The following is a 450449-nucleotide window of genomic DNA, read 5'->3' as shown; positions in this document are numbered from 1 at the left end:
GAGGGGGCGGCGCTGTGGCAGCGGCGTATCGAGCATGACAATGAGTGCCACCTCTTCGCCTGCTGCGCGAAGTTGCTGCGCCATTTCATAGGCGGTGATACCACCACCAGAGAAGCCACCCAAGAGATAGGGGCCGTGCGGCTGTATCTGCCGGAGTTCGGCAATCATGTCGGCTGCGGCCTCGGTCAGATCGTCATGCGGGGCCGCTCCGCCATAAAGGCCGCGTGCCTGAAGGCCGTAGAAGGGCCGATCCTCGCCCAAGAGATGGGCCAGATGCCGCAGGTTCAGCACATTGCCGAACATGCCCGCGACAAGGAAGAAGGGGGTTTTCGGCCCGCCTTCGCCCCGGTGCATCGGCACCAGATGGGTAAAGCGGCGCTGTGGGTGCTGTGGTGCGGGCGCGTCTTGCCCGGCCTCTTGCGGGCCGATCTGCGCCTCGATGAGGGCGGCACAGGCGCGGATTGTGGGGGCCTCGAACAGGATCGAGATGGGAAGATCGACGCGATAGGCCTTGCGGATCATGCCAAAGAGGCGGACGGCAATCAGGGAATGCCCGCCAAGATCAAAGAAGGAATCCTCGGCACCGACCTGTTCCAGCCCCAGAAGGTCAGACCAGAAGGCTGCCAGTCGGGTCTCAATCTCGCCCTCGGGGGCGGTGAAATCACTGTCGAGATCGGGGCGTTCAAAGCGTTGGCCAGCGGTGTCGGGGCCTTCTGCGCCCGCCTCGGCCTGCGCGATAAGCGCGGGCAGGTCGAGCGAAGAGATGAGGATTTGCGGCGCGGATTGCGCCAAGGCACGGCGAAAGGCCTCGGCCCCGTCGGCAGGGCGGATCCCCTCGCGCAGATTATGGCGCAGGCGCTCTTCGGCGGGGCTTGTCGGTGCGCTCTCGGTCTGGCCTTCGAACCGGACGTCGCTGGCGCGCGGGGCGGTGAGGGTTAGCCCGCCCGCCTGTTTGCGGATGGCAAAATCAGTGATCTCGATCAGCACCTGGCCCGTGGCATCGCAAAGCGTGATGTCAAAGCGCGCGGTTTCGTCGCGTGCGCTGTTTTGGGCGGCGTTGCGGACATGAGACCAGACCTCGGCCCCCAAGGGGGCGTGGACGCTGAGCGCGCCATAGGACATGGGCACCCAGAGGTCTGCCCCGTCATAGCCCGCAATCAGCCCCATGGCCCAGCCTGTCGCGATATCCATCAGCGCGGGGTGCAGGAGATAACCCGTCGCCAGATCGCGTTGGGCGCTCTCGGGCAGGCGCAGATGTGCCAGCCCCTCGCCGTGTCCCAGCCCCATGGCGCGCAGCACCCGCCAGCGTGGGCCGAACTCAAGATGCACCTCTTGCGGGGCTGAGAGGGCTGTATCGCCCGCTTCTTGCCAGGTTTCCATACGGCCACGTATGGAGGCGATGTCCAACGTTGTGGGCGGTTTCAAGGGAAGCAGGCTCAGCCCCGCCTCGGCCAGTGTGACCCAGCCTTGCCGCCCGGCCTGTGCATGATCGCCCTCGATCCGTGCGGCATAGCCGGTGTCGTTACGGGTGAGGGTGAGGCGCATGTCGCGGCTGCCACCCTCGGGCATGTCGAAGGCGCGCAGGAACCACAGATCGTGGATTTCAAACGGGCCATCCTCGCCTTGCGCCCTCAGCGCCTCGGCGAGCAATTCCAGATAGCCGGTGCCGGGCAAGAGCGCCTGACCGGATTTGGTGCGGTGCTGATCGAACAGCCAAAGCCCGGCGTCATAGCGGGCGTGCAGCACCCGGTTTCCTGTTGCATCATGGCTGGCCTCATGCACCAAGGGGGCCGCAACCGGCAGGCGCGGGGCGGCGATGGTCTCGCCACGTTGTTGGGCCACCGCTTCGGCGGCCATGCCCACTTCGGACCAGATACCCCAGTTGAGGGCAATCACGCGGGTTTTGTCGCCGGCGCGGCTCCGGGCATAGGCGTTGAGATAGGCGTTGGCCGCGACGTAATCCACCTGCCCCGCCGGGGCAGTCGCGGTGGAGGAGGAGGAAAACAGCACCAGCCAGTCGAGTGTGCCGTCTGGAAACACCTCGTCCAACACCTGCGTGCCGTGGATTTTCGGCGTGAACACATCCTCGATTGTGTCGGGGCTTTTGCTGAGGAGGGGAGCGTCCTTGATCACGCCAGCGGCATGGATCACGCCATGCAGCGTGCCAAAACGCGCCTCGATTTCGGCGCGGGCGGTTTGCATATCCTCGATATTGCTGACATCGCCTGCCACGACCATGACCTGACCGCCCAAGCCTTCTAGCCGCTCGACCGCAGCGATGCGGCGGGCCAGCGGATCGCCTGCGCCGCGCGTGGCCAGTGTGCGCGGCCAGTCGGCGCGGGGCGGTAGCGGGCTGCGGGCCATGAGCGCGATTTTGGCGGCGGACTGTGTGATGAGATCCTCGGCCAAGGTGAGGCCGATGCCGCCAAAGCCGCCGGTAATGAGCACCGTTTGGCCCTGTGCCAAAGGGGTTTGAGGGGGCAGGAGGGGGGCCGCGCGCCAGCCCGCCTCATAGCGGCGCGCGCCGCGCAGCGCCGCCACATGGCTGCGCGGCGGCTGCATCAGATCCTCGATCACCTGCGTCACTAGCGCCGCGTCGGTCCCGCGCGCAGGCAGCGCCAGATCAAGGCTTGCCGCTGTCACCCCCGGCAATTCGCGCGGGATCACCCGGAGCGGCCCCATCAGCGTGGCCTTGGCCGGATCGCGCAATCCCTCGTCGCGGACCTGCGCCGCGCCATTGCTGATCGCCGTGATATGCAACGGGGTCGAGAGCCCCTCATCCGCCATGGCCTGTGCCAGAAAGAGCAGGCTGTAGAAGCCCTGTTCCTGCACGCGGTGGAAAAAGCTTGATCCGGGGCGGTGGCGGGCGTCTTGGGTGACAAGCCAGAAATGTGCGATGCGATTGGGCGCGCGCCCCTCGGCCATCAGCGCGCGGATCAGCGCGTCATAGCCTTCGCGCCCGCGTTCCGGCGAAAGGGCGTAGCGGCCCGGTGCGAGTGCGGCAAAGGCATCGCCCGTCGTAACATACGTTACCGTATGTTTTGCGGCCTCCAACCGTTTGCCGACGGCGGCGGCAAGCCCGGTGTCATCCTCGAAGATCAGCCATGTCTCGGGCGGGAATGCGGCCAGATCGGCATCGCTGGCAATTTCGACCTCGGCCAGATGCGGGCGCCAATGGGGCAGATAGCCCCAATCGGTCAGGTTGTCGCGGCGCGTGGGCCAGGTGTCTTGCTCGGGTTTGCGCGCCTTGCCGGGGGCGATGAAATAGGGTTTGTGCTGAAAGGCGTAAGAGGGCAGCGGCACACGGGTGCGCCGCGCCTCGCCCCAGATCTGATCCCAGTCTATATCGACGCCCACCGCCCACATCCGCGCCAGCATCGCCATGAAATAAGCATCGTCGGCAATGTTGTCGTCGGGGTGACGCAGGCTGCCGATGACCTGATTGGCGCTGATCGCGCCATGCGCTTGGGCGAGGGAGCTCAGCGCCTTGCCCGGCCCTACCTCGAGAAACACGTGTTTGCCGCCCTCGGCCAGACGCCCCAGACCATCCGCGAAATGCACCGTGTTGCGCAGGTGGGCGACCCAATAGGCGGGGTCTGTCGCCTCGGCCGCGGTGAGGTAATCGCCGGTGCGGTTGGACAGGATCGGGATTTGGGGTGCGTGCAGGGGGATGGAGTGCAGGTAGTCGCCAAAGCGGCCCAGGATCGGTTCCAGCATGCGCGAATGCGCGGCGATGTCGATGGGAATGCGGGTGGTTTCGATCCCGTCCCCAGCCAGACGTGCGGCCAGATCATCCAGCGCCGACTGTGGGCCAGAGGCCACGCTGAGGCCCGGCGCATTGACGGCGGCAATGTCGAGTGCCTCGCCCAGATAGGGGCGCAGCGCCTCGGCCCCGAGCGGCACGCTGAGCAATCCGCCCTTGGGGATAGTGTCAAACAACTGCCCGCGCAGATGCACCAGCCCGATGCAATCCTCAAAGCTGAGCACGCCCGCGAGACAGGCGGCGGTATTCTCGCCCATGGAATGCCCGATGAGGGCGGCGGGGGTTACGCCCCAGCTTTGCCAAAGCTGCGCTAGCGCGTATTCGGTGATCATGATCAGCGGCAATTGCACCGAGGGCTGTTTCAGCCGTTCGGCGGCGGAGGCCATATCGGCGGGCGCAGGCAGCCAGAGCGCGCGGATGTCGTAATCGAGTTTGGGTTGCAGCACCGCGAGGCCACGATCCATCCATTCGGCAAAGACCGGCTCGGTCTCGTAGAGGTCGCGCGCCATGCCGGCATATTGCGCGCCGCCGCCGGGAAACATGAACACGACATCGGGGGCGTTGAGCGCCTCATGGGTGAAGACGCGGCGCGGATCGCCCTTTTCCAGCAGGGTTGCGGCCTCGTCATGGCTGCTTGCCACGACCACGCGGCGGCGTTCAAAGGCGCGGCGGCCTTGCTTGAGGGTCCAGGCGATATCGGCCAGGTCCTGCTCGGGATGGGCGCGCAGATGGGCGGCAAGGCGGGCAGAGTTTTCCTCCAGCGCTGCTTTGGAGCGGGCAGAGATCACCAGCGGCTGAAACGGCCAATCGCTGGCCTCGGGGGTTGCGCGCGCGGGCGGTTCTTCCAGAACCACATGGGCGTTGGTGCCGCCCACGCCCAGTGAATTCACGCCCGCACGGCGGGGGTGGTCGCGGCGTGGCCAAGCGCTGAGGCGGTCATTGACCGCAAAGGGGCTGCCGTCAAAGGTAATCGCGGGGTTGGGGGCCTCATAGCCCAAGGAGGGGGGCATTTGCCCGTGATAGACCGCGAGCGTCGCCTTGATCAGGCTGGCCACACCTGCCGCCGTATCCAAATGGCCGATGTTGGTTTTGACGCTGCCGATGCGGCAGAAATCGACCGCTTGGGTGGTTTCGCGGAACGCTTGGGTAAGGGCGGCGACCTCGATCGGATCGCCCAGATAGGTGCCGGTGCCGTGGCATTCGACGTAATCGACGGTATCCGCTGTGATGCCTGCCACGGCCTGCGCCTCGGCCACGGCGGCGGCCTGACCGTCGACCGACGGGGCGAGATAGCCCGCCTTGGCTGCGCCGTCATTATTGACGGCAGAGCCCTTGATCACGCCCCAGATGTGATCGCCATCGGCTATGGCGTCGCTGAGCCGCCGCAGCACCACGACGCCTGCACCAGAGCCGAACACCGTGCCCTGCGCGCGGTGGTCAAAGGCGTGGCATTCGCCGTCGGGCGACAGGATCTCGCCCTCTTTGTAAAGATAGCCGCGCCCCTGTGGCATCTCGATGGTGACACCGCCCGCGAGCGCCATGTCACATTCGCCATTGAGCAGCGATTGCGCTGCCACATGCACCGCAACAAGCGAGGTGGAGCAGGCGGTTTGCAGCCCAAGCGATGGCCCCTTGAGATCAAGAATATGGCTGAGCCGGGTGGTCAGGAAATCCTTGTCATTGCCGGTGTGACGCAACAGGAACATGCCGACATCGTCGACCAGATCGCGGTTGGAACAGAGGTTGAAATAGAAGTAGCTGCCCATGCCGCAGCCCGCGAAAACGCCGATGGCGCCGGGGAAATGCTCGGGCGGGTGACCGGCATCCTCGAGCGCCTCCCATGCCACCTCCAGAAACCGTCTGTGCTGAGGGTCAAGGATCGCGGCCTCTTTGGGGCCAAAGCCGAAGAACTCGGCATCGAACATCTCGAATCCGTCAAGGGGGGCGGCGAAGGGCACGTAATCGGGGCGGCGGAGGGTCTGCGCGCCCTCACCTGCGGCCAGCAACTCGGCCTCGGTCATGCGGCGGATCGCGCGATGCCCGGCGCAGAGGTTTTGCCAATACTCCGCCACGTTCCGCGCCCCCGGCAGGTGCGCGGCCATGCCGACAATGGCAATCTCGGTGCCGTCGGGCGACGGTTGGGTCATGTCATCCGCCATCAAATCCACTGCTCAAATCATATCGGGTGCAGCATCGCCAGACAATGCGACTGTTTTGCGGCAGGCCCTTGGCGATAATGGTGTTTTCGCCCCTACCAGCCCGATAGCTGCGCCAGATCTGTGAGGGCTGCGCCATTGAGCCAAAGCGCCAGTGCCGCCAGCCCCAGCCCTAGCGCTGTCATGGCGGCGTCATGGACCGGATCCCAGGCCCGCATGTGCCGCGCGAGCCAGATCACCACCGGATAAGCCAGCACCATCGCCGCGCCATAGCCCAAGAGCGCGCCCATGAGGCCGCCCCATTCGAGACCCAGCAAGAGCGCCAGAATCATCGCCGCCGCCTTGGCCAGCGTCAGGATGAAAAAGCGCCGCGAATCCCCCGCTGCAAGCGAGGCCTGATCATAGGTCATCACGATGATCTGCGGCAGTTGCATGAGCGCCATCAGCACCACCACCGCGCCCGCCATGGCATAGCGGTCGTCATACATGATCCCGATCAGCCAGACGCCGAGGAGGGCAAACCCGGCCGACAGCGCCATAAGCCCGCCTGTCACTGCAAAGCGCATGCGCCGCAGTTTGGCGAAATTGGCGGCGCTCTCGTGGGGGGGGAGTTCGCGGTAGATCGGAATAAGCAGCCGCCATGTCAGCATATGGCCCAAGAGCATGGGAAAGGAGGCGAGGAAAAAGCCGATGTTATAGACGCCGAACACATCGAAGCTGAGGTATTTGCCCAAGATCAGCTTGTCCGCCTGATTGAACAGAAATCCGCAAATGGTGCTGAGGAAAATCCATTTGCCAAAGCGGATGAGTTCCGAGGCGGCCAGCCGTTCCCAGCCCATGCGGTTGCCAGCCCCCGGCAGGAAGAGCCAGAAAAGCACCAGCGCCACGCCCGCGCTGAGCACGCCCGACACCACCAGCGCCCAGACCGAGTGCCACCACCACGCCAGCGCCACCGCCGCCACGATGCCGGTGATCTGAACGGCGAATTCGATGGCGGTGACCCGGCCCCAACGCAGATGCCGTTTGGCGGTATCAAGCGCGGTAGGGTTGAACCCGGTGATGAGCAGTGACAGCCCGGCCACTGGCAAAAGCTGCATCAGGAGCGGTTCATCATAGATCACCGCCACCGGCCACGCCAAGGCACAGGCCACCAGCCAGAGGCCCACGCCGCGCAGCACCTGAATGGTCCATGCCGTGTTGAGAAAGGCGGGATCGTCGCCGCGTTTGCTCTGCATGATGGCGGGGCTTACGCCCACGTCAGAGAACTGCATAAGGCCTTGGATGATGACCGAGACAATGGCCATCAGGCCGAAGGCCTCTGGGAAGAGAAGGCGGGCAAGGATCAGGTTCGACGCCAGTCGCAGCACCTGCGCGCCGCCAAATCCCGCGACGGTCAGCGCAGAGGAGCGTAGAGCGCGTGCCAAAAGCCCGTCACCCGTGAATATCGCCTTGACCTGCTGCATTTGCCCCCTCTGCCTTTTGGGTGTTTCTTGTCCGAGATTTGCGGCCATTTGACGACCTTTGATTGAAATCTCGGGGATTTATCGCCCGCGCGCCCAATCCGTGCCACCCCGCCGTGCGCGAACGGCCAAGGCCACGGCGACGTAAGCGAGAAAGCCCAGAGGCGCGCGCAGCGCGGCGCGCAGCACCCATCCCGGCCCACTTGGCCGGGTGTCGTCATGGGCGAGGAGCGCCGGGTAGCGCTGTGCAATCTCGGCCACGCCCGCATCCTGTCTGCGCCGCACGCGCACCAGTGCGCCGAACCCCTCGACAAGGGGCCAATCATAGCGCGCGGGCACCGCATGGCGTTCGCGGGGGATGAATTGCAGGCGGGCAAAGGTGTCGTCCGAGATGATCCCCGGCCAATCGCCCCACCTTGCGCGGCCTGCGCGGTTCATCGCGAAAAGGCCGCAACCCGGAACGCCGGAGTGAAAAAAGGGCACTTGACGATAGAAATTGGCATAGAGGCGGCTGAAGCGGTTTGTGGGGGCGGGGATGACCACCTGACCGCTTGCATAGCGTGGTTCGGGGCGGTCGAGGGCCTTGGCGATCTGGCGCAGGAGCGGGGGCGAGACCATCACATCGGCATCAAGATAGGCCAGCACCGCGCCCCGCGCCACGGCCTCGCCCGCGCTGAGCGCGCCGGGTTTGCCGCCCTGCGGCAGGTCGAGCAGGGTGAGGGACCAGTCGCGCGCCGCTGCGCGGCAGGCCTCGGCCTCGGCCAAGGTGGTATCGCGGCAGCCATTGGCGACCACGATCACCTCGGCCCCGCCCGGCACCGGGTCTGAGGCAAAGAGGGCGCGCAGGCAGGCGCCGATCATGCCCGCCTCGTTATGGGCGGGGACGATGACGCTGAGTTGGGGTGCGGTTTTGTCCGTCAACAAAGGGTTTCCAAATCCATCGCCCGCGAGCCTGTGCTGAGCCTGCGCGGCATGCTAGAGCTTATCCGACAAAGCGGCGGCAAGCGGAACCGAAAATGCCTGAACCGATCAATCTTGGCTATCTTGTGCCTCAGTTTCCGGGGCAGACGCATATTTTCTTTTGGCGCGAGATTGCGGATCTGGAGCGGTTGGGGTGTGTGCCGCATCTATTTAGCACGCGGCCGCCGCCGCCCGGACTTGTCTCGCATGACTGGTCAGACGCTGCGATTGCGCGCACCACCTATCTGGGGCGGCCCACGCCCGGTCACGCGCTTGCGGGTCTCTTGCGCGCGCCGTGGTCTGCGATCCTGCGCGAAGGGCAGGGGGGCGAATTCCTTAAGGATGTGCTGATCTGCCTGCCTGCGGCGCGGGCGTTGAGTGCGGCGTGTCGCGCGCGGGGGATTGGCCATGTGCATGCCCATTCCTGCGGGCGTGCCGCGCTCATCTGTGCGCTGGCGCGGCTGATGGGGGGGCCAAGCTATAGCCTGACGCTGCATGGGGCGCTGTCGGATTATGGCCCCGGTCAGGGGTTCAAGTGGCGGCATGCCGGCTTTGCCACGATCATCACCCACACGCTGATGGCGGAAATGCGTGAGGTCATCGGCCCTGACCTGCCTGTCGACGTGATGGTGCAGCCAATGGGGGTGGATACCGAAGATTTCAAGCGTGACACGCCCTATGAACCGCCACGCCCCGGTGCGCCTTTGCGGATTTTTTCCTGTGGGCGATTGCACCGGGTCAAAGGGCATCAGGATTTGCTGAGCGCCGTGCGGCTGTTGCTGGATCGCGGGATCGATGTGCAGTTGGATATTGCGGGCGAGGATGACGCGGGCGGCACGGGCTATCGCGCCGAATTGCAGGCGCATCTGGAGGCGTTGAATTTAGGTGCGCATGCCCGCCTGCTTGGGGCGATCAGCGGGCCAGAGGTGCGGCGGCACCTTTTGGCGGCGGATGTGTTTGCGCTGGCCAGTTGGCACGAACCACTGGGCGTGGCCTATATGGAGGCGATGGCCTGCGGCGTGCCGACGATTGGCACGGATGCTGGCGGAGTGCGCGAATTGATCGATTCGGGCGAGAGTGGCCTATTGGTGCCACCCAAAGCGCCGGAGGTGCTGGCCGATGCGATTGCGGCGCTGGCCGCTGATCCGGACCTCTGCGCGCGCCTGTCAGAGGCCGGGCGCGCGCGGGTTTTGCACGATTTTCGTTCGTCCCAAGGGGCCGAAACGCTGATCGCGGGCGCGCGCCGGGCCTTGGCGGCTCAGGGGCGGTTTTGACCGCTGTTTGACTCCATCGCGTCAATCCGCGCCTTGAGCGCTTCGTTTTCTTCGCGCGCCTTCTGAGCCATGGCGCGCACAGCGTCGAATTCTTCGCGGGTGACGAAATCGCGGTCGGCAAGCCAGCGGTCAATCAGCGATTTCATCGCGGTTTCGGCCTCTGCCCGCGCGCCTTGGGCCACGCCCATGGCATTGGTCATCAACTGGCTGAGATCGTCGAGCACTTTGTTACGGGTCTGCATCGGTTTCTCCGGCGTTACATTTGCTGTCTTATATGTGTTGCCGGGACCAGATCACAAGGTTGACTTGGCCCAGAGCCAGAGGCACAGAGACGCATATGCAGGCCATGATCCCCTTTCCCGACATTTCGCCCGAGATCTTTTCGATCTCGCTTTTTGGTATGGAGTTTGCGCTGCGCTGGTATGCGCTGGCCTATATCGCGGGAATCGTGATCGGCTGGCGGCTGGTGGTGGCGAGCGTGCGCCGTCCGGGGCTGTGGCCGGGGGGTGTGGCGCCGATGCGGCCCGAGCAGGTCGAGGACCTGCTGACATGGGTCATTCTGGGGGTCATCCTGGGCGGGCGGCTGGGCTATGTGCTGTTTTACCAACCGGGCTACTACCTTGCCAATCCCGGCGAGATTTTGGCGGTTTGGCAAGGCGGCATGGCGTTTCACGGTGGCCTTATGGGCGTGGTGCTTGCGGTGTTGCTGTTTTCGCGCAAGCAGGGGATTGCGTGGCTATCGGTGGCTGATGCGCTCTGCATGGTGACGCCGGTGGGATTGCTGCTGGGGCGGATCGCGAATTTCATCAATGGCGAATTGTGGGGGCGGGCGACGGACCTGCCGTGGGGTGTGGTTTTTCCCTCGGCGGCGGCGCAGGATTGTGCCGGGGTTGTCGGGCTTTGCGCGCGCCATCCCTCACAGCTTTATGAGGCGCTGCTTGAGGGGCTGATCCTTGGGGCCGTGCTGTTGTGGCTGGGCTGGCGGCGCGGCGCGCTGCGGGTTCCCGGCACGCTGACGGGGCTGTTTTTCGCAGGCTATGGTATGGCGCGGTTCATGGTGGAATTTGTGCGCCAACCGGATGCGCAGTTTGTGGGTGAAGGCAACCCGCTGGGCTGGGCGCTTCAGCTGGGCGAATTTGGCCTGACCATGGGGCAGATTCTGTCGTTGCCGATGATTGCCTTTGGAATTGGCATGGTGCTCTGGGCGCGGCGCGCGCAGGCGGCATGAGCGGGCTGCGGGCGCATTTTCTGGCGCGGATCGCCGAGGCTGGGCCGATGAGCCTTGCGGATTATATGGCAGTGTGCCTGATGCACCCCGAGTTTGGCTATTACGCGACACGCGATCCGTTTGGGGCGAGGGGCGATTTTATCACCGCGCCTGAAATCAGCCAGATGTTTGGCGAGTTGCTGGGGCTGTGCCTTGCGCAGGTGTGGCTGGATCAGGGACGGCCGGCGCGGTTTTTGCTGGCCGAGTTGGGGCCGGGGCGCGGGACGCTGATGGCGGATGTGCTGCGCGCGACGCAGCGCGTGCCGGGGTTTCGCGAGGCTGCCGAGGTGCATCTGGTCGAGGGATCGGCAGTCTTGCGCGCGGCGCAGCGCCGGGCGATTGCGGGCGATGTGATCTGGCATGAGCGGGTTGAGAGCCTGCCGGAGGGGCCGCTTTACCTGCTGGCAAATGAGTTTTTCGATGCGCTGCCGATCCGGCAGTTTCAGCGGTCTGGCGAGGGCTGGCGCGAGCGGGTCGTGGGACAGAGCGCGGGCCAGTTGCTGCTGGGTCTGGGCGGGCCGGTGGCACCGCCTGCGCTGGCCGAGCGGTTGGTGGACACGCGCGAGGGCGATATTGTCGAGACTTGCGGGCCTGCGGCGGCGGTCATGGCAGAGATTGGCGCGCGGATTGAGGGGCAGGGCGGTGCCGCGCTGATTGTGGATTACGGCGATTGGCGATCACTGGGCGATACGTTTCAGGCGCTCAAGGCGCATCAGCCGGTTGATCCCTTGGCCGAGCCGGGGGCGGCGGACCTGACCGCGCATGTGGATTTTGAGGCGCTGGCGCTGGCGGCGGCACCTGCGCTGCACACGCGATTGACGCCGCAGGGGGTGTTTCTGGAGCGGTTGGGGATCGCGGCGCGGGCCGAAGCCTTGGCGCGCAATCTGAGCGGCCCGGCGTTGGAAACGCATCTGGCGGCATATCAGCGCTTGACCGGGGCAGAGGAAATGGGGACGCTCCTTAAGGTGATGGGCCTCTATCCCGAGGGGGCCGCACCACCACCCGGATTGGAGCCATGACGCTAGAAATTCTCACTGCTGACAGCCTGGCCCCGCTGCGCCACGGGTTTTTTACCCGAAGGGGCGGTGCGTCTTCGGGCGTGTTTGCTGGCCTCAATTGTGGCCCGGGTTCGTCGGATCAATCCGAGATCGTGCAGATCAACCGGGCGCGGGTGGCCGAGGCGATGGGGGTGGCCCCGGATCACCTGATCACGGTGCATCAGGTGCATTCGGCGGATGTGGTGACCGTCACGGGACCCATGGGGACGCGCCCGCGCGCCGATGCGATGGTGACGGATGTGCCGGGCGTGGCGCTGGCGGTGCTGACGGCGGATTGCCAGCCGGTGCTGTTTGCCGATGTGGCCAATGGGGTGATCGGCGCGGCGCATGCCGGATGGCGCGGCGCGCTGGATGGTGTGCTGGAGGCGACGGTTGTTGGCATGGAGGGTCTGGGCGCGGACCGCCGCCGCATCAGGGCCGTTATTGGCCCGTCAATTTCGCAAGCGGCCTATGAGGTGGGACCCGAGTTTATCGAGGCGTTTTTGGCAGAGGATTCGGACAATGCCCGGTTTTTTGCCAATGGCGAGGGCGGGCGGTATCAGTTTGATCTGCCGGGCTTTGGGCTGCACCGGCTGCGGCAGTCTGGCATCGGGCAGGCGGAATGGACGCGGCATTGCACCTATGCCGACCCCGAGCGATTCTATTCCTATCGCCGCACCACTCATGCCGGTGAGGCCGATTATGGCCGGCTGATCTCGGTGATCCGTCTCTGATTGGGGCGCAATTTGGGCCGAAATTGTGGGGCTATTCGGGCGGCATCGGGGATGCCCCAAGACGTCTTTAGAAAACTTTATTTAAATTCAATGGATTGAGATTTGGCTTGGATGGCTTGCATGCCCTGATCTTGTCTGAATTTTCACGATTTCCGTCAAACCTTGGCCCCAAACCGGCGGCATAGTTGCTGGTAACGAAACAATGAGCCCCGCAAATTGGGGCCAGAGGCAAGAGGTAAGAGCCATGAAAGCACGTTGGTTGAAATCGGTTGTGAAGCACAGCAAAGAGGCCGCCATTGCGCTGCCGTATCAGCGCGGTCAGCGCAAGGTTGCGGTGCGGATCGTGGAACTGCCCAAGGCGGTCAAGACGGCCTGAGCGATCAGCCGCTGCTCTCGGCCCTGTTCGACACCTCGATCAGATTGCCATCGGGATCGCGCAGATAGAGTGAGCGGATCGGGCCAGTGGCCCCGGAGCGGGGCAAGGGGCCAAGCTCAACCGTTACGCCAAGCGCTGCGAAATGCTGCTGCCAGTCCTCTAGCGGGATTTCACTGAGAAAGCACAGATCGGCGCTGCCGGGTTGGACACGCGACGCCTTTGGATCGAATTCCGCGCGCCATTGATGCAGGTTGATCTTCTGCGCGCCGAATTTGAGCGCCCAGCGTGTGCTGCCATCGGCGGGGTGAAACACCTCAGGCGTCATCCCCAGCACATCCCGGTAAAAGGCGCAGGTGGCCGCAATATCCGCCACGGTCAGCACAAGATGGTCAAGAGCGGCGAGTGTCGGCTGGGTCATAGGGACGCCTCTGGTTTGAAGTCATCGGGAATCGTGTCGATGCCGTCGAGCATGAGATCAGCCATGACCGCGCCCACTTTGGGGGCCATGCCAAAGCCGATTTTAAAGCCACCATTGGCCAGAAATTCGCCCGGTCGGAAGGGATGCGCGCCCAGCATTGGTGCGCGTGACCGCGAGCGCGGGCGCACCCCGGCCCAACGCGCGATCACGGGCGCACCCGCCAAGGCAGGCACCGCTGCCACGGCGCGGGCGATGACATCGTCAAGCTGGGCATCGGTGCTGGTGGGATCGTCATAATTGCGCTCTGAGGTGGAGCCGACGGCGGTGGTGCCATCCTCATGCGGCACGATATGCACCTGATTGGCGAAAATTTGCGGCTGGTTGCGGGCATCAAAGGCCAAAAGCGCGCCTTGCCCCTTAACCCCGTTGCCAACCGAGCGGGTATGCGCGGCGCTGAGCGCTTCGAGACCCGCGATGCCGGTGGCCCAGAGAATGCGACCCGTCATGGGGCCTTCGGTCACAACCTCGGCACCGCGCGCGTGCAGGGCGGCGACAAGGGCGGCGCAGGCCTGACGGGGATGCAGGCGCGCGGTGAGCGTGTCATGGATGATCTGGCCGGTGTCTGTTTCTGGGCACCACGGGCCGCTGGCGGGGATGATGCGCCATTCGGCCTGCCCCTGCCAGAGGGTTGCGGCGTTCTGGCTGCGCTCTTGCGCCAAGGCAAGGGCTGCGGCATCGGCGATGGGTTGCAGGCGGCCAAGACAGGCATAACCGGGGGAGAGGTTCGAGACCTCGGCCACCTCGGCCCAGAACCCCCCGGCCATGAGCAGACTGTCGAGTTGAAACGCCTTTTTGCTATTCCAAAGCTCGGGCACATGCGGGGCCATGGCACCGACAATACCGCCCGACGCGCCCGCGCCGGGGCCATGCGGGTCGATGACGCGCACACGTGCGCCGCGCCGCGCGCAAGACCACGCCACCGACAGGCCAAAGATGCCCGCGCCCATTACCGTGATGTCAACCATTGCCAATCCTTTGCCGTCGCGCGATGGTCGCGCGCGTTTTCGCCATGCTTTAGAGGATCGTACCATGCAGGACCAGACCGCAGACCTGATCTGGCGTAAGGGCGAGGTGCCGGTATCGGTGCGGTTCGATGATCCCTATTTCAGTCTCGACAATGGGTTGGCGGAAACACGGCATGTGTTTCTGGGGGGCAATGACCTGCCAGCGCGGTTTCGCGACGGGTTTCACATTGCGGAATTGGGGTTTGGCACCGGGCTGAACCTTTTGACCAGTTTGGTGGCGTGGCGGGCGGCGGGCGTAACCGGGCGTTTGCACTTTACCAGTTTCGAGGCCTATCCGATGGCCCCGCAAGACATGCGCCGCGCGCAAGCCCGCTTTGCGGAACTGGCGGGGGTCGCGGCGGAACTGGCCCCGCATTGGCAGGGGCAGGCACAGCGGATCAGCCTGCCGGACCTGGAGTTTACCCTGATTGCAGGCGATGCGCGCGAGACGCTAAAGGCTTGGCCGGGCAGGGCGGATGCCTGGTTTCTGGATGGGTTTTCCCCCGCCAAGAACCCCGAACTGTGGCAGCCAGAGTTGATGGCCGAGGTGGCGCGGCATACAGCGCCAAAGGGCACGGCGGCCACCTATACGGCGGCGGGCTTTGTGCGCAGGGGGCTTGAGGCGGCTGGGTTTTGTGTTACGCGGGATCAGGGATATGGCCGCAAGCGGCATATGACCACGGCCCGGAAAGACCACCCATGAAAGACCGCTCGTGACAGTTCAAAACACCCGCTTGGGCATCTGGTTGATGGTGCTGACCACGGTCATCTTTGCCGCGCAGGACGGCATTTCCCGCCACTTGGCCGAGAATTACAACGTGCTGATGGTGGTGATGATCCGGTTCTGGTTCTTTGCGGCCTTTGTGATGGTGATCGCCGCGCGCAAGGCGGGGGGCCTTCGGGCCGCGGCCACCACATCGCAACCCTTGATGCAGGGGTTTCGCGCCGTGCTGCTGGTGGCGGAAATCTGCGTGATGGTCTATGGCTTTACCCTTCTGGGGCTGATCGAGGTGCATGCGGTCTTTGCCTGCTATCCGCTGTTGATTGCCGCGCTTTCGGGTCCGGTTCTGGGCGAACGGGTGGGCTGGCGGCGGTGGTTGGCGATTGCGGTCGGGTTCATCGGCGTGCTGATCATTCTGGAGCCGGGGCTGGGCGTGATCGACCCCAAGGCGATTGTGCCCTTTATCGCCGCTTTGATGTTTGCGCTCTACGGGCTTTTGACGCGCTATGTGGCGCGCAAGGATACGGCGGCCACGAGTTTTTTCTGGACCGGGACAGTCGGGTCGGTTGCCATGACGCTGGCCGGGATCTGGTTCTGGGAGCCGATGACGTCGGATGCCTGGGCGTGGATGATCACGCTCTGCATCACCGGAGCGGCGGGGCACTACACGCTGATCAAATGCTACGAAGTGGCAGAGGCAAGCGCGGTGCAACCCTTTGCCTATCTGCAACTTTTCTTTGTGACGGGCATCGGGATTTTCATCTTTGGTGAAACGATTGCGCTGAACGTGGCCTTGGGCGGCGCGCTGGTGGTTGGCGCGGGTCTGTTTACGTTGTGGCGTCAGCGCAAGGTGGGGTGAGACGGGGCGCTGGGGTTACTGCCCATTTGCTGCAATTTTCATCGGCTTTGCCCCCTGAGTGTTTCAGGGGGTTCTTTTTCGCGCGGCGATAAATTTTACCAATTGATAAAATTTCGAATCGTGGAATACTGAACCTCAGCCATCCATGACCGGAGACAGCCATGAGAGACCGCCAACTCGCCCCCGGTATCGTCGCAGGCCGGCTTGATCCCGCCGCCTTGCAGGGCAACTTCACCGATCTGCATCCCCCCCTTGATGATCACGAGGCGCTGGTGGCGGCGGATCGCTGTTATTTCTGCCATGACGCGCCCTGTATCACCGCTTGCCCCACCTCGATCGACATCCCGCTTTTTATCCGGCAGATCGCCACCGGCACGCCCGAGGCAGCGGCCAAAACGATCCTGAGCCAGAATATCCTGGGCGGCATGTGCGCCCGCGTTTGCCCCACAGAGACCCTCTGTGAAGAGGCCTGCGTGCGGGAGGCGGCCGAGGGGCAGCCGGTGCTGATCGGGCGATTGCAGCGCTATGCGACGGATACCGTGATGGACCAAGGCGTGCATCCCTTTACCCCTGCTGCGCCCACGGGACGGCGGGTGGCGGTGGTGGGGGCGGGGCCTGCGGGGCTGGCCTGCGCGCACCGGCTGGCGATGAAAGGCCATGATGTCACACTCTACGATGGGCGCGCCAAGCCCGGTGGTCTTAATGAATTTGGCATCGCCGCTTACAAAAGCACCGACAGTTTCGCCGCGCGCGAGGTTGACTGGCTGATGCAGATTGGTGGGATCACGCTGGCCACCGGGCAGCGTCTGGGGCGCGAGATGACGCTGGCGGAATTGCAGGAAGATCACGACGCGGTGTTCCTTGGGATTGGTCTGGGCGGGGTCAATGCGCTGGGGCTGAGCGGCGAGGACCGCGAGGGAATGCGCGATGCGGTGGATTTCATTGCCGCTTTGCGGCAGGCCGAGGATCTCAGCGATTTGCCGGTGGGCCGCGATGTGGTGGTGATCGGGGGCGGCATGACGGCGGTGGATGCCGCTGTGCAGGCCAAACTTTTGGGCGCGCTCAATGTAACGCTGGTTTATCGGCGGGGGCGCGACCGGATGAACGCCAGCCGCTATGAACAGGATCTTGCGGCCTCCAAAGGTGTGCGGATCGTGACCAATGCCACGCCCATCGCGGTGCATGGCAATGGCGCGGTGCGCGAGGTTGAGTTTGAGTATTCCGACGACGATCTCAGGCCCACGGGCGAACGGTTCCGGCTTGCTGCTGATCAAGTGTTCAAGGCGATTGGTCAGACGCTTGAGGGGGCCGATTTGCCCGCGCTCGACGGGCGCAAGATCGCCGTTTCAGGCCCCGGGCGTACCTCCCTGCCCGGGGTCTGGGCGGGGGGCGATTGCGCGGCGGGGGGCGATGACCTGACCGTGACGGCAGTGGCCCAAGGGCGCGACGCTGCCGAAGACATCCACGCAACCTTGATGCCGGAGGGCTGAGCCATGGCGGATCTGTCCGATGGAGAACGTGCTGCACTTGCGAGAATCTCCAGTCTTGAATCGCCCGAGAAACTCAGAAACTTCATTGAAAATGCGCGACGCACGAAATCGCCGGTTGTCGAGCGGGCTGCATTTGCTCGCTTGTGCCTTGTTCAGCCCGAAGCAACACCAGGAACTGTGGAGCATGACGTCTGGCAGTCGATTCACGCTCTCGAAGAAATGCTTCGCGAAGAACGTGGTAAGACCGTGATGCTATCACGAACGCGTCACAAGATCGCTCGTGATGGGGAAGCAAAGACAGCAGCTGACCTTACCTTGAAGAAGGATGCATCAGCTGGCTTCACGGATCTGGTTCAACGCGGTCACCCGGAACTTACTTTTGAGGCGGTCGCCCTACGTCACCCAAAGACTTTTGATGACGAAGTTCTCGACTGTGCGCGTCGGCGCTTGGCATTGGCCGGCATTGATCCCGACAACTTCAAACCTTTAGCGGAAGGAAGCTGAGCCATGGCGGATCTGACAACCAACTTTATCGGTATCACATCGCCCAACCCGTTCTGGCTGGCCTCTGCGCCGCCGACGGACAAGGAATACAACGTCCGCCGCGCGTTCGAGGCGGGTTGGGGCGGTGTTGTCTGGAAGACATTGGGCGAGGCGGGGCCGCCCGTGGTGAACGTCAACGGGCCACGCTATGGGGCGATTTACGGCGCGGATCGGCGGCTTCTGGGGCTCAACAATATCGAGTTGATCACGGATCGCCCGCTGGAAGTGAATCTCGAAGAGATGCGCCGGGTCAAGCGCGACTGGCCCGACCGCGCTCTGATTGCGAGCCTGATGGTGCCGGTCAATGAGGACGCCTGGCGCGAGATATTGCACCGGGTCGAGGATACCGGCTGTGATGGGGTCGAGCTGAACTTCGGCTGTCCGCATGGCATGAGCGAGCGCGGCATGGGCAGCGCGGTGGGGCAGGTGCCCGAATATGTGGGGCAGGTGGCGCATTGGTGCAAGAAACACTCGAACCTGCCGGTGATCGTGAAGCTTACCCCCAATATCACCGATATCCGCAAGCCCGCGCAGGCCGCCAAGGACGGCGGCGCGGATGCCGTGAGCCTGATCAACACGATCAATTCGATCACGAGCGTCGATCTTGATCTCTTTGCGCCTGAGCCCACGATTGACGGGCGGGGCGCGCATGGCGGCTATTGCGGGCCTGCGGTGAAGCCCATCGCGCTGAATATGGTGGCCGAGATTGCGCGCGATCCCGCCACGGCGGGTCTGCCGATCAGCGGTATTGGCGGCGTCACCACTTGGCGCGATGCGGCAGAATTCATGGCGCTGGGGGCGGGCAATGTGCAGGTCTGCACGGCGGCCATGACCTATGGGTTCAAGATCGTGCAGGAAATGATCTCGGGCCTGTCGCAATATATGGATGACAAGGGCTTTACCTCTGTTGACCAATTGGTTGGGCGCGCCGTGCCCAATGTGGTCAACTGGAAGGATCTGAACCTCAATTACGTGACCAAGGCCAGGATCAATCAGGATGACTGCATCAAATGTGGGCGCTGCTATGCCGCCTGCGAGGATACAAGCCATCAGGCCATTGCGATGTCCGAGGATCGGGTCTTTACCGTCAAGGATGACGAGTGCGTCGCCTGCAACCTCTGCGTCAATGTCTGCCCGATTGAGGGATGCATCACGATGGAACGGATGGCGGCGGGCATGGTCGATCCGCGCACCGGCGAGGTGGTGCAGGACGAGTATGCAAACTGGACAACCCATCCCAATAATCCGGGGCGCTGCGCGGCGGAGTAAAGGATCAAAGTAATCCACCGGTAAGCGGTGCCGCGCTATCGCGTGCCGCGTGCCGGGCGGCACGGCGATAAAGGTAGCGTGGCCAAGCCGCCGCAAGCGAGGTGTGCCCTGAGCCCTGCATGATCCGTGATACACCGGACGGATAGACTGCACCAGTGCGCAGATGCGTGTGCCAATGGCTTTGAATGAGAAACTCGACCGGGCGGTCGAAGATTTCGGTCAGGTGCAGAAGGTGGGCGGCGGCATCCTGTCCAACCATCTGCACGGGGCTGCGTGGGGCGTTGACCACCGGCAGGCAAAGCACGCAACCGCCGTTGGTGTCGATCACGCGCGCAGGCCCGCGCACAGCTTGGGGCTGGAAGGCGATATACCCAAGATCGTCGATATGGTCGCGCGCCAGATCGCGCGCTCTTGCAAAGATTTGGGGGTCAAGGGCGGCATCCTCGTCGAAGATCAGCCCATAATCGAGACCCTGTCGGACAATCTCGGCCCAGATTTGCCGATGGCTGAGAAAGCGGGCAATCTCGGGGGTGGTCAGCGTGAACGGATAGAGCGGGGCAAAGAGCCCCGCCCCGACCGTGGCCGAAAGCACCGTAGAGGACAGCACAGAGGCCTCGACCTCGGGCCAGAGGTCGCCCTCTAGCCCGCAGGTGTTGAGCGTATCGCGCGCCCGGTTGCGTCGCGTGGCGTCGCGCGCGCCGTGCAGGGCAAAGGCGCGCCCCGCCATAGGGTCAGGCGCCGGGGGTCCAGCCCGAGACGGATTTGACCTCGAGGAAATCCTCGATGCCCCATTTGCCGCCTTCGCGCCCATGGCCCGATTGTTTCATCCCGCCAAAGGGCGAGCCTGCACCGCGCGACTGGCCGTTCATTTCCACCATGCCCGAGCGCAGGGCGCGCGCCAGCCGGTTGGCCCGTGCCGGATCACCGGTCTGCACATAGTTGGTGAGGCCATAGGGCGTGTCATTGGCGATACGGATGCCGTCCTCTTCAGTATCAAAAGGGATGATCGACAGGACCGGGCCAAAGATTTCCTCGCGCGCGATGGTCATCTCGTTGGTGACATCGGCAAAGACCGTGGGTTTCACGTAAAAGCCCCGGTTGAGACCGTCGGGCCGCCCGGTGCCGCCCGCAACCAGCCGCGCGCCTTCGTCGATACCCTGCTGGATGAGGTCTTGGATCTTGTTGAACTGCACCTCGTTGACCACGGGGCCGATGTGGCGACCGGCCTCGTTGGCGGGGCCCACGGGGATGGCATTCGCAGTTTCAGCGGCAATCTCGACCGCTTGGTCGTAAATCTCGCGCTGCACCAGCATCCGGGTGGGCGCGTTGCAGGATTGGCCGGTGTTGTTCATGCAGCGGATCACGCCGCGCTTGACCGCCTTGTCATCGGCATCGGCAAAGATCAGGTTGGCGCCTTTGCCGCCCAGCTCAAGGCTTACGCGCTTGAGCGTGTCGGCGGCGGATTTGGAGATGATGCGCCCGGCGCGCGACGAGCCGGTAAAGCTGATCATGTCCACATCGGGATGCGCGGTCAGTTGGCTGCCCACGCCCACACCATCGCCGTTGACGAGGTTGAAGACGCCTTTGGGCAGGCCTGCGGCATCAACGATTTCGGCAAAGATCACGGCGTTGAGCGGCGACTCCTCAGAGGGTTTCAGGATCATGGTGCAACCCGCGACCAGACCCGCGATCACCTTGAGGGTGACCTGATTCATCGGCCAGTTCCACGGCGTGATCATGCCGACAACGCCCACCGCCTCGTGGATGATCCGGTCATTGGGGGCGTGATCGCCAAGCGGTTCGTCAAAGGCAAAGTCGCGCGCGGCCGCGATGAAATTGGCGATATGCCAGCTTCCGGCACCGACCTGTTGTTCGCGGGCCATGTCGATGGGCGCGCCCATCTCGAGGCTGATGGCCTGCGCCATATCCTCGGCGCGGGCCTTGTAGGCCTCTAGAATTTTCTCTGCAAAAGCAATGCGTTCTGCCGCTGGCGTAGCCATCCACGCCGGGAAGGCCGCTTTGGCTGCGGCGACGGCGGCGTCGGTATCGGCCTGACCGCCCAAAGAGATCACCGCGCAGGGCTCTTCGGTCGAGGGATTGATGACCTTGTGATCTTTTGCCGCGAGGGGGTTGACCCACGCGCCATTGATGTAGAACTGACGTTTCTCGATCATGGTATTGACCTCCAGTGATTTGGCGGCACTCTGTCAGGGGTAATGCCGGGCTGCAAGGTTTGAAATAGGGCGCTTTGGGGCAATTTGATCAAATTTCTGCACCCCAAGGCGGAAATCAGGAAAGGATAGGCTATGGGCCTTCGAATCAATGATGTGATCCCCAATCTGACGGTGGAAACCGATCTGGGTACGATTTCACTGCATGAGTGGATTGGCGACAGCTGGGCGATTCTGTTTTCTCACCCCAAGGATTTTACCCCCGTTTGCACCACCGAGTTTGGCGCTGTGGCGCGCTTGGCAGAGGAATGGGAGAAGCGCGGATGCAAGGTGATCGGCGTCTCGGTCGATGGGGTTGAGGACCATCGCAAGTGGAAGGGCGATATTGAAAAGGTTGCTGGCAGTGCGGCGGGATTCCCGATTATCGCCGATGCGGGGCTTGTGGTGTCCAAGGCCTTCGACATGCTGCCCGCCGAGGCCTATTTGCCCGACGGGCGCACGCCCAACGACAGCGCCACAGTGCGCTCGGTCTTTATCATCGGGCCGGACAAGCAGTTGAAACTGAGCATGACCTATCCGATGACCGTGGGGCGCAATTTCGCAGAAGTTCTGCGCGCGCTCGATGCGCTCCAGACCACGTCGCGCAATGGCGTGGCGACGCCGGCGGATTGGACAGTGGGGCAGGACGTGATCATCCCGGCCAGCCTGAGCGATGCCGATGCCGAAGCCAAGTTTGGCAGCTTTGAGAAGGTGTTGCCGTATCTGCGCAAGACCAGCTTGAAGGGGTAGGTTGGGCTTAAATCGAGACCAGACCCAAACTCCCCGCGCGGAACAAGGCGCGGCACGCGCCGCCGCGCGGATCGCTGGGCCGTCCCGCGGCCTAGCGATTTTGAGAGGGGGCGCTATGCTGTGGGGGCACACGGACTTGGCGAGATAAAGTGGCGACCATGGCCGTTGCTTCGCTAGACCCCGGCCCAGCGCCCCGCGCGGTTCGTCGCTTCGGATATCGCCCTCACCCCAGTGGCGCAAACACCGCCATCTGGCTTGCTCCGCCCAAGGCGGGGTGGGCCTCTCCTATGGCGTGGCAGGTGACCGTGTAGCCGTGGCGTGCCGCCACGCCTTCGGCCCAGCCTGAGAACCGCGCGCGATCCCATTCGAAATGATGCCCCGGATGGCGAAAGCGGTGGCTGGGCACGCCCAGCACCGGGTTGAATTCGGCGTTGGGCGTGGTCACGATCACATGGCCGGGGCGCATATCGGCAAAGAGCGCGCGTTCCAGCCGATTGAGATCACCAAGCGGCAGATGTTCGATGGTTTCCACGAGGCAAGCGCAGTCATAGCCGCGCAAATTGGGGTGGGCCACGGTCATGGATGCCTGCGCCAGTTGCACCTTGGCGCGTGTCTCGGGGGGCAGGTCCGCCAGACGCGCCTGTGCTGCGCGCAGCGAGGGTAGATCAATGTCGATGCCGGTCAGGCGGGTCAGGCCGGGCAAGAGCGCCAGACGCAGCAAAAGATCGCCCGCGCCGCAGCCCAGATCAAGGAGCGTGCGCGCGCCGGTCTTGGTCACGGCGGTCTCTACTGCCTGAAGGCGGGCATCATGCAAAGCGGTGGTCACAACGGGCCTCTGTGGGTTGGCACGGGTCATGGGCCGCTGTGCCATGCGCGCGGCGCAAAGGCCAGAGCCGTGCCGCCCGCCAAGCCCCATGGACAGGCCGAACCTATTTGCCTAAGCCTTGCTGTCAGACAGAGCGAGGATGCCATGGCGCGGCGCAAACCCTTTGACATCGGCGGTGTAACAGTCGCAGCGGGCACGCGGGCGCGGGTGGATATCCCTGTAAGCACGCTGTCCAATCACACGCCGGTCAATCTCTCGGTCGAGGTGATCCATGGGCGGCGGGCGGGGCCGGTGCTGTTTGTCTCGGCGGCGATCCACGGCGATGAGGTGATCGGAGTCGAAATCATGCGCCGCCTGCTCAAGGCGGCACCGCTGGCCTCGATGGCAGGAACGCTGATGGCGGTGCCGATTGTCAACACCTTCGGCTTTCTCAATCACAAGCGCTATCTGCCCGACCGGCGCGATCTGAACCGGGTGTTTCCGGGGGTGAGCGAAGGCTCGATGGCGTCGCAACTGGCGTATATTTTCATGGATCAGGTGGTGCGGCGTGCGGATGTGGGCATTGACCTGCATTCGGCGGCCATTCACCGCACCAACCTGCCGCAAATCCGGCTGACGCCGGGCAACACGCGACTGGAAGAGCTGGGCCGTGCCTTTGGCGCGCCAGTGATGATGGAGTCGAAGCTGCGCGACGGCTCTTTGCGGATGGCTGCGGAACAGGCGGGGGTGGACGTGCTGCTCTACGAGGGGGGCGAGGGGCTCCGGTTTGACGAATTCGCGGCGCGGGCGGGGGTCAGTGGCATCCTGCGGGTGATGCAGCATCTGGGCATGATCGGTGCCAAGGGCGTGCCGCGTGCGCGCGGTGTACCGATCCGGGCGGCGCGCTCGCGTTGGTATCGTGCGCCGCGCGGCGGGCTGTTTCGCGGCTATCTGGCGGTGGGCGATGCGGTGCAGCCGGGCACGGTGCTGGGCGCGGTGGCCAATGCCTTTGGCGATGTCGAAACCGAGGTGGTGGCGGATGTGACCGGCATCATCATCGGGCGTACCAACCTGCCGGTGGTGTATGAGGGTGATGCGCTGTGCCATGTGGCGGAGACGCCGCGCGCCGAGGCGGCGGCGGGGGGCATCAGCGCCCATCTCGAGGCGGCGGCGCTCTTTGACGAGGATGAGATCATCTGAGCGGCACCGCCGCGTTGCTGGGCGGCGGTGGAATTGAGTATTTGCACCAAGAAGAAGCGGAAAGGCGTTTTGGGCCGCTCAGCCTTGGGGCCAGTCGTTGATGATCTGCATCGCCTCATCCGCCGTTTCAACGAATTGGAAGAGATCGAGATCCTCGGCGCTGATTGTGCCCGCCTCGGACAGCGCCTCCCAGTTGATGATGGATTGCCAGAAGGTGGCCCCAAAGAGCAGGAACGGCACGCGCTTCATCCGGTCGGTCTGAATAAGGGTCAGCGCCTCGAACATCTCGTCGAGCGTGCCAAAGCCGCCGGGAAAGACGCAGATGGCACGGGCGCGCATCAGGAAATGCATCTTGCGGATGGCGAAGTAGTGAAAGTTGAAGCACAGGCCGGGGGTGACATATTCGTTCGGAGCCTGCTCATGTGGCAAGACGATATTGAGGCCGATCGAGGCCCCGCCCGCATCCGCAGCACCACGATTGCCCGCCTCCATCACGCCCGGACCGCCGCCCGTGGCAATCACATAGTCGCGCCCATCGCTGGCCATGGATTTTTCGGTCATCAGCCGCGCGAATTTGCGCGCCTCGTCGTAATAGCGCGAGAGATCGGCGAGCGTTTTGGTGCGCGCCGTGTCCTTTTGCGACGGTTCGGGAATGCGCGCGCCGCCAAAGAGCACGACGGTGCTCTGGATGCCGCGCTCGTTCAAGATCATCTCGGGCTTCAAGAGTTCGAGTTGCAGGCGCACGGGGCGCAATTCGTCGCGGCACATGAAATCGGGATCGGCAAAGGCCAGACGATAGGCGGGCGCGCGGGTCTGGGGCGTGTCCGGCACCTGTTCAGCGGTGGAGCGGTCGGAGCCGGCATCGCGGAATTGGCTGAGGCGGTCGTCTTTCATCGCGGGCGATCCTTGCTTGGGTCTTTGACTTCAGGAGTATAGGGTTTGACCCATCAAGAAAAGGCAAAGAGGTGCAAGCGATGGCGTGGCAGGGACGTATTGGAGAGGCGGGCCAGCGCATTGTTGCGCATGTGCGGCGCACGCCGGTGATGCAGGCGGAGATTGGTGGATATTCTGTGGCGCTCAAGCTGGAGCAGATGCAGCATACCGGCAGTTTCAAGGCGCGCGGCGCGTTCAACACGCTCTTGCAGGCGACCGTGCCGGAGGCGGGGATTGTTGCGGCCTCTGGCGGCAATCACGGGGCGGCGGTGGCCTATGCGGCGGCGCGGTTGGGCCACCGCGCGCGGATCTACGTGCCCGAGATCGCTGGACCGGCCAAGATTGCGCTCATCCGCGCCCAAGGGGCCGATTTGCAGGTGGTGCCGGGGGCCTATGCCGAAGCGGCGGCGCGCGCCGCTGAATGGCAGGCGGCGACAGGGGCAATGCAGGTGCATCCCTATGACGCCGAGGCGACCGTGGCCGGACAAGGCACGGTGATGGCGGAATGGGAGGATCAGGGACTGGACGCGGACACGGTGCTGATTGCCGTGGGCGGTGGCGGGCTGATTGCCGGGGCTTTGGGCTGGCTTGAGGGGCGTCGCCGGGTGGTGGCGGTCGAGCCAGAGACCTCTTGCGCGCTGCATGCCGCGCTGGCGGCGGGCGCGCCCGTTGATGTCGAGGTGTCGGGGGTGGCGGCCAATGCGCTGGGGGCGCGGCGGATTGGAGGCCTGTGCTATGGTCTGGCCGAGGCGCAGGGCGTGGCCAGTGTGCTGGTGAGTGACGCGGCAATTCTTGAGGCGCAGGCGCTTTCGTGGCGGGAGTTGCGGCAGTTGGTGGAACCGGCGGGGGCCACGGCGCTGGCGGCGCTTTTGTCGGGCGCTTATCGGCCTGCGGCGGGGGAGCGGGTGGCGGTTCTGATCTGCGGTGGCAATATCGCGCCTGACCCGCTGGCATAACCGGGAACGATCATGGCGCGCGACCCGGACAGGAGCGCCATGGCGGGCCGGTCTGCAAGCGCCACGGCGGCCAGCGTCATAAGGACACTGGCCGCCGCAATCACGATTTCAAGCGTGCCGCGCAAGGGCGTTTAGCCTTTGCCGACGATGTTATGTTCAGGTCCGAAGGGGAAGCCGGTGATATTCTCGGCCCCGTCTTCTCCGATGACCAGAATGTCATGCTCGCGGTAGCCACCGGCGCCGGGCTGGCCTTCGGGGATCATCACCATGGGTTCCATCGACACGACCATGCCGGGTTTCAGCACGGTGTCGATATCCTCGCGCAGTTCCACGCCCGCCTCACGGCCATAATAGTGGCTGAGCACGCCAAAGCTGTGGCCATATCCGAAAGAGCGGTATTTCAGCAGGTCCCATTCGCGATACATCTCGTTCAGCTCAATCGCGATATCCATGCAGCGCGCGCCGGGTTTCATCAACTCCAGCCCGCGACGATGCACGGCGACGTTTTTCTCCCAGATGTCGAGGCTGGCGTCATCGACATGATCGCAAAAAAGCGTGCGTTCGAGCGCGGTGTAATAGCCAAAGATCATCGGGAAGGTGTTGAGGCTGAGGATATCGCCCGATTGCACCACGCGGTTGGTCACGGGGTTATGCGCGCCATCGGTGTTGATGCCCGACTGGAACCATGTCCAGGTGTCCATCAGTTCGACAAAGGGGAAGGATTTGGCAATCTCGCGGATCATCGCATTTGTGCCCGCAATCGCCACTTCGTGTTCGGGCACGCCTGCCTTGACAGCGCCCGCCACGGCATAGCCCCCCACGTCACAGATGCGCGCGCCTTCGGTGATGAGCTTGATTTCCTCGGCGGATTTGATGGTGCGCATCCACATCGAGGGTTGGCTCACGTCCACCAATTCGACGCCGGGCAGGGCATCCTGCAAAAGCTGGCGATAATCGAGCGAAACATGGTCAAACTCGATGCCGACGCGGCGGGCACCCTTGGTCAGGCCCTGCACCGCGCGGTAGAAATTGTCGCGCCGCCAGTCGGTATAGGTGACATTGCTGCCGAATGTTCGCCGCCAGGGCTGGCCGCCGTCGATGCCTGCGGAAATGGTCGTGGCGTTCTTTTGGTCAATGACCATGCCATATTTGCGACCGAAATAGCAGTAGAGCCAGCCTGAGTAATAGTTAATGCAGTGATAGGACGTGAAGAGCGCCGCATCGACGTTGTTATCGGCCATCCAGACGCGCAATTCGTTCTGGCGGCGGGCCATTTCATTGTCGGAAAAGGGCGAAAACTCCTTTTCGCCGTTGTGCCATTCCGTGACGTGCAACATGTCGTCAAGCATTTGGGTCTCTCCTCACTGGCTTGGATGTTTATCCGCTACCAGCAAAGAGGCTCTGCAAGAAATTAATAGGTTTGATCTGAGAATAAGAAAATGAAATGTAGGCTAGCTGCGCGCATGCGTTGGTTTGCGGAATGCGCTGACCCCTTCGGTGATCTGTTCGATCAGTTTCAGCGCCGCGTCAGAGGCTTTGATATGTTTGTAAAAGAGGCCGACATGCAGATTGGCGAGCGGTGGAAACCCCTCTTTGGGTGACAGCACGCGCATGCCGGGCAGGAGCGTTTTCTTGGTCAGCGCCGTCACGCCCATCCCATCCAGCACCGCGTTTTGCACGGCTGTAATGCCGGGGCTCTCAAAGCAGATGCGCCATTCGCGCCCCTCGGTGTTCAGCGCGTCGATCATCCGTTTGCGATAGAAGCAGCCCTTGGGGTGGGCAATGATTTGCACCGGCTTGTCGAGCGAGAATTGATAGTCGCGCCCACAGACCCAGAATGGGCGCTCGGACCAGTAGAGCGAGACATAGGGCGCAGGCATCGTATCGGTGATGGCAATGGCAAGGTCCAATTCATCGACATGCAGCTGGCTGAGGATATTGCGGCTCCAGTCGCAGCGGATGTCGAATGTCACCTCGGGATTGGCGCGGGCGAAATCGGCGATGATGCGCTGAAAATATCCAATCGCGTAATCGGTGGGCAAACCCACCCGCAGCGTGCCCATGAATTGAGCCTCGTGCAGGTTGGCAACCGCACGATCATTCAGGCGCAACATCTCGCGGGCATAGCCGATAAGGGCGTGCCCCTGCGGTGTCAGCTCTAGAACCTTGCCCTTGTGATGCAAGAGTTTGGCGCCCACCAAATCTTCCAACCGTTTGATTTGCAGGGAAATCGCGGGCTGCGTGCGGCCCAGAACCTGACCGGTTTCGGTGTAGTTGCCAAGGTCCACCACCGTCACAAACGTGCGGATCAGGTCGGTTTGCAGATTGACGAAATGGCGCATGATTAAGAATCCTTATTCATGCATTGTTACTATGAATTTTGCGCATGAGGCAAGCTGTTCTAGGGTCCCTCAATCCGAGAGAAAAGGGGATGACATGGCCCAAGATACGGTTTTTGCAGCAGAATTAGCCTGGCCCGAGTATCAGCGCCGGGTCGCGCGTGGCGGGGTGCCGATTCTCATCCCGCTTGGGTCGATGGAGCAGCATGGCCATCACATGCCGATGCATGTCGATGTGCTGTTGCCCACCGAATTTGCGCGCCGCGCGGCGGTTGAGGTGGGCGGGCTGGTCGCGCCGCCGTTTACATATGGGTATAAATCGCAGCAGAAATCCGGCGGTGGCAATTTCTTTCCGGGCACCACCAGCCTTGATGGCGCGAGCCTTGTGAATGCGCTCAAGGATGTGATCCGCGAGTTTGCGCGCCACGGCAACCGTCAGATCTGCATCGTGAATGGTCATTTCGAGAATTCGTGGTTCATTGCCGAGGGGATCGACCTTGCGCTGCGCGAATTGGGCTGGTCGGGCATCCATGACACCAAGGTCGTGGTGCTGTCCTACTGGGATTTTGTCGATCAGGCGGCGATTGCCAAGCTATACCCCGAGGGGTTTCTGGGGTGGGATATCGAGCATGGCGGGGTGCTGGAAACCTCGCTCATGCTGCGGCTCTATCCAGACCTTGTATCGCTGGAGCGCGCGGTGGATCACGCGCCGGCGAGTTTTCCGCCCTACGATGTCTATCCGCCGCATCCCGAGTGGACGCCCGCAAGCGGCACGCTGTCCTCGCCCAAGAATGCCACGGCGGAAAAGGGCGACATCCTGATTGATGTCTGCACGCGCGGCATCGTCGCGGCGCTGCGCACCGAGTTTGCAACGCGCGACCGCGTGGCGGCTGAGTGACTTGATTGAAAATTAAAAACAAATGCATGCCAACAAGGAGACCACAATGACCCTGAGAACCCCCACCCGCCGCCACCTTTTGAAGATGACCGCAGGCGCGGCGCTGGCCACGCCGTTCCTGTCGATCCGGGCGTCGGCGCAGACCGTCAACCTGTCGATGCTGGCCTGGTATGGCCATGCAGAGCCCGACATCGTTGGCGCGTTCGAAGAAGAGAACAACGTCAAGTTCACGCCGAAATACTATACCGGCGGCGACAATATGCTGGGCCTGATCGCGCAATCCCCGGCGGGCACCTATGACGTGATCCTGTCGGATGCCGAATATGTGCAGCAGTTGAACGCGGCGGGCTATATCGAGGCGCTCGATGCCGCCGATTACGCCTTTGACGATTTTTACCCCGAGTTCCAGAACTTCCCCGGTCATTGGGTGGATAACACGCTCTATTCCGTGATCACGCGCTTTGGCTTTCTGGGGGTGGCGCATAACACCGATGTGCTGAGCGAAAAGGACGCGGCCAGCTATGCGGTGTTCTCGGACGCCCGCGTGACCGGCAAGCTGGGGCATTTCGACTGGCATTTGCCCAACCTCGGGCAACTGAGCCTCTCGGCGGGCAATGGGTCTGCCTATGATATCGACGACGCAGGCTGGGACAAGGTGCAAGAGGCCACAATGGCGCTGCGCGGGCAGGTCGGCGGGTTCTTTGACTATGGCGGCACTTTCTCGTCGCTCAATGATGGGCAGATGGTGGCCTTTGCCGGGATTGGTGACTGGATTACCGGCGTGTTGGAAAAGAACGGTGCCAAGGTCCGCACCACCATTCCCGAAGAGGGCGGGTTGCAGTGGACCGAGTCGTTTTCGATTGGCAAGGGCACGCAGAATTACGACATGGCGCGCAAGTGGATTCAGTGGATCACCTCGGCCGAGGGGCAAGCAAAATCCGCCGATATGGCCGCCTATCCCGCGCTCATCCCCAACAAGAAAGGCTGGGAGGTGCTGAATGCCACCAACCCCGCCGAGGCCAAGCGGCAGAATATGGTGCTGGGCCAGCATAACGCGATGGACATGATCCGCGAAGGGCGTATCCAGTATCGCCAATTGCCTGTGCAACAAAGCCTTGAGGACTGGAACGACTTCTGGTCCGACTACAAGGGCGCCTGACGGGGGCTTGGCCGGGGTCTCTTCTCCCCAGACCCCGGCCCCTCTGTTCTTGCCTCTGAGAAAGCCGCATTCCATGACCCGACCCAGCCTATTCTCTCTCACCCTGTCGCTGCCCCTTTTGATCTGGCAGTTGGCGTTCTTTGCGGTGCCGCTGCTTTTCCTGATCGCCATCAGCTTTTGGACGGTGCGCAATTTCCAGATGATGCCGGATCTGAATTTCGGCAATTGGGAACGTATCCTGACGCGCGGCACCTTTTGGGATGCCTATGCGCGCACCGCTCTTCTGGCCACGGCAAGCGCGGTTCTGACCAGCGCCATCGCCTTTCCGGCGGCCTATGCGATTTCATTCAAGCTGTCGGAGCGGGTCAAGCAATGGGTGATTTTTGTGCTGATCATCCCGTTTTTCACCAGCTATCTGGTGCGTATCTATGCGCTACAGGTGTTCCTGTCGGATGGGGGCATCATCAATGCCGCGCTGGGGATGCTGGGGGTTGGGCCCTTTGGCATGCTCAACACCACGTTCGGGACGCTGGTGGGCATGGTGACGCTCTGTCTGCCGCTGGTGATCCTGTTGCAGGTTTTCAGCCTCAATTTCGTCAATCGCGATTTTGTCGAGGCGGCGCATAATCTGCGCTGCGGGAGGCTACGCACGGTGTTCTCGGTGATCGTGCCATCGGCGCGGGTTGGCCTTGTGATTGCGGCACTCTTTGCCTTTATCCTGTCGTTTGGCGATTTCGTGAGCCCGCTTTATCTGGGCGGGGGCAATCCGCCGACGCTGTCGATCCTGATCACCGATATCACCAAATCCGGGCAGCAATGGCCGCGCGCCGCCGTGGTCGCGTTGATGATGATCGGCACGCTGCTGACCGTGGCCTTTGCCGCCATCACCTATGCCTATAAGGAGCGCGGCAAATGACCGGCAATGACAATCGCCTGATCAATGGCGCCTTGAAGCTGCATATCGCGGTTTGTGTCCTCTTTATCTTTGCGCCGATCCTTGGCAGCTTCGTCTTTTCGCTCAATTCCGACCGGTTCCCGTCGCTGCCCTTGGGGCATTTCTCGACCGAGTGGTATCGGCTGATCTGGGAAGATCCGTTTGTCTGGGCCGGGTTCCTGAACACGGTGGTCGTGGGGTTGATCGTGGCGGTGATTGCCACGCTGCTGGGATTTGGCGGGGCCTATACAGATTTTCGCTACAACTTCTTTGGTAAGAACGTCTATCTCGCGCTCGCGCTTTTGCCACCGACCATTCCGGTGGTGATCATGGGGCTGGCGATGCTGGCGTTCCTGTCGCGCGTCAATCTGTCGGGCAGTGCGATTTCGATCATCATCGCGCATGGGGTGATGTGCAGCCCCTTTGCCATGGCGATCATCCGCCTGCGTCTGTCGCAGATGGACCCGGATCTAGAGGCGGCATCGTGGAACCTTGGGGGCAATGAATGGGCGACGCTGCGCCATGTCATCATTCCTTTTACCAAGCCCGCGATCTTTGCCGCGCTGTTCATCACCATGGCGGTGTCGTTTGATGAATTCGCGGTGGCGTGGTTCGTCTCGGGCCTCAATGAAACGCTGCCGGTGAAAATTCTGGGCTTTCTTCAGGGGCAGGTCAGCCCGCGGATCAATGCCATCGGCTCGCTCGCCTTTCTCAGTTCGATCACACTTATCATTCTGGCGCAGATGCTGTTGCGCAATTCGACAAAGGACAAGCCATGAACATGCAAACCCCTGTGAAATCCGACGCCATTGTCAGGCTGGAAGGTGTGGTCAAGAGGTTTGGCGAGTTCACCGCCGTGGAACGCGCGGATTTCGAGATCGGGCGCGGCGAGTTTCTGGCGATCATGGGCTCGTCAGGCTGTGGCAAGACCACGACGCTGCGGATGCTGGCGGGGCTCGAGGACCCGAGCGAGGGCAATATCTATCTCGACGGAGCGCGGGTAAACGGCAAGGCAACATGGGACCGCGACACGCCGATGGTCTGGCAGAGCCTTGCGCTGTTTCCGTTTCTGACCGTTCAGGAAAACGTCGAATTCAGCCTCAAGATGCGCGGTGTGAGCAAGGCGGAGCGTGCGCAAAGGGCGCGTAAATGGCTGGACAAGATGCAGATCCTCGAATTCGCGGATCGCAATATCTCGCAATTGTCGGGCGGGCAGCGGCAGCGGGTTGCCTTGGCGCGCGCGCTGGTGACAGAGCCGAAAATCCTGCTGCTGGACGAGCCGCTTTCGGCACTCGATGCGCATCTCAAGGTGCGGATGCAGGCGGTTCTGTCCAATCTGCAAAAAGATCTGGGCATCACCTTTGTCTATGTCACCCATTCCATGTCCGAGGCGTTTTCCATGGCCGACCGCGTGGTGATCATGAGCCGGGGCAAGATCGAACAGATCGGCACGCCGCAGGAAATCTATCATGCGCCGCGCAATCGGTTCGTGGCGGAATTCCTGGGCTCGGCGAATATCTTTACCGGCAAGCTGGTCGAGAAAACGGGCGATCTGTGGCAGGTCGAAACGGCGCATGGTCGCTTTGCGGTCAAAGCGCCCCAAACCCCTGCGAAATCCGTGGGCGATACGCTGTCTTTTGTCGTCAGCGCCGAAAAGATGCAGATCAGCGCGGCAGATGCGGGCGTGCCGGGTATTCGCGCGCGGGTGGTCGGCGAAGAGTTTGTCGGTGCCTCGGCGATTGTCTTTCTTGAGACGGATGCAGGAGAGGAGTTGAAGGTGCAGAAAAGTCATGGTGAACTGGCATCCATTGATCTGCATTCAGGAAGCCCCCTGACCCTGCATTGGGAGCCCGAAGCCTGTCATGTCCTACCCGGAGAATGACGCCCATATCACACGCAAGGCGATTGTGCCGCAGGGGGCGGCATTCTTTGCCATAGAGACCACCAAACCTGCCCGGCATTTTGCCTTTCACCTGCTGCCGGATTTCACGCTGCTGGCGTTCAGTGCGGCGCTTGATCCGCTGCGCATTGCCAATCAACTGGCGCAACGCCCGCTCTATCGCTGGACCGTCACCTCTCAGGATGGGGGGCCGGTGGTCAGCTCTTGCGCCATGTCGGTGAATGTCGATCAGTCGTTGGGGGCGTTTGCGCGTGAAACCGATCTTGTGGTTTGTGGCGGCACCGTGCGCACCGGTACGGGCAGCAAGGACCTGCTGGCGCTGCTGCGTCAGCATGCGCGCTTTGGTGGGCGCGTGGGGGGCATTTGCACCGGGGCCATTTCGCTGGCGCAGGCGGGGCTGCTCGAGGGGCGGCGTGCAACGCTGCATTGGGAAAACCAGCCTGCGTTTCGCGAGAAATTCCCCGAGGTCGAGGTGACGGGCAATACCTTTGAGGTGGATGGCGGGATTTTCACCTGCGGTGGCGGGGTGGGTGCCACCGATATGATGCTTGAGATGATCGAGGCCGATTATGGCCGGCCCTTTGCCGATGTGGTGGCCGATATGTGCCTCTATAGCCAACGCCGGGCCGAGCGCAGCCCGCAGCGCGCCTCGATCAGCAATGCGCTGGATAGCCGCAATCCGCTGTTGGTGCGGGCGATCAAGGTGATGCAGACCAATATCGAAACGCCGATCAGCATGGACGAGTTGGCCGATGCGGCGGGCTGTTCGCGCCGCCAGATGGAGCGGCTTTTCGTGAAATATCTGCGCAAGACGCCCTATCGCTTTTTCCGCGATCTGCGGCTGGATCATGGCCGCAGCCTGTTGCGCGAGACGGACCTGAGCGTGACCGAGATTGCCATGGCCTCGGGCTTTGCCTCGCCCATGGTGTTCATCAAGACATTCCGCAGCCGCTTTGGCCATTCGCCGGGGCAGTATCGGCGCGCGGGCTGAGTGCGACAGCGCTTGTCGCCGGGCGGTTGATGTTGTCAATTGAGGCGACTGACAGCAAAGGGCCGGTGATATGGATATGAATTTGGGAATGCGCCCCGAGATGCGCGCGCTTTTGGCGCGGGTGTCGGCCATGGTGCGCGACGAGATCATGCCGCTTGAGGCCGAGTATCACGCTGAGATCGGCAAAGGGGATCGCTGGGGCTATACCCCCCGGCAGGCCGAGATTCTGGAAGGGCTCAAGGCGCGCGCCAAGGCGGCGGGGTTGTGGAACTTCTGGCTGACCGACAGCGCGCGGGGCTTTGGCCTGACCACGGTCGAATATGCCTATTTCGCCGAGGAGATGGGCAAGACCCCGATGGGGGCCGAGGTGTTCAACTGCAACGCGCCCGACACCGGCAATATGGAGGTGTTCGAGCGTTATGGCACCGAGGCGATGAAGGCCGCATGGCTGGCCCCGCTCTTGGAGGGGGAGATTCGCAGCGCGTATCTCATGACAGAGCCGGATGTCGCGAGTTCTGACGCCACCAATATCGCCATGTCCTGTGTGCGCGACGGGGATCATTATGTGCTGAACGGCCAGAAATGGTGGGCCACGGGGGCCGGTGATCCGCGCTGCAAGGTCTATATCGTGATGGTCAAAACCGGCGGCGATGACCTGCCCAAGCATCAGCGCCATTCGATGATTGTCGTCCCTGCCGATACGCCCGGTATCGAGAAACTGCGCCCGATGCAGGTTTACGGCCATGACGACGCGCCCCATGGGCATATGCATTTCAACTTTGCGGATGTGCGCGTGCCTGCGGAAAACCTGCTCTTGGGTGAAGGGCGCGGGTTCGAGATTGCGCAAGGGCGGCTTGGACCGGGGCGTATTCACCACTGCATGCGCGCGATCGGGCAGGCCGAGGCGGCGCTCGAGATGATGTGCAAACGCAGCCTTGCGCGCGAGGCCTTTGGCAAGCCGCTGGCGCAATTGGGCGCGAATTACGACATCATCGCAGAATCTAGGATGGAGATCGAACAGGCGCGTTTGCTCTGCCTCAAGGCCGCGTGGATGATGGATCAGGGCGACGCGCGCGCCGCCGCCCCTTGGATCAGCCAGATCAAGGTGGTGGCCCCGCGCGTGGCACTCAAGGTGATCGACGAGGCGGTGCAGATGTTCGGCGCGCAGGGCATCTCGCAGGATGTGCCGCTTGCGGCGATGTGGACCCATGTGCGCACCCTGCGTCTGGCCGACGGCCCCGACGCGGTGCATCGCAGGCAGGTGGCGCGGGCAGAGTTGCGCAAGCACACGCAGGAAAAGGTCTGATTGGGTGGCGGTCGCGCGGTTTTAGGGTTTGGGCGCGCAGAACAATTCGTAGACGACTTCGAGCACCTTGCGAGGTCGGTCATCGGCAAGGCTGTAATAAATGGTCTTGCCGTCACGCCGAGCGGTCACTAGCCCCTCAAGGCGCAAGCGTGATAACTGCTGCGACACCGCAGCCTGGCGCGCCGAGAGCAAGGTTTCCAACTCGGTCACAGACCGCTCACCAGACACCAGATGACAGAGAATCATCAACCGCCCCTCATGGCTTATGGCCTTGAGGAAATTGGCGGCGGTGGTCGCATTTTCGACCATGCGATCCATTTCGGCGGCGTCGAGCGTGTCATCGAGAATGGGAAGCGGCATTTTTCTAGGATCCTGATGCTGATTTGGGTGTATCTAGGTCGTTTTTGCCGGATGTGCAAAACTTGGCCGCATTTGCGCGCGAAAAAGTGAGCAGATGTGGCGCGCAAAGCGCCATCGCTCAGGGGCTCTGCTACAAAATCGAGCGATGCCCTTGCAGCCCCTTGGGCGCAACACTAAGACTCCTTTAGGAACTGACCGGCTATGGTCGGAGTGATTGACAAAGCCTGACGGCAACGGTCGGGCGCAGGACAGGCGGGCTGTAATGAAAGACCCTATGGACATCTACATGAACACCCTCGTGCCGATGGTGGTCGAACAGACCAGCCGGGGCGAGCGGGCGTATGATATTTTCTCGCGCCTGCTTAAAGAGCGGATCATTTTTCTGAGCGGCCCGGTGCATGACGGCATGTCAAGCCTGATCGTGGCACAGCTCTTGCATCTCGAGGCTGAAAATCCCTCCAAGGAAATCAGCATGTACATCAACAGCCCCGGCGGGGTCGTGACCTCGGGACTGTCGATTTATGATACGATGCAATACATCAAGCCCAAGGTCAGCACGCTGGTCGTGGGTCAGGCGGCCAGCATGGGCAGTCTGTTGTTGACCGCCGGCGAGCCGGGGATGCGTTTCTCGCTGCCCAATAGCCGCGTCATGGTGCACCAGCCCTCGGGCGGGTATCAGGGGCAGGCGACCGATATCATGATCCATGCGCGCGAGACGCAAAAGCTCAAGGATCGGTTGAACGAGATTTATGTCAAGCACACCGGCCAGACCCTGAAAAAGGTCGAAGAGGCGCTGGAGCGCGACAATTTCATGTCCCCCGAAGAGGCCAAGGCCTGGGGCTTGATCGACGAGATCGTGGCCAATCGCGACAAGGGCGACGAAGCCGCGAAGTAAACGTGATCCGGCCCAACGGCGGGCCGGATATTTTCGGATTGTGGTGCCATACGGCCTGACTTAAGCTGAAGGGTAGCACAGATCACAGACGAGGCCCCGCGCGGGGCGCATGCACGGCAGACGGCGCAGGGCCCGAAAGGTACGGAATGGCGAATAACTCAGGCGGCGACAGCAAGAACACGCTCTATTGCAGCTTTTGCGGCAAAAGCCAGCATGAGGTGCGCAAACTGATCGCAGGGCCGACCGTGTTCATCTGTGATGAATGTGTCGAACTCTGCATGGATATCATCCGCGAAGAGACCAAGACCGCCGGTATCAAGTCGAGTGAGGGGATTCCCGCACCGCGCGATATCTGCAAGGTGCTGGATGATTACGTGATCGGTCAGGCGCGCGCCAAAAAGGTTCTGTCTGTGGCGGTGCATAACCACTACAAACGGCTGAACAATTCCGGCAAGAGCGATATCGAACTCAGCAAATCCAACATCCTGCTGATCGGCCCCACGGGCTGCGGCAAGACCTTGCTGGCGCAGACCTTGGCGCGAATCCTCGACGTGCCCTTTACCATGGCCGATGCCACGACCTTGACCGAGGCTGGTTATGTCGGCGAGGATGTCGAGAATATCATTCTCAAGCTGCTCCAGTCATCCGAGTATAATGTCGAGCGCGCGCAGCGTGGCATCGTCTATATCGACGAGGTTGATAAGATCACGCGCAAGTCCGAGAATCCCTCGATCACGCGCGACGTGTCGGGCGAAGGCGTGCAACAGGCGCTCTTGAAGCTGATGGAGGGCACAGTGGCCGCCGTGCCCCCACAGGGCGGGCGCAAGCATCCGCAGCAGGAATTCCTGCAAGTGGACACGACAAACATCCTCTTTATCTGCGGCGGCGCCTTTGCCGGTCTGGACAAGATCATCGCGCAACGGGGCAAGGGCAGCGCCATGGGCTTTGGGGCTGATGTGCGTGATAATGACGCGCGCGGCGTCGGCGAAATCTTTACCGATCTCGAGCCGGAGGACCTGCTCAAGTTTGGCCTTATCCCTGAATTCGTGGGCCGTTTGCCGGTGATCGCAACGCTGGAAGACCTCGACGAAGAGGCGCTTGTGACGATCTTGACCCAGCCCAAGAACGCACTGGTCAAGCAGTATCAGCGCCTGTTTGAGCTGGAAGGCGCACAGCTGAGCTTTACCGAGGACGCGCTCAAAGCTGTGGCAAAGCGTGCCATTGCCCGCAAGACAGGCGCACGCGGCCTGCGCTCGATTCTCGAAGATATCCTGCTGGACACGATGTTTGAATTGCCGAGCATGTCCCATGTCGAAGAAGTTGTGGTCAACGAAGAGGCGGTCAATTCCGATGCCGCGCCGCTGGTCATCTACGCCGAAAGCAAGGGCAAGAAGGAAGGTGCCAGCGCGGGCTGATCCCGCCTGCCGTGCCAACCCAAAATCGAATCAAAAAGCCCGCAACAGCCGTGTTGCGGGCTTTTTGTTGGGGCCCCTGTCCTGTCATGCGGTGTTGCGGGCACTGGACCTTCGCCATCAAATCCGCCATATCGGGATTGAATGATGTCGGAGGGTCGAATGGGCATTCTCAACACCTTGCTGCGCGCCGTTACTTGGTGGAACGGGCAGACACTCAATACGCAGCTCTACACTTGGCGCAATGGCGTCAGGGTGGGTGAGGATGCGCAGGGCAATGTGTTTTATCGCACCCGCGACGACAAGCGCCGCTGGGTAATCTTCAATGGCGAGGCCGAGGCAAGCCGCGTTGATCCCGATTGGCACGGTTGGCTGCATCATACCTATAAAGAGCCGCCGACCGACAAACCACTTGCCCATAAGCCTTGGGAAAAGCCGCATAGCGAGAATCTGACCGGCACGCCGCTGGCCTATGCACCCGCAGGGTCCATCCGCCGCGCAGCGCCCGCAGAGCGGCGCGATTACGAGGCATGGTCACCGGAATAGGGACAGGAAAATGTCTGAGAGTAAAGCCGAGGTTCTGGTTGGCGGCGTGGTTCTGGCTGTCGCAGTCGGATTTTTGATCTATGCGGGCAAGACCACCGGCATGACCACGGGCAGCGCGCGTGAATATCAACTGAGCGCCAGTTTTCGCAGCGCTGATGGCGTCAGCGTGGGCACCGATGTGCGTCTGGCCGGGGTCAAGGTTGGCCGGGTCACGCAGATCGCGCTTGACCCGGAAACCTACCGCGCCAAGACGACCTTTACCGTGCAAGAAGGCATCAACGTGCCCGATGACAGCGCCGTTGCGATTTCCTCTGAGGGGCTGTTGGGGGGCAATTACGTTGAAATCATGCCGGGCGGCTCGCCCTTTGCTGTCGAACCGGGCTCTGAGATCGAATTCACCCAAGGGTCGGTCAGCCTTGTATCGCTGCTGATGAAATTCGTCTCGGGCGGCGAGGGAGAGACGGCGCAATGAGAGCGCTCTGGCTTGCTCTTATGCTCTGTCTAGGCGCGGGCGTGGGAACGGCGCAGGAAGTGGCGGCAGTTGCACAAGGCGCGTTGTTGCGTGGCCTCGACAAGATCAACGGCAGCGCACAGGATCTGGAACTGGCCAACGGACAATCGGGCGTGTTTGGCTCGCTCGACGTGGTCTTGGGCGAGTGCCGGTATCCCCAAGACGACCCGGCCGCAGACGCCTATGCCTATCTGACAATTTCCGAACAGGCGGGTGGCGCGGTGATCTTTTCCGGCTGGATGCTGGCCTCTTCTCCGGCGCTGAATGCGTTGGAACATCCGCGCTATGACATCTGGGTCCTGCGCTGCAAGATCTGACGCGGATCAGGATCGAACGCAGGGCGGGTGATATCCGCCTCCTCCTCCATCGCATCCTCCAAAAGCGCGCGATATTGCGTGCGCGGAATTTCCAACGCGCCTAGCCGCCCCAGATGCGGCGTGATGAACTGTGTATCGAACAGGCGAAATCCACAGAGGGCAAGATGGTCGGTCAAATGTGCGAGGGCGAGTTTCGACGCGTCGGTGCGCCGTGAAAACATGCTCTCGCCAAAAAAGGCCGCGCCAAGGGCCACGCCATAGACCCCGCCAACCAAGTGCCCCTCTTGCCAGATTTCCAGCGAATGACCATAGCCCTGACGATGCAGTGCCATATAGGCGCGGTGGATTGGCGGGCTGATCCACGTATCGGCGCGGTCGGCGCAACCGCGCAGCACCGCCTCGAAATCACGGTCAAGCGTGGCCTCATAGCGGCCTTGCCGCATCCGGCGCGCCAGCGACCGTGAAATGTGGAACCCATCAAGCGGCAGAATCCCCCGGCGGTGCGGATCAACCCAGAACACCTCGGGATCGTCGCGGCGTTCCGACATGGGAAACACACCAGAGGCATAGGCCTGAAGCAAGAGAGCGGGTGTCAGGGGTGTTGTCATGGGCCTGCGTACTGAACCAAATCGCGCTTAAGGGTTTGCTATCTTTTGTCATGTTACAAGACCAAAGGCGATACAGGCTGATGGGTGTGTGATGACGATCATGGGGTATGGGTTCAAACGGCAGGCGGGCGATGACAAAACCGGCGGCTTGAACCGGGCGCAGGCGCGGCATGCGCTGTTGGTGGATAGCTATCGCCACGCGATTGCCGATTCGACGGTGATGCTGATCGGGGCTGGCGATGGGGCATGGTGCTATGCGCTGGCGGCGGCGGGGGCCTTGCAGGTGGTGGGGATCGAAACGGATGCCACAATGGTCGAGCGGTTTGGCCGGCTGCCCGATGTCGGATTGCGCGAGCGGATTGATCTGCGCTCTGCCGATCCGGTCGAGGAAATCCGATCCGAGGTGCGGGCCGGGCGGCAATATGATGTGATTGTGCTTTTTGATCTCTTGGAAAAGGTGGCCGACCTGCATGATCTTTTTGAATTGATCCGGGATCTGCACCCGCGCCTCGTGGTGGTGGATGGCCGATTTGTCGATACCGAAGATCCGGTTCTGTGGATTGACCGCACGCGCGAGGCGGTGGCAGGGCGCGCGCGCCCGGCGCTTGTGCCGGGGCGGGGGGCGGTTGCCATGGTGGCCTATGATACCGGCTTTGATCTTGATTGGATCGACTGGTCCGTGCTCGACCCAGAGGTGCGGATCGGGCTGGAAGATTACTATGTCACAGGGCTGGGAATGCGCGCGAGTTTCACCCTGACCCCGGAAATCACAGCCTGACGGCGCGTGGTGGTTCCTCGTCCACACTCAGACCGGGATCATCGTGCCGGTGAGCAGGGCAATATGGGTCTCAACCCCATCCTGCACCGCATAGACATCCGCCTGCACGATCACAAGGCGACGCCCGGGCTTGATCACCCTGCCACGGGCAATCAGGCGCTCTCCTTGCGCTGGGGCGAGCAGGTTGATTTTCATCTCGGTGGTCAGCACCTCGGCCCCGTCGGCCATCAGGCTGAGCGCGGCATAGCCCGCCGCACTGTCACCAATGGCAAAGGTCAGACCGGCATGGCCAAAGCCGTGTTGTTGCCGGCTGCCGGGCAGAATGGGGGCCTCGATCACCGTGGCCCCGTCAGAAAGGGCCACAAGACGCGCGCCCAAGGTGGTCATCATCGCCTGCGCGGCAAAGCTGCGGCGAATTTTCTGTTCAATGTCAGGGGACATTTTCCGAGGCTTTCCCATTGTTTATGATGTCACGTTACGTTGACAGTAAATTGAACCACTCTGGCGACGTTAGGTTGGACTAGAGCAATCATGCTGATAAATGCATATGAAATGGGAACGGACAAGGGTGGCACGTTGAACTGGTCTGATCTGCGCCTGCATTTTGTGGATACGTTTTCACTGCTGTTCTCGTCCGTGACATTCTATGTTTGGACGGCCACATTGGGCTTTGCGGTTCTGGCCGGCCCGTTCGGAAGCTATGATACAATGAGCTGGCCGATCCGCACCGCCTATTGGGCTGCGGTCATCACGGCGGCCATCCTGGTTGGCTTTGCTGCCCGGGCGACCATGCGGGCGCTCTTGGGGGGGCGGCATCCGGCGCTTTTCGATCTTGGCGCAAGTTTTCTTGTCGGCATCGCCCTTGGTCCGTTGATCTGGTTTCTGCGCGGCTGGATGGACCCGATTTTGGCGCATGAGGATCTGAACCCGATCAAGATTACCCTCAACAGCTTTCTGATTGCCTGCGGGGTTTTTGTTGTGCGGCGGCAAATCGGTGCCGAGGCGCCGACCAGCTATTGGTCGCGCTCTGCGACCAAGCCGGAGACGCCCGCGCAAACCCGGTTGCATCGGCGGCTGTCCTGCCCGCCTTTTGCCGAAATACACCGTCTGTCCGCCAATAACCATTATGTCGAGGTGGCAACCAGCGACGGCATCGAAACGCTGCGCTTGCGCCTTGTCGATGCGATCGAAGAGATGGAGCCGGTTGCGGGCATTTGCACCCATCGGTCGCACTGGGTTGCTTTTGCTGCCATCAGCGGCACCGAGCGCGAGAGCGGCGGCAAGATATTCCTGCTGCTCAAGAATGGCGACCGCGTGCCAGTCAGCCGAAAATACCGCCCCAACCTCGAGGCGGCGGGGGTGATCGACAGTCTCGATGCGGTGTTTCAGGCGCGATAAGTGCCGCGGGGCATGGGCACCGCATGGGCCATGGCCCCGGTCAGCACCGCCACCGCATCCCGCCGCATCAGCCCGGTAAGCACCGGATCGTCAGACCAGAGACCGCCGGTATAGGTGCCAAACGCGGGCAGAATGATCCGGTCGCTGTCGATCAAAAAGGCGGGGCGGCTCAGGCTGCGGCCCTTGAGGGCCAGCCGCACCTTGGGGTGATAATGCCCCGAGATTTCACCGCTGTGCCCCGCGCGGGCGATATGGCGAAACAACAGCGGCGGCACCGGCAGTTCGGCCATATGTGCCCCGCCAAGGTCAATCGGACCCGGATCGTGATTGCCCTCGATCCAGACCCATCGGCGCCCCGCCTGCAATTTGGCGATCCACAGCTTTTCCGCCTCGGGCAGATGCATGGCGGCGGCACTGTCATCGAAACTGTCACCCAGGCAGATCACGGTCGCCGCCCCGGTGCGGCGCAGATCGCTTTCGAGCCGGGTCAGCGTGTCGCGGGTTTCATAGGGGGGCAGGGGCGGTTCGCCAAGGCGCGCACGCCGCAGTGCCTTGCCCAAATGCAGGTCCGAGACACACAGCAAATTGCGCGCCTCCCAATACAGCGCACCCGAGGGCAAGGCCGTCAACGCCGTTCCAGCGAGGGTGAATCCGTAACCGTTCATGCGGCATTGGTGCCGCTTTGCCGATGAAATGGCAAGACCGTGCTCAGGGTGCAAGACCCGCCGCCGCCAAGAGCCGCGCGCTTTCTTCGGCCAAAAGCCGCTCTTGCGCGGCCCCCTCGACCGGCATCCGGCCCGCTTCAAGGAAGAGTGGCGCCGCAAGCGGGCTGACCCGTGCCAGCCGCCGCAGCGTGATGCGTCCTGCAACGCGCGCCAGCATCTCTTCGATGCGGCCAAAGTCCACCAGCCCGCGCATCGCCTCTTGTCGGGTAATATCGAGCAAAAGATGGTTTGGGTCGTATTTCACCAGCGTGTCATAGAGAATATCCGACGAGAGCGTCGCCTGCCGCCCGTTCTTGCGCGCGCCGGGGGTGTTGCGCTGAATAAGCCCGGCAATCGTGGCCGAGGCCCGAAAAGTGCGCTTCATCACCGCATTGGACATGAGCCAGCTTTCCAGCCCTTCGCGCAGCGCATCGGGGGCAAAGAGGGGGGCCGCATCCGTCACCGGCTCCAGCCCCCAGATCAGCGTGGCGTAATCGGTGGCAACGAAACCCAGCGGCGCAAGGCCCGTCTCCTCCATCCGTTTTGTCACCAAAAGGCCCAGTGTCTGCATCGCGTTGCGCCCGGCAAAGCCGTAGATGCACAGATGTTCGCGCGCCTCATGGGCAAAGCTTTCGATCAGCAGGCTGTCAGGTTCCGGCATTTGCGACACCTGCCGTTGCAGGTGCAGCCAATCGCGCACTGGGGTGGGCAAATCCGGCCAGTCGGGGGCCCCGAGCATGTGCAGGATACGTTCTGACAACTGCGTCGAGGTGGCGAATTTGGTGCCCATATAGGTGGCAATCTTGGGCTTGCGGCCGGGATCACGGCTGACCTCAACCACCATTTCGCGCAGCGATTCAAAGCGCACGATCTGCCCGCCGATCAGGAATGTATCGCCGGGGGTGAGAGTGGCGGCAAAGCCCTCTTCGATTTCCCCCAAGGGTTTGCCGCCGCGCGTCCGCCGCATCCGCACCTTGAGCGTGTCTGTGTCCTGAATGGTGCCGATATTCATACGAATAAGCCGGGCAGAGCGCGGATCACGCAACTGCCAGAGGCTATCGGTGCGCTGTTGCAGGCGCTGCCATTGGTCATAGGCCCGGAGCGCATAGCCCCCCGTGGCGCAGAATTCGAGACAGGCGTCGAACTCGGCACGCGTCAGCTGCGCATAGGCCCCGGCCCCGATCACTTCGGCAAAGAGCACATCCGCCTCGAACGGCCCCGCACAGGCGCGGATCAGGATATGCTGGCACAGCACATCGCGTGGTCCCGGCCCGCGCGCCTCACCATCCAGATCGCGGGCGCGCACGGCCTCAAGGGCTGCGCGGCATTCCACCACCTCGAACCGGTTGGCAGGCACCAGACGCGCCTTGGACGGGGCATTGTAGCGGTGATTGGCCCGCCCGATCCGCTGCACAAGGCGTTTGACATTCTTGGGCGCGCCCACCTGAATGACAAGATCGACATCGCCCCAATCCAGCCCCAGATCGAGACTGCCGGTGCAAACCACGGCACGCAGATCGCCGCGCACCATCGCCGCCTCGACCCGCTCGCGCTGCACCCGGTCAAGGCTGCCGTGATGGATGCCGATGGGCAGGGCGTCGTCATTGGCAAGCCAGAGGTTGTGAAAGAAAATCTCGGCCTGTGCGCGGGTGTTGTGGAAAATCAGCGTCGTCTTGTGCTGTCGCACCGCATCCAGCACGGCGGGAATGGCATAGGCGGCACCGCCCCCGGCCCAAGGGGGCGGCTCCGTGGTCTCCAACATGGCGATATCTGGCTCCGGCCCCGGATCGGCCATGAGGATCGCGCAATCTGACCTGCCCTGTGCCATGTAGCGCGCGAGGGCAGGCGGGTCCTCGACCGTGGCCGACAGGCCCACGCGCCGCATGTCGGGGCAGAGCGCCTGAAGCCGGGTCAGCGCCAGCATGAGCTGATCGCCGCGCTTGCTCTCGGCCAAGGCATGCACCTCGTCGATCACAACGCGCTTCAGGCCTGCAAAAATGCGCGGCGCATCCTCGTAAGAGGTCAGCAGCGCAAGGCTCTCGGGCGTGGTCAACAGGATATGGGGCGGGTCGGCGCGTTGGCGGCGCTTGGTATGGGCAGAGGTGTCGCCGGTGCGATCCTCGATCCGGATGGGCAGGCCCATTTCCGTCACAGGCGTGGTCAGGTTGCGCCGAATATCCGCCGCGAGCGCCTTGAGCGGCGAGATATAAAGCGTGTGCAGCCCGGCGTGATCGCCCGTTGCCAAATCCGCCAAGGATGGCAGAAACCCCGCCAGCGTCTTGCCCCCGCCTGTGGGCGCGATAAGCAGCGTCGCAGGATCATCCGCCCGCGCCAGCATCTCCGCCTGATGCGGGTGAAGCTGCCAGTTGCGGGCAGAAAACCACGTGGCAAGAGGGGCGGGAAGGGCACACATGACGCCCTATCTAGCGGTGGGCTGCGGCAAAGCAAAGCGGCCTGCTAGAGCGCCGCCTGCGCCGCCAGCCTTGCCGTGATCAGCCCCATGACCCGCGCAATTCCCGCCTCGGGGCAATGCCCGGTCAGCCCTGCCGCGGCCTCGGCCAGACAGGTATCCTCGGCGGCCCGTGCAACGCTGGCCAGAAACTGTGCCGCATAGCTTAGGATGTCGGGCGTGCGATCATGGCTCAGCAGGTTTTGAACATGGTCAAGATCGTCGCGGTACGCCAGCGGATCGGGGTGGATCACCTCGGCCTGCACCGCATAGGGGCCAAGGGGCCGCCGGTCGGCGGGCACATGGCGCAGCACCTCTTGCTGAAAGATGCCAAGGCTCGCCACCGGTTTGAGCAACAGCCCATCGGCCCCGGCCATGCGCGCCCGCGCCTCGGCCCCGGCATCGCCGCTGGTCGCGAGGATCACCCCCACACGGGGCAATGCGCGGGCAAGCTCGGCGATCAGATCCTCGCCGCGCCCATCGGGCAGGCCCAGATCAACGATCACCACCGACGGGCGGTAGACCTGCAAATGCCGCCGCGCCGAGGTCAGGCAATCGGCGCGCCGGATGCGTGCACCGCTGCGCAGACACATCAGGCGCAGCGCCTCTGAGGCAAAGCGACTATCCTCGACCGCCAGAACGGTCATGCCCAAAAGCGGGCGTTGGGAATTGGGGGTGCGCGGGCGCGCAAGGCTGTCAAGATCGGTCATCGGGCGCATCCTTCTGTCACGACATCCCCACAGCATGGCCCGATTGTGGTGAACGCAAGGTTAATGCGCGGGTTGCGTCCCCCTGTCGCTTGTCAGTTCCTGCGTTCATCCCCATAACAGGGGAAATTCATGCGAAAGGATTGCCCCATGATCGGACGCCTCAATCATGTTGCCATCGCCGTGCCGGACCTTACCGCCGCCGCCGATCAGTATCGCCATGCGCTTGGCGCAAAAGTGGGTGCGCCGCAGGACGAGCCGGATCATGGCGTGACCGTGGTTTTCATCGAATTGCCCAATACCAAGATCGAACTGCTCTATCCTTTGGGCGAAAACAGCCCGATCCAAGGGTTTTTGGATAAGAACCCCTCGGGCGGGATTCACCATGTCTGCTATGAGGTCGAGGACATCATTGCCGCGCGTGACCATCTGAAATCCACCGGCGCGCGGGTGCTGGGCAGCGGAGAGCCCAAGATTGGCGCGCATGGCAAGCCGGTATTGTTCCTGCACCCCAAGGATTTCAACGGCTGCCTCGTGGAACTGGAGCAGGTCTAATGGGCGTTACCTCGGCCATCGTGCTCTTTGCCGTGATCTGGTTCATGACGTTTTTCGTCGTGCTGCCGATCCGCATTCAGACCCAAGGGGATCTGGGTCAGATCGTCCCTGGCACCCATGCGGGATCACCCGAACATCACCACCTCAAGAAAAAGGCGTGGATCACCACCGGCATCGCCATCGTGCTCTGGATCATTATCGGCGGCACGATTATTTCGGGAATGATCACGGTGCGCGATCTGGATATGTTCAACCGGATGGCCCCACCCGCCGCGCCTGAGTAGCGTGGAAGATATGGGTAAAGGTGGCCGCGCCCAAGATCGGAATGAGCAGGTTCACCAGCGGGATTGAAAGCGGCATCGCCATCAACACACCAGCCGCCCAAATGGTCAGACGATGTTTCTTGCGCAATGTCTTGGCCCCCGCGCGCCCAACCCGGCGCATGGCGACAAGTTGGAAATATTCCATCCCCAGAAGATAGCCGTTCAAGCCCCAAAAGATGAAAAGCGCAAAGGGCGTGAAAAGCGCGTAGAGAAACAGCGCCACAACATTCGCACCGATGATGACGCCCAAAAAGTTGATCGTGTCGCGCAGCGCCTCACCAAAGGGCACGATGCTGGCCGGGGGCAGATGCGGATAATGCCGGTCCTCCACCGCCTGCGCCACAGTATCGAGAAACATCGAGGTGATGGCAGAGGCGACCGGCACCATCAGGAATACCGACAGAACGATCATCAGCAGGAACGACGCGCCGCTCAAAAGATCGCCCAGCCATGTCACCTCGCCGAGCAGTGGCAGGGTGGTGCTGTCGCCCACAGCCACCTGAATGAGCCAGAGCACACCAGCATAGGCCGCGATCAGCAGGGCCAGCGTCAGACCCACACCCAAGAACAGCACCTTGCGAAAGCGCGGGTCGCCGATCTGACCCAAGGCCTTGAAGAAACTGGCGAAAATCATTCCGAAACCCAAGTGGTGATGGCGTCGATGTCAGGGCGCGGTCGCTCGGGCGGGGCGGCCCCTTCGGTGCCGATATGGAGAAAACCGGCGATACGCTCGTGTTCGGCCAGCCCAAGGGCGGTCTGCGCGAAACCCCGGTCATGGCTGGGCCAACCGCTCAGCCAATTGGCCCCCCAACCTGCGGCAAGGGCAGCATTCAAGAGGCTAAGACAGACGCAGGCCGCCGAATAGGTCTGTTCGATCGCCGGAATCTTGTCCGAGGGTTTCGGGCTCTCGATCACGGCAACCGCCAGATGCGCATCGGCGAATTGCGTCTCGGCCTTGGCGATATCCTCGGGGGATTTGCCCAGCCGCGCGCCTGCTTCGGCCACCAGCCCCGCCAGCCGCACGAGGGCCGCGCGTTCCAGCACGATCAGGCGCCACGGCTCCAGCTTGCCGTGGTCGGGCACGCGGGTGGCTGCGGCCAAGAGCGGGCGCAGGGCGTCGCTGTCGGGCACCGGCAGCCCCAGCGTCTTGGCTGGGCGCGAGCGGCGCGACAGCAGAAAATCAAGGGCGGCGGGATTGGGCGTGGGCATCGGTGTCTTTCTCCTGCAAGGCCCCCCACATGTCGGCAAGCGCGCGCCCGGGGTCAAGCCCCGATGCTGCAAATCCTCTTGGACAGGCTCAAGCCAGCCGCTATTGCACTGCCATGGACATCCCCGACCTCAGCGCATTGGCCCAGCCCGGCACTACCCTTACCCTGCGGGTCACGCCCAAGGCCGCGCGCAATCGCATCGTTGCAGAGGATGACGTGCTGCGGGTCTATGTCACCACCGTGCCCGAGGATGGCAAGGCCAATGCCGCCGTTCAAAAACTCTTGGCCAAGGCGCTGGGCGTGCCAAAATCCCGCCTGACCCTGCTGCGCGGTCACACCAGCCGGGACAAGGTGTTTCAGGTCGACTGACGCTTGCCCGGCATGCCCGCCACCTGCACCCGTGTTCCCCAACCAATACAGTTTTCAGCCAGAGGTGCCGGCAAGGGGCGGTCGGTAAAGACCTGATCGACATCGCGAATAGACCCAAGCCGCACCGGCGCACTGCGCTGGAATTTTGAGTGATCGGCGACCAGAAACACCTCGCGCGAGCGGTTGAGCAGGGTCTGGCCCACCACCACCTCTTGAATGTCGAAATCGAGCATGTCGCCGTCCTCGTCCAGCGCGGAACATCCCAGGATCGCGTAATCGAACTTGAAATTCTCGATGGTGCGCGCGGTCAGATTGCCGACCAAGCCATTGTCGGATCGCCTGAGCGCGCCGCCTGCCACGACAATCTCGCAATCCTTGTTGGTCAGCAGGATTTGCGCCACGTTCATATTGTTGGTGACGACCATGAGGTTGCGATGATCCATCAATTCGCGCGCCACCGCTTCGGTCGTGGTGCCGATGTCCAGAAAGACCGAGGCATTATGTGGAATAGCCGCCGCACAGGCGCGGCCAATTGCGGCCTTGGCAGGCTCATTGAGGCGGCGGCGTTCCTCGTACAGGATATTGGACACGCCAGACGGCAGGATTGCGCCGCCATGCACGCGCTCCAGCTTGCCCGCATTGGCAAGTTCGGTCAGGTCGCGGCGGATGGTTTGAACGGTGACATCAAAGCGTTCTGCGAGATCCTCGACCGTAACCTTGCCTTCGGCGCGGGCAATTTCGAGAATGTCGGGTTGGCGAAAGCTCTGGGACATGGCGGGCCTTGATCGGTTACAGGTTCGATTATGTTCGTTTTGGGGATCTCTGCAAGCAAAGCCTCCGCCGCGCTGCGGCATGGCGGACGAATCGACAGCCCGGATCGCCTGCTGGCGCGGTGTTGGGTGGCAAAATCCGTTCGTTCGCCCGTTGAAGTGAGGTGGGTTTGGAAAATTATTTAATAAAATCAATAGGTGTATTTTAAAAAGAAACAAAACGAACATTCATTCTTGACCGATGTGGTCAAAAAATGGTTCGTTTGCGCTCATCTTACGGTGGGAGGGGCGCGTGTCGCAGGGCCGCGGGAACACAGTGATCGACCTGTTCGTCATCGGCGGCGGCATCAACGGCTGTGGCATCGCCCGTGATGCGGCAGGGCGTGGATTGCGGGTCGAACTGGCCGAGATGAACGATCTCGCTTGGGCCACGTCAAGCGCGTCGACCAAGCTTTTCCATGGCGGCCTGCGCTATCTCGAATATTTCGAAATCCGGCTGGTGCGCGAGGCGCTGATCGAGCGCGAAACGCTGCTGCGTGCGATGCCGCATATCAGCTGGCCCATGCGCTTTGTTCTGCCCTACCACCGCGATATGCGGTTCGAGGGCGAAACGCCGACCTCTCGCATCCTCAATCTGGTCATGCCATGGATGAAGGGGCGGCGGCCCGCTTGGCTGATCCGTCTGGGGCTGTTTCTCTACGATCATCTTGGGGGCCGGAAAATCCTGCCCGCGACCTCTACGCTTGATCTGCGCAAGACGCCCGAGGGCGCGCCGCTCAAGGACAAGTTCACCCGCGCCTATGAATATTCCGACTGCTGGATCGAGGATAGCCGCCTTGTCGTGCTCAATGCACGCGATGCTTCGGCGCGTGGTGCCCGCATCCGCACCCGCACCCGCGTGCAATCAGCCGAGCGTGCGGGCGATCTGTGGCAGGTAACGCTCAAGGATCAGGAAACCGGTATCACCGAGGTGGTGCAGGCACGCGCGCTGGTCAATGCCGCCGGACCTTGGGTCAAGGATGTGATCTCGGGCACGCTGCGCCTTAATTCTGCCGAGGGGGTGCGGCTGGTGCGTGGCAGCCATATCGTGACGCGCCGCCTGTTTGACCATGACAAATGCTATTTCTTTCAGGGCACCGATGGGCGGATCATCTTTGCCATCCCCTATGAGGGGGATTTCACCCTGATCGGCACCACCGATGCCGAACATGGGCAGGCCGATAGCCGCCCGGAATGCACACCGGAAGAGGCTGAGTATCTCTGCCGCTTTGCATCCGAGTATTTCCAGACGCCCGTGACACGCGCTGATATCGTCTGGACCTATTCGGGCGTGCGCCCACTTTATGACGATGGCGCGAAATCCGCCACCGCCGCCACCCGCGACTATGTGCTCACGTTGGCCGAGGGGCCGGGCGCGCCGCTTTTGAACATCTTTGGCGGCAAGATCACCACCTACCGCAAATTGGCCGAGGCAGCGCTGGCCAAACTGCGGCCCTTCTTTCCAGAGGCGGGCCCGGATTGGACCGCAGGCGTCGCCCTGCCGGGGGGTAATTTCCCCGTTGACGGGTTTGACCCGCTGACAGAGAGTCTGCACCGGGCCTATCCGTTTCTGACGGCGGCAGGGGCGCGCCGCTTGGTGCGCGCCTATGGCACCGAGGCGCAGGATATTCTGGGCCAAGCGCGCGAGGCAGCCGATCTTGGCCCCGATTTCGGGGCCGGTTTGACCGGGGCCGAGGTGCGTTGGCAGATGGACCATGAATACGCCCGAACGGCGGCGGATGTGGTCTGGCGGCGCACCCGTTTGGGCCTCAAGATGACCGAGGCGCAGATTGCAGCGCTCGACGACTGGATGCAGCACGAGCGCGGCCTTGATCGGGCTGCCCCCGTGGCTGCCAAGGGATAACGGAGGGATCGACCGCATGGCGCTGACACTCAAGGGGGTATCGAAACGTGTGAACGGGCAGGTGCATATTCACCCGACCGATCTCACGCTCGAGGCTGGCACGATGAACGTGCTTCTGGGGCCGACCCTCTCGGGGAAAACCTCGCTCATGCGCTTGATGGCGGGGCTTGATGTGCCTGCAACAGGCCGCATTCTGTGGAACGGCGCGGATGTGACGGGGATGCGCGTGCAGGATCGCCGCGTGGCCATGGTCTATCAGCAATTCATCAACTACCCCTCGATGACCGTCTACGACAACATCGCTTCGCCCCTGCGCCTGATGGGCAAATCCAGCGCCGAAATCGACGCAGCGGTCAAGAACACCGCCGACCTCATGCAATTGTCCCCGATGCTGGCGCGCAAACCGCTAGAGCTATCGGGCGGCCAGCAACAGCGCTGCGCGCTGGCCCGCGCACTGGTCAAAGAGGCGGGGCTGGTGCTGCTGGATGAGCCGCTGGCAAATCTCGATTACAAGCTGCGCGAGGAATTGCGCGCGGAAATTCCCAAGATTTTCGAGGCGGCTGGCAGCATCTTTGTCTATGCCACAACAGAGCCGGAAGAGGCGCTGCTTTTGGGCGGCAATACCGCAACCCTGTGGGAGGGGCGTGTCACGCAGTTCGGCCCCACGCCGCTGGTCTACCGCCAACCGCGCGATGCCACGACCGCGCGCGTCTTTAGCGATCCGCCGATGAATTTCCTCAGCGTCACCAAGACCGGCAACCGTATCCTCTTTGGTGATGGGCAATCGGCCGAGGCGCTGGGCAGCATGGCCGCTCTGGCGGACGGCACCTATACGGCGGGTTTCCGGCCCAATCATCTGGAACTTGATCGGCATACCGCCGATGCGCTGACCTTTGACACACGCCTCAACGTGACCGAGATCACCGGGTCAGAAACCTTTGTGCATCTGGATCACCATGGCGAGCGCTGGGTGGGTCTTATCCACGGGGTGCGCGATCTGAAACTGGGGGCGGCGTTGCGGGTCTATCTTGATCCGTCGCATGTCTATGTATTCGGGGCAGATGGCGCGCTGGTCGCACCCGCGCCCTATGCCGAGGCGGCGTGAGGGGGAACCATGGCCAAGATCACGCTTGATAATCTCGCGCATAGCTACCTCGCGCGCCCCGCGTCCGAGGCGGATTTCGCGCTCAAGGAACTCAATCACGTCTGGGGCGATGGCGAGGCTTACGCGCTCTTGGGGGCGTCAGGCTGTGGCAAGTCCACGCTGCTCAACATCATTTCAGGCCTCTTGCGCCCAAGCCAAGGCCGTATCCTCTTCAACGATCAGGACGTCACCGATCAGGCCACCGCCGCGCGCAACATTGCGCAGGTGTTCCAGTTTCCGGTGGTCTATGACACCATGACCGTGCGCGACAATCTGGCCTTTCCGCTGCGCAATCGCGGGGCAGAGGCGTCTTATATCGCCGAGCGGGTTCAAACCATCGCCCGCATGATCGGGATGGAGGCAGAGCTAGGCCGCAAGGCGCGCGGCCTTACAGCAGATGCCAAGCAGAAAATCAGCCTTGGGCGCGGCATGGTGCGCGAAGACGTCAACGCGCTTCTCTTCGATGAACCGCTGACGGTGATCGACCCGCATATGAAATGGGAACTCAGAACGCAGCTCAAGGCGCTGCATCACGAGTTTGGTCATACGATGATCTACGTCACCCACGATCAGACCGAGGCGCTGACCTTTGCCGACAAGGTGGTGGTCATGCATGACGGTCGAGTCGTGCAGATGGGCACCCCACAGGAACTCTTTGAGCGGCCAGAACATACATTCGTGGGCTATTTCATCGGCTCGCCGGGCATGAACCTGCTCGACGCAGAGGTTTCCGGCAACAAGGCCGTGGTGCAGGGCGTCGAAATCCCGCTGGGGGCCGACTATGCCCGCCCCACAGGCCGGGTGCAAATCGGTGTGCGGCCGGAATTCGTGCGTCTGACGGCGGGGGCTGATGGCCTGCCAGTGACCGTGCGGCGGATCGAGGATGTGGGCCGTCACAAGATCGTCCGCTGCGAATTGGCCGGGGTTCAGATCAACGCCATTGCCGCCGAGGGCGCGCTGATTTCGCCCGAAATGACGCGCCTCACCTTTGATCCGGCGGCGATCAACGTCTATGCCGATGACTGGCGCGTCACGCCGAAATCTCAGGCGCAGGAGGCCGCGTGATGGAGAAGACCGTCAATCAAAAGGCATGGTTTCTTGTCCTGCCTGTGCTGATCCTCGTGGCGTTCTCTGCCGTGATCCCGCTGATGACCGTGGTCAACTATTCGGTGCAGGATACCTTTGGAAACAACCAGTTCTTCTGGGCGGGGCTGGAGTGGTTCGAAGAAATGCTCGCCTCAGAGCGGATGTGGGACGCGTTGCAACGGCAGGCGATCTTTTCCGCGATCATCCTCGCCATCGAGGTGCCGCTGGGCATTCTGGTGGCGCTCAATATGCCCAAGCGTGGCATCTGGGTGTCGGTCTGCCTTGTGCTCATGTCCTTGCCGCTCTTGATCCCGTGGAACGTGGTGGGCACCATTTGGCAGATCTTTGGCCGGGTCGATATCGGCCTCTTGGGGCATACGCTGGCGGCGCTGGGTGTGGACTATAATTATACTCAGGATGCGGTGGATGCTTGGGTGACGCTGATCGTGATGGATGTCTGGCACTGGACATCGCTTGTCGCCCTTCTTGCCTATGCCGGGCTGCAATCCATCCCCGACGCCTATTATCAGGCCGCCAAGATTGATCAGGCCAGCCGCTGGGCCGTGTTCCGCTATATTGAATTGCCCAAGATGACGGGGGTGCTGATGATCGCCATCCTCCTGCGCTTCATGGACAGTTTCATGATCTATACCGAGCCTTTCGTGGTCACGGGCGGCGGTCCGGGCAATGCCACGACGTTCCTCTCCATCGACCTCGTGAAAATGGCGCTCGGGCAGTTCGACCTCGGCCCAGCCGCCGCCTTTTCGATCATGTATTTCCTCGTGATCCTGCTGATTTCATGGGTGTTTTACACCGTCATGGTCAATCTCGACAAACGGGAGGGCAAGTGATGGCCGATCTGACCGCGACCCGCAGCACCACACGTGGCCTTGCCCTGCCGCGCGTCAACGTGGTGATGGTGCTTTACCTCGTGTTCCTGCTCTTGCCGATCTATTGGCTCGTGAACATGAGCTTCAAGACCAACGACGAGATCCTTGGCACCTTCTCGCTCTGGCCGCAGAGCCCGACGCTGGCGAATTATGCCACCATCCTCACCGATGCCAGCTGGTATATGGGCTATGTCAATTCGCTGATCTATGTGGTGATGAACACGGTTCTGTCGATTGCCGTGGCCCTGCCTGCCGCCTATGCGTTCTCGCGCTATAGTTTCTTGGGCGACAAACATCTCTTCTTCTGGCTTTTGACCAACCGGATGGCCCCGCCTGCGGTCTTTGCCCTGCCGTTCTTTCAGCTTTATTCAAGCGTGGGGTTGTTTGACACGCATATCGCTGTGGCGCTGGCGCATTGCCTCTTCAACGTGCCGCTGGCGGTGTGGATTCTAGAGGGGTTCATGCGCGGCGTCCCCAAAGAGATTGACGAGACCGCCTATATCGACGGGTATTCCTTTGGGCGGTTCTTCGTGAAAATCTTCATGCCACTGATTGCATCGGGCGTAGGCGTGGCCGCGTTCTTCTGCTTCATGTTCTCATGGGTGGAATTGCTCTTGTCCCGCACGCTCACCAGCGTTGATGCCAAGCCCATCGCCGCCACCATGACCCGCACGGTGTCGGCAAGCGGTCTCGATTGGGGCGTGCTCGCGGCGGCAGGGGTGCTCACCATCGTGCCAGGCGCGCTCGTGATCTATTTCGTGCGGAACTACATCGCCAAGGGCTTCGCCCTAGGCCGCGTCTGAGGGAGGACTAAACATGGACTGGATGGCTTGGACACTCCCCACCGCGATCTTCTTCGGGGTCATCGCGGCGCTGCTCATCACCTTCACGGTGCTGGCGATCAAATTCCCCGAAACCCCGCGTGTTGGCATCCTTCGGATCGAGACGACGCGCGGCGATCGTCTTTTCATCACGCTTCTTGGCTCGGCCTTTCTCAACCTGGCCTGGCTCGGAATTGTCGGCGCGAACCAGCCTTATGCGCTGATCCTCTGCCTGATCTATGCCGCGGCGGTGTTTCGCTGGGTTTAGACCGGGATCAATCACCAACAAAGTTCACCTAGGGAGGGAAACCATGAACTTTCGAATGAAAACAACCACTGCGCTGGTGTCGCTGGGCCTGATGGCCTCGCCCGCCTTCGCCGATATGGAGGCGGCAAAGGCGTTTCTCGATGCGGAAATCGGCGATCTGTCGTCGCTTACCCGCGCCGAGCAAGAGGCGGAAATGCAGTGGTTCATCGACGCAGCTCAGCCCTTTTCCGGCATGGAAATCAAGGTTGTGTCGGAAACCATCGACACGCATAGCTACGAATCCAAGGTGCTGGCCCCGGCCTTTACCGCCATCACCGGCATCAAGGTCACGCATGACCTCATCGGCGAAGGCGATGTGGTCGAAAAACTGCAGACCCAGATGCAGTCGGGCGAGAATATCTATGACGGCTATGTCAACGACAGTGACCTTATCGGCACCCATTGGCGGTATCAGCAGGTGCGCAACCTGACCGACTGGATGGCAGGCGAGGGCGCGGATGTGACCAGCCCGACGCTTGATATCGACGATTTCGTGGGCCTCTCGTTCACCACCGGACCCGATGGCAAGGTCTATCAACTGCCAACCCAGCAATTCGCCAACCTCTACTGGTTCCGCTACGACTGGTTCAACGACGACAAGAACAAGGCCGATTTCAAAGAGAAATACGGCTATGATCTGGGCGTTCCGGTCAACTGGTCGGCCTATGAGGATATCGCCGAATTCTTTACCGGCCGTGACCTCAGCCATTTGGGCGTCGAGGGCGAAGTCTTTGGCAACATGGACTATGGCAAGAAAGACCCCAGCCTTGGCTGGCGCTATACCGACGCGTGGATGTCCATGGCCGGGATGGGCGACAAGGGTGAACCCAACGGCCTGCCGGTCGATGAATGGGGCATCCGTGTGAATGAAAATTCGCAGCCTGTGGGGTCCTGTGTCGCGCGTGGCGGTGCCACCAACAGCCCTGCGGCGGTCTATGCCGTCACCAAGGCGATTGAGTGGCTTCAGAAATACTCGCCCCCCGCCGCCGCTGGCATGACCTTCTCTGAGGCGGGCCCAATCCCCGCGCAGGGCAACGTTGCGCAACAGATGTTCTGGTACACCGCCTTTACCGCAGCCTCGGTGAAACCCGACCTACCGGTGATGAACGAAGACGGCACGCCGAAATGGCGCATGGCCCCCAGCCCACATGGCGTTTATTGGGAAGAGGGCATGAAAGTGGGCTATCAGGATGCCGGTAGCTGGACCCTGATGCAATCCACCCCCGTCGACCGCGCCAAAGCGGCGTGGCTCTATGCGCAGTTCGTGACCTCGAAAACCGTGGATGTGAAAAAGGCCCACACCGGCCTCACCTTCATCCGCGAGTCGACGATCCAGCACGACAGCTTTACCGAGCGCGCCGACAAGCTGGGCGGCCTTGTGGAATTCTACCGCTCGCCCGCGCGCGTTCAGTGGTCGCCCACCGGCACCAACGTGCCCGACTATCCGAAACTGGCCCAGCTTTGGTGGCAGAATATCGGCGATGCCATGTCGGGCGCCAAAACCCCGCAAGAGGCGCTTGATGCGCTCTGCGCGGATCAAGAGCGCGTGCTTGAGCGGCTTGAGCGCGCTGGCATCCAAGGCGACATCGGCCCCAAACTCAACGAGGAAATGGACCCCGAGCATTGGTTGAGCCAGCCCGGTGCCCCCAAGGCCAAACTTGAGAACGAGGACGAAGAGCCGGTCACCATCGCCTATGACGAGTTGATCAAGTCCTGGCAGTAAGTGAAATGCATCGGGGCGCGTGCCGCGCGCCCCGGACCTTTCCGTCATCCTCGGGTCAAGCCTGAGGATGACGGGGTAGGGCGATCCTCGGGTCAAGCCCGAGGATGACCACTCAAACCTACGGACCCACTCCCATGACCCATATCCTCGCTATCGACCAAGGCACCACGTCGAGCCGCGCGATCCTGTTCGATGCGCAGATGCGCATCACGGCCACGGCACAAGAGGAATTCGCCCAGCATTTTCCGCAATCGGGCTGGGTCGAGCATGACGCGAATGATCTGTGGTCGACCACGGCGGGCACCTGCCGCGCGGTGATCGAAAAGGCCGGGCTGACCGGGGCCGACATCGCCGCCATCGGCATCACCAATCAACGCGAGACAACGGTGGTCTGGGATCGCCACACCGGGCAGGCCATTCACCGCGCGATTGTCTGGCAAGACCGGCGCACGGCAGAGTATTGCGCCGAATTGCGCGCCGCAGGCCACGAACCGATGGTGGCCGGGCGCACCGGGCTTTTGCTTGATCCTTATTTTTCCGGAACAAAACTGCGCTGGATTCTCGATCATGTCGAGGGCGCGCGCGCCCGCGCCCAAGCGGGCGATCTGCTTTTTGGCACCGTCGATAGCTATCTTATCTGGAAACTCACGGGCGGGCGCGTGCATGCCACCGACGCCACAAATGCCGCGCGCACCCTGCTTTACGATATCCGCAAAGGGCGCTGGAGCGCCACGATCTGCGATCTCTTGGGCATCCCGATGCAAATGCTGCCTCAGGTGCGCGACAGCGCCGATGACTATGGCCACACCCGCGCCGATCTCTTTGGCCGCGAAATCCCCATTCGCGGTGTGGCGGGCGATCAGCAGGCGGCCACAGTGGGGCAGGCGTGCTTCAAGCCGGGGATGCTCAAATCCACCTATGGCACCGGCTGTTTTGCGCTGCTCAATACGGGCGATACGCCGGTTGTCTCGCAAAACCGGCTGCTCACCACCATTGCCTATCAATTGGATGGCAAGCCGACCTATGCGCTCGAAGGCTCGATCTTTGTCGCGGGGGCCGTGGTGCAATGGCTGCGCGACGGGCTCAAGATGATCCGCCACGCCAGTGAAACGCAGCCCCTCGCCGAACAGGCCGACCCCAATCAAACAGTCGTTCTGGTGCCTGCCTTTACCGGGCTTGGCGCGCCCTATTGGCGGCCTGACTGTCGGGGGGCGATCTTTGGGCTTACCCGCAGCACCGGGCCTGCGGAACTGGCCCGTGCGGCGCTGGAAAGCGTGGGGTTCCAGACCCGCGATCTCTTGCGGGCGATGCGCGATGATTGGGCCGGGCACGGGGCCGATGCGGTATTGCGGGTGGATGGCGGAATGAGCGCCTCTGACTGGGCCATGCAGTTCCTGTCAGACATTATCGACGCGCCTGTGGATCGTCCGCAAGTGCTGGAAACCACCGCGCTTGGGGCGGCTTGGCTGGCGGGGATGCAGATCGGTCTATACCCCGATCAGGCCGGATTTGCCGATACTTGGGCATTGGAACAGCAGTTTCTGCCAAAGATGTCGACCGAGCTGCGCACCGCCAAGGTTGAGGGTTGGATACGCGCGGTTTCGGCCACACTCGCCTTTTAGTTGTTCTAACCTTCTGCTCAGGTTACAGTCTTTCACGAGAGATTTTACTCTCGTGACACGTCTCATATTGTGATCAAGGCCGCCAAAGACTAGGTTCTCGACAAAGGAATGTATTTCCTGTTTCCCAAGGAGTTGCCATGACCGCCCCGGTCAGCGTCATTGTCCCGGCCAGAAACGAGGCGCAAACCATTGCCCGCGTCGTGTCGGTGCTTGCGGATATGCCGGATGTGGGCGAGGTCGTGGTGGTTGACAACGGCTCGACCGACGCGACGGCAGAATTGGCGCGCGGGGCGGGTGCGACAGTCATCTCAGAGACACAAACCGGCATGGGCCACGCGGTGCGCGCAGGTGTCTCCGCCGCCCGCCATGACTGGGTGATGAAGGTCGATGCCGATCTCGACAGGTTCGACACTGATCTGTTTGCTCAGATGCCCGCTGCCCGCGGCCCCGGTGTGGGCTTGATCAAGGGGGCGTGGCACGACCCCGCCGATAACATGCCGATGACCCGCCTTTTGGTGCGGCCGGCCCTGCATCAGATGTTTCCGGGCTTGTCGCATCTGCGCGCACCCAATTCCGGGCTCTATGTCTTTGATCGGTCTCTGATCGCCTACAACGGTCTCGCGACTGATTACGCGGTCGATCTTGATATCATGCTGCGGGTGCATGCGGCGGGGTATGACGTGGCCGAGGTGGATATTGGCCGCATCGTCCACGACACCCGTGATGTCACGCATTACAATGGCATGGCTGAGCAGATCTTTGCCTTTTTCCTCAGCCGTCAGCCCCGGATGCTGACCCGCGAGATGGTTGTTCTGGCGCAGGACGGCGCGCAGGTGATCCATCACGCGCTGGGGACCATTGGCCACCGGCTTGCAGCAGGGGTGCGCGTCACGGTCTATCTTGAGGATATGAACGCTCTTGGGTCGCGCGTGCTGCACGAACTGCTTGGGGCCTATCCCACCGTCCGGGTGCTGCCGCTTGACGACAGGTCTGCATTCTCTGCCCATGCCAATGCCACCGGGCTGTGTGTGCTGGCCCCCTATCCGCGCGCAGGCGGGGGATCGGCCCTGTCTGAGGCGGTTGCTCTGTTTGAGGCGAACCATGATCACCTGCCCGGCGCTGTCTGGTTGATGCCGGTCCATGACGCCGGACGCGAGATCACTGGCTTTGCACCCGATATGCTGCCAGAGGTGGCGGATGGGCTGGCGCTCAAGCAAGCCGCGCTTGGTGCGTTGGGTGTCTCTATTCCGCCGCTTGCCGGTCTCGCCCGCGAACTTTTTCAGAGCTATGCCTCCCTGCCTGATGCCCTGCGTCCCGCCTATGGGTCGCTTGCCGGGCACCGTCAGCCTTCGGTCGGGAATTTCTGACAGCCAATCTTGCTTGCCGAAAGAATGCAAAAAACGCCCCGTGACAATCGGGGCGTTTGCCTTTGAGCCCGTCCTCAGACCCCTTTGAAGTTTACCGCGCCCTCATGTTCCAGCGCGCGCTCCTGCGCCTGTTTGCGCATCGTGTCATCCTCGCGACGGCGGCGGCGCAGGCGGCCATACTGGCCGATGCCCACCGCCAAAAGGATGATTGCGCCGCCGGGGATCAGCCCCGGTCCGGGGTCTTCGCCCAGCATCACCATCGCGATCAGAATTGCCGCCAGCGGCGAAAATGACGTGGCCAACGACACATCACCCGAGCGCGCATATTTAAGCCCGAACGCCCAGGCGAATTGCCCGCCCATGATCACGACCACCGCATAGATCCAAACCCATTGCCAGACCACCGGATCAAACACATCCTGAAAATGGTTCGGACCAAACAGGTATAGGGCCACAAAGAAATAGACCGTCGTGCCCACCGCCGTGCGGTAGATCGCGAAAATCCCCATAGGAATGTCGCGCAGACCTGTGCGGGCAATCAAAGTCGAGGCAATATAGGACAGCGTCGCCAAAAGCGCGCCAATCTCGCCCTTGCCAAGGTTGAGCGATGCGCCCTCACTGTTCATCAGGATCATCACCGCCGCCCCGCAAAGCGCCACTAGACCGGCAACAAAGGCCCAAGGCTCGAACTCCTCGCGCAAGACCAGCCAGGCCGCCAGCAAAAAAAGTGGCGGTTCGATCCGGCCCATCAACACAACATTCGTGACCGTGGTATGCTCCAGCGCGTAAAAGAACAGCCCCGGTGTCAAAGCGGAAGAAAAGAACGCCGAAAGCGTCAGGATCGCCCAGTTTTTCCGTGTCAGCGCGCGCAGGTTCTCAAAAGTCCAGTCGCGCCAGAACATGAAAATCATCGGCACCATCGACATAAGCGAGCCGACAAACAGCAGGTTGCAATAGGTGATGACATTGCGCCCCATCACGAGGTTCTGTGATCCGATATCGGCCAACAGCGAGACGAGGGAATTTGACGAAGCATAGATCAACACCGCGACCCAAGCGAGCGTGGCACCCATCATGACCTTGGAGGCATCGGGAACAATCTGTGTGCTGGCGTTAGTCATGGCGCGCTCCTGAACCGTAATACCGAAACCTGACTTTACCTTGCGCCCTAACCGTGATTGGTGCAATCCACGCCCGCGCACAGATGGTCACGTTCCTCTGATGGCCGCGAAATATTGTTTCAACGACGGCGCGCGGGTCACGCTTGCGTGGGAAACAGTGAAAATTCTCGTGATTTCTGTTGTAAATCACGGCGCGGGAGGCAAGTTTGCGCACCATCGGGCCATGTGCCCCCCTGATCCCCAAGGGACATTTCCATGACCGCCCCCTCTGATACGCCTACCTCCGGCTTTGTCACCATCTTTGACGACACCTATGATCAACCCGATTGTCGGGCCTATTTCCGCATGATGGACCGGCTGGGCTATCGCAACCAACATCATGCGGTCGCGGGGTTTCGGGCCGGACTGGCGGAAATGATGCGCCTGCGTGGTCTTGAGCAGGCAAGGATCGTTGATTTCGCCAGCAGCTATGGCATCGTTTCCGCACTCATGGCGCATGAGCTGAGCCTCGAACAGGTGTTTGCCCGCTACCGTCAGCCGGTGTTCGACAGCGCGTCTTCCGCAGAGGTGATTGATTTGGATCGCGGCTGGCTGTCGGGGCTGCGCCGCCCCGCGCCCGCATTGCATGTCACCGGCATTGACGTGATGCCCAACGCGGTTGCCTATGGGCGCGCGGTTGGCCTCTTTCAATCCGGCTTTGTCGAGGATCTGGAACGTGCAGAACCATCCGAGGGGCTTGGCCGGGAACTGGCGCGCTGTGACATGATCGTCGAATGCGGTTCTGTTGCCCAGCTTATGCCCCGCGCGCTCGACCGGATGCTGGCGGCTTGCGGCCCGGTCAAGCCTTGGGTCATGACGTCGCCCATCCGGGGCAACGAGCGGCCCGAGGCAACAGAGGTGCTGCGCGCCCACGGTCTTGTGGTTGAACGCCTGCCGATCCCGCCCTTTATCCACCGCCGATTTGAAAGCCCCGAGGAACAGGCCCGTGCAATCGCCAATGCGCAGGCCGCAGGGCATGACACCGAAGGCGTGGAAACCACCGGTCACTTCCACGCGCAGATCCTTCTGGCGCGTCCCGAGGCAGAATGCACCGACCCCGCCGACTGGTCGATGCCCCTTGGCGTGCCGCCTATGGCGGATGGCGCGGCCGCCGCCGATCTTTGAGGTGCAGGCCTCTATCGACGGGGTTGAGGGTTTTCGATATGTCTTGCGCGACCTAACGAAAATTTGGCATACCCGCATCATGACACAGCCAGAGCCACCCAGCCTTCGGATTCGTATCGTCTTTGGTGACGAGGCAATGCTGGGCCCCGGCAAGGCCGATCTGTTGGAGCGCATCCGCGATACAGGCTCCATCGCCGCCGCCGGGCGCAGCATGTCCATGAGCTATAAACGCGCTTGGATGTTGGTGGAGTCCATGAATGCAGCCTTTCGCGAACCGCTTGTAGACTCGAGCCGAGGGGGCGCCAAGGGCGGCGGTGCCCATCTGACCGACACAGGCATAGAAGTGTTGGCCCAGTATCGCAAACTTGAGGATATCATGGCCGAGGCAGGGGCCGCACGGATTGCCGCGATCCAATCCTTGCTTAGGGATATTCCCGGTGGAAAATAACGCTTGCCTCTGATCCCCCGCCTTGCGATATGTTTTTGGAACCATATCAGCGCAGGGAAACAGGGATGATCCGGCCAAAACCTCCAATCACGTTAGCCGCCTGCCTGCTTGCCCTTGCGCCCATCCTCGCAACCACCGCCCGCGCCGACACCGTCACTGTATTTGCCGCCGCCAGCCTGACCACTGCATTGGCCGAGATTGAGGCAGGGTTCGAGGCGGCCAGCGGCCATGACCTTGTGACAGCGCTCGCGGGCTCCTCATCCCTCGCCCGTCAGATCCAGCAGGGCGCGCCTGCGGATATTTTCATCTCCGCCAGTGCCGACTGGATGGACCAGATCGAAGCGGACGGGCTGATCGAGCCGGGCGCGCGCTTTGACCTCTTGGGCAACCGCCTTGTGCTGGTGTCCCATGGGGATGCCGCACCGCGCAACATCGGCCCAGACCTTGATCTGGCCGCCCTCTTGGGCGAGGGGCGGCTGGCCATGGCGCTGGTCGATTCCGTGCCTGCGGGCATCTATGGCAAAGCCGCGCTGCAAAACTTGGGCCTCTGGCAGAGCATCGCACCGCAGGTGGCCCAAGCCGACAATGTGCGCGCCGCCCTTGCCTTTGTCGCCACCGGCGAGGCCCCCTATGGCATCGTCTACGCAACAGACGCCACCGCCGAGGAGCGTGTCACCATCGTCGGCACCTTCCCCGAGGACAGCCACCCCCCTATCGTCTATCCGGTCGCCGATCTTGCCAACCGCGACACGCCCGCTGAAAACGCCTTTCTCGCCTATCTGCGCAGCCCCGAGGCGCGCGCCGTCTTTGAGCGGCAGGGGTTTACCGTCCTTGCGCGCTGACCCATGACAGACTGGCTTGGCCCCGAAGAATGGAAGGCGGTGTCCCTGTCCCTTCGCGTGTCCTTCTGGGCCACTCTGGCCAGCCTGCCTTTGGGAATTCTCACGGCCTATGCGCTGGCGCGCTGGTCCTTTCCGGGCAAGCAGATCGTCAACGGGCTGGTGCATCTGCCGCTGATCCTGCCGCCGGTTGTCACGGGCTACCTGCTCCTGCTGGTGCTGGGCACGCGCGGGCCGGTGGGCTCTTTGCTGGCGGATTGGGGCCTTGTCTTTGCCTTTCGCTGGACAGGGGCGGCGGTGGCGGCAGCGATCATGGCATTCCCCCTGATGGTGCGGGCGATCCGTCTCTCGATCGAGGCGGTGGATCCCAAACTGGAAGAGGCCAGCGCCACGCTGGGGGCTGCACCCCTATGGGTCTTTTTTACCGTAACCCTGCCCATGGCCCTTCCGGGCATCGTTGCGGGTACGATTTTGGCCTTTGCCAAGGCGATGGGTGAATTTGGGGCCACGATCACCTTTGTTTCGAATATTCCGGGGGAAACACGCACCATCCCCTCGGCGATCTACGCCTTTCTTCAGGTGCCGGGCGGTGAAGGGTCGGCCATGAAACTGGTCATCGTTTCGGTGGTGGTGGCCATGGGCGCGCTCTTGCTCTCCGAGGGGATCGGGCGTCGTGTCGCGGCACGGGTCGGGGGGCGCTGATGCTGGATGTTGCGCTGCGCCATAGCCTTGGGGCCTTCACGTTGGATGCACAGTTTCGGGCACCACCGGGTGTCACCGTGCTTTTTGGCCGCTCCGGCTCTGGCAAGACCACCATCGTCAACGCTGTGGCGGGGCTGCTCATGCCCGATCACGGCCGGATCGTATCTGGCGACCGGGTGCTGCTCGATACGGCCGCCGGGGTCCGCCTGAAACCGCACCGCCGCCGTTTGGGCTATATCTTTCAGGAAGGGCGGCTGTTCCCTCATCTCACCGTGCGCCAGAACCTCGGCTATGGCGCATGGTTCGCCCCCAAGGGGGCCGCGCGCGCCGATCTGGCGCAGGTCGTCGATCTTTTGGGCCTTGGCGCGCTGCTGGATCGGCGGCCCGGTGCCCTTTCAGGTGGAGAGAAGCAGCGCGTTGCCATTGGCCGCGCGCTTTTGTCCGCGCCGCAGCTCATCCTTGCCGATGAGCCGTTGGCCGCCCTTGATGAGGCCCGCAAAGCCGAGATCCTGCCCTATTTCGAGCGTTTGCGCGACGCGGCAGGCGTGCCCATCCTCTATGTCAGCCATTCCGCCTCTGAGGTGGCGCGTCTGGCAACAACCGTTGTTGCGCTTGAGGCCGGGCGTGTGATTGCACAGGGCCCCGCCGCCGAAGTGCTGAGCAATCCCGCCGTGTTGCCCACCGGTGCCCGCGATGCCGGAGCCGTGCTCAGCGCGCGGGTCATCGCCCATCACGACGACGGGCTGTCCGAGCTTTCGGCGGGGGGTATCCCCCTTTTTCTACCGCGCGTCGCAGCCAACCCCGGTGCCAGCCTGCGCATCCGCATCGCCGCCCATGACGTGATCCTGTCGCATACCCGGCCCGAGGGGCTTTCGGCGCTGAATATCCTGCCCGGCCTCATCCACGAAATCCGCCCCGGTTGTGGGCCCGGTGCCATCGTGGCGATTGATACCGCCGCTGGCCGGATTCTATCGCGCGTCACGCGCCGTTCGGCAACGGCAATGGGTCTTGCAGTGGGCCAAGACGTGCATGCCGTGGTCAAGGCCGTTGCGGTCGCCGCAACAGACATTGGCGCAGGCTAAAAAGCCCACATTCTACTCGGTCGCGCGATCCGGGGGAAAGATCATCGACAGCGGCCCGACACGCGGGGCCTCGTCGCCAAATGCGATTTCCCCTTCGATATGGCGCAGGTGATGATCCACCATGTCCTGCGCGCGCGCCTCATCCCGGTCTATGATGCTCTGGACAATGCGCGTATGCTCGTCATCCGAACAAAGGCTCGCGGTTTTGGAGCCATACAGCCCGATGATCAGCGAGGTGCGCATGGTCAGTTCCGCAAGGTAATGCTCCAAGACCGAATTGCGCCCGATGCGCGCCAACAGCATGTGAAACGCCCGTGAGGCGCGAATCGCCTTGGGACGGTCATTGTGCTGCCTAATCTCATCCTCGGTCGCCAAATGCGCGCGCAGTCGCTCGATATCCGCCTCGTCAGCACGGCGGACGACATTGCGGATGATCGTGGCCTCAATGGCGCGCCGGGCCTGAAATACGTCCCGCGCCTCGTCCTCAGAGGGGGTAGAGACAAACGCCCCCCGGTTGGGGATCAGGTCAACCACCTGATAGGCCGCAAGCGTCGCAAGCGCGCGGCGTACATGCGCGCGATTACAGGAAAAAAGGTCGCTCAGCGCCTGTTCGCCCAGCTTGGTCCCAGCCCGAAGCCGCTGGTCCGAGATGGCATCCAGCACATGCTCAACCAGCACGTTTTCCGGCGTTTCGGACATTCTGAGGCTCCCGGCTGCGTTTCTCGGAAAATGGCATTTTTGAGGATCAGAATCGACTATAAAAATTGTCTGTTTAAATTGTTAACAATTTATGTTACTAAAGTGTGGACTCAAGTGGAGGAGCCCATGAAAATTTTTGTCATCAACCCCAACTCGACCACGAGCATGACCGACAAGATCGCGGCCTCCGCGCGGGCGGTCACGGCACCGGGCGTTGTGATCGAGGCGCGCTCGGGCATAGGTGCCCCCGCCAGCATCGAGGGCCATTATGACGAGGCGATGGCAGTGCCGCGCCTGCTCGATCAGGTCCGCGAGGCCGAGGCGCAAAAGGCCGATGCAATCGTGGTTGCCTGTTTCGACGACCCCGGCATCGGCGCGTGCCGCGAGATTGCCACCGGCCCGGTGATCGGCATCTGTGAGGCGGCGGTCAAGGCGGCCAGCATGGTGGCCACCTCCTTCAGCGTGGTCACGACCCTCCCGCGCTCGGTCCCTATTATCGAGGAAATGGTACGCCGCTACGGGCTTGATCACCAATGCCGCCGCGTGCGCTCGGCGGCGATCCCGGTGCTGGCGCTGGAAGAACCCGGATCAAACGCTCGCCTTCTGGTGCGCGCCGAAATCCTCAGGGCGATCGAGGAGGATCGTTGCGAGGCCGTGGTTCTGGGCTGTGCCGGCATGGCGGATCTTGCCGCATGGCTGACTGAAGAAACCGGAATTCCCGTGATCGACGGTGTGACCGTCGCCACGAAATTTGCCGAAGCCTTGGTTGGGGCCGGCATCAAGACCAGCAAGATCGGCGCCTACGCGCCACCAAACCCGAAATAATGCATCTCAGGGAGGAGAGTCATGACAATTTCAGATACAAACGGGGGTGTTTTGCCGCATGACGGGCAAATGCCCGAGGTGATCGAACACAAGGGTCTGGGCGAGGAATCGCTGGCCCCCCAGAAAACGCGGATCATGGACCCGTGGTCCTATCTTTTTGCCTGGCTCGGTGGCTGTGTGTCGATTGGCACCTTTACCATCGGTTCGGGCCTCGTGGGCACGCTCAATCTGCTACAGGTGTTTTTGGCCATCGCCATCGGCTGCACCGTCATCGGCCTGGCTCTGATGATCAACGGGGCGGCGGGGCACAAATACGGCATCCCGATGATGGTGCAATTGCGCTCGGCCTTCGGCTTTTCCGGCGCGCGCATCCCGGCGCTGGTGCGCTCTGTCCCCGCCCTCGTCTGGTTCGGCTTTCAAAGCTGGATCGGTGCGGGCGCGCTCAATCTGGTAAGCGAGACGCTCTTTGGCTACTCCAACATCGTCGTCTTTTTCATAGGCTTTCAGGCGCTGCAAATCATGCTGTCGGTTCTGGGCTTTCACGGCATCAAATGGCTTGAGAATATCGGCTCAGTCTTCATCATCGGCGCGCTGATTTACATGTTCACCTCTGTCATCGGCAAATATGGCGAAGAAATCAGCACCAACCTCATCAATGTCGAGGGCACATGGGGTGCGCCATTCTGGGGGGCGACCATGCTCTTTCTGGGCATCTATGCCACGATGATGCTCAATGTCTCGGACTATAGCCGCGAATTGCGGCAGGATGTCGGGCGCGTGCGCCAAGTGGTGATCTATGCCAATTCCATTCTGCCCGCGACGCTCTTCATGGGCCTTATCGGTCTCATGGTCTCCAGCGCGACAGGCGAGGTTGATCCCATCCGCGTCTTCTCGAACGCGGTCGACAACAAGCTCTTGCTCGTCGTTACCCTGCTTTTCATCGCCTTTGCACAGGTCACGACCAATATTCTCAACAATGTCGTGCCGCCCGCCTATGCGCTGATGGATGTGTTCAAACTCAACTACAAGACCGCTGCCGTGGTCGTCGGTCTCTTGGCCTTCGCCACCTTCCCGTGGGAATTGGTCAAGAACGAATCCGCCGCGGGTCTCAATCTCTTTATCCAGACCTACAGCGCGTTCTTGGGGCCAATCTTTGCGATTTTGGTGGTGGATTACTACGTGCTGCGGCGTCAGACGCTCGATCTCGAGAAACTCTATGACGAGAGCGGCGATTATGCGGGCTATAACCCGGCAGCCCTGATCGCCATGGCGGTAGGCGTGATCGCGGCGCTGACCTTTTCGGCGGTGTCATGGTATGCCAGCTTGATCCCGGCGGGTGTCACCTATTACCTGCTGATGCGGCACCTGCCCGCCGCACAGCGGTTCCTCGACCGCTGAGGCGCAGTCTGACAAAAGGCAGGGGGCCAATCGCCCCCTGTCCTTTCGTTTCCCCCAAGACACGACCCCCGGAGGTGATGACATGATCCGCTATCCCAGAAATTTGCGTGGCTACGGCCCAAACGCCCCCGATCCGCAGTGGCCCGGTGGGGCGCGGATCGCGGTGCAATTCGTGCTCAACTACGAAGAGGGCGGTGAAAACTGCCTGCTGCATGGCGATGCCGCGTCAGAGGCGTTTCTGTCGGATATTCCGGGGGCCACGCCTTGGCCCGGTCAGCGCCATTGGAATATGGAATCGATCTATGACTACGGCGCGCGCGCGGGGTTCTGGCGGCTGCATCGCCTCTTCACCGGGATGGGCGTTCCGCTGACCATATACGGCGTCGCCTCAGCCCTTGCGCGCAGCCCCGAACAGGTCGCCGCCATGCAAGAGGCCGACTGGGAAATCGCCAGCCATGGCCTCAAATGGGTCGATCACAAAGACATGCCCGAGGCCGAGGAACGTGCCGCCATCGCCGAGGCGGTGCGCCTGCATACAGAGGTGACAGGCACCCGCCCACGCGGCTGGTATACAGGCCGATGCAGCGTCAATACCGTGCGCCTTGTCGCCGAAGAGGGCGGCTTTGATTACATCTCGGATTGCTATGACGATGACCTGCCGCATTGGATGGAATTCGGCACCCGCGATCAGCTGATGATCCCCTATACGCTGGAATGCAACGACATGCGCTTTGCCGCGTCGCCCGGATGGGTCACGGGCCGTGACTTTGAATCCTACCTGACCGATACCTTTGACACGCTCTATGCCGAAGGGCAGGCGGGTGCCCCCCGGATGATGACCGTGGGCCTGCATTGCCGCCTGATTGGCCGGCCGGGCAAAATAGCGGGCCTGCGCCGCTTTATCGACCATGTGCAGCGTCACACAGACGTTTGGTGCCCCCGCAGGATCGACATTGCCGATCACTGGGCGGCCACACATCCGCACCGCCGCTTTGAGCGCCCCAGCCAGATGGACCGCGCGCGCTTTGTGGAGGTGTTCGGCCCGCTGCTGCCCGCCCCGTGGATCGCGGACCGCGCATGGCAGATAGAGCTTGGCCCCGCCCATGATAGCGCTGTTGGTCTGCTCAACGCCTTTAGCCGGATACTCCGACAGGCCACCCCGTCCGAGCACGGCGACCTGACCTGTGCCGCGCTTGAGGCGCAGACTTTGCCCCGCTTGCAGGCGCTTTTGCCATGACCGGCGCAGGCCTCATGGCCCAACCGCTGACCGCCGCCGCCTTTGCCCCCTATGGCGATGTTCTTGAGGTGGCAGGCGCCCCCGACCGGATGATCAACGCAGGCCTCTGCGGGCGGTTTCACGATCGTGCGCGGCTTGATTTTCTCGACGGGCGCGCCGGTATCAGCCTTTTTGATGCCGAGGCCCGGCACCTGCCCTATGCGCTCGACCTGATGGAACGGCACCCTCTGGGCTCTCAGGCGTTCATCCCGCTCGACAACGTGCCAATGCTGATCTGCGTGGCCGAGGATACCCATGGCCGCCCCACCACCCCGCGCGCCTTTCTCAGCCAGCCGGGGCAGGGGGTCAATCTCCTGCGCAATGTCTGGCACGGCGTGCTAGCCCCCATCGGGCGGGCCGGGCGCTATGCGGTGATCGACCGGATCGGCCCCGGTGACAATCTCGAAGAATATCACTTTGACCAGCCTCTGACCGTGGAAGGACCACAGCCATGACCAAGCGCAGCTATTACACCCCCCAAGGCGGCCTGCCGCCGCAAACCCAGCTTTTGACCGGGCGCGCCGTCTTTACCGAGGCCTATGCCGTGATCCCGCGCGGCACCATGAGCGATATCGTCACCAGCTATCTGCCCTTCTGGGACAAGGCGCGCTTTTGGGTTCTGGCGCGGCCCCTCTCGGGCTTTGCCGAGACCTTCTCGCAATATATCGCCGAGGTGCAGCCGGGCGGTGGCTCGGATCAGCCCGAAACCGAACAGGGGGTCGAGGCCGCGCTTTTCGTGGTCGAAGGCGCGCTGCGCCTGACAGTGGACGGGCAGACGCATGAGATGACCGAGGGCGGCTTTGCCTATATCCCGCCGGGCACCCCGTGGACGCTGCGCAACACGGCCGACAGGCCGGTCAAGTTCCACTGGCTGCGCAAGGCCTATCAAGCGGTGTCCGGTCTCGACCATCCGCCGGTGATGGTCGTCAACGAAAACGACATCGCCCCAGTGCCGATGCCCGACACCGATGGCGGCTGGGCCACGACCCGTTTCATGGACCCCGCCGACCTGCGTCACGACATGCATATCACCGTCGTCACATTTCAGCCCGGCGCAGTGATCCCCTTTGCCGAAACGCATGTGATGGAACACGGGCTTTATGTGCTGGAGGGCAAGGCGGTCTATCGCCTCAATCAGGATTGGGTCGAGGTCGAGGCAGGCGATTTCATGTGGCTGCGCGCCTTCTGCCCGCAGGCCTGTTACGCGGGCGGTCCAGGGCCGTTTCGCTATCTGCTCTACAAGGATGTGAACCGGCATATGGCGTTGTGATACGGGGGCGCTGCCCCCGGACCCCCGAGGTATTTCGGGCCAGATGAAACGTCAGAGAAAATCCAAAAATGCGATCGGTCAGGGAGGACGCAATGACAAGCATAGACCACGGGCATGTGCCCACAGGCAACACGATGGACCCAGAGGGAAACACCCTCAATCCGGTTGGCGCGAATGAGAAGACATGGGGCTGGTTCGCCATCTTCAACGTCTGGGCCAATGATGTGCAGTCGCTCTTTGGCTATTCGCTCGTGGCGTCGCTTTTCATCTCGTATGGGGTCAGCGGCTGGACTGCTTTTGCCGCCCTCATCGCGGCGGGGCTCTTTACCATGTGGATGGTCAACCTCTCAGGCGCTGCGGGCGAGAAATACGGCATCCCCTATCCGGTGCTGGCCCGTGCCAGCCTTGGCACCAGCGGCGCGAAACTGCCCGCGATCCTGCGTGCGACCGTGGCGGTGTTCTGGTACGGCGTGCAGGTCTATTTTGCCTCAACGGCGGTGGCACTCCTGATCCGCTCGATCACCGGCGCGAGCGGCGGCGCGGAAATCCTTGGTCTCACCGGTATCGACTGGCTGTCGTTCTTCATCGTCTGGGCCTTTCACATCGTGATCTTCTGGCGCGGCATGAACTGGGTCGAGACCTTTCTCAACATCGCGGGCCCCTTCGTGTATCTTGTGATGATCGGCCTAGTTATCGTGCTCTGGCAACGCTCTGACGGGCAGCTTTTGTCTGCCGCAGGCACGATCTTTGCCAATCCCGACGCGAGCTTTGCCAGTGAATTCAACGGGTTTGTCGCCATCGTCGGCACCATGGTGGCCTATTTCGCAGCCGTGATGATCAACTTCAGCGACTTTTCCCGCTATGCCAAGGACCGACCCACCATGCTCTTGGGCAACCTCACCGGCCTACCTTTCAACATGATCCTCTTCTCGGCGCTGGCGCTCTTGACTACGGCAGGGGCGGCAGTGGTCTTTGGCGAGGAAATCACCAACCCGAGCGAGATTGTCGAGCGCACCGATTCTGTGCTTTTGGGCATCATCGCCGCGATCACCTTTTTTGCCGCAACCGTTGGCATCAACCTTGTTGCCAATTTCATCCCGGCTGTAAACGGCATCGCCAATCTCGCCCCCGGCAAGATCAGCTTTCGTCAGGCGGGGCTGATTACGTCGGCCTTCGCGCTTATCATCGGCGGGCTCTGGACAAGTTTCATCAGCGAATTCGGCATCGGCGGCTTTGTCAACACATTGGGCGCGACGCTGGCCCCGATCTTTGGCATTATGATCGTGGATTACTATGTTCACCGCAAAGGCCATCTCGACCTTGACGATCTCTATGACATGCAAGGCGGGCGCTATCACTATCAGGACGGCTGGAACCGCACGGCGGTGATGGCCTTTGGCCTCGCGGCGGTCTTTTCGGTGGCAACCGTCTGGGTGCCGTGGTTCGGCTTTCTCTCGGGCTATAACTGGGTAATCGGCGCAGTCTTGGGCGGCGGGATCTACACCCTGGTTGCCAAGAGCCCCGCACGGGTCTAGGCCCCACGCCCTACGCGGCGGGCCGGCACAAAACCCTGTGCCCGCCGCGTTCAAACCCCTTGCGTTGGCCCCGCCGCTTGGCTATCACGCAGCCCACGGGTGATTAGCTCAGTTGGTAGAGCGCTTCGTTTACACCGAAGATGTCGGGAGTTCGAGTCTCTCATCACCCACCATCCCCACTTTCTCAATGCTTTCATATGCTTGGCACTGCCCTCTTCGCTAGTCGCGCAGGGATTTGCTGTTCTTTGCCAATGGTGTGTCTCCGTCTGCGCCCGCATGGCAGCTTTGGGCGTGCCGCGCAAACTCGGGTCAGGCGTCAGGGTCGTTGTGCGATCCTTCCGGGTCAAGGGCCCCGCAATGTCTTCCAGATCGTTTCGTCTGCCCAATGATCAGCGCTTCAACTCCTACAAATCTCGCCTTGTGAGGCGCGGCTCCGATACTCTGGTGAAATAAACTTTGGGCTGTCTGAAACTTTTGCGTCTTGGCTGACGTGGCTTTCCCATCAGCGGCTCAGACGAGCCTTTGACAACAAGGGAGAACGACAAATGACCTTCAAGACCTTTCTGAGCACGGCCACCGCCATTGCCCTTGGCACTGCCGTTTATGCCGCCAATCCAACAGTCGGCGGCGCGCCGATGCTTGTAGAGCGCAACATCATCGAGAATGCTGTCAATTCGCCGGTCCACACGACGCTGGTTGCGGCGGTGAAAGCCGCCGATCTGGTCGAGACATTGCAGGGGCCGGGGCCGTTTACCGTGTTCGCGCCGGTGAACGATGCGTTTGCGGCCCTGCCCGCCGGCACGGTCGACACGCTGCTGATGCCAGAGAACAAGGCCATGCTGCAAAAGGTCCTGACGGCTCATGTGGTTGCCGGTGATTGGTCTGCCGCCGACATCATCGCCGCCGCGCGCGCCAGCAAAGATGGCTTTTACCACTTCAACGCCGTGTCGGGCGACGCGCTGTCGGCACAAGTCAAAGGCAACAACGTCTACATCCTTGATGAAAGCGGCAATGCGGCCCGTGTAACGGTGGCGGATGTAGACCAATCCAACGGCGTGATCCACGTGATCAACGCTGTTCTCGTGCCAAAGTAATACCCCCACACTGGCACGGGATCTGCCCCTCCGCCGCACGGATGGCGGGGGGGTTTTACGCAGCTTGATGCGGTTACACTTTCTGAAAACCCATGCGCGCGCCGATCGGTGTCGGGTGCCCGTCGGTCGCCTCAGCCTCGCGCAATCTCCAGAAACCGTGCGATCTGTTGCTCTGTCACAGACCAATCGCACACGAACCGCGCCATCAAGGGCTCGTCTGCGGCCCCGCTCTCTAGCGGCCCTTCGTAGAGCCCATAGACCGCCCCTGCCGCCTTGAGGCGCTGATGCGTGGCACGGGGCAGGCGGGCAAAGATCATGTTCACGTCGCGCCCAAACACCATCTCAGCCCCCGGCACATCGCGCAATCCGGCCTCTAACAGCGCGGCGCGGGCATTGGCCTCTTGCGCGGTGCGCAGCCACAGGTGCTCGCGCAGATACCCCAGCATCTGCGCCGACAAATACCGATGCTTTGATACCAGATGCGCCGACCGTTTGCGCCGCAACTCGAATTCCCAGGCATTCTCGGGGTTAAAGAAAATCACCGCCTCAACACCCAGACAGCCATTCTTGGTGCCGCCCATGGATACCGCGTCAATACCCACCTTCCATGTCATTTCCGCAGGGCTACAGCCCAAGGCCGCCACCGCATTGGCAAAGCGCGCCCCGTCCATATAGCAGGGCAGCCCATGATCACGCGCGACCCCGCAGAGCGCCGCAATCTCGGCGCAGGTGTAAATGCGCCCGCGCTCTGTCGCCTGTGTCAGGGCCAGCGGCCCATGCTGCGGATTATGCACATCGCCCGCGGGCCAGAGCGCAATCGCGCGGGCCAGATCCTCGGGCGTCATCTTGTCGGCCTCGCCCACAAGGCTCAGCTTGGCCCCGCCGGTGAAAAACTCGGGCGCGTTGCATTCATCGGTGTGGATATGCGCCAGCGGCGTGCAAAACACTGTCTGCCATGGCTCGGACAGCGTGGCCAATGCCAGCGCATTGGCCGCTGTGCCGGTGGCCACCAGATAAACGCTGGCTTGCGGGGCCTCGAACACATCACGCAGCCGGTCTCGCACCTCGTTCATTGGTGCGTCTGTGCCATAAGAGGGCATATGCCCGATATTGACCTCCGCCATCGCCTGCATCACGCCGGGCAATGCCGGGCCGGAATTGTCAGAGGCGAATTGCATCAGAGCGGCTCCTCGATGATGTGATCTTCCCAATCCTCTTCGGGCACCTCGAATTCGGGCAGGGTGCGGTGCCGCATCGACACGCCCGCCTCATGCACGCTGTTCGCATCCCCGGAAATCAGCGGATGCCAGTCAAACAGTGGCTTGCCCAGATACAGCAGCTTGTAAGCGCAGGTTTCCGGCAGCCAATAGGCATGGCTTTCAATTGTATGCGGCTTGAGCGTGATGCATTCGGGCACGAATTGATGCCGGATCGGATATTGCGCACAGAGACAACTGGTATCGTCAAACAGGCGACAGGCCACGCGGGTAAAGGCCACCTCGCCGCTCTCCTCATCCTCCAGCTTGTTCATGCAGCATTTGCCGCACCCATCGCACAGCGCCTCCCATTCCGCGCGCGTCATGCGGTCAAGGCGGGTTGTCTCCCAATAGCGCGGGCGCAATCCGCTGCGATTGATAGGCTCACTCATAATGCGGCCAAAACGCTGCGAGCGCGCAGGCAATCGGCATCCATCTGCGCGATGAATGCTTCCAGGCTGTCGAATGTGGCCTCGGGGCGCAGGTATTCTATCAGCCCGACCGACAGGTTGGCCCCATAAAGATCGCCGGTAAAGTCAAAGATGAAGGTCTCGACATTGGCCTCTTCGCCCTGAAACATCGGCCGCACGCCCAGTGAGGCCGCGCCGTGATACTGCCCCTTATGCGGCCCATCCAGCACATCGACCAGCACCGCATAAATCCCGAACTTGGGCGGATGCAGCCCCTTGATCGACATATTGGCCGTGGGATAGCCCAGCGTGCGCCCCCGCTGCTCGCCGCCAATCACCGGCCCGTCGATCCGGTGCCAATGGCCCAGCATGGCCGCAGCGGCGCGTGGCGCGCCTTCGCTCAGCGCGGCACGGATTGCGGTCGAGGACACTTGCCCGCTTTCGCCCTCCAACAGCGTGGCGATGGTCACGCCAAACCCCATCTCACGGCCAAACTCTTGCAGTATCGCGGCATTGCCCGCCCGTCCCTTGCCAAAACAGAAATCCGACCCCACCACCACATGCTTCAGGCCCAGCCCATCACGAATGACATTTTCCGCAAAGGCGCGCGGGCTCAGCGCCGCCAGACCCGCGTTGAACTTGATCTCATAAAGCCGCTCAACCCCCAGCTTTTCCAGCCGATGCGCCCGCGCCTCGCGGCCCATCAGGCGAAAGGGGGGCGCGTCAGGCGCAAAATACTCGCGCGGATGCGGCTCGAATGTCAGGATACCCAAAGGCGCACCGATGCGCTCTCCCGCCGCGCGCGCCAGTTCGATGACCGACCGATGGCCAATATGGACACCATCGAAATTGCCGATGGCGACGCTCGCGCCCCGGTCGGCGTCGGTGACATAGGTGTAATCACGGATGATACGCATGGCCAGAGGGGTAGCGCCGCAGCGCCGCCGGTGCAAGAGCGTTCAAGCGCTGCGCGGGCGGCGCAACGCAGTGGCAAGATAGACCAGCACGAGACCAAGCGCGCTACCCAACAGAAAGAACACCAGCGCTGCGGCCATCGGCGGCAGCGGTATCATCCCCGCCAGCAGCCCCGGCAAATCCCCCGTCACCACGACCCATCCCATTGTCGCCCCGAACCAGCCCAGCACCATCGCCACCGCTGCCCCCAGCACCCCCTGCAACCCGGCGCGCCGCCCGCGCAATCCCCGCCGAAGCGCGGTCACAGGCCGCGACAGGTCTTGCCCGATGGCCAAAAGGGCAGGCACCACCAACAGCACCAAAATCATGCCAAAGGCCAAACCGTAAACCAGCGTGATGACCGTAGGTTTCAGGAATTGCGCCTGTGTGGATCGTTCAAAAAGCAGCGGGGCCAGCCCCAGAACCGTCGTCAGCGTGGTCAGCACCACCGCGCGCAGCCGGTCGGCGGTGCCCTCGATAATCGCCGGGATCAGCCCGCGCGTCTTGGCATGCTCGTCAATCGACGTGACCAGCACGATGGAATCGTTGATGATGATGCCCGTCATGCCCAGCAATCCCACCACTGTGAACATCGACAGCGGCACGTCCCATTGCGCATGGCCCCAGATCGTGCCCACCAGACCAAAGGGAATGATCGCCATCACCACCATGGGCCGGGTCCAACTGGCAAAGACCAGCGAGAGCACCAGATACACCCCCAAAAGGGTTGCCATCAGCCCCAGCCGCGCATCGGCCATGAATTCATTTTCTTGCTCATTCAGCCCCGCCAGCCGGTATTCCACCTGATAGCGCGCCGCGACATCGGGCAGGATCTCGGCCTCCAGCGCGCGGGAAATCTCGGCGGCGCGCGCGGGGTCATCCTCGGATATATCGCCCGTCACCGTCACCAGCCGCAGGCCGTTTTCTCGCCGGACCGATGCAAAGCCGGTGCGCGCCTCAACGCTGACCACATCGACCAACGGCACATATTGCCCGCCCGGCGTGCGCAATTGCATCCGTTCCAGAAAATCGGCGGTCAACTCGCCCTCGGGCAGTTCAACCCGCACCTCTGCCGACCGTGGCCCGTCCGGGTATGTGGCGGCCTCGATCCCGCTCACCCGGTTGCGCAGGGTTTGCCCCAAATCGTCGATGGTAAAGCCAAGCGCGGACCCCTGCGGTGTCAGGTCCAAAATCAACTCGGCCTTGTCATAGGCGAGCGAGTCCTCCAGCCCCGACACCTCCGGATACCGCGCCAATGCCGCCTTCAGCGCTTCGGCGGCGGATTTGAGCTGCTCCGCCTCCGCGCCATAAAGCTGGATATCCAGCGCATCGCCCCCCGGCCCCGCCCTCGATCCGCGAAAGCTCAGCGTTTCGGTCAGCGGATGCTGCACCACCCGCTCTTGCAGATCGGCGACAAAGGCGAAACTGGAATAGGGCCGCAGATCGGCATCAATCAACTCGATGGAAATCCCCCCCTGCAAATCCGCCTCGCGCGTGTCCGACCCCGAAAGCCCGCGCCCCGCAGCGCCGCCCAATTGCGCCACCACATAGGCAAGCGGGTTTGCCCCATGCTCGGCCTCATACTCCGCGCCCAACTCTTCGGCGGCCTGCTGCAACGCGCGCATCTGTGCCAGCGTATCCTCGCGCGTGGCCCCCGGCAGCATGGCAAAATTGCCCGTGACACTGCCCTGCTCGGGCGCGTTGAAAAACCGCCATGTCACATCGCCGCGCACGAAACTCGCCACTTGCGTGGCCAACAGCAGCACCGCCGCCGCCAACACGGCATAGCGGCCCCGGATCACCCAAGCGATGAGGGGGCGAAAGGCACGGTCGCGAAACACGCGGAACCCCCGGTTCACCACCCGGCTTGGAATGTCATACCAATGCTCGCGGGCGGAATGGGCCAGCGCATGGGCCATATGGTTGGGCAGGATCAGGAAACACTCGATCAGGCTCGCCACCAGCACGGCAATCACAGTAAAGGGAATGTCATAGATCAGATCCCCGAACCGCCCGCCAATCACCGCCAGCCCGAAAAACGCAATCAGCGTGGTCAGCGTGGCGGCAAAGACCGGCAGCGCCATGCGCGCGGCGGCACGCTCCGCCGCAACCATCGGCGGCTCGCGCAGGCGACGATGCCGCGCATCGGCATGTTCGCCCACCACGATGGCATCATCCACCACGATCCCCAGCGTGATGATCAAGGCGAACAGCGAAATCATGTTGAGCGTCAGACCGGCCGCATACATGAATGCCATCGCCGCCAGCATCGCCACCGGGATCCCCGCCGCCACCCAGAATGCGGTGCGGGCATTGAGGAACAAAAACAGCAGCCCCACCACCAGCGCCAAACCCGTCAGCGCATTTTCCACCAGCATCGCAATCCGGCCGGAAATCGCCTCGGCCCGCGTGCGGATCAGGTCGATGCTCACGCCCTCGGGCAGAGTGTCGGCCATGCGGTCAGCCACCCGCTGCACCTCGGCCTGAATATCGAGCGCATCGCCCCGCGCAGAGCGGTCCACCCGCACGCTCATCGCTGGGGCCTCGCCCACATAATAGGCCAGCGCCCGCGTCGCGCCCTCAACCCGCACCCGGCCCACATCGCCCACTGTCAGCGCGCTGCCATCGGGGGCAATCCGCAGGGTGATCGCGGCAATATCGCGGGCGCTGCGTTTCTGCGTGCCGGTGCGCAGGCGCGTATTGGCCCCGGTCATATCCCCCGCCGGATCGGTGGTGATCTCGGCGGCGATAGCGGCGGCAATCTCGGCCATGGTGATGTCATGGGCAATCAACGCCTGCCCCGGCACCTCGATCACCGTTTCAGGGGCCGCGACGCCCTCGATCGTGGTGCGGGTCACGCCCGCATCGAACAGGCGCGTGACCAGCTCATCCGCCAGCCGCGCCAGTTGCTCGGTGCCGACCGGCCCGGTGATCACCACATCCGTCACCTGATCGCGCCATGCCCCGCGTCGGACCACCGGCTCATCGGCCTCTTCGGGCAGCGTGGTGATGATATCAAGCGCGGCCTGCACCTCATCCGCCGCGCGGCCCATATCCCAGCCCGGCTCGAATTCCAGCGTGACCAGCGCGCTATTCTCACGGCTGAGCGAAGTGGCCGCTTCGACCCCCTCAACCGCCAAGAGCGCCGGTTCCAGCACCTGCACGATGCCGCCGTCCACATCTTCGGCGCTTGCCCCCTCCCATGCGACCGACACGCTCACATTGTCGATCACCACATCGGGAAAGAACTGCGCCCGCATTTTCGGCAAGGCCATCAGGCCCAAGGCCACCATCAGCACCAACAACAGATTGGCCGCCGTCCGGTGCCGCGTGAACCATGAAATCAGCCCCGCCATGCCGCTCAGCCCCCGATGCGGCGTTCCAGCCGTTCCACCGTGCTCAGCGACACCTCGGGCTGTTCCAACTGCGCCAAAAGGCGGCGCTTGGCCTCTTCGGGCATGTCGGTGCTGGCCTCAACATAGGCCCTCAGCCGCGCCCGCCTGTCTGGGCTGAGGGTGACAGTGCCCGCCTCTGGCACGGCCTCGGCACTCTCCAGCTTGCGCACCTTGATCCCTGCGCCCAGAACCGGCGTGCGCTCGGCCACCACATCGCGCCCCGCCAATCCCGGCGCCGACACCAGAATGTCATTGCCCTGCCGCCGCAAAAGCGTGACCGCCACCGCCTCCAGCCGCTCTTCGGCATCAATCACCAACACCTGCCCATCCGGCCCCAGCGCCGTGGCAGGCAGGCGAATGGCGGCCGCCAACACCGGCTCCTCGACGCTGACAGTTACAAAATCGCCAGGCTTCATCGCAGGTGCCGTCTCCAGCGTGGCAAAGATCAGCCGCCCGCTTTCGCCCTCGGCCAGCGCCGCGCCCTGCCGCGTGATCCGCCCCACTGCGTTCAGATCCACCCCGCCGGTATCCAGCGTCACCGTCACCACCGCGTCAATCAACCCGCCGCTCTCATCCAAAAGCCGCGCATATTGCGCGGTCGAAACGCGAAACGCGACTTCCAGCGCTGTGCCATCCACCAATTGCGCCAGTTGCTCATTGGCCGCCACCAAACGGCCCGCGACCACGCTCACCTCGCTCAGCGTGCCGGTAAATCCGGCGGTGATCCGCGTCTCTGCCAACCGCCGCTCCGCCTCGGACAGCGCCAGTTCGGCCCGCGCCGTGGCGGTTGCCGCCTGATCTATCCGCGCCTCGGCCAAGGCCAGCGCCTGACGGCTGGCCAGCACCGCCTGACGCGCCTGCACCACGTTGAATTCGGCGCTCTCCACAGCGGTCAGCGTACCCACGCCGCGCGCCTCCAGATCACGTTGCCGCGCCAAGGCACGGTCTTGAATGTCTGCCTGCTCGCGCCGCGCGGCCAACTCGTCGCGCGCCAGTTCCAGCGCGCGCGCCGCCTCGCGCGCCTCGGCGCGGGCGTCCATCAGGTCGGTGCGCGCCCGCTCCAACGCGCTCTGGGCATCGGCGGGATCAATCCGCGCCAGAAACTGCCCGGCGCGCACCATGCCGCCTTCGACAAACTCGGGCGCCAACTCTGTGATCACCCCCGTCGCCTGCGCGCGAATTTCCAGCGTGCGGCGGCTTTCGATCTGGCCAAAGGCTGTCAGGGTTGGCGCGATCTCGGCCTCAACCGCGCGCACCGTGCGCACGGTAAAACTGCGCTCATTGCGCTCAGGCACCCGCACCTCGCGTGCCATACGCTCTTGCACGGCGCTGACAACGGTCTGTCCGGCATAGGCCAGCAGGCCCAAGGTGAGCGAGACCAGAAAGAGCCCGATCAGCCCCTGACGCAAAAACCGCATAGTGCGCAACCTCTTGAACCGGCCCTGCAGACGGGCTGACCCCTGTAATGTAACCCCGACCTACAGAATGCCAAGCCGGGCGCACAGGTCATACGCCGCCGCCCGTCACTTCCGGCGCTTATGCTCGTCAAGTCGCGGCATGATCTCCACAAAATTGCAGGGCCGATGCCGATAATCGAGCTGATATTTCAGGATTTCGTCCCAGGCATCCCGGCACGCCCCCGGGCTTCCGGGCAGCGCAAACAAATACGTGCCCCCCGCCACGCCCCCCGTGGCGCGGCTCTGCACCGCAGAGGTGCCGATCTTCTGCATCGACACAATGGTAAAGACCGTGCCAAAGGCGTCTATTTCCTTCTCATAGACATCGCGATGCGCCTCAACCGTCACATCGCGCCCCGTCAGACCCGTGCCGCCCGTGGAAATCACCACATCAACCTCAGGATCGGCAATCCATTCGCGCAATTGCTCGGCCACCTGATCCCGCTCGTCCCGCACGATCATGCGATCCGCGAGGATATGCCCCGCCTCCTCGATCCGCGCCACCAACGTATCGCCCGAGCGATCATCAGACATATCGCGGCTGTCCGATACGGTCAGAACCGCGATACGGACAGGGATGAACTCCTTGCTCTCGTCAATACGGGACATGGGATCAACTCCTTTGCATGAACGCGAGGCGCGCGGCCAACGCCGTAAAGATGGTGGCCGAGGCAAGGCCCAGCCCGCGCGTGAACCTCGGCGAGGTGGCCAATCGACGCCCCAACCCTCCGGCAAAAACCCCGACCGCGCCATTGATCACAAAGCCACCCACCGCAAGGATCAGACCAAAGATCAGAAACTGCGGCAGGATCGCGCGCGCCGGGTCGATGAATTGCGGCACAAAGGCCAGCACAAAAAGGATAACCTTGGGATTGAGCAGGTTCACCAGCATCCCCTCTCGAAAGGCGCGGGCCACGCCCAAAGCAGGCGCATCCGGGCGCATCGGCCCCATCCGCAGCGCGCCCCAAGCCAGCCACAAGAGATAGCCCACCCCCAGCCAGCGAATAATGTCGAGCAGAACCGGCAAGGCGGCAATCGCGGCGGCCAACCCCAGCCCCGCAAGGGTCACATGTACTATGCCCCCCGCCGAAATCCCGGCACTTGCCGCCAGCGCCGAACGTGGCCCCGACCGCAACCCCAGACCGAGGCAGAACATCATATCCGCCCCCGGCGTGAGGTTCAGCGCAAGACCCGCCGGGATGAACGCCAAAAGGGTCAAAGGATCGACGATCACGCGCCCGCCTCCCGCAACCGCGCCTTGAGTGCCAATAAATCCGCCCAGGCCTCGCGCTTGGCCGCAGGGTTGCGCAACAGATAGGCCGGGTGAAACATCGGCAAGGCCGGTTTGCCATAGGCTTCGGCCCACTGCCCGCGCAGCCGCGTGATCCCGCGTTGGCCCAACCCCGCCTCACAACTGATATTGCCCATCAGCACGATCACTGCCGGATTCACCAACGCCACATGCCGCGCCACAAAGGGCCGCATCATGGCGATTTCCTCTGCGTTCGGATCGCGGTTCTGCGGTGGCCGCCACGGCAGAACATTGGTGATATAGACCGCGTCTTGCGGCGCTTGCGCCCCACGGCTCAGCCCAATCGCCTGCACCATCCGGTCCAGCAATTGCCCCGCCCGACCGACAAAGGGCTTGCCCTGCTGATCCTCGTCTCGCCCCGGCGCTTCACCGATGATCATCACCCGCGCCGCAGGATTGCCATCGCCGAACACCAGATTGCGCGCCCCGCGCCTCAGGTCGCAATGCGGATAGGCCCCAAGGGCCGCGCGCAGCCCCTCCAAATCCATGGCCGCCGCCGCTGCTGCGCGCGCAACCTCTACCGGATCAACGCCCGCGCCCAGGCTTGGCGCTGTCAGCGCGGCGGGTTTGGCCTCTGTCTTGGGCACCGCCGCCGGCTTTGCGACTTTCTCGGGCAGCTCATACCGATTGATGGGCGCATCGCCAATCGCCTCGGTCGCGCCAAGCTCGATCTGCCAGATCAGACTGGCCAAGGCATCATGGGGGCTGAGCATCGATTCCATGCGCCAGACGCTACCCCGTGGCGCGCCCCGGTGAAAGAGCCATGATCGCGCAGCTTTGGCCCGTCGGGAATTTGAGTATCTGCAGAACGACGAAAGGCAATCACCTGCGCGCAATCCGCGCCTTGCCCTGCGACACCTGCGGTCTTACAAAGCAGGGCGGAACGGCTCTGGAGGGCGGCATGACATTTCCACACGCGCATCTTCTGGGGATCGAGCCGCTGTCCCCGGCGGATATCACCGCGATCCTTGATCTGGCCGAGGAATACGTGACCCTCAACCGCAGCGCCACCAAACATGGCGATGCCTTGGCGGGGCTCACGCAGATCAATATGTTCTTCGAGAATTCCACCCGCACACAGGCCAGCTTTGAGCTGGCAGGCAAGCGCCTTGGCGCGGATGTGATGAACATGGCGATGCAGGCCTCCAGCCTCAAAAAGGGCGAAACCCTGATTGATACCGCCCTCACGCTCAACGCCATGCACCCCGATCTTCTGGTGGTGCGCCATCCCCATTCCGGCGCGGTCGATCTCTTGGCGCAAAAGGTGCGCTGCGCGGTGCTCAATGCGGGCGACGGGCGGCATGAACACCCCACTCAGGCGCTCTTGGATGCGTTGACGATCCGCCGCGCCAAAGGGCGGTTGCACCGGCTGACCATCGCCATCTGCGGCGACATCGCGCATAGCCGTGTTGCGCGCTCGAATATCCTCCTGCTGGGCCGGATGGAAAACCGCGTCCGCCTCATCGGCCCGCCCACGCTCATGCCCGCTGGCATCGACGCCTTTGGCGTCGAAGTCTATGACGACATGCGCCGCGGGCTAGAGGGCGCTGATGTAGTGATGATGCTGAGGCTGCAAAAGGAACGCATGGATGGCGGCTTTATCCCGTCAGAGCGCGAATATTACCACCGCTACGGGCTCGATGCCGAGAAACTGGCCCATGCCAAGCCCGACGCCATCGTCATGCATCCCGGCCCGATGAATCGCGGCGTTGAAATCGACGGCGAGATTGCCGACGACATCAACCGCTCGGTCATTCAGGATCAGGTCGAGATGGGCGTCGCCGTGCGCATGGCCGCGATGGACCTTCTGGCGCGCAACCTGCGCGCCCGCCGGGCGGCGGCATGAGCACGGTTCTGCGCATCCCCGCCGGTGAGGCGCATGTCGTGCGCCTCTTTGCCGTGGACGAGGATCGCGCCAAACCCCATGCTGATGATGCCATCCTTGCCGCGCTGGGCGCAGGCCCGCTCAAGACGTCGGAAATCGAGCTTTTCGATCTGGCGGATCTGCAAGGCATGACGCTCACCGATTATCTGGCCGATGGGCATGGCATCGCCGCCGCTGAACTTTCCCCCATGCAGCCTCAGGTCAATGGCCTGAAGGGTCGCGTGCTGATCCTGCCCTCACGCGCCTTTGAAGGGCGCGCTCAGGAAATGCGCCCGCGCGCGCCCCTGCGCCTTGTCGCGCGCTTTTCCGAAGAGGTGGCGCCGGTGCGTTTCACCCCCCTGCCTACCGGCAGCGCCGAGGGCCTGCTCACCCCCCGCGCCAATGCCCGCCCGCAGGGTGCGGGGCGGTTGCGGCTCATGGCCTTTGCCGTGCTGGCGCTCATGGCCATCGGCGCGGCCGTCGCCATTGGCCTTGCGGTGAAACTATGAGCGAGGGGCTCATTCATTCCATGACCCCCACCACCCCGCTGGCAGAGGGTGAGCACGTGATCACAAGCTTTCACCCCGACCGTGCCGCCTATCGCCGTGACCATGCTTGGCTTGCGGCGGGGGCCATGGCGCTTGGCATGGCGATCCTCTGGGCGATTGGCAATCCGCATGTCTGGACCGGGGCCGTGGGCGGGCTTGCCGCGATTGCCGTGCGGGGGTTTTATGTCGCCTCCGACGAGTTGAAGGCACGCTGGGATCTGACCGACCGGCGGCTCCTTGGCCCCCAAACCCGCGTTGTGCGGCTCTCAGAGATCAAGACGGTCCGGGGCTTGGGCAGCGCCGTGCAGGTGATCACCGCCACGGGCGACAAGCACCTGATCAAATATCAGGCCGACCGCGCCGGCACCGAGGCGCGGATACGCGCCGCCGCAGGACTATAAGAGGACAGGATGCAGGAACCCAAAGACCCACGCATGTCCGGCAAGATCGCGATGTTGGCCCTTCTGGTGATCGCCGCCCTGACCGTGGTCATGGTCTGGGTGGCGGGATGAGCCGTGCCAAAGCCGAAAGAAAGTAACCGTATGACCCAAACCCTTTTCACAAACGCCCGCCTGATTGATCCCGAGGCAGGAACGGATGCTCCCGGCTGGCTCCTGATCGACAAGGGCGTGATTGCCGCGCGCGGCACGGATGCCCCACCGCAGGCCGAGGTCGTGATGGATTGCAGCGGCCATTGTCTTGCCCCCGGTATCGTCGATATCGGCGTCAAGGTGTGCGAACCGGGCGAGCGGCACAAGGAAAGCTATCGCTCTGCGGGCCTTGCGGCGGCGGCGGGCGGTGTGACCACGATGGTCACGCGCCCCGATACATCCCCCGCCATCGACAGCCCCGAGGTGCTGGAATTCGTGGCCCGCCGCGCCAATGAGGCCTCGCCGGTCAATGTGCTGGTCATGGCCGCACTGACCAAGGGGCGACAGGGCCGCGAGATGACCGAAATCGGCTTTCTCATGGACGCAGGCGCTGTGGCCTTTACCGATTGCGACCATGTGGTCAGCGATACCAAGGTTCTCAGCCGCGCACTGACCTATGCCCGATCGCTTGGCGCGCTCGTCATCGGCCATCCCCAAGATCCCGGCCTGAGCGCCGGTGCGGCGGCCACCTCTGGCAAATTCGCCTCGCTCCGCGGTCTGCCTGCCGTCTCGCCCATGGCCGAGCGGATGGGGCTGGACCGTGACATCGCCCTTCTGGAAATGACCGGCGCGCGGTATCACGCCGACCAGATCACCACAGCCCGCGCGCTGCCCGCCTTGGCCCGCGCCAAGAAGAACGGGCTCAATATCACCGCAGGCACGTCCATCCACCACCTCACGCTCAATGAACTCGACGTGTCGGATTACCGCACCTTCTTCAAACTCAAACCGCCGCTCCGCTCCGAGGATGATCGCCAAGCGGTGATCGAGGCGCTGCGCGAGGGGCTGATCGACATCATCTCCTCCATGCACACGCCGCAGGACGAGGAATCCAAACGCCTGCCCTTTGAAGAAGCGGCGAGCGGTGCCGTGGCGCTTGAAACCCTGCTGCCCGTCGCACTCCGGCTTTACCATGCCGAGGCGCTCGATCTGCCCGCGCTCTTTCGCGCCATGTCGCTCAACCCCGCCAAACGTCTGGGGCTGGCTTCGGGGCGGCTCAGCATCGGCGCGCCTGCCGATCTGGTGCTTTTTGATCCGATGAAACCCTTCGTGCTCGACCGCTTCGCGCTCCGGTCAAAATCCAAGAACACCCCCTTTGATGGCGCGCGCCTGCAAGGTAAGGTCTGCGCAACCTATGTCGCAGGCACCCGCGTATATGAGGCCGACACATGCCCCTGATCGAAACCACCACCACTTTGCTGATCCTCTGGGCCGTGATCGGCTATCTCTTGGGCTCCATCCCCTTTGGGATGGTGCTGGCGCGGGTCATGGGGCTTGGCAACCTGCGCGAGATCGGATCGGGCAATATCGGGGCCACGAATGTCTTGCGCACCGGCAACAAAACCGCCGCCGCGCTCACCCTTCTTCTCGATGGTGGCAAGGGGGCTGTGGCGGTGCTCTTGGCGCGGGCCATGGCCGGCGAGGATGCGGCGCAACTGGCGGCGCTCAGCGCCTTTCTTGGCCATTGCTACCCGGTCTGGATCGGGTTTCGCGGCGGCAAGGGGGTGGCAACCTTTCTGGGAATTTTCCTTGCCCTCGCATGGCCCGTGGGTCTGGCCTGCTGCGCCACATGGCTGGTGACGGCGCTGGTCACGCGGGTCTCGTCCAAGGCCGCGATCATGGCGGCGGCGCTCTCGACCGGCTGGATGGTGGTGCTGGGATACGGCACGGGCATGCTTCTGGCCTTCGTGCTGTCTCTGCTGGTCTTCTGGCGGCACCGCGACAATATCGCCCGGATCAAGGCGGGAACAGAGCCGAAGATCGGGCAAAAGGGGTAGGGGGACGGCCCAGCGATCCGCGCGGCGGCGCTTCGCGCCTTGTTCCGCGCGGGGGGGGTTAACGGACATTCGCCCCAATCACCGTCGCGCGGAACCGAGGTGCCGCAGGCACCGCCGCGCAGCGCCCGACCGCCCCCTCGGGCGGGCGCTTTTGCAACGTATCGCCTCAGCGAGAACGCGGAAGAGTTGGCAGGCATAAAGTGCCCATCACTTCTGTTGCTGCGCCCACCCGGCGGTCGGGCACCGCGCAGCTTGCGACAAGAGGCACCGCTTCTCACCCCTCGTGAACAATCTTGATATGCCGCGCGCCCCGCGCCTCGGCCAGACCCATCTGCTTTTGCCGCTCACGAAACCGCGCCTTGTCGTCGTCGCTGGTCTCGTTCACGCAGTGATGACAGGCGACGCCCTCTTCATACTCGGGCCGGTCCATATCGGCAGGCAGGATCGGCCGCCGACAGGCATGGCACAACCGATGCGGCCCTTCCTTCAGCCCGTGCCCCACCGACACGCGCCCATCAAACACGAAACACTCCCCGCGCCACGTGCTCTCCGCTTCCGGCACCTCTTCGAGATATTTCAGAATACCGCCCTTGAGGTGATAGACCTCCTCCACCCCCTGTCCCAAAAGGTAATTGGTGGATTTCTCACAGCGAATGCCGCCCGTGCAGAACATCGCGATCCGCTTGTTGTGAAAGCGGTGCTTGTTTTCCTCCCACCACGCCGGGAAATCGCGGAATGTCGCCGTCTGCGGATCAACCGCCCCCTCAAAGGTGCCAATCGCCACCTCGTAATCATTCCGCGTGTCGATCACCGCCACATCCGGACTGCGGATCAGATCATTCCATCCGGCAGGCTCAACATAATGCCCGACCCGCGCGCGCGGATCGACATCCGGCTGCCCCATGGTCACAATCTCTTTCTTCAGCCGCACCTTCATCCGGCGAAAGGGCTGCGTTGCCGTCGCGCTTTCCTTCCATTCCAGACCGTCGCAGCCGGGCAGGGCGCGGATATGCGCCAGCACAGCAGAAATCCCCGCCGCAGGCCCGGCAATCGTGCCATTGATGCCCTCGCGCGCGAGCAAGAGCGACCCGCTGATCTTTTCCGCGTCGCACAGCGCCTGCAACGGCCCCTGCACGGCGGCGGGATCGTCAAAGCGGGTGAAATGATAGAGGGCTGCAATCTTGTACATGCCGCGCGATTTACGCCCCCGCGCAGGCCCTCGCAAGAGGGCATTCCGACGCTTTTGGCCTGCAAGGGCCGCGCGTCACCCCGCCCCTTCCGAGATCAAAAGCTCTGTCGGCTGGCCGCCAATTCCATAAACCCGCACCCAGATATAGCGGCTTCGCCCTGACAGTACCCACTCGGGCAGATATTCAGAACCGGGCATGATGCGACAGCGCCCGGCAATTCGGGCGCGCATCTCGCGCGAGGCAAAGACCGGGTCCGATTGATCGCCGTCATGGCGGATGCCAAAGCGGTGAAAATTTGCCCGGTCTTGCTGAACAACCGCGCAGAAATCCCCCAATCGTTGCCCTTGCGAATTCCGCATATCCTCGACCCCGAGAGAGGTGTAATATTCCGCGATCAACTCTTGCGCGACACTAGGCGATGCGGTCAGACATGCCCCAAAAATCATGGCTAGAATGCGTTTCATGTTTTTCCCCTGCTGAAAATGACGATCCCGAATAGTTGCGTTCAGACTGGCATGTTCTGCATTGAGGGGCAACTTTGAGGGTATCGCACCGGTCGACACGCGGCAGAATAGACGGCGCGAGGTGATTGACGCCCGTTTCCATGGCCCTTACCTCTGCGCTTGAAGGAGCCATGCTATGACATCTGCCCTCATCGTGATCGACCTGCAAAATGATTTCTGCCCCGGTGGCGCGCTCGCCGTTCCAGAGGGGGATCAGATCGTGCCCGGCATCAACGCCCTCATGCCGGAATTCCCGGCAGTGATCCTCACACAGGATTGGCATCCCTCGGGCCATTCCTCCTTCGCGTCCTCGCATCCCGGAAAATCTGCCTATGAAATGACCGAGATGCCCTATGGCCCCCAAGTGCTCTGGCCCGACCATTGCGTTCAGGGCAGCCATGGGGCCGCCTTTCACCAAGATCTGAACACAGCGCGCGCCGACCTCATTCTGCGTAAAGGGTATAATCCCGCCATCGACAGCTATTCGGCGTTTTTCGAGAATGACCGCGCCACCCCGACCGGGCTGCATGGCTATCTGCAAACGCGCGGTATCACCGACCTCACCATGGTCGGCCTCGCCACCGATTTCTGCGTCAACTACTCAGCGCTCGACGCCGCCCGGCTGGGCTACCGCGTCACCGTCCGGCGCGATCTGGCGCGCGGCATCGACCTTGGCGGATCACTGGCGGAGGCAGAGGCGGGGATGACGGCGGCGGGGGTGACCCTCTTATGAGGGCCGACCTTACAAAATCACCTTACAAAACGTAAGGTTCGTCATGTCCGACCTCACCGCCGAGATCCGCGCCTGTCGCCTCTGCGCGGACCGTTTCGCAGCCACGCACACCGCGCATGCGCCCCGCCCCGTGGTCTGGTTTCAACCCACGGCGCGACTGCTTATCGCCGGACAGGCACCGGGGCTGCGGGTGCATCAATCGGGCAAGCCATTTGATGATCCTTCGGGGGACCGGCTGCGCGATTGGCTGGGGCTAAATGCCTGTGAATTCTACGATAAATCCCGCGTGGCGATCGTGCCGATGGCCTTTTGCTTTCCGGGCTACGATGCCAAGGGATCAGATCTGCCGCCGCCGCGCATCTGTGGCCGCACATGGCACGTCCGCGTCATGCAAGCCTTTGAAAACGTGAGGTTAACCGTGCTTGTCGGCGGCTATGCCCACAAGTATCACTTGGGCGTCAAGACCGGTGTAACTCAAACCGTTCAGGCATGGCGCGACTATGCACCGCGGATTTTCACCTTGCCGCATCCCTCGTGGCGCAATACCGCTTGGCTCAAGAAACATCCGTGGTTCGAGGCCGACGTTCTGCCGGAATTACGCGCACAAATTCAAAGGGTTATCCATGACTGACCTGACCCCGCTCGACATCGCTCATGCCGCGATGGAGGCGGCCCCCGAGGACGCCACCGCCCGCTTGCGGTTTTACGAGACCTTGGCGGCAAGCGAGCTGTATCTCTTGCTCAAATCCGAGGTAGATGGCGACCAACTCGACCCGGAAGTATTTGATTTATCAGATCATTCTTTCGTTCTCGTGTTTGATCGCGAAGACCGCTTGGCGCAGTTTGCAGGCCGCATCGTGCCCTACGCGGCACTCAGTGGGCGCAGTATCGCGACCATGCTGGCGGGGCAGGGGGTGGGCCTTGGTGTCAATCTCGACGTGGCACCTTCCTCCATCCTGCTTCCGCCAGAGGCGGTGGATTGGCTGGCAGAAACCCTCTCCGATGCCCCCTCAGAGATCGAGGCAAAGCCGGAAAAGCTAAGCGCGCCCAAAGGCTTGCCCGAAAACCTCTTGATTGCACTCGATGCGCGACTGGCCACGATGGCAGGGCTCGCGGACCTCGCCTATCTCGCCCGCGTGACCTATGACACCGGTGCGCAGGGGCATTTGCTGGGCTTTGTCGGGGCGGACCCGCAGGCGCAAAGCGCCTTGGCCCGCGCCGTGTCCGAGGTGCTGATCTTTTCGGGGCTTGAGGCGGCCGCACTTGATGTGGCCTTCTTTGCCGCCTCCGATCCGGTCGCGGCACGTCTGGCACACTGCGGATTGCGCTTTGATCTGCCCGAACCGCCCCGGCCAACGGTCCGCGCGGCACCCGGCTCTGACCCGGATAAACCGCCACTTCTCAGATAGTTAGCTGGGTTCAATACCCTTTGCTGCGATCCACCAGATGCAAGAACGGCTCACCTGCCTCACCGCGCCGGACATTCTCGATGATCACCCGCGCCGCCGTGATGGCCCGCGTTTCAGAGGCGATATGCGGCGTTACCGTCACACGTGGATGCGCCCAATAGGGATGCGCGGGCGGCAACGGCTCTACCCGGAACACATCCAGCGTGGCATGTCCGATATGCCCTGCGTCCAACGCAGCCAAAAGCGCATCATCGTCTATCAGTGGCCCGCGTCCAGGGTTCACGATCATCGCGCCCTCTGGCAGAAGGGCCAGCCGTTCGGCGTTTAAAAGGTTTTCGGTCTCAGCTGTCAAAGGCAGCAAAAGCACAAGGATTTCAGCGCTTTGCAACGCCTTGAGCAGCCCATCATCCCCCGAAAGACAGGCGATGTCCGACACCTCGCGCGGGCTTCTGCTCCAGCCCGTAACCGGAAACCCAAGACCGCGCAGCGCCTTGGCGCAGGCCTGCCCCAGAACGCCCAGCCCCAACACGGTAACCGGGCGATCCTCGGCCAGAGGGGGGATGGTCTTGCGCCAGACCCCGTCTTGTCCAAGAATATGCGCATCCATCCCCAGATGATGCCGCAGCACATGGCCCGTGACCCATTCCACCATCCCTTGCGTCAGCCCATGATCGACCATCCGCGCCAACGGAACCTTTAGCGTTTGATTTCCAACGATATTCTCTACCCCAGCCCAGAGGTTCAGAACCGCCTTGAGGCGCGTATAGGGGGTAAAATCCTGCACCGCGCTATTGGGCGCGTAGATCATGTAATCCACCTCTTCGGGGGGCAGATCAAGCGCGAGGTTCGCCGTGACACCTGCCTCAGAGAGGGCTGATTTCAAAGGGTTTTCATAGATGTCCCACTGCTCGGGCCGAGCAGCAAAAAGAATATTGGGTGTCATTTGTCCTACCTTGGTTTGTGAATATGCGCGCTCTGGACAAGGCCAAAACCGACCATGAGCACAAGCATCGCCGATCCGCCATAGCTGACCAGTGGCAGCGGCACCCCGACCACGGGCATAAGGCCCATGACCATCGCCATATTAACGGCGAAGAACAGAAAAAACGTCATCGCGACCCCGAGAATGAGCAGGGATGAATAGCGATCCTTGTTACTGAACGCCGCAGAGACGCAGAACACAAGGATCAGCGTATAAAGTCCCAGAATGGAAATCCCGCCGATAAAACCGAATTCCTCGGCAAGGGTGACGAAGATAAAGTCCGTATGCTTCTCTGGCAGAAAGTTGAGCCGCGATTGCGTACCCTGCATAAAGCCCCGCCCAGTCCAGCCGCCAGAGCCAAGAGCGATCTTGGATTGGGTGATGTGATAGCCCGCGCCAAGTGGATCATTGTCGGGATTGAGAAAGGTGTCGATCCGGCGATATTGATAATTTTCAAGCAGTTGCCAATCGGTGCCGCGGCTTTCGAACACTGCAAACACAAGCGCGACCACCGCGAGGATGACCGTGGCGAAATAGGCCCAATGCACCCCCGCCACAAACATAACCACCCCTCCTGCCGCCAACAGCAGGATCGAGGTGCCAAGGTCAGGCTGACGCAGCACCAGAGCCACCGGGGTCAGGATCAGCCCCACCGGGATCAACACCCAAATGGGCCGTGATACCCGCGACATCGGCAACCAATCGTAATAGGCGGCCAATAGCATCACGAGCGTGATCTTGACCAATTCCGAGGGCTGAAGTCGCATAAACCCAAGGTCGATCCAGCGCTGTGCGCCCTTGCCCTCCACCCCGACCAGCGCCACGGCAATCAACAGGGCCAGGGAAATGAGATAGGCAAGCAGCGACATGTTCCGCCAGAACCAGATTGGGACCATGGCCACGATCAGCATCACCGCCAACCCGAGGGCAAAGCGTTTCATTTGCGGCTCTGCCCAGATTGACAGGTTTCCGCCCGCAACCGAGTAGAGCATCAGAAATCCCACGCCCGCAACAGTGCAGAGCAAGAGCACCAGTGGCCAGTTGAGGTACAGGATCTTGCGTGCGCCAGACGGGGCGGTCTTGATGGAGTGCTCGAGATAGCTCATGCGCGGTCGCTGTCCTCTGGTGTCGGTCGAGAGCGGGCCGCGCGCAGTTTTTCCTGTTGTGCCTTGATCCGGGGGCGGTCGGCCTCGGGATAGGCGGCCAGCGGTGGGTCCTCGCCATAGAGCGCTTGAAGGGTGATGTCGCGGGCAATCGGTGCTGCCGCCGTTGAACCGCCGCCGCCATGTTCCACCACAACTGCCACGGCATATTTTGGGGCATCATAGGGTGCAAAGCTGACAAAAAGCGCGTGATCGCGCTGTTCGCGGGGCAGGGCATCGTTGCTGAGCACGCCTGTCGCCCGCTCACCGGTCGAGATGTTGCGCACCTGGCTTGTGCCGGTCTTGCCCGCAAGGCGAAAGGCATCCTCGATGATGCGGCTGCGATAGGCGGTGCCACGGTTGCTGTTGGTGACGGCATACATCGCGCGCCGCACCTCGCGCAGAAGGTTCTCGTTCAGGCCCATAGGCTCGCCATGGCCTGAGGGCTGCTCGACCCCGTCGATGGATTTGACCAGTCGGGGCGTCACGCTTCGGCTGGTGGCCAAACGTGCGGTCATTACCGCCAGTTGCAGCGGCGAGGCCAGCACGAATCCCTGTCCGATCGAGGCATTGGCGCTGTCCCCCACAACCCACGGCTCGCCACGATTGGCCACTTTCCATTCGCGGGTCGGTGCTAACCCTTTGGCAACACTGGTCATGGGTAGGTCGAACTGCACCCCAAGACCAAGCCTCTCGGCCATCGCGCTGATATTCTCGATACCGGTCCGCAGGGCGAGTTCGTAGTAATAGACGTCGCAACTTTCGCGCAACGAAAGGTGGAGGTCCATGTTGCCGTGCCCGCCGCGTTTCCAACAGTGAAAGCGGCGGCCACTGATTTCCAGATGGCCGGGGCAATAGACCGTATCCTGAAGCGAGACATCCCCCGCCTCAAGCGCCGCAAGCGCTGTCACCATCTTAAAGGTAGAGCCCGGAGGATAGATGCCCTGCACTGCCTTGTTGGGCAGGGGGCGATAGGGATCGTCCAGCAAGGCGCGATAATCCGCAACCGAGATACCACGCACAAAGAGGTTGGGATCGTAGCTGGGCGAAGAGGCACAGGCCAGAATATCGCCTGTCTCACAGTCGATCATCACCACGGCGGCGCTCTCGCCATCTAGGCGGGCATTGGCATAGGTTTGCAATTCGTTGTCGAGCGTCAACTGGATATCCGAGCCGGGTTGCCCCTCTTGGCGGTCCAATTCGCGCATCACGCGCCCGGCGGCGTTCACCTCAACCCGTCGCGTGCCCGCAGAGCCACGCAAGAGGTTCTCACGCTGCGCTTCAAGCCCGATCTTGCCGATCTGGAAACGAGGCAAGCGCAAAAGCTGTTCTGGCGCGTCGATCCGATCCAGATCGCGGTCGCTGACTGGCCCGACATAGCCCACCACATGGGCATGATCATCCCGCAGCGGATAGCGGCGAGACAGCCCCACCTCTGGATGAACACCGGGTAAGGCAGGGGCATTGACCGCAACCCGGCTGATATCCTCCCAGGTGACACGATCGGCCACTGTCACAGGGGTATCGCCACGCAGCTCTTTTAACTCGCGACGGGCCTTTTCCAGCTCTCCGGGGTCCAACTCGACCAAACGCGCCAGCCGGGCGATCACCTCGTCCACGTCCCGCGCCTGTTCGCGGATCATGGTGATCCTGTAGCTGGGCACATTCTCGGCGATGATCCGACCTTCGCGGTCAAAAATCCGCCCGCGCGTGGGGGGGATCAGTTGAATGTTGATGCGGTTCTCGTCAGCCAAGAGGCGGAACTGATCGGCCTGTTCCAACTGCATATACCGCATGCGCAGCGCAAGCGCGCCCATCACGCCCAGTTGTAGCCCGCCCACGACCAGCCCGCGCCGGGTGATCCGACGCTGGCTCTCGGCGGTATCGCGGGGCGGGCGCCTCATGGCCGCATCCCCGCAGGATCAAGATCACCGGGCGCACGTTTGCGCACACCAAACAGGGCATGTGACAGAAAGGCGATGGCAGGGTAGGCGATCAAGGTAGACATCAGTTGCATGAGGCTCAGACCGAGCGGTGCCTGATCCACCATCAGAATGGCCAAGATAACGCGGTTCGCCACGGTCATCACGATCATGGAACTGGCGACCGAGGCCCATTCTGCCGCAAATGTCAGATCGCGCAAAGCGGATGCACGATTGCGTAGGGTCTGCGTGCCGATCACCATCAGTGCCGCCCACAGGCCCGGTGGGCGCTGCAACATAAAATCAAGTCCAAGTGCCACCAGCCCAACCAACAGCACCGGCACATAGTCAGGCCGGCGCACCGCCCAAGCAAAGGTCAGCGCCATCACCAGATCGGGCCCGGCCCATTTCGGCGGCGTATGCGCCAACGGCAAAAGATGCAGAAACAGAAGGGCAATACAAAGCGCCAGATAAAGCGCACGCATGACCCAGGCACGAGGCAAGAGCGCATCAACCATTCTCAGCCTCCGCCGCTTCGGTCGCATCTGGGGCGGTCTCGGGATTCTCGCTGCCGGGCAGGCTTGATGGGGAAATCAGCCGTCCGGGGTCGGTCAGGCGCTCGTTCTCGTAACTGCGCAGCACGCGCAGAAATTCCAGCCGCTCGTAATCTGCGGAGATCCGCACGCGCATCCGCCCGCCGGGATCTTCGGCCAATTGACCGACCAGCAAGCCCGCCGGAAACACCCCGCCATCGCCCGAGGTCAGCACCCGATCGCCGGGGCGTACCTGATCCGGGGCTTCAACGAAATCGACCACCGGTGCGATGGAATTGTCGCCAATGATCAACGCACGCTGTCCCGAGGGCTGGATCGTGACGGGGATCCGGCTCGAGGTGTCGGTCAGCAGGATTACCCGCGCAGTGTTCCGCCCGACGCCGGAAATCCGCCCCACCAGCCCCAGACCGTCCATCGCAGCCCAGCCATCCTTGATGCCATCGCGCGCGCCCACGTTGATCAATACGGATTGCCGAAAGGGCGACCCGCTGTCGGCCATGACCACGCCCGTCACAAATGTCAGGCGCGGGTCAAGTTGCACATTGTTGAGGTCCAAGAGGCGCGCGTTTTCCTGCTCCAGCTGCAGCGCGGCCTCTTTCCACGCTTTCATCTGTTGCAACTCGCGGCGTAGATCCTGATTTTGCTGATACATGCGCTGATAGCTCTGGAAATCGCGCAAGATATTCACCGCCCCGGTGACCGGTGCCATCGCCCAGTCGAATGAGGGCACGACCCGATCCACCACCTGCGCGCGAAATCTTTCGACCCGCGGGCTGTCGATCCGCCAGACCAGGAAGATGCCGAGCAGACACAACAGGAGGACCCCCAGAAGCAGGCGCTTCAGCGGGCCACTGTAATCCTCGCCTTGTCCGCGGTCTCTCGCCACGAAATCCCCCTTTTAGGCAAAGGTGGGTGGTTCAGCTGTCGTAGTCAATCGCGTGGCGCAACTGCTTTTCAAACTCAAGCGCTTTGCCAGTGCCAAGTGCCACGCAATTGAGACTGTCATCCGCAATGGATACGGCCAGCCCGGTTTGTTCGCGCAGCGCCAGATCAAGATCGCCCAAAAGCGCGCCCCCGCCCGTCAGCATCACGCCACGGTCTACGATATCCGCCGCCAGATCGGGTGGTGTCGCCTCAAGCGCGGTCATCACCGCCTCGCAAATCTGTTGTACGGGTTCGGCGAGCGCCTCGGCGATCTGCGCTTGGCTGATCTCGATTTCCTTGGGCACGCCATTGAGCAGGTCACGCCCGCGCACATGCATCGACGTGCCGCGCCCGTCGTCGGGCATACGGGCCGTGCCGATGCTGGTCTTGATCCGCTCAGCCGTGGATTCACCCACCAGCAGGTTTTGCTGGCGACGCAGATAGTTGATGATCGCCTCGTCCATCCGGTCGCCCCCAACACGCACCGAGCGCGCATAGACGATATCGCCAAGGCTGAGCACCGCGACCTCGGTCGTGCCGCCGCCGATATCAACCACCATGTTCCCGGTGGGATCTGTGATCGGCATGCCTGCACCAATAGCGGCGGCAATGGGTTCTGCGATCAAACCCGCCCGGCGCGCGCCCGCAGAGAGCACTGATTGCCGGATCGCGCGCTTTTCCACCGGTGTCGCCCCGTGCGGCACACAGACGATGATCTTGGGCTTGGAAAAGGTTGAACGCTTGTGCACCTTGCGGATGAAATGCTTGATCATCGCTTCGGCGGTGTCAAAGTCGGCGATCACACCTTCGCGCATCGGCCTGATGGCCTCGATGCTGCCGGGGGTCCGCCCCAGCATCAGCTTGGCATCCTCGCCCACGGCCAGCACTTTGCGAACTCCGTCCTTGACGTGATAGGCCACAACCGAAGGCTCGCTCAGGATGATCCCGCGCCCCTTGACGTAAACCAGCGTGTTGGCCGTGCCCAGGTCAATCGCCATGTCTGATGAAAACAGACTGGGAATCCTATCAAATATAGACATATGCGCCTGTGCCCTGTCGCCCGAAATAATGATGAGCCCCGCGACTCGGGGGTCCGGGGCATCTGTCCTTATAGTGGGCGTGCCGCAGGGGCGAAAGGGGCAGTTTCGGACCAACCGGCGTCAAATCGCCGTTTCAGCCGTTGAGATGGTCCAATCTTGCCCGCACCGACAGGCCATGCGCCTCAAGGCTCTCAGAGATGGCCAGGGTTTCGGCGGCGGGGCCAATGGCGCGCAGGGCTTCCGGTGTCATCCGGGCCAAAGTGGTGCGCTTTAGGAAATCCATGACCGACAGGCCAGACGAGAACCGGGCCGAGCGCGCAGTGGGCAAAACGTGATTGGGGCCACCGACGTAATCGCCGATCGCCTCAGGCGTCCACGCCCCGAGAAATATCGCTCCGGCATGAGTGATTTGCGCCGACAAGGCGTCAGGATCGCTCACGCACAGCTCCAAATGCTCTGGCGCAATGCGGTTCGAGAGGGTGGCTGCGGTGGCCATGTCGGGCACCAGAACAATCGCGCCGTAGTCGCGCCAGCTTGCCCCTGCGATGGCGCGCCGTTCCAGCGTTTCGAGGTGGCGGTCAATGGCGGCGCTGACCGCTTCGGCCAACTCGGCATCGTCCGTGATCAGGATGGCTTGCGCGCTTTCGTCATGTTCAGCTTGGCTCAGCATGTCGAGCGCGATCCAGTCTGGGTTCTGCCCCCTGTCCGCAATCACAAGGATTTCCGAGGGACCAGCGATCATGTCGATGCCCACTTTGCCAAACACCCGGCGCTTGGCGGCGGCGACAAAGGCATTACCGGGTCCGGTGATCTTGTCCACCGGGGCAATGCTCTCGGTGCCATAGGCAAGCGCTGCAATCGCCTGTGCGCCGCCGATGCGGTATATTTCATCTACGCCCGCGATCTGCGCGGCCAAAAGCACCAGCGGGTTCGCCTTGCCATCTGGCGTGGGAACGACAATCGCCAGCCGTTCCACCCCAGCCACCTTGGCGGGAATGGCGTTCATCAGCACGGAGGAGGGGTAAGAGGCCAAGCCACCGGGAACATAAAGCCCCGCCGCCGAGACCGGCGTCCAACGCCAGCCCAGCATCGCGCCGCTCTCTTCGGTCCAGCTGGCATCCTCGGGCATCTGCCGCGCGTGATAGGCGCGGATGCGCTCTGCCGCAAGTTCCAGCGCGTCCCGCTCGGCCGGGGGCACTTCGCCAATAAGCTGCACGATTTCCTCGGGCGAGAAGCGCAGCGTTTCAGGTGTCAGCGCGACACGGTCGAAGCGCTCGGTCAATGCAATCACTGCTGCATCCCCCCGTTGCCGCACATCCGCGATGATGCCCGCGACGATATCGTCTACATCCGGACTGTCTTCGCGCTTGGCGCTGAGCAACTCCGCAAAGCGGGCTTCGAAATCGGGCGCGGTGGCGTCAAGCGTGATTGGCATGGCGGTTCCTTTCGCCGGGGGACATAGCGGTGCGTGGCCACTGTCTCAAGCCCCGGTCTTCTTCTTGGTCCAAATACTCAAATTCTGCGCTATGCCAAGCGTCTCAGCTCTCGTGGTGCGGCACCTTGCCTGATGGCGCGCGGTAGGGCCGCGTCACATCTTTGAGCGTGACTTCGAGCGCCTCGACCTCTAGGCGCAACGCGCCGTCACCCGCCAGCGTCAAAAGTACATGACCCGCCCCCTCCGACCCCGGCTCAAAGGTGATCGCGAGCAACGACAGGATCGTGTCTTTGTCATGCCGGTTGATGCCTTGGCTGGCCACGCGCAGCACATTGTCCACCACCAAGAGCGCCTGCACCCGCTCCGGCCCATGTCGCTTAAGCCCCTGATCTTCCCAACGAAAGCGGTTGAGCAAAAGGCCAAAGCGCCGCTGGCCCGGTCGCCACGTCATCTCGGTGATGGGAAAGACCGCGTCTTGTGCGAGCGATGAGATGACCTTTAGGTCGTCCTCTTCTATCGCGCCCAGATTAAGAGGGGCTTCGCGCCCGTCTTCGAATTTGGCGTCTTCGGTCATTTGCCACTGATCCTTTCGATCTTGGCGCCGACGTTGCCCAGCTTTTCCTCGACCCGCTCGTAGCCGCGATCAAGGTGATACACCCGGTTGACGATGGTTTCGCCTTCTGCCGCCAGCCCCGCAAGAATGAGCGACACCGAGGCGCGCAGATCGGTGGCCATCACCGGCGCGCCCTTGAGGCGATCAATGCCGGTTACGGTGGCGGTGCCGCCATGCACGTCGATTTTCGCACCCATTCGCATCAGTTCCGGTGCATGCATGAAGCGATTTTCAAAGATACGCTCTTCCAGTACCGAGGTGCCTTCGGCGGTGCACATCAGCGCCATCATCTGCGCTTGCAGGTCTGTGGGGAAGCCCGGAAACGGCTCTGTCACTACATCGACAGCGCGCACTTTGCCATTCTTGCGGCTGACCTTGAGACCCGCGTCAGTTTCGGTGACGCTGATGCCCGCCTCTTCAAGTTTGTCACAAAAAGCGCCCACAAGATCCCGCCGTCCGCCGAGGCATTCTACCTCACCTCCGCAGATCGCCGGGGCCAACATATAGGTCCCAAGCTCGATCCGGTCGACCACCACGGGATGCGTCGCACCTCCAAGCCGGTCTACCCCCTGAATGGTAATCGTGCCTGTGCCTTCGCCTTCGATTTGCGCGCCCATGCGGCGCAGGCAGTGGGCCAGATCAACGATCTCAGGCTCGCGCGCAGCATTCTTGAGCACGGTCGTACCTTTGGCCAAGGTCGCCGCCATCAGGGCGTTTTCCGTGGCCCCGACCGAGACGATGGGGAATTCGAACATTCCCCCCTTCAGGCCGCCGGGGGCCTTGGCATGTACATAGCCTTCGCGCAGGTCAAGTTCGGCACCCATCGCCTCCAATGCGCGCAAATGCAGATCAACGGGCCGCGCTCCGATGGCGCATCCGCCCGGCAGCGAGACCACAGCATGACCATCCCGCGCCAGCATTGGCCCCAGCACGAGGATCGAGGCCCGCATCTTGCGCACGATGTCATAGTCGGCGACGTGGTTGTTCAGATTATGCGACGACAGCGCCAAAACTTGACCACCCTGCATCTGCACCACCTCTGCGCCCAAGGATTGCAGCAGCGTTGTCATTGTCTTGATATCCGACAGGCGCGGCGCATTGGTCAGGGTCAACGGCTCATCGCTTAGCAATGTGGCGGGCATCAGCGTCAGACAGGCATTCTTGGCCCCCGCGATGGGAATTTGTCCTTCAAGCGGCCCATTGCCTGTGACGACGATCGAATCCATCTGCTCTACCCCTCATCCTTTGTACCGGTTGGCTTTGGCGTGGACAGGCCGTCCGCCTTGGCGCGTACCTGCGCCTTACGCCGTGCGAGATTGGCCTTCAACGCCGATTTCAGCCTGTCCTCGCGGCTTGGGCTCTGTTTCGCGCCTTTATCCGGTGTTTGTTTTTTGCTCATGGCTCTCTCTTACAGGAGGTGTGAAAAACCGTCCAGTTACCCCTTGCGCCATCAGCGATTAGCGTCTAATCAGCGCGCCACACGTGCTGCTGTAGCTCAGTGGTAGAGCGCGTCATTGGTAATGACGAGGTCGGGAGTTCAATCCTCCCCAGCAGCACCAGTGTATCCCCTTGAAATCAAATAAAACCCTTGCAAGCAAAGGCGTTTACCCGTTCTGTGGTTACAAATTTGGTTACAACGGGCAATCGTCATGGCAGGCAAAGTCAGAAATATGGTGAACCGCAGTGGGCGCTATCATGCCCGGCTGGTAGTGCCGAAAGACCTACGCGGAATCATTGGCAAGACTGAGCTGCGCACCCCTTTGGGTGGTGACTACCGTCAAGCACTCAAGTTGCTGCCCGGCGCGGTAGCGCAGCTTCAACACCAGATTGGCCTTGCCGAACAGAAGGCCGGGGCAGGGCGACCGCAGACTGGCCCGGCGCGCTATCCCCTTGCACCTGACCAGATCGCCCATAGTCTTTACATGCAGCGGCTGGCCTTTGATGATGTGCTGCGCAATGATCCGCGCTATCCTGCAATAGGCATTGATGACCGACTGGTGCAGCGCTTGCGCGCGGCTATTTCAGGTAGCGCAGACGATGCAGAGCTGGCCGATCTGGTGGGTGCGCAAATAGATCGTTTCCGCGCCGCTGGGAATCTCGACGCGAAACCCGGCAGCACTGAATGGCGCGTGATCGCCCGTGCCGTATGCAGTGCAGAGCTTGAGGCGCTGGCAAGGGTCGCAGAGCGCGATGAAGGGGATTTCACTGGCACCCCAACCGCGCCGATCATCGTGAACGCGCAACCCCCGCAAGACCAGCCTGTGCCGGTCAGTCTCAAGCGCCTATGGGCTGACTATGTGCAGATGCGCATGCAGTCGGGTTCAATGCGCGACGGTGGCAAACGGCAAGGCGCTGTCATCGAGAACCTGCGCAAATTCGTGAAGCATGACGACGCAGCGCGATTGACGAAGAAGGATATTATGGCATGGCGCGACCATCTCAGAACGTCACTTGCCGCAAAAACGATAAGCGATGTTCATTTGTCAACGGTGCGATCTTTGCTGAATTGGGCCGTCGAGAATGACCGCTTGCCCGAGAACGTTGCGGTCACGGTGAAACAAGCAAAGTCGCGCAAGACCTATGGGCGCGAGCGCGGCTATACCGATGCGGAGGCGGTCAAGATTCTGAAAGCGTCACGGTCATATGTGCGCACGGCGGACGCTTCCGGATACATCCGCGAGTCTGAGAAATCCGCGAACCTGAAAAGGTGGGTGCCGATCATTTCTGCATTTAGCGGCGCGCGCGTTTCCGAAATTACTCAATTACGGAAAGAGGATATTCGAAAAGAAGGAGATCAATGGATTATCCGGATTACGCCAGACGCTGGGACAGTGAAGGCGGGGGATTACCGCGACGTGCCGTTGCATCCGCAGATCATCGCGGAAGGGTTCCCGCATTTCGTGCAAGACGCAAAGCCCGGCCCTCTGTTTCACAGCGCAACCGACCCCAAGAAATTCAAGGGCGCAGCGGCGATTGTGTCAAGTAGGCTGGCGCAATGGTTAAGCCATTCCGGGGTTAAACCTGAGGGATTGCAGCCTAATCACGCATGGCGGCACCGCTTCAAAAGTCAGTGCATCGAGCTTGGGATCTCGCCACGCATTTATGACGCCATTCAAGGGCATGCCGGGAAAACCGCATCCGATGGCTATGGTGACGTGAGCCTGAAAGCCAAGATCGACGCAATCGGGAAGTTGCCTACTTATGCGTTATAGTCGGGTCGCAGCTTGCCTATGCTGCATGGGTCACTCGTCGGGTCGGATACGTACCGGCAAACGAACAACGCATCGTATTCTCACTGACTAGGTGTAATCGTGCGATGCTTTCACGCCGACATTGATGAAGCTATTCCTTCCGCCGCCAACATAATCAAAGGGCTGCCAGTATAAGCGCTGGTAGGACCAGCATTCCTGCACAAATGATACCAATCGAAATTCCTAGGCCTTTGAACATTTTACGGTTTCCCATCTCTGATGACTTCCTTTTGCCCGAGATAGAGCGAAGCGACGAGGACCAATGTGGCAGGCTGACACATTTCGCTTGAGCTCTCCCCAAATCGCTCTGAAGTTCGATTTTTCCAAATCACATTCGGGTCGTGTTCCATCAAGCTTGGTGGTGTCGAACATCACGGGTTTTCTCATCCTGCCGAACAGCCCCATTCATATATTTCTATAATGAATTCAGCAGCATGTGCTGCGCATCTGATTGAGAGAGACCCAGAGATGTCCAAGAAACCGCATCAAGACACCCAGTTGGCGCATTTTGTCGAGCGCCGCATTTTAGAGTTGAGAACCAAGAAAACACAGGGCGAGATCGCCGCGCAGGCGGGCTTCAACAACGCCAATATGGTCACGATGATCAAACAGGGAAAGTCCAAGGCAGCGCTCGACCGTATTCCGGGCTTGGCGCGCGCCCTGGAGTGTGACCCGGCTTATCTTATGCGGCTTGCTTTGGAGCAAGCGATCGGCCGGACCGCTGCTACTGCACTGATCGAGATCTTCGGAGAACCCGTCACTGAAAACGAGACGACTTGGATCAAGGCGATCCGCACAGCGTCCGACAACAGCGATCCGCGCATGACCAGCCGGTCGCAGGCAGCGATCAACGCAATCTTTGGGAAGTGAGCGAGATGCTGCAGATGAAAGATCTCACTGAGAACGAACGCAGCTGGCTCGAATTCCTGCGGATGATCAGTCTGGAGGGCGACCCGGCACCGACCTTGCGGCGGGTGCAGCTCCTGCGGCGTATATGTGAGGCTAGGAAGGCGTAGGAGAAATGGGCGTGTATCCCCGGCGAGGAATGGCTGTGTATCCGTCCCTCGCCGGATCCCGTTTGATGGAGTCCATGAGGTTGCCAAAGGTTTACCTGATGGAAATAGTGGGAAACCTTCAGGTCGCGAACTGAGGGGAAAGTTCGCCGCGAATTGTCTAAAGTGGTCATGGAAGGTTGTCGCTAAGTTTACCTTAAGTTGACAAAATCAATCGTAAATGACGTTTTTCTGGGCCTTGGTGGAAACGATTTCGACCAGAAATGCCAATAAAATAAAGAGAAACGTCAAAACGAAACCTCGGGAGCAGGGCGTGAAAAACGATCACATACTGGCGCACTGTCAGGCGCATCGTCATTTCGTCGAGACATGCGGATCGCAGTCATGGACCATCCCAGAGCGCCGGGCAGTGGTTCTTCACACTGATGATGCATCGAGCGTGCTTAGAGACCGTGATATGGTGCCGTGGCGAGGCGCTTTGTCAGCGTGGATGGTGGATGAGTGGGAGAGGAACCTGACGACGATTTGGTCGAAGTGAGGATGATGTATGGGAGCGTGGTAAGGTCGGCGCGCGCCATGCGCAGCGGTCAGCTGGCCGTGACGGCACTCCTGATGTAAAAGAGGAGAGAGCACGGCCCACAACTGCCCTTCCGAGTTAAGCCGTCAAGCCTCAGTGCGGCTCATCGAAAAAGCCATGCGCGGCAAGAGCACAATCTCACGGCTAGCGAATTCACACTGTGCGGACATCATGGAACTGCGGCGCGGCCTGTGGCAACATCCTGCCATGATCGAATTCCGCACCCTCGCCGATGACCATCCCGACCTTGCGCATTCTCCGCTGCTTCGGGGCGCTCTGCTGACCCTGCAATATGCACAGGAGCACGGATCAATCGGTCTGACCAAAAACAAGGCCTTCAAGCGCGTCTTTGTCCATTGGGCCGTCGCGCATTTTGACTGGCCGGGGCGCAGCGCCGAAGAGATGTTCCGCTACAACAAGGTGATCAACGAGTATGAGTTTCCCCCGCTCGAAGTTCTACATTTTCTGCTGATTTCCCTGCGCTTGGGGCGCCACTACAAGGGCGAGTTCCGGTTGACCAAACGTGGCACAGAGCTGGCGCAAGCCCCTGGCCGCCTCTTTGCCGAGCTGATCCCATATTTTATCCTCCAGATCGATCACGCGTCTTACGCGCGCTTCGATGACCGCCCTTTCGGAAAATGGGACGTCTGGATGAATGTGATCAACGTAGAAGCTGATCCTGGCACGACCGAGGCTGCCTTGTTCGAAACCTTCTACGGTGAGCCGCAAGATTGGCACACCGCTGGGTGGCGCGAGATGGCCGCGTTCTCATCTTGCGTGCTGCGACCGCTCGAATGGGCGGGATTGTTGATCGAGACCCGCGAAGACGGCACTGGCGGGAACGTCTGTCATGTGTTCAAGACCCCGCTCTGGCGCAGCGCGCTCAAGCTTGATACAGACAACATGCTCCAACCGATGTCTGTTCACTAAGACGGATTTCAACACTTCCGAGACGCGACGCTGCTTGGTTATAACCGGCCCATTGCGGACATCCAACGGCCAAACAAATCGCTGTGGCGCGGCCCTCCATTGTGGACCTTCTCTGCGCGCGCAAAAAAACATAGCAATCTTGACTGTACAAATCGCGGAACAAATTAGCTCCAAGAGCGCCAATCTGTAGATCGGTGCACAATCTCGCGGACCTCATCCTCAAACCGTACAGAATTCCTAAAATCCTCGGGCATGCGTTCGTAACCACGCTCTGCAACAAGATCGTAAAGCGCGTCGGGCATATAATGATGCGCCTCGTGCAGTGTTTGGACGCCCGATATCAAACCCAAGGCATTCTTCTGTCTGAGCGACACCATGACATGGTTATCATAGCTAGCTTTGATTGTTTTGGTGCCACCTTGGGTCATTGCCCATAGCACACAAAGTTCGTCTAGGTTCAGAGAATAGAAAGTCTTTTCGATGTTCTCTTGGTAAGCGATCTCGAGTGCCCTTCTTCGGAAGGGGGCACGGATAGTGGAAACCGTCCAAATTACTATTTCCAAGATCAAAATTGCTGAGGCCAAAAAGAAGACCAGCAGAATTTGTGTCTGGTAGGCGTCTGTAAACTCGGGTTGTTCCAGCCCCAACCGCTCGATGGGAACAAACAATAGTGCTCCACTAAACAAAAACAGCACAAGGGCCATTTTTGGTGATTTCAAAGCCTGAAAGAACTGGGTGATGAATTCCATGAAAACTCTCTTTAGGATGGTGCGAATGGAGCGGATTCCAGCCGACCATTTCCAAGAACGATAATCGTACAATGACTCTTCGCGCGGGTCATTGCGTTGTATAGCAAGCGCCGCTTATGCTCGTCACTTCCAGTTGCTGATTGTGGCCACAGGACGATCACCCTGTCGAATTCTCTGTTTTTTGCTCCGTGGATGGACATGGCCTTGACCTTCGCACTTTTCTTGAAGCCAAGGCGCGTGTTGGTTCTGACTGCATCAGAGATAAAGGAAACCAGTTGCGCCCTTTCGAATTCGCTTTGGCCAGTCACCCTGTGAAGTCTGCGGACACGCTGGTCCACTGATTTGACCAATGGCTGCGTCAAGTGCCCTTCCAACAATGCACACACCTTGTCGTATGAAGCTGAGGCTGGAAATCCTATTGCCTCAACTAGTCCGTGCTCAATGCTGCTGTCGTCGCCTTCCCACGCAATAGAAAAAGGACCAAAAGTTGCGCCGCTGGGCCATTTCCAGCACTTTGTTCCGACGGTCTCTATCGCGTTTCGGATAATGGCATTCTTCGCGTCCGGGGTGAGAAGTGCAACATCGTCAGAGCCTCGTGCCAATTGAAAGGCCAAACTCCACGCGAGCAATCCTGGATTCTTAGCCGTAGCTGGGATTTCCGAAAGCTCGATACCTTCGCCGACCCAATGGACCCTCTTGGTTTTCCCAACCGTTTCCTCGTTCAGCATTTCTAGGAGATTTTCATCGTTCCTCACCGCCAACGCTGCCGCCAGCAATCCGTTCTTGTTCGTCCTGCGGTTCTGGGTGAGCGTGTGAGTGGTTCCCGCCTGATCTAGCTGGTCGATAAAGTCTGCTGTCTCCTGACCGTCGGACAAACACTGGAAGTTGTCAGCGGCAACAACAGTCGTACAGCATTCCTTCAAACCAAGAACTATCCCCTGCCGATGGACATCAAGGTCTTGAGCCTCATCGACCAGCACCAAGGGATATGTTCGAGCCACCCAACGACGAACCTCAACATCTTTCAAGAGTTCACAGGCCAAGAAACATGGACCGTGAAATTGGCCTAGCTCTTGGGCCTGCTGCCTCATTTCGTCGGTCAGTTTGGCTCTTCTTCGTTTGGCCAACGACTGAGCAAAAGAGTCAAAGGTGAGACAGTCAAATCTTCGTCTAAATGATGCTTCGGCGTTCAGGCTAGAAGTGAGCCGCCGCCGCGCACCATTCATAAAGGTAAGTGCAAGCATACGTTGGCCCTCACCCAACGCATCGTTCTCGATCAATTGCCGGGCATGAGCCACCATGCTGAAGGTCTTGCCCGACCCGGCCGGCCCTTCAAAGAAGTCAAATGTCATTGAGTGGCTCGAACCGGAAGGTCGGCATTGCAGCACCGTCTTCCGTCTCCCGAATGAAAAGTGGAGAACTCTGGACTGATGGGTCAAGCAGAGTGTCACAAAGTGCATTAAGTAGCTGGGCTGCCCGCTTGCGGCATGCGGATTCGCCCATCAGAATCGACGACGTGATTTCTTGTGTCGGGGCGTAGGACTTCCTACCTTCCAAGAAAACAGAAAGCTCTGCCGCGCTACCGATTGCCGTACCATTAGCCTCAACTAACTTGGGTAAAACTTGTTCAAGGTTTGCTTCCGCAATCCAAGTGATTACGTGCTCAATTTTCCAATCTGTTGGCCATATGATTGCCGCGCTAGGCGATGGATCAGCCTCATTCAATTCCGCTAGGTAGCCCCTTCCGGCTTGATCTCCGTCAACAAGGATTGCGCAATTTTGATGGACACGTCTGACCACTTCATGCGTCTCAGCGATCTTTGCGTCGTCTGTGGGCACGACCCCAACAAACGTCGAGAACTTCGATTGTTCACCTTCAGGCGAGGCCCAACTTTGCCTAAGTTCCAAAGCAGTTTGGAGCGCCTCTAGCCAAGCGACATCGCTGATACCTTCTGGTATCAGAACTCGCTGATGCATCAGCGCGGCAATTAGCTTTTGTCGCCAAGCAAAAAAGAGGTGTTGCTTGTGATTGGTCGGACCTGCGGGTGCTGTCTTTGACAATGGAGCAACAGACATCTGTCCATCGTCGTTATTGACAAAGTAAGTTGCTTCGACAGGGAACATCGCCGCAACTAGCGGTGAGTGTGTAGTGACAATAGTCTGATCACAGAGAGCGTTTAGCCGGTTGACGAGCCGCTTTTGTTGAGAAGGTTGAATGTGCAGCTCAGGTTCCTCTACCGCGAGGACGAATGACTTATTCGCATCTGCTCTGGCCTTTCCGAACTGCATCAGCAACAAAAGGCTTTGCAAGGAAGTCAAACCAGTTCCCTGCCGCGCGGAAGGGAGAGTTGGACCTTCTCCGTGCGCAAAATGGGGCACGACACTTTCAAGAACTGAGTTGCTGTCAGTACCTGTAATGCGAAGCTGAAGCCTTGGTGATGACGGCATGAGCTTGCCAAGTTCATCATTGGCCTGCTCCACAATTGTTGTTAGCCCGTCTTGTTCTTCCAATCGCTGGCCTGCTTCTGGCTCCCAAAGACGTTCCCTCGCATCGCGTATTGCAGTCGCTGGGAGGCCGCCCAATGTTGCAACGAGACGACGAAAAAGCTCTGACGTAAATGAAATCCATTTGTCCCACGTTCGAGAAGCAGGGACCATGAAGAAACCAAGTTCTTGGAGCGTCTTCGAGGAAATCGGCGTGACAACGGTGTCTTCGTGGAATGGATCACCGAGCGTGGTTTCATCATCCACGAAGAACCTTACGGTTTCGGCCTCAAGCTCTTGAAGATCAAATCTAGCCGCAAACGCAATTTGAACACTAAGATCTGTGTGTTCTCCGTCTGCCGACGCGGCGAGTTCGCCTGTGGCTGGGTTAAGCCACTTCTCAACACCTCCACGCCCCATCGCAAACCAAGCGGGACTATGCTCTGGATCATTCTCTGGGAAGCCAGAGACAGTTGCGATGATTAAAATTCGAGATGTTTCGATCGGTCTGCTTTGGTAAAAGTCATGTTCGGTCAAGCGCCGAACCAATCGATCTCTTCCCAGCAGCAGGGCAAGAGCCTCAACAATCGTTGTCTTGCCGTTGTTGTTCGGCCCCACAAGAACGGAATGTTTACCAAAAGTAATGTCTGCGTTCTGCACCCCACGCAAGCCTGAAATCTTTAGACGTTGAATATACAATTAGTATTCCTGTTTCGAGCAAAATGACGAGATTTATACACGCTTAGGGTGAGACTACAGGGATTATTGCCCGCTGAAAATGCCATTTGTGTTGGTTGGGTCACCAAGAAAAAACCCGCTTTGTCAAAGCATAGCACATAAGAATGTCTGCTTTTCCGAACCAGGTGAATTTTCCTCGCATGTGCAGAGAAGGTCCCCAACGCGCCCCTCGGGATGGTGACCCTCTAGTAGTCGGTCTCGGCCCAGTCCCGCCGTTCATCGATGGGTCATATGCTGCGTTGCGGCCCGTCGACGGAGACGTTCGCTGCGCCATGCAAAATCTGGCATGGTTCGAACTTACAGTTTGCGGGACGGAGTAACACTCGCCGCAAAAGCACTTGCAGTTTAGCTTCTCAAAAGCAGTCGTTGCTTCACATATTTTGGATGATCATACTCGGGTGCGAAGTGAAATTGGACGAGATCATGGCTGAGCAAGATTGCATCTGCGGGTGTGGAGAAAAAACTAAGGGTGACAAATTTTGCCCAAGGCATGATCAAAAGCTCAGGAAAGCTATAGAGGTCCTTTGCTCAACCACAGACGCCTGCTTGGCCCCATTGGAAACATCCCGACAGCAGAGGCCTAAGAAAACTTTGATGCACAGCGCGACGTGCTCGATATGGTCGTGTGAAATGAAGCTATGGGTCTTCGGTGAAACTGGGGCGAGTCAGTTCCCACATCAATCTTGAGATATCAAACAGTAGTTTTTGGCGCGCCTCAAGTTCATCTGGCCCAAACTGGTCGCAAGGCTTAAATACGAGCTTTGTGTTGTTCATGAAACCTTCGAAGTCCTTTTTCGACTTGTAGCTATCCTCACGCAACGACTCGTTCCAATGCAAGGTTTTTGCGTAAGATTTTAGCTTTCTTACATAGGGCTCATTATTACTTGAAATATTGTCTTTCCCCTTCATCAACAGAATGCCTCCGAGTCTGTTTCGCTCTGACTCGAACCGTTCTTCATCATTCTCGAAAATCGCAAGGTTTTGCTTGTTATGAGAGAGAATGTGTTCAATGTGGAAGCCGTTGACAGTACCGGTTTTCGTTACTAGATCGCCAAAGGGATGTTTTTCACCGGTGTTTGTTCCCTGGGCGATAAAACGATCCACGCGCGCGAAGAAGTAGCGCGTAAACCGTGCAGGGATATCGGTGATAGACGTGTTCCGGAACTGCCCATACTCGAACGTGTTTGAGACTTCCGTTCCCCGGCGCTTCGCAAGGAGTTCAACCAGCTTGTTCTCGAATATCTCAGAGACTTCTTCGGCCGGCTTCTCACGAATACCAACCGAAATCTCGAAAACCGCATCTGCGAATTCATTGCTGTCATAGGATCGCTGGAGACGGAGCAGCGAGAAGAGCCGGTCGATGTTGTAGGGAATGAGTTTGAGCTTGACGTCTTCTTCCGGGTCGTTGACCGTGCAGGCCGAAAGCATCAGAAGAAACTGGCTGTCCATCTCATTCAGTCGGTTGTAATAGATCGCTTCAAAGCTGTCCTTTTCCTTATTCGAAAGATTCCAGATGCGGTTGTAAAGAGTGGAATAATATTCGAGGTCTTCGCTGATAAATGATTTCACGCGACCCGGGTTTCGCTCCAGCTTCAGTTTTTCATTCAGGTCCGGCTTGAAGATCTCACGGTGATAGTCGCTGTCAAAACGCGTTCCTGCCTTGCGATTATCGGCAAACTTGGCCTTCAGATAGTAAATGAAAAAGGCGTCGATCTCGTCTGCTTTGTGCTGGTTGATCCGGTTGACGCAGATCTCCCATTTTTCGTTATAGTCACCTGTATTAAGCTCGATCTTGTCGATCTGGCCGAGCAGTTTGCCCTTTAGAATTTCGTAGGGGCGAAGTCGCACACCGCGATCATTGATCACCTCGAAAACCATCGGCACGTCGGTCTGTTCTACGGACAGGTTGATCAATACAAGCCGTTGCAGGAAGTAGAAAACGAATGTTTCGAATTTGTGAGAGCTCGATAACTTGCGATCCAAGTATCCCTCAATCAGATTGTAATTCTCCAGCATGTTTTGGGCGGTGATACCACTATCAGTAGGAATCTTATCCATATCATCATAAAGCGCCTGCAGTGTTTCGGTGTGACGCTCGTGATTCATCCAGAAATGGGTCTGGTACCCGGCTTGGCCGGCAATCTTGCTGCTGATCCAACCCTTGAGTTTGGATTTCTCTTTCTCCGCCCGATGCAGCAAGTTGATCAAAATGAGTGTCAACGTGGTGAGGCGCTGCTGCCCATCGACGACGTAAACGCGTCCATCGATAGTGTTGGTCACATAGGTGTTCAGGTAGTACCAAGGGTACTTGGCAGCGACCGTCTCAGGTTTGGGGTCTAGGCTCTGGTTTTTGTCATAGGTAACATCGAACCCGTAGAATATATCGTCGAGCAGGCGGCGAACGGGCTCATCCGTCCACTTGTAATCACGTTGATAAAAATCGATGTAGTAGGCGGTGTTGCCAAACAGTTTGTCTATGTTCTGTTTGTCAGGAGCGATATCGACCATCAGACTTTCTCCCTCGTCTTGAACGCCCTCGGCAAGCTGACATACACTTCTATAATCTTATCGACTTCGGACATCTTGCGGTGGGCTTCAGTCAGTGCCTGTTAGTCGTCAGATAAATTTGGACAGCAGAAACGCTTTCCGTCTTGAGGCTTTGGCTCATCTTTGATTGAAAACAAGCATTTTTGGTTTGGTGGCGCAAGCGCCGTTTAAACGGGATTTTTCGTTTGATCTCCTCTTGCTGTTTAAGGATTTGCTCTGCGCGCACCGTGCACAGGCCGTGAAGTGCAGCTGATCGCGGCGAACATTGATACGGCATTTCTCGCTAATTCCTTCAACGTGGTGCGGGAGATGGCGCTGACGGCATTGGCGGTGGCACAGGCCGCGACACTACTGACGCGGGAGAGGGCAACGACTGTGTCGGAGGCGAAGAGGGTGACGATTCACAATCTTTAGCGGCGCAGGCAACGACTTCCTTGCAGGTGGTGGCCGCAACGATACCATCGACGGCGGCACTGGCAATGATACGATCAATGGTGGTGCTGGCAATGACGTGATGACCGGGGGTGCGGATGCAGATCAATTCGTGTTCTCTGCATTTTTTGATGGGGAGAGTGATGTCATCACCGATTTCGAGGACGGGATCGACCGCTTCTTCATCCGGCGCTTTGATCCCGATACCGGCGTTGAGAACATCAGCAACGGTGGCAACGGCCTCGCCGGTTTCGTGGCGGCGATGAGTATCACCGACACGGCGGTCGGCGCGCAGATGAGTGTCAGCGGCAATACGATCTTCGTCGAAGGTGTCACCGCCGCACAGCTGACGGTGGATGATTTCCAGTTCCTTTGATGAAGAAGGGCTCCACCATTCTCAACTGATGGGCATATCGAGCTGAGAAGCTCTCCGCTCGATTGCTTCACGGTGCTGCGGCACGAGAGAGATAAACTGCCTACCTCGTCTGCTGGTAACGTTGGACCGGTTGGACCATTAGGGTCACTTTGACCGAAATGGTAATTTGAAATCAATGCGTTCCAACCGGTCTAACCGAAATCCCAGACCGATTTCTACAGATAAAGTGCCGGTGATGTGCGCGGTTTCTGGCATGTGCTAGGACGGGTTCTCCAAATAAATTGCCAAGTTTGGTTCATGTTCCCACCGCCGAGGAATGGCTCAGCATCCGGGTATAGACACCAGCAGGAATGCATGGGATCCGGCGAAGTCCTAGAGATTTTCAGCGATCGCGAAGGGGATGCATTCTGGCTCCGGCACTGCCCCGTGGCCAAAGCTCCCAAAGCAAAGACCCCTCTGCACTTCACGGCACCGACAGTGATGGGAATAAATTTGACCGTGCATTGTATACTGAAGATGCTGAAATCGCTGAACAGCGTTGGCAATCTGCAATTTCTGCCCGGACAAGGGAATCTCGAAAAAGTGCGAAATGCCTTTTGAATTCTGGATTGCCGCGCGCAGTTATGCCTACCGCACAGGCCACCAGATCCCCTATATGCCGGAGATGTGGACCGGTGCGATGTTGGCGGAGTTTGTGCAGTACCGTGAAGAATGATCCGCGAGCGCCTGCTCGCCCTGACGACTCTGGAGATTGCTTAATGAACCGAGAAGACTTGAAGGCCGCCTGCTTGCGGAGGCTCAATGAGAGCGCCACGGAACATCCGGCCGGTCACCAAGGAAAGTTGGCCGAGCGCTACGTGTTGCGTGGGCAGGGCGGCGAAGTGATGGAGCTGATGTTTGAAAAAGGGCCGAAGACCCCAGCCAACCTCTGGGTCGCTGCAAGCCGTGTAGGCCAACTGCTTGCGGACAACAGTCTGGGTCACCGCCTCGCTCCCGCCTCGGTTCTCAACGCGGTCAAGGGGTTGAATGGAAAGCCCATATACGGTCGCCACTCCGCACTGAAGCCAATGCGAGAATTGGCGCATGCCGATCTGGTCTGCTTTCAAATCACGGCGCTTACGCAGTTCGACCGAGTGATCAATCACCTGACGGGCTGATCAATTATGCGTTCAAGTTTGGGCTGCCAGAGGCTCAGAGAGAGGCTGTGAGAACGCTTTGGGGCGTGATGTGGCAACTCTCGGCAAAGGCTCCGCACGTGCCCTTGGGCCGCTCTAGGCTCTCTCAAGGCATTTCGGCTCTGGGGTGATCCTTGTGGCTTGTGTCACATGGTAGTGGGCGCGCTTCCTTAGAGAGCAACACTGCGTTCCTTAGATTGGGCGAGTGCGTCGCTCTCGTTGTCTGCGTGAGATCTGGTCTCAAGCTTCTCTGCAAAACTTTTCTAAGAGCCTTCAAGAGTATTCTTCGCCTTGTGCGAAAAAACCGCTTGCTTCACTATGAAAGCGTGACGTATACACGTCACGTGACATGTTTACGTCACGAATCGAATCAAGGAGTAACGTCATGGTTCTAAGTCCGGCAGAGCGAAAGCGGCGACAGCGCGAAAAGGAACGTGAAGAGGAGGCGCGACTGCGCCGCCAGGGAGGTGATCCTGTTTCAGATCTCTATCGAATGCCATTCTCTGAATGGGCACAAAACGACGTCAATATCGATGATCTAATTCAATACACCGGCCTGGCTGGATTTGAGCTTCCACCGTTTGACGAAGAGCGTGACCCGCACGATTACGTGATCGACAGGATCCCCGCGTTCGGTGATGGTGATCTGTTCGCTGGAGCCAAAGGTGCGCTTGGGCGTGCTGAGGTTACCGTAGGTATTCTCAACGATACGGCTCTGCTTTTGGCGACCGCGATCAACAATTACAAACGGCATGAGATCAAGGCGCGCCTGGCTGAACTTGAGGCGGATGAGAATGTGGATCGGGCCGCTGCGATGAAAGAGGCCGTGCGTTTGAACAAGTTGCTTGAAAAACTTGACCGCATGGTGCGTCGCTCGGTGCCGGAGTGGCGGGTCATCGAAGACTAGTGCAACTTCGGGAATACTGGTTGGTTTAACGCCGGATAGTCAACTGACTTCGCACACATTGAACTGGGCGACAAGTTGCCCCGAGTGAGCGACTTGTTTGATAACGGATGCATAGAAGGAGATCGCGAAAACGGAAAATGACACCCGAAAGAACTGCCTGATGACACGGTGGGCCGAAACGGCAATTTCGACCCACCAATGAATGGCAAGACCGAGGGGTAGGACCCTCTTCTTGCCCAACCTGAGCCCTCGAACAAAAGGCTATACCATGAATATCACCAATCGCTCGCGGCATGCAACCGCTGAGGAAAATGCCTATGCTGCAGCTCTTGAGGCAGCATCGCGTGCAGAGACGTCCTTGCCTCAAGCGAAAGCAGCAGGCGTCAATGTTAAGGAAATCCAGTTTCTCACTGAGTTACTGGCAAGGCATGCTGGCATTGAGAGAAACCCTGAGTTTTATCTTGAAATGCTTATGAACCTGACACACCACATCCTGTATGTACTCGAAGCAGAGCATCTGAAACTCGAACTTGGGTCCTGCGAGGAATGTGGTGTTTACCCGCCCCATTTGCCGCCCTTTCCGTCGTGGCAAAGACTTTTGCGTCTGGATCGGGCTGAACAGGAGCGCCTCTTGGACAAACGCGCCAGCGAGCTCCTGCGCGAAATCGAGGGGCTGCGGCGGACCGTCGATGAGGCCAAGGACGGCTACTATATCGCGCCTCCTTACATCAACGCCTATGATATGATTGAGAATGCCCGGCGCAAATTCTCGCGTTTGCGTAACACGGCCCTCAAGCTTGGTCACTGGACCGATGGGCGTTGGGACGATGGCGAGGAAGAGACGCACCGCGTCTGATATCCGCGCCAAAACCGAAAACCATACAACGAGAACAACTAATCCGGATTTCCGGAAACGAAAGGGTGTGTCGATGACACTGATGAATAACAACGCGCGGATAAACCGCCTCAGGCGCATCGTGACGGTGATCCCGCGCGAGCACCGCGCAGCTGAAGCCGTGCTCCTGTTGAAAAAATGGCCGGCGTATCGCTTTCTTGACCCGCTTAGGGCGACAGAGATCTTCAAGGATAAATACGTCGAAGCGTACAAGAATGCCTACAAGGCAAATATCGATCGCAATGCCGGAGAACAGATCAAGATTGCGACGGGTTACAAGACGTGGACCCAGAACAGCTACCTGACACAGATGTGGACTGCGCGGCAGGCTGCGGACATGCTGTCGATGCCCTACGAGACTTATCTCGAGTTTGCCTTCAACTTCGCGCTGGCGCGCAATCGCCGTCATCTTCCTCAACCGAACCAGCTGGGCCCTAATAGGAAAACACGTGATGCCTGGTTTGGGAAGCTGGAGGACTTCTGGACCGGTGACAGGCTCAGGCTCGCCCTGACGAGAATGCAGCCCATGACGCAATATGCGTTGATCCACGATCAGGGACTGCCTGCGCAGACGCGGTTTCGGGAGGAGCTCACAGAGGCTGAGGAGGGCAGTAGCTCTGCGCTGGATGGCTTCATCGCGCGTAACGTGCTTGCCCTCGGCTACCTGTCTCTGGAGCAGTGTAGCCACTTCGGAGCGGAAGGCGTGTCGCTCGCCGCAGAGCGCGTCGAAAGGAGCCTTTGCGTCGTCCCGCACGAACACGAACGCCCGGGTCCCGGCGATCTTCTGCAGAGCTGTTTCGGCCTGCCTGGGGCCGAGGATTCGCTGGACGAGGAGGAGCCGGAGTTCAGGCCGCCCTGTCTGAGCTGTCCCGTGCGCACAGCATGCACTGAGCTGCGTGAGGACGTCGTTGCATCTGTGACGGCTGAGACCGGCAGCTCGGAGCCGATCACAGAACGCCAGAGCCGTCATCTCCGGGACCGGGTCGCCCGTTTCCGGAGTAAGCGCAAGATTGCCGTCGCAGAGCAAGAAGAGCAGCCGCGTGCAGGTTAGGATGTGTAACGCTCCCCTAGTGTCTCTCTTATTCCGCAGGATTAGACTGGAACAGATGTAATATAATAGGGGAGCGTTACAGCTTTGCTAATTTCCGGAACGGGGTCACCATCTCCGGGACGGAACTGTAACGCCCCCCTATTATAAACAAAATCTTCCAAACACCCGGAAACAAGAAAGAGTGCACTAGGGGGGCGTTACACGTTCTGCCTCTCCGATCAACCGCGGCGATCGCACAAACGTGCGCCTCCTTCGCAACTTTGTTCAACCCATTCGGCGACCGGTGCGGTCGCCGATCCAACTGCTGACTCAAAATCAAACTCACCCCATAAAAATGGAGTATTAAAGTTGACCAATATGACCCATAAGTTCTCGCCGCAGCAGGCTGCGGCTCTCGACAAGGTCGCGCACTGGTTCAAGCACGAAAGCAAGAGAAAGCAGGTGTTTCGCCTCTTCGGATACGCCGGCACTGGCAAGACGACGCTGGCACGGCACTTGACCGAAGGTGTAGATGGTGATGTCTGCTTTGCCGCCTTCACTGGCAAGGCAGCACTCATGATGCAGCGCAATGGCTGCGAAGGTGCCAGCACGATCCACCAGTTGATCTATGAGCACAAGCGTCGGTTCGACGGAACTTTCGAGTTCGAACTGAACGATGCGAGCATTGCGGCAACCGCCAAGTTGATCGTAATCGATGAATGCTCGATGGTCGACGACAAGATCGCCATGGACCTCAAATCGTTCAAGGTGCCGATCCTCGTCCTTGGCGACCCGGCTCAGTTGCCGCCTGTCAATGGGGCTGGGTACTTCACCGACAAGACCCCGGATGTGATGCTTACCGAGATTCATCGTCAGGCCGCGGATAGCCCCGTGTTGCGGCTCGCCACGGATGTCCGGGAAGGGCGGGCACTTCGGTTTGGAACTTTCGGCACAAGCCGCGTAATCCGCTCTGACGAGGTCGACATGCCGGATTTCCTCGCTGGGGACCAGATCCTCGTTGGCCGCAATTCCACGCGCCATGGTTTGAATCGTGAGATCAGGGAGGAGCTTGGCTTTAAATCGACATGGCCGGAGATTGGTGACCGGTTGGTCTGCCGGCGCAACAATTACAACCTTAGTGTTCTCAACGGTGAGTTGTTCAAGGCCGTATCGGCGGCAACTGAGCATAAATCCGACCAGGCGAAGATTGTGTTCCGTGTGGTGTCGGATGATTTTCCGGATGAGGAAGAAAAGAACATCACCATGCGCAAGGAATTCTTTACCGGAGAAGAAAAGCGCCTGACAGACGCTGAACGCAGGGCATCACCCCACTTCGAGTATGGCTATGCACTCACCGTGCATTCTGCGCAGGGCAGTCAGTGGAACCATGTTGTGATTGTCGACGAATCCGGCTGTTTCCGGGAATTTGAGACGCGTTGGCTGTATACGGCGATCACCCGCGCGCAGGAAAACGTCACGATTATCACTGGATAGGCAGTGCCAGCTACCGATCGTTACTATACACGATCCTCAGGTTCGGGAGATTCTGGCGCAGTTCGCTTGCCCAAGCTCCCGGACAGACTCTCATGCTGGTCCTGTCAGACAAGTTAGCGTCCACGGACTTGGTGTAATTTCTGAGCCGTCAACGGTGTAATTTCAGGTGGCCATAACCGTTTGTCGCGCCGGATCACATGCTTCCGGAGGCATTTGCGCAGGGCACTGGCAGCTCCTACGAATTCCTTGGTCAGTTTTTCATCAATCTGTTCCACCTGCAGGCGCTCGACTGTCCTGACGTATTGCTTCAGCACGCTTTCGAGCCGCTCCGCGTCAATCTCCGGAGCCTCGTTGCCTTGAAGTCGCTTCAATGTGTTGAGCCATTGCTTCGAATCCAGTTCGACCGGCGTCGCCGTCATCCCGAGGCGGAAGGTATCGTCGCTTTCCCAAGTGACGGGTCCGAGAATGCGCGAAAGGCTGGAATCCTCGCCACGCGCCATGTGCGCCTCGTCGATCATGACCAAGTCAAGATTGCCCAGCCCGAAACCAATGAATGGGAGCATCACCATGCGCATGAACCGCCCTCCCCCGATCGTCCCTCAGTCGTGACGAGAGTCCTTTGGTTTGTGGTCCTAGCCCGAACCTTCTACCGCCTTTGGTGAGAGTTTGCCTGCTCAGATCAGATCACTGCACTTCCCACCATGCGGCTGAAGCCTTCCGGCCTGAGCTATCGCTCCAAATGATTCGCAGAATTACTAACCAGCCAATTTCGAAAAGATTTATTTTATATAAATATATCATATGCTTATAAAGAAGTCAAAAAATGACTTTACATAAAGGTCAAAAAATGACATTTATTTCTTGCAACCAAGAACAGGAACGTGACCAATGAAAACGAAGCACATGGAAATGCGCATGACGCAGCGGAGGATCGGTGGTGACGTCATCGCGCTGGTCGAAAAGTACGGTGAATTTAACGCCCGCGGCGACCGGATAATCCTCTCAAGGAAGATGATCCGGAAATTGCTGCAAGACAGCTGATACCGATCCCGATGGCCACCTCATACAAGTTTGCAACTATCCAACCAACTGGAGGCAATCACCAATGTTCACATCGATAAGCACCGAAGAGAAAGAACTGCTCGAGCGCGTCCTCAAGAGGGGCGGAGCAACCCTCGTTATAGCGGATGGCGGCGAGGTGAAGATCACCACCTATTACAACACGTCGCCTCTGCGCGACTCTCGTGTGCGGCATGACTGATCCCTTTACTTCAGATCGCGTAAGTGCGCCTGCCGCAGACGTCCCGGAGATAATCATTCACAAGGATCAGGCCGCAAAATATCAGGCCGCAGTCGAGCTAAAGCAAAAAAACGACGTCGAGAGGAAGTACAATATCAAACTGCTCCGCCAGGATTATGACGTGATCAAAATGGCTGCGGACGCCAATGGCCGGTCGGCATCGTACTTCGTATCCTTCCTGATCTATGACCACATCGCGCGAGAACTGGCAGATATGGAGGAAGACAACAAAGATGCACTTTTGCTTATGGCCGCCACTGCGGACGTGGCAACGGACTATGACATCATGTCAACACCATGGCTTTACGACATAATGTCAGAGTACCTCGACGTGATCGTCGCTGCAATGACCGGAACGGACGGTGCGGACCTGGCGAAACTCATGAAGATGATCGAGAAGTACCAGCGAGAAAACAGCCACCTCCATGCAGTGGTCAAGCTCATGATGGAGTCCTGAAATGGTCCGAAGAAAGAAGTCGGACCTAGCCTCCGACATTCTGGCACAGCTGTCTTCTCGGGGTGCATCCGGCGATGATATGCACATAGCGCTCAGCATCAGGCCTGGAAACAAGATTTCCGCGCTGCTGGAGATTCTTGCCCAGCTGACGTCGAAAAGTCCGGCTGAGCACGCCAGCGACGGCATTCCGGAGAGCCTGTTTCTCTATCTCGTCTCATCGGACGAACGACTCGAACTTGCCGCAAGTCATATTGCAGAGATACTGCAGCGCGGAGAGGCGCTTCAGCAGGGAAGCTCCCTCGATCTTCTGGTCAGGCGGGGAGTCATCGAAATTACGGGCTAACCTCTGCCTACACCTTCTACCGCGAAATGCCCGGAAACGAAAAAGAAAGATTCATGATGCTGCGCTATCGAAAGACGAAGAACCAAGAATCCCGACGAGCCCATGTTTTGGGAATTGACGGGTTGCTCAATTCGCTTGCGAACGTGACCTTGGAAAAGGGGCGGGGACAGAATGTGATCGTGCCAGACTGGCTGTCAAACGCACTCGACGGCGGTAAAGTGGAAGCGATGACCCACCTTGCCGGCCTTCATCTCGTGGCGCATCGAAACATCGACCGAATGAAACAGGCCGAGTCTCTCCTTAGGGAAGCCAGCGAAAAAGGCTATGCTCCGGCACAGGAACAACTTGGTATCATTTGCCTTTTCGGCCTGGGGCGCAATGCCGATCCTGAAGCGGCCGAGAGCTGGTTGCGACTTGCCGCAGATCAAGGCAGAGGAGTGGCGCAGTCTCTGCTCGGTATGATGCTTGCCACCGGAGCGGGTGTAGAGCGAGATCTGCCACAGGCAATGCAGTTGCTTGCGCTGGCAGAGCAGCAGGGCGATGGCTTTGCCAGTAAATGCCTGAAGAATGGGAAAGACCTTGGAATGGTCCCGCAGTTTGCGGCGTTCTCCTTGGGCATGTTGCATGTTCTGGGAACAGTCATGTCCAATTGTAACGACGATGATGCCGACGCAGAGTTCCTGCATGGCATCACGATGTTGGCCGAGGCGGGAGATGCGGATGCATGTTTTGTGCTGGCCATGCTGAAGCAGCAGGAGGGCAACGGTGCTGAGGCACAGCACTGGTTCCTAGGTGCCGCCGCGGTTGGGCATGAACTGGCGGTTTTGATTGCGGGTCTACTGGCGTTCGTCGACCAAGGTGACATCAGGGACGCTTATCCTGTGACGGATTGGCTCGAGGTTGCGACGCAGGATGGTTCGGCGCACGCGCAAGCTCTGCTCGGGCTGATGCATACAACTGGGCGAGGGGTCGACCGCGACGTCTCAAAGGGCAACCGCTTGCTGGACCTTGCTGCAGAAGCTGTGGACACGTCCAGCGCCCTAGGAGAGTTTGTGAGAACGCTGGAGAAGCGATCCTATCTTGAAATGCTCATGCATGTGCTCGGCAAGGTGATTGCGGCCCAAATGTCCAGTGGCAGTTTTGCTGGTTCGGACGGTGGTTTCGACGCCGTTGAAGAAGCGACGCAACTTGCAAAGCAAGGCGATCATTTTGCTCAGGTCTTCGTCGGCTTATCGCTTTGGGCCGGACAGGATGTGGCGGAAGATAAGCTAGGTGCCATCAAATGGATGCAGGATGCAGCCCGCCAAGGACACATGGAGGCGCAGTACTTTCTCGGCGTCTGCTTCGACACGGGTGACGGTGTGGAACGGGATCGCAAGGAAGCGTTGGGCTGGTTCCGATTGGCCGCAGAGCAAGGGCATGAGGACTCTCAATTTGCCCTCGCGCATAATAGCCTGCTCCGTGATGGTACTGAAAAGGATCAGGCTGAAGCGCTTCACTGGCTTCGGATGTCCGCAGAACAGGGCAACGCAACCTCCCAGTTTCACCTTGGACTTGCGCTTCTGAATGACATCGACACGGACCCCGAGGACGGTTTCAGTTGGCTTTTCAAGGCGGCACACAGCGGATCCCAGAATGCAAAAGCATTCCTCGACCGCACCAAGCGCGACTGATGTCTCACGGTCCCTTTTCCTCGCAGCAGGTTTAGGGACCGGAACCCGGCAACACGTCACCCCCGACCACCCGCAACCCACTCCGCAGACAAAATCTCAGAGACTCGTCCGCCGAATGCGGGGGATGAACCACCTGTGTCTTTTCCAATTTTAAGGACGCTTAATATGACGACACAACGCATCATCTTTCCTCCGATGGCTGAGCTCACGCGCCTTCGGCAACCTCTGACCGCTGGAGAGGCAAGGGTTCTCGACCTGTTTTCACGCCATCTACCGCAAGATTGGGAGATCTACGTCCAGCCTCACCTGAACGGCCTGCGACCGGACTTCGTGGTAATGAACCCGAGGGGTGGCATCGGGGTCTTTGAGGTCAAAGATTGGAGCCTCGATGCCATGCGGTATTTCGTCAGGAACGACACCTGCGGACCCGAGCTCTGGGCCCAAAGGGATGGCAAAGAGTTCAGCCTGCAGACGGAGAACCCTGTCGTAAAGGTAAATCTCTATCGCGACGAGATCTTCAACCTCTATTGTCCAAGGCTCCAACAGAGAAACGGCTGGGCTGCCATTACTGCGGGCGTGATCTTTCCTTTTGCTTCATCGGATCAGGTGAGACGCCTCCTGGCTCCGTTCCTCCAGTCACAGCAACATGACAGGTACGCCAAGTATCAGCCGGTAAGCGGATCCGCAGAACTTGCCGCCAGTGATATCCGGAGTGTGTTCCCGGAATCTGTACGCGACAATTCCTACGTCATGTCGGAGGACCACGCGAAGGACCTGCGAGGCTGGCTGGTCGAACCAGATTTCGCTACCACTCAGAGAACGCCCCTCGTGCTGGATCGAAATCAGCGCAACCTGGCCGAGAGCCGGACGAAATCGGGATACCGTCGGATCAGGGGGCCGGCAGGATCTGGGAAGTCCCTGGTTGTCGCCGCGCGCGCTGCGAAGCTGGCGAAAGAAGGTAAGTCGGTTCTTGTCGCCACGTTCAACATCACGCTCTGGCACTACCTTCGTGACCTGATCGTGCGTGAACTCGACGCTCCCGAGCAACTTCGCAACATCCGCTTCACGAATTTCCACCATTGGTGCAAGCTGGCCTGCCACGAAGCAGGTTGGGAAAAGCCCTACGAAGCTCTCTGGAAGTCGGGCTGGGATGAGGATGTCTTGAACATTGGCCTGCCACGGCTTGCAAGCGCGGCCATCGACCAGCCCGGGGCCATGAAATATGACGCTATCCTGGTCGATGAAGGTCAGGATTACCACCCGCTCTGGTGGAACACATTGCGCAAGGCATGCAACCCAGAGGGCGAGATGCTTCTCGTCGCGGATGCTACTCAGGACATCTATGGCACGGCCGGGTCATGGACAGATGACGTGATGACAGGGGCTGGCTTTCCCGGTGGTCAGTGGGCCCAGATGAGCGTCAGCTACAGATTGCCGCCGGACGCTCTCGATCACGCAAGACGGTTTGCGAGCCAATTTCTACCGAGGAAACTTGTCGACCTACCGGAACAGGATCAAGGAGCGCTCGATCTCTTCCCTTGTCAGCTGCGCTGGATTCAATGTGATCCGGAAAATGCTCAGGACAGCTGCGTTGAAGAGTTGATTTCTATGATGCTAGAAACTGGACAGCGTGGGCTGGCCAATGCGGATATCACCCTCTTGACCGATCGGAAGATATCTGGCGATGGCATCGTCAAAAAACTCGCTCGAAAGGGCATTCAAACCGTCAATACTTTCAGTGCCACCGATGATAGACGTCAGAAGATGGCCTTTTTTATGGGGCGGGCGGAACTAAAGGCGACCACGCTACACAGTTTCAAGGGGTGGGAAGCGCGCCTTCTGGTTGTATATATAACTACGGCTTCTCATCGTGAAAATCTTGCCCTCCTCTACGCTGGACTGACCCGCCTTAAGCGCAGTCAGGAAGGTAGCTCGCTGACAGTTATCTGCTCGGCTCCAGAACTTGAGAACTATGGGGAAACTTTTCCGGACCATGTCACGCGGCGGCGCTATCAGACAAAACCAGCTTGAGACGCGAGGCGGGGGATTTGTAGCGACTGGATATGAGCAAACCTGATCCATTTCGCAATTTCAAAACGAGCCGCGAGATTACCCGCTGCTCACCCTGCGGCCCGAAGCCAATTGCAAGCGATATGACGCGCTGTGTAACGTCGGCGATCGACGTGCGTTCCGGCTTTTGAACGTACTGGATGACTTCAACCGTGAGGGACTGGGGATCGAGGTTGATTTCTCGCTTCCTACAGAAAGGGTCATCCGTGGTCTGGACAGGATCATAGAATGGCGCGGAAAGCCCGGGACGATCAGGGTCGACAACTGCCCCGAATAAATCAGCGAAATGCTGAGAAAATGGGTTGAGAAACATGCTGTTGCGATCCAGCACATCCAACCCGGCCAGCCCCAGCAGAACGCTTATGTCGAGCGCTACAACCGGACGGTTTGGCATGAGTGGTTGGATCAATACATCATCGAAAGCATAGAGGAGTCACAGGATCAGGCCACACAATAGCTCTGGACATATAAAAACGACTGCCCGCGACTGGGCATCGGCGGCATCACACCCGCCATGAAACTGAAAATGGCCACGTAAGTTCTACGGATGCACCCCGTTAAGAATGGGGAGATTACCAACAGAGTCAAAAACGTCTTGAACAATGGGCGGCAAACACAGAAGGCCCTAGCGAGGTCTGGAGATTTAAACTGGATGCGCCCTGCGCGCGGTTTGCAGCTCCGTTTGCCAAGCTGCTGGAACCCGGATCGAACGATCAGCGAACGGCGCTATGCCGCCTGCGCAAAGCCACCATTCACGGCCTGTTGCCACACGTGGGCGTAGACGCTTGCGGCAAGTGCTTTCTTTTCATCGGGCGTGAACGGGGGTGACGGTAGACTTGCGAAGACCTCGTCCAAGATGAAGACCTCGACGTCTGCCTTGGTCTGTTCCTTCTCCCAGAAGCGATCGAGTTCGGCCAAGCGCGTCTTTATCGAGGCAAGGAGGTCGCGGCTCGCCTGCTTCACCCGCTCGCGAGAAGTCTTGTCCAGGTTATCCTTGAGCAGCAGGTCGAAGAGCGCGAGTTCATCCTCGCCAAGCCCCTCCTTCGTTGCGCGCTTCTGTTCCTCGTCCAGACTGTTCACGAGCTCGACCAGTCGACGGAAGGTCTCCTCGATGGTGGTTCGGTCTTTCTCGCGATTGTAGTCGGCGATGATTGCCTCGTACTTCACCTGATAGTCCATTCTTGCGGGATTGCGCGCCAGCATCTCGGCGAGTTTCTGTTCGACGATGTCTCGAATGTCCTGAAGCGCGGTCGCTTTGCGTCTGACCTTCTTTGCGAATTCATCACGCAGCTTCTCAAGATCGATCTGACTGAGGTCGAAGGTCAGTCCCTCGGCTTGGTCGTCTCCTGGCGCCTGCGTCCGGATGGCCTCGTTGACGATCCGGTGCAACGCCTTCAACAGCTCTGTCACGTCAGCCGTGTCGCGCCGCTCGGTCAGCTTCTTGTAGATTGCTTCGATGTTGTCGTGTCGTTCGGCGTATGCCCAAGCGCTGGGTTCCATCAGCAGCGCCTTGAAGCGAATGAACACCTGCCGTGCGAGAATCTCGAAGCGCCGCTTGGACTCATCCGTCGAATAGACGGCTTCCACGGCGTCCTTCAGACCCCTGATGCGCACAAAGCCCTTCGAGCCGAGCAGAACGCTTGGGTCGAAGCCGAGGCTCCTCAGATGCGCCTCGGTCGCCTCGATAGCTTCGAGCAGGGCCTGCACCCTCTCCTCGATGGGGGCGATGATCTCTTCTCCGTCTGTGCCATCATCGCCCAGCGCGTACTGAGCCAGCGCTGCTCGCAGGCTGGCGAGCATTCCATTGTAGTCGACAATCAGGCCGAAATCCTTTCCAGGATAAACCCTGTTCGCGCGCGCGATGGCTTGCATCAGCGTGTGGGCCTTCATCGGCTTGTCGATATAGAGCGTCGACAGGCATTCCACGTCGAAGCCGGTCAGCCACATCGCACAGACGATTGCGACGCGGAACGGGTGCTTGGGGTTCTTAAATGCCGTCTCGAAATCGATCCGTTCGCCATTCCCGGTATCGAAACCCTGCTTCATCAGGGCACGGTGCGGGATGATGTCGAACCCCCATTTCTTGAAGTCCGCGACCTCGTTCTGCGCTTCGCTGATGATGATCTCGACGATGGTTTCCTCGAGCCACGTTGCCTGCGCATCCAGTACTTGCGCCTCCTCCGCGAGGACAGCGCGCATGGTTTCGTCGGCCGTGGTATCCGCCTCGGCTTGCTTGGCATCGGCTGCCGCCCTGACTTCTACAGCCTTCGCCCGCCATCGCGGTATGATCATCTGGTGCATCCGGGCGCCGGTGATCTTGTCGACACAAACGAAGAGGGATTTTCCGGATTCCCACCTCGTTGCGCAGTGGTCCACGAAATCGGCTGCGATCTTGTCGAGCCGCTCAACGGCGGTGATGACCTCGTAGTCTTTCCCGAGAAGCTTATCGAGGAGCGCCGCCTGATCCGGGTCGAGTTCCGCCTCCTCGATCTTCTCGGCGATCCGGTCGTTCAGATCCGTCTTGGCGACACCCAGCTTCTCGCCCCGGTTCTCGTAGACCAGCTTGACGGTGGCCCCGTCCTCCTCGGACCGCTTGAAGTCGTAGCGCGAGACATATTCGCCGAAGATGCGCTTGGTAATCTCGTCCTGCTTGAACAGCGGCGTGCCGGTGAAGCCGATGAAGGCGGCATTGGGCAGCGCAAGGCGCATGTTGCGGGCTAGCCGCCCTGCCTGCGTGCGGTGCGCCTCGTCCGAGATCACGATGATGTCGTCACGCTCGCTGTAGGGCTTCTTCGGGTCCACGTCCTTGTTGAACTTGTGGATCAGGCTGAAGACGTACTGGTTGTTCTCCTTCAGGATCCGTTCCAGATCATCGCCGGAGGCCGCGCGCGGGGTATCGTTCCCGGCAATGCCGCAGCCTACGAAGGTCTTGTAGATCTGGCTGTCGAGATCGTTCCGGTCGGTCATCAGCAGGAAGGTGAAATTACCCGGCACCTTGCGCCGCACCTTCTCGGCGAAGAAGGCCATGGAATAGGACTTGCCGCTGCCCTGCGTGTGCCAGAACACGCCCAACCGGCCGAGATCGGGGTGCGCCCGCTCGATTATGTCGACCGGACCTTCGGGGATGAAGGACGGCAGCGCCGTTTCCGCTGGCACAAGCGCCTGCTCGCCTTTCCTGCGCTTCGTCGGCGCTTTTCGCTCCAGCGGCAACTCGACAACGCGGTGCCGCAGGCGTTCTCCGGGCGGGATGTCCGCCTTGATCGCCTCCTGCCGTGCGACCGAGGCCACGGCACGGTTAACGCCCAGCACTTGATGGTTTCTCGCCACCACCTTGCGCGCGGCGCCCGCCTTGCTTTCGTCGAACAGGATGAAGTTTTCGACCAGATCGAGCAGCCGGTCATGCGCCAGCATGCCATTCAGCAGGCGCTCCGCATCGACGTTGCCTTCATCCGCCTCCTCCAGTCGCTTCCATTCGTTGAAATGCTCCCACGCGCTGGTGATCGAGCCATAGCGGGCGCGGTCGCCGTTCGACACGATCAGGAAGGCGTTGTGATGGAACGCATGGGCGATGACGTTTTCGTCCATGTAGTCGCGCAGGTTGCCGTCGAACCCCGCCCGGATGTTCTTGTAGATGGCCTTCAGCTCGATGAAGACCAGCGGCAGGCCGTTCACGAAGCAGACCAGATCGGCGCGGCGGTTGTAATTGGGCGTCCGGAGCCCGGTCAGCTTCAACTCGCGCACGGCGAGGAAGCGGTTGGCGCCGGGGGTGTTGTCGAAGTCGATCACTCTGGCGCGGGCGGATTTTTGGTGCCCCTGCGCATCGCGGTAGCTGACGGGCACGCCGCCGCGCAGCATGCGGTAGAAATCGCGGTTGTGCTGCACCATGGAGCGGTTGACGTCGTAGACGGTCAGCGAGCGGATCGCGTCCTCGATGGCTGGTTCCGGCAAGTCGGGGTTGAGGCGGTGGAGGGCCCCGCGCAGGTCGCGGATCAGGACCGCCTCGGTCGTGTCTTTGCGCCCCAGCGTGCCGTCTGGCCCGAGCACCTCCTGGTTGTAGGCATAGACGTTTTCCCAGCCCAGCACCGTTTCCAGATGCTCGGCGAAGGTCGCCTGAACCAGTCGATCCTCGCTATTGATGCCGGTTACCGCCATGAAACTCTTCCCTGAAAAATCACGCGTCGCGCCCCTTCAAATACCGGCCGGTGCCGTCGATGATGCCGTCGATCAGGTCGACGCAATGGGAGCAGAAATCCGGGGACATGTAAAAGAGCCAAGGCTTGCCATCCCGATCCGCGCTCGTGAACCAGGCTTCCGGCCACTTCTCTGACGCGATGCGGCTTGAAAACTTGCCGATCGTCTCAGTTGGCCATTCGAAACCGTTGTGCAGCATGTTGTTGCGATAGGCGAAAAGGGCGGACAGCGTTTTCCGATAATCGTTGGGAAGATAGGGCTTCAGCCCGCAGCTTTCCGCCAGCTGGTCGATACCCGCAACAAGATCGTCCCTTGGCCCCTCGCTGCGGAATACGATTTGAGGGTTCCAAAACTGGTCGTCGGCGCGCTGCCGTCGCTTGTCGCCTGCATCCGAGCCTTGCCGCTTCCTCAGCCCCTCGAAGATGGCGACAAACAGAGACTCGATGAAGGGCGCCAACATGCCGACCGCGGACATGCTGTGCGCGGAATCCATGAAGACCGCCCGCCAGAACCACTCCTCATGGAGGTTGCCCAGCGTCTCGTTGTAAGGATCGGCCGCGATCTGTTGCTTGAGTTCATCGAACTTGATCTGGGTTGCCGCCGCGGCTTGCTGGTTCCTGTGCAGCAGATCTTTGATCGCGGCCAGTTGTTCTCCTGGCAGCGAGTGACGCAGAAGCCATTGCGTGTGGGCGCTCGGCGGCAGCCGTTCCACCCACCGCCGAATCCCTTCGGCCGGGTCTTCGTCAGGTGGAGGATCGAAGCCACCCTGCGTCACACCGCGATCTCCCCGTTCATCAGGCGCGGCAGGAGGAGGTCGCGGGCTTGGGCGAGCTTCTGATTGTAGGACCCAAGTAGTTGGATCTGCTCGAGCATCGGCTGGACAGAGAGGTTGAACTCGCGCCTTAGTTTTTCGCTCGGAACGATAACCTTTCGGCTGTAGGCAAAATCCCGGTTCAGGCCGGGGACTCCGGAGTCAGTGTTCTGAAAGCCGATGTTTGGCAGAGTCAGATAGAGCCAGTAATCCGACTGCTCCTTCGAGATGAAGTAAGCCGTGTCGATCGGCCAGAAGTTTTCGGGGCACCAATACACACTGCCGACGTTCCCTTTGCGGCCAACCACTATCGCGGGGGCCTCAACCAAGGCCTTATCATGGGTTCCGACCTGACCACTCGACCCATAAACGGGGAAAGGCCCATCAACTCGGTTCTCAGCCTTCAAAGCCTTTCCATAGTTGAGTTGGGCCACCCTGCCAAAGTCGCGCCGCTCCCATCCTTCGGGGAGGCCGTCGGTGAGGGGGACGTGTTCGTGGCCGGGGAAGCGGAAGTGGACGAACCACTCGCGGTAGAGCAGCCGCGCCGCCTCCTCCAACAGCGCAATCCGCCGCCGGTTGTTCTCGATCAGGTCGTCATAAGCGGAGAGGATGGAGACGATAGCTTGCTGTTCGCCTCGAGGCGGGCAGGGAAACCTTATTTCTTCGATCCTGTATAGGGCGAGTTTCGGCTGCGAGGTGCCGCCCGTCTGATTGGCCATCGCAGCCTGCCCGGTCGCACCGCGCAGAAAATACATCAAGTAGCGTGCATCTACGTCATTCGAGATGTCCGTGAGCTTCGCGGCGTTCTCCGTCAGATTTGCTCCTGAAAGATCCTTGGGGACCATTCCAACTCGACCGATTGTTCCTGCAATGCTGATGTAAACTTCCGAAGAATTGATCGTGTATCGGCGGATTTGGTGATGAACGTTCTCGTCGATGTATCTGATTGCTGAACGGTCGATCCCGCTCTCCCCGAAGTCGACGACGCGCAAATAGGGATGGGGAGTTGGTGCATCTTGGACCGATGCACCCTTCGGCAGTCGCTTTCCGCCTTTGGCCCTCGCAATGTCGCCGATGCGGACTTCAGAGAATGATCTCACGCCCCCAACTCCTGGAAGTTCCGGGCGATCCGCGCCGCCAGTTCCGCGGCCTCCTCGTTCAACCCCTTCAGGTCGATGTGGATCGACCGCAGCGCCTCCTCGAAGTCGAAATCCTCATCCACCTCCTCGGGTGCCACGCCGACATAGCGGCCGGGCGTCAGGCTGTGGTCATGGGCCGCGATTTCGGCCCGGCTCACCCGCTTCACCAGCCCCTCGACATCCCTTAGCACGGCATCGGGAAACCGCTCCTGCAGCCAGTCTGCCTGTTTCACGAAATACCGCGCCGTCCGCAGCGCCTCGACCGCCGCGGCCCGTGCGCCCTCCAGCGCCTTGCGGGCGCGCGTGGCCTCGGCATTGGGCCAAAGCGCGTGGTCGCGGGCATCCAGCTCCTTGATGGCCGTGTCCACCACCCGCCCGGCCAGCTTAGCGGCGAGGTCGATCTGCTTGGTCATATCGCGGCAGCGGTCGGCCATGGGGTGCAGCCCGGTGCGGGCCCCGTGCAGCCCGGCATTGTCGCGCGCGGCACCCGCCCAGTCCGCCGCCCTCGCGGTTACCTCGGTGTCGAACCCCGCAAGATCCGCCGCCAGCGTTCTCCGCGCGCCGGTCAGTTCGCCCCAGGTTTCCGCCAGCGGATCCGGATCGCGCTTTTCGGTGACGAAGGGATGCACCAGCTCGATGAGCTTGCCGAGCGCCTTGTCATAGTCTGCCAGCGGCTCCGCCGTCGCCTGGCCCTCTGCAATGGCCTGCGCAAGGTAGCTTTCGACGAGTTTCAGGAACCGGTCAGCCTCGCCGCGATAGAGCCAGACGATAGCGGCAATGTTCTTCTGCTGCTCGGGTGCGAAATCGTAGATGGCGCGCGACACCTTACGGTAGTTGTTGCGCGCATCGAGCATCAGGACGTGATCGGCGCGCTCGGGGTCACGTTCCTTCGCCCGGTCGAAGAACCACAGCTGGCAGGGCACCGTGCGCGTGTAGAAGAAGTTGCCGCGGATATCGATCATCACGTCGACGGCGCCAGTCTCGATTAGCTTCTGGCGAACGACCGCCTCGTCCCGCCCTGCGCTGGATGCCTGGCTGGACATGACGACCCCGGCGCGGCCGTTCTCGTTCAGATAGCTGTAGAAGTAGGACATCCACAAATAGTTGGCGTTCGAGACCTTCTTGGCCTTGTTCACGCCCGGCAGGCCGAAGGGCAGCCGCTTGTCACCCTTGACCTTGTCGGCGTCGACCTCGTCCACGTTGAAGGGCGGATTGGCCATGACGAAGTCGCACTTGCCGACCAGCTCATGCGGGTCCTTGTAGTAGGTGATCGCATCATTCCCGGCCCGGATCGTGCCCTGCAGGCCGTGAACGGCGAGGTTGATCTGGGCGAGCTTCGCGGTCGTCTCGTTCTTCTCATGGCCGTAGAAGGTGACGCGCTTCATCGTGTCCTGGCCGGCGTCCTCGATGAAGTGGCTGGACTGCACGAACATGCCGCCGGAGCCGCAGGCCGGATCGAAGACGATGCCGTGGTCTGGCTCGATCACGTTGACGATGGTCTGGACGATGGAGGGCGGCGTGAAGAATTCGCCGTTGTCATGGGCGCCCTGCTTGGAGAACTCAGCGAGGAAGTATTCGTAGATGCGGCCGAAGACGTCGCCGGAAGCATTGCGCAGGGCCTCGGTGTCGAACTTGCGCATCATGCTTTCCAGCAGGTCGTCGTCGAAGCGCTCGTAGTCCTTGGGCAACTGGCCAGCGAGGGGCGGGAAATGCTTCTCGACCTCCTCCATGGCGGCGGTGAGCGCGGCACCAAGCTGACCGCCCTTGGGCATGTCGAGGATCACGTCGTATCGGGCCGCTTCGGGCAGCAACATTGCGCGACGACGGCGAAAGTCGGCGTCGACCAGCGGACGATCGGGCATCTTTCCGGCGGCCTTGTCGGCCTCGATGGCGGAGAGAGCAGCATAGTAGCGGTTCGTGGCCTGCCGCAGGAAAAGGAGCCCCATGATGGGCATGAAGTACTCGTTCGACGCGAGGCCTGAATTGGCCCGTAGGTCGTCGGCCATCTTCCAGAGGTCCGCGCCGAACTGTTCGATCCCGGTCAGGTGGTCTGCAATCATTCGCTCGTTTTCTTTCCTGCGTTTTGTTCACCCGGACTGATGCCAGGCTTGTCCAGCGCCCTCAGCCGCTCGTATTCCTCGACTGCCAGCACGACGACAACGGGGCGTCCATGCTTCGCCACCGCGACAGGCTCGGCTCGGGCGAGATCAATCAGCCGCCCGAAGCCGTACTTCGCGTCTTTCGCGGTCAGGATCTGCATCTGACTCTCCGCTGTTGCACGGCTTACTTTGGCCAAATTGGCTAAAAAGCACAAGCCATCCATCGAGCCGGGCGTGGTCACCAAGTGCTTGCGGAATTCAAAGTCGCAGCAATGCGCGCTGACTGCTCCAATCGATGGGAAACTGGACTCGCAGAGCTTTCAAAATGAGCCCGCAAGGTTGTCGCCCCTCGAGAGCGTTCATGTGGTATTCATGGGCGATTTCAGGACCAGCGCTCAGAACAACGCGGGCTGGCCTGTATCGTCAACCCGCAGAACACCGAGTAGCTGCCATGTTTGGGGACGCTTGGCCATGTTGCCGACGCAGAACAGCATGCCACGCTTCGGATACTCATCGTTGAATTTCGCACTCATCCAGTCAAGAGCGGCTTTTTCCGATTCTGCCCTGCGGCGCTGCTGATAAAACATTGCGTGCGCCTCCCAATCGCCGTTCGCGTAGTCATGCGGTCCAGCAGCATCCTCGAACTTGAAGCGGAACTCGTAGGGGCTGGGTTCGAGCGCCTTCAACTTTTTGTCGAAGAACGACTCCTGGTTTGCCGCCTCCGCGAACGTTCGCCGCTCCTGCTCAATATCTTCAAGCTTCTTCTTCTTGATATAGAATTGAGTGTTGCGCGGCCTGATCAGTGCCAGCGACATTCCGGCATCTGCAGCTTCTTTCACAGAGGTGGAAACAAGGCGGTTCAAAAATGGCGCTCGATCCTTCTCAGGCATTTGGCCATCCTTTCGGATCGAGTTCTCCCAGACATGGCAGCTCTCAGCGCGCTTGTCGCTGGTCGGGCGCCGGTACTTGAACTCAACCCAATCCCAACGGCCGAACGAGGAGTCGTCTGATAGGTGGCGAAAGCGGACCGGAAACAGGCGTTTGAACAGGCCGTCGGCGGTCACCCCGGCACAGCAGACTGTTTCCCCATGGGTGGCACTACGCTGCGGTAAGGCCTTCACCAGAATGGAAACGCGGCAGCTTTGCGGCGTTACGGACATATCGCTCCGGATCATCGGCGAACAGATTAAATACCTTGAAGCCCGTCTCTTCGATCACTTCATGCGCAACAATTGTCCTGTGGCATGTTTCCGGGTCGCGCTCGAAACAGAGCAGGCAAGTCGGCGCATCCTGAACGAAATCGATCAAATCCCGCAGCGATTCTTGCGCTTGGGTCGTTTCGATATGCGCGCCGTAAATTGAACGAAACAGGTCAAAGTCTCCGGCCCGGGCTGCCTCGCGGCCGGGCTTGGGATCGCCAAGGGCGATGAAATGCGAATACTCAATACCCTCGTTAGCAAGACGCGCGGCCAGCTTGGTTTTCGAGAAGCCGGCCTTGCGCGAGGCAGCGACCGCGCGAACATCGGCCAATCTTTCGACGCCAGCCGCTTTCAGTGTCCGGACGAACCGATCAATGTCGGTTCCCTCATAGCCAACTGTGAATACTACGCTCATGCCTGCCCCTTTTACTTGACAGTAACATGCCTTGTTTCCGACGTGAATCCCCTGATTTGCCGCAGATTTTGAGGAGTCGCGGGTGCGCCAAGCGCACGCTTCTGCTCTGTCCAGTCTTCCGGCAGAGGTTGCCGCAGGACTTCCAGCGTCAGGTGACGCGGCTGACGCCCGTCGAGGATCGACTCAACCAGTTCCGGGGACAGGTGCGACAGGCGCATCGTCCTCGTGAGGTATGGTGCGGCGATCCCCTCGCGTTCAGCCCATTCCGCTGGTGGTTACACAGTTACAAACCATTGGTTAAGATGTTGAAATATATAGAGGCACCCGGAATTCAATCCTCCCCAGCAGCACCAGTTAAATCTTGTAAATACCGCGATCATGCCACTTGCCCGCAGGGGCAGTGAATGGTTACGGCAATGAACGCCAAAACTGGCGTCCCGAAAGCGGATGTTTCCCCCGGCTCTGAAAACCATGTGAGTCCCAACATCCGCCACGTTCGGGGCTGGCACCCGGAGCATGGGTTTTTCCAAAATGCCAGCGTCCATCGGACCCGATAAAAAGATGAAATCTCCGACCGAAATGTCGGCGGCAAAAACGCCCTCAAAAACAACTGTATGTTCCGCGATCGTAATCGTCGCGCCTGTGTCCGCGTCGCTGGTGTCAAGACTGGCGAATGCGGTCAACGGATCAAGTTCGTCAGGATCGACGCCGATATGAAACTGCAACCTGCTTGATGGCGGAGTAAAGAAAGCACTGGTTTTAAATGCGATTGGATTGAAATCCGCAATCGTGTCGATTCCGCCCGCAGTGAAGGTATTGACGACAAACACATCAGAAGACTGGCCACCGGTGAGCGTGTCATTGCCCGCGCCAAAAAAACAGGATGTTATCCCCGGAACCGCCGCCAACGCTGTCGTTGCCACGTCCGGCATAGACAAGATCAGCGTCAAAACCGGCACCGATCACGTCGTTGCCGTTGCCGCCCAAGAGAATATCCCGGCCTGCGCCGCCAGACATACGATCTGCGCCTTCGCCGCCTGAGACGAAATCATTGCCCTGCCCGGTGCGGATACCGTCATCCCCATCGCCGTCAAGTCACGACAACGCATCATCCCCCAAACCGCCTGTCAGCGTCTCGGCATCATCGCTGCCGATCAAATTGACGGCTGCGACCGATTGGACAAGCAGGTGTCCATCCGCATCGTAAAGCCCCAGAAAAGGATCGACCAATGTTCCTTGCCCCGAGGGCGCGCCTTTGAGATCAAACCCGTAGGCGGTGCCTTCTTGCAGGCTAATGGCGAACCAATCGCGGTCGTCTTGGTTGTCAATGGTGCCGGTTACGCTTCCCCCGGTTCACTACGCCCGGTGGTGCTGATATCGCTCGCAAAACTATCCATCACAATGCCTCTCTGACCCTTAAATACCCTAGTTTACCCAACGCAGGCGACAAAGGTTAGGAACATCCAAGCGCTATACGCCCTGTGGTATCGCAAACGCCGCGCCGCCGCGTGACAGATCAAATTTTTTCCGCAGTATGGATTGATCTACATCATGGGCGAGTCGGTCGTCCTGTTTTTTCATTTTGACGAGGTTGAGAGGTTTGACGGTCCGGACGGAGGAGGCTGGAGGCCATGTGGTACGAATTGCGGGATCGTTCCCTGCCAAGTTCCGAAGGTCATGCTGTCTTGCCGCGCCCGCCCGGAACGGTGCGGGAATGGCGGCTGGCCGATATGTGCACGGGGTGCGGCGATTGCGTTGCGGTGTGCCCAAAGGCGATTGTCGCCCTTGATAAAGAGGTTTTGCCAGTTGTGACCGCGATTGACGCTTGCGGCCGATGTGGCCTCTGCGCCGATGTCTGCACCCGTGGTGCCATCGAATTGACAAAGGAAACGCGGCTTGGGCTGGAACGCATTCTGAAGGGCGACGGCCTAGGGCAGCGCGCTGGCTGACGTTTGACGCGTTTGTGGGCGGCACGATATGTCGCATTCAAGAGTCATCTTTCATCCCCATCTGACACTTAGCCATGAATGGAGTGAAAGATGAGACCCGAAAGGCAATTTGAGACCGACGAGACCGCAACACTGGAGGTTCACCATAGTCCGCGCGATATCCATGATCGGATCGCGCTGCGGATTGTGAAAATCATGCGGGTTTTTGCCGACGCCTTTTTCTCAAAGCGCTACGGGCATCGTGCTGTGGTGCTTGAAACTGTGGCTGCCGTGCCGGGGATGGTGGGGGGGCTCTTGCAGCATCTCAAATCATTACGGCACATCCGCGAAGATCAGGGTTGGATCCGCGAATTGCTAGATGAGGCCGAGAATGAGCGCATGCATTTGATGACCTTTGTCCAAATCGCGCAGCCGTCACGCGGCGAGCGGTGGTTGATCATGATAGCGCAGGCGATTTTCTATAACGTGTTCTTCTTCACCTACCTCCTTGCTCCGCGCACGGCGCATCGGATCGTGGGCTATCTCGAGGAAGAGGCGGTGGTCAGCTATACGCAATATCTGGCAGAGATTGATGCCGGACGGCAGGATAATGTGCCGGCACCGCAAATCGCGATCGACTACTGGAAGCTGTCCCAAGATGCGCGCTTGCGCGACGTCGTCATCGCTGTGCGTGCTGATGAGGCGCATCACCGTGACACCAACCACGGCTTTGCCAATCAGATCATGGAAGGGCGGCACCCGTAACGGAGCCTTAGCCCCAACTTACATCCCCCAGAAAAATATAGCCCGCGCCATAGATCGTTTTGATCAGGCGCGGGTTCTTGGGGTCTTCGCGCAGTTTGGTGCGCAGGCGCGAGATGCGCACATCCATGGCGCGGTCAAAGCTTTCGCCTGCCGCGCCGCCAAGCGTCTCTTGCATCGTTTGGCGGGAGATCAAGCGCTTGGGACGTTCCAGAAAGAGGCGCAGCACCTCTCCTTCGGCATGGGAAAAGGGCGTTTCCGTTCCCGTATCATCTTCAAGCATGTAGCGGTCAAAATGTGCGACCCAGCCGTTGAACCGCGCCACCTCGCCGGTTTGTGTACTGGGTATGCCCCGGCGCAGTCGGGCGCGGACGCGTGCCACTACTTCGGCGGGATCGAACGGTTTGATGATATAGTCATCCGCGCCCAGTTCCAGCCCTGTCACCCTGTCCTGCACCTGCGCGCGGCCCGAGATGATGATCACCGTTGCCCCCTGCTCCAATGCCAACCGATGCACAAGGCTCAGCCCGTCACGATCTGGCAGCGACAGATCGACAAGGCAGACATCGGGCGTGGTGCTGCGCAAGGCGGCCTCGAACTCTGTGGCGCGGCCAAAGGCCATGGTGCGAAATCCCGCCTCGGAAAGCGCCTGCGCCAGCATTGAACGGATCGCCGGTTCATCATCAAGAATGGCCACAAGCGGCGCTGTCATGGCTGCGCTCCGGTGTTGAGGGCCGCGTCAAGCTGTGCGGCGGAAAAGGGTTTGCGCAGCACCGGGGCAAGGTCTGCCGCTTGCCGGTGTAGCGGATCGTCTGGGGGCAACGAGGTCATCAGCACGAGCGCGCAATCACCGCGTCGGGGCAGTCGCGCCAGATCAATTCCGGTGCGGTTGCCCTCAAGCACGATATCCGACAGAACGGCCGAGATTTCCGGCAGATTGGCGATCAGCGCTGCGGCCTCGTCCACGCTGGCGGCCTCAATCACGCTATGGCCTGCGCCCCGCAACATATCGCGCAGGGTAGAGCGCAGATCGGGGCTGTCTTCGACCAAAAGAACAAGGCCCGGAGGACGCGCCGCCGCCGCGCGGCGCAGGGGCAAGCGCAGCGCCACGCGCCCGCCTGTGTCGGTATTGCCCATTAGGATACGCCCGCCCGCCAGCTTGGTCATGTCATAGACCATGGGCAGGCCAAGTCCCGATCCCTCGCCACCCTTCGTGGTGAAAAACGGATCAAGCGCATGTTTGAGCGCCTCGGGGCTGAACCCCGGCCCGGTGTCGTCCACGGCAAGCTCGAGCCACGTATCCTGCACCGGCTGGGCTGTAAGGGTGATTGCGCCACTTCCTGCGCAGGCATCGCGGGCGTTCAGCACCAGGTTGAGCAGCGAGTCCTGCAACATGCCGGGATCCAGCAGATAGCGATCCGCAAGGCCGACGCAGATGATCTCAAAAGCGATACCCGTGGGCAGGGCCGAGCGCGCCAGTGTCTCTAGATCGTCGAGAAAGGCGGCAAGATCGGTGGGCACGGGTTCATGCTCGCGCGGGCCGGTCATGTCGGCGATACGATTGAGCAGCCCGCCACCTCGCCGCGCCGCCGCGAGGGTGGCGTTGATCAATTCCTGCGCCTCGGGTTTCAGGCCCATGCGGCCAAGGCGCGACTGCATCCCAAGGATGATCGTCAAGAGGTTTGAGAAATCATGCGCAAGGCCCGAAGTGAGTTGTGCCGCCATTTCCCGACGCCGCGTCTGTTGCAGGGCGGCGCGTGTCTGGCTTTCTTCGGTGATGTCCATCGACAGGATGTAAACCCCGCCACTGGTGTGATCCGGGGTCAGCGCCACCCGGATACGCCGTGAACTGGGCTCATGGGTGAATTCGAACACCGAAGCCTGTCCGGCATAGGCCTTGTCCAGTTCTGGACCTATAATCGACCACGGCTGTGGCCCGAGAACCTGCGCCGCGTGCACCCCGATCAGATCGGCGCGTGATCCGGGCATGACCGAGGTCAGCCGCCGGTTGGAATAGGTATAGCAACGGTCTGGACCGACATGCGCGATATGGGCGGGCATCATCTCGGCGGTCATTCTGGTGCGGGCCTCGGCCTCGGAAATCTGGCGCTTGGCCTCTTCGAGGGCCGTGATTGTGGCCTCTAACTGTCGGTTGGTGGCAGACAGCTCTTCTGAATAACCGACCAATTGATCGGACAACTCTTCTGAACGGGCGCGCAACAACGCCTCTTGTCGTTTGGCACGGGTGATGTCGGTATAGACCGTGACCCATCCCCCCTGCGGCAGCGGCGTGCCCTCGACGCTGATGGTGCGGCCATTGGCGCGCGTGCGCTCCATGTAATGCGGCTCGAACGCGCGGGCGATATCGACGCGGGTCGTTACGAACCCTTCCACATCGCCCACGTCGCCATAATCGCCGCGCGTTGCCAGATAGCGGATCGTATCCGCGAAATCGGCGCCCGGTGTCACCAGCACATCAGGCAGGGCAAACATTTCTTGAAACCGTCGGTTGCAGACCGCAAGGCGCAAATCCCGGTCATAGATCGTCAGCGCCTGCTGAATGAGGTTCAGGCCGGCCATCGTCATGGCGTCATGATCGGCGCGGCTTGTACCCATTACAGTCTCCTCCCGCATCTTGGCTAACACCGGAAAACCGGTCCGCAAAGGCCAATCTTGGGCCTGTTACAATTCGTAAGGATTGCGAAATGTTCAGGAAAAAGTTGACGGCGAGTGTGATTCTCGCACCCTCTGGGGGAAGAAGAATCGCCCCTAGGCGGTCGGATGTTCGCGCAGGCGAGCAAAGGGAGGATATAACTTGGCACAGCCGTCACAAGCGACGGACGGGATGGATTCCGTTCCGGCGCTCTTGCAACGTAACGCCACGCGATTTGCCGATAGACCGGCCTATCGCGAAAAGGAATATGGGATCTGGCAGTGCTGGACATGGGCCGAGGCCGAGAAGGAGATCGAGGCGCTTGCGCTCGGGCTCATCAATCTTGGTGTGAATGAGGGCGATTTCGTCGCCGTCATCGGCCGCAACCGTCCGCATTTCTACTGGTCCATGGTCGCCGCGCAATCTGTCGGTGCAATCCCCGTTCCGCTCTACCAAGATGCTGCCGCCCCCGAGATGGCCTATGTGATGGAGCATTGTGGGGCACGCTTTGCCATCGTTCAGGATCAAGAACAGGTCGACAAGCTGATCGAGGTGCAGGAGGGGCTGCACCAACTGGAGCATATGATCTATGTCGATCCGCGCGGCTTGCGCAAATATGATCACCACAAGTTGCACCGCTTCATCGACATTCAGGAGCAGGGCCGCGCCGCCTATTACGAATGGATCGAAGATCTCAAGACGCGACGCGCGAAACTGACCTATGACAGCGTTTGCGTCATGCTTTACACCTCGGGCACCACGGGCAAGCCCAAGGGCGTGGTGCTGAGCAATCGCAACATCATCGAGGCGTCCAAATCGTCTTCCGAGTTTGACCATCTGACCAAGGACGAAGAGGTGCTGGCCTATCTGCCGATGGCTTGGGTGGGCGATTTCATTTTCTCCATCGGGCAGGCCTATTGGTGCGGGTTTTGTGTCAACTGTCCTGAGAGCCCAGAGACCATGCAGACCGACCTGCGTGAAATTGGGCCCACCTATTTCTTTGCGCCGCCCCGCGTGTTCGAGACGCAGTTGACCAATGTGATGATCCGGATGGAGGATGCGGGCCGCGTCAAGAAATGGCTCTTTGACCATTTCATGTCCCATGCCCGCCGCGTCGGCCCTGCGATCCTCGATGGTAAGCCGGTCAGCGGTCTGGACCGCCTCAAATACCGGCTTGGGAACCTCTTTATCTATGGCCCACTCAAGGACACGCTTGGCCTTGGCCGCGTGCGCGTGGGCTATACTGCAGGTGAGGCGATTGGGCCGGAGATTTTCGATTTCTATCGCTCGCTTGGCATCAACCTCAAACAACTCTACGGGCAAACCGAGGCTTCGGTGTTTATCACCCTGCAACCCGATGGCGAAGTGCGCTCTGACACGGTTGGCGTCCCCGCGCCCGGCGTGGAAATCCGTATCAGCGACACCGGCGAGGTGTTCTATCGTTCAGCGGGCACGTTTGAATATTACTACAAGAATCCTGAAAGCACGGCCTCAACCAAAGACCCCGAAGGTTGGGTCGCCACCGGTGATGCGGGCTTTTTCGAGGAAGGCAGTGGGCATCTTCGCATCATCGACCGCGCCAAGGATGTGGGCAAGATGGCTGATGGCCGGATGTTCGCTCCCAAATATGTGGAAAACAAGCTCAAGTTCTATCCCAATATTCTCGAGGCGGTCGTCTTTGGCAACGGGCGTAACGCCTGCACCGCCTTTATCAACATCGACCTGACAGCGGTGGGTAACTGGGCGGAGCGGAACAATATCGGCTATGCCTCGTATCAGGAACTTGCCGGGCATCCGAAGGTGCTTGAAACGATCAAGGGCCACGTCGAAGAGGTCAATCGCAGCCTCGCGGATGATCCGATGCTGTCGCATTGCCAGGTGCATCGCTTCCTCGTGCTGCACAAAGAACTGGATGCCGACGATGGCGAGATGACGCGCACTCGCAAGGTGCGGCGTGGTGTGATCTCTGAGAAATTCGATGACCTGCTGACCGCGCTCTATGACGGGTCGCCTGAAATCTACACCACCACTGAAGTGACCTATGAGGATGGCCGCAAGGGGGCGATCAGCGCGACGCTCAAGATCGTCGATGCCAAGGTGGCCTCGGTGGCGACGATGCAAAGGGTGGCGGCAGAATGAGCGGGCCGGTGCAACAAGGGGGCTGTCATGCTTGACGCAAGCGAAGGCTACACCACCGAGGACGGTCGCAAAATCGGCGGCGTGGTGATGGAGATGAAGAACATCACCCTGCGGTTCGGCGGTGTGGTTGCGATCAAGGACATCAGCTTTGACATCCGTCAGGGCGAAATCCGCGCCATCATCGGGCCGAACGGGGCTGGTAAATCCTCGATGCTGAACGTGATAAGCGGCTTTTACCACCCGCAAGAAGGCGAGGTCTGGTATCAGGGCGCGCGGCGACCGCCGATGAAGCCCTATCAGGTGGCACAGCAAGGCATTGCGCGCACATTCCAGAATATCGCGCTCTTTGAAGGCATGACCGTGCTCGACAACGTGATGACGGGCCGCATTCGAGAGATGAAAGCGGGGCTTTTTGCGCAAGCGATCTGGAAGGGCCGGGCCGAGCGGGAAGAGGTTGCCAACCGTGAAGTCGTTGAAAAGGTTATCGACTTTCTTGAAATCCAACATATCCGCAAGACCCCGGTGGGCCGTTTGCCCTATGGTCTGAAAAAGCGGGTGGAACTGGCGCGCGCGCTTGCGGCAGAACCGTCAATCCTTCTGCTAGATGAGCCAATGGCGGGCATGAACGTCGAAGAGAAAGAGGATATGAGCCGCTTCATCCTCGATGTGAACGACGAATTCGGCACCACGATTGCCCTCATTGAGCATGACATGGGCGTGGTCATGGACCTGAGCGACCGGGTGGTCGTGATGGATTATGGCAAGAAAATCGGCGACGGCACCCCCGACGAAGTGCGCAGCAATCAAGACGTGATCGACGCCTATCTGGGGGTGGCGCATGACTGATTTTTTCACGTCGGTAGAACGTCGGTATCCCGTCGGAAAACCGGTATCACCGCAGAGCAACGCCAAAAACGGAGGCTGGAGCCATGCCTGATCAGTTGATTTTCGGGATGGAGGTCGTTTTGAACGGCCTCATGGCCGGGGTGCTTTATGCGCTCGTCGCGCTTGGTTTTGTGCTCATCTACAAGGCCTCGGGCATTTTCAACTATGCCCAAGGGGTGATGGCGCTCTTTGCGGCGATGACGCTGGTGGGGATGATGGAAGGGCGTGTGCCCTTCAGCCATCTTATCAACGCGATTTTCGGCACGGAGATCCACCACTTCGGCTGGCACCTGCCGGGGCTGGCGGCGATCCTCTTGACCATGGTCGTGATGGTGGCGCTCGCTTGGATCGTGAACCAATTGATTTTCCGGCATCTGGTGAACCAAGAACCGATCATTCTCTTTATGGCGACGATTGGTCTGGCCTATTTCCTTGAAGGGTTCGGGGATATGATGTGGGGCAGCGACATCAAGAAGCTGGATGTGGGTCTTCCGCAAGGTATCAACCTGATGATCGACGAAACCACGTTCAACATTTTCGGTTACGGGTTCTTCATCGACAATCTCGATCTTGTGGCAACAGGTGTTGCGGCCCTTTTGGTGATCGCGCTGGTTATCTTCGCGCAGTATTCCAAACAGGGGCGCGCCATGCGTGCGGTGGCGGATGACCATCAGGCGGCGCTGTCGGTTGGTATCTCTCTCAATTTCATCTGGGTCATGGTCTGGTCGCTGGCGGGCTTTGTGGCGCTTGTGGCGGGGATCATGTGGGGCACCAAATCGGGCGTGCAATTCTCGCTCTCGCTGATTGCCCTCAAGGCGCTGCCAGTGTTGATGCTGGGCGGCTTTACCTCGATCCCCGGCGCGATTGTGGGCGGTTTGATCATCGGCGTCGGCGAAAAGCTGTTCGAGTTCACCGTCGGTCCGCTGGTGGGCGGGGCCACTGAAAACTGGTTCGCCTATGTGCTGGCGCTTCTGTTCCTCGTGTTCCGGCCACAGGGCCTGTTCGGCGAAAAGATCATCGAGAGGGTGTGAGATGCAAAAGCTGATTGCCATCGTCAATGTGATCGCTTGGGCCGGGTTCTGGTCGTTTGGCTATCTGGCTCTCTCGGCGCAGGTAGAGAACACCGGGCAGATGGTCATAGCGGCGCTTTTGGCCGCCATGGGCGGGGGCGTGGGCATGCTCGCCTATCTCTGGCTGGTGCGCCACACCGAGGCGACGGGCTATGCCCGGCCAGCCAATCGCGCGATCAAGCGCGAGGATGATATTCATGGGGAGGTTCTCTAGATGTTTTACCGGGAAGCAGGGGATTTCAAGACCTCCTACGAGCAGGACAACCAGACCTTTCCGATCCGGTTCGATCGGTATCGTTATTACGCAGTGCTGGTCGCGGCCTTTGCCGTGGTGCCGTTTGTCATCAACGACTACTGGGTCAACGCGGTCTTTCTGCCGTTCCTCATTTATTCCATCGCGGCCATCGGTCTCAATATCCTTGTGGGATATTGCGGGCAGGTGTCGCTTGGGACGGGCGGTTTCATGGCGGTGGGGGCCTATGCCAGCTACAAGCTGATGACCGCATTTCCAGAGGTCAGCATCTTCTTTCACATCATCCTTGCGGGGGGCATCACCTCGATTGTCTGCGTGCTCTTTGGCCTGCCCTCGCTCCGGATCAAGGGGTTTTACCTCGCGGTGGCGACCTTGGCGGCGCAGTTCTTTTTGGTGTGGCTGTTCAACCGTGTCGGCTGGTTCTACAACTACTCGGCGTCTGGCCAGATTACTGCGCCTGAGCGGACGGTATTCGGGATTGCCGTCACCGGTGCCAATAATCCGCCTTGGTCGGCCTATCTCTTTTGCCTCGTCTTTACCGTGGCGGCCGCGATCATCGCCCGCAACCTGACGCGCGGCATGGCGGGGCGCAAATGGATGGCCATTCGCGATATGGATATTGCCGCCGAGATCATCGGGGTCAACCCGCTCAAGGCGAAGCTCACGGCCTTTGCGGTTTCGGGGTTCTTCGTGGGTATCTCTGGCGCGCTTTTCTTTGCTGTCTATCTGGGCGCGGTCGAGGTGGGCGAGGCGTTCGGCATCAACAAGTCGTTTCTCGTGCTCTTCATGGTGATTATCGGCGGGCTTGGGTCTATCTTTGGCAGTTTTGCCGGGGCGGCGTTTCTCGTGCTGCTGCCTGTGTTGCTCAAGAATACGCTGGTGGGCGGTTTGGGCTGGCCCACGGACCTTGCAGCGCATCTGGAGTTCATCATCGTGGGGGCGCTGATCATCATTTTCCTGATCGCCGAGCCACATGGTCTGGCGCAGCTCTGGCGCGTCGCCAAGGAAAAACTCAGACTTTGGCCCTTTCCACATTAGGGGTGGGCCATTGGTGGGCTGAAAACCCACCCTAGGAGGTTGGGCGCAAGACATCGCGTTCAAGACGAAACATCGGAAAAACCAAGGGAGGAATAAACCGATGAGACAGAGACTGATGACGGCCCTGACCGCCGCCATGCTGGTCGCAAGCCCGGCTCTCGCCGAGCTGACGATCATCGACACCAGCTATCGCACCGGGCCATATGGCGCGAATGGCATCCCGTTCTCGGACGGCTACCAAGATTACTTTACCCTGCTGAACGAGCGTGATGGTGGCATCGGCGGCGAAAAGATCAATCTGGTGGAATGCGAGACCGGCTATAACACCGAAAAGGGTGTGGAATGCTATGAAGCCACCAAATCCGCAGGCAATGGCGCGCTGATTTATCAGCCGCTCAGCACCGGCATCACCTATCAGCTGATCCCCAAGGTGACATCTGATGGCATCCCGATGCACACCATGGGCTATGGCCGGACCTCTGCCAAGAATGGCGAAGTGTTCAAATGGGTGTTCAACTATCCCGCAAACTACTGGGATGGTGCCAGCCACGCGATCACCCATATCCTTGACCAGAACGGTGGCGACATCAGCGGCAAGAAAGTCTCGCTTGTCTACCACAACTCTGCCTATGGCAAAGAGCCCATCCGCACCCTGGAAGAGCTGAGCAAGAAGCACGGGTTTGAACTGATCCTTCTGCCGGTCGATCATCCCGGCCAAGAACAGAAATCGCAGTGGCTGCAAATCCGCCGCGACCGTCCTGACTATGTGCTGATGTGGGGCTGGGGCGTGATGAATCAGGTCGCGATCCAAGAGGCGGTGAATATCCGTTTCCCGATGGAGAATTTTATCGGCATCTGGTGGTCTGGCTCTGAGAATGACGTGAAACCTGCCGGCGATGCGGCCAATGGCTATAAGGCGCTGACCTTCCACAACCTCGGCGATGACTATCCGCTCTATGACGATCTGCGCAAGCATGTCGTTGATGCTGGCAAGGCTGCAGGTGCGGGCGATCAGGTGGGCAGCGTGCTCTATAACCGGGGCATGTATGCCGCGATGCTGGCTGCAGAGGCGATCAAGACCGCGCAAGAGATGCATGGCGTGACCGCGATCAATGCGGCACAGATGCGGGATGGCATGGAGAACCTCGAGATGACCGAGGCCAAGATGACCGCGTTGGGCCTGCCCAACTTTGGCCCCGAGTTCAAGGTCAGCTGTCAGAACCACGGCGGGAACGGCTATGGTGCCGTGTCGCAATGGGATGCCGCAGCGGGTGATTTCAAGCTGATCACCGACTACTTCCAGTCGGATCAAGAGATCATCTCGGCGCTTGTGGCCGAGGATAGCGCGGCCTTCGCTGCCGAAAGCGGGATCACACCGGGCTGCTAAGCCTGTGACCCTGTCCCGGCCGCAGTATGTGCTGCGGCCGGGGCACCTTGGATTTATTGGCAATATCAGGACGGGCGTGCCCGCCTTTCCGGGACGGAGAATTGCGATGCTGGATGCCACTCCACGCGACGAGACCCTTCTTGAGGTCAACAACATCGAGGTGATCTACAATCACGTCATACTTGTTCTCAAGGGCGTCAGCCTGACTGTGCCCAAGGGCGGGATTACCGCGCTGTTGGGGGGGAATGGCGCGGGCAAGACAACAACGCTCAAGGCGATTTCAAACCTGCTCAAATCCGAACGTGGCGAAGTGACCAAGGGCACGATCACCTATCGCGGCGAGCGCGTTCAGGATCTGATGCCCTCGGATCTGGTTAAAAAGGGCGTGGTGCAGGTGATGGAGGGGCGGCACTGTTTTGAGCATCTGACGGTCGAAGAGAACCTTTTGACCGGCGCGTACACCCGCAGTTCCAGCCGGGGTGAAATTGATGCCGATCTCAACATGGTCTATGAGTATTTTCCGCGCCTCAAGGAGCGACGCAAGAGCCAAGCAGGCTATACATCGGGCGGTGAGCAGCAGATGTGCGCCATTGGCCGCGCCCTGATGAGCCGCCCCGAGACAATCCTTTTGGATGAGCCGTCGATGGGGCTGGCGCCGCAACTGGTCGAGCAGATTTTCGGCATCGTGAAATCGCTCAACGAAGAGCAGGGCTATACGTTTTTGCTTGCCGAGCAGAACACCAATGTCGCGCTCAGGTTCGCGCATTACGGCTATATCCTCGAGTCGGGGCGTGTGGTGATGGATGGTGACGCCCGCAGTCTGCGCGAGAACCCGGACGTCAAGGAATTCTACCTCGGGATGTCCGACGAGGGGCGCAAGAGCTTTCGCGATGTGCGCAGCTATCGGCGCCGCAAGCGTTGGCTGGCGTGACCTATTCTTCGCACCAAGACACCGCCCCCAAGGATAATGGCATGACCCAGTATTTCGACCCTCTTGAAACCCGCAGTCCCGAGGCGCGCGCCGAGGCCTTAGCCCGCGCTCTGCCGGAACAGATTGCCCGCGCGCAGGCTTTGCCCGGTTATGGTGGTTCGCTTGATGGGGTCGCCGCATCGCAGATTACAGAGATCGCGGATTTGGCACGCCTGCCGGTCCTGCGCAAATCCGATCTGGGCCGTGCGCAGGGGGCAGCGGCACCGTTTGGCGGGCTGACCAGCCTGCCTGCTGCCGGGTTTGCCCATATCTTTCAATCCCCCGGCCCGATTTATGAGCCGGGCGGCGTTGGCCATGACTGGTGGCGGATGGGCCGCTTTCTGCATGCCTGTGGCGTGGGCCGCGGCGATATCGTGCAGAATTGTTTTGGCTATCACCTGACCCCTGCCGGCATGATCTTTGAAAATGGTGCACGGGCGGTGGGGGCGGCGGTGCTGCCTGCCGGGACGGGCCAGACCGAATTGCAGGCGCGCGCCGCGCATGACGTGGGCGTTACCGCCTACGCCGGCACGCCCGACTATCTCAAAGTCATTCTCGACAAGGCCGACGAGATGGGTTTGCCCCTCAGGATCACCAAGGCTGCGGTCGGTGGTGGTGCACTTTTCCCGTCGCTGCGCGCGGAATATGCGGCGCGCGGTATCGCCTGTCTGCAATGCTATGCGACCGCCGATTTGGGCAATATCGCCTATGAAAGCGCCGCGATGGAGGGGATGATTGTGGATGAGGGGGTGATCGTCGAGATTGTGACGCCCGGCACCGGCAATCCGGTTGCCCCCGGCGACGTGGGCGAAGTGGTGGTGACGACGCTTAATCCCGATTACCCGCTCATCCGTTTCGCCACCGGCGATCTCAGCGCCGTGATGGAGGGGGAAAGCCCCTGTGGGCGCACCAACCTGCGTATCAAGGGCTGGATGGGACGTGCGGATCAAACAACCAAGATCAAGGGCATGTTCGTGCGTCCCGAACAGGTGGCCGCCCTTGTGGCGCGACACGACAGTATTGCGCGCGCCCGCGTGATTGCCAGCCGCGAAGGTGAGGCGGATGTGATGACGGTGCGCATCGAGACTGCGGGCGGTGAGGCCGAGCATTTTGCGGGATCAGTGGTTGAAACCCTCAAGCTCAAGGGACGGATCGAGATTGTACCGCCCGGTAGCCTGCCCAATGACGGCAAGGTGATCGAAGATTTGCGCAGCTATGAGTGACGCCAACGAAGTGTTGAAATGATCGCGGCACAGTCAGGAAAATCTGTTTGCGTCATAAGGCGCAAGGTCGATATTCGGGCGCTTGCCGCTGAGAAGGTCGGCCACGATCCGCCCTGTCTTGGGCCCGGCTGTCAGGCCAACATGTTGATGCCCAAACGCCGCATGTACGCCCGTTCCCCCGATCTCGCCAATAAGCGGCAGGCTGTCTGGGGTGGAAGGGCGAAAGCCCATCCATTCCTCAACCCCCTCATAGGTCAGGTCTGGAAAGGCACGCGCCGCACCGCGCCGGATGAGATCCAAGGGCGCGCGCGATGGTCCTTTGGTGATCCCGCCCAATTCCACCGTGCCCGCGCAGCGCAGCCCATGCGCCATCGGGTTGACCGCGAATTTTCCGGTCGTGATCATCATCGGATTGCGTGGCATCTGAGAGGGGGCCGTGAAATGAAGGTGATAGCCGCGCTCGGCCTCTAGTGGCACCTTGAGGCCCAGTTTTCGCATCAACGGCTTAGACCAGATGCCCGCCGCCAACACCGCCGCATCGCAGGGCATCGTGCCGCGATCTGTTTCGACGGCGCTCACCCGCCCATCGGTCAGGGTGATGTCTTGTACTTCGGCCTGCACATAGTGCCCGCCCTCGTCCAGCAACACTGCTGCGAGATCGGCCATATAGGCGCCGGGATTGAGGATGTGGCCATGCCCCTTGAGTGTTGCAAGGCAGCGGATGGCGGGACCAAGAATTGGCTCTGCCTCTTGCACTGCGCCGCCTTCCAAGACCTCGGGGATATAGCCTGCTGCACGTTTCAGCGCCCAGCCATAGGCATCTGCCTCAAAAGCGACGCGGCTTTCATAGGCATAGGAGAAATCGCTGGAGGCCACCCATTTTTCTGCGCGCGTGCCCCGCGTCAGGGCGAGATGCTGGTCGAGGCTGTCTGCGACAATGCCTGTGATCCCCGCCACCATCCGCCGCGTATCGCGATCATTGGCGTTGGCCGCAAATTTCATCAACCACGGGATCAGGCGTGGAAAATAGGACCATTGCAGGAAAAGCGGCTTGTTGGGGTTGAGGGCGTATTTCAACCCTGTCGTCAGAACGCCGGGCGTGTTGACTGGTACGATGGCCCATTGCGCCAAGAGCCCGGCATTGCCAAAAGACGCCCCGGCCCCCGGCCTATCCTTGTCGAGCAGGGTCACATCATGGCCCGCGCGGCGCAGCCAGATGGCGGCACTCAGCCCGCAGATGCCCGCGCCGATGACAATGATCCTGCTCGACATGACTTGCGCCCTCTTTGGATTGCGCGCCACGTTGCGCAATGCGCGCGGCGGATGCAAGAGGCGTGATCAGCCCTTGGTGGGCTTTTCCCCGACCGGGCCACCTGCTGCTTGCCAGCCTTTGAATCCGTCGCTGATATGGCTTACGCCCTCTAGCCCCATGTCCTGCGCGGTGCGCGCTGACAGGGCCGAACGCCAGCCGGAGGCGCAGTAGAACACAAACCGCTTGCCGCTTTGGAATTGGGGTTTGGCATAGGGGCTTTCGGGGTCGATCCAGAATTCCAGCATCCCGCGCGGGCAATGAAACGCGCCCGGGATCATGCCATCGCGCTCTAACTCGCGCGGGTCGCGCAGATCGACAAAGATTACGTCATCGGTTCCGTGCCTATCCAACATCTCGGCTGCGGGCGCGTGGCTGACCACTGCGTTTGCCTCTGCCACCATGTCTTTGATGTGTTTCATTCAGTTCCCTCCCTTGGTGTTTCCGCAGTAGGCTAACGCTCGCAAAGACGGAAGGAAAGCGGCTGTGCTTGACTTTGCGTGCGCCTTGGCTCAGGGCTGCGCGCGACGAAAGGCCGTTGGAGAGCCGGACATGAGCGACACGCAAAAGAAACCCAATCGGCAGCAGGTCTACACGCTCTTGGTCGAAATCGGGCGCAAGACCGGCGATGGTTTGCCGGACAAGGCGACGGGCGCTGCGCTGATGATCTATGCCTCAGGCGTCGACGAGGCAGAGGCTGTGCGCGAAACGGTGGCGATCCTGAAACAGGCCGATTGCGCGCCTCTGGATGTGTCCGGTTACGGTACGTTGGCGGAACGCGAGGCCGAAGGCCACGACATCTCGGACGAGGAGCGGGCGTTGATGCAGCGTGCCTTGGATGAGAATTCTGTGATCGTCGCGCAGATGACCCCGTTCTTTGACTGATCATGTCTGAATTTTTGCCTGCGACCTAGCAGCGCAACAGGGGTGGAATTCCGTAAGGTAAACTCTATCTCAGATTGCGGCAGGTTGGGGCCAACACGGCCTCGTGCAATCTATCGGGGTGCGACTGGCTGCCAGTGTGTCAAGGACGCGAACGAGCGTGGGACCTGGAGTAAAATTCCATTTCACAATGATCGTTGGGAACGTATTAAAGCGTAAACTAAAAAACGCGTGGGTGAAACCATATCGCAAAGCGCGATTGGGATGGCACGACCTGTGCTAGGGTTTGTTGTGAAAAGTGACGAAGAGGCAGCAGTTCCAATGAGAGAACAGGCCATGATGGACAGCCGACTTGAGGCGGGCGCGCGCCGTCGCAAGTTGTCTTTTGCCTTTGTCTGGCTTGGGCTTTTGTTCACGTCTGTCTGGATGGTGCTTACCGGGCTGAGTGGCGAGCTTGAGGTTTTCCTTGTCGGGGCGCTCGCCTTTTCCGGCTTTGCCCTTGTGCGCGTGCTCAAAAACCAGTTGCCGCTGGTCTGGGTGAATACCTGCTGGCTGACATCGACCAATGTCGCGATCTTTCTTGGCGCCTGTGTCGTGCACGTTGATGGGCATATCGACATCATGCTTGTTCCGATGGTGGGTTTTCCCTTTGCTGTCTTCTCGATCTATCGGGACAGGTTTCACATTGCCGCTATGGTGGCCTTGCCGATCATTCTCTGGGCCACGTGGTTTTTCTGGCACGAAGACTGGAACCCGATCATTGATCAGGCAACGGCCGTGCGATTTTATGCGCCAATGTCTGCGCTGACCGCGTTTAGTATCATCGTCTATCCGGTTTTCTACTTTGCCATCGTTTCAGCGCAGCATTCGACCGAAATCAAGCGCGCCCGGCAAGACGCCGAACAATCAAGCCGGGCCAAAACCGTGTTGCTCTCGGGCATCAGCCACGAAATGCGCACACCTCTGAACGCGGTCATCGGTCTTGCCGAGCTCTTGCGGGAAGATGGCGTGACCAAAGGCGATGCGCAGCAGGCCGATTTTGCCAGTCGCATCATGCAATCTGGCGAGACGCTCTTGGCGACTGTGGAAAAGACCATGCATTTCGCCGATATCGCGGCACGTCGTTCCGCGGTGACGCTGGAGCCGGTGGCCGTTGCGGATGTGGTTGAGTTGGTCTTGGAGGCCTATCGCGACGAGGCTGCACAACGGGATGTCACGATCTTGGCTGAGCAAACCGGCACGCTTGTTCTTGCGGATGCAACCCTCTTCCAAGAGGCGTTGGCGCAGTTGGTGGAAAATGGTGTGCGGTATTGCGGTGCCGGGGGCTGCGTCAAGGTCGCGGTCGCTGGCGAACGGTCAGGGTATCACCGGATCACGGTTTCGGATAACGGGCCGGGGTTCGGTGCGGTCGATCCTGCGTTGGCCTTTGCGCCCTTTGAACGCTTGGCCCATGCGACCGGCACGACCTTTGGCGCGGGGATGGGGCTTGCTCTTGCGCGGATCAAGGCCGAAGCGATGTCTGGCAGTGTTGGGATAGATTTTGACGTGCCAAAAGGGGCGCGCGTCTGGATCGAATTGCCGGCGTTTTTTGACGAGGGAGCAACCCGGACCGCTCTTAAGCCGCGCGGTTCATTGCAAGCGTGATCGCCTCATAGGGCTTGAGCACCGGCCAGATTGGTCGAGGGTGTTCTGGCAGGCGGGCACGGTCGAATCCGGCCAGAACGCTGGCACCCAACAGGTCAGGATTGCGCCGGAGCCGCCCGATATAGAGGCTCTCTGTGCGCGTGCCTGCGACGATGATCTCTTCGTGGCCGGGCAACAGCACGTGATGATAGCTGACGATATCACCTGTCTGAGCATAGAGCGCCGAAAACCCGTTGATCAGATGCCGCGCTGGAACCAAAACGGCCTCGCATCCAAAGAGGTATTCCACTTCGGATCCCCGGATCACCAGCCTCTGTTGTGGTGAGACAACGACATCGCGGCGCAGGCCGAAATAGGGTGCGCGCAGCCGGACCGGGCGGAAACTGCCCATGGCAGGCACCCGCCGCGAGACTGTCTGAAGCACAGGGACAATCTGCCCTTCGTCGGTATCTATCAGATGCCCGCGTTTGAGTTGCCCCGCGGGCACATAGCCGCTCGGCGTGCAGACCGGCACGTTCGCAGTCAATCCCGGCATTGGGCCGATGGGTTCGATCCGGTTTGACAGGGCGACAAATATAACGTCGGGGTCCATCTGGCGTTGCCTGGGATCGGTCAGCAGCGTGCGCAGATCCGCAAGCGGCATGGGATGCGGCGGCGGCAGCGCAATGCTGTGCACGCGGTCCATTTCCGGGCGCTCAAGCGACAGCCGCCCCCACCGGGCGGGAGCATCCCAAGCATAGGTCAGGCGCAATGTATCCGTGCGGTCATCGGCCTGATAGGGCAGGGTGGCATGGCGCACATCCCCGGCCTGCGTCTCGATCAGGACAATCCCCCCGCCTGGGAGCGCCTGGATCGAAAAGCCGCCGCTCCAAGGATGGCTGCGACGAAAGGCCAGCAGGGTTTGCGGCCGCCCTTCGGTGGAAAGCCGGGTTTCGAGCATCAACGTGCCACGTGTGAGCAAGGCGGTTTCATCCGGCGGGGCAGACACGGCTTGCGGCGCGTCAAGCCCGTTCACGGCGAACCGCCCGCCCTCCTGATCGGATATCCCGATCCACCCCATCCTTTAGGCCGCCACGCCCTGAGCCACCAAGAGCCGCGCCTCATAACTCTTGAGCATGCGACGGGCGGCGGGGCTATAGCCTGCGCCGGTCTCGGGGTCGATTTCCGGGAAAAGTGCGCAAATCTCTGCGACGATCTCGGATTCAAAGCTGCGGGTGGTTTGTGGGCCGGGTAAAAAGCTCTCGGTTGGCAGGCCCTCGGAAAACACCACCTGATGGCGGTCAAAAAGGATGTGAACGTATTCGACCTCTCCTCCTTCGATCCTCTGCACGGAACGGCCATTGACCAGATCGCGCGCGGCAATCAGAACCTCACGCTCGCCAAAGAGCAACTCTGCCAGAGAGTCGCGGATCAGAACCCGGTGCAAGGGCGAGAGCAACAGCGCCCGGTGCCGTCCAAAGGTATCCGATGCGATCCGAATAGGGGCGAAATCGCCGACAGCTGCCACCCGTCGACGCCCAATCCAGCGCAAGGGTTGTGCGCCGTCATCTTGTGTCACCACCAGATCGCCGGGTTGCAGCCTGTCTACGGGCACTTCACCCTTGGGCGTGCGGATCATCGTGCCTGCGACAAAGCAGGGCACCGAATTGACGGTGACAAACCCGATATCGGTTTGGCCAGTGCTGCTTTGGACCTCGTAGGTGAAATTGAAAACTTCGGTATCGCCATCACCGATTATCTCGATAGTGCCGTCCGCATTCAGGAGGATTTGCTGACCGGAATTCAGGGTGACGATGCCGCCAGCGACAACGGCCTTGCCGTTGATATGGGTGATCGTCAACGTGCCCGCGGTGTTATTCACATCATTGCTAAGCAGGTCGAGAATGCGGGTGCCATCAGGAAAGAGCGTGGTTGTATCATTCATCGCAACAAGCGTGGTTTGCACGCTGTCCGCCGCAATCAGAACGGTCGAGTCGTAGTTGGCATCTGTCACATCCGCAATGCCGATGCGGATGGAATTCACCTCGCCGGAGTTGACTGGGATGGTCAGGGTCAAAGTAACGGTAAACCCGTCCATCTCGGTGTTGAACTGATCTTGGGTGTTGTCGATGAAAAGGTTGCCGTTAGACCCCGAGTTGAGGTTGTTGGGGTCAATATCGCCATCCCCCACGCTGAGCGGCACAAGGCTGCCATTGACCCAAACGCCAAAGAAATCCTGAAACGCCCCGACGGCGAATTCTGGGTATTCCTCGGAGGCGAAGACGAATTGCATGGTCATCACATCGCCGGTAGGGATGAAATCCACATCGAGATATGAGGCGTCAAAGGTCTGAGCGCCGGCAGCGGCATTGAAATCCGCCACGCCATTCGGCCCGCTTGATGTGGTGGTTGTGCTTGCGCTCAGGTTTGATTGAAAGAAGTTGCTATTGGTGAAGCCGCGCAAATCGCCGGTCGAGAACAGGACGCCACTATCGCTTGGCACCACGCCGGGGGATATAGCATTGCCATTGCTGTAGATGCCCGACGAATCGCGGTCTCCGGTGTAAGAGGCGTTGACCACCTGAACGCCGTCACCAAAGATTGTCTGCGCCATCTGATTCGCGGATGCGTTCAGATTGATCGGAAGTTCGACGCCTGCCACCATATCACTGCCTGCCCCTTGTAGAGGCAGCGCCGACACGCGCACGCGCAGTCTATCAGACTGCCCGATCCGGGATGCGACGGCGCATAACTTTGCCTGTGCTGCGCCGTGCTGCTCGAATGTCGCGGGCCAGTCTGTCCTTTGCGGATCTGTTGGCCCTGACGTGGTATGTTTGCCCTGCCTCGGGTTTATTATATCCTTTTGGATAGCAAACAATTCCCGCGTTGTTAAGGTTTAATCGCCTTTGGCTAGAGGTGCGCGGAATCTGTGACCCGATAGCCTTGGTTGCGGCGCGATTTGCCTTTGTGCGCGATCCACGCTAGGCCTCGGACAAAACTGCCGCACAGGACGCTTTTCATGCCTCACACCCCGCTCGATCCCGCCCAGCTGACGGCCGACCTCATTCGCTGTGCGTCGGTCACGCCCGAAGAGGGGGGCGCACTGCGCTTGCTGGAGCAGGTTTTGACAGATGCCGGATTTTCTTGTGTCCGTGTGGATCGAGGAGAGGTGCCCAATCTCTTTGCCCGGTGGGGACCGAAGGGAGCAGCGCGCAGCTTTGGCTTTAACGGGCATACGGATGTGGTGCCGGTGGGGGATCTGGCGGCATGGTCAGTGCCGCCTTTTGGCGGGGTCGAGAAAGACGGAATGATCTGGGGGCGCGGAGCCACAGATATGAAATCGGGCGTGGCTGCCTTTGCTGCGGCGGCGGTGGATTTCGTGCGAGACACGCCCCCCGACGGGGCCGTTATCTTGGCGATCACCGGAGATGAGGAGGGCGATGCCGTGGATGGCACGGTCGCCCTGCTCGATTGGATGACCGCCCATGGCGAGGCTATGACCGCTTGTCTTGTCGGAGAGCCGACCTGCCCCGAGCGGATGGGCGAGATGATCAAGATTGGGCGGCGCGGCTCGCTTTCGGCGTGGTTCACGCTGACGGGGGTGCAGGGCCATTCCGCCTATCCGCACCGCGCCCGCAATCCGCTTCCTGCAATGGCGCGTTTGATGGATCGGCTGGCCTCGCACCAGCTTGATACGGGAACGGCACATTTTGATCCCTCGACCCTCGCAGTCGTGACGATCGACACAGGCAATCCCGCAACCAATGTGATCCCCGCGCAATGCCGTGCGACGGTCAATATCCGTTTCAATGACGCCCATCACAGCACGGATCTGATCAAATGGATGCAGGCAGAGTTGGATCGCGTTTGCGGCGATTTCGAGATCACCGGCGAGATGCGCGTCAAGGTGTCTGGCGAGAGTTTCCTGACCCCGCCGGGGCCGCTCTCGGACCTGGTTGCGCGCGCGGTTGCGGCGGAAGCTGGCGTGGTGCCCACACTCTCGACCACCGGCGGCACCTCGGATGCCCGCTTTGTCAAGGATCACTGCCCGGTGGTGGAGTTCGGCCTTGTTGGCCAGACGATGCATCAGGTCGATGAGCGGGTCGAAGTGGCGCAGATCCATCAGCTCAAGGCGATTTACGGGCGTGTTTTGCGCGACTATTTCGAATAATGCGCCGCTATTTGATCGTCATGGTCAAGGAACCGCGCCCCGGACGGGTTAAAACCCGTCTGGGTCGTGACATCGGCATGGTCGCGGCGGCATGGTGGTTCCGGCATCAGGTTGCGCGCCTTTTGCGGCAGCTTGACGATCCCCGTTGGCAGGTGGTTCTTGCGGTGGCTCCTGACCATGCGGGCCTCAAAAGCGGCGTCTGGCCAGATCATTTGCCCCGCGTGGCGCAGGGGCCGGGCGATCTGGGCGACCGGATGGGGCGGCTGTTGCGCGGTATGCCACCCGGTCCCGTCTGCATCATTGGTGCGGATGTTCCGGGGATCACCCCGGCAAGTATCGCCCGTGCCTTTGCAGCGCTTGGACGCTGCGATGCCGTATTTGGCCCTGCGGTTGATGGGGGCTATTGGCTTGTCGGTCTGAAACGGGTTCAGGCTGTCCCGTCTACGCTCTTTCATGGCGTGCGTTGGTCAACCGAACATGCCTTGAGCGACACAATGAAAACACTGCCGGGCGCGCGCATCGCGCAGGTCGATATCCTGCGCGATGTAGACACGGTGAGTGATCTGGGTCCGCGCCGGTAGCCGCGTGGATCATCCTGCTCAGCGCTTGCGGTCGCGGCGGCTGCTCATCGGTTGAAACGCGACGCCCACATGCGCCTCGCAATAGGGTTTGCCGGATTGAACCGGCAGTCCGCAGAACCAGAAATCTGGCGTGGCGGGATCACCCACCGGCCATTTGCAGGTGCGTTCGGTCAATTCCATCAGCGTGAGCTTTTTGGCCTTCTTTTCGATCTCGCTGACCTTGGCCAAGGCTGCGGGGTCGATTTCGTTGGCCGAAGGCTGCGGTGGCAGCGGCTGGCCCGCAGGAATGATCGCCTTGATCCGGCTGATGGGGGCCACGGCGACCGGTTCATTCGCGGGTTCCGGCTGCTCCTCGGCCCGTGCTGCGGGCTTGGGTGCAGGCTTGGGCGCAGGCGCTTCGGCGGTCTTGGCCGCAGCGGGCTTGGCCTTGGGATCTGGGGTGCTGGGGGCAGGGGCCCCTGTGGGCCCGGTGCCATTGCGATTGGACAGGCCAAGGCGATGCACCTTGCCAATCACCGCATTGCGGGTCACGCCGCCCAACTCCTTGGCGATCTGGCTTGCGGACTGACCTTCTCCCCACATCTTCTTGAGCATTTCAACGCGTTCGTCGTTCCAGGACATCGGGGCTTCCTTCGGTCAAAAGGCGGACCGGGCCCCGGGCCCGCCGCCTTGCAAATCTGATCAAGCCCCTATTCTAGTCACTGGCGTGTGAGTTACAAGGCATCGAATCGCGGGCAGGCAGCACATCGTGGTGGAAACGCGCCCAAAAGAGCCAGACCACGCAGGCAAGGAGCGATAAATGACAGATCACGCACGACACGAGGGATCGCCCGTCACGGCGGCAATGGGATCGCGGCGGTTCGGGCGCGTCAATTGGTTGGGGCTGGCCACGCTGGCAGAGCGTGAAACACGCCGTTTCATGGCAGTCTGGACACAGACCATTATGGCACCTTTGGTGACGGCGGGTCTTTTTCTGCTGATTTTCAGCATCGCCATTGGTCCGACACGGGGCGATGTGATGGGCGTGCCTTTTACAACCTTTATCGCGCCGGGCATTCTGATGATGACGGTCATTCAGAACGCATTTGCCAATACCTCTTCGTCCATCGTCATCTCGAAGGTGCAGGGCAATATTGTGGATACTTTGATGCCGCCGCTCTCAGCGGGGGAGTTGGTGCTTGGCTATCTTGCGGGGGGCGTGGGGCGCGGCCTGCTGGTGGCTGTTGCGATCTGGCTTGGGCTGTGGGTTTTTCTTGGGATCGGGCTTGCGCATCCGATGTGGGCGCTCTGCTTTGTGCTGCTTGGCGCGGCATTTCTGAGTGGGATTGGCATTGTCGCAGGGATTTTTGCCAATAAATTCGATCAGATGGCGGCGATCACCAATTTCATCGTGACGCCGCTGGCATTTCTGTCGGGCACCTTTTACTCGGTCGAGGCACTGCCCCCTGTGCTCTACACGATCACGCATTTTAACCCGATTTTCTACCTGATCGACGGCGCGCGCTATGGGGTGATCGGTGTGTCGGACAGCGATCCGCTGCTTGGGCTGGCAGTGGGCGCTACGGCGACCCTCGTGATCTGCCTGACGGCTTGGCGAATGCTGGCCACGGGATATCGGCTCAAGGCTTGAGGGGCAATATCGGCTACCCTGCAAAGAACAAGAGGGGGAGCACGCCGAGCAACGTGGACACGAATCCGCCGTCATCCTTGCCCTCATCTTCAGCTTGCTGATCTGGTGGGTTGTTTTGGTCTTGTGGCGGGGCTTCGGGGGGCAGCATGGGCAGGACCGGATCATCATCCGGCACATCCTGTGCTGCGATCTCTCGCACCGCGTCGGTATAGGTGGGGTTGGACATCTCGATCATCAGGATTTCCCGAGGGGCCAGATCCGCGATCAGAATACCATCCGCCAAAAGCGCACTCGCGTCTTCGTGGGTGATCTGTGGTTCTGCTGATGTGAAAGTCGGATTTTCCCCCTCGGCCACGCCGAGCCGTGTGATTGACACCTCGCCGCTCTGCGTCACCAGATTGTTGAAGTCGACAACCTGCTCGCTCTGCCCATCAGAGGTTGAGGCGATGAAGGTCACGAGCCGGTCTTGGGCATAAAAGCTGTGCACATCGGCGGTGGTGCCTTGCAATTCGGTTTCTCGTCCTGCGCTGCCAACAAGCGCCAGGGGTCGTGTGCCCGGAAGAACCTCGTTCATCAGCCGAAACATCTCTCCGGCGACGCGCATTTCGGCGTCTCCCTCAACCTCGGCTAGGGCGGTGCGGCTGTTCAACTGAAGCGCCCAGGCATGCGCGGCATCAACCCCGCCCCAATGAAACGCCTCGACGATGTTGAGCATTTCATGGGCCTGTTTCAGGCCGAATTCTTCTTCACGGGTGTCCCCGACCGTACGCTTGAGGTTCCACTCTGTGGCATAGACCTTGAGGTCTGGCATTTCCTCGAGCCAGGCATCCCCGATTTGCGATAATTCAAAGTAGCGGCTACCCGGTACATCCTCACCGCGCGAGTAGATATGCGCGACGATCCCATCCACTGCCGCGCGCTCTGCGTCGGTATCGAACTGGTCCATGAGGATTGCGTTGTTCACCTTGGACCATGCGACCTCGCCGGACGAGTAGATGTATCCCTCCTCGGACAGGGACAGGCCAAACATCTGGTTCGCAGCGGCAAGCTGTTCTGAGCCTGTGCCGTCAAAGAGGCCGGACAAGTCCGATACCCCGTGGTTCGTTCCCATCTGCACGAGAATATCAGTATCCGCAAATTGCGGGCTTGCGGGATGCCGGGACATCTCATCCTCGACGATAAGCGCCATTTCAGAGGCCAGACGCCCATATTCGACAGTGTTCATCTCACCGCTGCCCCAATATTCATTGCCGATTTCAAAGGCCTGAATGACGGGTGCAGTGCCGAAGTTGCCCTCGGCGATATCCGCGATGAATTGTCGAACGGCCGCCTCGTCAACATCTGCAAAGCGATGGCCATTTTCATCGCTGATATCAGTCAGAAAGTCACGTGTCGGCAGAACAATGGTCAGCGCAATGCCCGCTTGGGTGGCATAGCTGAACATCTCGGTCACGGAGGTCTGGACCGGTTCGTCAGTGGTGCGCGGCGGGTCTGACAGACGATCCGTCTCATAAATGCAGGCGCAATTTTCTGTCAATGCGCCACCGGGATAACGCAGATGCGCCATTCCGAGTGTTGCAGCGGTGTCCGCAAAGGTGCCATTGGTGCCGACGACATCGCGTGTCGCAAGCAGGTTGCCCCCAAAATGCGCGGCAGTAAAAGACGGACCCCCGACGTCCTCGATCGACAGAATGAACGGCATCCCACGGCTCCAATGTGTCTGAAACGAACCGACACAGCATTGTTTCGCCTGAAGATACTATTTAAGAGATAAATCAATAATCACAATACAACTTTAAAGTGATTATCGTTGTATTGCAAGGTCTAAGCCGCCTCTTGGCGGGGCTGATAAGCCAAGTCTGAGGGGTTGCGATAGCGCCTTTGGCCGCAGCCATAGGCGCGATGCTGTTTAGGTTATGATCTGGATTGGCAGGGCTTAGCGACAGACCCGCTCGGCGCGTTGCGCATAGGCGCTGTAGGCGTCCCAAAATCGCTCGTCGCCGGGCCGTTTGGATTGACGGATATCTTGCGCCACTTGCGGGTCGCGGTAGAACCGGACAGCGCGGCGTTGCTGAGCACTGCTGAGTGTATCATTGGCAACGGCCTGAATGCAGCCGCATAGGGCACGTGAGCGCGCCTTGCGGTCGGATTGCATGCACGCTGAGCTGATCGGGCCGCTGGCCATCGGCGTGGCACCGCTGGTCCCACGACCACCATCACCCCCGCCACACCCTGCAAGTGCCAGAACCACACCCAACATCACCCAATGCTTCATAGCCCGCGCCTCTTGCTCGTTTCGTCCGCCCGGTTGTGGGCTTTGTTATTCGGAATGTTTGCCTGAATTGCCGAGATTCTTCAATTCGCAACAATGCTCTGGCCCACGATAGTTAACACAAGGTCTCTAAGCCGACTGAGCAGAGTGTATTTCTATAGCCTGCTTTTCCCGATCCCCAAAGTATCCCTAGGAGGCCAATGGCGGTATTGGTATCGCCTAAGATTTTTGCGATGAATGGGATGTCTATTCCGCGTGTTCTTCTCCGCCTTTCCCATGGCGGAGCAAAGGTTTAGCCGTATCGCGCCACGCCTGTCTTGCGCGCCATTCTTGGTCGTACAGAACTGCGTTTGCGCCTATCCGCACAGGCACCGGGCGGCGGGAGAAGTCGCTGGTGATCCAGAAAGCAGGGGCTGCGGCACAGATGTCAGCCACGTGCCAAGCGCGAAAGACTGCCGCATCACGGTGGACAGCCTCTAGTCTTGTGCATTGTCGGTCTGTGGCCCATCGGAACGAAGGTTCGAAGTGCGGGCATGCGCCTGGCTCATCGGACACCGGCAGATTGACGCTCCAATCTGCCGTTCATTCCACGAGGTCGCCGCTATTTCTTCTTCTTGCCTTTTTTGGACTTCTTGTCAGAGCCGGATTTGTCGCCCTTCTTCTTCTTATCTTTCTTTTTGTCTTTCTTGGGCTTCTTATCCTTTTTGCCCCCGCCTTTCTTGGACTTTGGCTTGTCCTCAGATGGTTTGGTCTCTGCGGTCTTTTTTGCATTGACCGGGGCCGCTTTGGGCAGCTCTGGGGCGGCGAGAACCATATTGGCCACGGCGATGAACCGCTCGGCGCGCGCCTCTGAGATGCCGCGCACTTGGATGAGTGTCGCCACATCGGCTTTACTCAGGTGTTCGGTGGTCGTGATGCCGATATTGGCAAGGCCAAGGGCGATAGCGGGGCCGACGCCGGGGATGTCGTTGAGATCTGACATGGATTTTGTCCTGTGAAGTCGTGAGTTGCAGTTGAATGAATGCGGGTCTGTGAGGTCTTTATATATGGGCTGTTTCAGTATTTGAGGGTCGTCATTTCCGCTTTTTATCTCGTTTGGCTTTGCGCTTTTTCTCTTGGGTCTCAGCTATGTCATTCGGGATGGTAGGTGTCGGAATTGGGGGCGACGCCTGTGTTTCATGAGATTTGACAAAGCCACGTATGAACGCGCGGATTTCGCGTGCCGCACTCGTATCCAAGGCTTCGCAAAGCGCAATGAAGTCATCACGTTCCTTGCCGTTGATACGCAGAATGAGCTGGCTGTCCTTGCGGTCTTTCTTGTTGAGTGGTCCATCTGCCATGTGGCGGCGTCCTTAAATGCCCGAAAAGTAACACAATGCCTATGCAATGTATATACATTCCTCATGTGACCCCGAGCGTTCACCAATAAAAAACGGCCCGCCATTGGCGCGCCGCTTGCTTGTCTTGAAGGATGGTAAGCCTGTCAGGTCAGGCGGTGCCGCCCTGCAACGGTAGCACCGTCAATTCCCCCTCTTGCCGCGCCTTGATAGCAAGGGCGGCGGCATGAGAGCCGGCCATGGTCGTGTAATAGGGGATCTTGTCATAGAGCGCGACCGAGCGGATTTCGCGGCTGTCCTCGACTGCCTGCGTGCCTTCGGTTGTGTTCATCACAAGCGCTATCTGACCATCCTTGAGCAGATCAACGATATTGGGGCGTCCCTCATAGACCTTGTTCACGATTTCGCACGCAATGCCTGCTTCTGACAAAAAGGCCGCTGTGCCGCGCGTGGCGATGATCTCGAACCCAAGGTCGACCAGTACTTGTGCCGCTTCGATCATCTGCGGTTGCTTGTCCATATCCTTGATCGATATGAACACGCGCCCGCTTTCAGGAAGGTCCACGCCCGCGCCCATCTGCGCCTTGAGGAAGGCGCGCGGGAAGGACACATCCCAGCCCATTACCTCGCCGGTCGAGCGCATTTCCGGACCAAGGATCGTGTCCACACCGGGGAAGCGGGCAAAGGGAAGAACCGCCTCTTTGACAGAGAACCACGGCATATTGGGATCGGCCAGCGTCATCTGATCGGCCATTGGCAATGTGCCGGGCTTGGTATCTTTGGGGTAGGGGCCGCGGAAGGGAAATGCGTCGAGCGTTTCACCCGCCATGAGGCGCGCGGCGATTGATGCAATGGCGCTGTCGGTCGCCTTGGCCACGAAAGGCACGGTACGGCTTGCGCGGGGGTTGACCTCGATCAGATAGATGTCGTCGCCCTTGACCGCGAATTGCACATTCATCAGCCCCACAACATTGAGCGCGAGCGCTAGGGCTTCGGTCTGTTTCTTGATCTCGGCAATGGTTGCATCGCTCAGTGAATAGGGGGGCAATGAGCAGGCGGAGTCGCCCGAATGCACGCCCGCTTCTTCGATATGCTGCATGATGCCCGCCACATGAACGCGGCTGCCATCGCAGAGCGCGTCTACGTCACATTCGATGGCACCAGAGAGATAGCTGTCGAGCAGCACGGGGCTATCGCCCGACACCACGACCGCCTCGTTGATGTAGCGTTCCAGATGCGCCATGTCGCGCACGATCTCCATTGCGCGGCCGCCCAAGACATAGGAGGGGCGGATGACCAATGGAAAACCGATGTCTTCGGCAATCGCAAGGGCCTGCGCCCCGGTGCTGGCGATGCCATTATGCGGCTGCTTAAGGCCAAGTTTGGTGACAAGCGTCTGAAACCGTTCGCGGTCTTCGGCCAGATCAATCGCGTCGGGGGTGGTGCCAAGAATTGGAATTCCCTCAGCTTCGAGCGCACGGGCAAGTTTGAGCGGCGTTTGCCCGCCAAACTGCACGATGACCCCATGAAGCGTGCCGTTTTCCTGCTCTTTGGTCAGGATTTCCATCACATGCTCAAACGTCAGAGGCTCGAAATAGAGGCGGTCTGACGTGTCATAGTCGGTCGAGACTGTCTCGGGGTTGCAGTTGATCATGATTGTCTCATACCCGGTCTTGGACAGGGCAAAGCAGGCATGGCAGCAGCAATAGTCGAACTCGATCCCTTGACCGATCCGGTTGGGGCCGCCCCCCAGAATGACCACCTTTTTGGCGCCGGATGGGCGCGCCTCGCATTCGACCTCGCCCATCATCGGGGCCTCGTAGGTGGAATACATATAGGGCGTCTGTGCCTCAAACTCGGCGGCGCATGTGTCGATCCGCTTGAACACGGCACGCACCCCCAAATTGACGCGGGCACGGCGCACCTGACCTTCATCGCGACCCGTCAGCTTGGCCAGACGGGCATCGGTAAAGCCCAGCATCTTTAGCTGGCGCAGACCATTTTCAGTCAGCGGCAGGCCGTCGCGCCGGATGCGCTCTTCGGCGTCAACAATCTCTCGGATACGGGCAAGGAACCACGGATCGAACGCGGTTGCGGCGTTGATTTCATCGTCGCTCAGGCCGTGGCGCATGGCCTGTGCGATGGTGCGCATACGGTCTGGGGTGGCAACCGAGAGCGCGCGGATCACGGCGGCCTTGTCAGGGGCCCCCTCGATCTCGACCTCGTCAAACCCGGTGAGGCCGGTTTCCATCGACGCCAACGCCTTTTGCAGGCTCTCGTGGATGGTGCGCCCAATCGCCATCGCTTCGCCCACCGATTTCATTGCGGTGGTGAGATGCGGCTTGGCACCGGGGAATTTTTCAAAGGCAAAGCGCGGAATCTTGGTGACGACATAGTCGATGGTCGGCTCGAAGCTGGCCGGTGTCACCTTGGTGATGTCATTGTCCAACTCATCGAGCGTATAGCCTACCGCCAGTTTGGCCGCGATTTTGGCAATTGGAAATCCTGTGGCCTTGCTTGCCAGCGCCGACGACCGCGACACGCGCGGGTTCATCTCGATCACCACCATGCGGCCATCTTCGGGGTTCACTGCCCATTGCACGTTGGAGCCGCCGGTTTCCACCCCGATCTCGCGCAGCACGGCAATGCTGCCGTTGCGCATGATCTGGTATTCCTTGTCGGTGAGGGTCAGCGCAGGGGCCACGGTGATCGAATCGCCCGTATGCACACCCATCGGGTCGATGTTTTCGATAGCACAGACGATGATTGCGTTGTCCGCCTTGTCGCGGACCACCTCCATCTCGAATTCCTTCCATCCCAGAAGGCTTTCGTCGATCAGGATCTGGCTTACGGGGGAGGCATCAAGGCCGGTCTTGCAGAAGTGGATATAATCGTCGCGATTATACGCCACGCCGCCGCCGGTGCCACCAAGGGTAAAGGCGGGGCGGATGATCGCGGGCAGGCCGACGTAATCAATCGCCGCCATACATTCATCCATGTTGTTGGCAATGGTCGCCTTGGGATTCTCGATCCCGAGCCGGTCCATCGCCTCGCGGAAAAGCTTGCGATCTTCGGCCATTTCAATGGCCTGACGGTTGGCCCCGATCAGTTCCACGCCGAATTTTTCGAGCACGCCCATATCCGCCACCGCAAGGGCGGTGTTCAACCCGGTTTGCCCACCCATCGTGGGCAAGAGCGCGTCGGGGCGTTCCTTTTCGATGATACGGGCGACCACTTCGGGGGTTATCGGCTCGATATAGGTCGCATCGGCCAATTCTGGGTCGGTCATGATCGTGGCCGGGTTCGAGTTGACGAGGATCACCCGATACCCTTCTTCGCGTAATGCCTTGCAGGCCTGAGCGCCGGAATAGTCGAATTCACAGGCCTGTCCGATGATGATTGGCCCCGCTCCGATGATCATGATGGATGAAATATCGGTTCTTTTCGGCATATCGGTCCCCGGGCAGCTGGAAGGGCAGGAGGGGCTGGCCCACCTGCGCAAATTGGTGGGGTTATAGCCATCACGGGCCGGGGTGCAAGGGGCAAACCCGTGCCATGCTCAGGAGGTTTCGGGCAACTCTGCCGCATCCTTTAGAAAGACCCGGTCGAGCGCGCCTTTCGCGCTCTCCTTGACGTCCATCAACACTTGCCCAACTTGCACCGGTGCGACAGAACACCAGACACTGATCAAGCCGCCGCCGCCCTTTTGCAGGCTTGCTGAGCCCCCTGAAAACGCCTTTATCCAGCGTTTCCCCGACTTGAAGCGCAGCCAAGGGCGCCTGTGACCGCAAAACTGGCTCAAACCGACGTATTTAAGGGTGTGCTTTGTGGATCACGCGCCTAAATACATCCCACTTGCCAAGAGGATGCGACGTGCAGATTCGTTTCGATCATGGGCCCAACACCGACGCCTGCCAGTTTGCGCAGCCCGAACGCCTGATCGTGGCGCAGACGCCCGAAGAGGTGCCCGCCGCACTTGCAGCGCTTGACGAGGCGCGGGCAGAGGGCTTTTGGCTGGCGGGCTTTGCAAGCTATGAACTTGGTCATGCGCTGGAGCCACGGTTGGCCTCGTCCATGCCCGCATCCCGTCGTTTGCCGCTCTTGCAATTTGGAACCTATGCCGCACCCATCAAAGCCGCGCCGCTCAAGGCGGGGCAGGCCTCGCTTGGCGATCTGGTGCCTGACTGGGATCAGGCCCGCTATGCGCGGGCGTTTCAGGCGGTGCATGAGTATATCTGTGCGGGCGATATCTATCAGGCAAATTTGACCTTTCCGCTGCGCATGACGGCCCAAGGCACGCCGCAGGCGCTTTATGCCGCGCTCTGTGCCATTCAGCCGGTGCGGTATGGCGCATTGATCGAGGCGGCTGGCCTGCCCGCGATCCTGTCGCGTTCGCCCGAGTTGTTCTTTCGCACCCATGCCGATGGGCGGATCGAAACCCGGCCCATGAAGGGCACGCAGCCCCGCAGCACTGACGCGGCCGAGGATGCGCGGCGGCGGTTTTTCCTGCAATCGGACGCCAAAAACCGCGCCGAGAACCTGATGATCGTGGACCTATTGCGCAATGACATCAGCCGGGTCAGCCTTCCCGGCAGCGTGCGCGTGCCCGAGCTATTCTCGGTCGAGACCTATGAGACGCTGCATCAGATGACCTCGCTCATCACCGCCAATCTCATGCCCGATATGGGACTGTCGGATATTTTGCGCGCGCTTTTTCCCTGTGGCTCGATCACTGGCGCGCCGAAACTGCGCGCGATGCAAATCTTGGCCGAGTTGGAGCACCACGCCCGCGATATCTATTGCGGCGCTATCGGTTGGGCCGCACCGGATGGACGGGCCGAATTCAATGTGGCCATTCGCACGCTGATGCTCGAGGATGGGCGCGCAACCCTCAACGTGGGGGGCGGCGTGGTCTATGACAGCACGGCCTGGGGCGAATACGAAGAGGCGCTATGGAAGGCGCGGTTCGCCCGTGCGCTTGCGCCCGTTCCTGCCTGATAGGGCCTATTCGGCAGCGTGTCGCAGGCCGTTAGCCCTGTTGCTGTATAGGTAATCGCGGGTCAGTGGCACGGCATCCTGTTTCGGTGTCAGTTGGAACTGGAACACCACCTGATTGTTAAGGCGAAAGGTAAGCTCACTGGCAATCAGGTAATAGCGCCACATCCGACAAAAGCGCTCATCATAGAGCGTGCGGACTTTGTCGAGATTTGCCTCGAACCGGTCGCGCCAATGGCGCAGCGTTTCCGCATAGTGCAGGCGCCACACCTCGACATCCGTCGTCACCAGCCCGTGCCGTTCCACGGCGGCCACCGCCTCGGACATGGCCGGGCAATAGCCCCCCGGAAAGATGTATTTCGTGATCCAGGGGCTTGTCGCACCCGGCGGCCCCGCCCGCCCGATGGTATGGATAAGAGCTATGCCGTCGGGGGCCAGCAGCCGTTGAACCGTGGCGAAATAGGCATCGTAATGGGGCACGCCCACATGCTCGAACATGCCCACGGATACGATGCGGTCAAACTGCCCCTTCACATCGCGGTAATCCATGAGGTGGAACCGCACCTTGTCCGCCAGCCCCGCCTGTTGCGCACGCTGATTGGCCACCGCATGCTGTTCCTGCGATAGGGTCACGCCCGTCACCTGTGCGCCAAAATCGCGCGCAAGCGTCAACCCCATGCCGCCCCAGCCACAGCCGATGTCGAGCACGCGCATGCCCGGACGGATCAGCAGCTTGGCGGCGATATGTGCCTTTTTGGCGGCCTGCGCCTCTTCCAGTGTCATGTCGGGGCGGGCGAAATAGGCGCAGGAATATTGCCGGTCGGCATCGAGAAAGAGATCGTACAGAGCGCCAGACAGATCGTAATGATGCGCTACATTGGCGCGCGACCGCGCCGCCGGGTTGAACTGATCCAGACTCCGCTTGAGCCAGCGCAACGTTTCCATAGGACGCCGGAACCATGGCTGCCCTTGCGCCGCGATATTGGTGATCGCGAGGCTGAGAAAGCCGTAAAGATCATCGCCCGCGATCGTCAGCGTCCCATCCATATAGCCTTCGCCCGCCGCCATATCCGGCGAGAGCACAATGCGCCGGGGCAAAGTGGGGTCATGCAGCGTCACCGCAATGCCGTCGCCCTGCTCGCCATAGTGCCGCGTGACCCCGTCGGGGTAAGTCACGCTTAGATGTCCTTGCTTGAAAAGATGGGTCAGCAACCCGTCCAGAGCCCTTGTCCACATGTCACACCCCATGTCCGCGCGCCTAACCCGGCGCAGTTCAACGGCGTACCAAACTTGTCCCTCGGCCCGAGTTCTCTGGGCCTGCCTGCTCATGTGGCGGGTATTTTCGCGCAGATTGCCTTTTGTGTAAACGGTTTTGCGGCGTGCACGGCCCCACGCCCTTGACTTTGCCGCCCCGCCAAGGTGTATCGGCCCGAACCCGAAACGACAGCCCAGACTTGGGACCGGAGAGCCAACATGCACGCATATCGCAGCCATTCCTGCGCAGACCTGACAAAAACGGACGTGGGCGCGGATGTGCGCCTTGCCGGTTGGGTGCACCGTATCCGCGATCATGGCGGGGTTCTTTTTATCGACCTGCGCGATCATTACGGCGTAACTCAGCTTATTTGTGACCCCGATAGCCCGGTTTTTGCGCAAGTGGAAAAGCTGCGCAGCGAATATTGCATCCGAATCGATGGGGCGGTCAAAGCGCGCGATGCTGGGTTGATCAACGCAAAGATCCCGACTGGCGAGATCGAGGTGTTCATCCGCGACATGGAGATTCTGGGCTCTGCCGCTGAATTGCCACTGCAGGTGTTCGGCGATCAGGAATACCCAGAGGAAACACGTCTGCGCTATCGCTATCTTGACCTGCGCCGTGAGGCGATGCAGCGCAATATGGTGCTGCGCTCGGATGTGGTGGCTGCGATGCGCCGTCGCATGTGGGACAAGGGATTCCGCGAGTTTCAGACACCGATCATTACGGCCAGCAGCCCTGAAGGCGCGCGCGACTTTCTGGTGCCGTCGCGTTTGCATCCGGGCAAGTTCTATGCGTTGCCGCAGGCACCGCAGCAGTTCAAGCAGCTGATCATGGTGTCGGGCTTCGACAAGTATTTTCAGATCGCGCCCTGTTTCCGGGATGAAGACCCGCGCGCCGACCGTTCGCCCACGGATTTCTACCAACTCGACCTTGAGATGAGCTTTGTCGAGCAGCAGGATGTCTTTGACACCATCGCGCCGGTGATCGCAGGTGTGTTCCAAGAGTTCGGCGGCGACAAGACGGTGGATGCGCCCGAGGCATGGCCGCAGATTTCCTATGCGGATTCAGCGCTCTGGTACGGCACCGACAAGCCCGACCTGCGCAACCCGATCAAGATGCAGGATGTTTCCGAGCATTTCCGGGGGTCCGGTTTTGCGATCTTCGCCAAACTGTTGGAGCAAGACGGCACAGAAATTCGCGCCATTCCCGCGCCCACGGGCGGCAGCCGCAAGTTCTGCGACCGCATGAACGCCTTTGCCCAGAAAGAGGGCCTGCCGGGGATGGGGTATATTTTATGGCGCGAGGCCGATGGCGCGATGGAGGCCGCAGGCCCCCTTGCCAAGAATATCGGCCCGGAACGCACCGAAGCGATCCGCCAGCAGCTTGGGCTTGGTGTGGGCGATGCCGCGTTCTTCCTTGGCGGCAAGCCGGCGGCGTTTGAGCGGGTGGCGGGCAAGGCGCGCACGGTGATTGGCGATGAATTGGGGCTGACGGATCAGAACCGCTTTGCCTTTGCCTGGATCGTCGATTTCCCGATGTATGAGGCCGATGAGACCACCGGCAAGGTCGATTTCTCGCATAACCCGTTTTCGATGCCGCAGGGTGGGATTGACGCGCTGAGCGGTGATCCTCTCAAAGTCTTGGGATATCAATATGATCTGGCCTGCAACGGCTATGAGCTGGTGTCGGGCGCGATCCGAAACCACAAGCTCGACATCATGATCAAGGCATTTGAGCTGGCCGGGTATGGTGAGGAAGAGGTGCGCAAGCGGTTTGGCGGGATGGTCAACGCGTTTCAATACGGCGCCCCGCCGCATGGCGGCTGTGCTGCGGGCATTGACCGGATCGTGATGTTGCTGGCGGGTACGTCGAATATCCGTGAGGTTATCATGTTCCCGATGAACCAGCGGGCCGAAGACCTGATGATGAATGCGCCCTCTGATCCGACCTCGGATCAGTTGATGGAGCTGGGATTGCGGATCATTCCACAAGACTAGGCGGGGCTTTCCCTTGGCGTGATATTCGGGCAATGTCGCGCCAAGGAACTGTGCAAGGCCCGAAAAAATGACGCAAAATAGGCCAGTTGGGCCAAAGCTGGTGAATTGGACCCCGCCGCCCGCGCCGGATGGTGCGCCGCTTGTTGGGCGCTACGCACGGTTGGACAGGCTGGATTCGGATCGCCACGCGGCAGATCTGCACCGCGCGTTTTCGGTGGATGATGCAATTTGGGACTATCTGCCCTATGGGCCGTTTTCGTCCTCGGCGCAGTTGCACCGGTGGGCGCGGGAGATGGCGGCGGGGAGTGATCCGCTGTTTTATGCCATTACCGACCTCGACAGCGGGCATTTGGGGGGCGTTGCCAGCTATTTGCGGATCACGCCGCAGGCGGGCACAATCGAGGTGGGGCATATCAATTTTGCCGCCTCTCTTCAGCGCACCCGTGCCGCAACCGAGGCGATTTTCGTTTTGATTCAATGGGCTTTTGAAGCGGGCTATCGCCGGTTCGAATGGAAATGCGATGCGCTTAACATGCCTTCGCGACGGGCGGCGCAGAGGTTTGGGCTGAGTTACGAGGGGGTTTTCCGGCAGGCGACGGTGGTCAAGGGGCGCAATCGCGACACGGCGTGGTTTGCCGCGATTGACGCCGAATGGCCTGCGTTGAAAGAGGCCTTTACGCTTTGGCTGGACCCGTCAAATTTTGACGCTCAGGGCCAACAGCGCGAGAGCCTTGGCAGCCTCACGCGGTTGGTTCGGGTGGCCTCTGATCCGGCGCAGCGCTGAATTTCCCTTATATTACAAAAGGTCAGGCGGTGTGGCCTCTCGTGCCAGTTCTGCGGCAACCTGATCCAGAGGCACGATGCGGCTGTCCTTTTCGCCCAAGCGGCGCAGGGATACGGTGCCATCCTCGACCTCGCGCGGGCCGCAGGCGAGGATCACAGGAACCTTGCCCAAAGAATGCTCGCGGACCTTGTAATTGATCTTTTCGTTGCGGGTGTCGGCCTCGGCGCGGATGTTAAGGTCTGTAAGGTTTTGGGCGACTTTTGTAACGTAGTCGTCGGCCTCAGACACGATGGATGCGACCACCACCTGACGCGGGGCCAACCAGAAGGGCAGGCGGCCTGCGTGCTCTTCGATCAGGATGCCGATGAAGCGCTCAAAGCTGCCCAGAACCGCACGGTGCAGCATCACGGGACGGTGTTTGGCCCCGTCGGTGCCGATGTAATTTGCATCCAGCCGTTCGGGCAGAACGAAATCCACCTGATGCGTGCCGCATTGCCATTTGCGCCCGATGGCATCGGTCAGGGTGAATTCGAGCTTGGGCCCGTAGAACGCGCCTTCGCCCGGGTTAACCTTGGGTTCGATGCCTGCGGCGCGGGTGGCGGATAGAAGGGCGGCTTCGGCCTTGTCCCAGACCTCGTCTGATCCGGCGCGCACATCGGGGCGGGTGGAAAAGAGAACTTCGAAATTCGGAAAGCCCAGATCGGTGTAGATACCCGACAGAAAGGTGATGAAGCGTGCGGTTTCCGATTCGATCTGATCCTCGGTGCAGAAGATATGCGCGTCATCCTGCGTGAAGCCCCGCACGCGCATGATGCCATGCAGCGCACCCGAGGGCTCATAGCGGTTGCACGAGCCGAATTCAGCCATGCGCAGGGGCAGGTCGCGGTAGGATTTGAGGCCCTGATTGAAAATCTGCACATGGCAGGGGCAATTCATCGGCTTCAATGCGTTCACGGCTTTTTCGCGGGCGTGATCCTCGTCGACTTCGACGATGAACATATTTTCCTGATATTTTTCCCAATGGCCGGATCTTTCCCACAGCTTGCGGTCGACCACTTGGGGCGTGTTCACCTCGACATAGCCGCCGCGGCGTTGCTGGCGGCGCATGTAATCCTGAAGCGTGGTGTAGACGGTCCAGCCGTTGGGGTGCCAAAACACCTGACCGGGGGCCTCTTCCTGCATGTGGAAAAGATCCATTTCGCGGCCCAATTTGCGGTGGTCGCGGCGGTCGGCCTCTTCAAGGAAGTTCAGGTAATCCTTGAGCGCGTCGCGGTTCTGGAACGCGACGCCGTAGATGCGTTGCAGCATGGGCCGCGTGCTGTCGCCACGCCAATAGGCGCCGGCCACGCTCATCAGCTTAAACGCGTCGGCGGGCACCTGCCCGGTGTTCTGCAAATGCGGACCCCGGCAGAGATCCTGCCAGTCGCCGTGCCAATACATGCGCAGCGGCTCAGAGCCGGGGATCGCCTCGATCAACTCGACCTTATAGGGCTCACCTGTGTCGCGGTAATGCTGGATCGCGCGGTCGCGCTCCCAGATTTCGGTGCGCACCGGATCACGCAGGTTGATGATCTCTTTCATCTTTTTCTCGATGAGACCGAGATCTTCGGGGGTGAAGGGGGCTGTGCGGTCGAAATCGTAATACCAGCCATTCGCGATGACCGGGCCGATCGTGACCTTCACATCTGGCCAGATTTCCTGCACCGCGCGGGCCATGATATGGGCAAGGTCGTGGCGGATGAGTTCGAGCGCGGGCGCGTCATCCTTGATCGTGTTGATGCTGATGGTTGCGTCGCGATCAATGGGCCATTGCAGGTCCCAATGTGCGCCGTCCACATGGGCGGAAATGGCGCGCTTGGCCAGTGACGGCGAGATGCTGGCGGCCACCTCTGCGGGGGTTACGCCTGCGCTGTACTCGCGCGCATTGCCATCGGGAAAGCTGAGGGAAATCTGGGCCATTTTCTTGGCTCCTCGTCGGTTTGGCGCCCACGGAACGCCCGGTTGCGGGTTTGATACGCGTCACATGCCCGTTCAGGCGGGCAAGGTCAATAGGAGGGCTTTTTCGCACGGAATTTTGCATGCAAAAGCATACGTTTCTCCTTTTGTCGCAGTGCAGAAAAAATCTATGGACATGTCGGATATGAGGCCCTAAATGCCGTATATCGGACACGCAAGATTCTTGCGTGCGCAACCAGAAGGGGGCCGGACATGCCGAAGTATAATTCGAATTTTGAGTTGTCGGTCGCAGACATGGAGCTGATCGAAAGTGCCTTGCTCAAGACCAAGGCGGATCTAACCACACAACCTGACCGTATGGCCGACGGATTGGCCTGCGCGGATGAGACCCTGCGCAAGATCCACGATCTGCTGGGGCGGCTCCACAATCAAAAAGTGTTCTACCGGCCACGTCGCGGCGCCTATATCGGCGGCTGATCCCGGGTGCCACGCCTGCGGTAATTCCGGTTTGCGCCTCTGTGTTGCAGCGTGCATGATTGTGCCGTTGCAGAAACGGAGGGCGCGATGGCGGACCCTGACTATTTGGCTGGTCCAGAGGGCCGCAATCTGGCCTATCACCGGAGCGCAGGGAGCGGGCCGGGTGTGGTGTTCCTTGGTGGGTTCAAGTCGGACATGCAGGGCACCAAGGCGCTGTGGTTGGAAGACTGGACGCGCGCAAAGGGGCGGGCCTTCCTGCGGTTTGACTATTCCGGGCATGGGCAATCCTCAGGCCGTTTCGAATACGGCGCGATTGGCGATTGGGCGGCGGATGCGCGGGCGGTCATCGAAGCCCTGACGGAGGGGCCGCAAATTCTGGTCGGGTCCTCTATGGGGGGCTGGATTTCGCTTTTGCTGGCGCGGGCGATGCCAGAGCGGATTGCAGGCTTGGTCACAATCGCCGCCGCGCCCGATTTCACAGAAGACGGAATGTGGGGCAGTTTTGATGCCGACCAACGGCATGCGCTGATCGAAGACGGGCAGATTGCGTTGCCGTCAGACTATGGCGAGCCCTATATCATCACACGGCGGCTGATCGAGGAGGGGCGCAACAATCTGGTGTTGCGCAGCCCGCTCAATTTGCCCTTTCCGGTTCGATTTCTGCAAGGCACCTGCGATAGGGATGTGGATATGTCGGTGGCAATGCGGCTGTTGGACCATGCCACGGGGCCGGATATGCGGCTGTGTCTGGTCAAGGGAGCGGATCACCGGTTTTCCGATCCAGAGTGTTTGACGCTGATTGGCGCGACCGTGGCAGAGGTGAGCGGGTGAGCCCCTTGTCGGGGGTGCCTATCTGGTGTCATGCTGGCGTCAGTGTGTTTCCAAATGTGACGGGTCAGAGACAAGGATGACGGATGAGCAGTGAACCTGTCGTGTTCTTGCCCGGAATGATGTGCGACGCACGGCTTTTCGCGCCGCAGATAACCGCGTTGAGCCCGGATATGGCTGTGACCGTTGCGCCAATCACGGGCGGGGACCGGATCGAGGAAATCGCTTCGGACCTGCTTGATGTGCTGCCGCGCCGGTTTGCGCTTGCGGGGTTGTCGATGGGCGGAATCGTGGCGATGGAGATTTTACGCCGCGCGCCGGATCGTGTGACGCGGCTGGCGCTGATGGATACCAATGCGCTGGCCGAGACGCCGCAATCGGCCACGGCCTATGAGCCGTTCATCATCAAGCTGAGAACCGGGGCGGTGGCCGCGGCGGCGCAAATGTTGCTGCGGCCAGAGTATCTGGCATCCGGGCCACGGCGGGCGGAGGTGATGGCCGAGGTGGTGCGGATGGCCGAGGCGATTGGGCCGGAGGTGATTATCCGGCAGACGCGGGCTTTGCAGCGCCGACGCGATTATCAGGCGGTGTTGCGGCGGTGTCAGGTGCCGGTGCTGGTGCTGTGCGGAGAAGAGGATGGGCTGACGCCGGTCAAGCGGCATCGGTTCATGGCCGATCTCATCCCCTATGCCAATCTGGTGGTGGTGCCGGGGGCGGGGCATTTGCCGGTGCTGGAGCAGCCCGAGACCACAACGGCGGCGCTGCGGGGTTGGCTGCGGCAGCCGTTGGTGTTGCAACGGCGGGTGGATGCGTGAGGAAAGTGGCGGCGGGTGAACCCGCCGCCTTATGTTTTAGCCGGTTGCGCGGGCGTTCTTATTCGCCGGCTTGGGATCTTTGCGCGCGTTGGCGTCGATGAAATCGAGCACCAAGGGCCGGATGTTGTTGCGCCAGGAGCGGCCCGCGAAGATGCCGTAATGCCCGGCCTCGGGTTCCAGATAGCTGGCCTTGAGGCTGTCGGGCAGGCCGGTGCACAGATCCAGCGCCGCGACGCATTGACCGGGGGCCGAGATGTCATCCTTGCCGCCTTCGACGGTCTTGACCGCGACGCGGGTGATCTTGCCCAAATCCACCTTGTGCCCGTTCACGACAAACCGGTTTTGCGCGATTTCCAAGCCTTTGAAAATACGCTCTACCGTGGAGAGGTAGAATTCGGCGGTCATGTCCATGACGGCCAGATATTCATCGTAAAAGCGGTTGTGGGCGTCGTTGTCAGAGGCTTCGCCGCCCGCGACACGCATGATCTGATCCGAAAAGGCCGTGGAGTGGCGTTCGGCATTCATTGACATGAACGAGGCAAGTTGCAGCAGGCCAGGATACACCTGACGGCCGACGCCTTTATACTTGAACCCGACCCGTTGGATCATGGTTTCCTCTAGCTGGCCCATGGTGACGCGGCGGCCAAAGTCTGTCACATCGGTCGGGGTGGCATCGGGGTTGATCGGCCCGCCGATCAAGGTCAGCGTGCTGGGCTGTGCATCTGGGTCCAGTTCCGCCAGATAGGCGGTGGCGGCCAGTGTCAGCGGCGCGGGCTGGCAGACGGCGATCACATTGACGTCTGGGCCCAGTGCCTTCATGAAATCGACAAGATAGAGGGTGTAATCCTCGATATCGAATTTGCCTTCGGACACGGGAATATCGCGCGCGTTATGCCAATCGGTGACATAGACCTCGCAATTCACGATGAGCGATTTCACCGTCGAGCGCAGAAGCGTGGCGTAATGGCCCGACATCGGCGCGACCAGCAGGATCTTGCGCGGTTGTTCCGGGCGGCCCGAGACGTTGAAGTGGATGAGATCGCCAAAAGGGCGCGAAACGACGGTTTCAATGTTCACGAGGTGATCGCGGCCATCCTCATGGGTAAAGGTGCGAATGCCCCAGTCAGGCTTGGACACCATACGCTTGAAGCTGCGTTCTGTTACTTCACCCCAAGCTGCCATCCATTGCAAAGCAGGGTTTGGCACCATACTGAAAAGCGGATAGGATGCGAGTGAGAGGGCGGAGGCACCCAGCCATTGATTGGTATTTCGGAGGGATTCCATCAGGTCGTATGTGGCCATGTAGCGCATGTTCGTCTCCTGTTCGGGCGGGTGGCCCGGTTTGCTCGTCGTATGATCCCCTCCGATCAATATGACGCTATGCTGCATAGCAGAAAATGTTAAGGGGAAATAGTCAAAATGGCAACGCAAGACGATGTCGCAGGGCAGAATCTGGAAAAACTCAACGAGAACCTTGCCAAGGTCGAGCAACTTTCTCAGCGGCTGATTCAAGCACTTGCTGCGCGTAATCCTGCCAACCCCACTTTGAACGGCCCCAATCAAGAGCTTTTTGCCAAGGCGGCAAAATCCTATTGGGCCGAGGCGGTTGAGAATCCCGGCAAGATCTATGAGCAGCAGCTGGAATATTGGGGCAAGTCGGTGCGCCATTTTCTAGAGGCGCAGCAGGTCATGCTGCGGGGCGAACCGGTGGCAGAGGAAGCAGAGCCCGATCCCTTGGCGGGAGATAAGCGGTTTTCCAACCCGCTGTGGAACACGCACCCCTATTTCCGTTACATCAAACAGCAATATGCGCTGAACGCGCAGGCCATCGAAAATGCGGTGGGCGATGTCGAGGACCTGCCGCCCAAGGACAAGCGGCGGCTGGATTATTTCGCGCATCAGATCATCGACATGATGTCGCCCACCAATTTTCTGGGCACCAATCCCGATGCCCTGGAACGGGCCGTGGCGACCGAGGGCGAAAGCCTGGTCAAGGGGCTGGAAAACCTGATCGCGGACCTAGAGGCCAACAGCGGCGAATTGGTGGTGCGGCTGGCCGATGACAAGGCGTTCAAGCTGGGCGAGAATATCGGCACCACGCAGGGCGAGGTTGTTTACCGCAACCGCATGATGGAGCTGATCCAATACAGCCCCACGACCGAGCAGGTGCATGAGATTCCGGTTGTGATCTTTCCGCCGTGGATCAACAAATTCTATATTCTCGATCTCAAGCCTGACAACAGCATGATCAAATGGGTGGTTGATCAGGGTTACACGCTGTTTGTCGTGAGTTGGGTGAATGCCGATACGAGCCATGCCGAGGTGGGCATGGAAGATTATATCGAAGAGGGCTTTCTGACTGCGATTCGCGAGGCCAAGGCGATCACGGGCCAAAAAGAGGTGAACGCGGTCGGTTACTGCATCGCGGGCACCACCCTGCATATGACTCTGGCGTTGATGGCCAAGCGCGGGGATAAGTCGGTCAAGTCCGCGACGTTCTTTACCGCGCTCACGGATTTTTCGGAGCAGGGTGAATTTACGCCATTCCTGCAGGATGATTTCATCGACGGGATCGAGGATGAGGTGACACAGCAGGGCGTGCTGCGATCCTTTATCATGGGGCGGACCATGTCTTTTCTGCGGTCGCGTGATCTGATTTATCAGCCCGCCGTGCGCAGCTATATGATGGGCGAGGCCCCGCCCGCGTTTGATCTGCTGTATTGGAATGGCGATGGGGCCAATCTGCCGGGCAAGATGACGGTGCAATATTTGCGTGGTCTGTGTCAGGGTAACCACTTTGTGACCGACGGATTCGAGATTTGCGGCGAGCGGTTGCATATCCGCGATGTCAAAGTGCCGCTGATGTCGATCACCTGCGAGACCGATCACATCGCCGCGTGGAAAGATTGCTATCGCGGGTTCCAGCAGACGGGGGCCAAGGACCGGACATTCATTGTTTCGGAGTCGGGCCATATCGCCGGAATTGTAAATCCGCCCACCAAGAAGAAGTATGGTCATTACACCAATCCGGATCTGAGCGCCGATGCCGAGGCGTGGATGGAAGGGGCGGAATATACCGCCGGATCGTGGTGGCCGCGGTGGGAATCGTGGTTGGCCAAGCGATCTGGCAAGATGATTTCGGCACGTGAACCGGGCGATTCGGAGCATCCGGCATTGGCCCCGGCCCCTGGCACCTATGTGCGTAAAAAGGCAACGCTTTGATCTTTTACGCTTTTTTATTAAGCTCCCGGTGAAAATGCTGCAGTGCAGAAAAAGCTTGAAATGCTGCAGTGCAGCATGTATATCTAAGTGCAGTTACAGAACCGGCGGACTGATCCGCCCTAGCCGAAAGGACCGAACCAATGGCAAAAGCACAAGATTTCACCGCGATGTTCAAAGATGTCATGGGCACATTCCCGGTTGACACCAAAGCTCTGGAAGACGCGTTCAAGAACCAAGCAACCCTGAGCGAGAAGCTCTCGGGTGTGGCTCTGACCGCTGCCGAGAAGTCGGCAGAGATTTCGAACAAGTGGACCAAAGACACGCTCGCCAAGCTGAGCGAAATGTCCAAAGCCAAAGCTGAGCCCGCTGATTACGCCAAGGCGATGACCGATTTCGCATCGGCCAATGCCGAAGTGGCCGCCGAGAACATGGCAGCCTTTGCCGAAGTGGCGAAGAAAGTTCAGATGGAAACCGTTGAGCTGATGCTTGCTGCTGGCAAGACCATGCAGGAAGACGCCACCAAGGTTGTCAAGAAAGCCGCTGACGACGTGACCGCAGCGACACAGAAGGCAACCGCAGCGGCCAAGTAAGGTTAGCAGACCCATACCCTGATCCCCTCCCTTGAGGGGTATGGACTGCGAAGGGCGAGCCATGCGGCTCGCCCTTTCTTTTTGTGGCGCTTGTGTCTAAGCTGTGCTGCAGCGCTGCATTCTCCGGGAGGATACCCCTTGGCCGACTCCAAAAAACCGCTGCTGATCAAACGTTACGCCAGCAGGCGGCTCTACAATACCGAGACATCCGATTACGTGACCCTTGAGGATATCTCGGAATTCATCCGGGAAGGGCGTGAGGTGCAGATCATCGACCTCAAATCCGGGGATGATCTGACGCGGCAATACCTTCTTCAGATCATTGCCGAACACGAAAGCCGGGGTGAAAGCGTGCTGCCGATCAATGTGCTGAATGATCTGGTGCGCAGCTATACCACGCAGGCGACCAGCGTTGTGCCCGAGTTTCTTGCCGCCAGTTTCGAGATGCTGCGCGACGGGCAATCCAAGATCCTTGAGAATATGACCAAGGCGAATCCTCTGGCTTCTATGCCGGGCATGGAGGCGATGCGCGCGCAGCAAGAGGCCTTTATGAAAGCGATGACAGGTGGGTTCAAGGGCATGGGCACAAGTGCGCCCCAGTCCGAAACGCCCGCAGGTGAGAGCAAGGAGGGGCTGGATGACATCAAGAAACAGCTCGCCGAATTGCAGGACAAACTGTCGAAGCTGGGCAAATAAGCCGACATGGTTGAGAGCCCGGGGCGGATAACCCTGTGGGGGATCGAAGTGTTCATGGCGGCGGCTGATGAGCGCTCTATTTCCGCTGCGGCGCGGCGGTTGGGGGCAAGCCCTTCGGCGGTGAGCCAGCAGTTGACCAATCTCGAAGGGGCGGTGGGGGCCACGCTGTTGCAGCGCAACGCGCGGCCCATCCGCCTGACGCCTGCGGGCGAGATCATGCATCGGCGTGCCTTGGCCATTCTCAACGAGGCGGCGCAGGCGCGGGCAGAGCTGGCGATGTCGCATCTGTCGACGCTGACGCGGTTTCGGCTGGGCATGATCGAGGATCTGGAGGCGGATGTGACGCCGCAGCTTTTGACCCATATGGCGGGTGAGTTGAAAGGCTGTCAGTTTCTGCTGGAGACGGGGGCCAGCCATCATCTTTATGATCAGCTTGATGCGCGCGCGCTGGACGTGATCGTTGCGGCGGAACTGGGCGGTGAGGCGGATTGGGTAGAGGTGCATCCGGTGCTGCGCGAAGGCTTTGCCGTGGTGGCCCCGCGTGGCGTGATCCGACCCGAGCGCGATGTTTTGCGGCAGCTTAAACGCCTGCCGCTCATTCAATACACGCAGCGGCATTATATGGGGCGGCTGATATCGTCCCATCTGGCGCGGCAGAATCTAAGTATTCCACACCGGTTTGAGTTGGACAGCTATCATTCCATTCTGGCCCTTGTGGGGCAGGGGGCGGGGTGGTCGATCCTGACGCCTTTGGCGCTGATGCGGGCGCGGCGCTTTGCCGATCAGATTGATGTGTTCGAATTGCCGATGGCCCCTCTGACACGTACGATCAGCGTGACGGCCCGCAAGGGGATTTTGCAGGACATGCCCGCGACCTTGGCGGAAAAGCTGAAACCCATTCTGCGCGATACGATTGTCACGCCAATTGTGGCGCGGCATCCGTTTCTGGGTGACGGTCTGTCGCTATTCTGAGCCGCTGCGGCGGTCGCGAAAGAAGGTCTTGAGCAGGGTCTCGGCCTCTGTCGCGGCGATGCCGTCATAGATTTCGGGCACATGGTGGCATTGCGGATGGCTGAACACCCGCGCGCCCATGGCCACGCCGCCAGATTTCGGATCGGCGGCACCGTAATAGAGCCGGGCAATGCGGGTGGCTGCGATGGCACTGGCGCACATGGCGCAGGGCTCGAGTGTCACGTAGAGATCATGCCCCGGCAGACGTTCCGAGCCAAGGGCGGCGCAGGCGGCGCGAATAGCCAGTATTTCGGCATGGGCAGTTGGATCGCTCAATTCGCGGGTGCGATTGCCTGCACGTGCCGCAATGGCACCTGACGGGGTGACAATGACAGCGCCCACTGGCACCTCGCCCCGCGCGGCGGCGGCGCGGGCCTCGTCGAGAGCGATATCCATATAGCTGCGAAATGTCATGTGCCGCTTGTGCCGCGTGCAAGACGCTTTCGCAAGCGCTGCAATTGCGCTATGCGCGGCGCATGAACAACAAAACCCCAGAGAAAAAGCCCCCCGAGGGCGAGCGTATCGCCAAAGTCATCGCCCGCGCCGGGATTGCCAGCCGCCGCGAGGCTGAGCGATTGATCGAAGAGGGGCGCGTCACGGTCAACGGGCAAAAGGTGCTGCGCGCTGCGCTTAATGTCACCCCCGCGGACAAGGTGGTGGTGAACGGGCGCGCGCTTGAGGCAGCAGAGCCGGCGCGGCTTTGGCTGTATCACAAGCCCACGGGCCTTGTGACGACGACGCGCGACGAGAAGGGGCGCCGCACGATCTATGACGATCTTCCCGAGGACATGCCGCGCGTGATGAGTGTGGGTCGGCTTGACCTTAATTCCGAAGGGCTGCTGCTCTTGACCAATGACGGCGAGTTGAAGCGCAAGCTTGAACTGCCCTCGACCGGCTGGCTGCGCCGTTACCGGGTGCGGGTGAATGGACGGCCCACGGATGCCAGTTTTGAGCCATTGCGCAAAGGGTTGGTGGTGGATGGCGAGGCGTTTCAGCCGATGATCGTCAGTCTTGATCGCCAGCAGGGGGCCAATGCCTGGATCACGGTGGCCATTCGTGAGGGCAAGAACCGTGAAATCAGGCGTGCGATGGAGGCGGTGGGGCTGGTTGTGAACCGGCTGATCCGGCTGTCCTATGGCCCGTTTCAACTGGGTCAGTTGAAGCCCGGTGCGGTGGAAGAGATTCGGCCGCGCGTGATGCGTGATCAGTTGGGCATGCCGCAAGAGCCCGAGGCCGAACCCGCCAAGCCCGCCCGCCCCAAGCCACAGCGACGGCGGCGCTGAGAACGCTGCAAGAGGATTGCGTTATTCGTGTGTGTTGATCCGGATCAAGGATCGGTCGGCTCTTGACGCCTAGGGTCAGGGGCGAGCAATCAAGAAGGAGAGATGCGCGATGTCCAACACCCCCCACGAACTGCTGGAAGAATTTCCGCAACTGGCTGACAAGATCAGCGAACTCAAGCAGTCGGATGCGCATTTTGCCAAGTTGGCCGAGGAATATCACGCGCTAAACCGCGCGGTGCACCGGGCCGAAACGCTGGTCGAACCGGTGGAGGAGTTGACCGAGGTCGAGATGCGCAAGAAGCGCGCGGCGCTCAAGGATGAGCTATACCGGATGCTGACGGCCTGAGACGGCACTTCGGTGAAGATAGCGCGCAAGGCGGTGGGCCCGTCTTGCGCGTTTTGCTTTTCGCGGCTTAGGTGCGTATCCCCGAAAACCGGGTTTGCCAATCTTCGCGGGCCTCGTCGGTAATCTTGGAAAAGAGCACATCGGGGGTTGTGAAGGCGTGGTTGGCGCCGAGCATTTCGAGGGCGGCAGGCACATCGTCGGGCCAATTGTCATCATCCGTCTGCATCGCGGTCAGCATGGCGGCGGCGGCATCGGGGATGAAGGGCGCGCTGAGGACGGCGTAAAGGCGGATGAGGTTGAGCGCGAGGCGCGTTTGCATGGCGGCGCGTTCGGGGTCTGCTTTGAAGGTAGACCAAGGGGCTGCTTCTTGCAGGTACTCGTTGCCCTCAACCCAGATGGCGCGCAAGGCGCTTGCGGATTTGCGCACCTCCATCGCTTGCATATGGGCTTCATATTCGCGGATGCGGGTTGTGAGCCGCTCGATCAGCGCTGTTTCCTGCGCGCCATAAGCGCCGCCCGTTGGCACCACCTCGCCGAATTTCGAGCGGCAGAATTTGGTCACGCGGGACACGAAATTGCCCAGAACGTCGGCAAGGTCCTTGTTCACCGATGCCTGAAAATTCTCCCATGTAAACTCGCTGTCCGAGCTTTCGGGTGCATGGCTGAGCAACCACCAGCGCCAGTAATCGGCGGGCAGGATCTCGAGCGCCTGATCCATGAAGACGCCGCGCCCGCGCGACGTGCTGAACTGGCCGCCGTCGTAGTTGAGGTAGTTGAAGGATTTGATGTAGTCGACCAGCTTCCACGGCTCTGCGGAACCCAGGATCGTGGCGGGAAAGCTGAGCGTGTGGAAGGGCACATTGTCCTTGCCCATGAATTGCGTATAGCGGACATCGTCAGCCCCCTTGTCGGTGCGCCACCAGCGTTCCCAAGCGGAGGCCTCAAGCCCATGCGCCTCGGCCCATTCGGCCCCACAGGCGATGTATTCGATCGGGGCATCGAACCAAACGTAGAAAACCTTGCCGTCCATCCCCTGCCACGGGGCGTCGTCGAACTGCACCGGAATGCCCCAGTCAAGATCGCGGGTAATGCCGCGATCCTGCAAGCCATCGCCGTCATTGAGCCATTTCTTGGCAATGGAGGTGGTGAGGATTGGCCAGTCGGTCTTGCTGTCGATCCAAGCCTCAAGCTCGTCTTTCATCTGTGACTGGCGCAGGTAGAGATGCTTGGTCTCGCGCATCTCGAGATCGGTGGCGCCCGATACCGCTGAGCGCGGGTTGATCAGATCGACCGGGTCAAGCTGTTTGGTGCAGTTGTCGCATTGGTCGCCCCGCGCGCTCTCGTAGCCGCAATTTGGGCAGGTGCCCTCGATATAGCGGTCTGGCAGGTAGCGCCCGTCGGTGGGCGAATACATCTGCGTTTCCGAGACTTCTCGGATCAGCCCTTTATCATGCAGGCGCTTGGCGAAATTCTGGGTCAGGCGGCGGTTCTGGGATGAGGAGGAGCGCCCGAAATGGTCAAAGCTGAGGCGAAAACCGCGCGCGATTTCGGCCTGAACGGCGTGCATTTCGGCGCAATAGTCCGCGACTGGCTGGCCTGCCTTGGCGGCTGCCAATTCAGCGGGGGTGCCATGCTCGTCTGTGGCGCAGAGAAACAGCACCTCGTGGCCGCGGGCGCGGCAGTAGCGGGCAAAGAGATCGGCGGGAAGTTGCGAGCCTACGAGATTGCCGAGGTGCTTGATCCCGTTGATGTAGGGGATCGCCGAGGTGATGAGATGCCGTGCCATATCGCGCCTGTTCCTTGACGGTTTGGCCCCGTTTAGCTTGGTTTTGCAGGCAGTTCTAGCGTTCGTTCCCGTCTTTGTCGCGGCTGCGCCCGGTGAGGCGACCGATCAGGAAGGAGGTGCGCGGCGACCAGACATAGGCGGTGCGGCGTTCGGCGACCGGGCGCGCGCGCATGCGAACAAGGCCAAAGACGACAAGGAGGGCATGGCCGGCTGCGATCATCACGAACATGGCGGGGGGGCCGTAGGCCTCGATCAGGGTGGAGGCCATGAGGGGGGCCGCGATGGCGCCCACGGCGAAAAAGAACATGAGGGCGGCGGAAAGTTCCACACGTTCATGCGCCTCGGCGAAGTCATGGGCGTGGGCGGCACTGACCGAATAGATGGGAAAGGTGGTCATGCCAAAGAAGAAGGCGGTCATCAGGATGCCGAAGGTGTCGAGATTTTCGGTCATGGCGGTGGCGACCGAAGAGAGGATCGCCGCCACCGAGAGTCCGATCAGGACCCAGCGGCGGTCATAGCGATCCGCGAGCCAGCCGACCGGGTATTGCGCGACCGCGCCGCCCAGAACGAAGACGGCGAGAAAGCCTGCGATCTGGTCCACGGCTAGACCCACCTGCTGGCCGTACAAGGGGCCGACCATGCGGAACGAGGCACTGGAGAGGGCCGCGACCAGCACGCCCGCCGCCGCCAGTGGCGAGCAGGCGATGAGCAGCATGGGGCGCAGGCGGGGGGCGTCTGGCGTTTCGGGTTCGCGCAGGCGCGACAGGGTGAGCGGCAAAAGCGCAGCACAGCACAGGAGCGCCAGCAGGTTGTAAGAGACGTAAGAGGCCGGTGCTAAAACAGAAATCAGCAATTGGGCGGCGAGAGATGCGCCCATGTCGACCACGCGGTAAATGCCCATGGCGCGCCCGCGTGTTTCATTCGTGACCTTGGCCTGAAGCCAAGCCTCGATCACAGTGTAACAGCCCGCCACGCAGAGGCCAGAGGCCACGCGCATCAGCGCCCAAGCGTAGGGGTCGATCACCAGCATATGTGCCAGAAGGCCGATAGCCCCCGCCGAGGTGAAGGCGGCGAAGGCGCGGCTATGTCCGATGGTGCCCATCAGGCGGGGGGCGAACCAGCAACCGATGAAGAAACCCACGAAATGCGCCGAGCCGAGGAGTCCGATCTGTGCCGTGGTGAAATCCAGTGCCAGACCTGAGAGCGCATCAAGTGGACCCACGCCGCCTGTCGAGAGTTGCAGGAGCACGACCGAGAGAAAGAGGGCGGCGAAGGAAATGAGCAGGCGCATGGTGGGGCTACCATGGCAGGACGAAGGATGAGGGACCAGATGTTTTCGACATGATGCGTCGGTTTCGGGCAAGGGTGCGCGAATGGGGGGTGAGGGTGTGGGAAGGATGGGGATTGGGGGGCGGTGGGAATGGGGCCACTTGGAGGGACGCGTGTCTGATCTGTGGTTGTAGTCTATGCGAATGGCAGCAAGGCGCGGGAAACGGGATATGCAAAGGTGGTGTCGTTTCCCGATAGAGGCCTTTCGTGCCCCGTGCGGCGAATGTCTGGTTCGAGCCCAAACTGCCCTTGATTCTAAAATCCTGCTTGACCATAGAGCCGATGTTTGGCTTTTTGTGGTTCGGTTCATGCTGCCAGCCGCTCGCGCCGTTAAGGCTAGGTGAAAGCATCCCGGACGTATCACACAACCCCTCGTCCAGTGACTATCGGCAATGCGAGCACCGTGTGCGTTCACTGGCAGGAGAGTGTGATGACAAACGCCGATCAAGCCAAATCCATGGCGCGGCAGCTTCGTGCTGCCCTTTCTTCAGACGGGATAGACATCCCTCATTCCAAGTCTCTGGAACTCGTGGCCAAGGCCTTGGGCCACGCAGACTGGAACACCGCAAGCGCAAAGCTGGATCAGCAGGGCGCATCCCCGAGCGCAGTGCGCTTTCTACGCTGCAGCCCAATTTTGCGTATATTCGACGAGAGAAAGGCCAGAGAGTTTTACTGTGATTTTCTAGGCTTTCAGGTCGCATTCGAGCACCGCTTTTCCGAAGGGATGCCGCTCTACCTTGGGTTGGAACGGGCCGACCTGACTTTGCACCTTTCGGAACATCACGGAGATGCCAGCCCGGGGGCAAATGTATTCGTGGCAACCGCAAATATCCGTGCGTTTCATCGCGAACTTGCAGAGAAAAATTACGCTTACAATCGCCCGGGTCTGGAGGATTTGCCGTGGGGGCTCCAAATGCAGGTAAACGATCCATTCGGTAACCGCATCCGCTTCTGTCAGAAGGATGAGTAGACTTTCGCACAGTGGCGAAGCTGTTCCAGAACAGGATGACGGCTTCGTCCCGCATCTTACCAACTCGCGACGCGCGCGGCGAAGGTCAGCTATCAAAAACTCACGTCTAGGGCTGGTGCTTCGCCGCGGGGCTGAGGGCAGTCAGTCTCTGAAACGACCCTATGCTCCCCCCTACCTCTCCACCTGTGCAACGATCCTCAACCCGATCTCTGGGCCGACGAGGTTGGCATAGCCGCTTGCGCCGAAGCTGTGGCGGTTGAGGGTGCCGGTGAGGAGGATTGTGAGGTGGGAGAGGTCCTTGGGGTCGGTCTTGGCTTGGCGGTAGAGGCCGCCGGTGAGGGTGACGGGGTGGGTCACGCCGCGCACGGTCAAGAGGCCGGTGATCTGGGCCTTTTGCAGGGTGCCGGTGATCGCTGTCGAACGGAAGGTAATGCTGGGATGGCGGGCGGTGTCGAGCAGGTCTGGTCCTTTCATCGCCTCTGTGGCGAAGAAGAAGCCCGCGCGAGTGCCGGTGGCGTCGAGGGTGACGTCGACCCGGCTCGCGCCGAGATTGCCCAGATCAATCCGCATATCCGCCGATGTGATCGGCATTGTGCCACGATTGTTGCCGATGGCGGCGTCATAGGTGAAGCCCACGGTGGAGGTGGCCGTGTCGAGGCGGTAGCGCTCGGGGGCGGCGGCGGCCTGCGTGGCGATGAGGCAGAGGGTGAGGGCGAGGCGTCGGATCATAAGGTAAGATACGCGCGGCGCGGGGCAGTGGATGTCACGTTTGCTTGAGGGCCCATGCGCCGGGGCGGCCAGTGAGGTGCCATTCAGCGGGGGGCGCTGTGCGGGCGCGGCGGCGGGTGAGGTGCCAGCGGTCGGTGCCGGGCGTATGGGCGGGGGCCATGTGCCAGCGGGTTTCCACGCCGGGTGCGCCCCCATCGCCCGGTGTCAGGATCAGACCCAAGGGGCGGTTGTGGCCACGTGCTGCCCCTTCTTCGGCGGCGAGATGCAGGCGGCGCACCGGGGTGAGGGCGGGTGGCTCTGGCAGGTCGGCGATGATGAGCGGGGCCGCGCCGTTGCGCAGCGCCTCTTCCATGCACCACAAGAGATCCTCGCGTCGCTCTGGTGCGACGAAGATCAGGCGCTCTGGCCCGTTCTCGGCCCCGGTGAGGGGGCTGATGCCATCGGGGTTGAGGTGGTCGCGTGCCCATGCGGGGGCAATCCAGAGCACGGGGCCGCGCAGAGCACCGATGAGGAGCATCGCAAAGCTGTGGCGGGCGGGGCCGGTGCATTCGTGCAGGCGGGTGAGCGGCAGGTCAAGCGCGCCCAGAAGGCGGAGGGCGGAGCGATGGCTGTCACGGGCGAGAAGTGGAATCGTCATGGGCAGAGAATAGCGTGTTCGCTAAATGTTCTCAATCGGGGTGCGAATAGCATTATACAGATCAGCGTCTGTGTCCCGTGAGGGGGGCAGACGAGAGCTCAGCAAAAAGCTAAGAGTGCTCTAAAGCGCGTCGCGTATGATCAGGTTCTCATCGCCCCGGCTCCCGAGCCGGGGCCTTCACGCTGACTTGGCGAGGTCCCGGGTCAGGCCCGGAACGGGTGTGTTTCGATGGAGCGCAACACGCCCTAGTGCAAAATCTCTTCTTCGCGCACGAACATATTGGCCCAGGCGCGTTCGATCAGTTCGGGGGTCATCTGATAGGGGATGCCCTCAAAGTTGCAGATCGAGATCATCTGGTCGATCAGAAAGACCGGCTGATAATTGGCATAGACATTGTCGATCGTGGGGTATTTTTCCTTGATCAGATAGATCAGTGCGGCTTCGTCCAGCGGCATGCCTTTCTTGCGGGCGACCATGGCGAAAATCTTGAGGAAATCGGATTGGCAGGGGCCGTCGATCTTGATCTTGTAGAAAATCCGGCGCAACGCGGCCTTGTCGAAGATCGAGTTGGGGTGGAAGTTGGTCGAGAAGATCACCAGCGTATCAAACGGAACCTCGAATTTCTCGCCGGATTGCAGGGCGAGAATATCCTTGGCCTCTTCCAAGGGCACGATCCAGCGGTTGACGAGGGCCTGTGGCGGTTCGGCCTGACGGCCAAGGTCGTCGACGATGAAGATGCCGCCGGTGGATTTGAGTTGCAGCGGCGCCTGATAGGTGCGCGCCGTGGGGTTGTAGACGAGATCGAGCATCGACAGGCTGAGTTCGCCGCCGGTGATCACGGTCGGGCGTTCGCAGCGGACATAGCGGGTGTCGAAGGTGCGTTTGCGGCGCAGGCTGCCGGGATCGTCAATCTCGACCTCGGCCTTGGAATGGACGATGGGATCGTAGACGGTGATGACCTGCCCGGAATATTCGATGGCGCGGGGCACGTAGATCTTGTCGCCCATGGCGTCGCGGATGCCGTTCGAGATCGAGGATTTGCCGTTGCCGGGTGGGCCATACATCAGGATCGAACGGCCAGCACTGACGGCGGGGCCAAGGTGATCAAGCAGGGCCTTGGGCAGGATCAGGTGGCCCATGGCATTGGTCAGTTGTTCGCGCGTGACCTGAATATTGCGGATCGACTGGCGTTTGACCTGTTCGCGGTAGACCGAGAGCGGCACCGGCATGGCCCCGAAATATTCCGATTGGCTGAGCGCGTCGAGGGCGCGGGATTTGCCCGCGTCGGTCAGTTGATAGCCCATTTCGCCGCTGGAATTGGCGTTGAGCGTGCCGGTTGCCTCAATCAGCTTTTGCACGCGGGCCATGTCGATCAGCTCTTGCGTGACCGCACGCGGCAAACAGATCGCCTCGGCGATGTCGATGGCGAGATCGAGGTTCTTGCGGAACATGGTCTTGAGCAGGATGTCCCGCATCATCACGACCGGCAACCGCATTTCTTCTAGCCGAGACGGGGGCGGGGGCGGCTGAACGCCGGTGCTGGCCTGCATGTTCATCTGGTCTGCCTGTGCTGGGTCGGACTGCGTTGCCGTCACCGTCGCATCAAAAGGTGCAGAAATTGTGGAGAGTGTCGGGCAGCTCTGGGGCGCTTTGACCCTTTGATCGCGCGCAATCTAGAACCGAAAAAGTCACACAACGTTTTCTGCGAATGCTTTAGGCCCCATAGAGCGCGCCCAGACCCAGATAGATCGCAAGCGTGCCGCCCAAGGCAAAGCCCATGGGGAACTTTTTGCCCGCGTGCCAGCTCTGCCAGTCAGGGGCAAGGCGGCGCAGGGGGCTATACATGATCGCCCGATGTGTCACAAAAGCCCCGAGCAGGGTGGCGGCAAAGATAAAGGCGAGGGTCGCGGCATCGCCAAGTGCCACAAAAGGGGCGGCCGCAGCGATGAATTTGGCATCCCCCGCGCCCATCAGACGGACAGCGTTCATCGCGATGCCCGCCACCAGCATGACCGCCAGATGCGAGAGCCGCCACGCATAATCCACGAGCGGCAGGGTCATCAGCCCGATCACGAGGAAAATCCCCACCAGCGTCAGAACGGCGGTGTTGGGGATTTTCATCCGGCGCAGATCGCTGAGTGCGACCCAAATGCAGACCGGCAGGACGAAAGGCAGGAACCAGAGGGCCGATTGCGCGGTGATTTCGAGCGACATCGGGTGGTCCTAGCCTGCGACCTTGGTTTCGAGCGCGCGCAGCGAGCGCACGGCATCCTCGAAATGTTGCGGATGGGTTTCGACGGCATCGCGCAAAAGCCCTTCGCCAATCGCGGTATCGCCCTGTTTGATGGCCGACAGGCCAAGCGTATAGAGCAATTGCGCGCGCTCGGTCTGGCTGACCGGAAGCACGGGCAGGGAGTAGTTGCGCTGTGCGCCGCGGGCCAGAACGAGGTTGTTCTTGGCGGTGAAGAGTGCCGGGTCTTGGCGCACGGCATCAGTAAAGAGCCGCTCTGCTCCGGGGTAATCGCCGCGCGTCAGCTTGGAATAGCCCCAGTTGTTCATCACGCTGGCGGGTTGGGTCGTGAGGCCAACGGCGATTTCATAGAAACTGTCGGCCTTGGTCCAGTTTTGCTTGCTGTCGGCGACCATCGCCTCGAGCCGGTAGCGTTTGAAGGTTTCATGAGTGGGCGGAATGCTGTCCAGCGCCGTCTTGGCGCGGTCCCATTCGTTGTTGCGGATCAGGGCATCGGCCAGATCGACGCGGTCCTCATCCTTGGCGTCCTTGTGTTCGGTGACGCGGGTCCAGATCGAGACGGCCTCGGTGTTGCGTTTGGCGCGCACGAGAGATTGGCCCAAGCCGCGCAACAGGTCGATACGATCTGGCTTTTCGCCCACGGAGCGCTGGAAATAGGCAACCGCCTCGTTCGGGTCGCTGGCGGTTAGCATCACGTCATTAAGGTTGGTTTCGTCCACGACATTGATGTCTTGGAAAGCGCGGTCTACGTCATTCCCGCTGGACTGCTCACAGGCGGACAGGGCAAACGCCCCTGCCACGCACAGGGAAACAAGAATAGGGTGGCGCATTTGTGCGTCCTTTTACTGCCTCGGCCTCGTCATGGTATCTTGCGGACCAGAAAATCGCCACTGCCCCGCCGTACCAGTTTATAATCTTGCTCTTCCGGTTCACCATAATCGGAATTTTCCGATTTTGCGAGTGCTAAGCGCAAATTGTCGCGGATTGCGTCACTTTCGCCATTGTCGAGGGCGTAGGCGCGGCGCAGCATTTGTTCTGCCTCGGGATACTCGCCCTGTTCGACCAGCACGACCCCGAGGTTGTTCCAGGTTTCGGGGGTGGCGTCGGTCTTTTCGATGGCTTCGCGCAGAAGGCGTTCGGCGGTGCCAAGGCGCCCAAGGGCAAGATTGGCGCTGCCCAAGCCTGCCAGCACATCGGCGGTCAGGCCTTGGGTGACGGCGGCGCGGGTATAGGCCTTGTGCGCAAGTTCGTATTCGCCCGCATCCATCAGGCGATGCCCAACCAGAAGCCCATCTACCGCCTGTCCGCCGGGGGCCACGCCGGGGGCGAAAGGCCCATCATGTTTTGGGGGTGTCAGGCAACCTGCCAGAGCGAGTGTGCCCACCAGAAATACCACCGCCCGCCCTATCATGTCGCTCCGCTCTGTTATTTGCTCATTGCCAGCAGGTCCATGATACCCAGAACTGACGGCCCGACCAGAATGATCAGCAATGGTGGCACTGTAAGCATCATCGTGGCCAATGTCATCTTGGTTGGCAGCTTGTTGGCTTTTTCCTCGGCGCGCATGACGCGTTTGTCACGCATTTCGCCAGCATAGACGCGCAGCGCCTCACCGATCGAGGTGCCAAAGGTTTGCGACTGAACCAGAACGGTCACAAAGCTGGAAATATCCTGAACGCCGCAGCGTTCGGCCATTTCGCCCAGCACTGACGGCTTGTCGCGGCCAGCCTTGATCTGAAGGGCGACGATTTCGAATTCGTCGGCAAGCGCGGGGTAGGAGGCGCGCATTTCGCTGGCGACGCGGATGATGGATTGGTCCATGGATTGACCGGCCTCGATGCACACGAGCATCATGTCGAGACTGTCCGGGAAGCCGTCCTGAATTTCCTCTTGGCGTTTCTGCTGGCGTTTGGTGACCCAATATTTGGGCATCATGTAGCCGATACCGGCAGGCCCGAGGATATACATCAACGTCTCTTGCGTGCTGGTCTCGGTGCCCGATTTGACCAGGACATAATAGATCACCCCAAGGATCAGCAGGCCAACCCCGAGCGCGAATTGCGCGAAGTGGAAATAGCGCACCGCATCGCGATGCCGATAGCCTGCCTGCATCAGCTTGAGGCGGATCTGGCTGAGTTGCTTGGCATCCTGCGGTTCCAGGAAGGTCGCGTAGCGGTCGAGTTTCTTGTTCTGTACGCCGGCGCGCAAGCTGGTCTTGGTGCCGACCGAAGTGGAACTGCGCTGGTTCTCTTGTTTGAGTTTTTCGAGGGGGTCCTGCTTTTGCCGCAACATCAGGGGGATCGTGAGCAGGATGAGCATCACACCCAGACCACCCACGGCGATGAGAGGGCCAAAGGGACCAAGCGCGCCGGTCAGGACATCGTTGAGAACTGAGAGAATTTGCATGATACGTTCCTCAGACCTTGATGCTTACGAGGGCGCGCATGACGATCAGGTTCAAGACCAGAAAAACGCCGACGACCAGAACAGCGGGGATAAAGAAGGGATGCTCCATCGCCTCGTCGTAGTAATCGGGCTTGAGCAGCTGAATGCCGACCAGCGCGAGCAACGGAAAGGCGGAGAGGAATTTGCCGGACCATTTTGCCTCGGCGGTGATGGCCTTGACCCGGCGGAAGAGGCGAAAGCGGGCGCGGATCACCTGGGCCAGACCGGCGAGGATCTCGGCCAAGTTGCCGCCTGATTGCTGCTGAATGGTCACGGCCACGGCGAGAAAGCGCAAATCCTGCATATCGAGCCGTTCCGCCATTTCCTTGAGCGCCTCGCCCATGTCGCGACCATAGGCGGCCTCGTCCGCGATGATGCCGAATTCGGTGGCGAGCGGATCGCCCACCTCGGTGGCAACGATGCCGATGGCCGATGAAAACGGATGGCCGACCCGCAAGGATCGCACCATGAGTTCGATGGCGTCGGGCAATTGCTCCTCGAGCAGCGCCATACGTTTGGATGCTTTCATGCTGATCCAGGTAAAGATGCCGCCCACGCCAATGCCCACAGAGGCAATCGCGCGCACCGGGGCCGCGGTATCCGTGGCGACCGACAGGCCGATGAAGGCCAGAACGCTGAGACCGACCATGAGAAGGATCAGTTGGCGGGGGGTAAAGGCGATGGCGGCCTTTTGGGCCTTGTCCGAGAGGATCGCATAGAGCGGGAGCCTGCGCGCCTTGAGATGCTGCTGCATTTCCTTGCGCAGCTTTTCCATCACCTCTTCGCGGTTGCCCGACTTGTCGAGCATTTCGAGCCGCCGGTTGACCCGGTTGTTGAGGCTGATCGAGCGGCCAAAGACGGTGAGATAGATCCCCTCGACCAGAACGAGGACGCCAACGAAGATCAACGCATAGATGATGGGTTCGGCACTGAGGGTCATCTGCGTTACTCCGCTGCGATGGGTTCGTAGATATGGGAGGGCAGATCATAGCCCCAGAGCCGGAAGCGTTCTGAATAGTGTGAGCGCACGCCGGTGGCGGTAAAATGGCCGATGATCTTGTTGTCGGGGGTCAGGCCCACGCGCTGAAAGCGGAAGATTTCCTGCATCGAGATGACATCGCCCTCCATGCCGGTGATCTCGGTGATCGAGGTCATCCGGCGCGAGCCGTCCTGAAGGCGGCTGGCCTGCACGATGAGGTTGACGGCGCTGGCGATCTGGCTGCGCACCGCCTTGAGCGGCATTTCGAGCCCAGCCATGGCGACCATGTTTTCCAGACGGCTGATGCCGTCGCGCGGATTGTTGGCGTGGATTGTGGTCATCGACCCGTCATGGCCGGTGTTCATGGCCTGCAACATGTCGATCACCTCTTCACCGCGGGTTTCGCCCACGATGATCCGGTCGGGGCGCATCCGCAGCGCGTTCTTGAGACAGTCGCGGGGGGATACCTCGCCCTTGCCTTCGACGTTGGGCGGGCGGCTTTCCATTCGGCCGACGTGGATCTGTTGCAGTTGCAATTCGGCGGTGTCCTCGATTGTGAGGATGCGTTCATCATTGGCGATGAAAGAGGACAGCGCGTTGAGCGTGGTGGTTTTACCAGAGCCGGTACCGCCGGAGACGATGACGTTGAGGCGGGTGGCGACGGCGGCCTGGAGATAGGCGGCCATTTCCTCGGAAAAGGCCCCGAACTTCACCAGATCGTCGATCCCGAGCTTGTCCTTTTTGAATTTCCGGATGGACACAAGGCTGCCATCCACCGCGACGGGGGGCACCATCGCGTTAAAGCGCGAGCCATCGGCAAGGCGGGCGTCAACATAGGGGTTGGATTCGTCTACGCGCCGACCCACCGCCGACACGATCTTGTCGATGATGCGCAGAAGATGCTTTTCATCCTTGAAGGTGACGTCGCTGAGTTCGAGCTTGCCCGCGCGTTCGATAAAGATCTGATGCGGGCCGTTGACGAGAATGTCGTTGACCGTGTCATCCTTGAGCAGGGTTTCAAGAGGCCCGAGGCCCTTGACCTCGTCATAAAGCTCTTGCGTGAGCTGCATGCGGTCCTCGCGGTTGAGGACGATGCCCTTTTCTTCGAGAATTTCGCCGGCGATAGAGCTGATTTCGCTGCGCAGATCGGATTCTGTGGCCGAGTCGAGTGCGGCGAGATTGAGGTGGTCAAGCATCGCGCGGTGCAATTCGATCTTGATCTCGCTGATCCGATCTTTGCGCTTGCGCTCTTTGTCCACGCCGACGGCCACCGCTGCGACCTTGGGCAAGGGTTTGCGGAAGGACGGTAGGGCTGCGGCATCGACCGGCGCGGTCCGGGGGGCCGGTGCGGGTGCGGTGGAGGCCTTGGGGGCGGCCCGGTCACTGGGCGATTTCTTGTATCGAGAGAACATCTGGTCCTACCTTTGGTTAGGCGGCTTCGGCGTCGCTCTTGCCAAGAGCATGCAAGGAGCTGGCCAATTTGGCGATTTCGCGGCGCAGCGGGTTCTTGGCGGCACTGGAGGCCAGCGGTAGACCGTGATCCGAGCTTTGGCAGACGGCACGCCCGCCATCCGGCAAAAGCAGTTCGATCCGGATTTCCAGGCTTTCGGCCATGCGTTTGACGCGGCTCTTGCCGTTCAAATCGGTGAATTTTGGCGAGCGGTTGAGGCAATAGCGCAGCTTGTCCACGGGCAGATCCTCGGACTGCATGGCCCGTTTGATCCGCAAGGCGTTCTGGGCGGAGCGCATGTCAAGCTCGAGCGTCGCAAAATAGATTTGTGAGGCGTGCAAAACCGCTTCTGTCCACTGGACCAGCGATCCGGGCATATCGATCACGACGTAATCGAAGTGTTTGCGCGCGAGGCTGAGAAGTTTGTTCACATCCTCGGAAGAAATCATATCAAGCGGAAGCACATCGGCGGGGGCGGTCAGCACCCAGAGTTTATCCTCAAAGGCGACCAGCGCCTGCCGGAAGATGTCATCATCGAGGGCCTCGGTATCGGACCACATTTCGAATACGACATCGCGGCGCGGAAGATCGAGATATGTCGCGACCGATCCGAACTGCAGGCCGAAATCCAGAAGGCACACGCGCGGCGGGCTAGCTTTTTCGACATTGGCCAGTTCCCATGCGAGATTGACTGCAAGGGTGGTGGCACCGGTCCCGCCTGATAATCCCTGCACCGCAAGGATCACGCCATCGCCAGCGGTTGGATTGGCGAGGGCAGGATGGGTTTGGGCCGCACTTTGGCTTTGCGGCATGGGCGGGGGCGCATGGCGCAGGCGGTCGATAGCGGCCTGAAGCTCGCCCTCGGGCAGGGGGTAGGGGACAAATTCATCGGCACCCTGACGCAGCAATTGGTGCAGGGCGGCGGGGCTGACATCCTCGGCGATCAAAATGACCTTGATGCCTTTTTTGCTGGCCAGAGAGATAATCTCACCCAGCATGACGAGATCGTCTTCGTCGGCCTCGTCGATGGCGACGGCCACGAATTCCAAAGTGTTGGCCTCGGGCTGGTTGAAAAAGGCCAGCGCCTCGGCAAAACCCAAATCGCCCCAGGATTCACCCAAGGCGGCCTCCATATCCTCGATCAACAGGTCAAAGTTCTGCACGTCGCGGCTGATGGTGCAGGCAACGATCGGGTTGGGATCAGACTGTTTCGCTACACTACTCGTCATTCTCTCGGTCCTGTTCTTGCCGTCGCCCGGCGGTGATCGCCAATACGCGGGCTGGACATGGAAATACGGCCATCCAGCCCGGCACCGCATGCGACGGAAACCTTTGGCTAGGATGCAAGATGCGCGGGAATATTGGCGACATTTGGGCCAAAAGATCGTAATTGTGCGGTCTTTAGCGACAAAAAACCCGCCCAAAAGGGGCGGGTTTGAGGTGGTCCGGACAGAGCCGAACAGGGAGAAACTGGTGTTGGCGCGTTATCCGCCAGAGTCGTCGGAGCCAGAGGACGATTCGACATTGAGCAAGGTCGAGCGTGGCACAGCGCTGTTCACGTATTCGCGATAGACGACCTCGGCGTATTTGCCATCCATGATAATCGGATGCGATTGCACAAAGCCCGAGACTTCGGTCACGGTGCGCCGGTTGCGGCGTTCGCGGCCTTGGGTCACGATCAGCGGCTGGGTTTCGCCAAATGATGCCACCGCCTCGAGACGGGCACGGCTTATGCCCTGGCTGGTGAGGAAGGCGACCACGGCCTGAGCACGGCGCATGCCGAGACTCTTGTTATAGCTGTCGGAGCCAACCGCGTCGGTGTGGCCATAGACGCGAAAGCGCACTTCGGGGAATTGACGTATCCACTGGGCCTGTTCGCGCAGGGTATCGCGTGCGCCTGCGTCCAGCTCTGCTGAGTTGAAGGCGAAGTTGACGGTGCTCATCACCTCGCTGGCAAAGCGATTGGCAAGATCGAAGGTATAGCTGCGCTCGCCGGTCATCACGAGGTGGTTGTTCATCACCGCCTCGCCGAAATGGCCATTATCCACATGCGCGCCCGCCTCTCCAAAATAGGATCGGTAGACCGCATCCTGCGAGGTACAGGCAGTTGCGGCGATCAGCCCGGCGATTGCGAAAACATGTTTCATTGCCCGTTTCCCCCGCTCAATCCATCACATAGCCGTAGGACCCGGTGAAATCCTGCTTGGCAACCTCGCCAACGGGTCCCTTGTCACTCACGCCTCTGGCGACGCGGCCATTGAGGAAGAGATCTTTCTCTGAGGGCAGTTTCACGCGATCCGTGGGCAGAGCCAGTGCCTCGCCCCGGGAGGGTGAGACGAGATGGGCCGATACGATGATCACCAGTTCTGTCTGCGAGCGCTGGTAATCGGCGCTGCGGAAAAGGGCACCGAGAACCGGCACATCGCCCAGCCAAGGCACCTGACCGGCATTGTCGCGGAAATCATCCTGAAGCAGGCCTGCGATGGCAAAGCTTTCACCATCGCGCAGCGCCACAGTGGTTGAGGTGTCGCGGCGGCGGAAAGCAGGGATGGCAAAGCCGTTTGAAACCAAGGAGTTGGCCGTGTCGATGGAAGAAACTGCAGCGGCCATTTCGAGGTTGATAATGCCGTCGTCCACAACGCGCGGCACAAAGTTCAGCTCGACGCCGAAGGGTTTGAATTCGATCGACGTGGTGTCATTGTCCTGAGCCACGGGCACAGGGAATTCGCCACCTGCGAGAAACTTGGCCTCTTGGCCGGAGAGGGCGGTTAGGTTTGGTTCTGCCAAAGTGCGCACAACGCCTTTGGTTTCCAGCGCCTCGAGCAGGATGCCCACCTCGACCGAGCCTACGTCAAAGCCAAAGGCAAAGGCGGCGTTGTTCTCGTTCGTGCCCGGAATAGCCCCGGCAAGAGTGCCCAGCACACCGCCTTGTGTGTTGGTTGTGTTGGTGCCGCCGATCACGCCAACGCTATTGGCCCCGCGTGCGTCGATCGACAGCGAGGATGACAGCGCCTTGGACACGCTGCGTTGCATTTCGGCAAAGCGAACCTTGAGCATGACCTGTTGCTTGCCAGAGACCGACATCAGGTTGGACACGCGTTCAGGCGCATAGCGTTCGGCAAGATCAAGGGCGCGCTGCATGCGCGACGTGCTCGAGACCGTGCCGGAGATGACAATGCCGTCATTCGCGCTGCGGACTTCGATGGGTTCGCCCGGAAGGATCTGTTTCAGGCGTTCCTTGAATTCTTCGATATCGGTGCTGACATGCACGTCGATATTGGTAATGAGCTTGCCCAAGCCATCAAACAGGCTGAGCGTTGTTCGGCCCGGTGTCTTGCCCAGCACATAGATTGTGCGTTCAGACAGGGTGGAGAAATCAGCAATCGCCGGGTTGGCAATGCTGAGCTCTGCGAAGGGAGAGTCGCTCTCGACCACAACGGCACGGTTCATCGCGACGCTGAGGGCGCTTGAAGTGCCATTGCGCACCACGCGGATGCTTTCCGCTTGTGCAGGTTGCGGCGCATGGCCTGCAACAAGCGCCAGCCCAAGAAGGGCCGCGCAAATATGTCTACGCAATTTCATGTGACCTGCCTTTCCGATCACGCCTCATTTTTCGGGTCTTAGCGCCCGCATTTGATTTACTTTGGGACAGTTCGGAATTTTTTTCAAGAATCAATACAGTTTTGCGTATTTTTCTTAGGAGTGTGTCTAATTTCCTGAACACGAAAAAGGCACCCGTGTGCGGGTGCCTTATCTCGACAATATGCAGCGTGTCAGTTGGTGCAGGGGATCGGGGTTTCGATCACCTCGGCACCCCGCCTTGTGCGGATGGTGCAGGTCTCGGGCAGGGGGGCCTGTTCGATCACAGCTTCGGCGGTGATGCCAAGCAACCTGTGTTGATCCACTTCGATCACCTCGGCCACGGTATCGTCAAGCGCGCCCACAAGCGACAGCGACAGACGCCCGGTCGATTGGGCCTGAGCAAGCGCCGCAACCTGTTGCGGTTTGACGGCGACGGTTACGGTGCGGGCGATGACCGTCTCGGAGGTATCCATGTCGGCCACCTGATCCACGGCAATCAGCTTGACCCCGTTTTCAATAAGTTTGGTCACTTCGCCCATGGAATTGCCTTCGGTGCGCATGTTCCCCGCGCCGACGCTGCCGGTCCAATAGATGTCGATGGTATCGCCGGGCCGAAGAAAGCCCGAAACACCGCTGGTCACATCGACCTTTATGGCAAAGGCGCGCATGCCGCGTTCGAGTTGCGAGGTGATGCCCACCTCTGCACCCGGCTCTGTCACCTTGACGGCCAAGATAGGCTCGTTCATTTCCATCCGCCGCAGGGCGCGGCGCGCGACGGTCTCGCCTTTCGGGAAAAGCTCTTCTGTCGCTTTGAACACGCCTTCGGGCAGGGATGTTTTGGGAAAGGCGGTGAGGCGCACCGCGTCTTTGTCGAGGGCCTCGCCATATTGCAAGGCGCGGGTGGCGACAAAAATGTCAACGGTTTCGATGACGGGGGCGCGTTGCTGACGCTCTGCCTCCAGTTGCCGCTGATATCCGTCGATGTAATTCTTGGCCATGTAGACAGCAAATCCCGCGAGCCCGAGGCCCACGATCAGCACCAATCCGAAAACTGCTCGCATGGGGTTTCCCTTTCATCGCAAGACGTGGTCCGGCATGTAACCGGAGATCAAAGCCTGTGATATCGCGCCATTGTGTCAAAATCAGGGACAAGCGGGGGCGATATAGCGCCATTAAGACGCGCGGGACATGGGTGGGGCAGGCAAGGAAATGGCCACGGATAGAACCTATCCGTGGCCATTTTAATTGAGTGCCCGATCCTGTGTCAGGCTCGGGCGCCTGGATTACTGCTGACCCAGGGTGCCGAGGTCGACAACTGTCGAGCCGCCCACTTCGGTGCCGATTGAGGTGGCGAGGTTGCCGATGCCGGTGCTGACGGTGGACACGCCGGCGATGCCGAGGCCAACGACTGCTGCGGTCAGCACGACCCAGTCAACCGTTACTGCGCCGTCTTCGTCTTTCGAGAAGTTTTTGAAGAATTTAATCATGGTTTGGTCCCTCCAAAGGATCAGTTGCTTGTGTTGTTACACCCGCTTCAGTTCAGGACCCCCAGTGTTTTATGGTCCGTTGCCGTCGTGGTGTGATGCCATATAGCCGGTCAAATCGGGCGGGAATTTGGCGTCACTGGACCAATTTTCGTGCACTCCAAAAAATAGTTAGAGAAAAATCTTAAGATACTGAAAGATAACAAAAGAAACTCTGAAAAATTGTTTGAAAAAGGCTTTGAAGCAGGAATTGTGGCGCAAATGTGGGTGGTTCAGGTCATGGTAAGGAACAATGCTGGCGTGAAGCCCGGATATTTGCGATACTGGCGACAATAAATCAGAGGCAGAGCAGCGCCCGCTATGAGATTTTTATACCTTTTGGTGTCTGTTGCGATTCTCGCAGGGGCAGGCCCGCTTGCGGCGCAGGCGCCGCAGCCCTTTGCCGACTTCACCTTTAAGAGGGAAAAGGCGCCCGCACCGGGAACGCGGCGCAGGCCCTTGGTGCAGATTGAGCCTGCGCCGCCCGAACCGCCGCGCGCGGCGGTCGCGAACAAAGAGCCAGAGGCACCCGCCACACCGCGTGGGGCTGCCTATGGCTGGTTCTGGGAGAATGTGCCCGCCGATATCGGCACGGATGGCGCGCTGCGCCTGCGTGCGGCGATGGAGCATCTGGCCAAACCGCCCGCAGGCAAGGGCGTGAGCGCGCCGCGCCTGCAATCGGTGCAAGAGATTGCGCGGGCCGAAGGCGGGCATATTTTGAGCCAGACCATCGGCACGCAGATTTCGCCGGCATTGGTGTTGGCGGTGATCGCGGTTGAATCCTCGGGGCGGACGGCGGCGGTCAGTTCTGCCGGGGCGCAGGGGTTGATGCAGCTTATGCCGGATACAGCACGCCGCTTTGGTGTGACCGACAGCTTGGCACCCGCCGAGAATATTCGCGGCGGGGTGGCCTATCTTGATTGGCTGATGCGCGAGTTCAAAGGCGACGTGGTGCTGGCACTCGCGGGCTATAATGCAGGCGAGAACGCGGTCAAAAAGCATGGCGGTGTCCCGCCCTATACGGAAACCCGCGATTACATCCCCAAGGTTCTGGCCGCCTATGAAGTGGCGCGGGGCCTGTGCAAGACGCAGCCGGAGTTGATCACCGATGCCTGCGCGCTCAATCTTGCCATGAAGTAAGGGCCGGACCCTTGCGGTGCCCGGCCCTCGGATTCTGGGAAACGATCGTCTGGTGACGATGGTTAAGTGACAGGGGTCAATTGACGATGGTCGCCTCGGTTGCGGCGCGCAATTCGTCTTCGGTGACACCTTCGGCCAACTCAACAATCTTCAGACCGCCCTCGACCACATCGAGCACACCCAAGTTCGAGATGATCCGGTTGACCACACCTGTCCCTGTCAGCGGCAGGGTGCAGGATTTGAGCACTTTCGATTCGCCGTGCTTGTTGGTGTGGTCCATGACCACCACCACGCGGCCCACGCCCGCCACAAGATCCATGGCGCCGCCCATCCCCTTGACCAGCTTGCCGGGGATCATCCAGTTGGCGAGATCGCCATTCTCGGCCACCTCCATCGCGCCAAGGATTGCCATGGCAATCTTGCCGCCCCGGATCATGCCAAAGGAGGTGGCGCTGTCGAAATAGCTGGTGTCGGGCAGTTCGGTGATGGTCTGCTTGCCCGCATTGATGAGGTCTGCGTCCTCCGTACCTGCAACGGGGAAGGGCCCCATGCCCAGCATGCCGTTTTCCGATTGCAGCGTGACATGCACGCCCTCGGGAATGAAATTGGGCACCAGCGTGGGAATGCCGATCCCGAGGTTCACATAGGTCCCGTCCTCGAGTTCGAGCGCCGCGCGGGCGGCCATCTGATTGCGATCCCAAGCCATTATGCTGCCCTCACGGTGCGTTGTTCGATACGTTTCTCATGCGTGCCCTGCACCAAGCGGTGAACATAGATGCCCGGCAGGTGGATTTTGTCGGGGTCCAATTCGCCCGGTTGCACGATTTCCTCGACCTCCAGCACGCAGACCTTGCCGCACATGGCGGCAGGCGGGTTGAAGTTGCGCGCCGTCTTGCGGAAGATGGCGTTGCCGGTGGTGTCGGCCTTCCACGCCTTGACGATAGAGAGGTCGGCAAAGATGCCGCGTTCGAGAATATAGGTCTCGCCGTTGAACTCTTTATGTTCCTTGCCCTCGGCCACCTGGGTGCCGACGCCGGTCTTGGTGTAGAAACCCGGAATGCCGCAGCCGCCCGCGCGCATCCGCTCGGCCAGCGTGCCCTGTGGGTTGAATTCCAGCTCAAGCTCGCCGCTCAGATATTGGCGCATGAATTCGGCATTCTCGCCCACATAAGAGGACATCATTTTGCGCACTTGCCGCGTTTGCAGCAGGATACCGATGCCGAAATCATCCACGCCCGCATTGTTGCTGGCAAAGGTCAGATCCTTGACGCCCGAGTCGCGGATCGCGGCCAAGAGCAATTCGGGAATGCCGCAGAGGCCAAAGCCGCCCGCTGCGATCAGCATGTCGTCACGCAAGAGCCCGTCCAGCGCTTCGGCGGCCGAGCCGTAAACCTTGTTCATGTGGAACCTCCTCCAGACAGTGGTTTAACCCTCCTATGCGGCGCAAGCCGGGCGCGAGTCAACGCGGCCCGCGTGCCATCGCATCGGAATAGGGATTTCTACGTAGGTGTGGGGGCCGCGCCGGGTTATTTCCCGGCGGCGGCGCGTTTGGCGGGGGCCTTGGCCGCAGCTTTGGTGGTGGTGGCCTTTTTGGGCGCAGCCTTTTTCGCGGCCGGTTTCTTGGCGGTCGTGGCTTTGGCGGCGGTCTTTCGCGCTTTGCCCGGCTTTGTGGCCTTGGCGGCAATCGCGGCGATGGCCATTTCCATGGTCACATCGTCAGGTTCTGTGCCCTTGGGCAGGGTGGCATTGACCTTGTCCCATTTGATATAGGGGCCGTAGCGCCCTTCGAGGATCTGGATCGGGCCGCCATTCTCGGGGTGTTCGCCCAGATCGCGCAGCGCCTTGGCCGCCGCGCGCCCGCGCCCGCCGGGGTTGGCACGTTTGGCGGCCAAGAGTTCGACGGCGCGATTCATGCCGATTTCAAACACGTCGTTGGGGTCTTTGAGATTGGCGTAGACGGGTTTGGCCTCGTCCGGCAGTTGATGCATGAGATAGGGGCCGAAACGCCCGAAATTGGCGGAAATCATCCCGCCCTCGGGGTGTTGGCCCACGTCGCGCGGCAGGCTGAGCAGGGTAAGCGCCTTTTCCAGCGTCATGGCCTCGGCTGTCCAGCCTTTGGGCAGGCTGGCGCGGTCGGGCTTTTTGTTCTCTTCGGTCGCCTCGCCGCGTTGCACATAGGGGCCAAAGCGGCCAGAGCGCAGGGAAATTTCGTTGCCCGCCTCATCTTGCCCCAAGATACGGTCGCCATTTTCCCCAGCATCGCCGCCAATCGGGCGGGTGTAGCGGCATTCGGGATAATTGCCGCAGCCGACAAACCCGCCGGAGCGCGAGGTTTTCAGATGCAGCTGACCCGTGCCGCAGAGCGGGCATTGGCGCGGGTCGCTGCCATCCTCACGCGGAGGGTAAAGCGTGGGAGAGAGGGCCGCGTCGAGCACATCGAGCACTTCGGTGATGCGCAATTCAGAGGTTTCGGCGATTGCGGCGGAGAAATCGCGCCAGAAGCGGGCGAGGATTTCTTTGTAATCCGCCTCGCCGGCGCTGACGCGATCCAGATCCTCTTCGAGATTGGCGGTGAATTCGTAGCCCACGTATTTGCGGAAGAAGTTGATCAGAAAGATCGTGACAATGCGGCCCTTATCCTCTGGGAAGAGGCGGTTTTGTTCCTTGCGGACATATTCACGGTCCTGAATCGTGGTCAGGACGCTGGCATAGGTCGAGGGGCGGCCGATGCCCAGTTCTTCCATTTTCTTGACCAAGGTCGCCTCGGTATAGCGGGGCGGCGCTTGGGTAAAGTGTTGCAGGCCAAGAATGGATTCGTTGGGCGAGAGCACGGCGGCGGTTGTTTCGGCCCCATCGCTGGCGCGGGCAAATTCGCTGCGCAGCGACGATTTGGCAAAGGCGGCGGGCTCGCCCTGCATGATCTGGGGCAGGCGGCCATCGTCGTCGTCGCCGGTGGGCACATCATCGCGGCCCTCTTCATAGACCTTTAGAAAGCCCTCGAAGAGCATCACCTGACCGGTGGCGCGCAGGCCGACCTGACCATCATTGCTGCCGATCTCGACGGTGGTGCGCTCCATGCGAGCGGCCTCCATCTGGCAGGCGAGGGTGCGTTTCCAGATGAGATCGTAAAGCTTGCGCTGATCTGCGTCAGAGGTTTTGATATGGCCTGCGTCGCGCGTCATGTCTGTGGGGCGGATACATTCATGCGCCTCTTGGGCGTTCTTGGCCTTGTTTTTGTACATGCGGGGCGATTTCGGCAGATATTCCGGGCCAAACCGATCCTTGATCGCATCGCGCGCGGCCATCACGGCCTCGGGCGCCATGTCGATCCCGTCGGTGCGCATATAGGTGATATATCCCGCCTCATAGAGCCGTTGCGCGGCGGACATGCACTGCTTGGCGCCCATGCCGAATTTGCGGCTGGCCTCTTGTTGCAGCGTCGAAGTCATGAAGGGGGCCGAGGGATTGCGGCTGGCCGGTTTCGCTTCGACCGAGGTGACGGTGAGGGCGCGGGAGGTGATGGCCTGCACCGCCATTTCGGCCTGAGTGGCGTTCTCCAGATCGAATTTATCGAGCTTCTTGCCCGCAAGGGAGACCAGCCGCGCCTCATAGTCTTGGCCGCGCGGCGTGGTCAGCAGCGCCTTGACGGACCAGTATTCGCGGGCTGTGAACGCCTCGATTTCCATCTCGCGCTCGACGATGAGGCGCAGGCAGACCGATTGCACACGCCCCGCCGAGCGCGCGCCAGGCAGTTTGCGCCAGAGCACCGGGCTGAGGTTGAAACCCACGAGGTAGTCCAGCGCGCGGCGTGCGAGATAAGCCTCGACCAAGGGCGCATCGACCTGACGGGGATTTTTCATCGCCTCGGTGACGGCGGATTTGGTGATGGCGTTGAACACCACGCGGCTAACGGGCGTGTCTTTGTTGATCGCCTTGCGTTTGCGAAGGGTCTCTTCAAGGTGCCAGCTAATGGCCTCGCCTTCGCGGTCGGGGTCGGTGGCGAGGATGAGGGCGTTGTCATCCTTGAGGGCGTCGGCGATGGCCTTGACGTGCTTGCGGCTGTCGGGGCCCACCTCCCATGTCATGTCAAAGCCGTTCTCGGTATCGACCGATCCATCCTTGGCAGGCAGGTCGCGCACATGGCCATAGCTTGCCAGAACCGTGTAACCGTCGCCCAGATACTTGTTGATCGTCTTGGCTTTGGCGGGCGATTCGACAACGACAACGGGCATGGGCACTCCTTCCGGCTCTGGTCGAGGCTTATGGCGGCGCACCATGTGGGCTGGCAAGGGGAATTGTCAATCTGGCCGCAAGGGTTGCAAGAGCGCGACCTTATGACCCTATGCAGTGTATTGGCTATTGCGCGAGGGCCAGAAGGCCGCCCGGATGCCGTGTGATGCGCCCGTCAAGTTCGAGATCAAGAAGCGCGGGGGCGACCCGGTGGGCCGGGGTGGCCAGATCGCGGATGAGCTGATCCTCGGCCAGAGGAGAGGGCCCGAGACGGTTGAGGATCTGGGCGTGCAGGCCCGCGATGTCGCGGAGTGTGGGCGTGGGGCGCAGGGGCAATTCGGTCTGGGATGCTGTTGCGATGCTTGCCGCCTGTGGCAGCGCGTCGATCACATCCTCGGCGTTGCGGATCAGGGTGGCCCCGTCGCGGATCAGCATATTGCAGCCGCTGGCGCGGGCATCAATCGGGTGGCCGGGCACGGCCATCACCTCGCGCCCTTGATCGAGCGCGGTGCGGGCGGTGATGAGCGAGCCGGATTTCGCGGCAGCCTCGACCACGACCACGGCCTGTGCCAAGCCACTGACCAGCCGGTTGCGGCTGGGAAAATGCCGGGCCTGCGGGATAAGGCCGATGGGCTGTTCAGAGAGGCGCAGGCCGGAGGCGAGGATATCGCCCGCGAGTTTGGTATTCTCTGCCGGATAGATGACATCCACCCCGCCGGCCATGACCGCGATGGTGCCCGCCTCAAGACTGCCCAGATGGGCCGCGGTATCAACGCCACGTGCGAGGCCTGAAACGATCAGATAGCCCCGCGCCGAGAGATCGGCGGCCAGTGATCTGGCCATGCGCGTGCCCAAGGACGAGGCGTTTCGCGCGCCCACAAGGGCGATCATCGGGCGGGCAAGAAGGGCCGCATCACCCATCACCCAGAGAAGCGGGGGGCAATCGGAGATGTCCTTCAACTGGGTTGGAAAGCCGGGGTCTGCCAAGGTGAGGAGCCGTGCGCCGACTGCGTGGCCTGCGCGCAACTCGGCCTCGGCCACGCCGGGGGGGCAGGGGGTGTAATCGGGCACACCGGCGGCGCGGGCCACCTCGGGCAGGGCGGCAAGCGCCGCCTGAGCGCTGCCATGTTCCGCCAGCAGGCGGTGAAAGGTGGCCGGACCGACCCGGCGAGAGCGCAAGAGGCGAAGCCACGACACCCGGTCATCTTCCGTGGTGGGTGGGAGTGGGGGGTGAGTGGAAGGATGAGTAAGTTTGGGCATCCGTGACCTCGCCTGCTTGCAAGACCATGGATAGCGTGAAGAGGGTTAACGCATGGTAAACCGTGCCTGGGTGAGTCATGGATTTTTGGAAAAAATTACTTAAGTCTTTGATATTTAATATTAATTATTTTTGGTTTGAGGCTTGGGGCAGGTCGGCAAGGCGTCCGAGGCAGATGGCAGGCAAGGGGCCAAAGGGCGCATGTGTTAAGCGATGGGGCGATGCATTCTGAGAATTAAGAGGTAGAGGCCGCCGCGTTTCAGCGATCCGGCGTCTGCTCTGACTACCCAACGCTATATTGTGCATCCAGCTTTGCGCGGTCTGTGTCGGTCACGGCCCGGTTGCTCACGCTTGTTGCGAAACGTAGGACGTAACCATCCGGGTCCATGATCAAAAACTGACGCCGCGTGTCCATGCAGTCCGTTTTCCAGATGTCGGCTTCGTAGATGGTGATCAATGGCTTCGCGCCGCGAGATAGGACCGTCTCATACAATTTATCGACGTCCGGAACCATGAATTGAAAGTTGACGCCTCGGCCATGGGGGTGATCCATGTGATCTGGTTGCCACGGCACCCAAGTGCCATCCAATTGCCAATGCGCGAGCATGATTTGCGCGCCGTGTAATGTCAGATAGGCGTGGGGGTCGTGCCCTCTTTGTTGGGCGACCTTGAAGCCAAGGATATTGGTGTAAAACTCGAAGGAGACCTCGAAGTCTGAGCACCACAACTCGGGCACCAGAGGGTTGATTGCAAATGTCATCCCGTTCTCCGCAGACGCACGCTTGTGTCCAATAGCGTCGTACCTGACCGCTAGAGGTCAAGTAAAAAGGGGGGACGATACAGGCTGACAATGGCTGTTCATAAGGTGAGCGCGTTTCGCGCCTTGTTCCTCACGCCGCCGACCCCCCGACCGTCAACCCGCCGATCAGCACCGTGGGTTGGCCCACGCCCACGGGCACCCATTGGCCCTGTTTGCCGCAATTGCCCATGCCGGGATCAAGCGTCATGTCATTGCCCAAGCCCCGGATTTGCTGGAGCGCGGTGGCGCCGTCGCCGATGAGGGTGGCCCCTTTGACGGGCGCGCCGATCTTGCCGTCTTTGACGCGGTAGGCCTCGGTGCAGGAAAAGACGAATTTGCCGTTGGTGATATCGACCTGCCCGCCGCCAAAGCCCACGGCATAGATGCCGTCCTTCAACTCGGCCACCAGATCGCCCGGTGTGGTGTCTCCGCCCAGCATATAGGTGTTGGTCATGCGCGGCATGGGCGCGTGGGCATAGCTTTCTCGGCGTCCGTTGCCGGTGGGGGCCACGCCCATCAGGCGGGCATTCTGGCGATCCTGCATATAGCCCACCAGAATGCCATCCTCGATCAGGACATTGCGGGCAGAGGGCGTGCCTTCGTCGTCGATGGTGATGCTGCCGCGCCGGTCGGGGAGGGTGCCATCATCCAGAACGGTGACGCCGGGGGACGCGATACGTTGGCCCATGAGACCGGCAAAAGCAGAGGAGCCTTTGCGATTGAAATCGCCCTCAAGCCCGTGGCCGATGGCCTCGTGCAAGAGGATACCGGGCCAGCCGGGGCCAAGCACAACATCCATGGTGCCTGCGGGTGCCGGTTCGGCACGGAGGTTGACGAGGGCCACGCGCAGCGCCTCTTGGGTCTTGGCCTGCCAGTCGGCGGGATCAAGCAGGCCGTCAAGACCGACGCGCCCGCCGCCCCCGGCGCTGCCGCTTTCGCGGCGGCCCTCTTGCTCGACGATGATCGAGACATTGACGCGGGTCATGGGGCGAATGTCTTGCAGGTCTTGGCCATCGGGGCGCAGGATCACGACCTCTTGCAGCGAGGCGGCAATCGAGGCTGTGACCTGTACCACGCGGGGATCAAGGTCGCGCGCGAAGGCGTCAATCTCGCGCAGCGTGTCGAGTTTCACCGGGAAACTGGCCCCGGCGATGGGATCGGCATCGGTATAGAGGCGGCGATTCGTAGGCGTGGGCCCGGCTGCCAGGGTGCCCCCGCCTGCGCCGACGGCCAAGCGGGCGGTTTCCACCGCGCGTTTGAGCGCGGCCTCGGTCACTTCGGAGGAATGGGCATAGCCCGTAACCTCTCCACGCACGGCGCGCAGGCCGAACCCCTCGGAGGCGTCATAGGACGCGGTCTTGACCCGGCCATCGTCGAACATCAGCCCTTCGGCGCGGCGGCGTTCAAAGAAGAGCTCGCCATCGTCGGCCCCATGGGTCGCCTCACGCAGGCGGGACAGGGCGGTGGCGCGGTCGAGCAGGGTCTCGAAAGGGCGAAAGGCGGTGTCTGTCATTGGGATTCTCTCTCTGCGGCGCGGTCCGGGGGCGCGTTAATTTGATTTAAATCAAAAAAGCGTCCGTTTGCCGCAATGGTCTTTCTTGTCGTTTCAGGCAGAATATGGTTTTAGACGACACCGAGACAATGGGATTCCGCCGGGCGGCGGGGTGACCTTCGCAAAAAGACATGAACCGCTTTAACCGATCAGGGTGTAAAATGCGACTAACTTCCAGCCTTATGGCGGCCATGACCGCCTTTCTCGCCCTTCCTGCCATGGCTCAAGAGGGGCTTGAGATCGTAGGAAAGCCCGTTGACGGCAAGATGGGCTTTCAGCCGGCGGCAACCGAGCTTGCGCGGGATTTGCAATGGCTGGACGGGATGATCAACGTGATCATCATCGCGATCGTGATCTTTGTGACCGCGTTGCTGGTGATCGTCATGATCCGCTACAACCGCAAGACCAATGCAACACCGGCCAGTTTCACGCACAACTCGCCGATCGAGATTGCCTGGACGATCATTCCCATCGTGATCCTTGTCTTTATCGGGGCCTTCTCGTTGCCGGTGCTGTTCAAGCAGCAGGAAATTCCCGAGGGCGAGATCAACATCAAGGTGACTGGCTATCAGTGGTACTGGGGCTATGAATATACCGACCACGATTTTGCCTTTGACAGCTATATGATCGGTGCCCCGGCGACGGGTGGCGACAACCGCATGACGCCCGAAGTCGAGGCGCAGCTGATCGAGGCCGGTTACAGCAAGGATGAGTTCCTGCTGGCCACCGATACCTCGGTCGTGGTGCCCGTGGGCAAGACCGTTGTCATGACCGTGACCGGCGCAGATGTGATTCACAGCTGGACCATCCCCGCCTTTGGCGTGAAGCAGGATGCGGTGCCGGGGCGTCTGGCGCAGCTTTGGTTCAATGCCGAGAAGGAAGGCGTGTACTTTGGCCAGTGTTCAGAGCTTTGCGGTCAGGCCCATGCCTATATGCCGATCACCGTCAAGGTGGTGAGCGAAGAGGCCTATGCCGAGTGGCTGGATGGCGCGATCGAGGAATATGCCGGTACGCCGCGGTCCGTGGATGTGGCGCAGGCTGACTAAAGCAGACCGGGGTGCGCGCAATCTGTCCGCGCCCCAATCATGCCACGTAAGGGGCGCAGCCCTTGCGCCCCTTGGCCGGAGACTGAAATGAGCGATGCGAGCCTGAACACAGCCAGCCCCGTCAGCCGCGCCCAGGAGGGTGAGGCCGGATTTGGCGATTTCTTTGCCCTGCTCAAGCCGCGGGTGATGACGCTGGTGGTGTTTACGGCGCTGGTCGGTCTTTTGGCGGCGCCGGTGGGCGTGCATCCGGTCATCGGTTTTGCGGCGATCCTTTTCATTGCTGTAGGCGGCGGCGCTGCGGGCGCGCTCAATATGTGGTGGGAATCGGATATTGATGCGCTGATGAAGCGCACGCAAAAGCGGCCCATTCCGGCGGGCAAGGTCACGCGGGACGAGGCCTTTGCCTTTGGGATCACGCTGGCGGTGATGTCGGTGGTCATGCTGTGGCTGGCGACCAACGCGTTGGCGGCTGGCATCTTGGCCTTTACGATTTTCTTTTACGTGGTCATCTACACCATCGGGCTAAAGCGTTGGACGCCGCAGAATATCGTCATTGGTGGTGCTGCGGGTGCGTTCCCTCCGATGATTGGCTGGGCTGCGGCGACGGGCACGGTGAGCCTTGAATCGGTGCTGATGTTTGCGCTGATTTTCATGTGGACGCCGCCGCATTTCTGGGCGCTGGCACTGTTCATGCGCGGCGATTACGACACGGCGGGCGTGCCGATGCTGACGGTGACGCATGGGCGGCGCGCGACGCGGGTGCATATCCTTGTTTACACGGTGCTCTTGGCGGCGCTGGCGATTGGGGCTGCGTTTACCGGGATCGGCGGGCCGGTGTATCTGGCGGTTGCGGTGGTCTTTAACGCGCTCTTTCTGCGGGATGCGGTTGCGATCTGGCGGCGGGATGAGGATCAGGCGGAGGCCGATAACTACCGCGTCGAAAAGCGGGCGTTCAAGCTGTCGCTCTGGTATCTTTTCGCGCATTTCACGGCCATTCTTGCCGAGGCGGCGCTGGGCGGGTTTGGCTTGGGTGGCTGGTCATGAGCTTTCGCGAGGAACATGAGCTGCACAAGCGCCGGTTTGGCCGCAATCTGGGCCTTGGCCTTGTGCTGGCAGGGTTTGTTGCACTGGTGTTCGGCATGACGATTGCCAAAGTCTCGGACGATGGATTCGCCGTGCCCAAGATCGAACAGGGGGAGAATTGATGGCGCTTGATCCGAAATTCAAGACCGTGACCCAGACTGTTGGCGTGGTCGTCCTGATGGGCGGGCTCGCTTGGGCGTCGGTGCCGTTCTACGACTGGTTTTGCCGCGTGACTGGCTTTGGCGGGGCGACAGGCGTGTCAGAAGTGGCAAGCGACGATGTTCTGGAGCAAACCGTCAAAGTGCGGTTCGACGCCAGCAAAGAGCGCGATATGCCTTGGGAGTTCAAACCCATGGAGCGCCAGATGGAAATTCGCATCGGTGAGACGGGGCTGGCCTTTTACGAGGCTTATAACCCCACTGACCGCGCAGTCGCCGGATCAGCCAGCTATAATGTCACGCCCTATGAGGCGGGTGGCTTTTTCACCAAGATCGACTGTTTCTGTTTTGAACAACAGGTGCTACAGCCGGGTGAACGGGTTCAGATGCCCGTGACCTTTTACGTCGACCCAGAGATCGTGACCGACCGTGACGCGAAATACGTACATACGATCACGCTGTCCTACACGTTCCACGAAATTGACCTGCCCGAGGAGCAAGCCGCGCTTGAGCAGGGGACCAACAACGATAAAAACCTGAACTGAGCCTTCGACGAGGGATAAGACAAAGATGGCACACGAGAAAAACCACGATTACCACATTCTGCCCCCCTCAATCTGGCCGTTGCTCGGCTCTTTGGCGGGGTTCGTCATGCTCTTTGGGGCGGTCCTGTTCTTTCACGATCATGGGCCTTGGATGCTCTTGGCGGGTCTGGTTGGCGTGCTTTACGTCATGTTCGGCTGGTGGGCCGATGTGGTGAACGAGGGGCAGACCGGCGATCACACTCCGGTCGTGCGGATCGGCCTGCGCTATGGCTTTATCATGTTCATCATGTCCGAAGTGATGTTCTTTGCCGCGTGGTTCTGGAGCTTTTTCAAGCATGCCATGTATCCGATGGGCGAAAACTCTCCGATGGTCGATGGCGTCTGGCCGCCTGTCGGGATCGAGACCTTTGATCCTTGGCATCTGCCGCTGATCAACACGCTGATCCTGCTCTGCTCGGGCTGTGCTGCGACATGGGCACACCATGCGCTGGTGCATGAGAACAATCGTCAGGACGTAAAGCGCGGGCTGATGATCGCGATTGCGCTGGGTGCGATCTTTACCGTGTTCCAAGCCTATGAATATAGCCACGCGGCCTTTGGCTTTTCCGGCAATATCTACGGCGCCAACTTCTTTATGGCGACGGGCTTTCACGGGGCGCATGTGGTGATCGGTACGATTTTCCTCTTTGTCTGCCTGATCCGGGTGCAAAAGGGGCATTTCACGCCGCAACAGCACGTGGGCTTTGAAGCGGCCGCTTGGTATTGGCACTTTGTCGATGTGGTCTGGCTGTTCCTGTTCGCCGCGATCTACATCTGGGGCGCGTGACGATCTTTTAAATAAGATCGGTGCCTGCGGCGCGAATATTTGAAGCAAGAAAAAGATGCGGGGGGTTTCCTTTCCCCGCATTTTCCTTTTGAGAGTGAGCCATGCGGAAAAGCGTTCTGATCCCCCTGATCTTTGGCATTGCCGGTGTGGCGGTGCTGATTGGGTTGGGCAAATGGCAGGTCGACCGGCTGGCATGGAAAGAGGGTGTATTGGCGGATATCGCGGCACATATCGCCGCGCCGCCGGTGGGGTTGCCCGACGCCGCAGAGCCAGAGGCAGATCGCTATCTGCCGGTTGAGGTTACGGGGCAGATTGGCGATACGGCGCTGCGGGTGCTGGTCAGTCAAAAGCAGGTGGGCGCGGGATATCGGGTGATTTCCGTTTTGGACACCGGGGCGCGCCGGGTGCTGCTTGACCGGGGGTTCATCAAGGTGAGCGCCGATATTCCGGCCCCACCGGAGGGGATGGTCACGGTTCAGGGCAATCTGCACTGGCCCGACGAGCGGCTGAGTTCCACGCCCGAAAACGATGTGGCGGGCAATATCTGGTTTGCTCGCGACATCGCACAGATGGCTGACGTGCTGGATACAGAGCCGGTTTTGGTGGTGGCGCGCAGGCTGTCGGTGCCGGAAGTGGGCGTGTCGCCCTTGCCGGTAGACACAAGCGGTATTCCCAACGATCACCTGAGTTACGCGATCACATGGTTTTCGCTGGCCGCCATATGGGCCGCGATGACCGGGGTTTTCATCTGGCGCATGCGGCAGGCAGAGAGAGGCAAGACGTGAAATACATCTCGACACGGGGCCGCGCGCCCACGCTGAGTTTCGAAGAGGCGATGCTGACGGGGTTGGCGCGCGATGGTGGGCTCTATCTGCCCGAGAGCATTCCGGTGATGAGCGCCGAGGATATGCGCGCACTCGAGGGCGTGAGCTATGAGGAGGCGGCGTTTCGAGTGATGCGGCCGTTCATCGGCGATGCCTTTACCGACGAGGAGTTTCGCGGGATCATCGCGCGGGCCTATGCGGGCTTTGGCCATGCGGCTCGGGCGCCGCTCAAGCAATTGAATAGCGGTCATTTCCTGCTGGAGTTGTTCCACGGCCCGACGCTGGCGTTCAAGGATTTCGCCATGCAGCTGATTGGGCAGATGTTCGAGTTCTCGCTCAAGCGCTCTGGCCAACGGGTGAGCATTGTGGGGGCGACCTCCGGCGATACCGGCTCTGCGGCGATCGAGGCGTTTCGGGGTCTGGATGCGGTGGATGTGTTCATCCTCTATCCGCATGGCCGGGTGTCCGAGGTGCAGCGGCGGCAGATGACAACGCCGGTTGAGGGCAATGTGCATGCGCTGGCGATTGATGGGCATTTCGACGATGCGCAAGCGCGCGTCAAAGATATGTTCAACGATTTCGAGTTCCGCGACGGCGTGCGTCTGGCGGGTGTGAACAGCATCAACTGGGCGCGGGTTCTGGCGCAGGTGGTGTATTACTTTACGTCGGCTGTCAGTCTTGGTGCGCCGGACCGCAAGGTCAGTTTCACGGTGCCGACGGGGAATTTCGGCGATGTCTTCGCGGGCTATATCGCCAAGCGGATGGGCCTGCCGATTGACCGGCTGGTGGTGGCGACCAATCAGAACGATATTCTGCACCGTTGTCTGAGCACGGGAGAGTATCGCCCCGATGGCGTGGCCCCGTCGATCAGCCCGTCTATGGATATTCAGGTGTCTTCGAATTTTGAACGCGCGCTCTTCTATGCCTATGGGCAGGATGGGAGCGCCGTGGCGCAGGAGATGGAGGCGTTGAAGGCGGGCGGATTTAGCGTGAGCCAAGGCGCGCTGGAGGCGCTGCGCGAGACCTTCGACAGCGGGCGTTGTAGCGAAGAGGACACCCGCGCCGCTATTCGCGATACATGGGCCGCGAGTGGCGAGTTGCTGTGCCCCCATAGCGCGGTGGGCGTGCATGTGGCCGAGGCAGAGCGGCATGCGGGCGTGCCGATGATCACGCTGGCCACAGCGCATCCTGCGAAATTTCCGGCTGCGGTGGAAGAGGCGAGCGGGATTCACCCCCCCTTGCCCGAGCGTATGGCGGACCTGTATGAGCGGGATGAACGTGTGACGCGGGTCGAGAACGACCTGAGCGCCATTGAAACATTGATCAAGGAACGGATCGCCAATTGAGTGTCCAACTGACCACCCTTCCCAACGGGTTTCGCATCGTCTCGGAGCATATGCCGGGCCTGCAATCGGCGGCCATCGGCGTCTGGGTGCTGGCCGGCGCGCGCCATGAAGAGGCCAGCCAGAATGGCATCGCGCATTTTCTGGAGCATATGGCCTTTAAGGGGACCAAGCGGCGTTCGGCCTTGCAGATCGCCGAGGCGATTGAGGATGTGGGCGGCTATATCAACGCCTATACCAGCCGCGAGGTGACGGCCTATTACGTGCGCGTCCTCAAGGAAGATGTGCCGCTGGCCTTGGATGTGGTGTCGGATATTCTGCGTAACCCGGTCTTCGATCCGCGTGAGATCGAGGTTGAACGCGGCGTGATCCTGCAAGAGATCGGTCAGGCGGCGGATACGCCCGATGACATCATTTTCGACTGGTTGCAGGAAAAGGCCTATCCCGATCATCCGCTGGGACGCACCATTCTGGGCGCGGAAGAGCGGGTGCGCGGCTTTGACCGGCCCGATCTGGAACGGTTCGTGGATCAGTATTACCGGCCCGGTCAGATGGTGCTGTCGGCGGCGGGGGCGGTAGATCACGAGGCCCTCGTGCGCATGGCCGAAGGCGTGTTTGGTGACATGATCCCAAGCCATGCGATCGAGCCGCCGGTGGCGCGGTTTGCAGGGGGCGAGACGCGGCATGTCAAGGACCTGGAGCAGGCGCATTTCGCGCTCGCCTTCGAGAGCCCGGATTACGCGCATCCCGATATTTACACCGCGCAAATCTATGCCTCTGCGCTTGGTGGGTCGATGTCGTCGCGGCTGTTTCAGGAGATCCGCGAGCGGCGGGGGCTGTGTTATTCGATCTATGCGCAGGCCGGGGCCTATTCGGATACCGGCATGATGACGATCTACGCAGGCACATCGGGCGAGCAATTGGGTGATCTGGCAGGGATCACCATCGACGAGATGAAGCGTGCCGCCGAAGATATGAGCGCCGCCGAGGTCGAGCGGGCGCGGGCGCAGATGAAGGCCGGATTGCTGATGGGGCTGGAGAGCCCGAGCAACCGGGCCGAACGGCTGGCGCGGATGCTGCAAATCTGGGGGCGGGTGCCAACCCTGCCAGAGGTTGTGGAACGCATTGACGCGGTGACGCTTGCGGATGTGCGGCGGCTGGCCGAAAGCACGGTGGCGCAGGCCCCTGCGGCGCTGGCGCTTTATGGTCCGGTGGAACAGGCCCCGACGCTGGCCGCCCTTGATGCGAGGCGCGCTGCCTGATGATGCTTTTGCCGCGCCGCAAGCTCAGGATCGAGACCGAGCGTCTCAGCCTGCGGCAGCCGGTGATCGGCGATTATCGGGACTGGAGCGCGTTGCGCGCGGAGAGTGCGGATTTCCTGACCCCGTGGGAGCCGCTCTGGGCCGTGGATCATCTGGCGCGCAAAGGGTTTTCCAACCGGGTCTGGTGGGCGCAACGCTCGATTTCGAATGGCAGCGCGATGCCGCTTTTTTTGGTGCGGCGCGAGGATCAGGCGTTATTGGGGGCGATCACGCTGGACAATATTCGGCGTGGTCCGGCGCAGGCGGGCACGCTGGGCTATTGGATCGGCCAAGCCTATGCGCGGCAGGGCTATATGCGCGAGGCGATTGCGGGGGTGGTGCACTATGCCTTTGACCGGCTGGACCTAAGCCGAATCGAGGCGGCCTGCCTGCCGGAAAATCAGGCGTCGCGGGCGCTGCTGGAAAAATGCGGGTTCAAATACGAAGGTGTCGCGCAGAGCTATTTGCAGATCAACGGGCGTTGGCGGACGCATGTTCTTTATGCGCAGTTGCGGGCAGACCGGCGCGGGCGCACGGATGTGGGGTGATCCCACGGGTTACTCGCGGAATGCCTTGGCCAGATAATCGGTGAAGGGTTTGACCAGATAAGCCAGCGGTGTGCGGTCGGCGGTGCGGATGAACGCCTCGACCGGCATGCCGGGGATAAGGGTGGTGCCCTCGGGCAAGCGGGCCTGCTCGCCTTCGCTCAGCACGATTTCGGCGCGGTAATAGCTGGCGCGCGTGGCCTCATCCTCGAAGGCATCGGCGGAAATCTGGGTGACGCGCCCAAAAAGTTCTGGCGTGGTGCGTTGATCGAGCGCGGAGAAGCGCAGCGTGACTTCCTGTCCGACAAAGAGTTTATCGACATGGATGCTGTCGACGCGGGCGTTGATCACCAGCGGGCGGTCCTGTGGCACGATGAAGAGCACCGGATCGGCGGGCCGGATGACCGAGCGTTGGGCAAAGACCTGTAGGTTATAAACCACGCCCGAGACTGGCGCGGGGATGTCGAGCCGCCCCATTTGTTCGATCAGGGCGCGGCGTTGTTCGCGCAATTCAAGCTCGCGGAATTGCAGATCCCGCAGGGTGGTGATCGCCTCTTCGCGCCGGTCTGTGCCCAGTTTGAGAATCGAGATTTCGATTTCGGTGATGCGGCCCTCGGCCTCGGCCTTTTGGGCGGCAAGATCGCCCATGGTGCCGCTGAGGCGCGCCTGTTCGCGTTGCAGCCCGAGCACGCGGGTCGCTTGCGCTAGCCCACGATCCAGCAGCGATTGTTGATCGGTCAGTTCCAGTTCGATCAGTTCAAGCTGGCGGGCAAGGGCCACTTGCTGGGCCTCAATGCCCTCGATCTGGTTGGAAATCTGGCCGCGCCGCTTGTCGAGTTGGTCAATCTCGGCGGCGACGGTCTGGGCGCGGGCCTCGAACAGGGTCTTTTGCCCGGTCATCAGATCGGCGGCGTCGGCGTTCTGCGCTGACAGGTCAATGAGGAGCGGATCGAATTTCAGGGCATCGCGCCCGTCGCGCTCGGCCTCTAGGCGGCCACGGCGGGCCATGAGTTCGGCAAGCTGGTTTTCGATGATCGAGAGTTCGGATTGCAACTCGTTGGGATCAAGCCGGACAAGCACCTGACCGGCGCTGACCTTGTCGCCCTCTTTGATCTCGATGGCGGAAACGACGCCACCGTCGGGGTGTTGGACGACCTGCCGGTTTTGATCCACCTCGATGCGCCCCGGTGCGATAATCGCCCCGGAAATCTGGGTGAACGCGGCCCATGTCCCAAACCCGCCCACCAGCAGAACAAGGCCGATGAGACCGATGATCAGCGGCTTGCGCGCCGACCATGCGCTATCGTTCGGGGCGCTCATCGCACACCTCCTGGGCCGGTGGACTCGGTGACTTGTTGATGGTTCTGGAGCACGTCCTTGAGCACTTTTTCACGCGGGCCAAAGGCGCGCATAACGCCGGCCTCAAGCATCAGCAGCATATCGCATTCCTTGATCGCGGCGGGACGGTGGGCAACCACGATCACGGCCTTGCCTTCGGCCTTGAAGCTGCGGATGGCGAGATTGACCGCTTCGCTGCCTTCGTTGTCGAGATTGGAATTGGGTTCATCCAGCACGAGGATCATGGGATCGCCATACATGGCGCGGGCAAGGCCGATGCGCTGCATCTGCCCGCCCGAGAGCCGCCCGCCGCTGGCGCTGACGCGGGTGTCATAGCCGTTGGGCAGTTTTAGGATCATCTCATGGGCGTCGGCCTTGCGCGCGGCGGCGACGATCTTGGCGGGGTCTGGTTGGGGGGCCAAGCGGGCGATGTTGTCGGCGATGGTGCCGTCAAAGAGCTGCACGCGCTGTGGCAGATAGCCGATCAACTCACCCAGCACATTGGGGGCGTATTGGTCGAGGGTTGCGCCATCGAGGCGGATCTTGCCGCCCGCAGGCCGCCAGACGCCGGTGATGGCGCGGGCGAGGGTGGATTTGCCCGCCCCGGAGGGGCCGATCACGCCCACGGCCTGACCCGGTTCGATCTTGAAACTGAGTGTTTTGAGCACGGCCTGGCTTTCACCCGGCGGGACCATGGTGAGTTGGCTCACTTCCAGCCGCGCCTTGGGGCGGGGCAGGGGCGTGCGCGGTTGTTCAGGGGGAACAGAGCCGAGGAGTTCCGCCAGGCTTTCCCAGCCTTTGGCGGCGCGTTGCACCAGCGCCCATTGGCCGATGGCCTGCTCGATGGGGGCAAGGGCGCGGCCCATAAGAATCGAGCCTGCGATCATGGCCCCGGGCGTCAGCTCTCCGCGCAGCACGAGCCACGCGCCCAGACCCAGCATCGCCGATTGAAGAAGAAGGCGCAGCGCCTTGGTAGAGGTGGTGAAGGTGCCGCCCAGATCAGCGGCCTCGATCGCGGTCGATAGGGCGCGGCCACGCGCGGCTTGCCAGCGATCAAAGGCCGCGTCACGCATGCCCATGGCCTGAATCATCTCGGATTCGTTGCGCAATTGTTCGGAAATTGATTCGGCCTGAACGCTTGCGTTATTGGCCTGTCCGGTGGGTTTGCGGGTCACGACCTGATTGATCAGGGTGACAACAACCAAAAGCGCCCCCCCGGCAAGAGCGAGAATGCCAAGCCAAGGGTGAAACACCCAGATTGCGGCCAGAAAGAACGGGGCCCATGGCATGTCGAAAATTGCCAGAAGCACGGGCGATGTCATCAGCCGCTGGATTGATTCCAGATCGCGCAGGCCGGTGGCGGTGTTGGCATCGGGTTGGATGGCCGATTTGCGAATCACCGCGTCGAATACCCGCCGGTCCAGACGCGCCTGAAAGCGCGCGCCGACCCGCCCCATGATGCGGCCACGGGCATAATCGAGTAGGCCCATCATCGTATAGAGAAATAAAACCAGCACCGAGAGAGCGATCAGGGTTTCCACCGAGCGGCTGCTGAGGACGCGGTCATAGACCTGCAACATGTAGATTGGGCCGGTCAACATCAGAAGATTGGCGAAAAAGCTGAAGATGCCAACAAACCAGTAGAGACTACGGCTTTCGCGTCGGGCCGCGCGCAATTCTTGGCGGCCCGCTTCCAGTTTCATCTTGTCCAAATCTGTATTCCGTCTTTAGTGTTCAAGTCTTTAAGTGATCCAAAGCAATCCTGTCTTCCCTTACAGGGAATGTCACCATTCTGCCACAGCATTGTGAACATGGGGCGTAGGATGATGGGTTTGTTCGGGCTATAGTTTATGTAAGGCAGAGACTCGTTTAATGACGGATAAACCATTGCTGTTGCCATCTTTCCATATCTCGTCCGGTTCCGCGTTGCGGGTGATCGCCCTTACAGGTGTCGTCGCGCTGAGCGCCTGCGCGCGCCCTGATCCGTCAGAGGCCACGCGCGATGTTTTCGACCCGTATGAGTCGCAAAACCGCGGTGTGCATGAGTTCAACCGAGGGTTTGACCGTTCGCTCGTGCGGCCGGTGGCCAAGGGATATAGTGCGGCCATTCCCGACGATATCGAGACAGTCATCGGGCGGTTCTCGACCAACCTATCGCTGCCGAGTGATATTGTGAACAATGTCTTGCAGCTGAATATGCGTGGGGCGTTTCAGGACACCGCGCGTCTGGTTGTAAACACCACCTTTGGCCTTGGCGGTCTGTTTGATCCGGCCAGCGAAATGGGTATGGCCGCGGGCACCAACACCGATTTCGGCGAAACTTTGCACGTTTGGGGCGCGCGGGAAGGGGCCTATGTAGAACTGCCGGTCTTGGGCCCTTCGACAGAGCGGGATACCTGGGGCATTGCGGTTGATCTTTTCACCAACCCCTTGAGTTACATACTTGAATCGCCGGCTAATCTGGTTGGAACCGGGGCGGGTGTGGCCGCTGGCCTATCCAAGCGCGAGAAGTTCAGCGAGACGATTGACGCCATTCTTTACGAGAGTGCCGACAGCTATGCGCAGTCGCGCTCGATCTTCCTGCAAAACCGACGCTTCAAACTGGGCGGCACGGCTGATAGTGTCTATGACGACCCTTACGGTAGTCTTGAGCCGTCCACACCTTTGGAGGATCCCTATGCTGAGTGACATCACCCGCCGCCATTTCATGACCTCGGGTTTTGCCGTGACCGCGTTGGCTGCCCTGCCCAGCACCGGGTGGGCGCTCGATGATGCGCGCGCGCGGTCGCTGGTGGATGAGGTTGTGGTGAACATCAACCGCGTCATCGCATCGGGCAAGCCGATATCGGGCATGATCGCGGATTTCGAGCGTATTTTCAGCACCTATGCCGATGTGAATATCATTGCGCGGTCTACCCTTGGGGCGGATGCCAACCGGGTATCATCGGCGCAGATGCGTGCCTTTACCGAAGCGTTCCGGGGCTATATCGCGCGGAAATATGGCAAGCGGTTCAATGAATTCGCGGGGGGGCGCATCGAGGTGAACTCGGTCAAGCCGGTGAAATCGTGGCACGAGGTGAAATCCACGGCCTATCTTCGCGGGCAATCGCCGTTCGAGGTAAGTTTCCTCGTGTCAGACCGCTCGGGCAAGGATCTGTTTTTCGATATGATCATCGAGGGCATCAGCCTGCGGCTGAGCGAGCGCACCGAGATTGGCGCGATGCTGGATCGCCGCAATGGCGATGTGAACGCGCTGATTGCGGATCTCAAGCAAGCGGGCTGAGGCGTTTTACATTTTGGTTCGTCGTGAACGGCGCCCTGTTTGGGCGCCGTTTTCAGTTTCCGCCAAAGATGCTGCGCAGGATGTTTTCGATCGGATTGTCGCTGGCCACCGGCGCGCGGCGTTGCTGGTCCTGCGGGGCTGGCGCGGGTGCCGGGGCGGGGCGGGGTTGCGGGCGCAGCATCGGCAGGGGTTTGGGATCAATGCCCTCATGCACGCGCATCATGGTTTCCTGCCAGATTTCAGCCGGAAGACCACCGCCAGTGACGCCGCTAAGCGGGGTGTTGTCATCATAGCCCATCCAGACCCCGGCCACATAATCGGCGGTAAAACCCAAAAACCAAGCATCGCGGGCGGCCTGTGTGGTGCCGGTTTTGCCAGCAGCCTCGCGGCCCGGCAGGCGGGCGCGACCGCCGGTGCCACCTTCGATCACCTTGGTCATCATGTAGATGAGTTCCTGCGCGGCACTTTCCTGAATGACGCGCTCGCCGATGCCACCGCCGGTGCCCATCAAGGGCTCGTTCTCGCCCAAGAGCTTCAGTTCGACAAGGCCATAGGGCGTGACAGAGGAGCCGCCGTTGAGAATGCCCGCATAAGCGCCTGTCATTTCCAGAAGCGTGCTTTCAGAGGCCCCAAGCGCCAAGGCCGGGCCTGCGGCCAAATCGCTGTCGATGCCAAAATCGCTGGCCACCTTGCGCACGAGGTCACGCCCCACACTCTCGGAGATTTTGACCGCCGGGATATTGAGGGATTGCGCGAGCGCCTCGGTCAGCGACACGCGACCTTTGTAGTCGCGGGTGTAGTTTTCCGGGCACCAGCGGCCAGAGCCGGGGATATTGAGGCAGTAGGGTTCGTCCACGACAACTGAATCGTAGCTGTAGCCAAGTTCCACGGCCGTGGCGTAGACGAAGGGCTTGAAGGCTGATCCAGTCTGGCGTTTGGCCTGAGTGGCGCGGTTGAAGGCACCCACCACCTTGGTTTTGCGCCCGCCCACCATGCCACGCACCGCACCATCGGCGGACATCACGACAATCGCGGCCTGCGCCTTGGAACCTTCGCGCACTTTTTCGTCAAAGATATAGGTCAGCGCCTCTTCGGCGGCGGTTTGCACGCGCTGATCCAAAGTGGTGCGGATGATCACGTCTTCGGTGGTGTCGCGTGTGAAAAACTCGGGCCCCGACGCCATGACCCAATCGGCGAAATAGCCGCCTGCCTGCCGTTCGGCGGCCTCGGAGAGTTCGGCAGGGTTGGCGAGGGCCAAGGCCGCCTCTTGATCGCTGAGATAGCCCTGACGGCGCATCAGGCCCACCACGACCGAGGCGCGGTTGCGCGAGCGTTCGAGATTGGCGGTCGGTGCGAGGGTCGAGGGTGCTGTCAAAAGCCCTGCAATCATCGCGCCCTCGGCGGGGTTGAGCGTGGCGGCGGATTTGCCGAAATAGCGTTGGGCTGCGGCCTCGGCCCCATAGGCCCCGCCGCCCAGATAGGCGCGGTTGAGATAGACCGAGAGGATCTGGCTCTTGGTGTATTTTACCTCCATCGCCAGGGCGTAGACCGCCTCGCGGGCTTTGCGCGAGAGCGAGGAGCGGCGACAGTCGGCGATGTACTCGGCCTCGCTCTTCCATTCGCTGGCATTATAGGCATTGCCAAAGCAGAGCAGTTTCGCGGTCTGCTGCGTGATGGTCGAGCCGCCGTTGCCCTGCAACGGGCCGCGCCCCTCGTTCAGGTTGATGCGGATGGCGCTGGCAATACCGATGGGGTCAACGCCGGGATGCAGATAAAATCGGCGGTCCTCGGTGGCGATCACGGCATTCTTGAGATGCGGGCTGACGGTTTCGGCGGTGACGATGCCACCAAACTGATCGCCGCGCCAGGCAAAGACCTCTCCGTCGTGATCCAGCAGGGTGACAGAGCCCTTGGCGCGGCCATCCATCAGGGTCTGGAATTCGGGTAGGCTGGTGTAGGTGATGGCTACCATCACGCCCACGACCACAGTGACCACGGCCGTTACCCGCCAGGTAATCCACCAGAGCACGCCGAATATCCAGCGCAGCAGCCCGCCGACCAACCGCACGACCACGTTATTGGAGCGCGCGCGGGCGCGACGTGGCGTGCTCTTGGCCTTGCGCGCGGGTTTTGGTTTGGACGGCACCTTGGCGCTGCGCTTGGGGGCCACCAGAGGCGGTTTTTTCGGTCCTGTCGTGCTCATTGCTGCCCTGCTCGGCCTTGTGTGTTTGGGACAGTTTATAATGCGGGATCGCAAAAGTAGAGACCCCGCGCGCGCGGATCGTGATTTCCGATGTGCGTAAAAAATACGCAAATTAATATTTCAGCACAAATTTTAAGCATATGGGGTGAATTTAGGCGGCGGATTCCTGCCTTGACCCTTCCAGACTCTGCCATCTGCGCCTTTTCTGCATGTGCAAACAACGCGCTGAGACACCGCAAACCGAAAGGGGCAGACGTGAAACTCATCATTGCAACGATAAAGCCGTTCAAGCTGGAAGAGGTCCGCGAGGCGCTGACCGACATCGGCGTACGCGGCATGATGGTGACAGAGATCAAGGGCTTTGGCTCGCAATCCGGCCACACGGAAATCTATCGCGGTGCGGAATACGCCGTGAATTTCGTGCCCAAGATCAAGCTGGAAATCGCGGTTTCTGCCGCGATGGCCGATCAGGTGGTCGAGACCATCACCAAGACCGCCCGCACCGGCAAGATCGGTGACGGCAAGATCTTCGTGCTCGACATCCAGCAAGCCGTGCGCGTGCGCACCGGCGAAACCAACGATGACGCGCTCTGAGCGCGCAGGGGAAAGGATAAACACAATGAATTCCATGCTAAAACTCGGCCTTGCCGCAACGCTGATTGCGCTGCCGCAGATGGGGCTGACCCAAGAGGCGGCGGCTGAGGCCGTGCCCAGCTTTGATGAAATCGGCCCCTATATCATGACGACGCTGCTGTTCTGCATGGCGGGCTTTTTGGTGTTCTTCATGGCGGCGGGTTTTGCCATGCTCGAAGGCGGGCTGGTGCGGTCCAAGAACGTCACGATGCAGATGACCAAGAACATCGTCCTCTATTCCTTTGCAACGATCATGTATTGGCTGGTCGGCTTTAACCTGATGTATCCCGGCGATGGCTGGCTGGTGGCCGGTTGGGTCGGGCCGTTCTTTGCCATGACCGAGCTGGACCCGGTAGGGGTTGCGGCGGCGGATGCGGCGCTTGATTATGCCTCGATCGGTTCTGACTTCTTCTTCCAACTGGTGTTTGTCGCGGCCACAGCGTCGATCGTGTCGGGCGCACTTGCCGAGCGGATCAAGCTTTGGCCGTTCCTTGTGTTTGTCATCGTGCTGACCGGGTTCATGTATCCGATTTCCGGGTCCTGGCAGTGGGGCGGCGGCTGGTTGTCTGAGGCTGGGTTCTCTGACTTTGCTGGCTCGACCGTGGTGCATTCCGTGGGTGGCTGGGCTGCTCTGGCGGGGGCGATCATCCTGGGGCCGCGTCTTGGCAAATATGGCAAAGATGGCAAGGTCACGCCGATGCCGGGTTCGAACCTTGCGCTTGCCACTTTGGGCACATTCATCCTGTGGCTGGGTTGGTTCGGCTTTAACGGTGGTTCGCAATTGGCGATGGGCACCGTGGGCGATGTTTCGGACGTGTCGCGGATCTTTGCCAATACCAATATGGCGGCGGCTGCGGGTTCGATTGCTGCGCTGATCCTGACCCAAGTGCTCTACAAAAAGCCTGACCTGACCATGGTTCTCAACGGCGCATTGGCGGGTCTGGTGTCGATCACCGCAGAGCCGCTTGCACCGAGCCTGTTCGGCGCACTTTGGATCGGGGCTGTTGGCGGTGTGATCGTGGTCTTGGCCGTGCCCATGCTTGACAAGTTCAAGATCGACGATGTGGTTGGTGCCATCCCGGTTCACTTGCTCGCCGGTATCTGGGGCACGCTTGCCGTGGTCTTCTATGGCGATGCCAGCCTCGGCACGCAGCTTCTGGGGATCTTTGCCTACGGTGCCTTTACCTTTACCGTCAGCATCGTGATCTGGCTGATCATCAAGGGCACCATGGGTCTGCGGGTCGATCAAGAGACCGAGATCAACGGGCTCGACATGGCGGAAATGGGCATGGAAGCCTATCCTGAATTCTCCAAGAGCTGATCCTTCTCCTTCCTGACAGATCTTGAGAGAGCTTGCCCGGGCGTTCGCGCCCGGGCTTTTTATTCTGTGCGGGGTTTGATGCCCTCTCTGGCAGAATCGTGGCGATCTGTGCTAAGTCTAGCGGTATGAACAGCCACAACCCCAAGATACGCGCAGACCGCCCCCAAATTCGTCAGTTGGACGAGGGGGCGATCAATCGCATTGCGGCGGGAGAGGTGGTGGAGCGGCCCGCCTCGGCGGTCAAGGAATTGGTGGAAAACGCGCTTGATGCCGGGGCCACCCGGATTGAAGTGAGCTATGCCGATGGGGGCAAGACGCTGATCCGCGTCAGCGATGATGGCTGTGGCATGACGCCGGATGAGTTGCCACTGGCGCTTGCGCGGCATGCCACGTCCAAGATCGACGGATCGGACCTTTTGAATATTCATTCCTTTGGGTTTCGTGGCGAGGCGTTGCCGTCCTTGGGGGCGGTCGGGCGGCTGACGATTGTGTCGCGTGCGGGTGCAGAGGCGGCTGAGATGACCGTTGCCGGTGGGCAGATGGGTGCGGTCAAACCCGCCGCGTTGAACAGTGGTACGGTGGTGACGCTGCGTGATCTGTTTTACGCCACGCCCGCGCGGCTTAAGTTCATGCGCTCGGACCGGGCAGAGGCGCAGGCGATTGCCGATACGGTCAAGCGGTTGGCGATGGCGGAGCCGTTTGTGGGGTTCACCCTGCGCGATGTGTCTGGCGGGGGCGAAGGGCGGATCGTGTTTCGTGCCGATCCTGAAAGCGGCGATTTGTTTGACGCGCTGCACGGGCGATTGGCGCGGGTTCTGGGGGCGGAGTTCGCCGAAAATGCGCTGAAGATTGATGCCACGCGCGAGGGGCTGCGCCTGACCGGCTATGCCGCGCTGCCCACTTATGCGCGGGGATCAGCCGTGGCGCAGTATCTCTTTGTCAATGGCCGCCCGGTGCGGGACAAGATGCTTTATGGCGCGCTGCGTGCTGCCTATCAGGATGTGCTCAGCCGGGACCGGCACCCGGCCGCGGCGCTGTTTCTGGGCTGTGATCCCACGCTGGTTGATGTGAACGTGCATCCGGCGAAATCTGAGGTGCGGTTTCGCGATCCGGGGCTGGCGCGAGGGCTGATCGTATCGGGGTTGCGGCATGCCTTGGCGGAGGCGGGGCATCGGGCGTCAACCACGGTGGCGGGGGCCACCTTGGGCGCGTTTCGGGCGGAACCGGCGGGGCGCATCTATCAGATGGACCGCCCGTCGCCGCAGGCACGCAGCCTGGCCTATCAGGCACAAGCGCCCGGTTTTGCCGATATGGGCGCGGATTGGAGCGCGCGGGTTGAGAGCGCGCCAGAGCCGGAGGTAGAGGAACAGCCCGCCACGGCGTTGCCACTTGGGGCCGCGCGGGCGCAGGTGCATGAGAATTACATCATCGCCCAGACCGAGACCGGCATGGTCATTGTCGATCAGCACGCCGCCCATGAGCGTCTGGTGTATGAGCGGCTGAAACGCCAGATGGCCGAGAGCGGGATCGCGGCGCAAGCGCTGCTGATCCCTGAGATTGTCGATCTTTCCGAAGCCGATTGCGCGTTGTTGATGGACCATGCCGAAGAGTTGGCCGGGATGGGGCTGGGGATCGAACCGTTTGGGTCGGGCAGCCTTGCGGTGCGCGAAACCCCCGCCATCCTCGGGACGGTCAATGCGGGCGCGCTTTTGCGCGATATCTTGGACGAGTTGCAGGATCAGGGCGCAAGCGGCACGTTGAAATTGCGGATCGACGCGATCCTGAGCCGCGTGGCCTGTCATGGCTCGGTCCGGTCAGGTCGCCGGATGAGCGCGGATGAGATGAACGCCCTTTTGCGCGAGATGGAGCGCACGCCGATGTCGGGGCAATGCAACCACGGGCGGCCGACCTATGTGGAATTGCGGCTATCGGATATTGAACGGCTGTTCGGGCGCACATGATCCAGATTGGCGGTCAGACCTATGCGTTTGACGATCCCGCCGTTGTGGCAGTGGTGATCGGCGCGGCGGTGTTGCTGCTGATCCTTCTGCTGCTCATCCTTGCGCTGCGCGCCGCCAATCGGTCGGCGCGGCTGGCAGAGCCGCTCGCCTATCAGATGGGGCAATTGGGGCAGCGGGTGCAGGGGCTGTCGGATGGGCAGCATCAGCTTGCCGGTGGCCTAAACCATGTGTCCGAGGCGCAGGCGGCGGCGCAATCGCATCTGTTGCAACTGATGGAAAAGCGGTTGGCGCAGGTAAGCCATGCCATGACCGAGAACCTGCAAGGCACCTCGCGGCGCACGGCGCAATCGCTTGGGGAATTGCAGCAGCGCCTGCAAGCCATCGACAAGGCGCAGGACAATATCACCAAGCTGTCGGGTGATGTGCTGTCGTTGCAGGATATTCTGTCAAACAAGCAGACGCGGGGGGCGTTTGGGGAAATTCAGCTCACGGATATTGTCACCAAGGCGCTGCCATCGGACAGTTACACATTGCAAGCGACGCTGTCGAATGGGAGGCGGGCGGATTGTCTTATTCATCTGCCCAATCCACCGGGGCCAATTTGCATTGACAGTAAATTCCCGTTGGAGGCCTATGAGGCGCTGCGCCGGGCCAAGACTGACGGGGAATTGGCCGAGGCGGCGCGAGGTATGCGCACGGCGGTGCGCAAGCATATCAAGGATATTTCCGAGAAATACATCCTTGAGGGCGAGACCGCCGATGGCGCGCTGATGTTCCTGCCCTCTGAGGCGGTCTATGCCGAGTTGCACGCCAATTTCCCCGAGGTGGTGCGCGATGGTTTTGCCGCGCGGGTTTGGATCGTGTCACCCACAACCTGCATGGCCACGCTCAACACCATGCGCGCAATCCTCAAGGATGCGCGAATGCGCGAGCAGGCGGGGGCAATCCGGCGGGAACTAGGCCTTTTGTTCGCGGATGTGGAGCGGTTGGGCGCACGGGTTGAAAACCTGGACCGGCATTTCACTCTGGCGGCCAAGGATGTGGCGGAAATCCGGATTTCGGCGGACAAGGCGGGACGACGGGCGCGACGGCTGGATAATTTCGATTTCGAGGAACTGGCCCCCGAGACCGATCCGGCCATCGTGCCGCTGGTCAAGGGCAGCTAAGGGGCTTTCGCTCTGGTTCTGCAAGGTGACGTCGCGGCAAACCGTGCTATCTTGCTCAAGACCAAGAGGAGGGCTGCTGATGATCCGACTTGTCTTGTTCGTTTTGATGCTGGCCGCGCCTGCCACCGCGCAGGATCGTCGGCCAAGCCATTGTATTGCGCTTGCCGATGCGACGCCGGGGATGGAATACCTGCACCGGGCCAGTTTTCGCGCGCCGCTGCCCGAGTATACCGTGCGGCTGCGCTATATCGCGCATGCGTCCTTTCTCATTCAGGCGGGCGGATACAATGCCGTGACAGATTTCACCGGCTTTATCGGCAGCGCCAATCTGATCCCCGATGTTGTCACGATGAATCACGCGCATGAAACGCATTGGACCGCCTTTCCCGATCCGGCAATCCCGCATGTGCTGCGCGGTTGGGGGGAATATGGCGTGGGGGCCGATCATCACCTTGATCTGGGCGGGCTGGTGGTGCGCAATGTGCCCACCGATATCCGGTCGGGCGGCGCGGTGGAGCAGAATGGCAATTCGATTTTTGTCTTTGAGGCTGAGGGGCTGTGCATCGCCCATCTGGGGCATTTGCATCACGAGCCGTCGGACGATCAATATGCCGCTCTTGGCCGGATGGATGTGGTGATGGCCCCCGTTGATGGCGGCTTTACCATGAATATCGAGAATATGATGAACGTGCTCAGGCGGGTGAAGGCGTCGATCGTGCTGCCGATGCACTGGTTTGGCGATAGCACGCTGGAGCGGTTTCTGGCGGGGATGGAAGGCGAATTTGCCATTTCCCGCCCCGGTGTGAGCGAGATTGAGGTCTCTTTGCGCAGCCTGCCAGACCGGCCTACCATCGTGGTGCTGCGGCCTGCGTGGCTGCGGGATAACGAGTGACGGGCCGGTCGGGCGGTAGCAGACGGTGGCAGGATCTTTTGCTGCGCAGTCAGGCGATCAAGATCACTCCTCTGTGGGCGGATTTTGCACCCTGTTGACCACCCAAAAGAAGATACCTGCAAAAACGCCAAGGACACCCCAAGTGATCCCGTTGGCGATAGCAAAGCGTGCGGTTTCGCCAAATGAGATGCCATCTGAGGACAGATTGATCAGGATGTAGAGGAGCGGTGCTGCAAAAAGGCCGAATCCAGCGCCACCGGCGGCCCCCAGAATGGCCCAAGTCATATAAGAGTTCGTGGTCATGCGCGTTTCCTGTGTCTCGGTTTCGGTTTTCCGCCGTTGGCGGCGTGGTCTAAGTCGACAAACCCGTTCCCGCCGACTCCCGTGAGCGCAAGATGCCTGCACAGGCTGCTGGTTTCATAAAGCGCGGGAAGGCCGGGGATTTATCGTGTGTCCTGCCGGTGAAATAAGTCACCGAGACACGATATCAATAATTTAACAGGCACCGGGCCGGTTCAATTTCTACGCATGCGGCGAGAGCTGTGGGTATTCGGCGGCTTTAATGCCAGCCCGCATCAGGCCGGCACGCGCAGCACCCGTGGAACCTTGAATTCGACGTTTTCCTGCGCGGTTTCCACCTGTTCGACGGTCACGTCATAGCGGGCGCGGAAGGCGTCGATGACCTCGTTCACCAGCACTTCGGGGGCAGAGGCCCCGGCGGTGATGCCGATGCTGCGGATACCGCCCAACGCCCGCCAGTCGATGTCGGTGGCGCGTTGCACAAGCTGGGAATAGGCGCAGCCCGCGCGCGCGCCGACCTCGACCAGACGTTTGGAGTTTGACGAATTGGGGGCACCCACGACGAGCATGGCTTCGGCCTTTTCGGCCATGGCCTTGACCGCCTCTTGGCGGTTGGTGGTGGCGTAGCAGATGTCTTCTTTGTGCGGGCCGACAATGGCCGGAAACCGGGCCTGAAGGGCGGCAACCACCTCGGCGGTATCGTCGACCGAAAGGGTGGTTTGGGTGACAAAGGCGAGGCGGGCAGGATCGCGGACGTCGAGCGTGGCCACATCGGCGGGGGTTTCGACCAAGAGCACTTCGCCATCCGGCAATTGCCCCATGGTGCCCACGGTTTCGGGATGGCCCGCGTGGCCGATCATCACGATTTGCAGCCCGTTGTCATGGTGGCGTTCCGCCTCGATATGTACTTTGCTGACCAGCGGGCAGGTGGCATCGACATAGAGCATTTGGCGGGCGGCGGCCTCTGCCGGGACGGATTTGGGCACGCCATGGGCGGAAAAGATCACGGGCCGGTCGGTGGGGCACTCATCCAGTTCTTCGACGAAAACCGCCCCCTTGGCGCGCAGGTCATCGACCACGAATTTATTGTGCACAATCTCGTGGCGCACATAGACCGGCGCCCCCCATTTCGCGAGCGCCATCTCTACGATCTTGATGGCGCGGTCCACACCGGCGCAAAAGCCGCGCGGGGCGGCGAGGTAGAGGGTAAGGGGGGGCTTTGTCATCGCGGGTCTCCTGCTTGGGGACAGAGGTAAGGCAGGTGGGCGCGCGCGTAAAGGGCGGGGTGGGAAATAGCGGCGTCGGAGGTGCGGTGGTAGAGAATTACAAGCCGGATCTCTTGTCTATGACCCGCGCGAATAGCACCGAAGGTGCCGCGCGGATCGCTGGGCCGTCTAGCGGCCTAGCGATTTTGAGAGGGCGCGGATCGCTGATGGGTCACACGGATTTTGCTGGCATAAAGTGGCAACCACGACTGTTGCTTCGCTAGTCCCCGGCCCAGCATTCCGCGCGGTCCTGTTCTTGCTGCACGCGACAGTAAAGTCACCGCCCCCTCAGCCCATCGTCTGCGCTGTGATCCAGGCCAACACGATATAGCGCCCGGTTTTGGCAATCGTGACCAGCACGAGAAAGAGCCAGACCGGCGTGCGCAGAACCCCGGCGATCACGGTAAAGGCATCGCCCAGAGGTGCCCAACTGAGCAGCAAGGTCCAGACCCCCCAACGGGCATACCAGCGTTCGGCCCGCGCCATTTGCGCTGCATTGGCGGGAAACCAGCGGCGGTGACGAAACCGCTCGATGCCGCGCCCCATGACATAGTTGACCACGGCCCCCAGCGTGTTGCCGATGCTGGCCACCACGACGAGCGCGGTCAAGGATAGGGTGCCCGCCAGTTGCAGGCCGACAAATACCACTTCGGATTGAAAGGGCAGGATGGTCGCCGCGCCGAATGCAGCCGCGAAAAGCCCGGCCATTTGCGCAAAAACGCCCGGATCACCCATGCTCATGCAGGGGTGATCCGGGCGCTGATGTGGTGCCTAACGGGTAGGTCACTCGGTCTCGGCATAGGCCTCTTGGCGGTCGTTCTGAATGTCGCGCGGCGGACGGCCGATAACATCCTTGAGATCTGCCAATTCGATGAAATTGTCCGCTTGGCGGCGCAAATCGTCCGAGATCATCGGCGGCTGGCTTCGAATGGTCGAGACCACGGAAACACGCACGCCCTGACGTTGCAGACTTTCGACCAAGGGTCGGAAATCGCCATCGCCGGAGAACAGCACAACATGATCAACACGCGGTGCGAGTTCCATCGCATCCACCGTCAGCTCGATATCCATGTTGCCCTTGACCTTGCGACGGCCTTGGCTGTCAGTGTATTCCTTGGCCGGTTTCGTGACCATGGAGTAGCCATTGTAATGCAACCAATCGACCAAAGGGCGGATCGGTGAATACTCGTCATTTTCCAACAGTGCAGTATAGTAAAAAGCGCGCAGCAACTTGCCACGGCGCATGAACTCGGATCTCAGCAACTTGTAGTCGATGTCGAACCCAAGCGCCTTACCGGCGGCATAGAGATTCGATCCGTCTATGAACAAGGCTAAACGCTCGTCCTTGTAAAACATCTTAAATGTCCTTCCGAATGGTCATGTCTTGCCTGGGAGTGTGTGAGTGGTGTGAGTGGTGAAGGCAGGACAGAGTAACAACGATAATTAGGGGTTTAGAATTCTGCATGCAAGGGCATGTTACGTCAGGATAAGATAGGGGAGCGATGACTTTGGATCAACAATGCTTGATCGCGATGGGTGGAAACTTGCCGTTCGGTGCGTCGCGCCCCGAGGCGACCCTCACCGAGGCCCTTGTGCGATTGCGCGAAGAGGGGGTCGAAATTCTCGGTGTGAGTCGGTTTTTTCGCACACCGGCCTTTCCTGCCGGGGCGGGTCCGGATTTTGTAAATGCGGCGGCGGTGCTGCGTGTTGCGCAAGAGCCAGAGGCGTTGCTTGCGCTTTTGCACCGGGTTGAGGCGGCCTTTGGTCGCAGGCGCGAGACGCGGTGGGGGCAACGGACGCTGGACCTCGACCTGATCGCGGTGGGGGGGCGTGTGCTGCCTGATCTTGCGGGGTTCGAGGCGTGGCAAAGGCTGACGCCCGATGAGCAGCAAAGCCGCGCGCCCGACCAGCTGATCCTGCCGCATCCGCGCCTGCACGAGCGCGCTTTCGTCTTGGTGCCGCTTGCGGATGTCGCCCCCGACTGGGTGCATCCGGTGCTGGGCCGGTCGGTGCAACAGATGCTGGACGACCTGCCACGAGCCGCGCGCGACGAGGTCGAGGCGCTTTGATTCTCTGCTTGTAAATCCCGGTTTGACACCCTAAATACAAGGCTTCTTGAAATCTGCCCTAACCCGTCCCGGAGGTCTGATGGCCCGCGTTACCACAGAAGATTGCGTTGACAAGGTTCCGAACCGTTTTGATCTGGTGATGCTTGCCGCACACCGCGCTCGCGAAATTGCGGCGGGATCGCCTTTGACGGTGGACCGTGACAACGACAAGAACCCCGTTGTGGCACTGCGTGAAATCGCAGAGGAAACGCAGGCGGCGGATGATCTGCGCGAGCGGCTGATCGAGTCGAATCAGACTCAGATCGAAGTCGATGAGCCCGAAGAAGATTCCATGGCCCTGTTGATGGGCGGTGATGTGGACAAGCCTAACACCGACGACATGTCGGAAGAAAAGCTGCTGCGCGCCCTGATGGAAGCACAGGGTCAGGGGTAACTCCGGCCCCTACGGCAAGGCGCGACCCCGATGATCGCCGTTGACGACCTGATCACGCTGGTGCGCCACTATAATCCCCGCACGGACGAGGCATTGATACGCGCGGCCTATGACTTTGGCCGTGCCATGCACGAAGGGCAGTTTCGCCATTCGGGCGAGCCCTATTTTACCCATCCCGTTGCCGTGGCCGCCATCCTGACAGAGCAGCGGCTGGACGATGCGACAATCATCACCGCCCTCTTGCATGACACGATCGAGGATACCAAAGCCTCGTATCAGATCGTGTCAGACAAGTTTGGCCGCGAGGTGGCTGATCTGGTGGATGGCGTCACCAAGCTGACCAATCTGCAACTGTCGAATTCCGAAACCAAGCAGGCCGAGAACTTTCGCAAGCTGTTCATGGCGATGTCCAAGGATTTGCGGGTCATTCTGGTCAAGCTGGCCGACCGTCTGCACAATATGCGCACCATCAAGGCGATGCGCCCCGAAAAACAGGCGCAAAAGGCGCGCGAGACCATGGATATTTATGGTCCGCTGGCGGGGCGCATGGGTATGCAATGGATGCGCGAAGAGCTGGAGGATCTGGCCTTTCGCGTGCTCAACCCCGAGGCACGTGCCAGTATCATCCGCCGCTTTATCACCCTGCAACGCGAGACCGGCGATGTGGTCGAGCGGATCACCGGCGACATGCGGCACGAATTGGACAAGGCGGGCATTGAGGCGGATGTGTTTGGCCGCGCCAAAAAACCCTATTCGATCTGGCGCAAGATGCAGGAAAAGGAGATGGGGTTTTCGCGGCTGTCGGATATTTACGGCTTTCGCGTGATCACCCGGTCTGAAAATGATTGCTACCGTGCGCTTGGGGCTATTCACCAACGCTGGCGCGCGGTGCCGGGGCGGTTCAAGGATTATATCAGCCAACCCAAATCGAACGGCTATCGGTCGATTCACACCACCGTTTCGGGGCGTGACGGCAAGCGGGTCGAGGTGCAGATCCGCACGCAGGCCATGCATGACGTGGCCGAAACCGGCGTGGCCGCCCATTGGTCCTATCGCGATGGGGTGCGGTCTGAGAATCCCTTTGCCGTCGATCCGGCCAAGTGGATTTCGAGCGTCAGCGAGCAGTTCGACGCCGAGGAGGATCACGAGGATTTTCTCGAAGCGGTCAAGCTCGAGATGTATGCGGACCAAGTGTTCTGCTTTACCCCCAAGGGCGATGTGATCAAACTTCCGCGTGGGGCCACGCCGATTGATTTTGCCTATGCCATTCACACCCGGATTGGTCATGCCTGTGTCGGGGCCAAGGTGGACGGGATGCGCGTGCCGCTCTGGACACGGGTCAAGAATGGCCAATCGGTCGAGGTGATCACCGCCGACGGGCAGACGCCACAGGCGACATGGCTTGATATTGCCACCACCGGCAAGGCCCGCGCCGCCATCCGGCGGGCTCTGCGCGAGTTGGACCGTGATCGCTATATCAAGCTGGGGCGGGAATTGGCGCGTTCAGCGTTCGAGCATGTGGGCAAGAAGGCCACCGACAAAGCCTTGGAGGCTGCGGCGCGCACGTTGCGTCTGCGGGATGCCGATGAGGTGCGCGCGCGGTTGGGCAGTGCCGAGTTGACCGCGCATCAAGTGTTGCATGCCGTTTACCCGGACCTCATGCCTGAGGCGGGCAATGAGGTGACGCGCGACCGCGCGGTGATCGGTCTGGGCGCGGATCAGAGTTTTGAGCGGGCCCGCTGTTGTCAGCCGTTGCCGGGCGAGCGTATCGTGGGCATCACCTATCGCGGGCGGGGCGTGGTGATCCATGCCATCGACTGTGAAACCCTGTCGCAATACGATCAGCAGCCTGACCGTTGGATGGACCTGCATTGGCACACCGGCACGCATCCGGCGGCCTATGATGTGACGCTGGATCTGACCATTGGTAACGATGCCGGGGTTCTGGGGCGGATTTGCACCTTGATCGGCGAGCAGAAGGCCAATATCTCGGACCTGACATTCGTGGACCGGAAACCGGATTTCTATCGTCTTTTGATTGATGTCGAGTTGCGCGATGCCGAGCATTTGCACGGTGTGCTCTCGGCGCTTGATGCGGAAAGCGATGTCGCCGCTGTCGAGCGCTATCGAGATCCGTCCCGCGTGGGGGCGGGCTGACATCAACCCGAGGAGCCGCGCAGGTGGTATTCAGACGTCGTGACAGACGCCCCTGGTGGAAGGTTATTGCCGGGTTTCTCTGGCCCAAGGGCGGGTGGGGGCGGGCGTTCAGCTATGTCCGGCATCGCCTGAACCGTTTGCCCGATCCGCCCGACCGCATCGCGCGCGGTATTTTCGCGGGTGTCTTCACGACCTTTACCCCGTTTTATGGTTTTCATTTCATCGTGGCGGCCACGCTGGCGTGGATTTTGCGCGGCAATATTCCGGCGGCCCTGTTGGGCACATTCTTTGGCAATCCGCTCACATATGTGCCCATCGGGGTGGTATCACTTCAGACCGGGCACGCGATGCTGGGGCGCAGCACCTTGGCCGAGGATGAGATCAGCCGCTCGCTCGGGGGAAAGTTTCTGGATGCCGGGGATGACCTGAAGAACAACTTTCTGGCAATCTTCATGGATCACAAGGCGGATTGGAGCGGTCTGAAGCTCTTTTATGACGATGTGTTCTTTCCCTATATGATCGGGGGGATTGTGCCGGGGATCGTTACGGCACTTGCGGCCTATTACATCAGCCTGCCGGTGATCACCGCCTATCAGCACCGCCGCAAAGGCGCGCTCAAGGCCAAGTGGGTGGCGATGAAGGAAAAGAAGGCGGCCAAGGAAAAACAGGCGCACAAGGCTGACGAGGCGGGAAAACCGGACTAGGTTACGCCTCGAGTCGCGGATCAATCACGGGAGAAGCCGATGTCGGCAGGAAAGAAGCTACGCCTAGGCGTGAATATCGACCATGTGGCAACGGTGCGGAACGCGCGTGGTGGGGCCTATCCGGATCCCCTGCGCGCGGCGAGGATTGCGCAAGAGGCGGGGGCTGATGGCATCACCGCCCATCTGCGCGAGGATCGGCGGCATATCTCTGATGCGGATATCGACGGGCTGATGGAAGTGCTGACGGTGCCACTCAATTTCGAGATGGCCGCGACCGACGAGATGCAGCGGATTGCCCTGCGCCACAAACCGCATGCCGTCTGCATCGTGCCGGAAAAGCGCGAGGAACGTACCACCGAGGGCGGGCTGGAAGTGGCGCGCGAGGAAAACCGGCTGGCGCATTTCATAGCGCCGCTGCGCGAGGCAGGGTGTCGCGTGTCGATCTTTATCGCCGCTGACAAAAGGCAGATCGAGGCGGCGCATCGCATCGGGGCCGAGGTGATCGAATTGCACACCGGCGCCTATTGCGATGCCCATGCCGAGGGGCATGTCGACGCCCGCGACCGCGAGTTGGAGAGCCTGCGCGAGATGACGGCCTATGCCCATTCTCTGGGGCTAGAGGTGCATGCGGGGCATGGATTGAACTATGAAACGGTAAAGCCGGTCGCGGCCTTTCCCGAGGTGATGGAGCTCAACATCGGGCATTTCCTGATTGGCGAGTCGATCTTTCGCGGATTGGGCCCGGCCATTGCAGAGATGCGTCGGCTGATGGACGAGGCGCGGGGGTGACGGTGCGCGGGGGCGCTCTGTCATGACATTGCGCGCCCTTTTGGCCGTTTTGGCCACGGTTTTGGCATGTCTCGCGCTTTGGCAGCTTGAGGGGCAGCGGCGTGGCGTGGACATCGCGAGCTTCACCGTCTCTGACACGCCGGTGACGCGCTATGCCATGGCCGGTGCGGATGGTCCGGTGGTGGTGATCGCGCATGGCTTTGCCGGGTCGCGGCAGATGATGCAGGCATATACCCTTGATCTTGCACGGGCGGGATACCGGGTTTGGGCGTTTGATTTCGAGGGGCATGGGCGCAACCGGGTGCCGATGTCGGGCGATGTGAACAGTCTTGACGGCACGACACGGCTTTTGATGGCGCAGACGGGCCGGGTGGTGCGGGCCGCGGTGGCGCAAGAGGCTTGGGCGGGTGAGGTTGCGCTTTTGGGGCATTCCATGGCGACCGATATCATCATCCGCACCGCGCTAGAGGAAGACCGGGTTGGTCCCGTGGTGGCGATATCTGCCTTTTCGCAAGCAGTAACGGAGACCGAGCCGGACACTCTCTTGCTGATCACAGGGGCGTGGGAGGCGGGTTTGCGTGGTTTCGCCCGTGAGGCGGTTGAGATGGTCACGCCCGGCGCGGGGGAGGGCCAGACGGTGCAGGCAGGGGCTGTGACGCGCCGCGCGGTGGTGGCCCCTTTGGCCGAACATGTGGCGGTGCTGCATAGCCGTTTGGGCCGGGCCGAGGCGATTGCATGGCTCGATGCCGCCTATGGGCGCGTGAGCGATGTCGCGGTGCGGGCGACCGGGCCATGGTTTCTGGCGTTGATGTTCGCGATTGTGGCCCTTGCCGCGCCGCTGGCGCGCCTTTTGCCGCAGCGCGCGCCGCCCGCGCGCAAGGCCATGCGGTCACGGCAATTCGTGTTGGTGGTTCTGGTGCCGGCGCTTTTGGCTCCGCTTTTGGCGGTGCAGGTGGAAACGCGGCTTTTGCCGGTCTTGGTCGCGGATTATCTGGCGTTGCATCTGGCGCTATACGGGGTCTGCCAAATGGCGTTCTTGTGGGTTATGGGGCGACGCCCAGAGGGGTTGCGCCCTGTGGCGGTGCTGGCGCTGCTGGTGTGGGGCTTGGGCGTGTTTGGGTTTGCGCTGGATCGCTATGGCGCAAACTTTTGGCCCACGCCCGAGCGGCTTGCGATCATCATGGCGCTAAGCCTTGGGGCCGTGCCCTTTATGCTGGCGGATGCGGTGCTGGCGCGCGGGGCACTGCTCTGGCAGAGGCTGGCGTCGCGGTCGGGCTTTATCTTGTCCTTGGCTCTGGCCATTCTGCTGGATACGGAGCGGCTGTTTTTTCTGGCGATGATTGCGCCGGTGATCCTGCTCTTTTTCCTGATATACGGGCTGATGGGGCGTTGGGTGGCGGCGCGGGCCGGGGCGACAAGCGTGGGCGTTGCGCTTGGCCTCATCCTTGCTTGGGCGCTTGGCGTCAGTTTTCCGCTGTTTGCACCGGGGGTAACGGGATGATCTTGGGGATTGGCACGGATCTGGCGAATATCGAGCGGATCGCGCGCACGCTGGAGCGGTTTGGCGACAGGTTTCGCAACCGGGTGTTCACGGAGGTGGAACAGGCAAAGGCCGAGCGCCGCGCCGATGTGGCGGGCACCTATGCGAAACGGTGGGCGGCGAAAGAAGCCTGTTCCAAGGCGCTTGGCACGGGGTTGCGCATGGGCATCGCGTGGAAGGATATGGCCGTCACGAACCTGCCCACGGGCCAGCCGGTGATGCAGGTCACGGGCTGGGCCGCGACGCGTCTGGCCGAGATGACGCCACCGGGGCATGAGGCCATCATCCATGTGACCCTGACCGACGATCACCCTTGGGCGCAGGCCTTTGTGGTGATCGAGGCGCGACCGGTCGCACGGCCTGCTTGACACCTTGGTCCCGGCCCCGCATGTAGCGCCGGAGAGATAGCGGAGGACGCCAAATGGCCGCCACAGGCAAGACATCGAGCTCTATCTGGGAAACTGTGAAAACGGTGTTCTGGGCCCTCGTGATCGCGGGGCTGTTTCGCACGCTCTTTTTTCAGCCGTTCTGGATTCCCTCAGGGTCGATGAAAGACACGTTGCTGATTGGTGATTTTCTCTTTGTGAACAAGATGGCCTATGGCTATTCCTATGCCTCTTGCCCGTCGATCCGGGTGGGGGGGCTGAACATCGACGCGCAAAAGATCTGCGCCTTCATCGACGGTGACAATACCCGCATCTTTGGCTCAGAGCCTGAGCGCGGCGATATCATCGTGTTTCGCCAGCCGACCGATGGCACCGATTTCATCAAGCGGGTTGTCGGCCTGCCGGGGGACCGCATCCAGATGAAAGAGGGCGTGTTGCATATCAACGAGGCCGCCGTCGGGCTGGAACCGGCCGGTGATTTTGTTGAGGAATTCACGCGGCAAGGGCCGCTTGGTATCCGTCCACGTTGCGAGAATGGCGTGGTCGGCGAAGGGGCGGATTGCCTCAAGTCGCGCCAGATCGAGACGCTGCCCAATGGGCGGTCGCATTCCATCCTGAACATCGGCGACCAGCGGTCTGATAATACGGGCGTCTTTACTGTGCCTGCCGGGCATTATTTCTTTATGGGCGACAACCGCGACAATTCCACTGACTCGCGCTTTCCGCAGGCGGTGGGCGGGGTTGGCTTTGTGCCATTCGAGAACCTGATCGGGCGCGCGAACCGGGTGGTTTTTTCCTCGGCCGGACGGTCGATGCTGGCGTTCTGGACATGGCGCAGCGACCGTTTCTTCAAGAGGCTTGAGTGAAGCTTTCGGCGGATATCAAGGCGTTTCAGGCGCGGCTAGGGCATGAGTTTACCAATGCCGCGCTGTTGGTGCGGGCGCTGACCCATTCGTCGATGGCGACGCCCAATCGGGATGACAACCAGCGGCTGGAATTTCTGGGCGACCGGGTGTTGGGCCTTGTGATGGCTGAGGCGCTCTTGTCGCAGGATCAAGGGGCCACCGAGGGCCAGCTTGCGCCGCGCTTTAACGCGCTGGTGCGCAAAGAGGCCTGCGCCGATGTGGCGCGCGAGATCGACCTTGGCGGAGTTCTCAAGCTGGGCCGTTCCGAGATGCTCTCTGGCGGGCGGCGCAAAGAGGCGCTGTTAGGCGATGCGATGGAGGCGGTGATTGCCGCCGTCTATCTTGATGCCGGGTTTGAAACGGCGCGCGGGGTTGTGCTTCGGCTCTGGGGCGCACGATTGGGCGCGGTCAAAGAAGACGCGCGCGATGCCAAGACAAGCCTTCAGGAATGGGCGCAGGCGCGTGGATTGCCGCCGCCCGATTATGTTGAACTTGCCCGCAAGGGGCCAGATCACGCGCCGATCTTTACTATTTGCGCGCAGTTGAAAAGCGGCCAGCGTGCCGAGGCGACGGCCGGCTCGAAGCGGCAGGCGGAACAGGCGGCGGCACGCGCGCTTCTGGATCAATTGCAGGCGGAGTGAGCGGGTGCGCGGGCTTGCCCTATTGGCTGTCATGCTGTCCTTGGCGCAGATTGCCAAGGCACAGGAAGCGCCGATAGATGCCTGGACGCTCCGCAAATGCGCGCTTTATGCGCAGGCGACCGAGGATGCCTTGGCCGCGCTTGGGCCAGAGGGGCTAAGCCAGCAATTTCTAGAAGAAAACCGTGCTTTCATCGCCTCAGGCTGTGTTGGGCATGTGCGGATTTGTGCGCAAACGGCGCAGGACTATGCGTTTGCCGATCTTCTGACCATGATGACCATGAACGAGGGCATGGCCAGCACCTTTGTTCCCTTCGGCTGCGACAACTGACGCTCTGCTCTGGTCGCGGGGCGGCAAATCGGCTAGAGCCTGTCAATCACAACAGTCGAGACGCATCCCATGACCACGCGCGCCGGATTTATTGCCCTGATCGGAGAGCCCAATGCGGGCAAATCCACCCTGCTCAACCGCATGGTGGGGGCCAAGGTCAGCATCGTCACACACAAGGTTCAGACCACCCGCGCGCGTATTCGCGGCGTTGCGATGGAGGGGCAGAGCCAGTTGGTATTCGTGGACACGCCCGGCCTGTTCCAACCGCGCCGCAGGCTGGACCGGGCGATGGTTGCTGCCGCTTGGGGGGGCGCTGCGGATGCCGATGTGGTGATCCTGTTGATCGAGGCGCATCGCGGTGTGACCGAAGGGGTGGAGCGCATCCTTGAGGGGCTGACCGGCATCGCCAAGGGGCGCAAGGTGGCGTTGGCCATCAACAAGATTGACCGGGTGCAAGCACAGGTGCTGCTGGCGCTGACCAAGGACATGAATGAACGCTTTGCCTTTGAAAAGACGTTCTTAATTTCGGCTGAGCGCGGCCATGGGGTAGATGATCTGCGGCAGTGGCTGGCCGGTGAGGTGCCCGAGGGGCCATGGCTTTACCCTGAGGATCAGATCGCTGATCTGCCGATGCGGATGATCGCCGCCGAGATGACGCGCGAAAAGCTGACGCTGCGGCTTCATCAGGAATTGCCCTATCAATTGACCGTCGAAACCGAGAACTGGGAAGAGCGCAAGGATGGCTCTGCGCGGATTGATCAGGTGGTCTATGTGGTGCGCGACGGGCATAAAGGGATCGTTCTGGGCAATAAGGGCGAGACGATCAAGGCCGTCTCGAAAGCCGCGCGCGAGGAGTTGGAAGAGTTTCTTGGCCGTCGTATCCACCTGTTTTTGCAGGTAAAAGTGCGCGAGAACTGGCAAGAGGAATCCGAGCGGTATTCCGAGATGGGCTTGGATTTCAAGGACGGGAACTAGGGGCATGGCCCGGCTGAGCGCGCGGTTTTGGGTAGATGCCTATCTGACGCGGCTCAGGGGGGCGGATATCCCCGCCTTTGTGGTGGCGCATGGCGATGACACGGGGGGGGCTGTTCTGGTCAAGCTCAACACGTTGGATGGAAAAGGTGTTGTTTTTCAACGCTCTATTGATCTGATGAGTGGTGCGCGCGTGTGGATGACCTTGGCCGAGGGCGCAGAGGCCGAGGTGGATGCGGCGATTGCGCGGCAAAGGGGCTATGATCCCGACCTCTGGGTGATCGAGGTGGAGGACCGGGAGGGGCGGCATTTGCTCGATCAGGACGGATTGGGAGGCTGAGGGCCGATGGATTGGCGCGATCAGGGCATTCTTCTGAACAGTCGCCGACATGGGGAAAGCTCTGTAATCATTGAAGTTTTTACGCCAGAGCGGGGGCGGCATGCGGGGGTGGTGCGCGGCGGTGCGTCGCGCAAAATGGCCCCTGTGTTGCAACCGGGCGCGCAACTTGATCTGGAATGGCGCGCGCGGCTAGAGGATCATATCGGCACATTCCGGGTTGAGCCTTTGAAATCAAGGGCTTGGACCATGGGCGACCGGATGGCGCTGGCGGGGTTGAATGCGGTTTGTGCGCTGCTGCTGTTTGTGCTGCCCGAGCGTGAGGCGCATGCGGAGCTATACCGCAAGACATTGATTCTGCTTGATATTTTGGATCAACCCGAGATTTGGACGTTGGCCTATCTCAATTGGGAAATGGCGCTGTTGGAAGAGATGGGCTTTGGTCTTGATCTGCGGCGTTGTGCGGTTTTGGGCGAAAAGGCCAATGATCTCAGTTACATATCGCCAAAGACCGGGCGGGCTGTGTCGCGTGCGGGGGCGGGGGAATGGGCGGACCGGCTGTTGCCGCTGCCGCCCTGTCTGATGGGGCATGGCCCGGCACCGGATGGGGAAATCCTGCAAGGGTTTGAAGTCACAGGACAATTCCTGAGAAATCATCTTGCCCCGCAATTGGGCAATCGGCCCTTGCCCGAGGCGCGGGCGCGCTATGTGGCGCGGTTCGCGGCTGAGGTGGCGCGGGGCTGAGCCGTGTGTAAGCTTTGTAAGGTTTGAGCCTCGATTTTGTAAGGTCCCGGGCCTGTTACATCGCCCCGGCCTCCAACCCGCCGTGGCGAGGTCCCGGGTCAAGCCCGGGACGGGTGTTAAAGCAGCATCACCCCACGCCGGATGAGATTGAGCCCGGCAATCAGCAGCACCCAGAGCGTGATCTTGCGAAAGGTGGCCTGATCGAACCGGTCCTGAAGGCGAAAGCCGATCCAGATGCCGAGGAGCGCTGGGACGACCATCGCCGCCGAGAGCGGCAGGGTTTCGGCGCGCAACACGCCCGAGCCGATATGTGCGCCAAGCAGCACCAGCGCGCCCAGACCGTAGATCACGCCCTGCACGCGCATCTGTTCGGTTTTCTCGGTGCCGCGCGCGATCAGCATGGCGACGGTGGGCGGGCCCCAGATGCCGGAGAGGCCGCCAAAAAGACCGGCGAGCGCCCCCATGCCCGCCTCGCCCTTGATCCCCGGTTCCGGGGGCAGGCGCAAACCGCGTCCCAGCAGGGTCGAGGCGGCGTAGAGTGTGATCAACGGGCCGATAAAGAGCAGCATCACCGAGGGCGGCAGCACCGGCACCAGTTGCGCCGCGCAAACCATGACCAGACCGCCCGCAATGAGGAACACCCGGAAATGCGCAATCGAGGCGATGGCGGCGCGCGTGCCTTGGCGGAGCGCCTGCCAGAGGTTTGTGGCCAATGTTGGCAATATCAGCCCGGCCAGTGCCAATTCGGGGGGCATCATCGTGCTGAGCCCCGCGATCATTACCGTGGGCATGGCAAAGCCCACCACGCCCTTGACCATGCCCGCGCAGAGCGCCACGGTAAAGGCCATGGCCCAACCCCAAAGCGGATTCCAGAGTGGGCTTATGTCGAAAAATGCGTCCATTTCGCCTCTTATCATGGCGTTTGGGCGGCTGACCATGGCGATAGCGCTGCGCTGCAAAAAATCAACGCGCAATTTTAGATCAAAACCCTGCGACAAAAAGCATAATAGTTGCGCTGCACCTGCATAATGGATAAAAGGCACGAGATTAGGAAAAGGATGCGATTCATGGCACATGACGGACAGGATCTGGCGATGGCACAACCGATCATTCTGGGCGATTTGCTGGCCCTGACCGGCGTGGCGCTGGCGCCCGCCGAGGCGCTGTTGGAGCGGGCCACGGGCGCTGTTCGCGCGCTGGTGACGGTGGATGGCCGGGTTTCGGGGGCTGCGATTGAGGCCAATCAGACCGCAGCGCATGGGCTGGCGTGGCTTGCGACCTATGTCGAGGCGCTGCGCCAGATGCAGCTTTGGGCGGTGCGGCTGGACGAAAAAGGCGAGTTTGGCGAGGTCGAGCAACTGATCCTGCAAATCGCCTTTGGCGAATATCTGAGCCAGATCGCAGGCGGCATTCAGATGAATCAGGGCGAGATGGTGCGCCTTCAGGATCTGGGCCTTGGCCCGGATGATGCACATCTGTTGATGGACCCTGCCGCCACGATGCTGATGCAGGCGGGCAATACCCAAGCGGCACGCAGCCGGTTGGTCGAGTTGATGCAAGAGCGGTCGGCAGAGATCACGGTGGGGCGCAGTGGCCTTGAGGAAGAGCTGGAGATGATCCGCGCGCAATTCCGGCGGTTCTCGGTCGAGAAGGTCGAGCCGCATGCGCATGAGTGGCACCTCAAGGATGAACTTATCCCGATGGAGATCATCGAGGAATTGGCGGAAATGGGTGTGTTTGGCCTGACCATTCCCGAGGAATTCGGTGGTTTCGGCCTGAGCAAGGCGTCGATGGTTGTGGTCTCGGAAGAGTTGAGCCGGGGCTATATCGGGGTTGGGTCCCTTGGCACCCGGTCTGAGATTGCTGCCGAATTGATCCTTTGTGGCGGCACGGAGGAGCAAAAGGCACAGTGGCTGCCGAAGCTCGCCAGTGCCGAAATCCTGCCGACGGCCGTGTTCACGGAACCCAACACCGGATCGGATCTGGGCAGTCTGCGCACCCGTGCTGTGAAGGATGAGAATGGCGATTGGAAGGTGACGGGCAACAAGACCTGGATCACCCATGCCGCGCGCACCCATGTGATGACGCTGCTGGCGCGCACCGTGCCCGACACCACCGATCACCGGGGGCTGTCGATGTTTCTGGCCGAAAAAACCCCCGGCACCGATGAGGCCCCGTTCCCGACCCCCGGCATGACCGGCGGTGAGATCGAGGTGTTGGGCTATCGCGGCATGAAGGAATACGAACTGGGATTCGATAATTTCCATGTGAAGGGCGAGAACCTGCTGGGCGGCGAAGAGGGCAAGGGATTCAAGCAGTTGATGGAGACTTTTGAATCTGCGCGCATTCAGACTGCCGCCCGCGCTGTGGGTGTGGCGCAATCGGCGCTGGATGTGGCAATGAAATACGCGCAGGACCGCAAGCAGTTTGGCCGCGCGCTGATCGAGTTTCCGCGTGTGTCGGGCAAGCTTGCGATGATGGCGGTCGAGATCATGGTGGCGCGGCAACTGACCTATTTCTCGGCGTGGGAAAAGGATCACGGGCGGCGGTGCGATCTTGAGGCGGGGATGGCTAAACTGTTGGGTGCGCGCGTGGCCTGGGCCGCCGCCGACAACGGGCTGCAGATCCATGGCGGCAATGGCTTTGCGCTGGAATACACGATCAGCCGGATTCTCTGTGATGCGCGGATTCTCAATATCTTTGAGGGCGCGGCAGAGATTCAGGCGCAGGTGATCGCGCGGCGGTTGTTGGGGTGAGAATAAGCCGGGGTTCGCGTGAGTGAGCCCCGGCCCTGTCAATCCGGCTGAAAGATGGCACCCGCGCGCAGGGCCTTGAGCGTGCGCCAGAGCAGGCCCGCGATGATCACGCAGAGGGCCGCCAAGAGGGCGAGGCCGATCAGCCGATGCGCGGCAGAGCCGCTTTCACGTGCATAGGTGAAACTGGCGATGGTCACGCCAGCCATGGGAAAGCTGAGCGCCCAGAAGGCCAAGGAGAATTGCAATTTCAAGAGCTTGGGCAATTGTACCGCGACGATGAGCGTAAAAAGATAGGCGCAATTGAGCAGCACATGGGCAAAGGGATCGACGCCGCCCACCAGTTCCACCCAAGCAAGAAACCCGACCGAAGGCGGGGCGATCAGGATCACCAGCGAGGGTTGCAGGCGTTCGGGCAGGGGATCGTGAAAGATCAGCCGGTTCATCACCAGCGTCAGCAGGACGATCCAGAAGACGAGGCCGACGCTGGTGAAGAACCAGCTTATTTCCGGGTAGCCAAGGGGCACGCCCGCGATTGCCACGATCACATTGCCCACCGCCGGGATGAACCATGCCGGTGAGAGGTGCCCGTGTTGGAACGCGCGCGCGCTGATCCAGCCGCTGACCACGGCGAGGGTCAGGATCAGTTGCATCGGCACGGCGATGAGCCATAGCACATGCGCAATACCCGGCGCGGGGGCGAGCATGACGATGGACATCAGCACCAAAGCGATCGAAATTGCCGGAAAGAAGGCAAGTTTCACGGGGTGACTCCATTCGGCGACCACCGCTGCGGGGTGGCGGATCGCCTTGGCGAGATAGCCAAGCGTGACGGCGGCAAAGACCGCCATGGTCAGCCCATGCGCCGCCCATGACAGTGCGTGGGTGAGGCCGAGGGCCTCTTCGCCCGCGCGAAGCGCGAGGGTGAAGCCGCAAAGCCCCATGACGATGGTAAAAAGCGTCACGGGCACATATTGCAGGCGGCCTTGGGCCGGGTTTGTCATCGGGTTTACTCTGCGGCGGTGATGGTAAGGGTGAGCGGGGCCAGACCGTCAATCTCGCCCAAGAGCACATTACCGGGCAGCACGGGGCCAACGCCCGCTGGCGTGCCGGTATAGATCAGGTCACCGGGGGCGAGATGATAAAAGCGCGACAGATGCGCGATGATTTCGGGCACGGACCAGATCATATCGGCCAGCGTCGCCTCTTGTGTGATGCGCCCGTCCACAGAGAGACGAATGGTTTGATCGCCAATGTCGCCAAACGCGGCCTTGGGGGTGAGGGGGGCGATGATCGAGGCGTTCTCGAAATCCTTGCCGATATCCCAGGGGCGGCGCTTTTCCTTGGCCACGCCTTGCAGGTCGCGGCGGGTGAGGTCGATGCCGCAGGCATAGCCATAGACGGTGTTCATCGCCTCGGCTGCGCTGATGCGAAAGGCGGGGGCGCTGAGCGCCACGACGAATTCCATCTCGTGATGGCAATCCGAGGTTTCGAGCGGATAGGGGATGCTGGACCCGCTGAGGCAGAGGGTTTGAGGGGCCTTGTTGAAGTAGAACGGCGCTTCGCGGTCCACCTCATTGCCCATTTCGAGTGCGTGGGCGGCGTAGTTGCGCCCGACGCAGAAGATGCGCTGCACCGGATAGCCCTGATCCGTGCCGGTGATCGGCACCAGAGGGGGGCTGGGCAGGGTGAAGAGCGGTTGGGTCATCGGGGCCTCCGGCGCAAGCGATTGAATTCGCGCCCGTTATGCGCCCCGATTCGACGGTTGTCAAAGCAGGCCTCAGGCGACGCGGGCCCCTTGCGACCAGACACCCCGCAGTGCTGGTGCGCCGCTGCGCAGGCGAAAGCGGATGAGGTCGGCGCGGGCGTTTACCGCCAGTTGGCCGCGATCCGAGAGGCCTACGGCGCGGGCGGGATTGGCGGTGACGGTGGCAAGGCCGCGCGCCATATCGCCCCACCGCGCGCCCAGTTGCACAGCCCCCAAAAGCAGCGCGGAGGGTACGTAATCGGACGAGAGGATATCGAGATAGCCCAGATCGGCCAATTCCCCCGCCGCGACATTGCCAGAGTGTGATCCGCCCCGGATGAGGTTGGGTGCGCCCATGATGACCGCGATATCATGGGCGTGGCAGGTGCTTGCGGCCTCGACCGTGGTGGGAAACTCGGCCAGCCGGATGCCGTAGCCGCCGGACACCGCCACCTGTTCGGCGGTGGTGTCGTCATGGCTGGCCAGCACCGCGCCATAGCGGGCGGCATGGGCCACGGCGGCGGCCTCGTGGCGGTCGCCATGCGCGGCGCGCAGCGCCTTGAGCTGGACCACGTGTTCGGCGAATTCCGCATCAGTGAGGGCGTGTTTGCCCTTCATGTATTCTTCGAGTTTGGTCAGGTCGCGGAATTGGCGCTGACCCGGCGTATGGTCCATCAGGCTGACGATGCCGACGCGGTCCGATGGGCCGAATTGTTCCATCTCTTCTTCCAGTGTTTCGGAACAGACCTCGGCGCGCAGATGCAGGAAATGGCTGATCTTGAGCGCCTCCTCGGCGCGCAGGCTGAGGAGTTCGTTGGCGAGACCGCGCGCGTATTTGCTGTAGCGCCCGACGCCGGTGGGGATCGACCCCACGCGCATTGCGTCAAAGACGGTGGTGATGCCGACGCTGGCCAGTTCCGCGTCATGGGCGAGGATGGCGGCGTGATGCGGCCAATCCACCTTGGGGCGGGGTTGGATGTGCCGCTCCAGATTATCGGTGTGCAGCTCGATCAGGCCGGGGGCAAGGTAATCACCTTCGCAATCCACCGCACCGGGTGGCAGGGCTGTGCCGCTGTCGAGAGCGGTGATTTTACCGCCCTTGATCTGCAGCGCGCCGGGGATCACCTCGTTTGGCAGAATGAGGAGGGCATTGGCGAGAATGATGTCTTCTGTCATTTGGATGTCACGCTTTCTTGGCACGTCACGGCAACCCGACGAGAGACCTCATGGATTTTCACCGCTACGCGATTTATGTCACGCCCCCCGAGGGGGAATTTGCCGCCTTTGGTGCGGCGTGGTTGGGATGGGATAGCGCGCAGGGTTGTGCTGTGGCGCATCCCGAGGTGCCGGGGTTGCCCGCGCCCGTGACCGAGATCACCGAGACCCCGCGCAAATACGGGCTGCATGCCACGATCAAGCCGCCCTTTGCCTTGGCCGAGGGGGAGGGAGAGGCGGGGCTGGTTGCGGCGTTCGAGCGGTTTTGCGCAGGCGAGGCGGCGGTCACGCTGGAGGGGGTGCAGATCGCGGGTTTGGGCCGGTTTCTGGCGCTGGTGCCGGTGGGGGATCAGAGCGCCTTGAACGGGTTGGCAGCGCGCGCCGTGGAGGCGTTCGAACCGTGGCGCGCGCCCTTGACCGAGGCGCAAGTGGCGCGACGGCGTGCAGGGGGCCTGACGCCTGCGCAAGACGCGCTGTTGCTGCGCTGGGGCTATCCCTATGTGATGGAGGAGTTCCGGTTTCATATCACCCTGACCGGCAAGCGGCCCAAGGCGGAATTGGCGCCGATCAAGGCCGCGCTGGAGGCGCGATTGGGGCCGCTGGTGCCGCAGCCCTATGTCATCGACGCGCTGTCGCTGATGGGCGAGGATGAGGCGGGGCGGTTTCACCTGCTGCACCGTCAGACCCTCACCGCGTAAACCGCCTTGAGCGCGGCCTTGGTCAGGCGGGGCAGGGCTGCGTCGGTGTCAAGCGTGATGACCGGGCCCACGCCCTCGGGCAGGGCCATATCCGCGCCGGTCAGGCGTTCGCGAATATCCTGCGGGGTTTCACGCCCGCGCGCCACAAGGCGTGATGCCAGCACCTGAGGCGTGGCGGTCAGGTGCAGGATGACAAAGGGCTGAAACCGCGCCTGCGCCTGTGCCAGAACGCCCCGCGAGAGATTGACCAAGAGGTCGCGCCCTGCCGCGAGATCAAGGCAGATGCCCACCGGCACCCCGTAGCGCAGGCCGTGCGCGCGCCAATGCAGGGCAAAGCCGCCCTCTTTGAGGCGGGCGTCGAATTCGGTGTCGCTGACCGCCTCATGGCCTTCGCCCTCGGGGTCTGGGGGGCGGGTGATGACGCGGCGGGCACGGCGCAGGCCCGGATGCTCTGCGATCATCGCGCGCATCAGCGTGTCCTTGCCCACGCCCGACGGGCCGACCACGGCGATGAGGCGGCCAGGTGTCATGCGGCGCGCGCCGGGGTGAAGGCGGTCACATCCACCTTGCGGTCGCAGACACGGGCGCGCGCGGCCTCGTCGTGGAAGATGCCCACAATGGCTGCGCCGCGCGCCTTGGCCTCTTCAATCAGGGTCAGCACCACCTCGCGGTTGGTGGCATCAAGGCTCGCGGTGGGTTCATCCAGCAGCAGGGCTGGAAAGGCATGCGCAAAACCGCGCGCGATATTGACGCGTTGTTGCTCGCCGCCCGAGAATGTCGTGGGGCTGAGAGACCAGAGCCGTTCGGGGATATTGAGGCGGTCAAGCAGCGCCTCGGCGCGGGCGCGGGCCGCATCGGGCGCGCTGCCAAGGATCAAGAGCGGTTCGGCCACCACATCGCGGGTGGGCACGCGGGGCACGACGCGCAGGAACTGGCTGACATAGCCCAGCGTATGACGGCGCAACTGGATGATCTCGCGCGGTTCGGCGCGGGCGACATCGGTGTCGCCGACCATGATCCGGCCCGCATTGGCGCGGTAATTGCCATAGATCATCCGCATAAGCGTAGATTTGCCCGCGCCCGAAGAGCCGGTCAGCGCCACGCACTCACCGGGGGCGACATGCAGATGCGCGCCTGCCATCACGGGGATCACCGCGCCGCCCTGATTATGCAGGGTGAATCTTTTGCTCAGGCTGTCGATCTCGATCATTGCGGGTCTCCGATAGGGTTAAAGCCAGCCGCGGCGGCGGAAAATCCAGAGCGGCACCAATGCGGACAGCGCCATAAGCCCGAGCGCCATCGGATAGCCGAAGGGCCAGGACAGTTCTGGCATCACCTCGAAATTCATGCCGTAGATCGAAGCCACCAGCGTGGGCGGTAGAAAGGCCACCGCAGCCACCGAGAAAATCTTGATAATGGCGTTCTGTTCGATAGTGATGAGGCCAAGGGCCGCATCTAGCATGAAGGCGGTTTTCTGTTGCAGATAGCCTGCCTGTTCGGTGATCGTGCGCACGTCGCGATATTGCGATTTGAGCGCGCCGCGCAGGGGTTTGGCCCCGCGCCGGGTGTCGATAACCGGCATGAGAAAGCCCAAAAGCCGCTCGAGCGTCATCAGGCTCTCGCGGATTTGCATGACGCGCCCGTCAGCTTGGCCGATGTCGCGGAGCGCGGTGCGATAGGCCGCGGTATTAAGGGGTTTGTCGCCAAAGATGCGTTTGGAGAGCGCGTCGATGTCGCGGCCAGCCTGTTCGATGATATCGGCAAGCCGGTCGATGATTTCCTCGATCAGCCCGATCAGCACCGCCTCGACCGTGGCGCAGCCATGCGAGGATTTCCCCGCCTTGTCGGGATAGGTGGTAAAGGGGCGCGGGGCGTGGTGGCGCAGCGTCACCAGCCGGTCTGCCATGAGCACGAAAGACACCGGGCCGACGATGGTTTCACCCGCGTCGTTGCGCGCGGGCAAGAGGGCGGTCATCACTGGCACGCCCTCTTCGAGATAGAGGCGGGAGGATTGTTCGATTTCGTCCTGATCCTCGCGGCTGGGCAGGGCGATGCCAAGACGCCCCGACATTTGCGCCATTTCCTGCGGGTCGGGGCTGAGCATGTCGATCCAGAGGACGGGGGCATCGCCAAGGTCTGGCACCTGATGCAACCCGGTCTCGTGCTTGGCGTAATAGGTGATCATGCTCTGCTCCTGCCCATGGCGTCATACCTGCAATACGCTGGAAACAAGCAGTTGCGTATAGCCGTGTTGCGGATCATCCAGCACCTGATCGGTCAGCCCGTCTTCGACCACAAAGCCATCTTTCATCACCATCAACCGGTCGGCGAGCAATCGCACCACCGCCAGATCATGGGTGACGATAATGGCCGAGAGACCCATTTCACGCACCAGCCCGCGCAAAAGATCAAGAAGCCGCGCCTGAACGCTGACATCAAGCCCGCCGGTGGGTTCATCCATGAACACCAAGCGCGGGCCGGTCACGAGGTTGCGGGCGATTTGCAGGCGTTGCTGCATGCCCCCCGAGAACGCCTGTGGCTTGTCATCCACCCGGTCGGCGGCAATCTCGACCCGGCCCAGCCAGTCAATCGCCTGATCGCGGATATCCCCGTAATGGCGCGCGCCCACGGCCATCAGCCGTTCGCCGACATTGCCGCCCGCCGAGACCCCCATGCGCAGCCCGTCGCGGGCGTGCTGATGGACAAAGGCCCAATCGGTGCGCATCAGCATCCGCCGTTCGGGTTCGGACATATGCAGCGTGTCGCGGGGGCCGTGGCCGTGCGTGTCAAAGATGACCTCGCCCCGGTCGGGGGGCAGATGCCCGGCAAGGCAACTGAGCAGCGTCGATTTGCCTGATCCGCTCTCGCCCACGATGCCCATCACCTCGCCGGGGTAAAGATCAAAGCTGACACCGTCACAGCCGCGCCGCGGCCCGTAGAATTTGGCGAGATCGCGCACTTGCAAAAGGGGGGTCATACCGTGGCCTCCTCATAGGGGGCACCCTGCGCCCCGATATGGCCGCCTGCGCGGCGCGCGCGGCAATAATCGGTGTCGGAGCAGACGAACATGCGCCCGCCCGCGTCATTCATGATGACCTCGTCCAGATAGCTGTGGGATGCGCCGCAGAGGTCGCAATCGTGATCGGCCTTGGTGGCCTCGAACGGGTGATCCTCGAAATCGAGACTGACAACTTGGGTATAGGGCGGCAGAGCATAGATGCGCTGTTCGCGCCCTGCGCCGAAAAGCTGGATCGCGGCCATGCTGAGTTTCGGGTTGTCGAATTTGGGGATCGGCGAAGGGTCCATCACATAGCGCCCCTCGACCTTGACCGGATAGGCATAGGCGGTGGCGATGGCCCCGTGTTGGCTGATGTCCTCATAGAGTTTCACATGCATGAGGCCATATTCCTCGAGCGCGTGCATCTTGCGGGTTTCCACCTCGGAGGGTTCGAGAAAACGCAGCGGTTCCGGGATCGGCACTTGGTAGACAAGGATCTGATCCTCGGTCAGCGGTTCCTCGGGGATGCGGTGGCGGGTCTGGATGAGGCTGGCGCGGGCGGTCTCCTCAGTGGTGGCGACCTGCGCGGTTTTCTCAAAGAATTTGCGGATCGAGACGGCGTTTGTGGTGTCATCCGCGCCCTGATCAATCACTTTGAACGTGTCATTCGGCGTGAGGCAGGCGGCAGAGACCTGCACCCCGCCCGTGCCCCAGCCATAGGGCATCGGCATTTCGCGGCTGGCAAAGGGCACCTGATAGCCGGGGATCGCCAGCGCCTTGAGAATGGCGCGGCGGATCATGCGCTTGGTCTGCTCATCGAGATAGGCAAAGTTGTAATCGCTCATAATAGCCCCCTGTCGCAAAGGTCGGCGCGCAGGCCAGTCGGCCCGGTGAAGTGATGCGCCTGCCAGCCTGCGGCGCGGGCGCTGGTGACATTGCTGGCGGTGTCGTCGATGAAATAACACGCCTCGGGCGCGGCATCGGCGCGGGTGCAGAGGAGGTCGAAAATCTCGCGGTCGGGTTTGACCATGCGCTCGTGCCCCGACACGACGATGCCCTCGAAAAGCGTGTTCAGGTCGGGATGCAGGCGCTGCGCTTGCGGCCATGTGTCGGCCGAAAAATTCGTAAGCGCCCAGAGGCGGTGGCCGCTATCCTTGAGCGTGGTGGCGATGTCCCATGACCCTTGGATGCGGGTCTGGATGGTCAGGCCGAAGCGGTCGAAATAGCCGTCCATCAGATCGGCATGCTCTGGCCAGTGGGCGGCAATCGCTGCCACCGCCTCGGCCCGGCTGCGCCCTCGGTCCTGCTCATAGTTCCAGTCGTAGAATCGAACCTCGGCCAGCAGCGCATCAATCTCGGCGTCGCTGCCGATGGCATGGCGAAAGGCGGCCTGCGGGTCCCAGCGCAAGAGAACATTGCCGATGTCAAAGACAATGAGGGTCATGGGCGGGCCTGCTTCTTTATGGCAAAAATACTCATTCCGCCGCCTCCCGATGCGCCGCGCCCTCGGCCTCGCGGCGGAGTTTGCGCACCAGTTCCAGTTCGGACTGGAAATCGACGTAATGCGGCAGCTTGATATGTTCGAGAAAGCCGGTGGCCTGAATGTTGTCGGCATGCATGAGGACGAATTCCTCGTCCTGCGCGGGTGCGCCTTGATCCTCTTCGCCCAATTCTTTCCAGCGCAGCGCGCGGTCCACCAGTGCCATGGCGATGGCCTTGCGCTCGGTCTGGCCAAAGACCAGCCCATAGCCGCGCGTGAATTGCGGGGGCTCGGTTTTCGAGCCTTTGAACTGGTTGACGGTTTCGCATTCGGTGAGGGTGATCTCGCCCAGCTCAATCGCAAAGCCCAGTTCGGGGATATCCATTTCCACGGCGACAGCGCCGATCCTGAGCTCCCCGACAAAGGCGTGGTTGCGGGCATAGCCGCGCTGGGTGGAATAGGCGAGCGAGAGGATAAACCCCTCATCGGCGCGCGTCAGCGCCTGAAGCCGCAGCGCGCGGTCTGCGGGCAGTTGCATCGGTTCGCGGGTGAGGTCGGGGGGCGTGTCGTCGCTCGGGGGCTCTTGCTGGATCAGCCCCTCGCGGTCGAGATAGCCCATGATATGCGGCGTGGGGCCGGGGGTGGGCGTGGCTGTGGGCGCTTGCGGCGTCTCGCCCTCTGCCGCGAGTTTGAAATCCAGCAAGCGGTGGGTGTAGTCAAACGTCGGCCCCAGCACCTGCCCGCCCGGCGCGTCCTTGAACGTGGCCGAGATGCGCCGATCACAGCGCATGAAGGCGGTATTCACTGGATGCGACGCGCCAAAGCGGGGCAGGGTGGTGCGATAGGCGCGGATGAGAAAGATCGCCTCGATCAGATCGCCGCGCGCCTGTTTGATGGCGAGCGCGGCAAGGTCGGGATCATAGAGCGAGCCTTCGGCCATGACGCGGTTGACGGCAAGGCTGAGCTGTTCGCGGATTTGCGCCACGCTGAGCTCGGCCACGGATGTATCGCCGCGCCGCTCTTCGGCCAGCCAAGCATGGGCGTTGTCGATGGCGCGTTCGCCGCCTTTGACTGCGACATACATCTATTGGCCCTCCACACGGGTTGAGCGCGGCAGCGCCGCGAGGTCATGACCAGAGGTGAAGAGAAAATCGAGCCCCAGCGGAAACTGTGTGGCGTTGCGCTGAAACGCGGCAATGTCGGGCAGCGAGAGCGCGGCGGTGGTTGCAATCCCCGGCCCGGTCAGGCGTGCGCCGGTGTGCGTGAGCTGCGCCATCTCGACGATCAGGGTGGTTGCGCGGTCGGGGTATTCGGCCGTGCCGATGGGATAATCGGCCAGCGGTAGAAGGGCAGACCAAGGCCCGAGCGCGAACATGGCGCGGGGGCGGTCCACGAGCGGTGCGCCGGTGTGAAAGGTGATCCAGTCGCGCACCATTGGGGTATCAACCGCCCCCGCCAGATAGAGTGGCGTTTCAGGGTCACAGAGCGTCAAGAGCACCGCGCCCGCTGCGGGCGATAGGGGCGGTGGCGGCTCTGCGCCCATGATCTGCTCAATGGTGCCGGGACGGGCCATGGCGCGCATCACCGCGCGAAAGGCCAGGGCGGCCTCGGTGGGGGCTGCGGCAAAGCCGCCGGTCAGGGCTTCGGTCTGCATCAATCCTCTCCGCGCACAAGGGTGAAGAAATCGACCTTGGTCGCTGCGGCGCGGGCGGCGCGGGCGCTGCGGCGGGTGGTCTCGGCCTCGGCCAAAGGGGCCAGAACGCGGTCGCGGATCAGCGCGGCCTCGGCCCCCTGCATCAGCGCGTCAATCAGCGCGGCCTGCGTGGCGTGGCACTTGTCGCGGCCCTGCACATAGCCGTGGCCAACACGGCCATCGCCCAGTTGCAAGGCGCAGCGGGTGACGGTCATTTCACCAAGGTTGAAGGCGGCCCCCGTGGCCCCGGCGCGGCCCCGCACCATGACGCCGCCCACCTCGGGCGCACGCAGATAGGCGTAATCAGGGGACAGCCCCGTGTCAGACAAGAGCCTGTGCACATCCTCGGCGGGGGTGCGCGCCAAAAGACCCATCCAGCCCTTGCGCTCGGTTTCTTTGCTCATGTGGACACCTTGTGAAGTTGTCGGTATTACTATACAACTAGACAAATCTATACGCCAAACCCGCCTCCCTAGCAAGCCAGTCCACAATGAAACTTATGTGACATGCCCCGAGAAAAACCCGATGCCCTCTGGCGGGCGATCCACGACAGTCTGAGCCGTGACATCGCGGCAGGGCGCTATGGCCCCGGTGACAAGCTGCCGACCGAGGCGGTTCTGGCCACGCGGTTTGGCGTCAATCGCCATACGGTGCGGCGGGCGCTCGCGGTCTTGGCCGAGGCGGGGGTGATCTTTGCCCGGCGCGGGGCCGGGGCGTTCGTGGCGCATCGCCCGACCGAGTATCCGATCGGTCGGCGGGTGCGGTTTCACCAGAATTTGCAAGCGGCCGGGCGGTTGCCAACCAAAGAGATCTTGGCGCTTGAGACCCGCAGCGCCGATGCCGCCGAGGCCGAGGCGCTCAGGCTTGCGCCCGGGGCCATGGTGCATGTTTGTGACGGGCTGTCGCTGGCCGATGGCGTGCCGGTGGCGGTGTTTCGCAGCAGCTTTCCGGCGGCGCGGTTTCCCGGCCTGCCCGAGGCGCTGCGGCGGCTCCGATCGGTGACGGCGGCGCTGGCAGAGCAAGGGGTTGCGGATTTTACCCGCGCCTCAACGCGGCTCACTGCGAAACTGGCCAGCCCGATGCAGGCGGTGCATCTGCATCTCAGCCCGGGTGCGCCGATCCTGCGCACGATTGCGGTCAATGTCGATCCCGAGGGGCAGCCTATCGAATATGGCCGCACGTGGTTTGCCGGGGACCGGATCACGCTGACCCTGGCGGATGCTTGAACACCTGCCCCGATGTCACGGCGCTGTCACATCGCGGGCCTATCAGCGATGTATAGATCAGCTGCCTTTTTCATCCATGATTTCAGCATCTCAAGGGCGGCCCGTTGTGGCCGCCTTTTTCTTGCGGTCAGCCGCCGTGCTTTTCAAGAAAGGCCTCGGCGCTCAGGCTGCGAAAATCATCTAGGTTTTCCCGCAGGCGGGCGTGATCCCACTCCCACCACGCCAGAGCCATCATGCGGTCGGCCAGAGCGGGGGCAAGGCGCGGGCGCAGCGGCTGGGCGGGCACGCCTGCGACGATCATATAGGGGGCTACGTCATGCGTCACCACAGCCCCGGCGGCGATGACCGCCCCGTGGCCCACGGTGATCTCGGGCTTGACCTGCGCATTGTGGCCGATCCAGGTGTCATGGCCAATGCGCGCCAGCCGCGCGCGGCGTTTGTCGAACCAAAGCGCATCGTCGGGCGCATCCTCCCAATAGCTGGCAGAGCGATAGAGAAAGTGGTGCAGGCTGGCGCGGTCGAGCGGATGATCCGTGGCCCCCACGCGCACAAAGCTGGCGATATTGGCGAATTTGCCGATCTCTGTATTGGCGAGATCGCAGGATCGGTCGCAATAGGAGTAATCCCCCATCGCCACATGCGCGAGGCGGCTGCCGCGCCCGACCTCGGTATAGATGCCGAATTCGCAATCGGTGATGTCGCAGTCCGGGTGGATCAGGGCCTTGTCGGCCTGCAATCGGGGCATCGCGCGCTCCATAAGGGTTTCGGGCCTCCGGCGGGAGTATTTTAGCCAAAAAGAAGAGCGAGGGCTGTTTCTTTATGGTTCAAATACTCACAGTCCGCCCTCTCAATGCCCAGCGTCGTCCGAGGTGATAAGTTTGCGGCGCAACCAGCCTGAGAGGGTGTCCATCAGCATCACCATAATCAGAATGAGAATGATGTAATAGCTGACCTCTTCCCAGTCCTTTTGCGTGATCATGGCCTGTGTGAGCAAGAGGCCGATCCCACCGCCGGTGATAGCCCCGATGATGGTGGCGCTGCGGGTGTTGGATTCGAGGTAATAGAGCAGTTGGCTGAGCAGGACGGGTGTGATCTGAGGGATCACGCCAAAGCGATAGCGTTGCAGCGGTTTGGCCCCTGTGGATTGGACGCCTTCGATTTGGTTCTTGTCGACGTTTTCCAGCGCCTCGGAAAAGAGTTTGCCAAAGGTGCCTGTATCCGTGAGCAGAATGGCCAGCGCGCCGGTCATCGGGCCGGGGCCAAAGGCGCGGGCGAGCACCAGCGTCCAGATCAGCGCATCGACCCCGCGCAAGAGATCAAAGACGCGCCGCACCGCCGCACGCACCGCGAGATAGGGCGAGAAGTTGCGCGCCGCCGCAAAGGCCAGCGGCAGCGCCACGAGGCCCGCCCCCATGGTGCCGAGAAAGGCCATGAGGATGGTTTCGAAAATGGCCCAGAGCACATCCTTGTGCTGCCACATGCGGTTGTTCCAGACGTCGGATACCATCGCCGCAAGGTTGCTTTTGTCCGCGACCACCCGTTGGCCCGAGACGGCAAGGCGAGCCAATTCACCAAAGCTTTTGCCATAGAACGGGCTGTCGAGGGTGAACCAGAAGAGTTCCCAGCCGAAGTGATAGCGCATGACCTCGGTGCGCGCCCGTGTCAGGGTCACGCGACCGGCCTCGGTGGTGATGTCCACCCGCGCGTCGCTGGCGCTGATCCAGTCGGGGATGGTGTCTGTGGGCAGGGTGAGTTTGACACCCTCGCGGCGCGTGACCTCGGCTGTGATCAGCCCATAGCCCGGCACATCATAGCGCAGCGTGTTGCCGTCAATCAGCACCTCTTGACCATGTTTCAGGGATACCAGCGTGCGTTCCGGGCTTTGGATATCGACCCAATCGGGGCTGCGCCCTTCGGGCCATGTGCCCTTGTTCTCGCCCTCGACCGCGATGCTGAGCGCGCCCGACCGGTTGTCGCGGGTGACATGGGTTTTGTAGCTATAGCTGTCGGCGACAAGGATGCGGGCATTGTCGAGCCGCGCACGGTCGGCCAGCCCCATGATATTGAACGCAAAGAAGATATAGGTGAAATAGGCAAGGATCACCGCCGGGACGGCAAAGGCCAACCGCCGTTTGCGGCGAAAGAGGGTGGCGGCGTCAAAGTGGGGCGGGGTGATGTCGGTCATCATGCTCATGGTCTTAGCCCTCGCCGATCAGCTTGTTGCGGTAATGGCTGGAGAGTTGGTCAAAAAGCACGATTGTGCCGAACAAGAGCAGAAAGATCGCGGCCACCTCATCGTAACGCCCTTGGCCCCAGCTAAAGGCGTTTTTCAGGTCGTATCCGATGCCGCCAGAGCCAACAAAGCCCAAGATGGCGGAGGCGCGGATGTTGATCTCGAAGCGCAGGAGCGCGTAGCTGAGGTAATTGGGGGCCACCTGCGGGATCACGCCCAGCCACATCCGTTGACCCCATGTCGCCCCCACCGATTGCAGCCCTTCGACGGGTTTGAGGCTGGCGTTTTCATTGACCTCGGAAAAGAGCTTGCCGAGCGCGCCCATGGTGTGAATGGCGATGGCGATCATCGCAGGCACCGGGCCGCCGCCGAGGATGAATATCAGCACGAGGGCGATGACAATCTCGGGCACGGCGCGCAGGATATCCATGATCCGGCGAAAGAGGCCGATGAGGCGGGGCCATTTTGCCAGCCCGCGCGTCGCCAAAAGCGAGATCATCACCGCCCCAAGCGCGCCCAGAAGCGTAGAGGCTGCGGCGATGTTGACGGTCTCCAGCAGCGAGGGCAGGAATTTGGCCATCAGCCCCGGCAGGTTGGCGATTTTCTCAGCCGCCTCGGATAGCACTTCGCCGGGAAACTGAAAGATATTGCCGATCCCGTCCCAAAAGCCGCCCGCGTTGCGCGCATCGGCCACGCGAAAGCCCGAGACCATGAGGGCGATGAAGACGACCAGCATCACCATGCCGTAGAGGCGTTTGCGGCGGGTCATATCCATATAGGCGTCTTGCACGGATTTCACCCGTGCGGCGCCCGGTTCTGCGGTCATATCGGTCATTCTGGTCCCCCGTCATGCGAAACCGGGCCTGCGGCGATGCAGGCCCGGTTCTGTGTCCGCGCTTGGCCGTCAGTTCGAGGCCTTGCGCGCCTCGATGATCGAGAGATAGGCGTCGTGGTTGATCGGCTGGAAGCCGAGCGCCTCGCCGGCCATGAAGTTATAGGCGCAATCGGCGTCCATATAGGGGAGCGAGGCGGTCAGGGTGGTGATGTCCAGCTTGACGCGCTCGGGCAGGGATTTGCGCAGGACGATGGGGCCTTCGGGGATGGGCTTGGATTTCCAGATTTCGACGATCTGGTTCATGTCGACAAGGCCCGCATCCGCCGCCTTGCGCAGCGCGCCAGAGTTGTAGCCGTCTTCCCATGCGCCCATGCCATCGGCCCAGGTGACGCCCGCGTCGACATCGCCATTGGCGACGGCAACGATGGTCTGCTCGTGGCCGCCCACGAACTTGACCTCACCAAAGTAGTCGCCCGAGTCCATGCTGGCCCCGATTTCGACGGGGATCTCGATCGAGGGGATCAGGTAGCCGCTGGTCGAGTTGGGATCACCAAAGGCAAAGACTTTGCCCTTCATGTCGTCGAGCGAGGCGATGTTGCGGTCTTTGCGCGCAAAGCCGATGGCATAATAGCCATAGGATTTGTCGAGGTTGGTCTTGACCATGACCGGCTCGACCGCCTCTGGGTCGGTCAGATAGGCCTTGGCATAGGCGGAGGCCCCAAGCCATGCCATGTCGAGCGTGCCGCCAAGCAGGCCTTGAATCACGCCGTCATAATCGGCGGGGGTAAAGAGCTTGACCGGCACGCCGAGCAGGTCTTCGGCCTTGGCGCGGTAGCATTCGTTTGACGACATGCGGTCTTGGGCGTTTTCACCGCCCAGAATGCCGATGCGGAATTCGGTGATCTGGTCTTGGGCCAGCGCCGGGCTGACCAGAGCGGTGGTGGCGACGATGGCAGCAAAGAGGTTCTTCATGGCTTTTTTTTCTCCGGTTGGATTGCGGCCCGCCACCCCCGGCGGGCCTTGGGTGGTTCGCGGGTCGTCAGACCGCCGCCTCGGCTGCGCGCAGGGCGCGGGCGGTGCTGCGGTCGAGCGTTTCAATCGAGGTCGATGTGCTGGCTTCGGAAAACGAGGCATCGGCACCGTAGATGTCGCGCGCAACGCCGGTGGTCAGTTGTTCGGGCGTGCCGTCGAACACGACGCGGCCATGCAGCATGCCGATCACGCGGTCGCAGTAGCGCCGCGCGGTATCGAGCGTGTGCAGGTTGGCGATGACCGTGCGCCCGTCCTCTTCGTGAATGCGGCGCAGGTCGTCCATCACGAGCTGCGCGTTCATCGGATCAAGGCTGGCAATCGGTTCATCCGCGAGGACGATCTTAGGGTCCTGCATCAGGGCGCGGGCAATCGCCACGCGCTGCTGTTGCCCGCCCGAGAGCGCCTCGGCGCGCTTGGGGGCATGGTCGGCGATGCCAAGCCGGTCAAGGATTTCGATGGCGCGGTGAATATCGGCATCGGGGTAGAGGTTGAACATGGTGGCCAGCGTCGAGCGGCGGTTGAGCGTGCCATGCAGCACGTTCGAGACCACATCCATACGCGGCACAAGGTTGAACTGTTGAAAGATCATGGCGCAGTCCGAATGCCACGCGCGTTTGTCGGCACCTTTGAGGGCTGTCACGTCGCGGCCCTCGAACAGGATTTGCCCCGATGTGGCATCGGTAAGCCGGTTGATCATGCGCAGCAGCGTGGATTTGCCAGCACCCGAGCGACCGATGATGCCGATCATCGCCGGTTTGTCGACGGTGAAGGACACCCTGTCCACGGCGGTGTTCTGGCCAAAAGTTCTGGTCAGTTTCTCGATGCTGAGCACGGTCGATGCCTCCTTGGGTTGGGCCACCACGTAACGGCGGTTCTCAAAGAGTTTGCGACAGACGCGTAAAACTTTTGCGACAGGGGGCTGACAGGGCCAATGCTGCGCCCCGCGACAGCGCCGCCTCTTGCAGCGCAAGGGCGGGCTGCGTATGGCAGGGGCATGACTGCGTTGCGCCGCCCCCGACTGACCCGCGATGACTGGCTTTTGGCCGGGTTCGAGGCGCTGTGCGAGGTAGGTCCGGCGGCGCTGGGCGCAGAGCCTTTGGCGCGGCGGCTGGGGGCAACGAAAGGGTCGTTTTACTGGCATTTTGCGGATGTTCCGGCCTATTCTGCAGCGCTTTTGGCGCTGTGGGAAGAGGACGCCGCACAGGGGCTGGAGGCAGCATCGCAGGCCGCCACCGAGGCGGCGCGGTTGCGCGGTTGTGCGCAAGCCATGGCTGCCACGGCTGAGGCCGATAGCCTGACACGGCGCGCCGAATCAGCGATCCGGGCCTGGGCCGGGACCGATCCTATCGCCGCAGAGGCGGTGGCGCGGGTGGATACGGCACGGCTGGCGCGGTTGCATCGGCTGCTTTCGGCCTGTGACATCGGCAATCTGGAAATGGCGCGCATCGTTTATGCCGCGGCGATCGGGATGCAGGCGATGCGTGATCCGGCGCGGGATCAGGCGGCCCCGGCGATTGGCTCGCTGGTCGATCTCATTCTTGCGCTGAGGTAGGGCCGATGCGGCTGGCTTTGGCGGTTATGGCGCTGTCGGCGTTGGGCGCTTGCAAGGATGAGACGGTGACCGGCTATGGCGGGGCCGATCAGATCTGGCATCTTGAAAGCATTGACGGGGCGGCGTTTGGCGCGCGCGCAACGCTGGAGTTTCCGGCAAAGGGGGCATTGGCGGGCGCGGGGCCGTGCAACACCTATTCCGGCAGGCAGACCGTGCCCTATCCGTGGTTTTCCGCCGAAAGCGTTGTGACAACCAAGCGCGCCTGTCCGGAGTTGGCGGCAGAGGCGCTCTATCTGGCGGCGCTGCGCGAGATGAGTTTGGTCGAGGTTCTGGGCCCTGTTTTGATTCTGTCCAATGACGCGGGCCGCGAGATGGTGTTTCGCGCGGGGGAGTAGGGACACGCGGCGGCGCTCCGCGCCGCGCTCAGATCAGCGCGCGTTCGCGGCTGATCATGGCGGCATGGGCGCGGTTGCGGGCATTCAGCTTTTTGCAGATCGAGCGCATGTGCATCTTGATCGTGACCTCGTTGGTGCCCATGTCGCGCGCGATTTCCTTGTTGGTCAGGCCATCGGCGGCAAGGCGCAGCACGAAAAGTTCCTTTTCCGTCAGGTCATGTTCTGGCCCGGCCTTGTCGAGGCCCGGCGTGCCGGCATCCATCGGTACAAAGACCTGCCCCGAATTGATCAGTTGCAGTACGCTGTTGAGCGATTGCAGCGGCATCGTTTTAGGGATCAGCCCCTTGCAGCCCAATTCCAGCGCGCTGTGCAGGAAATGCCGATCCACCATGCCGGTAAAAAGCACGACCTTGGCGGGGGCGGATTTTTCGATCACGCTTTTGACGCTGGCGAGGCCGACCATGCCGGGCATCTTGAGGTCGAGCAGGACGATATCGACATCTGTATGCTCGGACAGCAAGCTGAGGATGCCATCATAGGAATCGGTGGTGATCGCCACATTGCCGGGCTGCGCGTTGAGCATGTTGCCCACGGCTTCGGCGAGAAGGTTGTGATCGTCTGCAAGTAAAATTTTCATAGACATTGCCTGGGTTGTCCTGCGCTGTAATTCAATCGCGGCGTGGCGACGCGAGCCCAGCTCTGTGCATCGTGAACTATCCCCATCTGTTAGACATTCCGGGGCGAAGTTCAATAGTTTCGGTGCAGGTTGGGGAAATCTGTCGTCAAGTGTTGCGATTTGTCTTGGGAAGGGGGCGAAATCCTGTGGTGACTGCCCTCTATCGGCGGTCAAGCCGTCGGGCGATGGGATGGCGTGCTGCGCCTAAAAAGCAGGCGGCGGCACAAAGCAGCAGCAGCGCGGCCTTGGGCTGAGGGGCCTCTAGGGCGGTGCCCAGAGACCAGAGACCCACGCCAATGAAGCAAAGGGTCGAGATCATTTCTCCGGTGGAGCGGGGGCGCTCAGTCATTGATTTCTCCATCTGAGGGGGCGGCCAAATTCGTCAAGGGTCAGGTCGGGGGGCAGGTCGACATCGGGCATGGGGGCGGGTTGCCCCTGTTCCAGACGCCACACATGCGCAAGGATCACAGCCACGGCGGCAAAGAGCACATCGGGAATTTCCCGGCCAATGGCCCCTGTAAAGTAAAGGGCGCGCGCCAGTGGCGGCACTTGCAATGTAGTGACACCCGCGCGGCGGCCCCGGCGGATCACAGCCTGCGCCATTGGTCCCTTGCCCATGGCAAGGATGCGCGGTGCGGTATCGGTGCCCGGCTCGTAACGCAGGGCGATGGCGAAATGGGTGGGGTTGGTGATGATGGCGGTGGCCATCGGCACATCGGCCAATGCCTTGCGCTCTGACGCGCGGCGCGAGGCCTGCATCTGGCGGCGGCGCATCGCACCTTTTTGCTCGGGCGAGCCTTCGGATTCCTTGGATTCGTCCTTGATGTCCTGCCGCGACATGCGCATGGATTTTGTGTTGGAGTGGATTTGCCAGCCAAGATCAAGTGCTGCGATCACCACAAGGCCAAGGAGCAGCCCGCCCAGCACCCGCAGCATCGCCGTGCCAAAGAGCACCATTGCATCGCCGGGTGCCAGCGCCGAAGAGCTGCCAAGCGCAGGCAAAAGCGGGTAGAGCATCAGCACACCCGCCGCAAGCAAGAGCGTGACCTTGAGCACCGCCTTGAGCAGATCGACCAGCGCCTTCATCGACACCATCCGCCCCAGCCCGGTCATGGGGTTCATTTTCTCGGGTTTGAAGCCTAGTGCCTTGGGCGCGAAATTGAGGCCACCCATGGCCGATTGCGCCATGAGCACAGCCGCCAGCAGCGGCAGGCCCAGTCCGGGCCCAGCGGCCAGCATCCAGAGCATCATATCGCGCGTGTGCCCAATCATCATCGCGTCGAGCGATTGCGCCCCGTCGATCACCAGCCCTGTTGCCCAAAGCCCGGCCAGCCCCGGCAGCGCCCATTGTCCGGCGCTGAGGATAAGCGCGCCCATGCCCAGCGTGACCAGCACGAAGACCTCGGTAGAGGTGGTGATCCGCCCCTCTTCGCGCGCCTCTTGGCGGCGTTTCTGGGTTGGCTCTTCGGTTTTTTCCTGTCCGTCGTCTGCGTCAGCCATTGGGTAATCCGTTCAACATCTCCATCAGATGCTGCAAGGCCTGTGCCACCCGTTCCGACAGGGCGGGGCCAAGGCTGGTGACGGTGAGAAAAAGCAAGACCAGCGTGGCGGTCATCGTCAGCGGAAAGCCAAAGGCAAAAAGATTGAGCGAGGGGGCCGAGCGGGTGATCACCCCGATCACGAGGTTCAGCAGCAACAGCACCGAGACGACGGGCATCATCAACTGGGCCGCGTTGCGAAACATCGCTGTGGTCGCCTCCATGCTTGCGTCGATCAGCACCGTGCCCGCGATGGGCGTGCCGATGGGAATAAGGCGATAGCTGTCGAGCATCAGGCGGATGGCGGCAAGATGGCCGTCCTCGGTCACGAAAATGGCCAAGAGAAACAGCATAAAGAACTGGCCAATGACCGGCGATTGCGAGCCGCTGGTGGGATCGACCTGCGCCGCAAGGCCCAGACCGGCGGTATTGGCGATGCGGTCGCCGGCCATGACGGCGGCGGCAAAGAGGATTTGCAGCACCATCCCTGCCGAGAGCCCGATCGCCAGTTCACGCAGGGCGATAACCACGCTGGAGAGGCTGGAGAGCGCATCGGGTTCGGGGATCGGCACCTGACCCATCAGTGGCACCGTCAGGCAGACCGAAATGATGATCCGCACCGGCAACGAGATGAACCGCGCCGCAAAGAGCGGGGCCGAAAGGACAAAGGCACCGATGCGCAGCATGGCGAACAGAAATTGCAGCGCGAGCCCCGTCAACTGCGTGAGTTCCAGACCCGGCAAACCGGTGGCAGAGGGGGCGAATTCGGGCAGCATCCTAGTGCATCGTCGCGATGGCGTCGAAGACATGGGTGAAATAATCGGTCATCGTGCTGAGCATGAAGCCCGACATGAGCGCCATGGTTACGATCACGATGGCCATTTTCGGCACAAAGCTGAGTGTTGCCTCGTTGATCGAGGTGGCCGCCTGAAGGATGCCGATCACAAGGCCCACGGCGAGCGCCACCAGCAGGACCGGGCCTGCTGTCAGCAGGATATTCCAGTAGGCCATGCGCAAATGTTCGATATTGGCGTCGAAATCCATGGCTCAGAGCGCTCCTTGAAAGCTGGAGGCAAGCGAGCCCATGGTCAGGGCCCAGCCATCGACCAGCACGAACAACAGCAGTTTGAAGGGCAGTGACACGATCATCGGAGAGAGCATCATCATGCCGAGTGCCATCAGGATCGAGGCGATCACCATGTCGATCACCAGAAAGGGCAGGAACAGCAGAAAGCCGATCTGGAACGCGGTCTTGAGTTCCGAAGTGATATAGGCGGGCAAGAGCACGGCCACCGGGACTTCGGCGTCGCTGGCATAGGGGGCATCGCCCGCCAGTTCCGCGAACATCAAAAGGTCGTTCTGCCGGGTATTGGCCAGCATGAAGCCTGACAGCTTGTCCCAGGCCAGCCGCACCGCCACATCCGGGGCCATCTGCCCATCGAGATAGGGGCTGAGCGCGGTGTCATACACCTCTGTCAGCACTGGCTGCATCACGAAGAACGACAAAAAAAGCGCGATGGCGATGAGCACCTGATTGGGTGGTGTCTGCATCGTGCCCATGGCTTGCCGCAGGATCGACAGCACGATGATGATCCGGGTAAAGGCGGTCATGCCCAGCACCAGCGACGGCAGCACCGTAAGCGCCGTCATCAGCGCCAGAATTTGCAGTGAGAGCGAATAGGTCGTGCCGTTCTCATCCGAGAGGGTGATTGCGGGCAGGCCCTGTTGCGCCAGAACCGGCGCAGGCAGCAGAAGGGCAAGGATCAGAAGCGGAAGAAGGCGGCTCATGCTGCGGCCCCCTCGTTTTGTGCCAGTAGGGTCAGAGCGGTGCCCGAGCTGCGGCCCATCACCACCAGCACGGTTTGCCCTTCGGCCTTGAGCAAGAGCGCGCGGCTGTCGCCGCCCAGATTGAGCGTCTCGGTCAGTTCCAGTTTGCGACCGGTTGCCAGACGGGCGGCGAGCGGTGCGCGTTTATGGCGGATCACGGCCCAGACCAGCACGAGCACGCCCAGAAAGCCCGCAATGGTCAGGATGCGGTCAGGGGTCAAGACATCCACGGGGGTATTCTCCTGCAAAGGTTGATCAAGGGTCAGTTGATCAACCCGTGCAGGTTTCGTGCCACGCAAAGGGGTAGGGTGTCAGACGGTTTCGATCCGTTGCCGGGGATCGACGATATCGCCAAAGCGGATGCCGAATTTCTCGCCCACCACGACCACCTCGCCCTTGGCGATGGGGGTGCCGTTGACCAGAATGTCGAGCGGGTCGCCCGCCATGCGGTCGAGTTCCACCACCGAGCCTTCGTTGAGGCGCAAGAGGTCTTGCAGCGTGATTTGGGTATTGCCCACCTCGACGGTCATGCTGACACGGACATTGGCCAAAAGGCCAAGGTCCACGTTGGTCAGGCTGGTGTCGGGCTGGTCGGTCGGGGGGGTCGCATCATTGGTCATGGCGGGGTCCTTGGGGTCAGGGTTCGATACGGCGGGTAAGCGAGAGCGCGGCGCGGCCATTCTGCGCGCCCGGTTCGGCGTCAAAGAGCGGTGTGCCTTCGACCAGCAATTGCGGGCGCAGCGTCAGATCAACCGGCACGACACGACCGGGGCGCAGCCCGGTCAGGGCGCTGATGGGCACATTGGGTTCGGCCAGACGCGCCGTGACATTGAGCGGCACAGCCATCACCGCCTCGCGTAGGCGGCTGCGCCAGCGCAGGTCATCGGCCACTTGATCCGACTGCATCCGCGAGCGCAGGCGCGCGGCAATGGGCTTGAGCGCCTGAAGCGGGTAAATAAGATCCAGCGTCGCCGGATCGGCCTCGGGCAGCTGGATGATGAAAGAGCAGCAGACCACCTTTTCTTCGCTTTCGACAAAGGTGGCGAATTGCAGATTATCCTCATGCACCGGATTGGCGAAATCGAGCGGGATCAGATCGCGCCACGCGGCCTCGAGCGCGCGGTAGATGCCCTTGGTCACGATTTCGATCACCCGCGTCTCGCTGGCGGTAAACTCGGCGCGGCCTCCCGGCAGATAGGCGATATTGCCGCCGTAATAGGCATTGGTCAGCAAGGATACGAAATTGGGCGGCAGCATGATCAACTGATTGCTGCGCAGCGCATCGACGCGGGCGGTGGTCAGGCTGACAAAATTCTCCAACTCGTCGCAGTAATGCGAAAAGCTTTTGACCTCGGGTGGAAAGGCAGAGATGCGCGGGTGCATCCGCAGGAACGGCAGGAACACGGGCCGCGCCAGACGACAAAAGCGTTCGTTGACCATGCGCAACCCGTGGTAATCGCCCATGATCGACAGGTTGTCAGAGCCGAATTTGTAGCGCTTGACGCTTTCGGTGCCGTGGGTCTGCTCTTTCTCCATGTCGAGCAGGCCGTCGACAAGGGCTGCGACCTCGTTCGAGCTAAGCTTGTGGGTGGCACTGGTGGTGTTGCGGGCCATGGGGCGACCTATTGCAGGACAAAGGAGGGAAAGAAGACGCCCTCGATGCCGCCGAACCCTTCGAGGGCTTCGAGCCGGGCGTTGATCGCATTTTTGAGGGCCAGGGCCAGGGCCTCGCGTCCGGCGGTGCCTTCGACATCCTCTTCGGCAAAACCTGAAATCACAGCGAGCATATCAGAGCGCAGGGCCATGGCGTGGGTTTCGATATGCGCGATGACGCTCTCGTCATATTGGGTCGAAACGCCAACACCAATCTGGAGGAACCGGCGCGAGCCCTTGAGATTGGTGGTCAGTGGATCGGGAAACTCGTGATAGCGGGTCTCGAAGACGGGGGCCTCGGGCATTTCCTTGGGGATGCGCTTGGGGCCAGCCTCGGCCTCGCCCGCGGCCTCGGCTGCGGCGGTTTCCAATTCGAGCAGGCGCAACACCTCTTGCGACGGCGACAGCGCCCCGCCAGACAGGTAGAAACCCGCCCCAAAGCCGCCGCCCCCCAGAAGGAGCGCCATCAAAAGCCAGACAAGCATCTTCTTGAGAAAGCCACCCTTGGGGCGGGCATCGAGATTGGGGAGTGCGGCATCGGCCATGGGAAACCTCAGGCGATCAGGTCAATGGAAGAGCGCGCAGGCGCGCGCGGGGAAAGCGGGTGTGAGGAGCTGTCATCGTGAGCGGTGGCATCCTGCGACAGGCCCGGTTCGGTGCCGGGCTGGCCATTGCCACGCGGGTTGGCATCGCCGCCCGTGGTGCCAAAGCCCGCCGCGCCGCCTGAGCCGCCCGTCGTCGTTGTGGTGGATTGGCTGCCCATCTCAAGCCCGGCGCGGGCCATGGCCTCGGCCAGACGAGGCTGGGCCTCGGCCATGGCGCGGGCGGCTTCGGGGCTTTCGGTAACGATATGCACATGGGTCACACCGTCCTGAGTTTCTAGCCGGATTTGCAGCGGGCCAAGACGCTCGGGGGTGAGCGTGAGGGTCAGAGTGTCGATATCTGCGCTGATGCCCTGCTGAATGTCCTGCACCATCTGTTCGGGCCAGTTGGGGGCTGCAAGATCGAGGGTTTGGGGCAGCGGGGCGCTGGTCAGGGGGGCAAGGGTGGCGGTTTGCAGCGCGGCTTGTGGGGCGGCCATGGGCGTGGCGTCTGCTGTGGCCATGGGCGCGGCTCCGCTGGGTTCAGCGGGGGCAAGCGGGGCGGGATCGGCGCTGAGCGCGGCTGTGGCGGGTGCGGTGTTGCCTGCGGGCGCTGTGGGCGGCGGCGCGGGCATCAGGGGGGCCGCGATGGGCAAGGCAGGCGCGGCGAGTGGCGGTGCTTCGGCGGTTTCCGGGGGGTCCATGCTTTCGGTGGGCTCTGCTGTGTCGGCGATGTCGGGCTCCGAGACCGCTTGTGCGACCTGCGCTGCAACGGGCGGGACTGCGCCCGGTTCGGGGGCTGGCGTGGCGATGGGCAGGTGATCCGTTGCCCCCTGCGCAGAGGCGGCTTCGGACAGGGGTATATCCTCGGGTGTGATCTGCGCCTCGGGGGCGCTGTCTGGTTGGGGTGGGACGGCCTCGATGGTGATCCGAGGCGGTTGGAAATCGCCGATGGGCACGCCCGCCGGATTTGCCACGGGCGTGGGCATAGGCGCTGTGGGCACGGGCGCTGCGACAGCAGGCGTGGGGCCCGGCGTGATCGGCCCAAGGCCTAGAGTGGAAAGCTGCGCGGGGGGCTGCGCCGGGGCCTGTGCTGCGTCCAAAAGGGCGGAAAAGCCTTGGTTTGGCTCGCCAGCGCCTTGGCCAAGCGCCGTCGCACCACGGGCCGGGGCCGTGGCAGCGGGGTTGGGAAGGCTGGTCAATACCGGGGCGATCATGCCGGGCTCCGTCTGGGGGTCACTCCAGAAGGTGCAAGCATCATGCCAAGCGCAGGCTGGGCGCGGCCAGACGATATGCGCCCGGCGCAATGAAAAAGGCACCCCGGATCGGGGTGCCTTTGCGGCCCTTGGTCAGGGGCGTTTACTTGTTATCTTCGATCGAAAGCGCCACGAACCGCGGATCGCCACCGCTGCGCACCAGCATCAGCAGGGATTTGCGCCCGGCCTCTTTGGCCTCGGCGATGCGGTCGTCAAGATCAGAGATGCTGGCCACTTTTTGCTGTCCAGCCTCGGTGATCACATCGCCCGCCCGCAGACCTTTTTCGTAGGCCTCGGACAGCTCGTCGATATTCACCACGACAAGGCCCGTTGCCGAATTGTCCAGCTCAAGCTGCGCGCGCAGCTCGTCACTGAGCGGGGTCAGCGTGAGGCCCAAAATGGTCTTTTCTACGGGTGCCTCGGGTGTGGCCTCCTCGCCGGGCTGGGCCACGGGAATGGCACCTTCGGCCTCTTCGCGGCGGCCCAATGTGATCTTGAGCGTGGTTGTTTTGCCCTCGCGGAAGACCACGACGCGCACGGTCTTGCCCACCTCGGTATTGCCCACGGTGCGCACAAGGCTGCGGGTGTCGGACACATCCTGCCCGTCAAAGGACGTGATCACGTCACCGGCCAGCATGCCGGCATCGGCTGCGGGGCCTTCGGGTACATCCGTCACAAGGGCACCGGCGGCTTTCTCAAGCCCCATCGCCTCGGCCACATCGGCTGTGACGTCCTGAATCCGTACGCCCAACCAGCCGCGCCGCGTTTCCCCGAATTCCTGCAATTGATCGACCACGCGCTTGACCACATTCGAGGCCATGGAGAAACCGATACCGATCGAGCCGCCGGTGGGGCTGAGGATGGCGGTGTTCACGCCCACGACCTGACCGTCGAGATTAAAGAGCGGCCCGCCCGAGTTGCCCCGGTTGATGGCCGCGTCGGTCTGAATAAAGTCGTCATAGGTGCCGCTGAGCGCGCGGTTGCGCGCCGAAACGATGCCCGCAGACAGCGAGAACCCCTGACCCAGCGGGTTGCCCATGGCCAGCACCCAATCGCCCACGCGGGCGGTGTCACTGTCGCCAAAGCTGACGAAGGGCAGCGGTTTATCCGCCTTGACCTTGAGCAGGGCGATATCGGTCTTGGGATCGGTGCCGATCACCTCGGCGGCAAGGGTTTCACCGGAAAAGAATTCGATGATGATTTCATCCGCGCTTTCGATCACGTGGTTGTTCGTGACCACAAACCCATCTTCGGAAATCACAAAGCCGGACCCAAGCGCTGAGGAACGCTGTGGCCGGTCACCTTCGCCCAGACGGTCGCGGAACTGCTCGAAGAAGTCTTCGAAAGGCGAGCCTTCGGGCACGATGGGCGAGGGGCCGGTGCCCCGTTCGACCACGGTTGACGTTGTGATGTTCACCACCGCCGGGCTGATTTTGTCCGCAAGATCGGCAAAGCTGTCGGGCCGTGCTGAGGCGGCCATTGCCTGAGCGATCAACAGCCCGACCATCAGGGCCATGACCCAAAGAGCCCGCAGGCCGGTGGGCAGGGATCGTGTTGTGGAAATCGTTTGGGTGTTCACACCAATGTCTCCTTTGGTTCGTGCATCGGGCGGCACGCGCGCCCTCTTGCACTGGAATGTAGGTGGTCTTTGCCGGATCGCAAAGTTTGCGGGATCAATTCACATCCATGTGACCGTTTTGGCGGCCCAAGATCAAGCGCCAAGCGTCTTGGCCGCCCAGACAAGGATCAGCCCCAGCACCAGCGCAATCGCCCCCATGAGGCGCCGCGCCTCGACGGGCAGCGCCGACAGAGCCACAAGCATCTGTTCAATAAGCGAAGGGGCCAGTGCATAGACCAGCCCCTCCACAATCAGCACCAGTCCCAACGCAAGAAGCGCGGTTTCGAGCATTATGGCGCGCTTCCCGACTTGAGATAGTCAAAGAATTCGCTGTCCGGTGTCATTACCATCGAAGAATTGTTGCCTTGCAACGCCTTTTCATAGGCTTCGAGCGAGCGGTAGAAGGCAAAGAACTCGGGGTCGGCACCGAAAGCCTCGGCAAAGATCGCGTTGCGTTCGGCGTCGGCCTCGCCTCGGATCACCTGCGCTTCACGCTCGGCATCCGAGAGCGTCTCGGTCACGGTCCGGTCGGCAAGGGCGCGCACGCGCTGTGCGGCCTCGTTACCACGGGCGATCTCGTCGGCGGCTTCCCGCTCGCGCTCGGCGCGCATCCGGGCAAACGTCGCCTCGAGGTTCTGCTCGGGCAGGTTGGTCTGCTTGAGCCGCACATCCACCACGTCAAGGCCAAGGCCCGCCGCACTGGTCTGTGCCTGTCGCTGGATGCGGCGCATCAATTCGCGGCGATCTTCGGACAGGATCGTATCGGACGTCACCTGATCGGCACCCAGAACTTCGCGGATCTGCGCGTTGAGAATGGATGACAGACGATCCTCGGCCAGACGCACCCCGCCCACGCCGACGGCCTGACGGAACTGCACCGCGTCGCGGATGCGGTAACGCGCAAAGGCATCGACCACAAGACGGCGGTCATCCGACGGCGTCACCTCGATGGTGTCGGTATCGAGCGACAGGATACGGTCATCATAGCGCACCACCTCCTGAATGAAGGGGATCTTGAAGGAGAGGCCCGGTTCTTCCTTGACGGATTTGATCTGGCCGAATTGCAGCACCAGAACCTTTTCGCGCTCATCGACCACAAAGACCGAAGAGAGACCCAAAAAGCCCAGAACGACCACAAGAGGGATTAGAAATTTGGTCATGATCTTAGTTCCCCTGTTCTGTCGTAGAGCGGCGCAGTTCGTTCAGCGGCAGATAGGGCACAACCCCGTTGCCGCCTTCGCTGCCGACGATGGAACTGTCGAGAATGGTCTTGTCGATCCCGCCAAGAACCCGCTCCATTGTCTCGATATAAAGACGTTTGCGCGTCACATCCGGTGCCTTGGCGTATTCTTCGAGAACCGAGGTGAAGCGGCTCGCGTCACCCTGTGCCTCGTTGACGACGCGGGCGCGGTAGCCCTCTGAATCCTCTAGGATCTGGGCGGCTTGACCGCGCGCTTCTGCCAGCGCCCGGTTGGCATAGGCATCCGCCTGCCGTTGCAAACGATCGCGTTCTTGTTCAGCGGCCTGCACTTCGCGGAAGCTGTCGATCACCTCGCGCGGCGGATCGGCCTTGTCGAGGTTGACCCGCACCACCTGAATACCGCTTTCATATTCGTCTAGCGCTTCTTGGATGTTGCGCATGGCCGTGTCTGCGATGATCCCACGATCCCGGTTGAGGATGGGGGCCAGATTGGACGCGGCGATGATCTCGCGCATCACGGATTCCGACACCGCCTGCACCGTCAGTTGCGGATCGCGGATGTTAAAGAGCAGCTTGGCGGGATCGGAGATGTTCCAAACCACCTGAAAGCCGATATCGACGATATTGGCATCGGTGGTCAGCATCAGGCCGCCTTCACGCCCGCCAGTGCTGCGACCGATATCCTCGGTCCGTTCCGAGGTCACATTGACGATTTCAGCCGTCACAATGGGCCATGGGGCAAAGTTCAGACCGGGATTGCCTGTCTTGTAATAGGCCCCCAAGAAGAGCTCGACCGATTGCTCTTCGGGTTTGACCGTGTAGACGCTGGCAAAGACCCAGAGCGCCACAGCACCCAAAGCCGCAAGGCCAATCGTGCCTTTGCCGAACTGCGGCCCACCGTCGCCGCCGGTGCCGCCACCCTTGTTGCCGCCGCCGCGCCCCCCCATGAGAACCCGAAGCTGATCCTGACCCTTGCGCACCAACTCGTCGATTTCGGGCAGCTGCGGTCCTCCCTCTGGGGGACGCCTGCCACCCCCACCATTGCGGTCGCGGTCATCGCCGCCGCCGCCCGAATTTCCGCCGCCGCCCCATGGGCCGCCAGAGTTTCCAGCCATACGTTTGTCTTCCCTTGTTGTCCTGCCGTTCCCGGCCCGTTTCACAACCTGTGCAGCACAGGCGAAAAATCAAGCGGTGCGCACAGGCGTTTTCATCGTTACAAGCTCTTCCGACATGGTCGGATGCACCGCTACGGTGCGGTCGAAGTCTTCTTTTGTCGCGCCCATCTTGACGGCGATCCCCGCCATTTGGATCATCTCGCCCGCACCCGGAGCGACGATATGACACCCCAGCACCTTGCGGGTGGCCTGGCTTACGATCAGTTTCATCAACACCCGGTCGGGTCGCCCGGCAAAGGCCGTCTGCATGGGCCGGAACGAGGTGGCATAGACCTCGATCGGCTCTTGCTCGCGCGCGGCTTCTTCGCTCAGGCCCACGGTGCCCATCTCGGGTTGAGTGAAAATCGCGGTGGGGATCAGATCATGGTCCACCGGCGTCGGGTTGCCGTTGAACACCGTTTCCACAAAGGCCATGCCTTCGCGGATGGCCACCGGTGTGAGGTTCACACGGTCGGTCACATCGCCAATCGCATAGACCGAGGGCACGCCGGTCTGGCTATAGGCATCCACGACAATCTCGCCCTTGCGGCCCACGGACACGCCTGCGGCCTCAAGCCCCAGATTTTCCGTGTTGGGCGCGCGCCCGGTTGCGAACATCACCTGTTCAAACACCGCCTCGCTGCCATTGGTGCCGGTCACGCGATAGCCGCCGTCGACGGGCTCCATCGTCTCGATATTGGTGCCCAGATGCAGGGTGATCCCCGAGGCGATCATCTCGTCCGAGACCAGCCCGCGCGCCTCTTCGTCAAAGCCGCGCAGAATTTGCGCGCCGCGATAGAACTGCGTGACCTTGACCCCCAAACCGTTGAGAATACAGGCGAATTCACACGCGATATAGCCGCCGCCGACGATCAGGATCGACTTGGGCAGCCGCTCTAGATGAAAGATCTCATTGCTTGTGATCGCATGCTCCGCCCCCGGCAGATCGGGTTTCACGGGCCGCCCGCCGGTGGCGATGAGGATATGTTTGGCGCTCAGCCGCTTGCCGTCGGCCAGTTCCACCGTATGCGGATCAACAAGGCGCGCCCGGCTATCATAAGTCTCGACCCCGTTGTTTTTCAGAATGCCGCGATAGACCCCTTCGAGCCGGTCCAACTCGGTATGCAGCTTGTCGCGGAAGGTGACCCAATCGAACCCGCCCGCATGCACTGTCCAGCCATAGGCCTGCGCATCGGCCATAGCCCCGCGATATTCCGAGGCAAAGACCATCAGTTTCTTGGGCACACAGCCGCGAATAACGCAGGTGCCGCCATAGCGATCTTCTTCGGCCAAGGCGACGCGCGCGCCGCCCTGTGCCGCCACCCGCGCCGCGCGCACGCCGCCAGACCCGCCGCCGATCACGAAAAGATCGTAGTCGAATTCGCTCATCATCGTCCCCTCAATCCGTCAGATCACGAAAGAGATTGTCGGTCTCGACAAAGTCGAGCCGGTCTTCCTCCACGGTGCCTTCGTTGATGTCGCGGGTTTCCACACGGCCATCGCCATAGCCAAGAATGACCACATCGCAGATATCGAGGAAAAGCCCGTTTTCAACCACCCCCGGCATCTGATTGAGCGCCATCGAGAGTTGATGCGCGGCCCCAATCCGCCCCAGATGCAGATCGAGAATATAATTGCCCTCATCGGTGATGAAGGGCCGCGCGCCATTCATCCGCAGCGTGGCATCGCGCCCCAGCACATCCATATTGATCAAGAGTTCCTCGACCAGCGATTTCGTCGTCTGCCAGCCAAAGGGGATCACCTCGACCGGCAGGGGGAAGGCGCCCAGCGTCTCGACCTCCTTGCCGACATCGGCGATCACGATCATCTGGTCAGAGGCTGTCGCCACGATCTTTTCTTGCAAGAGCGCGCCGCCGCCGCCCTTGATCAGATTGAGATTGCTGTCAAATTCATCGGCCCCGTCAATTGTAAGGTCGAGCCATTTCGCCTCATCCAGGCTGATAACCTCGATCCCCACCTCACGCGCCAGTTCCGCCGTGCGCGTCGATGTCGGCACGCCCCGTATGCGCAAGCCGCCCTCGCGCACCAACTCTCCCAGACAGCGGACCATCCACGCGGCGGTTGATCCGGTGCCAAGGCCCACGCGCATCCCGTCCTCGACGAAATCCACCGACCGCTTGGCGGCAACGAATTTGGCCTTGTCAATCGGCGACAATTCTCCGGTCATGGCAGCGACTCCCAGACTGTTTCGCAGGGGTTATAAGAGAGATGCCGCGCAGGTGCGAGACCGAATTCGCCCGGTTTCAAAGGGCAGCCAGCGTTAACCATTCTTAAACCTCTGCCGCGCTACGCATTAACCTTGTTAGAAGCATAGGGAACCACATGGTCGCGCGCGCCTATACCGTGGCCTTTGAAGGGGTCGAGGCCAAGACCGTCGAGGTGCAATGCGCCATCACGCCCGGTGTCCCCGCCTTTTCCCTCGTGGGCCTGCCCGACAAGGCGGTGTCCGAGGCGCGCGACCGGGTGCGCGCGGCACTCTCGGCAATGGCCATCGCCCTGCCGTCGCGGCGCATCACCATCAATCTCTCGCCCGCCGATATGCCGAAAGAGGGCAGTCATTTTGACCTGCCCATCGCGCTCGCCCTTTTGGCAGCACTTGAAATCATCCCGCATGATGCGGCCGAGGGGACAACGGCACTGGGCGAGTTATCCCTTGATGGCACGCTTATCGCGGTGATCGGCGCGTTGCCCGCCGCCATGGCCGCCGCCGAGGAACACCGTATCCTGCTTTGCCCCAAATCCTGCGGCCCCGAGGCGGCTTGGGTCGGTGCGGTGCAGGTGATCGCCGCTGCCTCGCTCTCGGATGTGGTGCGGCACTATACCGGACAGGCCCCGATCCCCGCCTCGGACCCCGGCGAGGTGATCGCACCGCCACAGGGCCGCGACTTGCGCGACGTCAAAGGGCAGGAACGCGCCAAACGCGCGCTGGAAATTGCCGCCGCTGGGCGGCACCACCTGATGATGATCGGCACGCCGGGATCTGGCAAATCCATGCTGGCCGCGCGTCTGCCCGGTATCCTGCCACCGCTGTCGGCCCCCGAGGCGCTGGAAACCTCGATGATCCATTCGCTTGCGGGCCTATTGTCAGAGGGGGGCATCAACCGCGCGCGCCCCTTCCGCGAGCCGCATCACACCGCCTCGATGGCCGCCATCGTCGGCGGCGGGCGCAGTGCCAAGCCGGGCGAGATCAGCCTTGCGCATAATGGCGTGCTCTTCATGGATGAGTTTCCCGAATTTCCCCGCACCGTGCTGGAAACCCTGCGCCAACCGATCGAGACCGGCGAGGTCATGGTTGCCCGCGCCAATGCGCATGTGAAATATCCTTGCCGGTTCATGCTGGTGGCGGCGGCCAACCCGTGCAAATGCGGCTATCTCTCTGATCCCGCCCGCGCCTGTTCGCGCGCGCCCAACTGCGGCGAGGAGTATATTGGCCGCATTTCCGGCCCGCTGATGGACCGCTTTGATCTGCGGATCGAGGTGCCGCCCGTGGCCTTTAGCGACCTTGATTTGCCCGCATCCGGAGATGTCTCGGCCACGGTCGCAGGGCGCGTGGCCGCCGCGCGCGCAGTGCAGGCCGCGCGCTATGCGGGCCACGCCCATATGCGCCTCAACGCCGATGCCGAAGGGGCGGTGCTCGATGATGTCGCCACGCCGGACGCCGAGGGGCGCGCCCTTGTCACGCGCGTTGCCAGCCGCTTCGGGCTTACGGCGCGGGGCTATCACCGGGTGTTGCGGGTGGCGCGCACCATCGCCGATCTTGACGGCTCTGATCAGGTGCGCCTGCCGCATGTGGCCGAAGCGGTCAGTTTTCGCATCGCCGGGGTCAAAGAGAGCTGATCCAGGCGGCCAGATCGCGCAGGGTGCTGCGCGCCTCGGGCAGGACATTGTGGAAAATTGGCCAGACATGCGGATGATCGGGCGCGACGGTGAGTGTGCACTGCACCCCCTGCGCCACCAGCGCGGCCTGCATCCGCAGCGTATCATCGCGCAGGATCTCGGTGTCGCCCACGGTCATCCACACGGGCGGCGCGCCGCTGAACACACCAAAAAGCGGCGAGGCGCGCGGGTCGCGCGGGTCTTGCCCGCGTAAGAACATCTCCAGCATCTCGCCGACCCGGCTGGCCGATAGCACGCAGTCGCGCGCGGCATTCTCGGTGACGGACGCGCCGGAATAGGTCACATCGGTAAGGGGCGAAAAGGCAAAGACGCCCAAGGGCGGGGCAAGACCCTGTGCAAGGATTTCATGCAAGAGCGCGAGCGCCAGCCCGCCGCCCGCGCTATCGCCACCGATGATCACCTCCTGCTTGGCCCTCAGCGCGCGGTATGCGGCCAGCGCATCCGCGATCTGCGCCGGAAAAGGATGCTCGGGGGCCAGCCGGTAATCGGGCAAGCAGGCGGGCAGCCCGGTCAGCGCCGAGAGCTTGGCCAGCATCGCCCGATGCGTGCTCGAGGTGCCAAAGACATAGGCCCCGCCATGGAAATAGAGGATCACGGGCGCAGGTCGCGCAGCGCGGGCCCGCGCCCATTGCACCGGCACCCCATCAAGGGTGTCACGCAGAAAGGAACTGCCAAAGGGGGCATGAAAATAAAGCCGCGATTTGAACGCAAAGGACCGCCGGAGGCGGTCCTTGTCATGGCGCGCCAGCGCCGGCTTCTCGAACCAGCGCAACTGGCGGTTCAAGAGGCGCAGCTGCCAGCTCATCCCCGCCGTGTCGCGATCGCATCCCAGATCAGCCCGGCACCATTGGTGCCGTCAAACCGCTCCAGCTCTTGCAGGCCGGTGGGCGAGGTCACGTTGATCTCGGTGAGATAGTCGCCGATCACGTCGATGCCGACGAATATCTGCCCCTTCTCGCGCAAAAGCGGCCCGATGGTGGCGCAAATCTCGCGGTCGCGGGCGGTCAGCTCGACCTTTTCCGCGCGCCCGCCCACATGCATGTTCGAGCGCGTCTCGCCCTGCGCGGGCACGCGGTTGATGGCCCCGATGGGTTCGCCATCCACCAGAATCACCCGTTTGTCGCCCTTGCTGACGGCGGGCAGGTATTTTTGCACGATGAGCGGCTCGCGGCTGAATCCGGTGAACATCTCATGCAGGCTGGCAAGGTTGCGGTCGCTCTCGGGCAGGTGGAACACGCCCGCGCCGCCGTTGCCGTAAAGCGGCTTGAGGATCACATCGCCATGCCGTGCGCGAAAGGCGCGGATCGTCTCGAGATCGCGGGCAATCGCCGTAGGCGGCATGAGTTGCGGGAAATCGAGAATCAGCAGCTTTTCAGGATAGTTGCGCACCCAGAACGGATCATTTGCCACCAGTGTGCCGGGACTCAGCCGTTGCAGGATATGGGTTGTGGTGATGTAGAACATATCGAACGGCGGGTCTTGGCGCAGCCAGACCACATCGAAGGTGCTCAGATCGACTGTTTGCTCTGTGCCCAGCCGAAAATGATCGCCCTGCACCCGTTGCACGGTCAGGGGCCAGCCCCGCGCCGTCACCCGCCCCTCGTCATAGGCCAGCCGGTCGGGCGTGTAGTAAAACAGCTCATAGCCGCGCGCCTGCGCCTCTTCCGCGATGCGAAAGGTGCTGTCTCCGTTGATATTGATCGGCCCGATCGGGTCCATCTGAAAGGCGATTTTCATATCCTGCCCCTTTTCACCGTCTCCTGCCTACATGCGGCAAGAGCGCGGGGCGCGCAATTCAGAAATGACCAAAGGCATTCTCAAGAATGCGCACATTGCCCCGGCCATCCACGATCCCCAGATCAAAACGAACAGAGGCCAATTGCCCCTCGGGCAAAAGGCCCAGATATTCCGACGCGGCGGCGTGAATGCGCCGCATCTGGCCTTGGTGCAGCCGCTCGATGGCCAGATCAAAGCTGGCCGCCTGCTTGACCTCGCAGAAGACATACGTATCGGGCGCGCGCAGGATCATGTCGATCTCGCCACTTTGCCCGCGCCAGCGTTGGTGCAATGCTGTCACGCCCCGCCGTTCGTAGGCGCGCAAAACACCGGCCTCCGCCGCCCGACCCGAGAGATAGGCGCGCCGCCCCCGATCCTGACGGCGCAAGACTAGCGGGGCCACCACAATCGCCGCCCCGCCAATCGCCTCAAAATCAAATGCCAGTTGCCGCATCTCTCAATCCGCCTCTGAATCTCCGCTCTTTGCCAAAGAGAGCGCCCGTTGATAAATCTCGCGCCGGGGCATGCCCGTGTCCGCCGCCACCAGATCCGCCGCATCGCGCACAGAGTGCCCCTTGAGCGCATCAAGCACCATACGGTCTAAATCAACTTCCTTAATTTTCTCCGAACCGCCACGATCAATAATCACGACAATTTCGCCTTTTGGCGGCGCATCGGCCCAGATCAGGGCCAATTCATTGAGTGTGCCGCGCCGGACCTCCTCGAATTTCTTGGTCAACTCGCGGCAGACCGCCGCTGCGCGCGCACCGCCCAACACGTCGGCCGCATCGCGCAGCATCGCCGCCACCCGCTTGGGCGATTCGTAAAACACCAGCGTTGCGGGCACGCTTGCCAGCTGCTTGAGCACCGTCTTGCGCTTGGAGGCGGTGTTGGGCAGGAACCCTGCAAAGAGAAAGCGATCCGTGGGCAGGCCCGCCAGCGTCAGCGCCGTGATCACTGCCGAAGGGCCGGGGGCCGAGACAAGGTCAAACCCCGCCGCGACCGCCGCGCGGCCCAGATCGAATCCGGGGTCTGCCACCATTGGCGTCCCCGCCTCCGAGGCGTAGACCACCGATTGCCCAGCCTCGAGCGCCGCCAGAATCCGTGGCCGCATCTGCCCGCCGTTGTGGTCGTGATAGGGCCAGAGCGGGCGGTCATCGAGCCGCACGCCGTGAATCTCCATCAGCCGCCGCAGGCTGCGCGTATCTTCGGCCACCAGCACATCCGCCGAGGCGAGGATGTCGAGCGCGCGCAGCGTGATGTCGCGCGCGGTGCCGATCGGTGTGGCGATGAGGTAGAGACCACCGGCCAGTTTCTGCTGTTTGGGATTCACCACTGGACCCGCTCCATATGACCGTTATGATTGTCCGCAATCGCGTCTGGCCAAGGGCAAAGCGCAACAAGGGAGTGAGAGATACGCATGTTCGCCGTTTTACACATCATCCGCAAGTCGGTCGCCACCCTGGCGCTTCGGCCTTTCCTGATGCTTGCAGCACTCGTCTTGGCCGCCTGTCAGCCTGTGTCGGTGGCCGCGCCCGGTGGTGGCGGCACGGCACCTTCGGGGCCGGTGCCGGTGGCCTTGCTCGTGCCGCATGGCAGTGCGGATGCGCAAGAGGCGCAGTTGGCGCGCGATCTTGAAAACGCGGCGCGGTTGGCGGTTGCGGACCTTGCAGGCGTGCAGATCGACCTGCGCGTCTATGGCACCGCTGGTCAAGCCGGACAGGCGCAGCAGGCCGCGCTCAATGCCGCCGCTGACGGCGCGCGGATCATCATCGGGCCGCTCCATGCCGAATCGGCCAATGCCGTGGCGGTCGCCATGGCCCCGCGCAACATCAACGTGCTGGCCTTTTCCAACAATCCGACCATTGCGGGCGGAAATCTTTTCATCCTTGGGCAGACCTTTCAGAATACGGCCAACCGGCTTGCGGATTTTGCCACCCGGCAACAGAAATCCCGCATCATGGCGGTCTATTCCGACAATCTCGCGGGTCAGCTTGGCCGCACAGCCATTGAGCAGGCGGTGCGCGACAATGGCGCGACCTTGGCGGGCAGCGTGGGCTATGAATTCTCGCAAGAGGGCGTGATTGACGCCATCCCCAAGATCAAGACTGCCGCCGAAACCAACGCTGCCGATGCGATTTTCCTCACGGCGAATTCCGCGGGGGCCCTGCCGCTCTTTACCCAAATGTTGCCTGAAAACGGGCTTGGCCCGGACCGGGTGCAGTATATTGGCCTGTCGCGTTGGGATACCCCGCCGCAGACGCTTGATCTGCCGGGGGTGCAGGGCGGGTGGTTCGCCCTACCGGACCCGGCCCGTGCAAGCCAGTTCACCCAGCGATTCAGCGCCGCCTATGGCAATGTCCCCCATCCCATTGCAAGCCTGTCCTATGATGGCATTGCTGCGGTCGGGGCCTTGGTCAAATCCGGCAACCGCGAGGCTTTGGGCCGCGCGGCGCTAACCCAATCGGCCGGGTTTCAGGGCGTCAGCGGTGTTTTCCGGTTCCGCCCCGATGGCAGCAACGAGCGCGGTCTGGCCGTGGCCACGATCCGCGACCGGCGCGTGACGATCCTGTCCCCCGCCCCCCAAAGCTTTGGCGGGGCCGGATTTTGATCCCAATGCGCATCATGGCACCAACCTCTGACGAGGGTGCGAAACGTCGGACATGATTCAACTCATCACGGCGCGGGATGATCTGATCTGTCCTGCCGAAACGATTTTCGACATTCCCGCCGTTGCGGCCGAGATCGCGCGGGCCGTGGCCGAGGCGGGGCCAGACATGGGCGCGCTTCGGCGTGGGGTTGTGGCCTGCCTCAGCACACGGATCACCCAAGGCCGCGATGCGATCGCTGAGGGGCTGGCGGCACAGCCGTTTGCCGCGCGTCCCGCCACCCGCTCCTATTGCTGGCTCACGGATTGTGTGATCCTGACCACGCTTGATGTGGCCACCCGTGTCATGCACCCGCTGCCCAACCCGACCGAGGCCGAGCGCATCGCCGTCTTTGCCGTGGGCGGCTATGGTCGCGGCGAGATGGCACCGCATTCCGATGTCGATCTGTTGTTTCTCACGCCCTACAAGATCACCCCCTGGGCCGAGAGCGTGATTGAATCCATGCTCTACATGCTGTGGGATCTGCGGCTCAAGGTCGGGCATTCCAGCCGGACCATCCGGGATTGTTTGCGCCTTGGTGGCGAGGATTACACGATCCGCACAGCGCTGCTCGAAAACCGCTTTCTCGCGGGCGAGGCGGATCTGGCCGAAAAGCTCAACCAGCGCCTCTGGAATGACCTCTTCAAAGGCTCGGAGCGCGCCTTTACCGAGGCCAAGCTCGCGGAACGCGACGCGCGCCATGAAAAGCAGGGCGAGCGCTATATGGTCGAGCCCAATGTCAAAGAGGGCAAGGGCGGATTGCGCGACCTGCAATCGCTGTTCTGGATCGCCAAATACCTGCACCGTGTTCGTGACGTAAGCGAACTGGTGGCCTTGGGCATGTTCACGCCCGAAGAATTCGCCACCTTTTCCAAGGCCGAGAATTTTCTTTGGGCGGTGCGGTGCCATCTGCATCTGATCATCGGGCGGCCCAATGACCAGCTCACCTTTGACATGCAGGTCGAGGTGGCGCAGCGCATGGGCTACAAGGATACCGCCGCCCGGCGTGGGGTGGAAATCTTCATGCAGGACTATTTTCGCCACGCCACTGCCGTCGGCGATCTCACGCGGATTTTCCTGACCAAGCTTGAGGCGACGCAGATCAAGTCTGAGCCGCTCTTGCAACGCCTTCTGCGCCGCCGCAAGACCCTGAAAGAGGGCTATGTCGAGGTGCACGGCCGCCTTGGTATCGCCGATCCCAAAAGCTTTCTTACCGACCCGCTCAATCTTTTGCGCTTGTTCGAAGAGGCGCTGCGCACCGGCCTCTTGATCCATCCCGATGCGATGCTGCTGGTTTCGGCCAATATCCGGCTGATCGACGAGAGCATGCGCAATGACCCGGCCGCGCAAAAGCTTTTTCTCGACCTGCTGCTGAAACATGGCAACCCGGAACGCGCGCTCAGGCGTATGAACGAATTGGGCGTGCTCTCGGCCTTTATCCCGGAATTTGAACCCATCGTCGCGATGATGCAGTTCAATATGTATCACCATTACACGGTGGATGAGCATATCATCCAATGTATCAGCCACTTGGCCCAGATCGAGCGGCGCGAGCTGATCGAGGAATTGCCGGTGTCCTCGTCAATTCTCAAAGAAGGGATCAACCGCCGCGTGCTCTATGTGGCGCTCCTCCTGCATGACATCGGCAAGGGCCGTGAAGAGGATCACGCCATCCTTGGCGCGCGCATCGCCCGCCGTGTCGGGCCGCGTCTGGGGTTGAAACCGCGCGAGGTGGATACCGTTGAATGGCTGGTGCGCTATCACCTTCTGATGTCTGACATGGCGCAGAAACGCGATATCGCCGATCCCCGCACCGTGCGCGATTTTGCCAAGGCGGTGCAAACCCGCGAACGGCTTGACCTGCTGCTCTTGCTGACGGTCTGCGATATTCGCGGCGTCGGCCCCGGCACCTGGAACAATTGGAAGGCGTCGCTCTTGCGCGCCCTTTACCGCCAGACCCGCCGCGCCATGGAAGGCGGGCTTGAAGATCTCAACCGCGAACAGCGCGGCTCGGATGCCAAGCGCAACCTGCGCGAGGCGCTGCCGGATTGGGATGCCAAGGACCTCAAGCATGAGACCTCGCGCCATTATCCGCCCTATTGGCAGGGGCTGCATGTTACCGCGCATGTGGTCTTTGCCCGCCTGCTGCACAATCTGACCGAGGATGAGATTGCCATTGATCTGGCGATTGACGAGGATCGCGATGCCACCCGCGCCTGTTTCGCGCTGGCCGATCATCCGGGTATCTTTTCGCGTCTGGCAGGGGCCTTGGCGCTGGTCGGGGCCAATGTGGTGGACGCGCGCACCTATACGTCCAAGGATGGCTTTGCCACCGCAGTCTTCTGGATACAGGACGCCGATGGCCACCCCTTTGAGGCCGACCGCCTGCCGCGCCTGCGCAACATGATCCAAAAGACCCTCAAGGGCGAGGTGGTTCCCCGCGAGGCAATCAAATCCCGCGACAAGCTCAAAAAGCGCGAGCGCGCCTTTCGCGTGCCCACCCATATCACCTTTGATAACGATGGCTCTGAAATCTATACGATCATCGAGGTGGATACCCGCGACCGCCCCGGCCTGCTCTACGATCTCACGCGGACCTTGGCCGCCAACAACGTCTATATCGCCTCTGCCGTGATCGCGACCTTTGGCGAACAGGTGGTCGATACGTTTTATGTCAAGGATATGTTCGGGCTGAAATTCCACTCAGACAGCAAGCGCGCCGCGCTTGAACGCAAACTGCGCGCCGCAATCGAAGAAGGGGTCGAGCGCGCCTCAGCCTGAGGGGCATTGCGACTCTCTCTGGCAGGGATACGTGCCCCCACAACTTTACATCATATGTCGCGCGGTGACTGCTCGTTATAGGGGGTGGCTGCTCAGCGTCTGTGCAACGTCACGGCTGAAATCGAGGGCATTCTGCCTCGCTACAGGGCCCTTTTTACAAAGGTCTTGATCTGGATCGGATTTACACGCAAACGTTACCCACCGTCAATTTATGTGAACAGTGATGGCTCCCTTTTGACCAACAGGAACAATTCATGGAACCTATTCAACAATCTGTCGTCGCTCAGTGGAATGAGCTTCAGCTTCAAGTAATCCGCGAAGGGGGACCAGCCCCGACACCGACCACCTACCAACTGCACCTTGCAAATGCTGCGATTTATGACGCCTACGCTGCCTTGGCACCGTCGGCCTCTGGTCATTACTCTGACATCGAAACCTCGCTTGAGAATAACGATGCCAACCTCGCCGAAGCGATCAGCTATGCCGCTTTCACGGTGATGAGCCAGCTTCATCCGGCCCGCGCTGCTGATTTCGAGGCCTTCCTTGTCGAATTGGGCTATGATCCTGCCAATGTCTCGACCGATCCGGACACCGCGGCCGGTCTTGGCAATCTGGCCGCGCAAAACGTGTTCGCCGCCCGTGCCAATGACGGCTCGAACGCGGCGAACGGATTTGCCGATACCACGGGCTTCGTGCCGGTGAACGAGGCCGATCCGACCTCGGATCGCGCGCCCGGTGGCGAGAATTTCGATCCCAATCAGTGGCAGCCGCTGCGCGAGCCCAATGGCACGCTGACCGATGACAATGGCATTCCGATTTTCGACAATGACGATCCCAGCACGTTCAAGGATCAACGCGCGCTGACCCCGCATTGGGGCGGCGTTGACAGCTTTGCGCTCGACTCGAACGATCAGTTCCGTCCGCCTGCACCGCCGCAATTGGGCGACTTTTCCGAATATGTCGACGGGCTTGGCAATGTGACGACAGGCGATCAGGCCTATCGCGATCAGGTCACCGAGGTGCTTGAAATCTCTGCCAACCTGACCGACGAGCAAAAGCTGATTGCCGAATACTGGGCGAATGGCCCGCGCGGCGAAACCCCTCCGGGTCACTGGTTCCAGATTGCACAGGATCTTGCACTGCGCGATGGCCATGGCAATGCGCAGGACGCTGAGATGTTCTTTGCGCTCAGCACGGCCATTTTCGATGCCGGGATCGCGACATGGGAGGCGAAGTATACCTATACCTACATCCGCCCCTATTCGGCTATTCGTGATCTGTTCTTTGATCAGGAAGTTCAGGCATGGGGTGGTCCGAACCAGGGCACACAAACCATCCTTGGTCAGGAATGGCTGCCGTATCAGAACGTAACGGCGCCCACACCGCCGTTCCCCGAATTCGTTTCAGGCCACTCGACCTTCTCGACAGCCGCCGCGCGGACCTTGGCCGCCTATCTGGGCAGCGATGTCTATTACGATGGCACCAGCGTCAGCAACTATGATCTCGACGGTGTCGCAGGTGCGGACCTGATTGGCGAATTCATCACCTCCGAGCTGACCTTCGAAGATCGCGCCGACGGCGGTGATCCCATCGTCCTGCGTTGGAACACCCTGAGCGAGGCAGCCCAAGAGGCGGGACAATCGCGTATCTTTGGGGGCATCCACATTCAGGACGGTAACTTGTTCGGTCTCCAAGTGGGCGAGCAGGTTGCGGCCAGCGCCCAAGAGCGTTGGAGTGCTCTCTTCTCGAACGGCGGGTCGTCTCTGACCACATTGTCCGATGCTGGCGAGCTTGCACTGGCGGGCGCTGGCAATGACAGCGTTGCCGGCGGCGCCGGAGATGACACGATCGAAGGCGGCTCTGGTGATGACGTTCTGGCGGCCAGCGCTGGCAATGATGTCGTGCTCGGTGAGGCTGGCAATGACCGCATCGGCGGCGGCTTGGGCGATGATACGATCGACGGCGGTGCTGGCGATGACGTGATCGGCGCGGGCCAAGGCAATGACATCGTCGAAGGCGGTGATGGCAATGACCTGATCAGCGGCGGTGCTGGCGATGACACGCTCAACGGTGGTGCGGACAATGACTCGATCTCTGGCAGCTTTGGCAGCGACAGCATTGACGCGGGCGCTGGCGATGACGTGATTGGCGGCGGCGCAGGCCGGGATACGATCGAGGGCGGCGCGGGCGATGACGTGATCGGCGGCGGCGAAGGCGATGACGATCTCTTCGGCAGTGACGGGAATGACTTTATCGCTGGTGGCGGGCGGAATGACTTCATCCTCGGCGGCGCAGGGGATGACACGATCAATGGCGGTGCTGGCAACGACATCATGTCGGGCGGCGAGGGCGCAGATGTCTTCGTGTTCAACGAATTTGTCGCGGGCAGTTTCGAAAACATCACCGATTTCGAGGCGGGCGTAGATACCGTCTTTATCCGCGTTGATGGCCTCGACAACGGCGGCAACGGCCTTCAGGGCTACCTTGACGCCCTTGGCATTGTCGATACGGACCAAGGTGCGCAGTTCACCGTCAATGATAACGGCGTCCTCTTCGTGGGCGTGCTGGCAGCGGATCTGACGCTCGACAGCTTTACGTTCCTCTGATCATGGGCACGGGGGGGCGGCGCAGGCTGCCCCCTTTTGATCCGGCGAAACGCGGACCAAAGCAAACAAACCAAAGGCCCCGAAAGGGGCCTTTTTCATGCGGCTGTCGTTTGGGGACTATCACTGGTCGGGCTGAGAGGATTCGAACCTCCGACCCCCTGCTCCCGAAGCAGGTGCGCTACCAGGCTGCGCTACAGCCCGACCGTGAGACAGGCGATTATACCGCGTGGCGGGGCATTGCAAGGGGTTTCACGGCCTTTCGCCCGCCCTGCCTGACTGGTCCGAAGGTCGGATTGACAGGGCAGGGAGCTGCGGCGTCTAAAGGGCTATTCCACCACAACGGATATCACCGGAGCCTGCCAGATCACCCACCGCCGCACCCATATCGACAAGGTTCTTGAGGACTCACACTCCGCCTCTGCGCCCGCACGGTCGCGGATCGCGGCGTCGTGGCGGCGCTCGATGCTCAAGCATGGTCTGGACCCGGCCGAACGCCGCGCGCCGGGGCGTGTCGAGGCCAGCGATCTGGCGACGCGCCAAGGCGCGCAGGCGCAATTCCTGCAGGTCGCCGCCCCCAAACTCGACCAGCTTTTTGGCCTTGTCGGCCATTCGGGCTGCGCTGTGCTTTTGACCGATGCCGAGGGCGTCGTGCTCGATCAGCGCTGTGCGCAAGGGGATGCCGCGATCTTTCAGGATTGGGGCCTCTGGCAGGGGGCTGACTGGTCCGAGGCGTCCGAGGGCACCAACGGCATCGGCACCTGCCTCGCCGAGGATCGCCGCGTCATCATCCACCGCGATGAGCATTTTCTGGCGCGAAACACCGCCATGAGCTGTATGGACGCGCCGATCTATGGCGCGGATGGGCGCATCATCGGTGCGCTCGATGTCTCGTCTGCCCGTTCCGACCAGACCGAGGCGTTCAACCGCCTCATCGCCGCGATGGTGGCCCAGACCGCCCGCCAGATCGAGGCCGACAATTTCCGCGCCGCCCATCCGCGCGCCCGCATCCTTTATGCCGACCATGACGAGACCGAGGCCGCGATGCTGCTCGCGGTCGATGCCGATGACATCGTCGTGGGGGCCACCCGCGCCGCGCGCAAGGCGTTCAATCTGGGGGCCATCGGCCCGATCCGACCCATCCCCGCCTCTGATATCTTTGGCCGCGACGAGGGCCCCAGCGGCTTTGAGCGGGCCGAGCGGGCAGCGGTGATTCGCGCCCTTGCCCGTACCTCTGGCAATGTGTCCGAGGCGGCGCGCGCGCTTGGGATCGGGCGCGCCACGCTCTATCGCCGGATGAAACGACTGGGGATCGGTGAAAACCTGCACTGAGGTGTCTCAGTCCTGAGACAGATGGGCATCCCGGTGCCCCGTCCCCCCGGTGACGCAAGCCGGGGTAGGGCGCATGCTCTGGTCATTCCCGGCGGAGGACCGGGCGTAACCGGAGGACCCCCAATGAATGAGATGACCCAAGTCGCGGGCAGCTATGCTTCGCCCTTCAAAACACGCTATGACAATTTCATCGGCGGCACATTCGTGCCCCCCGTCAATGGCCGCTATTTCGACAATATCACGCCCATCACCGGCGAAGTGATCTGCGAAGTTGCGCGCTCTGACGCGATGGATGTGGAACGCGCACTTGATGCCGCCCATGCCGCGCGCGAGGCGTGGGGCCGCACCTCTGCTGCGGATCGTTCCAACACCCTGCTCAAGTTTGCCGATGTGCTCGAGGCCAATCTTGACCTTCTGGCGCAGGCCGAAACCTGGGACAATGGCAAGCCCATCCGCGAGACGACCCATGCCGATATCCCGCTCGCCATCGACCATTTCCGCTATTTCGCGGGCGTCTTGCGCGGGCAAGAGGGCACCATGTCCGAGATCGACCATGACACGGTCGCCTATCATTTCCACGAACCCTTGGGCGTCGTGGGCCAGATCATCCCGTGGAACTTCTCGATCCTGATGGCGGCATGGAAATTGGCCCCGGCCTTGGCCGCTGGCAATTGCATCGTGCTGAAACCCGCCGAACAGACCCCCGCCGCGATCATGGTTCTTGTCGAACTCATCGCTGATCTGCTGCCTGCCGGTGTGCTCAACATCGTCAACGGCATGGGGGCAGAGGTGGGCGCGCCGCTCGCCAAATCCACCCGTATCGCCAAGATTGCCTTTACCGGCTCGACCGCGACGGGCCGCAAGATCATGCAGGCCGCAACCGAAAACCTCATTCCCGTGACGCTGGAACTGGGCGGCAAATCCCCCAATATCTTCTTTTCGGATGTGATGGCCGCCGATGACGCCTTTCTCGACAAGGCGGTCGAAGGCTTTGTTCTTTTTGCCTTTAACCAGGGCGAGGTTTGCACCTGCCCATCCCGCGCACTGATCCAGGAAGACATCTACGAGGAGTTCATCGCGCGCTGCATTGCCCGCGTGAAGGCGATCCAGCAGGGTGACCCGCGCGAGATGGCGACCATGGTCGGCGCACAGGCCAGCCAGCAGCAGTTTGACAAGATTATGTCCTATTTCACCATCGGCGTGGAAGAGGGGGCCGAGGTGCTGGTGGGCGGCGACGCCGCGCGCTTTAACGGCGAGATTGCGGGCGGCTATTACATCCAGCCGACCATCCTCAAGGGCCACAACAAGATGCGCGTGTTCCAAGAGGAAATCTTTGGTCCGGTCGTGTCCGTGACCACCTTCAAGGACGAAGCCGAAGCGCTCGCCATTGCCAATGACACGATGTATGGCCTTGGCGCTGGTGTCTGGACCCGCGATGGCACCCGCGCCTATCGCTTTGGCCGCGCTGTCGAGGCGGGCCGCGTCTGGGTCAACAACTATCACGCCTACCCGGCCCATGCGGCCTTTGGCGGCTACAAGCAGTCGGGAATCGGGCGCGAAAATCACAAGATGATGCTGGATCATTACCAGCAGACCAAGAACATGCTGGTCAGCTACAACCCCAACAAGCTTGGGTTTTTCTAAAGGTTCGCAGGTCACGAGTGCAAGCCGCCGGGGTCTTCTCCGGCGGCAATTTTTATTGGGCTGATGCTGGCCTCAATCGTCAATGCGCGGAATCAAGGCGCGGCACGCGCCGCCGCGCAGCGCCCGTCCGCCCCACCGGGCGGGCGCTTTTGCAACGTCATACACGATTGATAACGCGGAAGTGTTTGGCAAGCATCAAGTGCCAGCCGATAAGGTTGCAACGCCCACCCGGCGGACGGGCGCTGCGCGGCTCATCCCTTGTGGCCATGGCCACCTGCACTCAGCCAAACCTACGCCGTGCACCCCCAACAAAAAAGGCCCGCACAAGTGGCGGGCCTCTCCGTGTTGAACCTGCGTTCGCCTCAGAGGCTCGCGTCAAGCGCCGCCACAATCGCATCGCCCATCTCAGTGGTCGACACCGGCGTCACACCATCCTCACCCAAGAGATCAGCGGTGCGCAGACCGTCCGCCAGCACCTGCTCCACAGCCTTCTCCAGCCGCGTCGCCTCGGCCCCTTGGTCAAACGAATAGCGCAGCGCCATGGCAAAGCTGAGGATACAGGCAATCGGGTTGGCCTTGCCCTGACCGGCAATATCGGGGGCCGAGCCATGCACCGGCTCATAAAGCGCCTTGGGCCGGCCATTGGCCATCGGCAAGCCAAGCGAGGCCGACGGCAGCATGCCCAGCGATCCCGTCAGCATCGCCGCCGCATCCGACAAGAGATCCCCAAAGAGGTTGTCGGTCACGATCACGTCGAACTGCTTGGGCCAGCGGCAAAGCTGCATGGCGCCTGCGTCCGCATACATGTGGCTGAGCTCAACATCAGGGTAATCGGCGTCACGTACCTTTTGCACAACCTCGCGCCACAGCACGCCCGATTCCATCACATTGGCCTTTTCCATCGAACAGACACGGTTGCCCCGCTTGCGCGCCAATTCAAAGGCCGCGCGCGCCACGCGGTCAATCTCGCTCTCGGTATAGCGCTGCGTGTTGATGCCGACCCGCTCATTGCCTTCGGTGAAAATGCCGCGCGGCTCGCCGAAATAGATGCCAGAGGTCAATTCCCGCACGATCATGATGTCGAGACCGGCCACCACATCGCGCTTGAGGCTCGAAAAATCCGCCAGCGCGTCAAAGCATTGCGCCGGGCGCAGGTTGGCAAATAGGTCCATTTCCTTGCGCAGGCGCAACAGGCCACGCTCAGGCTTGACGCTGAAATCGAGGTTGTCGTACTTCGGCCCACCGACGGCCCCCAACAGCACGGCATCGACCTCTTGTGCCTTTGCCATCGTGTCGTCATGCAGCGGCGTGCCGTGCTTGTCATAGGCGGCACCGCCCACAAGATCCTCGGACACGTCAAACGCCATCCCTCGCTTGGCCCCGTACCAGTCGATGATCTTGACCACCTCGGCCATGACCTCGGGGCCGATCCCGTCACCGGGCAGAATAAGAAGCGATGGGTTGCTCATGGGGCGTTTCCTTGGCTTGCGTTTGATGTTGCCCGTTGGCCTATACGCAAGCCCCGCAATGGTCAAGAAACCCCGATGTCATGGCAGGCTCAGATCGACCCAGACCAGCCGATGACGGCTGGCGGTGGCGGCCAAATCCCCCTCTGGCGTGCCCTCGGGCGGCCAATGCACGCCGGCATCCGTGACGCTCAGATCGGCGGCGGGCAGGATATAGGACACCCGCCGCGTGCCGGGGCCGGGGGGCGGCCAGTGAACGGTCGCAAGCGGTGGTTCCACCGCTCCGGGGCGCAGTGGGCGGGGGTCTTGCAGGCGCGGATCGGCCAGCAGCGCACGCAGGGCCTCTGGCCGCCCGCCACCCGCCCCCGGGTCAAGATTGGCATGGCCCATGAGCACGAACCATCCCTGCGGCGGCGGCCCGAACGCCCCATCCAGATAAAGCTGCCAGAACCGGAGTTCATCATGGTTGCGCCGCCCGTTCCGATCCTCTGGCCCGTCAAACACCGGCGGTGTGGCGTGAAAGGTCATCACCTGCATGGGCCCAGAGGGCAGCAGCACCGGCACCACCCACTGCCCGCGCGACGCGAGGCGCTGCACGGCCTGCGCCGCCTCTGACGGGAAGGGTTGGCCGTCCCGCATGGGCAACAGCGCGCCGGGCAGGTCGCGCCAGAGGACTGCACTGAAATCCTGCGCGCCCGGCTGATCCACAGGATAGCGCGACAAAATCGCCATGCCCCCCTGACCGGTGAAATCACCATAGCCCTGGGCATCGCGCGGCCCGCCGCGCCGCCCGTCGCCATCCATGTCGAGCCCGGTGGCGAGACCGGCATTGGGGGTACGGGCAAAGAGGTGATCGTAACGCGGCCCGCCCCCTTCGGAAATACGGTCGCGCAGCGCGCTCAGCGCAAGCAGGTCAAGGTCGTAATCCACCCCCTGCAAAACCAGAATATCAGGCTGTGTTTGCGCCAGCACATGCAGGATTGCGGCAATCTGCGCATCCTCGCCCCGCCGCAAATCCCGCAACAGCAGCCCCGGCCCCGCGCGCTCCAGATCCACATTCCAACTCGCCAGACGCAGCCTGTCTGCATATGCGGGCAGCGCGCAAAGAAGAAGCGCGCAAAGCCCCGCGATCAGGCGCCTTGCAGCCCCTTGGCTGTCAATGCGTCGCCTTCGGCATAGGCGCGGCGGCGCTTGTCCTCGATCATGTCGGCAATCCGACCCATCGCGATACCGCGCATCAACATACTGGCAGGAAGAAACGCCCATGCGGCCATCGTCCAGATCAAGGTTTGCGGTTGCGCGATCGAAATCGGATCAATCAAATCCGAGGCCGCGCGCACCGCTGCTGGAATCAAGAATGGCAGCAAAGATCCTAATACAACATTAAGACCGGCATCCCGGCGCAAACGGTGCAGCACATCGCCGCCCCCCGTGGGATCAAAAAGCGGCAGGTTGATCCAGACATTGAACGCGCCCGAGCGCGCAGGCCAGCCCAGAAATCGCACCAGCGTCACGAAATAGAGGATCATCACCAGCGACACGGTATAGGAAATCCCCGAGGCGATCCGCACCATGTCAATCAATGCGGCATCGGCATCGGCGGGCATCATCAGAACCACCAGACGCACGGGCGAATAGGGAAAATCAATCGCCTCACCCAGACCCCGGCCCAGGTGTGTCAACCATTCGGTCGCTTCGGTCGGGTGTGTGGTGCCCCGCACGATCATCGCCAGCGAGACAAGAATGATCGTCAGCGCGAAAAACTTGGCGCGGTTGAAGGGCGGGGCAAAACGGAATTCGATGATGCTGGGATATTTGCCGTAATATTCGATAAAGGTCATGAACCCTGCAAGGATCGAGAGGACGATTACGATCTGTGCGGTATCCGCACCTGTGGACGGCACGACCAGCGAGGGCGTGGCGACCAGCATCGCAATCAATATGGCGCGCGCGAGCGCACCTGGTACCAGTGAAAACACTGCCCTTTCCCCTTCAACTTGGTCGGTCGCGATGCGGTGCCGCGCCCTTGTGCCAACTTGATCCCACACTTTACGGCGGGCTGCCTCAATCTCGCCCAATTTTTGCCTTCTTTCACTTATCACCACAAGTCCTTGGTTAATCAGACAAAAGATTTAGGGCCGATTGAGGGTGTAAGTGGTGCAGGATTGCATCAAACTTGGTTCAGCTTTGTGGCGTAAGGGACTGTAAATACTGCATCTTGTGGAATGGGCTGTGCGGGGCACAAGACGCATAGCCAAAACAAAACGCCGCAGAGTGCTCTGCGGCGTCTTTTTATGTGTTTTTGATCCGGTTCAGACCCAGGGACGCGCCTGCGCCGCCTGCGCCTCGAAACTCTCGATGGCTGCGGCCTTTTCCAGCGTCAGGCCGATATCATCCAGCCCTTCCAGCAGGCAATGTTTCTGGAACGCATCCACCTCGAAAGAGAACACGACCCCCTCCGATGTCGACACCGTCTGCGCCTCCAGATCAATCTCGATCCGCGCATTGGCGCCCTTTTCGGCCTCTTTCATCAGCACATCCACCTGCTCTTGCGGCAGGGCAATCGGCAGGATGCCGTTCTTGAAACAGTTGTTGTAGAAAATATCGGCATAGCTTGGCGCGATGACGCAGCGGATGCCGAAATCCTTGATCGCCCAAGGCGCATGTTCGCGGCTCGACCCACAGCCGAAATTATCGCCCGCAACCAGAATTTGCGCGTCGCGATACTGCGGCTTGTTCAGCACGAAATCGGGGATTTCCTTGCCGTCATCATCATAGCGCATCTCGTCAAACAGGTTCACACCCAAGCCCGACCGCTTGATCGTTTTCAGAAACTGCTTGGGGATGATCATATCGGTGTCGATATTGATCAAGGGCAGGGGGGCGGCGATACCGCTCAGTTTTTCGAATTTTTCCATCACATCATCTCCCGCACATCTGTAAGCCGCCCTGTCACTGCCGCCGCTGCCGCCATGGCCGGTGACATCAGGTGGGTGCGTCCGCCGCGCCCCTGACGCCCCTCAAAGTTGCGGTTCGACGTGGCCGCGCAGCGCTCGCCCGGTGACAACTGATCGGGGTTCATCGCCAGACACATGGAACAGCCCGCAAGCCGCCATTCAAACCCAGCCTCGATGAAAATATCCGCCAGCCCCTCTTCCTCGGCCTGCGCGCGCACAAGGCCAGAACCGGGCACAACCATCGCCCGTTTCACAGCGATTTTCTTGCCCTTCAGGATTGCCGCCGCCGCGCGCAGATCTTCGATCCGGCCATTGGTGCAAGACCCGATAAAGACGGTGTCGATCTCGACATCGCTCAGCTTCTGACCGGGCTTGAGGCCCATATACTCCAACGACCGGCGCGCGGCCTCAACCTTGCCGCCCTTGAAATCCTCCGGCGCAGGCACGCTTGCGGTGATCGGCAGCACGTCCTCGGGGCTGGTGCCCCATGTGACGACGGGGGCAATATCCTCGCCCTTCAGCGTGACCACCTTGTCCCAATGCGCGTCATCATCGGAATAGAGCGTTTTCCACCAGTTAAGCGCGGCCTCCCACTGCGCGCCCTTGGGGGCATGCGGGCGACCTTTGACATAGTCATAGGTCTTGTCATCCGGCGCGATCAGGCCTGCGCGCGCGCCGCCCTCAATCGCCATGTTGCAGACCGTCATGCGGCCTTCCATGCTCAGATCGCGAATAGCCTCGCCGCAATATTCGATGACATAGCCGGTGCCGCCTGCGGTTCCGGTGGCCCCGATCACCGACAGGGTGATGTCCTTGGCGGTCACACCGGGGCGCAGCTTGCCGGTGATCTCGACTTTCATATTCTTGCCCTTGCGCTGGATCAGCGTCTGGGTGGCCAACACATGCTCGACCTCAGAGGTGCCGATGCCATGCGCCAGCGCGCCAAAGGCCCCATGCGTCGCGGTGTGGCTGTCGCCGCACACCACGGTCATGCCGGGCAGGGTCCAGCCTTGTTCCGGCCCCACGATATGCACGATCCCTTGGCGCACATCCGACACCGGATAATAATGAATGCCGAAATCGCGCGCATTCTTGTCCAGCGCCTCAACTTGAATACGGCTGTCCTCGGTCATGGTGGCGGCATTGGCGCGGTCCAGCGTGGTGGGCACGTTGTGATCCGGCACGGCAATGGTCTTGTCGGGGGCATGCACCGTGCGGCCCGCCATCCGCAGCCCTTCAAAGGCCTGCGGGCTTGTCACCTCATGCACGAGGTGGCGGTCGATATACAAAAGGCACGTGCCATCTTCGGCCTCATGGGCCACATGGGCATCCCATATCTTGTCATAGAGTGTACGCGGAGCAGACATGGCTCTCTCTTTTCGTGTTTGGTTTCGATCAATAAAGGGGGGAGTGGGCATGCGCGGTCAGCGCCGGCCCTCACGCACGTGCGAGGACGGTGCAGGTCATGCCAAAAAAGCGGGCCGGTAGCCGCGCGTGGTCGGTTATGTTGAAAAAGACGAACCGTTGCATACCCTGCACATAAACCCGAATGGGGTCTCAGGCAAGGACAAGAGCAGAGTCAAAGGGGCCGCATGAACGGCCCCTTTCTGGACGTATCAGGCAGGCTGATACTGTCTCACTCCCGATGGTCCGGGGGTCACAAGCACGCAGAGCGCTCCAAGCACGCAGGCGGCATAGGCTATAGGGATAAGATAGACAAAGGTTTCCGCCGGGCTTGCAGCGAGGAACTTGCTGACACCCATCGCCAGAGCAAGCATCCAACTGGCGGTAGAGATCCCTCCGATCAGTCCCATTCCAAACCGCTGCCGCCGTGACAGATCAAGGATCGTCTGGCCGATTGCATTCTTCAAGATCGGCATGACCTTGGCGGCGATGAACCACGCATTGATCGTGAGCAGCGTCACGGTGATGACTTTCCCCACCAGCTTTGGCGTCATCTGAGCCGCGTCAAATCCGGTTTTCATCCCGATGATCACCAGACCACTCGCCCACATCACGACAAGCGCGGCCACGACGACCTGGTGGTACCGATGCAGCAGCTCAAGAAACTCGTCATCTATCCGTTGTCTTAAACGGCTGGCTGCGTGGATATCTGCAAGAATCGACGTCCCAAGCCCTGCGCAAACAGCAAGAATATGTACAAAACGAATACCGTCAGCATACAATTGTGAGTCCATTTCAGTCTCCCGATTTGCCCTGATTGGCACTTACGATCACCTATGTGTTCCGGCATCGCGCCATCGGGGTACGGGCAGTCACGCAATCGTGCAAATCGGGTGGCGCGCCGTGGTGACGTGTTTTCGCCTGAGGATCGGCAGTTTTCTGCGCGCGCCGTGTTTCGGCTCTTGTTCGAGGCTGAAACGGCCCAAATGGCGTTGATTTCGGCGGCGGGTTGCCCATCCAGCAGCGGCATTGCGCCAGTGTCATGGCGACGTCCAACCCGTATTGGGGCAAAGGTCTACAAGTCTTGCGCTAAAAAATTCTCGCTCTAGGCGCGAATCGATCATGGTTTGACGCTGGTTCCCACCAAAATTCCCGGATTTCATGGTCGTTGCGCCGGCGAACGTCACGCGCGGCGATCCGGCAATGCCATGCGGTTCCGGCTTCATCTGGCCCGAAATACCTCGGGGGGGCCCCGGACAGGGTCCGGGGCGGGGGCAGCGCCCCCAGTCTGCGCTGTCGTTTAGTCCGACGCGAGCATATAGCCCTCGCCGCGTACGGTTTGCAGATAGCGCGGCTGCTTGGGGTCGCTCTCGATCTTGCGGCGCAGGCGGGTGATCTGCACATCCACGGCCCGCTCTTGCGCCTGCCCGCCCGCGCGGCCCAGATCCTCGACCAGCTTGGCGCGGCTGACCGGCTTGCGCAGGTTCTCGGCAAAGATCCGCATCAGTTGCACTTCGGTCGCGGTCAGGCGCACAGGCTTGCCTGCCCGGCTCAGTTCCGCGCGCTCGATGTCATAGCGCACCGGCCCCAGATGCACGACCTTGGGTTGCGCCGGCTCTTGTTCCGGCTCGGGCATCCGCCGCAGGATTGCATTGATCCGCAGCAAGAGCTCTTTGGGCTCGAACGGCTTGGGCAGGTAATCATCTGCACCCGCCTCCAACCCTTCGATCCGGTCGGGGGTTTCGCCCTTGGCCGTCAAAAGCAGGATCGGCGTCTTGTGGGTGGCCCGCAGCGCGCGCGTCAACTCGACACCGCTTTCGCCGGGCATCATCACATCCATCACGATCAGGTCGAAATCCAGCCCCGCCAGCACCCGCCGCGCGTGGCCCGCATCGCGCGCGATCGAGACCAGGAAACCGTGCCGCATCAAAAATTTGCGCAACAGGCCGCGAATGCGCTCGTCGTCATCGACGATCAGCAGATGGGGGGCGGGCTCGGTCATGTGTCACTCTCCCGAATGGCGTGATAGCGGCGGCGCAATTCAGGCTCCATCATCGCCTCCAGAACCTGACGAAACCCGGCCACGGCCTGTGGCCCCGCCGCGCGATAGGCGGCACGCATGCGCGCGCGCTGCGCATCCGACAGCTTGCGTTCCAATGCGGCCCCCGCTTCGGTCAGCGTCAGATGCCGCTCGCGCTTGTCTGCGGTGCCGACCCTGCTTTCGACCAGCCCGTCTTCGATCAAGGTCCGCAGCACGCGGTTCAGCGATTGCTTGGTCACGCCAAGAATGGCCAGCAGGTTATTCACCGTGGTGCCGGGGCTGCGGGCGATGAAATGGATGGCCCGGTGATGCGCCCGGCCATAGGCCATGGTGGCCAGAATACGATCCGGGTCAGCCGTGAACCCACGATAGGCGAAAAACATCGCCTCAATACCCTGCCGCAATTGCTCGTCCGTTAGAAACAACAGGTTTTCGCCGCCATGCATTTCGGCCATGCCTAGGCTCCGTTCACAATTTACGAGCTACATATTTCACATTAAGTCAGCTTTGTTGACATTCCAAGATCAAACTGCTACCGAATCTCAGTTTTTGCGCAATATTATGTCCGAGGCGGACATATACAGCGCAATAAATGCAAACATGGTGAAGGGGAAGCGGAAATGTCTGGCTATGACGATCGGGACGGCAAAATCTGGATGGATGGCAAAATGGTGGAGTGGCGGGATGCCAATGTGCATATCCTGACACACGCGCTGCATTATGCCAGCTCCGTCTTTGAGGGCGAGCGCTGCTATGGCGGCAAAGTCTTCAAAAGCCGTGCCCATTCCGAACGCCTGCTGAAATCCGGCGAGCTGATGGATATGGCGATCCCCTATACGGTGGACGAGATCGAGGCCGCCAAACGCGCCGTGCTCGAGGCCAATAACCTGACCGATGCCTATGTGCGCGTTGTCGCGTTCCGGGGCGCTGGCCCCGATATGGGCGTTGCCGCCGCGCGCAACCCGATCCGCATGGCCGTGACCGCGTGGGAATGGGGCAACTATTATGGCGACGCCAAAATGAAGGGCGCCAAGCTCGACATCGCCAAATGGAAGCGCCCCAGCCCCGAGACCATTCCCGTCGCCGCCAAGGCCGCCGGTCTCTATATGATCTGCACCATGTCCAAACATGCCGCCGAGGCCAAGGGCTGTTCGGATGCCATGTTCCTCGACTATCGCGGCTATGTGGCCGAGGCGACGGGGGCCAATATCTTTTTCGTCAAGGATGGCGAAGTGCATACGCCGCTGGCGGATGCCATCCTTAATGGTCTCACGCGCCAGACCGTGATCGGTATGCTCAAGGATCGCCAGATCAAGGTGCATGAGCGCCATATCATGCCCGAGGAACTCGAAGGGTTTGAACAGTGCTGGCTGACCGGCTCTGCCGCCGAGGTGACGCCCGTGGGTCAGATCGGCGATTACACTTTTGAAGTGGGCGCGATGACGCGCGACGTTTCTCAGGCCTATGAGGCGCTTGTGCGCGCCTGACCCTAGGTCCTAATTCTGCCACAATCGCCGTCCGGTCCTGCCGGGCGGCATTTTAATGCGGATTCCAGCGTTTTTGCCCCGTTCGGGCCGAGTGATTCGCCGCAATTTCCCGCCGCGCGGCTGTTTTAGCCCGCAAAAGGATACTGTCCAGCTCTCCTTAAACGTGTCCGAATTGTGGCAAACCTGCGTCGCACTTGCTGGGGCTGCGCGCGCGCGCCTTGGTTTGCGCCCCGGCCCTTGCCCTGTTTCCCAAGGCGCAACATTACGCTGCGTCGCTTCCCGGGCTTGGCAACCAATACGTTATTTTTCCCCCTATCCCATAGGCAATGCGCCGGGTATCGAGTGGTTGTTTCGAGAGGCGATACAATTCGGCGTGCTGCCCCGCATGTGACCGGTGATCTGATGACCATTTGGCGGGACAGTTTGTGGTGAAAATGTGGCGTGATCTGGTCGCAGACGGACAAATTGGCTCAGGCGCATTGCGGCAAAACAAGGGCTATTGCCGGATGGCCTGTCGCTTTTGAACGGAAGTGTTGGAAGTGTAAAACACCCCTAAGTTGTATTTTTTTGGGGTTATTGACTTGGTTCTGGGCACGGTGCATCAACGTTTAAGTTAGCTTAATACTTAGTAAATCTGGAAACGACAGGCAGTGGGGGCATTGGCCGGTTGTATCCTTGGGGTAAGTTGCCCGACCGAAGTCATATGCGAAAAGTGACGCATTACGTGTGCCTAAGCCTGCCGAACTCTGGCGACAGTTACGCCATCTTTCAGACATAATTGCGGAGACGTGCCAGACGACCGGCACATCCCGTGACAACGGGCCGGGCAGTATATGTGTAAACGGTTTTGGGGTTTCGAGATTCTGGGGAGTGCTGCCATGTCTTTGCGATCGGTTTCGGTGCCTTTGCACCGAGAGGACGCGAATTTGATTCAAAATCCGGCTGTCGGATTGAAATCGATTCAGGTCTACGGAAATTTTTTTAAACGCGTTCTGGACATCGTCATCGTCCTGCTTGCGGCTCCGGCCGTGATCTTGGTCGTGGCTGTGCTCAGCGTCTTGATTGCGCGCGATGGGGCCTCGCCCTTTTACGCGCAGAACCGGGTTGGCAAGAATGGCCGCATCTTCCGGATGTGGAAGCTGCGCAGCATGGTGCTGAACGCCGATGCTCAGCTTGAAAGCTATCTTGCCGCCAATCCTGCGCGCCGGCTGGAATGGGACGAGCATCAAAAGCTGCGCCATGATCCGCGCATCACCCGCATCGGTCGCCTCATCCGCAAAAGCTCGCTTGACGAGTTGCCGCAGCTTTGGAACGTGCTGATTGGGGATATGTCCATCGTCGGCCCGCGCCCGATGATGCCCTGCCAAACGCCGCTCTATCCCGGCCGCGACTATTACGCGCTGCGCCCCGGTATCACAGGCTTTTGGCAGATTTCCGTGCGGAACGAGAGCAGCTTTGCCGAACGCTCGGAATTCGATCGGAAATACTTGCGGGATCTGTCTTTCTGGACCGATCTGCGGGTGATGCTCTGCACGTTCCGCGTGGTGCTGACTGGAACGGGCTGCTAGGCGCTTGCGCCCATGGCCCGTGCGGAGATCCTCGCGCACGGGACAATCTGCCCCGGACTGGCACATTGATGCACCTTGCGGCCAAAATCCCGATCCGACGGTTTGAATTTGTTGAAATTTAGGGGTCTTGGCACTTAGGCTGACCCTGCCATCCGGCCTTTCCGGGCCGCGCCGCGCCCTGCGGCAAGACTGGCGAAACAGTCAAAGAGGTGCCCGGCGCGTCATGCCCAATGCCTTGGCCTATCTGATGCTGGCCGCTTGGCCGCTGATCACGCTGGTGATGTTCCGGCGCTGGCCCATTGAGCGCGCGCTGATCTGGTCCCTCTTGGGGGCCTATATGTTCCTGCCGCCGCCGCCTGCCGCCTTTGATTTCCCGCTCATGCCGCCCCTGACCAAGGAATCGCTGCCCAGCGTTGCCACGTTCGTCATTTGCCTCATCCACGCCAAGTCTCGCGCGCCGCTCTTGCCGCAGAGCTTGCCTGCCCGCGTCCTCATCGCGCTCTTCATCTTCAGCCCCATTGCCACGGTCCTTACTAATGGCGAACCGGTGTTCTACGGGCGCATCGGCCTGCCCGCACTGGGCCTCAAGGACATGGTGGCCCTTGTCCTTTTGCAATCCATCCTGCTCTTGCCGTTTCTTTTGGCCCGGCAGCATCTGGCCACGCCCAAAGGCTTGCGCGAATTGGTCATGGCGCTGATGCTGGGCGGGCTGATCTATTCCCTGCCGATGCTTCTCGAGGTGCGCCTTTCACCGCAGCTTAACATCTGGATCTACGGCTATTTCCAACACAGTTTCGAACAGATGATGCGCTCGGGCGGGTTCCGCCCCATCGTTTTCATGTATCACGGTCTCTGGGTTGCCTTTTTCACTGTCATGGCCATAACCTGCGCCATCGCTCTGGCGCGCGAGGCCGATGTGCGGCGGCGCATCTTCTATCTTTTGGCGGCGCTCTACCTTGGGGCTGTGCTGGTGCTTTGCAAATCGCTGGGCTCGCTCATGTATGGCGTCTACCTGGCACCGCTGGCACTCTTCCTGCCCACGCGGATGCAAATCCGCATCGCAGGGGTGATGGCGGTGGTGGCCATTTGCTATCCGGTGCTCAAAGGGGCGGGGCTGATCCCGGTCGACTGGATTCTCGAACAGGCCGCCAAGGTCGATCCCGACCGCGCCAATTCGCTGCGCTTCCGCTTGGATAACGAGGATATCCTGATGGAGCGCGCTCTGGAAAAGCCGCTTTTTGGCTGGGGCAGCTGGGGGCGCAACCATATCCTCAATCCCATCACCGGCGTGATCGAAACCGTAACTGACGGGCGCTGGATCATCCTGATCGGCATCTTCGGATGGGTCGGATATCTGGCCGAATTCGGCCTTGTCGCCCTGCCGGTCCTGATGCTTTGGGTTTATGCCCGCCGTCTGGGCGATGCCGCGCATATGCGCCTGATTGGCCCCGTCGCGCTTTTGCTGGCGATCAACCTGATTGACATGCTGCCCAATGCCACGCTCACGCCGCTTACATGGCTTTTTGCCGGGGCCGTGCTTGGGCTGGCCGAGGCCGCGCGCCACCAGCGCCCCGAGACATCCCGCCGCCGCCCTCTGGGCTGGCGCCCGATCATGTGAGACAGGCCCCATGACCCGCCCCCGCGTGCTGGCCATCGCCGAGGCCGCCAATCCCGAATGGGTCAGCGTGCCGCTGGTCGGCTGGTCACTGGCCACCGCCCTGCGCGAGGTGGCCGAGGTGCATATCGTCACCCAAATCCGCAACCGTGATGCGTTCTTGCGCGCGGGGCTGACCGAAGGCGTGGATTTCACCGCCATCGACTCCGAAGCGCTCGCGCGCCCGCTCTGGGCCTTGGGCGAGCGGTTGCGCATGGGGCAGGGCAAGGGCTGGACCACGCTGCAACTGATCAACGCCCTCAGCTATCCATGGTTCGAGCATCTGGTCTGGCGACAGTTCGGCGAGGCCATCCGCGCCGGGCGCTATGACATCGTCCACCGCATCACCCCCCTCAGCCCGACGATTTCCTCGTCCCTTTCTGGCAAATGCGCCCGCGCGGGTGTGCCCTTCGTTCTTGGGCCGCTCAATGGCGGCGTGCCATGGCCTGCAGGCTTTGACGCCGAGCGGCGGCGCGAGCGTGAATACCTCAGCTATCTGCGCAGCGCCTACAAGGCGCTGCCGGGCCGCACCGCGACCCTGCGCCACGCCGCTGCGATCCTCGCAGGCTCTCGTCACACGATGGGCGAATTGCCCGGCTTTGCCCGTGCCAAAACCGTCTATCTGCCCGAAAACGCCATCGACCCGGCCCGCTTTTCCCGCATTGCCAGACCGGCACCCGATGGTCCCCTGCGCGCGGCTTTCGTTGGGCGGCTGGTGCCCTACAAAGGCCCCGATATGCTGATCGAGGCTGCAGTCCCCCTGCTGCGCGCGGGGCGCCTGCATCTTGATCTGGTGGGTGACGGGCCCATGATGCCCGCCTTGCGCGCGCAGGCTGACGCCTTGGGCGTGGCCGCTCACATCACCTTTCACGGCTGGCTCGAACATGCCCATGTCCAGGACGTGCTGGCCACCTGTCATCTCTTCGCCTTTCCCTCGATCCGTGAATTCGGCGGCGGCGTGGTGCTCGAGGCGATGGCCTTGGGCGTGCCGCCCCTGATCGTCGATTACGCAGGCCCCGGCGAATTGGTCACCGCATCGCGCGGGGTCAAGGTGCCCTTGGGCAGCCGGGCCGAGATCATCGCAGGCTTTGCCGCGGCCCTGCAAAACCTCTCCCAAGACCGCGCCGCCCTCGCCGCCATGGGGCAGGCGGGCCGTGCTTGGGTACTGGAACAGGCCACTTGGGCCGCCAAGGCCGGCCAAGTTCGCGCCGTCTATGATGCCCTGCTGGCCAAATCCCCACTGCCCGAGGTCTTTGCCGCATGAGCGCCGCCGCCTATCGCCCCGAAATCGACGGGCTGCGCGCCATCGCGGTGCTGTCGGTCGTGCTCTATCACTTCGGGATGCCGGGCATCCCCGGAGGTTTTGTCGGGGTTGATATCTTCTTTGTCATCTCCGGCTTTCTGATCGGTGGCATCCTCTGGTCGGACCTGAGGGAAACGGGCCGCATCCGCCTTGCCCGCTTTTACCTGCGCCGCCTGCGCCGCTTGGCCCCTGCCTATTTCGCCATGGCGGCGGCCACATTGGTGATGGGCTGGCTCATTCTTTTGCCGTTCGAATACCGTGAATTCGGCAAATCCCTCATCGCCGCCACCGTCTATCTCTCCAACATCCATTTCTACCGCGAAGCGGGCTATTTCGACAGCGCGTCCGAGGAAAAGCCGCTGTTGCACACATGGTCGCTTGCGGTTGAGGAACAGTTCTACATCGTTCTGCCCTTCCTTCTTTTGGCCCTCGCCCGCTGGCGGCCCACCCTGCCGATGATCCTTGCGGTCCTCGCCGTGCTCTCGCTCGCCGCTTGCCTCTGGCTCACGCCGCGCTCGCCCACGGCGGCGTTTTACCTCTTTCCCTTCCGCGCATGGGAATTGCTGGCGGGCGTCTTGCTGGCCATCGCGGGCCAAGAACGAGGCTGGCGTTTCGCCCTTCACCCCGCGCTTTCCTGGGCCGGTCTGGCGCTGATCCTCGCCAGCATTACCCTGATCCGGGCCGAGGGCTTTCCCGGCTGGCAGGTGGTCTTGCCCGTCGCAGGCACGCTGCTCATCCTCGGGAATGGCCGTGATACCAACCCCGTCAACCGCGCGCTGATGCACCCTGCGCCGGTTTTCATCGGCCTCATCTCCTATTCGCTCTATCTCTGGCATTGGCCGGTTTTCGTTCTCTCGTCCTATTGGCGCGATGGCTACTCCGGCCCGATCGAAGCGGCTCTTTGGCTTTCGCTCGCCTTTGCCCTTGCCATCCTCTCGTGGCGCTATGTTGAACGCCCCGTGCGCCAGACACAGGGTGGCACCCGCGCGCTTGTCTCGGGTACGGCGCTCGCGTCGCTGGCTCTCTTGGCGGTGGGCCTGCTCCTTTGGCGCGGTGATGGATTGCCCACCCGCTTTGCCCCCGAATTGCGCACGCATATCGCCGCCTCTGGTGATTTCAATCAGGACTGGTCACGCTGCACCATCCCCGCCACCGGCCCGCTCGCGGGCGTTGAAACCTGCCCCATCGGCCCCGATGGGCCACCGCAAGTTCTGATCTGGGGCGATAGCCACCTGCGCGCCATGAAAGAGGGGCTAGAGGCCGCCGCCTTCGCCGCCAACCGCCCCGCGCTGATCCTGTGGCACGCGGGCTGCCCGCCGCTCTTTGACGTGGCCAAGACGGAAACCGCCGCCACCCCGGCGCAGGATGCCGCCTGCACCCGCGCAAATCAGACCATCCGTAGCGGTTTGGCCCAAATTGAGAGCTTGCACACCCTGCTTCTGATAGGCCGCTGGTCCTATTACGCCGAAGGGCAGGGCGTCGGGCTGGACGCCCACAACCGCATCACCCTCACGCCCGAACCGGGCAGCCTTTTGCCCCAAGGCCCGCAACACACGCTTTTCAATGCCGCCCTCACCCGGACCCTTGCTGAACTCGCCCCGCAGTTTCCCCAAATCCACATCCTGCGCCAACCGCCCGAGGTGCCAGAGTACGATTCCCGCGCCGTGGCCCGCGCGCTTGTGCATGGCCGCATGAGTCCCGAGGACACGACCCGCCTCACCGTGCCCCGCGCCACGGCCCTTGCGCGCGCCGCCCATGCCGAGGCCCCGCTGATGGCCTTGGCGCAGTCTGGCGCGATCACCCTCATTGACCCGTGGCAGCGCCTCTGCGATGCCCGCACCTGCGGCGTGATGCAGGCGGGCCAAGCGTTCTATTTCGACAACAACCACCTCACCAACCGCGCCGCCATCGCGCTCAGCGATCTGCTCGCCCCCGTTTTCGAGGCCCCGCAATGACCGCCGCGATCCGAGAGGGCAAATGGGACGTGATCGTTATCGGCACCGGCATGGGTGGCGGCCTGATCGGGCGCAGGCTGGCCGAACGCGGCCTCAAGGTGCTTTTCGTCGAAAAGGGGCCCCAAGGCCACCGATCCGAGCGTCAGGGGCTCAATCCCGAAATCTTCGATCCCACCGCCCGCCAATTGCGGGGCTATTGGCCGGGGCCCATCCGCGCACAGATCAATGGCCGCGCATCGGAATTCTTCGGTCCCATCGGGGCCGGGGTGGGTGGTTCTTCGGTGTTCTACGCCGCCACGCTGGAACGCCCCGAGCGCCATGATCTTGAGGCGACAGAGACGCGCCCGCACCCCACCGGCGGTTGGCCCGGCGGCTTTGACGCGATGCGTGATTGGTATGCCGAGGCCGAAACCCTGCTGCATATCTGCGGCGATCCCGATCCGCTCTCGCCGGAACCGGTCACGCCCCTGCACCGCCCGCCGCTCTTCTCTGCCACGGATGCCGCGCTCATGCGCAGCCTGCAATCGGCGGGGCTGCATCCCTACCGCCTCCATTCCGCGATCCGCCATCTGGCCGATTGCCATGAGTGTCTGGGCGTCAAATGCCCCAAACCCTGCAAGATGGATGGCCGCTCTGCTGGGGTGGAACCGGCCCTTGCCACCGGCAACGCGGCTCTTCTCGACCGTTGCACCGTGCGCCGCCTCTGCGGCACGGCCCACACCGTCACCCATATCGAGGTTACACGCGACGGCGAAACCTTCACGCTCTCCGCCCCCCGGATCGTGTTGGCCGCAGGTGCGCTTGGCTCGCCCCGCTTGCTTCTGGCCTCCGCCTCTGAGCACTGGCCCGACGGCTGCGCCAATGGCTCGGGCCTCGTGGGCCGCAACCTCATGTTCCACCTCAACGAGATTTTTGCCCTCTGGCCGCCGCGCGGCACGCCTCAATCCGGCCCGACCAAGACGATCTCGCTCCGCGACTTCTACCACCGCGACGGGCAGCGCTTTGGCACGGTGCAGGCCATGGGCATCGCGGCGGGCTATGGCGAGATTGTGCATACTTTGAACGGCATGTTCGACCGCTCCGCGCTACGCCACATCCGTCCCTTGCGCCACCTCACCCGCCTGCCTGCGGCGCTTGCTGCGCGCATCCTGGGGCGGGCGCAGGTCTTTGTCGGGCTGATGGAGGATCTGGGATACCCCGAGAACCGCGTTACCTATGACCACAGGGCCCCCGATGCCATCGACATCAGCTATACGCTTCACCCCGAATTGCTCAGCCGCCGCCGCGCCTTTCGTCGCGCCCTGCGCGCGGGGCTGCGCGGGCACCGGCGGCTCTTTCTCACCCATACCCCAGAGTTGAACTTTGGCCATCCCTGCGGCACGCTGCGCTATGGCATCGATCCGGCGACCAGCGTTCTTGACCCCGAGTGCCGCGCGCATGGGGTGGACAATCTCTATGTCGTGGATGCGTCCTTCATGCCCTCGTCTATGGGGGTCAACCCAAGCCTGACCATCGCCGCCAACGCGCTGCGCGTGGCCGAGGGGATCGCGCAGCGCAGAAAGGCAGAGATATGAGGCTCTCGGATGGCATGGCGGTTGTCACCGGCGCAGGCGGTGGGCTAGGGCGCGCTCTGGCGCTCGAACTCGCGGCACGCGGTCAGCGCGTCGTGGCCCTTGGCCGCGCGCCCGAGGGGGGTGCCGAGACCGCCGCGATGGACCCAAGCGGTCGGATCACGCCCCTCATCGCCGATGTCGCAGACCCGCAGGCGCTGCGCGCGGCCTTTGCTCAGATCACCCAAATCGCGCCGGTGACATTGCTGATCAACAACGCCGCCATCTATCCGCGCCGTGATTTTCTGGATGAAACACCCGAGAGTTTCGCGCAAACCATGGCGATCAATCTGGGTGGCACCGTCGCCTCCACCCGGCTTGCCTTGGACAGCATGGTCGAGACCGGCTTTGGCCGCATCCTCAACGTCTCGACCTTTGCCGATCTGTGGCCTTTGCCCGCCTCCTCGGCCTATGCGGTGTCCAAAGGGGCTGGGCGCATCCTGACGCGCGCGCTTGTGGCGGATCTTGCCGACCGCTTTCCGGGGATTGTCCTGACCGACTGGATGCCCGGCATGCTCGCCACCCGTATGGGCGTGCCCCATGGCCTTGATCCGGCGCAGGCGGCGCGCTGGGGGGCCGCGCTTGCGCTCTGGTATGACCCCACGCTCAATGGCGCAGTGTTCGAACAGGATCGCGAGATATTGCCGCCGCGGGGTCTCAAAGGCCGGATCAAGGATGCGCTCTTGTTGCGCCGCCGCACCGCACGCGTGATCCCTACCTGACGGTTACCGGCAATAGGGCCCGTTGCCATGTTTGGCCGTGTCGAAATGCAGATGGTCCAGATGGTGCCGGTCCGAATTCGGCCCCAGCACCGTGCCGAATGTTCCGCAGGCCTCGCCATGCACGCGCTTGAGAATGCGGCCCTTATGTCCGCTATTCCAATCCCGCAACACCGAAATTTCCGTGCCATCCTTGAGCAGCAACGCCGATACGTCGATGGCCTTGCCGCGCCCATGTTCGGAAATGCGTGCGCCGGGCTGGCTATTGCGCGTGCGGCAGACGTAATGCGCGGGCACCTGTAGCCCCGTCAAACCGCCGCCCATGCGCCCGACCGCCGGCTTGGCGCTCCGGTCCACCCATTTTCCCAACGCCCGCGCCGTCGGGCAATCCAGCGTCGCCGCTTGGCTCAGCCGCACGCCATGCACAGATTCAAGCCGCACCGCGCGCTCGATGCCACAGCCATTCACCTCATGAGGTTTGAACCCCGAGACAGACCCGATCAGCCCCGGATCACCGCAAAGCCCGCCGCCCCGGCTGACCTCATCATTGTCGCTGCGCCCGCAACCCGAGGCGATCAGGCTGAGCCCCATCGCCATGCCCAGAACCGCCCGTCTCATGCCTTCTTCACTCGGCCAAAATCCGGCGCGGCGGTGTCCTGCCCGGCTTCGATGATGCCCCGCCGAATGGCGCGGGTGCGGGTGAAATAGGCATGCAGATGCGCCCCGTCGCCAATGCGAATGGCGCGTTGCAGCGCAAACAACTCCTCGGTAAAGCGGCCCAGAATTTCCAATGTCGCCTCCTTGTTGTTGAGAAATACATCGCGCCACATGGTCGGATCAGACGCGGCAATCCGGGTGAAATCCCGAAAACCGGCAGCGGAATACTTGATCACCTCGCTATCGGTCACGCGGCGCAAATCGTCGGCCACGCCGACCATCGTATAGGCAATCAGATGCGGCGCATGGCTTGTCACAGCCAGAACCAGATCGTGATGCTCGGCGTCCATCTCATCGGTGTTCGATCCAAGCGCCTGCCAGAACGCCTCCAGCCGCTCCACCGCCGCCCGGTCACTGCCCGCCTGCGGCACAATCAGGCACCAGCGATTGTCGAACAACTCGGCAAAGCCCGCGCGCGGCCCCGAATGCTCGGTCCCTGCCAAGGGATGCGCAGGCACGAAATGCACGCCAGCCGGGATATGGGGCGCGACCGCCTCGATCACCGCCTTCTTCACCGATCCCACATCGCTGACCGTGGCACCGGGCTTGAGCGCCCCCGCGATGTCAGCGGCCACCGCCCCCATCGCGCCCACCGGCACGCAAAGCACCACCAGATCGGCACCCGTCGCCGCCTCTGCCGCGCTCTCGCAGACGCGATCACACAGCCCGATCTCGCGCGCCACCTCCCGTGTCTGGTCAGAGCGCGCATAGCCGGTGATCTCGCCCACAACGCCCGCGCGGCGCATCGCATGCGCCATCGACGATGCAATCAGCCCCAGACCGATCAGCGCCACCCGGTCATAGATATGCGCCATCAGCGAACCCCCTTGAACAGGCCAATGACATGCGCCACCCGGCGACAGGCGGATTCCTCGCCCACCGTGATCCGCAACCCATTGGGAAAGCCATAGCCGCCCACCCGGCGCACGATGATCCCATCGGCGCGCAAAGCCGCATCACAGGCCGCCGCCTCGTCTTCGGACCCAAACCGCGCCAATACGAAATTGGCATGGCTCTCGTCGACCTCGACGCCGGTTTCTCGCAGCGCCTCGGTCAACCATGCGCGATTGCGCGCGGTGTCGCTGACCACTTTGGTCAACCACTCCTGATCGCGCATCGCCGCCTCTGCGGTGGCCAATTGCGTGGGCGACAGGTTAAAGGGCTGCCGGATACGGTTCAGCACTTCGATCATCGCCCCCTGCGCATAGCCCCAACCGATCCGCAGCCCGCCCAGACCATAGGCCTTGGAAAAGGTGCGCGTCATGATGACATTCTCGCGCGCCTCAACAAGGGCCACACCACCGTCATACCCATCGACAAACTCGGTATAGGCCCCGTCCAGCACCAGAATGGCGCTCTCGGGCAGGCCCTCTGCCAACCGCGCCAACTCCGCCTCGGGCAGGATCGTGCCCGTGGGATTGCCGGGATTGGCGATAAAGACAATCCGCGTCCGCGCCGTGCAGGCGCTCAGGATCGCGTCCACATCCACCACACGGTCCCGCTCGGCCACACAGACCGGCGTGGCACCAACCGCATGCGCCAGAATGGGATACATGGCAAAGCCGTGCTCGGTATGGATCACCTCGTCGCCCGCCCCGGCATAGGCTTGGGCCACGAATTGCAACACCTCATCCGATCCGACGCCACAGATCACGCGCGCGGGGTCCAGCCCATGCACCTCGGCAATCGCGGCGCGCAAGTCGGCATGGTCGGTGCCGGGATAGCGGTGCAACGTCGCGGCAGAGCGGGCAAAGGCCGCCTTGGCCTTGTCCGAGGCCCCATAGGGGCTCTCATTCGCCGAGAGTTTCAGCGTCTCGGATTTGCCCGCGATCACGGCCTCCCCGCTCTTGTAAAGCGCGATTTCCATGATGCCCGGCTGCGGCGTGATCTTGGTCATGTCATTCCCCGTCTGTCGTCAGAGGTTCTAGCTTTGGTGCCCCGGCTTGACCAGCACCAAAAGAAAAAGGCCGCGGCGGTTCCCCGTCGCGGCCTCTTCGCTGACTTTCAGAACGCTTAGTTCTGCGCGTAGAATTCGATCACGAGGTTCGGTTCCATCATCACCGGATAAGGCACATCCGACAGGCCGGGCTGACGGACAAAGGTGGCCTTCATCTTGGAATGATCCGCCTCGATGTAATCGGGCACATCGCGCTCGGCCAGTTGCACGGCCTCAAGCAGAACAGTCATCTGCTTGGAACGGTCGCGAACTTCGATCACATCGCCCTCTTTCACACGGTAGGAGGGGATGTTGACCCGCTGGCCATTCACGGTGACATGGCCATGGTTTACGAACTGGCGTGCAGCAAACATGGTCACAACGAATTTGGCGCGGTAAACCACGGCGTCCAGACGACGCTCCAGAAGGCCGATCAGGTTCTCGCCGGTGTCGCCCTTAAGACGCTCGGCCTCGGCATAGATGCGACGGAACTGCTTTTCGGTCAGGTCGCCGTAATAGCCCTTCAGTTTCTGCTTGGCGCGCAGCTGCAGGCCAAAGTCAGAAATCTTTGCCTTGCGGCGCTGACCGTGCTGGCCGGGGCCATATTCACGCTTGTTGACGGGGGATTTCGGGCGGCCCCAGATGTTTTCACCCATCCGGCGGTCAATTTTGTACTTGGCAGACGTGCGTTTGGTCACGGCTGATCTCCTTCACTTGAATCGAAGGGCGTTGTCCTCTGCGTCCCGGCACGTTCCGGTCAGCCGACAGGTCTCCCCTTGCAGGGTCCACCAACACCAATGAAGCCGCGCTTATACAGGCGCCCCAGCGGGTGTCAACAGGGGTCTTGCGCGTCCAAAGCCCGCCTCACCCCGCCTGCCGGATATGCGCCAACAGCGTCTCGGCATCCGACAGCTTGACCGGCACGCCCGCCGGGTTGTCCTGCAACCCCGGCTCGGCAAAAAGCGCGGTGATGCTGCCATCCTCCACCACCATGGAATAGCGCCAGCTGCGCTTGCCCATCCCTTGCCGCGAGCGATCGACCAACATGCCGAGGCCTGCGGCGAAATCGCCATTGCCATCCGGCAGCATCATGGTCTTTTCGATCCCCTGCGCCTTGCCCCATTGAAACATGACAAAGGCATCGTTGACCGCAGTGCAGATCACCCGGTCAATCCCCGCGGCCAGAAAATCGTCATAAAGCCGCTCATAGCCGGGCAGGTGGCTTTCGGAACAGGCGGCCGTGAACGCGCCGGGCAAGCCAAAGACGACCACTCGCTTGCCTGCAAAAATATCGGCAGTGCTCACATCCTTCCATTCAAACGGGTTGTCGCCCTCCAGCGCCGGATTGCGCACGCGGGTATGAAAGATGACATCAGGGACAGTTTTGGGGGTCACGTCGGGATCTCCGGTTCAGGCTTGAGCTATTGCCCGTCATAAACCACCCGTGCCCGGGGTAAAGGTCGGAACGCAGCCAAAGCTGCGCCCGCGCGTTCATCTGGCCAAAAATACCTCGGGGGTCCGGGGGCAGCGCCCCCGCCCCTCAGGCCGCCTCATGCGCAAGGATCGCCGCCTCCGATCCGCTCAGACAGCGCCGGGCATAGCCCCCATAATGGTTGGGCTCATATTCGAGATTGGGATTGATCGCCAATAGCCGCGCGCGGTCACCTTCATCCAAGGTCGACAGCGCCGTGCTCGCGGGATGAAAGCTCTCGGTTTCCACGCCATTGGCCCAGATGATCTGATGGCGGGGTAAAAGCAGATGGATATAGGTCACCTCGCGCGATGCCAGATCGACCGCCACCGTGTCATTGTTGATCAGGTCCCGTGCCATCACCAGCACCTCGGGCGTGTTGAAAAGCGCGCGCGCCACATCGCCCCGCACCAGCATCCGGTGCTCGGGGCTGACCAGCAATTCGGCATCCGGCCGCCCAATCCCAAGCGCGCCGGCCCGCAACCGGATCGGCCGTAGCTTGGGCATGGCAAAAAGCCGCGCGCCGCTCATCCGGCGACTGCCGATCCATTGGATTTCCTCGGCCCCATTGTCGCGGGTCTGCACGTGGTCGCCCTCGCGCAACTCCTCGACAAGACGCGGGCCCTCGGGCGTCTCGATCCGCGTGCCGGGGGTGAAACAGATCACCCCCCCGCTTGCCGGTCCGGTTGATGCCCCGCGCATCCCCTCAAGCGAGTGATGCACGATCCACATCTCGCGCCCTCGCGGCGGAATCTCGTCATGAAACATCAAAAGCGGTGCCGCCTCGCTGCCCACTTCGATGATCGTGACCGTGTAACTGCGCGTGCCGTCGGTAACGACAAAGCCCAGATCCATCAGCGGTTCTTCCATCTCCGCCGGGATCAATTCGCGCGTGTTGTTCATCGCCGCGCCCACCAGACGCCGCACCATCCGTGCCGCACGTTTGCGGTTCACGGTTTCCCCATTCGCCCCTTCCAGGCGCAACAGTTGATTTGGCCCGTCGACCCGCACCGCATCGCCCCGCCAGGACCATGTTTGTCCTACCGAAAGCGACTGCACCGGTGCAGTCGACATCCCATCCAGTTCTGTTTGCGACCAGGAAATAACGAACGTGCCTCGAAAGCCCGTCCCCATAACCCTGACTGCCTGCCTCTTCGTTTCTTTTTTTATCGCTTATTATTATCGTTAAGGTAGCAAAGGCGAATCAGTCTGAAAAGCCCTTGATTGCATTTTTGTCAGAACCGAAGCCGGAACTGCACAGCGCCCAGAAATTGGCCTTCGCGCTGCTCGTCGAATTCCTCGCTCAGCCATGTCATGCCATAGAATAGCGACGCGCCGTTGTGGTTTTCCCAATGGATGCCCGCCCGTACGCGGGTGCGATCCTCGGTCAGGGTAACACCGCTGCGCGCGGGCAGGTAATCACTGTCATCGACATAGGCGATATCCGCGCCCAAAAGAAACGCCGTGCCCGCCTGTTCGGTGCGCACCACGCGGTAACGATGGCCGGTCACGGCATCCCGCACCAGCAATTCGCCGCGCCCAATGTCCCCAAAGGTGATGTCGGCCCCGGCCCGGATCAGATCCTCAACCCCAAGCCGCGCCTCGGCAAAGGGGCGCAACCGCGCGAACCCAAGCTCGAACTCACGGCTCGCCTCAAACACACCCGAAGGGCGGATCCCATCGTCGATCTGATTGCGCCTAACCCGGTTGCCAACGTCGCGCCCGCCCAGAAAGCCGTGCAAAAAGTCTTGAAAATCATCAAGCTGCGTCTGAGGCCCGGTCACGATCAGATCCGCCCCAAGTGCGTAATCCACCTGTGCTTTCTGAAAATGCGTATGCAGGCCAAAGCCAAGCGCGCCCACATAGGGCCGATCCAGCGCGGCGGGGCGGCTCAGGTTTTCGGGTGCGATGACCTCGCCGTGAAACCGGAATTCCAGCAGCTGTCCGATGCCCGAAGGCGCTTGGCCCTGCCATGTCGGCCCCCAAACCCGGCTCGACGTGATCGAGCCCGTGCGCCAACGATCATCCGTGTCGCCCAGAACGTCATTGGTGAACAGCAGGCCATAGCCCAGACGTTGACGCCCCTCGGATTGCGCCGCGGCACTTGTGGTCAGGGCCGTCAGGCTCAGTATCGCGCTCAGGCTCACGCCAAGGGCGATGGTGAAAATCCGTGTCATCCGTCACGTTCCCCATTCTGCGCCCCCCGGCACGTTCTGAGTAGCAAAGCAATCCGTGGAATGACCAGCGAAACTTTCGCTTTTTCCGCCAAGCGTGGCGCAAATCCCATGGCCGCAGATGCGGCGGGCTCAGAGCGCGCGCATCCAAACTTGCAGATCATGCGCGCTCTCGCTCTTTGCGCCGATCTCCCGCCAGTTGAATGTGGCAATCGCTCCTGACAGCGGGGCATAGCCCCGTTTGCGCCAAAAAGCGTCAAGCGGCTGATATCCCTCGGGACGCGCCGGATGATCCTTGGGCCGCACAACCGAACAGAACGCCGCATATTCGCGCCCCAACTCTCGCGCCTGCGCCTCTCGCAGATCGAAAAACCGATGGCCAATGCCCTGCCCGCGATAGCTGGGCAATAGCACGCTTTCGGCGCAGTAAAAGATCCGTTCCAAGGCGATGCCGCTCTCGGCAAAGGCCGCGCCGAAATCGCCTGCATGATCTTCCATCGGCGCGCCCGTGGCGGCACCAATCAGCCGGTCGCCCTCATAGGCTCCCACCAGAATGGCATCGGCACTGTCGCGGTAAACCTGCAAATACCGCTCTTCATAGGCGGCATCGCCGTCATAGAGATAGGGGTAGGCGCGAAACACTTCGATCCGCAGGCGCGCCACATCCGGCAGCGCCTCACTCAGCGCCGCCCCCGTCAGCCGCGCGACCCGGATCATGCCGAAACCTGTTTCACCCAATCTGCAAGGTTGTAATAGGTCACGACGCGGGTGATCAGCCCATCCTTGAGCGTGAAAAACGACCCGGCGGGCAGGATATAGGTCTGGCCGTGTGCCTCTGGCAGGCCCGCATCGGTTTCCAGATAGGTGCCATTGACCACGAATTCCGCCGCCGCCCGTGTGCCGCCCTTGGCGTCAAAGATCACCATATCGGTCAGCTCTTCGCGGTAACACCGGCTCATATGGTCGCAAAAGTCACGAAACAGGTCCTTGCCCGTCCGCACCTGCCCCTCGTTCACATGATGGCGCACATCATCGCTCAGACAGGCCAGCATCGCGGGCACATCGCCCCTGTTGAAGGCATCGAAATAGGCTTTGACGGTCTCGTTCATAAATCCTCCCGGGGGGGTCCCCAACGGTCTTGCAAATGCCCGATGATCTGGTCTCGGGTCTGACGATAGCTATCCAACCGCGCCTCGCGCGTCTGTGCAAGGCCGGTCGGGTCCATGATCGGCCAATAAACGACATCGAGATGAAAAAAACGTGTCAGTTCCAGCGCCCGCCGCTGGCTGGCCGGGCTAAGTGCCACAATCAGGTCAAACGACGATAGATCGTCGCCCCATTGCTCCATCTGATCAAAGCTGCGGCTGCGATGCCGCTCTAGCTCCACGCCCATCTCGCGGCAGACAGCGATACTGAACCCGTCGATCTCCATGTCATTCTTGACGCCGACCGATTGCACATAGGTCTCAGAGCCATAGAACTTTTTCATGATCCCCTCGGCCATGGGCGAGCGGACAGCGTTGTGATCGCAACAGAACAGCACCGACTGCGGCAGCGGTTCGTGCATTCGTCAGCCCCCGAAATGCAGCACGCAGATCAGCGTAAACAGGCGCCGCGCGGTGTCGTTGTCGATCTCGGCCTTGCCCTCCAAGCGTTCGGCCAACACCCGCGCGCCCTCGTTGTGAATCCCGCGCCGGGCCATGTCGATCGTTTCGATCTGGCTGGGGGGCATGTTCTTGACCGCGTCGAAATAGCTTTCGCAGATGGCCCAGTAATCCTTGACCACTTGCCGAAACGGGCTCAGCGACAGATGAAACTCGGCTGCGGGTTCGTCCGTGTCGGTGCGGATGTCAAACACCAGCCGCTTCTCGCGGATCGCCAGCCCCAGTCGATAGGGCCCCTCGGGCACAGCCCGGTCTTCGCGCATGGGCAGCGCAAAACTGTTTTCCTCAATAAGGTCATACATTGCCACCTTACGCTCCTGCTCGATTTCGGGCGTGGGCGGCGGAAGGTTGGCATCGTCCAACTCGATATGGCAAATCCGGCTCATGGGTCTTACTCGTGCTGCGTCCTGGTTTCGTCCCTAGCGCAGCGCGGCGGCTGGGGCAATCTCCGAGACCTCTTGACCTGTCGCTTGATGCGCATGGCGTCACCCACTCGCCACGCCTGTCCGGAAATTGCCATGAAATCTTGGCATTTGATCACAATCTTGCCTTGTTGCCGTGGCAAATTGTTCCCAGATCGGCAATAATAATAAAAAGCAGGCTAAGCCGACCTTAAGACTATCCCGTTATAGTCGGGGAGAGCAGGTTTACCGGGGCGATTGAATGCTCGAGTTTGAGAATGTCAGCAAGTCCTTTTGGACAGGCACACAGCGCAAAGTCATCCTCGACCGGGTGTCGTTCCGCGTTGAGCTTGGCCATAGCCTTGGGATCCTCGCGCCCAATGGCACCGGCAAGACGACGCTGATCAACATGATGGCTGGGCTGGAAAAACCGGACGAGGGTGTGATCCGTCGTGGCTGCCGCATCTCCTTTCCTCTGGGCTTCATGGGGGGCGTTATCAATCGCCTCTCGGCGCTGGATAACTCGCGCTATATCGCGCGGCTCTACGGTCTCGATCCTGATTACATCGAGGCGTATTGCCGCTGGCTCTGTGGCTTGGGCGAATATTTCGACCAACCGCTCGGCACCTATTCTTCGGGCATGCGCGCGCGGTTCAGCTTCGCGCTCATGCTGGCCCTCGATTTCGATATCTATCTGATCGACGAGGGCATGCCCGGCTCGACCGATGTCGAGTTCAACCGCAAAGCTGGCGATATCCTTCAGGAACGCCTGCGCACCACCACCGTGATCATCGTCTCGCACGATCCCAAGGTGTTGGAGAAATTCGCCCGGTCCGCCGCAGTGCTGATGGGCGGTAAACTGTATATGTTCGACACCTTGGAAGAGGCAAAAGAGCTTTATGACTACGAAACCCAAGGCTAGAAAATTCCGCATCCGCCGGACTGCCGATCCCCTCGCGCCGCGCGTTGCCACCTCCGCTGACGCAGCCCCTGCGGCACCCGCCGCAGAGACACCCCCACCCCTGCAAGAGGGGCTGGTATCTTCGGCGCGCGAAACCGCGACCAGCCAGAATATCGACGATATCCGCCGCGAGGGTCTGACCGGGCGCGAATTGCGCATGGCCCGGCGTCTGGCGCAAAAATACGGGCTTGCCCCGACATCGGATTTCGACGCCGTGCGGCTCTTGCGCGCGCGCGGCATCGACCCGTTCCAGCGCGCTAATATCCTCGAACTTGTGGCCAGCGATGGGGGCACCACCCCGCCACCGCCGCCGCCCACGGCTCGCGCCTCTGCGGCCACACCCCCGCCCGAAGGCCGGGTGCAATTGCCGCAAACCGTGCCCGTCGCGCGCCAAACCCTCCCCTCGACCGAGGTCAGCCCGGCCGACCGCCGCGCCAAGGAAATTCAAGAGATTCAGCGCGATATTGGCCGCCGCCGCCGCCGTCGCCTTTTGTTGCTCTTCTCGCGCCTTGCGGCGTTTGTTCTGCTGCCAACCATCGTGGTTGGCTATTATTTCTACGTGATCGCCACGCCGATGTATGCGACCAAATCCGCCTTTCTGATCCTCTCGGCGGATGGCGGCAGCAGCACGGGCGGTGGTCTTGGTGGCCTCATCCCCAGCCAATTCGCCACGGGTCAGGATGCCATCGCAACCCAAGAATATCTGGAATCCAAAGACGCGATGCTGCGCCTTGACGAGGAACTAGGCTTTCGCGCGCATTTCAGCGATCCCTTGATCGACCCGCTCCAACGGCTTGATCCCGATGCCAGCCACGAAACCGCCTATAAACTCTACCGCAAATACGTGAAACTCGGGTACGACCCGACCGAAGGCGTCATCCGGATGGAGGTTTCGACCGCCGATCCAACCCTCAGCGCCACGTTCTCGGAACGGCTCATAAAATATGCCGAAGAACGAGTGGACGACCTTAGCCGCCAGAAACGCGACGATGCGGTCAGCACCGCCGCCGACAGCCTCGAGCAGGCCAAGGCCGACCGCCGCGCCGCCCAACAAATGCTGGTGGCCCTGCAAGAGGGCAGCATCCTTGATCCCGAGGGCGAGATTGCCAGTATCCGCAGCCTCGTGAACACTGTCGAACTCCAGCTTCAGGAAAAGGAACTGGCGCTTAATATCCAGCTCAACAACGCCCGCCCCAATCCCGCGCGCGTCGAGGCACTCCAGAGCGAGATCGAGATTCTCAGCGCCGAACTTGCCCGCCAGAAAAGCCGCCTGACCGAGGCCACCGCTGGCGAAAGCTCGCTCGCCTCCAAAACTGCCGCCATTCAGATGGCACAGGCCGACCTCGCCACCGCCGATCTCGTGCTGCAATCCGCACTCGAGGCGAAACGCCAATCCGAGATCGAGGCCAACAAGCAGGTTCGCTATCTGACGGTCAGCGTGCGGCCCCTCGCATCGCAAGATTCCTCCTATCCGCGCGCCTTTGAGAATACGATACTGGCCTTCCTGATCTTTTCTGGTATCTACCTGCTCATCTCGCTTACAGCGTCCATTCTGCGTGAACAGGTGTCTTCCTGATATGAAACATATCGACCTCAACGGGTGGGCCATCGGCAATGACCGCCCCCTGACCCTCATCGCCGGGCCTTGCCAGCTCGAATCCGCCGATCACGCCCAGATGATCGCGGGCACCCTGCAAGAGGCCTGCGCCGCCCACGGCGCGGGGCTGATCTTCAAGGGCAGCTTTGACAAGGCGAACCGCACCTCGCTCTCGGGCAAGCGCGGTCTTGGGGTCGATGAAGGGCTCAAAGTGCTGCAATCGGTCAAGGATACGCTTGGCCTGCCGGTGCTGACCGATATCCACACCGCCGACCAATGCGCGCCGGTGGCCGAGGTGGCCGATGTGCTGCAAATCCCCGCCTTTCTCTGCCGCCAGACCGATCTTTTGATCGCAGCGGGCGAAACCGGCGCGGTGATCAATGTGAAAAAGGGCCAGTTTCTCGCCCCTTGGGACATGCCCAATGTCATCTCCAAGATCGAAAGCACCGGCAACACCCGCATCCTACTGACCGAACGCGGCACGTCTTTTGGCTATAACACGCTTGTCGCCGATATGCGCAGCCTGCCGCAGATGGCCGCAACCGGCTATCCGGTGGTGATGGATGCCACCCATTCGGTGCAACAGCCCGGCGGGCGCGGCGGCAGCAGCGGCGGGCAGCGCGAATTCGCCCCCGTCATGGCCCGCGCGGCGGTCGCCTTGGGCGTGGCCTGTGTGTTCATCGAAACCCATGAAGACCCGGATAACGCGCCCTCTGATGGGCCCAATATGATCCCGCTCACGCAAATGTCAGCCCTCATCGACACGCTGATGCAGTTCGACCGTCTGGCCAAGGCCAATCCGATCCACCTCTGACCGACAAAGTGCTTTCATGACCAAACCCTTGCCAACCGTCACGCCGAACACGTGGGAATTTCTGCGCGACCCGATGATCGCCCCTACCGGCTTTCGCGAATATGACGCGCGTTGGAAATATCCCGACCAGATCAATCTGCCGGGCATTACCGCGCTTGGTCTCGGTCTTGGCACGCAAATGCACGCGCGCGGCATCGCGCCGGTGATCGCGGTTGGCAATGACTATCGTGACTACTCGCTCTCGATCAAGAACGCGCTGATCCTTGGCCTTATGCAGGCCGGAATTCAGGTCAAGGATATCGGCCCCTGCCTTTCGCCCATGGCCTATTTTGCGCAATTCCACCTCGATGTGCCCGCCGTCGCCATGGTCACCGCCTCGCATAATCCAAACGGCTGGACCGGGGTCAAGATGGGCTTTGACCGCCCGCTAACCCATGGCCCGGATGAAATGGCCGAACTGCGCGATATCGTGCTTGAGGGTCGCGGCGAGCCGCGCCCCGGCGGCGCATACGCCTTTGTCCCCGGCGTGCGCGAGGCCTATCTTGATGATCTCGTGGGTGATTTCCGCATGACCCGCAAACTCCGCGTCGTCTGCGCCACCGGCAACGGCACCGCCTCCGCCTTCGCGCCTGAATTGTTCGAACGCTTGGGGGTCGAGGTGATCCCCTCCCACAACACGCTCGATTACACCTTTCCGCATTACAATCCCAATCCCGAAGCCATGGAAATGCTGCATGACATGGCCGAAACCGTGCGCGCCACGGGGGCCGATTTCGCGCTTGGCTTTGATGGCGACGGCGACCGCTGCGGCGTTGTGGATGACGAGGGCGAGGAAATCTTTGCCGACAAGGTGGGCGTCATCATGGCGCGCGACCTGTCCAAGATTTACCCCAACGCCACTTTCGTGGCCGATGTGAAATCTACTGGCCTTTTTGCGTCTGACCCTGAACTCATAAAGAACGGCGTCACCGCCGATTACTGGAAAACCGGCCATAGCCATATGAAACGCCGGGTCAAGCAATTGGGCGCGCTCGCAGGCTTTGAGAAATCCGGTCACTACTTTCTCGCCGAACCCATCGGGCGCGGCTACGATTGCGGCATGCGCGTCGCCGTCGAGATTTGTAAACTGATGGACCGCAACCCAGATATGTCGATGTCCGACCTGCGCCGCGCGCTGCCCGTGACCTACTCGACCCCGACCATGTCGCCCTATTGTGCCGATACCGAGAAATACGCCGTGCTGGATCGCATCGTCGCGCGCCTTGTCGCGCGTCATGCCGCAGGCGAACCGCTCGCCGGGCGCACCATCAAAGAGGTCGTGACCGTCAATGGCGCCCGCGTCATTCTCGATAACGGCTCTTGGGGCCTCGTGCGCGCCTCCTCCAACACGCCCAACCTTGTTGTCGTCTGCGAAAGCAGCGTGAGCGACGCCGAAATGCGCGCCATCTTCGCCGATCTTGATGCCGTCATCCGCACCGAGCCCGGCGTGGGCGACTACGATCAGACGATCTAAAACCGGGGTTCATCTGGCCCGAAATACCTCGGGGGAGTCCCGGATTTTATCCGGGACGGGGGCAGCGCCCCCAATCCCCGCTTTGACCTTACGTAATCACCTGTCAAACCTTACAGAGCTTACACCGCTCACGCCGCAAGCCCGCGTCCTTTGAGCAGCGCCGCCACCCCCGGCATCCGCCCGCGGAATTTTAGATAGAGCGTTTCAGCATCTTCTGACCCGCCGCGCGAAAGAATTTGCGATTCCAAGGCCTTGGCCCGCTCCACATCAAATGCCCCGCCCGCTTCCTCGAAACTGGCAAAGGCATCCGCATCCATCACCTCGGACCACATATAGCTGTAATAGCCGCTGGAATAGCCATCCCCAGAGAACACATGCGCGAAATGCGGGCTGGCGTGGCGCATGGTTATGGCCCTTGGCATTCCAAGATTATCCAATATTTCCAATTGCTTGGTCATGATGTCGGCGGGCGCTTCGCCCTCATGAAAGGCCAGATCGACAAGGGCAGAGGCGACATATTCCACCGTCTGAAACCCTTGATCAAAATTCGCCGCCTTCAGCAATTTCTCCAACAATTCCCGAGGCATAGCCTCGCCCGTCGTCACATGCGTCGCATAGCGCTCCAGCACCTCGGGCACTTCCAGCCAATGCTCATAGAGCTGTGAGGGCAGTTCAACAAAGTCCCGAGCCACGGAAGTCCCTGAAATACTTTCATAATTTACATCTGACAGCATCTGGTGCAGGGCATGACCAAACTCGTGAAAGAGCGTGCGCGCATCGTCATAACTCAAAAGCGCCGGATCACCCTTTGCGAAGTTGCACACATTGATCACCACCGGGCCCTGAACCGCTGGCCGCTTCGCCTGACCGCGCATCGCAGAACACCAAGCGCCCGATCTCTTGGACCCGCGCGCAAAGTAATCTCCAATGAAAACAGCTACATGAATGCCATTGCGTGTCACCTCCCAAGCCCGGCAATCGGGGTGGTAGAGGGCCACATCCAGCGCGCGAAACTCCAACCCGAATAGCCGATTGGCACAGCCAAACGCCGCCGCGATCATCCCCTCCAGCGACAGATAGGGTTTGAGCGCCGCCTCCTCCAGATCATGCTCGGCCTGCCGCCGTTTCTCGGCATAGTAACGCCAATCCCACGGCTCTAATTCTCCATTGATTCCATCGGCTTGCATCATTTCCGTAAGCCGCGCCGCGTCTCGTTCCGCCTGCGCCTTGGCCGGTTCCCAAACCGCCATCAACAGGTCGCGCACCGCCTCCGGCGTCTTGGCCATCTCGGTTTCCAGCTTGTAGGCGGCAAAGCTCTCATAGCCCAACAACGCGGCCCGTTCCGCGCGCAGGCGCAAAATCTCGGCGGCCACCTCGCGATTGTCAGTTTCACCGCCCATGGCACCACGCGAAACCCATGATTCATATGCCTTTTTCCGCAAGTCGCGGCGCGGCGAAAATTGCAGGAACGGCACGATCAACGACCGGGACAAGGTGATCACCGGCTGCTCTAACCCCTTTTCACGCCCCGCCGAACGGGCGGCATCGACCAGAAAGTCGGGCAATCCCTCCAGATCTGCCTCTGCCAATTCCATATGCCACCCGGCCTCATCCGCCAGAAGGTTCTGCGTGAACGCCGTTCCCAATTCCGCCAACCGCGCCATGATTTGGCGCATCCGGGCTTCCTCATCCCCGGTCAATGCCGCGCCAGAGCGGCGAAATCCCCGGTGGGTCAGCATCAGCAAACGCGCTTCTTCCGGTGTCAGATCGAGCGTATCCCGCGCCGCCCAAAGGCTCTCAATCCGCGAAAAAAGCGCTTTGTTTCCATAGAGTTCCGACGAATAAGCTGCGAGCTTTGGGGCGAATTCGCGCTGCAATTCCTGCCGCTTGGGATTGCTGTCCGCGCCCGCCAATGTGTAAAACACCGACAACACGCGGTCCAATCCCTTTCCTGACGCTTCTAGCGCCTCAATCGTATTGGCAAAGCTGGGAGGGGCCGAGTTTTCCGCGATGGCCATCACCTCGGCGCGCGCTTGGGCGAGGGCGGTGTCGAACGCGGGCGCAAAATCCGCGTCTGAAATCGCATCGAACGGGGCGAGATCAAACGTCGTATTCCAATCAGCCAGCAACATGTTGGTCATTCTTCTCTCCTCTTCCCCCACATATGGGGCAATTTTCTCGGCGGCTTAGCCCGATCTTGCGGCTTTCGCCATAAAGCGCGTCATAGATCAGCATCTCGCCGCGCAGCGCCTGCCCCGCGCCGGTGATCACCTTGATAGCCTCTGCTGCCATCATCGCGCCGACTACGCCGGGCAGGGGCCCCAATACGCCCGCCTCAGAACAAGAGGGGGCAAGACCGGGGGCAGGGGCCTCTGGGAAAATGCATTGATAGCAGGGGGTGCCATTGGCCGGATCGAACACGCTCAACTGTCCTTCCCATTGCGACAAAGCGCCGGAAATCAGTGGCTTAGATGTCTTGACCGCAGCTGAATTGGCGAGGTAGCGCGTGGTGAAATTGTCAGTTCCGTCAAGGATCAGATCATAGTCCGCAAAGAGGTCTGCGGCAATCTCGGGTGTTAGCCGCCGCTGATATGGGCGCACCACGACATGCGGATTTTGCGCCTGCATCGCGGCCATGGCCGATTGCACTTTGGGCAGGCCAATGTCTGCGTCGCGGTGGATCACCTGCCGCTGCAAGTTGGAATTGTCTACCGTGTCATCGTCGATGACCCCAATGGTGCCCACACCCGCCGCCGCCAGATAGAGCAGCGCCGGAGAGCCAAGACCGCCCGCGCCAATCACCAGAACGCGGGCCTGTTTGAGCGATTTTTGCCCCGGCCCACCAATTTCCCTGAGCACGATGTGACGCGCATAGCGTCCAAGCTCTGTCTCTGAAAACAAGGGCTTAGCTGCATTTGGTGGTGTTTCGCCCCGCACTGAGCGGGCGCGCAAGCGCCGCAATCCTTGGCGGTACACCAGCCCGATTGCCACCGCCCCGCCGATCATCAGCCAGAGCGCCGGGCTCTCTCCCGTGGCCATGCGTAGCGGGTGGCCAGCAGGCAGTACGAAATGCGCCAGAACGACCCCCGCCCATAGCCCTGCGATCATCCCCCACCGAAGCCGCCGCGGTGTTCCCAATGCAGCACCGATGCCCCAGAGCACCGCCGCCATGACCCCCACCAACAGCATCACTCAACCCCCGTCGAGCCGAACCCACCCGCGCCGCGCGCGGTCGGCTCCAGCGTTTCGACCAGGTCAAACCGCGCCTGCAGAACAGGGGCCACCACCATCTGAGCGATCCGCATTCCATGAGTGATTTCAAAGGTTTCTGTTCCGGCATTCAGTACAATCACGCCCAACGGCCCGCGATAATCGCTGTCGATGGTGCCTGGGCTATTGGGGAGTGTGATTCCATGCTTGAGGGCAAGGCCAGAGCGGGGCCGCAGCTGCACCTCATACCCCGTTGGAATGGCGAGTCTCAGCCCTGTGGGCACCAGCACCCGCGCACCGGGCGCAAGGGTAACTGCCCCGCGATCCGGGAAATTCGCGCGCAGATCGGCCCCCGCCGCGCCGGCGGTTTCATAGGTGGGCAGGCCAAGGGCCCGGTCGGCACCCTCCTCCCATTGAACCGCGACGGTCAGCATGGGCCCCTCTTCATCGTTTTGAAAATACGCATGATTTCAGGTCAGCACCGTTGCAATCCGAGCAGCCAGCAATTCTGCCACCTGATGCTTTCCCATGCGCGGCCATTCCTCGGCCCCGTCTGCGGTGATCAGCGTCACGGCATTCTCGGTGCCGCCCATGATGCCCGTAGAGGGGCGCACATCATTGGCGACGATCCAATCACAGCCTTTGCGCACCCGTTTGGCGGTGGCGTTGTCGATGACGTCATCGGTTTCCGCGGCAAAGCCTACAACCAGCCGTGGTCTGCTTTCCGCTCTTTGACTGAGCGTCGCCAGAATGTCGGGGTTCTCGGCAAATTCCAGCACCGGCAGACCGCTCTTGGTTTTCTTGATTTTGCTCTCGCTGGCACTGGTCACGCGCCAATCCGCGACAGCAGCGGCACAAATAGCGGCCTCGACCGGCAGGGCCTGTTCAACCGCCGCGAGCATCTCTTGCGCTGTCTCGACGCGGATCACTGTTACCCCATCGGGTGGCGGCACCGTGCTTGGGCCAGTGACAAAGATCACCTGCGCCCCGAGCGCGGCCAACGCGCCGGCAATTGCCGTGCCCTGCGCCCCTGACGAGCGGTTGGCGATATAACGCACCGGGTCGATGGGCTCATGCGTGGGGCCGGAGGTTACAAGCACGCGGCGTCCGCGCAAGGGGCCGTTGCCAAGCGCTGTCTCGATAGCGCTTAGGATTTCCGGCACTTCGGCCATGCGGCCCGGACCGTGCTCACCGCAGGCCATATCGCCCGCATTGGGGCCAACAAAGGCAATGCCATCCCCTTTGAGCGTGGCGATATTGCGCTCTGTGGCAGGGTGTTGCCACATCCGCACGTTCATTGCAGGGGCAATCAGCACGGGCGTATCCGTGGCGAGTAGAACCGTCGAGGCAAGGTCATCCGCCCGCCCCGTCGCCATTTTGGCCATGAGGTCAGCGGTGGCCGGGGCTACCACGATCAGATCGGCAGAGCGGCTAAGTTGGATATGGCCCATCTCTGCCTCATCGGTGAGGTCGAACAGGTCTGAGAAGACTTTGCGCCCAGCCAAGGCCGAGACTGACAAAGGTGTCACGAATTCCGCCCCGGCGCGCGTCAGCACCGGCGTTACCATGGCCCCGCGTTCGCGCAGACGCCGGATGAGGTCAAGCGTCTTGTAGGCCGCGATACCGCCGCCGATGATCAAAAGAATGCGTTTCGAGCCGAGCATGGGGGTTCCCTGTGACATGTGCCCTGACACTAGGGCCGGGGCAGAGGCCGCGCAAGGGTGCGGCAGATCACTGAAAGGCCGCGCAGGGATCGGGCCGCTCGACCGCAGGCGCGCTTGTGACCATGTCAAACCCACCGTCAAGCGGGCTGTCATCTTCGGTCTGGCCCAAAACCCAGATGTCGAGATCGGGCGCGACCTTGGTCAGATAGGCAGGCACGCCCCAATCGCGGCGGGCGTGGCCATTGCCCGTGATCACGGCCACTGGACCGCCGGTTGCCTCGAGCGCCTCGACCGTTGTACGGGCTAAAACCGCATCGCGCAGGCGTTGGATGGCAACCATACCGGGCAGCATCTCTGGGGGCAGGGCGTTGCAATGCGCCTCCATCTGGAGTGTTTCCCGCGCGGTCTGTTCCTCTGGGGGCAGGTCGCGGTCAAGGCCATAGCGTGCGGCCTCTGGGCCAAAAGAGGCGGCAGGCCCGGTGGACAGCGCCGATCTTGCGGCCTGACGAGGGACCTGCGCGCCATAAATACGCGCCTCTGGTGCGGCGCTGAAGATGGGGTAATACATGGCAAAATCGGGCCAGCCGCTTTCATCCCACGCAAGGGCTGCGGCCAATTTTGCTTGATCCCCGCGCAGCTCGGGTGTCACTTTTGATGCCTGCTCCTCGGTCAGCATCTCGAACACGATCGCCTTGGGTTGCAATTCAAGCACCCGCTCTGCCTGTTCGGCATGATGCGCGGGGTTGTCATGCACCTCGCCCAAGATCACCACATCCTGCGATAGGGCGGGTCCGGCTATCAAGAGGCCAGTAAAGAGGGCAAGCGCGCGCAGGATCATGCGAGCAGGTTTTGCACCTCGCCCCCATGCTTTTCAAGATGTTTGCGCATTTTCTGGAAGGCTGCTGCCTCAAGCTGTCGCACGCGCTCTTTGCTAAGGTTCAATTCCTCACCAAGGCTTTCAAGGGTGCGCGGATCATCGCGCAGCTTGCGTTCGCGCACGATAAAGCGTTCGCGGTCGTTTAACCGAGACAGCGCATCGGCCAACCATGTGCGCAGGGCATGCATGTCGTGGTCGCGTTCCACGATCTCATCACCGCGCGCGCCGTCATCCTCAAGCGTGTCGATCCACTGGCGACCTTCATCCTCTGACGATTGCGTTGCGTTCAATGAAAAATCAGACCCCGAGAGCCGACCTTCCATCATCTCAACATCGCGCAGCGGAACACCCACCTCATGGGCAATCATTTCGCGCAATTGATAGCCGTCAAGCTGCTCGCCATTGGCAAGCGCCTCACGTTCCAGCCGCGCTTGCACCCGGCGCATATTGAAAAACAACGACTTTTGCGATGAGGTTGACCCGGTGCGCACCATCGACCAATTGCGCATCACATAGTCCTGAATGCTGGCCTTGATCCACCAGACCGCATAGGTCGAAAAGCGTACGCCGCGATCAGGGTCAAATTTGTCAGCAGCCTTCATCAAGCCGAGGCCAGCCTCTTGGATGAGGTCATTCATCGGCGCACCGTAGCGGCGGAATTTCGACGCCATGGAGATCGCGAGCCGCATGTAGGCGTTGATGAGGCGATGCAAAGCCTCTTCGTCGCGCTGATCGCGCCAGGCGTAGGCGAGCGCCAATTCGGTTTCGGCATCCAGCATTTCCGCTTTCATGGCGGTGCGAGACATGGACCTTTGCTGCGGTGCGTCGAGTGGCATCGGATTTCCCCCTATCGGCGGCGTGACTTCGTTGCGCCCTTTTTCCTCTTGTCGCAAAGTGCTACGCAGCGCAGGCGTGACCGGATTAAAAAAAGGAGTGCGCGTGTCGAACCATCCACGACTGAGCCTTGTTCTAGGTGGGGCCGCTTCGGGCAAGTCGGGCTTTGCCGAGGCGCTTGTCACCGGCACGGGCCGTAACCGCGTTTATCTTGCGACGGCACAGGCCTTTGACGACGAAATGCAGGCCAAGTTGGTGCGTCATCGGGTGATGCGCGGCCCGGATTGGCGCACGATCGAGGCGCCACTTGATCTGGCGCCCGCGCTTCAACAGGCGGCGGCGGACGATATCGTGCTGCTTGATTGTATCACGATGTGGCTCAGCAATCACCTCTTGGCGGAACATGATCTTGAGGCGGCTCAATCGGCGCTTCTCGCGGCGCTGGATGCCTGTGCTGCGCCGGTTGTTATGGTCTCGAACGAGGTGGGCCTGTCGGTCGTGCCAGATAACGCGCTTGCCCGCCGATTCCGCGACGCGCAGGGGCGGGTCAATCAGGTTTTGGCGGCGCGGTCTGAACTGGTAGTGCATGTTATTGCGGGCCTGCCGCAGGTGCTCAAGGGCACGCTACCTTGAGCCGCTTTTTCTGGGTTCGCCACGGCCCCACCCATGCCAAATCCATGGTAGGTTGGTCGGATATCCCTGCAGATTTGAGCGATGCGGCGCGGCTGGCACGGGTGGCTTCGCATTTGCCCAGCAATGCCATAGTGATTTCGTCGGACCTGAGCCGCGCGCGCGCAACCGCTGACGCCATTTCAGGTGGGCGTGAAAGGCTGCCCGATGATGCTGACCTGCGCGAAATCCACTTTGGTGCCTGGGAGTTACAGGCCTTTGACACGGTGCCCGACCAACCCCTTTTGCGCGCCTTCTGGGAGCAACCGGGCGATATCCGTGCGCCCGGAGGCGAAAGCTGGCATGAGGTATCGGCGCGCGTCTCTCGTGCCGCAGAGCGGCTGCGCATGGCCTATCCGGGGCGCGACATCGTAGCCGTGGCTCATATGGGCGCAATCCTGACCCAAGTCCAAGCGGCGCTTGGCGTCACGGCCTATGAAGCATTTGGGCATCGGATCGACAACCTTTCAGTGACGGAATTGCACTGGCTTAATGGGGGCTGGCGCGCACAGGTGATCAATCATCATCCGTGATGTCGAGGCGCACAAAATCGCGCTAGGAACCAGCCACAGCCAGAGATAGCATCGCGCCATGACCTATGATCTCATCCTTGGCGATTACGCCTATTCCTCTTGGTCCCTGCGCGGGTGGCTCTTGCTGGCGCGCTTTGGAGTCCCGTATCGCGTGCGCTTGCTCGATTTTGATGCCGAAGCAAGCGTGGCGCAGCAATTGGCGGATCTGGCCCCGGCGCGCACAGTGCCCGTGCTGGTCACCCCCGAAGGTGTGGCAGTGTCAGACAGTTTCGCCATGGCCGAGGAACTGGCCAGCCGCCATCCCGAGGCGGGGATATGGCCCAAGGATGCGCGTGCCCGCGCCACGGCGCGAACGCTTGTAGCCGAAATGCACGCGGGCTTTGGCGCCCTGCGCGGCGATTGCCCGATGAACCTGCGCACTGCCTATTCCGGCGTGACACCTTCGGCGGCGGTGCTGGCTGATCTGGCGCGGATCGAAACCCTATGGCAGCACGCCCGCGCCACCTGCGCGCCGACCGGCCCTTGGCTTTGTGGTGATTATAGTGCGGCAGATGCGTTCTTTGCCCCAGTGGCGGCACGGATTGCTGGCTACGGCCTTTCGGTGTCCGAGGAGGCCCGTGCCTATGTCGCCGCTCATCTGGCCGACCCCGCGTTCCGCCGTTGGCGGGCGATGGGGCTGGTGCGCGGTGCGACGCTTGCCCGCTATGCCAAACCCTATGCCACAGTGCCTTGGCCCGGGCCGGTGCCGCGACCGGCGCGCGCTGTGGCCGAGGGCACGCCTGAGAACATGGCTTGCCCTTATTCCGGCGATCCGGTGACCGACCTCATGGAAAGCGAAGGCCGGATCTTTGGCTTTTGCAATCCCTTTTGCCGGGATAAGACCGTGGCGGACCCGGATGCTTGGCCCGCGTTTGTTGCTCTGCGCGACGGCGTTTGATCCTATCTCAGTCGCAGAACTGGCGCAGGGCCTATCGGGATAGGGCCAAGCTGGATACGACCGTTGCGAAACGTCAGCGGTACATCCAGCGTTTCGGGATTGCCCGACATTTGCGCCATAAGGGAAAATCCGTTTTCCAGTGTCCCCAGCATGCTCTCAGGCACCGCACCGGTTTCAGCGGCGATGCGCAGCATGTCGCGCCAGTTGCGCGCCTTGAGCGTGATTTCGCCCTCTGGCCAGCCTTCGGGCGTTACTGTCACCTCACCTGCCGCCTGCAGATGCAACTGTCCCCATTTGGCATCCGCCAGCTTTACTTTGATCTCGGTCGGCTGTGGCCGTGCGTCCTCAACCGCGCTGCGGTCCCAGACCCGGTCGAAACGCACCGTCAGATCCGCATGCAGCCCGGAAATCTGGCGGGGCAGGCGGCCTTGCGGATCAAGTCGCGCCTGCCAGGGTGCGGCGAGCGTCAGACCTTCGGCCGATAGGCCCAGACGGTACTCTGTCTCTTGTTGGCGTTCGGCAGCCAATGTCAGACTGGTCAGAGCGGTCGCCTCGTCTGGCCGGGCCTCGGGCGTGATTTGCAGGAATTCCGCCGTCAGCGTGGCGCGTTCCGGGGCCAAACGCGTGTCGGGCGCAATCCGCAGGCTGGCGCGCATATCCTCGCTCTCGACCAAGAATTTCTCCTGTGGTGTGGCGATCAACTGCTGATCTGGCCAAACAGCGATGAGATGATTTGGCTGATAGCTGAGCGCCAGGATCTGAAAGAACTCCGCCTCCCACGCCAGCCCCGTCTCGGGATCGGCGAGCACAAGGTCCGTGAAGCCCGTGTCAAAGCGGTTTGGAAATCCCTGCACCGTAATGTCCGAGGCTTCGGCAACCCAACCGTCGGCGCGCCGGGATTCGAACCAAGCGGCAAACCCACGGTTCAACCCGCTTTGCCCGATAAACCAATAACCGGACCAGCCCGATGCGGCGATCACGATCACGGCAAGCAGAAATCTCATGATGCGCGCCCCTTTCATGCCTATCAAGAGCTGTTTATAGGGGGTAGGACGCAAGGAACAGAGGCAAAGGCGATGTGGGTTTTCGGATACGGATCGTTGGTGTGGAACCCCGGCTTTGACGCGGTAGAGCGCGTGATTGCCCGTCTGCCCGATTATCATCGCAGCTTTTGTATGCGCAGCATTCACCATCGTGGAACCGATGACCTGCCCGGTCTGGTGCTGGCGCTCGATGCCAGCCCCGGCGCGCTCTGTCAGGGGGTCGCGCTCCGGGCCGATCCAGCAGAGGCCGAAGACGTGCTGGCCTATTTGCGCGAACGCGAGCTGATTTCCTCGGCCTATCTGGAGCGGATGCTGGAGATTGATCTAACCGATGGGCGCCGGGTCGAGGCTGTGACCTATGTGATCGACCCTGATCACGTCCAGTATTGCGGCGGCCTTGATCTTGAGGAGCAGGCGGGCATCATCGCCCGCGCGGTGGGGGGGCGCGGCCCCAATACCGAATATCTCTACAACACTGCCGATCATTTGCGCCAGTTGGGCATCCATGACAAAGAGCTAGACTGGCTGGTGCGGCGGGTACGCCATATCTGTGGATAAATCCTTGGCTTAGGCGTTCAAGCCGCGTAGGGTTGGGCCAAGAAATCCAAGTGTCGGGAGCGTCCAGATGGACCAGCCGGACCGTGAGGTCGAGCCGCAGTTTTCATATCCCTACCGCCAGATATTCTTGATGCTGGTGGTGCTCGGGCTAACCGCTCTTGGTGCTTTCCTGGCGCTTCCCAGAGTGCTGCCGGTGTTCGAGGCCAATCTCTGGCTCAACGGTTTCATTTTCTTTGTCTTCGTGCTGGGGGTGATCGCCACCTTTTGGCAGGTGCTACAACTGATCGGTTCTGCCCGCTGGATCGATGGCTTTGCCGCGCAACTGCCCGGGCATGAGATGACGCAGCCGCCCTCGATGCTGGCGCCCTTGGCCACATTGTTGCGCTCGCGTGGCAAGCGGATGCAGATTGCCTCTACCTCGGCACGCTCGATCCTAGACTCGGTCGCGCAACGGATCGACGAGGCGCGCGAGATCACCCGCTATATCGTCAGCCTCTTGATTTTCCTGGGACTTTTGGGCACCTTTTATGGCTTGGCTACAACGGTGCCTGCTGTTGTCGACACGATCCGCAGCCTTGCCCCGCAAGAGGGAGAAGAAGGCATTGCCGTTTTCAATCGCTTGATGAGCGGTCTTGAGGCGCAATTGGGTGGCATGGGTGTGGCCTTTTCCTCGTCGCTTCTGGGGCTTGCTGGATCGCTGGTGGTGGGGTTGCTGGAGCTATTTGCCGGGCACGGGCAAAATCGGTTCTACCGCGAGCTTGAGGAATGGATGTCCACGATCACGCGGGTGGGTTTTGCCAGTAGTGACGGCGAGGGCGGTGATGGGGGCGGTGGCGCTGTGACGCATCTGCTCGATCACATGGCCGAGCAGATGGATGCGCTGCAATCCATGCTCAGTCAGTCAGACATGAGCCGTGCGATGGTCGATCAGAAACTTGGGGTTTTGGCGGATTCCATCGAGCGTCTGACCCATCGGATGAGCGATCAGAACCCCGTGCAATTGGCGCTTTTGCGTTTGGCTGAGGGGCAGGAACGATTGATTGCCACACTTGAGGCGCGCGAAACGACCCCACATGAGGGGATTGATGCCGAAAGTCGGATGCGACTTCGGTCAATTGATGTGCAGATGCTGCGTATTCTTGAAGAAATCAGCGCCGGACGGCAGGAAACCATGACGGAATTGCGCACCGATCTGGCAGCCCTGACGCGGGTTCTGGGGCAGGCGCGCCCGGCGACTACGCCGCGTCCGACACGCCCGGTCGTGCCACGCTCCGATCCGGATCAGGCTGAGGAGGGCTGAGCATGGCCCTCTCGCGGCGCAATGGCGCGCGGTTGCAATCGTCGATTTGGCCAGGTTTTGTCGATGCCATGACTGGCCTCTTGCTGGTGCTGATGTTTGTGCTCACGATCTTCATGATGGTGCAATTCGTTCTGCGCGAGGAAATCAGCGGTCAAGCGACAAAACTTGATGCGCTCTCGGCGGAGGTGGCAGCGCTGTCGCTGGCGCTTGGACTGGAACAGGATCGCAGCGCGGGGTTGGAAAGCCGGGTTGGCACCTTGACCGCAACGCTTGACGACGCCCGCACCCGAGAGGCTGCACAGGCCGAAGCGCTGCGAGTGGCGCAGGGGCGCATTGCCAGCTTTGAGGAACAGGTCGCGGGCCTTTTGGCGGAACGCGAGACTGCACAGGGGCGTATCTCCGATCTTGAGACCGCGCGCGCAGAGTTGCTGAGCGAGCAAGAGCAGTTGCAACTGGCCCTTGCGGGCTTGCGCGACGAGGTGGATGCTCAGGCAGAGGCCGCGCGCCTAGCTGCCGCCCGACGTGAGGCGCTTGAGGCGCTCGCGGCGGACCTGCGGCAGCGCAACGCCGATGCGGCTCAGACGCAGGCTGTTCTTGAACAGAGATTGAGCGCCGAAGAACGGGCGCGTCTGGCTGAGGCCGCTGCAGCCGAAGCTCTGCGTGCGCGTTTAACAGAGGCGGATGCGGAACTGACCGCGATGACGCTGGCACTGGAAGAACAACGCAAGCGCGCCGAGGAAACGCTGACGCTACTTGCGGCGGCGGAAACGGCGCGGGCGGATTTGAACAGCCAATTGGCACAGGCGCTCTTGGATGCGGAGCAGGGTGCCGCAGCACAAGAGGCGGATATCGCGCGGCTGCGTGGCGAGTTGGACGAGACCCGCGATGTGGCGGCGCAAAGCGCGCAAGAGGCGCAGGCTGTGCGGGATCAATTGGTGGCCGCCCTTGCCGCGCAACGCGCTGCCGAAGCTGCCGCTGCCACGCAGATGACTGAGGCCGAAACACGCGCTGCGCTATTGGCTGAGGCGCGCTCGAAGCTATCCGAAGAGGCGGCGCAGGCCACCGAGGCACAAAAACAGCAGGCTTTGCTCAATCAGCAGGTGGCCGCCCTGCGCCAACAACTTTCAGGTCTTCAGGCGCTGTTGGACGAATCCAAGGCCCGTGAGGCGGAGACCGAAGTGCAGTTGCAGTCGCTTGGCAATGAGTTGAACACCGCCCTTGCCCGTGTGGCCGCCGAAGAGCGGCGGCGGCGGATCGCGGAAGAAGAGCGCGCACGTCTTCTGGAAGCCGAGAAAGAGGATCTGGAAAAATACCGCTCGGAATTCTTTGGCCGCCTGCGTGATGTGTTGGGTCAGCAGCAGGGCGTTCAAATCGTCGGCGACCGGTTCGTATTCTCGTCCGAGGTGCTCTTTGCTCCGGGTGAGGCGGATTTGTCAGCCGCAGGGCAAAGCGAGATTGCCAAGGTTGCAGGCATCTTGCGCAATGTGATTGGAGATATTCCCGAGGGGATCGACTGGGTGCTTCAGGTCGATGGGCATACGGATAATGTGCCGATCATCGAGGGCGCGCGGTTTGCCGATAACTGGGCGCTGAGTCAAGCGCGCGCGCTTTCGGTTGTACGTTACCTTACGGGGGCTCTTGGTTTTCCGGCAGGGCGGCTCTCGGCCAATGGCTATGGCGAGTTTCAGCCGGTCAATCCAGAGGATACGCCCGCCGCTCGGGCACAAAACCGGCGCATCGAGTTGAAGCTGACAACCCGATAACCTGCGCGTTAGGGTGCGATGGTGATATCAGCGTGCCGGACTGCAAGAATAGTCTCGCCGCGCGTCAGGCGCACATAGCCACGATAATCGCCCGGCTCCCATCCGCCCTCCGGCGCCTTGCGCCCAAAGGCACGAAAGAGTTGGGCTTGCGGGGCGTCGAGCGCGATCTCGTGGGTGAAAATCTCGCCCTGCGGTCCCTCTGCGGTCAGAGTTAAAAGGTCGCCCGGTTGCGCATAAAAGACATGGCCATAAAGGACTATTGGCTGATCGGGTTGCGCGGTGTTGGCACGCGCAGCGCCAGAGCGCACCGCCTCAAACTCTGGTACAGCGGTCGAGAAGCCGGCGGTGAACAGCCCGGCGGGATCATAGGGCAGAGCGATTTCCCACAGGCTCTGATCGAGGGGCGCACCGCAAGTATCACGCGCGTCGGGCGCAAAGGGATCGACAATCTGCCCGTCCCGCAAAACACCCAAATGCACATGGGGCGCATTGGTTAACCCGCTAAGACCCACCTGACCCAGCACATCTCCTGCCTTTACCATGTCGCCTTGACGAACGTTGAGAGAGCCTTGTTTCATGTGGCAATAGAGCGTTTGCCAGCCGTCGCCATGATCAACGCGCACCGCATTGCCGCATTCCTGCCCTCGGATGGCATCGCGGGTTTCGGCTGTGACAGGGGTGTCGGCCATGCCGTCGCGCGTGGCGGCAACGGTGCCCGAGGCGGCCGCCAGAACATTGACGCCTGCCTCCATGTCGTCGAAGGATAAAAGCATGAAATCAATGCCGCGATGATCATCCCGGCTTTTGATGCCACAGGTGTAGTCACGTTGTCCGGGTCCCGGATCGGTATCAACGTAATCTTCAATATAGCACGTTCGCCCGATGTCGCAGTCTAGTGGCAGGCTCAACTTGGGGGGTTGGGCGGTGGCCGGAAGGGCCACCGCCAGTGTCAGGATCGCAACTGCCGTTCCAAGCCTAGCCGTCATTCGGCGGTCAGCAAGGGTGGCTTTTTCTTGCCGGTAAGGCGGCGCGTCACAGGGCCTTCGACCACAAGGTCGATCTTGTTGTCTTTGACCCCAACAGTCACCACACCGCCCTTGAGAAGCTTGCCAAACAGTAGCTCCTCGGCCAGCGGCTTCTTGATGTGCTCCTGAATGACACGGGCCAAGGGGCGTGCGCCCATCTTGTCGTCATACCCTTTGTCCGCCAGCCATTCCGCCGCCGCCTGTGTCAGTTCGATGGTCACATCGCGATCCATCAACTGGGCCTCAAGCTGCAACACGAATTTCTCGACCACTTTGAGGATCACCGACTTCGGCAGTGCGCCAAACGAGATAACAGCATCCAGGCGATTGCGGAATTCGGGCGTAAACGTCCGCTCGATGGCGGCAGTATCCTCGCCCTCGCGCCGGTCACGGCCAAAGCCGATGGCGGATTTCGCCTGTTCGGCAGCCCCTGCGTTCGAGGTCATGATCAGAACCACATTGCGGAAGTCCACCTTGCGGCCATTGTGATCGGTCAGCGTGCCGTGGTCCATCACCTGCAACAAGATGTTGAAGACATCGGGATGTGCCTTTTCGATCTCGTCGAGCAAGAGAACGCAATGCGGATGTTGATCGACACCGTCGGTCAGCAGGCCGCCTTGATCAAAGCCGACATAGCCCGGAGGTGCCCCGATCAGGCGCGAAACCGCGTGTTTCTCCATGTATTCCGACATATCGAACCGCAAGAGTTCCACGCCCAGGGTATCGGCCAATTGCTTGGCCACCTCGGTTTTGCCCACGCCAGTTGGGCCGGCAAACAAGTAGTTGCCAATCGGTTTTTCCGGCTCGCGCAGGCCAGCACGTGCCAGTTTGATCGCAGAGCTGAGTGCCTCGATAGCTGCGTCCTGGCCAAAAACCACACGCTTGAGCGTGCCTTCAAGGTCCTTGAGAACTTCGGCATCGTTCTTGGATACGTTTTTCGGTGGAATACGGGCGATCTTGGCCACCACCTCTTCGATTTCCTTGACCCCGATACTCTTGCGCCGCTTGGAAGCTGCCAGCAAATGCTGGGCGGCTCCAGCCTCGTCAATCACGTCGATGGCCTTGTCAGGCAGTTTGCGATCATTGATGTAGCGCGCCGAGAGGTCGACCGCAGAGCGGATCGCCTCATTGGTGTATTTCACACTGTGGTGATCCTCGAAATACGGTTTGAGACCTTTAAGGATCTTGACCGCATCCTCAACCGTCGGTTCTGCCACGTCGATTTTCTGGAACCGGCGGGCAAGCGCGCGATCCTTTTCGAAATGCTGGCGGAACTCCTTGTAGGTGGTTGAGCCCATGCAACGCAGTTTGCCGCCCTGCAAGGCAGGCTTCAGGAGGTTTGAGGCATCCATCGCCCCACCCGAGGTGGCACCAGCCCCGATCACTGTGTGAATCTCGTCGATAAACAGAACCGCATCGGGGTGTTTTTCAAGCTCGGTCACGACCGCCTTGAGGCGCTCTTCGAAATCGCCCCGATAACGTGTACCCGCGAGCAGGGCACCCATATCAAGCGAATAGATCGTGGTGCGCGACAGGACGCGCGGGGTTTCCCCCTGCACGATCTTATGCGCCAAGCCTTCGGCGATGGCGGTTTTGCCTACGCCGGGGTCACCCACCAAAAGCGGGTTGTTCTTGCGGCGGCGGCAGAGCACCTGAATGCAGCGCTCAACCTCCGCATCGCGGCCGATCAGTGGGTCGATGTCACCCTTGCGGGCCTTTTCGTTGAGGTCGACACAGTATTTCGCAAGCGCCGAGTCGCCCGCCTCGACCGCATCGGTTTCTGTCGATTTGGCGGCACCATCACCCTCTTGGCTGGAAGCGCCGGTAACGGGGCGAGATTCGCCATAGGCCGGGTCCTTGGCCACGCCATGGGCGATGAAATTCACCGCATCATACCGCGTCATATCCTGTTCTTGCAGGAAATAGGCGGCGTTCGACTCGCGCTCTGCAAAGATCGCGACGAGCACGTTGGCCCCGGTCACTTCGGTGCGGCCCGAAGATTGGACATGGATTGCCGCGCGCTGGATCACGCGCTGGAATGCCGCTGTTGGCACCGCCTCTGACCCTTCGATGTCAGTCACCAGATTGGCGAGGTCATCATCGATGAATTCCACCAGAGTGGTGCGCAATTCCTCTGTATTGACGCTACACGCCTTCAAGACGCGGGCGGCGTCGGGTTCGTCGACAAGGGCGAGCAGAAGGTGCTCGAGTGTCGCGAATTCGTGCTGACGTGCATTGGCAAGAGCCAATGCCGCATGGATTGCCTGTTCGAGCGTGTTCGAGAATGAAGGCACGGTCGTGCTCCTTCTGATCTTGGCCGGGGCGGGCTGCCCACTAACCTTGGCCTCATAATCTTAAAGTTTGGTCGATAGTGGCCAGTCTTCAAGGATTATTTCATCAAACTGGCTCACATTTCGTGTGACCAGCGTTGTTTTCATCACGCCCCGCTTAGAAACGGTCCTTGCGGGCGCGGATTTCGGCAAAGACATCAACCGGAGCGCGACCGGACATGCCCAAGTGTGCCTGCACGCTCGCGTTTTCAGCGCGCAGAAACGGGTTAGTGGCCAATTCCTCGGCCAGGGTTGAGGGGACAGTGGGCCGACCTGCGGCGCGGGCGGCGCTGATCTCTTTGACCCTTGATATAAGGGCGGGGTTGTCGGGGTCAACGGTCAGTGCGAATTTCGCGTTGCTTTGCGTGTATTCGTGACCGGAACAAACCAGCGTCTCAGGCGGGAGATTGGCAAGTTTACCAAGGCTTTCAAACATTTGCGGCATTGTGCCTTCGAATACGCGCCCACAGCCCATGGCCATCAGGCTGTCGGCGGTGAAGACCACAGCGCTTGTGGGGAAGTGAAACGCGATATGTCCGAGCGTGTGGCCAGAGACATCGAGGACGCGCCCCTCTTCCGATCCGATCTTGATCAGGTCGCCTTCGGTGACGCGATGATCAAGGGGGGGCAGGCGGTGTGCGTCAGCGGCGGCACCGATCACCGATACGGAATGCCGCGCGCGCAACGCATCAAGGCCCTGAACATGGTCGGCGTGGTGGTGGGTAAGCAGCACCAAAGAGGCGGACCAACCTTTTTTATCAAGGGCTTGCAGGATCGGTTCGGCCTCTGGCACGTCGATCACCGCGGTCACCCCCGTGGCCGGATCATGCGCGAGATAGGCATAGTTGTCGGCCAGGCAGGGAACAGTAAGGATTTGCAAAACCATGGTATTTTCCCGATTGCCGGTTAGTGTTAGGGTCGAGAGTGACTGATCTTTGGCCGGGCTGCAATGCATCTGGACGTTCAAGACCTGCGAAATTTTTACTACCGCAGCACATTGGGGCGCGCGGTGCAGAAAACCTTGCGCGCGCAGGTTGCGGAGTTCTGGCCCGAGGCACAAGGCCAGACCGTGGTGGGCTATGGATTCGCTGTGCCGTTTCTGCGCCCCTATCTTGCCGATGCGCGTCGGGTGATCGGATTAATGCCCGCACCTCAAGGGGTTATCGGATGGCCGCAGGGGATGCCGAACATCTCGGTGCTTTGTGAAGAAACGTTTTGGCCTGTGGAAACGGGGCATGTCGACAAGCTCTTGGTTGTGCATGGGCTGGAGACTTCGGAGCAGCCCGGCGCGGTGCTGGAGGAATGCTGGCGGGTCTTGGGTCCGGGAGGGTCGGCGCTTTTTATTGTGCCGAACCGGGCTGGTCTGTGGTCGCGATCGGATCGCACGCCGTTTGGATTTGGGCGGCCCTACAGCCAGACGCAGCTGGAAAGCCAATTGAAATCGCAGAACTTTTTGCCCGAGCGCCATGCGACGGCTCTTTATCAGCCACCGTCAGAGCGCCCGTTCTGGCGCAAGACGGCGGGCATGTGGGAGCGGATGGGGGGCAAGCTATCGGTCGTGGTGTCGGGCGGGGTGCTGATGGTTGAGGCCACCAAACGGGTGCAGGCCCCAAGCGGTCCGGGGTTGCGGGACAAAGTGCGCAAACCGCTGTCGGTGCTGAACCCGCAGCCAGAGGCCAAGCCGGTCTAAGGCCTTACAGACCTTAAGGAATCAGGGTTGATTATGTAAGGTCGCGACATCCGCAATCGGTGGCCGCTGGTCGAGTGCGATGTCGGCTAATGTGCTGCGATCGAGATCGTCGAGAAAGGCGCGCTCTGCCGCCTTCAAACGCGCCTTGAGTCGGCAGCGCCCGTCGAGGGAACATTCTCCCGCATCTGCCCCAAAGCAGACCACAAGTGCCTGACCGGATTCGAGATGGCGGATCACATCCCCCAAACGAATCTCTGATGGGGGGCGGGCGAGGATCGCACCGCCGCCGCCGCCTCGCCTTGTGTCGATCAGACCAGCCTGTGACAGCCGTTGCATGATCTTGGCGAGGTGGTGGCGCGAGAGGTCAAACTCGGCTGCCAACTCGGCACTGGAAAAGGCGCGGTCGGGGGCGCTGGCCATGCGCATGAGCATCCGCAGGCCGAAATCGGTAAAGGAGGTGAGGCGCATGGTCGCTGGGGTTCCGCTTTAATCGGTATTTACAATACCTATTAGCAGGGCTAGACGAGAATGCAAAGCGGGATTGGTGCCGCGTGCCCGTCCCGGACCACGGAAAGGACCGCGATATGTCCGATACCTCGAAGCCGGGCACATATGCCTCACCACCCTGTATGGCGGGGGAGGTGGACCCAGCCTATTTCGACCCTCTTGCCACCGATCCGGCGCAGGCGCGCGATGTCGCGCGGTGGCGCAAGGCCGAGCGTCAGCGTCTCAGGGGCTTGCGCGATGCCTTGAGTGTTAAGGCGCGGCAAGAGGTTGGGCGGAGCTTGTCGGATCATCTGCGCACGGTGGTGCAAGAGAGGTTCAACGGGGCGCGGGGCAAGGTTCTGTCCTGCTACTGGCCCATCAAAGGCGAGCCGGATCTGCGTGATCTGATGGCGGAGTGGCATTCAAGCGGGGTGCGGATTGCGTTGCCCATCGTCGAGGTCAAGGCCGCGCCGCTTGTCTTTCGTCGCTGGACGCCAGAGACCAAGATGGTGCGGGGCGATTGGAATATCCCAGTGCCGCCGCCCGAGGCGGAGCAGGTGACGCCCGAGATCACCCTTGCGCCGATGATTGGCTGGACGGCGGAGTGCTACCGGCTGGGCTATGGCGGCGGCTATTTCGATCGCACGCTGGCGGCGCTTGACCCACGCCCGGTGAGCATCGGCATTGCGCTGAGCTCGGCGCAGATCGAGACCATCTATCCGCAGCCGCATGACATTCCGCTCGACATGGTCGTGACGGACATGGGCCTAGGGGCCGAAAGGAACAAGAGATGACGAGCACGGCGGAACAAATGCGGAGCTGGCGCGGGCCTGCGGTCCTGAGTTTTGGGTTTCGGCCCTTTTTCCTAGGGGCGGGCCTCTGGGCGGCGGGGATCATGGCGCTTTGGGTGCTGATGCTGACGGGGGCGCTGAGCCTGCCGACAGGCTTTGACCCGGTGAGTTGGCATGCGCATGAGTTTCTATTTGGCTATCTGGCGGCGGTGATTGCCGGATTCATGCTGACGGCGGTGCCGAATTGGACGGGGCGTTTGCCCATTGTCGGCTGGCCGCTGGCGAGTTTGGCGGCGCTGTGGCTGTTGGGGCGCGTGGCGGTCCTAGTGTCTGCCGGGGTGCCACCTATGGCGGTGGCGCTGATGGATCTGGCGATGCCGGTTGTTCTGGGCGCCGTCATGCTGCGCGAGATCGTGGCGGGCAAGAACTGGCGCAATCTGATTGTGCTGGTGATGCTGGCGGTCTTTGCGCTGGGCAATGGCCTGTTTCATTGGGAGGCGGCGCGGGGCGATTATGCCGCGCAGGGCTATGGGCTGCGGGTGGGGCTGGCGGCGGTGGTGATGATGATCGCAGTCATTGGCGGGCGGATCATTCCGTCGTTCACGCGCAACTGGTTGGCGCGGCGGGGGCCTGGGCGGCTGCCTGTGCCACCGATGCAGCGGTTCGACAAGCTGGCGCTCTTGCTGCTGTTGGGGGCGCTGGGGATGTGGGTCGCCCGGCCTGATGGATTGGCCACGGGCGGGGCGCTGGTGGTGGCCGGTGCATGCCACGCGATGCGTCTGGCGCGCTGGGCAGGGGATCGCACCGGGGCAGAGCCGTTGGTTTGGGTTTTGCATCTGGCCTATGCCTTTGTGCCGCTGGGGGCGTTGGCCATTGGGCTTGAGGGGCTGAGTTCGGGCATATTCGGCATGGCTGCGGTGCAACACCTGTGGATGGCCGGGGCGGCAGGGCTGATGACGCTGGCGGTGATGACGCGGGCGACACTGGGCCATACGGGTCGGCCATTGACGGCAGGGGGCGGCACGGTGGCGATTTACCTCGCGCTGGTGGTGTCTGTGCTGGCACGGCTGGCGGCGGGGGGTTTGCCTGCGGAGGCGGGTATGTTGCATACGCTGTCGGGTGCCGCGTGGATCGGGGCCTTTGGCGGGTTTGCGGTGCTGTACGGGCCGCTGATGCTGCGACAGAAACCGGCAAAGACGATCCCGGCGGCGTGATGGTCTGGGCGGAATTCATCGCGGCGTTTGGCGGGTTTTTCCTGAGCCATTCGGTGCCGGTGCGCCCCAAGGTCAAGGCATGGCTGGTGGAGCGGTTGGGGCCTAGGGGATTCACCCTTGGCTATTCGCTTTTGTCACTGGGCGTCTTGGCATGGGTCATTGGTGCGGCGGGGCGCGCGCCGTTTGTGCCGCTCTGGGATTGGGCGCCGTGGCAAGGTTACGTGACGCTGGGCGTGATGCTGGCGGTCTGCATAATTCTGGCGCTGGCCATTGGCAGGCCCAATCCGTTTTCCTTTGGCGGGGCGAACAACGCGCGGTTCGATCCCGAGCGGCCGGGGATTGTGCGGGTGACGCGGCATCCGATGCTGGTGGCGCTGGCGCTTTGGGCCTTGGGGCATTTGCTCGCCAATGGGGATCTGGCGCATGTGATCCTGTTTGGCAGTTTCGCAGGCTTTGCCATCTTGGGGGCGGTGCTGATCGACCGGCGCAAGCGGCGGATCATGGGGGCAGAATGGCTGCGGCTGGACCATGCCCGGCGGCGGGCGGGAATGGCACCTCAGAGCGGGGGCGTGGCGCTGGTGCGGGGCATCTTGGGCCTGTTTCTATACGCCGCGCTTTTGGCGGCGCATCCGCATTTGGTTGGCGTCTCGCCGCTGGGGTAAGGGCCGTAATGCGGCCTTGGCGGCGTTTGGCCGATGGCGCAAAAATCGCGCGACGCCTCTCAAAAACACTGATAGCGTTAACGCTTGACCATGCTTTGGGCGGGGCATTCGTGAGGGGAATCGCCATTTCGTAGTAAAAAGTGAAACTTTTTGAAGATTAAAATGCGCGCAATAGGTCGCACCTGAGTTAAGTATATGAAATTGCGCTGTATTCATTAGTATACAATAGTTTTCAAGCGGCTTGCCCGCTTGGGAAGGCTCTGCTACACCGCAGCCGAATTTGGGTGCGTCGTTGGGCGCAACCTATGCCAACGTCCCCGGATGTGACCCCGCGTCACGCCTGACCAACCGGGGCCAGATTATCGGAAGGGTGGACGTGTCCGAACCAGCTTCGATCTCTACTGGCATTGCCGCGCGCTATGCCACTGCGATATTCGAGCTTGTGAGAGAGGCCAAAGGCTTGGCCAAACTCGAAAGCAATCTCACTGATCTGGCACAGGCGCTGAATGACAGCGACGACCTGCGCGCGATGATCGCCTCGCCGGTTCTGAGCCGGGATGTGCAGGGTGCTGCGATGTCCGCCGTGGCGGCCAAGATGAAGCTGCTGCCCGAGCTTCAGAATGGTCTGGCGCTGATGGGCCAGAAGCGGCGGCTGTTTGTGCTGCCGCAACTGATTACGCAGCTCAACGCCATGATTGCCGAAGACAAGGGCGAAGTAAGCGCCGACGTCACCAGTGCCAAGGCGCTGACCAAGGCGCAGTCCGACAAGCTGGCCAAAGCGCTGAAGGCGCGCGTGGGCAAGGATGTCAAGATCAATGCGACCGTTGATGAAAGCCTCATCGGCGGTCTAGTCGTCAAGATGGGCTCGAAGATGATCGACACGTCGATCCGCTCCAAGCTCGATTCCCTCCAGAATTCAATGAAAGAGGTCGGATAAATGGGTATCCAAGCAGCAGAGATTTCTGCGATCCTGAAGGACCAGATCAAGAACTTTGGCCAAGACGCCGAAGTTGCAGAGATCGGCCGGGTTCTCTCGGTGGGTGACGGGATCGCACGGGTTCACGGGCTGGACAATGTTCAGGCTGGCGAGCTTGTCGAGTTTCCGGGCTCGATCATGGGCATGGCGCTGAACCTTGAGAGCGACAACGTCGGTGTCGTGATCTTCGGGTCGGACCGTGACATCAAGGAAGGCGACACCGTCAAGCGCACCAAGTCCATCGTGGACGTGCCGATTGGCGACGAGCTGTTGGGCCGTGTTGTGGACGGTCTGGGCAACCCGCTGGATGGCAAGGGCCCGATCAAGACCAAGACCCGCGGTCTGGCTGACGTCAAAGCCCCCGGCATTATCCCGCGTAAATCGGTGCATGAGCCGATGGCGACTGGCCTCAAATCCGTAGACGCCATGATCCCGATCGGTCGCGGTCAGCGCGAGCTGATCATTGGTGACCGTCAGACCGGCAAGACTGCCGTGGCGCTGGACGCGATCCTGAACCAGAAGATCTATAACGAAGCGGCAGGCGACGACGAGAGCAAGAAGCTCTATTGCGTTTACGTCGCTGTGGGCCAGAAGCGCTCGACCGTGGCGCAGCTGGTGAAAAAGCTCGAAGAGAGCGGCGCGATCAAATATTCGATCGTCGTGGCCGCCACCGCGTCGGACCCCGCGCCGATGCAGTTCCTGGCACCCTATTCCGCAACCGCGATGGCCGAGCATTTCCGCGACAATGGCCGTCACGCGCTGATCGTGTACGATGACCTTTCCAAGCAGGCCGTGGCCTATCGCCAGATGTCGCTCTTGCTGCGTCGTCCGCCCGGTCGTGAAGCCTATCCGGGGGACGTGTTCTATCTTCACTCCCGTCTGCTGGAGCGTTCGGCCAAGCTGAACAGTGACAATGGTTCGGGCTCGCTTACTGCGCTGCCGATCATTGAAACCCAAGGTGGCGACGTGTCGGCGTTTATTCCGACCAACGTGATCTCGATCACCGACGGCCAGATCTTCCTTGAGACGGAACTGTTCTATCAGGGTATCCGTCCGGCTGTGAACACCGGTCTGTCGGTGTCGCGTGTGGGTTCGTCCGCTCAGACCAATGCGATGAAGTCGGTCGCAGGTCCGGTGAAGCTGGAACTGGCGCAGTATCGCGAGATGGCGGCCTTTGCTCAGTTCGGGTCCGACCTTGACGCGGCAACGCAGCAGTTGCTGAACCGTGGTGCGCGTCTGACCGAGTTGATGAAGCAGCCGCAGTATTCGCCGCTGACCAATGCCGAGATCGTCTGTGTGATCTATGCGGGCACCAAGGGTTATCTGGACAAGATCCCGGTGAGCCAAGTGGGCCGCTATGAGCAAGGTCTGCTCAAGCACCTGCGCGGCAAACATGCCGATCTGCTGGCATACATCACCAAGGAAGACCCCAAGATCAAGGGTGAAGCCGAGGACCGTATCAAAGCTGCGCTGGACGAATTCGCCGCTGACTTCGCATAAGGGGGAGATAAGGCAATGCCGAATCTCAAGGACCTGAAAAACAGGATCGCGTCGGTCAAATCGACCCGCAAGATCACCAAGGCCATGCAGATGGTTGCCGCGGCGAAACTTCGCCGCGCTCAGGATGCTGCCGAGCAGGCCCGCCCCTATACCGAGCGTTTCAACGCGGTAATGGGCAAGCTTGCGGCCTCTGTCGGGGATGCGGCCAATGCGCCGCGTCTTTTGGCGGGCACGGGTGAGGACAAGGTGCATCTCTTGGTGGTGATGACTGCCGAGAGGGGCCTTTGCGGTGGCTTCAACGCGAACATCGCCAAGCTGGCCAAAACCCATGCCGCCGAGTTGCTGGCCAAGGGCAAGACGGTCAAGATCTTGACCGTTGGCAAGAAGGGCCGTGACGCGATGAAGCGCGACTTTGGTCAATATTCCGTTGGTCACGTCGACATGAGCGAGGTCAAGCGCCTCGGGTATGCCGATGCCCAAGGGATCGCGGCCGAAGTGCTCAAGCGGTTCGACGGGGGCGAGTTCGATGTCGCGAAGATTTTCTTTTCGCGGTTCGAGAACGTCGTCAGCCAGATCCCGAGCATGCAGCAGGTGATCCCGTTCGACGTGGACACCACGGCGGGCAAGGTCGATACCGACAGCTTCTATGATTACGAGCCCGACGAGCAGGCGATCCTTGCCGATCTCTTGCCGCGTGGGGTGGCGACCGCGATCTTTGCCGCGCTGTTGGAAAATGGTGCCTCTGAGCAGGGTGCGCGTATGTCCGCGATGGACAATGCGACGCGCAACGCTGGCGATATGATCGACAGGTTGACGATTGAATACAACCGTTCGCGTCAGGCCGTGATCACCAACGAGCTAATTGAAATCATTTCCGGCGCGGAAGCGCTGTAAGAGAACCGGAGACGAAACATGGCAAATGCAAAAGGCAAGGTGACGCAGGTCATTGGCGCCGTTGTGGACGTTCAATTTGACGGCGATCTGCCAGCCATTCTGAACGCGCTGCAGACCGACAACCACGGCAAGAAGCTGATCCTCGAAGTGGCGCAGCATCTGGGCGAGAACACCGTGCGCACCATCGCGATGGACGCGACCGAAGGTCTCGTGCGCGGTCAGGCCGTGAGCGATACCGGTGCGCCGATTTCGGTGCCGGTGGGCAACGCAACCTTGGGCCGCATCCTGAACGTCATCGGTGAGCCGGTGGACGAGGGCGCGCCAATCAAGGCCACGGAATACCGCTCTATCCACCAGCCTGCGCCGGAGTTTTCCGAGCAGTCGACCGCCTCTGAAATCCTCGTGACCGGCATCAAGGTTGTGGACCTTCTTGCCCCCTATGCCAAGGGCGGCAAAATTGGCCTCTTCGGCGGTGCCGGTGTGGGCAAGACGGTTCTCATCATGGAACTGATCAACAACATCGCCAAGGTGCACTCGGGCTATTCGGTGTTTGCCGGTGTGGGTGAGCGGACCCGTGAAGGGAACGACCTGTATCACGAGATGATCGAATCCAACGTGATCAAGCCTGACAATCTGGAAGAAAGCCAAGTGGCCCTTGTCTATGGTCAGATGAACGAGCCTCCGGGGGCGCGTGCGCGTGTGGCCCTGACAGGCCTTACGCTGGCCGAGCAGTTCCGCGATCAGTCCGGGTCGGACGTGTTGTTCTTTGTCGACAACATCTTCCGCTTTACGCAAGCAGGGTCCGAGGTGTCGGCGCTGTTGGGTCGTATCCCGTCTGCCGTGGGCTATCAGCCGACGCTGGCCACCGACATGGGTGCCATGCAGGAGCGCATTACCTCGACCAAGCAGGGGTCTATCACGTCCATTCAGGCCGTTTACGTGCCTGCGGACGACTTGACCGACCCGGCACCTGCCACGACCTTTGCCCACCTTGACGCAACGACCGTTCTTAGCCGTGCGATTTCCGAGCTTGGTATTTACCCGGCTGTGGACCCGCTCGACTCGAACTCGCGTCTGATGGACCCGCAGATCGTGGGCGAAGAGCATTATCAGGTTGCGCGTGACGTGCAGGGGATTTTGCAGCGTTACAAATCGCTTCAGGACATCATCGCCATTCTGGGCATGGACGAACTGAGCGAAGAGGACAAGCTGACCGTGGCGCGTGCCCGGAAAATCCAGCGTTTCCTCAGCCAGCCGTTCGACGTGGCCAAGGTGTTCACCGGCTCTGACGGGGTTCAGGTGCCGCTGGAAGAAACGATCAAATCGTTCAAGGCCGTGGTCGCGGGCGAGTATGATCACCTGCCCGAAGGTGCCTTCTACATGGTGGGCGGCATCGACGACGTGCTCGCCAAAGCCGAACGTATGGCTGCTGACGCGGCCTGATCAACGCCTGTCACGGTCCTGCGCGGGTGATCCCCGCGCGGGCCTGACACCATGAGGGAGGCCGAGATGGCTGAAACAGTGCAATTCGATCTGGTGAGCCCCGAGCGGCTTTTGGCCTCGGTTGCTGCCCATGAGGTGAGCATTCCGGGGGCTGAGGGCGATCTGACCGCCATGGCCGATCACGCCCCGCTCATCACCACGCTGCGGCCCGGTATCCTGCGGGTGTCGGGGCCGTCGGGCGAAAAGGAATATGTTGTGACCGGCGGTTTTGCCGAGATCAGCGGCAAGAGCGTGTCCGTTCTTGCGGAGCAGGCCGTTGCGCGTGAGGATATGACGCGCGAAGCGTTCAAGGCGATGGTGGATGCGGCGACCGACAAGTTGGCGCATGCGCAGGAAAAATTCGTCAATGAGCCCGGCCCTGTCGACGAGATGGCCAAGCTCTTGGCGGATATGGTGGCTGTAGGCGACCATATTGGGTTGTCTTCCAACTGAGGTTGCGGCGAATTCTGCTATCAAAGGGGCCGTTCTGCGGCCCTTTTTTCTTTTTTTTGCTCTCAATTTTGCCGGAAAATCGGTGTAGGCTCGCCAGAGTTTCGGAAGGCATCATATGAAATTCTTGATCAATCAAGCTATTGGGATCGAACAGGGGGATGATGTCCTCTTTTCAGATTTTGCTGATGGGGGCGAAATGTGGACCGGATCAGGCGCGCGTGAGCGGCGCAAGTTGATCACCTTTGCCAGCCCGTTCAAGTCCGAACCTGCGGTGCATGTGGCCCTGTCGCTTTGGGATATGGACAGCGCCACCAATGCCCGTGCCGATGTGACGGCGGAAAAGATCACGCCAAATGGGTTTGAGATCGTGTTCCGCACTTGGGCGGATACGCGGGTGGCCCGGGTGCGGGTGCGTTGGATGGCGCTTGGTGAGGTGTTCCACGAGGATGACTGGCAAGACGTTTACTGAGGCGGAGAGCGTTGGGATGGACATGCGATTGCGTCCGGGCGAGGAGACCACGGTGCTGCCAGAGGGGCAGGATGCCGCGCTGCATTTCATTGGTCGGATCAACACCCCATGGACCCGGCGCGAAGAGTGCCCGCGGCAGGGGCAGCTGGAGGGACCAGAGTGTCGGATTGAGGTGTTTGCACCTTGGGTCGCGGCGCTGGAGGGAATCGCGGCCTATAAGCATCTTGAAATTCTGTATTGGTTGGACCGGTCCCGGCGGGATCTGGTGCGGCAGAACCCGAAAGGGGATGGTACGCGCTATTTTGGCACCTTTGCCCTGCGCTCGCCGCAGCGGCCCAATCCCATTGGCACGTCGCAGGTGCGCCTGATCGGGGTAGAGGGGGCGGTGTTGATCGTTCGGGGGCTGGATTGTCTGGATGGCACGCCTTTGGTGGACATCAAGCCCGATCGTTGCGAGTTTACCCCACAGGCCCCGGAAAAGCCGCTGTAACCGTTTGATTTACCGCTATTTTGGAGAGAGCGACCTATCAACGCTCTTTGAAATTCGTTTCGATCACGATCAAACCCGCAGGGTTTTACGCCCATGTTGGATGGAATTTTCCCGCAGGCGAGAGGGTGAAAATCTCGGCGCCGGTGGCAGTCACGCCGATGGAATGCTCGAATTGCGCCGACAGAGATTTGTCGCGGGTGACAGCGGTCCAGTCATCGGCCAGCACTTTGGTTTCGGGGCGTCCGAGATTGACCATCGGCTCGATGGTGAAGAACATGCCTTCTTCCAGACGCGGCCCGCTGCCTGCCCGCCCGTAATGCAGCACATTGGGCGGCGAATGGAACACGCGGCCCAAGCCGTGCCCGCAGAAATCACGCACCACCGACATGCGATGCGCCTCGACGTAAGATTGGATCGCGTGGCCGATATCGCCAAAGGTGGCACCGGGGCGCACGGCCTCGATGCCCTTCATCAGGGCGTCATGTGTGACCTGGATCAGCCGTTCGGATTTGCGGCTGAGTTTGCCTGCTACATACATCCGGCTCGTGTCGCCAAACCAACCATCCACGATCACCGTCACATCGACGTTCAGAATGTCACCATCCTTGAGCACCTTGTCGCCGGGAATGCCATGGCAGACCACGTGATTGACGCTGATGCAGCTGGCGTGCTGATAGCCCTTATACCCGATGGTGGCGGATTTCGCGCCAGAGGCGTTGACCTTGTCCTCGATCAGCTTGTCGATGGCGGCGGTGGTTTGTCCGACAAAGACATGCTCTGCGATTTCGTCGAGGATTTGCGCGGCAAGTGCCCCGGCCCGGTGCATACCAGCAAAATCCGCAGTCTCATGGATGCGGATGCCCTCGCGCGTCAATCGTCCTCGATGTGTTTCGTTCACGTCCGGCCTCGTATGGTGTGCATTTTCCGTTTATCTAGGGCTATTTGCGCGAAAGGACCAGAGGGGGGTCGTTTGCAAGGGGCAGGCCATGACCAATTGTGATCTCTTGCGGGGTGATATTGGCACGATATGACAGCACTGTGACCCCTGCCGCGCGGGCGCGCTGCAGGGCGTTAGCATAGGTGGGGTCGATGTCTTGGGCCACGGTCACGGCCTGTGCATCGCTGCGTTGCACCAGATAAAAGAGCACGGCGCGATGGCCGGCGCGGGCCATTTCGGCCAGATCCCCTAAGTGCCGCGCGCCGCGTGCGGTGACGCTGTCGGGGAATTCGGCCAAACCGGGCGTGCGTGACAGGGTCACGGATTTTACCTCGACATAGGCATCGGGCAGGCCTGCGCCCGAAAGCAGGAAATCCACCCGGCTGGCAGTGCCGTAGGCTTGTTCGGGGCGCACCCGGTCATAGGCGGCCAGTTCCGGGATTCTCCGCGCCTCAAGCGCGGTCCTGACGATCCGGTTGGCAAGACCCGTATCTACACAGACGAAATCCCCGCCCGAACGCTCCAGCAACCGCCAGCCGAATTTGAGTTTCTTGCGCGGATCGTCATTGGGTTCGACCCAGATGGTTGCCCCCGGATCGGCCAGCCCCATCATGCTGCCAGGGTTGGCGCAATGCGCCGTAACCTCTCGCCCATCCATCAGGCGGATATCGGCGAGAAAGCGTTTGTAGCGGCGCAGCAGCACAGCCTGCACAAGAGGGGTTTGAAAGCGCATGACCTGCGCCTATACCGGGTTTGTCCCCGGATCAAGGAGTCTGCCATGCCCAACCCGACCGCTGCCATGCTTGTCATCGGAGACGAAATCCTCTCGGGGCGCACGCGCGATGCCAACATGCATTATCTGGCGGGTGAGGTGACGAAGGTCGGCATCGACCTTAGGGAAGTGCGCGTGGTCAGCGACGATCCCGGCGCTATTGTTGCGGCGGTGCAGGCGCTGAGTGCGGGATATGACCATGTGTTCACCTCGGGCGGCATTGGCCCGACCCATGACGATATCACCGCCGAGAATGTGGCTGCGGCCTTTGATCGGCCGATTTCGGTGCGCGACGACGCGCGCGCCATTCTGGCCGCGCATTACGACGCGCGGGGGCAGGAATTGAACGCGGCGCGTTTGCGCATGGCGCGTATTCCGGACGGGGCCACGCTCATTGATAACCCGATCAGCGCCGCGCCGGGGTTTACCATCGAGAATGTGCATGTGATGGCCGGGGTGCCGTCGATCTTTCAGGCGATGCTGGCCTCTGTGCTGCCCAAGCTGACGGGCGGTGCGCCGATCCTGTCGCAGGCGCTGGAAATCCGGCGCGGCGAGGGCGATATTGCAGGGCCTCTTTCCGATCTGGCGGAGAGGTATCCTGACCTCAGCATCGGCTCTTACCCGTTTATCCGCGATGGGTGTTACGGGGCGCAGATCGTGATGCGTGGGCAGGATGGTGCGCGGCTTGAGGCTGCGATGTCTGAATTGGCGGAGATGTTTCCGGCATGAGCCCTGATGTGCAGACGCTTTATGCGGTGACCGAGGCCACGTGGCCGCCTGCGCGCTGCGAACAGCTTGGTCCTGTGACCCTGCGCGAGGGCAAGGGTGGTGGCAAGCGCGTGTCTGCCGCCACAGTTACGGGGCCGATCACGGGTGCGGAACTGGTCGCCGCCGAGATGGCAATGCGCGCGCTCGGGCAAAGCCCGCTCTTTCAGGTGCGCGAGGGGGATGGCGCGCTGGATGCGCTTTTGGCCTCTGAGGGATATGAGGTGGTTGACCCGGTTAACCTCTATGTCGTGCCGGTTGCGGCGTTGACAGGCGAAAAGCCGCCGCGTGTCAGCACCTTTGCGGTTTGGGAGCCTCTTGAAATCATGCGCGAAATCTGGGCTGATGGGGGTATTGGCCCGGCGCGTATTGCGGTGATGGAGCGTGTTACCGGCCCCAAGACCGGGCTTTTTGGCAGGCATAAGGATCAGCCCGCCGCCACCGGCTTTGCCGCGATTCACGTGGGCGTGGCCATGGTGCATGCGCTGGAGGTTCACGCCCGTCACCGCCGCGCCGGGATGGGGCGGCTGATGATGCTACAGGCGGCGCTTTGGGCGCAGGCAGAGGGTGCGCAGTATCTGTCGGTGATCTGCACCAAGAGCAATCAGGGGGCCAATGGGCTATATACGGCGATGGGGTTTGCCCATGTTGGCGACTACCATTACCGGCAAAAGGAGTGAGACATGACCAAGCCATCCGAGCCCACAGCGCTTGATTTGCCGATGCTTGACCCGTTGCCAGAGGCGACACAGAAGTATTTCGACATCTGCGCCGAGAAACTGGGCATGATCCCCAATGTGCTGCGGGCCTATGCCTTTGACATCGACAAGCTGAATGCCTTTACCACGCTCTACAACAACCTGATGCTGGCCGAGAGCGGGTTGAGCAAGCTGGAGCGCGAGATGATCGCGGTCGTGGTCAGTTCGATCAACCGCTGCTGGTATTGTCAGGTGGCGCATGGCGCGGCGGTGCGGCAACTCTCTGGTGATCCGGCGCTTGGTGAGGCGATGGTGATGAATTGGCGCGCGGCAAAGCTGGATGCGCGGCAGAGTGCGATGCTGGGCTTTGCCGAAAAGATCACGCGCGCCTCGTCTGAGATTACTGAAGCCGATCGTCAGGCGCTGCGCGATCAGGGTTTGAGCGCGCGCGATATCTGGGATATCGCCAATGTTGCGGGGTTCTTCAACATGACCAATCGCGTGGCCTCGGCGACGGGCATGCAGCCCAATCCCGAGTATCACGCGCAGGCGCGCTAAGGTCTGATGCGGCGCGTTATCCCTTTTTTGCTATGGAGTTTTCTGGCGGGCGGCCCGGCGGTTGCGGTTGATCTGACCCTGCCTACGGGGGCCAGCCAGACGCGCGAGGTGATCCGAGAGGCGGATACGGTGCGCCTGCCGACGGGGCCGCATTCGGGGACGGATGTGCCAAACTTGCGGCTTGAGGGGCGTATTGTCAGCCGGGCTTGGCGGATGCCGGTGCAGGGGGTCACGACGCTGCAACTTTTGACGCCATTGCGCGATCAGTTGGAGGGCGCGGGCTGGGAGGCTGTGTTTGCGTGCGAGGCTCTGGACTGTGGCGGCTTTGATTTCCGCTTTGCCCTGCCAACGCTGCCCGCACCGGACATGTTTCTTGATCTCTTCGACTATCGCTATCTGTTGCTGCGACGGGGCATGGGCGCGACGCAGGAGCATGCCGCACTTATCGTCAGTCAGAGTGGGCGGACCGGCTATGTGCAAGTTCTGCATGTGACAACGCTGGCCGAAGGCTACACCGTGCAGCCCATTCCGGCGGAGGAGCGCGAAGCGTTGCCGCGCGTTGATCTGGTGCAGGCATTGCAAACGCAGGGGCATGCAGTGCTGGAGGGTTTGGATTTTGGCCTGGGGGACAATGCGCTTGGGGCTGGTCCCTATCGCAGTCTTGTGACCTTGGCTGAGTTTTTGACGGCGTCGCCAGAGACACGGGTGGCCCTAGTCGGGCATAGCGATAGCATTGGGGGGCTGGAGCAGAACAGCGCCCTTTCGCGCGCCCGCGCCGAGGCGGTTTTGAACCTTTTGGTCGAGCAACATGGCGTGGCCCCGGCGCAGGTTGAAGCGCATGGGATCGGCTATCTGTCCCCGATTGCCTCAAACACCAGCCCAGAGGGGCGTGAACGCAATCGCCGGGTTGAGGTTGTGCTATTGGACGCGGAGCCGCAGTAAGCGCGCTGCTCAGCGCCACCAAGCCGCATGTGAGGCGAGCGCGCCTTGCAGCTTGGCGAGCAAGCGGTTGGCCGGGCCGGGCCGGGGTAGGGGGCCATGCGCCAGCCGTTCGACAACCACCTCTACCGGGCATGGTCGCCCGGTCACGGGATCGCGGTAGCGCGGATAATCAATGAGTGCCGCATGCACAAGACCGGGCAGCGAAGGCCATGCGCTGCGTCGCGCCGGGATGTCGCCCAGATCACGGGTCAGGCCCCATCCGGCATAAAAGGGCGCGCCAGTTGTGGTAACGCGCACCCCGCGCAAGAGCGCCTCGAACCCCAAGAGCGAGGTCATGGTCCAGACCTCGTTGACCATGCTGAGCACGCGGGCGGGATCGGTGTGATCCAGGATGAGATCGGCGAGGTCGCGGGCGGCATCCGGTGGTACGGCGCCGGGGCGCAGCCCTGCTTCGACATCGGGGTGGGGTTTGTACAGGATCACGGCATCCGGGTTGGCGGCGCGCGCGGCGTGCAAGAGGGCGAGATTGCTGGTGATCGCCCCAGCTCCAAGGCGGATCGAGGCATCATCTTCGACCTGACCGGGCACGAGGATGCGCCGCCCCTCGGGCAGGTCGGGCACTGATTGGCCAAGGTTGTATTTGCTGAGGTCATGGCGGGTCAGTGCTGCGATCAGTGCCTCGGCGCGGCGTTCTTGATCGGGGCGCAGGCGGGTGCGGGTGGCGATCAGGCGCTCTAACCGGCTTTCGCGCGTGGGATCATAGTAGATGCCCAGATCGTCACAGACGAGCGACAGGGGGGGGATAAGATCGGCACCGAGCCCGCGCGAGCGCAAGAATCCGTCCTCGATGCGCACGGCCCCTTCTGGGGCTCTTTCGGCCTGTGAGGCCCAGACCATGACGCGGCGGTCGGGCTGGGGCGTGCCGCTAAAGACCACCCGCCGATGCGTGCCAAAGAAGCCTTGGAGCGGCGCGCGTTTCCACAGGCGCATGCCATGGGCCTGCCATCCGGCGTGATCCTCGCGCCAAGCCCGTGTTTCGGCCTCTTGTGCCGAAATTGCCTGATCCAGATCGCAGAGCCGGTCGCGGTAGGGATCATACCATGTGGGATAGAGCAGCATCGCCCCGGCAAAGAGCTGCGCGCGCGTGAGGTTGCGGCCCCGGCGGGTCAGGGGCAGGGGGTGGCGATCCTCGCTAAGGCCCCAGCCCGCATAGAACGGCTGGCCAAAGACATTTGGGCGGTGTCCGGCCAGAATGGCCTCGAACCCCATTTGCGAGGTGACGCAATAGACCGCGATGGCCCCTTCCATCAGCGCCCATGGGCTGACCGGATCGGACAAAAGGCGGATGCGCGCGCTCTCGTCCTTGGCGGTGAAATAGCCGGGGCGGTGGCCTGCGGCGGTTTCGGGATGGGTCTTGATCACGATCCGCGCGCCGGGGTGATCCTCTTGTGCCCAATAGAGCATCTCGCGGAAGGTGTTGGCATCGGCCCCGCCATGCGTGACCGAGGCATCGCCGCGGGTCTGGTCGATCACCAGCACATAGCCCGGATCGGGGCAGGGCGTTTGCGGGTCGAAGGCACTGTATTTGCTTAGATGCGCCTCTTGCAGGCGCGCCACGCCGCTGCGGGCCCGGTTCAGCAAAGCCGTATCGTCGAGTGGGTGCGTGGCCAGCAGATGCTCGAGATCCGAAGGGTGGCGGCTGTCGAAATAGATGCCGCGTCGGTCGATCACCAGACCAAGGGGCGGCGCGCCGCTGCGCCCCGGCTGGAGTGAGCGTAGAAAGGCATCCTCGATCCGCAGCAGACCGGCACCAGTGCGGGCCGCCATCCCCTCGCCGCGCGCGGCATAGGGGCTGCGACCCCAGACGGCAATCAAATCCTCGGTGCCGGGTTGCCCAAGGCTGAGGTCATAGCCCGCCAATGTCAGGATGCGGCGCAGGCGGCGTTGCCAGAGAAACCCGCCGTTGAAATAGAAAACCCGCCGGGAGGCCCGAGCCTCGCCAGCGGGTTGCCCGTCAGAGGGCTGGCTCAAAAGTCGCCCGAGAGCGTTGAGGACGCCGTTGATACCGATCCAACCGCGCCAAGCGTGCCGGTGAAGGCGCCGATGACCTTGGACCATTGCGTGAACGGTGCCTCGGTCACATAGATCGTGTCGTCGTCACGGATCGAAAAGTCGCGCGCCAGAAACAAGCCGTTGGGCTTGGTCAGGTCAAGCACATAGACCAGACGTTGCGCGCCCTGAAGATCGTTGCGGCCCAGAACCTGATTGGCGATTTCCATCGGTTCGTTGCGCAGCACAAAGACGCCGGTGGGATCGGCCGCAGCGGTCGAAAGGCCACCCACCTGGGCAATGGCCTCAAGCGCGCTGAGGGTCTGGGTTTCGAACGTCACGCGCGATTGCGCACCGGTGGCCCCAAGGGCGGTATAGGCGCGGGTATCGGCCTCGACCAAGATGCGGTCACCGCCGCGCAGGGCGATATCGAATTGCGGGTATTTGAACAGGTCCTGAAACCAAACCTTGGAGCGTTGATCGCCCCGGATCACGGTGATCTGTGCCACTTCTGGCGGGATCGCGATGCCACCTGCCGAGGCGATCATGGCCGAGAGGGTGCGTGTGGGGGCCTCGATCGGATAGACGCCCTGACCGCTGACAGCGCCGCTGATTGCCACTGTCGAGCCATTGCCAGCCAAACGGCGCACCTCGACCTGCGGATCGGGGGTTTGCTGTTCGAGTTTCTCGGTGATGACTCGGCGGACACCTTCGGGTGTGTTGCCTGCGGCCTTGATCCGGCCTGCGTAGGGAACAAAGATGAAGCCAGAGCCGTCTACCTGCACTTCGCCAAGGGTTGTCTGGTTGGTTGCTTCGCCCGCCAAAAGCCCGTCATCGACGTTTTCCCAGATCGTGAGGCCCAGCGTGTCACCGGGGCTGATGAGGTCAGACCCAAGCAGGCCAGCGTTTTGGAATTGTTCGGTAAAGCCAAGCGCCGGTTGCACGGCGGTCGCGCGGGTCACCCTGTCATTCACCGTCACGACAAAGGAGTCGCCCTGTTTCTGGACCGATCCGGCGTAGATTTCACGTTTGGTTGGGCCCACGCGCGGCAAGCCGCATCCGGCCACAAGAGATGCCATAAGCAATAGCGCGATAGGGCGCGCCCATCGGGTGTGTCGGGATGTCACTGCTCGGTCTCCTCGACCTGTTTTTGTTCTGCCTCGGGTCTTTTTTGATTACGCTAGCGAACAAACTTGTGAAAATCCAGCGTTTCCATTGCTTGCGCCTATGTGATGACGCGCAACTGTTGCCGAGGGGCCGCGGTGCCTGAGCGCAGCGCATCATAGGGGTCTTCGGGGGCAAGCATCATGTCGACCGCCTGACGCAGCAACTGTCGACGCCCCGAGGAGGAATAGAAGCCGCCCGCAATCTGGCTGGTTTCCAGCAGAAATCGCCGGTAATCGGCATAGGCGCGACGGTCTGGGCGCTCTGCTCCGGCAAAGAAATCGGCCAAGGGTTTGGTCGAGACGAATTGAGGTTTGGCATAGACCGCCTGACCAAAGGTGCGCAGTGGAATGCCCCGCCAGAGCACCTGTTGTGCTGCTGTGGAGTTGACGGTCACGGCAGAGCGCGCCTCGTCCAAGAGTTTTGCCAGCTTGCCGCCACGCAGGTAATGCACCCGCCCGCGCAGGCCATAGGCGCGCACTAGGCGGCGCAATTCGCTGCGAATGGGGGCGCGGCCATCTTCTAGCGGATGTGCCTTGATCACCAGATGGTGATGCGGCGGCGCGCCACGTGCAAAGCCGTCAATCACGGTTTCCAGAAACTCAGTCATTGTGGAAAACGGCGAATGCGCCTGAAAAGAGGCGTCATGTTCCAGTTGCAGAAGGGCGATGTGATAGGGGAAGCCGCCGGTGCGCACCCGCCATGTGGTCAGGCGTCGCTCGATTGCCTGAATTGGCATCAGGACCAGACGTTTGAGGTAGAGTTTGAATTCCTGCCCCACGGTCAGCGCACGGTGCGGGCGGAAATGGCGATAGCGGCGGTTCAGAAAGAGAACAAATCCGTGATAGAGCGCGCCGTAGAACACATGCTGGCGCATGTCACCCCAACTGGCAGGGGGCAGGGCGGTGTCCATGTCCGAGTTTTCCAGCGCCTGCCGCATCTCGGGCACGCTCATTTCCATCAGGCGGGAATTGCCGTTGGTGCCGCCGCGCTCATAGGTCACCCAATAGGGGCGCATGTAGCCTTCTTCGAAGACATGGATCGTGAGGCCGCGCGCGCGGGCCATGGCGACGGCTTGGGCGTGAATGGGCCGGGTATCGCCATAGAGCACAAGATCGGTGATACGTTTGTCGTCGAGAATGGTGGCCAAGGTCGCGGGCCAATCCTCGGCCTGACCGAGAAAGGGCAGAAAACTTGCGCGCTCGCGCCAGAACGCCTGATCCCCGGCATTGAAACCCACGCGCCAGACATCCGCCCCTGCCCGGCGCAGCATCTGCCCGAGTTTGTAGAAGAAAGGCCCGTGCGGTCCCTGAAGAAACAGAAACGCGCGGTTCTTGCCGGTCAGGCCCGTCATGGCGGTGTCTCTTGCCTTTGCGCTCGGTCACGCTTTTTACTGCAAAAATCGGGCGAAAATAAGCCCCTATCGCTGCGGTCTCTTGTCTGGCGGCGGTGAGGGCGGTAGGGGTCACGGCAGAGCAAAAGGAGGGCGGTCAATGTTCACGGGCATCATTACCGATGTGGGGCGCATCGAGGCGGTCGAGCATCGGGGCGACCTGCGCGCGCGGATCGGCACCGGCTATGATACCGGCCGGATCGACATCGGCGCGTCTATTGCCTGCGACGGCGTGTGCCTGACGGTCGTGGCGCTAGGGGCCGGTTGGTTCGATGTGGATATTTCCGCCGAAACCCTATCAAAAACCAACCTGTCGGGTTGGGCTGAGGGGCGGCGGGTCAATCTGGAGCGGGCGCTGCGGGTGGGCGACGAATTGGGCGGGCATATCGTGTCGGGCCATATCGACGGGTTGGCCGAAGTGGTGGGTTTGCGCGATGAGGGCGACAGCACCCGCGTCACGCTGCGCGCGCCGCAAGCCTTGGCGCGGTTCATCGCACCCAAAGGGTCGGTTGCCCTCAACGGCACCTCGCTGACCGTCAATGAGGTTGAGGGCTGCGATTTCGGGATCAACTTCATCCCGCATACCAAATCCGTAACCACCTGGGGCGATGTGGCCATGGGTGATATGGTCAACCTCGAGATTGATACGCTGGCGCGGTACGTGGCGCGGCTGGCCGAGGCGGGCTAGCCATCATTGGGCACGGCGGCGCGGTAGAGATGCCACGTTGCGTGCCCCAAGACCGGCAGCACGATCACCAGACCCAAGAAGGCGGGCAGCATCCCAAGGGTCATGCTGCCGGCCACGATCAGCCCCCATGTGGCGACGATGCGCGGATTGCGCCGGGCCACCGCGACAGAGGTCATGACCGCCACGGGCAGGCCCACGCGCCGGTCAATCAGCATCGGGAATGAAATCAGGCTGAGCACCAGCACGGCGGCGGCAAAGACAAAGCCTGCGGCCATGCCCAAGACGATCATCTGCCAGCCCGCAGCGGTGGTCAGCACATCCTGTGCAAAGCCCATGAGGCTGGTCGGGGGCAGTGGCCCGAGGGTGAGGTCGTAGATATACTTCGCGGCGAACATCCAGACGATGAAAATCCCCATCAGGTAGACCCCCAGCACCAGAACAGGCCCCAGAACATGCGCGCGCAGGGCGCGCAGCGCTGTGCCCCAGCCGGTGGCCTGACCGGTTTCACGCTGTCGGCTCATTTCATAAAGCCCGGTGCCGATCACCGGACCGAGCAGGGTGAACCCGGCTGCCAGCGGAAAAAGCAGGTGCAGATTGGCCGAATGAAAGGCGGTAAGCGCCAGCGTGATGCCGATCAGCGGATAGATGGCGATGAGAAAGAACACGTCACTGCGCAGGGCCACGAAATCCGCCAGCCCCTTGTGCAGGGCGGTCATAAGGTCGTCATGGCTGAGGGTGCGCACCTCGGGTGGGGTGGTAACCTCGCTGCGCAGGGCACCTGTGGCGTCTGAGGCACCGCGCCCCGCGCTTGCGGTGGTGCCCGCCAGCCATGTGAGTGGATTGCCGATGGTCTTGGTCATTCTGGCCTCCCTTATCGGGGCGCGGATGCCGAAGTTTGGGCGTCGCGCCGTGGCGTTGCCGTGAGACCAAGATAGCATGGATTACGCCTGTCGTCACATCCCGATGGGGGATGAGACGATATCAGCCGTGGCGGGGACGCGAGGGCACGCGATTTTCGATCCAGCGGAACATCAGCGCGATGAGGCCCGCGATGATCATGTAGACAAGGGCAAGCAGCAAAAGCGGCTCGTAGACGATAAAGGTATCGGCGCGCACGCGGCTTGAGACCGAGTAAATCTCGATCACGGTGATGGTTGCCACCAGCGGCGTTGCCTTGAGTTGCAGAATGGTTTCGCCGCCCAAGGTGGGCAGCACATTGCGGATGGCCTGCGGCAGCCAGATGCGGCGAAAGATCGTGAAGCGCGGCATGCCAAAGGCGCGCGCGGCCTCTAGCTGGCCTTTTTGCACACTGGCAAAGCCGCCGCGCATGACCTCGCCCTCATAGCCTGCGTAGGATAGGGTGAGTGCCAGAACGGCATAGGGCCATGCCTGCCGCAGATAGGGCCAAAGCTCGGACCCTCTGATCCACGGGTATTGCGGGAAGAGAGAGCCTAGCCCGTAATAGAGCAGCCAGATTTGCAGGAGAAGGGGCGTGCCGCGAATGATGGTGCAGAAGAGGCGCGCGGGGGCTGCCAGATACCAAGGCCCCGCCGCCTGTGCCAGACCAAGCGGCACGGCAAGCGCAAAGCCCAGCACCACCGTCACCACCAAGATCCAGATCGTGCGCCACAGCCCCTCTAGCGCCAGAGGCAGGTATTGCGGCAGCCAGTCCCATCGCAGCGAGAGCGCGCACCAGATCACGAACCCGGCGAAAAGCGCCATGAGGAACAGGCGGCGCGGGATCAGAAGGGCGCGCAGATCGCTCATCGCCCACCCTCGCGCAAGGAGGGTTGACCGCGCCGCGCCCATTTTTCGATCCGGGCAAAGATCGCACCGGAAAAGAGCGTGACAAGCAGGTAGAGCGCGCCTGCCGCGAGGAAAAAGGTGAAATAGGCCCGTGTGCTGCCCGCTGCCTGCCGGGTTTCGAGGGTCAATTCGCTAAAGCCCACGATGGCCAGGAGGGCCGTGTCCTTGGTGGCGATGAGCCAGAGATTGGCCAGCCCCGGTGTGGCAAAGCTCATCATCGCGGGGATGGTCACGCGGCGTAGCGTCATCAGCGGCGGCATGCCAAAGGCGCGCGCGGCCTCAAGTTGCCCCGGTGGGATCGCCTGAATGGCGCCGCGCAACACCTCAGTGGCATAGGCCCCTTGCACCACGCCCAAGACCCAGATGCCCGCGACGACGCCGCTGATCTCAATCCGGCCATAGCCCATGGCGATGGCGGCCTGATTGATAAGGTCAGAGCCCACATAATAGAGAATGAGGATCAGCACCAGTTCCGGCACGGCACGAATGACCGTTGTGTAGATCGCCAGAAGATCACGCAAGAGCGGTCCGCCGTAGAGCTTGCCATAGGCACCGGCCAGCCCGATCACAAGGCCAAAGCCAAAAGCGCCAAGTGCGATTTGGAGCGAATTGGCCAGCCCGCGCAAGAGGTTGGCCCCCCATCCCGGAGGTTCAAGCGCGAGGAGGCTGGCGGTTTCCGCCAGCCCCAATGTGTCAAGCAGCGCCTCCAACGTGCTTAGTAGATGCTGGCATTGAAGTAGCGCGCGGTGATCTCCGCATGGGTGCCATCGGCCAGAATGGCGGCGATGCCTTTGTTGAGCGCCTCGCGCAGTGCGTCCTCGCCTTTGCGCACGCCGGCCCCTACGCCCAGGCCCAGAATGGCGGGATCATCGGCGACATTGCCCTTGATCTCGCAGCATGCACCGGCGTCTGTGGCGACGAAATCCGCCATGGCGATGCTGTCGGCTTGCGTGGCGTCGATCCGGCCTGCGACCAGATCCTGATTGGCCTCGTCCTGTGTCTGATAGATGCGGATTTCAGCGGCGTCCTTGAAGTATTCCTGCGCGTAGGCCTGATGGATCGTCGAGGCCTGCACGCCGAGGATCTTGCCTTTCAGACCTTCGGGGGTGGCCTCTAGATCGAGCGATTTGTCGGCCACGACCACGGTCGGTGTGTTGTAGTAAGGGTCGGAAAAGTCGATGGTTTTCATCCGCTCTTCGGTGATCGACATTGAGGCCATGATAGCGTCGATTTGCCCGCCGGTAAGCGAGGGGATGATCCCATCCCATGCCACGGGGGTGATCACGCAGGTGAGGTCTGCAGCCTTGCACACCGCGTCGATCACGTCGACCTCCCAGCCGACCCATGTGCCCGAGCTGTCGAGCGAGGCGAAGGGCGGATAGGGTTCGGCGGCGATGCCGATCTTGACCTCTTGCGCGGCAAGCCCGGTGCCGAGGGCCGCGAGCGTCGCGGCGGCGAGGATGGTTTTGAGTGTCATGTCAGTCTCCCTTTTTGGTTGGTTTGATCTGCCCCGTCTTATCCGACGGTTTGCAGGAATTGCTTGAGGCGGGCCGATTGCGGCGCGCCAAAGACGCGCTCGGGGGGGCCTTCTTCCTCGATCCGGCCTTGGTAGAGATAGACCACATGGCTGGCCACCTCGCGGGCGAATTTCATTTCATGCGTGACGATCAGCATGGTGCGCCCTTCGGCGGCGAGATCGCGGATCACGCTGAGCACTTCGCCCACCAATTCGGGGTCAAGCGCACTGGTGGGTTCATCGAACAGCATCACGGCGGGATCGACCGCAAGCGCGCGCGCGATGGCCGCGCGCTGCTGCTGGCCACCGGACAGGAAGGCGGGAAAGGTATCGGCCTTGTCGCCAAGCCCCACCCGGTCAAGCAGCGCGCGCGCGCGTTCAATCGCCTGTTTTTTCGGGGCTTTCAGTACATGCACCGGCACTTCGATGACGTTTTCAAGGAGGGTGCGATGCGTCCAGAGGTTGAAAGCCTGAAACACCATGCCAAGCCGGGTGCGAATACGCTCGATCTGGCGGCGGTCGGCGGGGCTACCATCCGCGCGCATGGCGATTTCCTCGCCATTGACGACAATCCGGCCCGAGGTGGGGGTTTCCAGAAAGTTGATACAGCGCAGCATGGTCGATTTGCCCGATCCCGACCCACCGATAATTGCCACCACATCGCCCTTTTGTGCGGTCAGTGAGACGCCTTTTAGCACTTCGAGCGCGCCAAAGGATTTGTGCAGGTCGTCGACAATGATCGCGGTCCCTTCTGGGGCGGGCGCGGGGGATTGTCGGGGCTCTGCTGTCACGGGCATGTCTCCGGCATTGGCACTTTTCGGCTTGTAGTAAGGCGGAAGAGTCGTAATTATGCAAGCGTATAATTGACCGCGCTGAGGATGGAGGTGCCCATGACTGGAGAACGCCGTAAATTCAGGCGCGAGGGGGCCGACAGCCGTCGTCAGGCGCTGGTCATGGCGACACTTGATCTGATCGCGGAACAGGGCGTGCGTGGGGCCACGGTACGGGCCATCGCGGAACGCGCGGATGTGACCCAAGGCCTTATCCGGCATTACTTTTCCACCAAGGATGAGTTGGTGCAGGACGCGTATCTTGCGCATATGGCGGGGCTGACCGAGCAGACCTTTGCTGGGGTTGCAGAGTGCAACACGGCAGGCGCGCGGCTGGCGGCGCTGGTTGTCGCCTCGGTCACGCCGCCGGTGGTGGATGCGGCGTCGGTCGGGCTTTGGGCTGGGTTTCTCAATCATGTGCGGCAGGATGCGCGGATGCGCGCGGTGCATGCGCGCACCTATCACGATTTTCGCGACCGGCTGGAGCGGTTGATCGTGGCTGCGCTGGAGGAAGCGGGGCGCGCGCCGGACGCAGGGCAGGCGCGGCGCTTGGCGATTGCCTGCAACGCGGTGATTGACGGGCTCTGGCTGGAAGGGGGCGCGCTGCCCGAGGCGTTTGAGCCTGATGAACTGATCGGAATTGCCCTGACGGCGGTGGGGGCGATTTTGCAACTGGATTTGGAAGAGGCGGCAAAGACATGAGATTTTCCTCGATAAATGAAAGGCTTGCCGGTCTTGGCGGGGCCAAGTGGGAAGTGCATGCGCGGGCCAAAGACATGGCGCGCGCGGGCCGCGACGTGATCCGCCTGACCATTGGCGAGCCGGATGTGCCAACGCCTGAACGTCTGAAGGACGCTGCTTATGCCGCGATGAAGGCGGGGCGCACGGGTTATTCGGACGGGCGCGGTGAGCCGGGGTTGCGGGCGGCCCTGGCGGAAAAATATAGCAAAAACAGGGGCCGCGCCTTTCATCCCGATCAGGTGATGTGCTTTCCGGGGACGCAAACCGCGCTCTACGCAGTGATGATGGCGGTGGCCGAAGAGGGGGCCGAGGTGCTGGTGGGCGATCCGATGTATGCCACCTATGAGGGCGTCATTCGCGCCACGGGGGCTGCGATGGTGCCGGTGCCGCTGCGGCCTGAGAATGGCTTTCGGATGGCGGCGGCAGATGTGGCCGCGCGCATAACCCCTAGAACACGCGCGATTTTATTGACCACACCGCATAATCCCACAGGGGCGATTCTGACCCGTGAGGATATTGCGGCGTTGGGCCAGTTGGCGGTCGAGCATGATCTCTGGATCATTTCGGATGAGGTCTATGAGGATCTGGTGTTTGAGGGGTCAGAATTTGTCTCGCCGCTGTCCGATCCGGATTTGGCGGAACGGGTTGTGGCGGTGTCGTCGATTTCCAAGAGCCACGCCGCCCCCGGTTTCCGCAGCGGCTGGTGTGTGGGATCGCTGGAGTTTACCGCCAATCTGTTGGCCCTGTCCGAAACGATGCTCTTTGGAAATCAACCGTTTATCGCGGATATGACCGAACAGGCGGTGCGCGAGGGATCGGATGTGGCAGCAGGCATGCGGCAGAGGTTTGCAGCGCGGGCGGAATTGTTGGCCGCGCGGTTGGAGCGCGAGACGGCATTGCGGGTGCATCGCCCCGAGGCGGGGATGTTCGCGATGGTGGATATTGCCGCGACGGGGCTGGATGGGGAAAGCTATGCCTTTGATCTATTAGAGAAAACCGGCGTGGCGGTGATGCCCGGTGCGTCCTTTGGCAAGACGCTGGACACTTGGGTGCGATTGGCGCTGACGGTGGAGGATGCGCCCTTTGCCCAAGCGATTGACCGGATCGTGGCCCATGCCAATGCGCGGCACGTCAAGATCGCCTGAAATCAAATATAAACAGAGGGTTAGATGATGAATTCCAGCTATGAGTTCCGCCGGGCGATCACCCGCAAACCGGGCCGGAGCATTGTGGGTGGGTTGCGGGCCGAAGATACTGGCACGCCGGATCTGGCGCGGATGCTGGAGGCGCATGCCGCCTATGTGGCAACTCTGCGCAGCACCGGGGCCGAGGTGGTGGAACTGCCCCCGCTCGAGGATTATCCCGACGCAGTTTTCGTAGAAGATACAATGCTTTGTCTGCCCGAATTGGCCATCGCCATGCGCCCCGGTGCGCCCACGCGGATGGGCGAGGTGGCCGAGGTGCGCCCGGCGATTGCGGGGTTTTATGGCGACAGGATCGCCGAGATAACTGCGCCCGGCACCATTGAGGGGGGCGATATTCTGGTGACGGGGCGCGAGATTCTGGTGGGATTGTCGGCCCGGACCAATCGCGAGGGTGTGGCGCAACTCTCAGATATTGTGCGCGAATACGGATATGTTTTGCGATTGGTCGAGACCCCGGCCGGGGTTTTGCATTTCAAGACCGATTGCGGCTTGGTCGGGCCCGAGACGATCCTGAGCACGCGCCGGCTGGCGGTGTCGGGCTGTTTTGACGGATATGACGTGCTCGAAGTGCCTGATGGCGAGGAAGCGGCGAGTAACTGTATTCGGTTTAACACTCTGGTGATCATGGCCGCCGGGTTTCCGCGCACGGCCGAGATGCTGACGGCGCATGGCTATGAGGTGGTCGAGATCGACAACAGCGAATGTGCCAAGCTCGATGGCGGGATGTCTTGTCTTTCGCTGCGATTTTGATCTTACACTCCTTACGAAATGAAGCGGATTTTGTAAGGTCCACAGCTGCGCCATGACGGTGCGAGATCAGGAGAGTGGAATGCGGATCGAATGGGCACGAGAGGCCGATCTGGGCACGCCGTATTGGTGGTCGGCGCTGAGCGCGCCCGAGGCGGGCGAGGACCTGCCCGACACCTGTGATGTGCTGGTGGTCGGTGCGGGCTATGCCGGATTGTCGGCGGCTATTGCGGCGCATGATGCCGGGGCGCGGGTGGTGGTGGTTGACGCGGCAGAGCCGGGGCATGGGGCCTCGACGCGCAACGGCGGCATGTTCGGGGCACATCCCCGTCTGGGCTGGGGCGAGTTGGAGGCGAAGTTTGGGGCTGGGGTTGCCGATGCTCTCTTTGCCGAGGCCAAGCCCGCGCTCGACTGGGCCAAAGACTTGATCGCGCGCGAGGGGATTGACTGCGATTTCCAGAACACGGGGCGGGTGCAACTGGCCTATACGCCCGCGCATTTTGCCAATCAGCGCCGGATGGCCAAGGTAGTTGGCGAGAAATCCCAAGTGCAGGTGCGCCTTATAGAGCGTGCCGATCTGGGGCAGGAGATCACGACCGAGAAATATCACGGCGGGCTGCTCTTTCCGGAGCATGGCGCACTCCATCCGGCCAAGTTTCATCAGGGTCTGTTGCAAGCCGTGCGGCGGCGCGGGGTGCCGGTGGTTCCCCATGCAGCGGTGACAGCGCGCGAGGCGGAAGGGGCGGGCTACCGGGTGCAGACCGCCAAAGGGGTGATCCGCGCGGGCAAGGTTGTGCTGACCACGAATGGCTACACCCGCCGACCGTTTCGCTGGCATATGGCGCGGGTGTTTCCGCTGCCGTCTTATATCATCGCGACCGAGGAATTACCGTCGAACCTGATCGGCCATATCGCGCCGGGGCGGCGGATGATGGTCGAAACGCGGGCGCGGCACAGCTATTTCCGCATCTCGCCGGATGGTCGCCGGGTGCTGTTCGGTGGGCGCGCGTCGATGGCCGAAATGGGGCCAGAGGCAGCGGCGGCGCAGCTCTATGAGGTTATGGTGGGGATTTGGCCCGATCTGGCGGGCGTCAAGCTGAGCCATTCGTGGCAGGGTTTTACCGGCTATAGTTTCTCGCATATGCCGCATGTGGGCCATGATGAGGGCGTGCATTACGCGATGGGGTTCTCTGGGTCGGGCACGGTGATGGCACCGTGGCTGGGATCGAAGGCCGCGTATCAGGCGATTGGCGATGCGCGGGGGGCAACGGCCTATAGTGCCACGCCGCTTAGCCGAAGCTGGCTGCATCCGGGGGAGCGCCCGCATTTCCTGCGGGCTGCGAATCTGTGGTATCGGCAGGTGGTGGACCGTGTCGAAGATTGGCAGGCGGGAAAAGGAGCATGAGATGAGCGCATTTGACGAGGACCTATTTCTGAAAGGGCTGGAGCAGCGCAAGGCGACGCTGGGCGCGGAGTATGTCGAGCGCAGTCTGGAGGCCGCCGATGACTTTACCCGCCCGTTTCAAGAGGCGATGACCGCTTGGTGCTGGGGTTTTGGCTGGGGCGACGAAGTGATTCCCCCCAAGACCCGCAGCATGATGAATTTGGCCATGCTGGGCGCTCTGGGCAAGATGCATGAGTGGGAATTGCATTGCCGGGGGGCCATTAACAACGGGGTCACCCCCGAGGAAATCCGCGCCATTATCCATGTTGTCGGAATTTATTGTGGTGTGCCGCAAGCGCTTGAATGTTTTCGGGCGGCAAGAAAAGTGCTGGAGGACCAACAGGGCTGAGCGATGCGCCTTGTTTAAAAGGCCTCTGCGAAAGGGGTGTGGTTTCTGCGTCACATTCACGGCGCGATGCGGTCGGAGCGGGGAGGTCGCGTTGACAGTTTGGGGGGGAATGGCGCATTTCATAGCGCAAGCCGTTTCCAATGACTGGTGCGGCGGATCTGATTAACCTGCTTCTGAGGAGGGACACCCTTGAAAAAGCAACTTCTGAGCACCAGCGCGATTGCACTCGGCGTCGCAATGGCCGCACCGGCATCTGCCCAAGAATGGGATCTGGATTGGGGCGGGTACTACAACTCGCACGTCGGTTATGTAACCGTTGATTCCAACACCCCGGCACATGCTGGCACAGATTTCGACGGCGTTGACGTATTCACGAACGCTGAAATCATCTTCACCCCGTCGGTGACGCTGGACAACGGCCTGACCTTCGGTGTGAACGTGCAAATGGAAGCACTGAACGCTGGCGGCGGTATCGACGGTATCGACGAGTCGTACCTCTCGATCTCTGGCGACACGCTGGGCCGTATCGACCTCGGCGCCGAAAACTCGGCTGGTTACAAGATGACTGTTGGCGCACCGCAAGTCGCGGGCGGCATCGGCATCAACTCTCCGTCGGTTTCGGGCTTCGTTCCGATTTCGACCGGTGCTGGCGGCAACCTGCCGTGGCTGTTCCGTGACTCGGGCATTTCGTCCTATGCTGAAGTTCTCGGCAACAACGACGTGCAGCGCATTACCTACTACACCCCGTCGTTCAACGGCCTGACCCTCGGCGTGTCCTATGCAGCGAACGCTGCTGGCAATGCCGTGAACAACTTCGGTGTGAACCGCAACGTCGGCGTTACTGATGTGTTCGACATCGGTCTGGCCTACAGCCAGTCGTTCAATGGCGTTGATCTCGACCTGTCCGCACGTTGGGGCACTGCAGAGAACAACACCGGCATTGCAGGAACCAGCGATCCCGAAGTCTGGAACGTCGGCTTCAATGTTGGCTTCAATGGTTTTGTCATCGGCGGTGGCTATGGCGAGAACGACAACGGCGGTCTGCGTGCATTCGACTCCGAAGGCTGGAGCCTCGGCGTGACCTATGACATCGCTGGTCCGTGGTCGGTTGGTTTCGACACCTACCAGGGGGAGTACAAAGGCAACGTTGCTGGCGGTGGTGCTACTGGCGACACTGCTGAATACGAAGCCTACCAGCTGGTCGGCAGCCGTTCGCTCGGCGCTGGCGTGACCTGGGCCGTATACGCAGCCTATGTTGAAGGTGCTGTGAACGCGAACCTCGGCGGCACCTTTGGTCCGAACGCCAACACCGAGACCGAAGGCACTGTCATCGGCACCTCGATCAACCTGTCGTTCTAATCGACCGGTTAAAAGACAAGAGGCGGGGGGTGACATTTCCCCCCGCCTTTTTTATGTCTTGCGTCCAAGTAACAACGTTGTGGAGGCTGACAGGGCATGAAGCGAAGTATCATCTGGCTGGCCTCTTATCCAAAGTCTGGCAATACGTGGACGCGGCTTTTCCTTGCCAATTACCTGATGAACGCGCAAACACCGGTGCCGATCAATCAGGCCCATCGGTTCGCAATGGGCGATGCCATGGTCAAGATGTACAGCCGTGTTGCAGGTAAGGCGATTGATCAACATAATCTTTCACTCTGCCTGAAGCTGCGTGATCCGGTGCTACGCGCCATTGTCGGCAACAATGCAGATGTGAATTTCGTCAAAACGCATAACGCGCGGGTAGCCCCCGACGGGATCAATCTTATCCCGGACGTCTATACGCGTTCTGCCATTTATATCATCCGAAATCCGCTAGATATGGTCCTGTCTTATGCGCGCCATTACGGAGTAACGCAGGAAGACGCGGCGCAGAAGATTTGCAATCGTGACAATGGCAATCTGCCGACCCCAACCACAGTGGCGCAATATCTCAGTTCTTGGGATATGCATGTCAAGAGTTGGATGGCCTATGCGCCCTGGAAGCGGCTGATCGTGCGCTACGAGGATTTACTGGACGATCCCGAGACGCATTTCGCCAAGATTCTTGAGCTGGTCGGCGTGCCGGTCGACGCCGAGCGGCTGGAGCGCGCGATCCGGTTTTCCAGCTTTGACGAATTGTCGCGCCAAGAAGAGGAACAAGGGTTCATCGAGCGGCCCGAGCAGAGCGAGAAGTTCTTTGGCAAGGGGCAGAAGGATCAATGGAAAACCGATCTTGACCCTGCGCTGGCAGAGATGATCCGCGAGAAGATGGGCGAGACGATGAAACGATACGGGTATCTGGAATGAGCGATCTGCGGCGGATCATCTGGCTGGCGAGCTATCCCAAATCGGGCAATACATGGATGCGCAGCCTTTTGGCGCATTACTTCATGCCTTTGGGAAAGGCACCGGATATCAACAACTTGCGGCAGTTCACCACGGGCGACACGCGACAGGATTTTTTTGACGCGGCCAATGGCGGCCCGTTTCGGGGGCAGGGGGTGGAGGACTGGATGCGGGTGCGAGGCCGGGCGCTGCGCCTGATTGCGGCCTCGAAACCGGACCATCATTTCGTCAAGACGCATTGTCAGACGGTGCGGATTTTCGATCAGGATGTGATCCCGCCGGAATTGACCGCAGCCGCAGTGTATATCCTGCGCAATCCATTTGATCTGGCGCCATCCTTTGCCCGGCATCAAAATTGTGATCTTGATCTGGCGATCGAGCGGATGTGCAACCCTGATACGATCACTGGGACGCCGAATGGTATCATGGACCTCTTGGGTCGCTGGGACGATCATATTCGGGTCTGGACCGGTGCCCCCGGCCTGCCGATCCATGTGGTGCGCTATGAGGACCTGTTGCACAATCCCGGTCGCACAATGCGCGGGTTGTTGGAAAAGTTTCTCAAGGTCAAGGTGGACGGCCCCAAGCTGGCGCGTGCGATCAAGGCCACGAGTTTCGAGGCGATGAAGCGGCAGGAAGAAACACTGGGTTTCGCCGAACGGCCCCAAGGCATGACGGCGTTCTTTGCCAAGGGGCAGGCCGGGGTTTGGCGCGAGGATTTGACGCCTGCGCAGGTCGCCAAGCTGCGCGCGGCGTTCTTGCCGACGCTGGAGCGGTGGTATCCCGAGATGCTCAAGGAAACGGGGGCTGTTGCCGCGCAGGCCTGAGGGCCAAGCTGGCAATCCGGGACCGGGGCGCTATGCTGGGCGTTGAGAGGCTGCAATCGGAGGGCCAGAGATGATACGCAATGGAATGATGCTGGCGGCACTGGCGCTTGCCGGGTGTACGGTAGCTGGTCCGCAGATGGTGGCGCGGTTGGGCGCTGATCCGGTGCTCTCGGGGGGAAGCTATAGTTCCGGGGGCGGGTTGACCGTGGCTGCGGATATTCGTGAACAGCAGGGCCGGGTGCTGCTCTGTGGCGTTTGGGCGCAGAGCCATCAGCAATCGGTGCTCACCAAAGGCAAAGCGAGAGATGTGATGGGCACGGGCGCGGTCTATCTTGGGGATCGGGCGCTGGCGCGGGGCTTGGTCTTTATGCGCGAAGTGCCGCCCGCGTTGGACTATGCGGGTCAAGAGGCGGGGTGCGTTCTGACCGGTCAGGTCTGGCAGGCAGGCTATGCCGAGGCCAAGCCGGTGATCCGACTGCCGCGTCAGGTGGTGCATGTTGAAGGGGATTTGGGGCATTTTGTCGTGACTTTTCAGCAGACGGGCCCGAGTGCGGGCGCGCCCAAAGCCACAGAATAGCGCGAAAAGCGGTAGATTTGCCGAGGCAGTCCCGGGAAAGAAATTGACAGAGCGCGGTTATCCCATACCATCGCTCACGTGTATTCCCGTTTTCCCAAGAGGTTTCTCATGCTGCGCGCATCTACCCTGATTTCGGCCCTTGCCATTGCGGTTCTGGCTGCCCCCGCCATGGCGCAAAGTGCCAAAGTCTATGCTTATGAAAGCCACGCGAATTACTGCCCGGCAGGGTTGCAGCCGGTGACCATCAGCGGGGTCATTTGTTGTGGCCAGCCCAATCAGACCCAGACCTATCAGCAGGTCATGCGCCATCCGGTCGCCAAGGTGAAGCATCGCAGCTACTCGGCCACCTCGCATCTCAACTGTCCGGTGGGTGCGAAGGGCTGTTACTAAAGCCCGTTCGGAGAGAAAAACATTCTGGAAACAGGGCGTGCTCTGCGCCGCCCTGTTTGATGTTTGAATGTGATCCGGCGTGACCTAGGGGTATCGGGTGCTCATTTTCGCAAATGGGCCTGCCCCCGAAGCTGACGTTTTAGAGCAGCCGCAGATCTGATGCCATTTGTCGACCGTCGCGCCCTTCCTGAAGCTCGAAACCGACCTTTTGATTGTCTGCGAGCCCTGTGAGCCCTGAGCGTTCGACCGCAGAGATGTGCACGAACACATCTTTGCCGCCGCCGTCCGGGGCGATGAATCCATAACCTTTAGTGGTATTAAACCATTTCACGGTGCCGGTCGGCATGCCGCTTCTCCTTTTGCGTCGCTTCCCCGGGAATATGCCGGGCCATGTCTTGCCGGACCCTCAGGGACCGGCCAAGCGTTGCAAAGGCGGATTCTGAATGCCCATCGTGACGAAGATCATGATTGCACCGCCATTGTAAAAATCAAGCGAAACTCCGTGACGCGCGGGTTTTTGCCCGATAAACACGCAAAAATAAAGGAGAGCGCCATGATCCTCTACGGTATCAAAACCTGTGACACCTGCCGCAAGGCGTTGAAAGCGTTGGGCAATGTGACGTTTCACGATGTCCGGGCCGATGGTTTGCCTAGGGAAGTGGCACAGGCGGCTTGGGTGCGATTTGGCGACGCAATTGTGAATCGGCAATCAACCACATGGCGGGCTTTGGCAGAGGATGAGCGGGCGCGCGATCCGTTAGACCTTTTGGCGGCCCATCCAACGCTGATGAAACGGCCCCTGATTGACGCGAGCGGAACGCTTTATCTGGGATGGGGCAAGGATACGCAGGCGGCGCTGCTTGGGTAAAGCGGGGCAGGACCCCATATCGGGTCAAGGATCAGGAGGCGGGTGAATGCGCAGTGCGGCAATGGTGTTGGGGGTGATTGGCGGCTGTCTGGCGGTGCTGGTCGGGTTTTTCAGCTATGGCTATACCGAGGTGGTCAATCGCATCGGTGAAGTAGACGGGTTGCTCACGCAGGTCAGCGACCCCGCGTTGATCCGCAGCGCGAGTTTTCTGGCCCCGCTCTTGGCGATTGCCGGGGGGGCGATGGCCAAGGTGCGGGCGCTCTGGGGTGGGCTGTTGCTGCTCGTATCGGCGGGGCTGATGTATTACGCATTTGGCTTCAACGTCTTTACCATGTTCCCGCTGGGCTTTACCGCGCTGGCCGGGGTGCTGGCGATTGCCGCAGGCAAGCCAGACGAGCCACGGGCGCATTTCTGAGGGCGATCACAGCGCGGGCAAACGATACATGCCAGAGCTGGAGAAGGCGATGGAACTGCCGTCTGATATATCCTCGGCAAAGCGTTGGGCGATGACGCGCAGCGCAGTCTGACGGCCCTTGGCGACCAGTGCCCGGCGCGAGGGCAGCGAGGGCGTGAGACCGGGGCTGAGCAGGGTTTGCGACCAGATGAGCGGATGCAATTCCTGCAAGTGGTTTTCCAACAGCCAGTCCAGACAGTCATGGATGCGGCGGCGCGATGCTTCTGCGGGGCCAGACAGCCGCTGATTGCCAGTTTTGGGGGCCATCACGATACCGCAAAAGGCCGAAAGCTGATTGATCACATGCTGGTCGCGGCGACGGGCCACGATGTCACGCAGGCCGTCCACGAAGAAATCGGCATCAAGATGCGCGATTGCGCAGGGGTCGAGCGCGAGAGCATCGAAATAGACCCAAGCATAGGCGCCTGCGCCCCATATCTCGCCGGTTCGCGCGGCGGTGCGGCGCGCCTCGAGATCGAGCATTTCGTAATTGCCATAGCGTGCAGGCAAGAGCGCCTCGCCAAGAGCGCGCATGTGGCGGGGGCTGTCGGGATCAAGGTCGATCAAGCGTTCGTAATCGTCGGCCACGCGCATCCCGGGCTGTCGCCGCGCGGCCAGAAGGGCGCATTGTGCCGCTGACAACGAAGGCGCATCGAGATCGACCCCGTCGAAGGGCGCGAGCATGTCTTCCGCGCGTTTGAAATGTTCGAGAAAGCGCAACTCATGCGCCGGGCGCGTGCGATCCGTGGCGGTGGTGCGCCAAGCCCAGCCGATGTCGATATGCGCGAGCGCCACGATCAGCGCGCAAGGGTAGCTATCGGGGTTCTCGGCCTGCATTTCTTCGAGCGCGTCGATGCCAGAGGGGTCCGGGTCTGCGCCGTCATGAAGTGCGTCTTCGGCGGCTGCCACCACATCGGCGCGCGCACCGACCGCCAAAAGCGTGGTCGCATTCTCGCCCCCCGGTGTGCGCAGCCGCGCGGCATCCGTGTATTCCATCACCTGCGCCAGTTCTGGCCACAGATCCTGGCGCGCGAGCTTTTGCCCCCGGTCCTGATGCATGGCGCGGGCCATTTCCTCATCCGTGACCGGCAGTGAGGGCAGCAGGATGCGTTTGGACAGGCTATCGAGGTCTGTCTCGGGCTTGCGCCGCAAGAGACCCAACAGATCCGGCCAACGGCTGGTCGCCTTTGACTGACGCTTGTGCGGGGTGGGCGCGGTCGGTTCTGGATTGGCAAGCGGTTCAAACGGCATGGGAGCTCCGGCAATCTTGGTGCCCCTTCAAAGTGCCGTCGGATTTCGACCAAAAAAGGGCGATGCTTGGGTGAAGGCAGGGAATATCCCGGACGCCATCTAGGGCGTTGCCATAAACCTATCCTTGCGTCAGAATTGCCGAATGAGGGGTTTTTTGATTGTTGTTTTCATTGTGTTTTTCTCTCTTCCCGCCGCAGCGCAGGACGGGAAAACCGCTGATTTGACCCTGAGTCCCCCGGCGCGAGATGGCAATATTCCGCGCACGCGGTGGGAACATCGCACTGAGGCCGAGCTTTGGACGCGCAGTGCGCTGTCGGCGCTCAAGGCGCATGGCGCGCCGCTGGTGCGGAGTGTGCCGCGTGATATTGCAAGCTGGTGCCCCTCCTACGCCACGGGTGGCGAGGCGCGGCGGCGCGCGTTCTGGGTGGGGTTCCTGTCGGCCTTGGCCAAGCATGAAAGCACCCATAACCCCAAGGCTGTGGGTGGTGGTGGGCAGTGGCATGGGCTGTTGCAGATCGGGCCTGCCACGGCGCGGGGCTATAAATGCCGGGCGGGCAGTGGCGAGGCGTTGCGCCATGGGCCGGACAATCTGTCCTGTGCCATTCGGATCATGGCCCACACCGTGCCGCGCGACGGTGTGGTGTCAGAGGGGCGGCGCGGAGTGGCCGCCGATTGGGGGCCGTTGCACAGTGCGACCAAACGCGAAGATATGCAGCGTTGGACGCGCGCGCAGAGCTATTGCAAGCCCCTGTCTGCGGTTCGGCCACGGGCGCGGCCGACACGGGTGGCGCGCGTGGCTGAGTGACAGGGGTGATCGCGGCGTAGAATGGCACCTGCGCGGCGCGGCACGGCGCGCGGTGCCAATCCTTGCCTCAACTCCCCCGAATTCGCCCCACCATCTCTGTCGTGTCGCGGCTGAGATTTGGTGTCGCAAGGATGCGGTCCAATTCTGCCGCGATCATGCCCTGACGCACCGGATCGTAGCGGCGCCATGTCTCGAAGGCCGAGCACATCCGCGCCGTGGTCTGCGGGTTGAGGGGATCGAGCCGAATGAGCATATCCGCCAGCAGCCTGTAGCCACGCCCGGACGCGTGGTGAAAGCCCGCAGGCGACATGGTGAGCGCGCCCAGCGTGGCGCGGAACCGGTTGGGATTGCGCAGGGTGAAATCGGGATGGCGGGTCAATGTTTCGGCCACCTCTGCGGCGCGGTCGGGCGCTGTCTGCACGATTTGCAGGGTGAACCATTTGTCGATCACCAGCCGGTCGTGTTTCCACTGGGTGTAAAAGGCCTCGGTCGCGGCCGCGCCTGCGCCGGCCTGCAAAAGGCAGGACCAAGCCGCCAATTGCTGGGTCATGTTATCCGCCGCGTCATATTGTGCCTGCGCGCGGGTGCCCCCGTCGCGGCGGCTGAGCATGGCCAGGGCCGCGTTGGCCAGCGCCCGTGCGCCCGTTTGATCGGGGTCGGGGCGATAGGGGGCCGTGACCTGATAGCGGCTGTAGAGATCCTGTGCGATGCTTTCCAGCGCCTCGGCGCGGGTGTCGCGCAGGGTCTCAAGCGCGTCCCAGATTGCTTGCGGATCGGGCACGTGCCCCGCATCAAAGAGCGCTTGTGCCAGATCATCCTCGGACGGCAGGCCAAGCGCCAGCGCGCGAAACGCGGGATCGAGCGTGTCGTCACGGGCGACACGGGCAATCGCATCGAGATAGGCGGCATCGGGGGCTGCGCCCTCGGTCATCATTGCCAAAAGGCCCGCGCGGGCCAGAGCACGCCCAGCCTCCCATTTGTTGAAGGGGTCGGTATCATGCGCCAGAAGAAAGGCGCGTTCGGAATTGCTGCTCTCGCGCTCTAGGATCACGGGGGCCGAAAAATCGCGCAGGATCGAGGGGATGGGGCGCGTTGCTAATCCATCGAAGCTAAAGCTCTGGCGCGCCTCTGTCATTTCCAGCACCTGCGTCGGCTGCACCTCGTCGCCATTGGGGCTGAGCAGGCCCACGGCAATCGGGATCACACGCGGCTGTTTATCCTCTTGTCCCGGTGTGGGCGGGGTTTTCTGTTCGAAGTGAAGCGTGTAGCGGCCATTGTTGAATTCTTCGGTGACGCGCAGGCGCGGCGTTCCGGCGTCGGAATACCAGCGTTTGAATTGAGAGAGGTCGCGGCCCGTCACATCCTCGAACACCTGAAGCCAATCCTCGATGGTGCAGGCCTGCCCGTCATGGCGGGTGAAATAGAGATCGAGCGCCTCGCGATAGGCGGCATCGCCCACCAATCGCTTGAGCATGCCGATCAGTTCGGCGCCTTTTTCATAGACCGTTGCGGTGTAGAAGTTGTTGATTTCAATAAAGCTCTCGGGGCGGACGGGATGCGCCAGCGGGCCGTTATCCTCGCGGAACTGGCGGGCGCGGAGCGCGATCACATCCGAGATACGCTTGACCGGGGCGGACCGCAGGTCTGCGGTGAACTGACTGTCGCGGTAGACCGTCAGCCCCTCTTTGAGGCAGAGCTGAAACCAGTCGCGGCAGGTGATGCGGTTGCCGGTCCAGTTGTGGAAATACTCATGCGCGACAATCGCCTCGATACGTTCGAAATTGGCATCTGTGGCGGTCTCTGCTGTGGATAAGACGCAAGAGGAGTTGAAGATGTTCAAGCCCTTGTTCTCCATCGCGCCCATGTTGAAATCGTCGACGGCGACGATGTTGAAAAGATCGAGGTCATATTCGCGCCCGTAAACCTCTTCATCCCAGGCCATGGATTTCTTGAGCGCCTCCATGCCAAAGGCGCATTTGCCCTCATCCCCCGGCCGCACCCAGATGTTGAGATCGACATGCCTGCCCGAACGGGTGGTGAAACTATCAGGATGTGCCACCAGATCGCCCGCGACGAGCGCAAAGAGATAGGCCGGTTTCGGCCATGGATCGTGCCATTCGGCCCAGCCTGCGCCGCTGTCGGTCGGGTTGCCGTTGGAAAGCATCACCGGCGTGTCGCCCTCAATCCGCACGGTGAAGATGCTCATCACATCGGGGCGGTCGGGGTAATAGGTGATCTTGCGAAATCCCTCGGCCTCGCATTGGGTGCAATACATGCCGTTCGACATATAAAGCCCTTCAAGGGCGGTGTTGCCCTCTGGGTTGATCTCGACCTCGGCCTCGAAGGTGAACGGCGCGTCGGGGACGATGGCGCTGAGGCCCTGAGGTGTCACCTCGGGTGTGATTTCGGCCCCGTTGATGCGGGCGCTAATAAGCGTGAGCGCCTCGCCATGCAGGAAAAAATCGCGCGATGTGGCGTCCGGATTGGGTCGAAACTCGATCCGGCTGAGGACGCGCGTGGTGTTGGGGGCAAGACGAAAGGTCAGATGCACCGCATCCACCAGATAGGCGGGGGGCGTATAATCCTCGAGATAAACGGGCTTTGGGGCTGCATCTTTCATGGCGCTCTCCTCTGGTTTGGGGTGACCCTAAGTGCTGGCGCGGGGGGCTGCAATGGGGCTTTCCTTCGGGCTGCCTGCTGCTATTTGCCTTGTCATGGAACGCCCGGTCATTCTCTGGTTCAAGCGCGATTTGCGGGTGCAGGATCACCCGGCGTTGACCCATGCGGCGCGGCTGGGGCCGATCCTTCCGCTTTATATTGTCGAGCCTGGCTTGTGGGCAGAGCCGGATGCGTCGGGGCGGCAATATGCGTTTATCTGCGAGTGTCTGGAGAGCTTGCGCGAGGATCTGGCGGGGCTGGGCCTGACGCTTGTGGTGCGGGTGGGCGATGCGGTGACGGTGCTGGAGGATTTGCGGGCGGCGCATGCTGTCGTGCATCTGGTCAGTCATGAAGAGACCGGCAATCTCTGGAGCTTTGGGCGCGACCGGCGCGTGGCGGAATGGGCCCGTGGGCAGGGGGTGCGTTGGGAGGAGATGCCCCAATCGGGTGTGGTGCGGCGGCTTGGCAGTCGGGATGCGTGGCAGGGGGCGCGCGACAGGGTGATGCGCGCGCCGGTGCTGGGGCCGGTGCAGGGCGTGCGGGGGCTGGCGGTGGCCAGTGATGATCTGCCTGCGCCTGCGACGCTGGGGCTAAAGGACGCCTGTCCGCTTCGGCAAAAGGGTGGGCGTGGGGCAGGCATGCGGGCGCTTCAGTCTTTTCTAAGCACACGCGGAGAGAGCTATCAGCGGGCCATGTCCTCGCCTTTGCACGGCGCACGGGCCTGTTCACGGATCAGCCCACATTTGGCCTTTGGCACGCTGTCGCTGCGCGAGGCGGTGCAGACGGGGGCCATGGCACCCGGCGGGCGAGGCGCGGATTGGGCGCGCTCGATGCGGTCGTTTCAGGCGCGTTTGGCGTGGCGGGATCATTTCATGCAAAAGCTGGAGGATGAGCCCGAGATTGAGCGCCGCTGTCTGCACCCGGCCTATGAAGGGCTGCGCCCGCGTGAGGCCGATGCCCTGCGGTTGGCGGCATGGTCGACGGGGGAAACGGGCCTGCCTTTTGTCGATGCCTGCATGCGGTCGCTCTTGGCGACCGGCTGGCTCAATTTCCGCATGCGCTCGATGTTGATGGCGGTGGCGTCCTATCACCTCTGGCTGGATTGGCGCAGCACCGGGCCGGTTTTGGCGCAGGCGTTTACCGATTACGAGCCGGGGATTCATTGGCCGCAGGTGCAGATGCAATCGGGCACCACGGGGATGAATACGATCCGGATTTACAACCCGGTGAAACAGGGGTTGGATCAAGACCCGACCGGGGAATTCACGCGACGGTGGCTGCCGGAATTGGCGCAGGTGCCGGATGCGTATTTACAACGCCCGTGGGACTGGCCTGAGGCGGAGAGGCTGTTGGAGCGTGGATACCCTGCACCGATTGTCGATCCGGTTGAGGCGGCGCGCGTGGCGCGCGAGGCGGTCTGGGCCTGTCGGCGGGCGCATCGTGGGGATGCCGTGACGGCGCGGATCGTGACCCGCCATGCCAGCCGCAAGCGCCCGAGGCGGGCCAAGCCCAAGGCGGCGACGGCGCAACTGAGTTTGGATCTCTGATATGCCGCGCGCACCCCGCAAATCTGACCTGCCGGTCAAGACCTGCGCCACCTGCGGGCGGCCGATGGAATGGCGGCGCAATTGGGCGCGTGTCTGGGACGAGGTGCGCCATTGCAGCGAACGCTGTCGGCGCAGCCGCAAGAGGGCTGGTGTGGACGGGAAAGACCCGACCGGCCGGGATGCGTTTGACCAGTAGCGAGGTGCCCCCGCCCACAGCGTCAGAGTGGCGCCAAAAGGTAAAGGTTCCTGCAATAAATTCGGGCAAATTCGCATCATCGCACGAAAACATGTGCGGGAATTGGTGTTTTGTTATTCCATTCTGCGGTATATTTTATGCAAATGAGTGAGCGAGTGGCGCAATCTGGAAAGACAAGAATGAAACGCCCGGTTGTTGGTGTGATTGCCAACCAATACCAGATCGAAAACCGTTACCCGACCCATGCGGGCGGAACGATCAACTCTTCCGCGGTGGCCGATGTTGCGGGCTGTATGCCGCTGATCATCCCGGCTGACGCGCGGTATGTGTCGGTCGCAGAGTTGCTGGAAACCTGCGATGGCTTTCTGCTCACGGGGGGGCGCCCCAATGTGCACCCCGAGGAATATGGTGAGGCCGCGACCGAAGCGCATGGCGCGTTTGACCGTGCGCGCGATGCGATCACCCTGCCGCTGGCGCGTGCCTGTATCGAGCGTGGGCAGCCAATCCTGGGCATTTGTCGCGGTTTTCAGGAGGTGAATGTTGCCATGGGTGGGACGCTCCATCCTGAAATTCGCGATTTGCCGGGGCGCGACAATCATCGGATGCCCCCTGAGGGCACGATGGAGGAACAGTTCGCCCTGCGCCACAAGGTGCGCTTTACCTCGGGCGGGGTGTTTCACCGGCTGATGGGGGCTGAAGAGGTGATGACCAACACGCTGCATGGGCAGGGCATTTTGCGCGCGGGGCGCGGTGTGGTCATCGACGGTTGGGCACCCGATGGCACCCCAGAGGCGCTCTATATCGACGGGGCTCCGGGCTTTACCTTATCGGTGCAATGGCATCCGGAATATAATGCCGCGCATGATCCGGTCAGCCGCCCGCTGTTTTCCGCCTTTGGCGATGCGGTGCGGGCGTGGGCATCGGGGCAGGCGGCCCCGCTGCTCAAATCGGCCTGACCTCGGTCAGGCCACGTCTTTTTCTCCCAAGGAACACAGGAGTTGCGCCTCGTGGCGGCGCAAGCAACTGCGCGCGGTGTCGCGGTGGTGGCCCGGCGCGCTGCGCAATTCCGGGAAGATCGCGAAGAGTTCCTCGCGCGCTGCCGCGTCGATTGCGCCGAGCGCCATGTCGCCAGCATAAAAGCTTTCGGTGCCGATGCCGTCGGCATAGATGATCTCGTGCCGATCAAACATGATGTGGATATAGGTCACGGCGTCGCGGGGGCTGACAGTTACGTCGCGACCGTTGACCATATGTTTGGCCGCGACCAAGACCTCGCTTTCGCCAAAGAGCAATTCGGCCTGATAGCCGGTAAAGAGCAGCCGGTGTTGCGGCGAGACCAACAGAGGTTCTTGCCCGCCCATCACGCTGGAGGCGATGGAAATCGGGGCGAAATCGCCCAGACCTGCCACGGTGCGTTTGCCGACCCAGCGGATCGGTTGCAGCCCGTGATCGCGCGTGACAACCATATCGCCCAAGCGCAGGCTCTCGACCGGGCGTTCGCCCCATTGGGTGAGAATGCGCGCGCCGGGGGTGAAGCAGATGATATTCTCGATCTCGGAGAAGTTGACCACAGTGCCGTCGGTCATGGTGAACGTGCCCGCAAGCCCGCCCGCCGCATCATCGGTGTTGGTAAAGCTGATGTCGGCCTTGCTTGCGAATTCACCCAGCCAGAGCGTATCGCCGAGCGTCTCGTCGCCCTCACCGCCGATGAGGGTGATCGTATCGGTCGCGGCTTCGCCCAGGTCGGTCAGGCGGAAGAAATCGTCGCCATCGCCGCCCTCGGCGCTGTCGCCCTGGCTGACATTGATCGTGTCATTGCCGGTGCCACCAAAAAGCGTATCGGCATCAGCACCGCCATCAAGGCTGTCGTTGCCTGCATCGCCAAATATGCGGTCGTTGCCAGCCCCCGCGAGGATGCTGTCGCTGTCATTGCCACCCTCGATCGTGTCATTGGCGGTCCCCCCGATCAGGGTGTCATTGCCGTCGCCGCCAACCAAGCTGTCGCCGGTTTCGAGTGTGGCTGAGCCGGTGAAGCCCGAATAGATCAGGTCGTTTCCAGCGCCGCCAATCAACGTATCCGTTTCGGAACTGCCGGAGGCGGATTCCCAGCCTCCATTTATGCCCGAGTCGCCCGAGATGGTGTCGTTCCCATCTCCGCCGTCGAGATATTGGCTATTGTTGCTGCCAAATAGCTGATCGTTCCCGTCTTCGCCATAGAGCGTATCATTGAGGTGTTGAGGATCACCAACCCCCGAAATCGCAACGGACAGCACGTCATCGCCCGCACCCCCGTAGACGACGTCTTGGCCAAAGCCACCAGTGATGGTGTCATTGCCGTCCTCGCCCAAGAGGGTATCGTTGCCGCTGCCCCCGGCAATCGAGTCGTCCCCGATGCCGCCATAGACGGTATCATTGCCAGCGCCTGCGTCGATGGTGTCATTGCCTGCCCCTGCAATGATCTCATCATCCTGAGAGCCGTCGGCGGCATCGTTGGCGTCGACCCGGTCGCCGCCGGGGTCGCCGGTGTAATCGACGGTGATGAGATCGCCCGCATCCGTGCCCTCGACGATGAAGTCGCGCCCGTCGGGGATGCCCATGGCCACGAGGGCGGGGGTGTTGTCGACACTGGACATCGGCACGCCGACGAGCGTCAGGCTCTCACCGCCGGGGAAGGTGAGGATCGCATCGCCGGTGCCATCGCCATTGGTGTCGGTGACGGTCACATCGGCGGTGGTAACAGGTGTTGTGCCATCCGAGGTGAGGCCCGTCACATCGAGCAGATCGCCGCTGGTATAGGTGCCATCGCCATTGTCGGTGGGGGCGGCGAAGCTGGAGACCACATCATTGCCAGAGCCATCGGCCAGAACAAGCAGGTCGCGGTCGCCGTCATCCTGCCCAAGGTCGATCTGGTCGTTGCCCGCGCCGCCCACGATCGTATCCGCGCCCGAGGCGGCAAGAATCGAATCGTCGCCCGCGCCGCCATCGACAAAGTCATTGTCAAAGCCGGAAAAGATCGTGTCGTTGCCGCCGCCAGCAAAGATCAGGTCATTGCCGGAATTGCCGATGATCTGCTCGACCCCGTCCGAGCCGACCACCGTATCGTCTCCGGTGCCCATTAGTAAGCGTTCGATTCCAGAGAATTCGGTCATCGAGACGTCATCGGCGATGGAGCCGACTCCTTCGCCGAAGTAGTAAACCAGCAATCCGTCGGAGATGGAGGACAAGTTGATCAGGTCGCCAAGGACCTCATCGGTGTCCCCGCCGAAAATCGTGTCATTTTGCAGTGTGTCATCAAGGACAATCTCGTCATCGCCTGCGCCCGCAACGATCACGTCATTGCCAGCGCCTGCGTCGATGGTGTCATTGCCTGCCCCTGCAATGATCTCATCATCCTGAGAGCCGTCGGCGGCATCGTTGGCGTCCACCCGGTCGCCGCCGGGGTCGCCGGTGTAATCGACGGTGATGAGGTCGCCCGCATCCGTGCCCTCGACGATGAAGTCGCGCCCGTCGGGGATGCCCATGGCCACGAGGGCGGGGGTGTTGTCGACGTCGGACATCGGCACGCCGACGAGCGTCAGGCTCTCACCGCCGGGGAAGGTGAGGATCGCATCGCCGCTGCCATCGCCATTGGTGTCGGTGACGGTCACATCGGCGGTGGTAACAGGTGTTGTGCCATCCGAGGTGAGGCCCGTCACATCCAGCAGATCGCCGCTGGTATAGGTGCCATCGCCATTGTCGGTGGGGGCGGCGAAGCTGGAGACCACATCATTGCCAGAGCCATCGGCCAGAACAAGCAGGTCGCGGTCGCCGTCATCCTGCCCAAGGTCGATCTGGTCGTTGCCCGCGCCGCCCACGATCGTATCCGCGCCCGAGGCGGCAAGAATCGAATCGTCGCCCGCGCCGCCATCGACAAAGTCATTGTCAAAGCCGGAAAAGATCGTGTCGTTGCCGCCGCCAGCAAAGATCAGGTCATTGCCGGAATTGCCGATGATCTGCTCGACCCCGTCCGAGCCGACCACCGTATCGTCTCCGGTGCCCATTAGTAAGCGTTCGATTCCAGAGAATTCGGTCATCGAGACGTCATCGGCGATGGAGCCGACTCCTTCGCCGAAGTAGTAAACCAGCAATCCGTCGGAGATGGAGGACAAGTTGATCAGGTCGCCAAGGACCTCATTGGTGTCCCCGCCGAAAATCGTGTCATTTTGCAGCGTGTCATCAAGAACAATCTCGTCATCGCCTGCGCCCGCAACGATCACGTCATTGCCAGCACCGGCGAGAATGGTATCGGCCCCGTCCTGACCAAAGATCGTATCGTCGCCTGAGCCGCCCGCCAGCCCGTCATTGCCGGAGCCCGCCAGGATCGTCCCGGAGGTGTTCGACAGGGTGATCGTGTCGCCGAAGTTCGAGCCGATGACATTCTGGAAATTGCTGATGACATCGCCATCGGCATCTGACCCGAAGGCGGTGTTGGTTTCGAGATTGACGGTAACGGAACCGGCAGAGCCCGAGTAATCCAGCGTGTTGCTGCCGGTGCCGCCATCCAGCGTATCGGCCCCGGTGCCGCCTGCGATGGTGTCATTGTTGGCACCGCCCAAAAGCGAATCGTCGCCTGCGGCCCCGAGGATGAGGTCGGCCCCATCCTCACCCAGCACCGTGTCATTGCCTGACCCGGCAAGGATCGTGTCATCGCCCGCGCCCGCGACGATTTCGTCGTCATTGGATCCGTCGGCGGCGTCGGTATTGTCCACCCGGTCGCCATTGGGGTCGCCGGTATAGTTAAGGTCAATCAGGTCGCCGCCTGCCGTGCCTTCGACAATAAAGTCGGACAGAAGGATGTTTTCGATGTCCGTATAGTTGATTGTCGCCGACTGGGCCCCGCGGGAAAGGAAGATCTGACCGCTGAACCCCGGACTGCCGTTATTCTCGGAGTTTTGCGTCATGCTGCTGATGGTCCAGCCATCCGCGATCAGGGCCGAAAGATCGAGCGTGTCATTGTCCACGCCGCCAAATCCACCATCGACGTTGAAGCTGTAGACGCCAGAGGGATCGGTGGCCGTGGCGCGGATCACATCCGCCCCGTCGCCCCCCTGCAGGCTGTCGTTTCCGCCCGAAGTGAGGATCGTGTCGTTTCCCGCGCCACCTTGGATGGTGTCGCTGCCTGCGCCCCCGTCGATCAGGTCATTGCCGCTCTCGCCGCCGATGGAATCGTTGCCCGCATCGCCGCTGAGAATATCGCCCGCCGAAGAGCCAAAGATCGTATCGTTGCCATCGCCGCCCGAAACGGTGCTGGCATCGGCGGTCGAGTCAAAGCCCAAGGCATCGTCGATGAAATCGTTGCCCGCGCCCCCCTCGACCGAGTCATTGCCGGACCCGTAATAGATCGTATCGTTTCCACCGCCGCCGAGGATGGTGTCGTCGCCGCTGCCGCCCAGCAGCGAGTCGGCCCCGTCGCGCCCGTCGATGGAATCGTTGCCCGCGCCGCCGTCGATCACGTTGGTGGTGGTGCCGCCGTCGAAAATGTCGTCATAGCCCACAAGCGTGTCGTCAAAGGCCGAGCCGATGATACCGTCCACACCGCTGATGATGACATCCCCGGTCGCATCCCCGCCGGTAAGGGTATTGGTTTGCAGGTTGACGTTTACCGCCGCCCCTGAGGTGGCGTAACTCAAGAGGTCGAGGCCGGTGCCGCCGATAAACGTATCCGCACCGGCCCCCCCGATCAGCGTGTCGTTGCCATTGCCGCCATCGAGCGAATCGTTGCCCGTGCCACCATCCAGCAGGTCGTTGCCGTCACTGCCAAACACGGTATCGTTGCCCGCGCCCGCGCGCACGGTGTCATTGCCCAGACCGGCCGTGACCAGATCAGCGTTTGTGCCGGCCAGATTGTCCGTGTCGTCGATCCGGTCGCCTTCAGGGTCGCCGAGATAGGCAGCGTCGATCAGGTCGTTGCCGGCCGTGCCCTCGACCACGTAATCCGAGAACGTGAGGTCGTAGCGATCCGCTGTCATGCCATAGACATCGGTGCCATTGGTAGGGGCGGCGGTGCCGAGTGTGATCGAGAGGATCGGTTTGGCTTCGAGCGCGTCGGAATAAGCGGTTGGGCCAGAGGGTGGCGGCAGCAGGTAAAGGGTGCCGTTGGTGGCTTGCATGACGATCGCGTTGACGGTCGCCGTTGTGCCATCGGTATAGGTTATGACCGTGTTGTTGTAGATCATCGTGGCGTCATGCGTGTAGCGCACGCCGCCGATGACGAATTCTTCGTTGCTCAGGAAGTTGTTGGAATCATAGGCGTTGGACGTGGCCCCGCCGGTGTAATCAGGAAAGAGCAGCAGGTCGATATCGGGTGAGAGCGTCGCAACAGTCCCCGCCAGCGGATTGGCGGTGCTGCCGAAAACGAGCCCCTCGAGTGCCCCATGGTTCTCGGATGTGAGGTTGCCTTCGATCGTGTCGATTTGTGGGGCCGTGCCAAGCACAAAGAGGTCGAAGGTCGTGGCCATGGTCTGCTGTCTCGCTGTCTTTGAAGGCGGTACGCGGCTGCTAAGAGCGTTTTGAAAGGATCAATCGGAGAGGTGCGATGCGCCTGACCTCAGCCGGTGGATTTTCCGGGCGTAATCACCCCCGCCGCCCCTGACCGCGTCCATGCCAAGACCATCCCGCGAGAGGCGAGAGGTAATGCAGGCGTTATTCTATTGAAATTAAACATAAATACTCACTCTCCACGCACTGACACTTTGAGAACAACATCCCCGAGGATCATAGTCTCTACCCTTTGGAAAAGTGTTAATGTCGCGGCTTGGTGTTTCTTGGGCTCTTTTCAGACACTTTAACGGCACCCAAGCGCGACAATTTAGGGGCCTTATCCGCAGGGTTGCAAAAGACGTGCCTCGTGCCGTTTGAGGCAGGGGCGCGCGGTGTCGCCATAGGCATTGGGATTGCTGCGCAACTCTGGGAAGATCGCGAACATCTCTTCGCGCGCCTGATCCGTAATGGCCGATATGCCGATGTCGCCTGCATGAAAGCTCTCGGTGGCCGCGCCTTCGGCATAGATCACTTCATGTCGGTCGAACATGACATGGATATAGGTCACGGTTGCCTGATCCTCTTGGGTGACGGCCAGGCCATCGACCATATGCCGTGCCGCGATCAAGACCTCGTCACAGCCAAACAGCAGCTCGGCCTTGTAGCCCGTGAAGAGAAAGCGGTGTTGCGGCGAGACCAAGAGCGGCGCGCGCCCCCCGTCGAGCACGTGGGCTGCCACGCGCACGGGCGCAAAGCGACCGATCCCCGGCACGGTGCGCCGTCCGATCCAACGGATTGCTTGGGGGCCATGATCGCGGGTGATCACCAGATCGCCCGCGCGCAAGGATTCAACCGCGCGCTCGCCATGGGGGGTCAACAAGCGGATGCCGGGGGTGAAGCAGATGATGTTCTCGATTTCCGAGAAATTGACCACCGTGCCATCGCTGAGGGTAAAGCTGCCCGAGAGACCGCCCGCCGCATCATCGGTATTGGTAAACGTGATGTCGGCCTTGCGCGCCTCGGGTGACAAGAAGAGCGTATCGCCGTTTGTCTCGGCCCCTTCGCCGCCGATGATGGTGATCGTGCCGGTGCCGGCCTCAGCCGGGGTTTCGATGACAAAGAGATCATCGCCGTCGCCGCCGATCAGCGTGTCATTCTCGCCCGCGATCAGCGTGTCATTGCCGCCCTCGCCAAACAGAAGGTCGGCACCCGCGCCGCCATCCAGCAAATCATTGCCCTCAATCGCGTCGCTGCCGACGATGAGCGCACTGGTTGCAAGATCCTGCACCGCGCCGCCGGGCAGGGTGACCGTGCCCGAGAGCACGTTGCCGCCAAGGTTTTCCCAATAGCGCACCTCGATGGTATAGCTTTGGCCCGCCTCTAGCGTGACATCGCCCCAGCGGGTTGTTGCGGCCTGATGGAAATCGTTGTCGAGAAATGATCCGGTGGTGCCGATCTGGTTGGTAAAGGTCAGCGGGTCGCCGTTGCTGTCGAGGATACGGATGGTTGAACCATCGTCCGAGGTGGTGGCAAAGCGGTAGACCCCATCGGCAGAGGCGATGAGATTGGAGGTATAGATGATGCCGTAATCATTGGGATCGGCCTGGCCTGTGGCCTGTTGGCCGTGCCCGGTGACATCAAACCCCGCAGAGGTCCCAGATCCTGCCAAGGTGCCGCTTTCGATGGTGAAAGCCTGCCCGTTGGCTGAGGTGAAATCGCGGGTGTAGACATCATAGCTCCAGCGTGTGGCGGTGCCGCCATCGCCGTAGAGCACATCATTGCCCGCGCCGCCCTCAAGACTGTCATCGCCATTGCCGCCGATCAGCGTGTCGTTGCCGCCTTGGCCCAGCAGCGTGTCATTGCCGCTTTCGCCGCTCAGGCTATCGGCGCCGGTGCCACCCTGCACGGAATCGTTGCCAAGGCCCGCGAGCACGGTGTCATTGCCCGCGCCTGCATTGATGACATCGTCGTTAAAGCCCGGACCGCTTACGCCGTCGCCATTGTCCACCCGGTCAGAGCCGTTGGCGATGGGTTCGATATAGCTGCCATTGATAAGGTCATTGCCGCCGGTGCCATCCACGACGCCGTTATCCCAGGCCTGCGCAAGACGATCCGCGCCAAGGTTGGTATTGGTGCTTGCATTGACGCTGTCGAGCGTGATGGAAACAATCGGCCCGGCCTCGAAGGCGGTGACATCCGCGTTAAAGCTGATCTCGGGGGCCAGAAACAATTCGCCGGTGGTGGATTGTGCAATAACGGCCGTCACCACGGCTGTTGTGCCATTGGCATAGGTGAGGGTGGCGTTGAAAACGCTCAACCCATCGAATGTAAAGGTCTGGGTTCCGGCCCCGATGTCGGTGGTAAAGGCGTCATTGGTGACGGTGTTGTTCATGTCGAGCGCACCGACTGCGCCACCGTTGTTGATGGTTGTGACGCTGGAAATGCGTTGATACAGCGGGTCTAACGCGCTGCCATAGGTGCGGTTTTCGAAAAGGGCTGCGTTCTCGGCATTGCTGTTGCCTTCGGTCGGATCAAGAAAATCCGTCTCGGTCCCTAAAAAGATCCAATTAAAGGTCGTTGGCATGATACTGGCACCCTGTTGTTTCCAAACTGGGTACACAGCCTGTGCGGCGGCATTGGGCGCGCATTCGGGAGAATTTTAGACGATTGTGTCTAAAGCCGGATCAATCATGGCAGTGATTGGGCGGGGCTGCTGCCGTTTTTGAGTATTTTCGCCAAGAAGAAACGGGGGCCGGATCAGACCTGACCGCCCGCAAGCTCTATGGTCTGGCCATTGATGCTGGACGAGCCCGGACCACAAAGCCACAGAGCCGCCTGTGCCACTTCCTCGGGCGCAATCAGGCGTTTGTGGCGGTTGGCCTCGACCATGAGGGTGCGCGCCGCCTCTTCTGACACGCCGGCGCGCTGAGAAATAGCGGTGGCGTTGCGGTGGACAATTTCAGTGTCCACATACCCGGGACAAATTGCGTTGAAGGTCAGGCCGGTGCCCAGGTAATCCTCGCTCAAGCCACGAATGAGGCCGATCATCCCGTGTTTTGAGGCCGTATAGGCCGCCGCGCCCTTAAGCCCTTTGAGGCCTGCAATCGACGACATGGCTATGACCCGTCCCCAATCGGTCTGGCGCATGCCAGTGAGGCATTCGCGCAGGGTGTAAAACGCACCGTCAAGATTGGTGGCCATGATCTGCCGCCAGAAATCCGCATCGGTCTTGTGCAGGGCGCGCCCCTCGGCGATGCCGGCATTGGCGATGCAGATCTGCACCGGGCCGCGCGCGGCGACCGCCTGTGCCACGCCCGCGATGACCTGTGCCTCTTGGGTGACGTCCATCACGATGGGATGCAGACCTGCGCCGCTGACCGCCTCGAGCACCCCGGCGCGGCGTCCGGTGATGGTCACCTCTGCGCCCGCCTCAGCCAGAGCGCGGGCGATAGCAAGGCCGATGCCGCTGCCGCCGCCCGTCACCAATGCATGTTTGCCCGCGATTGTCATCTTGCCTCCGCCCTCATGCGCGCTACTGTAGCTGCTCTTGAGCAAGAGACAACCGTGAGAGGGGCGGGTGAGACCCATATTGAAATGGATTGACATGCCGCCCGTCTGGCTTGCCGGGTTTCTGGCTGTGGCATGGATGCAATCCAGCCATTACACCATGGGCCTGAGCCTTGGCGAAACATGGGCCGGTCTTTTGGGCGGGCTGCTGGTGGGCGGGGGAATTTTGCTGGTGGTGATGGCCGCGCTGGAATTTCGCCGCCATAAAACCAGCATCGTGCCGCATGAAACGCCAGAGCGCCTGATCCAGTCGGGAATTTTTCGGCGCTCGCGCAATCCCATCTATCTGGGGGATACGCTGATTCTCGGAGGGCTTATTCTGCGCTGGGATGCGGTTCTGGCGCTGCCACTGATTCCCATATTCGTCTGGGTCATAGAAAAACGCTTTATTATTCCGGAAGAGGACCGGATGCGGCGCAAGTTCCGCATGGATTTTGCCCGTTATTGCGAAAAAACCAGACGTTGGTTGTAGAAACCGCGACAATCTTGATCTCGTCACTCATGAAATAGTGTGAAATAACGACGTTCGGGACAAGGAAACCGGCACGCCGCGCTGCGGGGCCAAGAATACACGTCATCTGCCAAAGGGGGAGACAGCATTGAAGATCGGAACGCCAAAGGAAGTGCATGAGGGTGAGAATCGGGTTGCCATGACGCCCGATTCGGCCCTGCAACTGCAAAAGCTTGGGTATGACTGCGCCATCGAGAGTGGTGCTGGCACCGCGGCCGGGTTCTCGGACGCGGCCTATGAGGCGGCTGGGGTCGAGGTGATCAAGACCGCCGCCGCGCTTTACAAGGCCGTCGATATCGTAGCCAAGGTGCGCCCGCCCAGCGAGACGGAGGCCAAGCGCCTGACCGAAGGCCAGCTTCTGATCTCCTTCTTTTGGCCGGCGCAGAATGAGGCGCAGATGAAACTGCTCGCCGAAAAAGGCGCGTCGGTCATCGCCATGGACATGGTGCCGCGTATCAGCCGCGCGCAGAAGATGGACGCTCTGTCCTCAATGGCAAATATCGCGGGTTACCGCGCGGTGATCGAGGCAGGCAACAACTTTGGCCGCTTCTTCACCGGGCAGATCACGGCGGCGGGCAAGGTGCCCCCGGCCAAGGTGTTGATCGTCGGGGCTGGCGTTGCCGGTCTGGCGGCGATTGGCACCTCGACCAGCCTCGGGGCCATTACCTATGCGTTTGACGTGCGGCCCGAAGTGGCCGAGCAGGTCGAATCCATGGGCGCGCAGTTTGTCTATCTTGATTTCAAGGAAGAGCAGCAGGACGGGGCCGCCACCGGCGGATATGCCTCGGTGTCCAGCCCGGAATTCCGCGAGGCGCAGCTGGCCAAGTTCCGTGAACTGGCCCCGGAGATGGATATCGTCATCACCACCGCCCTCATTCCGAACCGCGAAGCGCCCGAGCTTTGGACCGAGGATATGGTCAAGGCGATGAAGCCCGGTTCTGTGATCGTGGACCTTGCCGCTGAAAAGGGCGGCAACTGCAAGATGACGGTGATGGATGAGAAGATCGTCACCGAGAATGGCGTGACCATCATCGGCTATACCGATTTCCCCAGCCGTATGGCGGCGCAATCCTCGACGCTCTATGCCACGAACATCCGCCACATGATGACGGACCTGACCCCCGAGAAAGATGGCAAGGTCAATCACAACATGGAGGATGACGTGATCCGGGGGGCCACGGTCGCCCATGCGGGCGCTGTCACCTTCCCGCCGCCGCCGCCAAAGGTTGCGGCGATTGCTGCCGCCAAGCCCAAGGAAAAGCCAAAAGAGCTGACCGCAGAGCAAAAGCGCGCGGCAGAGATGGCGGCGTTCAAGGCGCAGACCAAGAGCCAAGTCACGCTTTTGGTGGGGGGTGCGGCCCTGCTTCTCGCCGTGGGTCTGGTGGCCCCGGCCAGCTTTATGCAGCATTTCATCGTCTTTGTGCTGGCCGTTTTCGTGGGCTTCCAGGTGATCTGGAACGTGTCGCATAGCCTGCACACGCCGCTGATGGCGATCACCAACGCGATCTCGTCGATCATCATCCTGGGCGCGCTCATGCAGATCGGATCTGGGTCTTTCCTTGTCATTCTGCTGGCGGCGCTGTCGGTGTTCATGGCCGGGATCAATATTTTCGGTGGCTTCCTCGTCACCCGGCGCATGCTCGCCATGTTCCAGAAGTCATAAGGAGTAGAGGATCATGGATTACGGTTTCACGACGGCCGCCTATGTGGTGGCGGCCATCCTCTTCATTCTTTCTCTGGGCGGGCTCTCGGGGCAGGAAAGCGCCAAGCGCGCGGTGTGGTATGGCATGGCCGGTATGGCGCTGGCGATTGTCGCCACGCTGATCGGCCCCGGTGCCGGGCTCTGGCTTTTGTCGCTGGTGCTGATCGCGGCGGGTGGTGCGATTGGCTATGTGGTGGCCACGCGCGTGCAAATGACCGAGATGCCGCAGCTTGTGGCGGCGATGCACAGCCTTGTGGGTCTGGCAGCGGTCTTTGTGGGCTTTAACGCCGATATCGAACTGGGCCGCGTGCTGGCGATGGACGAGACCGCGCGCGAGGGGCTTGAGGGCTTTGCCGCTGTGCTGGCCAAGAAAACCAGCGTCGAGGTGGCAATCCTGCGGGTCGAGGTGTTCTTGGGCGTCTTTATCGGGGCCGTGACCTTTACCGGCTCGATCATCGCCTTTGGCAAACTGGCGGGCAAGGTCGATACCGCGGCCAAGAAACTGCCGGGTGGGCATGTTCTTAATGCGGGGGCTGCGTTCCTGTCGGTGGTTCTGGGGGTCATGTATTTCAACGATGCTGGCATCTGGACGCTGGTGGTGATGACGCTTCTGGCGTTCTTCATCGGCTATCATCTGATCATGGGGATCGGCGGGGCCGACATGCCCGTGGTGGTCTCGATGCTCAACAGCTACTCGGGCTGGGCGGCGGCGGCGATCGGTTTCAGCCTTGGCAATGACCTTCTGATCGTGGTCGGTGCGCTTGTCGGTTCTTCGGGGGCGATCCTGAGCTACATCATGTGTAAGGCGATGAACCGCTCGTTCATCTCTGTCATTCTGGGCGGCTTTGGCGGCCCGGCAGGCGAGCAGATGGCGGTTGAGGGCGAGCAGATCGCGATTGACGTCGATGGTGTCGCGGCGGCTCTTAACGAGGCCGACAGCATCATCATCATTCCGGGTTACGGCATGGCGGTGGCACAGGCGCAGGGGGCGGTTTCCGAACTGACCTCGAAGCTGCGGGCCAAGGGCAAGAACGTGCGCTTTGCCATCCACCCGGTCGCAGGCCGTCTGCCGGGGCATATGAATGTGCTCTTGGCCGAGGCCAAGGTGCCTTATGATATCGTGCTGGAAATGGACGAGATCAACGAGGATTTCCCGGATACGGATGTGGCCATCGTCATCGGTTCGAACGACATCGTGAACCCGGCGGCGCAGGACGATCCCAACAGCCCCATCGCCGGGATGCCGGTGCTGGAATGCTGGAAGGCCAAGCAGGTGTTCGTCTCGAAGCGCGGGCAGGGCACCGGCTATTCGGGGATCGAGAACCCGCTCTTCTACAAGGACAACACGCGGATGTTCTATGGCGATGCCAAGGCAAGCCTGTCGAGCCTCTTGCCCAAGATCGACTAATCGTTTGGGTGGAAAAGAAAAAGGGCGCCTTGCGGGGCGCCCTTTTGCGTTTGTCAGTAGTGATATCTGAGCTGCGCAATGTCGAGCTGTTGGCTCTCGCCCTTGCCGCTCACGCGGTAGACAAAGCGATGTTCGTCGGTGATCCGGCGTGACCACCAGCCGGTGAGATCGCCTTTGAGCGGTTCAGGCTTGCCGATGCCCTTGAACGGCAGGCGCTTGGTGGCGTTGATCAGATCAATGACCCGGTTCAGCCCCTTGTCGCGCCCGGTGGATTGCCACCAGAGAAAATCTTCCCAAGCGTCGTCGGAAAAGACCAACCTCACCCGTCGATGTCACGCGCTATGCCATCCCCGGCGGTCAGTTGCGCAATCGAGCGGTGCAGACGGCGGGCGTTTTCCGGGCTTTTGAGGAGGTGGAGGGTTTCCTGAATGGCGTTGTATTCGTCGAGCGAGATCATCACCACCGCCTCGCGGTTCTTGCGGGTGACGACCACCTCTGTGCGGTCGTGAATGACGCGGTCCATCACCTCTTTGAGCGAGGCGCGGGCATCGGTATAGGTGAACACGTCCATATCTGGCCCCCCTTGTCTGTAATGCGTATATGCACATAATTCTGTACAAATCAAGGTGGCGGTCGTGGGCTGCGGGCCATGACGCATTCCCCTTTGGCAACGGTCGGAATTTGAGTAATTTGGGAAGGATGAAGCGCGAAACGCGGGCAGTATACACTTGTGTTCCGCTAAATCATTGGGGTTGAACGAAAAACCTCTTTTTTGCAGGCGCGGCACGGGGTATGCAGCGCTGAGGATCAGGAGAACGGCGCATGCCCCCCATTCAGGACCACCCGCTGCGCTATGAGATGGCCAATGAGCTGCATGCGCGGCCATTCCCGTCGCTTGAGGCCCCTTGCACCGCCGTTTATTTGGCCGTCAAGCAACCGCATGATGCGGCCAAGCGCGATCGCGCGGCGGATCTGGCGCATCTGGTGGCACTTTTGGATCGCTATGGGGCCAAGCATCCGCAGCCGGGGGCCACGCATTATTCCGGCCAGATCGGGCGGCACAGTCTGAAATGGGAAAGCCATACCGAGATGGTGACCTATACCGTCTTTACCGATGGGGTCAGTGCGCGGCCGTTTGATCCGGCGGATTTCGAGGTCTTTCCAAGCGATTGGCTGTCGGATGCGCCGGGGCTGCGCGTGACCTCGGCGATGATCCGGGTGACCCCGTGGAAGAGCCGCGAGGCGACGCGTGACGAGATCGACCAGTGGTTCGTGTCCGAGAGCGTGGCTGTGGCGCGAGTGCTGGATGATGCCGCCGTGATGGCGGGGGATTTCCGGATTGATCCGGCGGGGCATTTGCGGTTTTCGCTGCATGTGGCCCCCACGACGGGCGCGCGCCGGATTGGCCGCGTGGTGCAGCGCCTCTGCGAGATCGAGACCTACAAGGCGATGTCGATGCTGGGCTTTGCCCGCGTGCGCGAGATGGGCCGCCAGATGGGCGACACCGATAGCCAGTTGAGCCGCCTGATCAACGATATGACCGGTGGCAGCCAGCCAGCGGAGGAAACGTTGCAAAGCCTGTTGCGCGTTTCAGCCGAGTTGGAGGCGCTGGTCGCGCGCTCGTCCTTCCGCTTTGGCGCGACGGCGGCCTATGAGCAGATCGTGAACCAACGGATTGCGGTCTTGCGCGAGGAACGCTTTGAGGGGCGGCAGACATTCGCGGAATTCATGATGCGCCGCTATGATCCGGCGATGCGCACCGTGCGCGCCACCAAGGACAGGCTGGACGCCATGGCCGATAGGGCGATGCGGGCGGGCGAATTGCTGCGCACGCGGGTGGATGTAGAGCGCAGCGCGCAGAATCAGGCGCTTTTGGAGAGCATGGACAAGCGCGCCGATCTGCAACTGCGGCTGCAAAAGACCGTTGAAGGCCTGTCTGTGGTGGCGATCAGCTATTACGCGGTGTCGCTCGCCTCTTACCTTCTGTATCCGCTGGCCGAGGCGCTTGGCATGAGCAAGGGCAGCGTCACCGCCGCCGTCACCCTGCCGGTTATTGCCCTTGTGTGGTGGATGGTGCAGCGGATTCGCAAAAAGCTGCATTAGAGCGCGGTGCGCCCCATCGAAACCACACACGTTCCGCGCTTGATCCGGGACCTTGCCGAGGCAGCCCCGAGGCCCCGGCTCGGGGGCCGGGGCGATCTGAACCCGATCAGACGCAGCCCGCTCTAACGCGGTTCAGGTGATGTAATGCAGCCGGTCAAAGCTCTGGCGCCAGTCTGAGACCTCTGGGCGCAGCGCATCGGGGTCATTGCCGCGCAGCGCCCGCGCGATGAGCGCCGCCATGCGCGGCGCATGCTCTGGCGTTACCCCCCAGCGGACCAGTTCCGGCGTGCCGATGCGCAGCCCGTTCATATCCCCCGCCACGGGCGCAATCGGCAGGCCTATACCGCAGGCAAGAAAGCCCGCGCGGCGCAGCGTCTTGGATGCGGCCTGACCGCCGCCGAACCCCGCCGCCGCGATGGCGAATTGGTGCGAGGCCGTGGCGATGCCCCCGGCCTTGAAGACGGGCAGGCCCTCGGCCTCGAGGGCCGTGGCGAGCGCCTGCGCCACGGCGATCATCTGGGCGGCATAGGCGTGGCCATGGCTGCGCCAATCCAGCAGCGTCACCGCCAGAGCCGCCGATTTCGCCGCGTCAAAATTGGCGGTCATGCCCGGAAAGGCGATGGCATCCAGCGCTTGCGCCAGAGCGGTGTCGTTGGTGACGATGAGGCCCCCGGCAGGCCCCCCGAGGCTTTTGTAGGTGCTCATCGTCATCAGATGCGCGCCCTCATCGAGCGGGTTTTTCCATGCGCCACCCGCGATGATGCCGCATTGATGCGCCGCGTCAAAAAGCAGATGCGCGCCGACGTCATCGGCTATTGCGCGTACCTCGCGCACGGGATGTTCCTGTAGGTTGAGGCTCGCGCCAAGTGTGATCAGCCGGGGGTGTTCGGCCTTGGCCAAGGCGCGCAGCCCGTCGACATCGACCGTATAGCCATCGGCGTGAACTGGGGCCTCAAGGATACGCAACCCGTAGAGCCCGGCACAGCCCGCCCCGTGATGGGTGACATGACCGCCGATGCTGGCAGGCGGCGCAATGATCGTGTCGCCGGGTTTGCAGGTGGCCATGAAACCGTAGAGATTGGCGATGGCCCCCGACGGCACGCGGATTTCGGCATAGCGGGCACCGAACACCTCGGCGGCGAGTTCTGCCGCGATAACCTCGATTTCCTCGATCGCCTCGAGCCCCATTTCGTATTTGTCCCCCGGATAGCCCAGCGACGGGCGCGACCCGATGCCAGAGGCCAAAAGCGCCTCGGCGCGCGGGTTCATCACATTGGTGGCAGGGTTGAGGTTGAAGCATTCAGCATTGTGGATGCGGCGATTGTCCTGCGCCAACGCCTCGATGCGCGCGGCGATGGTGCCTGCGTCTTGGGTGGCGGTGCGGGTGGCAAGCGTCTGGATCAGGTCTTCGCATAGCGGGGGCACCCAAGGGCGGCGGGCAAGGGTCATGTCGGTCTCCTCTGGATCGGTTTCCGGCAGGATGGCGTGGCGGTCTGGACGGCGCAAATGAGAATATGTAAATATCAGCGTAGAAAAACTAAGGCTAGAAAATGTCTGTATCCCCTCCGCGCCCCAAGGGGCCGCCGCTCAATGCGTTGCGCGCCTTTGAGGCGGCCGCGCGTCTGGGCGGCTTTGCCAATGCCGCTGAAGAGCTTTGCGTCACCCCCGGTGCGATTTCGCAGCATATCCGCGCGCTGGAGGCGTGGATTGGTGCGGACCTTTTCGAGCGCCGCTCGCAGGGGGTGCGGCTGACGGCGCTGGGGGCAGAGGCGCTGCCGGGGTTTGCCACGGCCTTTGATGCGATGGGGGCGGCGGTGTATGGCCTTCGGAGTGCCGCGCGCCATGGCGCGCTGCATATCGCGGCGCTGCCATCGGTGGCGCAACTCTGGCTCTCGCCGCGCCTGCCTGTGGTGCGTGCGGCGCTGCCGTCGTTGCATATTTCCGTCTCGGCGATCGAGAACCCGCCCAATCTGGCGCGGGATCTCTTTGATCTTAGCCTTTTCATCCGGCCCCCGACGGGGGTGCGGGGCGAACAGGTGCTGGCGCAGGATATGATCTTGCCGGTCTGCGCGCCCGAGATGGCCGCAGGTTTGCGCAGCCCTGCCGATCTGATGGGGCAAACGCTGTTGCATGATGCGCTCTGGTCCGAGGATTGGGCGCTTTGGGCACGGGCGAGGCTGCCGGGCATCAGCCTGCCCACCACCGGGCCGCGCTATTCGCTTTATGCCATCGCGTTAGAGGAGGCGCGGCATGGGGCCGGGGTGTTGATGGGGCATCAAAGCCTTGTGCAGAGCGCCTTGGACGACGGCAGCCTTGTCGCGCCCTTTGATCTGGCTGTGCCGACCGGCAAGGCGCTGGTGCTGGAACATCCGGCCTTTGATCCGCCCCGCGCCGATCTGGCGCGGGTGTTGGCGTTGCTTGGGGGGCAGGTCACGGGTTGATCCCCTCTGGCCATTGCCGCGCGGCTGCGGTATCCGGGCCGGGTTGCAACACCCCGGAGGGCGCGCCCATGTCCGACACCGTTCCATTCGAGAAACCCGGCCCCGTCGAGGCCGATTTGCGCCATGCCATCGCGCCCACCGAAGAGATCATCGCAGAGGCGCGCGCGGGCCGCATGTTTATTCTCGTGGACCATGAGGACCGCGAGAACGAGGGCGATCTGGTGATCGCCGCCGAATTTGCCACGCCTGAGGCGGTGAATTTCATGGCGATGCATGGGCGTGGCCTAATCTGTCTGCCGATGACGGCCGAGCGGATTGACCGGCTGGGATTGCCGCTGATGGCAGTCAATAATTCTTCGCGCCACGAGACCGCCTTTACCGTCTCTATCGAGGCGCGCGAAGGGGTAAGCACCGGCATTTCCGCAGCCGACCGGGCGCTGACCATCGCCACGGCGATCAACGAGCAAAACACCATGGCGGCGATTGCGACGCCGGGGCATGTCTTTCCTTTGCGGGCGCGGCGCGGCGGCGTGCTGGTGCGCGCGGGCCATACCGAGGCGGCGGTGGATATCGCGCGGCTCGCGGGGCTGAACCCGTCGGGGGTGATCTGCGAGATTATGAAGGAAGACGGCTCTATGGCGCGGCTGCCCGACCTGATCGAGTTTGCCGCCAAGCATGATCTGAAAATCGGCACCATTTCCGACCTGATCGCCTATCGCCACAAGCATGACAATCTGATCATCGAAATGCGCCGGGAATCCGTAACCTCGAGCCATGGGGGCGCGTGGGACATGCGGATTTTTGCCGATCAGATCACCCAAACCGAGCATGTGGTGCTGAGCAAGGGCGACATCACAGATGGGCGGCCCGTGCTGGCGCGTACCCATGCGCTGAATGCGCTTGAGGATGTGCTGGGCATCGGGCTGAGCAAACGCGCCCACGGACCCACAGGCAAGCTGCCGCGCGCGATGGAGATCATCGCCCGCGAGGGGCGCGGTGCGGTGTTCCTGTTCCGCCAACCCCGGCCCAAGCTGGCAGGCGAGATGGAGGATGAGGATGCGCCGCGCACGATCAAACACACGGGCCTTGGCGCGCAGATCATGTCGACAATGGGTATTCGGGAATTGATCCTGCTGACCGATAGTCCGAAAACCCGGTATCTGGGGCTGGATGCCTATGGCATTTCGATCACCGGCACCCGGCCCCTGACGGAGGAGTGAAAAAGATGGCGGAACACGAATACACCCTGCCGCGCGCGGAATTCGACAAGCCGGTCAAGATCCTGATCGTCGTGGCACCGTTTTATCGCGACATTGCCGACAATCTGATTGCCGGGGCCACAGCGGAAATCGAGGCGACAGGCGGCATCTTCGAGATTGCCGAAGTGCCCGGCGCGCTGGAAATCCCCACCACCATCGGCATTGCCGAGCGTATGGCCAATTTTGACGGCTATGTCGCATTGGGCTGTGTGATCCGGGGCGAGACCACGCATTACGACACAGTGTGCAACGACAGCTCGCGCGGTATCACGCTGTTGGGCTTGCAGGGCCTGTGCATCGGCAATGGGATCCTCACGGTGGAAAACCGTGCCCAAGCTGAGGTGCGCGCCGATCCAAAGGCCATGAACAAGGGCGCGGGGGCGGCAGCGGCGGCCTTGCATCTGGTGGCTTTGGCCCGTAAATGGGGCGGCCCGCGCAAGGGCGTGGGATTCAAGCCCGCGACCGATGACATCCAGATCGCAGGCGCAACAAAAGGCAAACCCGTCGCATGACCACCGATCCCGCTCTCTCTGGCAACCGCAAGCGCCAGATGAAATCCGCCGCCCGGCTTTATGCGGTGCAGGCGCTGTTTCAGATGGAACACTCCGGCCAGAGCTCGGACACGGTGAGCGAGGAGTTTCTCGATTTCCGCTTTGGCGCCGAGGTGGATGAAGGCGTGGACATGGCCGAGGGCGATGTTGACCTCTTTCGCAAGCTGCTTGACGATGCGGTCAGCTGGCAGGCCAAGATTGATCAGATGACCGACCGCGCCCTAGTGGCGAAGTGGCCGATCGCCCGGATTGATCCGACGCTGCGCGCGCTCTTTCGCGCGGCAGGGGCGGAATTGGTGCAATCCGACACACCGCCCAAGGTGGTGATCATGGAATATGTCGATGTCGCCAAGGCGTTCTATCCGGACGGCAAGGAATCGAAATTCGTCAATGCCGTTCTGGATCATATGGCGCGCGAGGCACGGCCCGAGGCGTTTTGATCCTCGGGCTGCGCGCATTGAGGCCGGCCCGTTGCCTTTGCGCGCGCAGAATTGGCATGATACCGGCGCGCCACAAAAGTTTTTCGGCCAAATGAAGCCATAGGGTGAAAGGGTCGCGGGGCGCTGACTTGTAATCCCGTGCCAAAGGCGTAGACTCAGCCTGTAAGCAAAGGAGTCGTCAAATGCCCAAGCTTGTCCGCCTTTATATCACGCAGGTCGCCATCGGTTTTGGCATCGCGGGGGCCTTTGTTGCCATGTTGCTGTGGTTCAATATCGCGAATCTGTGGCATCTGGTGACACATTCCGACAAAGGGCTTTTGGCGGTTGTCGTCCTGTGGTTCGCCAATGGGATCGTCTTTGCTGGCGTGCAATTCGCCATCGCAATCATGCGGATGAAGGATGACGATGACGACGAGCCGCGCGGTGGCCATCGTCAGGGTGTCATGGCGCGGGAATATATGGCGATTCCGGTGCGCGTGGACGATCGGCGTCGCCCGGCACCGCGGCGCTGAGCGCCGCGCAATTCCGATCTGCATCAGGGGTGTGACGGGCCCGTAGCAACCGTTCGGTGGTATGATTCCCGAGGACCTGTATGTACAGGTGGGCATCGGGTAACTGGACCAGGGTCCAGACAGAGCCAATTCCCTCGGAATTGCTTAAGGCCACTGGAATGCAACCGTTATCGAGAAGAACAGCACCCGTCACGCCCCAGAGGTAAGCCTTTGTTTGCCCTTCGACAAGGGGTTGCGCGCGTTCGTGGTTTGTTCATAATCCCGTCATGGATTTTGGAACCGATCAGATGCTGCAACCGGGGCAGGTTCTGGCGCGGGGCGTTTGCCGCCACCTGCGCAGCCATGATTTTGATTCGATAGTAGAATTTGTGCCCGAGCGGGGGCGGCGCGTCGATGTGATGGCGCTGGGTCCCAAGGGCGAGATCTGGGTGATCGAGTGCAAATCAAGCCGTGCCGATTTCATGGCGGATGCCAAATGGCAGGGCTATCTGCAATGGTGTGACCGCTATTTCTGGGCGGTGGATGCCGAATTTCCGGTGGATTTGCTGCCAGAGGGCACCGGCCTGATTCTGGCTGATGCCTATAGCGCCGAGATCATACGCATGGGGCCCGAAACCCGGCTTGCGGGCGCGCGTCGCGCCGCGCTTACGCGGAAATTCGCGCGGCACGCGGCACGGCGGCTGCAATCGCTGCTTGATCCGCGCTTATGAGCCCTTGGCGCGCGCGGCCTGAGCGGAGGCGATGATTTCCTGGGCGATTTCCTCGGCCTCTTCGGGCGTGAAATCCATCGGAAGGTCAATGCCCTGCGCCTCGATATAGAGGCGGACCATGCCTTGATCGGTCGGCCCGATCTGGAGGTTGGCCTCGATGTCGCTCTCTGAATTGATACCCATGGCGCTCTCCTTGCAACAAAGGGCGTGCTATCCCTTTCCCCCTTGATTGACAAGCGTCTTGGCGCTTTGCTGGGGTATGGATACGATCACGCTGCGCCTGTTCCAATCAGAGGATGCCCCTTGGCTGATAGAGCGTCATGGGACGCTTTATGCGCGTGAGGCGGGGTTTGACGGCACATTCGCGCCGCTGGTGGCCAAGATCATCGCGGATTATCTGGCGCGGCACGATCCTGCACGGGAAGCAGGCTGGATTGCCGAGGCGGGGGGGCGGCGGCTTGGCTCGATCTTCTGCGTGGCGCAGAGTGCCGATGTGGCCAAGCTGCGCCTTTTTCTGTTGGAGCCTGAGGCGCGGGGCAGGGGGCTTGGTCAGCGGATGCTGGGGCATTGCATGGATTTTGCGCGGGCCAAGGGCTATGCGGGCATGACGCTGGCCACCCATGAGAGCCACCGCGCCGCCTGTGCCCTTTACGCGCGCAATGGGTGGCGGATTGCCCAAGCGCGCCCGGTGCGGGCCTATGGCTGTGATTTACTGGAACAAACCTGGGACATCGCCTTTCATTAGACTTGCATTCCGAAGACGGTAAAGCTAAATCGCCCCCCAGTGCCGCCTTAGCTCAGTTGGTTAGAGCGCTGGATTGTGGATCCAGAGGTCCCCTGTTCAAGCCAGGGAGGCGGTACCATCAAAAAATCTACGAATTTATACAGGTACGCCGCCTAGATGTTGGGATCTTTGGGGAATGTCCCTCGAGACCAACGGAATGGTCTCGACATCAACCCTTGGAACTCGTAGTGGCGAGCGCCTTGAGCGTTTGATCTTGCGCCTCAGGTGATTCCCACGCGGGCTTTGGTCTGGGCCGTTCTGACGCCGCCAATGCCCGCAGGTGTAGCTGTGATCTCAAGACATCGCATTCGGTTGAAAACGTGAGAGGTGGCCCCGAAGCCCGGCTGGGTGCCCCGAGCACCGCCGCCTCTGGAACACTCAGTTCTGCGCCACGCGGCTCTGACGTCAGGGTATCCGCGCCGTTTATGTCCTCAGGCTGCGATCTATCAGAAAAACAGGCAAATCCTGTTGGGGCTGCTTAATTTTTCGGCGCGGCGGACAAGTCATTGCATGTTCGGCCCCGTTTAAAGCGCAAATGCTTGCGTCATTTGCAAAATCGCTGTGCTTAGCTCGTCGGGTAAGAGCATCAGGTTCGGACAAGGACTTTCGCGATGGGGCACGCGGTCAGTGATGGCTGATGTGTTACCCCTGCACGGGGAAAGACAATGAATCTCGACAAAACGCCGGTCAAGATCGGTTTTCTCTATTCCAGAACCGGCGTGACGTCCGTGGTTGAAAGCCAGCAGCGAGAAGCGGCCATATTGGCTGTTGAAGAGATAAATCAGGATGGTGGGCTTCTGGGCGAAGAGCTTTTGTTTTCCGGCTGTGACACGCGATCCAATCCTGCCGCGTTCCGGGCAGAAGGTGCCCGATTGCTGTCCGAGGAGCGGGTAGATGCCCTATTTGGTTGCTACATGTCCTCTTGTCGCAAGGCCGTGCTGCAGACCGTGAACGATCACAAGTCGACCTTGTTCTACCCGACACATTACGAGGGATTCGAATACGCGAAGGGATGCATCTATTCTGGTGCAACCCCCAATCAGAGCGCCAAATGGCTCGCCGATTTCATGACGCAGACCTATGGCGGCCGCTTTTTCTTTGTTGGCTCGAATTACATTTTTCCATACGAAATCAACCGCCTGATGCGTGATCTTCTTTCTAATCGCGGCGCGGATGTCGTGGATGAAGTTTACATCCCATTGGGTTCGACCGGCGACGAGATCGACTGCGTCATCAACCGGATCAAGCAAAGCCAGCCTGTCATCGTGTTTTCCACGTTGGTCGGAACGGATGCCGTTGATTTCTACAGGGCTTATGACAACGCGGGCTTTGACAGGACGATCATGCCCATTTGTTCGGTTACTGCGGGCGAACCTGAGATGGCCGCGATGGGCCGAAGTGCGGCAGAGGGCAATATCAAGGCAGCTCCGTATTTCAGCGTGATCGACAGTGACGTGAACCGCCGCTTCGTCACGCGCTTCAGGGAGCGTTTCGGAGAAGAGGCATCGCTTTGCGCCGAGGCGGAGGCTGCATATTTTCAGGTCAAGCTATTCGCAGAGGCCGTACGGCAGGCCGGGGGAACCGATCGCGACGATCTGTTGCGTGTTCTGCCGACCTTCTCACTAGAGGCCCCGCAGGGCTTGGTGCGCGTTGACGCGGCAACAAATCACACGGTGTTGTGGCCTAGGGTCGCCATTGTCGATGCGGATGGCAAGTTCCGGATCGTGCGGGAAGCGTCTTCGCCGGTGATCCCCTCGCCTTATCTTATCCAGCTGGAAGATCCAGTTGCCCTTTCACATGCCGCTTTTGCCAAGAGCAGCCTATCATGAGCATCTTTCGATTAAAAAACCTTCGTGAGATTGAAGTTGTCGTTGTGCATCCCCCCGATGAGGATGGCATGATGATTCTTGACCAACTTGGCCGGATCGGTTGCCGCAAATCCCTGGCATGGCCGCCACCCAACACGCTGGCCGAGCAGATCGACGTGGCGTTCATCGGTCTGTTTTGTGACCACCATGAAGAAATCAAAGCGATGTTGAAGCGAACCGGGAAGCCGGGGCCGACCATCATCGGTTTGGTGAATTACGAAAACCCGGCCATGCTGCAACTGTTGCTGGATTTGAATGCGACGGCTGCCACCTCAAAGCCCGTCAAGAGCTTTGGCGTGCTGACCAATCTTGCCCTCGCGCGTGCGATTTGGCAGCAGCAGCTTGCCTATCAAGAACAGATCGAGCGGCTGGAACAAAAGATCAGAGGTCAGAAGGCTTTGGCCAAGGCCAAGCTGATTTTGATGGAAATGCACAATCTTAGCGAGTGTGATGCGCATCGAGTGCTTAGAGAACAGGCAATGTCCAAGCGTATTTCCATAGATGACATGGCCCAAGCGATCATCAGCGCGAGTGAGCTATTGTCAATGAAGCGAAGCGATGTATAGTTAAACCGTTGGCAACCATAGGTGCTTGCCAACACGGAAGAAGGCTGAACGCGCAATCTTACTATGACCCTGCGCGTTGATGACGGTGGATGCAGTGTCGTATCCAAGCCTGACCGCCCCTTAGGGGATCTGACCTCCAAAAGGCTGCATCATGAAATGCAGGGTCGCCGTCTTATGTCTGATCTGAGCCTCAACGTGATGTGCTGAACGCCTGCGCGTGAGCATTACAATCCTGTTCTGGCTTTCACCGGCAAATTCACTTTTCGCATCGGCGTGCTCGGTTTTGACGGAGTTTCAACACGCCGACCTTCCAGGAGTAAGGCTATGCTTCACCGCTTGCATTGCAGGTGCGTCTCTAGTCGTGGGCGCATGCTATGAACATATTCTCCGACATCATCGGTGCGGCCGATCAACCCGGTTTCCGCGAGGATCTGCACCGGTTGGACCACGCCCATGCGGTTGACCACCTGCGCCTGTCCCGGTCCGATCTGGCGCGTCGCCGATTTCGGGGCCTAACGGATGCGGGGCGCGAGGTTGCGATTGCGCTGCCCCGGAGCCAACAGCTGTTTGATGGTGCAATTCTGGAATTGAAGGCCTCTGCGGCACTCGTGGTGCGCGTCGAGACCGAGGACTGGCTGCGGTTTGTGGCGCGGGATGCGGCCACAGCGCTCAGATTGGGGTATTTCGCGGGCAACCTGCATTGGCGGGTGCGTTTTGAGGGCGATGTGCTTTTGATCGCTGTCGAGACTGAGCGGCGGGTCTATCTCGACCGGCTGGAGCCGATGATTCAGTCGGGTGAAATCCGCCCCCTGCGCACCGCTGAGGTCGCTGTGCCATGACGGATGCCTTGTCTCTGCTCAGGATGTTGCAGACGACCGATAGCGCCTTTCCTTCGGGGGCCTTCGCGTTTTCGTCCGGGCTTGAGACCCTCACGAACGAGGGCAAGGTGCGCGATGCCACAGGTGTTCACGGGATACTCACGCATCAGATCATCCCTCGGTGGTTCAGCTTTGATCGCCCCTTCCTGCTCTGCGCGATGGACGCGGCCCATGATCCGCAGCAGCTTTTGGACATTGATGCGCGGTGCCACGTTCAGAACACCTCGGACCGGTTGGCGGACGCCTCGCGCAGGATTGGACGCTCTTTGTTGTCCGTTCATAGCCGTATCGGCACACCATTCGTTGCCAGCTTCAACGCGGCCATCGCTCAGGCCATGCGGGGCCATGCGGGGGGCTATGAGCCGGTGGTGCAAGGTGTCGTGGCCGCCGGCTTGGGGCTGTCGCCCTTGCAGGCCCAGGCTGGTGCGCTGAACGGGGTGGTCACGGCGTTCACCTCGGCTGCGGTGCGCCTTGGCTCGCTAGGAGCCATTGAGGCGCAGTCGCTGCTGGCTCAGATCGCGCCAACGATGGCCAAAGACCTGAGCACGCCATGCCCCGAGAAACCGGGGAGTTTTTCACCCCTCTCCGAGATTGCCGCCGTCCGCCGCCCCACTGCGCATGCCAGCCTTTTTGCGACCTGAAAGACCATGATGAGGATCAAGGATACGGAATGCTTTTGACACCGACCGAACTTGAACGCTTGACGATCTTCACCGCTGCGCAACTGGCGCGGCGGCGTCGCGACCGTGGCCTGGCCCTGAACGCGCCAGAGGCAATTGCCATCATTTGCGACGAAATCCTAGAGGGCGCGCGCGACGGGCGCAGCGTGGCCGAGCTTATCAGTTATGGATCGACAATCCTGACGCGGGACGATGTGATGCCCGGCGTTGCCGATCTTGTTCCCATGATACAGGTCGAGGGTGTCTTTCCAGATGGCACCAAGCTGGTCACGGTTCATGATCCGATCCGCCCCGGTGCAAACCCCGTGGCGGATGCCGAGATCAGACCCGGCGAATTCCGCGTCGCGGAGGGTGAGATAGAGCTCAATGCCGGGCGTGAAACGATCACCCTGACCGTGCGCAACACCGGGGATCGCCCGGTGCAGGTTGGCAGTCACTATCATTTTTTCGAAGCCAACAAGGCGCTGGACATGGACCGCGCCGCCGCCTTCGGCTTTCGGCTGAATATTCCGGCGGGCACAGCCGTGCGGTTCGAACCGGGACAGGAAAAAGAGGTCAGCCTTTGCACCTTTGGCGGTGAGAAGCGGCTGACCGGGCTGAACAATCTGACAAATGGCGAGGTCAACGAGGCCAACAAGATCGCGGCGCTAGAACGCGCACGCGCTGCGGGATTCAAGGGGGCCTGATCATGGTAAAGATGACGCGAGCGGACTATGCGGCGATGTTCGGCCCGACCACGGGCGACATGATCCGCCTTGGCGATACCGAGCTATGGGCCGAGATCGAGCATGATTTCACGGTCTACGGGGACGAATGCCTGCATGGGGGCGGCAAGACCCTGCGCGACGGGCTTGGCATGGCCGTAGGCGTGACAAGTGCGGGCGGATCGCTCGATATGCTGATTTGCAATGTCGTGGTGATCGACGCGGTCGTCGGGATCGTCAAAGGCGATATTGGCATCAAGAACGGCAAGATCGCCGCCATTGGTAAGGCTGGCAATCCGGCGACGATGGACGGGGTTGATCCGCGCCTGATTGTGGGGGCTGGCACCACCGTGCGTGACGCCGAAGGCATGATCGCGACGGCGGGTGCAATTGACGTGCACGTGCATTTCGACAGTGCCCAACTGGTAGAGCATGCGCTGTCGTCAGGTATCACGACGATGCTGGGCGGGTCCTTGGGGCCGATCACAGTCGGGATTGATTGTGGCGGCGTGTTCAACACCGGTAAAATGCTACAGGCCGCCGAGCATTGGCCGATGAATTTCGGGTTCTTGGGGCGCGGCAACGCCCATCAGCCCGACGCGATGGTCGAGCAGATCGAGAACGGCTGTCTGGGTCTCAAGATCCACGAAGACTGGGGATCCATGCCGGCAGCGATTGATGCCTGCCTGACAGTCGCCGATGCGCTTGATTTTCAGGTGCAGATTCACACCGACACGCTCAATGAAAGCGGGTTCGTCGAGGATACGCTGCGGGCCATCGGGGATCGCACGATCCACATGTATCACACCGAGGGCGCGGGGGGCGGCCATGCCCCCGATATCATTACGGTGGCGGGGCGGGCGAACTGCCTGCCATCGTCAACCAATCCGACAAACCCTTTCACTATCAACACCTTCGACGAACATCTCGATATGACGATGGTGTGCCATCACCTGAATCCGTCGATCCCCGAGGATGTGGCCTTTGCCGAAAGCCGCATCCGCGCGCAGACTATTGCCGCCGAGGACGTGCTGCACGATATCGGTGCCATCTCGATGCTGGGCTCGGACAGTCAGGGGATGGGCCGCATTCACGAGGTTATCACCCGAACATGGCAGCTTGCCTCGAAGATGCGGGTTCAACGCGGGCGTCTGCCCGAAGAAACCGTAGCAAAAGGCGATAATCACCGGATCAAACGGTTCATCGCGAAATACACGATCAACGCCGCGCGATCCTTTGGCATTGCCGATCACATCGGGTCTCTTGAACCGGGCAAGATGGCGGATGTCGTGCTGTGGAAGCCGGGATATTTCGGCATCAAGCCCGAGTTGGTGGTCAAGGGCGGCTTTATCGCATGGGGTGCGATGGGCGATAGTGCCGCCTCGCTGATGACCTGCGAGCCGCTGATGATGCGACCGCAATGGGGGTCTTTCGGCAAGGCCGCGCCAGCCTGTGGGGCCTGTTTCGTGAACCCCCGCGCCATTGATGGCGGTCTGGCACAGCGGCTGGGCCTGACCAAGGCTTTGTTGCCCGCGCAGGGCACGCGGACGCTGCGCAAATCGGACATGTTCCTCAACGATGCCTGTCCTGACATCACCGTGGATCCCGCGACCTTCGAGGTGTTCGTGGATGGCGTTCTTGCCACCTGCGAGCCAGCGGAAAGCCTGCCGCTTACGCAAAGGTATATGCTGCGATGAACCAGTTTATTCCCCTGAGCAAAAGCAACAATCCCGGTCCTGCCCGTATCGGGATCGGCGGGCCTGTCGGCTCGGGCAAGACGGCGCTTATCGAGGCGATGATGCCGGTCTTTAAGGCGCGTGCGATCGAGGTGGCCGTGGTGACCAATGACCTTGTCACCAAAGAGGATGCCCGGCGCTTGCAGGCCAGCGGCCTGATAGATCCAGACCGCGTATCTGCCGTCGAGGCCGGGGCCTGCCCGCACACCGTGATCCGCGAGGACCCGACGCTCAACATCGCTGCCGCCGATGATCTAGAGGCCCGATTTCCCGGGCTTGACCTGATCCTGATCGAGTCAGGGGGCGACAATCTTGCCTCGACCTTCTCGCTTGATCTGGTGGATTGGTGGATGTTCGTCATCGACGTGGGGCAGGGCGACGATATCCCCCGCAAACGCGGCCCCGGCATCCTGCAATGCGATCTTTTGGTCATCAACAAGCTGGACCTTGCGCCGCATGTCTTTGTTGATGCGGATAAAATCCTGATTGAGGCGCGCGAGATCAGGGCAAAGGCGCCCGTGATCGGCTGTTGCTGCAAAGGGGCCCGCATCACAGGCGTGGACGAAATCGTCGACATGCTGGCGCGTGAGCTGCTGTTTCGGGGGGTCGCGCCTTGAACGCCCTTGGCGCGATAGGCCTCGGCGCGCGCCCGGTTGCGGCGGAGCTTCGGTTTCGTGCTCTTGGTGGGCGCACATTTCTTGCGCGGCAGTTCACGCCGCATCCGTTTCACATCACGCGGCCCTTTTACCATTCGGGTGACCCGCAGGGAATGGCAACGCTCTATCTGCAATCGTCGTCGGGTGGGGTCTATGCGGGCGATGACCTGTCGCTTGAAATCGGGCTTGATGCGGGGGCGCAGGTGCATGTCACGACACAGGCCTCGACCATCGTGCATGACGCGCGCGGACGAGAGGGGGCCCGGCAAACGGTCTGTCTCGATGTTGCGGAGGGTGCCCGGCTGGATTACCTGCCCGATCCCGCGATCCTGATGACCGGTGCCAAGTTCTGCAACCGTGTGACGGCGAGGTTTGGACGGGAGGCTCGCGTGATCCTGGGGGACGCGCAACTCAGCCATGATCCCGAGGGGCATGCACGACCGTTTTCACGACTTGAGAACGAGGTTGAACTTATCAGCCCCGAGGGGACGGTGCTGCTTGATCGCTTTGATCTATGCGGTTCCGACTGGCCCGCCCGCACGGGTGGGTTCGCGTGTTCGGGGATGATGATTGTCGTCGGGTGCGCAGATGCGGGCGCGCAGATGCAACGTGCGGCAGACACCGTGCCCGGCGTTTATGCTGGCCTGTCTGTGTTCAGTGACCGGGATATCGCCCTCATCCGTTTTCTAGCCCCGGACGGGGCTGCGCTGTCCAAAGTGATGGCCGCCTTTTGGCGGGCCGCCGCGACCGTGCTGGACGGTCAGCCACCCGCGGAGCGCCGGAAATGACCCAAACCACCACATTTGCCACTCCTGAAATCAGAAGGATCAAAGACCATGCATCACGGTGATATCGCAAGCAGCCACGACTCCGTCGGAGTCGCGGTGGTGAACTATAAAATGCCCCGGCTGCACACGCGGGCCGAGGTGATCGAGAACTGCCACAAGATCGCGGAGATGCTGAAGGGCATGAAGCGCGGCCTGCCGGGCATGGATTTGGTGATCTTCCCTGAATATTCCTCTCATGGCGTCATGTATGACGAGACGGAAATGTACGAGACCGCCGCGTCAATTCCGGGCGAGGAGACGGCGATTTTTGCCCAGGCCTGCATTGCGGCGGATGTCTGGGGGGTGTTTTCACTGACCGGCGAGCGGCACGAAGAGCACCCGAACAAAGCCCCCTACAACACGCTCATCCTGATGAACAACAAGGGTGAAATCGTTCAGAAATACCGCAAGATCATGCCTTGGGTGCCCATCGAGGGCTGGTATCCGGGCAATTGTACCTATGTCAGCGAAGGCCCCAAAGGGCTCAAGATTTCCCTGATCATCTGTGATGACGGCAATTATCCCGAAATCTGGCGCGATTGCGCGATGAAGGGTGCCGAACTGATCGTGCGTTGTCAGGGCTACATGTATCCAGCCAAGGAACAGCAGATCACCATGGCCAAGGCGATGGCCTGGGCCAACAACACCTATGTCGCCGTGGCCAATGCAACCGGCTTTGATGGTGTGTTCAGCTTCTTTGGTCATTCGACGATCTGCGGCTTTGACGGGCGCACGTTGGGAGAGTGCGGGACCGAGGAAATGGGCATTCAATTTGCGCCCCTTTCGGTCACGGCGATCCGCGAAGCGCGGCGCACGCTGCAATCCAACAACCACCTCTTCAAGCTCGTGCATCGTGGCTACACGGGGATGATCAACTCGGGCGACGGGGACAAGGGCACCGCAGAAATGCCCTATGATTTCTATCGCAAATGGGTCGAAGACCCCGAAGGCACGCGCGAGATGGTCGAGGCCATGACCCGTTCCACCGTCGGCTCAGAGGAATGCCCGATCGACGGCATCCCGAACGAGAAAACCAAGGAAACGCATCGGTAATCGACAGTCTGGTCGGCGGAACGTCCGCCGACCCCCCTTTTTGATGGAAACAGCATGTCACTCGAAACGTACCGCCTGACCGAAGAGCCCCGGTACCACCCAAGTGCGGATGAGATTGCGCTTTATGAGGCGGCGTATGAAATGCGCTTGCCCGTGATGCTCAAGGGACCGACCGGGTGCGGCAAGACCCGGTTTGTCGAACATATGGCGTGGAAACTGGGCAAGCCACTTGTCACGGTGGCATGCCACGAAGACATGACGGCCTCTGATTTCGTCGGGCGCTATCTCTTGGGGGCCGAGGGCACGTATTGGCAGGATGGGCCCCTGACAAGGGCGGTTCGCGAAGGCGGTATCTGTTATCTGGATGAAATCGTCGAGGCGCGTCAGGACACGACCGTCATCATCCACGCCTTGACCGATGATCGCCGCATCCTGCCCTTGGAAAAGAAGGGTGAACTGGTCCGCGCGCACCCGGATTTCCAGTTGGTGATTTCCTATAACCCCGGCTACCAGAGCGTTCTCAAGGACCTAAAGGAGTCGACCAAGCAACGCTTTTGCGCCTTGGATTTCGATTATCCGGCAGCCACGATCGAGGCGAATATCATCGCCTCTGAATCCGGGCTCAACCCGCAGGATGCACAGCGTTTGACGCGGATCGCGGGCAAGAGCCGCAACCTGCGGGGCAAGGGACTGGACGAAGGCGCATCCACCCGGATGCTCATTCACGCGGGCCGCTTGATGGTTGCGGGGCTTCCCATCACCCAAGCCTGCAAATTCGCGTTGATCACCCCAATAACGGACGATCCCGAGATGCGTTCAACCCTGTCGGCGGCTGTTGATGCTTGTATCTGACGGGATAAAGGCCGAGGCGCTGACGCCGGCCATTTGTCAGGCCTTCGCTGGCCCCGGCCGTGACGTGTATCTGCGCGCCTATGATCGCCTGAACGGCGCAGGATATGGCGCAGGGGTCGCGCGCGCCTTTGCATCCGCAGCACCGCGCGTGGCCGAACATGCGGGATCTGCGCAGGCCATCGCCATTGCTGCGGATGCCTCGCGGATCGCAATCAAGGCGCGGCCCCGCCTTGCGGCGACCTATCTCGACCTGTGTCCCGCGATTGCCGTGAAGCTGCGCAATGCGGCCGATTTTCAGCAGTGGCGCGGGATGATCGCCGCGGTTCTTGGCCGCAGCCCCAAGGCTGTCGGTGCGGTGCTTGACCGCGCGGACCTGCTGCTCGACCGTCTTGGCCTAGAAGGGTTTTGCGCATGGACCGAAACCGGGCTGATGGTGGGCGGGCTCGACACCGATCAGACCTTGGGCTTTTTCCGGCTAGAGACACCCGAGGCGCAGCGCCTGCTTGAACGCTACGCCGGAGAGGCGAATTTCCCAAGCCTTGAGGCGGGGCTTACGTCTTTTCACACCGCTCTTTGGCGGCACGCGCCGGTTCTGCGCGAAGCGGTCGCAGATGCGTCGAACCGCCGGGCGCGGCGGACGGGCTTTTCGGACGGTATCATCAGGATGCCCGCGTCATTTCCGGGCTTCAAAGGACAGGAACAGCAGCTTTACCGCGCCGCGCTTGCGCATGTCGGCGCGCATGCCGCCTATGGCGGGCCGCGCTTTCCATTGGGGCAGCTCAAACCGCTGCAACTTGCCGTTATTTCGTTGATCGAGGATGCGCGGGTGGAAGCGCTTGCTTTGCGCGATATGCCGGGCCTCATGCGCTTGTGGTTGCCGTTTCATACTGCGCGGTTTGACGGTCTTGCGACGGCACCAAACCTTTTTGCCGGACTTGCGCGGGCCTTGATTGATCCGGCGTCCTGCCCCACCCACGGATGGATCCGCAAAGGTGTTGCGATGTTCGATGCCGCGTCCGAACGTCTGGACGATCCGGCCATATCGCGAGAAATCGGCAATATTCTGGGCAATGATCTCGGTCAGATCCGGGTTCAGTTCGATGCGCTGAGCTATGTGGTTCAGCCCGCCTATCGTGACGACAATCTCGGTCTTTGGGACTTGCCGGATGACCCGGATACGCCGCCCCCCTCTGACGAAATCGAAGTCGATTTGCACACCGCGCGGAACAGCGAAGTTGACGACCGACCGCAGGACCGCACGCAAGAGCAGACTGTGCCAGATGCGCAGGCCCGGTTGGACACAGTCAAGATCATCGGCGCGCCCCTTGAAGGGGGGCGCAAGGTATCCTGCCTGCCAGAATATGATCATTGCGCGGGTATCGAGCGCGACGACTGGGTGACGGTGAACAGCTATGAACCCGTCGCCGGGGATCATGGATTCTGGGATGCGCTGCGACAGCGGCATGGGACCACGATTGCGCGCATCAACCACGTGATCGTCAAGAACGAGGCGGGCAAGAGACGCAGGCTGAAGCAACAGGCCGAGGGAGAGACCCTTGATCTTGACGCCGCCGTTGATGCGGTGATCGCCATCCGGGCCGCGCGGCAACCGGATGATCGGGTCTACGCCTGCATCTTGCCGCCAGAGCGGTCGATTGCGGTGCATCTTGTTCTGGATATTTCACAATCAACAGCGGACCTTGCCGCGCCGGGCATAAGCATTCTGGATATGGAATGCGATGCCGCAGCGATCCTTGCTGGCACGATGCTGCAACTGGGTGACGATCTTGCCATCACGGCATTCAGCTCGGCGGGACGGCATGATGTCCGTGTGATCCCGATCAAGACATTCGGCTCGCCTTTGGATGAGGCAACGGGGCGGGCACTGGCCGGGCTGCGCCCGGGGTATTCAACGCGCATCGGCGCTGCGCTGCGCTTTGCCTCTCAACGTATGCAAGACGTGTCGCGGTATCGCAAACTTGTTCTTTTGGTCACTGATGGCGCACCGTCTGACATTGATGTGGCAGACCCAGAGTATCTGGTCGCGGATGCAAGACGCGCTGTTCAAACCATGCGCAGTCAAGGGATCGACGCTGTGTGTGTGGCCTTAGGCCCGGATGCCGGTCAGCGCCAGTCAGAGATCTTTGGGCGCAAATCCTGTGTCCAGATCACCGACATCGCAACTCTGCCAAGCACCCTTTCGGCGTTTTACCTGCGGATGACACGATGACCCGGATGCACCGCCTTTCAATGCTGATTGCACCTGTAAAGACCTGCCTGTCGGTAGGGTGCGCAGGCCATTCCACGCGCAAGCTTTGCAACCTGGAAAGCGGCCTGTCACCGCAGCAAGAGAATCACCCGATCAGCATCAAACAGGCTCGGTATTTCGCGCTAAAGTTCAGTCCGATGTAGTTCACGTAACGCATTAAAATTAGACAGTTTTTCACAAATTTAGGCAGTCCCTTGGGGCAGCAAGACTTGTGTCTAAATTTTTCTCAACAGGAATAAAATATTCCCCTTATTAATTTTAATTGCTTGACGATGCTTCGGGATGGTTGCCAAATTTCTGTAATTGCACGGCAAAAAAACAACCAGCCGGCAAGCTAGAAAAACCCACAGAGAGGAACAAGAAGATGAAATTCAGCAGACGGAAATTTCTGAAGACTTCGGCAATGGCGGGCGCACTTGCGGCACCGGGAATATGGATTCCCAAGTCGCGTGGCGCTTGGGGTGCCACGTTGACCGAGGGTAAGCCGATCAAGGTCGGCGTTCTGTTCTCGCTTACGGGCGGTCTGGCGGTGCCAGAGGAAGACTCGACGCTGGTCATGCAATATGCGATCGACGAAATCAACGCGGCAGGCGGCATCGCCGGTTCTCCGATCGAGCCAGTGATCATCGACGCCAAATCCGATTTCAGTGTCTATTCTGAAAAGGCGCGCGAACTTATCCTGCGTGATCAGGTTATTTCGATTTTCGGCTGCTATACCTCTGCCAGCCGCAAGGCGATCCTTCCCATCGTGATGCAGCGTGACAACCTGCTGTTCTACCCAACCTGTTACGAGGGGGCGGAATGCACGCAGAATACCGTCTGCACGGGTCCGCTGGCCAACCAGCACTCCAAAGACTTGATCCCCTACATGGTCGAAAACTTCGGCAAGCGGGTCTTTTTTGTCGGCTCCAACTATGTCTGGCCGAAAGAGTCGAACAAGAACGCGAAAATATGGCTGGAAAACGCGGGCGGCGAATTGCTGGGTGAGGAATACATCCCGCTTGGGGATTCAGAGTTCGGGCCGGTTCTGAACAAGATCCGCGAAGCGCAGCCTGATTTCATTTTCTCGACCGTGGTGGGCGCGTCTGACATCGCCTTCCACCGCCAGTTCAAGCAGGCTGGGTTCGATGCGGAAAAGATGCCGATTGCCTCGCTGACAACAGGTGAAATCGAAACCAAGGCGATGGGCGCGGAATACGGCGCTGGTCACTTCCTGTCTGCCCCGTATTTCATGGCGCTGGACAATCCGACGAACGAGAAATTTGTCGATGGCTTCCTCTCAAGCCCCTACGGCAAGAACGGTGTCACCCATTACAACATGTCCGAGACCTACAACTCTGCATATGTGTTCAAAGCGGCCATGGAAAAGGCCATCGCCGAACACGGGTTTGAAGAGGTTACACCGGCCCGCGTTCGCGATGCCTGCGCTGGCGTAAAGCTGAGCGCGGATATCTCGCCAGAAGGCGAAACCTGGGTGGATGAAGACAACTTCAACACTTGGTTGGTTCCCAAGATTGGCATCTGTCAGTCTGACGGCAGCTTCAAGATCGTCAAGCAGGCGGATGCGCATGTCGCTCCTGATCCGTACTCGATCTATCCCGATATCGGAACGTGCAAGGCGAATGGTCTTGTTGCACCGGACGGAACTGTTCGGACCGACGTTATCTGATGCTGACCCGTGGTGGCGGGACGCGCCCGCTACCACGCCTTCCATACCGATCCTTACTTCATGTCAGGGGGCACGAAATGGACATCTCGTCTATTGCTTTCGCCAATTCGCTCATTCTCGGGCTGAGCATTGCCGGAATTTTCTTTGTTGCGGCGCTTGGTCTGACGATCATCTACGGAACCGCCGGTGTGATCAACATGGCGCATGGCGAATTCATCATGCTGGGCGCCTACACGGTCTATGCGCTGCAAACCTTTATGGGCGTGCCGTATTTTCTATGTATTCCGGTCGCCTTCGTCGTGGTGGGCGCAATCGGCTTTGCGATTGAAAAGTCCCTCATAAGGTATCTGTACAATCGTCCCCTCGACACGCTGCTCGCGACCTGGGGGGTGTCTCTTGTGCTTATTCAGGGAACGCGCCTGATCTTTGGCAGTGATCCGAAATATGTCCAAATCCCACAGTTTCTATCGTCGAATATCGAAGTTGGCGGGCTGAGCCTTGGGGTGTTCCGCGTCTTTATCATCTTCATGGCGCTGGTGCTTGCGGCGGGTGTCTGGCTTATCTTTTACAAGACGGATTTCGGGATCAAGATCCGAGCCGTGACGCAAAATCGCGAAATCGCCGCGTCCTTCGGTATCAACTCGGGGCAGGTCTATTCCTTTACCTTTGCCTTGGGGGCCGGCCTTGCCGGTGTTGCCGGGGCCCTGTTCGGCGCGTTGAACATCGTTCTGCCGACGATGGGCATGGGATATGTTGTCGAGGCCTTCCTTACGGTTGTGACCGGCGGCGGCGCGCTTTTGGGAAGCGCCATTGCAAGCCTTGCGATTGGCGAGCTGCAATCCTTCTTCGCGCTCATCACCAACAGCACCTTCGCCAAGTTCCTGATCTTTGTGCTGATCGTCGTTTTCCTGAGGTTCCGCCCGCAAGGACTGATCTCGGCAAGCGGCAAGCGTCGCTAAGAGAAACCACAATCTTATGACAGGCACTGATAAAAATGACCCATAACGCATATCACAACAAGACGCTGCAATGGCTCTTCTACATCGCCGTTCTCGCGGTTCTGGGCGCGGTGCCCCTGATATCAAACGACGCGTTCCTCCTGAATCAGCTTGCGATTTACGGTGTCTATGGAATGCTCGCCGTGTCGATCAGCCTGTGTTGGGGCAGCGGTGGCATCCTGAACATGGGTCAGGGCATAGCGTTCGGGTTGGGTGCCTATTGCATGGCGATGACCATGCAGATGCAGACCCAGGCCGATGGCACCATCCCGCCTTTCATGCTCAACAACGGTCTGGATAGCCTGCCGCTGCTCTGGCAGCCTTTCCAGAACACCTCGACAGGCATCTTCCTCGCGCTTTTTGTGCCAACGGTGTTCTACCTGATCTTTGGTGGGATCATGTTCACGGCGCGCGTGTCGGGGCCGTTCTTTGCGATCATGACATTGGCAACGCTCAGCGCCTTTGCGACGATCTTCGTTGATCTGCAACCCTACACCAATGGCGTGAACGGCATTTCGCCGCCCAGTTCGCTCAAGCTGGGCCAAACCGAGATCGACCCCTATTCAAGCGGTGCGTATTGGTTCGTCTTCGCCTTGTTGGCGGCATGCACTGTGGCGGCAAAGCTCATCAATCAAAGCAGGTTTGGCCTGATCGTGCGCGCCCTCAAGGACGATCCGGAACGTGTCCGGTTCCTTGGCTACAATGTCGCGATCTACGAAACGCTGGTCTACACCCTCTCGGGTTTGATCGCGGCCATCGCAGGCTGCTGCTTTGCGGTGCTCACGCAATATGTTTCGCCCGCGCAATTCGAAGTTGGGTTCTCGATCTCGATTGTGATCTGGGTGGCGCTTGGGGGCCGCAACTCTTTGATATGGGCGATGTTTGGGGCTTTCACGGTTCAAGGCGCGCAAAGCTATGTGGGCGACCAGTTTCTCAGCACATGGATACTGATCCTCGGGTTCTCGTTCATCCTTGTGGTGCGGTTCCTGCCTGGCGGCCTTGCGGGCTTGGTCGAAACGCTTCTTGGGCGGACCACCAAGCTGAAGATGAAGGCCGAGCACACCAACCTTGAATTCAGCGACGGGAAAGAGGTGTTGAAATGATCGGCGGATTTTTCAAGGTCATGAACATCGAGAAAAGTTTTGGCGGGAACAAGGTTATCAACGGCTTCAGCCTCGATGTGGCGGAAAACACGCTGCAATGTCTCGTCGGTCCGAATGGGGCGGGCAAGACGACCATGATCGACCTGATCAGTGGCCGCCAGAAACCCGACGCAGGCAAGGTCTATCTCAATGGCGATGATATCACCGGCAAGGGAGAGCACGAGATTTCGCGCAAAGGTATCGGGCGCAAGTTCCAGATTCCTGCCGTGCTCAAGGGGTTGTCCGTGCGTGAAAACCTTGAGGTTGCCTATAGCCGCGAAGTGAACGCGCTGCGCAACATGTTCTCGATGCGGGCCAAGGGATGCGCCGAGAAACTCGACGAGATTTCCCAGCAGGTGCGTTTGACCAAACGTCTCGATGTAGAGGCGGGGCTGTTGTCACATGGCGAGACCCAATGGCTCGAGATCGGCATGGTGCTGATGCAGGATCCGGCGATCCTGTTACTCGACGAACCCGTGGCCGGCATGACCGAGAACGAGATCGGGCTGACGGTCGACATCCTCAACAAGCTCAAGCGCACCCATACGATCATCCTCGTCGAGCATGACATGGGCTTTGTGCGCAAGATCGCCGACGTGGTCACCGTGCTCCACATGGGGGCGCTTCTGGCGCAGGGCAGCATCGAGGAAATCGAAAAAGACGACCGCGTGCGCGCTGTCTATCTTGGTACGGAGGATGCACACTGATGCTGTTGCAACTGGAAAAGGTGTCGTCGTTCTACGGGCGAACACAGATTTTACGCGATATTGATTTCGGCGTGACCAAGGGCACCTGCATGTGTGTCTTGGGGCGCAATGGCGTGGGCAAGACCACCCTTTTGCGCACGATCATGGGTCTTGTCGACAAAATGACGGGCACGCTCTCCGTCTCGGACACCAACCTGACAAAGGCGCGCACGGATGAGCGGGCGAAATACGGGCTGGGCTATGTGCCACAGGGCCGTCAGATCCTTGGCAACTTTACGGTGCGCGAAAACATCCTGCTTGGCACTTTTGCCAAGGCAGATCGGAGTGGCAAGGTGCCGGAGATCTGTCTGGATCTCTTTCCCTACCTTGCCGAAAACCTGAACCGGCGCGCCGGTGAGCTATCGGGTGGGCAGCAGCAACAGCTTGCGATTTCGCGCGCACTGGCCGTCGATCCGCAAATTCTTCTGCTGGATGAGCCCACCGAAGGCATCCAACCCAATATCGTGGCCGAAATCGGAGAGACGCTGCGCATGCTCAACAAAAAGATGGGCATCAGCATGATCCTGTCCGAACAGCATATCAAAGTGGCCCGCGATCTGGGGGATCAATTCGTGATGATGGACAACGGGCGCATCGTTGAATCCGGCGTCATTTCCGACCTCACCGACGAGATGGTCGACCGCCACATGACCGTTTGAAAACCAAATCCACACATAACCAAGGGAGAAAAAAAGATGGAATCCATTCCAAAGAAGGGAACACCGGAGCGAGAGGCGCTGATCAAAGCGCATCTGGAATGTACGGAGTCGATGAAAGGCGTTGCCGGATTCTCGATCCTGAAATGTGAAACCCCCGGAGATACGACGGTTGTCTCGGGCGGGGTCCATGACGATCCGTTGCTAAAGCGGGTTTTGCTGCGCATGCGCGGGGAATCCACGGCGGGCAAGCTGATCATCATCTGCACAGAGGTCGAAAAGGAATGGCGCATCGGTCGCCTGTCGGGTGTGCGCGGCGTGCCGCCAGAGTTTGTTGATGACCGTGTTTTCACCGATGAGCAGGACGCGCAGCACGCCATCTTTCTGATGCGCCTCGACGAGCTGCCGGAAACTGCGGGCATGCCCGAGCACTACCGCGAGGGCTGGAAGCACCGCGACGACAACTGGCCTGTCACCTGATCCCACCCGGACAGGGGCCAAAGGAAAAAACCATCGTAACGGCAGGGGGCTGACAAGACGTCAGGCCACCTGTGAGACAGCCATAAGAGGAAAAGAACATGTCTGCAGCTATGCGACTTGCCGGCTATGCCGACACTTTCGGGGTGCATCCCGGAGGCACCATCAAATTCATGATCAATTGCGACGGCCCCAAGGAATTCAAGGCCGAAATCGTCCAGATGATCAACGGCGACACCAACCCACGCGGTCCCGGCTTTATCGAAAAAGCCGTGCCGGGGGGGCTGAACATCACGGTGCCCGGCCGCAAGCAGGTGATCCACAGCGGATCTTACGGCTATGTCGCCGATTGCAAGCAATTGCGCGTCGAGAGCTTCACGCTTCAGTGCTGGATCTGGCCGACCGCGCCCAAGACGCATCCGAAATACTGGAAGCATGGCGAACAGGCCTTGGTCACCAAGTGGAGCGGCGGCAAGGGGTACGGCCTGTTTCTCAATGCGAAGGGGCATGTCGAGGTGCGCGTGAACGGCGTCACTCTCGAAAGCCCAGAGCCTGTCCGCGATCACGCCTGGCATTTCGTGGCCGCCACCTATGACGCGGCAAGCGGCGAGCTGATCCTGTATCACGAGCCGCAGGTGCATTACGCGCTTGATCCGGTGATCCCGCCCGTCTCCAAGACGATTTCGGAGAAGATCGAGCATCTGCCGATTCCTGCCGCTGTTGCGGCCTATGCCGAATGCCTATCGGACGATCCGACCGCGCAGTCTTCGGTGCCTGCTGGTGTGGTTCTGGCCGGAAAGTACAACGGTAAAATCGAAGCACCGCGCATCTGCTCCAAGGCCTTGTCGCGTCAGGACATCGAGACGATGAAACTGGGCGCGCAATCGGGCCTGACAGAACGCCGCAACTCTGGCCCGACCGGTGCCTTGTCAGAGGTGATCGTTGCGGCGTGGGATTTCTCCCACGGGATCGACACGATCAAAGGCAAGGATTTCGGCCCCTATCGTCTGGACCTCGATTTCGTGAACCTGCCGACCCGAGGCATGACCGGCCACAACTGGAGCGGCACCGTCTTTGATTGGAAGGAAGCCCCAAAAGAATACGCGGCAATCAGCTTTCACGACGATGATATCGACGATGCGCGCTGGGAGGTCGATTTCGAATGGCAGGTGCCCGCCGATTGCAAGAGCCGCTCTTACGCGGCCAAGCTGACGACGGCTGACGGCGATGAGGACTACGTGCCGTTCTGGGTCGTCCCGGAAATCGGCAAGGAGCAGTCCAAGATCGCCTTCATGGTGCCCACGATCAGCTATATGGCCTATGCCAACGAGCATGTCGCCTGTAACGCGGGCGCGGCGGAGCTGTTCATCTACCGCGTGCCCATCATGCAGCATCAAAACATGTTTCTGGCCGAGCACCGCGAATACGGTGGCTCGATCTATGACACGCATACCGACGGCACCGGCATCTGTTTCTCGTCCCGCCTGCGCCCGATCCTCAGCAACCGGCCCAAGTATGACCATTTCCTCGCCCAGGCCCCCTGGCAATACCCGGCAGATCTACATCTGATCTACTGGCTGGAAACCATGGGTTATGAATACGACTGCATCACCGATGAAGACATCACCTATGACGGGCTCGCGCGTCTGGAGAACTACAATGTCATCATCACCGGATCGCATCCCGAGCATAACTCGGGAACCCAGCTTGATGCGCTGCACAACTACACGCAGCGCGGTGGACGGCTGATGTATATGGGCGCGGATGCTTGGTATTGGGTCCATTCCTTCCATCCCGCCTACGAGGACAAAGGGCGTGGCGTCATCACCGAGATGCGGCGCTGCGAATCCGGCATCCGCACATGGCGCGCCGATCCCGGTGAATACTATCACGCGGGCACGGGCGAGCTGGGCGGGATGTGGCGTTTCCGTGGCCGCTACCTGCATTCGGTGGCGGGTGTGGGCATGTCGTCAGAAGGGTTCGACGTTTCGAGCTATTTCTCAAGAACCCCGGAAAGCAACAACCCCCGTGTATCCTGGGCGTTCGAAGGGATCGACTATGACGAAATGCTGGGCAATTTCGGGCTTGTGGGCGGTGGTGCTGCCGGTCTTGAACTCGACATCGTCGATTTCACCCTCGGCTCGCCCCCCCACACGCTGACGGTGGCAACATCGGCGGGCCGTCATACCGAGGCGTATCTTCTGGTGACCGAGGATTTCGGCTTTAACCAGCAGGGGCTTGACGGCACGACGCACCCGCGTGTTCGCGGCGATATCGCCTTTCACGAAACGCCGAATGGGGGCGCATGTTTCTCGTTCTCGTCAATCGCCTATTGCGGCTCACTGCCTTGGAACAACTGCGACAACAATATCTCCAAGTTGACCAAGAATGTGCTGGATCACTTCATGGTCGATGGTCCGTTGCCCGCAGCACCCAAGTCCGAGATCCGGGCGCGGGGCCGTGCCGATGGCGATGCCGGAAACCCCGATCTGGTCCCGGCAGAGTAACGCAAGAGGGGGTCGGCGCTGCGTGCGCCGGCCCCACCTTTAGACAGCCCACCCAAAAACTGGAGGCCCCAATGGTACGCAGACCTGACCTTGGCTATCGCGACGAGGGCGTGAACCTAAGCGATCCGAGCGTGTTCGACAGGGTGCGCCGACCCTTTGGCGAGGCAATCGGTCTGCCCCGGGTTGCCTATCGCTCGCTTCAGTTTCTCTACCTTGAAGACGAGGCCATCTGGACCCGAGACTGGGTGTCTGTCGGTACGGTCCATGAAATTCCTGCAGAGGGCGATATCCTGCCCTTTACCCTTGGCTATCACGGCGTCCACGTTCAACGGATGGAGGATGGCAGCCTAGAGGCACGGTTCAATATGGCGCAACATGGCGGGTGCCGCATGGTGCCAACGCAATGCCAGCAGGGTGAGCGCACCAGTTGTTCGTTCACCTCTTGCGGCTATAGCCGCGACCGGGGCCCGATTACCACAGGAGAGGGGCCGGACAATACCCGCATCAAGTACCAATATCTGGGCCTGCGCCCCGAGCGGCTGCATCCGGTTCACGTGGCACAGCTTGGCGATCTGCTGTTCCTCAACATCGACCCGGGCGGCGCCGACAGTGATCTGGCAGGTGATCTGAGCCTGCCCGCGCCGGTAATGCGGCACAATGCCGTGCGGGCGCATCGTCAATGGCTTGAGTTTGACGCCAATTGGAAGTTTTCGGGCCAGATGTTGGCCCGCGTGGACGAGATGCTGACGTCTTCGGATCGTGCCATGCAGGGCCGCAGAGCCGCGTCTGACGGTTCGCAGATCGCGGTTCAATGGATTTTTCCCAACCTCATTCTGCTCACGCAAGGGGCCGAGACCTGCGCGATCACGCTTCAGCACACGGCGATCACGAAAACCCTGTTCCGGATAGAGATCCTGTCGGACTGTCCGCTCGATGCCGAACGTCTGGCGTTCTGGCACAAAGAATTGTTGCATGCCGGAACCGGGGCTGAGGCGCTTCAGGATAGCATCCCGTCAAGCGCGTCACGCGACCGCGTCCAGGACTGTGCCGTTGATCAGATACAGGATCAGATCGCCGCGTGGTGGGCGCATAACGCGCTCATCTCGCGTTTTGTGAAGATGCCGCAGGTCGACAGCGACATCCCGATTTTCCGCAACGTGGAGCATTATCTGATATGACCGATCTTTCCCAGCAAGAGCCTTCGGGCAAACTTGGCGACACCCTTATGGATGGGGTGGCCCTTTACGAGGCTGGCAAGTTCAAGGCTGCGTATGACCTCTTTTATGGCTGTGCCAAAGCGGGCGATGCGACCGCTTGGTTCTGGCTGTCAGTCATGCACATGAATGGCGACGGGGTCGCGGTTGACAAGCAGATGGGGTTCAAATGCTGTCTCAAGGCCGCCGAGATGGGCAGTGTTCAGGCGCAGACAAATCTTGGCGTGATGTATATTCAGGGCGACGGCGTGACCGAAGATGCGCGCACTGGTCTGATGTGGCTGTGCCGCGCCGCCGATGCCGGTGACACCGGTGCGCAGTTCAATGCGGCCACGCTTCTGTCTGCGGGCAAGGTTGTGGACAAAGATCTCGAAACCGCGGCCAAGTATTACCGGATGGCTGCCGAAAGTGGGTATTTCCCGGCGCAGGCGCGGCTTGGGTTCAGCTACAGGAATGGGTTTGGCGTGGCCAAGGATTGTCAGCAGGCGTTTTTGTGGCTGACGCTGGCCTCTCAGCACGGCGCGGGCAGCGCGATCAGCATGCTTGAAGGTCTCGTGTCCGAGATGACGCCAGATGAGCTGCACCGTGGGCATCAGATGGTCGAGAAATGGATGCAGGACCACCGAGGCGGCGCAGGTGACGTTCGGTTCCGGGTGAGCACCAATTAACCTGAAAGGATCCGGTTTTGAGGTTCAGCGTACAGCAGATCAAATATGATTTCCTCTATGCCATCAAAGAGTTCGACTCTGACGGTACGCGGTGGGGGGTGGTGACGTCGCCCGTGCCCCCATCTGAGACGCTGTCGCGGATGGGCTTTGATGTTGAGGATTTTATCTATCTGGGCAAACCGGCGGGCACCCCGCGCGCCGCCGAGATTGTGAAGGCGTTCTTCATTCAGCGCTTCGGGACCGTAGACTCAGGGCAATTAGAGGCAGAGGGAACAGCCGAATGGGTTATTCTGTTTCGTTCCAAAGAAAGCCTTCCGAGCAAGGCTGATCTGCTGGAGCCGTTAAACGCGGTCGGAGACTAAGCGCAGCCCGGTCAGTTCTCAGGGACACTCAACACGGATGACCTGAATAAGTTTTAAAAGGCTGTTATCAGAGAGCTTCGTGGGTCCAATGCCCCCTTGCTCCAGTCAGGGGGCGGCACCACCCCCCAAACGTATCAATTCTGCGTCTCGATGGTCACGGTTTGCCGCAGCGTGCTGCCTGTGCGATCGTAAATCAGGATGCGATTGTCCTCGGTCACAATGGCAATCCAGTCCGGCCCTTGGGTAAAGGCGGTGGCACGGGTGCCCTCGGGTAGGGTCAGGCTGTCGGGCAAGGACAGCGCGCCCCTATCCTCGCCCCAGAAGCGGGTGACAAAGAGGCCGATGATCACTATGAGGCCGACAACCATCGTGGCGGTCAACAGCGTGACCAACCGTGCGAGAAACTTCAGAGTGGCCGGGCTGACCGGCGGAGAGTTGTCATTCATGGGCTTGGACCAGCTTGTTTTCCGGATCGGGGATGATCCGCCTCAACGCCTTGATAAGGCGCTTGTCCGCGATGTGCCAGAGGCGGCGGTGCTGTCGCGCACGCGGCTGGCACGGCTCTTGGAAGAGGGGGCCGTGCGGGTCAATGGCGCGGTCGTGTCTGAGGCCAAGGCGCGGGTGCAGGCGGGGGACCTTATCGAGATTGTCGTGCCCGAGGCGCGCGAGAGCCATATGGCGCCAGAGGCCATCGCGCTAGAGGTGGTCTATGAGGATGACGATCTCATCGTCGTCAACAAACCTGCGGGCATGGTGGTGCATCCCGCCCCCGGCAGCCCCGAGGGCACGCTGGTCAATGCGCTTTTGCATCACTGCGGCGACAGCCTCTCGGGCGTGGGCGGGGCCAAACGACCGGGCATTGTCCACCGCATCGACAAAGAGACCAGCGGCCTTTTGGTGGTGGCCAAATCGGATGCCGCGCATCAAGGCCTTGCGGCGCAATTCGAGGCGCATAGCGTCGAGCGCCAGTATCGCGCCGTGGTCTACGGCGTGCCCGAGGCAAGCGATCCACGCCTGCGTGGCCTGCGGGGGATCAGCTTTGAGCCCGGCAATATCTTGCGCATCGCCACGCGCCTTGCGCGCCACAAAACCGACCGGCAGCGGCAGGCGGTGCTGTTCGAGGGCGGGCGGCATGCGGTGACGCGGGCGCGGGTGATCGAGAGCTTCGGCACGCCCGGCGTTGCCGCGCTGATGGAGTGTTGGCTAGAGACTGGCCGCACCCATCAGATCCGGGTGCATATGGCCTATGCGGGCCATGGGTTGATCGGGGATCCGGTCTATGGCGGGCGGCGCAAGCTCAAGGAAAAGGCGCTTTTGCCTGCGGGTGTTGCGGCGGCGCAGGAATTTCCGCGGCAGGCGCTGCACGCGGCGGTTCTGGGCTTTGTGCATCCCGGAACGGGCGCGGCGCTGCGGTTCGAGGCGGATTTGCCTCAGGATATGCTGGCACTCCTCTCTGCCTTGCGCGGGGCATGACAGCGGCGCAATATCTTGTGAATTCCTGTCACAATACGGGTGCAGCGACGGAAACACCTTAGATGCGCGTTAAGATAGTCATGTACGGCTGTCTTGAAAGGACAGTAGCGCATACCTAGTTGAATGTTAACGATGCAAACATCAGGAGGGACGACAGCGTGGGAAATTATAACAATCTGCCAGCCCCGACCCCGGAAGGCGGGCTGAACCGCTATATGCAGGAAATCCGCAAGTTCCCGCTTTTGGAGCCGGAAGAAGAATATATGCTGGCCAAGCGTTGGGCCGAAGAGCAGGACACCGAGGCCGCGCATAAGATGGTCACAAGCCATTTGCGCCTCGCGGCCAAGATCGCCATGGGCTATCGCGGTTACGGTCTGCCGCAGGCCGAAGTGATTTCCGAGGCGAATGTGGGCCTTATGCAGGCGGTCAAGCGGTTCGACCCCGAGCGCGGCTTTCGTCTGGCGACCTATGCGATGTGGTGGATTCGTGCCAGCATTCAGGAATATATCCTGCGCTCGTGGAGCCTTGTGAAACTGGGCACCACCTCGGCGCAGAAGAAGCTGTTTTTCAATCTGCGCAAGGCCAAGGCCAAGATCGGCGCATTGGAAGAGGGCGATATGCGGCCCGATGTGGTCAAAAAGATCGCCACAGATCTGGGCGTGACCGAGGCCGAAGTCATCAGCATGAACCAGCGTATGGCGGGTGCGGATGCCTCGCTCAATGCCACGGTCGGGGCCGAGGGCGAAGGCTCTATGCAATGGCAGGACTGGCTTGAGGATGAGGATGCCGATCAGGCCGGCGATTACGAGCGGCGTGATGAATTGGATGCGCGGCGCGAATTGCTGGTGCAAGCGATGGATGTGCTCAACGAGCGCGAGCGCGACATTCTCACCCAGCGGCGGCTGAGCGACGAGACTGTGACGCTCGAGGATCTGAGCGCCGAATATGACGTGAGCCGCGAGCGCATTCGTCAGATCGAGGTGCGGGCCTTCGAAAAGCTGCAAAAGCGGATGCGGGCCTTGGCCCAGGAAAAGGGCATGCTGACCTCGGCCTAAGGTCTCTTGGCGGCGCGCGGCTTTGCGCGTATCTCTCACGCCGAACATGAGCGTGTGAGGCAGGGTATGGGGCAGGGTGTAAACTGGGCAGAGTGTGTGAGGCGCGCGATGCTGGGCGGCGCAATCCTGCTGCTTGCCGCCTGTTCCCCGCGCGTCACCGCAGAGCGCGCGGCCCCCAACCCCGCCGCCACGATCCAGCCCGTTTATGTGGCGACGGGGCGCAAACTCGATCAGACCGGGCCAATCTTTGGGCTGGAACGGCCTGAGGGGCTGCGGTTCTTCCGGGCGGATGTGTCGGTGCCCCCGACCCACACGCCGGGGCAGATCGAATGGCCCGATGGCCCGCCTGATGCCGCCACCGATTTTGTGGTGACGGGCACCGAAGTCTATGACGGGGCGGCGGCCATGCAACGCGCGATGCGCCGCGCCCATCCCGAAACACGCGAGACGCTGCTCTTCGTGCACGGCTATAACAACACCCTCTCAGAGGCGATGTATCGGCTGGCCCAGATCCAGACTGATTTTGACACGGCCATGCCCGGCGTGCTGTTTTCCTGGCCCTCGGCAGGGGACCCGCGCGGCTATATCTACGACCGCGACTCGGTGCTTTTTGCGCGCGACGATCTGCAAAAGGTGATGCGCCAGTTGACGGGCGCGCCGGGCGACCGGGTGTTCCTGCTCGCGCATTCCATGGGATCAAGCCTTGTGATGGAGGCGCTGCGCAGTATTGCCCTAAGCGAAGACCGCCATTTGCTGCGCCGGATCAGCGGCGTGGTGCTGATGTCGCCCGATATTGATCCCGATGTGTTCGACCGGCAGGCCGAGGCGATTGGCGAATTGCCCCAGCCCTTCCTCATTTTCATTACCAAGGCCGATCGCGCCCTGTCGCTCTCGGGCTTTATCACCGGGCGCAAGCCGCGCCTTGGCATGATCGACCGCGCCGACAAGGTGCAGCGCCCCGATGTTCAGGTGATCGACTTTACCGCGCTGGCCGATGGCTCTGGCCTAAACCATTTCGTGCCCGTGACCTCGCCTGCCGCCATCGACTTTTTGCGTGGCATCATGGCTGGCACCAACGGTATCAGCGGCGAGTTTGTGCGCGATATGACGCTAAGCCTGCCCAAGCCCCGCGTTTTGCTGCCCTGAGCGGCGCGGAATTGACGGGACGCGCGCAAGGCGTAAACTGACCCCGGCAGAGGAGCAAGGCGACATGGCCGGTGGATGGGCGCGCGACGGCGCGGTAAGCGAACAGATCGAGGCGTCGATTTCCGACGAATTGGCGCGCCTCAAGGCGCGGCGTGGGCCAGAGGGCGACAGCCTGACCCAGTGCGCCGAATGCGAAGAACCCATCCCCGAGGCGCGGCGCGTGGCCATTCCGGGCGTCAAGCTCTGCATCGACTGCCAGCAAGAACGCGACGCGGCGCATCAACCGCGCGGCGGCATCAACCGGCGTGGATCAAAGGACAGCCAGTTGAAATGAAAGGTTGGGGGGCTCTGCCCCCCGTGCCCCCCGAGGTATTTTGGGCCAGATGAAAGCCACCCTTGGCTTCTTTATGGCTTAAATACTCATTTCAGAGGCCTGAGGCTTAGCCCTCCATCGCCTCCAACTCGTCGATCATGCCTGAAATCATGCTCAGCCCCTTGTCCCAAAAGGCCGGGTCCGAGGCATCGAGGCCGAAGGGCGCCAAAAGCTCTTTGTGATGCTTGGAGCCGCCCGCCTTGAGCAGATCGAAATACTTGTCTTGGAACCCGTCGGGGTTTTCTTCGTAGACCGCATAGAGCGCATTCACCAACCCATCGCCAAAGGCATAGGCATAGACGTAGAAGGGCGAGTGGATGAAATGCGGGATATAGGCCCAGAAGGTTTCATACCCGTCCATGAAATCAAAGGCTTCGCCCAGGCTCTGGGCTTGCACGCTCATCCAGAGGGCGTTGATGTCATCGGGGGTCAATTCGCCCTCGCGGCGTGCCGCGTGGAGCTTGCATTCAAAGTCGTAGAAGGCGATCTGCCGCACGACCGTGTTGATCATATCCTCAACCTTGCCCGCGAGCAGCACCTTGCGTTCGGCCTGGGTCTGCGCCCCTGCCAGCATGCGGCGGAAGGTCAGCATCTCGCCGAAAACGCTGGCGGTTTCGGCCAGTGTGAGCGGCGTCGAGGACAGCAATTCGCCTTGATCCGCCGCCAGACGCTGATGCACGCCGTGGCCCAATTCATGGGCAAGCGTCATCACGTCGCGCGGTTTGCCAAGGTAGTTCAGCATCACATAGGGATGCACCGTGGTCACGGTGGGATGGGCAAAGGCACCCGGCGCCTTGCCCGGTTTCACGCCCGCGTCGATCCAGCCCCGCTCGAAAAACGGCTGCGCGAGATCGGCCATGCGCGGATCAAAGGCGGCATAGGCGCCCATCACCGTATCGCGGGCCTCGTCCCAATCGACAAGGCGCGTGGCCTCCATCGGCAGAGGCGCGTTGCGGTCCCAGACCTGCATGCGCTCCAGCCCCAGCCATTTGCGCTTGAGCTCGTAATAGCGATGCGAGAGCTTGGGATAGGCCGCGACAACCGCATTGCGCAGCGCCTCGACCACCTCGGGCTCGACATCGTTGCTCAGGTGCCGCCCGGTCTGCGCCGTGGGCATCTTGCGCCAGCGGTCGATCACCTCTTTTTCCTTGGCTTGCGTGTTATGGACACGGGCAAAGGTGCGGATATTCTCGCCAAACACCCGCGCCAATTCGCGCGCCGCGGATTCGCGCTTGGAGCGGTCCTGTTCGGTCAGAAGGTTCAGCGTGCCCTCGATAGTAAGGTCGTCGCCATCCACGGTAAAGGTCAGCCCGGCGATGGTCTCGTCAAAGAGCCGTTCCCACGCATCGCCCACCACGCCCAGATCATGCAGGAATTTCTCAAGCTCATCCGACAGCTGATAGGGTTTCATGGCGCGGATGCGGTCGAGCACCGGCTTGTAGCGGGCAAGATCGGCATTCTCGGCATACATCGCCGTCAGCGCGCCCTCGTCAAGCCGGTTCAGTTCGAGCGAGAAGAACACCAGCGGCGTGGTGGAATTCGTCACCTTTTCTTGGCAATCGGACATGAATTTCGCCCGCCCGCCATCGGTCGTAAGCTGGTAATAGCGCAGCCCTGCATAAGACATGATGCGCCCCGCCGTGGTGCTGATCGCCTCGTCGCGGCGGATACACTCCAAGAGGCCCGCCGCGTCGAGCGTGGCCAGCTTGCCCTCGTAATCGGTGGCGAATTCAGCGCAGGCGCTGTGCAGCCAGTCCAGATCACGCTTGAGTTCGGGGGCTTTCTCAGAGGTGTAGAGATCGCTCAGGTCCCATTCCGGCAGTTGGCCCAAGTTCCTGTTGCCAGAGCTGGCATTGGCATCGCGGACGGGAAACGGCAGGTTGAGCATGAGAGCACCTCTTGTTGACATGGCCCAGACATAGGCCGGGGGGGCGGGGGCCACAAGGGGCGGGGTGCTTGCCATTCGGGCGCGGCTGGCTAGGGTGGGGCGCAAGGTGAAAGGGGAAGATCACATGATATTCGCGCGATTTGGTGAGACGGGGCAGGAAAAACCCGGCGTTCTGGACGATCAGGGGCGCTTGCGGGATTTGTCGGGTGTGGTGCCCGATTTGGCCGGGGCGGTGCTTGCGGAGTTACCCCGGATCGACCCCGAAAGCCTGCCTTTGGTTGCAGGCACCCCCCGGATCGGGCCGCCGGTGGGGCAGGTCGGCAAACTGATTTGCATCGGTCTCAACTATACCGACCATGCCGAAGAGGTGGGCGTTGCCGCCCCGCCAGAGCCGGTGGTGTTTCTCAAGGCGACCTCGGCAATTTGCGGCCCGCAAGACCCTGTGTATCTGCCCCGCGGTGCGGAGAAGGGCGATTGGGAGGTGGAATTGGGCGTGGTGATCGGGCGACGCGCCAAATATGTGACCGAGGCTGAGGCGTTGGACCATGTGGCGGGCTACACAATCGTCAACGATGTGTCCGAGCGCGCCTTTCAGATGGAGCGGGCTGGGCAATGGACCAAGGGCAAAAGCTGTGACACCTTTGCGCCGATGGGCCCTTGGCTGGTGACAGCCGATGCCGTGGGGGATGTGCAGGCGCTTGATCTTTCGCTCGACCTGAATGGCGCGCGGATGCAGACCGGCACGACGGCGCGCATGATCTTTTCGGTGGCGCATATCGTGGCATATCTCAGCGCGCTGATGACGCTGGAACCGGGCGATGTGATCGCCACTGGCACGCCACCGGGTGTGGGCATGGGGCGCAAGCCGCCGCGCTATCTGACCGAGGGTGATGAAATGGTGGTGCGGATCAGCGGGCTTGGGGAACAGCGCTCGCCTGTGCGGCGCGATCCGTAGCCGACGCGCGCCACGCGCCGCCATAGAAATCGCAAAGCTGGCGCAGCAGGCGCCCGCGCATGTCGGGCGTATCCATCAGCGTTTCGTGCCGCCCGCCGGGGACCAGTTCCAGATGCCCGCCCGGCCAATGCGCCATGCGGTCGATCACACGGGGCACATCGACAATCTGCTCGTCGCTGCCCAGAATCGTCAGGCAAGGCAGATCAGGAGAGGGCAGGCGCGCCAAATCCCGGGTTTCCTTCAACGCCTCGTGCAGCCAGCGCAGGCTGGGCCCACCCAGCCCCAACTCGGGGTGGGCGCGCAATTGCTGGGCCATATAGTCATACATCTCGCGGTCATTGGTCAGCTTGTTGCTCTCGAATGGCTCTTCCAGCACGTAATGCGCGCCCGCCGTGCCGGGGGCGTAATGATGGCTCATGCCCAACTGACGACTGCCCCAAGACAGGGACCATGCGACCGGGCGCAGAGCTTGCGCCATATGGATGCCCCACATCGGGCTTGAGAAGGCGCAGCTTTGCACCTCTAGCCCCCGCATCACCGCGCGCAGCCCGATACAGCCACCCATGGAATGCGCCAGTAGATGCCAAGGGCGCGGCAGATCAAGCCGCTCAGCCGCCTCGACCATGGCCGCGACATCCCGCTGATAATCCCCGAATTCATGCACATGGCCTGCCATGGCATCCGTGGTCAGCCGGTCCGCCAGACCCTGACCGCGCCAGTCAATGACCAGCGTCGCATACCCGCACCCGGCGAAATGCGCAGCGGCACGGCCGTATTTCTCGATATATTCGGTGCGCCCGGGAAAGAGCAGGACCGTGCCACGGGTCCCGTCCCTATTCCACAGGCCAATCCGCAGACGCATTCCGTCAGAGGCAGACATCCACCATGCGGCACCGCCCTCTGGCCCTTGGGCCACATCGTCAAAGAGCGGCGCGGCCTGCATCAGGCCAGCACGCTGCCCAGCTTCATCGCCATGCCCATATCGCCATCGACGCTTAGACGGCCAGACATAAAGGCGGCGGCGGGATCGAGATCGCCCGCGAGGATCGATTCGAACGTATCGCGGCTGGCCGTCAGCGTGACATCGGTGTCGTCATCGCCGGCGCGCGCGCCATTGGCGTCGATCACGATGGCACCCTCATCCTCGATTACGAATTTCGCGCTGCCTTCAAGGCCCTCGCCCCCCAGTTTCTCATTCAGGGCGGCCACGGCTGTGGTGATTACGTCGCTCATCTGCGCTTCCTTTCACATTTGCGATGCCGGGGCTGTGCAACCGGACAATCTGCGCTAAACTCAGACTCGTTATGGGCGCAGCGAACTTCAATCTCAACCGTATCGTCGCGGCATTTGCAGCGATAGTCACGTTTTCCCTACCTGCCTTGGCAGAGGAGACGCGGCTTGACGGGCTCTTTGATCAATTGGCGCAGGCCGAGGCCGGGGAAGCGCGCAAGATTGCCGCCGAAATCGAGCTGGAATTGGCGCGCTCAGGATCGCCAGCAATGGATCTTTTGTTGCGGCGCGGCGAAGACGCGATTGAGTCGGGCGATATGGCCGCGGCCATCGCGCATCTGAGCGCGGCCATCGACCATGCGCCGGACTTTGCCGAGGCATGGCACCTGCGCTCTGTCGCGTTTTACCGGCAAGAGCGCTATGGTCTGGCCCTTCATGATATCGAACGTGCGCTGGCGCTGGAGCCACGCCACTTCAATGCGATTTACGGCCTTGGGGTGTTGCTGGATGAATTGGGACAGCCCGATCTTGCGCGGGATGCGTTTTCGCGCGCGCTGGCTATACATCCCCATCACGAGGACGTAACCAAGGCGCGGGACAACGTGGCGCGCGAATTGGGCGGCGCGGATCTCTGACACCATCAAGGAGTGCTCTGGATGTCCGAGCAGTCAAGAACCCTCGCGGTTCTGGGCCCGACCAATACCGGCAAGACGCATTACGCTATCGAGCGTATGCTGGGCTATCGCACAGGCATCATCGGCCTGCCGCTGCGTCTTTTGGCGCGCGAGGTCTATGACAAGATCGTCGCGGTGCGCGGCCCCTCTGTCGTGGCGCTGGTCACGGGCGAAGAGCGGATTGTGCCCGAGCGTGCGCAATACTGGGTCTGCACGGTCGAGGCGATGCCCGAGGGGATGGGCGCGGATTTCGTGGCGGTGGATGAAATCCAGCTTTGCGCTGACCCAGAACGCGGGCATGTGTTCACCGACCGGCTGCTGCGGATGCGCGGCCTGCGCGAAACGCAGTTTCTGGGCAGCCACACGATGCGCCAAACCATAGCCGCGCTGGTGCCGGGGGTCGAATTTCTCAGCCGGGCGCGCATGTCGCAACTTACATATACCGGCCCGCGCAAGATCGCCAAGATGCCCGCGCGCAGCGCCATTGTCGGTTTCTCGGTGGAAAACGTCTATGCCATGGCCGAGTTGCTGCGCCGCCAAAAAGGGGGCGCTGCGGTGGTCATGGGCGCGCTCAGCCCGCGCACGCGCAATGCGCAGGTCGAGCTTTATCAGAATGGCGATGTCGATTACCTCGTGGCGACCGATGCCATCGGCATGGGGCTGAACCTTGATATCAACCACGTGGCCTTTTCCTCGCTTAGCAAATTCGACGGGCGGCGCATGCGCTATTTGCAGCCCAATGAATTGGGTCAGATTGCCGGGCGCGCAGGGCGAGGGATGAACAACGGCACCTTTGGTGTGACCGGCGAGGCGCCCGATCTTGAGCCCGAATTGGCCGAGGCGATCATGGAGCATCGCTTTGCCCCCATCCGCAAGCTGGAATGGCGCAATGCGCGTCTGCAATTCGGCACCACCGGCGCGCTCATCGCCAGTCTCGAGGCGCGCCCCGATCACGAGTTGCTGGCCCGCGCCCGCGAGGCGGATGATCTGGGCGCGCTCAAGACATTGGCCGAACATCCCGATGTGATGCCGCGCGCCATCGGGGGGACAGCGGTGAAACTCTTGTGGGATGTCTGCCGCATTCCCGATTTCCGGGGCATCAGCGCCGCCGAACATGCCAGCCTCTTGGAACGCATCTATTGCGACCTGACCGACTATGGTCGCGTGCCTGATGACTGGCTGGCACAGCAAGTTGCCCGCATCGACCGCACCGATGGTGACATCGACACGCTGTCGAAAAGGTTGGCCTATATTCGCACTTGGACCTATGTCGCACAGCGAAAAGGCTGGCTGGATGACGAAAACCATTGGCGCGGGGCGACACGCGCTGTAGAAGACCGCCTGTCAGATGCGTTGCATGGCGCGCTGACCCAGAGATTTGTGGATCGGCGCACCTCGGTTCTGTTGCGCCGACTCAAGCAGAAGGAAGCCATGGTGGCCGAAGTAAACGATCAAGGTGATGTGACCGTCGAGGGCGAATTCGTCGGACGGCTCGAAGGGTTCCGCTTCATGCAGGACCGCGCGGCAGCAGGCAAGGAAGCACGCACGCTGCAACAGGCGAGCGTCGCGGCACTTGCCCCGCATTTCCATCTCAAGGCGGACCGCTTTTACAACGCACCCGACACCGAGATCGACTTTACCGAACAGGGTGGCCTGTTGTGGGGCAAAGAGGCGGTGGGCAAGCTGACGCCCGGTGCCGACCCGCTCAAGCCACAGATCGTGGCCTTTGTCGATGACGAGGCCGGCCCGGATGTGGCCGCCAAGGTGCAACGCCGCTTGCAGCACTATATCGACCGGCGCATTGCCACGCTGTTTGAACCGCTCTTGAACATCCAGCGCGACGAGACGCTGAATGGTTTGGCGCGCGGTTTGGGCTTTCGCATGGTCGAGGCGATGGGCCTGATCCCGCGCGGTGAAATCGCCGACGAGGTCAAGGCGCTGGATCAAGATGCGCGTGGCGCCTTGCGCAAGCATGGCATCCGCTTTGGCCAGTTCACCGTGTTTTTGCCGCTCCTGCTCAAGCCTGCACCGACGCGGTTGCGGCTGGTGCTATGGTCGCTGAGCCAAGGGATGGATGAATTCCCCGAGGCCCCGCCGCCGGGTCTGGTGACCGTGCCCGCCCGTAGCGACGCGCCCAAGGGCTATTTCACGATGGCCGGGTATCGCGCTGCCGGGGATCGGGCGATCCGCATCGACATGCTGGAACGTCTGGCCGACATGCTGCGCAGCGAAGATACGCGCGGTGGATTCGAGGCCAAGCCCGATATGCTCTCTATCACGGGGATGACGCTCGAGCAGTTTGCCCTGCTGATGCAGGGGCTGGGCTACAAGGCCGAGCGTGCCGAACGCGCCAAGGTCAAGCCGGTCGATCAGGCCATTTCCGAGGCCCCCGCAGATGCGGCGGCGGCGACAGAGGCTGAAACGCCGGTCGCGGATATCGTGGCCGAGATCCCCGACGAGGGCGTTGCGCCCATCGCCGCAGAGCCGGTGGCCGAGACCGTCGTTCCCGCCGCGCTCGACGAGACCCCGGCCGAAGAGGTGCTTCCCGGTGAAAGCCCCGAGGTCGCGGCGACCGAACTCGAGGTCTATTACACCTTCACCTGGGCCCCGCGCGCCAATCGCCCACGTGGCGATCGCCCCGCACAGGGCGGGCGTGGCCCGCGTGGTGCACAGGCTGGACAGCCCGCCCAAGGGGATGGCGACGCGGCGCAGAAACGCGACCGCCCGCAGCGCCAAGGCGGCAAGCCCCGTGGCAAGCCCGGCAAGGGCAAGCCGCGCGAGCCGCGCGATGATCAGCCCAAAACCTATGCCGCCAAGCCCGAGAAGCGAAATGATCGGATCGACCCGGACAATCCGTTCGCTGCGGCCTTGATGGGGTTGCGGACCAAGGGCTAGGTTTTGGACGCGCCCGCCGCCAAAATCCGGCTCGACAAATGGCTCTGGCACGCGCGGTTTTTCAAGACGCGCACCCTCTCGGCCAAGGAAATCTCGGCTGGGCATGTGCGCGTCAACGGCGCGCGTGTCACCAAACCTGCGCAAGCGGTGGGGCCGGGCGATGTCCTGACATTTGCGCAGGCAACACGTGTCTGGGTGGTGCGGATCGCCGCCCTTGGCACACGGCGTGGGCCAGCCCCCGAGGCGCAGGCGCTCTATGACGATCTCAGCGACCCGGTGACGCAGGACAGCGTTCCGCCCGCGCCCAAATATGAGGGAAAAGGGCGCCCGACCAAGCGCGACCGCCGCAAACTCGATCTCAATGAACCGGGACCGCTTGATTGATCTTGCCCACTGGATTAGGTGAGGCGCAATTCGGCAAGAATGAGAGACGGCCATGACCTATATCGTGAACGACGCCTGTATCGCCTGCAAATATACCGACTGTGTCGAGGTCTGTCCTGTCGACTGCTTTTACGAAGGCGAGAACATGCTGGTCATTCATCCCGATGAATGTATCGACTGTGGCGTATGCGAACCGGAATGCCCCGCCGATGCGATCCGCCCGGATACCGAGCCGGACATGGAAAAATGGGTCGAGTTCAACCGCAAATATGCGGAAATGTGGCCGGTGATCATCACCAAGAAAGATCCGCTGCCCGAGGCCGAAGAGCGCGACGGCGAGGCGGGCAAGCTTGAGAAATACTTTTCCGAGGCCCCCGGACTGGGCGGCTGAGACCCGATTCGCGGCATTCGCCGGTGAAACAGCGCCGCGCGTGACATTGTGAACCTGATAAGCCGTTGATTTGCAGGGGCGAATATGCCCGTACAGAACACCGCCCTTTCATTGGGCGGTTTTTTGTGATACAGTTTCATGACAAGATCAAATGTGCCTGATATCCATTCACCCGCGTTGCTGCCCGGGGGTGGATTTCTCTGCGACAGATACACATATTCCGTGGACCGCATTGGCCCTTGGCATGTGTTTTTGTGCGTCCGAGCTGGCAGCCCTGCGAGGAAGACCTGAATGTCGAAGACCAAAAAGTCCGAATTTCGCCCTGATGATTACGTTGTATACCCCGCCCATGGCGTGGGCCAGATCGTTTCGATCGAAGAGCAGGAAATCGCCGGCATCACGCTGGAACTGTTCGTGATCTCCTTTGAAAAGGACAAGATGACCCTGCGTGTGCCCACCAACAAGGCCACCGAGATTGGGATGCGTGGCCTGTCCAGCCCCGATGTCGTGTCCAAGGCAATGAGCACGCTCAAGGGCAAGGCCAAGGTCAAACGTGCCATGTGGTCGCGTCGGGCGCAGGAATACGAGCAAAAGATCAACTCTGGCGATCTGATTGCCATTGCCGAGGTGGTTCGCGACCTGCACCGCTCGGACGATCAGCGCGAGCAGAGCTATTCCGAGCGTCAACTCTATGAGGCCGCACTCGAGCGTTTGACGCGCGAAGTGGCCGCCGTGTCGGGTGGCGATGAAGTTCTGGCCGCCCGCAAGGTGGATGAGGTGCTGGTGTCGCGCGCGGCGTGATCCCAACCCCGCATGTTAGGAAAAGGCCGCGTCCTCTGGCGCGGCTTTTTTCATGGCTCACATCAAAAGGCTGAACAACACCGCGATTTCCGCCAGTTGTTGCGTGGCCCCAAGGATGTCGCCGGTCTGCCCCCCGATTTTGGCGCGGGCAATCAGGCCAAGGGCGCAGGTGGCAACGGCCGCCGCAACCAGCGCGTTCAGCCCTGCCGCACCGACAAGCACAAGCGCCAGACCCACCGCAAGGGCCAGCCCAACCGTCGCCGTCGCCAGTGGCGCGCGCCCCTGCGCCTGCGACAACCCGCTGGCGCGGGCATGGGGCAGGGCACACATGACCAAAGGCATCATCGCGCGTGACAGCAGGGCTGCGGCCAGAATGGCAGAGGTCGCCAGCGCTGGACTGACCTCAAAAAGCAGCCAGAGCGCCACACCGCGCGCGCCCAGTGACAGGATCAGCGCAATGACCCCGTAGCTGCCGATATGGCTGTCTTTCATAATCTCGAGCCGCCGCGCCGGCGTCCATCCCCCCCAAAGACCATCGGCAGTATCTGCCAACCCGTCTTCGTGCATGGCCCCGGTCAGAACCACCTGCAAGCTCAGGCTCACAAGCGCCGCAACCGGCGTGGGCAGCCCAAGTGCCAGGGCGGCGATCCCACCCAAGGCCGCCATACCGCCCAGCACCAGCCCCGCCAACGGATAGGCCCAAGCCGCCCGTGCGCCGCGATCAAACCGCCGCAACGGCACGGCCAAGCGACTGAGCAGGCTCAGCGCCAGCGGCATATCTCTGAGGCGGATCAACGCCTTGTCGTTTTCTGCCATGGACGTGCCCTTTTTCGTCTGGGGCGGGGGCTTTGCCTGCGATACAGAATGGGCGCAGCACAATCAATGAGGCTTTGCATGCCGTCTCCTTTCTCTTCGCTTTCGGATTTCGCAGCCCTCTTGCGCGCGGCCCCCGGCACCGATGCGGCGGCGACGCAAGCGGCGCAAGCCCGCGACGCAGACCTCACCAAACCCCCCGGCGCGCTGGGGCGGCTTGAAGATCTGGCGCAATGGTATTGCGGCTGGCGCAGCGCCGCACGGGCGCGGGTGACAGCACCGCAAGTGATCGTCTTTGCAGGCAATCATGGGGTGGTGGCGCAGGGCATTTCCGCCTTTCCTGCGGCTGTCACTGCGCAGATGGTGGCGAATTTCCGGGCGGGCGGGGCGGCGGTCAATCAATTGGCGGCGCAAGTGGGCGCGCGGATGGATGTGGTCGCGCTCGATCTGGATCGGCCCACGGGCGATATCAGCCTTGGCCCTGCCATGTCCGAGGACGACATGCTGCGCGCGCTCAACATCGGCTGGGATGCGGTGGACCCGGCTACAGACCTTTTGGTTGTGGGCGAGATGGGCATCGGCAACACCACCTCTGCGGCGGCGATTGCGCTGGCGCTCTTTGGCGGCGGGGCCGAGGGATGGACGGGGCGCGGCACCGGGCTGGCCGATGCCGCCCTTGCGCACAAGGCACAGATCGTGGCGCGGGCGGTCACGGTCAACGCCGCCTCTGGGGCAGGGGGGCTAGAGGTCTTGCGTCGCTTGGGCGGGCGCGAATTGGTGGCGATGGCCGGGGCCATGGCGCGGGCGCGGCAGCTGCGCATTCCGGTCGTGCTCGATGGCTTTATCTGCACCGCCGCCGCCGCCTGTCTGCACGCGGAATGCCCCGGCGCGCTTGATCACGCCATAGCCGGGCATGTCAGCGCCGAGCCAGGTCATCCACGCCTCTTGCACGCATTGGGCAAAGAGCCGCTTTTGGCGCTGGGCCTGCGTCTGGGCGAGGGCTCGGGCGGGGTTCTGGCGATGGGTATCGTGCAAGCGGCGCTCGCCTGTCATTCTGGTATGGCCACCTTTGCCGAGGCGGGCGTGTCGGGGGCGTAATCGCCTCATCGGCTTGACCCGCCTGCCGCCCCGGAATACTGATCAAAACCGTCGGATTATACCGGAGCGTTTGGCCCATGAGCGAAACCCTTTTGCACCGCCTTGCCTGGGTCGTCGTCGTGCTCTGCGTGGCGCCTATCCTTGCGGCGGCGCTCGCGGCCTTCGCGGGCGATTTGCAGACCTGGCGCGATGTGCTGTCCTCGGTCTTGCCGCGCTATACCGCGACGACCCTGACGCTGGTCGCCATCGTCGGCGTCAGCACAGCGGTGATCGGATCGGTCACGGCTTGGCTGGTGACGGTCTACCACTTTCCCGGTGCGCGGCTTTTAGAGGTGGCGCTGGCGCTGCCGCTGGCGTTTCCGGCCTATGTCATGGCCTATGCCTACACGCATTTTCTGGACCATCCCGGCCCGGTGCAAACCGCCTTGCGCGCGATCACGGGTTGGGGGCCGCGCGATTACTGGTTTCCAGAGGTGCGCAGCCTTGGCGGGGCGGCCCTGATGCTGACAATCGTGCTCTATCCTTACGTCTACCTCCTTGCGCGGGCCTCGTTTCGGCAGCAATCGGGCAATGCGTTCCTTGTGGCGCGCACGCTGGGGCGTTCGCCGATGCAGGCCTTCTGGCGGGTGGCCCTGCCGATGGCGCGCCCGGCGATTGCGGGCGGGGCACTTCTTGCGGTTATGGAGACGATCGCCGATTTCGGCACGGTGGCGTTTTTCAACGTCCAGACCTTTGCCACCGGCATCTATCAGGCGTGGTTCAGCCTTGGCGACCGGGCGGCGGCGGCGCAACTGGCGCTGTGCCTGCTCAGTTTCGCGCTGCTCTTGGCCGGGTTAGAGCGGGCAAGCCGGGGGCGGTCGCGCACCGCCGGGCGCGGCGCACGGTTCGAGACGATGGAACGCCCGCAGTTGCGCGGTGCGGCGGGTTGGGGGGCCTTTACGCTCTGTTTTCTGCCGGTGCTGTTTGGCTTCATCATTCCGGTGATCATGCTGGGGGAAATGGCCATCGGCTCGGGGCAAAATATCCTTTCGGCGCGTTATCTGGGGTTCATGACCAATTCGGTGCTCTTGGCCAGTGTCGCGGCAGTGCTGACGGTGGTGGGGGCAATCCTCGTGGGGTTTCGCGCCCGCACCCGTCCGGGGCGCAGCGCGCGCTGGCTGGTGATGGGGGCAGGTCTGGGCTATGCCGTGCCCGGTGGCGTCATTGCCGTTGGCCTCATGGTGCCGATGGCGGGGCTGGACAATGCCATCGACGCCTTCATGCAAGAGACGTTTGGCATCCGCACCGGGCTTTTGATCACCGGATCAATCTGGCTCATGATCATGGCCTATATGGTGCGGTTCATGGCGGCGGCGCTCAACGCCTATGACAGTGGCATGGCGACGGTGCCGGGGCATCTTGATGCGATTGGCCGCTCTTTGGGGCAGCCGGGGCCAAAACTTCTGACACGGGTGCATCTGCCGGTGGCGCGCACCTCGGTTCTGACCGCGCTTTTGATCGTCTTTGTCGATGTGATGAAGGAATTGCCCGCAACGCTGATCCTGCACCCCTTTGATTTTCAGACACTGGCGGTGCAGGCGCACCGCCTCGCCGCCGATGAGCGGTTGTCAGAGGCGGCGGTGCCATCGCTGGTGCTGGTGGCGTTCGGACTGATCCCGGTGCTGATCCTCTGCCGCACGCTGGGCCGCGAGAGCATGGGGCGGCGCGCGGCGAAACTGGGCACGGCGATTTCAGCGGGGTAGGGTAACATTCACCCCAATCACGCCCGCGCGGCTTACTCCCCCGGTCGCTTCAAACTGAATGTCTCGCGGATCACCGAATAATCCTGATACCCAAGCCGGGTCAGCGGATTGAACCGGGTCACGTCAAACCGGCCCTCGACCATGCAGTCGTCGCGCATATGCACGCCGATAACCTCGCCAAAGACCACGAAATTCGCCTCGCCCGGCAGTTGCACAATCTGCGTCAGCTTGCATTCCAGACTGGCCGGGCTTGCCGCCACGCGGGAACAGGCGATGGTTTCGCAGGTCGCCTTGTCCAACCCGGCATCGGTGAATTCATCCACCTCACGGCCCCACGCGCCAGAGGTTTGGTTCATGGCATCACGCAATGCTTCGCTGACGATATTGACGCAAAAGACGCCTGTCTCGCGGATATTGGCGACGCTGTCCTTGGTATCGCCGCGATCCGGCTTGGCGCTGGTCGAGGCGAACATCACCTGTGGCGGCACATAGGCGACCGCATTGAAAAACGAATAGGGGGCCAGATTGTCCTGCCCATCGGCCCCACGGGTCGAGATCCAGCCAATCGGGCGCGGTGTCACGATGGCGTTGAACGGGTTATGGGGCAGGCCATGGCCCTCTTCGGGTCGGTAAAACATCCGCCTCTCCTTGGTCATCGGGTTTGTGCCTGTCGTAACGTCGTGCTACGCGCATGGCCAGTCGATTTTTGGCAAGGGCAACGCGCGGCATGTTCACCCTCGAGACGGAGAAACCCGTTGATTACTGGGAGGTTGAGGCCCTCTATGACCTGTGTTTCGCGCCGGGGCGCGAGGCGCTGTCGTCTTACCGGCTGCGTGATGATGTGCCCCCCGTGCGCGATCTGTGCCTTGTGGTGCGCGATCATGACAGGATTTTGGCCGGGGCAATCCGCTATTGGCCTGTTCGGATCGGCACGGCGCGCGCGCTTTTGCTGGGGCCTGTTGCCGTACATCCCACCCATCAGGGCGAGGGGCTGGGCGCGCTGCTCATGCGCGACAGTCTGGAGCGCGCAGCGGCGCTCGGCTGGGAGCGGGTGATCTTGGTGGGCGACGCGCCCTACTATAGCCGCTTTGGATTTACCAAGCTGACCGCCGTGGAAATGCCGCCCCCCACCAACCCAGAGCGTGTGCTGGGGCTGGAACTGCGCCCCGGCGCGTGGGAGGATGTGGCCGGCAAAGTGATGCGCGACGCTTGAATTCAGGCTCTGCTGTGGCCAATTCAACCTAGGCAACGAGGATGAGGCACGCGGATGGAGCTTTTGGGCCGACCGATTGACGAGACCGAAACCGAGCGGCGCTTGCGCGCGCTGGTGGCGCGCAATGCGCAGGCGGGCAATGGGGTGATTGATCTGCTCAACCTTGTGGGTGGGCGCGCCGAGGGCTTGCTGGATCGCTTGCCGCCCAGTTTGCGCGCGCGCCTTAATGAAACCACCGAAGAGGCGCTGCGCCGCGCCGCCGAAATGGCGCATCGCTCGCGCGGGGTTGTGGGCGATCAGCCGGGCTGGATGGCGCGGGCGCTGACCACCTCGATGGGGGCGGTGGGCGGCATCGGTGGCCTGCCTACAGCGCTGGCCGAACTGCCGATCACAGTTACCGTGCTCTTGCGCGCCATTCAGGATGTGGCGGTTGAAAACGGGTTCGACCCATCCGAACCCGCTGTGCGGTTCGATTCGGTGCAGGTGTTCGGCGCGGCTGGGCCGCTCGAGCGCGACGATGGGGCCAATCTGGGCTTTCTGGGCAGTCGGATGACCGTCACCGGCCCCGCGCTCAACGCGCTTATCGCGCGGGTGGCCCCGCGTCTGGCGGCGGTCTTGGGCCAAAAGCTGGCGGCGCAGACCGTGCCGATCTTGGGGGCCGCAGCGGGGGCGGCGACCAACTATGCCTATACCCGCTATTATCAGGATATGGCGCAGGTGCATTTCGGGCTGCGTCGGCTGGCGATTGACGCCGGTCGCGACCATTCCGCGTTATGCGCCGAGTTTCGTGCAATGGCCCAAAGCACACCGGGCCGCGTCAGCTGATCCGATCTATCCGCCCCTGCATCAGCACGGCGGATGCAGCACATAATTTCCTTGATATTGCAGCTATAACCCATAGGCTGATGGCGATTGATCGTGATGGATTTCAGCTATGGCAACTACAGAGGAACACGGCGCTGCGCTTCCGGGATGGTTCGCCGCGCCGGGAGAGGGCGACACGCTGGCATGGGTGTCCTTGGGGCTGCTTATCGCGGTGATCTATGTGCTCGTCACGCTCTACGCGGCCTTTGATCGCTGGGCCGAACATCAATCGCACGGCACGCCGCTGGCCAAGACGATCCCGACGATGCTCACCGTCGCCCTGCTTTACGAGCTGTTTCCGCTCGGGCATTTCAATATCCTGTTGCCGATCAGTGCCATCCTGATTGCGCTCATGGCCGATTTGGCGCGCTTCAACCTGTGGGGCGCAGGCGCACAGACGCCCGAAGATACGGCCAAGCCGACAGGAGACACCCAACGTGATTGAGCTGCTTCTGACCTCTTTTCCGGTCATTATCCGGTATTTCCAGCTCAAGCGTCGCGGCGAGGCGATGACCGTCTGGAACATGCGCACAGCGGTTCTGATCTGGGCGGTGCTGGCCTTCTTGCTGTTCCTCCTCATCTTTTATTTCCACCCCAAATCCTATTCGGGCATCGTGCCGTTCCGCACCATTTCCGTGGTGTCACAGGCCAGCGGGCCTGTGACGGCGATCAACGTCATCAATGGCCAACGGGTCGAAGCGGGCGATCTTTTGTTCCAAGTCGATGACCGGGCTCAACGCGCCGCCCTGGAACAGGCAGAGGCGGAATTCGCCAAGATCAGCGCAGCCGAGACCAAGGCCGCCGAGACGCTCAAGGTCGCCCAAGCCTCTGTTGCCGAGGCAGAGGCGTCGCTCGACAAGCTGCGCGTCGATCTCGATAACGCGCTGACGCTTGTCACCCGTAACGTCGGCACGCGCGATGCCGTGCGCCAATTGGAATCCTCGGTCGCGATTGCCGAGGCTGGGGTTGCCGCAGCAGAGGCGCAGGTTGCCTTGGCTCAGACGGATATTTCCCAAACCCTTCCCGCGCAACGCCGCGCCGCCGAAGCCGCCCTGCACAGCGCGCAAGTGGCCTTGGCGCAAACCGAGGTGCATGCCTATACGGGCGGTGTTGTCACCCAGCTTGCCATGAGCTTGGGCAGCCCCGCCTCGACCCTGATCCTCAGCCCGGCCATGGTGATCATCCCCGACCGGCCACAAGGCACGCCCGTGCGCACCGTTGCGGGATTTTCTCAGGTTGCCAACAGCACGATCTACGAGGGCATGCCCGCCGAAATCGCCTGCGACAGCAATATAAGCCTGTCATTTCGCGATGCGGTCCTTCCGGCGCGCGTGGTCTCGGTGCAACCGGCCATCTCCACGGGGCAGATCGTGCCCGGTGGTCGCCTGATGGACCCCGCCGAAATGCTGCGGCGCGGGTCGATCCTTGTTTATTTTGAACTGGCGCATCCCGAGCATGAAAAGATCATGCTCGATGGCAGCGGCTGCATGATTCAGACCTATACCAGCAATCTGCCCGGCTTTTTCGGCCATGTGATCGCAGCCACCGGCGTGGTCAAGGCAGTGGGACTGCGCATCAAGGTCTGGGGATCGCTGGTGTCGGGTGTGGGCCTTGCCGGGGGTGGGGGCCACTGAGGCAAACGCCTCACATCTGGTCGCGCAGATAGTCCATCACCGCCGGGCGCACGGTCTGCGCACCGCGCGCGCGCTCTGCATGGATCAGCTCGCGCAACTGTCCAAGGTCGATCCGCCGCAACAGGCTCTTGACCGGGCCTATAGAGGCGGGGCGCATCGAGAGCGTGCGAAACCCGATGGCGGCAAGGCACGCGGCCTCGATCGGGCGGCCCGCATCTTCGCCACAGAAACTCAGCGGCGTTCCAAGCGTGGCACACCGATAGACAATCCCCTCAAGGAAATTGAGAAAGCTGATGTTGAGCGTGTCATAACGACGGCGCACGCGCTCGTTTTCACGGTCAGCGGCAAAGAAAAACTGCTTGAGGTCATTGCCACCCACCGAGATGAAATCCACCTCTGAATAAAAGTCATCCGGCGCAAAAGCCAGCGATGGGGTTTCCAGCATCGCGCCCACTTCGATCTGCGCAGGGATCGGATGGCCCAGAATACGCTCGCGCTCCAGGGCCTTGTCCATCTCGGCGCGGGCGGCGGTGAACTCGTCGCGCTGTGCCACAAAGGGGAACATGATGGTCAGCGGTCGCCCCTTGGCGGCGCGAATGAGCGCCTGAAGCTGCATCCGCATCACCCCCGGCTTGTCCAACCCCACCCGGATCGCGCGCCAGCCCATCGCCGGGTTGGGTTCGTCATTGGGCTTCATATAGGGCAGCACCTTGTCCGAACCGATATCAAGCGTGCGGAACACCACGCGCTGCTCCCCGGCGGCATCCATCACCCGCGCATAAAGCTCTGATAATTCGGCTCGTTTGGGCATGTGGTTGCGGATCAGGAACTGCAATTCGGTGCGAAACAGCCCCACCCCCTCTGCCCCCGAGCCGACAAGGCTGGGCAGGTCGGCCATAAGCCCCGCGTTCATCTTGAGCTTGATGCGCTGACCGCAGAGCGTTTCGGCGGGTTTGTCACGGATCGAGGCATAGCGCTGCTGCGCCTCGGCCTGCATCGCCATCTTGTCGCGAAAGGCTGACACGACCGTATCGTCGGGGCGCAGATGCACGATGCCCTGATCACCATCGACAAGGATCGGATCGCCGTTCAGGGCCTCGGTCGTGATGCGATTGGCATGGATCACCAGCGGAATCGCCAACGCCCGCGCCACAATCGCGGCATGAGACCCGACCGATCCCTCCTCCAGCACGATTCCCTTCAGGGTGCGCCCATAATCGAGCAACTCTGCCGGGCCGATGTTGCGGGCGATCAGAATCGGATCGGCGGGCATGTCCGCACCAGTCTCGTTGCCCTGCCCGGTCAGGATCCGCAACAGCCGGTTGGAAAGGTCATCAAGATCATGCAGGCGCTCGCGCAGATAGGCATCCGTCACCTGGCCCATGCGCGCGCGGGCGGCGGATTGCTCCTTTTCCACCGCAGCCTCTGCTGAAAGACCGCTGTCGATATTGGCCTCCATCCGGCGCATCCAGCCTTTGGAGTTGGCGAACATGCGATAGGCTTCCAGAATTTCGGTCTGATCCTTGTCGCCGCCATTGGCCGAATTCAGCATGCGGTCCACGCCCACGCGCAGCGCCTCAACCGCCTCGTTCAGCCGTGTCAATTCACGCACCGGATCATCGGCGATGGGATTGGTCACAACCACGCGCGGCTCGTGCAGCCAGACCCGGCCCTGCGCCGTGCCTTCTTGCGCGCTGGCACCGCGAAACAGCACCGCTTGCTGGTGGCGCGCCGACATGGCGGCCCCTTCGCCCACAAAAGCGCCCAGTTCGGCCATTTCGGCCAGAACCATGGCCACCACCTCGACCGCATAGATTTCTTCGTCCGAGAACAGCCGCGCCTGTTTCGATTGCACAACCAGAACGCCCAGCTTTTCCCCAAGCCGCTGGATCGGCACACCCAGAAACGACGAATAGGCCTCTTCGCCGGTCTCTGGCATGTAGCGAAATCCGGGCTCTGCCGGGGCATTGTCGGTGTTGATCACCTCGCCGGTGCGCGCCACACGGCCCACCAGACCCTCGCCCATACGCATCCGGGTCTGGTGCACGGCCTCGGCCTTGAGACCCTCTGTCGCGCACAGCTCCAGCGTGTCCTCGTCACGGAACAGATAGATCGAGCACACCTCGATCCGCATTTCCTCGGCGATGAGGCGGGTAATCTGGTCAAGCCGCGTCTGCCCGCCCGCATCCTCGGCCATGATGGCACGCAGACGGCCCAGCATCTGGCGGCTGTCGGTCTTGAAATGTTCGCTCATGGGTGGCGATCCCCCCAAGCAGATTCAGGGATTGGCCAGACCCGGCGGCAGGGATGCTGTGGCCGGGTCAGGCCGCTTTGTCCAACTCGAACGCATCATGCAGTGCCTGCACCGCGAGTTCCATGTATTTCCGGTCGATCAGCACGGAAATCTTGATCTCAGAGGTTGCAATCACCTTGATGTTGATTCCTTCATCGCTCAGCGTCTTGAACATCTTGGCGGCAACACCCGATTGGCTGCGCATGCCGATGCCCACTGCCGAAATCTTGGCCACATTGGTATCAGCCACAAGGTCGTGATAATTGATGTCGCCGCGGTCCTTGGCCTCGCGTAGCGCCTTCTCAGCGCGGATCACCTGATCCGTCGGGCAAGAAAAGGTCATATCCGTGCGGCCTTCTTCGGCGATGTTCTGGATGATCATATCGACATTCACGCCCGCCTCGGACAGGGGCCCAAAGATGGCGGCCGCGATGCCGGGCCGGTCCGCCACCGAAATGAGGGTCATTTTCGCCTCGTCGCGGGAATAGGCGATGCCGCTGACAACCTTTGATTCCATGATTTCCTCCTCGGCGCAGACCAGCGTGCCGGCCTCATCAGATGGTTCCTCGAAACTGCTGAGCACCCGCAGTTTCACATTATACCGCATCGCCAGTTCCACGGAACGGGTTTGCAGCACCTTTGCCCCCAGCGAGGCCAGTTCCAACATTTCCTCAAACGCGATCTTATCAAGCTTGCGCGCCTTGGAGGTGATGCGCGGATCGGTGGTATAGACCCCGTCCACATCGGTGTAGATATCGCAGCGTTCCGCATCAAAGGCGGCGGCAAAGGCCACGGCGGTGGTGTCCGATCCGCCACGGCCCAGCGTGGTGATGCGGCCCTCGGGCGAAACCCCTTGAAAGCCCGCCACAACGGCCACGCGCATGCCTTGGGCAAAGCGGCCATTGATGTTCTCGGTTGGGATTTCCTCGATCCGGGCGGCGGAATGCGCGGAATTGGTCTTGAGCGGCACCTGCCAGCCCTGCCAACTGCGCGCCGGGATGTCCATTTCCTGCAACGTAAGCGCCATCAGCCCCGCCGTCACATTCTCGCCCGCGCTGACCACGGCGTCATATTCGCGTGCATCATGTAAGGGCGCGATTTCATTGACCCAGCCGACCAGTTCGTTGGTCTTGCCCGACATGGCCGAGACGATGACGATCACGTCATAGCCCTTGGCCACCTCAAGGCCCACACGCTTGGCGGCGCGGCGTATGCGGTCGATATTGGCGACC

442 protein-coding genes, 4 tRNA genes and 2 pseudogenes (2 of these 448 cut by a window edge) are annotated in these 450449 nt (G+C 61.3%); 247 read left to right on the top strand and 201 right to left on the bottom strand.

The features are described 5' to 3' along the window. From RAK1035_RS02515 to RAK1035_RS02505, 3 genes are all read right to left on the bottom strand, one after another. On the bottom strand, positions 1-5910 hold the 5' portion of the coding sequence (locus RAK1035_RS02515) for a type I polyketide synthase (RefSeq protein WP_232279149.1). 480 nt of this gene lie to the left of the window's left edge; 5910 of the gene's 6390 nt are visible here — the first part of the coding sequence; it begins with the start codon at positions 5908-5910; the stop codon falls past the left edge of the window. Between the two features lie 104 nt (positions 5911-6014). Then, positions 6015-7382, bottom strand: a complete 1368-nt coding sequence (locus RAK1035_RS02510) for an oligosaccharide flippase family protein (protein WP_008279330.1) — start codon at positions 7380-7382, stop codon at positions 6015-6017. Between the two features lie 78 nt (positions 7383-7460). Next, positions 7461-8303, bottom strand: a complete 843-nt coding sequence (locus RAK1035_RS02505; protein ID WP_008279329.1) for a glycosyltransferase — start codon at positions 8301-8303, stop codon at positions 7461-7463. Positions 8304-8395: 92 nt separating this feature from the next. Here RAK1035_RS02505 and epsE point away from each other — a divergent pair, with 92 nt between their 5' ends. Continuing rightward, positions 8396-9613, top strand: coding sequence for an exopolysaccharide biosynthesis GT4 family glycosyltransferase EpsE (gene epsE, locus RAK1035_RS02500; RefSeq protein ID WP_008279328.1), 1218 nt, complete (start codon positions 8396-8398; stop codon positions 9611-9613). Here the strand turns inward: epsE and RAK1035_RS02495 are convergent. Then, a complete protein-coding gene (locus RAK1035_RS02495) occupies positions 9598-9855 on the bottom strand; it encodes an accessory factor UbiK family protein (protein WP_008279327.1) in 258 nt (85 codons plus the stop codon). The genes epsE and RAK1035_RS02495 overlap by 16 nt on opposite strands. 95 nt (positions 9856-9950) lie before the next feature. On the opposite strand from RAK1035_RS02495, the gene lgt reads away from it, so the two are divergent. The 4 genes from lgt (at position 9951) to RAK1035_RS20630 (ending at position 13027) form a co-directional block, all read left to right on the top strand. Then, positions 9951-10841: a prolipoprotein diacylglyceryl transferase gene (lgt, locus tag RAK1035_RS02490; RefSeq protein ID WP_008279326.1), complete on the top strand. Its 891-nt coding sequence runs from the start codon at positions 9951-9953 to the stop codon at positions 10839-10841. Further along, the gene (locus RAK1035_RS02485; protein WP_008279325.1) at positions 10838-11899 is read left to right on the top strand and encodes a class I SAM-dependent methyltransferase; all 1062 of its coding nucleotides are present in this window, start codon (positions 10838-10840) and stop codon (positions 11897-11899) included. The genes lgt and RAK1035_RS02485 overlap by 4 nt, the downstream gene beginning before the upstream one ends. Beyond that, on the top strand, positions 11896-12651 hold the full coding sequence (gene pgeF, locus RAK1035_RS02480) for a peptidoglycan editing factor PgeF (RefSeq protein WP_008279324.1): 756 nt from the start codon (positions 11896-11898) through the stop codon (positions 12649-12651). The genes RAK1035_RS02485 and pgeF overlap by 4 nt, the downstream gene beginning before the upstream one ends. Before the next feature lie 244 nt (positions 12652-12895). Then, the gene (locus tag RAK1035_RS20630) at positions 12896-13027 is read left to right on the top strand and encodes a hypothetical protein (RefSeq protein ID WP_008279323.1); all 132 of its coding nucleotides are present in this window, start codon (positions 12896-12898) and stop codon (positions 13025-13027) included. 4 nt (positions 13028-13031) lie between these two features. Here RAK1035_RS20630 and RAK1035_RS02475 read toward each other — a convergent pair whose 3' ends face one another. Together RAK1035_RS02475 and RAK1035_RS02470 are read right to left on the bottom strand one after the other, a co-directional pair. After that, on the bottom strand, positions 13032-13445 hold the full coding sequence (locus tag RAK1035_RS02475) for a VOC family protein (RefSeq protein WP_008279322.1): 414 nt from the start codon (positions 13443-13445) through the stop codon (positions 13032-13034). Next, positions 13442-14470, bottom strand: a complete 1029-nt coding sequence (locus RAK1035_RS02470) for an NAD(P)/FAD-dependent oxidoreductase (protein WP_037296722.1) — start codon at positions 14468-14470, stop codon at positions 13442-13444. The genes RAK1035_RS02475 and RAK1035_RS02470 overlap by 4 nt, the downstream gene beginning before the upstream one ends. A 64-nt stretch (positions 14471-14534) precedes the next feature. Between RAK1035_RS02470 and mnmD the strand changes: the two genes are divergently transcribed. The 5 genes from mnmD to preA all read left to right on the top strand — a co-directional run bounded on the left by mnmD (position 14535) and on the right by preA (position 19391). Further along, positions 14535-15212, top strand: coding sequence for a tRNA (5-methylaminomethyl-2-thiouridine)(34)-methyltransferase MnmD (mnmD, locus tag RAK1035_RS02465; protein WP_037296721.1), 678 nt, complete (start codon positions 14535-14537; stop codon positions 15210-15212). Between the two features lie 10 nt (positions 15213-15222). Next, positions 15223-16089: a DMT family transporter gene (locus RAK1035_RS02460; RefSeq protein WP_008279319.1), complete on the top strand. Its 867-nt coding sequence runs from the start codon at positions 15223-15225 to the stop codon at positions 16087-16089. Between the two features lie 161 nt (positions 16090-16250). After that, positions 16251-17579 carry an NAD(P)-dependent oxidoreductase gene (locus tag RAK1035_RS02455; RefSeq protein ID WP_008279318.1) on the top strand — a complete coding sequence of 443 codons (1329 nt, stop codon included), beginning with the start codon at positions 16251-16253 and terminating at the stop codon, positions 17577-17579. 3 nt (positions 17580-17582) lie between these two features. Beyond that, a complete protein-coding gene (locus RAK1035_RS02450) occupies positions 17583-18083 on the top strand; it encodes a hypothetical protein (RefSeq protein ID WP_037296719.1) in 501 nt (166 codons plus the stop codon). A 3-nt stretch (positions 18084-18086) separates the two neighbouring features. Next, positions 18087-19391 (top strand): NAD-dependent dihydropyrimidine dehydrogenase subunit PreA, encoded by a 1305-nt coding sequence (gene preA / locus RAK1035_RS02445; RefSeq protein ID WP_008279316.1) that lies wholly within the window; start codon positions 18087-18089, stop codon positions 19389-19391. Positions 19392-19395: 4 nt separating this feature from the next. On the opposite strand, the gene RAK1035_RS02440 is transcribed toward preA, so the two are convergent. Continuing rightward, positions 19396-20118 carry a glycosyltransferase family 25 protein gene (locus RAK1035_RS02440; RefSeq protein WP_008279315.1) on the bottom strand — a complete coding sequence of 241 codons (723 nt, stop codon included), beginning with the start codon at positions 20116-20118 and terminating at the stop codon, positions 19396-19398. A gap of 4 nt (positions 20119-20122) precedes the next feature. Then, positions 20123-21565 (bottom strand): aldehyde dehydrogenase family protein, encoded by a 1443-nt coding sequence (locus RAK1035_RS02435; RefSeq protein ID WP_008279314.1) that lies wholly within the window; start codon positions 21563-21565, stop codon positions 20123-20125. A 132-nt stretch (positions 21566-21697) separates the two neighbouring features. Here RAK1035_RS02435 and RAK1035_RS02430 point away from each other — a divergent pair, with 132 nt between their 5' ends. Next, positions 21698-22351, top strand: coding sequence for a peroxiredoxin (locus tag RAK1035_RS02430; RefSeq protein WP_008279313.1), 654 nt, complete (start codon positions 21698-21700; stop codon positions 22349-22351). Positions 22352-22574: 223 nt separating this feature from the next. On the opposite strand, the gene RAK1035_RS02425 is transcribed toward RAK1035_RS02430, so the two are convergent. Next, on the bottom strand, positions 22575-23177 hold the full coding sequence (locus RAK1035_RS02425; RefSeq protein WP_037296943.1) for a methyltransferase: 603 nt from the start codon (positions 23175-23177) through the stop codon (positions 22575-22577). Between the two features lie 144 nt (positions 23178-23321). On the opposite strand from RAK1035_RS02425, the gene RAK1035_RS02420 reads away from it, so the two are divergent. Further along, a complete protein-coding gene (locus tag RAK1035_RS02420; protein WP_008279311.1) occupies positions 23322-24356 on the top strand; it encodes a succinylglutamate desuccinylase/aspartoacylase family protein in 1035 nt (344 codons plus the stop codon). 78 nt (positions 24357-24434) lie between these two features. Here RAK1035_RS02420 and RAK1035_RS02415 read toward each other — a convergent pair whose 3' ends face one another. Beyond that, the gene (locus tag RAK1035_RS02415) at positions 24435-25250 is read right to left on the bottom strand and encodes an LOG family protein (RefSeq protein WP_008279310.1); all 816 of its coding nucleotides are present in this window, start codon (positions 25248-25250) and stop codon (positions 24435-24437) included. 80 nt (positions 25251-25330) lie between these two features. Between RAK1035_RS02415 and RAK1035_RS02410 the strand changes: the two genes are divergently transcribed. Together RAK1035_RS02410 and RAK1035_RS20625 are read left to right on the top strand one after the other, a co-directional pair. Then, positions 25331-26245 carry a serine/threonine dehydratase gene (locus RAK1035_RS02410; protein WP_008279309.1) on the top strand — a complete coding sequence of 305 codons (915 nt, stop codon included), beginning with the start codon at positions 25331-25333 and terminating at the stop codon, positions 26243-26245. 12 nt (positions 26246-26257) lie between these two features. Continuing rightward, positions 26258-26380 carry a hypothetical protein gene (locus tag RAK1035_RS20625; RefSeq protein ID WP_269724440.1) on the top strand — a complete coding sequence of 41 codons (123 nt, stop codon included), beginning with the start codon at positions 26258-26260 and terminating at the stop codon, positions 26378-26380. Here the strand turns inward: RAK1035_RS20625 and RAK1035_RS02405 are convergent. Together RAK1035_RS02405 and RAK1035_RS02400 are read right to left on the bottom strand one after the other, a co-directional pair. Continuing rightward, positions 26377-27594: a M24 family metallopeptidase gene (locus RAK1035_RS02405; protein WP_008279307.1), complete on the bottom strand. Its 1218-nt coding sequence runs from the start codon at positions 27592-27594 to the stop codon at positions 26377-26379. The two genes, RAK1035_RS20625 and RAK1035_RS02405, sit on opposite strands and share 4 nt — an antisense overlap. Positions 27595-27696: 102 nt before the next feature. Next, positions 27697-28587: a LysR substrate-binding domain-containing protein gene (locus RAK1035_RS02400; protein ID WP_008279306.1), complete on the bottom strand. Its 891-nt coding sequence runs from the start codon at positions 28585-28587 to the stop codon at positions 27697-27699. A gap of 94 nt (positions 28588-28681) precedes the next feature. Between RAK1035_RS02400 and RAK1035_RS02395 the strand changes: the two genes are divergently transcribed. The 7 genes from RAK1035_RS02395 to RAK1035_RS02365 all read left to right on the top strand — a co-directional run bounded on the left by RAK1035_RS02395 (position 28682) and on the right by RAK1035_RS02365 (position 35772). Further along, positions 28682-29482: a creatininase gene (locus RAK1035_RS02395; protein ID WP_008279305.1), complete on the top strand. Its 801-nt coding sequence runs from the start codon at positions 28682-28684 to the stop codon at positions 29480-29482. Between the two features lie 46 nt (positions 29483-29528). Further along, positions 29529-30641, top strand: a complete 1113-nt coding sequence (locus tag RAK1035_RS02390; protein ID WP_441346849.1) for a polyamine ABC transporter substrate-binding protein — start codon at positions 29529-29531, stop codon at positions 30639-30641. A gap of 73 nt (positions 30642-30714) precedes the next feature. Then, complete coding sequence (locus RAK1035_RS02385) at positions 30715-31557, top strand: ABC transporter permease (RefSeq protein ID WP_008279303.1); 843 nt, start codon at positions 30715-30717, stop codon at positions 31555-31557. After that, the gene (locus RAK1035_RS02380; RefSeq protein ID WP_008279302.1) at positions 31554-32354 is read left to right on the top strand and encodes an ABC transporter permease; all 801 of its coding nucleotides are present in this window, start codon (positions 31554-31556) and stop codon (positions 32352-32354) included. Before RAK1035_RS02385 ends, RAK1035_RS02380 begins: the two co-directional genes overlap by 4 nt. Continuing rightward, positions 32351-33457, top strand: a complete 1107-nt coding sequence (locus RAK1035_RS02375) for an ABC transporter ATP-binding protein (RefSeq protein WP_008279301.1) — start codon at positions 32351-32353, stop codon at positions 33455-33457. Before RAK1035_RS02380 ends, RAK1035_RS02375 begins: the two co-directional genes overlap by 4 nt. Continuing rightward, positions 33438-34466, top strand: a complete 1029-nt coding sequence (locus RAK1035_RS02370; protein WP_008279300.1) for a GlxA family transcriptional regulator — start codon at positions 33438-33440, stop codon at positions 34464-34466. The genes RAK1035_RS02375 and RAK1035_RS02370 overlap by 20 nt, the downstream gene beginning before the upstream one ends. A gap of 70 nt (positions 34467-34536) precedes the next feature. Next, on the top strand, positions 34537-35772 hold the full coding sequence (locus tag RAK1035_RS02365) for an acyl-CoA dehydrogenase family protein (RefSeq protein WP_008279299.1): 1236 nt from the start codon (positions 34537-34539) through the stop codon (positions 35770-35772). A gap of 21 nt (positions 35773-35793) precedes the next feature. On the opposite strand, the gene RAK1035_RS02360 is transcribed toward RAK1035_RS02365, so the two are convergent. Then, complete coding sequence (locus RAK1035_RS02360) at positions 35794-36132, bottom strand: ArsR/SmtB family transcription factor (protein WP_008279298.1); 339 nt, start codon at positions 36130-36132, stop codon at positions 35794-35796. Positions 36133-36394: 262 nt separating this feature from the next. Between RAK1035_RS02360 and RAK1035_RS02355 the strand changes: the two genes are divergently transcribed. The 5 genes from RAK1035_RS02355 to RAK1035_RS02335 all read left to right on the top strand — a co-directional run bounded on the left by RAK1035_RS02355 (position 36395) and on the right by RAK1035_RS02335 (position 39813). Further along, positions 36395-37027 carry an ATP-dependent Clp protease proteolytic subunit gene (locus tag RAK1035_RS02355; RefSeq protein WP_008279297.1) on the top strand — a complete coding sequence of 211 codons (633 nt, stop codon included), beginning with the start codon at positions 36395-36397 and terminating at the stop codon, positions 37025-37027. A gap of 146 nt (positions 37028-37173) precedes the next feature. Next, positions 37174-38442, top strand: coding sequence for an ATP-dependent Clp protease ATP-binding subunit ClpX (gene clpX / locus RAK1035_RS02350; RefSeq protein WP_008279296.1), 1269 nt, complete (start codon positions 37174-37176; stop codon positions 38440-38442). 159 nt (positions 38443-38601) lie between these two features. Continuing rightward, complete coding sequence (locus tag RAK1035_RS02345) at positions 38602-38985, top strand: NADH:ubiquinone oxidoreductase subunit NDUFA12 (RefSeq protein ID WP_008279295.1); 384 nt, start codon at positions 38602-38604, stop codon at positions 38983-38985. A 10-nt stretch (positions 38986-38995) separates the two neighbouring features. Next, the gene (gene mlaD / locus RAK1035_RS02340) at positions 38996-39457 is read left to right on the top strand and encodes an outer membrane lipid asymmetry maintenance protein MlaD (RefSeq protein WP_008279294.1); all 462 of its coding nucleotides are present in this window, start codon (positions 38996-38998) and stop codon (positions 39455-39457) included. Beyond that, positions 39454-39813 carry a DUF2155 domain-containing protein gene (locus RAK1035_RS02335; RefSeq protein WP_037296714.1) on the top strand — a complete coding sequence of 120 codons (360 nt, stop codon included), beginning with the start codon at positions 39454-39456 and terminating at the stop codon, positions 39811-39813. Before mlaD ends, RAK1035_RS02335 begins: the two co-directional genes overlap by 4 nt. Here the strand turns inward: RAK1035_RS02335 and aat are convergent. Continuing rightward, a complete protein-coding gene (gene aat, locus RAK1035_RS02330) occupies positions 39780-40421 on the bottom strand; it encodes a leucyl/phenylalanyl-tRNA--protein transferase (protein ID WP_008279292.1) in 642 nt (213 codons plus the stop codon). The two genes, RAK1035_RS02335 and aat, sit on opposite strands and share 34 nt — an antisense overlap. 91 nt (positions 40422-40512) lie before the next feature. Here aat and RAK1035_RS02325 point away from each other — a divergent pair, with 91 nt between their 5' ends. Further along, positions 40513-41199, top strand: a complete 687-nt coding sequence (locus RAK1035_RS02325; protein WP_008279291.1) for a class I SAM-dependent methyltransferase — start codon at positions 40513-40515, stop codon at positions 41197-41199. 27 nt (positions 41200-41226) lie between these two features. Here RAK1035_RS02325 and RAK1035_RS02320 read toward each other — a convergent pair whose 3' ends face one another. After that, positions 41227-41640 carry a PaaI family thioesterase gene (locus RAK1035_RS02320; RefSeq protein WP_008279290.1) on the bottom strand — a complete coding sequence of 138 codons (414 nt, stop codon included), beginning with the start codon at positions 41638-41640 and terminating at the stop codon, positions 41227-41229. 90 nt (positions 41641-41730) lie between these two features. Here RAK1035_RS02320 and RAK1035_RS02315 point away from each other — a divergent pair, with 90 nt between their 5' ends. Then, on the top strand, positions 41731-42597 hold the full coding sequence (locus RAK1035_RS02315; RefSeq protein ID WP_008279289.1) for a LytTR family DNA-binding domain-containing protein: 867 nt from the start codon (positions 41731-41733) through the stop codon (positions 42595-42597). Here RAK1035_RS02315 and pdeM read toward each other — a convergent pair. Genes pdeM through RAK1035_RS02300 form a run of 3 tightly spaced genes read right to left on the bottom strand, consistent with a single transcriptional unit; the run spans position 42585 to position 46460 of the window. Next, positions 42585-43262, bottom strand: coding sequence for a ligase-associated DNA damage response endonuclease PdeM (pdeM, locus tag RAK1035_RS02310; RefSeq protein WP_008279288.1), 678 nt, complete (start codon positions 43260-43262; stop codon positions 42585-42587). The genes RAK1035_RS02315 and pdeM overlap by 13 nt on opposite strands. 43 nt (positions 43263-43305) lie before the next feature. Next, positions 43306-45714 carry a ligase-associated DNA damage response DEXH box helicase gene (locus tag RAK1035_RS02305; protein ID WP_008279287.1) on the bottom strand — a complete coding sequence of 803 codons (2409 nt, stop codon included), beginning with the start codon at positions 45712-45714 and terminating at the stop codon, positions 43306-43308. A gap of 44 nt (positions 45715-45758) precedes the next feature. Continuing rightward, on the bottom strand, positions 45759-46460 hold the full coding sequence (locus tag RAK1035_RS02300; RefSeq protein ID WP_037296707.1) for a response regulator: 702 nt from the start codon (positions 46458-46460) through the stop codon (positions 45759-45761). A gap of 147 nt (positions 46461-46607) precedes the next feature. Between RAK1035_RS02300 and mce the strand changes: the two genes are divergently transcribed. After that, positions 46608-47012: a methylmalonyl-CoA epimerase gene (mce, locus tag RAK1035_RS02295; protein WP_008279285.1), complete on the top strand. Its 405-nt coding sequence runs from the start codon at positions 46608-46610 to the stop codon at positions 47010-47012. Continuing rightward, on the top strand, positions 47012-47296 hold the full coding sequence (locus RAK1035_RS02290) for a DUF1467 family protein (RefSeq protein WP_008279284.1): 285 nt from the start codon (positions 47012-47014) through the stop codon (positions 47294-47296). Before mce ends, RAK1035_RS02290 begins: the two co-directional genes overlap by 1 nt. Here RAK1035_RS02290 and RAK1035_RS02285 read toward each other — a convergent pair. Together RAK1035_RS02285 and RAK1035_RS02280 are read right to left on the bottom strand one after the other, a co-directional pair. Further along, positions 47262-47969 (bottom strand): EI24 domain-containing protein, encoded by a 708-nt coding sequence (locus tag RAK1035_RS02285; RefSeq protein ID WP_008279283.1) that lies wholly within the window; start codon positions 47967-47969, stop codon positions 47262-47264. The two genes, RAK1035_RS02290 and RAK1035_RS02285, sit on opposite strands and share 35 nt — an antisense overlap. Continuing rightward, positions 47966-48544, bottom strand: coding sequence for a nitroreductase family protein (locus RAK1035_RS02280; RefSeq protein ID WP_008279282.1), 579 nt, complete (start codon positions 48542-48544; stop codon positions 47966-47968). The genes RAK1035_RS02285 and RAK1035_RS02280 overlap by 4 nt, the downstream gene beginning before the upstream one ends. A gap of 113 nt (positions 48545-48657) precedes the next feature. Here RAK1035_RS02280 and RAK1035_RS02275 point away from each other — a divergent pair, with 113 nt between their 5' ends. Beyond that, positions 48658-48912: a DUF167 domain-containing protein gene (locus RAK1035_RS02275; protein ID WP_008279281.1), complete on the top strand. Its 255-nt coding sequence runs from the start codon at positions 48658-48660 to the stop codon at positions 48910-48912. On the opposite strand, the gene RAK1035_RS02270 is transcribed toward RAK1035_RS02275, so the two are convergent. Next, positions 48900-49685 carry a DeoR/GlpR family DNA-binding transcription regulator gene (locus RAK1035_RS02270; RefSeq protein ID WP_008279280.1) on the bottom strand — a complete coding sequence of 262 codons (786 nt, stop codon included), beginning with the start codon at positions 49683-49685 and terminating at the stop codon, positions 48900-48902. The genes RAK1035_RS02275 and RAK1035_RS02270 overlap by 13 nt on opposite strands. A 238-nt stretch (positions 49686-49923) precedes the next feature. On the opposite strand from RAK1035_RS02270, the gene glpD reads away from it, so the two are divergent. The 9 genes from glpD (at position 49924) to RAK1035_RS02225 (ending at position 60545) form a co-directional block, all read left to right on the top strand. Then, entirely contained in the window at positions 49924-51585 is a 1662-nt protein-coding gene (gene glpD / locus RAK1035_RS02265; protein ID WP_008279279.1) for a glycerol-3-phosphate dehydrogenase, read from the top strand. 16 nt (positions 51586-51601) lie between these two features. Further along, a complete protein-coding gene (locus tag RAK1035_RS02260) occupies positions 51602-52690 on the top strand; it encodes an ABC transporter ATP-binding protein (RefSeq protein WP_008279278.1) in 1089 nt (362 codons plus the stop codon). A 9-nt stretch (positions 52691-52699) separates the two neighbouring features. Beyond that, positions 52700-53794 (top strand): ABC transporter ATP-binding protein, encoded by a 1095-nt coding sequence (locus RAK1035_RS02255; RefSeq protein ID WP_008279277.1) that lies wholly within the window; start codon positions 52700-52702, stop codon positions 53792-53794. Next, positions 53794-54666, top strand: a complete 873-nt coding sequence (locus tag RAK1035_RS02250; protein ID WP_008279276.1) for a carbohydrate ABC transporter permease — start codon at positions 53794-53796, stop codon at positions 54664-54666. The genes RAK1035_RS02255 and RAK1035_RS02250 overlap by 1 nt, the downstream gene beginning before the upstream one ends. Continuing rightward, on the top strand, positions 54666-55508 hold the full coding sequence (locus RAK1035_RS02245) for a carbohydrate ABC transporter permease (RefSeq protein ID WP_008279275.1): 843 nt from the start codon (positions 54666-54668) through the stop codon (positions 55506-55508). The genes RAK1035_RS02250 and RAK1035_RS02245 overlap by 1 nt, the downstream gene beginning before the upstream one ends. A 13-nt stretch (positions 55509-55521) precedes the next feature. Next, complete coding sequence (locus tag RAK1035_RS02240) at positions 55522-55794, top strand: DUF2160 domain-containing protein (protein WP_008279274.1); 273 nt, start codon at positions 55522-55524, stop codon at positions 55792-55794. A gap of 43 nt (positions 55795-55837) precedes the next feature. Beyond that, positions 55838-57556 carry an ABC transporter substrate-binding protein gene (locus RAK1035_RS02235; protein WP_198133554.1) on the top strand — a complete coding sequence of 573 codons (1719 nt, stop codon included), beginning with the start codon at positions 55838-55840 and terminating at the stop codon, positions 57554-57556. 134 nt (positions 57557-57690) lie between these two features. Further along, positions 57691-59178 (top strand): glycerol kinase GlpK, encoded by a 1488-nt coding sequence (glpK, locus tag RAK1035_RS02230; RefSeq protein ID WP_008279272.1) that lies wholly within the window; start codon positions 57691-57693, stop codon positions 59176-59178. 137 nt (positions 59179-59315) lie between these two features. Continuing rightward, positions 59316-60545 (top strand): glycosyltransferase, encoded by a 1230-nt coding sequence (locus tag RAK1035_RS02225; protein WP_008279271.1) that lies wholly within the window; start codon positions 59316-59318, stop codon positions 60543-60545. Between the two features lie 74 nt (positions 60546-60619). On the opposite strand, the gene RAK1035_RS02220 is transcribed toward RAK1035_RS02225, so the two are convergent. Beyond that, positions 60620-61666, bottom strand: a complete 1047-nt coding sequence (locus RAK1035_RS02220) for a DMT family transporter (protein WP_008279270.1) — start codon at positions 61664-61666, stop codon at positions 60620-60622. A 255-nt stretch (positions 61667-61921) separates the two neighbouring features. Between RAK1035_RS02220 and RAK1035_RS02215 the strand changes: the two genes are divergently transcribed. The 5 genes from RAK1035_RS02215 to modC all read left to right on the top strand — a co-directional run bounded on the left by RAK1035_RS02215 (position 61922) and on the right by modC (position 65901). Continuing rightward, positions 61922-62830: a hypothetical protein gene (locus RAK1035_RS02215; protein ID WP_008279269.1), complete on the top strand. Its 909-nt coding sequence runs from the start codon at positions 61922-61924 to the stop codon at positions 62828-62830. After that, positions 62805-63278 carry a winged helix-turn-helix domain-containing protein gene (locus tag RAK1035_RS02210; RefSeq protein WP_008279268.1) on the top strand — a complete coding sequence of 158 codons (474 nt, stop codon included), beginning with the start codon at positions 62805-62807 and terminating at the stop codon, positions 63276-63278. Before RAK1035_RS02215 ends, RAK1035_RS02210 begins: the two co-directional genes overlap by 26 nt. A 65-nt stretch (positions 63279-63343) precedes the next feature. Further along, positions 63344-64120 (top strand): molybdate ABC transporter substrate-binding protein, encoded by a 777-nt coding sequence (modA, locus tag RAK1035_RS02205; protein WP_008279267.1) that lies wholly within the window; start codon positions 63344-63346, stop codon positions 64118-64120. Positions 64121-64123: 3 nt separating this feature from the next. Further along, a complete protein-coding gene (modB, locus tag RAK1035_RS02200; protein ID WP_008279266.1) occupies positions 64124-64819 on the top strand; it encodes a molybdate ABC transporter permease subunit in 696 nt (231 codons plus the stop codon). Further along, entirely contained in the window at positions 64819-65901 is a 1083-nt protein-coding gene (gene modC, locus RAK1035_RS02195) for a molybdenum ABC transporter ATP-binding protein (RefSeq protein WP_008279265.1), read from the top strand. Before modB ends, modC begins: the two co-directional genes overlap by 1 nt. 12 nt (positions 65902-65913) lie before the next feature. Here the strand turns inward: modC and RAK1035_RS02190 are convergent, their stop codons facing one another. Then, positions 65914-66600 (bottom strand): GntR family transcriptional regulator, encoded by a 687-nt coding sequence (locus tag RAK1035_RS02190; RefSeq protein WP_008279264.1) that lies wholly within the window; start codon positions 66598-66600, stop codon positions 65914-65916. Positions 66601-66726: 126 nt separating this feature from the next. Between RAK1035_RS02190 and RAK1035_RS02185 the strand changes: the two genes are divergently transcribed. From RAK1035_RS02185 to RAK1035_RS02150, 8 genes are all read left to right on the top strand, one after another. Continuing rightward, on the top strand, positions 66727-67425 hold the full coding sequence (locus RAK1035_RS02185) for an aspartate/glutamate racemase family protein (protein WP_008279263.1): 699 nt from the start codon (positions 66727-66729) through the stop codon (positions 67423-67425). A 21-nt stretch (positions 67426-67446) separates the two neighbouring features. Beyond that, positions 67447-68823 carry an NCS1 family transporter gene (locus RAK1035_RS02180; protein WP_232279147.1) on the top strand — a complete coding sequence of 459 codons (1377 nt, stop codon included), beginning with the start codon at positions 67447-67449 and terminating at the stop codon, positions 68821-68823. An 82-nt stretch (positions 68824-68905) separates the two neighbouring features. After that, entirely contained in the window at positions 68906-70060 is a 1155-nt protein-coding gene (gene puuE, locus RAK1035_RS02175) for an allantoinase PuuE (protein WP_008279261.1), read from the top strand. Then, positions 70057-70554, top strand: a complete 498-nt coding sequence (locus RAK1035_RS02170; protein ID WP_008279260.1) for an ureidoglycolate lyase — start codon at positions 70057-70059, stop codon at positions 70552-70554. The genes puuE and RAK1035_RS02170 overlap by 4 nt, the downstream gene beginning before the upstream one ends. Further along, positions 70551-71369, top strand: a complete 819-nt coding sequence (locus RAK1035_RS02165; RefSeq protein ID WP_008279259.1) for a bifunctional allantoicase/(S)-ureidoglycine aminohydrolase — start codon at positions 70551-70553, stop codon at positions 71367-71369. Before RAK1035_RS02170 ends, RAK1035_RS02165 begins: the two co-directional genes overlap by 4 nt. A gap of 92 nt (positions 71370-71461) precedes the next feature. After that, positions 71462-72904, top strand: coding sequence for an NCS1 family nucleobase:cation symporter-1 (locus tag RAK1035_RS02160; protein ID WP_037296703.1), 1443 nt, complete (start codon positions 71462-71464; stop codon positions 72902-72904). A gap of 97 nt (positions 72905-73001) precedes the next feature. Then, a tRNA-Val gene (locus tag RAK1035_RS02155) sits at positions 73002-73077 on the top strand. Between the two features lie 372 nt (positions 73078-73449). Continuing rightward, a complete protein-coding gene (locus RAK1035_RS02150) occupies positions 73450-73998 on the top strand; it encodes a fasciclin domain-containing protein (protein WP_008279257.1) in 549 nt (182 codons plus the stop codon). A 131-nt stretch (positions 73999-74129) separates the two neighbouring features. Here the strand turns inward: RAK1035_RS02150 and RAK1035_RS02145 are convergent, their stop codons facing one another. The 8 genes from RAK1035_RS02145 to RAK1035_RS02110 form a co-directional block, all read right to left on the bottom strand. Further along, positions 74130-75176 (bottom strand): threonine aldolase family protein, encoded by a 1047-nt coding sequence (locus RAK1035_RS02145; RefSeq protein ID WP_008279256.1) that lies wholly within the window; start codon positions 75174-75176, stop codon positions 74130-74132. Further along, positions 75176-75646: a YcgN family cysteine cluster protein gene (locus RAK1035_RS02140; protein WP_008279255.1), complete on the bottom strand. Its 471-nt coding sequence runs from the start codon at positions 75644-75646 to the stop codon at positions 75176-75178. The genes RAK1035_RS02145 and RAK1035_RS02140 overlap by 1 nt, the downstream gene beginning before the upstream one ends. After that, positions 75643-76581 (bottom strand): bifunctional riboflavin kinase/FAD synthetase, encoded by a 939-nt coding sequence (locus RAK1035_RS02135; protein ID WP_008279254.1) that lies wholly within the window; start codon positions 76579-76581, stop codon positions 75643-75645. Before RAK1035_RS02135 ends, RAK1035_RS02140 begins: the two co-directional genes overlap by 4 nt. Positions 76582-76623: 42 nt before the next feature. Beyond that, positions 76624-79974 (bottom strand): efflux RND transporter permease subunit, encoded by a 3351-nt coding sequence (locus tag RAK1035_RS02130; RefSeq protein WP_008279253.1) that lies wholly within the window; start codon positions 79972-79974, stop codon positions 76624-76626. Positions 79975-79979: 5 nt separating this feature from the next. After that, positions 79980-81431: an efflux RND transporter periplasmic adaptor subunit gene (locus RAK1035_RS02125; RefSeq protein WP_008279252.1), complete on the bottom strand. Its 1452-nt coding sequence runs from the start codon at positions 81429-81431 to the stop codon at positions 79980-79982. 105 nt (positions 81432-81536) lie between these two features. Continuing rightward, on the bottom strand, positions 81537-82079 hold the full coding sequence (moaB, locus tag RAK1035_RS02120) for a molybdenum cofactor biosynthesis protein B (protein ID WP_008279251.1): 543 nt from the start codon (positions 82077-82079) through the stop codon (positions 81537-81539). A 4-nt stretch (positions 82080-82083) separates the two neighbouring features. Continuing rightward, complete coding sequence (locus RAK1035_RS02115; RefSeq protein ID WP_198133561.1) at positions 82084-82701, bottom strand: LysE family translocator; 618 nt, start codon at positions 82699-82701, stop codon at positions 82084-82086. Beyond that, positions 82701-83504: a uracil-DNA glycosylase gene (locus RAK1035_RS02110; protein WP_008279249.1), complete on the bottom strand. Its 804-nt coding sequence runs from the start codon at positions 83502-83504 to the stop codon at positions 82701-82703. Before RAK1035_RS02110 ends, RAK1035_RS02115 begins: the two co-directional genes overlap by 1 nt. A gap of 179 nt (positions 83505-83683) precedes the next feature. On the opposite strand from RAK1035_RS02110, the gene RAK1035_RS02105 reads away from it, so the two are divergent. The 5 genes from RAK1035_RS02105 (at position 83684) to plsY (ending at position 87622) form a co-directional block, all read left to right on the top strand. Continuing rightward, positions 83684-84628, top strand: coding sequence for an aspartate carbamoyltransferase catalytic subunit (locus tag RAK1035_RS02105; protein WP_037296930.1), 945 nt, complete (start codon positions 83684-83686; stop codon positions 84626-84628). Beyond that, the gene (locus tag RAK1035_RS02100; protein ID WP_008279247.1) at positions 84625-85155 is read left to right on the top strand and encodes a hypothetical protein; all 531 of its coding nucleotides are present in this window, start codon (positions 84625-84627) and stop codon (positions 85153-85155) included. The genes RAK1035_RS02105 and RAK1035_RS02100 overlap by 4 nt, the downstream gene beginning before the upstream one ends. 20 nt (positions 85156-85175) lie before the next feature. Then, the gene (locus tag RAK1035_RS02095; RefSeq protein WP_050775721.1) at positions 85176-85595 is read left to right on the top strand and encodes a hypothetical protein; all 420 of its coding nucleotides are present in this window, start codon (positions 85176-85178) and stop codon (positions 85593-85595) included. Positions 85596-85736: 141 nt separating this feature from the next. Beyond that, a complete protein-coding gene (pyrC, locus tag RAK1035_RS02090; RefSeq protein ID WP_008279244.1) occupies positions 85737-87023 on the top strand; it encodes a dihydroorotase in 1287 nt (428 codons plus the stop codon). Beyond that, positions 87014-87622, top strand: a complete 609-nt coding sequence (gene plsY / locus RAK1035_RS02085; protein ID WP_008279243.1) for a glycerol-3-phosphate 1-O-acyltransferase PlsY — start codon at positions 87014-87016, stop codon at positions 87620-87622. The genes pyrC and plsY overlap by 10 nt, the downstream gene beginning before the upstream one ends. Before the next feature lie 274 nt (positions 87623-87896). Here plsY and trhO read toward each other — a convergent pair whose 3' ends face one another. Both trhO and RAK1035_RS02075 read right to left on the bottom strand, forming a co-directional pair. Next, complete coding sequence (gene trhO / locus RAK1035_RS02080) at positions 87897-88811, bottom strand: oxygen-dependent tRNA uridine(34) hydroxylase TrhO (RefSeq protein ID WP_008279242.1); 915 nt, start codon at positions 88809-88811, stop codon at positions 87897-87899. 75 nt (positions 88812-88886) lie between these two features. Further along, complete coding sequence (locus RAK1035_RS02075) at positions 88887-89276, bottom strand: hypothetical protein (RefSeq protein ID WP_112303054.1); 390 nt, start codon at positions 89274-89276, stop codon at positions 88887-88889. A gap of 175 nt (positions 89277-89451) precedes the next feature. Between RAK1035_RS02075 and pncA the strand changes: the two genes are divergently transcribed. From pncA to RAK1035_RS02060, 3 genes are read left to right on the top strand one after another with little or no spacing between them, the layout of a single operon-like run. Then, a complete protein-coding gene (gene pncA, locus RAK1035_RS02070) occupies positions 89452-90048 on the top strand; it encodes a bifunctional nicotinamidase/pyrazinamidase (protein ID WP_008279240.1) in 597 nt (198 codons plus the stop codon). A gap of 43 nt (positions 90049-90091) precedes the next feature. Next, entirely contained in the window at positions 90092-90679 is a 588-nt protein-coding gene (locus RAK1035_RS02065; RefSeq protein ID WP_008279239.1) for a uracil-DNA glycosylase family protein, read from the top strand. After that, positions 90672-91457, top strand: a complete 786-nt coding sequence (locus RAK1035_RS02060) for an SseB family protein (RefSeq protein ID WP_008279238.1) — start codon at positions 90672-90674, stop codon at positions 91455-91457. Before RAK1035_RS02065 ends, RAK1035_RS02060 begins: the two co-directional genes overlap by 8 nt. A gap of 10 nt (positions 91458-91467) precedes the next feature. On the opposite strand, the gene RAK1035_RS02055 is transcribed toward RAK1035_RS02060, so the two are convergent. The 10 genes from RAK1035_RS02055 to RAK1035_RS20335 all read right to left on the bottom strand — a co-directional run bounded on the left by RAK1035_RS02055 (position 91468) and on the right by RAK1035_RS20335 (position 101468). Continuing rightward, complete coding sequence (locus RAK1035_RS02055; RefSeq protein WP_008279237.1) at positions 91468-92400, bottom strand: 2-hydroxyacid dehydrogenase; 933 nt, start codon at positions 92398-92400, stop codon at positions 91468-91470. A 5-nt stretch (positions 92401-92405) separates the two neighbouring features. Then, the gene (gene rodA / locus RAK1035_RS02050) at positions 92406-93545 is read right to left on the bottom strand and encodes a rod shape-determining protein RodA (protein ID WP_008279236.1); all 1140 of its coding nucleotides are present in this window, start codon (positions 93543-93545) and stop codon (positions 92406-92408) included. Continuing rightward, positions 93542-95485: a penicillin-binding protein 2 gene (mrdA, locus tag RAK1035_RS02045; RefSeq protein ID WP_008279235.1), complete on the bottom strand. Its 1944-nt coding sequence runs from the start codon at positions 95483-95485 to the stop codon at positions 93542-93544. Before mrdA ends, rodA begins: the two co-directional genes overlap by 4 nt. Beyond that, the gene (locus RAK1035_RS02040; RefSeq protein ID WP_037296697.1) at positions 95482-96021 is read right to left on the bottom strand and encodes a hypothetical protein; all 540 of its coding nucleotides are present in this window, start codon (positions 96019-96021) and stop codon (positions 95482-95484) included. Before RAK1035_RS02040 ends, mrdA begins: the two co-directional genes overlap by 4 nt. Next, positions 96014-96943: a rod shape-determining protein MreC gene (gene mreC, locus RAK1035_RS02035; protein ID WP_008279233.1), complete on the bottom strand. Its 930-nt coding sequence runs from the start codon at positions 96941-96943 to the stop codon at positions 96014-96016. Before mreC ends, RAK1035_RS02040 begins: the two co-directional genes overlap by 8 nt. Positions 96944-96974: 31 nt before the next feature. Beyond that, entirely contained in the window at positions 96975-98021 is a 1047-nt protein-coding gene (locus RAK1035_RS02030; protein WP_037245879.1) for a rod shape-determining protein, read from the bottom strand. A gap of 133 nt (positions 98022-98154) precedes the next feature. Beyond that, a complete protein-coding gene (gene hisD / locus RAK1035_RS02025; protein WP_008279231.1) occupies positions 98155-99456 on the bottom strand; it encodes a histidinol dehydrogenase in 1302 nt (433 codons plus the stop codon). Between the two features lie 103 nt (positions 99457-99559). Next, positions 99560-100030 carry a DUF2948 family protein gene (locus RAK1035_RS02020; RefSeq protein ID WP_008279230.1) on the bottom strand — a complete coding sequence of 157 codons (471 nt, stop codon included), beginning with the start codon at positions 100028-100030 and terminating at the stop codon, positions 99560-99562. Continuing rightward, the gene (gene murA / locus RAK1035_RS02015) at positions 100027-101295 is read right to left on the bottom strand and encodes a UDP-N-acetylglucosamine 1-carboxyvinyltransferase (RefSeq protein WP_008279229.1); all 1269 of its coding nucleotides are present in this window, start codon (positions 101293-101295) and stop codon (positions 100027-100029) included. Before murA ends, RAK1035_RS02020 begins: the two co-directional genes overlap by 4 nt. 5 nt (positions 101296-101300) lie before the next feature. Beyond that, positions 101301-101468, bottom strand: a complete 168-nt coding sequence (locus RAK1035_RS20335; protein ID WP_008279228.1) for a hypothetical protein — start codon at positions 101466-101468, stop codon at positions 101301-101303. Between the two features lie 85 nt (positions 101469-101553). Here RAK1035_RS20335 and RAK1035_RS02010 point away from each other — a divergent pair. The 5 genes from RAK1035_RS02010 to RAK1035_RS01990 all read left to right on the top strand — a co-directional run bounded on the left by RAK1035_RS02010 (position 101554) and on the right by RAK1035_RS01990 (position 105840). Then, positions 101554-101628 (top strand) — tRNA-Thr (locus tag RAK1035_RS02010). A 90-nt stretch (positions 101629-101718) separates the two neighbouring features. Further along, entirely contained in the window at positions 101719-103281 is a 1563-nt protein-coding gene (locus RAK1035_RS02005) for a site-specific integrase (RefSeq protein WP_232279146.1), read from the top strand. A 507-nt stretch (positions 103282-103788) separates the two neighbouring features. Continuing rightward, a complete protein-coding gene (locus RAK1035_RS02000) occupies positions 103789-104190 on the top strand; it encodes a helix-turn-helix domain-containing protein (RefSeq protein ID WP_037296694.1) in 402 nt (133 codons plus the stop codon). A gap of 14 nt (positions 104191-104204) precedes the next feature. Next, the gene (locus RAK1035_RS20620) at positions 104205-104336 is read left to right on the top strand and encodes a hypothetical protein (RefSeq protein ID WP_269724439.1); all 132 of its coding nucleotides are present in this window, start codon (positions 104205-104207) and stop codon (positions 104334-104336) included. A gap of 745 nt (positions 104337-105081) precedes the next feature. Then, on the top strand, positions 105082-105840 hold the full coding sequence (locus tag RAK1035_RS01990; RefSeq protein WP_008279223.1) for a hypothetical protein: 759 nt from the start codon (positions 105082-105084) through the stop codon (positions 105838-105840). Between the two features lie 164 nt (positions 105841-106004). Here RAK1035_RS01990 and RAK1035_RS01985 read toward each other — a convergent pair whose 3' ends face one another. The 4 genes from RAK1035_RS01985 to RAK1035_RS01970 form a co-directional block, all read right to left on the bottom strand. Next, positions 106005-106589 (bottom strand): super-infection exclusion protein B, encoded by a 585-nt coding sequence (locus RAK1035_RS01985; RefSeq protein ID WP_008279222.1) that lies wholly within the window; start codon positions 106587-106589, stop codon positions 106005-106007. 11 nt (positions 106590-106600) lie between these two features. Beyond that, positions 106601-107941, bottom strand: a complete 1341-nt coding sequence (locus RAK1035_RS01980; RefSeq protein ID WP_008279220.1) for an ATP-binding domain-containing protein — start codon at positions 107939-107941, stop codon at positions 106601-106603. Continuing rightward, entirely contained in the window at positions 107931-109772 is a 1842-nt protein-coding gene (locus RAK1035_RS01975; RefSeq protein WP_037296689.1) for an ATP-dependent nuclease, read from the bottom strand. The genes RAK1035_RS01980 and RAK1035_RS01975 overlap by 11 nt, the downstream gene beginning before the upstream one ends. Positions 109773-110447: 675 nt before the next feature. Then, on the bottom strand, positions 110448-112319 hold the full coding sequence (locus tag RAK1035_RS01970; protein WP_008279218.1) for a DUF262 domain-containing protein: 1872 nt from the start codon (positions 112317-112319) through the stop codon (positions 110448-110450). A 344-nt stretch (positions 112320-112663) separates the two neighbouring features. Between RAK1035_RS01970 and RAK1035_RS01965 the strand changes: the two are divergent. The 7 genes and pseudogenes from RAK1035_RS01965 to RAK1035_RS01935 all read left to right on the top strand — a co-directional run. Continuing rightward, positions 112664-113166 (top strand): annotated as a pseudogene (locus RAK1035_RS01965) (calcium-binding protein); the annotation flags it as partial. A gap of 589 nt (positions 113167-113755) precedes the next feature. Then, positions 113756-113881, top strand: coding sequence for a hypothetical protein (locus RAK1035_RS20615; RefSeq protein WP_008279213.1), 126 nt, complete (start codon positions 113756-113758; stop codon positions 113879-113881). A 127-nt stretch (positions 113882-114008) separates the two neighbouring features. Then, on the top strand, positions 114009-114323 hold the full coding sequence (locus tag RAK1035_RS01955; RefSeq protein ID WP_254683686.1) for a hypothetical protein: 315 nt from the start codon (positions 114009-114011) through the stop codon (positions 114321-114323). 403 nt (positions 114324-114726) lie between these two features. Next, positions 114727-115248 (top strand): hypothetical protein, encoded by a 522-nt coding sequence (locus tag RAK1035_RS01950; protein ID WP_037296685.1) that lies wholly within the window; start codon positions 114727-114729, stop codon positions 115246-115248. Between the two features lie 268 nt (positions 115249-115516). Next, on the top strand, positions 115517-116104 hold the full coding sequence (locus RAK1035_RS01945; protein WP_008279210.1) for a hypothetical protein: 588 nt from the start codon (positions 115517-115519) through the stop codon (positions 116102-116104). A gap of 73 nt (positions 116105-116177) precedes the next feature. Further along, the gene (locus tag RAK1035_RS01940) at positions 116178-117194 is read left to right on the top strand and encodes a hypothetical protein (protein WP_008279208.1); all 1017 of its coding nucleotides are present in this window, start codon (positions 116178-116180) and stop codon (positions 117192-117194) included. A gap of 357 nt (positions 117195-117551) precedes the next feature. Further along, positions 117552-118667, top strand: a complete 1116-nt coding sequence (locus RAK1035_RS01935) for an ATP-dependent DNA helicase (RefSeq protein ID WP_008279207.1) — start codon at positions 117552-117554, stop codon at positions 118665-118667. 113 nt (positions 118668-118780) lie between these two features. Here the strand turns inward: RAK1035_RS01935 and RAK1035_RS01930 are convergent, their stop codons facing one another. Beyond that, positions 118781-119242 (bottom strand): hypothetical protein, encoded by a 462-nt coding sequence (locus RAK1035_RS01930; protein WP_008279206.1) that lies wholly within the window; start codon positions 119240-119242, stop codon positions 118781-118783. Between the two features lie 313 nt (positions 119243-119555). On the opposite strand from RAK1035_RS01930, the gene RAK1035_RS20110 reads away from it, so the two are divergent. From RAK1035_RS20110 to RAK1035_RS01905, 7 genes and pseudogenes are all read left to right on the top strand, one after another. Further along, positions 119556-119708, top strand: a complete 153-nt coding sequence (locus RAK1035_RS20110) for a hypothetical protein (protein WP_008279205.1) — start codon at positions 119556-119558, stop codon at positions 119706-119708. 64 nt (positions 119709-119772) lie between these two features. Then, positions 119773-119928, top strand: a complete 156-nt coding sequence (locus RAK1035_RS20105; RefSeq protein ID WP_008279204.1) for a hypothetical protein — start codon at positions 119773-119775, stop codon at positions 119926-119928. Continuing rightward, entirely contained in the window at positions 119921-120424 is a 504-nt protein-coding gene (locus RAK1035_RS01925; protein ID WP_008279203.1) for a hypothetical protein, read from the top strand. The genes RAK1035_RS20105 and RAK1035_RS01925 overlap by 8 nt, the downstream gene beginning before the upstream one ends. 1 nt (position 120425) lies before the next feature. Then, complete coding sequence (locus RAK1035_RS01920; RefSeq protein WP_008279202.1) at positions 120426-120767, top strand: hypothetical protein; 342 nt, start codon at positions 120426-120428, stop codon at positions 120765-120767. 53 nt (positions 120768-120820) lie between these two features. Then, the gene (locus RAK1035_RS01915; protein ID WP_037296683.1) at positions 120821-122440 is read left to right on the top strand and encodes a tetratricopeptide repeat protein; all 1620 of its coding nucleotides are present in this window, start codon (positions 120821-120823) and stop codon (positions 122438-122440) included. Between the two features lie 165 nt (positions 122441-122605). Beyond that, positions 122606-124471: an AAA family ATPase gene (locus RAK1035_RS01910; protein WP_008279199.1), complete on the top strand. Its 1866-nt coding sequence runs from the start codon at positions 122606-122608 to the stop codon at positions 124469-124471. A 139-nt stretch (positions 124472-124610) separates the two neighbouring features. Continuing rightward, positions 124611-125048 (top strand): annotated as a pseudogene (locus RAK1035_RS01905) (integrase core domain-containing protein); the annotation flags it as partial. Between the two features lie 188 nt (positions 125049-125236). Here the strand turns inward: RAK1035_RS01905 and RAK1035_RS01900 are convergent. From RAK1035_RS01900 to RAK1035_RS20610, 10 genes are all read right to left on the bottom strand, one after another. After that, entirely contained in the window at positions 125237-128662 is a 3426-nt protein-coding gene (locus RAK1035_RS01900) for a type I restriction endonuclease subunit R (RefSeq protein WP_008279197.1), read from the bottom strand. Between the two features lie 19 nt (positions 128663-128681). Next, positions 128682-129476 (bottom strand): hypothetical protein, encoded by a 795-nt coding sequence (locus RAK1035_RS01895; RefSeq protein WP_008279196.1) that lies wholly within the window; start codon positions 129474-129476, stop codon positions 128682-128684. Next, positions 129473-130612: a restriction endonuclease subunit S gene (locus tag RAK1035_RS01890; protein ID WP_112303053.1), complete on the bottom strand. Its 1140-nt coding sequence runs from the start codon at positions 130610-130612 to the stop codon at positions 129473-129475. Before RAK1035_RS01890 ends, RAK1035_RS01895 begins: the two co-directional genes overlap by 4 nt. Next, entirely contained in the window at positions 130609-132711 is a 2103-nt protein-coding gene (locus tag RAK1035_RS01885; RefSeq protein WP_008279193.1) for a class I SAM-dependent DNA methyltransferase, read from the bottom strand. Before RAK1035_RS01885 ends, RAK1035_RS01890 begins: the two co-directional genes overlap by 4 nt. Continuing rightward, complete coding sequence (locus tag RAK1035_RS01880) at positions 132708-132911, bottom strand: type II toxin-antitoxin system Phd/YefM family antitoxin (RefSeq protein ID WP_037296677.1); 204 nt, start codon at positions 132909-132911, stop codon at positions 132708-132710. Before RAK1035_RS01880 ends, RAK1035_RS01885 begins: the two co-directional genes overlap by 4 nt. A 234-nt stretch (positions 132912-133145) precedes the next feature. After that, positions 133146-133910: a hypothetical protein gene (locus RAK1035_RS01875; protein WP_198133553.1), complete on the bottom strand. Its 765-nt coding sequence runs from the start codon at positions 133908-133910 to the stop codon at positions 133146-133148. Continuing rightward, positions 133849-134364 carry a DUF488 domain-containing protein gene (locus tag RAK1035_RS01870; RefSeq protein ID WP_008279190.1) on the bottom strand — a complete coding sequence of 172 codons (516 nt, stop codon included), beginning with the start codon at positions 134362-134364 and terminating at the stop codon, positions 133849-133851. Before RAK1035_RS01870 ends, RAK1035_RS01875 begins: the two co-directional genes overlap by 62 nt. Positions 134365-134639: 275 nt before the next feature. After that, positions 134640-135314 carry a hypothetical protein gene (locus RAK1035_RS01865; RefSeq protein ID WP_162655200.1) on the bottom strand — a complete coding sequence of 225 codons (675 nt, stop codon included), beginning with the start codon at positions 135312-135314 and terminating at the stop codon, positions 134640-134642. Next, positions 135223-135435, bottom strand: a complete 213-nt coding sequence (locus tag RAK1035_RS20680; RefSeq protein WP_085976964.1) for a calcium-binding protein — start codon at positions 135433-135435, stop codon at positions 135223-135225. Before RAK1035_RS20680 ends, RAK1035_RS01865 begins: the two co-directional genes overlap by 92 nt. A 24-nt stretch (positions 135436-135459) precedes the next feature. Continuing rightward, on the bottom strand, positions 135460-135594 hold the full coding sequence (locus RAK1035_RS20610) for a hypothetical protein (RefSeq protein WP_008279187.1): 135 nt from the start codon (positions 135592-135594) through the stop codon (positions 135460-135462). 401 nt (positions 135595-135995) lie between these two features. Between RAK1035_RS20610 and RAK1035_RS01855 the strand changes: the two genes are divergently transcribed. Both RAK1035_RS01855 and RAK1035_RS01850 read left to right on the top strand, forming a co-directional pair. Further along, positions 135996-136313: a 4Fe-4S dicluster domain-containing protein gene (locus RAK1035_RS01855; protein WP_008279186.1), complete on the top strand. Its 318-nt coding sequence runs from the start codon at positions 135996-135998 to the stop codon at positions 136311-136313. Positions 136314-136403: 90 nt separating this feature from the next. Next, positions 136404-137057 carry an alternative oxidase gene (locus RAK1035_RS01850; RefSeq protein ID WP_008279185.1) on the top strand — a complete coding sequence of 218 codons (654 nt, stop codon included), beginning with the start codon at positions 136404-136406 and terminating at the stop codon, positions 137055-137057. A gap of 7 nt (positions 137058-137064) precedes the next feature. On the opposite strand, the gene RAK1035_RS01845 is transcribed toward RAK1035_RS01850, so the two are convergent. Further along, positions 137065-137766: a response regulator transcription factor gene (locus RAK1035_RS01845; RefSeq protein ID WP_008279184.1), complete on the bottom strand. Its 702-nt coding sequence runs from the start codon at positions 137764-137766 to the stop codon at positions 137065-137067. Continuing rightward, positions 137763-139670 carry a hybrid sensor histidine kinase/response regulator gene (locus RAK1035_RS01840; protein WP_008279183.1) on the bottom strand — a complete coding sequence of 636 codons (1908 nt, stop codon included), beginning with the start codon at positions 139668-139670 and terminating at the stop codon, positions 137763-137765. The genes RAK1035_RS01845 and RAK1035_RS01840 overlap by 4 nt, the downstream gene beginning before the upstream one ends. Before the next feature lie 229 nt (positions 139671-139899). Here RAK1035_RS01840 and RAK1035_RS01835 point away from each other — a divergent pair, with 229 nt between their 5' ends. The 8 genes from RAK1035_RS01835 to RAK1035_RS01800 all read left to right on the top strand — a co-directional run bounded on the left by RAK1035_RS01835 (position 139900) and on the right by RAK1035_RS01800 (position 148672). Next, positions 139900-141846, top strand: coding sequence for an AMP-binding protein (locus RAK1035_RS01835; protein WP_008279182.1), 1947 nt, complete (start codon positions 139900-139902; stop codon positions 141844-141846). A 27-nt stretch (positions 141847-141873) separates the two neighbouring features. After that, positions 141874-142692 carry an ABC transporter ATP-binding protein gene (locus RAK1035_RS01830; RefSeq protein WP_008279181.1) on the top strand — a complete coding sequence of 273 codons (819 nt, stop codon included), beginning with the start codon at positions 141874-141876 and terminating at the stop codon, positions 142690-142692. Positions 142693-142775: 83 nt separating this feature from the next. Continuing rightward, complete coding sequence (locus tag RAK1035_RS01825; RefSeq protein ID WP_037296674.1) at positions 142776-143762, top strand: branched-chain amino acid ABC transporter permease; 987 nt, start codon at positions 142776-142778, stop codon at positions 143760-143762. Position 143763: 1 nt separating this feature from the next. After that, entirely contained in the window at positions 143764-144015 is a 252-nt protein-coding gene (locus RAK1035_RS01820) for a hypothetical protein (protein ID WP_008279179.1), read from the top strand. Then, positions 144016-145092 carry a branched-chain amino acid ABC transporter permease gene (locus RAK1035_RS01815; RefSeq protein WP_008279178.1) on the top strand — a complete coding sequence of 359 codons (1077 nt, stop codon included), beginning with the start codon at positions 144016-144018 and terminating at the stop codon, positions 145090-145092. A gap of 100 nt (positions 145093-145192) precedes the next feature. Beyond that, positions 145193-146479: an ABC transporter substrate-binding protein gene (locus tag RAK1035_RS01810; protein WP_037296671.1), complete on the top strand. Its 1287-nt coding sequence runs from the start codon at positions 145193-145195 to the stop codon at positions 146477-146479. Between the two features lie 106 nt (positions 146480-146585). Beyond that, positions 146586-147410 carry an ABC transporter ATP-binding protein gene (locus tag RAK1035_RS01805; protein WP_008279176.1) on the top strand — a complete coding sequence of 275 codons (825 nt, stop codon included), beginning with the start codon at positions 146586-146588 and terminating at the stop codon, positions 147408-147410. 41 nt (positions 147411-147451) lie between these two features. After that, positions 147452-148672 carry a phenylacetate--CoA ligase family protein gene (locus tag RAK1035_RS01800; RefSeq protein ID WP_037296669.1) on the top strand — a complete coding sequence of 407 codons (1221 nt, stop codon included), beginning with the start codon at positions 147452-147454 and terminating at the stop codon, positions 148670-148672. A gap of 33 nt (positions 148673-148705) precedes the next feature. On the opposite strand, the gene RAK1035_RS01795 is transcribed toward RAK1035_RS01800, so the two are convergent. Then, complete coding sequence (locus tag RAK1035_RS01795) at positions 148706-149944, bottom strand: NAD(P)/FAD-dependent oxidoreductase (protein ID WP_008279174.1); 1239 nt, start codon at positions 149942-149944, stop codon at positions 148706-148708. Positions 149945-150010: 66 nt separating this feature from the next. Then, positions 150011-150403 (bottom strand): rhodanese-like domain-containing protein, encoded by a 393-nt coding sequence (locus tag RAK1035_RS01790; protein ID WP_008279173.1) that lies wholly within the window; start codon positions 150401-150403, stop codon positions 150011-150013. A 130-nt stretch (positions 150404-150533) separates the two neighbouring features. On the opposite strand from RAK1035_RS01790, the gene RAK1035_RS01785 reads away from it, so the two are divergent. Both RAK1035_RS01785 and RAK1035_RS01780 read left to right on the top strand, forming a co-directional pair. Beyond that, positions 150534-150866 carry a hypothetical protein gene (locus tag RAK1035_RS01785; RefSeq protein ID WP_008279172.1) on the top strand — a complete coding sequence of 111 codons (333 nt, stop codon included), beginning with the start codon at positions 150534-150536 and terminating at the stop codon, positions 150864-150866. A gap of 333 nt (positions 150867-151199) precedes the next feature. Next, positions 151200-152507 (top strand): sensor histidine kinase, encoded by a 1308-nt coding sequence (locus tag RAK1035_RS01780; protein ID WP_232279145.1) that lies wholly within the window; start codon positions 151200-151202, stop codon positions 152505-152507. Here the strand turns inward: RAK1035_RS01780 and RAK1035_RS01775 are convergent. Both RAK1035_RS01775 and RAK1035_RS01770 read right to left on the bottom strand, forming a co-directional pair. Then, positions 152479-153567, bottom strand: coding sequence for a Hint domain-containing protein (locus RAK1035_RS01775; RefSeq protein WP_008279170.1), 1089 nt, complete (start codon positions 153565-153567; stop codon positions 152479-152481). The genes RAK1035_RS01780 and RAK1035_RS01775 overlap by 29 nt on opposite strands. Before the next feature lie 3 nt (positions 153568-153570). Beyond that, positions 153571-155151, bottom strand: coding sequence for a Hint domain-containing protein (locus tag RAK1035_RS01770; RefSeq protein WP_008279169.1), 1581 nt, complete (start codon positions 155149-155151; stop codon positions 153571-153573). A 354-nt stretch (positions 155152-155505) separates the two neighbouring features. Here RAK1035_RS01770 and dapE point away from each other — a divergent pair, with 354 nt between their 5' ends. Together dapE and RAK1035_RS01760 are read left to right on the top strand one after the other, a co-directional pair. Beyond that, on the top strand, positions 155506-156657 hold the full coding sequence (gene dapE, locus RAK1035_RS01765) for a succinyl-diaminopimelate desuccinylase (RefSeq protein WP_008279168.1): 1152 nt from the start codon (positions 155506-155508) through the stop codon (positions 156655-156657). After that, positions 156657-157238 (top strand): TIGR04282 family arsenosugar biosynthesis glycosyltransferase, encoded by a 582-nt coding sequence (locus RAK1035_RS01760; protein WP_008279167.1) that lies wholly within the window; start codon positions 156657-156659, stop codon positions 157236-157238. Before dapE ends, RAK1035_RS01760 begins: the two co-directional genes overlap by 1 nt. A gap of 18 nt (positions 157239-157256) precedes the next feature. Here the strand turns inward: RAK1035_RS01760 and RAK1035_RS01755 are convergent, their stop codons facing one another. After that, entirely contained in the window at positions 157257-157859 is a 603-nt protein-coding gene (locus RAK1035_RS01755) for a GcrA family cell cycle regulator (RefSeq protein ID WP_008279166.1), read from the bottom strand. 223 nt (positions 157860-158082) lie between these two features. Between RAK1035_RS01755 and RAK1035_RS01750 the strand changes: the two genes are divergently transcribed. Then, entirely contained in the window at positions 158083-158868 is a 786-nt protein-coding gene (locus RAK1035_RS01750) for an ABC transporter permease (RefSeq protein ID WP_008279165.1), read from the top strand. Positions 158869-158881: 13 nt separating this feature from the next. On the opposite strand, the gene RAK1035_RS01745 is transcribed toward RAK1035_RS01750, so the two are convergent. The 5 genes from RAK1035_RS01745 to carB all read right to left on the bottom strand — a co-directional run bounded on the left by RAK1035_RS01745 (position 158882) and on the right by carB (position 165928). Further along, positions 158882-160570 carry a hypothetical protein gene (locus RAK1035_RS01745; RefSeq protein ID WP_008279164.1) on the bottom strand — a complete coding sequence of 563 codons (1689 nt, stop codon included), beginning with the start codon at positions 160568-160570 and terminating at the stop codon, positions 158882-158884. A gap of 234 nt (positions 160571-160804) precedes the next feature. Further along, positions 160805-161143, bottom strand: coding sequence for a hypothetical protein (locus RAK1035_RS01740; protein ID WP_008279163.1), 339 nt, complete (start codon positions 161141-161143; stop codon positions 160805-160807). Between the two features lie 598 nt (positions 161144-161741). Beyond that, complete coding sequence (locus tag RAK1035_RS01735; RefSeq protein ID WP_008279162.1) at positions 161742-162122, bottom strand: helix-hairpin-helix domain-containing protein; 381 nt, start codon at positions 162120-162122, stop codon at positions 161742-161744. A 91-nt stretch (positions 162123-162213) separates the two neighbouring features. Beyond that, a complete protein-coding gene (locus RAK1035_RS01730; RefSeq protein WP_008279161.1) occupies positions 162214-162480 on the bottom strand; it encodes a hypothetical protein in 267 nt (88 codons plus the stop codon). A gap of 148 nt (positions 162481-162628) precedes the next feature. Beyond that, positions 162629-165928 (bottom strand): carbamoyl-phosphate synthase large subunit, encoded by a 3300-nt coding sequence (gene carB, locus RAK1035_RS01725; protein ID WP_037296663.1) that lies wholly within the window; start codon positions 165926-165928, stop codon positions 162629-162631. A 422-nt stretch (positions 165929-166350) separates the two neighbouring features. Between carB and RAK1035_RS01720 the strand changes: the two genes are divergently transcribed. Beyond that, positions 166351-167475: an aminodeoxychorismate synthase component I gene (locus RAK1035_RS01720; protein WP_008279157.1), complete on the top strand. Its 1125-nt coding sequence runs from the start codon at positions 166351-166353 to the stop codon at positions 167473-167475. Between the two features lie 6 nt (positions 167476-167481). Here the strand turns inward: RAK1035_RS01720 and RAK1035_RS01715 are convergent, their stop codons facing one another. After that, positions 167482-168708 (bottom strand): SAM-dependent methyltransferase, encoded by a 1227-nt coding sequence (locus tag RAK1035_RS01715; RefSeq protein ID WP_008279156.1) that lies wholly within the window; start codon positions 168706-168708, stop codon positions 167482-167484. 237 nt (positions 168709-168945) lie between these two features. Here RAK1035_RS01715 and aspS point away from each other — a divergent pair, with 237 nt between their 5' ends. Beyond that, positions 168946-170727 (top strand): aspartate--tRNA ligase, encoded by a 1782-nt coding sequence (aspS, locus tag RAK1035_RS01710; protein WP_008279155.1) that lies wholly within the window; start codon positions 168946-168948, stop codon positions 170725-170727. Between the two features lie 67 nt (positions 170728-170794). Next, positions 170795-171511, top strand: a complete 717-nt coding sequence (locus RAK1035_RS01705; protein ID WP_008279154.1) for a GNAT family N-acetyltransferase — start codon at positions 170795-170797, stop codon at positions 171509-171511. 12 nt (positions 171512-171523) lie between these two features. Here RAK1035_RS01705 and thrS read toward each other — a convergent pair whose 3' ends face one another. Next, positions 171524-173470, bottom strand: a complete 1947-nt coding sequence (gene thrS / locus RAK1035_RS01700; RefSeq protein ID WP_008279153.1) for a threonine--tRNA ligase — start codon at positions 173468-173470, stop codon at positions 171524-171526. A gap of 249 nt (positions 173471-173719) precedes the next feature. Here thrS and RAK1035_RS01695 point away from each other — a divergent pair, with 249 nt between their 5' ends. The 3 genes from RAK1035_RS01695 (at position 173720) to RAK1035_RS01685 (ending at position 175587) form a co-directional block, all read left to right on the top strand. After that, positions 173720-173944 carry a hypothetical protein gene (locus tag RAK1035_RS01695; RefSeq protein ID WP_008279152.1) on the top strand — a complete coding sequence of 75 codons (225 nt, stop codon included), beginning with the start codon at positions 173720-173722 and terminating at the stop codon, positions 173942-173944. Between the two features lie 87 nt (positions 173945-174031). Then, positions 174032-174775 (top strand): alpha/beta fold hydrolase, encoded by a 744-nt coding sequence (locus RAK1035_RS01690; protein WP_037296660.1) that lies wholly within the window; start codon positions 174032-174034, stop codon positions 174773-174775. 83 nt (positions 174776-174858) lie between these two features. Next, a complete protein-coding gene (locus RAK1035_RS01685; RefSeq protein ID WP_008279150.1) occupies positions 174859-175587 on the top strand; it encodes an alpha/beta fold hydrolase in 729 nt (242 codons plus the stop codon). 36 nt (positions 175588-175623) lie between these two features. Here RAK1035_RS01685 and phaZ read toward each other — a convergent pair whose 3' ends face one another. Then, on the bottom strand, positions 175624-176898 hold the full coding sequence (phaZ, locus tag RAK1035_RS01680; protein WP_037296657.1) for a polyhydroxyalkanoate depolymerase: 1275 nt from the start codon (positions 176896-176898) through the stop codon (positions 175624-175626). A 108-nt stretch (positions 176899-177006) separates the two neighbouring features. On the opposite strand from phaZ, the gene RAK1035_RS01675 reads away from it, so the two are divergent. The 4 genes from RAK1035_RS01675 to RAK1035_RS01660 all read left to right on the top strand — a co-directional run bounded on the left by RAK1035_RS01675 (position 177007) and on the right by RAK1035_RS01660 (position 181067). Continuing rightward, positions 177007-178809: a PHA/PHB synthase family protein gene (locus RAK1035_RS01675; RefSeq protein ID WP_008279148.1), complete on the top strand. Its 1803-nt coding sequence runs from the start codon at positions 177007-177009 to the stop codon at positions 178807-178809. Between the two features lie 140 nt (positions 178810-178949). Continuing rightward, on the top strand, positions 178950-179399 hold the full coding sequence (locus RAK1035_RS01670) for a hypothetical protein (RefSeq protein ID WP_008279146.1): 450 nt from the start codon (positions 178950-178952) through the stop codon (positions 179397-179399). Between the two features lie 138 nt (positions 179400-179537). Continuing rightward, on the top strand, positions 179538-180095 hold the full coding sequence (gene phaR / locus RAK1035_RS01665) for a polyhydroxyalkanoate synthesis repressor PhaR (RefSeq protein ID WP_008279145.1): 558 nt from the start codon (positions 179538-179540) through the stop codon (positions 180093-180095). Between the two features lie 6 nt (positions 180096-180101). Next, positions 180102-181067, top strand: coding sequence for a LysR family transcriptional regulator (locus RAK1035_RS01660; RefSeq protein WP_008279144.1), 966 nt, complete (start codon positions 180102-180104; stop codon positions 181065-181067). On the opposite strand, the gene RAK1035_RS01655 is transcribed toward RAK1035_RS01660, so the two are convergent. Further along, positions 181059-181520 carry a nucleoside deaminase gene (locus RAK1035_RS01655; RefSeq protein WP_008279143.1) on the bottom strand — a complete coding sequence of 154 codons (462 nt, stop codon included), beginning with the start codon at positions 181518-181520 and terminating at the stop codon, positions 181059-181061. The genes RAK1035_RS01660 and RAK1035_RS01655 overlap by 9 nt on opposite strands. Before the next feature lie 62 nt (positions 181521-181582). On the opposite strand from RAK1035_RS01655, the gene RAK1035_RS01650 reads away from it, so the two are divergent. Further along, positions 181583-182389, top strand: a complete 807-nt coding sequence (locus tag RAK1035_RS01650) for a pseudouridine synthase (RefSeq protein WP_008279142.1) — start codon at positions 181583-181585, stop codon at positions 182387-182389. Positions 182390-182498: 109 nt separating this feature from the next. Then, positions 182499-182735: a YdcH family protein gene (locus tag RAK1035_RS01645; protein ID WP_008279141.1), complete on the top strand. Its 237-nt coding sequence runs from the start codon at positions 182499-182501 to the stop codon at positions 182733-182735. Positions 182736-182802: 67 nt separating this feature from the next. Here the strand turns inward: RAK1035_RS01645 and metG are convergent, their stop codons facing one another. Continuing rightward, on the bottom strand, positions 182803-184521 hold the full coding sequence (gene metG / locus RAK1035_RS01640; RefSeq protein ID WP_008279139.1) for a methionine--tRNA ligase: 1719 nt from the start codon (positions 184519-184521) through the stop codon (positions 182803-182805). A gap of 55 nt (positions 184522-184576) precedes the next feature. Further along, the gene (locus tag RAK1035_RS01635; protein WP_008279138.1) at positions 184577-185812 is read right to left on the bottom strand and encodes an MFS transporter; all 1236 of its coding nucleotides are present in this window, start codon (positions 185810-185812) and stop codon (positions 184577-184579) included. 468 nt (positions 185813-186280) lie between these two features. Here RAK1035_RS01635 and RAK1035_RS01630 point away from each other — a divergent pair, with 468 nt between their 5' ends. Then, complete coding sequence (locus RAK1035_RS01630; protein ID WP_008279137.1) at positions 186281-186820, top strand: glyoxalase superfamily protein; 540 nt, start codon at positions 186281-186283, stop codon at positions 186818-186820. Positions 186821-186991: 171 nt separating this feature from the next. Here RAK1035_RS01630 and RAK1035_RS01625 read toward each other — a convergent pair whose 3' ends face one another. The 14 genes from RAK1035_RS01625 to RAK1035_RS01560 all read right to left on the bottom strand — a co-directional run bounded on the left by RAK1035_RS01625 (position 186992) and on the right by RAK1035_RS01560 (position 200380). Then, on the bottom strand, positions 186992-187549 hold the full coding sequence (locus RAK1035_RS01625; protein ID WP_008279136.1) for a YceI family protein: 558 nt from the start codon (positions 187547-187549) through the stop codon (positions 186992-186994). Between the two features lie 34 nt (positions 187550-187583). Then, on the bottom strand, positions 187584-188186 hold the full coding sequence (locus RAK1035_RS01620; protein WP_008279135.1) for an ImuA family protein: 603 nt from the start codon (positions 188184-188186) through the stop codon (positions 187584-187586). A 245-nt stretch (positions 188187-188431) separates the two neighbouring features. After that, positions 188432-189742 carry an ATPase gene (locus tag RAK1035_RS01615; RefSeq protein ID WP_008279134.1) on the bottom strand — a complete coding sequence of 437 codons (1311 nt, stop codon included), beginning with the start codon at positions 189740-189742 and terminating at the stop codon, positions 188432-188434. A 157-nt stretch (positions 189743-189899) separates the two neighbouring features. Next, complete coding sequence (locus RAK1035_RS01610; RefSeq protein ID WP_008279133.1) at positions 189900-190400, bottom strand: prepilin peptidase; 501 nt, start codon at positions 190398-190400, stop codon at positions 189900-189902. A gap of 9 nt (positions 190401-190409) precedes the next feature. Then, positions 190410-191267 carry a tetratricopeptide repeat protein gene (locus RAK1035_RS01605; RefSeq protein WP_037296654.1) on the bottom strand — a complete coding sequence of 286 codons (858 nt, stop codon included), beginning with the start codon at positions 191265-191267 and terminating at the stop codon, positions 190410-190412. A gap of 29 nt (positions 191268-191296) precedes the next feature. Further along, positions 191297-191848 (bottom strand): tetratricopeptide repeat protein, encoded by a 552-nt coding sequence (locus tag RAK1035_RS01600; RefSeq protein ID WP_008279131.1) that lies wholly within the window; start codon positions 191846-191848, stop codon positions 191297-191299. A gap of 14 nt (positions 191849-191862) precedes the next feature. Beyond that, on the bottom strand, positions 191863-192843 hold the full coding sequence (locus tag RAK1035_RS01595; RefSeq protein WP_008279130.1) for a type II secretion system F family protein: 981 nt from the start codon (positions 192841-192843) through the stop codon (positions 191863-191865). 10 nt (positions 192844-192853) lie between these two features. Then, positions 192854-193822: a type II secretion system F family protein gene (locus tag RAK1035_RS01590; protein WP_008279129.1), complete on the bottom strand. Its 969-nt coding sequence runs from the start codon at positions 193820-193822 to the stop codon at positions 192854-192856. A 5-nt stretch (positions 193823-193827) separates the two neighbouring features. Then, on the bottom strand, positions 193828-195273 hold the full coding sequence (locus RAK1035_RS01585; protein ID WP_008279128.1) for a CpaF family protein: 1446 nt from the start codon (positions 195271-195273) through the stop codon (positions 193828-193830). A 16-nt stretch (positions 195274-195289) separates the two neighbouring features. Next, complete coding sequence (locus tag RAK1035_RS01580) at positions 195290-196540, bottom strand: AAA family ATPase (protein ID WP_008279126.1); 1251 nt, start codon at positions 196538-196540, stop codon at positions 195290-195292. A 255-nt stretch (positions 196541-196795) separates the two neighbouring features. Next, positions 196796-197458, bottom strand: coding sequence for an OmpA family protein (locus RAK1035_RS01575; protein WP_008279125.1), 663 nt, complete (start codon positions 197456-197458; stop codon positions 196796-196798). Between the two features lie 16 nt (positions 197459-197474). After that, a complete protein-coding gene (locus tag RAK1035_RS01570; protein ID WP_008279124.1) occupies positions 197475-198893 on the bottom strand; it encodes a type II and III secretion system protein family protein in 1419 nt (472 codons plus the stop codon). Positions 198894-199084: 191 nt separating this feature from the next. Further along, positions 199085-199954 (bottom strand): Flp pilus assembly protein CpaB, encoded by an 870-nt coding sequence (cpaB, locus tag RAK1035_RS01565; protein ID WP_008279123.1) that lies wholly within the window; start codon positions 199952-199954, stop codon positions 199085-199087. A 222-nt stretch (positions 199955-200176) separates the two neighbouring features. Continuing rightward, a complete protein-coding gene (locus RAK1035_RS01560; protein ID WP_008279121.1) occupies positions 200177-200380 on the bottom strand; it encodes a Flp family type IVb pilin in 204 nt (67 codons plus the stop codon). 357 nt (positions 200381-200737) lie between these two features. Between RAK1035_RS01560 and RAK1035_RS01555 the strand changes: the two genes are divergently transcribed. Beyond that, the gene (locus RAK1035_RS01555) at positions 200738-201556 is read left to right on the top strand and encodes a lytic transglycosylase domain-containing protein (RefSeq protein WP_008279120.1); all 819 of its coding nucleotides are present in this window, start codon (positions 200738-200740) and stop codon (positions 201554-201556) included. Between the two features lie 76 nt (positions 201557-201632). Here RAK1035_RS01555 and RAK1035_RS01550 read toward each other — a convergent pair whose 3' ends face one another. The 6 genes from RAK1035_RS01550 to tldD all read right to left on the bottom strand — a co-directional run bounded on the left by RAK1035_RS01550 (position 201633) and on the right by tldD (position 209356). Beyond that, entirely contained in the window at positions 201633-202262 is a 630-nt protein-coding gene (locus RAK1035_RS01550) for a 3-oxoacid CoA-transferase subunit B (protein ID WP_008279119.1), read from the bottom strand. Further along, positions 202262-202957 carry a CoA transferase subunit A gene (locus tag RAK1035_RS01545; protein ID WP_008279118.1) on the bottom strand — a complete coding sequence of 232 codons (696 nt, stop codon included), beginning with the start codon at positions 202955-202957 and terminating at the stop codon, positions 202262-202264. The genes RAK1035_RS01550 and RAK1035_RS01545 overlap by 1 nt, the downstream gene beginning before the upstream one ends. A 125-nt stretch (positions 202958-203082) precedes the next feature. Further along, entirely contained in the window at positions 203083-205788 is a 2706-nt protein-coding gene (gene topA, locus RAK1035_RS01540) for a type I DNA topoisomerase (protein WP_008279117.1), read from the bottom strand. A gap of 124 nt (positions 205789-205912) precedes the next feature. Further along, positions 205913-207046 (bottom strand): DNA-processing protein DprA, encoded by a 1134-nt coding sequence (gene dprA / locus RAK1035_RS01535; protein WP_083803295.1) that lies wholly within the window; start codon positions 207044-207046, stop codon positions 205913-205915. Between the two features lie 281 nt (positions 207047-207327). Then, positions 207328-207804, bottom strand: coding sequence for a VOC family protein (locus RAK1035_RS01530; protein WP_008279115.1), 477 nt, complete (start codon positions 207802-207804; stop codon positions 207328-207330). 130 nt (positions 207805-207934) lie between these two features. Then, a complete protein-coding gene (tldD, locus tag RAK1035_RS01525; RefSeq protein WP_008279114.1) occupies positions 207935-209356 on the bottom strand; it encodes a metalloprotease TldD in 1422 nt (473 codons plus the stop codon). A gap of 200 nt (positions 209357-209556) precedes the next feature. On the opposite strand from tldD, the gene coxB reads away from it, so the two are divergent. The 9 genes from coxB (at position 209557) to RAK1035_RS01485 (ending at position 217069) form a co-directional block, all read left to right on the top strand. After that, positions 209557-210441: a cytochrome c oxidase subunit II gene (gene coxB / locus RAK1035_RS01520; protein WP_037296651.1), complete on the top strand. Its 885-nt coding sequence runs from the start codon at positions 209557-209559 to the stop codon at positions 210439-210441. 87 nt (positions 210442-210528) lie between these two features. Further along, positions 210529-211485: a heme o synthase gene (gene cyoE / locus RAK1035_RS01515; protein WP_008279112.1), complete on the top strand. Its 957-nt coding sequence runs from the start codon at positions 210529-210531 to the stop codon at positions 211483-211485. Continuing rightward, the gene (locus RAK1035_RS20330) at positions 211482-211646 is read left to right on the top strand and encodes a hypothetical protein (protein ID WP_008279111.1); all 165 of its coding nucleotides are present in this window, start codon (positions 211482-211484) and stop codon (positions 211644-211646) included. Before cyoE ends, RAK1035_RS20330 begins: the two co-directional genes overlap by 4 nt. Beyond that, entirely contained in the window at positions 211646-212227 is a 582-nt protein-coding gene (locus RAK1035_RS01510; RefSeq protein WP_008279110.1) for a cytochrome c oxidase assembly protein, read from the top strand. The genes RAK1035_RS20330 and RAK1035_RS01510 overlap by 1 nt, the downstream gene beginning before the upstream one ends. Positions 212228-212252: 25 nt before the next feature. Then, positions 212253-213053, top strand: a complete 801-nt coding sequence (locus RAK1035_RS01505) for a cytochrome c oxidase subunit 3 (protein ID WP_008279109.1) — start codon at positions 212253-212255, stop codon at positions 213051-213053. A gap of 101 nt (positions 213054-213154) precedes the next feature. Further along, entirely contained in the window at positions 213155-213838 is a 684-nt protein-coding gene (locus RAK1035_RS01500) for an SURF1 family protein (RefSeq protein ID WP_008279108.1), read from the top strand. Beyond that, positions 213835-215223, top strand: a complete 1389-nt coding sequence (thrC, locus tag RAK1035_RS01495; RefSeq protein WP_008279107.1) for a threonine synthase — start codon at positions 213835-213837, stop codon at positions 215221-215223. Before RAK1035_RS01500 ends, thrC begins: the two co-directional genes overlap by 4 nt. After that, positions 215220-216482 carry a M16 family metallopeptidase gene (locus RAK1035_RS01490; protein WP_037296648.1) on the top strand — a complete coding sequence of 421 codons (1263 nt, stop codon included), beginning with the start codon at positions 215220-215222 and terminating at the stop codon, positions 216480-216482. Before thrC ends, RAK1035_RS01490 begins: the two co-directional genes overlap by 4 nt. Before the next feature lie 2 nt (positions 216483-216484). Beyond that, positions 216485-217069 carry a GNAT family N-acetyltransferase gene (locus tag RAK1035_RS01485; RefSeq protein ID WP_198133559.1) on the top strand — a complete coding sequence of 195 codons (585 nt, stop codon included), beginning with the start codon at positions 216485-216487 and terminating at the stop codon, positions 217067-217069. Between the two features lie 9 nt (positions 217070-217078). Here RAK1035_RS01485 and RAK1035_RS01480 read toward each other — a convergent pair whose 3' ends face one another. Both RAK1035_RS01480 and RAK1035_RS01475 read right to left on the bottom strand, forming a co-directional pair. After that, on the bottom strand, positions 217079-218386 hold the full coding sequence (locus tag RAK1035_RS01480; RefSeq protein ID WP_008279104.1) for an HlyD family type I secretion periplasmic adaptor subunit: 1308 nt from the start codon (positions 218384-218386) through the stop codon (positions 217079-217081). Beyond that, a complete protein-coding gene (locus RAK1035_RS01475; RefSeq protein ID WP_037296918.1) occupies positions 218383-220107 on the bottom strand; it encodes a type I secretion system permease/ATPase in 1725 nt (574 codons plus the stop codon). The genes RAK1035_RS01480 and RAK1035_RS01475 overlap by 4 nt, the downstream gene beginning before the upstream one ends. A 169-nt stretch (positions 220108-220276) precedes the next feature. On the opposite strand from RAK1035_RS01475, the gene RAK1035_RS01470 reads away from it, so the two are divergent. Then, positions 220277-221092, top strand: a complete 816-nt coding sequence (locus tag RAK1035_RS01470) for an MlaA family lipoprotein (RefSeq protein WP_008279102.1) — start codon at positions 220277-220279, stop codon at positions 221090-221092. Then, positions 221082-221687: an MlaC/ttg2D family ABC transporter substrate-binding protein gene (locus RAK1035_RS01465; RefSeq protein WP_008279101.1), complete on the top strand. Its 606-nt coding sequence runs from the start codon at positions 221082-221084 to the stop codon at positions 221685-221687. The genes RAK1035_RS01470 and RAK1035_RS01465 overlap by 11 nt, the downstream gene beginning before the upstream one ends. Positions 221688-221739: 52 nt before the next feature. On the opposite strand, the gene RAK1035_RS01460 is transcribed toward RAK1035_RS01465, so the two are convergent. Beyond that, the gene (locus tag RAK1035_RS01460) at positions 221740-223890 is read right to left on the bottom strand and encodes a transglycosylase domain-containing protein (RefSeq protein WP_008279100.1); all 2151 of its coding nucleotides are present in this window, start codon (positions 223888-223890) and stop codon (positions 221740-221742) included. Positions 223891-224145: 255 nt separating this feature from the next. On the opposite strand from RAK1035_RS01460, the gene RAK1035_RS01455 reads away from it, so the two are divergent. The 5 genes from RAK1035_RS01455 to RAK1035_RS01435 all read left to right on the top strand — a co-directional run bounded on the left by RAK1035_RS01455 (position 224146) and on the right by RAK1035_RS01435 (position 229863). Beyond that, positions 224146-224484, top strand: a complete 339-nt coding sequence (locus RAK1035_RS01455; RefSeq protein ID WP_008279099.1) for a P-II family nitrogen regulator — start codon at positions 224146-224148, stop codon at positions 224482-224484. A gap of 25 nt (positions 224485-224509) precedes the next feature. Further along, the gene (locus RAK1035_RS01450; RefSeq protein ID WP_008279098.1) at positions 224510-225844 is read left to right on the top strand and encodes an ammonium transporter; all 1335 of its coding nucleotides are present in this window, start codon (positions 224510-224512) and stop codon (positions 225842-225844) included. Positions 225845-225969: 125 nt separating this feature from the next. Next, the gene (mutL, locus tag RAK1035_RS01445) at positions 225970-227805 is read left to right on the top strand and encodes a DNA mismatch repair endonuclease MutL (RefSeq protein WP_008279097.1); all 1836 of its coding nucleotides are present in this window, start codon (positions 225970-225972) and stop codon (positions 227803-227805) included. Continuing rightward, positions 227802-228971: a DNA recombination protein RmuC gene (locus RAK1035_RS01440; protein ID WP_008279096.1), complete on the top strand. Its 1170-nt coding sequence runs from the start codon at positions 227802-227804 to the stop codon at positions 228969-228971. Before mutL ends, RAK1035_RS01440 begins: the two co-directional genes overlap by 4 nt. Before the next feature lie 79 nt (positions 228972-229050). After that, positions 229051-229863 carry an MBL fold metallo-hydrolase gene (locus RAK1035_RS01435; protein ID WP_008279095.1) on the top strand — a complete coding sequence of 271 codons (813 nt, stop codon included), beginning with the start codon at positions 229051-229053 and terminating at the stop codon, positions 229861-229863. Positions 229864-229926: 63 nt separating this feature from the next. On the opposite strand, the gene RAK1035_RS01430 is transcribed toward RAK1035_RS01435, so the two are convergent. The 4 genes from RAK1035_RS01430 to RAK1035_RS01415 form a co-directional block, all read right to left on the bottom strand. Continuing rightward, a complete protein-coding gene (locus RAK1035_RS01430) occupies positions 229927-230166 on the bottom strand; it encodes a hypothetical protein (protein WP_008279094.1) in 240 nt (79 codons plus the stop codon). 272 nt (positions 230167-230438) lie between these two features. Continuing rightward, complete coding sequence (gene ispH, locus RAK1035_RS01425; protein ID WP_008279093.1) at positions 230439-231389, bottom strand: 4-hydroxy-3-methylbut-2-enyl diphosphate reductase; 951 nt, start codon at positions 231387-231389, stop codon at positions 230439-230441. A gap of 327 nt (positions 231390-231716) precedes the next feature. After that, positions 231717-232169, bottom strand: a complete 453-nt coding sequence (locus RAK1035_RS01420; protein ID WP_008279092.1) for a YqaA family protein — start codon at positions 232167-232169, stop codon at positions 231717-231719. Positions 232170-232211: 42 nt separating this feature from the next. Beyond that, complete coding sequence (locus tag RAK1035_RS01415; RefSeq protein WP_008279091.1) at positions 232212-232784, bottom strand: LabA-like NYN domain-containing protein; 573 nt, start codon at positions 232782-232784, stop codon at positions 232212-232214. Between the two features lie 146 nt (positions 232785-232930). On the opposite strand from RAK1035_RS01415, the gene folK reads away from it, so the two are divergent. From folK to recO, 13 genes are all read left to right on the top strand, one after another. Next, positions 232931-233497, top strand: coding sequence for a 2-amino-4-hydroxy-6-hydroxymethyldihydropteridine diphosphokinase (folK, locus tag RAK1035_RS01410; RefSeq protein ID WP_008279090.1), 567 nt, complete (start codon positions 232931-232933; stop codon positions 233495-233497). 79 nt (positions 233498-233576) lie between these two features. Then, positions 233577-233930, top strand: coding sequence for a DNA-directed RNA polymerase subunit omega (gene rpoZ, locus RAK1035_RS01405; RefSeq protein WP_008279089.1), 354 nt, complete (start codon positions 233577-233579; stop codon positions 233928-233930). A gap of 30 nt (positions 233931-233960) precedes the next feature. Further along, positions 233961-236087, top strand: coding sequence for a RelA/SpoT family protein (locus tag RAK1035_RS01400; RefSeq protein WP_008279088.1), 2127 nt, complete (start codon positions 233961-233963; stop codon positions 236085-236087). 23 nt (positions 236088-236110) lie between these two features. After that, positions 236111-236791 (top strand): DUF2062 domain-containing protein, encoded by a 681-nt coding sequence (locus RAK1035_RS01395; protein WP_037296645.1) that lies wholly within the window; start codon positions 236111-236113, stop codon positions 236789-236791. A 39-nt stretch (positions 236792-236830) separates the two neighbouring features. Beyond that, a complete protein-coding gene (locus tag RAK1035_RS01390; protein ID WP_008279086.1) occupies positions 236831-237580 on the top strand; it encodes a pyridoxine 5'-phosphate synthase in 750 nt (249 codons plus the stop codon). A 22-nt stretch (positions 237581-237602) separates the two neighbouring features. Next, positions 237603-239081 (top strand): alpha/beta hydrolase, encoded by a 1479-nt coding sequence (locus RAK1035_RS01385; protein WP_008279085.1) that lies wholly within the window; start codon positions 237603-237605, stop codon positions 239079-239081. Continuing rightward, on the top strand, positions 239078-239488 hold the full coding sequence (gene acpS / locus RAK1035_RS01380; protein WP_008279084.1) for a holo-ACP synthase: 411 nt from the start codon (positions 239078-239080) through the stop codon (positions 239486-239488). The genes RAK1035_RS01385 and acpS overlap by 4 nt, the downstream gene beginning before the upstream one ends. Before the next feature lie 53 nt (positions 239489-239541). Continuing rightward, positions 239542-240372 (top strand): signal peptidase I, encoded by an 831-nt coding sequence (lepB, locus tag RAK1035_RS01375; protein WP_008279083.1) that lies wholly within the window; start codon positions 239542-239544, stop codon positions 240370-240372. Beyond that, positions 240369-241052 (top strand): ribonuclease III, encoded by a 684-nt coding sequence (gene rnc / locus RAK1035_RS01370; RefSeq protein ID WP_008279082.1) that lies wholly within the window; start codon positions 240369-240371, stop codon positions 241050-241052. Before lepB ends, rnc begins: the two co-directional genes overlap by 4 nt. Before the next feature lie 4 nt (positions 241053-241056). After that, a complete protein-coding gene (locus tag RAK1035_RS01365; RefSeq protein ID WP_037296640.1) occupies positions 241057-241380 on the top strand; it encodes a hypothetical protein in 324 nt (107 codons plus the stop codon). A gap of 69 nt (positions 241381-241449) precedes the next feature. After that, positions 241450-242355, top strand: a complete 906-nt coding sequence (era, locus tag RAK1035_RS01360; protein WP_008279080.1) for a GTPase Era — start codon at positions 241450-241452, stop codon at positions 242353-242355. A 4-nt stretch (positions 242356-242359) separates the two neighbouring features. Further along, on the top strand, positions 242360-242692 hold the full coding sequence (locus RAK1035_RS01355) for a DUF1491 family protein (protein ID WP_008279079.1): 333 nt from the start codon (positions 242360-242362) through the stop codon (positions 242690-242692). A gap of 6 nt (positions 242693-242698) precedes the next feature. After that, entirely contained in the window at positions 242699-243433 is a 735-nt protein-coding gene (recO, locus tag RAK1035_RS01350; protein WP_008279078.1) for a DNA repair protein RecO, read from the top strand. Positions 243434-243549: 116 nt separating this feature from the next. Here the strand turns inward: recO and RAK1035_RS01345 are convergent, their stop codons facing one another. Further along, positions 243550-244335, bottom strand: coding sequence for a sulfite exporter TauE/SafE family protein (locus RAK1035_RS01345; RefSeq protein WP_037296912.1), 786 nt, complete (start codon positions 244333-244335; stop codon positions 243550-243552). Between the two features lie 165 nt (positions 244336-244500). On the opposite strand from RAK1035_RS01345, the gene RAK1035_RS01340 reads away from it, so the two are divergent. Then, positions 244501-246189, top strand: coding sequence for an acyl-CoA dehydrogenase family protein (locus RAK1035_RS01340; RefSeq protein WP_037296638.1), 1689 nt, complete (start codon positions 244501-244503; stop codon positions 246187-246189). A 38-nt stretch (positions 246190-246227) separates the two neighbouring features. Here the strand turns inward: RAK1035_RS01340 and RAK1035_RS01335 are convergent, their stop codons facing one another. From RAK1035_RS01335 to RAK1035_RS01325, 3 genes are all read right to left on the bottom strand, one after another. Then, positions 246228-247190, bottom strand: a complete 963-nt coding sequence (locus RAK1035_RS01335) for an SLAC1 anion channel family protein (protein ID WP_008279075.1) — start codon at positions 247188-247190, stop codon at positions 246228-246230. A 5-nt stretch (positions 247191-247195) separates the two neighbouring features. Beyond that, complete coding sequence (locus tag RAK1035_RS01330) at positions 247196-247894, bottom strand: fumarylacetoacetate hydrolase family protein (protein ID WP_008279074.1); 699 nt, start codon at positions 247892-247894, stop codon at positions 247196-247198. A 72-nt stretch (positions 247895-247966) separates the two neighbouring features. Beyond that, positions 247967-249109: an alpha-D-ribose 1-methylphosphonate 5-triphosphate diphosphatase gene (locus RAK1035_RS01325; RefSeq protein WP_008279072.1), complete on the bottom strand. Its 1143-nt coding sequence runs from the start codon at positions 249107-249109 to the stop codon at positions 247967-247969. Between the two features lie 50 nt (positions 249110-249159). Between RAK1035_RS01325 and RAK1035_RS01320 the strand changes: the two genes are divergently transcribed. Then, entirely contained in the window at positions 249160-249846 is a 687-nt protein-coding gene (locus RAK1035_RS01320) for a DUF1045 domain-containing protein (RefSeq protein WP_008279071.1), read from the top strand. On the opposite strand, the gene phnN is transcribed toward RAK1035_RS01320, so the two are convergent. Genes phnN through phnG form a run of 9 tightly spaced genes read right to left on the bottom strand, consistent with a single transcriptional unit; the run spans position 249828 to position 256421 of the window. Then, a complete protein-coding gene (gene phnN, locus RAK1035_RS01315) occupies positions 249828-250376 on the bottom strand; it encodes a phosphonate metabolism protein/1,5-bisphosphokinase (PRPP-forming) PhnN (RefSeq protein ID WP_008279070.1) in 549 nt (182 codons plus the stop codon). The genes RAK1035_RS01320 and phnN overlap by 19 nt on opposite strands. Further along, positions 250373-251056, bottom strand: coding sequence for a phosphonate C-P lyase system protein PhnL (gene phnL / locus RAK1035_RS01310; RefSeq protein WP_008279069.1), 684 nt, complete (start codon positions 251054-251056; stop codon positions 250373-250375). Before phnL ends, phnN begins: the two co-directional genes overlap by 4 nt. Before the next feature lie 18 nt (positions 251057-251074). Beyond that, positions 251075-252031: a magnesium transporter CorA family protein gene (locus RAK1035_RS01305; protein WP_008279068.1), complete on the bottom strand. Its 957-nt coding sequence runs from the start codon at positions 252029-252031 to the stop codon at positions 251075-251077. 21 nt (positions 252032-252052) lie between these two features. Further along, entirely contained in the window at positions 252053-252823 is a 771-nt protein-coding gene (gene phnK / locus RAK1035_RS01300) for a phosphonate C-P lyase system protein PhnK (protein WP_008279067.1), read from the bottom strand. Beyond that, positions 252820-253689: an alpha-D-ribose 1-methylphosphonate 5-phosphate C-P-lyase PhnJ gene (locus RAK1035_RS01295; RefSeq protein WP_008279066.1), complete on the bottom strand. Its 870-nt coding sequence runs from the start codon at positions 253687-253689 to the stop codon at positions 252820-252822. The genes phnK and RAK1035_RS01295 overlap by 4 nt, the downstream gene beginning before the upstream one ends. Beyond that, positions 253686-254288 carry an HAD family hydrolase gene (locus RAK1035_RS01290; protein ID WP_008279065.1) on the bottom strand — a complete coding sequence of 201 codons (603 nt, stop codon included), beginning with the start codon at positions 254286-254288 and terminating at the stop codon, positions 253686-253688. The genes RAK1035_RS01295 and RAK1035_RS01290 overlap by 4 nt, the downstream gene beginning before the upstream one ends. Before the next feature lie 31 nt (positions 254289-254319). After that, positions 254320-255408, bottom strand: a complete 1089-nt coding sequence (locus RAK1035_RS01285; protein ID WP_008279064.1) for a carbon-phosphorus lyase complex subunit PhnI — start codon at positions 255406-255408, stop codon at positions 254320-254322. Further along, the gene (phnH, locus tag RAK1035_RS01280; protein ID WP_008279063.1) at positions 255409-255978 is read right to left on the bottom strand and encodes a phosphonate C-P lyase system protein PhnH; all 570 of its coding nucleotides are present in this window, start codon (positions 255976-255978) and stop codon (positions 255409-255411) included. Next, positions 255978-256421 (bottom strand): phosphonate C-P lyase system protein PhnG, encoded by a 444-nt coding sequence (gene phnG / locus RAK1035_RS01275; RefSeq protein WP_008279062.1) that lies wholly within the window; start codon positions 256419-256421, stop codon positions 255978-255980. The genes phnH and phnG overlap by 1 nt, the downstream gene beginning before the upstream one ends. Before the next feature lie 102 nt (positions 256422-256523). On the opposite strand from phnG, the gene phnF reads away from it, so the two are divergent. Further along, on the top strand, positions 256524-257243 hold the full coding sequence (phnF, locus tag RAK1035_RS01270; protein WP_008279061.1) for a phosphonate metabolism transcriptional regulator PhnF: 720 nt from the start codon (positions 256524-256526) through the stop codon (positions 257241-257243). A 127-nt stretch (positions 257244-257370) separates the two neighbouring features. Here the strand turns inward: phnF and RAK1035_RS01265 are convergent, their stop codons facing one another. The 5 genes from RAK1035_RS01265 to phnC all read right to left on the bottom strand — a co-directional run bounded on the left by RAK1035_RS01265 (position 257371) and on the right by phnC (position 262175). Further along, on the bottom strand, positions 257371-257988 hold the full coding sequence (locus RAK1035_RS01265; protein WP_232279144.1) for a chloramphenicol acetyltransferase: 618 nt from the start codon (positions 257986-257988) through the stop codon (positions 257371-257373). Between the two features lie 102 nt (positions 257989-258090). After that, a complete protein-coding gene (gene phnE / locus RAK1035_RS01260; RefSeq protein ID WP_008279059.1) occupies positions 258091-259437 on the bottom strand; it encodes a phosphonate ABC transporter, permease protein PhnE in 1347 nt (448 codons plus the stop codon). Between the two features lie 4 nt (positions 259438-259441). Next, positions 259442-260311, bottom strand: coding sequence for a phosphonate ABC transporter, permease protein PhnE (gene phnE, locus RAK1035_RS01255; RefSeq protein ID WP_008279058.1), 870 nt, complete (start codon positions 260309-260311; stop codon positions 259442-259444). A 69-nt stretch (positions 260312-260380) separates the two neighbouring features. Continuing rightward, positions 260381-261283 (bottom strand): phosphonate ABC transporter substrate-binding protein, encoded by a 903-nt coding sequence (gene phnD, locus RAK1035_RS01250; protein WP_037296633.1) that lies wholly within the window; start codon positions 261281-261283, stop codon positions 260381-260383. Positions 261284-261350: 67 nt separating this feature from the next. Continuing rightward, complete coding sequence (gene phnC, locus RAK1035_RS01245) at positions 261351-262175, bottom strand: phosphonate ABC transporter ATP-binding protein (RefSeq protein WP_037296624.1); 825 nt, start codon at positions 262173-262175, stop codon at positions 261351-261353. Between the two features lie 162 nt (positions 262176-262337). Here phnC and RAK1035_RS01240 point away from each other — a divergent pair, with 162 nt between their 5' ends. Both RAK1035_RS01240 and RAK1035_RS01235 read left to right on the top strand, forming a co-directional pair. Continuing rightward, positions 262338-262895, top strand: coding sequence for a TetR/AcrR family transcriptional regulator (locus tag RAK1035_RS01240; protein ID WP_037296907.1), 558 nt, complete (start codon positions 262338-262340; stop codon positions 262893-262895). Positions 262896-262900: 5 nt separating this feature from the next. Next, positions 262901-263290 (top strand): META domain-containing protein, encoded by a 390-nt coding sequence (locus tag RAK1035_RS01235; protein ID WP_008279054.1) that lies wholly within the window; start codon positions 262901-262903, stop codon positions 263288-263290. Between the two features lie 28 nt (positions 263291-263318). Here the strand turns inward: RAK1035_RS01235 and RAK1035_RS01230 are convergent, their stop codons facing one another. The 17 genes from RAK1035_RS01230 to rpiA all read right to left on the bottom strand — a co-directional run bounded on the left by RAK1035_RS01230 (position 263319) and on the right by rpiA (position 276982). Next, complete coding sequence (locus RAK1035_RS01230; protein ID WP_008279053.1) at positions 263319-263927, bottom strand: response regulator; 609 nt, start codon at positions 263925-263927, stop codon at positions 263319-263321. Between the two features lie 199 nt (positions 263928-264126). Beyond that, positions 264127-264315, bottom strand: a complete 189-nt coding sequence (locus RAK1035_RS01225) for a hypothetical protein (protein WP_008279052.1) — start codon at positions 264313-264315, stop codon at positions 264127-264129. Continuing rightward, positions 264312-265466: an EscU/YscU/HrcU family type III secretion system export apparatus switch protein gene (locus RAK1035_RS01220; protein ID WP_008279051.1), complete on the bottom strand. Its 1155-nt coding sequence runs from the start codon at positions 265464-265466 to the stop codon at positions 264312-264314. Before RAK1035_RS01220 ends, RAK1035_RS01225 begins: the two co-directional genes overlap by 4 nt. Next, the gene (fliR, locus tag RAK1035_RS01215; protein ID WP_008279050.1) at positions 265459-266280 is read right to left on the bottom strand and encodes a flagellar biosynthetic protein FliR; all 822 of its coding nucleotides are present in this window, start codon (positions 266278-266280) and stop codon (positions 265459-265461) included. Before fliR ends, RAK1035_RS01220 begins: the two co-directional genes overlap by 8 nt. A 1-nt stretch (position 266281) precedes the next feature. After that, positions 266282-266548, bottom strand: a complete 267-nt coding sequence (gene fliQ, locus RAK1035_RS01210; protein WP_008279049.1) for a flagellar biosynthesis protein FliQ — start codon at positions 266546-266548, stop codon at positions 266282-266284. A gap of 3 nt (positions 266549-266551) precedes the next feature. Continuing rightward, positions 266552-267292, bottom strand: a complete 741-nt coding sequence (fliP, locus tag RAK1035_RS01205) for a flagellar type III secretion system pore protein FliP (RefSeq protein WP_008279048.1) — start codon at positions 267290-267292, stop codon at positions 266552-266554. Then, complete coding sequence (locus tag RAK1035_RS01200; protein WP_008279047.1) at positions 267289-267561, bottom strand: hypothetical protein; 273 nt, start codon at positions 267559-267561, stop codon at positions 267289-267291. Before RAK1035_RS01200 ends, fliP begins: the two co-directional genes overlap by 4 nt. An 81-nt stretch (positions 267562-267642) precedes the next feature. Continuing rightward, on the bottom strand, positions 267643-267951 hold the full coding sequence (gene fliN / locus RAK1035_RS01195) for a flagellar motor switch protein FliN (RefSeq protein WP_008279046.1): 309 nt from the start codon (positions 267949-267951) through the stop codon (positions 267643-267645). A 16-nt stretch (positions 267952-267967) separates the two neighbouring features. Next, entirely contained in the window at positions 267968-268945 is a 978-nt protein-coding gene (fliM, locus tag RAK1035_RS01190) for a flagellar motor switch protein FliM (protein WP_008279045.1), read from the bottom strand. Between the two features lie 8 nt (positions 268946-268953). Then, on the bottom strand, positions 268954-269529 hold the full coding sequence (locus tag RAK1035_RS01185) for a flagellar basal body-associated FliL family protein (RefSeq protein WP_008279044.1): 576 nt from the start codon (positions 269527-269529) through the stop codon (positions 268954-268956). 8 nt (positions 269530-269537) lie between these two features. Next, the gene (locus RAK1035_RS01180; RefSeq protein ID WP_008279043.1) at positions 269538-270782 is read right to left on the bottom strand and encodes a flagellar hook-length control protein FliK; all 1245 of its coding nucleotides are present in this window, start codon (positions 270780-270782) and stop codon (positions 269538-269540) included. Positions 270783-270924: 142 nt separating this feature from the next. Beyond that, a complete protein-coding gene (locus RAK1035_RS01175) occupies positions 270925-272337 on the bottom strand; it encodes a Do family serine endopeptidase (protein ID WP_008279042.1) in 1413 nt (470 codons plus the stop codon). 195 nt (positions 272338-272532) lie between these two features. Further along, positions 272533-272730, bottom strand: coding sequence for a DUF2065 domain-containing protein (locus tag RAK1035_RS01170; RefSeq protein ID WP_008279041.1), 198 nt, complete (start codon positions 272728-272730; stop codon positions 272533-272535). Next, on the bottom strand, positions 272730-273599 hold the full coding sequence (gene hflC / locus RAK1035_RS01165; RefSeq protein WP_008279040.1) for a protease modulator HflC: 870 nt from the start codon (positions 273597-273599) through the stop codon (positions 272730-272732). The genes RAK1035_RS01170 and hflC overlap by 1 nt, the downstream gene beginning before the upstream one ends. A gap of 4 nt (positions 273600-273603) precedes the next feature. Beyond that, positions 273604-274755, bottom strand: a complete 1152-nt coding sequence (hflK, locus tag RAK1035_RS01160; RefSeq protein ID WP_008279039.1) for an FtsH protease activity modulator HflK — start codon at positions 274753-274755, stop codon at positions 273604-273606. Positions 274756-274824: 69 nt separating this feature from the next. Beyond that, positions 274825-276186 (bottom strand): glutathione-disulfide reductase, encoded by a 1362-nt coding sequence (gor, locus tag RAK1035_RS01155; protein ID WP_008279038.1) that lies wholly within the window; start codon positions 276184-276186, stop codon positions 274825-274827. A gap of 7 nt (positions 276187-276193) precedes the next feature. Next, the gene (rpiA, locus tag RAK1035_RS01150; protein WP_008279037.1) at positions 276194-276982 is read right to left on the bottom strand and encodes a ribose-5-phosphate isomerase RpiA; all 789 of its coding nucleotides are present in this window, start codon (positions 276980-276982) and stop codon (positions 276194-276196) included. 155 nt (positions 276983-277137) lie between these two features. On the opposite strand from rpiA, the gene RAK1035_RS01145 reads away from it, so the two are divergent. Next, positions 277138-278652, top strand: a complete 1515-nt coding sequence (locus tag RAK1035_RS01145) for a YifB family Mg chelatase-like AAA ATPase (protein WP_008279036.1) — start codon at positions 277138-277140, stop codon at positions 278650-278652. Here the strand turns inward: RAK1035_RS01145 and RAK1035_RS01140 are convergent. Genes RAK1035_RS01140 through rsmI form a run of 4 tightly spaced genes read right to left on the bottom strand, consistent with a single transcriptional unit; the run spans position 278639 to position 281824 of the window. After that, positions 278639-279517 (bottom strand): alpha/beta hydrolase fold domain-containing protein, encoded by an 879-nt coding sequence (locus tag RAK1035_RS01140; RefSeq protein ID WP_008279035.1) that lies wholly within the window; start codon positions 279515-279517, stop codon positions 278639-278641. The genes RAK1035_RS01145 and RAK1035_RS01140 overlap by 14 nt on opposite strands. Beyond that, on the bottom strand, positions 279514-280449 hold the full coding sequence (gene gshB, locus RAK1035_RS01135) for a glutathione synthase (protein WP_008279034.1): 936 nt from the start codon (positions 280447-280449) through the stop codon (positions 279514-279516). Before gshB ends, RAK1035_RS01140 begins: the two co-directional genes overlap by 4 nt. A gap of 58 nt (positions 280450-280507) precedes the next feature. Then, entirely contained in the window at positions 280508-280942 is a 435-nt protein-coding gene (locus RAK1035_RS01130; protein ID WP_008279033.1) for a YraN family protein, read from the bottom strand. Between the two features lie 3 nt (positions 280943-280945). After that, the gene (gene rsmI, locus RAK1035_RS01125; protein ID WP_008279032.1) at positions 280946-281824 is read right to left on the bottom strand and encodes a 16S rRNA (cytidine(1402)-2'-O)-methyltransferase; all 879 of its coding nucleotides are present in this window, start codon (positions 281822-281824) and stop codon (positions 280946-280948) included. A gap of 84 nt (positions 281825-281908) precedes the next feature. On the opposite strand from rsmI, the gene RAK1035_RS01120 reads away from it, so the two are divergent. The 3 genes from RAK1035_RS01120 to RAK1035_RS01110 all read left to right on the top strand — a co-directional run bounded on the left by RAK1035_RS01120 (position 281909) and on the right by RAK1035_RS01110 (position 288523). Beyond that, positions 281909-283099 (top strand): penicillin-binding protein activator, encoded by a 1191-nt coding sequence (locus tag RAK1035_RS01120; RefSeq protein ID WP_008279031.1) that lies wholly within the window; start codon positions 281909-281911, stop codon positions 283097-283099. Positions 283100-283151: 52 nt separating this feature from the next. Continuing rightward, on the top strand, positions 283152-285917 hold the full coding sequence (locus RAK1035_RS01115; protein ID WP_008279030.1) for a [protein-PII] uridylyltransferase: 2766 nt from the start codon (positions 283152-283154) through the stop codon (positions 285915-285917). 254 nt (positions 285918-286171) lie between these two features. Further along, complete coding sequence (locus tag RAK1035_RS01110) at positions 286172-288523, top strand: DUF6851 domain-containing protein (RefSeq protein ID WP_008279029.1); 2352 nt, start codon at positions 286172-286174, stop codon at positions 288521-288523. A gap of 124 nt (positions 288524-288647) precedes the next feature. On the opposite strand, the gene RAK1035_RS01105 is transcribed toward RAK1035_RS01110, so the two are convergent. Further along, positions 288648-288724 (bottom strand) — tRNA-Pro (locus tag RAK1035_RS01105). Between the two features lie 261 nt (positions 288725-288985). Between RAK1035_RS01105 and RAK1035_RS01100 the strand changes: the two genes are divergently transcribed. Then, on the top strand, positions 288986-289852 hold the full coding sequence (locus tag RAK1035_RS01100) for a GAF domain-containing protein (protein ID WP_008279028.1): 867 nt from the start codon (positions 288986-288988) through the stop codon (positions 289850-289852). Between the two features lie 123 nt (positions 289853-289975). Then, on the top strand, positions 289976-291496 hold the full coding sequence (gene exaC, locus RAK1035_RS01095) for an acetaldehyde dehydrogenase ExaC (protein ID WP_008279027.1): 1521 nt from the start codon (positions 289976-289978) through the stop codon (positions 291494-291496). 362 nt (positions 291497-291858) lie between these two features. On the opposite strand, the gene leuB is transcribed toward exaC, so the two are convergent. The 8 genes from leuB to RAK1035_RS01055 all read right to left on the bottom strand — a co-directional run bounded on the left by leuB (position 291859) and on the right by RAK1035_RS01055 (position 299819). Then, positions 291859-292965 (bottom strand): 3-isopropylmalate dehydrogenase, encoded by a 1107-nt coding sequence (gene leuB / locus RAK1035_RS01090; protein ID WP_008279025.1) that lies wholly within the window; start codon positions 292963-292965, stop codon positions 291859-291861. A 78-nt stretch (positions 292966-293043) separates the two neighbouring features. Continuing rightward, positions 293044-294018, bottom strand: coding sequence for an endonuclease/exonuclease/phosphatase family protein (locus RAK1035_RS01085; protein WP_008279024.1), 975 nt, complete (start codon positions 294016-294018; stop codon positions 293044-293046). A gap of 74 nt (positions 294019-294092) precedes the next feature. After that, positions 294093-294893, bottom strand: a complete 801-nt coding sequence (locus RAK1035_RS01080; protein WP_008279023.1) for a hypothetical protein — start codon at positions 294891-294893, stop codon at positions 294093-294095. 381 nt (positions 294894-295274) lie between these two features. Then, complete coding sequence (gene leuD, locus RAK1035_RS01075; RefSeq protein WP_008279022.1) at positions 295275-295880, bottom strand: 3-isopropylmalate dehydratase small subunit; 606 nt, start codon at positions 295878-295880, stop codon at positions 295275-295277. Further along, positions 295880-297286, bottom strand: a complete 1407-nt coding sequence (gene leuC, locus RAK1035_RS01070; RefSeq protein ID WP_008279021.1) for a 3-isopropylmalate dehydratase large subunit — start codon at positions 297284-297286, stop codon at positions 295880-295882. Before leuC ends, leuD begins: the two co-directional genes overlap by 1 nt. 249 nt (positions 297287-297535) lie before the next feature. Further along, positions 297536-298117, bottom strand: coding sequence for a hypothetical protein (locus RAK1035_RS01065; RefSeq protein ID WP_008279020.1), 582 nt, complete (start codon positions 298115-298117; stop codon positions 297536-297538). Between the two features lie 506 nt (positions 298118-298623). Next, positions 298624-299325, bottom strand: coding sequence for a response regulator (locus RAK1035_RS01060; protein WP_008279019.1), 702 nt, complete (start codon positions 299323-299325; stop codon positions 298624-298626). Beyond that, on the bottom strand, positions 299322-299819 hold the full coding sequence (locus RAK1035_RS01055) for a MarR family winged helix-turn-helix transcriptional regulator (protein ID WP_008279018.1): 498 nt from the start codon (positions 299817-299819) through the stop codon (positions 299322-299324). The genes RAK1035_RS01060 and RAK1035_RS01055 overlap by 4 nt, the downstream gene beginning before the upstream one ends. A gap of 165 nt (positions 299820-299984) precedes the next feature. On the opposite strand from RAK1035_RS01055, the gene RAK1035_RS01050 reads away from it, so the two are divergent. From RAK1035_RS01050 to RAK1035_RS01020, 7 genes are all read left to right on the top strand, one after another. Then, on the top strand, positions 299985-300851 hold the full coding sequence (locus RAK1035_RS01050; RefSeq protein WP_008279017.1) for a branched-chain amino acid aminotransferase: 867 nt from the start codon (positions 299985-299987) through the stop codon (positions 300849-300851). An 878-nt stretch (positions 300852-301729) separates the two neighbouring features. Further along, positions 301730-302419, top strand: coding sequence for a sugar transferase (locus tag RAK1035_RS01045; protein ID WP_008280766.1), 690 nt, complete (start codon positions 301730-301732; stop codon positions 302417-302419). 223 nt (positions 302420-302642) lie between these two features. After that, positions 302643-304037 (top strand): membrane protein, encoded by a 1395-nt coding sequence (locus tag RAK1035_RS01040; protein WP_008280765.1) that lies wholly within the window; start codon positions 302643-302645, stop codon positions 304035-304037. A gap of 10 nt (positions 304038-304047) precedes the next feature. Continuing rightward, entirely contained in the window at positions 304048-305337 is a 1290-nt protein-coding gene (locus tag RAK1035_RS01035; RefSeq protein WP_008280764.1) for a glycosyltransferase family 4 protein, read from the top strand. Beyond that, positions 305334-307331: an acyltransferase family protein gene (locus RAK1035_RS01030; protein WP_008280763.1), complete on the top strand. Its 1998-nt coding sequence runs from the start codon at positions 305334-305336 to the stop codon at positions 307329-307331. The genes RAK1035_RS01035 and RAK1035_RS01030 overlap by 4 nt, the downstream gene beginning before the upstream one ends. After that, complete coding sequence (locus tag RAK1035_RS01025) at positions 307328-308905, top strand: GMC oxidoreductase (RefSeq protein WP_008280762.1); 1578 nt, start codon at positions 307328-307330, stop codon at positions 308903-308905. Before RAK1035_RS01030 ends, RAK1035_RS01025 begins: the two co-directional genes overlap by 4 nt. Then, positions 308902-309663 (top strand): SDR family oxidoreductase, encoded by a 762-nt coding sequence (locus tag RAK1035_RS01020; RefSeq protein ID WP_037297498.1) that lies wholly within the window; start codon positions 308902-308904, stop codon positions 309661-309663. Before RAK1035_RS01025 ends, RAK1035_RS01020 begins: the two co-directional genes overlap by 4 nt. 3 nt (positions 309664-309666) lie before the next feature. Here RAK1035_RS01020 and RAK1035_RS01015 read toward each other — a convergent pair whose 3' ends face one another. The 11 genes from RAK1035_RS01015 to RAK1035_RS00965 all read right to left on the bottom strand — a co-directional run bounded on the left by RAK1035_RS01015 (position 309667) and on the right by RAK1035_RS00965 (position 318008). After that, the gene (locus RAK1035_RS01015; protein ID WP_008280760.1) at positions 309667-310278 is read right to left on the bottom strand and encodes an extensin-like domain-containing protein; all 612 of its coding nucleotides are present in this window, start codon (positions 310276-310278) and stop codon (positions 309667-309669) included. Beyond that, complete coding sequence (locus RAK1035_RS01010; protein WP_008280759.1) at positions 310275-311192, bottom strand: prephenate/arogenate dehydrogenase family protein; 918 nt, start codon at positions 311190-311192, stop codon at positions 310275-310277. The genes RAK1035_RS01015 and RAK1035_RS01010 overlap by 4 nt, the downstream gene beginning before the upstream one ends. Further along, positions 311192-312274 carry a histidinol-phosphate transaminase gene (hisC, locus tag RAK1035_RS01005; RefSeq protein WP_008280758.1) on the bottom strand — a complete coding sequence of 361 codons (1083 nt, stop codon included), beginning with the start codon at positions 312272-312274 and terminating at the stop codon, positions 311192-311194. Before hisC ends, RAK1035_RS01010 begins: the two co-directional genes overlap by 1 nt. A gap of 116 nt (positions 312275-312390) precedes the next feature. Then, positions 312391-313011, bottom strand: coding sequence for a 30S ribosomal protein S4 (gene rpsD / locus RAK1035_RS01000; RefSeq protein ID WP_008280757.1), 621 nt, complete (start codon positions 313009-313011; stop codon positions 312391-312393). 166 nt (positions 313012-313177) lie between these two features. Continuing rightward, positions 313178-313708: a peroxiredoxin gene (locus RAK1035_RS00995; protein WP_008280756.1), complete on the bottom strand. Its 531-nt coding sequence runs from the start codon at positions 313706-313708 to the stop codon at positions 313178-313180. 145 nt (positions 313709-313853) lie between these two features. After that, complete coding sequence (locus RAK1035_RS00990; RefSeq protein ID WP_037297493.1) at positions 313854-314918, bottom strand: Hint domain-containing protein; 1065 nt, start codon at positions 314916-314918, stop codon at positions 313854-313856. A 101-nt stretch (positions 314919-315019) separates the two neighbouring features. Continuing rightward, on the bottom strand, positions 315020-315961 hold the full coding sequence (locus RAK1035_RS00985; protein WP_008280754.1) for a lipid A-modifier LpxR family protein: 942 nt from the start codon (positions 315959-315961) through the stop codon (positions 315020-315022). 129 nt (positions 315962-316090) lie between these two features. Continuing rightward, positions 316091-316675, bottom strand: coding sequence for a GNAT family N-acetyltransferase (locus RAK1035_RS00980; RefSeq protein ID WP_008280753.1), 585 nt, complete (start codon positions 316673-316675; stop codon positions 316091-316093). Beyond that, positions 316672-317067, bottom strand: a complete 396-nt coding sequence (locus tag RAK1035_RS00975; protein WP_008280752.1) for a ketosteroid isomerase-related protein — start codon at positions 317065-317067, stop codon at positions 316672-316674. The genes RAK1035_RS00980 and RAK1035_RS00975 overlap by 4 nt, the downstream gene beginning before the upstream one ends. Beyond that, positions 317064-317525 carry an arsenate-mycothiol transferase ArsC gene (locus tag RAK1035_RS00970; RefSeq protein WP_008280751.1) on the bottom strand — a complete coding sequence of 154 codons (462 nt, stop codon included), beginning with the start codon at positions 317523-317525 and terminating at the stop codon, positions 317064-317066. Before RAK1035_RS00970 ends, RAK1035_RS00975 begins: the two co-directional genes overlap by 4 nt. 3 nt (positions 317526-317528) lie before the next feature. Further along, positions 317529-318008 (bottom strand): UPF0262 family protein, encoded by a 480-nt coding sequence (locus RAK1035_RS00965; protein ID WP_008280750.1) that lies wholly within the window; start codon positions 318006-318008, stop codon positions 317529-317531. Positions 318009-318285: 277 nt separating this feature from the next. Here RAK1035_RS00965 and RAK1035_RS00960 point away from each other — a divergent pair, with 277 nt between their 5' ends. Genes RAK1035_RS00960 through RAK1035_RS00945 form a run of 4 tightly spaced genes read left to right on the top strand, consistent with a single transcriptional unit; the run spans position 318286 to position 322908 of the window. Then, on the top strand, positions 318286-318945 hold the full coding sequence (locus RAK1035_RS00960; RefSeq protein ID WP_008280749.1) for an ABC transporter ATP-binding protein: 660 nt from the start codon (positions 318286-318288) through the stop codon (positions 318943-318945). Beyond that, positions 318923-320560: a capsule polysaccharide transporter gene (locus RAK1035_RS00955; RefSeq protein ID WP_008280748.1), complete on the top strand. Its 1638-nt coding sequence runs from the start codon at positions 318923-318925 to the stop codon at positions 320558-320560. The genes RAK1035_RS00960 and RAK1035_RS00955 overlap by 23 nt, the downstream gene beginning before the upstream one ends. 1 nt (position 320561) lies before the next feature. Then, entirely contained in the window at positions 320562-321395 is an 834-nt protein-coding gene (gene kdsA, locus RAK1035_RS00950; protein ID WP_008280747.1) for a 3-deoxy-8-phosphooctulonate synthase, read from the top strand. Positions 321396-321411: 16 nt separating this feature from the next. Continuing rightward, on the top strand, positions 321412-322908 hold the full coding sequence (locus RAK1035_RS00945; protein WP_008280746.1) for a phosphomannomutase/phosphoglucomutase: 1497 nt from the start codon (positions 321412-321414) through the stop codon (positions 322906-322908). A 128-nt stretch (positions 322909-323036) separates the two neighbouring features. Here RAK1035_RS00945 and RAK1035_RS00940 read toward each other — a convergent pair whose 3' ends face one another. From RAK1035_RS00940 to RAK1035_RS00915, 6 genes are all read right to left on the bottom strand, one after another. Continuing rightward, positions 323037-325049 carry a M3 family metallopeptidase gene (locus RAK1035_RS00940; protein WP_008280745.1) on the bottom strand — a complete coding sequence of 671 codons (2013 nt, stop codon included), beginning with the start codon at positions 325047-325049 and terminating at the stop codon, positions 323037-323039. Next, on the bottom strand, positions 325027-326097 hold the full coding sequence (locus RAK1035_RS00935; RefSeq protein ID WP_008280744.1) for a HesA/MoeB/ThiF family protein: 1071 nt from the start codon (positions 326095-326097) through the stop codon (positions 325027-325029). The genes RAK1035_RS00940 and RAK1035_RS00935 overlap by 23 nt, the downstream gene beginning before the upstream one ends. Next, positions 326097-326552 carry a dUTP diphosphatase gene (gene dut, locus RAK1035_RS00930; protein WP_008280743.1) on the bottom strand — a complete coding sequence of 152 codons (456 nt, stop codon included), beginning with the start codon at positions 326550-326552 and terminating at the stop codon, positions 326097-326099. Before dut ends, RAK1035_RS00935 begins: the two co-directional genes overlap by 1 nt. Before the next feature lie 36 nt (positions 326553-326588). Then, positions 326589-327782 carry a bifunctional phosphopantothenoylcysteine decarboxylase/phosphopantothenate--cysteine ligase CoaBC gene (gene coaBC, locus RAK1035_RS00925; protein WP_008280742.1) on the bottom strand — a complete coding sequence of 398 codons (1194 nt, stop codon included), beginning with the start codon at positions 327780-327782 and terminating at the stop codon, positions 326589-326591. A 67-nt stretch (positions 327783-327849) separates the two neighbouring features. Beyond that, positions 327850-328620 (bottom strand): ChaN family lipoprotein, encoded by a 771-nt coding sequence (locus RAK1035_RS00920; protein WP_008280741.1) that lies wholly within the window; start codon positions 328618-328620, stop codon positions 327850-327852. Then, positions 328617-329450 carry an RNA polymerase factor sigma-32 gene (locus RAK1035_RS00915; RefSeq protein ID WP_008280740.1) on the bottom strand — a complete coding sequence of 278 codons (834 nt, stop codon included), beginning with the start codon at positions 329448-329450 and terminating at the stop codon, positions 328617-328619. Before RAK1035_RS00915 ends, RAK1035_RS00920 begins: the two co-directional genes overlap by 4 nt. Positions 329451-329592: 142 nt before the next feature. Between RAK1035_RS00915 and cobU the strand changes: the two genes are divergently transcribed. Genes cobU through RAK1035_RS00900 form a run of 3 tightly spaced genes read left to right on the top strand, consistent with a single transcriptional unit; the run spans position 329593 to position 331632 of the window. Further along, positions 329593-330126 carry a bifunctional adenosylcobinamide kinase/adenosylcobinamide-phosphate guanylyltransferase gene (cobU, locus tag RAK1035_RS00910; protein ID WP_008280739.1) on the top strand — a complete coding sequence of 178 codons (534 nt, stop codon included), beginning with the start codon at positions 329593-329595 and terminating at the stop codon, positions 330124-330126. After that, complete coding sequence (locus RAK1035_RS00905) at positions 330123-330695, top strand: histidine phosphatase family protein (RefSeq protein ID WP_037297489.1); 573 nt, start codon at positions 330123-330125, stop codon at positions 330693-330695. Before cobU ends, RAK1035_RS00905 begins: the two co-directional genes overlap by 4 nt. 58 nt (positions 330696-330753) lie before the next feature. After that, on the top strand, positions 330754-331632 hold the full coding sequence (locus tag RAK1035_RS00900; protein WP_008280737.1) for a glutathione S-transferase: 879 nt from the start codon (positions 330754-330756) through the stop codon (positions 331630-331632). A gap of 2 nt (positions 331633-331634) precedes the next feature. On the opposite strand, the gene RAK1035_RS00895 is transcribed toward RAK1035_RS00900, so the two are convergent. After that, on the bottom strand, positions 331635-332636 hold the full coding sequence (locus RAK1035_RS00895; protein WP_232279182.1) for a DUF2125 domain-containing protein: 1002 nt from the start codon (positions 332634-332636) through the stop codon (positions 331635-331637). Between the two features lie 72 nt (positions 332637-332708). Here RAK1035_RS00895 and RAK1035_RS00890 point away from each other — a divergent pair, with 72 nt between their 5' ends. The 3 genes from RAK1035_RS00890 (at position 332709) to RAK1035_RS00880 (ending at position 336296) form a co-directional block, all read left to right on the top strand. After that, complete coding sequence (locus RAK1035_RS00890; RefSeq protein WP_008280735.1) at positions 332709-333233, top strand: gamma-glutamylcyclotransferase; 525 nt, start codon at positions 332709-332711, stop codon at positions 333231-333233. Positions 333234-333300: 67 nt separating this feature from the next. Then, positions 333301-334533 (top strand): hypothetical protein, encoded by a 1233-nt coding sequence (locus tag RAK1035_RS00885; protein WP_008280734.1) that lies wholly within the window; start codon positions 333301-333303, stop codon positions 334531-334533. Positions 334534-334535: 2 nt separating this feature from the next. Further along, positions 334536-336296 carry a peptidoglycan -binding protein gene (locus RAK1035_RS00880; protein ID WP_008280733.1) on the top strand — a complete coding sequence of 587 codons (1761 nt, stop codon included), beginning with the start codon at positions 334536-334538 and terminating at the stop codon, positions 336294-336296. A gap of 8 nt (positions 336297-336304) precedes the next feature. Here RAK1035_RS00880 and RAK1035_RS00875 read toward each other — a convergent pair whose 3' ends face one another. The 3 genes from RAK1035_RS00875 to gloB all read right to left on the bottom strand — a co-directional run bounded on the left by RAK1035_RS00875 (position 336305) and on the right by gloB (position 340537). After that, positions 336305-337282 carry a M23 family metallopeptidase gene (locus RAK1035_RS00875; protein WP_008280732.1) on the bottom strand — a complete coding sequence of 326 codons (978 nt, stop codon included), beginning with the start codon at positions 337280-337282 and terminating at the stop codon, positions 336305-336307. Further along, positions 337279-339615, bottom strand: a complete 2337-nt coding sequence (clpA, locus tag RAK1035_RS00870) for an ATP-dependent Clp protease ATP-binding subunit ClpA (RefSeq protein WP_037297487.1) — start codon at positions 339613-339615, stop codon at positions 337279-337281. The genes RAK1035_RS00875 and clpA overlap by 4 nt, the downstream gene beginning before the upstream one ends. Before the next feature lie 154 nt (positions 339616-339769). Then, the gene (gloB, locus tag RAK1035_RS00865) at positions 339770-340537 is read right to left on the bottom strand and encodes a hydroxyacylglutathione hydrolase (protein WP_037297486.1); all 768 of its coding nucleotides are present in this window, start codon (positions 340535-340537) and stop codon (positions 339770-339772) included. 63 nt (positions 340538-340600) lie between these two features. Between gloB and RAK1035_RS00860 the strand changes: the two genes are divergently transcribed. Further along, complete coding sequence (locus RAK1035_RS00860) at positions 340601-341341, top strand: methyltransferase domain-containing protein (RefSeq protein WP_008280729.1); 741 nt, start codon at positions 340601-340603, stop codon at positions 341339-341341. A 21-nt stretch (positions 341342-341362) separates the two neighbouring features. Here RAK1035_RS00860 and RAK1035_RS00855 read toward each other — a convergent pair whose 3' ends face one another. After that, positions 341363-341809, bottom strand: coding sequence for an RrF2 family transcriptional regulator (locus tag RAK1035_RS00855; protein ID WP_008280728.1), 447 nt, complete (start codon positions 341807-341809; stop codon positions 341363-341365). Between the two features lie 116 nt (positions 341810-341925). On the opposite strand from RAK1035_RS00855, the gene RAK1035_RS00850 reads away from it, so the two are divergent. The 10 genes from RAK1035_RS00850 (at position 341926) to tsaA (ending at position 350758) form a co-directional block, all read left to right on the top strand. Further along, positions 341926-342621: a 5-formyltetrahydrofolate cyclo-ligase gene (locus tag RAK1035_RS00850; protein ID WP_037297485.1), complete on the top strand. Its 696-nt coding sequence runs from the start codon at positions 341926-341928 to the stop codon at positions 342619-342621. Further along, positions 342618-343832 carry an NnrS family protein gene (locus RAK1035_RS00845; protein ID WP_008280725.1) on the top strand — a complete coding sequence of 405 codons (1215 nt, stop codon included), beginning with the start codon at positions 342618-342620 and terminating at the stop codon, positions 343830-343832. Before RAK1035_RS00850 ends, RAK1035_RS00845 begins: the two co-directional genes overlap by 4 nt. Next, entirely contained in the window at positions 343832-344494 is a 663-nt protein-coding gene (locus RAK1035_RS00840) for an NnrU family protein (protein WP_008280724.1), read from the top strand. Before RAK1035_RS00845 ends, RAK1035_RS00840 begins: the two co-directional genes overlap by 1 nt. 370 nt (positions 344495-344864) lie before the next feature. Then, positions 344865-345431 (top strand): F0F1 ATP synthase subunit delta, encoded by a 567-nt coding sequence (locus tag RAK1035_RS00835; RefSeq protein WP_198133580.1) that lies wholly within the window; start codon positions 344865-344867, stop codon positions 345429-345431. Further along, the gene (atpA, locus tag RAK1035_RS00830; protein WP_008280722.1) at positions 345432-346970 is read left to right on the top strand and encodes a F0F1 ATP synthase subunit alpha; all 1539 of its coding nucleotides are present in this window, start codon (positions 345432-345434) and stop codon (positions 346968-346970) included. 15 nt (positions 346971-346985) lie between these two features. Then, positions 346986-347864: a F0F1 ATP synthase subunit gamma gene (locus tag RAK1035_RS00825; protein WP_008280721.1), complete on the top strand. Its 879-nt coding sequence runs from the start codon at positions 346986-346988 to the stop codon at positions 347862-347864. A gap of 18 nt (positions 347865-347882) precedes the next feature. Then, positions 347883-349307 carry a F0F1 ATP synthase subunit beta gene (gene atpD, locus RAK1035_RS00820; protein ID WP_008280720.1) on the top strand — a complete coding sequence of 475 codons (1425 nt, stop codon included), beginning with the start codon at positions 347883-347885 and terminating at the stop codon, positions 349305-349307. Positions 349308-349373: 66 nt separating this feature from the next. Next, positions 349374-349799 (top strand): F0F1 ATP synthase subunit epsilon, encoded by a 426-nt coding sequence (locus RAK1035_RS00815; RefSeq protein ID WP_037297481.1) that lies wholly within the window; start codon positions 349374-349376, stop codon positions 349797-349799. A 115-nt stretch (positions 349800-349914) separates the two neighbouring features. Beyond that, entirely contained in the window at positions 349915-350268 is a 354-nt protein-coding gene (locus RAK1035_RS00810) for an H-type lectin domain-containing protein (protein ID WP_008280718.1), read from the top strand. Positions 350269-350284: 16 nt separating this feature from the next. Then, positions 350285-350758, top strand: a complete 474-nt coding sequence (gene tsaA / locus RAK1035_RS00805; protein ID WP_008280717.1) for a tRNA (N6-threonylcarbamoyladenosine(37)-N6)-methyltransferase TrmO — start codon at positions 350285-350287, stop codon at positions 350756-350758. Positions 350759-350843: 85 nt separating this feature from the next. Here tsaA and map read toward each other — a convergent pair whose 3' ends face one another. Then, entirely contained in the window at positions 350844-351584 is a 741-nt protein-coding gene (map, locus tag RAK1035_RS00800; protein ID WP_008280716.1) for a type I methionyl aminopeptidase, read from the bottom strand. A gap of 112 nt (positions 351585-351696) precedes the next feature. Further along, positions 351697-352428, bottom strand: coding sequence for a DNA/RNA nuclease SfsA (gene sfsA / locus RAK1035_RS00795; RefSeq protein ID WP_081506754.1), 732 nt, complete (start codon positions 352426-352428; stop codon positions 351697-351699). Between the two features lie 45 nt (positions 352429-352473). Here sfsA and RAK1035_RS00790 point away from each other — a divergent pair, with 45 nt between their 5' ends. Genes RAK1035_RS00790 through RAK1035_RS00775 form a run of 4 tightly spaced genes read left to right on the top strand, consistent with a single transcriptional unit; the run spans position 352474 to position 355430 of the window. Then, positions 352474-353196 (top strand): competence/damage-inducible protein A, encoded by a 723-nt coding sequence (locus RAK1035_RS00790; protein WP_008280713.1) that lies wholly within the window; start codon positions 352474-352476, stop codon positions 353194-353196. Further along, positions 353193-353912 carry a GNAT family N-acetyltransferase gene (locus tag RAK1035_RS00785; RefSeq protein WP_008280712.1) on the top strand — a complete coding sequence of 240 codons (720 nt, stop codon included), beginning with the start codon at positions 353193-353195 and terminating at the stop codon, positions 353910-353912. The genes RAK1035_RS00790 and RAK1035_RS00785 overlap by 4 nt, the downstream gene beginning before the upstream one ends. Before the next feature lie 3 nt (positions 353913-353915). After that, positions 353916-354488, top strand: coding sequence for a peroxidase-related enzyme (locus RAK1035_RS00780; protein WP_008280711.1), 573 nt, complete (start codon positions 353916-353918; stop codon positions 354486-354488). A 6-nt stretch (positions 354489-354494) separates the two neighbouring features. Further along, the gene (locus RAK1035_RS00775; protein ID WP_008280710.1) at positions 354495-355430 is read left to right on the top strand and encodes an OmpA family protein; all 936 of its coding nucleotides are present in this window, start codon (positions 354495-354497) and stop codon (positions 355428-355430) included. 9 nt (positions 355431-355439) lie between these two features. Here the strand turns inward: RAK1035_RS00775 and RAK1035_RS00770 are convergent, their stop codons facing one another. The 3 genes from RAK1035_RS00770 to RAK1035_RS00760 form a co-directional block, all read right to left on the bottom strand. Next, complete coding sequence (locus tag RAK1035_RS00770) at positions 355440-357461, bottom strand: capsular polysaccharide biosynthesis protein (protein ID WP_008280709.1); 2022 nt, start codon at positions 357459-357461, stop codon at positions 355440-355442. Further along, on the bottom strand, positions 357458-358558 hold the full coding sequence (locus RAK1035_RS00765) for a polysaccharide biosynthesis/export family protein (protein WP_008280708.1): 1101 nt from the start codon (positions 358556-358558) through the stop codon (positions 357458-357460). The genes RAK1035_RS00770 and RAK1035_RS00765 overlap by 4 nt, the downstream gene beginning before the upstream one ends. Before the next feature lie 146 nt (positions 358559-358704). Next, positions 358705-359997, bottom strand: a complete 1293-nt coding sequence (locus RAK1035_RS00760) for a capsule biosynthesis protein (RefSeq protein WP_008280707.1) — start codon at positions 359995-359997, stop codon at positions 358705-358707. A gap of 139 nt (positions 359998-360136) precedes the next feature. Between RAK1035_RS00760 and RAK1035_RS00755 the strand changes: the two genes are divergently transcribed. Then, positions 360137-360724 carry a riboflavin synthase gene (locus RAK1035_RS00755; RefSeq protein WP_008280706.1) on the top strand — a complete coding sequence of 196 codons (588 nt, stop codon included), beginning with the start codon at positions 360137-360139 and terminating at the stop codon, positions 360722-360724. On the opposite strand, the gene RAK1035_RS00750 is transcribed toward RAK1035_RS00755, so the two are convergent. From RAK1035_RS00750 to RAK1035_RS00730, 5 genes are all read right to left on the bottom strand, one after another. After that, positions 360721-361584 carry a DUF2189 domain-containing protein gene (locus RAK1035_RS00750; RefSeq protein ID WP_008280705.1) on the bottom strand — a complete coding sequence of 288 codons (864 nt, stop codon included), beginning with the start codon at positions 361582-361584 and terminating at the stop codon, positions 360721-360723. The genes RAK1035_RS00755 and RAK1035_RS00750 overlap by 4 nt on opposite strands. Positions 361585-361705: 121 nt before the next feature. Then, the gene (locus tag RAK1035_RS00745; RefSeq protein ID WP_037297564.1) at positions 361706-362491 is read right to left on the bottom strand and encodes an ABC transporter permease; all 786 of its coding nucleotides are present in this window, start codon (positions 362489-362491) and stop codon (positions 361706-361708) included. Next, a complete protein-coding gene (locus RAK1035_RS00740; RefSeq protein WP_008280702.1) occupies positions 362488-363240 on the bottom strand; it encodes an ABC transporter permease in 753 nt (250 codons plus the stop codon). Before RAK1035_RS00740 ends, RAK1035_RS00745 begins: the two co-directional genes overlap by 4 nt. Positions 363241-363245: 5 nt before the next feature. Continuing rightward, positions 363246-364007 carry a transporter substrate-binding domain-containing protein gene (locus RAK1035_RS00735; protein WP_008280701.1) on the bottom strand — a complete coding sequence of 254 codons (762 nt, stop codon included), beginning with the start codon at positions 364005-364007 and terminating at the stop codon, positions 363246-363248. A gap of 38 nt (positions 364008-364045) precedes the next feature. Beyond that, positions 364046-364843: an ABC transporter ATP-binding protein gene (locus RAK1035_RS00730; RefSeq protein WP_008280700.1), complete on the bottom strand. Its 798-nt coding sequence runs from the start codon at positions 364841-364843 to the stop codon at positions 364046-364048. A gap of 93 nt (positions 364844-364936) precedes the next feature. Between RAK1035_RS00730 and RAK1035_RS00725 the strand changes: the two genes are divergently transcribed. The 10 genes from RAK1035_RS00725 (at position 364937) to RAK1035_RS00680 (ending at position 373481) form a co-directional block, all read left to right on the top strand. Continuing rightward, positions 364937-365578 carry a TetR/AcrR family transcriptional regulator gene (locus tag RAK1035_RS00725; protein ID WP_037297562.1) on the top strand — a complete coding sequence of 214 codons (642 nt, stop codon included), beginning with the start codon at positions 364937-364939 and terminating at the stop codon, positions 365576-365578. After that, positions 365575-366762: a pyridoxal phosphate-dependent aminotransferase gene (locus tag RAK1035_RS00720; RefSeq protein ID WP_008280698.1), complete on the top strand. Its 1188-nt coding sequence runs from the start codon at positions 365575-365577 to the stop codon at positions 366760-366762. The genes RAK1035_RS00725 and RAK1035_RS00720 overlap by 4 nt, the downstream gene beginning before the upstream one ends. Before the next feature lie 24 nt (positions 366763-366786). Then, entirely contained in the window at positions 366787-367572 is a 786-nt protein-coding gene (locus RAK1035_RS00715; RefSeq protein WP_008280697.1) for a dimethylarginine dimethylaminohydrolase family protein, read from the top strand. 79 nt (positions 367573-367651) lie between these two features. After that, a complete protein-coding gene (locus RAK1035_RS00710; RefSeq protein WP_008280696.1) occupies positions 367652-368974 on the top strand; it encodes an NAD(P)/FAD-dependent oxidoreductase in 1323 nt (440 codons plus the stop codon). Between the two features lies 1 nt (position 368975). Continuing rightward, on the top strand, positions 368976-369362 hold the full coding sequence (locus RAK1035_RS00705; protein WP_008280695.1) for a carboxymuconolactone decarboxylase family protein: 387 nt from the start codon (positions 368976-368978) through the stop codon (positions 369360-369362). Positions 369363-369551: 189 nt separating this feature from the next. Beyond that, positions 369552-370721: a porin gene (locus tag RAK1035_RS00700; protein WP_083803313.1), complete on the top strand. Its 1170-nt coding sequence runs from the start codon at positions 369552-369554 to the stop codon at positions 370719-370721. A gap of 96 nt (positions 370722-370817) precedes the next feature. Further along, positions 370818-371648, top strand: a complete 831-nt coding sequence (locus tag RAK1035_RS00695; protein ID WP_008280693.1) for a sulfotransferase domain-containing protein — start codon at positions 370818-370820, stop codon at positions 371646-371648. Continuing rightward, positions 371645-372514 (top strand): sulfotransferase domain-containing protein, encoded by an 870-nt coding sequence (locus RAK1035_RS00690; protein WP_008280692.1) that lies wholly within the window; start codon positions 371645-371647, stop codon positions 372512-372514. Before RAK1035_RS00695 ends, RAK1035_RS00690 begins: the two co-directional genes overlap by 4 nt. Positions 372515-372584: 70 nt before the next feature. Further along, on the top strand, positions 372585-373091 hold the full coding sequence (locus RAK1035_RS00685; RefSeq protein WP_008280691.1) for a hypothetical protein: 507 nt from the start codon (positions 372585-372587) through the stop codon (positions 373089-373091). Positions 373092-373199: 108 nt separating this feature from the next. Continuing rightward, positions 373200-373481, top strand: a complete 282-nt coding sequence (locus tag RAK1035_RS00680; protein ID WP_008280690.1) for a hypothetical protein — start codon at positions 373200-373202, stop codon at positions 373479-373481. A 139-nt stretch (positions 373482-373620) separates the two neighbouring features. Here the strand turns inward: RAK1035_RS00680 and RAK1035_RS00675 are convergent, their stop codons facing one another. Then, entirely contained in the window at positions 373621-373827 is a 207-nt protein-coding gene (locus RAK1035_RS00675; RefSeq protein ID WP_008280689.1) for a cold-shock protein, read from the bottom strand. A gap of 207 nt (positions 373828-374034) precedes the next feature. Here RAK1035_RS00675 and RAK1035_RS00670 point away from each other — a divergent pair, with 207 nt between their 5' ends. Both RAK1035_RS00670 and RAK1035_RS00665 read left to right on the top strand, forming a co-directional pair. Beyond that, the gene (locus RAK1035_RS00670; RefSeq protein ID WP_008280687.1) at positions 374035-374349 is read left to right on the top strand and encodes an arsenate reductase family protein; all 315 of its coding nucleotides are present in this window, start codon (positions 374035-374037) and stop codon (positions 374347-374349) included. A 46-nt stretch (positions 374350-374395) separates the two neighbouring features. Then, complete coding sequence (locus tag RAK1035_RS00665) at positions 374396-374764, top strand: hypothetical protein (protein ID WP_008280685.1); 369 nt, start codon at positions 374396-374398, stop codon at positions 374762-374764. A 6-nt stretch (positions 374765-374770) separates the two neighbouring features. Here the strand turns inward: RAK1035_RS00665 and RAK1035_RS00660 are convergent, their stop codons facing one another. Continuing rightward, a complete protein-coding gene (locus tag RAK1035_RS00660; RefSeq protein WP_008280684.1) occupies positions 374771-376054 on the bottom strand; it encodes a hypothetical protein in 1284 nt (427 codons plus the stop codon). Between the two features lie 220 nt (positions 376055-376274). Between RAK1035_RS00660 and RAK1035_RS00655 the strand changes: the two genes are divergently transcribed. Then, positions 376275-376859, top strand: a complete 585-nt coding sequence (locus RAK1035_RS00655) for a transglycosylase SLT domain-containing protein (RefSeq protein WP_308341291.1) — start codon at positions 376275-376277, stop codon at positions 376857-376859. A 67-nt stretch (positions 376860-376926) separates the two neighbouring features. On the opposite strand, the gene pepN is transcribed toward RAK1035_RS00655, so the two are convergent. Next, positions 376927-379479, bottom strand: coding sequence for an aminopeptidase N (pepN, locus tag RAK1035_RS00650; RefSeq protein WP_008280682.1), 2553 nt, complete (start codon positions 379477-379479; stop codon positions 376927-376929). A 52-nt stretch (positions 379480-379531) separates the two neighbouring features. Between pepN and RAK1035_RS00645 the strand changes: the two genes are divergently transcribed. From RAK1035_RS00645 to RAK1035_RS00635, 3 genes are all read left to right on the top strand, one after another. After that, the gene (locus RAK1035_RS00645) at positions 379532-381064 is read left to right on the top strand and encodes an FAD-binding domain-containing protein (protein ID WP_232279180.1); all 1533 of its coding nucleotides are present in this window, start codon (positions 379532-379534) and stop codon (positions 381062-381064) included. A gap of 1 nt (position 381065) precedes the next feature. Then, complete coding sequence (locus RAK1035_RS00640) at positions 381066-381260, top strand: DUF2256 domain-containing protein (RefSeq protein ID WP_008280680.1); 195 nt, start codon at positions 381066-381068, stop codon at positions 381258-381260. A gap of 179 nt (positions 381261-381439) precedes the next feature. Beyond that, on the top strand, positions 381440-382216 hold the full coding sequence (locus RAK1035_RS00635) for a gamma-glutamyl-gamma-aminobutyrate hydrolase family protein (protein ID WP_008280679.1): 777 nt from the start codon (positions 381440-381442) through the stop codon (positions 382214-382216). A 6-nt stretch (positions 382217-382222) separates the two neighbouring features. On the opposite strand, the gene RAK1035_RS00630 is transcribed toward RAK1035_RS00635, so the two are convergent. From RAK1035_RS00630 to RAK1035_RS00620, 3 genes are all read right to left on the bottom strand, one after another. Next, a complete protein-coding gene (locus RAK1035_RS00630; protein ID WP_008280678.1) occupies positions 382223-387757 on the bottom strand; it encodes a Hint domain-containing protein in 5535 nt (1844 codons plus the stop codon). A gap of 359 nt (positions 387758-388116) precedes the next feature. Further along, positions 388117-390363: a Hint domain-containing protein gene (locus RAK1035_RS20605; protein WP_008280677.1), complete on the bottom strand. Its 2247-nt coding sequence runs from the start codon at positions 390361-390363 to the stop codon at positions 388117-388119. A gap of 173 nt (positions 390364-390536) precedes the next feature. Next, positions 390537-391289: an SDR family NAD(P)-dependent oxidoreductase gene (locus RAK1035_RS00620; RefSeq protein WP_037297558.1), complete on the bottom strand. Its 753-nt coding sequence runs from the start codon at positions 391287-391289 to the stop codon at positions 390537-390539. A 94-nt stretch (positions 391290-391383) separates the two neighbouring features. Between RAK1035_RS00620 and RAK1035_RS00615 the strand changes: the two genes are divergently transcribed. From RAK1035_RS00615 to RAK1035_RS00605, 3 genes are all read left to right on the top strand, one after another. After that, a complete protein-coding gene (locus RAK1035_RS00615; RefSeq protein WP_008280675.1) occupies positions 391384-391818 on the top strand; it encodes a methyltransferase family protein in 435 nt (144 codons plus the stop codon). Between the two features lie 127 nt (positions 391819-391945). Next, the gene (locus tag RAK1035_RS00610; RefSeq protein ID WP_008280674.1) at positions 391946-393520 is read left to right on the top strand and encodes a Re/Si-specific NAD(P)(+) transhydrogenase subunit alpha; all 1575 of its coding nucleotides are present in this window, start codon (positions 391946-391948) and stop codon (positions 393518-393520) included. A 13-nt stretch (positions 393521-393533) separates the two neighbouring features. After that, positions 393534-394967 carry an NAD(P)(+) transhydrogenase (Re/Si-specific) subunit beta gene (locus tag RAK1035_RS00605; protein ID WP_008280673.1) on the top strand — a complete coding sequence of 478 codons (1434 nt, stop codon included), beginning with the start codon at positions 393534-393536 and terminating at the stop codon, positions 394965-394967. Between the two features lie 53 nt (positions 394968-395020). Here the strand turns inward: RAK1035_RS00605 and RAK1035_RS00600 are convergent, their stop codons facing one another. Beyond that, positions 395021-395290 (bottom strand): Txe/YoeB family addiction module toxin, encoded by a 270-nt coding sequence (locus RAK1035_RS00600; RefSeq protein ID WP_008280672.1) that lies wholly within the window; start codon positions 395288-395290, stop codon positions 395021-395023. Then, the gene (locus RAK1035_RS00595) at positions 395287-395538 is read right to left on the bottom strand and encodes a type II toxin-antitoxin system Phd/YefM family antitoxin (protein ID WP_008280671.1); all 252 of its coding nucleotides are present in this window, start codon (positions 395536-395538) and stop codon (positions 395287-395289) included. Before RAK1035_RS00595 ends, RAK1035_RS00600 begins: the two co-directional genes overlap by 4 nt. A 251-nt stretch (positions 395539-395789) precedes the next feature. Here RAK1035_RS00595 and RAK1035_RS00590 point away from each other — a divergent pair, with 251 nt between their 5' ends. After that, positions 395790-397070 carry a DUF3422 family protein gene (locus RAK1035_RS00590; RefSeq protein ID WP_008280670.1) on the top strand — a complete coding sequence of 427 codons (1281 nt, stop codon included), beginning with the start codon at positions 395790-395792 and terminating at the stop codon, positions 397068-397070. A 132-nt stretch (positions 397071-397202) separates the two neighbouring features. On the opposite strand, the gene glyA is transcribed toward RAK1035_RS00590, so the two are convergent. Next, entirely contained in the window at positions 397203-398519 is a 1317-nt protein-coding gene (glyA, locus tag RAK1035_RS00585; RefSeq protein ID WP_037297475.1) for a serine hydroxymethyltransferase, read from the bottom strand. A 101-nt stretch (positions 398520-398620) separates the two neighbouring features. Here glyA and RAK1035_RS00580 point away from each other — a divergent pair, with 101 nt between their 5' ends. The 6 genes from RAK1035_RS00580 to RAK1035_RS00555 all read left to right on the top strand — a co-directional run bounded on the left by RAK1035_RS00580 (position 398621) and on the right by RAK1035_RS00555 (position 402983). Further along, a complete protein-coding gene (locus RAK1035_RS00580; protein WP_008280668.1) occupies positions 398621-399511 on the top strand; it encodes a LysR family transcriptional regulator in 891 nt (296 codons plus the stop codon). Positions 399512-399579: 68 nt separating this feature from the next. Beyond that, positions 399580-400731, top strand: a complete 1152-nt coding sequence (gene ribB, locus RAK1035_RS00575) for a 3,4-dihydroxy-2-butanone-4-phosphate synthase (RefSeq protein ID WP_008280667.1) — start codon at positions 399580-399582, stop codon at positions 400729-400731. Positions 400732-400736: 5 nt separating this feature from the next. Beyond that, complete coding sequence (locus RAK1035_RS00570; protein ID WP_037297472.1) at positions 400737-401282, top strand: 6,7-dimethyl-8-ribityllumazine synthase; 546 nt, start codon at positions 400737-400739, stop codon at positions 401280-401282. Then, positions 401279-401761, top strand: a complete 483-nt coding sequence (gene nusB / locus RAK1035_RS00565; RefSeq protein ID WP_008280665.1) for a transcription antitermination factor NusB — start codon at positions 401279-401281, stop codon at positions 401759-401761. Before RAK1035_RS00570 ends, nusB begins: the two co-directional genes overlap by 4 nt. A 182-nt stretch (positions 401762-401943) precedes the next feature. Next, a complete protein-coding gene (locus RAK1035_RS00560; protein WP_008280664.1) occupies positions 401944-402273 on the top strand; it encodes a hypothetical protein in 330 nt (109 codons plus the stop codon). A gap of 266 nt (positions 402274-402539) precedes the next feature. Further along, complete coding sequence (locus tag RAK1035_RS00555) at positions 402540-402983, top strand: MmcB family DNA repair protein (protein WP_008280663.1); 444 nt, start codon at positions 402540-402542, stop codon at positions 402981-402983. Here the strand turns inward: RAK1035_RS00555 and RAK1035_RS00550 are convergent. Further along, complete coding sequence (locus RAK1035_RS00550; protein WP_008280662.1) at positions 402978-403166, bottom strand: DUF6324 family protein; 189 nt, start codon at positions 403164-403166, stop codon at positions 402978-402980. The two genes, RAK1035_RS00555 and RAK1035_RS00550, sit on opposite strands and share 6 nt — an antisense overlap. Positions 403167-403242: 76 nt before the next feature. Between RAK1035_RS00550 and RAK1035_RS00545 the strand changes: the two genes are divergently transcribed. The 23 genes from RAK1035_RS00545 to RAK1035_RS00430 all read left to right on the top strand — a co-directional run bounded on the left by RAK1035_RS00545 (position 403243) and on the right by RAK1035_RS00430 (position 426295). Further along, positions 403243-403728 carry a GNAT family N-acetyltransferase gene (locus RAK1035_RS00545; protein WP_008280661.1) on the top strand — a complete coding sequence of 162 codons (486 nt, stop codon included), beginning with the start codon at positions 403243-403245 and terminating at the stop codon, positions 403726-403728. 41 nt (positions 403729-403769) lie between these two features. Then, positions 403770-403846 (top strand) — tRNA-His (locus RAK1035_RS00540). A gap of 586 nt (positions 403847-404432) precedes the next feature. Next, positions 404433-405596, top strand: a complete 1164-nt coding sequence (locus RAK1035_RS00535) for a transporter substrate-binding domain-containing protein (protein WP_008280660.1) — start codon at positions 404433-404435, stop codon at positions 405594-405596. After that, positions 405593-406201 (top strand): ANTAR domain-containing response regulator, encoded by a 609-nt coding sequence (locus tag RAK1035_RS00530; RefSeq protein WP_008280659.1) that lies wholly within the window; start codon positions 405593-405595, stop codon positions 406199-406201. Before RAK1035_RS00535 ends, RAK1035_RS00530 begins: the two co-directional genes overlap by 4 nt. 374 nt (positions 406202-406575) lie before the next feature. Next, positions 406576-407040: an urease accessory protein UreE gene (gene ureE, locus RAK1035_RS00525; protein ID WP_008280657.1), complete on the top strand. Its 465-nt coding sequence runs from the start codon at positions 406576-406578 to the stop codon at positions 407038-407040. Next, positions 407037-407720 (top strand): urease accessory protein UreF, encoded by a 684-nt coding sequence (locus RAK1035_RS00520; RefSeq protein ID WP_008280656.1) that lies wholly within the window; start codon positions 407037-407039, stop codon positions 407718-407720. Before ureE ends, RAK1035_RS00520 begins: the two co-directional genes overlap by 4 nt. Positions 407721-407749: 29 nt before the next feature. Then, positions 407750-408445 (top strand): urease subunit beta, encoded by a 696-nt coding sequence (locus RAK1035_RS00515; RefSeq protein ID WP_008280655.1) that lies wholly within the window; start codon positions 407750-407752, stop codon positions 408443-408445. Between the two features lie 2 nt (positions 408446-408447). After that, positions 408448-410160, top strand: a complete 1713-nt coding sequence (gene ureC / locus RAK1035_RS00510) for an urease subunit alpha (RefSeq protein WP_008280654.1) — start codon at positions 408448-408450, stop codon at positions 410158-410160. Continuing rightward, entirely contained in the window at positions 410157-410816 is a 660-nt protein-coding gene (gene ureG, locus RAK1035_RS00505) for an urease accessory protein UreG (protein WP_008280653.1), read from the top strand. Before ureC ends, ureG begins: the two co-directional genes overlap by 4 nt. After that, entirely contained in the window at positions 410813-411643 is an 831-nt protein-coding gene (locus RAK1035_RS00500) for an urease accessory protein UreD (RefSeq protein ID WP_008280652.1), read from the top strand. The genes ureG and RAK1035_RS00500 overlap by 4 nt, the downstream gene beginning before the upstream one ends. 48 nt (positions 411644-411691) lie before the next feature. Continuing rightward, on the top strand, positions 411692-412735 hold the full coding sequence (locus RAK1035_RS00495; protein WP_008280651.1) for an aliphatic amidase: 1044 nt from the start codon (positions 411692-411694) through the stop codon (positions 412733-412735). Between the two features lie 54 nt (positions 412736-412789). After that, positions 412790-413587 carry a CbbQ/NirQ/NorQ/GpvN family protein gene (locus tag RAK1035_RS00490; protein WP_008280650.1) on the top strand — a complete coding sequence of 266 codons (798 nt, stop codon included), beginning with the start codon at positions 412790-412792 and terminating at the stop codon, positions 413585-413587. After that, entirely contained in the window at positions 413574-415817 is a 2244-nt protein-coding gene (locus RAK1035_RS00485; RefSeq protein ID WP_008280649.1) for a nitric oxide reductase activation protein NorD, read from the top strand. The genes RAK1035_RS00490 and RAK1035_RS00485 overlap by 14 nt, the downstream gene beginning before the upstream one ends. A 403-nt stretch (positions 415818-416220) precedes the next feature. Continuing rightward, positions 416221-417525, top strand: coding sequence for a transporter substrate-binding protein (locus tag RAK1035_RS00475; RefSeq protein ID WP_081506708.1), 1305 nt, complete (start codon positions 416221-416223; stop codon positions 417523-417525). Positions 417526-417602: 77 nt separating this feature from the next. Next, the gene (urtB, locus tag RAK1035_RS00470; protein WP_008280646.1) at positions 417603-418484 is read left to right on the top strand and encodes an urea ABC transporter permease subunit UrtB; all 882 of its coding nucleotides are present in this window, start codon (positions 417603-417605) and stop codon (positions 418482-418484) included. Between the two features lie 35 nt (positions 418485-418519). Continuing rightward, positions 418520-419626, top strand: coding sequence for an ABC transporter permease subunit (locus RAK1035_RS00465; RefSeq protein WP_008280645.1), 1107 nt, complete (start codon positions 418520-418522; stop codon positions 419624-419626). After that, positions 419623-420372, top strand: coding sequence for an ABC transporter ATP-binding protein (locus RAK1035_RS00460; RefSeq protein ID WP_008280643.1), 750 nt, complete (start codon positions 419623-419625; stop codon positions 420370-420372). The genes RAK1035_RS00465 and RAK1035_RS00460 overlap by 4 nt, the downstream gene beginning before the upstream one ends. Further along, complete coding sequence (urtE, locus tag RAK1035_RS00455) at positions 420372-421070, top strand: urea ABC transporter ATP-binding subunit UrtE (protein WP_008280642.1); 699 nt, start codon at positions 420372-420374, stop codon at positions 421068-421070. The genes RAK1035_RS00460 and urtE overlap by 1 nt, the downstream gene beginning before the upstream one ends. Before the next feature lie 36 nt (positions 421071-421106). Next, positions 421107-421547, top strand: a complete 441-nt coding sequence (locus tag RAK1035_RS00450; protein WP_008280641.1) for a hypothetical protein — start codon at positions 421107-421109, stop codon at positions 421545-421547. 98 nt (positions 421548-421645) lie between these two features. Continuing rightward, positions 421646-424051, top strand: coding sequence for a LamG domain-containing protein (locus tag RAK1035_RS00445; RefSeq protein ID WP_232279179.1), 2406 nt, complete (start codon positions 421646-421648; stop codon positions 424049-424051). Positions 424052-424122: 71 nt separating this feature from the next. Further along, positions 424123-425229, top strand: coding sequence for a (2Fe-2S)-binding protein (locus RAK1035_RS00440; RefSeq protein ID WP_008280639.1), 1107 nt, complete (start codon positions 424123-424125; stop codon positions 425227-425229). Next, positions 425226-425933 carry a tetratricopeptide repeat protein gene (locus RAK1035_RS00435; RefSeq protein WP_008280638.1) on the top strand — a complete coding sequence of 236 codons (708 nt, stop codon included), beginning with the start codon at positions 425226-425228 and terminating at the stop codon, positions 425931-425933. Before RAK1035_RS00440 ends, RAK1035_RS00435 begins: the two co-directional genes overlap by 4 nt. A 17-nt stretch (positions 425934-425950) precedes the next feature. Then, entirely contained in the window at positions 425951-426295 is a 345-nt protein-coding gene (locus RAK1035_RS00430; RefSeq protein WP_008280637.1) for a hypothetical protein, read from the top strand. 134 nt (positions 426296-426429) lie between these two features. Here RAK1035_RS00430 and RAK1035_RS00425 read toward each other — a convergent pair whose 3' ends face one another. After that, positions 426430-426741: a DUF6476 family protein gene (locus RAK1035_RS00425; RefSeq protein WP_008280636.1), complete on the bottom strand. Its 312-nt coding sequence runs from the start codon at positions 426739-426741 to the stop codon at positions 426430-426432. Here RAK1035_RS00425 and RAK1035_RS00420 point away from each other — a divergent pair. From RAK1035_RS00420 to RAK1035_RS00405, 4 genes are all read left to right on the top strand, one after another. Further along, positions 426740-427768, top strand: coding sequence for an RluA family pseudouridine synthase (locus RAK1035_RS00420; RefSeq protein ID WP_008280635.1), 1029 nt, complete (start codon positions 426740-426742; stop codon positions 427766-427768). The genes RAK1035_RS00425 and RAK1035_RS00420 overlap by 2 nt on opposite strands. A gap of 158 nt (positions 427769-427926) precedes the next feature. Then, on the top strand, positions 427927-428823 hold the full coding sequence (gene rpoH / locus RAK1035_RS00415; protein ID WP_008280634.1) for an RNA polymerase sigma factor RpoH: 897 nt from the start codon (positions 427927-427929) through the stop codon (positions 428821-428823). A gap of 108 nt (positions 428824-428931) precedes the next feature. Beyond that, positions 428932-429969 carry an alpha/beta hydrolase gene (locus RAK1035_RS00410; RefSeq protein ID WP_112303048.1) on the top strand — a complete coding sequence of 346 codons (1038 nt, stop codon included), beginning with the start codon at positions 428932-428934 and terminating at the stop codon, positions 429967-429969. 64 nt (positions 429970-430033) lie between these two features. Next, a complete protein-coding gene (locus tag RAK1035_RS00405; protein ID WP_008280632.1) occupies positions 430034-430303 on the top strand; it encodes a DksA/TraR family C4-type zinc finger protein in 270 nt (89 codons plus the stop codon). A gap of 106 nt (positions 430304-430409) precedes the next feature. Here RAK1035_RS00405 and RAK1035_RS00400 read toward each other — a convergent pair whose 3' ends face one another. Then, positions 430410-432230: a M3 family oligoendopeptidase gene (locus RAK1035_RS00400; protein ID WP_037297469.1), complete on the bottom strand. Its 1821-nt coding sequence runs from the start codon at positions 432228-432230 to the stop codon at positions 430410-430412. Positions 432231-432354: 124 nt separating this feature from the next. Here RAK1035_RS00400 and RAK1035_RS00395 point away from each other — a divergent pair, with 124 nt between their 5' ends. After that, positions 432355-433185 carry a fumarylacetoacetate hydrolase family protein gene (locus RAK1035_RS00395; protein WP_037297466.1) on the top strand — a complete coding sequence of 277 codons (831 nt, stop codon included), beginning with the start codon at positions 432355-432357 and terminating at the stop codon, positions 433183-433185. Here the strand turns inward: RAK1035_RS00395 and RAK1035_RS00390 are convergent. Together RAK1035_RS00390 and RAK1035_RS00385 are read right to left on the bottom strand one after the other, a co-directional pair. After that, positions 433139-434128, bottom strand: coding sequence for an alpha/beta fold hydrolase (locus tag RAK1035_RS00390; protein WP_008280629.1), 990 nt, complete (start codon positions 434126-434128; stop codon positions 433139-433141). The two genes, RAK1035_RS00395 and RAK1035_RS00390, sit on opposite strands and share 47 nt — an antisense overlap. Then, positions 434128-434418 (bottom strand): SCP2 sterol-binding domain-containing protein, encoded by a 291-nt coding sequence (locus tag RAK1035_RS00385; RefSeq protein ID WP_008280628.1) that lies wholly within the window; start codon positions 434416-434418, stop codon positions 434128-434130. Before RAK1035_RS00385 ends, RAK1035_RS00390 begins: the two co-directional genes overlap by 1 nt. 71 nt (positions 434419-434489) lie before the next feature. Between RAK1035_RS00385 and RAK1035_RS00380 the strand changes: the two genes are divergently transcribed. The 5 genes from RAK1035_RS00380 (at position 434490) to RAK1035_RS00360 (ending at position 439560) form a co-directional block, all read left to right on the top strand. Then, positions 434490-435050, top strand: coding sequence for a tetratricopeptide repeat protein (locus RAK1035_RS00380; protein ID WP_008280627.1), 561 nt, complete (start codon positions 434490-434492; stop codon positions 435048-435050). Between the two features lie 21 nt (positions 435051-435071). Beyond that, on the top strand, positions 435072-437984 hold the full coding sequence (locus tag RAK1035_RS00375) for a helicase-related protein (RefSeq protein ID WP_008280626.1): 2913 nt from the start codon (positions 435072-435074) through the stop codon (positions 437982-437984). A gap of 3 nt (positions 437985-437987) precedes the next feature. Beyond that, complete coding sequence (locus RAK1035_RS00370) at positions 437988-438368, top strand: RNA-binding S4 domain-containing protein (RefSeq protein WP_008280625.1); 381 nt, start codon at positions 437988-437990, stop codon at positions 438366-438368. Positions 438369-438420: 52 nt separating this feature from the next. Further along, complete coding sequence (gene fdxA / locus RAK1035_RS00365) at positions 438421-438759, top strand: ferredoxin FdxA (RefSeq protein WP_008280624.1); 339 nt, start codon at positions 438421-438423, stop codon at positions 438757-438759. Between the two features lie 291 nt (positions 438760-439050). After that, positions 439051-439560 carry a CarD family transcriptional regulator gene (locus RAK1035_RS00360; protein WP_008280623.1) on the top strand — a complete coding sequence of 170 codons (510 nt, stop codon included), beginning with the start codon at positions 439051-439053 and terminating at the stop codon, positions 439558-439560. A 57-nt stretch (positions 439561-439617) separates the two neighbouring features. Here RAK1035_RS00360 and cobS read toward each other — a convergent pair whose 3' ends face one another. Beyond that, positions 439618-440376, bottom strand: coding sequence for an adenosylcobinamide-GDP ribazoletransferase (gene cobS / locus RAK1035_RS00355; protein ID WP_008280622.1), 759 nt, complete (start codon positions 440374-440376; stop codon positions 439618-439620). A 78-nt stretch (positions 440377-440454) separates the two neighbouring features. Here cobS and cobT point away from each other — a divergent pair, with 78 nt between their 5' ends. Further along, positions 440455-441471 (top strand): nicotinate-nucleotide--dimethylbenzimidazole phosphoribosyltransferase, encoded by a 1017-nt coding sequence (gene cobT / locus RAK1035_RS00350; RefSeq protein WP_008280620.1) that lies wholly within the window; start codon positions 440455-440457, stop codon positions 441469-441471. A 77-nt stretch (positions 441472-441548) separates the two neighbouring features. Continuing rightward, positions 441549-443213: an ABC transporter permease gene (locus RAK1035_RS00345; RefSeq protein WP_008280619.1), complete on the top strand. Its 1665-nt coding sequence runs from the start codon at positions 441549-441551 to the stop codon at positions 443211-443213. 32 nt (positions 443214-443245) lie between these two features. Here RAK1035_RS00345 and RAK1035_RS00340 read toward each other — a convergent pair whose 3' ends face one another. Further along, positions 443246-443851 (bottom strand): flavin reductase family protein, encoded by a 606-nt coding sequence (locus tag RAK1035_RS00340; RefSeq protein WP_198133579.1) that lies wholly within the window; start codon positions 443849-443851, stop codon positions 443246-443248. 89 nt (positions 443852-443940) lie between these two features. Here RAK1035_RS00340 and RAK1035_RS00335 point away from each other — a divergent pair, with 89 nt between their 5' ends. The 4 genes from RAK1035_RS00335 (at position 443941) to RAK1035_RS00320 (ending at position 446924) form a co-directional block, all read left to right on the top strand. Next, positions 443941-444426 (top strand): GNAT family N-acetyltransferase, encoded by a 486-nt coding sequence (locus RAK1035_RS00335; RefSeq protein WP_008280617.1) that lies wholly within the window; start codon positions 443941-443943, stop codon positions 444424-444426. A gap of 54 nt (positions 444427-444480) precedes the next feature. Further along, positions 444481-445251, top strand: coding sequence for an EcsC family protein (locus tag RAK1035_RS00330; protein WP_008280616.1), 771 nt, complete (start codon positions 444481-444483; stop codon positions 445249-445251). 109 nt (positions 445252-445360) lie between these two features. After that, positions 445361-445735 (top strand): hypothetical protein, encoded by a 375-nt coding sequence (locus RAK1035_RS00325; protein WP_008280615.1) that lies wholly within the window; start codon positions 445361-445363, stop codon positions 445733-445735. Next, positions 445728-446924 (top strand): HlyD family secretion protein, encoded by a 1197-nt coding sequence (locus RAK1035_RS00320; protein WP_008280614.1) that lies wholly within the window; start codon positions 445728-445730, stop codon positions 446922-446924. The genes RAK1035_RS00325 and RAK1035_RS00320 overlap by 8 nt, the downstream gene beginning before the upstream one ends. A 10-nt stretch (positions 446925-446934) precedes the next feature. Here the strand turns inward: RAK1035_RS00320 and ptsP are convergent, their stop codons facing one another. Beyond that, positions 446935-449178 (bottom strand): phosphoenolpyruvate--protein phosphotransferase, encoded by a 2244-nt coding sequence (gene ptsP, locus RAK1035_RS00315; protein WP_008280613.1) that lies wholly within the window; start codon positions 449176-449178, stop codon positions 446935-446937. A gap of 67 nt (positions 449179-449245) precedes the next feature. Then, positions 449246-450449 carry the 3' portion of an aspartate kinase gene (locus RAK1035_RS00310; RefSeq protein WP_008280612.1) on the bottom strand. The gene runs 35 nt beyond the window's last position, so only the last 1204 of its 1239 coding nucleotides appear in the window; its start codon lies beyond the right edge, outside the window — the gene reads right to left on this strand; the stop codon is at positions 449246-449248.

This window comes from Roseovarius sp. AK1035, from assembly GCF_003288315.1.
GTDB lineage: Bacteria > Pseudomonadota > Alphaproteobacteria > Rhodobacterales > Rhodobacteraceae > Roseovarius > Roseovarius mucosus_A.
This window is presented reverse-complemented; position numbering and strand designations above follow the sequence as displayed.

What these genes read in the sequence shown, in the direction of transcription:
- RAK1035_RS00660 (WP_008280684.1), bottom strand. Translation starts at nt 376,054, where the DNA reads ATGCCGTTTGAACCGCTTGCCAATCCAGAACCGACCGCGCCCACCCCG.
- RAK1035_RS02190 (WP_008279264.1), bottom strand. Translation starts at nt 66,600, where the DNA reads ATGTCCGAAACGCCGGAAAACGTGCTGGTTGAGCATGTGCTGGATGCC.
- RAK1035_RS01400 (WP_008279088.1), top strand. Translation starts at nt 233,961, where the DNA reads ATGATCGCCGTTGACGACCTGATCACGCTGGTGCGCCACTATAATCCC.
- hisC (WP_008280758.1), bottom strand. Translation starts at nt 312,274, where the DNA reads ATGACCAAGATCACGCCGCAGCCGGGCATCATGGAAATCGCGCTTTAC.
- clpX (WP_008279296.1), top strand. Translation starts at nt 37,174, where the DNA reads ATGGCGAATAACTCAGGCGGCGACAGCAAGAACACGCTCTATTGCAGC.
- carB (WP_037296663.1), bottom strand. Translation starts at nt 165,928, where the DNA reads ATGCCGAAAAGAACCGATATTTCATCCATCATGATCATCGGAGCGGGG.
- RAK1035_RS02365 (WP_008279299.1), top strand. Translation starts at nt 34,537, where the DNA reads ATGGATATGAATTTGGGAATGCGCCCCGAGATGCGCGCGCTTTTGGCG.
- RAK1035_RS02450 (WP_037296719.1), top strand. Translation starts at nt 17,583, where the DNA reads ATGGCGGATCTGTCCGATGGAGAACGTGCTGCACTTGCGAGAATCTCC.
- RAK1035_RS02455 (WP_008279318.1), top strand. Translation starts at nt 16,251, where the DNA reads ATGAGAGACCGCCAACTCGCCCCCGGTATCGTCGCAGGCCGGCTTGAT.
- RAK1035_RS01580 (WP_008279126.1), bottom strand. Translation starts at nt 196,540, where the DNA reads ATGACGAGTAGTGTAGCGAAACAGTCTGATCCCAACCCGATCGTTGCC.
- RAK1035_RS00935 (WP_008280744.1), bottom strand. Translation starts at nt 326,097, where the DNA reads ATGCTGTTGGTGGGGGTCATGGCGGCGGTGCTCTGGGGCATCGGTGCT.
- RAK1035_RS20630 (WP_008279323.1), top strand. Translation starts at nt 12,896, where the DNA reads ATGAAAGCACGTTGGTTGAAATCGGTTGTGAAGCACAGCAAAGAGGCC.
- fdxA (WP_008280624.1), top strand. Translation starts at nt 438,421, where the DNA reads ATGACCTATATCGTGAACGACGCCTGTATCGCCTGCAAATATACCGAC.
- RAK1035_RS02395 (WP_008279305.1), top strand. Translation starts at nt 28,682, where the DNA reads ATGGCCCAAGATACGGTTTTTGCAGCAGAATTAGCCTGGCCCGAGTAT.
- RAK1035_RS01950 (WP_037296685.1), top strand. Translation starts at nt 114,727, where the DNA reads ATGGTTCTAAGTCCGGCAGAGCGAAAGCGGCGACAGCGCGAAAAGGAA.
- RAK1035_RS01220 (WP_008279051.1), bottom strand. Translation starts at nt 265,466, where the DNA reads ATGGCTGACGCAGACGACGGACAGGAAAAAACCGAAGAGCCAACCCAG.
- RAK1035_RS02280 (WP_008279282.1), bottom strand. Translation starts at nt 48,544, where the DNA reads ATGCCCACGCCCAATCCCGCCGCCCTTGATTTTCTGCTGTCGCGCCGC.
- RAK1035_RS01875 (WP_198133553.1), bottom strand. Translation starts at nt 133,910, where the DNA reads ATGTCCGTAACGCCGCAAAGCTGCCGCGTTTCCATTCTGGTGAAGGCC.
- RAK1035_RS01635 (WP_008279138.1), bottom strand. Translation starts at nt 185,812, where the DNA reads ATGCGCCTGCTCATTTCCTTCGCCGCCCTCTTTCTCTCGGTCGTGCTC.
- leuC (WP_008279021.1), bottom strand. Translation starts at nt 297,286, where the DNA reads ATGTCTGCTCCGCGTACACTCTATGACAAGATATGGGATGCCCATGTG.
- RAK1035_RS01320 (WP_008279071.1), top strand. Translation starts at nt 249,160, where the DNA reads ATGGATTTTCACCGCTACGCGATTTATGTCACGCCCCCCGAGGGGGAA.
- RAK1035_RS02160 (WP_037296703.1), top strand. Translation starts at nt 71,462, where the DNA reads ATGACAAGCATAGACCACGGGCATGTGCCCACAGGCAACACGATGGAC.
- phnD (WP_037296633.1), bottom strand. Translation starts at nt 261,283, where the DNA reads ATGAAGAACCTCTTTGCTGCCATCGTCGCCACCACCGCTCTGGTCAGC.
- RAK1035_RS01690 (WP_037296660.1), top strand. Translation starts at nt 174,032, where the DNA reads ATGGCGGACCCTGACTATTTGGCTGGTCCAGAGGGCCGCAATCTGGCC.
- RAK1035_RS00420 (WP_008280635.1), top strand. Translation starts at nt 426,740, where the DNA reads ATGGGCTTGGACCAGCTTGTTTTCCGGATCGGGGATGATCCGCCTCAA.
- RAK1035_RS02145 (WP_008279256.1), bottom strand. Translation starts at nt 75,176, where the DNA reads ATGCAATTCGCCTCTGACAATTCCGGCCCGGCATTGCCCGGCGTGATG.
- RAK1035_RS01770 (WP_008279169.1), bottom strand. Translation starts at nt 155,151, where the DNA reads ATGGTGGCAGGCGTCGAACTTCCGATCAATCTGAACGCATCCGCGAAT.
- puuE (WP_008279261.1), top strand. Translation starts at nt 68,906, where the DNA reads ATGATCCGCTATCCCAGAAATTTGCGTGGCTACGGCCCAAACGCCCCC.
- RAK1035_RS01910 (WP_008279199.1), top strand. Translation starts at nt 122,606, where the DNA reads ATGACGACACAACGCATCATCTTTCCTCCGATGGCTGAGCTCACGCGC.
- pepN (WP_008280682.1), bottom strand. Translation starts at nt 379,479, where the DNA reads ATGAAAGATGCAGCCCCAAAGCCCGTTTATCTCGAGGATTATACGCCC.
- RAK1035_RS00965 (WP_008280750.1), bottom strand. Translation starts at nt 318,008, where the DNA reads ATGAGCCGGATTTGCCATATCGAGTTGGACGATGCCAACCTTCCGCCG.
- RAK1035_RS01605 (WP_037296654.1), bottom strand. Translation starts at nt 191,267, where the DNA reads ATGCGCCACCCTATTCTTGTTTCCCTGTGCGTGGCAGGGGCGTTTGCC.
- mrdA (WP_008279235.1), bottom strand. Translation starts at nt 95,485, where the DNA reads ATGAGGCGCCCGCCCCGCGATACCGCCGAGAGCCAGCGTCGGATCACC.
- cpaB (WP_008279123.1), bottom strand. Translation starts at nt 199,954, where the DNA reads ATGCGAGCAGTTTTCGGATTGGTGCTGATCGTGGGCCTCGGGCTCGCG.
- RAK1035_RS00345 (WP_008280619.1), top strand. Translation starts at nt 441,549, where the DNA reads ATGAGCGAAACCCTTTTGCACCGCCTTGCCTGGGTCGTCGTCGTGCTC.
- RAK1035_RS00815 (WP_037297481.1), top strand. Translation starts at nt 349,374, where the DNA reads ATGGCTGAAACAGTGCAATTCGATCTGGTGAGCCCCGAGCGGCTTTTG.
- RAK1035_RS01555 (WP_008279120.1), top strand. Translation starts at nt 200,738, where the DNA reads ATGAGATTTTTATACCTTTTGGTGTCTGTTGCGATTCTCGCAGGGGCA.
- RAK1035_RS01120 (WP_008279031.1), top strand. Translation starts at nt 281,909, where the DNA reads ATGTTCGCCGTTTTACACATCATCCGCAAGTCGGTCGCCACCCTGGCG.
- RAK1035_RS02125 (WP_008279252.1), bottom strand. Translation starts at nt 81,431, where the DNA reads ATGCGGTTTTTGCGTCAGGGGCTGATCGGGCTCTTTCTGGTCTCGCTC.
- RAK1035_RS01435 (WP_008279095.1), top strand. Translation starts at nt 229,051, where the DNA reads ATGATCCGACTTGTCTTGTTCGTTTTGATGCTGGCCGCGCCTGCCACC.
- RAK1035_RS00690 (WP_008280692.1), top strand. Translation starts at nt 371,645, where the DNA reads ATGAGCGATCTGCGGCGGATCATCTGGCTGGCGAGCTATCCCAAATCG.
- phnL (WP_008279069.1), bottom strand. Translation starts at nt 251,056, where the DNA reads ATGATCGAGATCGACAGCCTGAGCAAAAGATTCACCCTGCATAATCAG.
- RAK1035_RS00545 (WP_008280661.1), top strand. Translation starts at nt 403,243, where the DNA reads ATGGATACGATCACGCTGCGCCTGTTCCAATCAGAGGATGCCCCTTGG.
- moaB (WP_008279251.1), bottom strand. Translation starts at nt 82,079, where the DNA reads ATGTCCCGTATTGACGAGAGCAAGGAGTTCATCCCTGTCCGTATCGCG.
- RAK1035_RS02220 (WP_008279270.1), bottom strand. Translation starts at nt 61,666, where the DNA reads ATGACTAACGCCAGCACACAGATTGTTCCCGATGCCTCCAAGGTCATG.
- RAK1035_RS01915 (WP_037296683.1), top strand. Translation starts at nt 120,821, where the DNA reads ATGATGCTGCGCTATCGAAAGACGAAGAACCAAGAATCCCGACGAGCC.
- RAK1035_RS00405 (WP_008280632.1), top strand. Translation starts at nt 430,034, where the DNA reads ATGGCCGGTGGATGGGCGCGCGACGGCGCGGTAAGCGAACAGATCGAG.
- RAK1035_RS00695 (WP_008280693.1), top strand. Translation starts at nt 370,818, where the DNA reads ATGAAGCGAAGTATCATCTGGCTGGCCTCTTATCCAAAGTCTGGCAAT.
- RAK1035_RS02440 (WP_008279315.1), bottom strand. Translation starts at nt 20,118, where the DNA reads ATGGCGGGGCGCGCCTTTGCCCTGCACGGCGCGCGCGACGCCACGCGA.
- RAK1035_RS02260 (WP_008279278.1), top strand. Translation starts at nt 51,602, where the DNA reads ATGGCGCTGACACTCAAGGGGGTATCGAAACGTGTGAACGGGCAGGTG.
- RAK1035_RS02165 (WP_008279259.1), top strand. Translation starts at nt 70,551, where the DNA reads ATGACCAAGCGCAGCTATTACACCCCCCAAGGCGGCCTGCCGCCGCAA.
- RAK1035_RS00560 (WP_008280664.1), top strand. Translation starts at nt 401,944, where the DNA reads ATGCCCAAGCTTGTCCGCCTTTATATCACGCAGGTCGCCATCGGTTTT.
- RAK1035_RS00580 (WP_008280668.1), top strand. Translation starts at nt 398,621, where the DNA reads ATGTCTGTATCCCCTCCGCGCCCCAAGGGGCCGCCGCTCAATGCGTTG.
- hisD (WP_008279231.1), bottom strand. Translation starts at nt 99,456, where the DNA reads ATGCCAATCACGCTTGACGCCACCGCGCCCGATTTCGAAGCCCGCTTT.
- RAK1035_RS02360 (WP_008279298.1), bottom strand. Translation starts at nt 36,132, where the DNA reads ATGCCGCTTCCCATTCTCGATGACACGCTCGACGCCGCCGAAATGGAT.
- RAK1035_RS00465 (WP_008280645.1), top strand. Translation starts at nt 418,520, where the DNA reads ATGACCCATAACGCATATCACAACAAGACGCTGCAATGGCTCTTCTAC.
- RAK1035_RS01820 (WP_008279179.1), top strand. Translation starts at nt 143,764, where the DNA reads ATGCAAAAGCTGATTGCCATCGTCAATGTGATCGCTTGGGCCGGGTTC.
- phaZ (WP_037296657.1), bottom strand. Translation starts at nt 176,898, where the DNA reads ATGCGCTACATGGCCACATACGACCTGATGGAATCCCTCCGAAATACC.
- RAK1035_RS01170 (WP_008279041.1), bottom strand. Translation starts at nt 272,730, where the DNA reads ATGCTCGAAACCGCGCTTCTTGCGTTGGGACTGGTGCTGATTGTGGAG.
- glpK (WP_008279272.1), top strand. Translation starts at nt 57,691, where the DNA reads ATGACCCATATCCTCGCTATCGACCAAGGCACCACGTCGAGCCGCGCG.
- RAK1035_RS02005 (WP_232279146.1), top strand. Translation starts at nt 101,719, where the DNA reads ATGGCAGGCAAAGTCAGAAATATGGTGAACCGCAGTGGGCGCTATCAT.
- RAK1035_RS00845 (WP_008280725.1), top strand. Translation starts at nt 342,618, where the DNA reads ATGACGAGCACGGCGGAACAAATGCGGAGCTGGCGCGGGCCTGCGGTC.
- RAK1035_RS00855 (WP_008280728.1), bottom strand. Translation starts at nt 341,809, where the DNA reads ATGCGCCTCACCTCCTTTACCGATTTCGGCCTGCGGATGCTCATGCGC.
- RAK1035_RS00630 (WP_008280678.1), bottom strand. Translation starts at nt 387,757, where the DNA reads ATGGCCACGACCTTCGACCTCTTTGTGCTTGGCACGGCCCCACAAATC.
- phnK (WP_008279067.1), bottom strand. Translation starts at nt 252,823, where the DNA reads ATGACCCCCCTTTTGCAAGTGCGCGATCTCGCCAAATTCTACGGGCCG.
- RAK1035_RS01615 (WP_008279134.1), bottom strand. Translation starts at nt 189,742, where the DNA reads ATGAACATGCAGGCCAGCACCGGCGTTCAGCCGCCCCCGCCCCCGTCT.
- RAK1035_RS01935 (WP_008279207.1), top strand. Translation starts at nt 117,552, where the DNA reads ATGACCCATAAGTTCTCGCCGCAGCAGGCTGCGGCTCTCGACAAGGTC.
- gloB (WP_037297486.1), bottom strand. Translation starts at nt 340,537, where the DNA reads ATGGTTTTGCAAATCCTTACTGTTCCCTGCCTGGCCGACAACTATGCC.
- RAK1035_RS00685 (WP_008280691.1), top strand. Translation starts at nt 372,585, where the DNA reads ATGATACGCAATGGAATGATGCTGGCGGCACTGGCGCTTGCCGGGTGT.
- RAK1035_RS01645 (WP_008279141.1), top strand. Translation starts at nt 182,499, where the DNA reads ATGTCCAACACCCCCCACGAACTGCTGGAAGAATTTCCGCAACTGGCT.
- RAK1035_RS00730 (WP_008280700.1), bottom strand. Translation starts at nt 364,843, where the DNA reads ATGCCCGTGACAGCAGAGCCCCGACAATCCCCCGCGCCCGCCCCAGAA.
- trhO (WP_008279242.1), bottom strand. Translation starts at nt 88,811, where the DNA reads ATGTACAAGATTGCAGCCCTCTATCATTTCACCCGCTTTGACGATCCC.
- RAK1035_RS02510 (WP_008279330.1), bottom strand. Translation starts at nt 7,382, where the DNA reads ATGCAGCAGGTCAAGGCGATATTCACGGGTGACGGGCTTTTGGCACGC.
- RAK1035_RS02250 (WP_008279276.1), top strand. Translation starts at nt 53,794, where the DNA reads ATGGAGAAGACCGTCAATCAAAAGGCATGGTTTCTTGTCCTGCCTGTG.
- atpD (WP_008280720.1), top strand. Translation starts at nt 347,883, where the DNA reads ATGGCAAATGCAAAAGGCAAGGTGACGCAGGTCATTGGCGCCGTTGTG.
- RAK1035_RS01850 (WP_008279185.1), top strand. Translation starts at nt 136,404, where the DNA reads ATGAGACCCGAAAGGCAATTTGAGACCGACGAGACCGCAACACTGGAG.
- RAK1035_RS01140 (WP_008279035.1), bottom strand. Translation starts at nt 279,517, where the DNA reads ATGAGCTGGCAGCTGCGCCTCTTGAACCGCCAGTTGCGCTGGTTCGAG.
- modC (WP_008279265.1), top strand. Translation starts at nt 64,819, where the DNA reads ATGCTGGATGTTGCGCTGCGCCATAGCCTTGGGGCCTTCACGTTGGAT.
- thrS (WP_008279153.1), bottom strand. Translation starts at nt 173,470, where the DNA reads ATGGCCCAGATTTCCCTCAGCTTTCCCGATGGCAATGCGCGCGAGTAC.
- pgeF (WP_008279324.1), top strand. Translation starts at nt 11,896, where the DNA reads ATGACGCTAGAAATTCTCACTGCTGACAGCCTGGCCCCGCTGCGCCAC.
- RAK1035_RS01505 (WP_008279109.1), top strand. Translation starts at nt 212,253, where the DNA reads ATGGCACACGAGAAAAACCACGATTACCACATTCTGCCCCCCTCAATC.
- RAK1035_RS01925 (WP_008279203.1), top strand. Translation starts at nt 119,921, where the DNA reads ATGACTGATCCCTTTACTTCAGATCGCGTAAGTGCGCCTGCCGCAGAC.
- cobT (WP_008280620.1), top strand. Translation starts at nt 440,455, where the DNA reads ATGCCGTCTCCTTTCTCTTCGCTTTCGGATTTCGCAGCCCTCTTGCGC.
- RAK1035_RS02055 (WP_008279237.1), bottom strand. Translation starts at nt 92,400, where the DNA reads ATGACACCCAATATTCTTTTTGCTGCTCGGCCCGAGCAGTGGGACATC.
- ispH (WP_008279093.1), bottom strand. Translation starts at nt 231,389, where the DNA reads ATGACAAAGCCCCCCCTTACCCTCTACCTCGCCGCCCCGCGCGGCTTT.
- RAK1035_RS00880 (WP_008280733.1), top strand. Translation starts at nt 334,536, where the DNA reads ATGGCCCTCTCGCGGCGCAATGGCGCGCGGTTGCAATCGTCGATTTGG.
- RAK1035_RS02415 (WP_008279310.1), bottom strand. Translation starts at nt 25,250, where the DNA reads ATGAAAGACGACCGCCTCAGCCAATTCCGCGATGCCGGCTCCGACCGC.
- RAK1035_RS00515 (WP_008280655.1), top strand. Translation starts at nt 407,750, where the DNA reads ATGCTTTTGACACCGACCGAACTTGAACGCTTGACGATCTTCACCGCT.
- RAK1035_RS01715 (WP_008279156.1), bottom strand. Translation starts at nt 168,708, where the DNA reads ATGTGGACAAGGGCTCTGGACGGGTTGCTGACCCATCTTTTCAAGCAA.
- RAK1035_RS01335 (WP_008279075.1), bottom strand. Translation starts at nt 247,190, where the DNA reads ATGACAAACCCGGCCCAAGGCCGCCTGCAATATGTGCCCGTGACGCTT.
- RAK1035_RS01745 (WP_008279164.1), bottom strand. Translation starts at nt 160,570, where the DNA reads ATGCCGTTCATTCTGTCGATCGAGGACGTCGGGGGTCCGTCTTTTACT.
- RAK1035_RS02475 (WP_008279322.1), bottom strand. Translation starts at nt 13,445, where the DNA reads ATGACCCAGCCGACACTCGCCGCTCTTGACCATCTTGTGCTGACCGTG.
- fliN (WP_008279046.1), bottom strand. Translation starts at nt 267,951, where the DNA reads ATGACCAATGATGCGACCCCCCCGACCGACCAGCCCGACACCAGCCTG.
- phnH (WP_008279063.1), bottom strand. Translation starts at nt 255,978, where the DNA reads ATGCAGACCGAAGCCCTGACCGGCGGCTTTGCCGCAGCCCCCACCGAG.
- RAK1035_RS01900 (WP_008279197.1), bottom strand. Translation starts at nt 128,662, where the DNA reads ATGGCGGTAACCGGCATCAATAGCGAGGATCGACTGGTTCAGGCGACC.
- RAK1035_RS01020 (WP_037297498.1), top strand. Translation starts at nt 308,902, where the DNA reads ATGAGGCTCTCGGATGGCATGGCGGTTGTCACCGGCGCAGGCGGTGGG.
- modA (WP_008279267.1), top strand. Translation starts at nt 63,344, where the DNA reads ATGATCCGGCCAAAACCTCCAATCACGTTAGCCGCCTGCCTGCTTGCC.
- RAK1035_RS02135 (WP_008279254.1), bottom strand. Translation starts at nt 76,581, where the DNA reads ATGCGTATCATCCGTGATTACACCTATGTCACCGACGCCGACCGGGGC.
- RAK1035_RS00490 (WP_008280650.1), top strand. Translation starts at nt 412,790, where the DNA reads ATGTCACTCGAAACGTACCGCCTGACCGAAGAGCCCCGGTACCACCCA.
- RAK1035_RS00485 (WP_008280649.1), top strand. Translation starts at nt 413,574, where the DNA reads ATGCTTGTATCTGACGGGATAAAGGCCGAGGCGCTGACGCCGGCCATT.
- epsE (WP_008279328.1), top strand. Translation starts at nt 8,396, where the DNA reads ATGCCTGAACCGATCAATCTTGGCTATCTTGTGCCTCAGTTTCCGGGG.
- RAK1035_RS00985 (WP_008280754.1), bottom strand. Translation starts at nt 315,961, where the DNA reads ATGACACGGATTTTCACCATCGCCCTTGGCGTGAGCCTGAGCGCGATA.
- RAK1035_RS00875 (WP_008280732.1), bottom strand. Translation starts at nt 337,282, where the DNA reads ATGACGGCTAGGCTTGGAACGGCAGTTGCGATCCTGACACTGGCGGTG.
- RAK1035_RS02405 (WP_008279307.1), bottom strand. Translation starts at nt 27,594, where the DNA reads ATGCTTGACGACATGTTGCACGTCACGGAATGGCACAACGGCGAAAAG.
- RAK1035_RS00475 (WP_081506708.1), top strand. Translation starts at nt 416,221, where the DNA reads ATGAAATTCAGCAGACGGAAATTTCTGAAGACTTCGGCAATGGCGGGC.
- glpD (WP_008279279.1), top strand. Translation starts at nt 49,924, where the DNA reads ATGTGGTCAAAAAATGGTTCGTTTGCGCTCATCTTACGGTGGGAGGGG.
- RAK1035_RS01015 (WP_008280760.1), bottom strand. Translation starts at nt 310,278, where the DNA reads ATGAGACGGGCGGTTCTGGGCATGGCGATGGGGCTCAGCCTGATCGCC.
- RAK1035_RS01305 (WP_008279068.1), bottom strand. Translation starts at nt 252,031, where the DNA reads ATGATCACCTATTACGCCAAGCACGAGACCGGGTTGCATCAGGTGCCA.
- RAK1035_RS01225 (WP_008279052.1), bottom strand. Translation starts at nt 264,315, where the DNA reads ATGACTGAGCGCCCCCGCTCCACCGGAGAAATGATCTCGACCCTTTGC.
- RAK1035_RS01655 (WP_008279143.1), bottom strand. Translation starts at nt 181,520, where the DNA reads ATGACATTTCGCAGCTATATGGATATCGCTCTCGACGAGGCCCGCGCC.
- RAK1035_RS02235 (WP_198133554.1), top strand. Translation starts at nt 55,838, where the DNA reads ATGAACTTTCGAATGAAAACAACCACTGCGCTGGTGTCGCTGGGCCTG.
- urtB (WP_008280646.1), top strand. Translation starts at nt 417,603, where the DNA reads ATGGACATCTCGTCTATTGCTTTCGCCAATTCGCTCATTCTCGGGCTG.
- RAK1035_RS01610 (WP_008279133.1), bottom strand. Translation starts at nt 190,400, where the DNA reads ATGTCGCTCGAAATCACCGCGCAATCGGCCCTCTGGTTCCTGCCTTTC.
- RAK1035_RS02180 (WP_232279147.1), top strand. Translation starts at nt 67,447, where the DNA reads ATGACAATTTCAGATACAAACGGGGGTGTTTTGCCGCATGACGGGCAA.
- RAK1035_RS01145 (WP_008279036.1), top strand. Translation starts at nt 277,138, where the DNA reads ATGGTCGCGCGCGCCTATACCGTGGCCTTTGAAGGGGTCGAGGCCAAG.
- RAK1035_RS01560 (WP_008279121.1), bottom strand. Translation starts at nt 200,380, where the DNA reads ATGATTAAATTCTTCAAAAACTTCTCGAAAGACGAAGACGGCGCAGTA.
- RAK1035_RS00780 (WP_008280711.1), top strand. Translation starts at nt 353,916, where the DNA reads ATGACCAAGCCATCCGAGCCCACAGCGCTTGATTTGCCGATGCTTGAC.
- RAK1035_RS02000 (WP_037296694.1), top strand. Translation starts at nt 103,789, where the DNA reads ATGTCCAAGAAACCGCATCAAGACACCCAGTTGGCGCATTTTGTCGAG.
- RAK1035_RS02130 (WP_008279253.1), bottom strand. Translation starts at nt 79,974, where the DNA reads ATGGCGGGGCTGATTTCATGGTTCACGCGGCACCGGACGGCGGCCAAT.
- RAK1035_RS01980 (WP_008279220.1), bottom strand. Translation starts at nt 107,941, where the DNA reads ATGACATTTGACTTCTTTGAAGGGCCGGCCGGGTCGGGCAAGACCTTC.
- rpoZ (WP_008279089.1), top strand. Translation starts at nt 233,577, where the DNA reads ATGGCCCGCGTTACCACAGAAGATTGCGTTGACAAGGTTCCGAACCGT.
- RAK1035_RS01660 (WP_008279144.1), top strand. Translation starts at nt 180,102, where the DNA reads ATGGTTGAGAGCCCGGGGCGGATAACCCTGTGGGGGATCGAAGTGTTC.
- RAK1035_RS00790 (WP_008280713.1), top strand. Translation starts at nt 352,474, where the DNA reads ATGCCCAACCCGACCGCTGCCATGCTTGTCATCGGAGACGAAATCCTC.
- RAK1035_RS01595 (WP_008279130.1), bottom strand. Translation starts at nt 192,843, where the DNA reads ATGCAAATTCTCTCAGTTCTCAACGATGTCCTGACCGGCGCGCTTGGT.
- RAK1035_RS02245 (WP_008279275.1), top strand. Translation starts at nt 54,666, where the DNA reads ATGGCCGATCTGACCGCGACCCGCAGCACCACACGTGGCCTTGCCCTG.
- folK (WP_008279090.1), top strand. Translation starts at nt 232,931, where the DNA reads ATGACTTTGGATCAACAATGCTTGATCGCGATGGGTGGAAACTTGCCG.
- lepB (WP_008279083.1), top strand. Translation starts at nt 239,542, where the DNA reads ATGGCCGCCACAGGCAAGACATCGAGCTCTATCTGGGAAACTGTGAAA.
- mlaD (WP_008279294.1), top strand. Translation starts at nt 38,996, where the DNA reads ATGTCTGAGAGTAAAGCCGAGGTTCTGGTTGGCGGCGTGGTTCTGGCT.
- RAK1035_RS01985 (WP_008279222.1), bottom strand. Translation starts at nt 106,589, where the DNA reads ATGGAATTCATCACCCAGTTCTTTCAGGCTTTGAAATCACCAAAAATG.
- glyA (WP_037297475.1), bottom strand. Translation starts at nt 398,519, where the DNA reads ATGACCCTTGCCCGCCGCCCTTGGGTGCCCCCGCTATGCGAAGACCTG.
- phnF (WP_008279061.1), top strand. Translation starts at nt 256,524, where the DNA reads ATGCCCCGAGAAAAACCCGATGCCCTCTGGCGGGCGATCCACGACAGT.
- RAK1035_RS01185 (WP_008279044.1), bottom strand. Translation starts at nt 269,529, where the DNA reads ATGGCCGATGCCGCACTCCCCAATCTCGATGCCCGCCCCAAGGGTGGC.
- RAK1035_RS01025 (WP_008280762.1), top strand. Translation starts at nt 307,328, where the DNA reads ATGACCGCCGCGATCCGAGAGGGCAAATGGGACGTGATCGTTATCGGC.
- RAK1035_RS01940 (WP_008279208.1), top strand. Translation starts at nt 116,178, where the DNA reads ATGACACTGATGAATAACAACGCGCGGATAAACCGCCTCAGGCGCATC.
- RAK1035_RS01230 (WP_008279053.1), bottom strand. Translation starts at nt 263,927, where the DNA reads ATGAAAATTTTACTTGCAGACGATCACAACCTTCTCGCCGAAGCCGTG.
- RAK1035_RS02325 (WP_008279291.1), top strand. Translation starts at nt 40,513, where the DNA reads ATGACGATCATGGGGTATGGGTTCAAACGGCAGGCGGGCGATGACAAA.
- RAK1035_RS00535 (WP_008280660.1), top strand. Translation starts at nt 404,433, where the DNA reads ATGAATCTCGACAAAACGCCGGTCAAGATCGGTTTTCTCTATTCCAGA.
- RAK1035_RS01340 (WP_037296638.1), top strand. Translation starts at nt 244,501, where the DNA reads ATGGCACATGACGGACAGGATCTGGCGATGGCACAACCGATCATTCTG.
- RAK1035_RS20110 (WP_008279205.1), top strand. Translation starts at nt 119,556, where the DNA reads ATGAAAACGAAGCACATGGAAATGCGCATGACGCAGCGGAGGATCGGT.
- RAK1035_RS01530 (WP_008279115.1), bottom strand. Translation starts at nt 207,804, where the DNA reads ATGACATTTGCAATCAACCCTCTGGTGCCCGAGTTGTGGTGCTCAGAC.
- RAK1035_RS00460 (WP_008280643.1), top strand. Translation starts at nt 419,623, where the DNA reads ATGATCGGCGGATTTTTCAAGGTCATGAACATCGAGAAAAGTTTTGGC.
- RAK1035_RS00375 (WP_008280626.1), top strand. Translation starts at nt 435,072, where the DNA reads ATGTCCGAGCAGTCAAGAACCCTCGCGGTTCTGGGCCCGACCAATACC.
- fliP (WP_008279048.1), bottom strand. Translation starts at nt 267,292, where the DNA reads ATGAGCCGCCTTCTTCCGCTTCTGATCCTTGCCCTTCTGCTGCCTGCG.
- pyrC (WP_008279244.1), top strand. Translation starts at nt 85,737, where the DNA reads ATGACCCAAACCCTTTTCACAAACGCCCGCCTGATTGATCCCGAGGCA.
- dapE (WP_008279168.1), top strand. Translation starts at nt 155,506, where the DNA reads ATGCCTCACACCCCGCTCGATCCCGCCCAGCTGACGGCCGACCTCATT.
- RAK1035_RS00710 (WP_008280696.1), top strand. Translation starts at nt 367,652, where the DNA reads ATGCGGATCGAATGGGCACGAGAGGCCGATCTGGGCACGCCGTATTGG.
- RAK1035_RS01885 (WP_008279193.1), bottom strand. Translation starts at nt 132,711, where the DNA reads ATGATTGCAGACCACCTGACCGGGATCGAACAGTTCGGCGCGGACCTC.
- RAK1035_RS00765 (WP_008280708.1), bottom strand. Translation starts at nt 358,558, where the DNA reads ATGGCATCTCTTGTGGCCGGATGCGGCTTGCCGCGCGTGGGCCCAACC.
- recO (WP_008279078.1), top strand. Translation starts at nt 242,699, where the DNA reads ATGGATTGGCGCGATCAGGGCATTCTTCTGAACAGTCGCCGACATGGG.
- map (WP_008280716.1), bottom strand. Translation starts at nt 351,584, where the DNA reads ATGCACCGGGCCGGGGCACTTGCCGCGCAAATCCTCGACGAAATCGCA.
- RAK1035_RS00860 (WP_008280729.1), top strand. Translation starts at nt 340,601, where the DNA reads ATGCATCTGGACGTTCAAGACCTGCGAAATTTTTACTACCGCAGCACA.
- exaC (WP_008279027.1), top strand. Translation starts at nt 289,976, where the DNA reads ATGAATGAGATGACCCAAGTCGCGGGCAGCTATGCTTCGCCCTTCAAA.
- RAK1035_RS01450 (WP_008279098.1), top strand. Translation starts at nt 224,510, where the DNA reads ATGAATTCCATGCTAAAACTCGGCCTTGCCGCAACGCTGATTGCGCTG.
- RAK1035_RS02065 (WP_008279239.1), top strand. Translation starts at nt 90,092, where the DNA reads ATGTCCGACCTCACCGCCGAGATCCGCGCCTGTCGCCTCTGCGCGGAC.
- RAK1035_RS01325 (WP_008279072.1), bottom strand. Translation starts at nt 249,109, where the DNA reads ATGACAGAAGACATCATTCTCGCCAATGCCCTCCTCATTCTGCCAAAC.
- RAK1035_RS20615 (WP_008279213.1), top strand. Translation starts at nt 113,756, where the DNA reads ATGCCTTTTGAATTCTGGATTGCCGCGCGCAGTTATGCCTACCGCACA.
- fliR (WP_008279050.1), bottom strand. Translation starts at nt 266,280, where the DNA reads ATGCTGCCCGAATTCGCCCCCTCTGCCACCGGTTTGCCGGGTCTGGAA.
- rodA (WP_008279236.1), bottom strand. Translation starts at nt 93,545, where the DNA reads ATGAGCTATCTCGAGCACTCCATCAAGACCGCCCCGTCTGGCGCACGC.
- RAK1035_RS00940 (WP_008280745.1), bottom strand. Translation starts at nt 325,049, where the DNA reads ATGACCAACATGTTGCTGGCTGATTGGAATACGACGTTTGATCTCGCC.
- fliQ (WP_008279049.1), bottom strand. Translation starts at nt 266,548, where the DNA reads ATGGATTTCGACGCCAATATCGAACATTTGCGCATGGCCTACTGGAAT.
- RAK1035_RS01970 (WP_008279218.1), bottom strand. Translation starts at nt 112,319, where the DNA reads ATGGTCGATATCGCTCCTGACAAACAGAACATAGACAAACTGTTTGGC.
- RAK1035_RS00810 (WP_008280718.1), top strand. Translation starts at nt 349,915, where the DNA reads ATGAAATTCTTGATCAATCAAGCTATTGGGATCGAACAGGGGGATGAT.
- RAK1035_RS01500 (WP_008279108.1), top strand. Translation starts at nt 213,155, where the DNA reads ATGCGGAAAAGCGTTCTGATCCCCCTGATCTTTGGCATTGCCGGTGTG.
- hflC (WP_008279040.1), bottom strand. Translation starts at nt 273,599, where the DNA reads ATGACCAAATTTCTAATCCCTCTTGTGGTCGTTCTGGGCTTTTTGGGT.
- RAK1035_RS00755 (WP_008280706.1), top strand. Translation starts at nt 360,137, where the DNA reads ATGTTCACGGGCATCATTACCGATGTGGGGCGCATCGAGGCGGTCGAG.
- RAK1035_RS00890 (WP_008280735.1), top strand. Translation starts at nt 332,709, where the DNA reads ATGTGGGTTTTCGGATACGGATCGTTGGTGTGGAACCCCGGCTTTGAC.
- RAK1035_RS00715 (WP_008280697.1), top strand. Translation starts at nt 366,787, where the DNA reads ATGATGAATTCCAGCTATGAGTTCCGCCGGGCGATCACCCGCAAACCG.
- mutL (WP_008279097.1), top strand. Translation starts at nt 225,970, where the DNA reads ATGAACAGCCACAACCCCAAGATACGCGCAGACCGCCCCCAAATTCGT.
- RAK1035_RS01705 (WP_008279154.1), top strand. Translation starts at nt 170,795, where the DNA reads ATGACGCAAAATAGGCCAGTTGGGCCAAAGCTGGTGAATTGGACCCCG.
- RAK1035_RS02105 (WP_037296930.1), top strand. Translation starts at nt 83,684, where the DNA reads ATGACATTTCCACACGCGCATCTTCTGGGGATCGAGCCGCTGTCCCCG.
- RAK1035_RS01990 (WP_008279223.1), top strand. Translation starts at nt 105,082, where the DNA reads ATGGAACTGCGGCGCGGCCTGTGGCAACATCCTGCCATGATCGAATTC.
- RAK1035_RS01760 (WP_008279167.1), top strand. Translation starts at nt 156,657, where the DNA reads ATGCGCCGCTATTTGATCGTCATGGTCAAGGAACCGCGCCCCGGACGG.
- RAK1035_RS02210 (WP_008279268.1), top strand. Translation starts at nt 62,805, where the DNA reads ATGGCGCGGCCGCCGCCGATCTTTGAGGTGCAGGCCTCTATCGACGGG.
- RAK1035_RS00400 (WP_037297469.1), bottom strand. Translation starts at nt 432,230, where the DNA reads ATGCTCAACCTGCCGTTTCCCGTCCGCGATGCCAATGCCAGCTCTGGC.
- RAK1035_RS00705 (WP_008280695.1), top strand. Translation starts at nt 368,976, where the DNA reads ATGAGCGCATTTGACGAGGACCTATTTCTGAAAGGGCTGGAGCAGCGC.
- RAK1035_RS01390 (WP_008279086.1), top strand. Translation starts at nt 236,831, where the DNA reads ATGTCGGCAGGAAAGAAGCTACGCCTAGGCGTGAATATCGACCATGTG.
- RAK1035_RS02030 (WP_037245879.1), bottom strand. Translation starts at nt 98,021, where the DNA reads ATGTCTATATTTGATAGGATTCCCAGTCTGTTTTCATCAGACATGGCG.
- RAK1035_RS01625 (WP_008279136.1), bottom strand. Translation starts at nt 187,549, where the DNA reads ATGATCCGACGCCTCGCCCTCACCCTCTGCCTCATCGCCACGCAGGCC.
- RAK1035_RS01440 (WP_008279096.1), top strand. Translation starts at nt 227,802, where the DNA reads ATGATCCAGATTGGCGGTCAGACCTATGCGTTTGACGATCCCGCCGTT.
- RAK1035_RS01460 (WP_008279100.1), bottom strand. Translation starts at nt 223,890, where the DNA reads ATGAGCACGACAGGACCGAAAAAACCGCCTCTGGTGGCCCCCAAGCGC.
- RAK1035_RS02140 (WP_008279255.1), bottom strand. Translation starts at nt 75,646, where the DNA reads ATGAGTGAGCCTATCAATCGCAGCGGATTGCGCCCGCGCTATTGGGAG.
- RAK1035_RS01845 (WP_008279184.1), bottom strand. Translation starts at nt 137,766, where the DNA reads ATGACAGCGCCGCTTGTGGCCATTCTTGATGATGAACCGGCGATCCGT.
- RAK1035_RS00680 (WP_008280690.1), top strand. Translation starts at nt 373,200, where the DNA reads ATGCTGCGCGCATCTACCCTGATTTCGGCCCTTGCCATTGCGGTTCTG.
- RAK1035_RS01835 (WP_008279182.1), top strand. Translation starts at nt 139,900, where the DNA reads ATGGATTCCGTTCCGGCGCTCTTGCAACGTAACGCCACGCGATTTGCC.
- RAK1035_RS00670 (WP_008280687.1), top strand. Translation starts at nt 374,035, where the DNA reads ATGATCCTCTACGGTATCAAAACCTGTGACACCTGCCGCAAGGCGTTG.
- RAK1035_RS01755 (WP_008279166.1), bottom strand. Translation starts at nt 157,859, where the DNA reads ATGTCCTGGAACGACGAACGCGTTGAAATGCTCAAGAAGATGTGGGGA.
- RAK1035_RS01790 (WP_008279173.1), bottom strand. Translation starts at nt 150,403, where the DNA reads ATGAAACACATCAAAGACATGGTGGCAGAGGCAAACGCAGTGGTCAGC.
- preA (WP_008279316.1), top strand. Translation starts at nt 18,087, where the DNA reads ATGGCGGATCTGACAACCAACTTTATCGGTATCACATCGCCCAACCCG.
- RAK1035_RS01920 (WP_008279202.1), top strand. Translation starts at nt 120,426, where the DNA reads ATGGTCCGAAGAAAGAAGTCGGACCTAGCCTCCGACATTCTGGCACAG.
- RAK1035_RS02435 (WP_008279314.1), bottom strand. Translation starts at nt 21,565, where the DNA reads ATGATCGAGAAACGTCAGTTCTACATCAATGGCGCGTGGGTCAACCCC.
- RAK1035_RS01735 (WP_008279162.1), bottom strand. Translation starts at nt 162,122, where the DNA reads ATGTCAGATCTCAACGACATCCCCGGCGTCGGCCCCGCTATCGCCCTT.
- RAK1035_RS01265 (WP_232279144.1), bottom strand. Translation starts at nt 257,988, where the DNA reads ATGCCCCGATTGCAGGCCGACAAGGCCCTGATCCACCCGGACTGCGAC.
- RAK1035_RS02335 (WP_037296714.1), top strand. Translation starts at nt 39,454, where the DNA reads ATGAGAGCGCTCTGGCTTGCTCTTATGCTCTGTCTAGGCGCGGGCGTG.
- RAK1035_RS01355 (WP_008279079.1), top strand. Translation starts at nt 242,360, where the DNA reads ATGGCCCGGCTGAGCGCGCGGTTTTGGGTAGATGCCTATCTGACGCGG.
- cobS (WP_008280622.1), bottom strand. Translation starts at nt 440,376, where the DNA reads ATGGCAGAAAACGACAAGGCGTTGATCCGCCTCAGAGATATGCCGCTG.
- RAK1035_RS00885 (WP_008280734.1), top strand. Translation starts at nt 333,301, where the DNA reads ATGGACCAGCCGGACCGTGAGGTCGAGCCGCAGTTTTCATATCCCTAC.
- RAK1035_RS02290 (WP_008279284.1), top strand. Translation starts at nt 47,012, where the DNA reads ATGGGCGTTACCTCGGCCATCGTGCTCTTTGCCGTGATCTGGTTCATG.
- RAK1035_RS02315 (WP_008279289.1), top strand. Translation starts at nt 41,731, where the DNA reads ATGCTGATAAATGCATATGAAATGGGAACGGACAAGGGTGGCACGTTG.
- RAK1035_RS00555 (WP_008280663.1), top strand. Translation starts at nt 402,540, where the DNA reads ATGGATTTTGGAACCGATCAGATGCTGCAACCGGGGCAGGTTCTGGCG.
- RAK1035_RS00665 (WP_008280685.1), top strand. Translation starts at nt 374,396, where the DNA reads ATGCGCAGTGCGGCAATGGTGTTGGGGGTGATTGGCGGCTGTCTGGCG.
- RAK1035_RS00775 (WP_008280710.1), top strand. Translation starts at nt 354,495, where the DNA reads ATGCGGCGCGTTATCCCTTTTTTGCTATGGAGTTTTCTGGCGGGCGGC.
- pdeM (WP_008279288.1), bottom strand. Translation starts at nt 43,262, where the DNA reads ATGAACGGTTACGGATTCACCCTCGCTGGAACGGCGTTGACGGCCTTG.
- RAK1035_RS02345 (WP_008279295.1), top strand. Translation starts at nt 38,602, where the DNA reads ATGGGCATTCTCAACACCTTGCTGCGCGCCGTTACTTGGTGGAACGGG.
- RAK1035_RS01480 (WP_008279104.1), bottom strand. Translation starts at nt 218,386, where the DNA reads ATGAGCGCCCCGAACGATAGCGCATGGTCGGCGCGCAAGCCGCTGATC.
- RAK1035_RS00550 (WP_008280662.1), bottom strand. Translation starts at nt 403,166, where the DNA reads ATGGGTATCAATTCAGAGAGCGACATCGAGGCCAACCTCCAGATCGGG.
- RAK1035_RS02020 (WP_008279230.1), bottom strand. Translation starts at nt 100,030, where the DNA reads ATGACCGAAGACGCCAAATTCGAAGACGGGCGCGAAGCCCCTCTTAAT.
- urtE (WP_008280642.1), top strand. Translation starts at nt 420,372, where the DNA reads ATGCTGTTGCAACTGGAAAAGGTGTCGTCGTTCTACGGGCGAACACAG.
- RAK1035_RS01675 (WP_008279148.1), top strand. Translation starts at nt 177,007, where the DNA reads ATGGCAACGCAAGACGATGTCGCAGGGCAGAATCTGGAAAAACTCAAC.
- aspS (WP_008279155.1), top strand. Translation starts at nt 168,946, where the DNA reads ATGCACGCATATCGCAGCCATTCCTGCGCAGACCTGACAAAAACGGAC.
- RAK1035_RS01650 (WP_008279142.1), top strand. Translation starts at nt 181,583, where the DNA reads ATGAACAACAAAACCCCAGAGAAAAAGCCCCCCGAGGGCGAGCGTATC.
- RAK1035_RS00340 (WP_198133579.1), bottom strand. Translation starts at nt 443,851, where the DNA reads ATGTTTTACCGACCCGAAGAGGGCCATGGCCTGCCCCATAACCCGTTC.
- topA (WP_008279117.1), bottom strand. Translation starts at nt 205,788, where the DNA reads ATGCCCGTTGTCGTTGTCGAATCGCCCGCCAAAGCCAAGACGATCAAC.
- mnmD (WP_037296721.1), top strand. Translation starts at nt 14,535, where the DNA reads ATGCAGGACCAGACCGCAGACCTGATCTGGCGTAAGGGCGAGGTGCCG.
- RAK1035_RS01050 (WP_008279017.1), top strand. Translation starts at nt 299,985, where the DNA reads ATGTCTGGCTATGACGATCGGGACGGCAAAATCTGGATGGATGGCAAA.
- RAK1035_RS01695 (WP_008279152.1), top strand. Translation starts at nt 173,720, where the DNA reads ATGCCGAAGTATAATTCGAATTTTGAGTTGTCGGTCGCAGACATGGAG.
- RAK1035_RS02095 (WP_050775721.1), top strand. Translation starts at nt 85,176, where the DNA reads ATGACCCCCACCACCCCGCTGGCAGAGGGTGAGCACGTGATCACAAGC.
- RAK1035_RS00920 (WP_008280741.1), bottom strand. Translation starts at nt 328,620, where the DNA reads ATGATCCTGCGCGCGCTTGCCCTCTTTACTGGCCTCTTGATAGCCGGA.
- RAK1035_RS01740 (WP_008279163.1), bottom strand. Translation starts at nt 161,143, where the DNA reads ATGAAGCATTGGGTGATGTTGGGTGTGGTTCTGGCACTTGCAGGGTGT.
- RAK1035_RS01840 (WP_008279183.1), bottom strand. Translation starts at nt 139,670, where the DNA reads ATGGGTACAAGCCGCGCCGATCATGACGCCATGACGATGGCCGGCCTG.
- RAK1035_RS00945 (WP_008280746.1), top strand. Translation starts at nt 321,412, where the DNA reads ATGACCAAACCCTTGCCAACCGTCACGCCGAACACGTGGGAATTTCTG.
- RAK1035_RS01830 (WP_008279181.1), top strand. Translation starts at nt 141,874, where the DNA reads ATGCTTGACGCAAGCGAAGGCTACACCACCGAGGACGGTCGCAAAATC.
- RAK1035_RS02215 (WP_008279269.1), top strand. Translation starts at nt 61,922, where the DNA reads ATGACCGCCCCCTCTGATACGCCTACCTCCGGCTTTGTCACCATCTTT.
- pncA (WP_008279240.1), top strand. Translation starts at nt 89,452, where the DNA reads ATGACATCTGCCCTCATCGTGATCGACCTGCAAAATGATTTCTGCCCC.
- RAK1035_RS01080 (WP_008279023.1), bottom strand. Translation starts at nt 294,893, where the DNA reads ATGCTGGTCGCCACGCCCTCGCTGGTCGTGCCGTCCACAGGTGCGGAT.
- RAK1035_RS00720 (WP_008280698.1), top strand. Translation starts at nt 365,575, where the DNA reads ATGAGATTTTCCTCGATAAATGAAAGGCTTGCCGGTCTTGGCGGGGCC.
- RAK1035_RS01240 (WP_037296907.1), top strand. Translation starts at nt 262,338, where the DNA reads ATGACTGCGTTGCGCCGCCCCCGACTGACCCGCGATGACTGGCTTTTG.
- RAK1035_RS20625 (WP_269724440.1), top strand. Translation starts at nt 26,258, where the DNA reads ATGGCGCGCGACCCGGACAGGAGCGCCATGGCGGGCCGGTCTGCAAGC.
- RAK1035_RS01045 (WP_008280766.1), top strand. Translation starts at nt 301,730, where the DNA reads ATGTCTTTGCGATCGGTTTCGGTGCCTTTGCACCGAGAGGACGCGAAT.
- rpiA (WP_008279037.1), bottom strand. Translation starts at nt 276,982, where the DNA reads ATGACCGGAGAATTGTCGCCGATTGACAAGGCCAAATTCGTTGCCGCC.
- RAK1035_RS02185 (WP_008279263.1), top strand. Translation starts at nt 66,727, where the DNA reads ATGAAAATTTTTGTCATCAACCCCAACTCGACCACGAGCATGACCGAC.
- RAK1035_RS01285 (WP_008279064.1), bottom strand. Translation starts at nt 255,408, where the DNA reads ATGTATGTCGCAGTCAAAGGCGGCGAACGCGCCATCGACAACGCCCAT.
- RAK1035_RS02380 (WP_008279302.1), top strand. Translation starts at nt 31,554, where the DNA reads ATGACCGGCAATGACAATCGCCTGATCAATGGCGCCTTGAAGCTGCAT.
- RAK1035_RS01175 (WP_008279042.1), bottom strand. Translation starts at nt 272,337, where the DNA reads ATGGCCCTGATGGTCGGGCTGTTGATCGCTCAGGCAATGGCCGCCTCA.
- phnE (WP_008279059.1), bottom strand. Translation starts at nt 259,437, where the DNA reads ATGAGCATGATGACCGACATCACCCCGCCCCACTTTGACGCCGCCACC.
- RAK1035_RS00745 (WP_037297564.1), bottom strand. Translation starts at nt 362,491, where the DNA reads ATGAGCGATCTGCGCGCCCTTCTGATCCCGCGCCGCCTGTTCCTCATG.
- RAK1035_RS01585 (WP_008279128.1), bottom strand. Translation starts at nt 195,273, where the DNA reads ATGTTCTCTCGATACAAGAAATCGCCCAGTGACCGGGCCGCCCCCAAG.
- gshB (WP_008279034.1), bottom strand. Translation starts at nt 280,449, where the DNA reads ATGAAAATCGCCTTTCAGATGGACCCGATCGGGCCGATCAATATCAAC.
- RAK1035_RS01100 (WP_008279028.1), top strand. Translation starts at nt 288,986, where the DNA reads ATGCTCAAGCATGGTCTGGACCCGGCCGAACGCCGCGCGCCGGGGCGT.
- sfsA (WP_081506754.1), bottom strand. Translation starts at nt 352,428, where the DNA reads ATGCGCTTTCAAACCCCTCTTGTGCAGGCTGTGCTGCTGCGCCGCTAC.
- RAK1035_RS01775 (WP_008279170.1), bottom strand. Translation starts at nt 153,567, where the DNA reads ATGGGGTGGATCGGGATATCCGATCAGGAGGGCGGGCGGTTCGCCGTG.
- RAK1035_RS02100 (WP_008279247.1), top strand. Translation starts at nt 84,625, where the DNA reads ATGAGCACGGTTCTGCGCATCCCCGCCGGTGAGGCGCATGTCGTGCGC.
- RAK1035_RS20335 (WP_008279228.1), bottom strand. Translation starts at nt 101,468, where the DNA reads ATGAGCAAAAAACAAACACCGGATAAAGGCGCGAAACAGAGCCCAAGC.
- leuD (WP_008279022.1), bottom strand. Translation starts at nt 295,880, where the DNA reads ATGGAAAAATTCGAAAAACTGAGCGGTATCGCCGCCCCCCTGCCCTTG.
- RAK1035_RS02370 (WP_008279300.1), top strand. Translation starts at nt 33,438, where the DNA reads ATGTCCTACCCGGAGAATGACGCCCATATCACACGCAAGGCGATTGTG.
- RAK1035_RS00615 (WP_008280675.1), top strand. Translation starts at nt 391,384, where the DNA reads ATGCCGCCCGTCTGGCTTGCCGGGTTTCTGGCTGTGGCATGGATGCAA.
- plsY (WP_008279243.1), top strand. Translation starts at nt 87,014, where the DNA reads ATGCCCCTGATCGAAACCACCACCACTTTGCTGATCCTCTGGGCCGTG.
- RAK1035_RS02170 (WP_008279260.1), top strand. Translation starts at nt 70,057, where the DNA reads ATGACCGGCGCAGGCCTCATGGCCCAACCGCTGACCGCCGCCGCCTTT.
- phnG (WP_008279062.1), bottom strand. Translation starts at nt 256,421, where the DNA reads ATGAGCAAAGAAACCGAGCGCAAGGGCTGGATGGGTCTTTTGGCGCGC.
- RAK1035_RS02110 (WP_008279249.1), bottom strand. Translation starts at nt 83,504, where the DNA reads ATGGAATCGATGCTCAGCCCCCATGATGCCTTGGCCAGTCTGATCTGG.
- RAK1035_RS01035 (WP_008280764.1), top strand. Translation starts at nt 304,048, where the DNA reads ATGACCCGCCCCCGCGTGCTGGCCATCGCCGAGGCCGCCAATCCCGAA.
- RAK1035_RS01780 (WP_232279145.1), top strand. Translation starts at nt 151,200, where the DNA reads ATGATGGACAGCCGACTTGAGGCGGGCGCGCGCCGTCGCAAGTTGTCT.
- coxB (WP_037296651.1), top strand. Translation starts at nt 209,557, where the DNA reads ATGCGACTAACTTCCAGCCTTATGGCGGCCATGACCGCCTTTCTCGCC.
- RAK1035_RS00435 (WP_008280638.1), top strand. Translation starts at nt 425,226, where the DNA reads ATGACCGATCTTTCCCAGCAAGAGCCTTCGGGCAAACTTGGCGACACC.
- RAK1035_RS01475 (WP_037296918.1), bottom strand. Translation starts at nt 220,107, where the DNA reads ATGAAACTGGAAGCGGGCCGCCAAGAATTGCGCGCGGCCCGACGCGAA.
- RAK1035_RS02060 (WP_008279238.1), top strand. Translation starts at nt 90,672, where the DNA reads ATGACTGACCTGACCCCGCTCGACATCGCTCATGCCGCGATGGAGGCG.
- dprA (WP_083803295.1), bottom strand. Translation starts at nt 207,046, where the DNA reads ATGCCCAAACTTACTCATCCTTCCACTCACCCCCCACTCCCACCCACC.
- RAK1035_RS02075 (WP_112303054.1), bottom strand. Translation starts at nt 89,276, where the DNA reads ATGAAACGCATTCTAGCCATGATTTTTGGGGCATGTCTGACCGCATCG.
- acpS (WP_008279084.1), top strand. Translation starts at nt 239,078, where the DNA reads ATGATCTTGGGGATTGGCACGGATCTGGCGAATATCGAGCGGATCGCG.
- RAK1035_RS01430 (WP_008279094.1), bottom strand. Translation starts at nt 230,166, where the DNA reads ATGACCACGAACTCTTATATGACTTGGGCCATTCTGGGGGCCGCCGGT.
- ptsP (WP_008280613.1), bottom strand. Translation starts at nt 449,178, where the DNA reads ATGAGCGAACATTTCAAGACCGACAGCCGCCAGATGCTGGGCCGTCTG.
- RAK1035_RS01880 (WP_037296677.1), bottom strand. Translation starts at nt 132,911, where the DNA reads ATGCAGATCCTGACCGCGAAAGACGCGAAGTACGGCTTCGGGCGGCTG.
- RAK1035_RS01550 (WP_008279119.1), bottom strand. Translation starts at nt 202,262, where the DNA reads ATGGCTTGGGATCGCAATCAGATGGCCGCCCGCGCGGCGCTCGAACTC.
- ureE (WP_008280657.1), top strand. Translation starts at nt 406,576, where the DNA reads ATGAACATATTCTCCGACATCATCGGTGCGGCCGATCAACCCGGTTTC.
- RAK1035_RS02275 (WP_008279281.1), top strand. Translation starts at nt 48,658, where the DNA reads ATGGACATCCCCGACCTCAGCGCATTGGCCCAGCCCGGCACTACCCTT.
- RAK1035_RS01420 (WP_008279092.1), bottom strand. Translation starts at nt 232,169, where the DNA reads ATGAGCATGGGTGATCCGGGCGTTTTTGCGCAAATGGCCGGGCTTTTC.
- era (WP_008279080.1), top strand. Translation starts at nt 241,450, where the DNA reads ATGACCACGCGCGCCGGATTTATTGCCCTGATCGGAGAGCCCAATGCG.
- phnE (WP_008279058.1), bottom strand. Translation starts at nt 260,311, where the DNA reads ATGACCGATATGACCGCAGAACCGGGCGCCGCACGGGTGAAATCCGTG.
- RAK1035_RS01055 (WP_008279018.1), bottom strand. Translation starts at nt 299,819, where the DNA reads ATGGCCGAAATGCATGGCGGCGAAAACCTGTTGTTTCTAACGGACGAG.
- RAK1035_RS01570 (WP_008279124.1), bottom strand. Translation starts at nt 198,893, where the DNA reads ATGAAATTGCGTAGACATATTTGCGCGGCCCTTCTTGGGCTGGCGCTT.
- phnN (WP_008279070.1), bottom strand. Translation starts at nt 250,376, where the DNA reads ATGACACCTGGCCGCCTCATCGCCGTGGTCGGCCCGTCGGGCGTGGGC.
- RAK1035_RS01295 (WP_008279066.1), bottom strand. Translation starts at nt 253,689, where the DNA reads ATGAGCGATTACAACTTTGCCTATCTCGATGAGCAGACCAAGCGCATG.
- RAK1035_RS01620 (WP_008279135.1), bottom strand. Translation starts at nt 188,186, where the DNA reads ATGACGATTCCACTTCTCGCCCGTGACAGCCATCGCTCCGCCCTCCGC.
- RAK1035_RS01040 (WP_008280765.1), top strand. Translation starts at nt 302,643, where the DNA reads ATGCCCAATGCCTTGGCCTATCTGATGCTGGCCGCTTGGCCGCTGATC.
- mce (WP_008279285.1), top strand. Translation starts at nt 46,608, where the DNA reads ATGATCGGACGCCTCAATCATGTTGCCATCGCCGTGCCGGACCTTACC.
- RAK1035_RS00395 (WP_037297466.1), top strand. Translation starts at nt 432,355, where the DNA reads ATGATATTCGCGCGATTTGGTGAGACGGGGCAGGAAAAACCCGGCGTT.
- murA (WP_008279229.1), bottom strand. Translation starts at nt 101,295, where the DNA reads ATGGATTCGATCGTCGTCACAGGCAATGGGCCGCTTGAAGGACAAATT.
- atpA (WP_008280722.1), top strand. Translation starts at nt 345,432, where the DNA reads ATGGGTATCCAAGCAGCAGAGATTTCTGCGATCCTGAAGGACCAGATC.
- RAK1035_RS00750 (WP_008280705.1), bottom strand. Translation starts at nt 361,584, where the DNA reads ATGACCAAGACCATCGGCAATCCACTCACATGGCTGGCGGGCACCACC.
- RAK1035_RS02385 (WP_008279303.1), top strand. Translation starts at nt 30,715, where the DNA reads ATGACCCGACCCAGCCTATTCTCTCTCACCCTGTCGCTGCCCCTTTTG.
- RAK1035_RS00390 (WP_008280629.1), bottom strand. Translation starts at nt 434,128, where the DNA reads ATGCAGGCCGCGCCGCTCTTTGACGATGTGGCCCAAGGGCCAGAGGGC.
- RAK1035_RS00635 (WP_008280679.1), top strand. Translation starts at nt 381,440, where the DNA reads ATGAAACGCCCGGTTGTTGGTGTGATTGCCAACCAATACCAGATCGAA.
- RAK1035_RS02225 (WP_008279271.1), top strand. Translation starts at nt 59,316, where the DNA reads ATGACCGCCCCGGTCAGCGTCATTGTCCCGGCCAGAAACGAGGCGCAA.
- RAK1035_RS01685 (WP_008279150.1), top strand. Translation starts at nt 174,859, where the DNA reads ATGAGCAGTGAACCTGTCGTGTTCTTGCCCGGAATGATGTGCGACGCA.
- hflK (WP_008279039.1), bottom strand. Translation starts at nt 274,755, where the DNA reads ATGGCTGGAAACTCTGGCGGCCCATGGGGCGGCGGCGGAAATTCGGGC.
- lgt (WP_008279326.1), top strand. Translation starts at nt 9,951, where the DNA reads ATGCAGGCCATGATCCCCTTTCCCGACATTTCGCCCGAGATCTTTTCG.
- RAK1035_RS01180 (WP_008279043.1), bottom strand. Translation starts at nt 270,782, where the DNA reads ATGATCGCCCCGGTATTGACCAGCCTTCCCAACCCCGCTGCCACGGCC.
- RAK1035_RS00595 (WP_008280671.1), bottom strand. Translation starts at nt 395,538, where the DNA reads ATGGACGTGTTCACCTATACCGATGCCCGCGCCTCGCTCAAAGAGGTG.
- RAK1035_RS01415 (WP_008279091.1), bottom strand. Translation starts at nt 232,784, where the DNA reads ATGTTTTACAAGGACGAGCGTTTAGCCTTGTTCATAGACGGATCGAAT.
- RAK1035_RS01510 (WP_008279110.1), top strand. Translation starts at nt 211,646, where the DNA reads ATGGCGCTTGATCCGAAATTCAAGACCGTGACCCAGACTGTTGGCGTG.
- RAK1035_RS02305 (WP_008279287.1), bottom strand. Translation starts at nt 45,714, where the DNA reads ATGTGTGCCCTTCCCGCCCCTCTTGCCACGTGGTTTTCTGCCCGCAAC.
- RAK1035_RS00590 (WP_008280670.1), top strand. Translation starts at nt 395,790, where the DNA reads ATGCCCCCCATTCAGGACCACCCGCTGCGCTATGAGATGGCCAATGAG.
- RAK1035_RS02485 (WP_008279325.1), top strand. Translation starts at nt 10,838, where the DNA reads ATGAGCGGGCTGCGGGCGCATTTTCTGGCGCGGATCGCCGAGGCTGGG.
- RAK1035_RS01465 (WP_008279101.1), top strand. Translation starts at nt 221,082, where the DNA reads ATGCTGAGTGACATCACCCGCCGCCATTTCATGACCTCGGGTTTTGCC.
- RAK1035_RS00520 (WP_008280656.1), top strand. Translation starts at nt 407,037, where the DNA reads ATGACGGATGCCTTGTCTCTGCTCAGGATGTTGCAGACGACCGATAGC.
- RAK1035_RS02040 (WP_037296697.1), bottom strand. Translation starts at nt 96,021, where the DNA reads ATGGTTGATGCGCTCTTGCCTCGTGCCTGGGTCATGCGTGCGCTTTAT.
- RAK1035_RS00450 (WP_008280641.1), top strand. Translation starts at nt 421,107, where the DNA reads ATGGAATCCATTCCAAAGAAGGGAACACCGGAGCGAGAGGCGCTGATC.
- RAK1035_RS01385 (WP_008279085.1), top strand. Translation starts at nt 237,603, where the DNA reads ATGACATTGCGCGCCCTTTTGGCCGTTTTGGCCACGGTTTTGGCATGT.
- tldD (WP_008279114.1), bottom strand. Translation starts at nt 209,356, where the DNA reads ATGACAGACACCGCCTTTCGCCCTTTCGAGACCCTGCTCGACCGCGCC.
- RAK1035_RS01345 (WP_037296912.1), bottom strand. Translation starts at nt 244,335, where the DNA reads ATGGACGCATTTTTCGACATAAGCCCACTCTGGAATCCGCTTTGGGGT.
- RAK1035_RS01545 (WP_008279118.1), bottom strand. Translation starts at nt 202,957, where the DNA reads ATGAACAAGGTTTACGGCTCGGCCGCCGAAGCGCTGGACGGGCTCTTG.
- RAK1035_RS00385 (WP_008280628.1), bottom strand. Translation starts at nt 434,418, where the DNA reads ATGAGCGACGTAATCACCACAGCCGTGGCCGCCCTGAATGAGAAACTG.
- dut (WP_008280743.1), bottom strand. Translation starts at nt 326,552, where the DNA reads ATGCTGACCGTCGCGGTTCAATGGGAGGAGGGTGCCGACCGGGCCCTT.
- RAK1035_RS01670 (WP_008279146.1), top strand. Translation starts at nt 178,950, where the DNA reads ATGGCAAAAGCACAAGATTTCACCGCGATGTTCAAAGATGTCATGGGC.
- RAK1035_RS20620 (WP_269724439.1), top strand. Translation starts at nt 104,205, where the DNA reads ATGAAAGATCTCACTGAGAACGAACGCAGCTGGCTCGAATTCCTGCGG.
- aat (WP_008279292.1), bottom strand. Translation starts at nt 40,421, where the DNA reads ATGACAACACCCCTGACACCCGCTCTCTTGCTTCAGGCCTATGCCTCT.
- RAK1035_RS00640 (WP_008280680.1), top strand. Translation starts at nt 381,066, where the DNA reads ATGCCGCGCGCACCCCGCAAATCTGACCTGCCGGTCAAGACCTGCGCC.
- RAK1035_RS01825 (WP_037296674.1), top strand. Translation starts at nt 142,776, where the DNA reads ATGCCTGATCAGTTGATTTTCGGGATGGAGGTCGTTTTGAACGGCCTC.
- RAK1035_RS02375 (WP_008279301.1), top strand. Translation starts at nt 32,351, where the DNA reads ATGAACATGCAAACCCCTGTGAAATCCGACGCCATTGTCAGGCTGGAA.
- RAK1035_RS00620 (WP_037297558.1), bottom strand. Translation starts at nt 391,289, where the DNA reads ATGACAATCGCGGGCAAACATGCATTGGTGACGGGCGGCGGCAGCGGC.
- RAK1035_RS01235 (WP_008279054.1), top strand. Translation starts at nt 262,901, where the DNA reads ATGCGGCTGGCTTTGGCGGTTATGGCGCTGTCGGCGTTGGGCGCTTGC.
- RAK1035_RS01060 (WP_008279019.1), bottom strand. Translation starts at nt 299,325, where the DNA reads ATGACCGAGCCCGCCCCCCATCTGCTGATCGTCGATGACGACGAGCGC.
- RAK1035_RS00915 (WP_008280740.1), bottom strand. Translation starts at nt 329,450, where the DNA reads ATGAAAGCGGAAATGCTGGATGCCGAAACCGAATTGGCGCTCGCCTAC.
- RAK1035_RS02400 (WP_008279306.1), bottom strand. Translation starts at nt 28,587, where the DNA reads ATGCGCCATTTCGTCAATCTGCAAACCGACCTGATCCGCACGTTTGTG.
- RAK1035_RS01575 (WP_008279125.1), bottom strand. Translation starts at nt 197,458, where the DNA reads ATGAAACATGTTTTCGCAATCGCCGGGCTGATCGCCGCAACTGCCTGT.
- RAK1035_RS02300 (WP_037296707.1), bottom strand. Translation starts at nt 46,460, where the DNA reads ATGACCGATCTTGACAGCCTTGCGCGCCCGCGCACCCCCAATTCCCAA.
- RAK1035_RS01470 (WP_008279102.1), top strand. Translation starts at nt 220,277, where the DNA reads ATGACGGATAAACCATTGCTGTTGCCATCTTTCCATATCTCGTCCGGT.
- leuB (WP_008279025.1), bottom strand. Translation starts at nt 292,965, where the DNA reads ATGAGCAACCCATCGCTTCTTATTCTGCCCGGTGACGGGATCGGCCCC.
- kdsA (WP_008280747.1), top strand. Translation starts at nt 320,562, where the DNA reads ATGAAACATATCGACCTCAACGGGTGGGCCATCGGCAATGACCGCCCC.
- RAK1035_RS01290 (WP_008279065.1), bottom strand. Translation starts at nt 254,288, where the DNA reads ATGACCCTCATTGTCTTTGACATCGGCAATGTTCTCTTGCGCTGGGAC.
- RAK1035_RS02430 (WP_008279313.1), top strand. Translation starts at nt 21,698, where the DNA reads ATGGGCCTTCGAATCAATGATGTGATCCCCAATCTGACGGTGGAAACC.
- RAK1035_RS00330 (WP_008280616.1), top strand. Translation starts at nt 444,481, where the DNA reads ATGGAGCTTTTGGGCCGACCGATTGACGAGACCGAAACCGAGCGGCGC.
- RAK1035_RS01785 (WP_008279172.1), top strand. Translation starts at nt 150,534, where the DNA reads ATGAGCGACACGCAAAAGAAACCCAATCGGCAGCAGGTCTACACGCTC.
- RAK1035_RS00570 (WP_037297472.1), top strand. Translation starts at nt 400,737, where the DNA reads ATGGCGGAACACGAATACACCCTGCCGCGCGCGGAATTCGACAAGCCG.
- RAK1035_RS00760 (WP_008280707.1), bottom strand. Translation starts at nt 359,997, where the DNA reads ATGACGGGCCTGACCGGCAAGAACCGCGCGTTTCTGTTTCTTCAGGGA.
- RAK1035_RS01750 (WP_008279165.1), top strand. Translation starts at nt 158,083, where the DNA reads ATGGGATCGCGGCGGTTCGGGCGCGTCAATTGGTTGGGGCTGGCCACG.
- tsaA (WP_008280717.1), top strand. Translation starts at nt 350,285, where the DNA reads ATGGACATGCGATTGCGTCCGGGCGAGGAGACCACGGTGCTGCCAGAG.
- RAK1035_RS01010 (WP_008280759.1), bottom strand. Translation starts at nt 311,192, where the DNA reads ATGGCGCATATCTATGACCGGGTGGCGCTGATCGGTCTGGGGCTGATT.
- RAK1035_RS01590 (WP_008279129.1), bottom strand. Translation starts at nt 193,822, where the DNA reads ATGACCCTCAGTGCCGAACCCATCATCTATGCGTTGATCTTCGTTGGC.
- RAK1035_RS02270 (WP_008279280.1), bottom strand. Translation starts at nt 49,685, where the DNA reads ATGTCCCAGAGCTTTCGCCAACCCGACATTCTCGAAATTGCCCGCGCC.
- RAK1035_RS00495 (WP_008280651.1), top strand. Translation starts at nt 411,692, where the DNA reads ATGCATCACGGTGATATCGCAAGCAGCCACGACTCCGTCGGAGTCGCG.
- RAK1035_RS01795 (WP_008279174.1), bottom strand. Translation starts at nt 149,944, where the DNA reads ATGTCGAGCAGGATCATTGTCATCGGCGCGGGCATCTGCGGGCTGAGT.
- RAK1035_RS00955 (WP_008280748.1), top strand. Translation starts at nt 318,923, where the DNA reads ATGACTACGAAACCCAAGGCTAGAAAATTCCGCATCCGCCGGACTGCC.
- RAK1035_RS00360 (WP_008280623.1), top strand. Translation starts at nt 439,051, where the DNA reads ATGTCGAAGACCAAAAAGTCCGAATTTCGCCCTGATGATTACGTTGTA.
- RAK1035_RS00605 (WP_008280673.1), top strand. Translation starts at nt 393,534, where the DNA reads ATGGATTACGGTTTCACGACGGCCGCCTATGTGGTGGCGGCCATCCTC.
- RAK1035_RS01115 (WP_008279030.1), top strand. Translation starts at nt 283,152, where the DNA reads ATGATTCAACTCATCACGGCGCGGGATGATCTGATCTGTCCTGCCGAA.
- RAK1035_RS02495 (WP_008279327.1), bottom strand. Translation starts at nt 9,855, where the DNA reads ATGCAGACCCGTAACAAAGTGCTCGACGATCTCAGCCAGTTGATGACC.
- modB (WP_008279266.1), top strand. Translation starts at nt 64,124, where the DNA reads ATGACAGACTGGCTTGGCCCCGAAGAATGGAAGGCGGTGTCCCTGTCC.
- RAK1035_RS00425 (WP_008280636.1), bottom strand. Translation starts at nt 426,741, where the DNA reads ATGAATGACAACTCTCCGCCGGTCAGCCCGGCCACTCTGAAGTTTCTC.
- RAK1035_RS02150 (WP_008279257.1), top strand. Translation starts at nt 73,450, where the DNA reads ATGACCTTCAAGACCTTTCTGAGCACGGCCACCGCCATTGCCCTTGGC.
- metG (WP_008279139.1), bottom strand. Translation starts at nt 184,521, where the DNA reads ATGGCACGGCATCTCATCACCTCGGCGATCCCCTACATCAACGGGATC.
- RAK1035_RS00975 (WP_008280752.1), bottom strand. Translation starts at nt 317,067, where the DNA reads ATGAACGAGACCGTCAAAGCCTATTTCGATGCCTTCAACAGGGGCGAT.
- ribB (WP_008280667.1), top strand. Translation starts at nt 399,580, where the DNA reads ATGTCCGACACCGTTCCATTCGAGAAACCCGGCCCCGTCGAGGCCGAT.
- RAK1035_RS01065 (WP_008279020.1), bottom strand. Translation starts at nt 298,117, where the DNA reads ATGGACTCACAATTGTATGCTGACGGTATTCGTTTTGTACATATTCTT.
- RAK1035_RS01330 (WP_008279074.1), bottom strand. Translation starts at nt 247,894, where the DNA reads ATGACCCAACCGCTCTTCACCCTGCCCAGCCCCCCTCTGGTGCCGATC.
- RAK1035_RS02420 (WP_008279311.1), top strand. Translation starts at nt 23,322, where the DNA reads ATGGCGCGGCGCAAACCCTTTGACATCGGCGGTGTAACAGTCGCAGCG.
- cyoE (WP_008279112.1), top strand. Translation starts at nt 210,529, where the DNA reads ATGAGCGATGCGAGCCTGAACACAGCCAGCCCCGTCAGCCGCGCCCAG.
- RAK1035_RS01485 (WP_198133559.1), top strand. Translation starts at nt 216,485, where the DNA reads ATGCTTTTGCCGCGCCGCAAGCTCAGGATCGAGACCGAGCGTCTCAGC.
- RAK1035_RS02470 (WP_037296722.1), bottom strand. Translation starts at nt 14,470, where the DNA reads ATGGTTGACATCACGGTAATGGGCGCGGGCATCTTTGGCCTGTCGGTG.
- RAK1035_RS01870 (WP_008279190.1), bottom strand. Translation starts at nt 134,364, where the DNA reads ATGAGCGTAGTATTCACAGTTGGCTATGAGGGAACCGACATTGATCGG.
- RAK1035_RS01130 (WP_008279033.1), bottom strand. Translation starts at nt 280,942, where the DNA reads ATGCGGCAACTGGCATTTGATTTTGAGGCGATTGGCGGGGCGGCGATT.
- RAK1035_RS01930 (WP_008279206.1), bottom strand. Translation starts at nt 119,242, where the DNA reads ATGCGCATGGTGATGCTCCCATTCATTGGTTTCGGGCTGGGCAATCTT.
- RAK1035_RS00990 (WP_037297493.1), bottom strand. Translation starts at nt 314,918, where the DNA reads ATGGGGACGGGCTTTCGAGGCACGTTCGTTATTTCCTGGTCGCAAACA.
- RAK1035_RS01800 (WP_037296669.1), top strand. Translation starts at nt 147,452, where the DNA reads ATGACCCAGTATTTCGACCCTCTTGAAACCCGCAGTCCCGAGGCGCGC.
- RAK1035_RS00530 (WP_008280659.1), top strand. Translation starts at nt 405,593, where the DNA reads ATGAGCATCTTTCGATTAAAAAACCTTCGTGAGATTGAAGTTGTCGTT.
- RAK1035_RS00335 (WP_008280617.1), top strand. Translation starts at nt 443,941, where the DNA reads ATGTTCACCCTCGAGACGGAGAAACCCGTTGATTACTGGGAGGTTGAG.
- RAK1035_RS01945 (WP_008279210.1), top strand. Translation starts at nt 115,517, where the DNA reads ATGAATATCACCAATCGCTCGCGGCATGCAACCGCTGAGGAAAATGCC.
- RAK1035_RS01855 (WP_008279186.1), top strand. Translation starts at nt 135,996, where the DNA reads ATGTGGTACGAATTGCGGGATCGTTCCCTGCCAAGTTCCGAAGGTCAT.
- RAK1035_RS00825 (WP_008280721.1), top strand. Translation starts at nt 346,986, where the DNA reads ATGCCGAATCTCAAGGACCTGAAAAACAGGATCGCGTCGGTCAAATCG.
- ureG (WP_008280653.1), top strand. Translation starts at nt 410,157, where the DNA reads ATGAACCAGTTTATTCCCCTGAGCAAAAGCAACAATCCCGGTCCTGCC.
- RAK1035_RS00645 (WP_232279180.1), top strand. Translation starts at nt 379,532, where the DNA reads ATGGGGCTTTCCTTCGGGCTGCCTGCTGCTATTTGCCTTGTCATGGAA.
- RAK1035_RS01630 (WP_008279137.1), top strand. Translation starts at nt 186,281, where the DNA reads ATGACAAACGCCGATCAAGCCAAATCCATGGCGCGGCAGCTTCGTGCT.
- coaBC (WP_008280742.1), bottom strand. Translation starts at nt 327,782, where the DNA reads ATGCTCGGCTCGAAACGCATTCTTTTGATCATCGGCGGCGGTATCGCG.
- RAK1035_RS02255 (WP_008279277.1), top strand. Translation starts at nt 52,700, where the DNA reads ATGGCCAAGATCACGCTTGATAATCTCGCGCATAGCTACCTCGCGCGC.
- ureC (WP_008280654.1), top strand. Translation starts at nt 408,448, where the DNA reads ATGGTAAAGATGACGCGAGCGGACTATGCGGCGATGTTCGGCCCGACC.
- RAK1035_RS00675 (WP_008280689.1), bottom strand. Translation starts at nt 373,827, where the DNA reads ATGCCGACCGGCACCGTGAAATGGTTTAATACCACTAAAGGTTATGGA.
- RAK1035_RS00970 (WP_008280751.1), bottom strand. Translation starts at nt 317,525, where the DNA reads ATGCACGAACCGCTGCCGCAGTCGGTGCTGTTCTGTTGCGATCACAAC.
- RAK1035_RS01805 (WP_008279176.1), top strand. Translation starts at nt 146,586, where the DNA reads ATGCTGGATGCCACTCCACGCGACGAGACCCTTCTTGAGGTCAACAAC.
- RAK1035_RS00410 (WP_112303048.1), top strand. Translation starts at nt 428,932, where the DNA reads ATGCTGGGCGGCGCAATCCTGCTGCTTGCCGCCTGTTCCCCGCGCGTC.
- gor (WP_008279038.1), bottom strand. Translation starts at nt 276,186, where the DNA reads ATGATGAGCGAATTCGACTACGATCTTTTCGTGATCGGCGGCGGGTCT.
- RAK1035_RS01810 (WP_037296671.1), top strand. Translation starts at nt 145,193, where the DNA reads ATGAGACAGAGACTGATGACGGCCCTGACCGCCGCCATGCTGGTCGCA.
- RAK1035_RS01815 (WP_008279178.1), top strand. Translation starts at nt 144,016, where the DNA reads ATGTTTTACCGGGAAGCAGGGGATTTCAAGACCTCCTACGAGCAGGAC.
- RAK1035_RS20105 (WP_008279204.1), top strand. Translation starts at nt 119,773, where the DNA reads ATGTTCACATCGATAAGCACCGAAGAGAAAGAACTGCTCGAGCGCGTC.
- RAK1035_RS02320 (WP_008279290.1), bottom strand. Translation starts at nt 41,640, where the DNA reads ATGTCCCCTGACATTGAACAGAAAATTCGCCGCAGCTTTGCCGCGCAG.
- RAK1035_RS00440 (WP_008280639.1), top strand. Translation starts at nt 424,123, where the DNA reads ATGGTACGCAGACCTGACCTTGGCTATCGCGACGAGGGCGTGAACCTA.
- RAK1035_RS00725 (WP_037297562.1), top strand. Translation starts at nt 364,937, where the DNA reads ATGACTGGAGAACGCCGTAAATTCAGGCGCGAGGGGGCCGACAGCCGT.
- RAK1035_RS02410 (WP_008279309.1), top strand. Translation starts at nt 25,331, where the DNA reads ATGGCGTGGCAGGGACGTATTGGAGAGGCGGGCCAGCGCATTGTTGCG.
- RAK1035_RS01600 (WP_008279131.1), bottom strand. Translation starts at nt 191,848, where the DNA reads ATGATAGGGCGGGCGGTGGTATTTCTGGTGGGCACACTCGCTCTGGCA.
- RAK1035_RS00380 (WP_008280627.1), top strand. Translation starts at nt 434,490, where the DNA reads ATGGGCGCAGCGAACTTCAATCTCAACCGTATCGTCGCGGCATTTGCA.
- RAK1035_RS02285 (WP_008279283.1), bottom strand. Translation starts at nt 47,969, where the DNA reads ATGATTTTCGCCAGTTTCTTCAAGGCCTTGGGTCAGATCGGCGACCCG.
- RAK1035_RS20605 (WP_008280677.1), bottom strand. Translation starts at nt 390,363, where the DNA reads ATGCCAACGACCTTTAATTGGATCTTTTTAGGGACCGAGACGGATTTT.
- RAK1035_RS00445 (WP_232279179.1), top strand. Translation starts at nt 421,646, where the DNA reads ATGTCTGCAGCTATGCGACTTGCCGGCTATGCCGACACTTTCGGGGTG.
- RAK1035_RS00840 (WP_008280724.1), top strand. Translation starts at nt 343,832, where the DNA reads ATGGTCTGGGCGGAATTCATCGCGGCGTTTGGCGGGTTTTTCCTGAGC.
- RAK1035_RS00980 (WP_008280753.1), bottom strand. Translation starts at nt 316,675, where the DNA reads ATGATCCGGGTCGCGCGGCTGACGGGGGCGGCGCTGAGTGAGGCGCTG.
- RAK1035_RS00960 (WP_008280749.1), top strand. Translation starts at nt 318,286, where the DNA reads ATGCTCGAGTTTGAGAATGTCAGCAAGTCCTTTTGGACAGGCACACAG.
- RAK1035_RS01730 (WP_008279161.1), bottom strand. Translation starts at nt 162,480, where the DNA reads ATGGCAGATGGACCACTCAACAAGAAAGACCGCAAGGACAGCCAGCTC.
- nusB (WP_008280665.1), top strand. Translation starts at nt 401,279, where the DNA reads ATGACCACCGATCCCGCTCTCTCTGGCAACCGCAAGCGCCAGATGAAA.
- RAK1035_RS02355 (WP_008279297.1), top strand. Translation starts at nt 36,395, where the DNA reads ATGAAAGACCCTATGGACATCTACATGAACACCCTCGTGCCGATGGTG.
- RAK1035_RS00900 (WP_008280737.1), top strand. Translation starts at nt 330,754, where the DNA reads ATGACCTATGATCTCATCCTTGGCGATTACGCCTATTCCTCTTGGTCC.
- RAK1035_RS00785 (WP_008280712.1), top strand. Translation starts at nt 353,193, where the DNA reads ATGAGCCCTGATGTGCAGACGCTTTATGCGGTGACCGAGGCCACGTGG.
- RAK1035_RS01110 (WP_008279029.1), top strand. Translation starts at nt 286,172, where the DNA reads ATGGAACCTATTCAACAATCTGTCGTCGCTCAGTGGAATGAGCTTCAG.
- RAK1035_RS02390 (WP_441346849.1), top strand. Translation starts at nt 29,529, where the DNA reads ATGACCCTGAGAACCCCCACCCGCCGCCACCTTTTGAAGATGACCGCA.
- RAK1035_RS20330 (WP_008279111.1), top strand. Translation starts at nt 211,482, where the DNA reads ATGAGCTTTCGCGAGGAACATGAGCTGCACAAGCGCCGGTTTGGCCGC.
- RAK1035_RS00850 (WP_037297485.1), top strand. Translation starts at nt 341,926, where the DNA reads ATGTCCGATACCTCGAAGCCGGGCACATATGCCTCACCACCCTGTATG.
- RAK1035_RS01030 (WP_008280763.1), top strand. Translation starts at nt 305,334, where the DNA reads ATGAGCGCCGCCGCCTATCGCCCCGAAATCGACGGGCTGCGCGCCATC.
- fliM (WP_008279045.1), bottom strand. Translation starts at nt 268,945, where the DNA reads ATGGCCCGCAACACCACCAGTGCCACCCACAAGCTTAGCTCGAACGAG.
- RAK1035_RS00325 (WP_008280615.1), top strand. Translation starts at nt 445,361, where the DNA reads ATGGCAACTACAGAGGAACACGGCGCTGCGCTTCCGGGATGGTTCGCC.
- RAK1035_RS02240 (WP_008279274.1), top strand. Translation starts at nt 55,522, where the DNA reads ATGGACTGGATGGCTTGGACACTCCCCACCGCGATCTTCTTCGGGGTC.
- RAK1035_RS00895 (WP_232279182.1), bottom strand. Translation starts at nt 332,636, where the DNA reads ATGAGATTTCTGCTTGCCGTGATCGTGATCGCCGCATCGGGCTGGTCC.
- RAK1035_RS00735 (WP_008280701.1), bottom strand. Translation starts at nt 364,007, where the DNA reads ATGACACTCAAAACCATCCTCGCCGCCGCGACGCTCGCGGCCCTCGGC.